The sequence below is a fragment of the Caballeronia sp. LZ019 genome, assembly GCF_031450825.1.
Lineage (GTDB): Bacteria > Pseudomonadota > Gammaproteobacteria > Burkholderiales > Burkholderiaceae > Caballeronia.
Genome location: NZ_JARTVZ010000002.1, coordinates 799,272 through 1,170,405, shown reverse-complemented (window position 1 = coordinate 1,170,405; position 371,134 = coordinate 799,272). Strand labels below are relative to the sequence as shown.

Sequence of the window (371,134 nt, the reverse complement as noted above, 5' to 3'; positions counted from 1 at the left end):
TACGTCAGAAAAATATTCGGGCTGCTATCTGCGGTATGGCGCGCTGTCTTCGTCGGTCGCGGCCCATCGGCACGGAATATTGACTGCGCGACCGACGAAACCGGCAGCATTTCCCGATTTCGGCCATTGGTCCGGAAGGATTCTGCAATAGTGGCGGCAAGTCTTTCGAATCAAGGCGCCGCGCACTGTCGAATTTCGAGATGGCGTGCTACATTCCGAGCGCCTTCAAATCCTCGGACATCGGAGCGCGATCATCCGCAGCCCCGATTTTCAGCAACGCCAAAGCACTTTCGTCGGGGCTTGGCGCCCGCAAAATCATCATTCGCACAGGAACTCGGCATGGAAATGGTCGGCGGAAAGCGGCTCGCCCAGGTATTCAGCAACAACCAGACGGAACTGTTGAACGAATGGATCACGCAACAGCACGCCATCGCGTCGCGGCGCGGACTCGTCGGCGAAGCGGAACTGCGCAATCAGTTCTCGCAGTTCGTCGGGCTGCTGCTGACGGCGCTCGGCGCTTCGGACACCGTCAACTTCAAGGGCTCCGAATGGCAGGAAGTGCGCGGGTTTCTCGCGGACATGTCCGGCCAGCGCGCCCGTCAGGGCTTCTCGCCGGTCGAAACCGCGATGTTCGTCTTCTCGCTGAAGCAACCGCTCGTGGCGCGCCTGCGCGCCGCCATGGCGACGGAACCCGCGTTGCTCGCCGATCTGACGTGGACCATCAGCGCGCTCTTCGACGAGCTCGGCCTGTACACGACCGAAGTGTTCCAGGCGAGCCGTGAGCAAGTGATCGTGCGCCAGCAACAGGAGTTGCTCGAACTGTCCACGCCTGTCGTGCAGTTGTGGGACGGCATCCTTGCGTTGCCGCTGATCGGCACGCTCGATTCCGCGCGCACGCAGGTCGTGATGGAAAACCTGCTGCAGAAGATCGTCGAGACGGGCGCGGCCATTTCGATCATCGACATCACCGGCGTGCCGACCGTCGATACGCTTGTCGCACAGCATCTGCTCAAGACGGTCGCCGCCGCGCGCCTGATGGGCGCGGACTGCATCATCAGCGGCATCCGTCCGCAGATCGCGCAGACCATCGTGCATCTCGGCGTGAACCTGTCGAACGTGACGACCAAGGCGACGCTCGCCTCCGCGTTCGTCGTCGCGCTGCAGCGCACCGGCAAGTCGGTGACGGTGGCCGGCGCGCAGGACAACGGGGCGCGCAAGCACGCGGCCGCCGGCATGCACGATTCGTCGTTGCCGGAATGACGGCGCGCGAGTTCTTCCACAGCATGCAACGCGACTGAACAGGGCCACGCGATGGATCGCATTCCAATTCTCACGATGGGCAAGCTGTTGCTCGTCACCATTCAGGTGGACATGCATGACCGCCTCGCGCTCGCGCTGCAGGACGATCTGACGAGCCGCATCGTGAAAGACGGTGCGAACGGCGTGCTGATCGACATTTCATCGCTCGATGTCGTCGATTCCTTCATCGGGCGCATGATCGGCAATACGGCGGCGATGGCGCGCGTGCTCGACGCGCAGACGGTCGTCGTCGGGATGCAGCCTTCGGTCGCGATCACGCTGGTCGAGCTCGGCCTCACGCTGTCGGGCGTGCGGACGGCGCTCAACGTCGAAAAGGGCATGGCGCTCCTTACCGGCGGCGGTGCGGCCTGACGGCCGCAAGTGAACCAGTCCATGATGACTTTTCATCCAACGGCCACGCCGGTCGCCTCGTCTCCGCCCGATACGCTGCCGATCCGCTCCGACGAGCAGATCGTGCGCTTGCGCCAGTTCGTGCGCGAGAAGGCGGTGGCGCAGGGTTTGTCCCTCATCGATCAAACCAAGTTCGTGACGGCGGCGAGCGAGCTGGCACGCAACACGCTCATCTACGGCGGCGGCGGCGACGTGCATTGCACGCTCGTCGAACGCAATGGCCGCCGTGGCCTCAAACTGGAATTCGTCGATAACGGGCCCGGCATTCCCGACATCGCCCGCGCGCTTTCCGACGGCTACACCTCGGGCAGCGGCCTCGGGCTCGGTCTCGGCGGCGCCAAACGCCTGTGCGACGAATTCGATATCCGCTCCGCGCCGGGTGAGGGCACGCACGTCTCGATCACCAAATGGAAACCGTTCTGAAGGAATCAATGGCGGCGCAGCAGCGATACGAGATTGCCGAGGCGAGCCAGATCGCCTTCGCGCGACGCTCGATCGGCGAACTCGCGCGCGGACTCGGTTTCAACGAGACGGTCGCCGGGCAACTGGCGATCGTCGTCACCGAATGCGGGACCAATCTCCTCAAGCACGCCGGAAGCGGCGAACTGCTCGTGCGTCCGCTGATGGACGGCCCGCAGCGGTACGGCATCGAGGTGCTGTGCATCGATCGCGGGCCGGGCATTCAGGACCTTTATCGTTCGTTCGAAGACGGCTATACGACGGCCGGCAGCCCCGGCAACGGCATGGGCGCGATCAGGCGGCTGTCCGGCGAACTCGATATCTGGAGCATGCCGGGCCACGGCACCGTGCTGCGCGCGGTGTGCTGGAACGGGCCGCGCTCCGTATCGCCGAAAGAAGCGCGCGTGACCTACGGCGTGGTGAACCTGCCGCTTCAGACGGAAACCGTGAGCGGCGATGCGTGGTCCTGCCACGCCGGCGACGACGCCTTTACCGTGCTCGTCGCCGATGGCCTCGGCCACGGGCCGCTCGCGAACGTCGCCGCGATCGAGGCGGCGCGCGTGCTCGGCACGCACGGCGATGCGCCGCTCGAACGCATCATGGAGCTCGCCAACGAGGCGCTGCGACCGACGCGTGGCGCGGCGGTCGGCGTGGCGCGCATGCCGGCTGCGCGACTGGCTGCGGGCGGCAAGGTCGCCTTCGCCGGCATCGGCAATATCTCGGCGAGCGTGTGGACGCACGATTCGCACCGGCATCTGGTGTCGCACAGCGGCATCGTCGGGCATTCGGCGCGGCGCGCGCAGCAATTCGACGTGCCTTGCCCACCCGATTCGCTCGTCGTGCTGCATTCGGACGGACTCGGGTCCCGCTGGGATCTCGAACGCTATCCGGGCCTGGGCGCGCGTCATCCGGCGCTCGTCGCCGCGGTGCTCTATCGCGATTTCTCGCGCGGCCGCGACGACGTGACCGTGTTCGTCGCGCGGGCGACGGGAGCCGCATGATGGCGCTTGCGCTCTACTCGATGGGAATCGACGGCGAGCGCGATATCGTCGCCGCTCGTCGCAAGGCGCGCGAGGCGAGCGCCGCGCTCGGTTTCTCGACGCAGGACCAGACGCGCATCTCGACTTCCGTGCTCGAAGCCGCGCGCACGGTGCTGGCGGCCGGCCCGCACGCGCACGCCGAATTTCTGCTCGACAACGCCACGCATCCGCCGCGTTTCGTCGTGCGCTTTCTCGCCGGCGCCGGCGCGCGAGAGCGCCTTCGCGCGATGCAGAGCGATGCGTCGCAGGCGGCGCTCGGCCTGCTCGCCGCCCAACGGTTGATGGACCAGTGCGCGATCGCCGACGATCCCGACGGCGGCACGTCGATCTCGCTCGCGAAGGCGCTGCCCGAGAACGCACCGCTCCATCCGAACGCAGCGCAAACGGTCGCCGCGACGCTCGCGCGCCAGGACAACGAAGACTCGACCGCCGAACTGGCGCGCCAGAACCGCGAACTGATCGGCGCGCTCGCCGATCTGCGCGAGCGCCAGGAAGAGCTGACGCGTCTCACGCGCGAGCTCGAGGACACGAACCGCGGCGTCGTCGCGCTGTACGCGGAACTCGATGCGCGCGCGGATCATCTGCGCCGCGCGGATGAATCCAAGTCGCGGTTCCTGTCGAACATGAGCCACGAATTCCGCACGCCGCTTTCGTCGATCCGCGCGCTCTCGAAGCTGCTGCTGGAACGCATCGACGGCGATCTGACGGAAGAGCAGGAGAAGCAGGTGCGCTTCATCCGCAAGGCGGCGGAGGATCTGTCCGAAACCGTCGACGATCTGCTCGATCTCGCGAAGATCGAAGGGGGCAAGATCGAAGTGCGCGCCGCCGAATTCGAAGTGGATACGCTTTTCTCCGCGCTGCGCGGCATGCTGCGTCCGCTCACGCCGGGCAACGCGGTCGAACTGATATTCGAGCCGTGCGAAGGTCTTCCGCCCATTCGCACCGACGAAGCCAAGGTCGCGCAAGTGCTGCGCAACTTCGTGTCGAATGCGCTCAAGTTTACCGAGCGCGGCGAAGTGCGCGTGTCAGCGAGCTATGACGAAGCTCGCCGTCTCATCACGTTCTCGGTGACGGATACGGGCATCGGCATCGCGCCGGAGCATCAGCAGGTCGTGTTCGAGGAGTTCGGGCAGGTCGAGAACCGGCTGCAGCAATACGTCAAGGGCACGGGGCTCGGGCTGCCGCTCTGCCGCAAGCTCTGCAAGCTGCTGGGCGGCGATGTATCGCTCGAAAGCGAACTTGGGCGCGGCTCGACCTTCAGCGCGACGATTCCCGCCTTCTACGGCGCATCCGAGGCCGCGCAGAGCGCCGCGCACGGTGACGCGGGCCCGGCGGTGCTGCTCGTCGCGAGCAATCCTATCGAACGGCTCGATTGCGAAGCCGTGCTGCGGCAGTCGCCGTATCGCACGACGAGCGCCGCCACGCTCGATGAAGCGAGCCGCGCGCTCTCCCGCACGCCGCCCGCCGCGCTGCTGCTGGCCGTGCGGCCCGCGCCGTCGGAAGCGTGGATCTGGCTCGCCGCGCTGCGCGCGCAGGCGGCCACGCGCGACATTCCTGTTGTCGTGCTCGGCGAACCGGAAGACCGAGATGAAGCCGGGGCGCTGGGTGCAGCCGCGTTCGTGCAGAAACCGATTACGGGCGGCGAACTGGCCGGCGTGCTGGACATGGTGTCGGGCAGAGTGAACGGGGCGCTTCGCGGGGAAGGAACGACATCATGAAAAGCGACTGGAGCGAGGTGCTGATCCTCAACGTCGACGATAACGACGGCGCGCGGTACGCGAAGACGCGCATCCTGTCGCGGGCGGGTTTCAACGTGATCGAAGCCGGGACCGGCACCGCCGCGCTCGAACGCGTGCGCGCCGAGTCGCCCGATCTCGTGCTGCTCGACGTGAAGCTGCCCGATATCAACGGACTCGAAGTGTGCCGCCAGATCAAGGCGTCGCCGGAGACGGCGGGGACGCTCGTGCTGCAGACATCGGCGGCGGCGGTGCATAGCCTCGATCGCATTCGCGGTCTCGAAGGCGGCGCGGACAGCTATCTGACCGAGCCCGTCGAGCCGGCCGAACTGATCGCGCACGTGCGCGCGCTGCTGCGCGTGCGGCTTGCGGAAAGCGCGTTGCGCGAGAGCGAAGAACGCTTCCGGCAGCTCGCCGACAATATCGACGATGTCTTCTGGATGCTCGATCCCGCCGCCAACACGCTGCTTTACGTGAGCCCCGCCTATGCGCGGCTGTGGGATTCCGGCGAAGGCGCGCCCCCGCCGCACCCCGGCGCGGATCACTGGTCCGGCGAGATTCATCCGCTCGACCGCGAACATGTGGCGGCGGCGTATCGGCAATTGCTTGCGAGCGGCGCGCCGTATCAGGTCGAATACCGCATCGCGCGGGCGCATGGCGGGCCGCGCTGGGTGGCCGAGCGTGCGTCGCAGGTGCGCGGCGCGGATGGGCGGCCGGTGCGGATTGCGGGCATCGTCAACGATATCTCCGAGCGCAAGGCCGCCGAGATGCTGTTGCGCGACGCGGATCGCCGCAAGGATGAATTTCTCGCGATGCTCGCGCACGAGCTGCGCAATCCGCTCGCGCCGATCCGCAATGCGGTCGATCTGCTCGATCCGCAACGCGCGCCCTCTGTGCAGCACTTCGCGACGGTGCGAACGATCATCGACCGCCAGGTGCGGCACCTGAGCCGTCTTGTCGACGATCTGCTCGATGTCGCGCGCATCACGCAGGGCAAGATCACGCTGCGTCAGGAAACGGTGGACGTGGCGGCGGCGGTGGAAGCAGCGATCGAGACCGCGCAGCCCGCGCTGGAGCGCAAGCGTCACAAGCTCACGACGCGACTCGCGGATGCGCCGCTCTACATCGTCGGCGACAGCGTGCGCATTGCGCAGGTGTTCGGCAATCTGCTGTCGAATGCGTCGAAGTACAGCCTCGAGGAAGGCGAGATCGCGATCGAGACCGCGCAGTTCGGCGACGAAGTGCGGATCGCGGTGCGCGACAAGGGTATCGGCATCACAGCGGACATCCTGCCGCATATTTTCGATCTGTTCGTGCAGTCCGAAACATCGCTGGAACGCTCGGAGGGCGGGCTCGGCATCGGCTTGCCGCTCGCAAAGACGCTCGTCGAACTGCAGGGCGGGCGTATCGAGGCGCATTCGGCGGGGCCGCAGCAGGGCAGCGAGTTCGTCGTGTGGCTGCCGCTTGCGAACGAGCCGCCGCCCGCGCCGCATCATGCCGACGAAGCGCCGCGCGTGACGGGCGGCAAGCGCGTGTTGCTCGTCGATGACAGCGTCGACGCGGCGACCGCGATGGCGCTGCTGCTCGAAGCGGACGGCTTCGACGTACGCACCGCGCACGAAGGGGCCGAGGCGTTGGAGATCGCGGAGGCGTTCTTGCCGCAGATCGTGCTGCTCGATATCGGCTTGCCCGGCATGGATGGCTACAGGCTGGCTGCGGAAATGCGCACGCGCCCCGCTACCGCCGATGCGTTGCTGATCGCCGTGACGGGATACGGCCAGGCGCATGACCGTCAGCGATCGAAGGAAGCGGGCTTCGATCATCATCTCGTGAAGCCGGTGGCTTTTGCCGAGATTCAGCGGGCTGTGCAGGGAAGGTTCGGGGAGTAGGGGCGTTGCTCGGACGCTTCACAAGCATTGCCGGACGATCTCCGGGACGACGAGTGTGAGCACCATCGGAGCGATGACTTTCAGGGCGCGGAGGATGCGCTCGGGCGGGGCACGGCTCCCGCACGGCCGACTAAGTGCAGGCCGCAAGACCTGCAGTTGCTTGCCGCGCGGAGGACAGGCGGCTGGCTACAGCGAAGACGCGGAATTTCCGAATCGAGGCAGGATGCCGGTCGACGATCGGTGGCGCGAACGGGAGGCCATCCCCTCGATGGAGCGCGCTCTTGTTCATGCGTGCGCCGTCTGCGGCTCGGGCGGCGCGGCGCTCGCGGTAAGTGTCGAGGTCCGCAGCGTTCTTCGGCATCGGTCGTCCTTATGCCTTCGCCGTTGCCGCCCGCGCCCGGTCGATCCACTCGCGGTTGTGCTGCTTAGCGTAGCGCGGCCAGTGTTGGGCGTCGCGCAGGATGTCGGCGAAAAGCGCCTTGGCGCGCGTTGTGTCTTGCGCGTCGTCACGCTTGAGCAGCCATTCCCCGTACAAGCAGCGCGGCGCCGCGTCGCTTGCGCACGTAAGGGCGCGTTCGAACGCGTCGCGAGCTTCCGGCAATTGCAATGCCGCAAGGGTTCTCGCATGCAGCAGGCTGGCCTCCGGCTCCTGCCGCGCGGCCGGCAGGATCGAGAAGAGCTTATTGAGCGTGGCATTCGCGGCTGCCGGCTGTTGCGCCGAGAACTGCGCATCGGCGAGCGTGCGTAACAGTGCGGGGTCATCGGCGAATGGACCGCTTGCCGCTTGCTCGAGATGTTCGAGCGACTCCTGCGCCTTGCCCGCTGCGAGCAGCGCCTGACCGAGCCGTAGACGATGCTGCACGCTCGGCGCGCGATCCAGATCGTTGCGCGCCTCTCGCACGGCCCGGTTCGGGTCGATGAATCGCGTGACGGTGCGGGTTGCGGCACGCGCGCGATGCGAATGCTTCAGATCGGGCAAGTAGATCGCGAAGAAATATACGACGCTACCCAGCAACGGAAACACGAACAAGATGTACAGCCAGTACATCTCCTGGCGATTACGGACGGCATGGTAGGCGAAGAACAAGGCGATGATCACATGCGCCCCAATGCCGAGGAAAGAAAATTCGGAATAAAGGCTCAACAGCAAGTCGGTCATGGTGTTGTCGTTATGGTTCGTTGTTCTTAGCAGATCCGTCTGCCGCTTCCCGTTGTCGCTTTAGTTTGCCGCCACCCAGACGGAATCGAGATTGCGCAGATCGCCTTGAGTCACCGCGAGCTTCTGCTGCGCAATAAGCTGCGCGAATCGCCATTTGCAGAAGAGATCGCTGCGTCCAGAACGATGCATCGCCGCGCCGAGCAGCTCGCCGCTCAGCAGCTTGACCGGCGCCGTGCTGGCGAGCGCAGCGAATTCGGCGTCGTAGCGATCGATCGGATACGACACGAGACGCCCGCTTTCACAGACTCGCACGGCATCGCCGTCCTGCTTGAGCGCGGCCCAGTCGTTCGCGAGTTGCGCGCGCATTGCCGGCGTGCACGGCGTGCGCGCGGAGACGAGCGAGGCCGCCTGATCGATGTCGAGCGCAAGCGCCTGACCTTTCGGTATCGAGCGCGCGATGTCGCGCAGGCTCACGTCGATCTCGCTGACTGTCACGGCGGCATCCCTGAGCCACCAATGCGCGCGTCGGCGCAGCGCCTGCTCTGCGTCGGCGTGCTCCGCCCAGATCACGACTTCCGATGCATCGCGTACGAGCTGACCGAACCGGCGATTCATGTCGCGCAGCTCGCCGTACCAGTCCATCTTCGCTTCGTCTTCGTGGTCGAAACCGCCGCATGCGAAGAGCGCCTTCATGAAGGCAACGCGGGCGTCGGGCGCGTCCGTATCGACATCGGCGAGCGGGCCGATCGAGCCATCGTCCAGTATCTCGATGACCGGCTCGCGCAACGACGCGCGCAACATTGCCGCAGCCGAACCGCCCTGGCACAGGTGATGGATGGGTTTCATGAGCTCCTCCGTTCAGCTACGCGCCTGCCGGTGCAGCCGGCGCAAAGGCGCTGACTATAGCCGAATCCTCATCTCGAATTTAGTGGGCGCGTGAGTTCATCGTCTCGCTCTCGATACCGCCCAGCGCCTGGAAGAGAGCAGCCGTATCGGCAAGACGGCTTGCATGGGCGATCGTGCGATCGAGCTGCGTTTGCAGCGCCTGTCTTTGCGTATCGAGCATATCGAAGCGGCTCACGCCGCCTGCCGTGAAGCGTGCACGGGCGGTCGCAAGGTTCGCTTGCGCCTCGTTCGCTGCGATATCGCGGGCGCGCACGGCGTGGGCATCGTTTTGCAGCGCGGTCAACGCATCCGCGACTTGCTGAAGCGCGCCGAGCACGGTCTCGCGATACGCGCTCGTCGCGGCGTCGCGGGCGGCTTCCGCCGAGCGCTTTCTCGCACGCAGCTCGCCGCCGCGAAAGAGCGGCTGCGACAGGCCGAGTCCGATGTTCCACACGTTCATCCTGTCGAACATGTCGTGGATATTCGTGCGCTGCGAGCCGGCGCTCGCCGATAGCGAGAACTTCGGATACAGGTCTGCCGTCGCCACGCCGACGTTCGCGTTCGCCTGATGCAGCAGCGCTTCGGACGCGCGAATGTCGGGGCGTTCGCGGGCGAGCGTCGACGGCAGCGTAAGCGGGACGTCATCGGGTACGCGCAGGGTATCGAGCGTGAGCGCGTCGAAGTCCGCGTTCGACGGCTCGACGCCCAGCAGAATCGCGAGCCGGTGATCGGCTGCATCGCGCTCGGCGAGGAGTGCGGGCAGGCTCGCGCGCGTTTGCTCGACGAGCGTGCGTTGGCTGCGCACATCGAAGCGTGACACGCCGCCGGCCGTCATGCGCGCTTCCATGATCGAAAGCTGCTGCGCCTGCGCATCCACGATGCCCTGCGTCAGCGTGATCCGGGCCTGCAACGATGCCCGTCGAATGGCGGTCGAAACGACGTTGCCTGCAATCGACAGGCGGGCTGCATCGAGTTCGAACGCCTGATAGTCGACTTGCGCGCGCAGTGCTTCGAGCGCACGCCGGTCGCCGCCGAAGAGGTCGAGCGAATACGTCACGTTCACCGATGCATCGTATAGCGTGAAGGGACCGGGACTCGGCACCGGCACGCCGAACGCGGCGGGGTCCACTTTCTGCCGCGAGCCGGAGAGCGAAGCATCGACCGCGGGATAATAGGCGGCGCCCGCTTGCGCCCGGTAGTCCTCGCGCGCTTGCGTCAGCCGCGCGCGGGCTTGCGCGACCGTGGGGCTGTTGCGCAATGCCTCATCGACGAGGCGGTTCAGCGCATCGGATGCGAATTGCTTCCACCATTGCGGTAGCGCGTGATCGGCAATCGGCAAAGCGGGCGACGCGCTTCGCGTGTAGGTTTGCGTATCGGGCGCGGCGGGCGCGTGAAAGTCCGGGCCGACGGTGCAGCCGCCGAGCAAGAGCACGCATACGGCTAGTCTGGTTTTCATCGGCGTGTCTCCTAGTCGAGCGTGCGTTTGTAGAAACGCAGCGCGATACCCATGACGATCAGCGTGAAAAGCGCCATCGGCCACACGGACGGCCACAAGTCTGCCCAGCCGTTTCCCTTCAGGAGAATGCCGCGAATGAGACGGTTGAAATAGGTGAGCGGCAACAGGTTGCCGATGAATTGCGCCCACTTCGGCATGCCCGAGAACGGGAACATGAAGCCGGACAGCAGGATATTCGGCAGGAAATAGAAGACGGTGAGCTGCATGGCCTGCAACTGATTCTGCGCAAGCGACGACAGCGTGATGCCGACCGTCAGGTTCGCGGCGATGAAGAGCAGCGCAGCCAGATAGATGGCGACGGGATTGCCGATCAATGGAACGCCGAAGACGAAGCGCGTCGCCACGAGAATGATCGTCGCCTGTATCAGTCCGATGAACACATAAGGCACGATCTTTCCCGTCATCACTTCGACAGGACGCACGGGTGTTGCAAGCAGATTCTCCATCGTGCCGCGTTCGCGTTCGCGCGTGATGGCGAGGCCCGTCATCATCACGAGGGTCATCGTCAGGATCACGCCCATGAGGCCCGGCACCACGTTGTATTGCGTGATGCCTTCGGGGTTGTAGAGATTGTGGACGCGTACGTCGAATGCGGCGGGCGCGCCATTGAGCGGTGCAAGCGGGCCGGTGATGTCTTTGGACGCGACAGAGCGAACGAGGCCGTTCAGCGCGTTCGTTGCCTTGCTGACCGCGTTGGGATCGGTCGCGTCCGCTTCGAGGAGCAATGCGGGACGTTCTCCGCGCAGGAGCTTGCGCGAGAAATCCGTCGGAATGTTCAGCACGAACAGTACGCGGCCTTGTGCGAGCGCGCGCCGGCCGGCTTCGTCATCGGGAAGCGTTTCGACGATATAAAAGTACTCCGAATTATGCATCGCGGCGATGAAGCTCCGCGTGAACGGGCTGGATTCCCCGGCGATGACCGCAGTGGGCAAGTGCTTCGGATCGGTGTTGATCGCATAGCCGAAGAGCGCGAGCTGCACGATCGGCAAGCCGACGATCATGCCGAACGTGATCCGGTCGCGCCGCAGTTGCAGGAACTCCTTGAGCACGATGCTCCACCAGCGCATCAGCGAGAAACCGTTGCGCGCACTCATGACTTCGCCTTGAAGTTATCGGTCGAGCGGCTCATCAGGTAGATGAACACGTCTTCGAGTCCCGTGTCGATCTGCTCGGCGCGCAACGCGGTGTGCTTCACTGCATCGCTGATTGCGCGCTCGAGCGCGGCATGGTCGCTGCCGCTTGCATGCAGCGTCGAGCCGAACACGACGGTCTGATCGATGCCCGGCGTCTTGCGCAGCCGTTCCGAGAGTGCGCTCAACTGGTCGCCATGGATGCGCCATGTCGCGAGCCCTTGCGATGCGATCACTTCGTTCGCGGTGCCTTGTGCAAGCAGCTTTCCGTATGCGATGTAGGCGAGCTTGTGGCAGCGCTCGGCTTCGTCCATGTAGTGCGTGCTGACCAGAACCGAGATACCGTTCGCAGCCAGCCGATGCAACTCCTCCCAGAAGTCCCGACGCGCGGTGGGATCGACGCCGGCGGTGGGCTCGTCGAGCAGGAGCAGCCGGGGTTGGTGCAGCATGCATGCAGCGAGCGCGAGACGTTGCTTCCAGCCGCCCGAAAGCGATCCGGTCAACTGGTTTGCGCGGCTCTGCAGGCCGAGGGATTCGAGCGAACTGTCCACCACTTGCCGGCGATTGGGCATCTGATAGATGCGCGCGACGAAGTCGAGGTTCTCGCGGATGGTCAGGTCTTCCCAATACGAGAAGCGTTGCGTCATATAGCCGACGTTGCGCTTGATCTGCTCGCTTTCGCGCACGATGTCGTAGCCGAGGCAGGTGCCGCTGCCTGAATCAGGCGTGAGCAGGCCGCACATCAGGCGTATGGACGTGGTCTTGCCGCTTCCGTTCGGCCCGAGAAAGCCGAAGATTTCGCCGCGCGCGACTTGCAGCGAGACATCGTTGACGACGTGCTTGTCGCCGAAGTGCTTGTTGAGCTTGTGCACGTCGATGACGTACTGCGGTTCATGCTTGCCGGCCGGCTCGCTCATGGCAGCCTCACTGCGACGGGCTGGCCCGGATGCAGCGTGCGCGCATCGGCTGCATTGGCGTGCGCCTCGATCATGAAGACGAGCTTGGCCCGGCTTGCATTGCTGTAGATGACGGGCGGCGTGTACTCGGCTTGCTGCGAGATGTAGGTAACTTTCGCGGCGACATCGGCGGTGCAGCCGTCGCAATGAATCGACACGGCACGTCCGGTAGCCAGCGCACCGACCACGCGTTCCGGCACGAAGAAGCGCACCTTGACGTTCCCGGGCGGCAACATCTGCACGACGGGACTGCCTGCCTGCACCCACTCGCCAGGACGATAGAGGGTGTCGTACACGAGGCCATCGGCGGGGGCCGCGACACGCTTCTGATCGAGCTTCCATCGCGCTTGCGCGACGACAGCCTCGGCGGCTGCAACTTGCGCTCGCTGCGCCGCGATCTGCTGCGGACGTCCAGGCAAACGCGCGATATCGACCTGTTCCGTCAGGTCGCGCACCTGCGCGGCAGTGGCGTCCGCGTTGGCGCGCGAGTCGTCGAGCTGTCCCTTCGGGATGCCGCCTGCATCGTATTGCGCTTCATCGCGGCTCAGTTGCAGCGCGGCCTTGCGTGCGTTCGCCCGTGCCCGCGCGAGCTGCGCTCGCACGGATGCGACTTCGGGCGCGCGCTTGCCGGTGAGTATGTCTTCGAGTTGCGATTGCGTCGCGGCCAGTTGCCGTTTCGCCTGATCGAGGGCTGCGGTCTCATCGGCGGATTCCAGCGCGAACAATGGGGTTCCCGCCGCTATCGTCTGTCCCCGCGCGATGGACAAGTCGACGAGCTTGCCCGCCTGCGACGACCCGACATAGACGAACTCGCCCTCGACGTAGCCCTGAAACAAGTTGGGGTCTTCACGCGAGCACGCCGCGAGCAGCGTCGCGGCAAGCACACATGAACAGAGTGAAACGCGAAAAATCCGGAGCATCGCTCGCTCCCTGGGTTACTCGTCCGGGTTGTTTGGTTGGTCTACCAAACAATACGTGACGCGATTCACGGCTGTCAAGCAAGGCCCCCGGGAATAGATCGCGATGTGCGCGGGTTAACCAAGCGAACCTCGATGCTTGAATCCCGGGTCGAGCGAATCGGATGCAGCGGGCATCGCCCTCTGCGCTCGATGAGGTTTGCGAATCGCGCGCGATCTCACTCAACCTTATGTCGGAGTCTCTTTATCATGAATAGCATCGCCAAAGTCGTCGTGTCGGTTGCCGCGATCGTCGCACCGGCCTTATCCTTCGCGCAGAGCAATAGCGCGCCGCTCACTCGCGCGCAAGTCCGGGCCGAGCTGGCGCAACTCCAGGCCGCCGGGTATTCAACGGCGGCGGGAGAAAATGCCACTTATCCCGCCGACATTCAGGCGGCTGAGGCAAGGGTCGCCGCGCAGCAGAGCGCGGCCAGCCAATCGTACGGGGGCATGCAGTCGGGCGAAGGGGCCTCGGGAACGATGCAGCGCGGCGCATCGTCCGCGTCGACTTGCGTAGGGCCGGCCGGATTTTGCGTGCCGTTCTTCGGGAGCTGAGCGTTTCGTTCTGAAGCATACGGTGTGGTGGCGGCGGCGGTCGGTCGTTAATCGGTGGCTGGCGCCGCTTTATTGAGCAGCGGAGACGAGAAGAAAAATAATTGAGAAAAGGGGGTTGACCTCTTGTTGCTGCCCAGACATAATCTCGTTCTCTGCTGCTGACGCAGCGACGCAAGACGAAGCGGGAAGGTCTAGCGAATGTTCTTTAAAAACTAACAGCCGATAAGTGTGGGCGCTTGATGGCGAGTGTGGTTCTGGTGCTTAGGTGCTGGAGCGACAAGCAAAAGTAATCAAGAGTCTCACACGAAGTATTAAGAGGAAGGTTTATCTGTCTTCTGACGGATTAATCATCGTCAGTACGTTGAGTGAGCGACCGGTTTCTAACGGAACCGAAAAACAGTAACAGGGTTTGAACTGAAGAGTTTGATCCTGGCTCAGATTGAACGCTGGCGGCATGCCTTACACATGCAAGTCGGACGGCAGCGCGGGCTTCGGCCTGGCGGCGAGTGGCGAACGGGTGAGTAATACATCGGAACGTGTCCTGTAGTGGGGGATAGCCCGGCGAAAGCCGGATTAATACCGCATACGATCTACGGAGGAAAGCGGGGGATCTTCGGACCTCGCGCTGCAGGGGCGGCCGATGGCAGATTAGCTAGTTGGTGGGGTAAAGGCCTACCAAGGCGACGATCTGTAGCTGGTCTGAGAGGACGACCAGCCACACTGGGACTGAGACACGGCCCAGACTCCTACGGGAGGCAGCAGTGGGGAATTTTGGACAATGGGGGCAACCCTGATCCAGCAATGCCGCGTGTGTGAAGAAGGCCTTCGGGTTGTAAAGCACTTTTGTCCGGAAAGAAAACTTCGTCCCTAATATGGATGGAGGATGACGGTACCGGAAGAATAAGCACCGGCTAACTACGTGCCAGCAGCCGCGGTAATACGTAGGGTGCGAGCGTTAATCGGAATTACTGGGCGTAAAGCGTGCGCAGGCGGTCTGTTAAGACCGATGTGAAATCCCCGGGCTTAACCTGGGAACTGCATTGGTGACTGGCAGGCTTTGAGTGTGGCAGAGGGAGGTAGAATTCCACGTGTAGCAGTGAAATGCGTAGAGATGTGGAGGAATACCGATGGCGAAGGCAGCCTCCTGGGCCAACACTGACGCTCATGCACGAAAGCGTGGGGAGCAAACAGGATTAGATACCCTGGTAGTCCACGCCCTAAACGATGTCAACTAGTTGTTGGGGATTCATTTCCTTAGTAACGTAGCTAACGCGTGAAGTTGACCGCCTGGGGAGTACGGTCGCAAGATTAAAACTCAAAGGAATTGACGGGGACCCGCACAAGCGGTGGATGATGTGGATTAATTCGATGCAACGCGAAAAACCTTACCTACCCTTGACATGGTCGGAACCCTGCTGAAAGGTGGGGGTGCTCGAAAGAGAACCGGCGCACAGGTGCTGCATGGCTGTCGTCAGCTCGTGTCGTGAGATGTTGGGTTAAGTCCCGCAACGAGCGCAACCCTTGTCCTTAGTTGCTACGCAAGAGCACTCTAAGGAGACTGCCGGTGACAAACCGGAGGAAGGTGGGGATGACGTCAAGTCCTCATGGCCCTTATGGGTAGGGCTTCACACGTCATACAATGGTCGGAACAGAGGGTTGCCAAGCCGCGAGGTGGAGCCAATCCCAGAAAACCGATCGTAGTCCGGATCGCAGTCTGCAACTCGACTGCGTGAAGCTGGAATCGCTAGTAATCGCGGATCAGCATGCCGCGGTGAATACGTTCCCGGGTCTTGTACACACCGCCCGTCACACCATGGGAGTGGGTTTCACCAGAAGTAGGTAGCCTAACCGCAAGGAGGGCGCTTACCACGGTGGGATTCATGACTGGGGTGAAGTCGTAACAAGGTAGCCGTATCGGAAGGTGCGGCTGGATCACCTCCTTTCTCGAGCTTCGCGCTTAAAGTTAAGCGCTCACGCTTATCGGCTGTCAGAAAGACAGGCTAAGGGTCTGTAGCTCAGTCGGTTAGAGCACCGTCTTGATAAGGCGGGGGTCGTTGGTTCGAATCCAACCAGACCCACCATCCGAATCAGGCGTGGCTGGGCAACACCTTAGTCAGGCCTCATCGGGGGATTAGCTCAGCTGGGAGAGCACCTGCTTTGCAAGCAGGGGGTCGTCGGTTCGATCCCGTCATCCTCCACCAATCCTCAATGCCTAGCGCTTCGGGTAAGCGTTAAGCATTGGCGATTGCTAGCCAGTTGATGTCGCAAGTATTGAAACACGCTTGTCGGCTAAACGTTCTTTAACAATCTGGAAGAAGTAGTAAAGAGAATCTGGGAAAGCGCTTAGAGATGGGCGTGAGTAGCAGGTTCAGGGTAGTGATTGTATCGAGTATGAAAAGTGATCTTAATGATGACTTGGAATACGGCACAACGCGAAAACTCAGCCTATGGCGGATGTGGCTCGATGAGAGACACACTCGTTATAGGGTCAAGCGAACAAGTGCATGTGGTGGATGCCTTGGCGATCACAGGCGATGAAGGACGCGGTAGCCTGCGAAAAGCTTCGGGGAGCTGGCAAACGAGCATTGATCCGAAGATGTCCGAATGGGGAAACCCGGCCCGTATGGGTCACCCATGACTGAATACATAGGTCATGTGGAGCGAACGCGGTGAACTGAAACATCTAAGTAACCGCAGGAAAAGAAATCAACCGAGATTCCCAAAGTAGTGGCGAGCGAAATGGGAAGAGCCTGTACTCTTTATCTGCATTGTTAGCTGAACGCTCTGGAAAGTGCGGCCATAGCAGGTGATAGCCCTGTAAGCGAAAGCAGCGTGGAAGAACTAGGGGTACGACAAGTAGGGCGGGACACGTGAAATCCTGTCTGAAGATGGGGGGACCATCCTCCAAGGCTAAATACTCGTGATCGACCGATAGTGAACCAGTACCGTGAGGGAAAGGCGAAAAGAACCCCGGGAGGGGAGTGAAATAGATCCTGAAACCGCATGCATACAAACAGTCGGAGCCTCGCAAGGGGTGACGGCGTACCTTTTGTATAATGGGTCAGCGACTTACGTTCAGTAGCGAGCTTAACTGATTAAGGCAGGCGTAGCGAAAGCGAGTCCGAATAGGGCGATCAGTTGCTGGGCGTAGACCCGAAACCAAGTGATCTATCCATGGCCAGGTTGAAGGTGCGGTAACACGTACTGGAGGACCGAACCCACTAACGTTGAAAAGTTAGGGGATGAGCTGTGGATAGGGGTGAAAGGCTAAACAAACTTGGAAATAGCTGGTTCTCTCCGAAAACTATTTAGGTAGTGCCTCGTGTATCACCTTCGGGGGTAGAGCACTGTCATGGTTGTGGGGTCCATTGCGGATTACTACGCCATAGCAAACTCCGAATACCGAAGAGTGCAATCACGGGAGACAGACATCGGGTGCTAACGTCCGGTGTCAAGAGGGAAACAACCCAGACCGCCAGCTAAGGTCCCCAAGATTGGCTAAGTGGGAAACGAAGTGGGAAGGCTAAAACAGTCAGGAGGTTGGCTTAGAAGCAGCCACCCTTTAAAGAAAGCGTAATAGCTCACTGATCGAGTCGTCCTGCGCGGAAGATGTAACGGGGCTCAAGCCAGTCACCGAAGCTGCGGATGCGTACGCAAGTACGTGTGGTAGGAGAGCGTTCCGTAAGCCTGCGAAGGTGTGTCGAAAGGCATGCTGGAGGTATCGGAAGTGCGAATGCTGACATGAGTAGCGATAAAGGGGGTGAAAAGCCCCCTCGCCGTAAGCCCAAGGTTTCCTACGCAACGTTCATCGGCGTAGGGTGAGTCGGCCCCTAAGGCGAGGCAGAAATGCGTAGCTGATGGGAAGCAGGTCAATATTCCTGCACCATTGTTAGATGCGATGGGGGGACGGATCGCGGAAGGTTGTCCGGGTGTTGGACGTCCCGGTCGCTGCATTGGAGAAGGTGCTCAGGCAAATCCGGGCACAGGATTCAAGGGTGTGGCGCGAGCTTCTTCGGAAGCGAAGCAATTGGAAGTGGTTCCAAGAAAAGCCTCTAAGCTTCAGTCTAACGATGACCGTACCGCAAACCGACACAGGTGGGCGAGATGAGTATTCTAAGGCGCTTGAGAGAACTCGGGAGAAGGAACTCGGCAAATTGGTACCGTAACTTCGGGATAAGGTACGCCTCTGTAGCTTGACTGGCCTGCGCCAGAAGGGTGAAGAGGTTGCAATAAACTGGTGGCTGCGACTGTTTAATAAAAACACAGCACTCTGCAAACACGAAAGTGGACGTATAGGGTGTGACGCCTGCCCGGTGCCGGAAGATTAAATGATGGGGTGCAAGCTCTTGATTGAAGTCCCGGTAAACGGCGGCCGTAACTATAACGGTCCTAAGGTAGCGAAATTCCTTGTCGGGTAAGTTCCGACCTGCACGAATGGCGTAACGATGGCCACACTGTCTCCTCCCGAGACTCAGCGAAGTTGAAGTGTTTGTGATGATGCAATCTCCCCGCGGCTAGACGGAAAGACCCCATGAACCTTTACTGTAGCTTTGCATTGGACTTTGAACCGATCTGTGTAGGATAGGTGGGAGGCTATGAAACCGGAACGCCAGTTTCGGTGGAGCCGTCCTTGAAATACCACCCTGGTTTGTTTGAGGTTCTAACCTTGGTCCGTGATCCGGATCGGGGACAGTGCATGGTAGGCAGTTTGACTGGGGCGGTCTCCTCCCAAAGCGTAACGGAGGAGTACGAAGGTACGCTAGGTACGGTCGGAAATCGTGCTGATAGTGCAATGGCATAAGCGTGCTTAACTGCGAGACCGACAAGTCGAGCAGGTGCGAAAGCAGGTCATAGTGATCCGGTGGTTCTGTATGGAAGGGCCATCGCTCAACGGATAAAAGGTACTCTGGGGATAACAGGCTGATACCGCCCAAGAGTTCATATCGACGGCGGTGTTTGGCACCTCGATGTCGGCTCATCTCATCCTGGGGCTGTAGCCGGTCCCAAGGGTATGGCTGTTCGCCATTTAAAGAGGTACGTGAGCTGGGTTTAAAACGTCGTGAGACAGTTTGGTCCCTATCTGCCGTGGGCGTTGGATATTTGAAGGGGGCTGCTCCTAGTACGAGAGGACCGGAGTGGACGAACCTCTGGTGTACCGGTTGTCACGCCAGTGGCATCGCCGGGTAGCTATGTTCGGAAGAGATAACCGCTGAAAGCATCTAAGCGGGAAACTCGCCTTAAGATGAGATATCCCCGGGGCTTCGAGCCCCTTGAAGGGTCGTTCCAGACCAGGACGTTGATAGGTCAGGTGTGTAAGTGCAGTAATGCATTGAGCTAACTGATACTAATTGCCCGTAAGGCTTGATCCTATAACCAGTGTGTTTCACAGTGAGTTAGCGCTTTAGCGCTTACTCAATGCAACCCCCGAAGGGAGCACGCCGGTTGAGTGACGCGACTGTGCCCAACAGTCACTACCGAATCTACTTCTTCCCAGATTGGTTGTGCCGTCCCCAACGCGCACAACAACAAGTCATGCCTGATGACCATAGCGAGTCGGTCCCACCCCTTCCCATCCCGAACAGGACCGTGAAACGACTCCACGCCGATGATAGTGCGGATCCCCGTGTGAAAGTAGGTAATCGTCAGGCTCCTCATGCCTTAAACAAAAACCCCACCCCTCAAAGGTGGGGTTTTTGCGTTTGGGACACCAGGTTCTCGACACGATTCAACGCTGCAAGAGCTGAACGACGCAAACTTGTCGGTAAAATGGCGCGATGCCGACCCCATCGGAGCGCCTATGAGAACGAGTCTGTTGATTGCCGCGGTCAGCATCGCGATGTTGACGACAGCATGCGGCAAGAAGAACGATGCGAGCGAGTCCAGTCTCGGCGACGCGATCACCGCCGACATGAAAACGAATCGCGGCCTCTTGTGCCTCAACCGCAGCGGACGCGGTCCCTTCACCTTCCCGTCCACGTATTCGGCACGCGATCTCAACGAATACTCCGCCGCCGCGTTACGCGAGCAACTGGCCGCGCTCGAGAAGAGCGGTCTGATCGCGCGAGCGGCGTCGGCGCCGACGAACGCCAGTCCCAACGCACAGCAGAATGCCGTCGCTTATAGCCTGACGGGCGAAGGGCAAAAATACGCAGTCGAAACGGTCAGACAAGCGGGCGACCCGAACGCCACGCCCGACAACCGTGCATGGATGCTCTGCTACGCACGCGTGAAGCTCGACAAGGTCGTCGCCTGGACGGAGCCCGACCCCAGCGCGCATCGCACGGATGTGACTTATACCTACAAGCTCGACAACATCGCTCCGTGGGCGGATGACCGCGACATCAAACGCGCGTTCGCCGATCTCGTCGCCGCCGACCGCGAAGCCGGCGAAACGAAGCTCCATCTGACGCTCGAGCAGCGGCCGGACGGCTGGGCAAGGGTGGACTGAGGGACGTGTCGGCCACTTTCGAGGACCTTCCCGCCGGCCCGCCGCGCATGTCCGATGTTGCGCGGCTCGCCGGAGTTTCGAAGATGACGGTATCGCGCGTGCTTGCCGGACATAGCGTGGCCCTCGCGACGCGCGAGCGCGTGCAGAAAGCGATCGACGAACTCGGCTACGTAGCGGATGCCGCCGCTGGCGCTCTGTCGTCGGGGCGGTCGGAATTCGTCGCGGTACTGGTCCCGTCGCTATCGAGTTCCAATTTCTCCGACACCGTGCGCGGCCTTTCCGCGGCATTGGAGCCGCACGGCCTGCAACTGCTCATCGGCGACACCGACTACCACCTCGACCGCGAAGAAAACCTGGTGCGATCGATGCTGCGCCACCAGCCGCGCTGCATCGCGCTGACCGGTTCGCGCCATACCGAAGCGACGCGCACGCTGTTGCGCCGCTCGGGCGTGCCTGTCGTCGAGATGTGGGACTTCCCTTCCGATCCGATCGATGCCGCCGTCGGCTTTTCCAACGTCAACGCCGCGCGCGAGATGGTGCGCTATCTCGCGGAGCGCGGTCACGAGCGTATCGGGTTTCTCGGCGGTGCAAGCGAGCTGGACCGGCGTGGCCTCGATCGTCTGAAGGGCTTTCGGACGGAGATGAAAGCGCGCGGCCTGGACGCCGGGCGCGTCGTCCGTCTGGGCGATTCACCGATCACCATGAGCCACGGCGGCCCCGCGATGGCCGCGCTCCTCGATGCATGGCCCGACACGCAAGCCGTGATGTGCGTGAGCGACATGTCCGCGTTCGGCGCGATAATGGAATGCCGTCGGCGCGGGCGCTCGGTGCCTGACGACATCGCTGTTGCGGGCTTCGGGAATTTTGAAGTGGCCGCCTGCTGCGCGCCATCGATCACGACGGTCTCCGTCAACGCATACGGCATCGGCACGCGAACCGGCGCGGCGCTGCTGGCCGCACTCGAAGCATATGATCAGGGCGTCGCAAGGCGCGCGGGCAAGCGCATCCGCATCGACTATCACGTGATTCCGCGCGAGAGCGCGTGAGCCAACGGAAGGCCAGCCGATGCATGGTACTATGATTGAATGTTACCGGTAACAACATAACACCAGCACCCCACGGAGAGAGACATGTCCCAGCAAACAACCCGCCGCCTGCGCAGTCAGGAATGGTTCGACGATCCTTCGCACGCCGATATGACCGCGCTCTATGTCGAGCGCTTCATGAACTACGGCCTGACGCGCGAGGAGTTGCAGTCGGGCCGGCCGATCATCGGCATCGCGCAGACGGGCAGCGATCTCGCGCCGTGCAATCGCCATCACATCGAGCTGGCCGCGCGCACGAAAGCCGGTATCCGTGACGCCGGCGGCATCCCGATGGAATTCCCGGTGCATCCGCTCGCGGAGCAGAGCCGCCGCCCGACCGCCGCGCTCGACCGCAACCTTGCATACCTCGGCCTCGTTGAAATCCTGCATGGCTTTCCGCTGGATGGCGTCGTCCTCACGACCGGCTGCGACAAGACCACGCCCGCCTGTCTGATGGCCGCAGCCACCGTCGACATGCCCGCAATCGTGCTTTCCGGCGGCCCCATGCTGGACGGATGGTACGAAGGCAAGCGCGTCGGCTCCGGCACGGTCATCTGGCATGCGCGCAATCTGCTCGCCGCTGGCGAGATTGATTACGAAGGCTTCATGCGACTGACGACGGCTTCGTCGCCGTCGATCGGCCATTGCAACACGATGGGCACTGCGCTCTCGATGAACAGTCTCGCCGAAGCGCTCGGCATGTCATTGCCGACGTGCGCGAGCATTCCGGCCGCGTATCGCGAGCGCGGACAGATGGCGTATGCAACGGGCAAGCGCATCGTCAACATGGTGCGCGAGGATCTGCGTCCGTCGAAGATCATGACGCGCGACGCATTCCGCAACGCGATCGTCGTTGCCTCGGCGCTCGGTGCGTCGACTAACTGCCCGCCGCATCTGATCGCCATTGCGCGGCATATGGGAATCGAACTGAGTCTCGAAGACTGGCAGCGCGACGGCGAGCAGGTGCCGCTCATCGTCAATTGCATGCCGGCCGGTGAATATCTGGGCGAGAGCTTCCATCGCGCGGGCGGGGTGCCGGCCGTGTTGCGTCAACTCGATGCAGCGGGCCTGCTGCATCGCGACTGTGACACGGTCTCGGGCCGCACGATCGGCGAAATTGCCGACGAAGCGCCCGCCGCCGACCGCGATGTCATCCGCACGGCGGACGATCCGCTGAAGCACGGTGCGGGCTTCATGGTGCTGTCGGGCAATTTCTTCGACAGCGCGATCATGAAGATGTCCGTAGTCGGAGAAGCGTTCACCAAAACGTATCTGAGCGAGCCGGGCGCGGAGAATATCTTCGAAGCGCGGGCGATCGTGTTCGATGGCCCCGAGGATTACCACGACCGCATCAACGATCCCGCGCTCGAAATCGACGAGCATTGCATCCTCGTGATTCGTGGTTGCGGCACGGTGGGTTATCCGGGCAGCGCGGAAGTGGTCAACATGGCGCCGCCCGCGGAACTGATCAAGCGCGGCGTCGATTCGCTCCCCTGCATGGGCGATGGCCGACAAAGCGGCACGTCAGCGAGCCCGTCGATTCTCAACATGTCGCCGGAAGCGGCCGTGGGCGGCGGTCTCGCGCTGTTGCGCACGAACGACCGCATCCGCGTCGACCTGAACGCGCGCTCGGTCAATGTGCTGCTCGATGAAGCGGAACTCGCGAGCCGTCGCGACGAAGCCGCGTTCGCCGCGCCCGTCGCGCAGACGCCGTGGCAAGAACTGTATCGGCAGACGGTCGGGCAGCTATCGACCGGCGGCTGTCTCGAGCCGGCGACGCTCTATCTGAAGGTCATCGAGACGCGCGGCAATCCACGCCATTCGCACTGAGCGTCACACGCGCGCATCGCGCCGTTGGGCGATGCGCGGCTCGATCTTCAGCGTCGGCATCGTGCCGCTTTCGATGTGATGCTGCACGGCGTCGGCGGCGTCGAAGTATCGGCGCTCGTCGAGCCAGTGCCAGACAGCGGCGAGGAAGAGGCCGAGCCCTGCGTGACCGCAATGCGCGATGACATCGGCGATGCCTTCCGCCAGGCTCTGATCGCGTCCGTGTGATGTGAATGCGCCCGCAACATGCGATGCGGTGCGCGAGACGAGCATCGCGTGCATCGAATGCAATTGCGGATTGAATGCGCGCGAAGCGTGACTTCTGTTTCTGCTGCCGCCCATAGGGCCCCCGTGGTCCATGCCGGCGTGCCGCGTCTTTTGCCGACGCGCGCCGCCGTTAGTTATTCGATGCGCCGTTTTCCGGCTTCGCGCCAAGTACGCAAGAACCGGGCCGACGGTTCGAAACTTGCTCACTCGCTTGCCTGGTGAGTGCCTGCGCGGGCCGCGCGGTTGGCTGACGGCGAACGCAAGGCGCCCTTTCTACATTCCGTATGAACGAACGCAACCCATCCGCCTATGCGCCAACGCATCGCTATCTGCGTGCTCGCCTTGCTTGCAGGATGCTCCTCGCGCAGTGAGGAGCCGCATCCACCGATAACGAACCAGCCGCAGCCGCTGAGGCACGCGACGCATACGTCCGCGGGCTTCGAGAACAATTACCGTCATCTGCCGCGCGAGTCGTTTCTCAAGTGGCAATGGGAACGCTTCACGCAAGGGCTGCCGAAACCGCCGGCGAATGGCTATCGCTTCCCGATGGCGCGTCCCGACGTCGCGTTTCTAAAAGCGAATCGCAGCGTCGATACGCTCACGTGGATCGGTCACGCGAGCGCGCTTGTGCAGATCGACGGCGTCAACGTGCTCACCGATCCGGTTTTCTCCGAGCGCGCATCGCCGGTTTCCTTCGCGGGCCCGAAGCGCAAGACGCCGCCGGGCCTGACGCTTGATGAACTGCCGCATATCGACGTCGTCCTCATCTCGCACAATCACTACGATCATCTCGACAAGCCGAGCATCGAGGCGCTGAATCGCCAAGCGGGCGGCCCGCCGCGCTTTCTCGTGCCCCTGGGCGTGAAGGCGTGGATGACGCGCATCGGCGTGACGAACGCCGAAGAACTCGACTGGGGCGACGCAACGCACGCCGCCGGACTCGATATCTGGTTCACGCCGGCGCAGCACTGGTCAGCGCGCACGCCGTTCGATCGCGCGGAAACGTTGTGGGGAAGCTGGGTCCTCAAGACGCCGCAGGGCGCGGCCCGTCCGTATTCCTTTTTCTTTGCGGGCGACACCGGCTACTCGCCCGATTTCCGCGATATCGGTGCGCAATTCGGCGGCTTCGATCTCGCGCTGATTCCGGTCGGCGCTTACGATCCCCGCTGGTTCATGGGCGCGCAGCATGTCGATCCGGAAGAAGCGGTCCGCATTTTCGCGGACCTTCACGCGAGAAGAGCCATCGGCATTCACTGGGGCAGCTTCGAACTAACCGATGAACCGCTCGACGAACCCCCGCGCCGCCTCGCCGATGCGGTGCGCAACGCCGGCCTTCCTGCCGATGCCTTCACCGTCCTCGAGCACGGTCAGACGATCCGGCTGAACGCCCGCTGATAACGCGCAGCATGAAAAAACGCGCGGGCCTCGAAAGAGCCCGCGCGTCAGTCAATGCAACACTTGCCTTGCAACCAGCGTCATCGCCTGAATACGCCGAGCAGCAGGGTCGCGAGGAAGATCACGATGAAGATGAAGAACAGGATCTTGGCGATTTCCGCCGCGCCCGTCGCGATCCCGCCAAAGCCGAAAAAGGCCGCGATGAGCGCAATGATGAAGAATATGACAGCGTAACGGAGCATGAAGCCTCCCACGGGGATCGGTTGGTGAGTTCGATTCGCATGCGGACTGGACACCGTCGCCGCCTTCGCTCATCGGTCGTGCCGCGCTTTTGTTCAAGGTGGCGCGGTACGAAGGGTCAAAGCAACCCACGTGCCCAAGACGAATCCAGAATTTGTGTCGGCCGAAACAAAAACGCCGCAGGCCCGTGAAAGTGGACGATTGCGGCGTCGGCTGTGCGCTGTCGGGCGCGCGGATGAGACTGTCGTGGCTAACGGCTTAGCGTGCGATCGGAGTCGGTTTCATCGTCCTCGTCATCGTCGTCCTCGACGCGGTTTTGCGCATCCAGAAGATGGCTCTTGAGTTCATCGCGCTCGATCTGATCGGCAAGGTCGAGGGATTTGCGCGTGGCGGGACCGGACGGGCGGTTGGCTCCAGACATGGCGTACTCCTTGAACGGATTTCACAGCCGCGCCATAAACGGCGCGAACCAAGGAACAACGAGGCATGTACACGCCGGGCGATGAAACCGCCTCGAAGGATTGTCGAAGCGGCGCACGTTGCGATCGTTCATGACGGCAGCGTTCAACGCACAAAACGCTGGTTGGGTGATGAAACCGCCGTCCCATTCTTGCAAGCGGAACGGCACATTTTGCGTGGCCGGCGCGTAAGCCAAGTATGCACGGGTCCGGCAGCGAGGCAAAGTGCTTTATCGGATAACAATCGCTCGTCCGGTCACGCAAAATAATGCGCGACGATTGGATACAGCGACAGCACGAGCAGCGCGGCCATCGTCACGTTGAAGGCACGCAGAAGACGTGGACGCGCGAGAAAACGCCGCAGCGACATGCCGAACGCTGCCCACGCAACGATGCACGGCAGCCCGATCACCACGAACACGACGGCCATCAGCGCGGCGTTCAGCGAAAGACTCGCGTGCAGATGGATGGTCGTGGCGGCGGTGAGCACCATCATCCACGCTTTCGGATTGACCCACTGAAACGCAAGCGCTTCATGAAACCGCATCGGGCGGCGCTCGCCGTTGCGCATCTGCACCGACGACGACGTCGCGATCTTCCATGCGAGATAGAGCAGATAAACGACGCTGGCCGTTTCGAGCGCCGGATAAAGCCACGGCAGGCGATCGAACGCTTGCGCGAGACCCAGCCCCACCGCGAGCATCAGCAAGGCGACGCCCGCGCTGATGCCGAGGACATGTGGCACCGTGCGCCGCAGTCCGAAATTGACACCCGACGCGAGCAGCATCGTGTTGTTCGGACCCGGCGTGATGCTCGTCACGAGCACGAAGAGCGCGGCGGCGGGCAGGGCGTTGAGAAGGTCGGAAGGCATGGCGCAGTTCGCAAGGTGAGTCGATTGCGGCCAGTTTAAGCGTTGGAATCTGTACAGTACCGGTACACCTCGACGCAAGGCTTCCGGTACGGCACGACGCGCGAATCACACGGGGAACGGGTTTCGCTCCGCGAATCCTTCCTGATGCCAGTACGGATAAGCCGGCCTCACCTTGCTTGCCTCGTCGAGCCGCTTCACCTGATCGGCTGTCAGGTTCCAGCCGACGGCGCCCAGGTTCTGCCGCAACTGCTCTTCGTTGCGCGCGCCGATCAGCACCGTCGCGACAGTCGGACGCTGCAGCAGCCAGTTCAACGCGATCTGCGGCACCGTCTTGCCCGTTTCCTCGGCGATGGCATCGAGCGCATCGACCACGCGGTACAAATGCTCATCGGGCACGGGCGGCCCCATGTCGGCGGTCTTATGCAGGCGGCTGGAATCGGGCAGCGGCTGGCCGCGCCGAATCTTGCCGGTCAGGCGTCCCCATCCGAGCGGACTCCATACGACCGCGCCGACGCCCTGATCGATCCCGAGCGGCATCAGTTCCCACTCGTAGTCGCGGCCGATGAGCGAGTAGTACGTCTGATTGGCGACATAGCGCGGATAGCCGTAACGGTCGGCCACGTCGAGCGATTTCTGCAGATGCCAGCCCGAGAAATTCGATACCCCCGTATAGCGGATTTTCCCCGCGCGCACGAGATCGTCGAGCGTGGAAAGCGTCTCTTCGACGGGCGTTTTCGCATCGAAGCCATGCAACTGGAAGAGATCGATGTAATCGGTCTGCAGGCGCTTCAACGCATCGTTGACCGCGTTGATGAGATGGAAGCGCGATGAGCCGACGCTGTTAGGTTCGTCGGTATCGAAACGAAAGGTGGCTTTCGTCGAGATGATGGCCTTGTCGCGCCGGCCCTTGAGCGCCTCGCCGAGAATGGACTCCGATGCGCCGCGCGAGTAGATGTCGGCGGTGTCGAACATGGTGACGCCTGCATCGAGACAGATGTCGATGAGCTGACGCGCTTCGCTTACATCGGTCTGCCCCCACGCCTGGAAGAACTCACCCTTGCCGCCGAACGTGCCGGTGCCGAAGCTCAGTACGGGCACCTTGAATCCCGAAGCACCTAGATGTCGATATTCCATGGCATGTCCTCTCTATGATGGTCGTTGGTATCGATGACGAGACTACCGCAACGGCCGCATGCGTGCAGAACCGGCATCGGCGCACGGGCACGTTGCTTGCAAACCCCTGACGCACATGTCGCGGCGCGCTGCGGCATGCAGGCCAACATGACGGAGAGCGCTTGAACGAGACTGCCATGCGCGACGCCCGCGCCAACGCGATGACCACGGACAAACGCGACGAATCCTTCTTCGAGCCGGGACGCAACTGCGCGAGCGTGCGTCACGCGGATCGCTTCAGCATGCTCATCGACGGCTCCGACTATTTTCGCGTGCTGCGCGAGGCGATCACGCGTGCGGAGCGCACGGTGTTCATCCTCGGCTGGGATATCGACAGCCGCATGAAGCTCACGCCGGAAGGTTCGAACGACGGCTATCCCGAAGCGCTCGGCGACTTCCTGCACGCGATAGCAGCCGAAAAGCGCCGCCTGCGCATCTACATCCTCGCGTGGGACTTCGCGATGCTCTACGCGTTCGAACGCGAATGGCTGCCGGTCTACAAGATGGGCTGGCGCACGCATCGGCGCATCGCGTTTCAGATGGACGGCAAGCATCCGCTCGGCGGCTCGCAGCATCAGAAGCTCGTCGTGATCGATGATCGCCTCGCATTCGTCGGCGGTCTCGATCTCACGCGTTCGCGCTGGGACACGCCCGCTCATGCGCCCGACGATCCGCATCGACGTGACGCGAACGGCGCGAAGTATCAGCCGTTCCATGATGTCCACACGATGTTCGATGGCGACGCTGCCCGCGAGATCGGTCAGCTTGCGCGCGAACGCTGGTCGCGCGCATGCGGCCGGCGCCTCGCTATCCGCGCGCATCGCGTGGCGCTGCAGAACGATCCGTGGCCGCCTTCGCGCGCCGTCGATGTGGAAGACGTGCAGCTCGCGATCTCGCTCACGGAGCCCGCGTATCTCGGCCGGCCCGCCGTGCAGCAGATCCGCACGCAATATCTCGATGCGATCGCGCGCGCGCGGCGCAGCATCTACATCGAGAATCAGTACTTCACGTCGGGCACCATCGGCGCGGCGCTGTCCGATTCCCTCGAGCGCGAAGACGGGCCCGATCTCACCATCGTCGTGCCGCGCAATCAGAGCGGCTGGCTGCAGGAAGTGACGATGGGCGTGCTGCGCGCGCGTCTCCACAAGCTCCTGAAACAGGCGGATCGTCACGGACGTTACCGGCTGCTGTGTCCGACCGTGCCCAATCTGGGCGAAGAGATCGTCAACGTGCATAGCAAGCTGATGATCGTCGACGACGAACTGCTGATCGTCGGCTCCGCGAACCTCAACAATCGCTCGATGGTGCTCGACAGCGAGTGCAACATATCGATCGATGCCGGCGCGGAGGCCCGTTTGCGCCGCGCCATCGCGACGATGCGCGACACGCTGCTCGCGGAACATCTTGGCTGCGAAGTGGCGGACATCGTGCGCGAGCGCGATGCGCGCGGCGGCGGTCTGAATGCCGCGATTCAGGCGCTTTCGCGCGATCGCGACGAGCATCGCACGCTGGTGCCGCTCGATCCCGAAGTGTCGCGCGAGCTCGATCAACTCATCCCGCCCGAAGCGCTCGTCGATCCCGAAACGCCGATTGCCGCCGACGAACTCGTCGACCAGTTCGTGCCTGCCGAAAGGACGCGCCCGCTCATCGGCCGCTTCGCGCTGCTCGGCGTGCTCGCATTGCTCGTCGTCGGCGTGGCGGCCGTGTGGCACTGGACGCCGCTCGGCGAATACATCAACGTGAAGTCGCTGACCGAGGCCACGCGGCGCATCGATGCGCTGCCGCTCGCGCCGCTTCTGATCCTGCTCTGCTATGTCGTCGCCGCCGTGATCTCCGTGCCGATCACGCTCTTGATCGCGACGACGGGTCTCGTGTTCGGCGCCGGTTGGGGCAGCGCGTATGCATTCGCCGGCACCATGATCGCCGCTTCCGTTTCGTACATGCTCGGGCAATGGCTCGGCCGCGATGCGGTGCGCAAGCTCGCGGGTGCGCGCGTGAACCGGCTATCGGAGCGCGTGGCGCAGCGGGGCATCGTCGCGGTCGTCGTGCTGCGGCTGTTGCCGGTTGCGCCGTTTTCGATCGTCAATCTGGTGGCCGGTGCATCGCACATTCGCATGCGCGATTTCCTGATCGGCACGCTGCTCGGCATGGGTCCCGGCATCCTGTTGACGGTGGCGTTCGCGCATCAGCTGGTGGCATCGTTGCGCCATCCGACGGTCGGGTCGTTCGCCGTATTGATCGGCATCGGCGCGGTCCTGATCGGCGTGTCGATCCTGCTGCAGCGCTTTCTTGGCCGCCGCAACGACAGCGAAGAGAAGGTGGCGGAAGGCGCGCCGAGCGATGCGGACAAGGCGCGCGCAAGCGACGAAGCGCAGCGCGCGAGCCGTCTGCGCGAGCGCAGCGCGATGCCGCGCGACACGGCGAACGATGACGCATCGTCGCGCAATCATGACGAGGTCAGCTCATGACGTTGATGCACGAGGCCGGAATCGACATCGAAAAACTGAGCGCGACGCGCGTGAAGGAGTTGCGCATCGCGACGTACAACGTGCACGGCGCAGTGGGCATCGACGGCAAGTTCGCGCCGGAACGCATCGCCGGTGTGCTCGCCGAAATGGATGCGGATATCTTCGCGCTGCAGGAGATGCCGCTCGGCGGCAACGGTCATCCCGATGTCCTCGAGATGCTCCAGCGCATGACGGGTCTGCATGCCGTTGCAGGCCCGACGCTCGATACACCGGAGCGCCGCTACGGCAACGCCGTGCTGACACGTTATCCGGTGCGCGCGGTGCGTACGCTCGATCTTTCTTTCCGAAGCCGCGAGCCGCGCGGCGCGCTCGACGCGGACATCGACTGCAACGGCGAACTATGGCGCGTCGTCGCGACGCATCTCGGGCTTGCATCGAGCGAACGCCGCGCGCAGGTCGATCAGGTGCTGCAGAGCTTCGATACGCCCGCGCTTCCGGTGATCCTTCTCGGCGATCTGAACGAGTGGTTCGTCTATGGCCGCACGTTGCGGCGGCTCGTCACGCACTTCCATCGCGCAAGTGCCTTGCGCACGTTTCCGACGCGCTGCCCGCTCTTCGCGCTCGATCGAATCTGGGTGCATCCCGGCGAGCGGCTGATGCGTGTCGACGTGCATCGCACGCGGCTTGCGCGCATCGCATCCGATCACTATCCGCTGATTGCGCATATCGCGCGTCGTGCATCGCGTCACGGATGAAGCGCAGTGCGGTGCATCGAAAGCGCATGCATTGCGCGACGAGCGGCTCGTTTGTCAGTGCGACGCCACGAAAAACCCCTGAAAAAACGATATAAAAACGCAAAAGACTCGCACGAACGCGTCTGGCCTATGTAGAATCCGGCGTTGATACGAACGCATAAGCGCTGACGTATTCCGATATCACTGACCAAAACAGGTAGGAGAAACATGCCGACTTCCGCAAAAACCGCTGCCAAGAAAGCCACGGCCAAGAAGGCCACGGTGAAGACTGCTGCACCGGCAAAGAAAGCAGCATCGAAGGTTGCCGCGAAGAAAGTACCCACCAAGAGCGTCGCCGTGAAGAAGACTGCGGGTGCGCTGTCGCCGATCAAAGACACCTTCACGAAGGCATCGCTCGCAGCGCATCTGGCGGAGCGCGCGGAAGTGGACGTCAAGGCGGTCAAGGCCGTGCTGGTCGCGCTGGAAGACACCATCCTCGGTTCGGTTCACAAGAAGGGCTCGGGCGAATTCACGCTGTCGGGTCTGTTGAAGATTTCCGCGCAAGCGGTGCCGGCGAAGAAGAAGCGCTTCGGCAAGGATCCGTTCACCGGCGAAGAGCGCTGGTTCCCGGCCAAGCCGGCAAGCGTGCGCATCAAGGCACGCGCACTCAAGAAGTTGAAGGACGCCGCGGCCTAAGGTTCGGCTCGAGCTAGAGTTGTTTGGAGAGGCTGGCTTTTCCGGTGGGGGAAGCTGGCCTTTTTGTTTTCTTCGTCGAGAACGTCGGGGCGCTCATAGGACCGTCGCGTGAAGCGCCGGCATGTAAGGAACCCTGATGAACGAGTCCGCTGCAATGCAGGCCGTTGAGCTAGCCAGTCATGCGATACCGCATAAGCGGCCGCAAAGACGGCGCGCGTTCCTATCGCGCTCTGGCCGTCGATGCTGAAAGCACGGCATGTCCTCGCGCTCCTGCCCGGCACACCAGTTCGTGTTAGCCTCTCGTTTTCGCGGCATTTCAACGCCGCGCCCGACTGCGCGGCTCCCGCGCCCCCTGCATCGAACCCCTCGCTCCGCCATGCGCGGGCGATGACATCGCATACCCGACGCCCGACACGAACATGACGTACAGAAGTCCGCAAGTCGCCGAGTTGATGGCGCAAAGAGAATCGCTGGAAAAGGAACTTGCCGAAGCGCGGCGAAAAGAAGAGCGGCTCGCGCTAATAGAGATCGTGCAAAAGATGCGCGAATACGGCATCACGCTGAACGAGCTGTTGGGCCGCAAGCCCGAGACGTCGTCCGCCGCGTCCGATGTCGCCATCAAATACCGCGACCCCGCGAGTGGCGCAACGTGGAGCGGACGCGGTCGCGCGCCGCACTGGATCGCCGGCAAGGACCGCGATGCGTTCCTCGCCAGCCTGCCCGCGAACGGCGCATCGGCACGCATCGGGCAGGCATCGCTGTTCGCGGACGAAGAGTAGAGCGGCCGCAGCGCAACCCACTCTGCGCGAACCCGGCTTACTGCGACAACACCACCTGCGCGATCAATCCCGTGCCGACTGCCACGAGCAGATAGTCTGCTCCCACGCCGACCCATTGGTATCCGCGCGGCGGCTGACGCAAGCCGTGGCCGTGCCAGTCATCGACGACATACTGGCGATTACGATAATCCGCCGACAGCCGGTCGCCCTTGCGCCAGTCGGGATGTCCGCGGTCATGGTCGGCATGTTCCTGCGGGCGCGGCGCGTCGTGACCGTTCATCACCGGCGCACGTCCGGGTGCGCGATCGGGACCATGCCCGTTGCCGTGCTCATTGCCACGATCGTTCCCATGATCCGGCCCGCCATGCGACGGCTGCGCGACACTCGCGCCCGCACCGAAAGCCATGCCGGCGCACAACAGCACCGCGACAATTTGATTCTTCTTCATCAAACACTTCTCCTCGATAGCTGAATTGCGACCGCGATTCCCGACCCACAAAGCCGGTTCGCGCGACCCGCTGCCACTCTACGGGCTGGCCTCCGACAATGCCGTGAGAATGTGTAAGTAACGCTTACTCCGTATTACGCAGTCTCGAGCGAGCCAACCCCGAAGGTTTCAGCGGTCCATACATTCAGCTGAATGCGAACAATAAAAATGTTTTGCTATCGTGAATGGTCTTTCTGGCTCACCATGAAACGATTCGATAAAGCAGGGAGACGGCAATGGAAAGCAGTGCGGACCTCAAGCGTTACGAGCTGTTGATCGGCGGAGAATTCGTCGCGCCGAGCGGCGGAGAATATTCGACGAATCTCGATCCGGCGACCGAGAACGCCATCGCCTACGTGGCGCAGGGCACATCGGCGGATGTCGATCGCGCGGTAGCGGCGGCGCGCGCCGCGTTGAAACCGTGGAACGGTATCCGCGCCGCCGAACGCGGCCGCATCCTGATGCGGCTCGCCGAACTGCTGCGCGAGAATCAGGAAGAGCTCGCCGCGCTCGAAAGTCTCGATGCGGGCAAGCCGATCGCCGGCGTGCAGCGTCAGGACGTGCCCGCCGCCATCGATACGCTGACCTATTACGCCGGCTGGTGCGACAAGATCAACGGACAGGTCGTGCCCGCGCGCCCCGATGCGCTCACCTACACGGTGCGGGAACCGGTCGGCGTGGTCGGGGCCATCGTGCCCTGGAATTTTCCGTTGATGATCGGCATGTGGAAGATCGCGCCCGCACTCGCATGCGGCTGCACGCTGATCGTCAAGCCCGCCGAAATCACGCCGCTTTCCGCGCTGATGGTCGGACGTCTGGCACTCGAAGCGGGCTTGCCGCCGGGCGTGCTCAACATCGTGACGGGAAAAGGCTCGGTCGTCGGCGATGCGCTCGTCGCGCATCCGGGCGTCGACAAGGTCACGTTCACCGGTTCGCCGTCGGTCGGGCGCGGCATTCTGCAGGGCGCGGCGGGCAACTTCAAGCGCGTGACGCTGGAACTCGGCGGCAAATCGGCGAACGTGATTTTCGCGGACGCCAACATCGACAGCGCCGTGCGCGCGACGGCTTCAGGCATCTTCTTCAACGCGGGGCAGGTGTGTTCCGCGGGTTCGCGCGTGCTCGTGCAGCGCGGCGTTTATGACGAGGTCGTCGAACGTCTCGGGCAGCGTGCGCAAAGCATCAAGCTCGGCGATCCGTCGAAGCGCGAAACCAACATGGGTCCGCTCATTTCGGCCAAGCAGATGAAGAGCGTGCTCGATTACGTGGATATCGGCAAGGGCGAGGGCGCATCGCTCGTGACGGGCGGACGGCGGTCGGGCGAGCGCGGCTACTTCGTCGAGCCGACCGTGTTCGCGAACGTCGAGCACGAGATGCGGATCTCGCAAGAAGAGATCTTCGGGCCGGTCGCGAGCGTGATTCCGTTCGACGACGAAGCCGACGCACTGCGCATCGCAAACGGAACCGCGTATAGCCTGGCAGCGGGCGTGTGGAGCGCGGACATCGGGCGGGTGCATCGCATGGCTGCGGAACTGAAGGCGGGCACCGTATGGGTGAATACCTACGGCTATACGGATGTGCGTCTGCCTTGGGGCGGCGCCGGCGATTCGGGCTTTGGCCGCGAGCACGGCGACGTGGCCATCGAGAACTTCACCGAGCCGAAAGCGGTGTGGGTGGCGTTGACGCCGTAAAGGACCGAGGCTTCTCTCGCGGCATGCGTCGCGAGAGGGCTGTGTTGTGGGAGTGCGTACGGAACGGGACTCAACGCAAAAGGGCGGCATAGCCGCCCCTTCGTTTCACTTCAAAGCCAGTAATCAGACCCTCGCGCGCTGTCCTTCCTCATTCCGCGAGCGCCAGAGGCGCGCGCGCTGCGTGCTGTCTTCATACTGCACGGTGTTCTGCCTGCAAGCCTCGATCGTCGAATTCTTGCGCTCGATGATCGCCTGGCAAAGAAACTCCGCGCTATAAGCCGTCAGCAGATGCGGGCAATGCGTGCCGATATACTGCGCGAGCTTTCCATAGTCGCTGTCCGCCGATGCAAGCGATCGATACGTTTGCGCATCCCACCGGAACATCAGGTCGAGTTCTTCGAAAGCAGTATTGAAGGCGCACACTTGCGCCTGAACTTCGCGGTCATCGCTGTGAGTTGAATGGATCATGATCGTCTCCTGTATGGCCGTGGGGCATGTTGGGAGAATAGGCAACCTGATCCATAGACGACAGTTAAACTTTCTTCTGCTATCTATTCGAAAACGCTTATAAGTCGGGTTTTCCCGTCTTCGCGACGATATGCGTGATCGCTTCGATCTGCGCCGCGCCTTCTTCGATGAGAAAATCCTTGAAGGCGAGCGCCACCGGCGGCAGGCGCTTATTGTTCCGATGCACGACGAACCAGTTGAGCATCACGGGAAAACCCTCGATATCGAGCACGGCCAGTTTGCCGACCTGCAGTTCCATGCTGATCGTATGCGCCGATAAAAAACTCACTCCCATTCCGGCAATCACCGCTTGCTTGATCGTCTCTGTGCTTGTGATTTCCATTGCGACGTTGAGATTCGCAAGGCGTCCCGCGAAACCTTCTTCCATCGAATTCCAGGTATCCGAGCCGCGCTCGCGAACGATGAACGGCTCATCGGCGAGCGCTTCCAGCGGGAGGTTCTTGCGCCCGACGAGCGGATGATCGGGCGGCGCGACGATCACATATGGATGCGGCGCAAACGATACATTCACGGTATCCATATCGCGCGGCGGCCGAACCATCACCGCGAGATCAGTGAGATTGTCCGTGAGTTGATGCAGCAGTTCTTCGCGATTGTGAACCGCGAGATTGAGCCGGACATCGGTATTACGTTTGGTGAAAGCGGCGAGCAAGCGAGGAAAGAAATAGTCGCCGGCGCTGATCACCGCGACATTGAGCGTGCCGCCCGATATCCCTTTGAGGCGCGCCATCGCATCGTCGGCTTCACGGAACTGCTCGAGAATCGACCTGCTGTAATGGAGCATTTCGTTGCCGGCCGGAGTGAGGTAGATTTTCTTGCCGAGTTGCTCGAAGAGCGGCAAGCCGGCATGTTCCTCCAGTTGCTTGACTTGCGTGGAAACCGCAGGCTGGGTGAGATACAGCTCTTCCGCAGCCCGTGAAAAGCTGAGCCGGCGCGCGACTGTTTCGAAGATTTTCAGTTGACGCAGGGTGGCGTTACGCAGCACGGCGAGCCCTCATCCATTCACGATAGCTAACTTATACAATAAATTTTTTTAACTTTCCCTAATCGTTTTTCTCCCCCACGATGCCTTCACGCCCCTGGGTTTGTAAGCCAGTCGCGAATCGGCAGCACACGAAAGCCTGTAAAGGCTGCTTCAATCATCCGGACTCTATTGGGAATCGCTCGAAATGATTCTTCGATCGCCTGACGCGGATGTTGGCCAGATGTGCAACTTCATCGCCCTCCCCGATGCGCGCCGCCATGCCCGCGCCGCGCGTCCCGAACATCTTCCCTGACCGACCGCCTCGCCCGCTGGCGCACCGCGCCCGCGGTTCTCGCAGTGCATCAGGCGCCGCACGAGCGCCGATAACAGATAACGGAGACAGACATGGCAAGCGCAGACACGGTTGTGTCCGGGCAATCGCACGGGCGTCATCACAACAGGTGGATTCAATTAGCGATCGGCATTGCATGCATGGGCCTCGTCGCGAATCTGCAGTACGCCTGGACCCTTTTCGTCGTGCCCATGGATGCCAAGCATCATTGGGGGCAAGCGGCGATTCAGACGGCTTTCACCATTTTCATCGTCACCGAGACGTGGCTCGTGCCCGTCGAGGGCTGGCTCGTCGATAAATTCGGCCCGCGGCCGGTCGTCATCGGCGGTTCGATCTGCGCCGCGCTCGGCTGGATCATCGACGCGCACGCGACGAGTCTCGCGCATCTTTACATCGCCGCGGTGATTGCGGGTATCGGCGCGGGCTGCGTGTACGGCACGTGCGTCGGCACGGCGCTCAAGTGGTTCCCCGACAAGCGCGGACTCGCTGCGGGCCTGACGGCAGCGGGCTTCGGCGCGGGCGCCGCCGTGACGGTCATCCCGATCTCGAACATGATCCAGAGCTCGGGCTACGAACACGCGTTCATGTTCTTCGGCATCTTCCAGGGCGTGTGCATCTTCTTTCTCGCGTTGCTGCTCGTGCGCCCGAAGCCGCCTGTGAACGTCGTGCCGGCGAAGCGCATCGTGTCGACGAAGATCGATTACACCACCGGCCAGATGGTGCGCTCGCCGCTTTTCTGGGTGCTGTATCTGATGTTCGTGTTTGTCGCGGCGGGCGGTGTCATCGCCACGGCGCAGTTCGGGCCGATCGCGAAGGAATACGGCTTCGCCAAGATGCCGGTCAACCTGCTCGGCGTGACCTTGCCGCTGCTCGCGATGACGCTCTCCATCGACAATCTGTGCAACGGCTTCACGCGTCCGCTATGCGGCTTCATCTCGGACAAGATCGGGCGCGAGAACACGATGTTCATCATCTTTCTCGGTGAAGGCGTCGCGCTGCTCGGACTGATGGAATTCGGTCACAACCCGTATCTCTTCATGCTGTTCGCCGCATTGACCTTCCTCTGCTGGGGCGAGATCTTCTCGATCTTCCCGGCGACCTGCGCGGACACCTTCGGCAGCAAGTACGCGGCAGCGAACGCTGGCACGCTGTACACGGCGAAGGGGACAGCGTCGATGCTGGTGCCGCTTGCTTCGGTGCTGGCCTCGTTCGGATCGTGGAACGCGGTGTTCATCACGGCGGCGGTGACATCGATCGCGGCGGGGCTGTGCGCCAAGTTCGTGCTCGCGCCGATGCGCAAGCGCTGGATCGAGAACACTGTTGCGGAAACGTCGGGCGATGCATCGGTGAATGCGTCGTTTCAGGCGGGCTGGCCGGAAACGTCGCGCAATACGTCGGTTCAGTGAGGACACGGCATGCGCGACCGTCCGCCCGGCTCCGCGCATGCGCCTTCCGTTTCGCTGCACCAGTTGCGGTTGTTCATCACGCTCGCGCGCTATCGAAGTTTCACGCGCGTGGGCGACGAATTCGGCATCACCCAGTCGGCAGTCAGCCGCAGTATTCGAGAACTAGAAGATGAAATTGCGCTGCGGCTGTTCGACCGGACGACGCGCCACGTCACGCTGACCGATACCGGACGCAAGCTCTTGTCGCGCATCGCGCCGCTCGTCGAGGAACTCGAAGCGACGCTGCGGCCGCGCGCGTCGGAATCTGGCGAACCGGGCGTCGTGAACCTCGCGTGCAGTTGCGGCCTGACCGCGAGCGTTCTGCCGCCGCTTTTCGCGTCGTGCCGTGAGCGCCTTCCCGACATCACCGTGGTCCTGATGGACCGCCCGCAAAACGCCGTGCTCCAGCTCGTGCGTTCGGGCGAGGCGGAACTGGGCGTGGTGATCGCGCCGGACAATCTGGACGATCTCGCAAGCGAGCCGCTCTTCGCGGACGGGTTCGCCGCCGTGGTGCATGGGTCGCATCGGCTGGCGGGGGCAGGGCGCGTGGATTGGCAGCAGTTGCGCGGCACGCCGCTCCTTCTTCTCGACGATGACACCGGCAGCCTCGCTGCAATCGAAGCCGCGCTCGCGCGGTACGCGGTAACGGGCGCGGTCCGTCAGCGGCTCGCGCAGTCAGCGGCGGTCGCGCGAATGGCGGAAGCGGGCCTGGGCGTCGGCGTTCTGCCGATGCACGCGCGGAACGCGTGCGAAAGCGACCGCGTGCGTTTCATCCCGCTCGCACCCGACGAATCGCGCACGATCATGCTCGTGCGGCGGCGCGGGCGTGCGCTGCACGCAAGCGCGGCAAGCGTCTGGTGGCACTTCATCGCGTCGTCGACGCATACTCTTATCGCGTCTCAGGCGATCGAAGCCTGAGCGCCAGCTTCTCCCGGTCTTCGTTCCGCAGCGCGCCTCAGGTGCGGGTTTCCGCTCGCTCGATTCGCCTTGTTCGGCCTGCACCTGGCATGTAGTATCTTGTATATCAGCAACTACAAGCATCTAACTCAGGAGACGAACCATGAAAATCTGCGTGTACGGCGCCGGCGCCATCGGCGGTTACATGGGAGCCCAGCTTGCGCGTGCCGGAGCCGATGTGAGCTTCGTGGCGCGCGGGCCGCACCTTGCGGCGATGCAGGCGAACGGCGTGCGCCTCAGGATCGACGGGGAAGAACATACCGTCAAGGTCCGCTGCACGAACAATCCAGCCGAACTCGGGCCGCAGGACTTCGTCATCATCGCGTTGAAGGCGCATTCGGTGCCGGGCGTCGTCGATCTGATGCCGCCGTTGCTCGGCCCCGATACAGCCATCGTCACTGCGGTCAACGGACTGCCCTACTGGTACTTCCACGAGCACGGCGGCGAATTGGCCGGGACGACACTGCAGAGCATCGATCCCGGCGGCCGGCAGTGGAGCGTGTTCGGGCCGGAGCGTGCAATCGGCTGCGTGCTGCTGCCGGCTGCGGAAATTGCGGAGCCGGGCGTTATCGAACATCACTATGGCAAGAAATTTCCGATCGGCGAACCCAGCGGGCAGATCACGCCGCGTCTGCAGGCGCTGCACGACATCATGGTCGCCGCCGACATGGAAGCGCCGATGCGCGACAACATCCGCGACGAAATCTGGCTGAAGCTGTGGGGCAACCTCTGCTTCAATCCGATCAGCGCGCTCACGCACGCCACCCTCGACGTGCTGACGAGCGATCCCGGCACGCGCGCGCTTTCCAGGGCGATGATGCTCGAAGCCAAGGCTATCGGGGACCGGCTCGGCGTCAACTTCCGGGTGGACGTGGAGCGGCGCATCAACGGTGCGGGTGCGGTCGGCGCGCACAAAACCTCGATGCTGATGGACTGCGAAGCCGGCCGCCCGATGGAAATCGATCCGCTCATCACCGTCGTCCAGGAAATCGGGCGCCTCGTGAAAGTCGAGACGCCGATGATTGATGCCGTCCTCGCATTGATCAAATTGCGGGAAGCGGTGAACCAAGGCACGGCGCGTGCACAGCCACTCCCGCAACCGCAGAAAGCGGCATAAACTGCACTCGATGGCCCCAGCGTTGTTTCTAATATACAAGATGCAAAATATGTTGCGCGCTGTTGCGACGCAACATATACTGGAGGCTCTTGAGTGATTAACCGGAGCCTTGAAATGAGCATCGCCTTGTTGGTAGTTGTCGGATTCGCGCTGGTGGCCGTGGGTGTGGGCGTTACGTTTGTAATTGCGTCGGCGGTGCCGCAGGACATGCTGCAGCGCGCACAGGATCACGGTCGCTTCGCCGGTCTCGCGGCGGATGACCGGAACGGCGGTTCGGGCAAGCGTGTAGTTGCAGACCGGCCGCAAATGGGAAATCAAGCCATCAATGCCATCTGATACTCAATCGGTAGACCGTCCGGAAGTTCGGGGACTGACGCTCTCGCTGGAGCCCATCAATGCCACGGTTTCGCTGCGCGATCAGGCGTACGCGAAACTGCGGCAGGCTATCGCGGAGGCGGACATTTACCGCTCCCGCGAAGAGATTCGTCTGGACGAGAAAGAGCTGACGGAGGCGCTCGGCGTGAGCCGCACGCCCATCCGCGAAGCCATGACGCTTCTGGAGCAGGAAGGCTTTCTGCGCACGGTGCCGCGTCGCGGTGTCTACATCTTGCGCAAGACCAAGCGCGAGATCGTCGAGATGATCCACATGTGGGCCGCGCTCGAAAGCATGGCGGCGCGTCTCGCCACGCAGCGCGCGACGGACGAGGAAATCGCCCAGTTGCGCCACATGTTCGACAACTTCCGCGACACCACGCCTGCCGAGCATATCGACGAGTATTCAGAAGCGAATATCGCGTTTCATCAGGCCATCGTGCGGCTGTCCAAGTCGCAGATCATCTTCGATACGATCAAGAACATCTTCGTGCACGTGCGCGCGATTCGGAAAATGACGATCTCGCAGAGCGACCGCGCGTCGCGCTCGATCGTCGATCACATGCGCATCATCGAGGCGCTGGAAAAGCGCGACACCGAACTGGTGGAGCGGCTCGTCAAGCAGCATTCGCTCGATCTCGCGGCGTTCGTCGAGGCGAATTGCGATTTCCTGGACTGATTTCGCTTCCAGATGATCAAATGACAGAGAGGCCGCATAGCGGCCTTTCTGTCTTTCTCCGCGTTCGCGCGCGCTAGCGCAATGCACGCACCATCGTTTCGCCGAGCGCCGCAGGAGAGTCGGCGACATGGATACCCGCCGCCCGCATCGCGTCAATCTTCGCGCTCGCCGTGCCCGATCCGCCCGAAATGATCGCGCCCGCGTGGCCCATGCGCCGTCCCGGCGGCGCGCTCGTTCCCGCGATGAATCCCACTACCGGCTTCTTCGTCCTCGCGTCTTTCAGGAACTGCGCGGCTTCCTCTTCCGCCGATCCGCCGATTTCGCCGATCATGATGATGCCCTCGGTCGCGTCGTCGGCAAGAAAGAGTTCGAGGCAATCGATGAAGTTCGTCCCGTTCACCGGATCGCCGCCAATGCCGATGCATGTCGTCTGCCCGAGCCCGGCCGCCGTCGTCTGCGCCACCGCCTCGTAAGTCAGCGTCCCCGAACGCGACACCACGCCGATCTTCCCCGGCTGATGGATATGCCCCGGCATGATGCCGATCTTGCATTGCCCCGGCGTGATGACGCCCGGGCAGTTCGGCCCGACGAGACGGCTCTTTGAACCGGCGAGCGCGCGCTTCACGCGCAGCATGTCGAGCACCGGTATTCCTTCGGTGATGCAGACGATGAACGGCACTTCGGCATCGATGGCTTCGAGGATCGCATCGGCGGCGAAGGGCGGCGGCACGTAGATCACGGACGCGTCCGCGCCCGTCCGGGCGACCGCGTCGGCCACCGTATCGAAGACGGGCAGGTCCAGATGCGACGTGCCGCCCTTGCCCGGCGTGACGCCGCCGACCATGCGCGTGCCGTATGCGATCGCCTGCTCCGAATGAAACGTGCCTTGCGCGCCGGTGAAGCCCTGGCAGATGACCTTCGTATCCTGATTGATGAGAACGCTCATTTGGACTCTCCCACGGCTACGGCTGAAACGATTTTGTCGGCGGCATCGGCGAGATTTTCGGCGGGGATGATGGCGAGACCCGATGTGCGCAGGATTTCGCGGCCGGCATCGACGTTCGTGCCCGCGAGACGCACGACGAGCGGCACGTGCAGATCGATTTCCCGCGCCGCCGCCACGACGCCTTGCGCGATGACGTCGCATCGCATGATGCCGCCGAAAATGTTGACGAGAATCCCGCGCACTTTCGGATCGCGCAGGATCAGCTTGAACGCCGTCGCGACGCGCTCTTGCGTCGCGCCGCCGCCGACGTCCAGAAAGTTCGCCGGCTCGCCGCCATAGAGCTTGATGATGTCCATCGTGGCCATCGCGAGGCCCGCGCCGTTCACCATGCAGCCGATGTTGCCGTCGAGCTTCACGTAGTTGAGGCCGTGCTTCGCCGCTTCGATTTCGGCCGGGTCTTCCTCGTCTTCGTCGCGCAGGGCTTCGATATCCGGGTGCCGGTACAGCGCGTTATCGTCGAAATTGAGCTTGGCGTCGAGCGCGATGACATCGCCCGAACCGGTTACGACGAGCGGATTGACTTCGACCACCGACGCATCGAGATCGACGAACGCCTGGTACAGCGCCGCGATGAACTTCGAAGCCGCTTTGATCTGCGCGCCCGTCAACCCGAGTCCGAACGCGACTTGCCGCGTGTGAAACGGCTGCAGGCCCGTCGCCGGATCGATCGCCACTTTCAGAATCTTCTCCGGCGTGCGATGCGCCACTTCCTCGATCGCCATCCCGCCTTCGGTCGACGCCATGATCGTGATGCGCGAGCTCGCGCGATCGACCAGCATGCCGAGATACAGCTCGCGCGCGATGTCGCAGCCTTCCTCGATATAGAGACGCTTCACTTCTTTTCCCGCCGGCCCCGTCTGCTTGGTGACGAGCACCGACGACAGCATCTTGCGGGCGTTCTCGCGCACGTCGTCGACGGACTTGACGACGCGCACGCCGCCCTTGCCGTCGGGATCGTTCGAAAAGCGTCCGGCGCCGCGGCCGCCTGCGTGAATCTGCGATTTCACGACCCATACCGGCCCGCCGAGCGCGCTTGCGGCGTCGGCGGCTTCCTGCGGGTCGAAGGCGACGCGGCCTTGCGGGACCGCGACGCCGTACTTACGTAACAGCGCCTTCGCCTGGTATTCGTGGATGTTCATTGCGTCTCCTTTTGTGATGGCTGTGGCGCGAGGGACAGGACGGGGCGTTCGCGCTGGTATGTGATATATCACATTTCACGGAGCATCAAAAAGGGTCGGTGGTATCGTTGGGCCGCTGCATCGCAGCAATCAGAAGTCGGCGGGGCTCAAAACAGCAGCGTAAGAGGCGTTGATGCGCCGCATCACAGGGTTTTCGCCCCTGCCGGACGCTTGAACTAATACTGTGTGTGGAATATTGTATATCACAGACACCGGGCGGCAGCGCGACGCCTCGTGATCGCACACAACCCCCATCGAGGAGGAGACAACAATGTCCGAAGTCGTCAGCAGCCGTCCGGAAGTCGCTCCAGCCACCACCACCGCGGAAGACACGCTCAAACAAAAGACACGCGGCGCGGGCGTCGTGTCGGGCGGCCATCTGGTCGCGCGAGCGCTCAAGAACGAAGGCGTCGATACGATCTTCACGCTGTGCGGCGGCCACATCATCGATATCTACGATGGCTGTGTCGATGAAGGCATTCGCATCATCGACGTGCGCCACGAGCAGGTCGCCGCCCACGCCGCCGACGGCTATGCGCGTCAGACCGGCAAGCTCGGCTGCGTCGTCACGACGGCCGGCCCCGGCTGCACGAACGCGGTGACGGGCGTCGCCACGGCGTTCCGCTCGGAAAGCCCGATCATCCATATCGGCGGGCAGGGCGCGCTCACGCAACACAAGATGGGCTCGCTGCAGGACCTGCCGCACGTCGACATGATGGCGCCGATCACCAAGTTCGCCGCGACGATTCCGAGCACCGAGCGCGTCGCCGACATGATCTCGATGGCCGCGCGCGAAGCGTTCAACGGCGCGCCGGGTCCGGCGTATCTGGAGATTCCGCGCGACGTGCTGGACCGTGAAATCGACGTCAGCAAGGCCGTGATTCCGCAGCCGGGCCGCTACCGCGCATCGACGAAATCGGTCGGCGATCCGGCATCGATCGAACAGCTCGCCGATCTGCTCGTCAACTCGGAGCGCCCGGCTATCCTGTACGGCCAGCAAGTCTGGACGGCGCGCGGCCACGAAGAAGCGATTGCGCTCCTGCGCGGCCTCGATATCCCCGGCTACTTCAACGGCGCGAGCCGCGGCCTCTTGCCGCCGGGCGATCCGCATCACTTCGACCGCACGCGCTCGCAGGCTTTCGCGAAGGCGGACGTGATTGTGATCGTCGGCACGCCGTTCGATTTCCGCATGGGTTACGGCAAGCGCATCAGCCGAGACCTGAAGCTCGTGCAGATCGACATGGATTACCGCACGGTCGGCAAGAACCGCGATATCGATCTCGGGCTCGTCGGCGATCCGGGCGCGATCCTCGGCGCGGCGCTGCAGGCGGCGAGCGGGCGTCTCAAGAACGACAAGCGCCAGGCGCGCCAGGCGTGGATGCGCGAACTCGCGGCGGCCGAAGAAACCGCGACCGCGAAGCTGATGCCGCTCTTCACGTCCGACGCGAGCCCGATCCATCCGTACCGCGTCGCGCACGAGATCAACCAGTTCCTGACCGACGACACGATCTATATCGGCGATGGCGGCGACGTGGTCACGATTTCCGCGCAAGCCGTGCGTCCGCGCCGCCCCGGCCAGTGGATGGACCCGGGCGCGCTCGGCTCGCTCGGCGTCGGCACCGGCTTCGCGATCGCGGCGGGCCTCGCCAATCCGGAGAAAGAAGTACTCTGCTATTACGGCGACGGCGCCTTCTCCATGACCTCGTTCGACATGGAAACAGCCAATCGTTTCGGCGTGCCGTATATCGCGGTCGTCGGCAATAACTCGGCAATGAATCAGATTCGCTACGGCCAGCTCGCCAAGTACGGGCAGGACCGCGGCAACGTCGGCAACCTGTTGTCGGACGTGCCGTACGGACGCTTCGCGGAAATGCTCGGCGGCTACGGCGAGGAAGTGTACGAAGCGTCGAAGATCGCGGGCGCCTTGCAGCGGGCGCGCGAGTCGATCGCCAGGACGGGCAAGAGCGCGGTCATCAACATCTGGGTCGATCCCAGCGTGTATGCCCCCGGCACGATGGCGCAGACGATGTACAAATAAACGTAGAACCTATAAACGTCGCAAGAGAGACTGGAGACAGCCATGACGGTGAACACTTCTGGCAAGGCGCTGGACGGCGTGCGCATTCTCGACTTCACGCACGTGCAGTCGGGCCCGACCTGCACGCAGTTGCTCGCGTGGTTCGGGGCGGACGTGATCAAGGTGGAGCGCGCGGGCGCGGGCGACATCACGCGGGAACAGCTGCGCGATATTCCCGACGCCGACAGCCTCTACTTCACGATGCTCAACCACAACAAGCGGTCGATCACGATCGATACGAAAAACCCCGAGGGCAAGAAGGTGCTCGAAACGCTCGTCAAGAAGTGCGACGTGCTGGTCGAGAACTTCGCGCCGGGCGCGCTCGATCGCATGGGTTTCACGTGGGAGCGCATCCAGGAGTTGAATCCGCGAATGATCGTCGCGTCCGTCAAAGGCTTCGGGCCGGGGCCGTACGAGCACTGCAAGGTCTACGAGAACGTCGCCCAATGCGCGGGCGGCGCGGCATCGACCACCGGGTTCGACGACGGCCCGCCTGTCGTCACCGGCGCGCAGATCGGCGATTCGGGCACGGGCCTGCATCTCGCGCTCGGCATCGTCACGGCGCTGTATCAGCGTAATCAGACGGGGCGCGGCCAGAAAGTGCTCGCGGCGATGCAGGACGGCGTGCTCAACCTCTGCCGCGTGAAACTGCGCGATCAGCAGCGGCTCGAGCGCACCGGCGTGATGAAGGAATATCCGCAGTTCCCGAACGGCACGTTCGGCGAGGCGGTGCCGCGCGCGGGCAACGCATCGGGCGGCGGCCAGCCGGGCTGGATTCTCAAGTGCAAGGGCTGGGAAACCGATCCGAACGCATACATCTACTTCATCACGCAGGCGCCGGTGTGGGGCGAAATCTGCAAGGTGATCGGCAAGGAAGAGTGGATCGACCATCCCGACTACAAGACGCCGAACGCGCGCCTGCCGCATCTCAAGGACATCTTCGCGGAGATCGAACGCTGGACGATGACGAAGACCAAGTTCCAGGCGATGGAAATCCTCAACAAGCACGACATTCCGTGCGGCCCGATCCTGTCGATGAAGGAAATCGCGGAGGAGCCGTCGCTGCGCAAGACGGGCACGGTCGTGGAAGTCGATCATCCGGTGCGCGGCAAGTACCTGACGGTCGGCAATCCGATCAAGCTGTCCGATAGCCCGACCGAAGTCGTGCGCTCGCCGCTGCTCGGCGAGCATACGGAAGAAGTCATGGCCGAACTCGGCTACTCGCCCGACCAGATCGCCACGCTGAGAAGCCTCGGCGCGATCTGACCCACGCCTCATTCGATGTTGTCACGCCGCCGCCCGGAAAAGGGCGGCGCGGACCGGCACGCCCTATACACGGAGACATTTCACATGAACAGCACCGTTGTCCAGGAACGCAGCGAAGCGAGTAACGAATCCACGCAAACCGCCAATGTCGTGCCGCTGCATGCGAGCGACGCGAAGCGCCGCGTCGCCGAGATTTTCGATCGCGTGAGGGCGGAAGGACGCACCTCGCTGACCGCGCCGGAAGGCAAGCTCGTCTGCGATGCATACGGCATTTCCGTGCCGCAGGAAGGCGTAGCGACGAGCGCGGACGATGCGGTGAAGCTCGCGTCGTTCATCGGCTTTCCGGTGGTGCTCAAGATCGTATCGCCGGAGATCCTGCACAAGACGGAAGCGGGCGGCGTGCTCGTCGGCGTGAAGAACGAGGCCGATGTCCGCGCCGGTTTCGCGACCATCATCGAGAACGCGAAGAAGTACGATGCGAACGCGACGATCGTCGGCGTGCAGGTGCAGCAGATGGTCGGCGCGGGCCAGGAAGTGATCATCGGCGCGGTGACGGACCCGTCGTTCGGCAAGCTGATCGCGTTCGGTCTCGGCGGCGTGCTGGTCGAAGTGCTGAAGGACGTAACGTTCCGCCTCGCCCCGGTGACGCGCGAAGAAGCGGCGTCGATGCTCGACGGCATTCAGGCCGCCGAAGTGCTGCGCGGCGTGCGCGGCGCCGAGCCGGTGAATCGCGAGGCGCTCGTCACGCTGGTCGAGCGGGTGTCGCGGCTCGTCGACGACTTCCCGCAAATCTCGGAGATGGACCTGAACCCGGTCTTCGCGAGCCCGAGCGGCGCGGTCGCGGCGGACGTGCGGATCGTGATGGATTTCGAGCCGGCCGAGCCGCGCTATCGTCCGACGCAGGAGCAGATCGTCACGCAGATGAACCGCATCATGAAGCCGGATGCGGTCGCGGTGATCGGCGCGTCGAACGAGGACGGCAAGATCGGCAATTCGGTGATGAAGAATCTCATCAACGGCGGCTACCAGGGCACGATCTATCCGATCCACCCGAAAGCCGACGAGATCATGGGCCGCAAGGCGTACAAGAGCGTGAAGGACGTGCCCGGCGTGGTCGATGTCGCCGTGTTCGCGATTCCGGCGAAGTTCGTCGCGCAGGCGCTCGTGGAAGTGGGCGAAAAGAAGATTCCGGGCGCGGTGCTGATTCCGTCGGGCTTTGCCGAGACGGGCAATCACGAAGGCCAGGAAGAGATCGTGAAGATCGCGCGACAGTACGACATTCGCATGATGGGGCCGAACATCTACGGCTTCTACTACACGCCGAAGAACCTCTGCGCGACCTTCTGCACGCCGTATGACGTGAAAGGCAAGGCGGCGTTGTCGTCGCAGTCGGGCGGCATCGGCATGGCGATCATCGGCTTCTCGCGCTCCGCGAAGATGGGCGTGTCGGCGATCGTGGGCCTGGGCAACAAGAGCGATATCGACGAAGACGACCTGCTCACGTTCTTCGAGCAGGACGACAACACCGAGATCATCGCGCAGCACTGCGAAGACCTGAAGGATGGCCGCTCGTTCGCGGAAGCGGCGAAGCGCGTATCGAAGAAAAAGCCGGTGGTCGTGCTGAAAGCGGGGCGCACGAGTCTCGGCGCACGCGCGGCCAGCTCGCACACCGGCGCGCTCGCGGGCAACGACAAGATCTACGAGGACGTGTTCCAGCAATGCGGCGTGATTCGCGCACGTTCGCTGCGCGACCTGCTCGAGTTCGCGCGCGGCATTCCGAAGCTGCCGACGCCCAAGGGCGAGAACGTGGTCATCATCACGGGCGCGGGCGGATCGGGCGTGCTGCTGTCCGATGCGTGCGTCGACAACAATCTCTCGCTGATGACGATGCCCGACGATCTCGACGCCGCGTTCCGCAAGTTCATCCCGCCGTTCGGCGCGGCGGGCAATCCGGTGGACATCACCGGCGGCGAGCCGCCGAGCACGTACAAGAACACGATCAGGCTCGGCCTTCAGGACGATCGCATCCATTCGATCATCCTCGGCTACTGGCACACGATCATCACGCCGCCGATGGTCTTCGCGAAGCTCGTGATCGAAGTGAAGGAGGAGATGAAGGCGCTCGGCATCGAGAAGCCGATCGTCGCGTCGCTCGCGGGCGACGTGCAGGTGGAAGAGGCTGCCGAGTATCTGTACGAGCACGGCGTGCCGGCATATGCGTATTCGACCGAATTGCCGGTTGCGGTGCTCGGTGCGAAATATAAGTGGGCGCGCGGGGCGGGTTTGATCTGACGTGAAACGAGGGGGCGCGGCCCGCGCTCCCTCCAACGACAAAGGACCGCATAAGTGACCACCTGGATACGCTTTCGCGACGGCGACGGACGCATCGGCTTCGGTACGCTCGATCCGCATTCGGGACGCGTCGTGCAGCACGACGGCGCGCTGTTCGATCGCCCGCGCCCGACCGATATCACCTTCGCCGCCGACGACCTCACGCTGCTCGCGCCGTGCGAGCCGAGCAAGATCGTCGCGCTATGGAACAACTATTACGCGCTGTCGCAGAAGCTCGACAAGGCGCCGCCGCAGCATCCGCTTTTTCTCATCAAGCCACCGATGTCCGTTATCGGGCCGAACGAGGCCATCCGGCGTCCGCGCAGTTATCACGGAAAAATCGCGTATGAGGGCGAGCTTGGCATCGTGATCGGCAAGACGGTGTCGGGCGCATCGGTGGAGGAAGCCGAAGAGGCGATTTTCGGCTACACCTGCGTGAACGATGTGACCGCAATCGAATTGCTGCAGGAAGATCCCAACTTCGCGCAGTGGTGCCGCTCGAAGGGCTTCGACACCTTTACATGCCTCGGGCCGGCGATCGTCGCCGGTTTCGACTGGCGCAGCGCGACGCTCACCACGACCGTCGAGGGCGTCGAACGGCAGAACTATCCGCTCGACGACATGATCTTCTCGCCCGCTGAGCAGGTCAGCCTGATCTCGCACGACATGACGCTCGTTCCCGGCGATGTCATCGCGTGCGGCACATCGGTCGGCGTCGGCTCGATCAGGGACGGGGCGCGCGTGGACGTATCGATTGCGGGGATCGGGACGTTGTCCAACGTCCTTGCCGTCTAGCGACGCTTCACACATCTGCATGCAGAAACGACAAAGCCGGCGCACGAGGGCGCCGGCTTTGTCTTTGCGTCTCGATGCGCCGGCGGGCGGCGCATCGCACGATCAGCGATCGCGATTCCACAACGCGCCGAGCAGGAAGCCGACGGCTGCCGCAATCAGCACGCCGTTGATCGGCTGATCGGAGACGGCCGAGCGCACGTTGTCGATCGTCTGACCGTAGGTCTGCTGCAGCGAGCCTAACGCCTGCCGCGCCTTGCCTTCCACCTGCGTGCCGGAATCGCCCGTCAGCGCGCCGACCGCGTCCTGCACCTTGCCGACCACGTTCTGCGCCGTGCCTTCCACTTGATCTTGCACCATGGTGCCTCCCATTCTAGTTGAAGCGGTTTGCGTTGGAATTGCCTCGAAACTGCGTCGATACTGCTTCGATTCAACCGGCATCGCCGGAACGGACGATAGAGCACGCTTCGTGCCCGGCGCGATCGTCGCGTTTTCAGGCCGGGCCGATCAGATGGTTCACCAGCGCGAGCAGCTCGTCAATGGAAAACGGCTTGCGGCGAAATTGCGCATGTGGATGGTCGAGCGCGGGCGCGTGCGCCGCGGCGCTCATGAGGATCACCGGCACCTCGCGGAGCGACTCGCTCGACGCCAGATCGCGGATCAGCTCGACGCCGTCCTTGTGCGGCATCATCCAGTCGGTGATGACGAGATCGGGCGCGCTCATGTTCGCCGCCTCGAGCGCGACGCGTCCGTTGAACGCGGTCGTCACCTCGTAGCCTTCCATTTCCAGCACGAGCCGCCAGGTGGTCAGGATGTCGAATTCGTCATCGACGACGAGGATCTTTTTCATGCTCGCGCGCCGGGGTCCGACACGGAGATCGCGGGCGAGAGCGACGGATGCCCGGACAGGATGCCCGTCGGCCCGATGAACCCCTCGCTGATATGCAGCCCGGCCGAATCGATCGTGAGCCGGCGGATCGCCGTGTCGTGTGCGCCTTCGCGCTGCTTCACGATCGCCACCATGCGATGAAGCGCGGAATTCAGCTCGACATAGCGCATGAGCACGATGTTCTCGGTCATCGCGGAAGCGCGTAATGTCGCGGGGGCGGCGAATTCGTTGTAGAGCGGCAGTTCCTCGGTCAGCACCGTGGTCACGCCGATATTGCGCAGACGCTGCGTGAGCGCGTTGACGAAGAGGCCGAAGCGCTCGGTCCGGTTGGCCGACTGCAGGAAGCCGTCGATGCCGTCCACCACGAGCCGCGATGCGTTCGTGCGCGTGACGACGGCCATCAGCTCCGCGGCAAGTTCGTCGATGGCGAGTTCCACTGCGGGATGCCACTGAAGCGTGAGGCGCCCGTCCTTGACGGCATCGGTCAGGTCGATGTCTACGCCGAGCGCCTTCGCGACGAGCCGTTCCGGCGATTCGTAGATGCCGAAGTACACGCAGCGTTCGCCGCGATCGACGCCCGCCTTCAGGAACTTGAGCGCGAGCAGCGTCTTGCCGATCCCCGATGGTCCGACGAACGTGGTCGTCGAGCCGCGCATCACGCCGCCGCCGAACATGCGGTCGAACAGCGGGAGCGCGAAGTCGAGCCTTCCTTCGAAGTGCGACGGCGCGCCCGCCTGCTCGGAGGTGGCTTCGAGACGCGGAAACGCGACGAGCCCGTTCGCCGTGATATTGAAGAAATGCTTGCCCAGCAGATGATCGCGGGCGCGCAGCTTGTGAACTTCGATCTCGCGGGCGCGGCGCATGCCGGTGTTGAAGCGGTTCAGTTCGATGAGCCCGTCCACCAGCGTGTGCTCGGGATGCGGCTCGTTGCCCGACAGCGGCGCGAGGATGAGGGTCGTGCAGCGGGCGGCGCTGACGAACGCCGACAGTTCGTGGATGAATTGCGAAAGCTCCAGCTCCGTCGAACTGAACTCGCGCGCGCTCCGGAAACCATCGATGACCATGAAGCGCGGACGGCTCGTCTTGATCGTCGAGGCGATCAGCGCGAGAAATCCCGAGAGGCCGTCGCGCATCAGCTCGTGATAGCCGCTCACGAACAGCATGCGGTCCGAGATGGCGTCCGCGTCGTAGAACGAGAGCTTGCGCAGGTGCGACAGCAGCTTCGTATGCGACTCCGCGATGAGCGTGATGTACAGCACCTTGTCGCCGTTCGTGACGCGATGAAAGCCGATCTGCGACGAGAGAATCGTCTTCCCCGCGCCGGCCATGCCCTCGATCAGATAGAGCCCGCCTTCGACCAGGCCGCCGCCGAGAATATGATCCAGGCCCGGCACGCCCGTCGTGACGTTGCCGTCGCTGGCGCTCCGTTGCGGCGATGGATCGGGCGGGAGATTGTCGTCTTGGCTCATGGGATTTTCGTTTTTACTCGGCGAACCGCCTTTTCGAGATGGCGAATTATCGCTGACGAATGGCAAGCTGTCGTCATCGGTGCGTGAATCTGCTCGCCGCAACGTCGGTGTGCGGGCGGTTCGGGCGCGGACGGGCTCCGCAAGCGGTGTCGCCGTGATGACGGCGGTCCGGGAGCGCCGCATGATTCGCGCCCGCCGCCGTGCAATGCTGCGGTCCGTCATTGGAGAGGCACTTTGAGATGCTTCTCATGGGCGACGGACGGCCGCACTGGTGAAATAGCGGCGTCGCTTTCCACTCGGCGCCGTGTGTTTCCGGCGTCTGTTCAGGCGCCCCGCGCCGTCATTGCCTTCCACGTCATGTACCGTTCACATCCGCTTTCGGGCGCCATCGCGCTCGCCGCTTGCCTCGCTTCATCGCTGCTGTTGTCGCCCGTGCCGTCGCTTGCGGCGGAGCCGTCGGTCGACCCGCATATGCTTTCTGCCGCGCCGTTCCGCTTTCACGCGGACCGGGCCATTTTCTCGCGCATGTCGCCGCCATCATCGGATTCGCGCATTTTCTCGCGGCGTGAATTCCTCAAAAAGGATGGCTTCCCGAAATTCTCTCAAGCGGATACGCGGCGTCGTAAATCGCTTTGAGATTCTCATGTCAGTCATCCCTCGGATTTACCTGCTGAAAAGCGACGATAATCATTTACCTGCGATTAATCCTGGAAATTGAGATTTATCTGCTGCGATTGGCGTTAGCGCACTTGTAGAATCGCCCGGCTTTTGAATCGCCTGCTCGCGTCACGGGCGGCCACGCAAGGCACTACCTTCAATATAAAGCGCGCCATCGCAGGCTTGTTGCGCTTCCTGACCAGATCCGAGATGTTCAAGAGAACCGTTGCCGCTGTACTTTCTGTCGCTGCCGTGCTTTCCGGTTGCGCGTCCAATTCCGGGCCTACTTTCAATATTCAGCAGATCAAGACATCGAGCGGACAGCCTGCTTTCCGCGCCGAGTGTTATGGGCTTTTCGAAAGCGGCAGTGCTTGCATGAAGGCCGTCAAGAAGGTTTGCGGCGAGCAGCCTTACACGCTTTTGCAGAGCGTCGAAGGCACGAAGGCATCGGGCGATGCACGGTCGGTCGTCTTCACGTGCGGCGCGCCGGCTCAGGCCGCCGAGCCCGCACCGCAGCCGGTTGCCGCTGCGGCGGCCGTGACAGAAGCGCCCGTTGCGGCGGTCGCAGTTGCGCCGTCGCGCAAGGTCTCGCTGGACGAAAAGACCAACTTCGCGTTCGATAGCGCCCAACTGACGCCCAAAGCCAAGCGCATTCTCGACAAGCTCATCGCCGATGGCCGCGACGTCACGTTCGCTTCTGTCACCGTCGAGGGCTTCACCGACGCTGTCGGCTCCACGGCGTACAACGTCGCGCTGTCGGAGCGCCGCGCGCAGTCCGTGCTCGGCTATCTGAAGAGCCACGGTCTGCAGTCGGAGACGTTCGCGATGAAGGGCTACGGCAAGTCGCGCCCGGTTGCATCGAATGCGACGAGCGGCGGCCGCGCGGAAAACCGTCGCGTGGAAATCGTACTGACGCAGTAAGCCGCATCGCCGGCGCAAGGCAAAAGCTCGCGGACTGCAACGTCCGCGAGCTTTTTTATCGCCGGTTCAGAACAGAAGAAGCTGTTCGCGGCCCCGTCCGCCTTCGAGCGTGAGCAGCGAACGCTTGCGATCGACGCCGCCCGCGTAGCCCGTCAACTCGCCATCGCCGCCGATCACGCGATGACACGGCACGATGATCGCCACGGGATTGCGTCCGTTCGCGCCGCCAACCGCGCGCGATGCGCCCGGCGGCAGGCCGAGCCGGCGCGCGAGGTCGCCGTATGTCCAGGCATCGCCGAAAGGAATGCGGCTCAACAACTCCCAGACCTGCTGCTGGAACTCCGTGCCTTGCAGCCGCACCGGCACGGAAAACGTCTTGCGCTCGCCCGCGAAGTATTCGGCGATCTGTTCGTGCGCCTGAGCAATGACGCGGGACGCCGCGCGATCCGAGCCGGGCATGACTTGCGGGATGCCCTTCGGGAAATGCTTCTGTCCGACGAAGAAAAGCCCGGTCAGCCGCTCGTCCTCCGCGCGATACAGGATCGGCCCGAGCGGACTCGGGCCGACATGAAGGTCAATCACGTCAGATAAACGGATTGTCCGCGGTGCCGGCCGGCGCGGGCGGCTCGTCGGCGAGCTTCGCGGGCAGGTTCGACTCGCTCTCGAGCGCCGCGACGATCGCGCCCAGCGCGTCGTGGAGCGCCTTCGCGACGGCCAGCCCCGCCTGGTCCCGCGCGATGGCGAGATCCCCGCTGAGCGTCAGGCGCGTCGTGCCGTTGACGATGTTGATGGCGTCGCCCGCGATGTTCATCGCGTCGGTATCGTTGGCAAATGGCTTAAACACCTCTCAGTCCTCCAATTCGTTTGTCTTTCAGTGCATCGGGGATGCCGGGAAACGCGAGACCGCTCATCGCTTCCAGTTCGCGCACGGTCTTCATCGTATAGGTTTTGGTCGGCGTGTTCTCGATGACGACCGCGAACGCAATCTGCCGTTTCGGCAAATAGACGACCTTGTACAACTGCGTCGGCACGAGCACGCGCGAATCGCCGATGGTCTGCAACTGACGGCCCGAGAACAGCGGTCCCGTGACGACATACGCTTCGCCCGATTCCTCCGTCAGGCGTCGCACAGCTTCTTCGATGCGCGACCAGATGCTCCGGTTGTTCGACGGGTCCTGCGGCACGATGTTCGCCAGCGAGAACGATTCGGCCATGCCTTTCTTCGTCCCGCGGTCGCCGGCCGGGCTCATGTGGCCGCGGTCGTAGCCGCTGCGCTTGTAGTCGTCGAGCTGGGCGCTGTCGCCGGGCGGCAGCCGCTTGTCGACGAAGAAGCGGTTGGTGCGCGTGTTGTCGCGGGCGTCATCGACGCTCTTCGCCGTCAGATGTTCCGCCGACCACAGCGGCCCGTGCGTGATGCCCGAATGAAGCAGCGCGAAGTCCGAATAGCAGATTTCCTGCGCGGAGGCGCGCATCTTCGGATTGGTGACGACGGGCGCGAGGCCGCCTGGGCTGAACTGCGGGCAGTCGCTCGCGACCGCGCTGATGCACACGGCGCCGACTAGCGCGGCGACGAGTGCCTTGATGCTTGCTTGCATGCTTGAAAGTCCGAACTGAATGTGATGCTCGATGCGCCGCCGGGCGCGCTGCAACCGAAGCGCGCCCGGCAAGGCGGCACAGTATAAGGGCTGCGCGCGGGCATCGACATGCTCGAAACGCTCGAAACGCGATCGCCGGCAGCGAGCTAGAATCGCCGGGCCTCCATCATCCCGAAGAAGAACGCCCATGAAGCCTCGTTTCATTCGATCGATGCTGCTGTCGATAGCCTCGTGCATCGCGCTGACCGTCGCCCCTCTTGCATTCGCGGACGATGTCCCGCAGGCCCCTGCCAGCAACGACGGCCCCGCATACGGTCCTGAGCTGCAGGGCTTCGACTATCCGTATCCGGTGGCGCGCTTCGCGTTCACGTCGCAGCGCCAGGTGGTTCGCATGGCGTATATGGACGTGCATCCCGCGCATCCGAACGGGCGCACGGCAGTGCTGATGCACGGCAAGAATTTTTGCTCGGCGACGTGGAAGCAGACGATCGATACCCTGCGCGATGCTGGTTATCGCGTGATCGCGCCGGATCAGATCGGCTTCTGCAAGTCCACTAAGCCCGAACGGTATCAGTACAGTTTTCAGCAGCTCGCGCGCAATACGCATGCGCTGCTTGCGGCGCTCGGCGTGAGCCGTCCGACGCTCATCGCGCATTCGACGGGCGGGATGATCGCGGTGCGCTATGCGTTGATGTATCCGCGTGAGACGGAGCAACTGGTGCTCGTCAATCCGATCGGACTTGAGGACTGGAAGGCGAAGGGCGTGCCGTCGATTTCCATCGACGACTGGTATGCGCGCGAGCTGAAGACGAGCGCCGACGGCATCCGCCGATACGAGATGAACACGTACTACGCGGGTCACTGGCGCGACGACTACGAGCCTTGGGTGCAGATGCTCGCGGGGATGTATCGCGGGCCGGGGAAGGATATCGTCGCGTGGAATTCGGCGCTGTTGTACGACATGATTTATACGCAGCCGGTCGTCCACGAATTCGATCGCCTGAAGACGCCGACGCTGCTGCTGATCGGCGACAAGGACACGACGGCCATCGGCAAGGACCTCGCGCCGCCGGAGATTCGCGCGACGCTCGGCCGCTATCCCGAACTCGCGAAGCTGACGAAGGAGCGGATCGAAGGCGCGCGGCTCGTCGAATTTCCGGAACTGGGCCATGCGCCGCAGATGCAGGACCCGGGGGCGTTTCATAAGGCGCTGCTGGAGGGGTTGGAAGCGGTGACAGGAAGCAGCGAACGTTAGAAGCGGTGTAAGGCCGTGAGGTTGTCGGCCTTCTTGCGCGACCGGTGAGCGCAGAAGGCTAATGTTGATCGCCCATTTGCTTCGTCGTGCTATTCTCCACTCGAATTTTTTTGCACCCTTTTGATAATCCGGCCGAGGGGAGTCATGGATATCGTTGCAGTAATCAACTATAAAGGCGGGGTCGGCAAGACGACCGTCACGTCGAACCTCGCAGCGGAACTCGCGTTTCGCGGAAAAAAAGTATTGCTGATCGACACCGACGCTCAAGCCAGTCTGACGTTTTCGTTTGTTACCCCGGACGAGTGGGATGACAAGTACAAGGAAGCGAAGACGATTAAATCGTGGTTTGACGCGGTCAGTCAAAGCTCGGAGCCGCCATGCCTTACTTCGTTTGTCATCGCACCCCGAAGTGCAAATGAGGCCGTTGCGGGTAGTGGCGGGAGAATCGACCTGATCTGCTCTCACCTCGGCTTGATCAATGTCGACCTCGAGCTTGCAACGCTCCTGGGCGGCGTCAATATCCAGCAGACCAAGCGGAACTACATCAAGGTGCACGGCAAGCTTCGATCAGCGATCGAGGAACTCAAGGTTACGACTGACTACGATATCGTCCTCATCGACTGTCCGCCGAACTTCAACATCGTCACGAAGAACGCGATTGTCGCAGCGGAAAAGATTCTGATTCCCGCCAAGCCGGACTACCTGTCGACGCTCGGAATCGACTACCTCCATCGCAGCGTGAATGATCTGGTACGCGAGTTCAATGAGTACGCACAGCTGGACGGCGACATCGAAGAGATTTCACCGGACATCCTGGGCGTCGTTTTCACGATGATTCAGATAACGGGCGGGCAACCCATCGCCGCGCAAAGACAGTTCATATCTCAGACCCGGCGACTAGGCATAAAAGCTTTTGAATCCTTCTTTCGCGAAAACAAAACCATATTCGCAGACGCCCCGCAGAATCTGCGCCCCGTCGTGCTGAATCACTATTCATCCGGTACTCACTCCGACGTGGTCGAGGAAATCGAGGATTTCGTGACCGAGTTCGAAGCGTCGCTCGATGAGGCCGAGCTATGAGCGCGGGAATCGATCTACGCGCGGCTTTTCGTCGGATCGCCGAGGCGCTTGAATCCTTGTCGGACGAAGAGTTGAAGAAGTTCTCGGATCCGCAGTATTCGATCGAACTGCGTGCAATCCGTCGCCGCACCAAGGAGGAGCCGAGTTCACCCGTTCCGGGCATCTCGGCAGATGAGGCAATCGGCCAAATAACCGCACTGTCGAGCCGTCACGACGCGCAAGCGCTCCTGGATGAGAAGTTTCCCTCGAAGAAAGCGTTGGAAACTTTAGCAAGAAGGCTCGATATACCCATCGTCCGGCAGGACAAGGTGGACGATCTTCGCGACAAGATTGTCGAAGCAACCGTGGGAGCCAGAATCCGTTCGCAGGCTATCCAGGGCAAGGGGTCCTGACGTCCGCGTCCGTGCCTTCGCGCTCGATGCCCGGCTAAGCGCGATAGTCACGCCCGTCCGCCCGCACACGACGCCCTCTCGATCGACGGCAACTGCATCAGCAGCGTAATGCCTCGCGCCACCATGAACACGGTGAGCGCGAGCCAAAGCCCGTGATTGCCCAGCGAGCCGACGAGCGTCCACGCGGCGACCATGAACACCATGAGCGATACGGCCATCGCCTTCATCAGCTCGCGCGTGCGCGTGGCGCCGATGAACACGCCGTCGAGCTGGAATCCCGCGACGGACGCGAGCGGCAGGAGCGCGGCCCACGGCAGATAGTGCATCGCCGCCGCGCGCACGACGGCCTGATCCGTCAGCCGCGCGATGATCCATTCGCCGCTGATCCAGTACACGATGGAAAATCCCGCCGCGCCGATGACCGACCACAGCATCGTCACCCTGACGGCCTGGCGGAACGCGTGCCGGTCGCGCGCGCCCGTCGCCGCACCCACGAGCGCTTCCGCCGCATGCGCGAAGCCATCGAGCCCGAAGGCCATGAACGTCTGAAAGTTGAGCAGGAGCGCGTTGGCGGCGAGGACGGCATCGCCCTGACGCGCGCCCATGTGCGCGAACCAGCCATACGAGCCCAGCAGACAGAGCGTGCGCACGAAGATGTCGCGATTGATCGCGATGAGGCGGCGGATCGCGCGAAGATCGAACAGCGCAGCCAGCGCGAGCGGCGGCAGGCCGCGTTCGCGCAGACGCCAGAGAACCGCTGCGCCGAGCGCGAAGCCGCAGACATCCGCAAACGCGGTCGCCGCGCCGATACCGCCGATCCCCCAACTGAAGCGATACACGAACAGCAGCACCGCGACGATATTTACCGCGTTGATGAACACCTGCGTGAGGAGCGCGAGCCGCACGCGCTGACAGCCGAGCAGATAACCGAGCACCGCGTAATTGCCGAGCGCGAACGGCGCGGCCCAGATGCGCGCGTGACAATACGCACTCGCGGTGTCCTGCACCGCGCCGCTGCCGCCGAGCATGCCGAGCGCGTACCGGATGATCGGCACTTGCAGCGCGAGCAGCGCCGCTCCGATCGCAAGTGCGAGCATCAGCGCGCGCAGCACGCTCGCGCGCACGGCGGCCGCATCGCGTGCGCCGAAGGCCTGCGCGACGAGGCCCGTCGTGCCCATGCGCAGAAAGCCGAAGCCCCAGAATACGAAGCTGAATACGAGACCGCCCAGCGCGACGCCGCCGAGATATTGCGGCCCGTCCAGATGGCCGGCGACGGCGGTATCGACTGCGCCGAGAATCGGCTGCGTGAGATTGGCGAGGACGATGGGGAACGCGAGCGTCAACACCCGTCGATGCCAGTGCACCGGCAGCGCGTCGGCGTGAGGGGAGTGCGGGGAATCGGTCAAAGGGAAGCGCGCAGGCGGACAAAGGCGATATTGTCGTCAGCGCGGCGCGGCGGCGCAACCTGACGCACGCCCGCCCCCGCGCCGATAATGCACGCCATGAAAACCTTCGCGCTCTATGTCGTGACCGCGCTCGCGGAAATCGCGGGCTGCTATTTTCCGTATCGATGGCTGAAGGCGGGCGGATCGCCGTGGCTCGTGGCGCCGGGCGCGTTGTCGCTCGCGCTCTTCGCCTGGCTGCTGACGCTGCACGATGCCGCCTCCGGCCGCATCTACGCCGCGTATGGCGGCGTGTATATCGGCACGGCGATCGCGTGGCTGTGGGCGATCGACCGGATCAGGCCGACGGCGTGGGACCTGACCGGCGCGGCCATCGCGCTGATCGGAATGAGCGTGATTGCGTTCCAGCCGCGCTGACCCGTCCGATCGATCACGCTTCGAGCGCGAGCAGGGCGAAGGTCGCGAGCCAGTGCTCGCCCATGTAATCGCCGGCGACGTGCGCAATGCCCGACGCCAGATGCGCTTCGGCCGCCGCTTCGAGCACGGCGATACGCGCGTCACCGGCAGGCAGCGCCCGCGCAATCGTCCGCTGGCACCATGCGCGGCTCAGATTCAGGCCGTCGAGATGCGCGAGCTTGCCGTCGCTGCGATCGGTGACGGTCGCGGGCACGAAGAGCGTCGCGGGTTCACGGTTCGCGAGGCGCGGCAGGAACGCATCGAACCAGCCGGCGAAGCGTTCCGCCGGGAGCACGTGACGCATCAGCACCGCTTCCATCAGCGACGGCGACAGGAATTCGTCCCCGGCCGGCTCCCACGCCTGGCACGCGACATCGTCCGCGAACCAGCGCATCGCGGTCTCTTCGAGCAGGCGCGCGAAACCGGCATTGCCGGCCGTCCGCGCATAGCCGAGCGACAGCGTCAGCGCGAACGCCATGTTGAAGTGCGTGCCGACACGTAAGGGGTACGTCGATTTCGGCAGGAAGTCCTCGAAGCGATCGACGAAGGCATCGGCGAGCGGTTGCAGCGTGCGGGCCCAGCGGGCGCCGTCGTCCGAGCGCATCGAGCGAAGCTGGCCCGCGAGGGCGAGCAGCCACGCCCAGCCGTAGGGCCGCTCGAAGCCGCGCGACGCCGGCCGCTGCAAATAGGCGACTTCCGCTGCAACGTTGGCGTCGGTGAAATGCTCGTCGATGACCGCGCGGATGCTCGCGGCTTCGGGCAGATCCGGGAAGCGGTCGTAGAGCCGCGCGATCAGCCAGTAGCCGTGCACGCACGAATGCCAGTCGAAGCTGCCGTAGAAGATGGGATGCAGCGCGCGCGGACTCTGCACGTCGGCCGCGCTTGCCATCACGTGATCGAGCTTGTTCGGGTATTCGCGCGTCAGATGACCGAGCGCAACCCGCGCGAACTTGGATGCCAGCGCGGCGTCCAGCGCCGTCGCATTCTGCTTGTTCATGCGCACCTCGCGGTGAAACGGGAAACCGGGACAGCAATCTAGCATGAGACTTTATCGATAAAGCATCGAGAAAGTCTCATGTCGGGGTAATCACCTAGGTGCGTCATTATCGATAGAAGCTCTGCAAGCCGAGCGCCGATGCGTCGTTTAAACTTGCGCCCGAACGCCGACAGAGCGTGCCGTTCCGGCCTCGCGCCGGGTTTGCGATCCGTTCAAACAGACAAGCTGAGCACATCATGAGCGACCATCCCATGTACACCGCAGAGGACACCCGGCGACGCGTATTCGCCATCGTCGGGGCATCGTCGGGCAATCTCGTCGAGTGGTTCGACTTCTATATCTACTCGTTCCTCGCGCTGTATTTCTCGGCGGCATTTTTCCCGAAGGGCGATCCGACCACGCAATTGCTGAACACGGCCGGCGTGTTCGCGGCCGGCTTCCTGATGCGACCTATCGGCGGATGGCTTTTCGGCCGCATCGCCGACAAGCACGGCCGCCGCAACGCGATGATGATCTCCGTGCTGATGATGTGCGGCGGCTCGCTTGTCATCACGTTCCTGCCGACGTACGCGACCATCGGCGCATGGGCGCCCTTGTTCCTCCTGATCGCGCGGCTCTTTCAGGGCTTGTCGGTAGGCGGCGAATACGGCACGAGCGCGACCTACATGAGTGAGGTCGCGTTGCGCGGACGTCGCGGCTTCTTCGCGTCGTTCCAGTACGTGACCCTGATCGGCGGACAGCTTGCCGCGCTGCTGGTGCTCGTCATCCTCCAGCTTTTTCTGTCAACGGAAGAACTCAAGGCATGGGGCTGGCGCGTGCCGTTTTTCATCGGCGCGTGCGCGGCGCTCGTGTCGCTCTTTCTGCGCCGTTCACTCGATGAAACCACGACCGCCGAAATCCGCGAGCGCAAGGAAGCGGGTACGCTCGCCGGCCTGATGCAGCACAAGAAAGCGTTCCTGACGGTGGTCGGCTTCACGGCGGGCGGATCGCTGATCTTCTATACGTTCACCACGTACATGCAGAAGTATCTGGTCAACACGGCGGGCATGCACGCCAAGACCGCCAGTAACGTGATGACCGGCGCGCTCTTCGTGTACATGCTGCTGCAGCCGCTCTTCGGGGCGCTGTCCGACCGCATCGGCCGCCGCCGCTCGATGCTCTTCTTCGGCGCGTTCGCGACCATCGGCACCGTGCCGCTGCTGCACGCGCTGCGCGACGTCACGAGCCCGGTCGCGGCGTTCGTGCTGGTGGTGGTGGCGCTCGCCATCGTGAGCTTTTATACGTCGATCAGCGGTCTCATCAAGGCCGAGATGTTCCCGCCGGAAGTGCGTGCGCTGGGCGTCGGGCTGTCGTATGCGGTGGCGAATGCGGTGTTCGGCGGATCGGCCGAATACGTCGCGCTGTTTCTGAAGAACATCGGAAACGAATCGGCGTTCTATTGGTATGTCACCGTGATGTGCGCGATCTCGTTCGTCGTGTCATGGATGATGATGGACCCGAGCAAGGAAGGGTATCTGCGCAACGAACCGTAAGGCCTGGCGGCGCGGGGACTGTTGGTCTCTCGTGCCGCTTGCCGTTGACCTGAGTATGGTGTTTTATGCGGTATGTGCCGTTAGAAGGCGCGCCGGGTGCGGCGCACAGTGGCAATCGGAAACAGGATACACACGCGCGCGGCATCGTCGCGCGCCACGGCGATGAGCGCATGCGGGCGCATCGGTCCGCCAGGAGCCTGTCCATGGAAGATTTCGACGAAACGTTATTTGTCGTCTGGCGCGCGAACATGAACGTGCTGACCGGCTCGCCGGGCGGCGCGACGCGTCTCGCCCGCATGATGAACTTCTCGCCGTCGTTCATGAAGCTGATCGTCGCGGGGCAGCGCGATTTCAACGAGGAGTTCGTGCGCGGCATCGAACTGGTGTCCGGCCTGCCGCCGCACTGGATGGACGAGCGCCGCGCCCCCGCCGACGTGCCCCCGGAAGTCAGGCGCGCACTCGACGAGGAACGGCCGTTCGCAACTTTTCGCGGCAGCGCGCATCCGGCGCCGAAGCGTTCCGTGCTTCGCGGCCCCGAGCCGCTGCTGTCCCAGACCGAAGCCACGCGGCGCGTCGCCGATCTCGCCCAGCAGCAGGCGGAGGCGAACCGGCGCGATCTCCTGTTCAGGAAGAACCGCGAACTGCTGTCGCAGGATCTGCGGCGCCTCGAGCGTCAGCTTGGCCTGCTCCAGGTCGAGCCGATGCTGCCGAAGGCCGATGAACTCATCGCGTCCGAGCGCATGAGCGAAGCCGCGAAGGCCGATTTGTCGGGCCGGCTCGAACAGATCGACAAGCACGTCAAGCTGCTGCATCAACACGTCGAGAAACTCGTCGCCTTGCTGGCGTCGCCCGACGAGCCGGAGTCGAACGACGCCAACTGAAGGCGCGATTCACTTCTTGGGCGCTTGCCGGTCCCCGGTGGATTCGGGTTGCGGATGAACGGCGATCGGATCGCTGGCAGGAAAAGTTTCGTCGAGCGCCTCGTCGAGCAAGTCTTCTTCGGTCGCGGGCTGCGAGGGCTTGTTCGGTGCGTCTTGCGGTGACTGCGTCATGGCGTGCTCCGGGCGCAGGGTGAAGGTTTCTCAATATATACCGTCCTTATTCATTCGGGTTGTCACTAGGTGGCGAAAGCGCGCGGTTCGCGTGATCGTTCTGGTCACACGAGACCATCACCGGGTTCAACCATGATCGACAGTTTTCTCACCGAAGAGCAGCGCATGATTCGCGATGCGGCGCGCCAGTTCTCGGTCGAAGTGCTCGCGCCGAACGCGGGCCAGTGGGACAAGGACGGCGCGATTCCCGACGCCGTCGTCCGGCAGCTCGGCGAACTCGGGCTGCTCGGCATGATCGTGCCGGGCGATTTCGGCGGCACATACAGCGACTACACCGCCTACGCGCTCGCGATGGAAGAGATCGCGGCGGGCTGCGCCTCGTGCGCGACGCTGATGAGCGTCCACAATTCCGTCGGCTGCGGCCCGATCCTCGCCTATGGCACCGATGCGCAAAAGGCCGAATGGCTGCCGAGGCTCGCGAGCGGCGAGGTGATCGGCGCGTTCTGCCTGACCGAGCCGCACGCGGGCTCGGAGGCGAACAACCTGCGCGTGCGCGCCGTCGAGCGCGACGGCCAGTGGATCATCTCCGGCAGCAAGCAGTTCGTGACGAACGGGCGGCGCGCGGGCGTGGCCATCGTCTTCGCGGTGACGGATCCCGAACTTGGCAAGCGCGGCATTTCGGCGTTCATCGTGCCGGCCGGCACGCCGGGTTTCAGCGTCGGGCCGCCCGAGCACAAGCTCGGCATTCGCGCATCGGATACCTGCCCGATCACCTTCGACGATTGCGCCATTCCCGCCGCCAATCTGCTCGGCGAGCGCGGCGAGGGGCTGAAGATTGCGTTGTCGAACCTGGAGGGCGGGCGCATCGGGATTGCGGCGCAGGCGCTCGGCATCGCGCGCGCGGCTTTCGATGCGGCGCGCGCCTACGCCCGCGAGCGGGTGCAGTTCGGCAAGCCGATCATCGAGCATCAGTCGGTCGCGAACATGCTCGCGGACATGCAGACGCAGATCAACGCGGCGCGTCTGCTCGTGTTGCACGCGGCGCGCATGCGGACCGAGGGCGTGCCGTGTTTGTCGGAGGCATCGCAGGCGAAGCTGTTCGCATCGGAAATGGCCGAGCGCGTGTGTTCGGACGCGATCCAGATTCACGGCGGATACGGCTATCTGCAGGATTATCCGGTGGAGCGGCATTATCGCGATGCCCGCATCACGCAGATTTACGAAGGGACGAGCGAAGTGCAGCGGATGGTCATCGCGCGAAACGTATGAGAAGGAGACCCTATGAGCCGGGCCGAGCCGTTCATCGAGGCAAGAGACTTTCTGCTGCGTCATCGCACCGACTACGAGACCGCGTATCGCGAGTTCCAATGGCCCGTGCTCGATCGCTTCAACTGGGCGCTCGACTACTTCGATCCGATGGCGCGCGGCAACCATGCGCCCGCCTTGCAGATCGTGAGCGAAAGCGGCGATGAGACACGGCTCTCTTTCGCGCAGATGAGCGAGCGCTCCGCGCGGCTGGCGAATCATCTGCGCGCGCTGAACGTGAAACGCGGCGAGCGCATTCTGCTGATGCTGCCGAACCGCGTCGAGCTATGGGAAACCATGCTCGCGGCGATGAAGCTCGGCGCGATCGTGCTGCCCGCCACGACGCAGCTGTCGAGCGGTGACGTGCGCGAGCGCATTGCGCTCGGTCAGGTGCAGCACGCGATCGCGGAGGCGAGCGAGACGCACAAGTTCAATGGCATCGATCTTCCCGGCGTGCGGCTCGCGGTCGGCGGCGCGAGCGAAGGCTGGCTCGACTACGATGAGGGCCACGAGGCATCGCCGGAATTTATTCCGGATGCCGAAACGAATGCGCGCGATCCTTATCTGCTGTACTTCACATCCGGCACTACGTCTAAGCCGAAGCTCGTCGCGCATACGCACGAAAGCTATCCGGCCGGCCATCTGTCAACGATGTACTGGATCGGCCTGCAGCCCGGCGACGTCCACTGGAACATTAGTTCCCCCGGCTGGGCGAAGCACGCGTGGAGCTGCTTTTTCGCGCCGTGGAACGCGCAGGCATGCGTGTTCATCTACAACTTCAGCCGCTTCGACGCCGCTCGCACGCTGGATGCGCTCGTGCAGCACGAAGTCACCACGTTATGCGCCCCGCCGACCGTCTGGCGAATGCTGGTTCAGGAGCCGCTTGCGTCCTATCGCGTGAAGCTGCGCGAGATCGTCGGGGCCGGCGAGCCGCTCAATCCCGAAGTCGTCGAGCGGGTGCAGGCGGCGTGGGGCGTGCCGATCCGCGATGGCTACGGCCAGACGGAGACCACCGCGCAGATCGCCAATTCGCCGGGCCAGCGGCTCGTGCCCGGATCGATGGGGCGTCCGCTGCCGGGTTATCGCGTGGCGCTGCTCGATCCGGACGGCCAGCCCGCCGACGAAGGTGAGATCGCGCTTGCGCTCGACCCGCCGCCGCTCGGCCTGATGACCGGTTATGCCGATAATCCCGCTGCTACAGAAAACGCGATGCGCGGCGGCTTCTATCGCACGTCCGATGTCGCGGCGCGCGGCGCGGACGGCTATTTCACGTACATCGGCCGCGCCGACGATGTCTTCAAGTCCTCCGATTACCGCCTGAGCCCGTTCGAGCTGGAGAGCGTGCTGATCGAACACGAGGCGATCGCGGAAGCGGCGGTCGTGCCGAGCCCGGATGCGTTGCGCTTGTCTGTGCCGAAGGCTTTCGTGACGCTGCGTCACGGGTTCACCATCGGCCCGGAACTGGCGCGCAGCGTGTTCGCTTTCTCGCGCGAGCGGCTCGCGCCCTATAAGCGCATTCGGCGGGTCGAGTTCGCCGAATTGCCGAAGACGATTTCCGGCAAGATCCGGCGCGTCGACTTGCGCAGGCATGAGACGGCGCGCGGGCAGGACGGCACACGGCGCGACAACGAATTCTGGGAAGAAGACTTTCCGGAACTGCGCGAGCCGGCGAAATGATGCGGTCTGGAAACCCCGGCTTGCGGCGCGAATCGAAAGCAAATGTAACTCGGCGAACCGTCTGAAGGCCCGCAGGTCGAATCGGCTCCATTCACGTCGGATCAATTCAGGGAGGAACCCGACATGCCGAATCGCTCGCTACGGATCGCGCTTCTGACGGCTGGCCTCGCAGGTGCGCTCGCGGCGCCCGCCGCATCTTACGCACAGATCAACCTTCAACAATTCGGCTTCGGCAACAAGTCGGAGTCAGCGGACGGGAATGCCGCGGCGCAACCGTCCGCGCTCGGCTCGCTCGTGCAGAACTATCTCGGCGCCAACCAGCAGGTGCTGACGGGGCAATCGAGTCTCGCATCGGCAATGGGGATGGCGGGCGTCGCCAGCCAGGCGCAATCGGCGGCGGGGCTGCTGTCGGGCGCCTCGGGAGGCGGAGTGCCGAGCGCCAGTGTGCTGTCGCAACTCGGCGGGACGCAACAGAGCGTATCGCAATCGCTGATGCAGGCGTTCACCGGCAACGCGGCCACGCCGCCGACTGCCGCCAGCAAGCAGACGTTCACGGATGGGCTCGCGTCGCTCGGGCAGGGCGTCAAGCAATATGCGGGTCTGCAGTCGGACCTCGGCGCGGTGAAGAACTCGATGAACATGTCCTCGCTCTTGCAGGCGGGAACGAATCCGGGGACGGCGCAGGCGGCGTCCTATATCGCGCAATCGGCGCCGGGGCAATTGCAATCGCTCGTGCAGACGTTGACGCAGGCGGTGCAATACGCCAAGACGAACGGCATTTCGGTGCCGGCTATCGCGACGTCCGCGCTGGGTGTGGGACAGTAGGCGCGCGGCTCCCACGAAAGAAAGCGGCGAGCTTCATGGGCTCGCCGCTTTACTATTTCGTGATCGCATCGCCTCGATGCTGCGCTTCGCCGCTTACATCATCGCCGCCCGGCGCATCGCAAGCCGGTTCAGCACCGGCAACGATTGAAGCCGGCGCGGCGCCCGAACGGGCGGCGGCAAAAAAGAGACGTCCCTCACCTCGGTGAACTGCATGTCCGGCTCCGGGTCCAGCACTTCGAGCGCGGGCGGCTCGACGAGCTCGCACACATCCGCTTCTTCCGTCATTGCGACGTCTTCCTCGACGCTTAACCCGAGCGAGCGTCGCACATCGACACCACGCGTACGCACGCCATAACCCGCGGCGCGAATCAGTTCTTCCCGCGTTTTCCAGAAGCGGACGCCGGAAGGCGTCATGGCCTGCATCGAAACGTATTCGACGACGATCTCATAGCCCCGGACTTTCGGATAACTCAGCAGTAATTGACCCGAGCGAATATACCGGGTGTAGTGGTCGATTTTCTTCGTCAGCAAATCCTGATGCAATTGTTCGTCCTGCCAGTCGAGGTCATCGAAAAGGCCGACATACACTTGCTTAAACAGGACATTGATCCCGATGTAATCGATGACGTCCACGTCGCGCAAAGACATGGTCATTCCCCTACGCCCTGGATCGGGCAAGTATCAAAGAAACCTATTGTAACGGGTTTGTCGCGTCGCAAAACCGTGAAACACTGTGTACAGCGGCCGGAGGACGCTTTTTCGTACGACTCCGAAAAGGAATCTAGGATAACTTCGCACTTCGGTATCCGATTTGTCGAAATTTATTATCGAGATGAATCGCAGCCGTCGCCGCGAAGCAACGGCGGTCGCTCGATTGCGCTCGAATCGCGGAGCAGGCCGCTAATGCAAGAAGCGTTTCACGCGGTCGGCGGCTGCTCGTTGATCCACGCATTCAAAATGGCGGAAGTGACGGCCAGAATAACCGGTCCTATGAATAATCCGACTATTCCGAAAGCGAACATGCCGCCAAGCACGCCGGAAAGAATCAGCAACATGGACAAATTGACGCCGCGCTGAATCAGCAGCGGGCGCAAGAAGTTGTCGAGCATCGCGATCATCAGCGACCACACGAGCAGCAGCACCGCCGCCACATGCGAATCGTGCCAGAAAAGCCAGGCGACACCGCCGAGCAGCGGCAAGAGCGGCCCGATCTGCGCGAGACACAGCATCAGCATGACGGCCGTGATGACGCCCGCCGCCGGCACGCCGGCGACGAACAGCCCGATGCCGCCGAGCGCCGATTGCGTGACGGCCGTTACGACGATGCCGAGCGCCACCGCCCGGATGGCAAGGCCCGCGAGCTTGATCGCTTCCGCGCCGCGCTGTCCCGCGATGCGCGTCGCGAAGCGCACGACGAAACTCCCCGCCGCTTCGCCGCGCGTGTACAGGATGCCCGAGATGACGAGCGTGATGAGCATGTGCACGACGAACACGCCGACGACGGCCGCGTGCGACAGCATCCATCGTGCGGCGACGGTCGCATAGGGTTCCAGCTTCGCGAGGAGTCCGCCGGGGCCGGCATCGGAGAGCGATTGCCATTCGGTCGTGACGCGCTGTCCGACGAGCGGCACGTCGTGCACCCAGGCCGGCGGCGGAGGGAGCGCGTAAGTCGGCAGGCTCTTGATGGCCGACATGATGTCGCCGGCATGCAGCGCGAGCGTCGAGATCGCCTGATAGAGCGGCAGGACGATGACGATCAGCAAGCCGAGCAGCATCACCGTCGTCGCGACCCAGCGGCGGTTGCCGCAGCGGCGCTGGACGGCGAGCATCAGCGGCCATGTGGCGATGACGATCGTCGTTGCCCAGATGATGCCGGGAATGAACGGCCGCAGGATATACAGGCTGCCGATGGTCAGCGCAAGCAGGATCGCGATGAGAAGCAGAATGCGGGCGATATCGACCGGCTGGCGCGGATTGAGATTCGGCTGGCCGTTGGGTGGAGTTGACATGGCGCGTGTGTTTCGTAAGGAATGCGGAGGGCGCGGCAGACACCGCGCATGCATCGAGCGATAAGCCAAAGCACGCGCGCGAGCAAGCAGCGTCTTGCGAACGACGGGCGGCATGATACGGCATGCAATCGATCGTACTCAAACCGCAGAGCGTTTCCCCGCGCGCCCGGGCACATGCATGGACTGCCCTCCGTGCGCCAGGAAGAAGGATGGGCAGTTGCAAAAACCGTTCGTCCAGCGGGGCGCTCGCGTTCGTCGGCGTCAATGCGTTGATCACCGTGTTCAGCAATCTCGCCACGCTGCTGCCGGCTGCGTGACCGCTCGCGGCAATCAGTCGTAGCGATACACGCCTTGCCGCGTCTTGCGCCCGAGCCGCCCCGCCGCGACGTATTCGCGCAGCATCGGGCACGCACGATACTTCGAGTCGGCGAAGTCCCGATGAAGCACGTCCATCACGGAAAGACACACGTCGAGCCCGATCAGATCGGCCAGTGCGAGCGGCCCGATCGGATGATTCGCGCCGAGCTTCATGCCGGCGTCGATTTCCTCCGCGCTCGCAATGCCCTCGTAGAGCACGAAGAACGCTTCGTTGATCATCGGCACGAGAATGCGGTTGACGACGAAGCCCGGCGAATTGCGCACGCCGATCGGCGACTTGTCGAGCGTTTCGGTCAGCGCGCGCACGGTCGCGGCGGTTTCGTCGCTGGTGCGCACGCCGCGTATTACTTCGACGAGCGGCAGAAGCGGCACCGGATTGAAGAAGTGCATGCCGATGAAGCGGCCCGGGTCGGCGAGCGTCGCCCCGAGCGCGGTGATCGAAATGGACGACGTATTCGTCGCGATGATCGCATCGGGCCGCGCGGCGGCTTCGATCTGCTTCAGGATGCGCTGCTTGAGCTCGGTGTTCTCGGTCGCCGCTTCGATGACGATGTCGGCTTCGGCGAGACACGCGTAATCGGTCGATGTCCCGATGCGCCCGATGGCCGCATCGCGCGCGGCAGCATCGAGCTTGTCCTTCGACACGAGGCGCGCGAGGCTGTTCGTCAGCGTGGCGACGCCCTTTGCAAGCGCGGCGTCGGTGACATCGATCATCACGACCTTCAATCCCGCGACGGCCGCGACCTGCGCAATGCCGTTTCCCATCGTTCCCGCTCCGACGATACCGACCGTCTGAATGCTCATCGATTGCTCCTGTTTCGTGAATGGATGCGACGCCTGATTCTACCGAGCCGCGACGCCCGTCTTCCTGAAGTCGCGAACGGCCGCTCGCTGCCATATTTCCGAAAGTTTGGCCTACACTCAGTTCATCAAACGATGACGGATGGCAGTTGGTAGAATGCCGCGCCGCCGAAGCGCCCGTCATCGCACTCGATGCCGCACGGAGGCGCCGCCGCTTCGCGTTGCCCGTTCTTCGTCTGTCACGAACGCCGCACCCGGTCGGCCGGCCGCAGCGACATTGTTTCCGTCGTTGCTTCGTTTCGGCTCGAGTCGTGGTTCTGAATCAACGTTTCACGCCGGGCCAGTCTGCGCGGACCGCGCGCTGTCTTGCCGCCTGTCATGGCCCGGCGAAGTCTTTTCGGAGTATTGAAAGTGGTGTCAATGAGAATCGGCATTTCGATGGCGAGCTACGAGGGGCATAGCATCTGGTCGAACGGAATGGGCCAGAACATCGTCTTTCTCGCGGAATTGTTTCAGCGCCTGCCCTTTGTTTCTTCCGTCGACCTGATCGATGTCGGCGCGCTCGCCGCCATGCCGCAGGAAGTGGACCTCGCCGGCAAGAAGCTGCGCGTGATCGGCTTGCGAGAGGCGACCGATGCCGTCGATGTGATCATCGAACTGGGCGGCGCGCTCGATGTCGGCTGGCTCGACCTGATGCGCGCGCGCGGGCGCAAGGTCGTGTTCTATGTCGTCGGTCAGCCGTATCTCGGGCTCACCGAAGCGGCGATGTTCCGCAAGACGGGCCACATGCCGCGCCCGGATCGCTGTGACGAAGTCTGGCTGCTGTCGAAGGACGCGCCGTCCGCGCCGATCATGCGCACGCTGCATCGCTGCGACGTGTTCGAAGTGCCGTATATCTGGCATCCGCAATTCCTCGAGCAACGCATTGCGCATGTCGCGCAGCACGGCCATCGCTACGGCTACCGCCCGCGCGCGGAGACGGGCACGCAGGCGCTGCGTATCGGCATTTTCGAGCCGAACATATCGGTGCAGAAAACGTCGAGCATTCCGATGCTCGTCTGTGATGAGGCGTATCGCGCCAACCGCGAAAGCGTATCGAAGATGGTCGCGCTGAACACCTTCCACATGAAGGACCATCCGACGCTGCTGTATCTCGCGAATTCGCTCGACCTCGTGCGGGATCATCGCGCGCTGTTCGAAGGCCGGCACGATATCGTGAGTTTCATGGCGATGCACGGCGACGCGATCGTGTCGCATCAATGGGCCAACGACCAGAACTATCTCTATCTCGATGCGCTCTTCGGCGGTTATCCGCTGATCCACAACTCGCCCTGGCTGAAAGACGCCGGTTATTACTATCCCGACTTCGACGTGCAGGAAGGCGCGCGGCAACTGCTGCGCGCGGTGCGCGAGCACGACGCGTCGCTCGACGATTACCGCGCGCGCGCGCGCCGCGTGATCGACGCCGTCGATCCGTTCAACCCCGCCAATCTGGAAGCCTACGCGCAACGCCTGATGCATCTCTGGAATCGCCCGAACGGGAGCGCCGCACGATGAGTTCCGTGAACAACACAAGCAAGAAGCCTTCTGCGCGCAAGCTGCGCGTCGGCGTGTCGGTGTATGTGCGCGGCGCCGGACAGTCGATGTTCGAAAGCGGCATCGCCCAGAACGCGCTCTTTCTCATCATGCTGCTCGCGCGGTCGCCGAACGTGGAGGCCGTCTACATCGTCGCGAGCGGCGACGGCACCCGCGAAGACGCGAAGCGTTTCATGGCGGATGCGCCCGCGCCGCTCATCGAACCGGAATCCGCGCTGGGCCGGCTCGACGTGATGATCGAAATGGCCGCGCAGCTCAGTCACGAATGGGTGACGCGCTTCCGCGAGCGCGGCGGCAAGATCGTGTCGATGCGCGTCGGCAATGACTACGTGCTCGATATCGAATGCATGGTTTTCGGGCTGCCGCCCGCGGGCCTCGTCTCCCAGCTTTACTACGATGCGATGTGGACCCTGCCCGAGTACGAACGGACCGGCAAGCCGTACTTTCAGGCGCTCGGCCGCGCGCCGGTCACGATCGTGCCGCATATCTGGAGCCCGATGCTGCTCGAGAAGGACGCGCGCAATCTGCCCGAAGGATTGAGCTTCGGCTATCAGCCGGGCAAGCGCCGCTGGCGCGTCGGCATCTTCGAGCCGAACGTCTCGATGGTGAAGACGAGCTACGTGCCGCTGCTCGCGTGCGAATGCGCGCATCGCGCCGATCCGAACGTGCTCGACGCCGTGCGCGTCTACGGCACGGCGAAGCTGAAGGAGCAGCCCACGTTCATCGAATTCGCGCGGAATCTGGATGTGGTCAGGCACAACCTCGCATCGTTCGAGGCGCGGTTTCCGTTCGCGCAGATCGTGCCGCGCGAGATCGATGCTATCGTCAGTCACCAGTGGGAGAATGCGCAGAACTATCTGTACTACGAGGCGTTGCACGGCGGCTATCCGCTCATCCACAATTCGGACATGATCGGCGATTGCGGATACCGCTATCACGGCTTCGACTGCGAAGACGGCGGCCGCGCGCTGCGTGAGGCGTTCGAGCGGCACGACGCGAATCTCGAAGCCTATCGCGCCACTGCCCGTGCATTCCTGCGCACGCTGGACCCGTTATACGAGGCGAACATCCGCGCGTATTCGGAAGCGCTCGACGCGCTCTTTCAGAAGCGCTAGGGCCGCGCCGCGCGCTAGCCGAACGCCGTCAGATCGCGCGGCGCGAGGCCGTGCGCGCGGCAGTACGCGTCATAGCGGTTCCAGCCGCTACGCCAGTCTTCGGTGGCGAGCGTGCGGCCGGTTTCATCGGTGAACACGAGTTCGCCCTGAATGATGTTGAGCGTGACGATATCGCCCGGACCATCCAGCGGCGCGACGGCTTCCGGCGTATGCGCGGAGCCGGCCGTCTCGTACACGATGCTTCCTTTCTCCGCGATCCACTCGTGCTCGCGATACTTCCATCGCCCTTCCACCGTATAGACGATGACCGTGCCCGTATGCCGGTGACGCGGCATCTGCCCTTTCGCCGGCGCTTTCAGCAGCGCGATGGTTTCGCCGCGAATAGGATCGAGCTTGAAGTACTTGACGAGCACGCGCTCGCTGTAGGGCGTGAAGGGGACCCAGGGCAAGTCCGCGTCGTTGATGCACGCGGTCTGGATGTGTTCGAACAGCATGACGGCTCCTTATGTCTGACCGCTCATTCTAAAGAGCGGCGTGCATGACGAACATCGGCCGTTCGGACGACCCCTCCGGTTCCAGCCGATTGGCGCGGTATCTGCTATCGTCCACGCCATGCCGAACATCATCGCTATATCGAACCTATACAAGACCTACGCGTCGGGCTTCTCCGCGCTCAGGGACGTGAACCTGGAGATTCGCCGAGGCGAAATCTTCGCGCTGCTCGGCCCCAACGGGGCGGGCAAGACGACGCTCATTTCCACTGTCTGCGGCATCGTGCGGGCGAGCCAGGGCGCGATCACCGTCGCGGGGCACGATATCGTCACCGACTATCGCGCCGCCCGCGCGATGATCGGCCTCGTGCCGCAGGAACTCACCACCGACGCCTTCGAAACCGTCTGGGCAACCGTCTCGTTCAGCCGCGGGTTGTTCGGGCGCGCGCCGAATCCGGCGCACATCGAAAAGGTGCTGAGGTCGCTGTCGCTCTGGAGCAAGAAGGACAACAAGATCATGACGCTTTCGGGCGGCATGAAGCGGCGCGTGCTGATCGCGAAGGCGCTCGCGCACGAACCGGAGATCCTTTTTCTGGACGAACCCACGGCCGGGGTCGATGTCGAGCTGCGCCGCGACATGTGGACTCTCGTGCGCGACCTGAAGGCCAACGGCGTGACCATCATCCTCACCACGCATTACATCGAGGAAGCCGAAGAGATGGCGGACCGGATCGGCGTCATCAATCGCGGCGAGATCGTGCTCGTCGAAGAGAAGGCGGAACTGATGCGCAAGCTGGGGCAGAAGAAGCTCACGCTGCAACTCGAGCAACCGCTCGCCGCCATTCCCGAGGCGCTTGCGCCTTACGCGCTGACGCTGTCGGGGAACGGCGCCGAACTCACCTATACGTACGACGCGCACGACGAGCCGGGCCGCATCATCGCGCTGCTGCGCCATGTCGATGAAGCCGGCGTGCGTTTCAAAGACCTGCAAACGACGCAAAGCTCGCTCGAAGACATCTTCGTGAGCCTCGTCAGGGAAGCCAAATGAATCTACACGCAGTACGCGCAATTTACCGCTTCGAGATGGCGCGCGCCGGCCGCACGCTGATGCAGAGCATCGTCTCGCCCGTCATCTCCACTTCGCTTTACTTCGTCGTGTTCGGGGCGGCCATCGGCTCGCGCATTCCGGAAGTGGACGGCATCGGCTATGGCGCGTTCATCGTGCCCGGCCTCGTCATGCTGTCGCTGCTCACGCAAAGCATCGCGAATGCGTCGTTCGGCATCTACTTTCCGAGGTTCACCGGCACGATCTACGAACTGCTGTCCGCGCCGGTGTCGTATCTGGAACTCGTCGTGAGCTATGTCGGCGCGGCGGCGACCAAGTCGATCATTCTCGGGCTCATCATTCTCGCGACTGCGCGGCTCTTCGTGCCGCTGCGCATCGACCATCCGGTGTGGATGATCCTGTTCCTGCTGCTGACATCGGTGACGTTCAGCCTGCTCGGGTTCATCATCGGCATATGGGCGGACGGCTTCGAGAAACTCCAGATCATTCCGCTCCTGATCGTCACGCCGCTCACGTTCCTTGGCGGCAGCTTCTACTCCATCAACATCCTGCCGCCGTTCTGGAAAACCGTTGCGCTGTTCAATCCGGTCGTCTATCTGATCAGCGGATTCCGCTGGAGCTTTTACGGTCTCGCGGATGTCGATGTCGGCATAAGCCTTGCGATGACACTCGTATTCCTCGCGGTGTTCATCGCGATCGTCGCGTGGATATTCAAGACGGGGTATCGGCTGAAGGCGTGAAGCCAGCGCTCGCGCCGGCGAGACGAGAAACGAGGAGGCGTTCATCCGATGAAAGTCATGAGACGCACGAAACGCAGTTTTCTCGGCGCGATGGCCGCCACGATCGCGAGCGGCGTCGCACCGTGGCATGTCGGGGCCGCGCCGGCGCGCGCCGGATCGCATACGTCTTACGAGATCGAGCATAGTCAGGCGCACTGGCGCAGAAGGTTGTCGAGCGCGCAGTATCGCGTGCTCCGGCGCGGCGCGACCGAGCCGCCGTTCGCCAGTCCGCTCCTGCACGAACGGCGCGATGGCCGTTTCGCGTGCGCGGGATGCGGCCTGCCGCTATTTTCGTCGGAAGCGAAGTTCGAGAGCGGCACCGGCTGGCCGAGCTTCTGGAAGCCGCTCGATGGCGCCGTCGCCACGCACGCCGCCGAGCCACCTGTCACGCTCGCCAACGAAGTGCAGTGCCGGCGCTGCGGCGGCCATCTGGGCCATGTCTTCGACGACGGTCCGAAGCCGACCGGTTTGCGCTACTGCATCAACGGCGCGGCGCTGACATTCCAGCAGACCTGACTTTGATTGCCTAAGAACAGCTAATTTTTAAGATAGTTCTAGTGGTCGCTGCGGCCCGAATTCTTTAACTTGTCGATGCTTCGTCGGCGGGATTCCCGCTCGTCGATGAAGGGCGTTCGTTCATTCCCGTGTTCGAACGTCGCGCTTTTCCCCAAGCGCAGGACGCGCGTCATGCGGCGCGCGTCCACTCCCTCAGTCATCCTCTTTTGTCCTAGACCGTCGGCGAGACCAGCCGCACGCGCGTGATCTCCGAAGGCGCCCCGAGCCGTTTCGGCGGCCCCCAGTAGCCCGTTCCGCGGCTCGTGTACACCCAGAGCCCGTTGATGTTCACGAGGCCGGCCACGAAAGGCTGCTGCAGGCGCACGAAGAAATTCCACGGCAGGAACTGCCCGCCATGCGTATGCCCCGATAGCTGCAGCGTGAAGCCCGCTTCGGCGGCGGCCGTCGCGCTGCGCGGCTGATGCGCGAGCAGGACGCGCACGGCGGCGTCGGCCGGTGCGCCGCTGATCGCTTTCGCGGGATCGCTTTGATGCGCGGGATCGAAGCTGCCCGCGTTGTAATCGGTCACGCCGGCAATCACGGCGCGCGCGCCATCGTGATCCACCACCACATGCTGATTCAGCAGCACGTTGAGCCCGAGCCGGCGGAACTCCGCGATCCACTTGTCCGCGCCCGAGTAGTACTCGTGATTGCCGGTGACGAGAAACGCTCCGTGGCGTGCGCTCAAGCGTGCGAGCGGGCGCGTGTGATCGGCGAGATTCGGCACCGCGCCGTCGACGACATCGCCCGTTACCGCAATGACGTCCGGCGACAGCCCGTTCACCGCCGCGACGATGCGCTCCACGTAATGCCGCTTGATCGTCGGGCCGACGTGAATGTCGCTGATCTGCACGATGGTGAAGCCATCGAGTGCGGCGGGAAGGCCGTCGATGGGGACGTCGACGCTGACGACCGGCGCGCGCCGCCGCGCGTTATAAAAGCCGATCGCGGACGAGAGGACCGCAAGCATCGGCACCGCCAGCGCGCTATAGGCGACGAGCCGGGGCGAACCGATTGGCGCGCCGCGCAGCCAGTCGATGACATGGACGGCGAAAAGCAGCAAATCGCGGGCGAAAGTCAGCAACAGCAGCGACGAGAAGAAACCGAGCGCGGTCAGGCCGAACCATGCGAGGCGGTCGGCGAGCGATGGCGGTTCGATGCTGCGCGCCATCATCCCGAGCGGAATGAGCACGAGCGATGCAACGAGCAGCGCGGCCGCAAGCACCTTGAGCGGCATGCCCACGGGCGCAGCGGGAATGAGCCGCACACCCACATAGAGATGAAACAAGACGCCGATACCGATGAAGCGGAGAAAGAATGCGGAACGTCGCATAGCGCCCCTGTGCAGGTCGAAGAGACGGCGGCGAGGCGCTCATCAGCCCCGTTTCCGCCAGCAGCCGATTCTACCGTTTCACCAAAATTCACGCCTTAGTCGACATCGATGACATCTTGATGGACGATCTTCAACAATCGATTGCACATTCCTCTGAGCCGCGCGCAATGCATAGCGCGATTCGATGATCCGCGCGGCGGCGACGTGATATTGATGCTTGGCACTGCAAATGTCCAAAGGGAGCAGGCGACCATGAGCATGAAACGGCGGGCACTTTCGATTCTCGTTTTGACGTCCATCGCCGCAGCGGGCGGGGCGGCATCGGCGCAAGGCAGCGACGAGCTGAACCGGGACGCGCAGCAGGTGATTGCCGCCGCGCCGCCAATTCACATTCAGGCGACCATCACCGGCATCGATCCGTCGACGCGGATGGTGACGCTGCGCGGCCCGCATCGCGATGCGACCGTGCTCGTCGACAGGCAAGTGACGAACTTCGATCAGCTTCGCGTCGGCGACAAGGTGGACGTGCTGTACAAGAACGCGCTGCTCGTCACCGCCGACAAGGTCACGGGCGGTGAGAAGGGCCTGCGCAAGCGTGTCGATACGCAGACGTACTCGCCGGCGTCCGAAGCGGGCGGCGTGAGCGGTTTCGAATCGTCGCGCCGCGTGGAAGTGCTTGCGACGGTCGAGAAGATCGACCGGAAGCAGCGCACGGTCACACTGCGCGGACCGTGGGGCACCGAAACGCTCGACTATCCGGCCGACTTCGACGCGCAGCAGTTGAAGAAGGGCGATACCGTGCACGCGGTGTTCGTATCGGCGGCGGCCGTCAGGGTCACGCCCGCGGACGCCGCCAATGCCGCCAAGTAGGCATCACACCGCGATGCACAGATACTTGATGACGAGGTAATCGTCGATGCCGTAATGCGAGCCTTCGCGGCCCAGCCCCGACTGCTTGACGCCGCCGAACGGCGCGACTTCGTTCGAAATCAGCCCGGTATTGATGCCGACCATGCCGTATTCGAGCGCCTCCGCCACGCGCCAGACGCGGCGAATGTCGCGGCTGTAGAAATAGGCCGCGAGCCCGAATTCGGTGTCGTTGGCGCGGCGGACCACCTCTTCGTCGGTGGAGAAGCGAAAGAGCGGCGCGAGCGGCCCGAACGTCTCTTCCTTCGCGAGGCGCATGTCCGGCGTGACGCCGGTCAGCACCGTGGGTTCGAAAAAGCCGTGGCCGAGCGCGTGACGCTTGCCGCCCGCAGCCACGGATGCGCCTTTTGCCAGCGCATCGTCGATATGCGATTCGACTTTCTTAACCGCCGCCTCGTTGATCAGCGGCCCGAGCGCCACGCCGCTTTCCGTGCCGCGCCCGACCTTCAGCCCGGCGACGGCATCGGCCAGCTTGCGCGCGAAGGCATCGTAGACGCGCTCGTGGATATAGAAGCGATTCGTGCACACGCACGTCTGCCCGCTGTTGCGATACTTCGAGGCAATCGCGCCCTGCACGGCGGCGTCGAGATCGGCGTCCTCGAACACGATGAAGGGCGCGTTGCCGCCCAGTTCCAGCGTGACCTTCTTGATCGTCGGCGCGCTTTGCGCCATCAGAAGCCGCCCGACCGCCGTCGATCCCGTGAACGACAGCTTGCGCACGATCGGATTGGCCGTCATCTCGCCGCCGATTGCTTTCGGATCGCCCGTGACGATGCCGAGCACGCCCTTCGGCACGCCCGCGCGCTCGGCGAGCACGGCAAGCGCCAGCGCGGTGAACGGCGTCGCCTCCGCCGGTTTCACGACGATCGGACAGCCCGCCGCGAGCGCCGGGCCGACCTTGCGCGTGATCATCGCGGCAGGAAAATTCCACGGCGTGATCGCGGCGCAGACACCGATCGGCTCCTTCGTCACGACGATGCGCTTGTCGGCGGCGGGCGTGGCGAGCGTGTCGCCGGCCACGCGCTTGCCTTCCTCTGCGAACCATTCGATGAACGACGCCGCATAACCGATCTCGCCCTTCGCTTCGGCGAGCGGCTTGCCTTGTTCGGTCGTGAGGATCAGCGCGAGGTCGTCGGCGTGTTCGGTCATCAGCTCGTACCAGCGGCGCATGATGACCGCGCGCTCCCTGGCCGTCTTCGCGCGCCACGCGGGCCAGGCGGCGTTCGCGGCTTCGATTGCGCGGCGCGTTTCGGCCGCGCCCATGTTCGGAACGTGGCCGAGCGATTCGCCGTTCGACGGATCGCGCACTTCCAGCGTGGCGCGGTCGTCGGCGTGCCGCCATTCGCCGTCGATATAGGCTTCGTGACGCAGCAGCGCCGCGTCCTTGAGTCGATCGTGGAGGCTCATGTCGTGTCCTTCGTTCAGGCCGCCGCGCCGATCTTGTCGCGCAGCGCGTATTCCAGAATGCCGAGCGCTTCGTCGAAGACTTCTTGCTGGATCGTCAGCGGAAACAGGAACCGCACGACGTTGCCGTACACGCCGCATACGAGCAGCAGCAGGCCGCGTTCGAGCGCGCGCGCCTGGACTCGCTTCGCATAGTCGGCGTCGGCCTCTCGCGTGCCGGGCTTGCAGAATTCGACCGCGATCATCGCGCCGGGGCCGCGCACATCGGCGATATGCGGCACGTCGCGTTTCAGCGCGTCGAGCTTCGCCTTGAGCTTGTCGCCGAGCGCGACGGCGCGTTCGCAAAGCGCTTCCTCGTCGATGATGTCGAGCACCGCGTGCGCCGCCGCCACCGCCAGCGGATTGCCCGCATACGTGCCGCCGAGACCGCCGGGCGCGGCGGCGTCCATCACGTCCGCGCGACCGACGACGCCCGACAGCGGCATGCCGCCGGCGAGGCTCTTTGCAATCGTCATCAGATCGGGTTCGACGCCGTAGTGCTCCATCGCGAAGAGCTTGCCCGTGCGCGCGAAGCCGGTTTGCACCTCGTCGGCGATCAGCAGGATGCCGTGTTCATCGCACATGTCGCGCAGGCCGCGCACGAACTCCGGCGGCGCGGGATTGAAACCGCCTTCGCCCTGCACCGGCTCGAAGATGATCGCCGCGACGCGCTTCGCTTCGACGTCCGCCTTGAACAGATGCCCGATGGCGCGCAGCGAGTCGTCGACGGACACGCCATGCAGCGGATTCGGGAACGGCGCGTGATAGACATCCGACGGGAACGGCCCGAAGCCGATCTTGTACGGCGCGACCTTGCCGGTCAGCGCCATGCCCATCAGCGTGCGGCCGTGAAAGCCGCCCGTGAACGCGATGACGGCGGGCCGCCCGGTCGCCGCGCGCGCGATCTTCACGGCGTTTTCGACGGCTTCCGCGCCTGTCGTGAAAAACGCGGTCTTCTTCGGATGCCGGCCCGGCGCGCGGGCACTGATCTTCTCGGCGAGCGACACATAGGATTCGTAAGGCACGATCTGATACGCGGTGTGCGTGAAGCAATCGAGTTGCGCGCGGATCGCCTCGACGATCCTGGGATGCCGATGCCCCGTGTTGCAGACCGCGATGCCCGCCGCGAAATCAATGAATCGCCGGCCCTCGACGTCCCAGAGTTCCGCGTTTTCGGCGCGCGCCGCGTAGAAATCGCACATGACGCCCACGCCGCGCGGCGTCGCGGCGTTCTTGCGGGCTTGCAGGTCGGCGTTTTTGAGAGGGGCATTCACGGCGAAATCTCCTTTTCCGCGTCGGCGCGGTGATCGGTTGTGGTGTCGATCGCGACCGCAGCCGCGACATAGCGCCGACTATAGTGAGATTTGGCTCTTCGGTTCAGAGCCATTTCATTAAAACGCGGGGAGCCATTCGGCGTTCCCGGACCACGGCGTCGTGCGAAAAATGCACAGAAGCGTCGCCGGACTGGCGAGCGGCGCGCGAGTGGAGGATCATGTGCGCCTTTCACGCCGCGCCGTGCATTCATTCTCAGCCAGGGCTTTTCCATGACGACCGATTCTTTCCCTTCGTCCGATCACCGCTTCACCGAAATCGCCGACCTTTCGGACGACGCGCCTTCGTTGCGCGAGATTCGCCATGACATTCACCGTCATCCGGAGTTGTCCTACGAAGAGACGCGCACGGCCGCGCTCGTCGCGGACAAGCTCGCGGAGTGGGGATGGCAGGTCACGCGCGGCGTCGGCGGGACCGGCGTCGTCGGCACGTTGAAGGCGGGCGAGGGGACGAAGAGCATCGGCTTGCGCGCGGACATGGATGCGCTGCCGATCGTCGAGCAGACCGGCAAGCCGTACGCGAGCGAAACGCACGGCAAGATGCACGCGTGCGGTCACGACGGCCACACGACGATGCTGCTCGGCGCGGCCCGCCACCTCGCGCGCACGCGCCGCTTCAACGGCACCGTGCATCTGTACTTTCAGCCGGCCGAGGAGCACGGCGTGCCGAGCGGCGCGCAACGGATGATCGAAGAAGGCCTGTTCGACCGCTTTCATTGCGATGCGGTGTTCGGCGTGCACAACCATCCTGGCGCGCAGCCGGGCACATTCCTGTTTCGCAAGGGCCCGTTCATGGCGGCGGGCGATCAGGTGTCCATCGTGATCGAAGGCGTCGGCGGCCACGCGGCGCGTCCGCATCTTTCGGTCGATCCGGTCGTGGTGACGGCGAGCATCGTGATGGCGTTGCAGACGATCGTCGCGCGCAATGTCGATCCGGCGCAACCGGCGGTCGTCACGGTCGGCTCGATGCACGCGGGAACCGTCAACAACGTCATTCCGAACCGCGCGACGCTCGAACTGTCGGTGCGCTCGTTCACCCCGCAGGTGCGCGAGCTGCTGAAGCGGCGAATCGGCGAACTCGTGGAAGCGCAGGCGGCGAGTTACGGCGCGAAGGCGACGGTGTCGTATGTCGAAGGCTATCCGGTCGTCGTCAATTCGGATGCCGAGACCGAGTTCGCGGCGCAAGTGGCGCGCGAGCTGGTCGGTGACGAGAACGTCGTCGCGCATACGGATCTGCTGATGGGCAGCGAGGACTTCGCGTTCATGCTGCAGGCGCGGCCGGGGACGTTCCTGCGCATCGGCAACGGCGCGGGCGAGGACGGCTGCATGGTCCACAACCCGCATTACGACTTCAACGACAAGAATCTGCCGGTCGGGGCCGCGTATTGGGCGCGGCTGGTGGAGCGGTGGCTGGCTGAGTAATCACAACGCGCGAGGCTCCCCGCCTCGCGCATCGAACCGCTCGCATCACGCCGGCAATCTGAAGCTGCCGATCGCCTCTCGCAGCCCGTCCGCCTGATCCTTCAGCGAATGCGCGGCTGCGGCGGCTTCTTCGACGAGCGCCGCGTTCTGCTGCGTCACCTGGTCCATCTCCACGACCGCACGATTCACCTGTTCGATGCCCGCGCTCTGCTCGCGCGACGCGTTGCTGATCTCGTCCAGAATTTCGTTCACGCGCCGCACCGACTGGACGATCTCGCCCATCGTCGCGCCCGCGTTCGATACGAGCGACGCGCCTTCCTCCACCGTCTGCGTCGATGTCTCGATCAGCGCCTTGATTTCCTTCGCCGCCGTCGCCGATCGTTGCGCGAGGCTGCGCACTTCCGCCGCGACGACCGCGAAGCCGCGTCCCTGCTCGCCGGCGCGCGCCGCTTCGACGGCGGCGTTGAGCGCGAGAATGTTCGTCTGGAACGCGATGCCGTCGATCACGCCGATGATGTCGCCGATCTGCTGCGAGCTTTCGGTGATGCGCGTCATCGTGTGGATCACGTCATCGACCACGCCGCTGCCGCGCGTCGCGACGTCCGCCGCCTGCTCCGCGAGCCGTGCGGCCTGCGCCGCGCTCTCCGCGCTGTTCTTCACGTTCGCGGTCATCTGATCCATGCTCGACGCGGTCTGCACGAGCGCCGCCGCCTGTTCCTCGGTGCGTTGCGACAGATCGGTGTTGCCCGCTGCGATCTCGGACGCGCCCACGTTGATGTTCTCCGTGCCGTTGCGCACGCGCGAGACGGTTTCGACGAGCCCGCGCTGCATCGTCGCGAGCGCGTGGAGGAGGCTCGTCGTGTCGCCGGGACGCACGTGGACGGTTGCAGTCAGATCGCCGCCCGCGATGCGGTGCGCCGCGCCGACCGCGACTTCCAGCTCGCCGCCCAGATTGCGCCGGATGCTGCGCAGGACGACGAGCATCGCCACCGTCGCCGCCGCGCCGAGCAGGGCCGTAATGCCGAGCCAGCGCAGCGCGCTCGCGTAGAACGCATCCTGCACGTCGTTCATGTACATGCCGGTGACGATGTACCAGTCCCACGGCGCGAATTTCTGCGCATACGAGAGCTTCGGGACCGGCTTGTCGCTGCCCGGCTTCGACCACAGGTAGCTTACGAAGCCGCCGCCCGGCTGATCGCCCGCCTTGACGATATCGACGAAGAGCCGGTTGCCCGCCGGATCCGTGTAGGAGGCGAGATTCTGGCCGACCATCGCGGGCTTGATGGGATGCATGACCATCGCCGGACGCGAGTCGTTGATGGACAGATAGCCGTCGGTGCCGTAGCGGATCGCGCCGACGGCTTCGAGTGCGCGCTTTTTCGCGTCGTCGTCGGTGAGCGTCTTGCTGGCCGCGAGCGCCGCGTAATGGGAGACGATTGCATGCGCTTCGCCGACGAGCGATTTGAGCTGCTCCTTGCGGTCGTCGATCATCGAGGTCCGGTTCTGCCACGCTCCGATCACGCCGATGGCGATCAGGCCGATCCACAGCACGGCGATCAGCGAGCCGAGCTTTCTGTTGAGGGTCATTCCGTTCATGTGTGCGCCCGCTCTTCCGTTACGTTACGTTGACGTCACGTTTGTATGTCACGTTGTCTTGTGTGTGTATCGACGATGCGACGGCGTGCGCCGCCGCATGGCTGCTTTACGGCGCGAGGCAGGCGGGATTGAGGCGGGGAATACCCGATGTGACGCGGGCAGGCGGGCGGGGCGGCTCAGAAACGGACGATGGGGTCCTTGTCCGGCGGCGCTTCCGGATGCTGCGGCTCGTCCGGACGATGCCCCGGCGACGGCGGCGTGAGCGGATCGGCTTCCGGATCGCGGTTCGGGTCCGCGATCGGATCGGGGACGGGACTGGTCTGCAGGTCGAATCTCATCGTGGCTCCGGAAAGAAAGTCAGAACGCATCGTGTGACGCCGGCATGTGCAGCGTGAACGGCTGGCCGGGGTGCGCGTGCTCGACATCGGACAACTCGGCGCGGGCGCGGCGCGCGATCGCGTCGGTCGCGGTGCCGCGCGGATGTTCGTTCAGCACGATATGCGGCGTGCCGAGCGCGCGCGCCACGGCGACGGGCGAGGGCGCCTGCGCGTCGTCGGAAAGCAGGAGCTGCGCATCCGCGATCAGGCGCGGCAGCGTGCGCGGCGCGACCGCGCCGGCCAGAAAAAGCGCGGCGGTCTGCATCGCGCCGAGCACGCCTGCGGTGCGCTCGGGATCGGGCGCGTCGCCGATGATCGCAATCTGCCAGCCGTCGGCGGCGAGCTGGTCGGCGACATCGGCATATTGCTCCGCAGCCCACGCGGGCGCAGCGTGATGGCTGCCGGGATGAATCAGCACCAGCCGCTCCCGTTCGATGCCGTGAAACGCCACCAGCTCGTCGTACTGGGCATCGGTGAGCGCGTCATCGGAAGGCGCGGAAGGGGGCGCGGACGGCGAATCGGGGATCAGCGCCGGGGCGAGCGACAGGTCCGGGGACAGCGCATCGGCAAACTTCGAAAAGGGATTGGCTCGCATCCTGACTCCTGCAATTGGCGTGGCCTCGTGTCTCGGGCGGATCGGAGGCATAAGTTTCAGCACGCGCCATGCCTATCGAAGAGGGTTCCGGATGTCCGTATTGAAGGCGGCGGACAAAGGATCGTCAAGACGGTTCGCCGTCCGCGCGCCCTCAAAAGAAAACCGCCGCCCTGCGCGATCAGGAGCGGCGGTTCTCGACGCCGGCGAAACGGCTGCGGCTCAGGTTTCCGGATTGCCGTCTTCGGCGGGCAGCGCTTTCGGCGTGAACGCTTCCGCGCGACGGCGGATGCCGTCGACTTCACCGGTCACGAAGGTGCGGTTGTCGGCGGCGAGCGCCTGCTGATACGACGCGCCTTCGGGCACCCGATGCAGCAACGCGCGCAATTCGCCCTGCGTGGTCTGCTCGACCGGCTCGTAGTCGTAGAGCGCGAGCGTCAGTTCGGCGCGCTCGTGCAGCAGGAACAGGCACGACGCGAACACCGCGACGCCCAGCACTTCCTGCAGGCCGAAGCTGTATTCGTGCGGCACCGGCGAAAACGGCAATCCCGCGACGAAGGCCGCGCCCACGAGCGCCAGCGCGATAGTCGCCTTCAGCAGCAAGCCGGCGCGCGCAATCAGCCGCTCGCGTTCGCTATGCAGTTGCCCCGCCGATTTCGGCACGAGCGCAGTCAGGGAATGTTGCTGGCGAAGAGCTTCGAGCGGCAGAGCGGCCATGTGGTGTCGTCTCAACGAATAAGCGCAAACAAGCGCGACATCGGTTCAACGCACGGCTTACACGATCGTTGACGTTGCTTTCGTTTTGTTTCTTCCTGTTGCGGGCTGTTGCATTTGCCAGCGCGTCCGTCAGCGGGTGCGGTCCTTCACGGGCGTTCGCACGGTCGCGGTGCCGTCGGCGATTTGCTGCGCGAACACGAGCGCCTCGACGATCGTCCCGAACACTTCCTCGCGCACTTTGTCGTCGATGAGGCGCAGCAGATACGACGGATGATAGGTCGGCACGACGATGCGCCCCTTGTGCTCGATCGTCTTGCCGAGATACTCCGACAACGCCGTGCGATGCCCCGTCAGCGCCTTGAGCGCCGTTGCCCCGAGCGCGACGACCACCTTCGGCGCAATGCGCGCCAGTTCTTCGTCGAGCCAGTAGCGGCACGCCTCCCGCTCGCGCTGCGACGGCGTCACGAGCAGGCGTTCCTTGCCTTCGCCGCCTTGCTCGCCGTGTTCGTCCCACTTGAAGTGCTTCACCGCGTTCGTCAGATACAGCGATTCGCGCGTCAGTTGCGCCTCGCGGATGGCCTCGTCGAGCAGCTTGCCCGCCGCGCCGACGAACGGCTTGCCCTCGCGATCCTCCTGATCGCCCGGCTGCTCGCCGACCAGCATCACGCGCGCACCGGCCGGGCCCGCGCCCGGCACCGCCTGCGTGGCGTTGCGCCAGAGCGAGCAGCGCTTGCACGCGTCGAGCGACGGCGGCTCCTTCAGCGACGTGCCCTTGAGCGGCTCGAGATCCGTATTGAGCGCGACTTCCATGTCGTCCGGCACGTTGCGCGGATGGCTGTCGCGCCGCGTGTACGGGTCCGCGCGGGCAATGAGCGCCGGATCGGCGCGCTCGTTCGGCGGGCTCTTCCAGTAACGCACCGGCATGTGCGACGCCATTTCCGCGGCGTTTTCCTGCGCCGGCGCGAACGTGCTCTCGTAATACGCGAGCCACAACGCCTCGATGGCGTCGCCGCTGACCGCCTCGCCGCTCATGGAATCGGCGCTCACGCCGAAATCCATTGGCTTTTCCTCCGGCTCGCTCGTGCGGTCCACGCGCAGCAGCGCACCGTCCCAGAACGCCGCGCCGTGGGGCGTGGCGATCATCCACGTGGCGCTGCCCATGCGCGTGGCGAAATGCATGGCGGCGTGTTCCAGCAGGTCATGCACCGGCTCGCACCAGCTAATGAACTCCGGCGGCCCGAGCGACGCATCCCGGTGCCGGAAGCGCAACGTCTTGCGCATCTTGCCTTCCTCGGCCTGCACCGCCTCGATCATCCGATGCAGCCGATGCCCGTCCGCATCTTCAGCCGACGCGACCGCGCGATCGCCCTGCGTCCAGCGCCACAGCACCTTGTAGAGAAACGGCCAGCGATCCGGCGCGCGGTAGCACGCAGCCGTCTCCAGCATGGTCAGAAACTCGCGGGCGATTTTCACCGGCTTCGGCGCGTTCGGGTCCGCCGGGCCGCAGGGTGCGGCGATGGTGCCGAACACCGTGGCCGACGCGGCGGACTCGCGCCAGAGCACGTCTTGCGGCGGCACGCCTTCCGTGACGAGGGAACGCGCGACGGTGCGCCATGCAGCGAACGATGGGTCGAGAATGACGCTTTTCATCGGAAACCGGAACCAGAAAAGGCTGAAAAGTACTGTATATCCATACAGTATTCTAGCGATGGCTCCTGCTTCGAGGCAACTTTTTTGGGATGGTCGTGCCCTTTACTGCAAGTCGCTCGGTCGGTCGACGTCGCGCAGCACGTTCGGATCGTCGACATCGATGACGAGCGGCGTCGCGCGGGCCAGGATGCCGCGCGCGCCGGCGTCGCCGTCGAGCGAGGCGAGGGCATCGCGATGCGCGCCGCCGAACCCGACCGGATGCCCGCGCGTGCCGCGATAGCACGGCGCGACAAGTTCCGCGCCGGCGTCGAGGGAACGCGCGACCGCTTCGATCGTCGCGGGCTCAATCCACGGCATGTCGCCGAGCGCGACGATCCATCCGCTGCAATTGGACGTTGCGCGCACCGCGGCGGCGAGCGTCGCGCCCATGCCGCGTTCCGCGTCCTCGCTCACGACGACATTGCAGCCGGCGTCGCTCAGCACGCGGGCGAGCTTTTCCGCGCCCGGCCGCACGACCGCGACGACTTCCGCCGTCACGGAAAGGAGCCGCCGCGCCGACTGCAGGACGACCGGCGCGCCGTCCGGCAGCGGGGCCAGCAGCTTGTTCCGCGCGCCCGACGGATCGAAGCGCGTGCCGAGGCCGGCCGCCAGCAGAAGGCCGGTCGCGTTCGACGAATAGGTCATCGTGCTGCCCATGGTGAGAAAGGAAGCCGATTGTGCAGCGCGTCGGAGGCGGCGGCAAGCGGGGCGGCGCTGGCCATCCATCGTGCGCGTGCCGTGGCGAATCCTGCACGTGCGCGCCCATGCCAGCCGACCAAAGCGACCGCCGAACAACCACGCTCGCCCAACAGCCAACGCACGCCGTCGCGAGACCGACCGCCTTCGCGAATGCCGCGTCCGCCTTCAGCCTGCTCCCATCACCTTGTCGAGCGTGACCGGCAGATCGCGCACCCGCACACCCGTCGCGTGGAACACCGCATTCGCCAGCGCCCCCGCCACCCCGGTGATGCCGATTTCGCCGATCCCGCGCGCCCCGAGCGGATTGATATGCGGGTCCGGCTGCCCGACGAACGCAATGTCGAGCGAGCCGATATCCGCGTTCACCGGCACGTGATACTCCGCGAGATTCGCGTTGGTGTAACGCCCGTAACGCACGTCGAGATCGCTCTTTTCCAGAAGCGCCGAGCCGACGCCCCACACGATGCCGCCCATCAACTGGCTATGCGCCGTCTTTTCGTTGATGAGCGTCCCCACGTCGTACACGCCGACGATGCGCGGCACGCGGATCGTGCCGAGGTCGGCATCGACATGCACTTCCGCGAAGACCGCGCCGAACGAATGAAACGAGTACTGCTTCTTCTCGTCGCCGGGGCGCGTGGTGGCGACCGCCTCGATGGGCCTGCCGCCGTTGCGGGCGATGACCGCCGCGGCCGGATCGCGCTTCTCGGGCGCCGACAGGCTCACGACCCAGCCGTTGCTCACGGTCACGTCCTCGCGCGCGAGGCCCGCGACGGGCGATCCCCGATCGGCGATCGCCATTGCGATGAGCTGCTCGCGCGCCTGTTTCGACGCTGCCTGCACCGCCGGCGACACGCTCGCCGCCGACTGCGATCCCCCCGACACCGGCGCTTTCGGCAGCGACGAATCGCCGAGCGCGAAACGTACGTAATCGAGCGGAAAGCCGAGCGCGTCCGCGGCGACCTGCGTCATGATCGTGTAGGTGCCGGTGCCGAGATCCTGCGTGCCGGAAGCGACCACCGCCGTGCCGTCGGGCAGGATGCGCGCGATCGCCGACGCCTCGCTGCGATTGGCCGGATACGTCGCCGTCGCCACGCCCCAGCCGATGAGCGTGTTGCCTTCGCGCATCGAACGCGGCGCGGCGCTCCGCCTGCTCCAGCCGAACTTGTCGGCGCCCGCCCGGTAGCACTCCAGCAGCGACTTGCCCGACCACGGCTTTTTCTCCTGCGGCTCCATGTTCGCGTGATTCCTGATGCGAAAGGCGAGCGGGTCCATGCCGAGCCGATACGCCATCTCGTCCATTGCCGATTCGAGCGCGAACGAACCGCTCGTCTCGCCCGGCGCGCGCATGAAGGTCGGCGTGCCGACATCCAGCTTCACGAGCTTGTGCGATGTCGATTGATTCGGCACCGCGTACATCATCCGCGTGACGATGGCCGAGCTTTCCGTCCAGTCCTCGAACGTCGAGGTCGTCGATATCACGTCGTGCCGCATGCCCGTCATCGTGCCGTCGGGACGGGCGCTCACCTGGATGCGCTGCTCGGTGAACGGCCGGTTGCCAACCATCCCGAACATCTGCGGCCGGTCGAGCACGAGCTTCACGGGCCGCCCCGTCTGCTTCGACGCCATCGCCGCGAGCACGACATGCGACCACGCCGACCCTTTGCAGCCGAAGCCGCCGCCGACGAACGGGCAGATCACGCGAACGTCGTCATCGGGAATGCCGAAGAATTTGGCCACCGCGCTCCGCGTGCCGGACACGCCCTGCGTCGAGTCGTAGAGCGTGAGCTTCGGGCCGTCCCAGCGTGCGAGCGTTGCGTGCGGCTCCATCGGATTGTGATGCTCGTTCGGCGTCGTGTAGACCGCGTCGAAGCGCGACGCTCCCTGGCGCAGGCCGGCATCGACGTCGCCGCGCTGCGTCGTGATCGCGCGGCCCATCATCTTCTCCGGCTGATACGCCGAGCTTCTCGCGCGCTGGAAATCCGCGTTGGGCGTCGCGGCCTCGTAGCGGATATCGACGAAACGGGCCGCGCCGCGCGCATGCTCGAGCGTATCGGCGACGACGACCGCCACCGGCTCGTTGCTGTATCGCACGTCGTTCGTTTGCAGCAGCGTGAGCTTGCGCACGGCGGGCGGCTGCGCATCGGGGACGCCGCCGTTCGGCAGGCGCATCGCGTTCCGGTGCGTCATCACGAAGAGCACGCCGGGCAGCGCCTCCGCGCGGCTCGCATCGATCGATGCGATACGTCCCTTCGCCACCGTGCTCGTGATCAGCACCGCATGGGCGAGCTTCGCTTCGCTGTTGTCGCCCGAATAGCGCGCCTGGCCAGTCACCTTGAGCACGCCGTCGGTGCGGTCGAGCGGTTGTCCGATGACACTCATGCGACACCTCCGGCCTGTTCGACGGCGCGTACGATCGCCCGCTGCGCGAGCGTCACCTTGAATGCGTTGTCGCGCCGCGGCTTCGCGCCCTGCACCGCCAGCGCGGCGGCGCTTTGCAGCGTGCCCCGGTCGAGCGTCCTGCCGACGAGCGCGCTTTCCGTCGCGCTCGCGCGCCACGGCTTGTGCGCCACGCCGCCCAGCGCGATGCGCGCGCTTTTCACGGTGTCGCCGTCCATCTGCAGCGCCGCCGCGACCGATACCAGCGCGAACGCATAGCTCGCGCGATCACGCACCTTCAGATACTTCGAATGCGCCGCGAAGAGCGGCGGAGGAAGATCGACCGACGTGATGAGTTCGCCCGGCAGGAGCGTCGTGTCGAGATCGGGCCGGTCGCCCGGCAGCCGATGAAACTCCGCGAACGGAATGGTGCGTTCGCCATCCCGGCCGCTCACGCGTACCACGGCATCGAGCGCCGCGAGCGCCACGCTCATATCCGACGGATTCGTCGCGATGCATTGCTCGCTCGCGCCGAGAATCGCGTGAATGCGCGTGTGGCCGTCGAGCGCCGCGCAGCCGCTGCCGGGATTGCGCTTGTTGCACTGGGGGAAGGCGGTGTCGTAGAAGTAATAGCAGCGCGTGCGCTGCATCAGGTTGCCGCCGACCGTCGCCATGTTGCGCAATTGCGCCGACGCCCCCGCGAGAAACGCCTGCGACAGCAGCGGATAACGCTCGCGCACCCAGGTGTGATTCGCGGCATCGCTGTTGCGCACCAGTGCGCCGATGCGCAGGCCGCCGTCGGGCAGCGTCGTGATGGTATCCAGCCCGCCGATATGCGTGATATCGACGAGCCGCACGGGCCGCGCGACGCCGCCCTTCATCAGGTCGAGCAGGTTCGTTCCGCCGCCGATGAACGCCGTGCCCGGCTGGCTGCCGGCCTGAATCGCCGAGCCGATGTCGGCGGCGCGCTGATAGGAAATCGCGTCCATGTGCGCCTCCTTCAGCTGCGCGTCGTGGCAACGGCCTTCACCGCCGCCACGATGTTCGGATACGCGCCACAGCGGCAGAGATTGCCGCTCATGCGCTCGCGGATCTCATCGTCGGAGAGTTGCGGCGGGCGATAGCGCACGTCGGCGGTTGCGGCGCTGGCGTCGCCGGCGCGGAATTCGTCGATGAGCGCGGTCGCCGAGCACAGCTGGCCCGGCGTGCAGTAGCCGCACTGGAACGCATCCTTTTCGATGAACGCCTGCTGCAGCGGACTCAGCGCATCGGCGGCGGGGGCGAGGCCTTCCACCGTCGTCACCGTTTCGCCTTCGTGCATCACGGCGAGCGTCAGGCACGAGTTGATGCGCCTGCCGCCCGCGATGACCGTGCACGCGCCGCACTGGCCGCGGTCGCAGCCCTTCTTCGTACCGGTCAGGCCGGCGTATTCGCGCAGCGCATCGAGCAGCGTCGTGCGCGCTTCCACTTGCAGTTCATGCGGATGACCGTTGATGGTCAGCCTGACGGGCATCGTCGGCGCGGCGGAAGGCGGCATCGGCGCCGCTGCGCTCGCATCGGCGCCCGCCTGCTGCGCGGGCGCGAGCGGCGCGGCGGTCACGGCCGCCGCCGCCGCGGCCGATTGCAGAAAGCGTCTGCGCGCGGGCTTCTGAGCCGCGTCGTCGGGACGTGGGGATGGCTTGTTGACTGGGGACATGGCGAAAGAAGGCTCCTCGCTCGTTCAGAAGGACGCCGTTCGGCTCGAGTCTTCATGGGGCCTGTCCGCTCGCGGCCGATGCGACGTCGGTTCGCCAAGCGCCGATGCCCGAGTCCGTGGGCGGTTGTGGTGCGCGCGAGGGCCGCTCGCGGCGGCCAACGGCGAGCAACTTGGATGCCAGGCATCATGCAACGCGCCTGAATGCGCCGATGCCGCCCGTGGCGCGCAAGAACCACGTAAAAGCTGCATGAGTTCGTAAAGCCGACCCGCGCCGGCTCGCGATTATTTCGATCGCCGCTCGCCCGGTGGCTCCAAATTGTGACGATCGCGGGGAAGGGCACGCTGCAAAATGACGTCGATTCCGTTCGCTACGTTAGCCATGACCTTCGATCAGAACCGCTACGACGCGGCCCTTCGCCATTATTCGAACGCCCGCTTCGACGATGCCCTCGCCGCCCTAGCGCCGATGCTCGACCGCGTTCCGGCTCATCTGGCCGCGCTCGATCTCGCCGCTGTCTGCGCGTACAGCGCGAACCGGAAGCAGCAGGCCGAAGTCTGGTGGCGGCGCGCGATCGACGAACATCCGCAAGACGCGGGGCCTTACAGCAATCTCGGCAACGCGCTGAAGGACGCGGGCCGGCTCGACGAAGCGCAGGCGGTCTATCGAAAGGCGATCGAGCTGCGCCCGGCGTTCGTCGAGGCGCAGTACAACCTTGCGAACACGCTCGATCAGCTCGGCCATCGCGATGAAGCCGAACACTGGTTCCGGGAGGCGCTGAAGCTGAAGCCCGATTTCGTGGAAGCGCATTACAACCTCGCCAGCCTGTTGACGCGCGCCGGCCGTCTGCCCGAGGCCGAGGCGGCGTACCGGCAGGTGCTGGCGGCGCGTCCGGCCCACGCCGAGGCGCACAACAATCTCGGCAATCTGCTGAAAGACTGCGGGCGACTGGACGAAGCGGCGGCGCAACTGCGGCAGGCGGTCGCGGCTCGCCCCGACTGGGCCGACGCGCACTACAACCTCGGCAATGCGCTCGACGATCAGGCGGAGGCGGAGCGCGCCTATCGGAACGCGCTCGCGCTGCGTCCCGATTTCGTGGGGGCGCTCATCAATCTCGGCGGAGCGCTCGTCCGGCTCGATCGCGTCGGGGAGGCGGAAGAAGCGTATCGACGCGCGATCGCCATCGAGCCGGATTGCGCGAACGCACACTTCGGCCTCGGCAACGTGCTGTTCCGCGAAGCCGCGCAGGGCCGGCCGGAACGGCTGGAAGAAGCGGAAGCCGCCTATCGCCGGGCAATCGCACTCATGCCGGACTTCACGGCTGCGTATCACAATCTGGGCATTCTGCTTGGCGAAGACGGCGCACGCTCGGACGAGGCGCAGGGCGCGTTTCGCGAAGTTCTGCGCATCGATCCCGAATCCGCCAACTCGAGACTTCATCTCGCGTCGGCATTGCTGCGCGCCGGCCATTTCACCGAAGGCTGGCAATGCTTCGAGGCGCGCTACGACGATGGCCTGCCGCAGCAGGTCGTCGAGCGTCCGTCACTGTCTTATCCTCAATGGCGCGGCGAGCCGCTCGCGGGGAAGTCGCTCGTGGTCATCACCGAGCAGGGCTTCGGCGACACGCTCCAGTTCTGCCGCTACGTGACCGAACTGAAGTCGCGTGGCGCAAAGAAGCTGACGGTCGTGTGTCCCAACGCGTTGATCACGCTCGTCGAATCGGTCGACGGCGTCGCGCAGTGCATCGGCCGCGACGCGCTGGCGACCTTGCCGCCGCACGACTACTGGTGCTTCCTGATGAGCGTGCCCGCGGTCGTCGGCACGACGCTCGATTCCATCCCGTGCGGCACGCCTTATCTGCACGTATCGGCGGAACGGGTGGATCGGTGGCGCACCCGCCTGCCTGCCGATACGCTCAAGGTCGGCCTCGTGTGGGGCGGCGTGCCGCGTCCGTGGCTGGCCGACCCGCTCGCCATGTTCAGCCGCCGCTGGTTTGACGTGCGGCACCTGGAGCCGCTGCTTGAACAGCGCGGTATCACGTTCGTCAGTCTGCAGAAAGGCCCGGCGGTGCGCGAGCAACTTGCAACGCTGCCCGCGCGCCTGCGCCCGCTCGAATTCATGGACGACGTCGCCGATTTCGCCGATACCGCCGCGATCGTCGCCTCGCTCGACCTCGTCATTTCGGTGGATACGTCGGTCGCGCATCTCGCGGGCGCGCTCGGCAAGCCCGTGTGGGTGCTGTTGTGCTCGAACGCGTGCTGGCGCTGGCTCGACGCGCGCGACGATTCGCCGTGGTATCCCACCGCGCGGCTTTTCCGGCAGGCCGCGCCCGGTCAGTGGGACGCGGTGCTCGCGCGCGTCGCGGACGAACTCGCGACGTGGCGCGACGAGCGCATCACGCCTCGCTCTCCATGATCCTGTCGATCCACTGCGCATTCTCGCCCGCCGACCCGATGCCCGCGTGCCGCGCCATCGGCACGAAGAAATGCATGGCGATCGGCAGCTTCGAGCGTTCGAGCCAGCTGGTCAGGTGCGCCTCGAGCCGTCGGCCCGGCGCTTTCAGTTCTTCGCGCAGCACGGCGGGCAGCTTGTCGAAGTGGCGCATGTCCACCTGATACGGCTCCGGCGCGACGCATAGCGCGTTCGGCCGGCCGTCGACATCGACGGGAAGCCGCTCCAGCGCCTGATGCAGCAGCGCGACGCCGAGCCCTTCGCCGCGCCACGGCTTTCGCACTTCCCACATGCTGATATAGATCACCCGATGCGTGCTGTACACGTCGCACAGACGCGCCTGTCCGAGCGCTTCCGTCGACGCCAGCGCGAGCGACAGCATCTCGCCCGAATACGTGTCGAGCGTATAGACGAGATCGGCGCTGCTCGTGAGCGGCGGCACCTTGACGAGCTTGAGTTCCGCCGCCGCCGCGACGATATCGCTGCCCGCTTCGTGAAACACGGCGAACGCAGTGCCGAGGCGCTCGTCGTCGACTTGCGGATACTCGTGGCGATACGTCATCGTGAACAGAAACGGGCCGATCTTCTCGCGATACGCGAGCGGCCGGTCCACATCGTAATCATCGGTGCCGACGAGGCCGTACGGATCGTAATCGCGCTTTTCGCGGCGCTCGCCGTCGTCCATCGCGGAGGCGAGGGCGGCGAGCGGCCGGCGCGACTCGGGCACCAGATCCTCGGGCAAGCCTTCCCACGAAAGACGCAGGAATTCGCGCCCTCCGCGATAGTGCGCTTCGAACAGCGAGAGAAGCGGCTGGCCCGCGACCGGATCGAGGATGCGTTGCGCGCAATCCAGCGCGCGATCGAGCAGTTGATCGGCTTCGGCGGGATCGGGCGCGAGCGGCGGCTCGTCGGCCTCGGGCGCGGCGGGCAGACCGCGCGCCACGCGCTCCTTGTGCGCGAGTTCCAGCCACTCGTCGGCGGCGCGCTCGGCGATGAATCCCGCCGCGATGCGATAGCCCGACAGCACGATCGACTGCCCGGTGTCGCCGAGCGGAAAGACGTACTCGTCGGACATGGCTTCGTCGACGGTCATTCCGTGGAAAGTCTCGCGCGGCAACGCAGCGCCTGCCGCCGGATCGAAACGCTGATGCGAGAGAACGTGCGCGGCGAGATCGGACGCCGCGGGACCGAATTCGGAACCCGGTCCGGGAAGGAGCTTCAAGAGGGATAACGTGCTGCTGCCTGCGATGCCCGATGTCGTCATGAGTGCCGCCTCCGATCGTGATGGGCTATCGTAACAAACCGTGCGACGACGCAGGGAGGCCGGCGGCGGGCGGCGCGATCGACCGGGCGCGTGACGTGCTTCCGGCGTGAAGACTTCGACCTCGACTGCGGAGCGCACGATGAACACCGACATCCACGAAGGCGGCTGTGCGTGCGGAGCGTTTCGTTTCCGCGCGCGCGGCAAGCCGCGGCGCGTCTCGCTCTGTCACTGCATGACGTGCCGCCGCGTGCACGGCTCCGCGTTCGGCGCGTACGCCATCTTCGCGCGCGATGACGTCGAGATGAGCGGACGGCTCGAGACGTGGCGCAGTTCCGAAGACGGGCGGCGGCATTTCTGCCCGGTGTGCGGATCGGTGGCGTACATGGAATATGCGAGCCATCCGGAAGTCGACCTGCCGCTCGGCGCATTCGACGAAACCGGCGTCTTCGAACCCGCCTACGAACTGTGGTGCACGCGTCGCGAGCCGTGGCTGCCCGCGGGCGTGCGCACGGAATATCCGGAAGACCGGCCAAAATGAGCGCGGCGGGCGGGCATATCCGCATCGGCATTTCCGGCTGGCGCTATGCCGGCTGGCGCGGCGTGTTTTATCCGAAGAAACTGGCGCAGGCGCGTGAACTGGAATTCGCGTCGCGGGCGGTGCAGACGGTCGAAATCAACGGCTCGCATTATTCGCTGCAGACGCTATCGAGCTATCGCGCGTGGCACGACGCCACGCCCGCGGACTTCGTGTTCAGCGTGAAAGGGCCGCGCTATCTGACGCACATGCTGCGCTTTCGCGACGAGACGGCGATTCCCGCGATCGCCAATTTCTTCGCCTCGGGCGTGCTCGCGCTCGGCGACAAGCTCGGGCCGTTCCTGTGGCAGTTTCCGCCGAACTTCAGCTTCAAGCCGGAAGCGTTCGAACGCTTTCTCCAGCTGCTGCCGAAGGACACGCACGCCGCCGTCGCGCTCGCGCAGCAGCACGATACCCGCGTCAAGGACCCGTGGTGCGAAGCGGGCCGCAAGCGCGCGCTGCGGCACGCCATCGAGATACGCCATCACAGCTTTTGCACCGATGCCTTCGTGCGGCTTCTGCGCAAGTACGGCGCGGCGCTCGTCGTGTCGGATTCGGTCGCGGACTGGCCTTACGCGGAAGACCTGACGTCCGACTTCGTCTACATGCGGCTGCACGGGACCGAGACGCTCTATGGCGGCGCTTATTCCGACGACGCGCTCGACGGCTGGGCCCGGCGCATCGAGCACTGGGCGGCGGGCGGGCAAGTCGAGGACGCGAGGCTCATCACATCGGCTGCGGCGCGCCGCCGTGCTTCGCGCGACGTGTACTGCTACTTCGACAACGATCAGAAAGTGAAGGCTCCCTTCGATGCCCGCCGCCTGATGGAGCGCCTCGGCATCGAGCCGGCGAGCGCCGCGAGCATCGTGCAAGCGTGAATCGACCGGGACACGCATTGTCCCGGGACCGCCGCATTCTTGGTCGCACGGTCCCGGCGATTGCATTCGCGTCCGGAAAATACGACGATAAGCAGCGTGCTTCGCGCACCTTACGATGCGCGACATCGACAGGACCGGAACTCTCAAGAAGTCCATAGCCTGCAAGGAGCATCGATATCATGGCGAAGCAACCGGTGAGCGGCACCGACAAGATTCATCCCGAAGGCGCGAAGTGCATCGGCGATTGCGATCCCGGCGAACAGATCGAAGTCGTCGTGATGCTGCGGCGCAAGGACGCCGAAGGCTTTCGCCAGATGATGGCGCGCATCGACGCCGGCGACGCCCCCGCGCAGCCGGTCTCGCGCGAGGATTTCGACAAGCGCTTCGGCGCATCCGAGGAAGACGTCCGCAAGGTCACGCAGTTCGCCGGGCGCTACGGCCTGTCGGTCGTGCGCGCGGAACCCGGCACGCGCAGCGTCGTGCTGAAGGGCAGCATCGACGCGTTCCAAAAGGCTTTCGATGTGAAGCTCGAACGCTTCCAGCATCACAACATCGGCGAATATCGCGGGCGCGCGGGCCCGGTCAACGTGCCCGACGATATCCACGACGCCGTCACGGCCGTGCTCGGCCTCGACAGCAAGCCGCAGGCGCGTCCGCATTTCCGTTTTCGTCCGCCGTTCAGGCCGCTTCGCGGCGCGGCGCAGACCTCGTTCTCGCCGGTCGATCTCGCACGCCTCTACCACTTCCCCGATGGCGACGGCGCGGGCCAATGCATCGCCATCATCGAACTGGGCGGCGGCTATCGCGACAGCGATCTTTCGGCGTACTTCTCGAAGCTCGGCGTGAAGGCCCCGAAGGTCGTCGCGATCGGCGTGGACCGCGCGAAGAATGCGCCGACCGGCAATCCCAACGGTCCGGATGGCGAAGTGACGCTCGATATCGAAATCGCAGGGGCGGTCGCGCCGGGCGCGCGCATCGCCGTGTACTTCGCGCCGAACAGCGACGCCGGTTTCGTCGATGCGGTCAATCGCGCGATCCACGACAACACGAACCGGCCGTCGGTCGTGTCGATCAGTTGGGGCGGGCCGGAGTCGAACTGGTCGTCGCAGTCGATGAGCGCATTCAACGACGTGCTGCAGAGCGCGGCGGCGCTCGGCGTGACGGTGTGCGCGGCGTCGGGCGACAGCGGCTCGTCGGACGGCGTCGGGGATGACGCCGATCACGTCGATTTCCCGGCGTCGAGCCCCTACGTGCTCGGCTGCGGCGGCACGAGCCTCGCGGCCACGGCGCACGGCATCACGCGCGAAGTCGTCTGGAACGACGGCGATCAGGGCGGCGCGGGCGGCGGCGGAGTGAGCAGCGTCTTTGCGTTGCCCGTGTGGCAAAAGGGCCTGCACGCGGCCCGCTCCGGCGGGCATCAGGCGCCATTGACGAAGCGCGGCGTGCCCGATGTCTGCGGCGACGCATCGCCGCTCACCGGCTACGAAGTGCTGATCGACGGCGACGATACGGTCGTCGGCGGCACGAGCGCCGTCGCGCCGCTGTGGGCCGCGCTGATCGCGCGCATCAACGCGATCCACGGCTCGCCGTCGGGCTTCGTCAATCCGAAGCTCTACAAGGCGAAGGCCGCGTGCCGCGACATCACCGAGGGCAACAACGGCAGCTTCGCGGCGGCATCGGGATGGGATGCGTGCACGGGGCTCGGCAGTCCCGACGGCGCGAAGGTCGCCGCCGCGCTCGCGCCCGCCCCGAGCCACGTAACAGTTGAGGCAAGTCAGTGAACAACAACCACGACGACGATTCTGGAGCGACCACGATGAACTCCGATCCACTGGAAATGAAGAGCATTCCCGCCACGGGAACTGGCGTCGCGCCCGATCCGGGCGGCATCAAGGAGCCGCCTGCGGCCGAGGAGCCCGCAGCGAAGGCGCCCGCGAAAAGCGCGGGGAAGAAGCATCGGCAGGATCAGCCGTATTTCGATTCGGTCGCGTACGGCAACGGTCCCGACGATTCCATCGACCCGGGCGAAGCCGACGAAAACGCCGCGATCACGCATCACACGGTGACGGTCGGCGGCGAGAAGATCGCGTACACGGCGACCGTCGGCCATCTCGTGACGGTCGATCCGAGCAGTTCGAAGCCCGAAGCGAAGATGTTCTACGTCGCGTTCACGAAGGACGGCGCGAAGGAGGAAGCGCGCCCGCTCACGTTCTTTTATAACGGCGGGCCGGGCTCGTCGTCGGTATTCGTGCTGCTCGGCTCGTTCGCGCCGCGCCGCATCAAGACCTCGATGCCGGGCTTCACGCCGCCCGCGCCGTACGAGATGGAGGACAACCCGGACAGCCTGCTCGACAAGAGCGATCTCATCTTCATCAATCCGGTCGGCACCGGCTATTCGGCCGCAATCGCGCCGAACAGGAATCGCGACTTCTGGGGCGTCGATCAGGACGCGGATTCCATCAAGCAGTTCATCAAGCGCTATCTCACGAAGAACAACCGCTGGAATTCGCCGAAGTTCCTGTTCGGCGAGTCGTACGGCACCGCGCGCAGCTGCGTGCTGGCGTACCGGCTGCATGAGGATGGCGTCGATCTGAACGGCATCACGCTGCAATCGTCCATTCTGGATTACAGCCAGGCGGGCAACCCCGTCGGCGCGCTGCCGACCGCCGCCGCCGATGCGTGGTATCACAAGAAGCTCGGCGTCCATCCGACGCCGCCGAACCTCGTCAACTTCATGGAGGAAGTCGCGGAATTCGCGCGCACGGACTACCTGAACGCGCTGCGCAAGTTCCCGCAGACGGACGACGAAGTGGTCGAAAAGCTCGCGGAGTTCACGGGCATCGACCGGGTGACGCTGCTCGCGTGGAGCCTCGATATCGCCGCTTACGACAGCCGCGGCAACTCGCTTTTCCTGACGACGCTGCTGAAGTCGAAGGGCGAGGCGCTCGGTTCCTACGATGGCCGCGTGACGGCGATATCGACGGGCATCGCAGGGAAGATCGATCCGAACTCCGGCGGCAACGACCCGACGATGACAGCGGTGAGCGGCGTCTACACGTCGATGTGGAACAGCTATCTGAACGAGCAGCTGAAGTTCACGTCGACATCATCGTTCACGGATCTCAACGATCAGGCGTTCGTCAACTGGGACTTCAAGCACACCGATCCGACCGGCGCGGAGAAGGGCGTCGATGCGAAGGGCGACATCGTTCTCTACACGGCCGGCGATCTCGCGGCGGTGATGGCGCTGAACGTCGACCTGAAGGTGCTGGCCGCGAACGGCATGTACGACTTCGTCACGCCGTTCTACCAGACGATCCTCGATCTTCAGCAGATGCCGCTCATCGACAAGACCGTGCGGCAGAACCTGTCCGCGACGTTTTATCCGTCCGGGCACATGGTCTATCTCGACGGCGGCTCGCGCACGCAACTGAAGGCCGATCTGGCGAAGATGTACGAAGAGGCGACTTCGAACCATGCGGCGATGAACCGCATCATCATGTTGCAGAAGACGACGGCGGACAAGATCGGTGCGGCGCTCTCGCCCGCGAATGCGGAGCAGTAGCGCCAGGCGTTTCGCTGCCTGCAACGGGCAGCATGGGCGTGCTGTCCTGTCCGATTGGCGCGCCCGCCCGTTTCTGCCACACTGGCTGCACCGCCCGCACAAGGGGTGCAGCGTTGTTCCATTCCGCAAAGCCCGCAAGCGTCGGGCGCTTCGTGTCGATCATCGCCTGGCTGCTCGTATGCGTCGCGGTCAGCGGGATGCACGCGCACGCATCGCAGCCTCTCGTGATCGGCGCGGTCCCCGGCATCGTCCCGCCGCTCGACATGGCCGACACGGCGGCGAGCCCGAACGCCGAGCCGCGCGGCATTTCCGTCGAGTTCGCGCAGGCGGTCGCGGGTTCGCTCGCCATGCAGCCGCAATGGCGGTTCTATCCGGATCGCGCCGCGCTCATCGGTGCGCTCACCCGCGGGGAAATAGACATGGCCACGGGCGCGACCGGCGAGGACGCCGGCCCCCCGCTCGCGCTTTCCCGGCCGTATATGCCGACGCAAATGGTGCTGGTCGAGCCGCTTGAGCAACGCGCGCCGACCTATCGCATTGCCTATGTGGACGCGCAGACATCGCGGGCGCGTTTGCAGGCCGCCTATCCGTCGATGACGCCCGCCGCGTATCCCGGCACCGTCGCGGCGTTGCTCGCGGTATCGCTCGGCGAAGCCGATCTGTTCGTCGGCGACATGACCGCCGTCGCCTACGCGATCGGGCATCTCGATCTTCCCGGCCTCGTCGCGACCGGCGCCGCGCCTTTCGACGAAGGCGGATACAGCTTCGCGTTCGCAACCGGACGGCCGGGCGCCGATGCCCTGCGCCAGCGTGTGGACGCCGCGCTCGCCTCGCTGCCGCCGCGCGTGATGATCGTCGCGCGGGCGCGCTGGAATGCCGCGATGACCGCCGTATCGGCCGAGCATCCGCTCAAGCTCACGCCCGAGGAGTCGGCGTGGGTCGCGACGCATCCCATCGTGCATTACTCGATGGTCGCGAACGCGCCGCCGCTGATTTTCCGCGACGCGCAGGGCGATCCGGCCGGCCTGGTGCCGGATCTGCTCGCCGCGTTATCGGGCGTTTCGGGGCTGCGCTTCGAAGGACGATTGCGCAAGGACGCCGCGCAGATCGACCACGACCTTCGAACCGGCGCGTCCGCGTTCGTGCCGTTCGGCATGCCGCGCGATTACGCCGACCGGAACCTCGTGCCGACCGTGCCCTTCGGCGACGGGCTCATCGCCATCGTGACGCGGGTGGACGCGCCGCCGCTGCAGGATGCCGCGGCGCTCGCGGGCAAGCGGCTCGCGCTGCCGCCCGAGTTTCCGGCGCGGGCCATGATCCGCGAGCTCGCGCCGGCGACGCGCGTGGTGCAGACGACTCCGATCGACGGACAGCTGCAGGCCGTCGTGAACGGCCATGCCGATGCGACGATCATGGACATGAAGCTCGCGAGCTATGCGGTCGGCAATCCGTATCGCGGCAAGCTGAAGATCAGCGGCGTGCTGTCGGCCAGGCCGTCGCCGCATGTGCTGCTCGTCGCGCGCGACGAACCCGTGCTGCTCGGCATCCTGAATCGCGCGATCGCCGCGCTTCCGCCGTACGAGCTCGAAGCGATCCACGCGCGCTGGAAACTCGATGAGCATCCCGAAGCATTGTGGGAACGCCGGCTGCCGCAGATCGAACTCGCTGCGTCGCTGGGCGGCGCGCTCGTGATCCTGCTTGCGGCGTGGGCGGTCTCGCTGCGCGTGCAGATCACGCGACGGATCGCCGCCGAGCAAGCGATGCGCGCCGCGAAGGAGGAAGCGGAAACCGCGAATCGGGCCAAATCCACGTTTCTCGCGACGATGAGCCACGAAATCCGCACGCCGATGAACGCCGTGCTCGGCCTTCTCGAGCTGGAACTGCGCGCGCCGGGCGAGGGCGCCGCGACGAAGCGTTCGCTGGAGACCGCGCATCACGCGGCGCGCGATCTGCTCGGCATGATCGACGACCTGCTCGATGTCGCGAAGATCGAGGCGGAGCGCCTGGTGCTCGCGCCCGCCCCGATGGATATCGATGCGTGGATCGCGAGCGTCGCGTCGATCTACGAGCCGGCCGCGCGCGCGAAGGGCATCGCGCTGGTGCCAGAGCGTGACGGCGCGGGCGGTCCCGCGTGGGTGATGGCCGACGGGCAACGCTTGCGGCAGGTCGTCGGCAATCTGCTGTCGAACGCGATCAAGTTCACGGATCACGGCGCGGTGACGCTCGCCTGCGACGCCGGACCGCCGCTCGACGGCATGCGCGCGCTGACGCTCACGGTATCGGATACGGGGATCGGCATTCCGCCCGAGCGGCAGGCGTCCCTCTTCACGCCGTTCGTGCAGGCCCACGACGGCGGCGCGCGGCACTTCGGCGGCACGGGACTCGGGCTGACCATATGCAAGCGGCTCGTGGAGATGATGGGCGGAAGCATTGAGTTGTCGAGCGAGCCGGGGAAGGGCACGCGGTTCACGGTGCGCGTCGCGTTTCCGGCGTCAAAAGCGGAGCATGCCGGGGCGGCTGCGCCGCGCGAGGCGGCGGCCGGCGCGCAGCAGGCGCTGGCGGGCACGCGCGTGCTGATCGTCGACGATCATCCGGCGAACCGCATCGTCCTCGAAGGACAGGTGCGGCTCTTGGGCGGCGCGACGCATTGCGAAGCCGACGGCCGTGCTGCGCTCGAACGCTGGCGTGCCGATCCGGGCGCATTCGACGTGATCGTCACCGACTGTTCGATGCCGGGGATGAGCGGCGAGGAACTCGCCCAAGCGATCCGCGCGGACGAAGCGCAGCATGCGCCGGGCGCGCGCGCGACGCCGATCATCGGCCTGACGGCGAATGCGCAGCCGGAAGCGGCGTCGCGGGCCGTCGCGGCGGGCATGACGATGTGCCTCGTCAAGCCGATCTCGCTCGATGAGTTGCGTGAGGCCGTCCTGTCGGTGGCGGGCGTGAAGGCGGGACGCGCCGTGCCGGCCGCGCAAGCCACGCCGGCGCCGGAACTTCCGCACCGCGCCCCCGTCTTCGATCAGGCCACGCTGAACGCGTTCGGCGATCAGGCCGCGACGCTGATCGACACCCTGCGATCCGCCAACGCCCAGGACCTCGACCAAGCCCACGCCGCGATGCACGCGTGCGATCACGCGCTGTTACGCGACATCGCGCATCGGATGAAAGGCGCGGCGGCGGTCATCGGCGCTGCGCCGTTCATGCAGGCGTGCGTCGTGCTTCAGCGCGACTGCGAACGCGTCATCGAAGAAGACCGCAACGGCGAAGACGACGCGAATATCGACGTATCGTTCGCCGCGTTCACGCGCGAGGCCCGCACGCTCGATGCGGCGCTCGATGCCGCCGTCGCCCGCCTGTCGGTCTGACAGACGCGTCTCGCGCCGCTGCGATCGTGTGTTTTAATTGAACCGCCGTTCATCTCGAAAACCGGCGGCCACGCGATGGCCGCGCCATCCGCTTGTCCCGCTCGTCCAGTTCATCGAGGCATGAATCGAAGCGACACCTCCGTTAATCCGCGCGGCGTCGAGAGCCGCCGCCGCATCGGGCGCGTGGCGTCGCCGGCCGTCATCGCGCTGGTCGCCCTTATCGCGGTGTCCGGCGGCGGCGCTCGCGCGCAGCGGTCAGACTGGCTCGATGCGCGCGTCACGCAGGCGACCATCGTCGATACCATCTGCGTGTCGGGATACGTCGATCGCGTGCTGCCGTCGTTCGAGATGCAGATGCGCCAGAAGGACCGGCTGCTCAAACAGCGTGGCGTCGATGCGTCGTTCGGCTCGGAATATGCGCTCGACCACCGCATGCCGGTGATCCTCGGCGGCTCGCCGAACTCGCCCGCCAATCTCGACCTGCGGCGCTGGGAAGGCCGCGCCGGGCAGCGTCGCAAGGAGCGGCTCGCGGTCTATCTGAAGCGTTGCGTCTGCACTGGCGATATCACGCTCAGGGCCGCGCAATCGGCGATGGCCGGCGACTGGCCGAACCGGTATCCGAATCTGTCCAGCATGTCCTGCAAGGGGCTCTGACGAGTCGGATCGCAACCCGCCCGCAACGGCATGCGGCGCCGGTATGAACGTTGCTCCGGGGCTCGCTTGTCGTTTCAGCTTCAAGCGGGTCCATCAATGCAGCAGGCAGGAACCAACAAGACGCCGTTCGGCGCGCGAAAAACCGGGGTTGCGGCGCTTGCCGTCCTCTTTCTGATGACGGCGCAGGCCAGCGCGCAGCAGGCGGGACGAGCGACGGCACCGGCTTCGGCACCGGCTTCGACACCGGCTTCGGCACCGGCAAGGGTCGCGCAAGGGCGTGTCGCGATTCCGCCCGCGCCGCCGCTGCCGCATGCCGCGAGCGCGCCGCAAACCGTGAGCGCCCCCGCGCGGGCGCTTCCCGCGATGCCGGTGCCGATGCCGCCGCAAGCGGTCTCGGATGCGTCGGCTGCATCGCGGGCTTCGGAGGCCGCGGAGGCGTCGGCCGCGTCGGCAGCCGAAGCGGCATCGGCGGCGAGCGCGGCATCCGAAGCCGCCGTGCCGGAGGCGCCGCTGCCGCCGGAACCGCCCGAGCCGAACATCGCGCAGCGAACGGGTCTCGCGCCCCAAGGCGCCTACGCGATGCGGCAGGCGTTCGCGCGCGAAGTCGACCGCCGCCTCGACGTGCCGGCCGCCGATCAGCAAGCCTATGGCCGCGCGCTTCAGCGTGCGCTCGACGAAAACGGCCACGGCAATCTGGCGAACGAGTTCGTGGTTCTCGTGGATCGCGCGGAGAACGTGCAGGCGGTCTTCGTCTACTTTCGCGCGAAACCGGGCGATGCGTGGTCGATGACCGGGGCATCGCCGGTATCGACGGGACGCCCCGGATCCTACGACCACTTCCTGACGCCGCTCGGCGTGTTCCAGCACGTGCCGGGCAACATGGACTTCCGCGCGGAAGGCACGCTCAACGAGTTCAAAATCCGCGGCTACGGCGCGCGCGACATGCGCATCTACGATTTCGGCTGGGTCGACGGCGAACGCGGCTGGGGCAAAGGCGGCGTCTCGCCGATGCGCTTCCAGATGCACGCCACCGATCCCGAGAAGCTCGAACCGGTGCTCGGGATGCGTCATTCGAAGGGCTGCGTGCGCATCCCGTCGACGCTCAACGCGTTCTTCGATCACCACGGCATTCTCGACGCCCAATACGAAGCGCGTGCGGCCGAAGGGCAATCGATATGGGTGCTGAAGCCGGATCGGCAGACGACGCCGTGGGCCGGCCACTATCTCGTCGTCATCGATACGGCGAGAAAGACGCGGCCCGCGTGGTCGCCGGGACCGGGAAAGGCCGCGCGCCAGCAGGTGCCGGCGGCCGCGATCCACGTCGATTGATCAGCCGGATCTCGCCAGCAGCACGCCCGCCAGCGCGACGCCAAAGCCTGCGATCTGGATCGCGCCGAGCGTCTCGCCGAACGCGACGTAGCTTTCGATGGCCGCGAGCGGCGGCGCGAGAAACAGCAAGGCCGTCGCCCGCGATGCGTCGCCGCGCCGGACCATCCACACGAGCAGCGTCGTCGCCACGCCCGACAGCATGACGATGCCCCAGGCAAGCGAGAGCCACGTGGTCATCGACGGAATGAAGCGGTGCTCGCCGAGCGATACGGCGAGCACCGCCGCGACGATGGCCGCGCCCGCGTTCTGCAAGGCGCTCGCGCTGCGAATATCCGCGTTGGCCAGCGACGTCTTCTGGTAAAGCGTGCCTGCGGTGATCGCGAACACGGCCAGGATCGCGACCGTGACCACCAGCCATTGCGGCGCAGCCCCCGCTGCATGCGAGGCGGGCGCGGCGCTCTCCGCGATCTTGGGAGCGAGCACGAGTGCGACGCCGAGGAGCCCGAGCGCAAGGCCGCCCCATGCGCGCGCCGAGAGCTTTTCGCCGAAGAGACGCGCGGCGAAAGCGGCGGTCAGGAGCGGCTGCAACGCGCCGAGCAGCGCCATCACGCCCGCGCCGAGCCCGCGCGCGACGGCCCAGTAACTCGCGCCGAGGTAGACGCCCTGAAGCAGCGCGCCGGCGACCAACTGGCGCACGGCGTCGCGGCCCGTCGGCCAGCGCACTCGCGCGACCAGCGCCAGCACGACGAACAGGACCGCCGTGCCGCAGAAGCGCGCGAGCAGGTACAGATTGGGGTCCACATACGGCGTGATCGCCCGCGCGACGATGAAGCCCGTCGACCAGAGGAACACGAACACGGGCGCGGTCAGCAACGAGAACATGAGCCGAGAAAGAGGACGAAAACGCGCAGTATCCGCGCGATTGCGGCGCGTCGTCTTGTTCAACCGTGCACAGCGTCTGCTATTCGATCGAGAACGTGTCGAGCGGCTGATTCGCGCGGGCGTCCTTCCCGCTCGCGAAGCGCCTCGAAAGCTGCGCATGAAGGCGGCGCGCCTCGTCGAGTGTGAGGTCGATCCAGTAGGGATCGCCGGCGGCGTCGTTGAGTCGCTCGGGCGGGAATTGAATTTCGATGACCACGCCTTTCTTGTACATCGTTGGCCTCATTCAGGTGCATGACTGCGGACCCGCGAGTCTAACGGACGCTTGCCCGCGTATTGCACACCACGCGGAAAGAATGCGTTGCCCGATGCGGGGTATCGGCCTTTCGCACGGCTGTCACGCGGATGACATCGTCCATACGTTACGGATCACGAAATAATATTTACCGACGCGAGTTCGCCACACGCCGGGGAACCATCGCGCGGAACGTCGTACAAAAAAAATAAAAGTGGCGTAACCTGCCTTTTTTCGGCCGCCGAGCGGACCTCCTGCAAACGTGCAAGGCCGTCGTCTCGCGTTCCGGACTGTGGTCATCGGGCGCGGCGCTGAACTAACGGCGCGCATGGACGGTCGTTGCTAAGATGCAAAAAACCGGAGATATCGATGACATCCGTCAACCTGGAATTCGACCAGCTGAACAGCACTGTCGATGCGCTGCGGCGCTCCATCTCGAACCGCCTGATGTACGGCGTCGGCAAAGACGCGGCGACCGCGCAGCCGCGCGACTGGCTGCATGCAGCCGAGCTCGCCGTGCGCGACCGGCTCGTCGCGCGCTGGATGCGCACCACGCGGCAGCAATACGAACAGGACGTGAAGCGCGTCTATTATCTGTCGATGGAATTCCTGATCGGCCGCACGTTCACGAATGCGCTGCTCGCACTCGGCATTCACGATGAAGTGCGCGACGCGCTCGCCTCGCTCGGCGTCGATCTCGCCACGCTGGAGGAACTCGAGCCCGACGCCGCGCTCGGCAATGGCGGTCTCGGACGGCTTGCGGCGTGTTTTCTCGACTCGATGGCGACGGTCGGCGTGCCCGGCTTCGGCTACGGCATCCGCTACGAATACGGCATGTTCCGGCAGACCATCGTCGAGGGCAATCAGGTCGAAATGCCCGATTACTGGCTGCGCGCGGGCAATCCGTGGGAGTTTCCGCGGCCCGAAGTGGTGTACACCGTGCACTTCGGCGGACGCACCGTGCAGCACGGCGACCGCACCGAATGGATCGACACCGAGCACGTCAACGCGATGGCCTACGACACGGTCATCCCCGGCTACGCGACGACCGCGACCAACACGCTGCGCCTGTGGTCCGCGCGCGCCACCGACGAATTCGATCTCTCTGCGTTCAATCAGGGCGATTATCGTCGCGCGGTCGAGGCGAAGAACACGTCGGAGCATGTGTCGCGACTGCTCTATCCGGACGATTCGACGCAGGCCGGCCGTGAGCTTCGCCTGCGTCAGGAGTACTTCTTCGTCTCCGCGACCATGCAGGATCTGATCCGCCGCTATCAGCGCACGCATACCCATTTCGGGCGGCTTGCGGAAAAGGTCGCGGTGCATCTGAACGACACGCACCCCGTGCTCGCGATTCCCGAACTGATGCGCCTGCTCGTCGATACGCATCATGTGCCGTGGGACAAGGCGTGGAAACTCGTGCAGCAGATGTTCTCGTACACGAATCACACGCTGATGCCGGAGGCGCTCGAAACGTGGGACGTCGAAATGCTCGCGCGTCTTTTGCCGCGTCATCTCGAGATCATCTTCGAGATCAATGCGCAGTTCCTCAAGCAAGTGACGGAGAAGTTCGGGCGCGATGTCGATCTGATCCGCCGCATCTCGCTCGTCGATGAATACGGCCAGCGCCGCGTGCGCATGGCGCACCTTGCGATCGTCGCGAGTCAGAAGGTGAATGGCGTGTCGAAGCTGCATTCGCAGCTGATGGTGCAGAACATCTTCTCCGACTTCGCGCGCATGTATCCCGAGCGCTTCACCAACGTGACGAACGGCATCACGCCGCGGCGATGGCTCGCGCAGGCGAGTCCTTCGCTGTCGTCGCTGATCGACAAGCGGCTCGGCACGCGCTGGCGCACCGACCTGTTCGAACTGGGACGGCTGCGCGAATGGCGCGACGATCCCGAGTTCCGCAAGGCGTTTCACGAGGCGAAGTTCGCGAACAAGCTGCGTCTCGTCGAACGCGCGAAGCGCGACGCGAACGCGATCATCAATCCCGAAGCGCTCTTCGATCTGCAGGTGAAGCGCATCCACGAATACAAGCGGCAGCTGCTCAACATCCTGTATGTGATCGTGCGCTATAACCGCATCCGCGAGAATCCGCAGCATGACTGGACGCCGCGCGTGGTGATGTTCGCGGGCAAGGCCGCGTCGGCGTACAAGATGGCGAAGAACATCATCAAGCTCATTAACGATGTCGCCAAGCGCATCAATGCGGACCCGCTCGTCGGCGACCGGCTGAAGGTCGGCTTCATTCCGAACTATGGCGTGAGCGTCGCGGAGCTGATCATTCCGGCGGCCGATCTGTCACAGCAAATCTCGATGGCCGGCACCGAAGCGTCCGGCACCGGCAACATGAAGCTGGCGCTGAACGGGGCGCTGACCATCGGCACGCTGGACGGCGCGAACATCGAGATATGCGATGCCGTCGGTCGCGAGAACATCTTCATCTTCGGCAACACGACGGACGAGATCGAATCGTTGCGCGCGGCGGGGTATCGGCCGCGGCAGATTTACGAGGAGAACGCGGAACTGAAGCTCGCGCTCGATCAGATCCGGCTCGGGCACTTCTCGCCGGAAGAGCCGCACCGCTTCTACGACATCTTCCATACGCTGGTGGACTGGGGCGATCACTACATGGTGCTCGCCGACTTCGCGAGCTTCGACAAGACGCAAAGCGAAGTCGACCTCAAGTTCCGCGACAAGGACGCCTGGACGAAGAGCGCCATCGAGAATGTCGCCGGCATGGGGATATTTTCATCGGACCGCACGATTGCGGAATATGCGCGCGAAATCTGGCATGTCGAGCCGCTGAACCTGAGCTGACGCGCCAAGCGCCGCGCGCCCTGCATCACGCTTCGGGGCGCGCGGCTGCAGTTTGCGCGTGTTTCGCGACCGCGTCGCCGACGAGCGCGGCCACGCGATCCGCGAAATCCTCATCCTTCGTGATGAGCACTTCGCGCTCGCCGTCGGATGTCGACACCATCAACTGATAGATGACGTCCTGCGTGATCCACGTCAGATAACCGACGACGACGATCATCACGCCGAGCACGAGCGCCGCGCCCGCGCCCGTCGCGATGCCCGCGCCCAGTACGACGAGCCCGATGATCGCGAGAGCGATCGGCAGCGGCTTCTTGCGTTCGATCTTCACGACCCGTGCGGCGCGCAGCTCGCGCAGCGGAATCATCTGGCCCGAAGCCGACAGGCCGGCGCGCGACAAGGTGACGCCGCGTTCGTTGAAGGGTGTATCCATAAGCTGATCGTTCCGTATGAGGCAGGGAAAACGCGGAGATTACCAGACGGTGCCAGGAACGGAGAAACCCCGAGCGATCTGCGGCTGAACCAGGTCTGCTTACATTCGAAAGGATGCCGTAATAATTTGGCCGGACCTTGATTATTGAAGCGGAAAGCGCATGATGTGTCGGAAGCAGTGACCGCTCGATGCAACCCGCGGGAGGCGCATCATGCCCACTCAGACCCGAACCATCGGCGCAACGTCCGCAAAGCACCGGCACAGAGATTCGGCGAACCGCCGCCGCTTCGCGATTCTGATGATTGCGGGCGTGGCGATCGCGTCGAACACATGGTCGGCCGGGCCGCTGCCCGCCGGAGGAAAATTCGTTGCGGGCGCGGGCGGCATGTCTGTCAATGGCAAGCGCCTGACGGTCACTCAGACGACATCGCGAGCCGTCATCGACTGGGCCAGCTTCTCGATCGACAAAGACAACGCGGTGACGATCCAGAACGGGTCCGGCGCAACGCTCGGCCGTGTGACCGGCATCGAGAAGTCGTCGATCAACGGTGCGCTCACCGCAAGCGGGAGCTTCTATCTGATCAATCCGCAGGGCATCGTGATCGGCGCGACGGGCGTCGTCTCGACGGGCGGGCGCTTCGTCGCATCGGCGCTTGATGTCGGCAACGACGCGTTCATGGCGGGCGGTCCACTGACCTTTGCGGGCAGTGGCGGGGGCGTCGTGGTGAATCTCGGCAAGATCAGCTCCACTAACGGCGATGTGTTGCTGATCGCGCGCAGTCTCGTCGAGAACGACGGCACGATCAGCGCGCCGGCCGGCTCGGCGGAACTTGCAGCGGGGGATCGGGTTCTCGTGCGCGATGCCGCCAGCCTTCCGCAAACGTTCGTGCAATCGACGGGCAGCCGTGGCGATGTGGTCGACAAGGGAACGATAGCGGCGGCGCAGATCGCATTGCAGGCCGCCGATGGCAATGTGTTCGCGCTGGCAGGCAACACGAACGCATTGCGCGCGACCGGCGCCGCGACGCGCGATGGCCGTGTCTGGCTCGTGGCGAACGACGGCGCCGCGCATGTGCACGGCCGCATCGATGCGGCGAACGCCGATGGCACGGGCGGCATCGTCGATACGGCAGGCGCGGCGCTTCATCTCGACGATGCCGACATTCATGCCGCGAACTGGAAGCTGAACGCGCCTGTATTCCATGCCGGTCCGTTGACGACGGCGGCGTTGCTCCACCAGTTGAATCAGGGCACGTCCGTGACGCTCGATGCGTCGCCGGGCGATATCGTGATGGAGCAGACGATGCGCTGGTCGGGCAACGCTTCGCTCACGCTCAACGCGGCGCGTTCCGTCACGGTCGGTCCGATGGCGACGCTCGGCAATACCGGTGCGGCCAATTTGACGCTGCGCGCCGACGCAGCGGGGCAGGGGAACGCGGGCAGTGTCTTCAACCTCGGCACGATCGACTGGTCGAAAAGCTCGGGCGTAGTCGCGAGTTACCGCGATAGCGGCGGGCAATACGTCAGCGGAACGGTCATCAGCAATCCTGCGTGGACCGCGCCCGCGTACAGCGGCGTGCGGGCGCAGATAACGGACTATCGGCTGATCGACTCGGTAGACGAGCTCGCGGCCATCTCGCAGGATCTCAATGGATCCTATGCACTGGGCCGCAACATCGACGCCGGTTCGTCGACGAGCACATTCCAGCCCATCGGCGCGGGCAGCGCGAGCGGGTTCACGGGGCAACTCGACGGCCTCGGGCATACGATCAACAGCCTGAGCATCACCGTTCTCGACTTCGACACCGCGCAACCGACAGGGCTTTTCGCGTCGATCGGAAACTCGGGTGCGGTGCGGAACCTGAAACTCGGCAATGTCGGCATCAGCGATTATTTCGGGCCGATGGGCGCGCTCGCCGGGCAGTCGTCCGGCGTGGTGTCGAACGTTCATGCCGACGGCAAGCTGGTCACGTACGGATCGACCGGCGGGCCAGTCGGCGGACTGTTAGGCATCAGCACCGGCGTCGTGTACCGCTCCGACAGCGCGGTCCCGGCCGGATCGTCGAGCGCCGCGGGCGGGCTCGTCGGCAATAACGAAGGATTGATATTGCAGTCCTTCGCCACCGGAGGCGCAGGGGGAGGCTCTCGCGCAGCGGGCGGCGGGCTCGTCGGAAGCAATTCAGGGTCGATCAGGCAATCGTATGCGACCGGATCGGTGGACGGCGGAAGCGGGTGGTGGGGGACTGGTTGCTACTAATGTCGGATCCATCGTGGAGTCGTTTGCAAGCGGGCCCGTCGCGAGCTTCGTGCGGCCAGCGTTCAGGGGCGGCCTCGTTGCCGATAACCGCGGAAACGTTGCCGCCGACGTGTTCTGGGACCGCGAGACCACGGGGCAGGCATCCGGCGTCGGTTCGGGCACGCCTGTGCCCGTCACGAACGGTTTGACGACCGCGCAGATGAGCAAGCCGGAGAGCTTCGGCCCAACGTGGGATTTCAGTGCCGCCGGGACGTGGATCATGCGGCTCGCCGCGACGCATCCGGTATTGAGGTGGCAGGTTGCGCAGTAACGATGTCGATTGCGGTCATGCGGAGTGGATACCAAAGGCCGTGGGCCGTACCGTCACGGTGCGAGTTGACGCGTTTCATCCACGGACGAACCCATCGCTCGTCTGCGGCGGCGTCATGACCTGCAACACCGGACGTCCTTGGAGGTCTTTGCGCGGAAAGTACGATCGATGCGTCGTCGTGTCGACGTGCAGGACATGAGCGTTCGGTCCGACGTATCCTTCGCCGACCTCGGCTACAGGCTGAAATGGGCGATTCAGAGCCCGCATCGGGAGCGGTGTTCGTGCACGGTGCGCGCAATAGCGCGGGCTGCAGAGTGCCCACTGAAGCTGCCTCTCGTCGACGCGCACGCCAGGCGCTTCGCTTCCCAGCCTCGGCGTAACGGCCGGCAGGGGCGGCTTTCTTGCGTATCGGAAGATTGCGATATATACTTCGCATCAAGACGATTCGATACGTGCCCTTTAGCGTGCCGGCCGTCAGACGCACGAGCAACGAAATGGACATCGACGCAATCCACAAAGCCCTAGCCAACCCCCTTCGCCGCGAGATTCTCGAATGGCTGAAGGAGCCGGAGCAGCATTTCCCCAATCAGGAATTGCCGCTGTCGCATGGCGTGTGCGCGGGTCAGATCGATGAACGCTGCGGCATGTCGCAGTCCACCGTTTCCGCGCATCTCGCGACTCTTCACAAAGCAGGGCTCGTCACCACCAAGCGCGTAGGGCAATGGGTGTTCTTCAGGCGCGACGAGGCGGTCATTCAGGCGTTCCGCGATTCCATGGAGAATCTCTGAGCATCCGATGCGCCGTCCAGGTGACAGCATCCTTTCAACTTAATTAGGATACCTTCCGTTATGCCGACTCTTTTCGATCCGCTCAAAGTGGGCGCGCTGACGCTCAAGAACCGCATCGTCATGGCGCCGCTGACGCGCCAGCGCGCGGGCGTCGAACGTGTGCCGAACGCGCTGATGGCGCAGTATTACGCCGATCGCGCATCGGCGGGTCTCATCATCAGCGAGGCCACGTCGGTCACGCCGCAAGGCCTCGGTTACGCCGATACGCCGGGCATCTGGTCCGACGAACAAGTCGAAGGCTGGAAACTGGTGACCAAGGCCGTTCATGAAGCAGGCGGTCAGATCGTGCTGCAACTGTGGCACGTGGGCCGCATCTCGGACCCGGTCTTTCTCAATGGCGAACTGCCCGTTGCGCCGAGCGCGATCGCGGCCGAAGGCCACGTGAGTCTCGTGCGTCCGCAGCGTCCTTATGTCACGCCGCGCGCACTCGAGCTCGATGAAATCGCGGGCGTGGTGGCGGCGTATCGCAAAGGCGCGGAGAACGCGAAGCGCGCCGGTTTCGACGGCGTGGAAGTGCACGGCGCGAACGGCTATCTGCTCGACCAGTTCCTGCAGGACAGCACCAACAAGCGCACCGATGCATACGGCGGCCCGATCGAAAACCGCGCGCGCCTGATGCTCGAAGTCGCCGATGCGTGTATCGAAGTGTGGGGCGCGGATCGCGTCGGCATGCACCTCGCACCGCGCGCCGATTCCCACACGATGGGCGACAGCGACCGCGCCGCGACCTTCGGCTATGTCGCACGTGAACTGGGCAAGCGCAAGATCGCGTTCATCGCGGCGCGCGAGGCGGAAGGTCCGGACAGCCTCGGGCCGCAACTGAAGAAGGCGTTCGGCGGCGTCTATATCGCCAACGAAAAGTTCACGAAGGAAAGCGCCGAAGCGATCATCGCGCGCGGCGACGCGGACGCGGTGGCCTGGGGCAAGCCGTTCATCGCGAATGCGGACCTCGTGCGCCGCCTCGAACTGGACGCGCAGTGGAACGACCCGGACACGTCCACGTTCTATGCGCCCGGAGCGAAGGGCTATACGGATTATCCGCTGCTAGAAACGGCGGAGTAACGAAAACAGCGGCCCCGGCCGCTGTTTTCGTTTTCGCTATGATACTTCGGCATCCGAAGCAATACTTACCTCCCGCGCCGCGCAACAATAGCGCCCATGCGGCACGCCCATCGAAATTATCGAATTTCGACTCTACCGCGCATCAAAACTAGTGTATTGGTGACTCCAATCCGCTGCTGCATGCATTGCTTAAGAAATTGGGCGACGCATCGGCATCAATACGCTCAACCGTTGCATGCCGGGATTGGTTCGATGAAACGATCCAACGCATCGTCAACATTTCGTGGACGCGCCCGACCCGCCGGCACCGATGGCGGCGCGTCTGTCAGCCTGCTCGTCCTCTACCTTCATTTCGTGCCGGCACGGCACGTAACGGTCGCGAATCATCGCGCAAAGGAGCGCATATGTCGTGGATCACGCAAACGCTGCGCGCGTACCCGGAAATTGCCATCTTCCTGTCACTGGGTATCGGGTATTGGGTCGGCGGCAAGAGCTTCAAGGGCTTCAGCCTGGGCGCCGTGACAGCGACGCTGCTCGCGGCCATCGCCATCGGGCAGCTTGGCATCACGATTTCATCGAACGTGAAGGCGGTCTTCTTTCTGATGTTCCTCTTCGCCGTGGGTTATGGCGTCGGTCCGCAATTCGTTCGCGGCATTGCGAAGGACGGCTTGCCGCAAGCGCTGTTCTCCGTCATTCAATGTGTGCTTTGTCTTGCCGCGCCGTATGCCGCCGCCAAAATGGCGGGCTACGACATCGGATCGGCGGCAGGGCTTTTCGCCGGATCGCAGACCATATCCGCATCCATGGGTCTCGCCACCGACGCCATCAACCGGCTCGGCCTTCCGCCCGCCGAAACCAAGGCGCTGCTCGATGCGATGCCCACGGCCTACGCCGTCACGTATATCTACGGCACGATCGGCTCGGCGGTGATTCTCGCGATGCTCGGGCCGAAGCTGCTGAACATCGATCTCGTCGCGGCATGCAAGGACTATGAGAAGCAACTCGGCGGCGGATCGGCTGAACTCGGCGGCGCGGGTTCGGGCTGGCATCAGTTCGCGCTGCGTGCGTATCGCGTGGCGGAAGAAGGGCGGGCCGCCGGCATGACGGTCGGACAAGCGGAAGCGATGGTCCCGAGCGGCGCACGCCTCTTCATCGAGCGAATTCGCCGCAATGGCGCGATCCAGGAGGCGAAGCTCGAAGACGTGCTGCAGCCGGGCGATGTCGTCGCGATCGTCGGACGGCGCGAGCATCTCGTCGATCTGCTCGGCGGCGCGACCGAAGTGGACGATGCGGAACTGCTGTCGGTGCCGGTCGAGGGCGTCGATATCTATTTGACCGACAAGCGGATCGAAGGCAAGACGCTTGCCGAACTGGCGCAGATGCCGGGCGCGCGCGGCGTGTTCATCCGCAAGATCAAGCGCGGCGCCACCGAGACGCCGATTCCGGTGCTGCCGAGCACGAAGCTGTATCGCGGCGACACGGTGACGATCGTCGGCCGCACGCAGGATACGACCGCGGTGGCGAATGCGGTCGGCGTCATCGACCGGCCGAGCGACGCGGCGGACATGGCGTTCGTCGGCCTCGCCATCACGCTGGGCGCGCTGATCGGCGCGATCGTCGTCCGCTTCGGCGCGATTCCGATCACGCTGTCGACGGCGGGCGGCGCGCTGATCGCGGGCATCGTATTCGGCTGGCTTCGCGCGATACATCCGACGTTCGGCCGCATTCCGTCGCCGACGATCTGGTTCATGAACTCGGTCGGGCTGAACGTGTTCATCGCGGTGGTCGGCATTTCGGCGGGGCCGGGCTTCGTCGCGGGCCTGCAAAAGCTCGGCGTGAGCCTGTTTTTATGGGGCATTTTCGCGTCGTCGGTGCCGCTCATCCTCGGCATGTATATCGCCAAGTACGTGTTCAAGTTTCATCCCGCGATTCTGCTCGGCATCTGCGCGGGCGCGCGCACGACGACCGCGGCGCTCGGCATGATCTGCGATGCCGCGAAGAGCCAGGTTCCGGGTCTCGGCTACACCGTCACCTATGCAGTCGGCAATACGCTGCTGACGATCTGGGGGATGGTCATGGTGATGCTTCTGACCTGAGGGCGCGGCACTTCCGCCTCTCGTGTTTTCCTTCCCGTTTGATTGCTCTATTCTGGGGGTGTTGGATGTCAAAGTCCTCTAAGTCCGGTTCCGACGATCGCGCCGCGATGGCTTCGCTCAGCCCGTTCGAACTCAAGGACGAACTCATCAAGGCAGCAGGCGGCGGCGTGGTCGAGCGCCCGGCCAATGTCGCCATGCTCAACGCGGGGCGCGGCAATCCGAATTTCCTCGCGACGATTCCGCGTCACGGTTTCTGGCAGCTCGGCCTCTTCGCGATGCGCGAGTCGGAGCGCTCCTTCGCCTACATGCCGGAAGGCATCGGCGGTTTTCCGAAGCACGAAGGGCTCGAAGAGCGCTTCGAGATTTTCGCGCGTGAAAACAAGGGCACGCCCGGCATCGACTTCCTGTTCGGCGCGGTATCGTATGTCCGCGATCAGCTCGGCCTCAACGCCGGCGACTTTCTCTATGAGATGTGCGAAGGCATTCTGGCGTCGAATTATCCCGTGCCCGACAGGATGCTTAAGTTATCCGAAGTAATCGTCGGGCAGTATTTGCGGCGCGAGATGATCGGCAAGCATCCGTTCGTCGGCGAGTTCGACATCTTCGCGGTGGAAGGCGGCACGGCGGCGATGACGTACATCTTCAATACGATGCGCGAGAACTTCCTCATCAAGCCGGGCGATACCATCGCGCTCGGCGTCCCGATCTTCACGCCGTACATCGAGATTCCGCGTCTCAACGACTACAAGCTGGAAGTGGTGAATCTCGACGCGGATGTCGCGCGAGGCTGGCAATACTCGAAGGAGGAGCTGGACAAGTTGCGCGATCCGAAGGTCAAGGCGTTCTTCCTCGTGAACCCGAGCAATCCGCCGTCCGTCAAAATGGACGACGAAAGCCTCGCGTACATCGCGGAGATCGTGAAGGAAAGGCCTGACCTTATCCTCCTGACCGACGACGTGTACGGCACCTTCGCCGATGACTTCGTCTCGCTCTTCGCGCTATGCCCGAAGAACACCATTCTCGTCTATTCGTATTCGAAGTATTTCGGTGCGACCGGCTGGCGGCTCGGGACCATCGCGACGCATCGGGAGAACATTTTCGACGAGCAACTGGCCGCGCTTCCCGAGGAGCAGAAGGCGATCCTGCATGAGCGCTATGAATCGATCACGACGGAGCCGGACAAGCTGAAGTTCATCGACCGTCTGGTGGCGGACAGCCGCACCGTCGCGCTGAATCACACGGCGGGTCTCTCGACGCCGCAGCAGGTGCAGATGGTCCTCTTCTCGCTCTTCTCGCTGATGGACACGCCCGACGCGTACAAGAACGCGTTGAAGCGCCTCATTCGCAGCCGCAAGCAGGCGCTGTATCGCGAGCTCGGCATTCCGCTCGAGGACGACGACAAGAATCTCGTCGATTACTACACGATCCTCGATGCGGAATACATCGGCGAGCGCATGCACGGACGCGAGTATGTCGAGTGGATGTTGAAGAACACGCAGCCTTCCGAACTGCTCTTCAGGCTCGCGAAGGAAGCGCGCGTCGTGCTGTTGCCGGGGCGCGGCTTCGGCACGCAGCATCCGTCGGGACGCGTGTCGCTCGCCAATCTCAACGAGAGCGACTACATGCAGATCGGCCGCGCGATCCGCAAGCTGATGAACGAGCGCCTCGCGCAATACGAGGCGGAGAGCAACGGCAAGAAGGGCAAGTAACGCGCATCCGAACGAGAGCGGGCCGCCTGCGCGGCCCGTTTTTCATGCGTGGTTCAGCGCGCGATCAGAACTTGTGACGCACGCCGATGCGGAACGCGAGCTGGTTGTTTTCACCCGCGCCCGACGTGCCGAAGTAGCTCGACGCGGAGCCGATCTGCGCCTGATTCTCAACGCCGCGGTTCGCGCCTGACGCCTTCTGGTAGATCGCGAGCGCGTAGACATCGGTGCGCTTGCTGAGCGCATAGTCGGCGCTCGCATCGATCTGATGCCAGTGGCCCTGGAATGCATCCGACAGGTTCATGTACGTGTAGCCGAGGCCCGCGGTGAAGGCCGGCGTGACCGCGTACTTGCCGCCGATTTCATACGCATTGAACTTCGAGCTGTTGCCCGCGACCGGTTCGAAGCGCGTGTTCGTCCACAGGCCGAACACCGTCGCTGCGCCGAATGCATAGTTCGCGCCGACGCCGAACGTGCGCAGGTCCTTCGCGCCGCCCGTCGCGATGTTCGCGATGGTCGTGCTGAACGCGGGCGTCGCCGCACCGGGGAAGCGGATGTCGGTATAGGCCGCGCCGATGCCGAACGGACCCGCCTTGTAGTTCAGCCCGAAGCTGTATGCGCGCGACGAACCCGCGACCGTCGTGGCGCCTGCCGTCGTGTTCGGCGCACCGGCGAACGCGCCGGCCTGATTCGAGAAGCCGTACATCGCGCCGAAGGTCACGCCGTAGAAGCTCGCGCTGCTGAACTTCACTGCGTTGTTGATGCGGCTCGACGTGAGCTGATCGACGTCGTTGATGTGATACGCGTAGTTGCCCGCGACGGTCTGTCCGCCGATCGAATAGGCCGAGCCGAGGTAGTCGGTCGAGAACGAGTATTGACGGCCGAAGGTCACGGAGCCGATGTCGTTCTTCGAGACGCCGACATACGCCTGACGGCCGAACTCCGCGCCGCCCTGGCCGAGCGCGCCGGTGCCGCTGTTGAAGCCGTTCTCCAGCACGAAGATCGCCTTCAGGCCACCGCCCAGATCTTCCGCGCCGCGCAGGCCCCAGCGGCTGCCCTGCGCCACGCCGTCGTCGTACTTGAACAGATGATCGCTGCCGGTGCGCGTCGCGCTGTTGTTGGCGTAGCTGATACCGGCGTCGATGATGCCGTACAGCGTCACGCTGCTTTGCGCATGAGCGGACGTCGCGATGCAGGCGAATGCGGCGAGCGCGGCGGCTGCCAAAAGATTCTTCTTCAAAACAAGCTCCGTGAGTGAGTTCGCGGTGTGTGGTCGCGCGGCAGCGTGTTGCGGTCAGCTATGCAAGCAGCGCGCGTCGCGGCGCGTTGCGCTCGGAATGGCGCATGGCGGCGACGGGCGCAAATGTAGCGATCGCTGAAGAAAGAAATGTGACAGCGTGGCAGCCGGCGCCGGCTGTATCGCGTGTGCAACGGGGCTGGCGGATGCCCTTCGGATGTGAGCACGCACGCGCGCGGTATCCTTGCGGTTCGATTACCGCGAGCGAGATCATGGACGAAAAAGGAATCCGCGAACTGGAAGAGCAGCTCAGGCAGGCGATGCTGTCGTCGGACGTCAAGGCGCTCGACGCGCTATTGGCCGATGACCTCAGTTTCGTCGACGCCACTGGCAAGGTGTGGACCAAAGCCGACGACCTCAATGGCCATCGCTATGGCGTGCAGCGTATCGACAGGCTCGATGTGGAGGAGCAGAGCGTCCGCGTGCATGGTGCGTTCGCGGTGACGGTGACGCGCGTGGCGCTTTCCGGCACGTTCGCCGGTGCGCCGTTCGCGGGCAGCCTGCGCTACACGCGAACGTGGGGAGAGACCGCCGGCGGCTGGCGTGTCGTGGCCGCCCAGTGCGGTCTCGTGGCTTTCTGATCCCGCCTAGGCCGACAGCAGCGAGCCCGTGCGATAAGCCTTCGCTCCCGCGATGCGCGCGACCTCCAGCCCCGCCGACGCGAAGCGCATGATCTGCCGCGCGTACATCACGCCGGAAGTCGTGCATTTGAGCGTGGTGACGGTGTCGGAGAGCGGATCGATGACATCGGCGATGACTTCGCCCGCATCGATGTACGCGCCGACTTGCGCGCGAAACACGAGCACGCCGGACACGGGCGCGACGATCGGCTCGGCGCCCGCAAGCGGCGTCGCGGGATAGGCGAGCGGAGGTTGCTCGACGGCGGGCGCATCGATCACCCCGCGATGGATCAGATAATTGACGATGGCCTGCGCGTCCTTGTCGCCGAGTTCGTGCGATACGTCGTGCTGGCTGCGCAGTTCGACCGTCACCGAGATTCCGCCGTTCGGAATCGGGAAGCGTTCGCCGAAGCGCGCGCGCAGGTCCGACCAGCAGAAACTGTGAATCTCGTCGAACGGATTGCCGACCGAATTCAGCGCGAGCAGCGACGCCTTCGCATCCAGATAACGCGCGAGCGGCTCGACTTCGTCCCAGATGTCCGGGTTCGTGTACAGGTGCAGCGCGGCGTCGAGGTCGCAGTGCAGATCGAGCACGACATCGGCGTCATAGGAGAGCTTCTGCAGCGCGAGGCGTTGCGATTCGAGCTCGGTGCGCGGCGTCTGCTCGTCGAGCGCTTCCTTCATCGCGGCGCGCACGGCGAGCCGGTTTGCATCGGCGTCGTTCGAGAGCCGGGCCTCGATGCGCGGGCCGATCAGCGCGGCGAGATCGTAGAAATTGCGGTTGAAGTTGTGGCCGCTGTTGGTCTCGAAACGGCCGAGCAGATTGCCGTGCAGGAACTGGCTCAGGCCGATCGGATTCGGCACCGGCACGATCACGACTTCGCCGCGCAGCTTGCCTGCGGCTTCGAATGCGGCGAGCTGGCGGCGCAGCTTCCAGGCGACCAGCATGCCGGGCAATTCGTCCGCATGCAGCGACGATTGAATATAGATTTTCTGTCCGCCGCCGGGGCCGTAATGAAAACTCGTGATGCTGCGGGAGGTGCCGAGCGTCGGCGAGATCAGTTGATGAGTTCTAGTCTGCATAGTGTGCGCGCGCACGCGAGTGCGCGAGGTCTTGCCTCTGTAGGTTACTGAACCGGACGAGTCCCGCGCCGCGGTGTCTCTGTCCGCCGGCGCTGCCTCGGACGTTCGATCTTAGCCGAAATCGGCAGCACGGGAGGCCGGCGCTCGCGCGCCCCGCGCCGGCCGGCTTGACCGCCGGAAACGAAAAAGGCTCCGCGCAGTGAAGCGCGGAGCCCGTCGACCAAGCTGGCTGCGAAGCGATCAGCCGCCGTACACGTCGAAGTCGAAGTACTTCTTCTCGAGCTTCTTGTACGTGCCGTCCTTGATGATATCGGCGATCGCCTTGTCGATCTTCGCCTTCAGATCGGTGTCTTCCTTGCGCAGACCGATGCCCGCGCCGTTGCCGAGGATCTTCGCATCGACGAGATCCTTGCCCGCGAAGTCGTAGCCCGCGCCGCGCGGCGTCTTCAGGAAACCGAGGTCGGCCTGAACCGCGTCCTGCAGCGCGGCGTCGAGACGGCCCGAGGTCAGGTCGGCGTAAACCTGGTCCTGGTTCTGATACGGCGTGACCGTCACGCCCTTCGGCGCCCAATAGGTCTTCGCGTAGGTTTCCTGGATGGTGCCCTGTTCGACGCCGACGTTCTTGCCCTTCAGGCTTTCAGCCGTCGGCATGATGTTGCTGCCCTTCTTCGCGACGAGGCGCGTCGGCGTGTTGAAGAGCTTGCTCGAGAAAGCGATCTGCTCGGCGCGTTGCGGGGTCATCGACATCGACGAGAGGACGCCGTCGAACTTCTTCGCCTTGAGCGCCGGGATCATGCCGTCGAAGTCGTTTTCGATCCACACGCACTTGGCCTTCAGGCGCGCGCAGATTTCGTTGCCGAGATCGATGTCGAAGCCGACCAGCTTGCCGTCCGAGCCCTTCGATTCGAACGGGGGATAGCTTGCGTCGACGCCGAAGCGGATCGTCGAATAGTCCTTGGCGTGAGCCGTGACGGCGGTGAACGACGTGGCGGCGAGAAGGGACATCGACAAGGCGGCAAGCAGTTTCTTCACTTGTTAACTCCAAAGGATGGTCGGTTCAGCCCGAAAGGTCTCGGTTCGGGTGCGGCCGGCGCCGGCGCGGATCGGTCGTGATCGCTCGGAGCGCCGGACGGCGGGCATTCGGCGGATCGTGTCCGCGCAGAATCGGCAGAAGGTTACCAAGCCAAAATAGTACGGGACCTAGTGAAAGCACGGATAGCGGTGCTTTAGAACATTTCCTCGCTTAAAGACAAGTGCTTATTTCCTAATTTCTCGATGATTCGCCGCGCTCCTTGGTTCCGGATGCGCCTTTTTCGCTGGCCCGGAGCGGGGCATCGGTCGGTATTGCTGCGTATCGGCAATTAACTGGGCGGTTAGGATGCGCCCCTGAGCGTGCGGCGTGCGGTTTGCTGCGCCGGAGCGTCCCGTGTGCCAGAATCCGCAGGTCGTTCCCAATAGCCGCCCACTATTCGAATATGTCCGACACGCTCACTCCGGTGGAAGCAGATCATGCGATGCGCAACTGGACCTATCGACCGGAAGGCGCCATTCCGGTCGGGTCCGATGAGCACAAGCGCATGTTTTGCGAAATGCTGCTGACGACGCACAACCCGTATAAACCCGCCGTCATCGACTGGCCGAAGCTGGATGCGGCGGCGCTCAAGCGCGTGACGTCGCTGCCGATCTGGGACATCGCGGTCCAGACGGAAGGGCGCGCGTCGATTCGCGTGGCGACGTACGCGGCGAGCGTCGCCGATCCGCTTTTGCGCGATGCGTTGCAGATGAACGGCGGCGAGGAGGCGCGGCACAAGATCGTGCTGTCGAAGCTGGTGGAGGCTTACGGCATCGCGCTCGCGCCGGAGCCGCCGTATCCCGCTCCCGACGATGCGCTGCGCGCGTGGATGCTGACCGGGTATAGCGAGTGCATCGACAGCTTTTTCGCGTTCGGGCTGTTCGAAGCCGCGCGCCGGTCGGGTTATTTTCCGGAGGCGCTGGTCGAAACGTTCGAGCCGGTCATTCAGGAGGAAGCGCGGCACATCCTGTTCTTCGCGAACTGGGTGGCGTGGTATCGGCGGAGTCTGCCGTGGTATCGCAAGCCGGGATTCATGCTGAAGACGGCGGGCGTGTGGCTTTCGCTGATTCGCGACCGCATATCGCTTGCGCGCGGATTCGACAATAGCGGCGCGGCGCAGGATGCCAATTTCCCGGCGAATGTGGGGGATTCCGTCGCGGGGGATGTGTCGGTCGGGGCGTTGATCGATCTTTGCCTCGCCGAGAACGACCGGCGCATGGGCGGGTATGACGCGCGGCTGCTTCGGCCGGGTACGGTGCCGAGGTTGGCGCGGTGGGTCAGGCGGTTCGTCAAGAAGTAGCGGGCTTCCTGCTTTCCTCGAACCGCCGCGACGCATCCTCCACCTCCTGCCGAAACTGCACGAGCGCAGCCAGTTGTGCATCCGGCGGCTGCAACGCCGCCCACAGCACCTCGATGAGCTCGTCCGCTGTCGTATCGATCTGACTCTGGCTCAGCCGGCGCTTCGGCAGCGTCGCGTCCCACAACACGTGTTCCATCGGCCCGAAAACCAGCGAGCGCAACAGTCGCAGCGGCACATCCGCGCGCACGTGCCCAAGCGACTGCCCGCGCGCGAGCACATCCATCAGCGGCGCGGTGTATCGGCGCTGCAGTTCCGTCAGCGTATCCGACAGGTCGTGCTGCTTCGTGCGCCCCTCCGACAGCACCAGCGAGCACAGTCCCGTGCCGTTCACGAGCATCAGGCGCAAATGCGTCCTCACGATGAACGCGAACTGCTGCCGAACCGAGCCTTCACGCGGCAAGCCGCTTTCGAAGGCATCGATGATCTCGTCATACCAGTCCGCGATCACGCGCGCGCACAGTTCCCGCTTTCCGCTGAAATAACTGAACACAGTCGCCTCGGAAATGCCCGCGCGCTGCGCGATCTCGGCGGTCGTCGCGGCGTCATAACCCTTCTCGGCAAAGACATCGCGGCCGGCTTGCAGAATCTCGCGCACGCGTTGCTGAGATTTCACGCCGGCAGGCGTGCGGCGGCCGGTGGAGGTCGAGTGTGTGGACATGAAGGTCGCCCGGAAGCAGAAGCGGAGTAAATGTGAGCGTAGCTCAAAAACCTATTGACGGCTAGGCGATTTGAGCGTGAAATTGGCGCATTCTGCGGCTGATCGTCCGCTGTGAGTCAGACTCATGCAGCGGCGCGCCGACAACATCGCATCTGGAGGAGACACCCCATGAGCACCGTACCCGGCCTCGACTTCGCGCTGGGCGAAGACATCGACATGTTGCGCGATACGCTCGCCAACTTCGCCTCGAAGGAAATCGCGCCGCGCGCCGGCGAAATCGATCGCACCGACCAGTTCCCGATGGACCTCTGGAAGAAATTCGGCGATCTCGGCGTGCTCGGCATGACCGTTTCGGAAGAATACGGCGGCGCGAACATGGGGTACACCGCGCACATGATCGCGATGGAAGAGATTTCGCGGGCATCGGCGTCGGTCGGCTTGTCGTATGGCGCGCATTCGAATCTGTGCGTCAACCAGATTCATCGCAATGGAACCGAAGCGCAGAAGCGCAAATACCTGCCGAAGCTCGTGTCCGGCGAACACGTCGGCGCACTCGCGATGAGCGAACCGAACGCCGGTTCGGACGTCGTCAGCATGAAGCTGCGCGCCGACGAAAAGGGCGATCACTACGTGCTCAACGGCACGAAAATGTGGATCACCAACGGCCCGGACTGCGACACGCTCGTCGTCTATGCGAAGACCAGCATCGAAGCGGGCGCGAAGGGCATTACCGCGTTTATCGTCGAGAAGGGCATGAAGGGCTTTTCCGTCGCGCAGAAGCTCGACAAGCTCGGCATGCGCGGCTCGCATACCGGCGAACTCGTGTTCGAGAACGTCGAAGTGCCGAAGGAGAACATTCTCGGCGCGTTGGACGGCGGCGCGAAAGTGCTGATGAGCGGCCTCGACTACGAACGCGCCGTGCTCGCGGGCGGACCGACCGGCATCATGCTCGCGTGCATGGACGCGGTCGTGCCGTATATCCACGATCGCAAGCAGTTCGGGCAGCCGATCGGCGAGTTCCAACTGATTCAAGGCAAGGTCGCGGACATGTATTCGACGCTGCAGGCGTGCCGCGCCTATGTGTACGCGGTCGGCCGCCAGCTCGACACCATCGGCGCCGAACATGTGCGCCGCGTGCGCAAGGACTGCGCTGGCGTCATCCTCTACACCGCGGAAAAAGCCACATGGATGGCCGGCGAAGCGATCCAGATTCTCGGCGGCAACGGCTATATCAACGAGTATCCGGTGGGCCGTCTCTGGCGCGATGCGAAGCTCTACGAAATCGGCGCGGGCACGAGCGAGATTCGCCGCATGCTGATCGGCCGTGAACTGTTCGCCGAGACGGCGTGAGGGCGCGACATGGCGATCATCGAATCGAAACTGAATCCGCGCAGCGAAGAGTTCCGCGCGAACGCGGCGGCCCTTGATGCGCTCGTCGCGGACCTGAAAGACAAGGTCGCGAAAATCGCGGAAGGCGGCGGGCCGGCGGCGCGCGACAAGCATCTGTCGCGCAACAAGCTCTTGCCGCGCGATCGCATCGCGCAACTGCTCGATCCGGGCACGCCGTTTCTCGAGCTGTCGCAGCTCGCGGCCTACGGCATGTACAACGACGAAGCGCCGGGCGCGGGCATCATCACCGGCATCGGGCGCATCGCGGGGCAGGAGTGCGTGATCGTCTGCAACGACGCGACCGTCAAGGGCGGCACCTACTATCCCGTCACGGTGAAGAAGCATCTGCGCGCGCAGGAAATCGCCGAGCAGAACCGCTTGCCGTGCGTGTATCTCGTCGATTCGGGCGGCGCGAACCTGCCGAATCAGGACGATGTCTTTCCCGACCGCGATCACTTCGGCCGCATTTTCTACAACCAGGCGAACATGTCGGCGCAGGGCATCGCGCAGATCGCGGTGGTGATGGGATCGTGCACCGCGGGCGGCGCGTATGTACCCGCGATGAGCGATGAATCGATCATCGTAAAGAACCAGGGCACGATTTTTCTGGGCGGCCCGCCCTTGGTGAAGGCCGCAACGGGCGAGGAAGTCAGCGCGGAAGACCTCGGCGGCGGCGATGTGCATACGCGCCTGTCGGGCGTCGTCGATCATCTCGCGCAGAACGATGCCCATGCGCTCGGCATCGCGCGCAGCATCGTCGGCAATCTGAATCGCGTGAAGCAAGCGCCGCTCGCATTGAAGGAGCCGCTGCCGCCGCGTTACGACCCGCAAAGCGTGTACGGCGTCATTCCCGTCGATACCCGCAAGCCCTTCGATGTGCGAGAAGTGATCGCGCGCATCGTCGACGATTCCGCTTTCGACGAATTCAAGGCGCGCTACGGCGCCACGCTCGTGTGCGGATTCGCGCATATCTGGGGGCACCCGGTCGGCATCGTTGCGAACAACGGCATCCTCTTCAGCGAGTCGGCGTTGAAGGGCGCGCATTTCATCGAACTATGCGCGCAACGCAAGATTCCACTCGTGTTCCTGCAGAACATCACGGGCTTCATGGTCGGGCGCAAGTACGAAAACGAAGGCATCGCGCGCAACGGCGCGAAGATGGTCACGGCGGTCGCGACGGCCAAGGTGCCGAAGTTCACGGTGATCATCGGCGGTTCGTTCGGCGCGGGCAATTACGGCATGTGCGGTCGCGCATATTCGCCGCGCTTTCTGTGGATGTGGCCCAACGCGCGCATTTCGGTGATGGGCGGCGAGCAGGCGGCCTCCGTGCTCGCGACGGTGCGGCGCGACGGCATCGAGAAGAAGGGCGGCACGTGGTCGAAGGAGGATGAGGAAGCGTTCAAGGCGCCTATCCGCGATCAATACGAGGTGCAGGGTCATCCGTACTATGCGAGCGCGCGCCTCTGGGACGACGGCGTCATCGATCCCGCGCAAACGCGCGACGTGCTGGGCCTCGGCCTCGCCGCGACGATGAACGCGCCTATCGAAGACACGCGCTTCGGCGTATTCCGGATGTGACGACACGAGTGGGCGCTTTCGCGCCTTACTCCTGTCTCCTACAGAGCAAAGCCATGTTCAACAAAATACTCATAGCGAACCGCGGCGAAATCGCATGCCGCGTGGCGGCGACTGCGAAGCGCCTGAACGTCGGCAGCGTGGCGGTTTATTCGGATGCCGATGCGAAAGCCAAGCACGTCGATGTCTGCGACGAAGCGGTGCACGTCGGCGGATCGGCGGCGTCGGAGAGTTATCTGCGCATCGAGCGCATCGTCGAGGCAGCGAAGCGAACCGGCGCGCAGGCCGTGCATCCCGGTTACGGATTTCTTTCGGAAAACGAAGCGTTCGCCAACGCGTGCGAGGAAACCGGACTGGTGTTCATCGGGCCGCCCGTGGAAGCCATTCGCGCGATGGGGTCCAAGGCCGCAGCCAAGGCGCTGATGCAATCGGCATCGGTGCCGCTCGTGCCGGGCTATCACGGCGACGATCAATCGCCCGATCTGTTGCAGCGCGAAGCCGACCGCATCGGCTATCCGGTGCTGTTGAAGGCCAGTGCGGGCGGCGGCGGCAAGGGCATGCGCGTCGTCGAACGAAGCGAGGACTTCACGCAGGCGCTGGCTTCGTGCAAGCGCGAGGCGGCGTCGAGCTTCGGCAACGATCGCGTGCTGATCGAAAAGTATCTGCTGCGGCCGAGGCACGTCGAAGTTCAGGTGTTTGCGGACAAGCACGGCAACGCCGTCTATCTGTTCGACCGCGATTGCTCCGTGCAGCGCCGCCATCAGAAGGTGCTGGAAGAAGCGCCCGCGCCCGGCCTCTCCGATGAAACCCGCCGTGCGATGGGCGAAGCCGCCGTCGCGGCGGCGCGCGCAGTGAATTACGTCGGCGCGGGCACGGTCGAATTCATCATGACGCAGGACGGCCAGTTCTACTTCATGGAGATGAACACGCGCCTGCAGGTCGAGCATCCGGTGACGGAGATGGTGACCGGCCTCGATCTCGTCGAATGGCAATTGCGCGTGGCGGCCGGCGAGCCGTTGCCTTTGCAGCAGCACGATCTGCGCGTCGATGGTCATGCAATCGAGGCCCGCGTCTATGCCGAGAATCCGTCGCGCGGCTTTTTGCCATCGACGGGCACGCTCAGGCACCTCGCGTTGCCGGATGCGGTGGAGTTCGGAATCGATGGTCACGTGCGCATCGATAGCGGCGTGCGCGAGGGCGACGCGATCACGCCGTTCTACGATCCGATGATCGCGAAGCTGATCGTGCACGGTCGCGACCGCCGCGACGCCCTCGCGCGCATGGCGCGCGCGCTCGCGCAGTGCGAGATCGTCGGATTGCATACGAACGTGGAGTTCCTGCAGCGGATCGTGAAGAGCGAGCCGTTCTCGGGGGGCGAACTCGATACCGGCCTGATCGAGCGTCATCACGATGCGCTCTTCGCGGCTTCACCGGTATCGCGCGACAAGGCGCTCGCGCTCGCCTGCGCTGCATTGCTCACGCGCGAGGGCGGCGAGGCGCACGGCCATTCGCCGTGGGATGCGCTGTCGCACTGGCGCATGTCGGGCGGCTACAGTCAGGATCTGAACTGGCGCGCGGCGGCATCGGATGAAACGTTGAAGGCCGTCTTCACGAAGAACGGCGAGAAGCGTCTGCAACTGAGCGGCGAGAGCGCGCGCTTCGATTGGTCGCATCGCGGGGAAACGGCCTTCAGCGTTCAACTCGACGATGCGCTCATCAAAGGCCACGTTTTCATCGACGGCGACGTTTTCCACGTGTTCCTCGAAGGCGCCGCGTTCGCGTTCGAATGGCAGAACCTGATGGCCCACGCGGGCGACGCCGAGCACGAAGGCCGACTGACCGCGCCGATGCCCGGCAAGGTCATCGCCGTGCTGGTGCAGCCGGGGGCGTCGGTGGAAAAGGGCGCGCCGCTGATCGTGATGGAAGCGATGAAGATGGAGCACACGATCGTCGCGCCCGCAACGGGGAAAATCGGCGAGATTCTGTTCGATGTCGGCGATCAGGTCACCGACGGTTCCCAGTTGCTCGTGCTGGAAACGGAAGGAAATTAGCGCTTCTTCTTCGGCTGCGGTCCGAGCAGGGTGTCCGCACTTTCGGCGCGAATGAGAATCTCGACGCGGCGATTCGCTGCGCGCCCCTGCGGCGTGTCGTTGCTGGCGATGGGCCGCAGATAAGCCATGCCCTTGGTCGTCAGGCGCTCGGCCGGCACGCCGCGCGCGATCAGCGCGCGCGCGACCGCTTCGGCGCGCGCTTCCGAAAGGCTTTGGTTGTAGGCGAGCGGGCCGTCGTTGTCGGTATGGCCTTCGATCAGCACCGGCCGCATGCTGCGCTTGAGCACCGTTGCGGCGCGGTCCAGCGCGGGCAGGCTGCCCTGGCGGATGGCTGCCTCGTCGCTATCGAACAGCGCGACTTCAGGCAGGCGCATTTCAACGCCGCCCTTGACCGTCTGCATCGTGATGCCGTATTGCGCGTTGAGCTTCTCTTCGTCCGACCGGTTGAGTTTCGTCGTACAGCCAGCCAGCAGCGCGATCGACGTGCATGCTCCAATTGCCACCAAGCCTTTGCCCAACATTCCAGGATTCCTTGCGTTGATGCCCGACTCGCGATTATAGGGAGAACATACCGTTGCGTTGTAAAGAACGGTGCAATGACGGCGAGTGCGAAGTGGAATGAACCGTGCGCTTACAATGCAGGCGGCGCTATCGCTTCGCTTTCAGTCGATTCCCTCAAAGGCTCCCTTTCATGGCGATTCCATCGCGCAACGAGGCCGCATCCGACGCAGCCGATCGCACGCGCAAGCTCCAGCGCGCGGCATCGGCGGCGCTTTATGCGGTGCTCGTGCTCATCGCGCTCTATACGGCGCGCACCTTCATCCCGGCTGTCGTATGGGCGGTGGTGATCGCCATCGCGCTGTGGCCCGCGTTCGGCTGGCTTGAACGCCGGCCGGTCTTCAGGCAGCGGCATACGCTGCTTGCCGTCCTGCTGACGCTTGCAATCGGCTTGCTGTTCGTCGTGCCGTTCGGCATCGTCGCGGCGCAGACGCTCGATGAGGCGCACGACACGATGCGCTGGTTCCACGACGTGCTGAGAACCGGCATTCCGATGCCCGCGTTCATCGAGCATCTGCCGATGGGCTCCCAGCAGGCCGCGCGCTGGTGGCAGGACAATCTCGCGACGCCGCTCGAATCGTCGCCGGCGGTAAAGAGCCTGCACGGGGCGACGTTCGTCGCGATGACGCGGCATTTCGGCGGTCGCGTCGTGCATGGCTTCGTCACCTTCGGCTTCATGCTGATGACGCTTTTCTTCATCTTCCAGGCGGGCGCGAAGCTCGGCCGTCAGATGCTCGCCGGGTCGAGCCGCGCATTCGGCGCGGATGGCGCGGCGCTGATGCAGCGCATGGCCGATGCCGTGCGCAGCACCGTCGTGGGGCTCGTGGTGGTGGGACTCGGAGAGGGCGCGCTGCTAGGTGTCGCCTATGCGGTGACAGGCGTGCCGCACGCGACGCTGCTCGGCATGCTGACGGCCGTTGCGGCGATGCTGCCGTTCTGCGCGCCGATCGTCTTTCTCGGCGCGGCGCTCTGGCTGCTCGCGCATGGCTCGATGGCGGCGGCCATCGGCGTCGCGGTCTTCGGACTGGTCGTGGCGTTCGTGGCCGAGCACTTCGTGCGGCCGGTGCTGATCGGCGGCTCGACGCGCCTGCCGTTTCTGCTCGTGCTGTTCGGAATTCTGGGCGGCGCGGAGACGTTCGGGCTGATCGGCCTGTTCATCGGCCCGGCGCTGATGACGATTCTCGTCGTGCTGTGGACCGACTGGGTGCGAGCCTAGTTGCTTGCGCCTGTTCCGCGTTCCTGCACGCACACCCACGGCGACACCACGACCGCCCACAGCTCCGGATCACGCGCGGCGAGATCGGCGGCGGTTCCGGCCTGCACGCGCTCGATCAGTCCCGCGGACAGCCATTGCGTGACCTGTTTCGTATCGTCGCTGGCGACGGCTTCGGCCACGCTCACGAGATCGAGATCGCCTTTCACCCAGATCAGCACGCCCTTCGCGAAGAAACGCTCGAGTTCCGACCAGCCGATCTGCGCGGTTTCGGCAAGGAGCTTGACATAGAGCGGGCTGGGATTGGCGGCGTCGGTCATAACGGAAATAACGGGATTGCGATAAAAACGAAGGCGTCCGACACTATAGCGCAGTGCCGGACGCCTTCGTTCATCGCGGTGCAGCGATCAGGCTCAGAGATCGAAGAACACGGTCTCGTTCGGGCCGCGCAGATGAATATCGAAGCGATACACCGTCGCCCCGGTATGCACTTCGCGCTTCGCGATCAGCGTGTGGCGGCGCTCGGCGGGCACGCTCTGCAGCACGGTGTCCTTCGCATTGGCTTCGGTTTCGTCGTCGAAATAGAGGCGCGTGTAGGTGTGCAGCAGCATGCCGCGCATCAGCACGATGATGTCGAGATGCGGCGCGGAGTCGTCATCGGTCTTGCCGGGCTTCACCGTATCGACGACGAAGCGCAGCTTGGGGTCCGTGCCGGTGCCGACGCGCGCGAAGCCGCGGAATCCCGTCTCGCGCGCTTCTTCCGGACTCTGCACGTAGCGGCCGTTCGAGTCCGCCTGCATCACTTCGATCAGCGCGTCGCCGATCGGCTTGCCTTCCGCGTCGTACACGTTGCCGACGATGGCGATGTGCTCGCCCGGCACTTCGCGATCCGCCGCGGACGCCGTGAAGAGGCTCTTCAGATCGAAGTTGTACTGCTCCGGCACGAGGCCGTAGGCGAAGTACGGTCCGACGGTTTGCGAGGGCGTTTGCTTGAGGGTCGTCATGTCTTCACTCCGTCGGGGTCTGGTCCGGGCCGCGCAGCACGATGTCGAATTCGTAGCCGAGCGCGTAGTTTTCCTGCGTCGTGTCGATCGAGAAGCGCGACACGAGCCGTTGCCGCGCGTGCTCGGGAATGCCCTGATAGATGGGATCGAGTTCGAGCAGCGGATCGCCGGGGAAGTACATCTGCGTGACGAGCCGCGAGCCGAAGTACTCGCCGAACAGCGAGAAGTGGATATGGTTCGGACGCCACGCGTTCGGGTGATTGCCCCACGGGTACGCGCCCGGCTTGATCGTCATGAAGCGATAGCGGCCTTCGTTGTCCGTCAGGCAGCGGCCGGCGCCGAGGAAGTTCGGATCGAGCGGCGCGTCGTGCTGATCGTTCTTGTGGACATAGCGCCCGGCGGCGTTCGCCTGCCAGACTTCCACGAGCGTGTTGCGAACGGGACGGCCGCCCTCGTCGAGCACGCGCCCCGTCACGATGATGCGCTCGCCGAGCGGTTCCCCGTTCTTCGCTGCGTTGCGCGTGAGGTCGTTGTCGAGTGCGCCGAGATCGTCTGCGCCGTAGACCGGCACGCGGCGATTGCGCAGGTTCTCCTTCAACGGGATCAGCGGCAGCGACGGGCTGCGCGAAACCGACGAGCGGTAGCCCGGCGACAGATACGGCGGATGGGATGCCCAGTCGCGCGGCGTGAGGATGGGGGACGTCATGTCACTGTCTCCTGATGTTGTGACGTGAATAGGATATTTCTGGCGGCTACTTTATCGAACGCATCGGGTTATGGAAAATGATGTTTTGTGCGCCGATACATAACGCCTCGTCATGGATAACGACTTCACCAATACGCGCGTCAAGTTCCGTCACCTGCAGTGCTTTCTTGCCGTCACGCAACTGGGCAGCGTGCAGCGCGCGGCGGACAGCCTGTCGATCACGCAGCCGGCGGTATCGAAGACGATCGGCGAACTCGAATCCATTCTAGGCGTGCGCCTCTTCGAGCGTGGCCGGCGCGGCGCGGTTCCGACGCGCGAAGGCCGGCTGTTCGCACCGCACGCGAGCGCCTGTGTCGCGTCGCTGCGCGAGGGCGTCAACATGCTGCTGCGCGAGCGTGGCGACGTGCCGGGCGCGGTGTCGATCGGCGTGTTGCCGACCGTGGCCAATGCGCTGCTGCCGCCCGCCTTCGCTGCTTTCCGGCAACAGTGGCCCGCGATCTCGCTGTCTGTCGCGACCGATTCCAACGCGTCGCTGCTGGACAAGCTCAAGGCGGGCGATGTCGCTCTCGTCGTCGGGCGGCTGTCCGAACCGGAGGCGATGCACGGGCTGTCGTTCGAGCAGATCTATCGGGAGCCGCTTGCGGTCGTCGTGCGACGCGATCATCCGCTCGTGTTCGAAACGCCGCTGACGCCCGCGCTGCTCGCGCGCTTCGCGATCGTCGTGCCGCCGTTCGGCACGCTCATCCGCCAGTCCGCGGAAAGCGTGCTGACGGCGTTCGGCGCACACGCGTTGACGGCGCTGGTCGAAACGCTGTCGGTATCGCTCGGGCGCTCGCTCGCGCTTCACGACGACGCGGTGTGGTTCGTGCCGGCCGGCGCGGTCGAGCACGACATCGCGCTCGGGCTGCTCGCCGCGTTGCCGATGCCCTTCGCCGGAACAGACGAGCCCATCGGCCTGATCCGGCGCAACGACGCGGCGCGCACGCCGGTGGAGGAATCGCTCGTCGATGCGATCCGGGAAGCGGGCCGCTCGCGCGCCGCGACCAAGTAGCAAGCCGCGCGAGCAATTGACCGACGCCCGTCTGCGGCCCGCGGCTTGCTCAGGCAGCATTTACCGCGCAAGTTTGGCGCGAACACAATACTATGACGAAAGGCAGCGAAAGCACGCAAAGCGGCAACGAGAGCAACCGTTCCCGGTCACATCGCACGTTGCCCGCCGTTCCTGTCCGCTCCCAACCGCGCCCGCCCCGTTTGCATGATGAAGACCGTACTGCTCGTCAACGACGACCCCGCCACCATCGAAGCCTGGTCCCTCTGCATGCAGGGCGAGGATTGCAACGTTCTGTGCGCGGCGGACGGCAACGGCGCGTTATCGATACTGGGCGAGCAGGCGGTGGATATCGTGGTGTCCGACTGGATGATGCCCGGACTCGGCGGCGCGCTGCTCTGCCAGACGATGAAGAACGACGCGGCGCTCGCCCACATTCCTTTTCTGATGATCTCGGGGCATCCGAATCCGCCGGCGTTCGTCAGCTACGACGGCTATCTGCGCAAGCCGGTGGACTTCGGCACGCTCGTGGCGGCGGTCAACCGGCTGTGCGCGGCCAAGAAGCGGCCGCTCTACTGACGCCTTTGCCTTAGCGCAGCACGGCCAGCGCTTCGTCCATTTGCGCCTGCGCGAGCCGGTTCAATTCCTGCGGGATATCGCATTCGAGCGGCAGCGCCGGCGTGACGATCACGCGGATATGGCCGCCGCGATCGGGCCAGCCCTTCGCGGGCCAGACCTTCCCTGCGTCATGGACGACCGGCACCACCGGCACTTTCGTCGCGCAGGCGAGCCGCACGCCGCCCGACGCGAGCTTGAGCGGGGCATCGTGCGCGACGCGCGTGCCTTCGGGAAAGATCACGACTGCATCGCCCTTTTTCAAACGCGCCGCGCATTCGCGCGTGACCGCCTGGTGCGCCTGCCGGATCGAGCCGCGATCGAGATGAACCATGTCAAGCCCGCGCAGCACCCAGCCGAAGAACGGAATGTTCATCAGCTCGCGCTTGAACACGAAGCTGATGCGGCGCGGGAACAGCGCCATGAAAGCGAGTGTCTCCCACGTCGATTCATGGCGGCTCAGGATGATGAACGGTCCGTTCGGCAAATGCTCCAGCCCTTCGACCGACGTGGTCACGCCGGCGATGACGCGCATCATCGCGACCATCGCGCGGCACCACAGCCTTGCGAGCCGGTAGCGGCCGTTGCGGCCGACGAACGGAAAGAGCGGCAGGATCAGGATCGACCAGACGGTGCCGCTGCCGAGCAGGTAGGTGGCAAACAGCCACTTGACGAGGGTGCGGCGCATCGGGCTTGGCAATGAAAATGTGAATGATGGACGCGAGGAATCCGCAAGCATAGCGTATCGGTCTTTCGGGAGCTTTCATGCGCGGCTGACCGCGTGATGCAACAATGACTGCACGGAACATTCATGGAGAACGCGTGCGATGGATCAACAGCCGGTGAATTTCGACGAAGGCATGCTCGACGCAGGCGATGGCCATTCGATCTACTGGCGCGCGCAAGGCCCGCGCGACGCGCCCGCGATGCTCGTCGTGCACGGCGGCCCCGGCGGCGCGATGAACGTGAAGTGGGCCGACGTGCTCGAACCGGAAGCATGGCGCGTCGTCTTCTTCGACCAGCGCGGCTGCGGCAAGTCGAGGCCGTTCGGCAAGCTCGAACACAACGGCCTCGATGCGCTCGTCGGCGACATGGAGAAGCTGCGTGAAGCGCTCGACATCGAACGATGGGCGATTTTCGGCGGCTCGTGGGGCACGACGCTCGGGCTCGCATACGGCGTCGCGCATCCGGAGCGGTGCACGGGCTTTCTGCTGCGCGGCGTGTTTCTCGCGCGGCGCGAGGATATCGACTGGTTCCTGTGGGACGCGCGCCGCGTGTTTCCGGAGGCGCATCGCGCGTTTCTCGATGCGATCGAGGCGGCGTGCGGCAAGCGACCGGCGAGCGGGCAGGACATCCTGACGATGACCGAAGCGCCGCTCGCGCGCTTCGACGAAGCCGGGGCGCAGCTCGCGCGTGCGTGGACTCTTTACGAGACGACGCTCTCGGTCGTCAACAAGCCGGCGACGGAACCCGCTGACGCCGACAAGCGCCCGAGCGCCGAGGCGAATGCCGCCGCCGTTTCGATGGCGCTGCTCGAGCGTCACTACATGGCGAACGAGTTGCCGCCGCCGCCGCTCTTGCCGCTCGTCGCGCGCATCGCGCATCTGCCGTGCCGCATCGTGCATGGCCGCTTCGACATGGTCTGCACGGCGGATCAGGCCGTCGAGCTGGCCGCGCACTGGCCGGGCGCAGAACTGGCCGTGATTGGCGGCGCGGGGCATTGGACCTTCGAACCGGGCAACCTGGCGGCGCTGCAAGCCGGCGCTCGAGCGCTGTCCGGTCTGATCCGCAAGACGTGACGCGGCGGAGCGCGTTCAGGGCAAGAGCGTCGGCGCGGTGTCCGAAAGACGCCGCCAGTCGAGATCCGCACCGACGACGATCGTGCGGTCGCCGCGCCGCGTCGCGATGGTGAGCGTCACGCACAGCGACGTCCCCGTGACCGAGAGATACGGCGCGCTCGTGACGATCTGCTGCGGCCGCGCGCAGGCATCGACGAAATAGCCTCGATTGTCCCAGCGCCCGGTCGATGCATCCGCGATCGGCGCGAAGCGCTTGCTGTGCCGCCTTTCGCCCGCCCCCCGCAGCGTCGGGCTGAACTGGCGGCCGGCTTCATCGAGGAAGAAGCAGGCGACCGTGCTCGGCAGCGCGAGCATTTCGGCGCACGCGGCTTCCATGCTCGCGCCGCCCGCGATCCGTCGCGCAGCCTGCGATAGATTCGCGCGGTACGGCATCAGCAGCAGATCGGCGCCCAGGCGCTCGTTGCGGCGCGTCTGCGCGAGCATGTCGAATGCGTCTTCGATGAGCGGCGTCGCCGCGCCGTGCGGGGCGAGTTCCTCGCACGGCTTGCCGAACAGGAAGCCCTGCACGAAATCGACGTTGGAGCGTGCCGCGAGGAGCAGGTCGTCGCGCGTTTCGATGCCTTCCGCGACCACGAACATGCCCGACTGATGCAGGAGTTCGACGAGCTTCGGCATCAGAGCGTCGCGCAGAGGGGCGTGCTTCAGGGCGCTCTGCGCGCGCACAAGACTGCGGTCGAGCTTGACGATGTCCGGCCGCAGCGTGAGCAGCCGGTCGATGTTGGAGTGGCCCGCGCCGAAATCGTCGACGGCGACGAGAAAGCCCTGCGCGCGGAACGTGCGCGTCGCACTGGCGATGCGCTCGACGTCCGTGCCGCCCGACTCCAGCACTTCGATCACGAGCTGCTCGGGCGCGAGACCGGCGTCGCGTGTGCGCGCGGCCAGTTCCTTTGCGTAGCCGGCATCGGTGAAGGTGGCCGGATTCATGTTGACGAAGAGCCAGTGCGCAGCAGGCAGGCGTCTCGCCGCGTTGCGCAGGTGCGTCAGATGGCTCATGCGATCGAGTCCCGTCAGCGTCCCGGCGACGATCGCGCGGGCGAACAGGTCAAAGGGGCCGATGAGCGGGCCGTCGCCGGCGCCTTGCGCCCGCCCCCGCAACAGCGCCTCATAGCCGATCGCCCGTTGATGAGGAAGGCTGTAGATCGGCTGAAGATGCGTCGAAAGCGCGATGCCGTCGACGACCGCGTCGCCCGGCATCAGCACGCACGCATCCTCGGGCGCGGCGCACGGCGCACGGGCGCGGGCCGACGGTCGAAGGAGACACAACACGGGACGATGAACGGCAGCACGGCAGGCACGCGAGCATGGAAGGGCGATGACTCGTTTATCGGCCCGCTGGCGGCGAACTTGAGCGGGTTATGCGGCGCGCTTCGTGCATCCTATTATTAAGATGCGGTGATACGATCGCGCTGCAACTCGAGCCGCGCGTGGCTCGTCGAATCTGCGTTGAACTTCAAGAGAGACATCGATGGCGCAACAGAAAACCAATCCCAAACTCGAGCAGGCGCTGACGCGCGGCGATCTCGCGATCCGCCAGGCCAACTCGGGCCGCGCCACGGCGGTGCTGCGCGCGCTCGGCAAGATGATCGTCGAGGCGTCGTCGACGATCGGCGTCGAGGCGCACGTCGTCATCCACGATGGCGACAAGATCTACGATCCCGCCGACGGCGTGTGGCCGCAGCAATTGCTGATATCGCTCGACGGGCCGGTGGAGGACAACGACCCGGACGAGATCCGCACCGTCACCTTGCTCGCCGACACCCCCGGCACCGTCTTTCGCTGCGAATGGCAGCGCGCGGACGGCAATATCGGGCGGCAGGAAGGCCGGCCGCTTGCGATGGTCGCCTTCATCACCGACGTTGACATTCCCTGGCTTGACGAAGAAGACTGACATCGCCGGTTCATGGCGGCCGGTGCGAAGCGCGGAAGCGGTTTCCGTGCTTCGCGTATGCACGATAAGCCCGTTCACGGCACGGTCGTGCGCTAAAGCACGCGTGCTTTAGGCAGCGCAACCCAGAAGTGTGCGGCGGCGCACGATTCGAAACCGCGAATCCAATCTCCAGATTTATCTTTCGGACGGGAACCGGTAGGATGCCCAAAAGCGCCGTTGACGGCTTTGCGTCGCCGGTGGGACCGCCGTCCCGGCCGAGCGGCGAAAAAAAGCGAATAGCGAACAAGCCGGACCCCGGCGCGGTCCGGTTGGCCAAGAAGCAGCGATGACGGGGCATCTCGCCCATCGCTGCCGTCCTGCGCTGGTGCAGCGTGATGCGCCGCGTGAACGGGGGTTGTCCAGGTATGGCGTCGGTGATTCCAGCTTCCTTATCGAGATTCAGGCAATCCGGCTCGTGGATCGACGACGCGCTTTACGCGCTTGCCGTCTACACCGTGCCGGTGCTCATCGCGCTGGGCACGCTCGTCACGCTCTATTTCCTGCCGCGCCAATACGACTCGCGCGGCGCCGTCCCGCTGCAATTGCGCGTAATCGCCGATCGCGGCGGCCAGCTGCGCCCCGCCGAAGCGCGGGAAGCATTGCGCGGCGCGCCGCCCGTTCTGAGCTACAGCACGCGGCTCTCCGAGAAGCCCATCTGGTTCACCTTCATCGCGCCTCGCATGGGCGGCGAGTTGTCAACGGCGATCGAATTACCGTCGCGTCACGCGCAAACGGTTGCGTGCTGGGACGCGGCGACGCTTGCGCCCATCGGCATCGCCGACCGCGACGGCGCGAGCGGCGCGATGCATCCGGTGAAGGCGGGCTTCTTCGTGCAGGCGGGACGCCTTGCCGCGCCTCAGACCATCCTGTGCCGGGGCACGTATTCCGGTCCCGCCCAAGTCAGCGTGCTCGCATGGGACGGGCAGGCCTTGCGCCGGTCGGCGCTCGACTTCCAGGAAAGCTCGAGCCTGATCGCCGGCGGTCTGCTGACGCTCGCGGTCTTCGTCTTCGTCACCGCGATGATCAACCGCGAGTGGACCTACGTGATCTTCGCGGCGTGGCTCGTCGGCAATCTGCGCCTGTGCGCGAACGCGATGGGCTGGGACACGCAATGGCTCGGGCGCGTGCTGCCGGCGGAATTCATGCCGCCGCTGCGGCAGATCACGTTCGCCGCGTACTACCTGCTGACCGTCGCGCTTTTCACCCAGCTGTTCAGGCGGGAGCTGCGCGTCGTCGGATACCGATGGCTGCTGCGGGTGATTCAGTACGTCGGCATCGTGCTGCTGGTGGCGGCGCTCGCGCTGCCTTACTCGTCGTTCATCCCGACGCTCTGGGTGAGCGGCGCGCTGGCCATCGGCGTGCTGTTGTTCTTTCTCGCGCGGCTCGTGTGGATGGCGCGCTCCCGCACCGTGCTCTGGTACGTCGGCTCGCTGACCGTAGTGCTCTTCGCGACGTTTTCCGAGCTGCTGGGCGCGGTGCTCGGGCTCAAGGTATTGCTCGGCGGCGTCAATACGGTGATGGCCGCGCTGTCGTCGAGCATGATGGCCGCGTTCGCCATCGCCGAACAGATGCGCGCCGAACGCGACTTCCGGCGTCAGGCGCAGATGGAGTTGCGCAACACATACGAGGTCACGCCGATCGGCCTTTTCACGCTCGATGAAAACGGCCACTTCGTGCGCGCCAATCCGGCCTTGCGCGCGATGCTCGACCTGCAGAAGTCGGACTACCGGCTGCGCCACTGGCACGACTACTTCGAAGCCGGCGCCTGGGGCGCGCTGCAGGCGCTCGCCGCTAAAGGCAGCGACGGCGAGCTGGAAATGAGCGGCTCGGTCGAGCGCGGCACCGGCGAGCGGCGCTATCTGCTGAAGGCGATCCGCTGGAACGGATGGATCGAAGGCTCGCTGCAGGACACCACCGAACGCTCGAAAGCCGTCGAGCGGCTGCGCTTTCTCGCCGAGCACGATCCGCTGACCGGTTCGCTGAACCGTCGCGGTGTCGAAAAGGCGATCGCCGCGCAAAGCGAGGAACCGTTGCCGTACGCGCTCGCTTATGTGGACCTCGACCGCTTCAAGCTCGTCAACGATCTCTTCGGCCATCGCGCCGGCGACGAAGTGCTGCGGCAGGTCGCGGCGCGCATGCGGGCCCACTTTGCACGTAGCTATCCGGTCGGGCGTATCGGCGGGGACGAGTTCGTCTGCGTGATGAACGACACGCCCATCGAAGACGCCATCGCGCAAGCTCGCGAGATGCTCACCATTCTGAGCGACGCACCGTACCAGGTCGGCAATCGCGCTTTCCAGGTGAAGGCGTCGATTGGACTGGTCGAATGCTCGCAGGGCGTGCGGGTCGCCGACGCGCTCTCGCACGCCGATCGCGCCTGCCGGGAGGCGAAGAAGGTCGCGCATACGCATCTCGTCACGTATCGCAAGGGCGCGGCGGCGTTCGAGGAGCGCGCGGAAGAACTCAAGCTCGTCGAAACGCTGGGCGGCAACCGGCTGCCGGCCGGCCTGTTCCTCGTGATGCAGCCGATCATGTCGCTCAAGACGCCGAATGAATCGCTGAACTTCGAAGTGCTGCTGCGCATGCGTGCGCCCGACGGCACGACGCTGCCGGCGGGCAAGGTGATCGTCGCGGCGGAGGAATCCGGGAACATCGCCGCGATCGACCGCTGGGTGATTTCCACGCTGCTCGAATGGATAGAAACGCATCGCCACCAATTGCGCAACACCCAGTTCATCTGCGTGAACCTGTCGGGCGGCTCGCTCAACGACGAGCAGTTCATGGAGGACATCTTCGCGCTCTTCGCCAGGCACCGGTCCGTCGTGCCTTATCTGTGCCTCGAGATCACCGAAAGCGTCGCGCTGCACGATCTCGCGAACACGCAGCGTTTCATCGCACGCGTGCATGAGATGGGCGGCAAGATTGCGCTCGATGACTTCGGCGCGGGCTATACGTCGTTCAAGTATCTGAAGTCGCTTTCCGCCGATGCCCTCAAAATCGACGGCGAATTCGTTCGCTCGATGTGCGCGCATCCCGCGGACGTCGCGATCGTCGAGGCGATCGTCGCGCTTGCCCGGAATCTCGGCATGCAGAGTGTGGCCGAATGGGTCGAGGACCTCGACACGCTCCGCGCGCTGCAGGAAATCGGCGTGGACTACGTGCAGGGCTTCCTCATCGCGCGGCCGCAGGACAGTTCGGCGATTCTTGCGGCGCACTCGGCGGCGAGCTTCGTCAGCAGTCCGGATGTGGTCAGCTTCGTCCAGTGCCTGTCGGACCCCGGCCAGGCGATCGCCGTGGATTTCGAGCGGCGCGCCCGCGCCGTGACTGCGCGCTGAACGCCCATCGCGTCTTATCGCCTTCCAACGCGGCCTAGGCGGCGTTCATCTCGTTCAGTATTTTTCCGGCCGCGATCGGAATGCGCGTGTCGTCCCATTGCGCGAGCCATTGAATCTCCTTGCGCGTGAAGTAACCAGGGTGGTTGCGCAGCGCGAACTGCAGCGCATCGACGACGTGATCGCGGATGATCTGCGGCGCGTCCTCGTCCGTGACGATCGCGTGAAGGGCTTCGAGTGTGCTCATCTGGCTCGTGATCGATAAAAGGCTGCAGCAAACATAACCGGCCAAAATTGGCGAAAAAAACGAATCTCCGCCAGCGCGATGTCTAGACAAGAGGCGTAGTCAGCAACGGCGGGCAGGCAGTAATAGAACCGGGATTTCCCCAATACAACGCAGGTTGTATATACAAGAAGATGAGGCGCATTCCCCGAACCGATGCGCAGGAGCGCCCATGACGTCATCTTCCCGTTTCCGCGATACCCAGATTCGCGCGCCGCGCGGCGCCCGGTTGAACGCCAAGAGCTGGCTCACCGAAGCCCCGCTGCGCATGTTGATGAACAACCTCGATCCCGACGTCGCCGAAAATCCGAACGAACTCGTGGTCTATGGCGGGATCGGGCGGGCGGCGCGGGACTGGGCGTGCTACGACAAGATCGTCGAGACGCTGCAACGCCTGGAAGCCGACGAGACGCTGCTGATCCAGTCCGGCAAGCCGGTCGGCGTCTTCCGCACGCATGAGAACGCGCCGCGTGTTCTGATCGCGAATTCGAATCTAGTGCCGCATTGGGCAAGCTGGGAGCATTTCAACGAACTCGACGCCAAAGGCCTCGCGATGTACGGCCAGATGACGGCGGGAAGCTGGATCTATATCGGCAGTCAGGGCATCGTCCAGGGCACGTATGAAACCTTCGTCGAAGCGGGACGTCAGCATTACGGCGGCGATCTCAAGGGGCGCTGGGTGCTGACGGCGGGCCTCGGCGGCATGGGCGGCGCGCAGCCGCTTGCCGCGACGCTCGCGGGCGCGTGTTCGCTCAACATCGAATGCCAGCAGAGCCGTATCGACTTTCGACTCAAGACGCGTTACGTCGATGAACAAGCCAGCGACCTCGACGACGCCCTCGCGCGCATCCGGCGCCACACGTCGGAGGGCCGCGCCGTGTCGGTGGCGCTGTGCGCGAACGCGGCGGACGTACTGCCCGAGCTCGTGAAGCGCGGCGTGCGTCCCGACATGGTGACCGACCAGACGAGCGCGCACGATCCGCTCAACGGCTATCTGCCGAAAGGCTGGACGTGGGCGCAATACCGCGACCGCGCGCAGACCGATCCGGCGGGCACGGTCAAGGCGGCCAGGCAGTCGATGGCGGAGCACGTCCGCGCAATGCTCGCTTTTCGCGAGCAGGGCGTGCCGACCTTCGACTACGGCAACAACATCCGCCAGATGGCGAAGGAAGAGGGCGTCGAGAACGCGTTCGATTTTCCCGGTTTCGTGCCGGCTTATATCCGGCCGCTGTTTTGCCGCGGCGTCGGGCCGTTTCGCTGGGCGGCGCTGTCGGGCGATCCGGAGGACATCTACAAGACCGATGCCAAGGTGAAGGAACTGATCGCGGACGACGACCATCTGCATCGCTGGCTCGACATGGCGCGCGAGCGCATCCGCTTCCAGGGACTGCCCGCGCGCATCTGCTGGGTGGGGTTGGGGCAGCGCGCGAAGCTCGGTCTCGCGTTCAACGAGATGGTGCGCAACGGCGAACTGTCGGCGCCTGTCGTGATCGGCCGCGATCACCTGGATTCGGGTTCCGTCGCGAGTCCGAATCGCGAGACGGAGGCGATGAAGGACGGCTCCGACGCCGTCTCGGACTGGCCGCTGCTGAATGCGCTCCTGAACACGGCGAGCGGCGCGACGTGGGTGTCGATCCATCACGGCGGCGGCGTCGGCATGGGCTTCTCGCAGCACGCGGGCGTGGTCATCGTCTGCGACGGCAGCCGCGAAGCCGACGAGCGCATCGCACGCGTGCTGCACAACGATCCTGCCACCGGCGTCATGCGTCATGCCGATGCGGGCTACGACATCGCGATCGACTGCGCGCGGGAACAGGGCCTCGACCTGCCGATGATCGCGCGATGAAAAAGCTCTGGCACCACTGCCACGCCGCGACGATGACGGGCGGCGCGTATTCGATCATCGAGGACGCGGCGATCGTGACGGATGGCGCGCGCATCGAGTGGATCGGACCGCGAGCCACGATGCCCGGCGGACTCGACGGCGAGCGCATCGATCTCGGCGGTGCCTGGGTGACGCCCGGTCTGACCGATTGCCACACGCATCTCGTCTTCGGCGGCGACCGGAGCGGGGAATTCGAGGCGCGTTTGCAAGGCGCGAGCTACGCGGAAATCGCGGCGCGCGGCGGCGGTATCGCGAGTACGGTGCGGGCCACGCGCGAGGCCAGCGAGGACGCGTTGTTCGAAACGGCGAAGGCGCGCGCGATCGGCTTGATGCGCGACGGCGTGACCGCGCTGGAAGTGAAGTCGGGCTACGGCCTCGATCTCGCGAACGAGCGCAAGATGCTGCGCGTGGCGCGCCGTCTTGCCGACACGCTCCCGCTGACCGTGCGTACAACGTGTCTCGCGGCGCACGCGCTGCCGCCCGAATTCGCGGGCCGCGCGGACGATTACATCGCCCACGTGTGCGACCACATGTTGCCCGCATTGGTCGATGAAAACCTCGTCGACGCCGTCGATGCCTTCTGCGAGCACATCGCGTTTTCGCCGCACCAAGTCGAACGGCTGTTCCGCGCGGCGCAAAAGCTCGGCCTGCCGGTCAAGCTGCACGCGGAGCAGTTGTCGTCGCTGCACGGTTCGGCGCTCGCGGCCCGGTATGGCGCGCTGTCGGCGGATCATCTGGAGTACATGACCGAAGACGACGCCATTGTGATGGCGAAGGCGGGGACCGTCGCCGTGCTGTTGCCCGGCGCGTTCTACATGCTGCGCGAAACGCAGATGCCCCCGGTCGAGATGCTGCGCCGCCACGGTGTCGCGATGGCGCTCGCAAGCGATCTGAATCCGGGCACATCGCCGGCGCTTTCGCTGCGGATGATGCTCAATATGGGTTGCACGCTGTTTCGCCTGACGCCGGAAGAAGCGCTGGCGGGCGTCACGGTTCACGCGGCGCGCGCGCTCGGCTTGCGCGAGACGCATGGATTGCTGGAAGCGGGCAAGGCGGCTGATTTCGTCGCGTGGGGAATCAATCGCCCGGCCGAACTCGCCTATTGGCTGGGCGGCGTGCTGCCCAACCGCATCGTGCGAAACGGCGAGGAAGTCGTGCTGCCGTCATCGGAGCGATGACGCGACGCCTCGCCGCCTTGCAGTTGACGTGGCGGCGCTACGCGCGTCGTCCGCGGATCATTCCATAGATGACGAGCAGGATGATCGCGCCGATCACCGAGGCGATCCATCCTGCTGGCTGACCCGGCTGATACCAGCCGAGCGCCCGGCCGACGTAACCCGCGATGAGCGAGCCGGCGATGCCGAGCACGATGGTCATGATCCAGCCCATGCTGTCGTTGCCCGGCTTGATAGCGCGCGCGATGAGACCGACGACGAGTCCGACGATCAGAGTACCGATGAAGGCAAGCATGCAGTTGCTCCTTGACTAAGTTTGCTGCTTATTGGCGAAGTGCTTCCGGGGTTTCTCCGGTAGCTTCAAAGTAGCATGGGCGGCCGGGTTTGGGTATGACACCCGCCCGCCCCTGCGCGGGATTGGCCATTCGGCCAGGACTCCTAGCACACCGAATGCCAAGGTGTTGAGCAGGGTAGAATTCGTTGCATTGCTTCACATCGCTGAAACAGCACTGCAACGATATGACCGACTCCGAATTTCCCTCCACCGACGACGCCATCCACGAAGACCGCCTCTGGCGCGACGACGGCTGGACTGCTCGCGTAATCAAGAACGAAGACGACGACGGCTGGGCCGTCGAGATGATCCAGGCAGGCGAGGCGGAACCCGCGCTCGTCGGCCCCTGGACGATGGGCCGCGACAAGAAGAATCCCAAGCCGCTGAGTTCGGACGCTTTCCGTACGCTGGTAAAGACCGCGTCGGAAGTGCTGCGACGCCACGAGCAGCAGCGGCACGCGATGCTGCACAAGAACGTGACCATCGACGTGGGCGGCGAGGAGATCACGGTGTCGCTGGAAATCGTTCCGGACGAGGACGACCCGTACGCGAACCTCAAGGCCTTCGATCCGTTCGGCACCCAACTGGCGCACGTACGCGTGTCGCCTGCGTTCAAGCTCACGAAGGCGAGCGCCGAGCGATGGGCCGAGAACGGCTTTTCCAAGCCGAACTGACGTTTTCTCCTACAGATACGCAAAAAAATGCCGTCGCGCTTGCGCGCGACGGCATTTCTGTCTGACAAACGAATCACGCGGCTTACTTCACGACGAACTCGATGCGACGGTTCGCAAAGCGCCCGCTGGCCGTCTCGTTGTCGGCCACCGGATTTGCGTCGCCGTAGCCCGTTGCCGTGAGCGACTGAGGCGGCACGCCGTTCTTCACGAGAAACGCACGAACGGCTGCGGCGCGTTCCTTCGACATTTCCATCTTGGCAGGCGCGCTGCCGACGCCGTCCGAATAGCCCGCCACTTCGAGCTTCACCATCGAGCCCTTCGCCGCGCAGTTCTTCAGCAGTTGCGCGGTTTCGCCGAGCGTCGCAAATGCGCCGTCGGGCACGGTGGCGCTCGATCGCGCGAAGTTGACGACCTGCAGGTCTAACACACGGGCGAGCTTGTCGCCGGAGCAGGCGTCGTCGGTGGCGAGCAGCGATTTCATCGCGCCGCGAAACGACTGCGTCGCCGTTGCTACGGCGGTGTTGACATCGAAAGAACTCACCTCGAACATGCCGCCCAAGGCCTTCTTCAGGCGTTCTGTCCAGCCGAGCCTGGAGTCGGCGGCCGCACCGCTCAGTTCGACCTTCGAGCCGATCAGCTTCGCCTCGGCGCCCGGCACCGCCATCAGCGGTGCAAGGTCGTTCAGGCGCGAGAGCCACGTGGCGGGAAGTGTGCCGGGAACGACGGAGACGTTCGCGGTGTAGCCGTTGCCGAAGCGGCGACTGAGCGCGTCGATCAGTTCCTGTTTCTCGGCCTCCGTGCCGACCGTTGCCTGCACCGAAGGAACGCCGGCGTCGCTGACATTGAACACGAGGCGTGCATCCTTGCGGTTCGCCGTCGATGCCGACGCGTTCGGCGCCGCAGCGGGCGCTTCGGTCGAAACTGCGGTCGACGCCGGCGCCGCGGCCGGCGCCGGCGCGTGGTCACTGAAGCCCCCGGTTCGCGCCGACGCGTCGCGCGCTGCCTGGCCAACGGTTGCGACTGGCGTGCCGGCGCTGGAACTCAGGTCGACGCTGTCCTTTTGCGTGAAGCCGCGGTAGTAGACCAGGGCGAGAATGCCGGCAAGGATCGCGAACAGCACCCAGACCCACTTGTTCGACCTCTTTTTCGGGCGTGCCTGCGTACGGGGGCGCAGGGGAGCGGACGCCGGCATGGCCGGCGACGCCGGAGCAGCCCGCGGTGGCGTAGGAAGCGGCTTGGGCGCGCTCATCGGCGCATAGGTGGTGGCAGCGCCAGGCGGGACCGCGACCATCGCTGCAGCGTCCTCGGGAAGTCCGAGCGTCGAGCCGACGGCGTCCAGCCGCGCGCCGATGCTGCTGACGAAGCCGTCCACATTGCCGAGTCCGAGCGCGCCTGCGACGCCGGGCGACAGCGATGCGCGCACCTCGCCGATCTGGTCGCGCAGCAAGCCGGGAAGATTCGATACGTTCGCTTGCGAGAGCAGGAAGTGATGCTTGAGGATGCCGAACAACACGGCGGCGAGCATGCCGGCGAGCGCCGAGGTAGCCTGAACGGGCACGCCGGTTTCGGCCGATACGGCATCGGTCAGGGCGTCGATACGCTGACCGCTGGCGCGCGAGGCGAGGGAATGGCCGGATACTTCGAGATGCTTGAGACCGGTCGTCGTGGTGATCGCATTGCGCAACTGGTCGACGACCAACGCGTTTGCCTCGGGCGACATGATGACTGCGTGCACCGACCGTGCACCGTCGCCGATCGCCGAACGGTCCATGATCGACGCGACCAGTCCCGGAACGGTGCGCGCGGCGAGTTGCTGGACGACCGGCGCAGGAATGCCGAATTTGTGCGATAGCTGTTCGGCGATCTCACTCGATATCGCGGTCTTGACCACCTGAACCAGATTGATACTCATCGACTGCTATCCTTTTACTAAAACGCCGAACGCGGGCGTAATGACGCGTGCATTCTATCCGCGCCGGTATCCTGAAAAGACACCGGCATATTTCTTTACAGAAGTGCCGTGCGCGCGCCACTCCATCGAGGATGGCGAGACTTCGCGCTTGACAGCGCGCGCTCAGTGCACATTCGGCACGCGCTTACAGCGGGCGTGATGAAGAATGGGAGAAGAGCCGCGCGACGCACCTGGCGGCGGCGGCAAGCCAGGACTGTTCGGCGAGGCTTTCCGCGCCTTCGTTCGGGCGCGCGGCGCGCACCGACAGAACCGAGCCCGGCGGAACGAACCTGCGATACGATGCGTCGAGCGGCGACGTCCAGGCGCATGTGCGGCAATCGTGCTTCGTGCACGCATTGCAAGGAGGTTGATCGCGATACATGGGAGGGTCCGAATTGGAGTACCTGCGCATGATGTGCGATCTCGTCGCGAATGACGATCGGACGAGTCTGAAGACCTCTTAGAATTGCAGCAAATGGCGGCAAAAAACGTTCGGATAGCCAATCGGCCGACGGATCGGCCCATCAACAAGGAGACGCGAATGCACTATTTATTGATCTACGAACTGGCGCCCGACTATCTGGAGCGCCGGGCGCAGTTTCGCGACGAACACCTCAAGCTGGCGTGGCAAGCGGTCGAGCGCGGAGACGTCGTGCTGGCGGGTGCGCTGGATAGCCCCGCCGACCGCGCGATGCTGCTCTTCGAAGGCGAATCGCCGGCGGCGGCCGAGGCGTTCGCGCAAAGCGATCCCTACGTGACGAACAAGCTCGTCGAACGCTGGGAAGTGCGCAAGTGGAATACGGTGGTGGGCGAGGACGCGGCCACGCCCGTGCGCTGAAGGCGCTGAACGGTCACGCGCCGGCGGTTTCTTCCGAGTGCTGATCGTCGGAACGCCGCCGTGCCGTGCGATACAGGCTCGTGAGCGTATCGTCCACCTGCTGCGAGCGCTCGAACAGCGCCGCGAGCCAGTTGACGAAAGCCGATACGCGCGGCGTCGCCTGCCGGCTTTTGACGAACGCAACCGATACCTTCAGCGGCGGCGATTTCCATTGCGGCAGCACTTCCCGCAACTGCCCGGAGCGCAGGAAAGGCTGCGCCGCGATCCGCAGCGGCTGAATGAGCCCGAGTCCTTCGAGGCCGCACGCGAGATACGCGTGCTCGTCGGCGACCTGCACGAAGCCGCGCATGCTCATCGTGTACGGCTTGCCGTTCACGTCGAATTCGAAATCGGCGGGGCGGCCGCTCTTTTCTGGCATGCAGTTCACCGCGACGTGCTGCGCCAGTTCGTCGAGATTTGCCGGGGCGCCGTGTTTTTCAAGGTACGCAGGGCTCGCGCACGTCACCTGTTCGAGCATTCCGAGCCGCCGCGCGATCAGCCCGGAGTCCGGCAATTCACCCAATTGCACGCTGCAATCGACACCTTCGCCCACCAGATCGACGTTCCGGTTGCCGATGCCGATCGACAGCTCGATCTGCGGATAGCGCGCATGAAACTCCGGCAGCGCGGGCACGACGATCGACGTCGCGACGGTATCCGGCATCTCCACGCGCAGGCGTCCGCGCAGCCGCTCTTCGCCCGCGGCGAAGCCGGAGTCGAGCTCGTCGATATCGGCGAGAATCCGGGCGCAGCGCTCGTAGTAGGCGGCGCCGTCGACGGTGAGGTTCAGGCGCCGTGTCGTGCGGGCGAGCAGTTGCACGCCGACGAGCGCTTCGAGTTGTTGCACGGTCGTCGAAACGCTCGCGCGCGGCATGCCGAGCGATTCGGCGGCGCGCGTGAAGCTGTTCGTATCGACGACACGCGTGAAGACACGCATGGCATGGACGCGATCGATCACGTGAGTTTTCCCTGGTTCCGATGAAATGGCGATGCGATGCGACGCACCGGCGATGACATCATCGTAAGGATCGTGACTGCGCGCGTGAATACATAAAAATCGAGGATTCTTGCCTGATTCTTCCGGGCACGGGTCAAAGCGTCGGCATCTCGCCGCGCAGCCGCCCGGCGACGCCCGAGAAGTCCGTTCCCGACGGCGCCTGATACAGCCGCAAGCCCATCTCCGGAAGAATGGACAGCAGGTGATCGAACACATCGCCCTGAATGCGCTCGTATTGCGCCCACGCGGTCGTCGCGGTGAAACAATACACTTCGATCGGAATGCCTTCCGACTCCGGCTCCATCATGCGGACCATGATCGCCATGTCCTGCCGTATCTCCGGATGATGCTGCAGATACGCAAGCCCGTACGCGCGAAACGTGCCGATGTTCGTGAGCCGCCGGCGATTCGCGGGCTCGGCCGCCAACTCGCCGAGATTGCGGTTCGCCTGTTCGACTTCGGTCTGCTTCTGCTGCAGGTAATCGTGCAGCAGCCGAAAGCGCAGCATGCGTTCTGTTTCGTCATCGGTGAGAAAACGCACGCATTGGGCGTCGATACGCATCGTCCGCTTGATGCGTCTGCCGCCCGATTCGAACATGTGCCGATAGTTGCGATAGCTCTCCGAGAAGAGCTTGTAGGTCGGCACGGTGGTGATCGTGTTGTCCCAGTTCTGCACCTTGACCGTATGCAGCGCGATGTCCTTGACGGCGCCATCCGCGAGCGCTTGCGGCATCTCGATCCAGTCGCCGATGCGCAACATGTCGTTCGACGTGAGCTGCGTGCTCGCCACGAGCGACAGCAGCGTGTCCTTGAACACGAGCAGCAGCACCGCGGATAGCGCGCCCAGACCCGAGAGCATCCAGAGCGGCGAGCGGTCGATGAGGATCGAGAGCACGAGCACGCCGCACACGAGCGCGAGCGCCAGCTTGCCGATCTGAATATAGCCCTTGATCGAGCGCGTCTGCGCCTCCTTGCTCGCGGCATAGACGTCCTGCCACGCCGAAAGCGCGCTGCCCGTCGCGAGGAACACGCAGATCCACGCGCCGCCGTGCGCAATGCGTCCGATCGGCTCGGCCCATCGCCCGATATGCGGCACTTCGCCGATGCAGAGCGCGACGACCGCGAAGGGCGCCGCATACCACAGCCGCTGATACGCGCGATGCCGGATGAACGCCAGGTCCCACGCCGAGTGCCCCGCGAGCACCAGAAGCCGGTGCGCGATGCGCAGCAGCACGCGCGCAATGATCCACTGCACGAACTGCGCGACGACGAACAGCGCGGCCAACCCCACGATCAGTTGCGCCCAGGGTTGCGTCGGCAGGTGTTGCGTGAGGGCGTCGGGAAGAAGGTCGATATTCATGCGTCGATGTCGGCTCGTGAGCGATACGTCCCGTATTGTGCATGAACGTGCACATGCTTTTCGCGCGTCGCGCGGCCTCATCGAAAACCCGAGTCCGATGAAAATGAATTTTTTTCGACGGCCGTTTGGGGTAAATATGCTTTCATCGCGACTACCCGACGAGCGTGCCGCCGAGTCATGTCCCGCCGATTTCCGGTCTCCCCGCCGATGACCGCCGACGAACCGATCGCGACGCGCATCGCCACCGCCATGCCGACGCTCACGCCGATCCATCAGCGCATGGGCGCGTTCGTGATGGCGAACCTGTTTCGCTCGGCAACCATGCGCATCGACGAATTCGCCGATGCGGTCGGCGCGTCCATCGCGACGGCGAACCGCTTCGCGCGGGCGCTCGGCTTCTCGGGCTATCCGGCGTTCCGCGATGCGCTCGTGCGCGGCTTCGAAGCGACCATCGCACCGGTCGAACGCTTGCGCTCGTCGCTCGAAACGTCCGTGAGCGGGGCCGAGGTGTTCCAGGCGGCGCTCGTGCAGGCGGCGTCGAACGTGCGGCTCGCGCAGGCATCGGTCGATGCTTCGAAGGCCGACACGCTCGTCGACGCATTACTCGACGCGCATCGCGTGTTCGTGCTCGGCTACGGCGCGAGCGCGTTTCTCGCCGGGCTGATGGAGCACGGTCTCACGCCGTATTGCGCGAACGTGCAGTCGCTCGCGCTCGTCGGCGGACCGTCGCATGCGGCGCGGCGGCTCTTCACGGCATCGCGCGAGGACGTGCTCGTCGCCATTGCGTTTCCACGTTATGTCGACGACACCATCACGCTCGCGCGGCAGGCCCGCGAGCACGGCGTGCGCGTCGTCGCGCTGACCGACAGCGGCGTGTCCCCGCTTGCGCGCGTCGCGGATCTCGTGCTGACCATTCCCGCCGAACGACGGCTCGCCGCGAATTGCGACACGGCCGTGCTCGCAGTCATCGAAGCACTGTGCGATGCAGTCGCGCATCGCGCGAAACGATCGGTGGAAGCGGCGTCGGGGCTCGCCGAATGCGTATTGCCGTGGCTTGCGACGGCATCGACCGGACAACACACTCGACGGGAGCCGCGCGAATCATGAGCGCCATTCCAGTGATTGCGATACACGGCGGCGCGGGCACGATCCTGCGCTCGGCCATGAACGCCGACACCGAAGCGCGCTATCACGCGGCGCTCGCCGACGTGCTGCGCGCGGGCGAACGCATCCTCGCCAGCGGCGGCCGCGCGCTCGACGCCGTCACCGAAGCGGTGCGTCTGCTCGAAGACTGTCCGCTCTTCAATGCGGCCACGGCGCGGTGTTCACGGCGGCGGGCACGCACGAACTCGACGCGTCGATCATGGACGGTTCGACGCTCGATGCCGGCGCGATCAGTTGCGTGACGCGCGTGAAGAATCCGGTGCTCGCCGCGCGCCGCGTTCTCGATGTCAGCGAGCATGTGATGTTCACTGCCGCCGGTGCGGAAGCGTTCGCGCGCGAACAAGGGCTGGAGTTCGTCGAGCCGTCGTACTTTCATACCGATGCGCGCTATCAGCAATGGCTCAAGGCCCGCGGCACATCGCGCACGCTGCTGGATCACGATGCAGCCGCGCAGGCCACGGACGAAGACGACCCCATCGATCCCGCGAGGAAGTTCGGCACGGTCGGCGCGGTGGCGCTCGATGCGAACGGTCATCTGGCCGCTGCGACATCGACGGGCGGCGTGACGAACAAGCAGGCCGGGCGCGTCGGCGATGCGCCTCTGATCGGCGCGGGCTGCTATGCGAACAATGCGACCTGCGCCGTCTCGACGACCGGCACGGGCGAGATGTTCATCCGCATGCTCGCCGCCTATGACGTGTCGGCGCAGATGGAATATCGCGGCCTCGCGCTCGAAGAAGCGGCACGCGATGTCGTGATGAACAAGCTGCCGCGCATCGACGGACGCGGCGGGCTCATCGCCATCGATGCGAAGGGCAATGTCGCGTTGCCGTTCAATACGGAAGGCATGTATCGCGGCCATGCGCGTGTGAACGAAGCACCCGTCACGGCGATTTACCGCACATGACCGCGACGCTCACCTTGCCCGATGCGCGCGTGATCGAGGTGCATGATCTCTCGGTCACGTTCCGCTCGCGCTCGCGGCTCATCGAAGCCGTGCGCGGCGTCTCGTTCACGGTGGATCGCGGCGAGACGCTTGCGATCGTCGGCGAATCCGGCTCGGGCAAGTCGGTGACGTCGCTTGCGCTGATGCGGCTCGTCGAGCACAGCGGCGGCGCGATTGCTGCGGGCAGCATCGCGTTTTGCAGGCGCAACGGGAACGTGCTCGATCTGGCGCGCGCTTCGTCCGCGACGATGCGTACCGTGCGCGGCGCCGATATCGCGATGATCTTTCAAGAGCCGATGACATCGCTCAATCCGGTTTTCACCGTCGGCGATCAGATCGCGGAGGCGATTGCGCTGCATCAGGGCAAGAGCCGTTCGCAGGCGCGCCAGGAAGTGTTGCGCCTGCTCGACCTCGTACGCATTCCCGAAGCGCGCCGCGTATTCGGACGTTATCCGCATCAGCTCTCGGGCGGGATGCGTCAGCGCGTGATGATCGCGATGGCGCTTTCATGCAGGCCCGCGCTGCTGATCGCCGACGAACCGACGACCGCGCTCGACGTGACCATTCAGGCGCAGATTCTGCAACTCGTGCGCGGCCTGCAGGACGAGATGAACATGGGCGTGATCTTCATCACGCACGATATGGGCGTCGTCGCGGAAGTCGCGGACCGCGTGCTGGTGATGTATCGCGGCGAGAAGGTCGAGGAAGGGGCGTCTGAGACGCTATTTCGGAACCCGAATCATCGCTACACGAAGGCGCTGCTCGCTGCGGTGCCGACGCTCGGCGCGATGCACGGCACGCATCGTCCGGCCAAGTTTCCGATCGTCGAAGTCGAACCGGCGGACGCTGCTCCCGACGATGCCAGCGCGCTGCGGCCATCGGCGGCGGTGGAACATCAGATGCAGCCCGCTGTCGACGAAAGCAGTCCGCCGATTCTGCGCGTGCGCGACCTGATCACGCGCTTTCCCGTCAAAACGGGCCTTTTCGGGCGTACGACCGCGGCGGTGCATGCGGTCGAGCGCGTCAGTTTCGATCTGCGGCAGGGCGAAACACTCGCGCTCGTCGGCGAATCCGGATGCGGCAAGTCGACGACGGGGCGATCGCTTCTGAGGCTCGTCGAAAGCCAGAGCGGTTCGATCGAATTCGACGGACGCGAGATCAGCGCATTGCAAGGCCCCGAGTTGCAGGCTTTGCGCCGCAATATCCAGTTCATCTTTCAGGACCCGTTCGCGTCGCTCAATCCGCGTCTGACTGTCGGATTCTCGGTGATGGAACCGCTGCTCGTGCATGGCGTGGCGAGCGGAAAGGAAGCGCAGGCGCGAGTTGACTGGCTGCTCGAAAAGGTCGGCTTGCCGCCGGAGGCCGCGCAACGCTATCCGCATGAATTCTCCGGCGGGCAGCGTCAGCGCATCGCGATCGCACGCGCGCTTGCGCTCAACCCGAAAGTCGTCATCGCCGATGAATCCGTCTCTGCGCTCGATGTCTCGGTGCGCGCTCAGATCGTCAATCTCATGCTCGATCTCCAGCGCGAACTGGGCATTGCGTATCTCTTCATCTCGCATGACATGGCGGTGGTGGAGCGCGTGAGCCATCGGGTAGCGGTGATGTATCTCGGGCAGATCGTGGAGATCGGGCCGCGCGCCGCCGTCTTCGAAGCGCCGCGTCATCCGTACACGAGGAAGCTGATGAGCGCCGTTCCGGTTGCGGACCCCGCGCGCCGTCATGCGAAGCGCATGCTCGCCGCCGATGAAATTCCGAGCCCGATACGCAAGCTCGGCGACGAGCCGACGGTCGCCAGGCTCGTTGCGGTGGGACCGGATCATTATGTCGCCGAGCATCACGTCGGCGGCGCGTATTAGATGCCGGAAAATCGCCGGAAGCACATCGTAGCGAACCATAACGTCAAGCAAAGGAGTTCACGATGCCGTCCTCTCGTTCGTTCAAGTTTCGCAGTTGCGTTGCAGCGAGTGCAGTCGCCTCGATGTTCGCGCTCGGGCCCGTGACCGCCCATGCGCAAAGCACCGCGGTCATGGCCGTCGCTTCGACGTTCACGACGCTCGATCCCTACGATGCCAACGACACGCTGTCGCAAGCGGTATCGAAGTCGTTCTATCAAGGGCTGTTCGGCTTCGACAAGGACATGAAGATTCAGAACGTGCTTGCGGCGAGCTACGAGGCGAGTCCCGATGCGAAGGTCTATACGATCCACTTGCGTCAGGGCGTGAAGTTCCACGACGGCACCGACTTCAACGCCGATGCAGTGAAGGCATCGTTCGATCGCGTGATCGATCCGGCGAACAAGCTCAAGCGCTACAACCTCTTCAACAAGATCGAGAAGACGGAAGTCATCGACCCTTACACGGTCAGGGTCACGCTGAAGATTCCGTTCTCCGCGTTCATCAACGTGCTCGCGCATCCGTCGGCGGTGATGATGTCGCCGGCCGCGCTCCAGAAGCATGGCAAGGAGATCGCGTTTCATCCGGTCGGCACGGGACCGTTCGAGTTCGTCGAATGGAAACAGACGGACGACCTCAAGGTGAAGAAGTTCGCGGGCTACTGGAAGAAGGGTTATCCGAAGATCGACATGATCGACTGGAAGCCGGTCGTCGATAACAACACGCGTGCGGCGCTCATGCAGACCGGCGAAGCGGACTTCGCGTTCCAGGTGCCGTTCGAACAGGCGGCCACGCTCAAGTCCAGCCCGAAGGTCGATCTGATCGCCGCGCCGTCGATCATTCAGCGCTACATCAGCATGAACATGGGCCAGAAGCCCTTCGATAACCCGAAGGTGCGCGAGGCGCTCAACTATGCGATCAACAAGGAAGCGCTGGTCAAGGTCGCGTTCGCGGGCTATGCGGTGCCGTCCGAAGGCGTCGTGCCGCAGGGCGTCGACTATGCGACGAAGCTCGGCCCCTGGAAATACGATCCGGCCAGGGCTCGCCAGTTGCTGAAGGAAGCCGGCTATCCGAACGGCTTCGAAACGACGCTCTGGTCCGGCTATAACCACACGACGGCCCAGAAGATCATTCAGTTCGTGCAGCAACAGCTCGGGCAAGTAGGCGTGAAGGCGTCGGTCGAAGCGCTGGAAGCGGGGCAGCGCGTGCAGCGCGTGGACAGCGCGCCCGATCCGGCCACCGCTCCCGTGCGGATGTACTACATCGGCTGGTCGTCGTCGACGGGCGAAGCGGACTGGGCCATCTCGCCGTTGCTCGCGAGCTCGTCGATGCCGCCGAAGCTGTCGAATACGGCGTACTACCGGAACGAAAACGTCGACGCCGACTTGCAGAAGGCGCTCGCCACCACCGATCGCAACGAGAAAGCCGCGCTCTATGCGGATGCGCAGAAGCGCATCTGGGCCGATGCGCCGTGGATCTTTCTCGTCACCGAGAAAGTGGTCTATGCGCGCAGCAAGCGGCTTTCCGGCGCATACGTGATGCCTGACGGCTCGTTCAATTTCGACGACATCGCCATCAAGTAACGATGCTCAACTTCCTCGCGAAGCGTCTGCTGGGGCTTCTGCCGACGCTTTTCATCGTCGCGGTGCTGGTTTTCCTGTTCGTGCATCTGCTGCCCGGCGATCCGGCGCGTCTCGCGGCCGGGGCCGAAGCGGACGAAGCGACGGTCGCCCTCGTGCGTGCCGATCTCGGTCTCGACAAGCCGCTGCCGCAGCAACTCGTGAGCTTCTTCAGCAGGGTCGTGCACTTCGACTTCGGCATGTCAACGCGCAGCAAGCGGCCCGTCAGCACGGAAATCGCCGAGCGCTTCATGCCGACGCTATGGCTCACGCTCGCCAGCATGGCGTGGGCCGTGGTGTTCGGAATGGCGATCGGCATTGTGTCGGCGGTGTGGCGCAACAAGTGGCCCGATCGCATCGGCATGACGCTCGCGGTGTCGGGCATATCGTTTCCGGCGTTCGCGCTGGGGATGCTGCTCATCGAGATCTTCTCGGTCAAGCTCGGCTGGCTGCCCATCGTCGGCGACGGCACATGGCAAAGCTACGTGTTGCCATCGCTCACGCTCGGCGCTGCGGTGGCGGCGGTCATGGCGCGCTTCACGCGGGCATCGTTCGTCGAAGTGCTGGGCGAGGACTTCGTGCGTACGGCGCGCGCGAAGGGCGTGCATGAGCCGATGGTCATCGTCAAGCATTGCCTGCGCAACGCGATGATCCCGGTCGTCACGATGATGGGCCTGCAATTCGGCTTCCTGCTCGGCGGCTCGATCGTCGTCGAGAAAGTGTTCAACTGGCCCGGTCTCGGACGCCTGCTCGTGGATGCGGTCGAGATGCGCGACTACCCGGTGATTCAGGCGGAAGTGCTGCTGTTCTCGCTGGAGTTCATCGTCATCAATCTGGTCGTGGACGTGCTGTACGCGGTCATCAACCCGACCATCCGGTTCAAGTGAGGATCGCATGAGTGTGACCGCCCGAGTCGCCGGAAGCACGCAGCAGGAAGTACGCACGCCGTGGAGCGAGTTCTGGCGCAAGTTCCGGCAGCAGCATGTCGCGCTCGTGGCGGCGGTGTTCGTCCTGTTGCTCGTCGTGCTTGCGATCATCGCGCCATATATCGCGCCGTATGACCCCGAGAACTACTTCGATTACGATGCGCTCAACGCGGGGCCGTCGGCGGCGCACTGGTTCGGCGTCGATTCGCTGGGCCGCGATATCCTGAGCCGCATTCTCGTCGGCAGCCGTATCTCGCTGACGGCGGGACTCGTGAGCGTGGTGATCGGCGCGGTCATCGGCACGTTCTTCGGCCTGCTCGCCGGGTATTACGAAGGCTGGTGGGACCGCATCGTGATGCGCATCTCAGACGTCCTGTTCGCGTTTCCCGGCATTTTGCTTGCAATCGGCGTGGTTGCGATTCTCGGCAACGGCATGGTCAACGTCGTGTTCGCCGTCGCCATTTTCAGCATTCCCGCGTTTGCGCGGCTCGTGCGCGGCAACACGCTTGCGCTCAAGCATCTCACGTATATCGAGGCGGCGCGCAGCATCGGCGCTTCGGACTGGACGATCATCGTGCGGCACATTCTGCCGGGCACGATATCGTCGGTGGTCGTCTACTTCACGATGCGCATCGGCACGTCGATCATCACGGCGGCGAGCCTTTCGTTTCTCGGCCTGGGCGCGCAGCCGCCGACGCCCGAGTGGGGCGCGATGCTCAACGAGGCGCGCGCCGACATGACGATGGCCCCGCACGTCGCGATCTTCCCGAGCCTCGCGATCTTCTTCACGGTGCTCGCCTTCAATCTGCTGGGCGACGGCCTGCGCGATGCGCTCGATCCGAAGCTCGACCGGCCGTGATGAACGTACCGCATATCGGCGTGTTCGAAGCGGGAGCACGCGGCACGATCGCGGACGTGGCGGGCGTAGCGGTCGGGCATTGCACATTGAACGACGGCGATATCCGGACCGGCGTCACGGTCGTGCGTCCGCATGACGGCGACATCTATCGCGACAAGGTTCCCGCTGCGGCGTGCGTCATCAATGGCTTCGGCAAGAGCGTCGGACTCGTGCAGCTCGACGAACTCGGCGTCCTCGAAACGCCGGTCGCACTGACGAATACGTTCGGTATCGGCGCCGTCGCGCAGGCGCAGGTTCGTTCGGCATGCGAAGCAAATGCGAAGATCGGCCGCGACTGGCCGAGCGTGAATCCGCTCGTTCTCGAATGCAACGACGGATATCTGAACGACATGCAGGCTTTCGCCGTGGAAGAGGCGCATTATCGCGATGCCCTCGCCGCATGTTCCGCCGACTTCGCTCGCGGCTCGGTCGGCGCGGGACGTGGCATGTCGTGCTTCGAACTGAAGGGCGGCATTGGTGCGGCATCGCGCATTGTCCACATCGAAGGACACGCGTACACGACAGGCGCGCTCGTGCTCGCCAACTTCGGCCGCCTGCCGCAACTCACGATCGCGGGCGATACGGTCGGGCGCCGGCTGCACGCCGCGATGCAATCGAACGCCGCTCCGGAGCAAGGATCGATCATCATGCTGGTCGCCACCGACGCGCCGCTCGATTCGCGCCAGCTACGCCGCGTGGCGATGCGCGCCGCAGCGGGCCTCGCGCGCACCGGCTCCGTCTATGGCCACGGCAGCGGCGACATCGCGCTGGCGTTCTCGACCGCGTACACGGTCCCCCACGAAGCCGCTTTCATCGCGATGCCGCCGCTGCTTGGCGACGCCTTCATCGATCCGCTGTTTCAGTCGACCGCCGACAGCATCGAACAGGCCATTCTCGATGCGCTTTTCAGCGCGAAAAGCGTGACCGGCCGCGACGGTCATCGGCGACTCTCGCTGAAGGACGCGCTTCGAACGCAGCCATGAGCACGCTCGATTGCCATTCGGCAATATCCTTCGTGTTACGGTAAGAGGCTCAAGTATCGTTAGAATGCCGATAGCCGGCTTTCGCAGGCGACGTTCATGCACGATGTAAAGCTCGAACACAACGACGACATGGCGCTCGATCCCGCCGATCCCGCGCTGCTCATGCGCGGCTCGCTCTTCATCGACGGCCACGAGGCGGGCTGCTGGGAAGCGCGGCGCGACGGCACGTGGGCGGCGCATGTGCGGCACGAGCGGGGATGGATCGTCGAGCGAAGCCGGGCTGCGCTCGTCGAACGGCTCGCGCACCTTCATTCAGATAACTAAGCTTATTCATGTACCTGTCGATTTTCGCCGTGGGACTTGGCGGCGGCCTCGGTTCGCTGCTCCGATGGGCGCTCGGGTTGCGCCTGAACGCCATCTTTCCTAACTTGCCGCTCGGCACTTTCACGGCCAATGTCATCGCCGGGTACATCATCGGGGTGGCGGTGGCGTTTTTCGCACGTTTTCCGGATATCTCGGTCGAATGGCGGCTCTTCGTCATCACCGGACTGATGGGCGGGCTGTCCACGTTTTCGACGTTTTCCGCTGAGGTGGTCGCGCATCTTCAGCAGGGGCGGTTCGGCTGGGCGTTCATCGAAATCGCGACGCACGTCGGCGCTTCGCTGCTGATGACCGCGCTCGGAATCGCGACTGTCGCCGCCGCGAGTTGATGCCGCCACACCTTTTGGCGTTTCGCCCGCGCCTGTTTCCTACAATTTCGTCCTGCGTCCCCGACGCTCCACTTCGCTGCGCCTGCAGCGGCTCTACTCTTTGACCGCAAGAAAGAAGGTGAAATACATGTCCGTGTTCCCGCTTATCGAAATCAGACCGTACCGTCCGAGCGATCTCGACGGCATCATCGATCTGTTTCTCCGCGCGGTGCGCGAGACGGCATCGGCCGATTACAACGAAAAGCAGATCGAAGCGTGGGCGCAAGCCGACCCGGACGAATGGGCGCTGGCCCGCGCGAGCCGGCCGACCTGGGTTGCGTTCACGGACGGCCAGCTCGCGGGTTCCGCCGATCTCGAGAAGAACGGACTGATCGACATGATGTTCGTGCACCCGGATCACCAGCGCAAAGGCGTGGCGACGGCGCTGCTCGCGCGCATCGAAGCCGAAGCCGACGAAGCCGGCATCCGTGTGCTGCACACCTATTCCAGCGCGACCGGACGTGAGTTCTTCGAGTACTGCGGCTTCACCATGCTGCTCGCGCGTGCAGTCGTCGTAAGAGGTCAGCGCTTCGTGCAGCTCATCATGGAAAAGGTGTTGTAAAAACACGCTTCATCTGTATAGACAACAGGATGCGTCGTTGGGATTTCATCTCAGTGGAATCCCGTAGTTCCCCTTGTTTCGCCGTTTATGCCCGTTTAGACTGGCGTCTAACTTGTATAGACAGGACGAAACATGATTACGCTGACGCCCGGAAAACTCACGCTGCCGCAACTGCGCCGCATTGCGCGCGGCTCCGACTCGCTGCGCCTCGATCCCGCGAGCTTCGACGCCATCGACGCGAGCGCGCGCGCCGTTGCAGCGATCGCCGCCAAGGGCGATCCCGCCTACGGCATCAACACGGGCTTCGGGCGGCTCGCCAACACGCATATTCCGGCCGATCAACTCGAACTGCTGCAGCGTAATCTCGTGCTGTCGCATGCGGTCGGCGTCGGCGAGCCGATGTCCCGCCCGGTCGTGCGCCTCCTGATGGCGCTCAAGCTGTCGAGTCTCGGGCGCGGTCATTCGGGCATTCGCCGCGAAGTCATCGAGGCGCTCATCACGCTGTTCAACGCCGACGTGCTGCCCATCATCCCGGTCAAGGGCTCGGTCGGCGCATCGGGCGATCTCGCGCCGCTCGCGCATATGTCGACGGTGCTGCTCGGCATCGGCGAAGTGATGGTGCGCGGCGAACGCGCGAGCGCGGTAGACGGCCTTGCAGTCGCCGGACTCAAGCCGCTCACGCTGCAGGCGAAGGAAGGGCTCGCGCTGCTCAACGGCACGCAAGCGTCGGCGGCGCTCGCGCTCTATAACCTCTTCGCAATCGAAGACCTGTTCCGCACGGGGCTCGTGGCGGGTTCCCTATCGGTGGATGCGGCTGCCGGTTCCGTCGTGCCGTTCGATGCGCGCATCCACGAACTGCGCGGACATCGCGGGCAGATGGACGCGGCCGCTGCGTATCGCACGTTGCTGGAAGGCTCGGGCATCAATCTGTCGCACGCGGATTGCGAGAAGGTGCAGGACCCGTACAGCCTGCGCTGCCAGCCGCAAGTGATGGGCGCCTGTCTCGACCAGATGCGCCACGCCGCCGACGTGCTGCTCATCGAAGCGAACGCCGTTTCCGACAATCCGCTCATTTTCCCCGATACGGGCGAGGTGCTTTCGGGCGGCAACTTCCACGCCGAGCCGGTCGCGTTCGCCGCCGACAATCTCGCGCTCGCGGCGGCGGAAATCGGCGCGCTGGCCGAGCGCCGCATCGCGCTGCTGATTGACGCGACGCTCTCCGGCCTGCCGCCGTTCCTCGTGCGCGATGGCGGCGTCAACTCGGGCTTCATGATCGCGCATGTGACGGCGGCGGCGCTGGCATCGGAGAACAAGACGCTCGCGCATCCCGCTTCCGTCGATTCGTTGCCGACCTCCGCGAACCAGGAAGATCACGTTTCAATGGCCACGTTCGCCGCGCGCAAGCTCGGCGATATCGCGAGCAACACGGCCAACATTCTCGCCATCGAACTGCTCGCAGCGGCACAAGGCGTCGATCTGCGCGCGCCGCACCGGACGAGCGAGCGGCTCGACGCCGTGATGAAGACGCTGCGCGCGCGCGTGCCGCACTACGATATCGACCACTACTTCGCGCCCGATATCGCGGCCATCGCGACGCTCGTGCAGGACGGCGAGATCGCGAAGCACAGCCCGTTTTCGTTCGTATCCGAAGCGATGAACGCGGCGGAAACCGGCGCATGAGCACGCCTGCGTATCGCGAGATCAAGGATTACATCCTTGGGCGCATTCACGTCGGCGAATGGAAGGAGGGCGATCAGGTGCCCTCCGAAAACGAGCTGGCGCGGGAATTCAAGGTCGCGCGCATGACGGTGAACCGCGCGCTGCGCGAACTGACGGCCGAGCAGGTGCTGACGCGGGTGCAGGGCGCGGGCACCTTCGTCGCGCAGCCCAAGTACGCGTTGACGCTGGTGGAGATTCGCAGCATTTCCGATGAAATCGTCGCGCGCGGCCATGCGTATCGCGCGGAGGTGCTGCATCTGGGCGCATCCATCGTCGATGAAACGCTCGCCGCCGAAATGCAGCTCGCGCTCGGCAGCCCGGTGTTTCATTCGCGCGTGCTCCACTTCGAGAATGACGAGCCGGTTCAGCTCGAAGAACGCCATGTGAATCCGGCGCTCGCGCCCGAGTACGCGCGGCAGGATTTCACGACGATCACGCCCAATCAGTACCTGATGATCGCCGCGCCGCTGCAGCGTGTGGAGTACCGGATCGAGGCGTCGGTGCCGTCGGCCGGGATTCGTCACGCGCTCGCGATGACCGAGCACGAGCCGTGTCTGCTGCTGCATCGGCGGACGTGGTCGCGCGACACGGTCGCCTCGGTCGCCAATCTCTGGCATCCGGGCGATCGCTATCAGTTCACCGGACACTTCTGACGTGACGATCATTCCCGCCGCTTCGCTCATCGACATGCCGTGGAAAAACGGCGGCGGCGTCACACGCGAGATTGCGGCCAGCCCGCCGGGAGCGTCGCTCGATGCCTTCGCGTGGCGGCTCTCCGTCGCGGATGTATCGGCGGATGGGGCGTTTTCCGCGTTTCCCGGCGTGGACCGCGTGCTCGTGCTGCTCGGCGGCGCGGGCATGCGGCTTACCGAAACGGACGGGCGCGTGCATGCACTGGACCGGCCGCTCGCGATCGCGCGATTCGCAGGCGAAACGCCGATTCACGCGGCCTTGCTTGCCGGACCGACCCGCGACTTCAACGTGATGGTGCGGCGCGATCGGGCGCGGGCGTCGGTGGACGTGCGGCGCGGTGCGGTCTGCGAAACCACGGCCCGGCACGACGTCACGTTCATCCATTGCGTGAGCGGTGGCCTGACCCTGAGAGAGCACGGCGTCACGCTCGACGCCGGCGATACGTTGCGCATCGACCGCACCGCGTCATGCGTCGAAGCCGCGCCGGACAGCGCCTGGCTTCACATCGGCATCGACCTGCTTTGACGGCATCGGAGAGAAGTCACATGAACCTGTTCTTCGCCGACCACGCGCGCCTGCCCGACGGCTGGCGGCGCGACGTGCTCATCGAATGGAACGACGACGGCGCGCTCGTGCGCGTCGAAGCGGACAGCACCGCGCCGGCCGGCGTCGAAAGGGCGAAGGGGCCGGTGCTGCCCGGCATGCCCAATCTGCATTCGCATGCTTTCCAGCGCGCGATGGCGGGCCTGACCGAATATCGCGCGAGCGCCGCCGATACCTTCTGGAGCTGGCGCGACCTGATGTACCGCTTCGCCGCGAAGATCGAGCCGGGCGTGCTCGCGGATATCGCGCACTGGCTCTACATCGAGATGCTGAAGGCCGGTTATACGTCGGTCTGCGAGTTCCATTACGTGCATCACGCGAACGACGGCGGCCCTTACGCGAACCGCGCCGAACTGGCCGAACGCGTCGTCGATTCGGCGGAGCGCGCGGGGATCGGCATCACGATGCTGCCGGTGCTCTACCAATACAGCGGATTCGGCAACGCCGCGCCACGCGACGATCAGCGGCGTTTCATCAACACGCCCGACAGCCTGCTGCACTTGCTCGATACGCTCGCGCAGGCGCGGCCCGAGAACGGCTCGCGGCGTTATGGCGTCGCGCCGCATTCGCTGCGGGCGGTGTCGGGCGAATCGCTGGCGGCGCTGCTCGAAGGGTTCGACGCGCGCTTCGATCGCGGGCCGGTGCATATCCACGTCGCGGAGCAGCTTGCCGAAGTCGATGCGTGCATCGCGCAGACCGGCCAGCGCCCGGTGCAATGGCTGCTCGACCGTTTCGACGTCGATGCGCGCTGGTGCCTCGTGCACGCGACGCATATCGACGCCGCCGAATTGCAGCGCCTCGCCGCGAGCCGTGCCGTCGCGGGCCTGTGCCTGACGACCGAAGCGAACCTCGGCGACGGCGTCTTTCCGGCGCGCGATTATCTCGATGCGGGCGGACGCATCGGCATCGGTTCGGATAGTCACGTGGGCGTCGACTGGCGCTCGGAGTTGCGTCTCTTCGAATACGGCCAGCGTCTATGGCGGCGCGAGCGCAACGTGCTCGCTTCTGCGGAGTCGAGCCGCCCGGCCGACCGTCTGTTCGACGCCGCGCTCGACGGCGGCGCAAGCGCGAGCGGGCGGCGCATCGGCGCGCTCGCGGCCGGCATGCGCGCGGACTGGATCGTGCTGGACGAAGCACATGCGGGCATCGGCGGACATCCATGCGAGAGCTGGCTTTCCAGCGCCGTTTTCTGCGAGCATGGCGAGACGCCCATCCGCGATGTGTTCACGAGCGGCCGCAAGGTGATCGACGCCCGCCGCCACGCCGGCGAAGAGGCGGCGCTCGGGCGTTATCGCGAGGCTGTGCAGACGCTGCTCGCGTGAGCTTCAATGACCGAGACCGCCGACATGGAAACCACCAGAGATTGTTCCATCTACACGCTCAAGCGCGGCACGGCGCCGCTTCTGATCTCGATTCCGCATCGGGGCACGCGCATTCCGGAAGCGCTCGTCGAAGAGATGACGCCGGTCGCGCTCTGCGTCGATGACTGCGACTGGCATCTCGAACGGCTTTATGCCTTCGCACGCGAGATGGGCGCGTCGATCCTGCTGCCGGAATACGCGCGCTACGTCATCGATCTGAATCGCCCGCCCGACGACGCGAACCTCTATCCGGGCCGCGACACGACCGGCCTCTGTCCCGTCGATACCTTCGACAAGGAACCGCTCTATCGGCCCGGGCATGCGCCGTCGCGCGAACAGATCGATGCCCGCCGCGCGTTGTACTGGCAGCCGTATCACGACGCGCTCGCGACCGAACTCGCCGCCCTGCGGGATACGCACGGCCGCGTGCTGCTGTGGGAAGCGCATTCGATCCGCTCGGTCGTGCCGCGCTTCTTCGAGGGCCGCCTGCCCGAGTTCAACTTCGGGACGGCGGATGGCGCGTCGGCGGCGGCGGGGCTGGCCGGGCGGCTGGCGGAAATCGTCGAACGCGACGGTCGATACTCCAGCGTGGCGAACGGACGTTTCAAGGGCGGCTACATTACCCGGCGCTACGGCGATCCTGCGAACGGCATCCACGCGGTTCAACTGGAGCTGACGCAGGCGACGTACATGGAGGAGTCGTCGCCCTATGCCTACGATGAAACCCGCGCGAGCCAGGTCCAGCCGTTGTTGCGCGAATTGCTCGGCGCAGCGACCGACTACGTCGCCGCGCGATGATTCTGGCGCGAACGTGACGGCGGACTGACGCCGGCGCAATGGCCGGTGCTTACAGGTTGCCTTCTCGAACAGCCAGCGCGCTGCTGATTCGCTAGAAAAATCAAGCCCCTGTGCCTTCCATCGATGCGCTAGTGCGTCCCAAGCCCGCGAAGTAGATTGTTGTCGATCCAACAAATATCTTTAGCTGAAATAGGGGTTTCCCCTAGTTCGCTGCCCTCCTAAACTTGCTTTCAACGAAACGAAATCAGACAGCGCTTAAAAAGCTCCCGATTCCGGTTTCGATCTCAAAACAAGACTACTGGAGGTTTCATCATGATCAAGTCCTTTGTTCCGGCTCTCGTCATCGCTTCGGCTCTGGCCGCTCCGACGTTCGCTTTCGCGCAAAACAACGGCGCGCTGACCCGCGAGCAAGTCCGTGCCGAACTCGTTCAACTGGAGAAGGCCGGCTACAACCCGTCGCAAGATCGCGTTTCGTATCCGCAAAATCTGCAGGCTGCGCAGGCGCGCGTGAACGCCGAAGAAGGTGTCGCCGCAACGTCGTACGGTCCGTCGGCGGCCGGCACGGCGCAGTCGGGCTCGCGTTCGGGTGCGACCCTCTCGATGTCGGATCGCAATTCGGTGTACTTCGGCCATTAAGGCGAAGCGCGGTAGTAGTAGAGGTTGGCAGTAGAGGTTGGCGGTAGCAGTGGAAGTGTCGGAAAGCGCCAGTCGTGACGTTCGCGGCTGGCGCTTTTTCATGTGCGCTCGATTCCCGGGGCTTTCACTGCTTTCACACGTCTGCCAGCATAATCCGGCACGCTAACCTTTTGCCCCGCTGGATTGCTGCCGATGCATGTCGTCAAGAAGCTCATCGTATCCGGCGTCGCCGCAACGCTCGGCCTCGCGCTGTCCGCCGCGCGCGCCGCGAATCCCGACGCGCTGTGGGATATCGTCAACGGACAGTGTGTCCCGGCAGCGCGGGGCGCGCCCGTCACGCAACCGTGCGCGGAGGTCGATCTCGCGGGCGGCTATGCCGTGCTGAAGGACATCGTCGGGGTCGCGCAATATCTGCTGATTCCGACGGCGCGCGTGAGTGGCATCGAAAGCCCCGAACTGCTCGCCGCCGACGCCCCGAACTACTGGCGCGATGCCTGGAAAGCCCGCCGTTATGTCAACGACGCATTGCGCCGTCCCTTGCCTCGCGACCGGGTCTCGCTCGCGATCAATTCCGCCAGCGGACGGACGCAAAACCAGTTGCACATTCATATCGATTGCCTCGCGGCGGATGTCGGCGAGGCGCTTCACGAGGCCGGGCCGGGCATCGGCGCGGAGTGGACGCCGCTGCCGATGCGCCTGCGCGGGCATCGCTATCGCGCGATGCGCATTGACGATGCCGATCTCTCGCACACCGATCCGTTCAGGCTGCTCGCAGCGACGCTCGCCCGCGAAGGCCGCGCGATGGGCGATCAGACGCTGCTGCTCGCCGGTGCGTTCCGCCGCGACGGCGCGCCCGCGTTCTATCTGCTCAACGATCAGGTCGGCTTCGGCGACTGGGCGTCGTCGGAAGAGCTTCAGGACCACACCTGCGGATTAGCCGATCGGTCTATCGAAAAACCGTGACGCAGAAGGAAGAATGAGGTGGTGCGGCACGCCGGGTCGCGAACGCAAAAGTTTGTGACACGCATCGCCGCGCGCCTTGTTATTCTTCTTTTTCGTAGTTACGATAAATGCAAATCGACATTCTGTTCGATCCGCTCAAGGACGCGCTGAATCGCAGCCGGCACGGCGTCTCGCTGGAACTGGCGCATCGTATCGACTGGCGCGAAGTCATGTCCGCCGTGGACGATCGGAAAGACTATGGCGAACTCCGCGAGATCGGCTATGCGCCGGTCGAGTCACGGCTCTATTGCGTGGTGTTCACCCAGCGGGGCGCGGCGCTGCGCATCATCAGCGTGCGCCGTGCGAATAATCGTGAGGTAGACAGATATGAACGCAGCATCGAAAAAATTGGCGCGGAACACGCCGGCGGAAGAAGCCGCGATCCAGCGCGGCATCCGGTCCGATCCGGCAACGTTCGTCCCTTCCGACGCCCTGTACGAGACCATGACACGGCGGATCGGCCGTCCGCCGAGTGAATCGCCGAAGGTTCAGCTCACCGTGCGGTATGACGCCGATATCGTCGCGGCGTTTCGCGCGGGCGGCGCGGGCTGGCAGACGCGCATGAACGACGCGTTGCGCGAGTGGCTGCGCGAGCATCCGGTCGCGAGCGGCGGGTGAGCGTCAAACGAATCACTCGCCGATCAGATGCAGCACCAGTTCGCGGTCATGCGGCGACGCCCGATGTTCGAACACGTAGATGCCTTGCCATGTGCCGAGCACCATGCGCCCGGCTTCCACGGGAATCGAAAGCTGCACGTTCGTCAGCGCGGTGCGCAGATGCGCGGGCATGTCGTCGGGGCCTTCCGCAGCGTGGATATAACGGCCCGGCGCTTCCGGCGCGACGGTTTCGAAATAGCGCTCGAGATCGGCGCGCACATCGGGATCGGCATTCTCCTGAATCAGCAGCGATGCCGACGTATGCCGGCAGAAAACCGTCAGCAGACCGGAGCGGATGTCCTGCATGTCGATCCACCGGTCGATATCGCGCGTGACTTCGTGCAGCCCGCGCGAGCGCGTGGCGAGCCTTAGATGATGCATTGCCTGTTTCATTTGGTTTCCGTATCGAGCTGAGTGTTCATGTTGATGTTCTATGCTTTGCCATGGCTGGCTCACGGACGTCACCGATGCGCACATCGCTTTCCAGCAAGTATGCAACGCGCGTGCTCGCTCTTGCGACGCTGATGAGCGCCGCTCACGCCGACGATACGCCCGCCAATCGCGGCAACGATCCCTTCCTCCACGTCTCCAGCGCCATTGTCTCCTGCCCCGCGCCGCGCGGCCCGTTCGAAACCGGGAACGAATGGATCGACGAAGCGCACTACCGCATCGAACGCGGCAATAGCTGCTGGCTGGCGGGCCGCTGCCGTCTGCCGAATAGCTACGCCTATGACAAGGAAATCGCCGAAAGCGTCGCACGCCGCCTGAACGCGCTGAACGCATCGCTGCAATGGCGCGAGAAAACGAGCCTGTGGCTCACCTTGCAGCGCCGCTTCGTTTATATCGACGGCTGCGTGTCGCCCGATTTCGACACGGCGCGCTTCGTCTCCGAACTGGGCGAGACGGCCGATGTCGAGAAAGTCATCGACCGGACGACTGTTCTATCGCCTAAGCTGAAAGCGAGACCGTGAGCGACGCCGGCTGCGGCCGGCGATTGCCGATGACAACGATTTTCGCTGACTGGCTGCTTCTTTTCGTGCGACGCCTCGTGCTGGCGGCCGCGCTCGGCTTCGTCGCGCTGCCGGCCGATGCCGCCGCTCCGGTCGTCGTGATCCCGCTGTCGGGCGCCATCGGCCCGGCGAGCGCGGATTTCGTCGTGCGCTCGCTGTCCCGCGCCGCCGACGAGCACGCGCAACTCGCCGTGCTGCGGATCGACACGCCCGGCGGCCTCGACCTGTCGATGCGCTCGATCATTCAGGCGATGCTCGCGTCGCCCGTGCCGGTGGCTGCGTTCATTGCGCCGAGCGGGGCGCGGGCGGCGAGCGCGGGCACGTACATCGTCTATGCGAGCCATATCGCCGCGATGGCGCCCGGCACGAATCTGGGCGCGGCCACGCCTGTTCAGCTCGGCATGGGCGGCAAGGAGCGGGCGGCGTCATCGCCCGATGAATCGTCCGCCGAAACACGCAAGCAGGTGCAGGACGCCGCCGCGTATATCCGCGGCCTCGCGCAATTGCGGGGCCGCAACGAGCAATGGGCGGAGCGCGCGGTGCGCGAGGCCGTCGCGCTGTCGGCGAACGAGGCGCTCGCGCAGAAAGTCATCGACGTGACCGCGACGGACACGCCCGATCTGCTCGCGAAACTCGACGGCCGCCACGTCCGCACGGCGCTCGGCGAACGCACGCTCGCGACGCGCGCGGCGCCCGTCATCGTCCTTCAGCCGGACTGGCGCAGCCGCTTTCTCGCGGCGATCACCGATCCGAGCGTCGCGCTGATCCTGATGATGATCGGCATGTACGGGCTGTTCTTCGAGTTCGCCAATCCGGGATTCGTGCTGCCGGGCGTCGCGGGCGCGATCTGCCTGCTCGTCGGACTGTTCGCGTTGCAGCTTCTGCCGATCAGCTACGTCGGCCTGGGCCTGATCCTGCTCGGCACCGGCTGTCTGATCGCGGAAATGTTCCTGCCGACGTTCGGTGCGCTCGGCATCGGCGGAATCGTCGCGTTCGCGATCGGCGCGCTGATGCTGATCGATACCGACGTGCCCGGCTTCGGCATTCCGGTGAGCGTCGTGCTTGCGCTCGCGGCGACCACGGCGCTCTTCGTGTTCGCGGTGTCGGGCGCCGCGTTGAAGGCGCGCAAGCGCCCCGTCGTGAGCGGCGGCGAGGCGATGCTGGGCAGCATCGGCGTGATGCTGGAGTCGAACGGCGACAGCGGATGGGCTCGCGTGCACGGCGAACGCTGGCGCGTGCAGACAACAGAGGCGCGCGGCTTGCCCGGCGCGGGCGAGCGAGTGCGGGTCGTCGCGCGCGACGGTCTCACGCTCACCGTCGAGCCGCTCGAAGATCAACGTCAGCAGGCAGCTTGAGAGGCTAGAAACATGGGGCTTACCTTCGGCTTTAGCGGCATCGTGATTGCGCTCGTCGTGTTCATCCTGGCGTCGGCGGTGCGGATTTTTCGGGAGTACGAGCGCGGCGTCGTGTTCATGCTCGGGCGCTTCTGGAAGGTGAAGGGACCGGGGCTCGTGCTGATCATTCCGGTCGTGCAGCAAGTCGTTCGCATGGACCTGCGCACCGTCGTGTTCGACGTGCCGCCGCAGGACGTCATCACACGCGACAACGTGTCTGTGAAGGTGAACGCCGTCGTGTACTTTCGCGTCGTCGATCCGGAGAAGGCCGTGATTCAGGTCGCGCGCTTTCTGGATGCGACGAGCCAGCTGTCGCAGACCACGCTGCGCGCGATTCTCGGCAAGCATGAACTCGACGAACTCCTGTCCGAGCGCGAGCGCCTCAACAGCGACATTCAGCGCGTGCTGGATGCGCAGACCGATGCGTGGGGCATCAAGGTATCGAACGTCGAGATCAAGGACGTGGACATCAACGAGACGATGATTCGCGCGATCGCCCGTCAGGCCGAAGCCGAACGCGAGCGTCGCGCGAAGATCATTCATGCGGAAGGCGAGTTGCAGGCGTCCGAGAAACTGCTGCAGGCGGCGCAGATGCTTGCGCAGGCGCCGCAAGCGATGCAGTTGCGCTATCTGCAGACGCTCACGACGATTGCCGGTGACAAGAACTCGACGATCGTGTTTCCGGTCCCGGTGGATCTCGTGAGCGCGATCGTCGAGCGGTTCTCGAAGAGCTAGACGAGCGCCGGAAAATCCACCGTCGTGTCGTTCACCCGGTTCACCAGGTTCGTGAAGTTGATGACGCTCATCGCGAACAGCGCGTCGATGACCTGCGCCTCCGAATAGCCGGCTTCGCGCACATCTCCGAGCACGCGGGCATCGACCGTACCGCGTGAATCGGCGACTTGCCGCACGAAGCGCACGAGGGCGTCGCGCTTCGCGTTGCCGGTCGCTTCGCCCGCGCGAATCTGCTGCGTTTCCAGTTGCGTCAGGCCGGCCATCTTGCCGACGACCGTATGCGCCGCTGCACAGTAATCGCAACCCGCCAGTTCACTGATGGCGAGCTTGATCGCTTCGGCATCCGCCTTGTCGAGACTGCTCTTCGCGAGCACGGCATCGTTGGCGAGCGCCGCGCCCAGTGCGCCGGGGCTGTGCGTGCCGATCGTCGCGTACGCGTTCGGCACGCGGCCGGCGGCCTTCCTGATGGCGGCGAAAAGCTCCGCAGTCTTGCCGCTGGCTTCGTTGACGTTGACCTGAGAAAGACGTGACATGGTGTGCTCCTGGTTTCGTTGATCGCCATCTGCATGGCATGGCTCAACTGTAGGGGCGCACCGCATCGACGTGAATGCGCGCGCGTCTCATAGACACGCGCGATCGTCTCAAAGCTACTTCACGCTCTCCAGCACCTTCCGCACGGTCCCGAAGATGTGTTCGATCTGATCATCCTCGACGATGAGCGGCGGCGAGAACGCGAGGATGTCGCCGGTATAGCGCACGAGCACGCCCGCCTCGAAGCACTTGACGAACACCTCGTAGGCGCGTGCGCCCGGCGCGCCATCGCGCGATTCGAGCTCGATTCCCGCGACCAGTCCGAGATTGCGAATGTCCTTCACGAAAGGCGCGTCGCGCAGCGCATGCGCCGCGTTTTCGAACTTCTCCGCCTTCGACGCCGCGCGCTCGAAGAGCTTGTCGCGCGAATAGAGATCGAGCGTGGCGATGGCCGCCGCGGTCGCCGCCGGATGCGCGGAGTACGTGTAGCCGTGAAAGAGTTCGATGGCGTTCGCCGCGCCGGCATCGACGATCGCGTCGTGCACGCGGCGATGCGCCGCGACCGCGCCCATCGGAATCGTCGCGTTGTTGATCGCCTTGGCCATCGTGATGATGTCGGGCGTCACGCCAAAGTACGCGCTCGCCGTGGCCTTGCCGAGACGGCCGAAACCGGTGATGACTTCATCGAAGATCAGCAGGATGCCGTGTTTCGTGCAAATGTCGCGCAGCTTCTGCAGATAGCCCTTCGGCGGAATCAGCACGCCGGTGGAACCGGCGACGGGTTCGACGATCACGGCCGCAATCGTCGATGCATCGTGCAGCGCGACGATGCGCTCGAGTTCGTCCGCGAGGTGTTCGCCCCACGCAGGCTGGCCCTTCGAAAACGCGTTGTGGGCGAGATCGTGCGTATGCGGCAGATGATCGACCGACGGCAACAGCGCGCCCGAGAACGTCTTGCGATTCGGCGCAATGCCGCCCACCGAAATGCCGCCGAAGCCCACGCCGTGATAGCCGCGCTCGCGCCCGATGAACCGCGTGCGCTGTCCTTCGCCGCGCGCGCGATGGTAGGCAATCGCGATCTTCAGCGCGGTATCGACGGACTCGGAACCCGAATTCGTGAAGAAGATGCGATCCAGCCCTTCCGGCATCAGCGCGGCAACCTTCGACGCCGCCTCGAACGCGAGCGGATGGCCCATCTGGAACGTCGGCGCGAAGTCGAGCGTGGCGAGCGCCTTCTGCACGGCATCGACGATCTCGTCCCGGCAATGTCCCGCGTTCACACACCAGAGCCCCGCGCAGCCGTCGAGCACTTCCCGGCCATCGGTCGAGCGGTAGTACATGCCTTTTGCGCTCTCGAGAAGGCGCGGCGCGGCCTTGAACTGGCGGTTGGCGGTGAAGGGCATCCAGAACGACGACAGATCGTCGATGACAGGGCGAGCATTCATAACGGGTCTCCAGGAAGAACGGTCACTCTAGTCGCGGAAAAAATGGTGCGGCATAGACAGTTCTTCTACTGCCCTGCCGACTGTGCTGGCAAAATGCGGCAAACTGTGCTGGCCGGTAGCGGCCGATCGATCCCATGATAGAACTGAAGCTGGAGCGCGGCTCGCGGCAGGCGCCGACGCTCGTCGAACAAATCGTGCGCGCGTTTTCGTCCGCGATCGAAGCGGAAACACTGCGCGCGGGCGCGTTATTGCCGTCGGTGCGGCGTCTCGCCGGGCAGCACGGCTTGAGCACGTTCACGGTGACGGAAGCCTATGGCCGGCTCGTGTCGATGGGGCTCGTCACCGCCCGGCACGGATCGGGCTATCGCGTGGCCCTGCGCGATCATGCCGAACGTGCGCGCCCGGTCGAGTGGCAGCCGCCGAGCCTCACCGCGACATGGCTGCTCTCCGATGTCTTCGCCGATCATTCGGTGCCGATCAAATCCGGCTGCGGCTGGCTGCCGAACGAATGGGTCAACGAAAGCGGCCTGCAACATGCGTTGCGCGCGACGAGCCGCGTGCCGGCGGCGCGCATCGCGGATTACGGGCATCCGTACGGTTTCGCGCCGCTGCGCGAACGCATTGCCGAGCAACTGGATCGTCACGGCTTGCCGGTCGATGCCGCATCCAACGTGCTTCTTACGACCGGCGCGACGCAGGCGCTCGATCTGATCGTGCGTACCTTGCTGCGCCCCGGCGACGCCGTGGTGGTCGAAGATCCCGGCTACTGCAATCTGCTGCAGATTCTCCGGCTCGCCGGACTCGACGTGCATGGCGTGCCGCGTACCGTCGCGGGCATCGATACGGACGTGTTCGAGCGCATTGTCGTCGAGCATCGGCCGAAGGCTGTCTTCCTCAATACCACGCTGCAGAATCCGACGGGCGCGACGTTCAGCATGGCATCGGCGTTCCGCCTGATGCAGATCGCGGAGCGTCATGGCCTGTGGGTCGTCGAGGACGACGTGAACCGCGAGCTCGCGCCACCCGGCGCGCCGGTGCTCGCGGCGATGGAAGGACTCAATCGCGTGTTGTATGTCGGCGGCTTCGCAAAGACCATCACGCCTTCGCTGCGCTGCGGCTATATCGTCGCCGAGCGCGACGTGCTGCGCGAACTGGCGCGCACGAAGATGGCCGTGGGCCTGACGTCCTCGGAGGCGACGGAGCGTATCGTCGAGAAAGTGCTGACGGAAGGTCGTTATGCGCGCCACGTCGAGTTCGTCGCCGACAAGCTCAAGGACGCGCACGCGCTCGTCGAAGAGCGCATGGATGCGCTGGGCGTGACCTTGTTCCGTCGTCCGCGCGCAGGTCTTTTCCTATGGGCGGCCTTACCGATCGATCCGTCCGAGGCAGGCGCGGTCGCGACGCGCGCGCTCGAGCACGGCATCTGGCTCGCGCCCGGTTCGTATTTCCGGCCGGGCGATGCGCCGAGTGCGTGCTTTCGCTTCAACGTCCCTTATTCGGTCAACGACGCGCTCTGGAATTTCTTAGGCGAATTGCTTTAACCGTCCGAGCATTTTCAAGCGCGATGTTCCGCCGTATTCGAACGATGCGAGTGAGTGCGCTGGCGCGCCGGGTTTTTGTTCCCGTTGCGCGACGCCGCGAGATGGGCCTGCAAACGCTCGCATACGTCCTTTCTGCGCACGGGGTTCAGCGGATCGCACAGACGAATGGTCAGCGTTGCCGCTTGCATATGCAGTGGCAATAAAGCATCCGGTTCCGGCGCTTCCCATAGCACGACGGTGTTCGTGCCATCGGAAACCTGCACGATCTGAAAGCGTGCGAGGTCGATCTTTCCGAGCTCGTGAGGTTCGATCGAGTGATGCATGATGTCCCCGAAACAGTTCTCCATGTGCCGCCATCGCATGCAAGCACCGTGCCGATGGCGGCCATCCGCGCAACGCCGAAAACAGCTTGTTTCTCAGTGTAATTTTCAGCGTGGCGTTCGTGCAATAACGACAGTCGCTAACGCATGGGCGCGTCAATCGTCGGAGAAAACCGGACAGTCACTCGCCGTAGATGTCGAAGTCGAAGTACTTCTGCTCGATGCGCTTGTACGTGCCGTCCTTGATCATCGCGGCGATCGCGCCGTCGAGCTTTTCCTTCAGATCAGTGTCTTCCTTGCGCAAGCCGATTGCCGTCCCGGCGCCGAAAATGGCGCTGTCTTCGAGCGCCGGACCGGCGAAACCGTAAGGCTTGCCGCGCGGCGTATCGAGAAAGCCGCGTTCCGCTTGCACCGCGTTTTGCAGCGATGCATCGAGGCGGCCCGTAAGCAGGTCTGCATAGACCTGGTCCTGATCCGCATACGAAACGACCGTCACGCCCTTGGCGCCCCAATGCGCTTTGGCATACGTTTCCTGCATGGAGCCTTGTTCGACGCCGACCGATTTGCCCGCAAGTGATTCGGCCGTAGGCTCGATTTTCGAATCGCGTTTGGCGACGAGGCGCGTCGGCACGTGAAAGAGTTTGCTGGAGAAAGCGATCTGCTTGACGCGCGCGGGCGTCATCGACATGGTGGAGAGCACGCCGTCGAACTTGCGCGATTTGAGGCCCGGAATCATGCCGTCGAATGCGTTTTCAATCCACACGCATTTTGCTTGCACGCGCCGGCACAACTCATTGCCGACATCGATATCGAAACCGACGAGCTTGCCGTCCGGCGCTTTGGATTCGAACGGCGGATAGCTTGCGTCGACGCCAAAGCGAATGGTCGACCAGTCTTTAGCATGCGCGCCGATGGACACGGTCAGCATGGAACCCAACAACACAGTCAACAGCCTGTTCACGATCGTCCCTTTTCTTTAGCAATAGATTGGAATATTTCTGAACTGCCACAAGAATTATAAGGGGCCGCTTAACTGGAATAAAAAATGGCCGCGAGATTCGCGGCCATCGACAGCTTGAGGATTCTTTAGTTCGCACGCACTTCGATGCGGCGCGGACGTGCTTCTTCGCGGCGCGGAATGGTCAGCTTCAGCACGCCATTCGTGAGATTGGCATCGATCTTCGTGGTGTCGAAATCATCGCTGACGGTGAAGGCGCGGGCAAAGCGCGGCGCGCGCACTTCGGTGTGATGGACCCGCAATCCCGCCTGCGCGGATACCACCGCCTCGGCTTCGATATAGAGCCTTGCGTCATGCACTTTCACGTCGAGCCGGTCGCGCGGCACGCCGGGCAGGTCGGCCCATAGCGTGATGCCGTGGCTGTCTTCGACGATATCGACGGACGGGGTGATCGTTGCGCGGCGCACCGTGTCGTCGTTCTTGCGCGTGACTTCGCCTTCGTTGCGCTGGGCAATCTGGGTGGTGTCGGTCATGGTGAACTCCGGTCTTCGATTATTGAATGGTGATGGCGCGCGGCTTCGATGCTTCGCGCTTGCCGACGGTAATGGACAGCATGCCGTTTTCATAACGGGCCGCGACCTTGTTGACGTCCGCGTTCTGCGGCAGTTCGATCACGCGGCGGAAGCTGCCCGTGAAGCGCTCCTTGGCGTAGGTGCGCGCGCCTTCGGTCAGGGCTTCGGCCTTGCGCTCGCCGCTGATCGTGAGCGTGCCTTTGTCGACGGTGACATCGAGCGAGGAAGGATCGACGCCTGGCGCGAACGCCACGATTTCCACTGCGTCATCGGTGCTGCCGATATTCAATTGCGGAAAGACATCGGTGCGGCTCGAACGAATGCTCGAAGGGAGATTGCCGAGCACTGTCGACATTTGCCGCTGCATGCGGTCGAGCTCATGGAACAGGTCGCCGCCAAAGTAGAAGTCACCCATGGTCCGGTCTCCAATAACGTGGATAAGTTGATCGATGAAGGCAGTGAGTGGCCACCGCCGTTGCATCGAAAATAGGAGCCGTGTCTATCGTTTCAATAGTGGACGACGTATTTTCCAGGCGTTTTTTTATTCGCTCTCGAACTCTTGAAAAGCGCTTCCTTGTGCCTAGATTCGATCGTTTGCACCAGTCGTGCGGACAACGCGACTGCTCTTACAATGAGCGCTTCACGGCTCATGGCGAGGACGGCACGATGAAGGTTGGCATATACGGCGCAGGCGCGATCGGCGGGTGGATCGGCGTGAAGCTCGCGCAGGCAGGATGCGATGTCAGCGTCGTCGCACGCGGCGCGACGCTCGACGCGCTCAGGACGCACGGCCTGCGGCTCGTCGAGCAGGACGCAACGCATGCGCTGCAGCTCGAAACGAGCGCGGCACCGGCCGATCTCGGGCCGCAGGACCTCGTCGTGATCGCGGTCAAAGCCCCGGCGATGGAATCGGTGGCCGCGCACATCGCGCCGCTCATCGGACCGCATACGACCGTGCTGACCGCGATGAACGGCGTGCCGTGGTGGTTCTGCGAAGGCCTGGGCGAAGCCTTCGCCGGCAAGCGCCTCGCATCGGTCGATCCGCACGGCGCGATCGCCGCGGCGATCCCCGTTGCGCAGACGGTCGGCTGCGTCGTCCATGCGAGCTGCTTCGTCGAAGCGCCGGGCTTGATTCGTCATCGGCAGGGCAAGGGGCTCATTCTCGGCGAAGCGGGCGGCACGCGTAGCGCGCGCGTCGAATCGCTCGTCGAACTCTTCGCCAGGGCGGGATTCGATGCGTCCATGTCGCCGCAAATTCAGCGTGATGTGTGGTTCAAGCTCTGGGGCAACATGACGATGAACCCGATCAGCGCAATCACCGGTGCGACGACGGACCGCATTCTTAGCGACGACCTGGTGCGCGATTTCGTCACGCGCGTGATGCTGGAAGCGAAAGATATCGGCGCGCGCTTCGGCATTGAAATCGAACAGGAACCGGCCGACCGTCACGCGGTCACGCTCAGGCTCGGGGCGATGAAAACCTCGATGCTGCAAGATGTCGAGGCACGCAAGGCCGTCGAACTCGATGCGCTCGTTGCTTCCGTGCGCGAACTCGGCGTGATGACCGGCGTGCCCACGCCGTTCACCGATGCGCTGCTCGGACTCGCGCGGCTGCATGCGCGCACGCTTGGACTTTATCCCGCGCAATGAGTGAGATCACGAATGAATCAGCAAGAGCCCACGAAGGAAACAAGCGAACTCACTGCGATGCGCGACCTTCTGCGCGAGTTCGTCCGTGAACGCGACTGGAGCCGTTTTCATTCGCCCAAGAACCTCGCGGCGGCGCTAAGCGTCGAAGCAAGCGAATTGCTTGAGCCGTTCACCTGGCTTTCGACCGGCGACAAAACCGAGCTCGATGACGCGAAGCTGCGCGCAGTCCGCCACGAAATGGCCGACGTCCTCGCGTATCTGGTGATGCTCGCCGATGCGCTCGATGTCGACCTGCATGGCGCACTGCTCGAGAAGATGGCGATCAATCGCGCGAAATATCCGGTGCATAAAGTGCGCGGCGATGCGCGCAAGTACAGCGAATACGATGAATGACGAAGGGCGCGCACAGGCTTGAGCTCGTCCGAACCCCAACGAAAACCAAGGACCGCCGATGGACTTTTCGCTTTCGCCAGAACTGACCGATTTGCAAGCCCGCGTGCGTACGTTCATTGCAGAAGAGATCGTGCCGTTCGAGCGCGATCCGCGTTGCACGCCGCATGGGCCCAACGAAGACTTGCGCGCCGAACTCATCGCCAAAGGGCGCAAGGCAGGCTTGTTGTCGAGCCATGTGTCGCCGGAGTTCGGCGGGCTTGGACTGGGACATGTCGCCAAGGCGATTCTTTTCGAAGAAGCGGGTTATTCGCCGCTTGGGCCGGTCGCACTGAATATTGCTGCGCCCGATGAAGGCAACATGCATCTGCTCGAAGCCATCGCGACGCCCGGGCAGAAAGAGCGATGGCTGCGTCCTCTGGCCGCCGGCGACATTCGCTCGTGCTTCTGCATGACGGAGCCGCCGCCGGGTGCGGGCGCCGACCCCGCGATGCTGCAAACCATCGCCACGCGCGATGGCGACGGGTACGTGATCGACGGCCGCAAGTGGTTCATCACCGGTGCGGAAGGCGCGGCCGTTGCGATCATCATGGCGAAGTTCGCCGACGGCCCCGCGACCATGTTTCTCGCCGATATGAAGAGCGAGGGCATCGTGATCGAGCGCTCGATGGATTCGCTCGATACATGCTTTCCGGGCGGTCATGGCGTCGTGCGCTTCGAGGGCCTGCGAGTGCCGGCCGAGAACGTGCTGGGCGAGCCGGGCGAAGGGTTTCGCTATGCACAGGTGCGTCTTTCGCCCGCGCGTCTTACGCACTGCATGCGCTGGCTCGGAGCGGCGCGCCGCGCTCACGATGTCGCGAGCGATTATGCGCGACGGCGTCAGGCGTTCGGCAAGGCGCTCGGCGAACACGAGGGTGTCGGCTTCATGCTTGCGGACAACGAGATGGACCTGCATGTGACGCGCCTCGCCATCTGGCACTGTGCGTGGGTGCTCGACCAGGGCGTGCTCGGCAAGCATGAATCGAGCATCGCGAAGGTCGTGTCGTCGGAGGCGCTATGGCGCGTCGTGGATCGTTCGGTTCAAGTGCTGGGCGGACAGGGCGTTACGCATGAAACCGTTGTCGCGCGGATTTTCGCGGACATGCGCGCGTTTCGCATCTACGATGGCCCGTCAGAAGTGCATCGCTGGAGCATCGCGCGACGCATCCTTCGCGCGGACAAGCCGCGCGCATAGTGTTTCAGGAGCCGGTCAACGCTCGTTGGGTTGCGCCGGCGCAGCGCGTTGCGTGATGACGCGGTTTGCCCTTATCGCGTTGTCGGGATAGTGAAGCCAGTCGTTCGGATCGTAGCCTGCCGCGATCCAGGCAGCCGCTTCCTGACGGACCTGGTCGCGCGTTCTCGGGGCATCGCCCGAAAGGGGTTGCGCGAGGGCGGATACAGTCGAGAATGCAGCCAGTGCAAGGACTGTCGATCGTGCGATTGCTTTCATGACGGTTCTCCAACGAAGCGGACCGGACGTCACGGCGTAACGGTATGTGCTGCACATGCACGGCGTATGCCCGTTACATCTGGTAGCGAACGGGCTTCCATTTTTACTACTTCGCGCGCTAAACGTTTCATCGACACCACGCTCGGGAAAGCCCGTGTTGCGACGCAGCATTGCATTGATTATGCTGTTTAAGCAGCCGGCAATGCCGCAAAGAAACATCGTCCCTGAAAGGGGCTTAAACGAAGCGCCCGTCATCAAGGGCGTTCGTCTGCTGAACAGCGCGGCGAACGTCGACTTGTAGGAGCCGCATTTATGGAACTCACGAGATCATCGAATCCGACGTTACACGTCTTCCATCAGGAAGGCGGCTGGCATTGGGGAATCACTGTCGAACGCGCCGCAGGCGGCGGGATGAAAGTGGTCGCCTATAGCGACGAAGGGTTCGACTCCGAAGGCGAAGCACGCGAAGACGGCGAATACGTGCTGCGCTCGGAAGACTGGCGTTCGCGTCAGAGCTTCAGCCGCAGCGAGCGGCGCACGGGCTGCACGTAATCCTGGCGTAGCCGTTGCCGCTGCGCCTAAGTCGTTCACGTTCTCCTTCTTCGCTGCTTCTCCCGCCTTTCTTTTCCCTGAACCGCAAACGCGCGACACTGCATGTACCGCCGACACCGACGAGGCGCGCGACATGTCCCCCAGCCCCGATGACCCTCGTTTCATCATCCGCCGCATGAGCCAGGCCGACCTCGTGACGGCGCTCGACTGGGCCGCGGCCGAAGGCTGGAATCCCGGCCTCGACGATGCGCGCTGCTTCCACGCCGCTGATCCGGACGGTTTCTTCGTCGGCACATGGGATGGCGAGCCCATCGCCTGCATTTCCGCCGTGGCTTACGACGACGCGTTCGGTTTCATCGGCCTCTATATCGTGCGGCCGGAGTGGCGCGGCAAAGGCTTCGGCATACGTCTGTGGCGCGAGGGCATTGCTTGTCTCGGCGAGCGCAACATCGGCCTCGACGGCGTCGTTGCCCAGCAGTCCAACTATCGCAAGTCGGGCTTCGTGCTGGCGTATCGTAATGTGCGCTATCAGGGCATGGCGATGCACTATGACGCGCGATTGCCGGGCGTGACGGTCGTGGATGCCTCGAGCGTTCCGTTCGATCGTCTGCTCGACTACGACGCACGGTGCTTCGCGTCGATGCGTCCGGTGTTCCTGCGCGCGTGGCTCGCACAACACGAAGCGCGTGCTCTTGCCGCGCTCGATGGCGAAGTCCTGCGAGGTTACGGCGTCATTCGCCGTTGCCGGAGCGGACACAAGATCGGGCCGCTTTTCGCAGACGATTTACCGACTGCACGCGCGCTTTATCGTACGCTGGTTTCATCGGCCGAAGGCGAGGCCGTCTTTCTCGATGTCCCTGAAAGCAATGCATCGGCCGTCGCGCTCGCCGCCGGGCACGACATGACGATGGTGTTCGAAACGGCGCGCATGTACACGCGAGCGGCCCCGGCAGCGCCGCTCGATCATGTATTCGGCGTGACGACGTTCGAACTCGGCTAGCGCGACAAAGATTGCGAGCACCTACGCGCGCGGCCGGTCGATCGGCGGCGTGCCGTCGTGGAATAGCTTCTTCAACTCCGAGCGCAACTCGGGCGAATCTTCATGCCGATGGACGCTTACCGCGTGCTGCACGGCCGCTTCCATCAATTCGTCTTCGGAGTCGGCGGATAAAGCGACCGTGCAGTTCGTGTCGCTTGGAAATTCACGGCAATCGATGAATTTGCGTGCCATGGCATCCTCCTCGCATGAGACGCTATGTTGAGTATAGGCGTTGCTGCGCGCGTGAGGACTGGGTTTGCACGCGGGTTGGCACTCCGGTAACGTGTCGCCATGAATGCGATTCCCGACAAGACGCTCGACGCTTACCGCCTGGCGATTTATCGCGTTGAAGGCGAACCGCCGATCGACATGATCGTCGGAAAGAAAAATGACGCCATTGCTCCGCTCCTGACGCGCCACGGCGTGGCAAGCGCCGTGTTCGTCACGGCGTTCAATCCGTTCGGGCGGGAACTGAGCCAAGACGAGAACACGGCTTTGCAGAAGGCGCTCATCGCGCAGGTTCAACAGTCTGGGCGGACCGCATTGCCGGGCGCGGGCCTCGATCCCGATGGCGCGTGGACAGCAGAGGCCAGTCTTCTCGTGCTCGGCGCCGACGATCACACCGCCGATGAGCTGATGACCGCATTCAAACAAAACGCAGTCGTGATCGTGCAGCAAGACGGTGTGCCACGGCTGCGTCTGCATCCGCGATATCGTTGAACAAGGAGAGATTAATGCCGCTGGTTCGAATCGACCTGATGCAGGGCAAGGACGCGAGTTATCGCGCGACGATCGGAGAAGTGGTCTATGACGCGATGCGCGCCACCCTCGACGTGCCGGAGAACGATCGCTTCCAGATCATCGCGGAGCACGGCGCGGCGCAGTTCATCGTCGATCGCGGTTATCTGGGCATTAGCCGCACGGACGATTGCATCGTCATTCAGGTGACGTTGAATGAAGGACGTGACCTCGCGAAGAAGCGCGCGTTCTACAAGGCAATTGCCGATGGCTTGCACGAGCGGCTCAGCCTGCGACGTGAGGACGTTTTCATCAGCCTCGTCGAAGTGAAGAAGGAGAACTGGTCGTTCGGCAACGGCGAAGCGCAATACGCAGCAACGTAATACGAATGCGGACACAACTCTTGGCAGCAGGCGCGCCATCGGACGTGCGGGTGTGGCGCGTCGATATCGATCTGACCGCAACGCTTCCGCAAGCCGGCGCAAACGAACTGAATGCCACCGAACGCGCCCGCGCGCACCGCTTCTTGCGGCACCAGGACGCCGTTCGCTTCGTGGCAATGCGCGCGGCGCTGCGACGCGTGCTCGCAGCCGAACTCGACGTCGATCCGTCCAGGCTCGCATTCGACGTCGACGCCAACGGCAGACCGTTTCTATCGATGCCCGATGCTCCCGACTTCAACGTGTCGCATTCCGGCATGCACGGTCTGATCGCGGTTTCGTTCGGGCGGCGCGTGGGCGTGGATATCGAGGAAGCGCTGCCTCCGTTCGACTGGCGCGCACTGGAAGGCTCGGTGCTTCATCGCGATGACAAGCGTGCCATCGACGCCATGCCGCAAGCCGAAGCACGCGGCGCATTCTTCGCATGCTGGACCGCCAAGGAAGCCGTGTTGAAAGCACATGGCGATGGCATCGGCGGCAATACGCTGACCATGCCAGGCTTTTCCGTCTTGCCGCGCGAAGGCGTGCGTTATGCGATATCAGCCGAAGCGGGTGCGTTTCAGGCGATTGCGATTGCCGCACCGGCCGGCTATGCCGCAGCGCTGGCGTGGTCCGCAGTCACTCGGCCTTGGTGCGAATCAGATCCCGATGCGTGAGATAAAGCCGCAAATCGAATTCGATCTGATGGTAGCCAGGCTGCATTAATTCGCAAAGGCGATAGAACGCCTTGTTGTGCTCGCTTTCCTTGAGATGCGCGAGTTCGTGCACGATGATCATCCTGAGAAATTCGGGCGCCGTGTCCTTGAACAACGAGGCGACGCGTATCTCTTTCTTCGCCTTGAGCTTGCCGCCCTGCACGCGCGAGATGGCGGTATGCAGGCCGAGCGCATGACGCAGCACATCGAGCTTGCTGTCGTAGCACACCTTGTCGATGGCGGGCGCGACGCGCAAAAACTCATTCTTCAGATCCGTGCAGTACTGATACAGCGCGCGATCCGACTGAACCGCGTGCCGGTTGGGATAGCGCGCGTCGAGATAAGGCCCGAGTTGTTGCTGGGCGATGAGTCGGCGCACCTTGTCCTGTAGCGTATTCGGATAGGCGCTCAGGTATTTCAGGTGTTGCATGACGGCTTGATCGTTAAGAGGCTGATTGGGTCGATCGCACGCGAATTCCGCGCGCAACGGTTCTTGCAATCATTTTAGTCATAGCCGCGCCGGCTCGCCGGCGATGTGCGTCAGCGCCTGTCATCGACGCTCGCATTTGCGTAAGTTTATGTATCCGCATGCTCAGGAAAGGAAGCGTCATGCGAACATGCGCGGTTTCCTCAGCATGCGTTCCCAGGCAGGTTCCCTATGGCATCGAGCAAGGCCCATCACGCGACCGGATGGGCGGCGGGCATCATCGCGGCGGCGCTCGTCACCAAGGCCGCGGCAAGCGTCGATTACTTTGCGTGCGCGCTTGCGCTTCTCGGCGGCGTGGTCGGCGCGACTGCGCCGGATTGGCTTGAAGTGGCGTGGTGGACGAGAAAGCGCAAGCTGTGGATCACGCACCGGACGCTCACGCACTGGGGCATCGGCTGGGCCGCGCTTTTCGCTTTATGCTGGCATTACGTGGGAAGTCATCCGGCAGTGCCTTTCGCTTTGGGCTTTGCATGTGGCGGAATCATGCATCTGCTGGCGGACTGGCCGAATCCGATGGGCGTGCCGTGGATCGCCGGGCGTCACTCGCTGAAGCTATGGACGAGCGGTCATTGCGATCTCATTGTCGTCGGCGCGGCGTGGGTTGCAGCACTCTATGTGGCCGATGGCGTCTGGTTTCACCACGAGTATGGCCGCATGCTGCTTCATGCGCTGCGTGCCTAGAATATCCCGCTGCCTTACATATCGCTCAAGGAAAATTGCCCATGCACTCGAAACACGCGCTACGCGGCTTCTTTATCGCGCTTACCGTCTTTTTCACGATGCTCGCGCTCGGCGGTTGCGCGGGCTTCCTGAATCGTGATCCCATGCGCGTGAATGTTGCGGGCATCGAACCGCTCGAAGGGCAGGGACTCGAGATGCGCTTCGCGGTGAAATTACGCGTGCAGAATCCCAACGATACGCCGATCGATTTCGATGGCGTCGCGCTCGACCTCGATCTGAATGGCCGACCATTTGCGAGCGGCGTCAGTGCGCAGCGTGGCACGGTGCCTCGCTTCGGCGAGACGGTGCTGTCGGTGCCGGTGACGGTATCGGCGTGGTCGGTGGCGCGGCAAGCGCTCGGCTTTGCAAGCGGCGATGCATCGACCAAGGTGGCCTATGAAGCGCGCGGCCGGCTCGCGGGCGGCGCATTCGGCGGCGCACGTTTTTCGGACAAAGGCGCGATCGACTTTCCTGCCAGTGGCGGATTCGGCTATTGATCGTACCGGTTAGCGGCGCTTCTTTCGTCGCGTGCTCTTGGGCGGCGCAAGAGGCGTCAGGGCGGCCGTCCAGAAGTCCTTCATCTGCTTTCGCGCCTGGCGCTTGACGGCGGCTGTCGCATGACCGCGTGCCGATCCCGCGACCGCGTTTGCGCCGGAAAGCCACATGCCCAAATAAGGGTTCTTTCTGGTCCAGGGATTCTTCATGCGGTTCTCCCGTCTGACGCGTGTCATCAGGCGTCGAGAGGCGCATGCTTCGTGCCCGCGACGAGCGCCATGGGCGCTCGTCGCGTTGCACGGCCTGTTCACTGCGCTACTTAATGCGACAGTTGCAGGCCATTCGCGTGATCGTTGCGAATGTCGACGCGTGCGTTGCCCAACGTGGTATCGCGACGGCCAGCTTCTTCTACGCGCTTGTGTTCCTCGCGCACTTCACGATGCTCACGCTCATCGCGATGTTCGCGAGCTTGCTTGACGTTCTCGCGATGCTCTTTGCGCTCGGCCTTTTCGTAGTGCTTGAACTCGTGCGGCTTTGCAAAGACACCCGCCGACAGGCAAGCGATGACAGCGGCGGCAAGCAGTTTCTTCGTCATGGAACAACCTTTCTTGAGGACAGAGCAGACCGGGATGATCTGCATGTCCGAGAAACGCGCGCATCGTCCGAACGTTGACGCTCGCTATTCTGGTGTAAGGACATTTAACACTTAGTACCAAATCTGCCGTATGGGATTCTTCCAGAGACAGTAAGCGATCCATAACTTCACTTAAGACCCGTTTCCGGAAAAGTTGGCCGATGCATGCTAGATGTCATGCGTGAATTTACTGGCGCAGCACTTTACATTCTGCAATGTCGGTCCTTTAATCAACGAGCGGACAGTCACGTCCGTCATCGCAATCCCGCCTTATCGGGCGGATTCCTTGCGCTCTAGCGTTCCAGATGGCAGGGTCAGGCACGTCGCGGCGCGGTTTCTGATGCAGCGAGGTCTTCCATGGTCAACATTCCGGTCGAATCGATCGATACCCTCAAGACGGCAGTGCGCGGCAAGGTCATTGCGCCCGCCGACCCCGATTACGACGAAGCGCGCAAGGTGTGGAACGCGACCATCGACAGGCGCCCCGCATTGATCGTGCGTTGCGCCGGCACGGCCGATGTCATCGCGGCGATCGCGTTCGCGCGCGACAACGGGATGCTGTTATCGATACGCGGCGGCGCGCACAACATCGCGGGCAGCGCGTTCAGCGACGACGCATTGATGATCGATTTGTCCGCGATGAAGTCAGTGCGCGTCGATCCGCAATCGAAACGCGCGTATGTGGAGCCCGGCGCGTTGTTATCGGATCTCGATCACGAAGCGCAAGCCTTCGGACTGGCGACACCGCTCGGCATCAATTCGACGACGGGCGTTGCCGGCCTCACGCTCGGTGGCGGCTTCGGATGGATCAGCCGCAAGTTCGGCGTCACCGTCGATAATCTCGTCGCTGCGGACGTCGTCACGGCGGATGGCCAATGGCGGCGCGTGAGCGTGGAGTCGGAACCCGACTTGTTCTGGGCGTTGCGCGGCGGAGGCGGCAATTTCGGCGTGGTCACGCTGTTCGAATTTCGCCTGCACGAAGTGGGGCCGCAAGTGTATGGCGGGCTCGTGGTGTATCCGCTCGAACAGGCCGAAGAAGTGCTGCCGAAGTATCGTGACTTCGTCGCGGCCAGCCCCGACGAAATGACGGTATGGGCCGTGATGCGTCTTGCGCCGCCTTTGCCGTTCCTTCCGGAGGATGTGCATGGCAAGCCGGTCATTGCGCTAGCAAGCTGCTTTATCGGCCCGGTGGAGGACGGCGCGAAGGCGCTCGAACCCGTGCGGTCGTTCGGCACGCCGTATGGCGAACATCTGGGACCGATGCCCTTCGCCATGTGGCAGAAGGCGTTCGACCCGCTGCTCACGCCGGGTGCGCGCAATTACTGGAAGTCCCACAACTTCGCGTCCTTGAGCGACGAGACCTTCGACGTGCTCACGAAGGCCGTGCTCGCGGTGCCGTCGCCGCATTGCGAAGTGTTCATCGGGGCCATGGGCGGGCAGACCAACCGCGTTCCCGTCGACGCCACCGCGTATGCAAATCGCGACTCCATTTATACGATCAACATCCACGGCCGATGGACCGAAGCTGCGGATGACGAGAAGTGCACGCAATGGACCCGCGACATGTTCGCCGCGTTGACGCCACATGCGATAGGCAGCGTCTACGTGAACTTCCTGACGGGCGACGAGGGGGATCGCGTCAAAGCGGCGTATGGGCGGAACTTCGAGCGGCTTGCGGAAGTCAAGCGGCGTTACGATCCGGATAATCTGTTCCGCAGCAATCAGAACATCCAGCCCGCTTAAGGAATGACACGCGCCGCATAAGCGCTTCAGCGGCGCGCGTCCTGTACATCCACGTTCGATACCTCGTTGCTGCGCGCTTCGTACACCAGCTTCAGCGTTTCGCTGCTCAAACGCTCGCGCAATGCGCCGAGGAACTCCGGCTCGACCGCAAGCCGCAAGCGGTCGAAGCGATGACGCAACCGGCTTTCTTCAAGAAACGATGCGAGTGCTTTAGCGAAAGAGTCGCGGCCTTTGTCGATCGAATCGGCAGCCTGCAGCGCGGGATTTCGAATGTCCTCGACTTGCTGGAGATCGAGCGCGAGGCCCCGCGTTTCGAAGATCCGGGCGCGGCGGCCGTCTGCGGCGAGAACCCACGTAATGGCGGTCATGGTGCTCCTCCTGTCCGCCCGCCTTCGGGCGACGTTCAGGCATTGTGCGCCGAATCTTCGCCGTTGCGAATGCCTCACGTTGTCGATCAGTCGGGAAGCATGGAGCCGGCTTGTGCAAAGCGGGTGTGCAGGGCGAACGCTGCATCGAGCCGATGCGGTGTATGTCCGCCGAGCGCTGCTGCATCGCGATAGTAGTCACGCAAGAGATCGCGATAAAGCGGATGCGCGCAATGCTCGATCACTGCAAGCGCGCGCTCACGCGGCGCCAGACCCGTGAGATTCGCAAGCCCGCGTTCCGTGACGATCACGTCCACGTCGTGCTCGTTGTGATCGCAGTGCGGGACCATCGGAACGATGCTGGAGATGCGGCCGTCCTTCGCGATGGACTTCGTTGCAAACACCGCATACGACGCATTGCGCGCGAAGTCGCCGGAGCCGCCAATGCCGTTCATCATGTGCGTGCCGCCGACATGCGTGGAGTTGACGTTTCCGTAGATGTCCGCTTCGAGCGCGGTGTTGATGGCGATGAGCCCGAGGCGGCGAATCGCTTCGGGATGATTGCTCACCTCTTGCGGACGTAGAACAAGGCGCTCGCGATAGCGGTCGATCTCCCTGAACACTTGCTCCTGGCGCGTGGCAGAAAGCGTGATCGATGCGCCCGATGCAAACGAGAGCTTGCCTGCATCGAAGAGATCGAAAGTGGAATCCTGCAGGACTTCCGAATAAAGCGAGAGCGCTTCGAACGGCGATGCCGCAAAGCCGGACAAAACTGCATTGGCGATCGTGCCGATGCCCGCCTGCAGCGGCGGCAATCGTTTCGGCAGACGGCCGCGCGACACTTCATGCTGGAAGAATTCGACGAGATGTCCCGCGATCAGCGCGGTGTCTTCATCGGCGGGCAGCACAGTTGACGGACTGTCCGGCTGATTCGTCACGACGATCGCCGCGATCCTTTCCGGCGCGATGTCGATAGAGGGCGTCCCCACTCGATCCTCGACGCGCATCAAAGGCAGCGCCGCGCGCCCCGGACGCGGCGCAGGCGACCATACGTCGTGCAGTCCTTCGAGGCCCAGCGGCTGCGCAAGGTTGATCTCGACGATGACCTTCTTCGCCAGCATGGCGAAGGTCGCTGAATTACCGACCGACGTGCTCGGCACGATGCCGCCCGCTTCGGTGATGGCGACGGCTTCGATGATCGCGAGATCGAGCGCGCCGAGGCGATTGTCGCGCAAGAGCTCGACGGTCTCGGACAGATGCTGGTCGATGAACATGACTTCGCCGCGATTGATCGCGCGGCGCAAGGTAGCGTCGACCTGAAAGGGCAGGCGGCGTTCAAGCGCGCCGGCTTCGGTAAGAATGCGATCGATGTCGTTGCCGAGCGATGCACCGGTCATCAACGTGATGCGAAGCGGGCCGCTTTCTTCGCGCGCACGTCGCGCGATTTCCAGCGGCACGGCCTTGGCGTCGCCGGCGCGCGTGAAGCCGCTTGCCCCCACGCGCATGCCGTTGTGTACGAGCTGCGCGGCGACGGCTGCGGAAGTGATCTTTCCGCGCAGGGCGGCACAACGAATACGGTCATCCAACATCGATATCTCCACTAACACTGACTGGCTCGTGCCCCGGCCAGGGTCTCGTCTTCCGCCATTGAAACGGCGTATCAAAGCACGCGCGCTTCATTCAGCATGCATCGATGCGGCGCGTTGATCGGGTATGTCTTGCGTAGGCTTCGATGGTTGGCGGCAATGCGCGACGCCAGGATGCTGCGGACAGAGAGGGCAGGGCAACGGCGCGATTATTCGTTATCCCTCGCTGTTTTCATAGGCGGCGCATCGAAAGCGCAGCCTGCACCATGCGACTCTTTGCGCTTTGTCTAATTCGGCGCGCTTCAGTGTTGCAAACGCGCCGACATCGAACGCGAAGAATCAACTGCCGCCGAAGAAGACACTGCAATAGCTTGCAGGTCCCACGCATTCCTGCGCTCGCTGCGGCGCTTGCTTGGACTGCTGATTCGTGTCGCCTGCGGCTTTGTCAGAGGCAGGCATGGACGTTTGCGCAATCGCGAGCGATGCGCCCGTGAAAATGATTGCGGCAAGCATGATCTTCAACGGCTTCATGGTCTTTTCCTTTGAGACGTGTGCGCTGCGTCGGATGGTCAGGCACGCGGGCACTATAAGTCGCGTCATCCGGCGGATAAATCGTCCTGCGGGTAAGGCACATTTCCAGCTTGAGGAAGGATCGGCCTAGCGATGGGTATCGAAGGGCGCCGTGGGATCGACGAGTGCGCTGCGGATGAAATGCAGGCACGCCAGAACGCGCCGCAGGTCGCGTGCTGCCTGGGGCGCGCGCAGGCATTGGAGCAACGCATCGCTTGCGAATATCGACGATACGACAGCGTTGATCGCACGGCGCAGCGTCGCGCTCGATGGCGTGCGAAACAGCATTGCAACGCCATGCAGCATCTGTGCGATCGATGACGACCATGCGATGCGTACGGATACCGGTGCTTCGTCGATATTCACTGAAGCGCGCAGCGTGCGCAGATCGATCATCCCGTGTCCCACTTCGAGTGTGACGAGCATCCACGCGAGTGCGCGACGATGCTCGCGCGAGGAAGGCGTCATGAGTCCGAGCAATTGCGCCATGAGATCGTGCGTGCCCGAATGAAAGCGCTCGTTCAATCCGGAAATCCGGCCTTCGCAGGCGAGCGCGGCCTGAGCGCGCAATGCGGCCAGCGTCTTGCCGACGAGCCACGGTGTACGAGGCGGCACGATGACAGCGCACGCGGTTGCGGTAACGAGCATCGATACGACGATCGCAATGCCGTTGTTGAGCAAGAGGCCGGGATCGTAGACGACGGCGTTATCCGGTGCGGCGAGCAGACAGAAGAACACGCAGAAGCCGATGCCATACCCGGCGATGACAGAACGCATCGCGATAAATGCGCCTGCTGCAAGCGGCGGCGCGAGCACCACGCACAGGAGCGCAAAGCCGTCGATAGCGGGATACACATGACACAGGTAGACGTAGCCGAGTACCGTTGCAAGGGCCGCGCCGGCCGCCATTTGCGCGACGAACTTCGCCGGCTTCGCCGATGCGGACGACAATGCGCAAGCGAGCGTCGCTGCAATGACCGCGAGTCCGCCGCTCGGCCACGCTGTCGCGATCCAGAACCATGCGACCGCCGCAATGACCACGCCCGAGCGAACGAAAGTCGCCGCGACGACGAAACGATTCGTCGTCGCGGCATAGCGCGGACCGGTGCGCTCATCGCGTGAGGATGGGTAATGCTCTCCGCTTGCGATGGATGCGCGCATCCGCATCAGACGAACGATGTCGCGCGTAAAGCGGCCGAGCAATTCCAGACTGGTCGTGACATCGATGTTCGATGTATCGCTAAGACGTTCGTCTAGCGATGTGGCGAAGCGCTTCAGCGCGCGTTCATCGCAAGGCGATGAAGCCAGCAGGTTCGCGAGCTCGTGAAGACATAATGCAAGCGCGGAATGCTCGTCGATCAAACCGAGCCGTTTGATGCACTGGTCCAGCGCATGCAGACGCGCACAGGCATCCATGAATGCGTTGTTCAATTGCGCGAGTAGCAGACGTTGGCGGCGCAGGGCAGGGTTCTCGTAAGCCGCAATACGCCGTGTCGATTCGAATCCGACAATCTCTTCGACAAGCCTCGCATATCGGCGCTCACGCACGCGGCGCTTCAGGCCACCGCGCAGCACGCTTGCGGCGAAGTCATTGAAACTGGCTTCCCGTTGCTCGAGCGCGGAAACAAGTGTCGCGCTTGCATGACGCGGCAACACGAGCGCACTGACCACGCTCGAGCACAGTATGCCGATCATCACTTCGGCGCCGCGCGTGAGCGTTGCGAGCAGCAATTGATCCGGCGCGGTCACGACAGGCACGCCGATCAAGGCAGCCGTGTATCCCGCCAGCACGAAGCCATACCACCGGAATTGCCGATGCCGCACAGCGAGGGCCGTGCATGCCGCGACCCAGATCGTCAATCCGAATGCATAGAGTTCTGCCGCCTGAACGAACACCGCGCCGAGCAGGAGCGCCGCGATCATGCCGAGCGCCGTGCCCGCGAAGCGATACACGCTCTTTGCGAGTACCATGCCCGAGAACGGCTGCATCAGCACGAACGTCGTCGTCATTGCAATGCGCGGCTGCGAAAGTTCCAGGCGCATGGCGACGCCCATCGCAATGAACGAGGCAAGCAGCGTCTTCAGAAGATGCAGCCAGACACTGCCATCGGTGGCGATCCAGTCGCGCAGGCCGTCGATGACTTCTCGCGCACAAGCTGCGCCTGCACGCGGCTGATCCATGAACGACATGCTTTTGCCCGCTGCGTCCCTTTCGTGAAGCAGCCGATTGTAGGCAGCACCGGATCATGGATTAATGAGGGAATCAGGGAACATTCTTTCCAGATTCGATAACAATGCTTGTGGCAATTGAGCGGACAATACCGTCCCTCTGGCAACTGTGAAGGTTTGATGGACACCCTACAGAACATGCGGGTATTCGCCCGCGTGATCGAAGCCGGCAGCTTCACGGCCGCGGCTCAATCGATGAACTCGACGACAGGCGCGATGTCGCGCGCCGTGTCGGAACTCGAAGCTCACTTGCGCACGCGATTGATGAACCGCTCGACGCGGCGTCTCGCGCTCACGTCGGCTGGCGAGCGCTATCTGAAGCGCGTCTTGCAGATACTCGCCGATATCGACGGCGCGGAAGAAGAAGCAAGCGGCGCGCATGAGCATCCATCGGGCACGCTGCGCATGTTCAGTTTCGCAAGCGTGGGTCAGCACTATATTCTTCCGGCCATCGCCCGTTATCGCGCGCTCTATCCCGACGTGAAGGTGGAGTTGACGCTATCGCAGCGCATGCCGGATCTTTTCGAAGGCAGCAGCGATGTCGCGGTGGTATCGGCGGGAACGTTGTCGGATTCGGAAGTGATATCACATCGGCTCGGAAGCACGTTCAGCATCCTTTGCGCATCGCCGGGCTATATCGATGCACGCGGCACGCCCGAGCAGCCCGCCGACCTCGCCAGTCACGATTGCCTCACCTTGCAGACGCCTGCGTTTCCCGCACGCGAATGGACGCTCGAAGGACCGCAAGGCCGCGAGACGTTGCAGATCAGCGGGACGGTGCAGGTGAATATCGCAGAATCACTCGTGGTGGCGATACGCGAAGGCATGGGTATCGGCATGTTGCCGCTCTACGCTGCAATCGACGGCTTGCGCAATGGCTCGCTCGTGCGCGTGCTGCCGCAGTACACGCTGCAGCATACGAATCTCTATGCGCTTTATGCGTCGCGCAAGTTCGTCGATGCAAAGACGCGCACGTGGGTCGAGTTTCTGCGTGCACATCTGCCCGATGTGATCGCGCGTGATGAAGCGCTGCTCGAGGAACTCGCGCAAGACCATTGAGCGGTCACGTTTCGCTCCACATGCGCAGCAGATTGTGATAGCAGCCGACGAGCGTGCGTTTGGCGGCTTCATCGCCGTTGGTCGCATTCAGGCGTTGAATGGAGTTGTCGAGATCGAATAGCAGCGCGCGCTGGGCGTCGTCGCGAACGAGGCTCTGCGTCCAGAAGAAACTCGCCACACGTGCGCCGCGCGTAACGGGGCGCACCTGATGCAAGCTCGTCGCGGGATACACGATTGCGTGTCCCGCGGGCAGCTTCACTTCCTGCACGCCATACGTGTCTTCGATCACTAGCTCGCCGCCGTCGTAGTCTTCGGGGCGTGAAAGAAACAGTGTGACGGACACATCGGTGCGAACGCGAGCGCCATGTCCCGGCACGATGCGAATGGCGCCATCGACATGACTGCCGAAATGCATGCCGCCTTCATAGCGGTTGAATAGCGGTGGATACACGCGATTCGGCAGCACCGCGCTGATGAAAAGCGGATGACGCTCGAGCGCGCCGACGATCATATCGCCCAGTTCGCGCGCGATGGGCGAGCCTTCTGCAATCTGCTGATTGCGCTTGACCGGCGCGCCCTGATAGCCCGCGGTCGCGCGCCCATCGACCCATGCGTCGCTGGCTTCGAGACGTGCACGCATCGCGGCGGCGTCTTCGGGACTGAGTACGTTCGGTATCGAAAGAATCATGATTCGGCAAGTCACTTGACGCGCGCGCCGCTTCTTCGAGCGATGAAACGGCGCGCGTGGGCATCAACGGAAGCGGTAATTCAACGTCGCGAGGAAGGTGCGGCCGATGCCCGGCACCGCGCGTCCGCCATCGGATGGAATCAGGGCGTCGTAGTACTTCTTGTCCGTCAGATTCCACACGTTGAACTGGATATCGTAGCGCTTCTGATGATACGCGGCCATCACGTCCCAGCGCGTATAGCCGCCCACCTTCACCAGGTTATTGTTGGCTGCATAGCGAGAGGACACATAGGAAGGTCCGCCCCCGAACTCCCAGTTCGGCGTGAAGTTATAGGTCGACCACAGCGTAAGCATGTTGTGCGGCGTATTCGCGAGGGTATTGCCGGTGGTGCCGTCGAGCGCCTTTTCCACCGTGCCGTTCATGTACGTGTAGCCGCCGAACAGCTGCCATTTGTTCGTGAGGTGGCCCGCCACGCCAAGTTGATAGCCCCGCACTCTGACATCGCCATCGAGTGTGTATTCGCCGGTCGAGACCTGCGTGCGCGCGTTCGTCTTTTCGATATTGAAAAGCGATTGCGTCACCGATAGCCCGCCGTTCAACAGGTCCCACTTCGATCCGATCTCATACGAGCGGTTCTTCTCGGGCGGCGTGTTCTGCTGATTGTTCGTGAGCGTGAGCGCTTCGAGCGACGGGTTGAACGATGTCCCATACGACACGTAATAAGACTGCCATTCCGTCGGCTGCCAAACGATGCCGGTGCGGACGCTCGTGAAGTAATTCGTCTGCGTCGCATAGCGCGGCGCGTTGATCGAGTTGTTGATCGACGCTTCGTAGCGGTCCCAGCGCACCCCGCCGATCCACTTCCAGTGCTCGCCGATGGAAATCGTATCGTTCAGGTAGAGGCCGATGCCGTTCGCGCTCGATTCCGCGAGATTGGTCGCCACTTCGCGATAGTTCGAAGGACGCGGCGTATAAGCCGGATTGACGAGCGGCACAATGGCCAGCGTGTTCGAGGGCAGTCCCGGCGTCGTTGCGGTGAAGCTCTGGTTGCTGTACGTCTCGTGACTCAGATCGACGCCCACCAGCATGTCATGCTTGAGAAAGCCGGTTGCGAATTTGCCCTGAAAATCGGTCGCGTTATAGACCGAATGATCGTTGATGTTGCGATCCTTGCCTTGCAGGCGCACATACAAAGAGGACAGCGGCAGCGTCGTGTAATTGCCGTTCGTGAGCGCCGTCGATGTGCCGAGTGGGCCGGTCAGTACGGCCGCTGCGTTCGTCGCGCGCGCTTCGGTGCTGTAGTGGCTGAATTGCGTTTGATTGCGTACCGTGAACATGTCGTTGAAGCGATGCTCGATCCGCGCGTTCAGCGTCTGCACGTCCTGAATGGTGCGATCGTCGGTGAAGCCGTAGAAGGTCTTCGTATCGACAGGAGCGGGATGGCCGTTCAACGGCGGGATGCCGTAGTCAGGCTGATCGTAGTTGTGCTGAATAAGTGCAGACAGCGTGACTTGCGTGGGCGTGCCGATGCCGAACTTCACCTCCGGCGCAATGCCGAAGTCCTTGTTTTTCATCTCGTCGCGCGTCGAGCCGAGCGACTGGCCGAACGCGTTGATGCGAAAGGCGGCGGTATCCGTCAACGGCTGATTGATGTCGACCGTCGTGCGATAGCGGTCATGCGTGCCTGCCTGCAAGGACACGTCGGCGCGCGGCTTGAGGTTCGGCTGCTTGCTGACCTGGTTGATGACGCCGCCCGTCGAGCCGCGTCCGAAATACAGCGACGAAGGACCGTACAGCACGTCGATCGATTCGAGGTTGAAGGTGTCGCGATAGTACTGGCCGCGGTCACGGAAGCCGTCGAGATAAATGTCCGTGCGCGCCGTGAAGCCGCGCAAGTTGATGTTGTTGCCGATCTGGCCGCCTTCGGCCGCGCCCAGCGTTACGCCCGGCACGTTGCGCAGCGCGTCGGAGAACGAGCTCACCGCCTGAGATTGCAGCACGGCTTTCGGCACGACCACGACCGCCTGCGGAATGTCGCGCAGCGCGGTCGGCACTTTGGCGCCGACGCTCGACATCTCGGGCTGGAAGTCGGCAGCGGCGTCGCTTTGTCCGGTCACGGCGACGGCCGGCAGCGTGGCGGCCTGCGCGATGGTCTGGCTGGCCGAAGCGTCCGTGGCGGAAGAGGCTTGCGTCGCGGGCGCTGCTGCTTGCGTGGCTAGCGCGCCCTGCGGTGCGGTCTGCGCATAAAGCGGTGCGGCCATCGGCGCCGCGGCAATTGTGACCAGAGCCGCTGCAAGCGGCGTTTTCCTCAACATGTCGTTCCCCGATACTTGTTAGTAGATTCCGACTGGCGCGAAACGGGATTTCAGCGCCCAGAAGCGATGACGAAACAGCTCGCCCATGTGTCGTTCCAAGGCGGCTGTCGTCATTGGGTCAAGCTATGATCGCAATTGTTAATGCGAATCAGTATCATTACACATTACGGAAATATTTGGAAATGAACGGGTTGACGAGTAGGGCTTTTCGGTGGCTCGGATGCACGCGTGCGGAATTCTGCGTGTTACATGCACGCCGGCGGTGCGCCGCATGCAACACGATCGGTCGGGCCGCACCAAAGCAGCGCGAACGTCACGAGTTGCGGGACGCTGTCGGCACCGACCGGGCGCATGTACGGCAGGGTCCAAGCACCAACCGCATGCAAGATGCACTCGCATGGCCCGGATCTTGCAAAAAGCGCCGCTTTTCAAGATGAGCCACGCACCATGCAGGCCCTTCAATCCGGAACCAACACGCTCTTTCTGCTCCTCGGCGCAGCAATGGTGCTCGCGATGCACGCGGGGTTCGCCTTTCTCGAACTCGGCACCGTCCGCCGCGAGAATCAGGTCAACGCGCTCGTGAAGATCCTCGTCGACTTTGCGGTGTCGACGCTGGCGTACTTCTTCATCGGCTACAACATCGCCTATGGCGTGCAGTTCATGCACGGCGCCGATATCCTCGCGCAGCACAACGGCTATGCGCTCGTGCGCTTCTTCTTCCTGCTGACGTTCGCGGCGGCCATTCCGGCGATCGTCTCCGGCGGGATTGCGGAACGTTCGAAGTTCAATCCGCAATTGTTCGCGACGTGCGTGATCGTCGGCTTCGTCTATCCGCTGCTGGAAGGCGTCGCGTGGAACGAGCGGTTCGGGATCCAGCACTGGCTTGCGCAGACCTTCGGCGCGCCGTTCCATGACTTCGCGGGCTCGGTCGTCGTGCATGCGTTCGGCGGCTGGGTGGCGCTGCCTGCCGTGCTGCTGCTCGGCCCGCGTCATGGGCGCTATCACAAGGACGGGCGCATCGCCGCGCATCCGCCATCGAGCATTCCGTTTCTTGCATTGGGCGCATGGGTGCTCGCGGTCGGCTGGTTCGGCTTCAACGTGATGAGCGCGCAGACCGTCGACAAGATCAGCGGCCTGGTCGCGGTCAACTCGCTGATGGCAATGGTCGGCGGAACGCTCGCCGCATGGTTCGCGGGACGCAATGATCCGGGCTTCACTTATAACGGACCGCTTGCCGGGCTCGTCGCGGTATGCGCAGGCTCGGACCTGATGCATCCGCTGGGCGCGCTGATCGTCGGCGCAGTCGCGGGCGTGTTGTTCGTCCAGATGTTCACTTGCGTTCAGAACCGCTGGCGTATCGACGACGTGCTCGGCGTGTGGCCCCTGCACGGCATGTGCGGCGCATGGGGCGGCATCGCGGCGGGCATCTTCGGGCAGCGGTCGTTCGGCGGCATCGGCGGCGTATCGGTATGGTCGCAGTGCATCGGAACGCTGGGCGCGGTGTTGCTCGCGCTCGCGGGCGGTGCGGCCGTGTATGGCGCCATCAAGATGACCGTTGGCTTGCGGCTCGAACGCGAAGACGAATTCAACGGCGCGGACCTTGCGATACATCGCATATCGTTGACGCCGGATCGCGAACTGGCAGGGTGATGCATCGTTGACAGGGCGGGTGCATGTGGCTATGCGCCATACGCGCCCGCCGGTTACGATAGACGGCCGACTCACGAAAAGGCCGAACGCTTGAACCCTACCGAGAACGGGACACTGGACTTACGGCTTCCGTCGCGCAACTTCGCGCTGACGCGGCGCGTGCTGCTGCTCGTGCTGGCAGCGTCGGTGCTGATACCGCTCGCGTGCCTTTGCATTTATGGCTACTACGACTATCAGCGCCGCTTCGCCGATGCGGAAGAACTGACCGAACGTCTCGCGCGCATCGCAAACGAACATGCGCTCAAGGTGCTGGACCTGAATCAGCAACTCGAGACGCGCGTGGTGGATACGCTCGGTGACAGCGACGATGCCAGCGTCGCGAGCCGTCAGGAAGCGCTGCATCGCGCGCTCGACGACATGAGCGGCACGCTTGCGCAGGTCGCGGCCGTTTCGGTGTTCGGCGCGAACGGTGCGCTGCTCGTGAATAGCCGCTGGTACCCTGCGCCTCAAGTGTCTATCGCGGATCGCGACGACTTCCGCGCTGCGCGCGCCATCGCACCGGTCACGTACTTCTCGCTGCCGTTGCGCGGCAAGGTCGCGAACTCCGACGTCTTCACCACGACGATGGGACGCGTGAGCCAGGACGGTCACTTTCTCGGCGTCGTATCCATTGCGCTGAAACGCGATTATTTCAGCGACTTCTATCATGAGATCGCCGCGGGCGATAACGCGCTCGTCATCGGACTCTATCGACGCGACGGCAGGGTGCTCGTGCGCTACCCTTCAGCGGACGCCGCCGCGCAGCCCGCCACCGACACGCCGTTCACCAACGCCTTTCGCGATAACGAGCTCTATGGCCGGCTGCGGATGACGTTGACCATCGATCAGATCGAACGCGTGCTCGCCTACCGCCGCGTCGCCGATTTCCCGCTCTATGTGGCCACGGGCTACGCGACTTCCGCCGTCAAGGCGCGATGGCGGCATAACCTCGCGCTCGTCTGCGCAATCGCCGCCTTTCCCTGCATGGCCGTGTGGCTGCTGATTGCGTTCTCGATCCGTCGCCTCGATGCCGAACGTGCCGCATGGGAGCGCTGGCAAGCAGAGGTCGCCATGCGCCTTTCCGTCGAAGCATCGAGCCGTCAATTGCGGCGCATGGGGGCGCTCGGCAATCTGGTCGCGAACGTCGCGCATGACTTCAATAACCTGTTGATGGTCGTGTCGTCGAACATGGCGCTTGCGCGTCGAAAGCATTTCAACGATGTCGAAAGCGAAGTGCTCGCGGTCGAACGCGCCACCGCCGGCGCGGAATCGCTTGCTCGCCGGCTCATGAGCGTGGCGCGCAAGCATCCGCGCAAGCAGGAAGCCATCGACCCGTCCGCGTGGCTGACAAGCGTGCTGGATACCGTGAGAAGCGCGGTGCATCCATCGGTCGTGCTGACGCTGGAGTGTGCGGCGGACTCGTGGAACGTCATGGCGGATGCGGTCGAACTCGAGCTCGCGCTCGTCAACATCGCGGTCAATGCGAGCGATGCGATGCCGCACGGCGGGCGCATTGTGATCCGTTGTCAGAACGCGCGCGTGCGCAGCGCCGGGAACGACTTGCCCGACGGCGAATACGTGCTGATCGCCGTCACCGACAACGGCGAAGGCATGAGCGAGTCGGTGCTGCGTCGCGCGTTCGAGCCGTTGTTCACGACGAAAGAGCGCGGCGCGGGAACGGGACTTGGGCTTGCGCAAGTGCTCGCGGCATGCGAGCAGGCGGGCGGCGCCGCACGCATCACGAGCGTGCCGAATGCGGGCACGACCGTGCGGTTGTACCTGCCACGCTATCAGGGGGCGGTTGCATCGACGAAACAGGAGGTAGTTAGTCAACCTGAGCATCGGGTTCCACCGCCGAACGTCGATGAGGACCATCCATTGCGCGGCATGTCCGTGCTGCTCGTCGAAGATAACGCCGATGTCGCCGCGGGCATCACGGCGGTGCTCGAAGTGTTCGGCTGCGCCGTGCATCACGAAGAGAGCGCGGACGCGGCCTTCGCGCTCCTGGGCGAAGGCTATGGCTTCGATCTCGTGTTGTCGGATGTGCAGATGCCTGGCCGCATGAACGGCATCGATCTGGCCGAGCAGATCGTTCAGCGCTTGCCTTCGCAGAAGATCGTGTTGATGACCGGCTACGCGGACGAGATCGAACGCGCGAAGCATCTCGGTGTTCGCATCCTCGCCAAGCCGTTCGATATGGATGAGCTACGCGTCCTGATGGCGGACGGCGTCCCGCATTGAAGCGATGACTCAGCGCTTGTGCTTCGGTATCGCGCGCGCGCCGACGAGCGGATTGAACCCGGCAGGCTTGCGCGACGACGCCTCCTGCTTTTCGGAGCCCTCATCGCTTCGCTTGCCGCCTAGCTGGCTCAACAGGTCTTCGTCGTCGGCAGGCTCTTCGCTGGTATCGTCAGCGACATGCGCCTTCGGCGGACTCCTTCCCGAAAGATGCTCGACCACCGACAAGAAGTCCTTCTGTGCCGAACGCAACGCGCGCCCCGGCATCATGATGAGCACGACCGCTTCCTGAAGCGTTCGGTCATCCACGGTATGCATGGAGCCTGCTTCGTTCCAGTCGATGCCGCTATCCGCATAAGCCGCGATCACCTGATGCAACACAGCGGGTGACAATACGCCCGCGTCGTACAGGCCGACGATCTGCCGCTCCGCAAGTGCGAAGAGCGTGAGCCGAGGCGCGGCCTGCGCTTCTTCTTTAGCCTTGGGCTTGCGCGCGGCCACTTATTTCGACGCGGGCGCGACCCGCCAGACGGTATTGCCGACATCGTCGGCGACGAGCAGGCCACCCGTGCGATCGACTGCCACGCCGACCGGACGCCCGAGCGCGCGTCCATCCGATGACAAGAAGCCCGTCAGTATGTCTTCGGGCGGTCCCGAAGGCTTGCCATTCGCGAATGGAACGAACACGACCTTATAACCGCTCTTCGGCTTGCGGTTCCAAGACCCGTGCTGACCGATGAACGCGCCGTTCCAGTAGCGCTGGGGAAACGCTTTACCATCGTAGAACGCGAGGCCGAGCGATGCCGTATGCGCGCCCAGCGCGTAGTCGGGAACGATGGCCGCGTCCACGAGATCGTCGCGTTGCGGCTTCACGCGATCATCGACGTGCTGCCCGAAATAGCTATAAGGCCAGCCATAGAAACCGCCGTCTTTCACGGCCGTCATATAGTCGGGCACGAGTTCGTTGCCAATTTCGTCGCGCTCGTTCACAGCGGTCCACAGTGCACCGCTTTGCGGTTGCCACGCCATGCCATTAGGATTGCGCAAGCCCGTTGCATAGAGCCGCGATGCTTTACTGGCAATGTCCACTTCGACGATCGCCGCACGTCCGTTCTCGGCGTCGATGCCATTCTCCGCAGCGTTGCTGTTCGAGCCGACCGTGACGTAAAGCCGCTTGCCGTCAGGGCTTGCAATGACGTTCTTGGTCCAGTGATGATTGATCGGCCCGGCGGGCAGGTCGATGAACTTCTCACCGGGCGATGCGATCTGCGTGTCGCCGTTTCGATAAGGAAAGCGCACGACGGCATCGGTATTCGCAACATAGAGATAGTCGCCGACGAGCGCCATTCCGAAGGGCGAATGCAGCTTGTCGATGAACACGGCGCGCGTCTCCGCGACGCCATCGCCGTCGGCGTCGCGCAGCAGCGTGATGCGATCCGCGCTCGGCCCTGCAGCGCCAGCACGCTTCATCACCTTCTTCGTGATGATGCCTTTGAGACCCGCGTTCTCGTCATGCTGCGCAGGCGTATTGCTTTCGGCAACGAGAACGTCGCCGTTGGGCAGCGTCGCAAGCCAGCGCGGATGATCGAGTCCGGCGGCGAACGCAGTCACCCCGAAGCCTTGCGCCGCGACGGGCCGTTGACCCTGCGCCCAGGGTTTTGCAGGCGCGATGTTCACCGTCGGCAGCAATGCTCGCTTTGGGGCTGGCAACGTAGGATTCGGGCCGAAGCCGGGGGCGTAATCGTCGGCGCTGGCTACGGAGCTTGCTAGACCGAGGGCGACGATTGCCGCCGCGCACCGGTGAATGCGGCGCTTCATCAGCCCCCGCCGATGCCTTGCGTCACCTTGCCGGTGCCGCTGCATGTCGGGCATTCGCCGCCGTCCTGCTTGCCGGTGCCGTTGCAGTCCGGACAGATGTCTTCGCCGGTGCCGGGTGCGCCGGGTTCGGCTTCATCGCCCGGGCTGAGAGGAGGTTCTTGCGCCATGGTCGTCTCCTTGTCGATTGCACGGCTAATAGCAAGTCACATTCCCGATGCGTCCGGCGCGCTCAGGGCTTTCGGCCGAACGCCTCGCGCAAGTGCTTTTTGGCCCGTTCCAGTGTCTTGCGTCGCGTCTTCGGCAGATTGCGGCCCGCTCGATTGATATAGAAATTGAGCATCGACATCGCCGATTGAAACGGCGTGCCCTTGCGTCGCGTGCTGCTCGTCGACGAATGCTTGAGCGATTGCGCAATTTCCTCGGCGTTGCCCGTCTTGAAGATGTCGCGCTCGATATCCATTGCATCGCTGGTTTCCATCACGTGATGCGACCAGCGATGATCGTCGTTCCTGGGCTTGGCAGACTTGCTGGATGCGCTGCGCGTCTTCTTCTTGCGATCGCTCGCGAGCGTATGACGTTGGCGCGTGGTCTTAGAAGTCTTTGCAGTCTTGCGGGTGGTTGCCATGAGGTTTCCCGATCAACGTTTGGCTTTCAGCAAGCGATGCGCTTCGCGCAGCGCATCGACGATGGCCTGATACGCGGCATGACGCGTTTCCGGATCGGCCGCGCGCAAAACATACGACGGGTGATAGGTGGCGACGATCACCCGTCCGTCATGCTCGATCGCCTGTCCCATCGAAGCCTGCAGTTTCGCCTTGGAATCGCTCAGCACGGATTTGAGCGCCGTTGCGCCGAGTGCGACGATGACCTTCGGATCGATATCCGCAGTCTCTCGGTCCATCCAGTAATGACATGCATCGATCTCGCGCTGTGCAGGCGTCTTGTGCATGCGTCGCTTGCCGCGCGGTTCCCATTTGAAATGCTTGACTGCGTTCGTGACATAGACATCTTTACGCGCGACACCGGCTTCCTCCAGCGCGCGATCGAGCATGGCGCCCGCAGGGCCGACGAAGGGCTTGCCTTGCAAATCCTCCTGATCGCCGGGCTGCTCGCCGACGACCATCAACGGCGCATGGCGCGGGCCGGCACCGGGCACGCCCTGCGTTGCGTCCTTATAGAGCGCGCAGCGGTGACACTCATCGAGTGATGCGGGCGTTTGATCCGGTTCGACACCGGGTTGCTTGAGCGTTGCCATCAGCGTCAGGCGTTGAGCGTATGTGGGACGACATCAAAGGGCGTTTGCGAAAGCGGGGGCATCGCACTCTCCGTTGTCTAACGAAGAACGACAAGCAATGATCGGACCTCTCGCTCAAAGCGGCTCAGCCATTGCGAAGCGAGTGGAATGTCCGTTGCTGTGCAACAGATCATCAACTCGATAGGAGGCGTGCAATGGGTACCGACGACGATCGTTTGGAAGGGAAAGGCAGCACGGACAAGCCGCTCGGCGATGCCGGCAGCGGCGCGAGCGGAGGCGGCTCTATTGGAAACCTGCCAGGACCCGGGGCGGCAACGGGCGGCGATCCGAAGCAAGGCGTGCGTCAGCCGAATGCAGGCGAAGTCGAACCGGAGAACCGGCGTCTGGAGCAGGACCCGCATCAGACTGCAGAAGTGCCGCTAGGCTCTGGCGACCGGCCTGAGCCGACCGGTAAGGGCGGGCAGGGACCTCAAACAGGACAGGACGTCCCGCCGCGCGGGAATTGAGGTAAAAGGGATTGCAGAGGAAAAAGTACGGCCGCTTGTCGCGGCCGTTTTTTGCAGATTAGCGCGTGGCAATGTACATCGTGATTTCGAAGCCGAAACGCATATCGGTGAAGCTCGGGGTTTCCCACTTCATAAAGCCTCCTTGTGCAATAAGCGGCCTGGCGGATGCCGGGCCGTTGCGCGGTGGTGGTCTGCAAGCGCCGTGCAAAGCCGCGCCCCAATTCGACGCTCTTAAATGCTAGCGGAGTTTGGCGCTTGCATGATTGGAAATCGCCTGCGCGTTCATTTAATTTATTTATAGCGACCTCGGACGATTGCCCGAATCGTCAGGGTTTACGCTGGCCTTGTCGGGATCGGTTGCTTCGTCGCGCTCCAATGCCTCACCGGGACGAGGGATTACCCTATCCGCTTCGTCGGGCGTGATGTTGTTCAGTTCATTGCCGCCCGGTGCATGGGGCTTGTCATGCGTATCGGGTGCTTCGGGAGTTTGAGCCATCACGTGTCCTCGTTTGACGGTTATTCGGCGCGCGAGGCTTCGCGCAGCACAGCGGCATCGCTGTCGTACTTGTGGTCGCGCATCTTGTGCAACAAGGCAATGACTTCACCGTTCGCTCCGTTGCGTTGCGCAAGTGCAATAAGTTTTTCCTTGCCTAGCGGGTATTCAGCGCCCTTTAACGCTTGAGCGATCTCATCCATACGCGGTTCATCTTCGTGCCTCTGGTCCTGCGACTGCGCGGGATGCTGAGACATAAGGCCTCCTTGTTCGGTGTGACGATAACGATGAGACAAACAGCAACGCATGTACCTGTAGCCAGGCGCGTTTGATGCTGCGTTCGTATACCGGTCGCATTGATAAAGGGAGGACAGCAGATGACCATTAGCGCAGACCGCATCTCCGACACGGAAGTCAAGGTCGAGAACACGATCTACACCTTCGACGGCAAGGACAGAGCCGACGCGTTTCAGCAATGTCTCGGCAGCGACAGCGTCGAAACGTGCGCCGCCGATCACGCGCCGCTATCGACGCGCGCCGTTAGTGCAAGCGATACCGCACTGGGAGGCGAGCCCGGCAGCATCATTTCGCCGTCGATGGGCGGCATGCCCTGAACGCAGTGCGTTCACAGCGCCGCGCTGTTCGTCGCGCGCGGCGCGAGAGACGTACGCGTGAGGGCGTGTAAAGGCAAGGGCTTATCGAAGAAATAGCCCTGCGCCTGCGCCGCGCCCATGTCGCGCAGCACGGCAAGCGTTGCCGCGTCTTCCACGCCTTCCGCCACGAGCGTAAGGTCGAGTGATTCGGCCATTCTCACGATCGCACGCACGATTGCGCGGCTGCGTGCGCTTTGAGTGAGTTCGAGAATGAATGACTTGTCGATCTTGAGGCCGCTGAACCGATACTGATGCACATAGCTCAGCGACGAAAATCCCGAACCGAAATCGTCCAGCACGACGGACATGCCGTTATCGGCGAGACGCTGCATGGTGCGGCGCGCGAGATCCGGCTCGGCGACGAGCGCGCCTTCGGTGAGTTCAAGACATACACGCGAAGGCGATACGCGGTAACGACGCAATAACGCAAGGACGTCATCCGCGAATTCGGGGCGCGTCATGCTATAGCTCGAGCAGTTCACATGCACCGGCGGCCAGTGCGCGTAACGCTCGTTCGAGAGAATGGCGGCCACGCGTTCGAGCATATAAAGATCGAGCCGGCCGATGAGTCTCAGGCCTTCCACCGACGGCAGAAATTCACCCGGCCCCACGATGCTTCCATCCGGCTGGCGCCAGCGTATGAGCGCTTCGAGCGCGACGACTTCCCCGCTCTTGACATCGACGATAGGCTGGAAATAGGGCAGTAATTCGTCGTCGCGCTTCATTGCGTTGCGCAGCGCGCCTTCGCGTTCGACCTGGTCCGATACCTCGCGCCGCAATTCCTGGTTGAACACGACAAAGCTGTCGCGCCCCGCATTCTTCACGCGATACATCGCCGTATCGGCATCGCGCAGGAGATCCGCAGGCTCGGTATGGAACTGACTGTCCGCAGTGACGATGCCGATGCTGCACGACGAAAAAACCACATGCTCTTCGATATGAAACGGCAGATCGAATGCGGCGAGAATGCGCCTCGCAATCGCGATGGCGTCGTGAACCGGCGCGTTAGCGGAAAGCACCGCGAACTCATCGCCGCCGAGGCGTGCGAGCAGGTCGGTCGAACGCACGCAATCGCGCAATCGCGCGGCGGCCTGGACGAGCAGCATGTCGCCGAAGTGATGACCCAGACTGTCGTTCACGACCTTGAAGCGGTCGAGGTCGATGAACATCACCGATAGCTCGTGCCCACGCGTGCGGTAGTCGTTCCATGCGCCGCGAAGCCGCTGCATCAGATGACTACGGTTCGGCAGGCTCGTCAGTGAGTCATGCGCGTTTTCGTAGAGAAGACGGGCGTTGGCTTCATCGAGCTCGCGCGTGCGGGCCTGCACGCGTGCTTCGAGTTCGAGGTTGGCCGCATGCAAGGCCTCGGCGTCGCGGCGGCGCGATAACGCGGTATCGATATGACGCGATACGAACGTCAGCAATTCCTGGTCGCGCAGTGAATAACGCACCAGCGGCGAATAGCTTTGCACGGCAAGCACGCCGCGCACGACATCGCCGTCGAAGAGGGGAATGCCGAGCCATGAACGCAGGCGCACGGTGCCCGTTTCGGTCTCGAATGCCCCTTCATCGATGAGCCGCATGGCTTCCTGGTGATCGATCAGCCGCGCGCGACGCTCCCCGATGACGTACTCGGTCAGCCCGCGCTGACCACGACGCGGAGCAGGGCGTTCCTGCACGATTTCGTCGACGTAATACGGAAAGGACACTAACCCCGTATCCGGTTCAATCAATGCGATATAAAAATTTCGCGCATAGAGCAACTCGCCGACGATGCCGTGCAGGCTGCGAAAGAACTCCATCATGTCGCCCGGTTGACTCGACAGTTCAGCGATCTGATAGAGCGCGGCCTGCAAATGCTCGGAACGCTCGCGCTCGGCAATGCCATGACGCAGCGCCGCGTTGAGCTGCGAAAGCTCGGACGTGCGGCGTGCAACCTGTTCTTCGAGATCGGCGCGATGAAGAATGCGGTCGAGCGCCATGGCCACGTGGCGCGCGACGACGAGAAAGAGCGCACGGTCCTCGGCGGTGTAGATGCGCGACACGTCGTAGACCTGCATCGCGAGCATGCCGAACACTTCGTCGGATGCGTTCTTGAGCGGCGCCCCCATCCAGAACTCGGGGCGGTCTCCAAGGCAATAGAAGCGTCCGTCGCGCTCGGCGGCGGTGATGTCGGCGCGCGTGACGAATAGCGGCTGGCCGCTCGTCAGGACGCGGCCTGTCATCGAGAGATGCGACGGATCGAGGATGTCGTAATTCTCTGCGGCCTGCACGTCGGTATCGATGACATCGACGTAATACGGATAAGTGATCCTGCCACTCTTGCGATCGTAAAGCGCCAGATAAAAGTTCTCGGCGTCGATGAGCGTGCCAAGCCGCTCATGCACGCAGCGCAAGAATTCGGCGCGGTCGCGCACCGAGCTCGCCAGATAGGCAATCTCATACAGCACGCGTTGCGTAAGCTGCGCGCGGGCCAGCGCGTCCGCCTGAACGCGTTCGCCGAGACGCCGGGCAAGGCTCGCCAGTTGCGCATCGTTCTTGTGCACCGCAGGCGCGACGAGCCATCCGAGAACGCCTTCACCACGTCCGGTAGGCCAGCGGTGCCAGCCATGCGCCGCGCATTGCTCGTCGAGCCCTTCTTCCGGGATGCTGCGCGGCCATTTCAGCGACGCGTCGCCGCGATGCGCGAGATGCAATTGCTCGCCCGCGCGATACCACGCCCACTCGCGGCTGCAGTCCATCGAGGCGGCATCGCGCAGCAGCGCTTCTATCGGCTGAGTGTCGGTCACTTCGGTCACGTCGTCCGTTGGGGCCGCGACTAAAGCTGAAACGGGCATCGCGTTATACGCGGAAAACACACTCATCGGCGCTCCAGGCCATTTTTTTCTTGGGGCATTCAGGCCGCCGCGCTGGGGGCCTGGGTCCGCGTTCAGTCGTTAGTCAAGCAATCGCTCTTATTGGGCTAACGGCACGGAGCATACAGGCTTGAGCATCGCGCAAAAAAAATGTAAGGCGCGATTGAACCAACGCGCGCCAATAACGCCGTCTAAGACCCTGTCAAAAGCGCTTCTGCAGAAAAATACGTGGACGTCCGTCATGAAAATCCGCAAGCTCGCCGAAGGTCTCATAGCCGCAGCGCAGGTAAAGATTACGTGCTTGCGGGTTGAGCGTGTCGAGCCAGGCGGCACGGCAGCCGCGCTGTTTCGCCTCTATTTCGGCGGCTTCGAGCGCGCGTGCGGCGAGCCCCTGGCCGCGCATGTCTTCGCGTATCCAGAGCCATTTGACGAAGAGCCAGCCCCAGGCAGTAAAGCCTGCCAGTCCGCCGACGAAGTCGTCATCGACATAGAGCGATACCGCGAGATCGCGATGCCCGCTCGGCCCGAGTTGCGATGCGTTGAATTGGGCGAGCCCGCCCGCGACATCGGCCTCGAACGATTCGTCGATCCAGTCGGTAACGGAAATGGTGATGTCGCGCATAGCGATGGCCCGGGCGCTTGGGGAACATGCAGAATACGCGAAACTCAGGAAAGGGGAATGAGCATGCACGAACCAATCGACAGTCACGCGCTGATTGCGCGCCTGCAATTGCAGCCGCATCCGGAAGGCGGCTACTTTCGCGAGACGTATCGCGCGGACCATCGCGTGTTGCGGGAAGCATCGAATGAAGCACGTTCGGCTTCCACCGCCATTTACTATCTTCTTTGCGATGGCGCGCATTCCGCGTGGCATCGCATTCGCTCCGACGAAGTCTGGCACTTCTACGCGGGCGATCCGGTCGACGTCCATGTGATCGATGCCGACGGCACGTCGACCACGCATCGGCTCGGCAACGCAGTGGCGCATGCGGACGTTGTCTTTCAGGCCGTGGTGAAGGCAGGCGACTGGTTCGCGGCCGAATGCCGCGAGGCATCAGGCGTGGCGCTGGTCGGCTGCACCGTTGCCCCGGGCTTCGAATTCAGTGAGTTCGAACTTGCAGCGCCGGGTGAATTGCAGGCGCGCTATCCGCAGCATCGCGAATTGATTGCGCGGCTCGCCTAAGCATTCGACGCAAGCCCCAAGGTGTCGCATATGAATGCGCCGATGCGTGCTGCGTCATCGAGCGGCAGCGTCGGAAGGGCGGTATCGATCGAGGATGCGTCGTCCGTTGCGATAGCGAGTATCTCGACATCGGTCTTGAAGAGCGGCTCCGTTGCGGTGGATGGTCGCACGACTTCGAGTCGCGGCATCGCTTCACGCGCGAAGCCTTCGACGATGACCAGATCGGCGGGCGCAAGGCGTGCGGCAAGCGTGGCAAGCGGCGGCTCGGCTTCGTCGTTCAGTTCGTGGACGATCGCATACCGGTAGGGCGACGCGATCAGCACTTCGCCTGCGCCTGCGCGGCGAAAGCGCGCACTGTCCTTGGCCGGCGGCTCGAGCTCGATCGAATGATGGCTATGCTTGATGACGTTCACGGTGAGACCGCGTGCGCGAAACCACGGCAGCAGCGCTTCGATCAACGTGGTCTTTCCTTGGCCGGAGCGGCCCGAAATGCCGAAAAACGGCGGGTGCGACGAATTCATGCGACGGTTTTATACGGGGTGAATGAAGCAACGGCGAGTTTAGCGGTTCCGTGGCGAGCCCGGTGATTTCGCGCTATCGTCGGGCATCGCGTTTGCGAACCACGGCAAGCGCGCGACATACCATAGGATCAGACATGGCCGAAGACAATCCGAGCACCGCGCTCGCTCCGCAGCAATTCTCCATCGACGTCATGCTCGAAAAGTACGCCAAGGGCGACGAGGCTCGCGTCGAAGACATTCATCGACGCGTCGCGCGGGGCGTGGCGTTAGCCGAGCCGGCGGAACTGCGCGCGAAGACGGAGGCGGAGTTCGTCGACAACTTCAGACGCGGCGCTCTGGGCGCTGGTCGCATCATGAGCGCGGCGGGCGCGGGCATCGATGCAACGCTCATCAACTGCTTCGTGCAGCCGGTCGGAGATGCGATACAGGGCGTCGATGACAACGGGCTGCCCGGCATCTACGTCGCGCTTCTGCAAGCGGCGGAAACCATGCGGCGCGGCGGCGGAGTGGGCTATAACTTCTCGGCGATCCGTCCGCGCGGCGCGCGAGTGCATTCGACGGGCTCCGCCGCATCCGGCCCGTGCAGCTACATGGACGTCTTCGATGCATCCTGCCGCACGGTCGAGAGCGCGGGCGCGCGGCGCGGCGCGCAAATGGGCATCCTCGATTGCACACATCCGGACCTGCTCGAATTCATCGCGGCGAAGCACACGAAAGGGCGCTGGAACAACTTCAACGTCTCCGTCGCCGTAAGCGATGACTTCATGCAGGCCGTCGCCGACGATGCGATCTGGCAGCTCGTGCACAAGGCGGAGCCATCGCCGGCGCAGCGATCATCGGCGGATATCCGGCAGCGCGAAGACGGATTGTGGGTGTATCGAGAGGTCAGGGCGCGCGAAGTGTGGAACACGATCATGCGTTCTACTTACGATGTCGCCGAGCCGGGCGTCGTCTTCATCTCTCGCATGAACGGCGACAACAACCTGCGCGCGGTCGAATCCATTCGCGCGACGAACCCGTGCGGCGAACAACCCTTGCCCGCTTACGGTTGCTGCAACCTCGGCCCGATCAATCTGACGCGGCTCGTGCGCGACCCGTTCGCGCAGATGCGCGGCGGTGCGCCGTCATTCGACTGGGACGGCCTTGCGCGCGCCACGCGCACGCAAGTGCGCTTCCTCGACGACGTGCTCGATGTCACGCTGTGGCCGTTGCCGGAACAGGCGCGCGAGGCGCAAGCGAAGCGGCGCATCGGCGTGGGATTCACGGGTCTCGGCGATACGCTCGTCATGCTCGGACTACGCTACGACGCACAGGAAGGCCGCGACTTCGCGGCACGCATTGGCCGCGCGATGCGCGACGAAGCGTATCGTGCGTCGGTTGATCTCGCACGCGAACGCGGCGCGTTTCCGCTATTCGACGCCACGCGGTATCTCGAGGAAGGCACGTTCGCATCGCGCCTGCCGGACGATATCCAGAGCGCAATCCGCCTGCACGGCATTCGCAATAGCCACCTGCTTTCCATTGCGCCGACGGGCACCGTGAGCCTCGCGTTCGCGGACAATGCATCGAATGGCATCGAGCCTGCATTCTCGTGGACGTACCAGCGCACGAAGCGCATGGCGGACGGCTCGCGTCAGAGCTTCGCGGTCGAGGATCATGCGTATCGCCTGTATCGCGAGATGGGCGGGGACGTGAACGCACTGCCGGAATACTTCGTGAATGCGCTGCAAATGTCCGCGCATGACCACCTGGAGATGATGGCGGCGGTGCAGCCTTTCGTCGATACGTCGATCTCGAAGACGGTGAATGTCCCCGCCGATTATCCGTTCGACAAGTTCCAGGACCTGTATTTCGAGGCCTGGCGGCGTGGCCTCAAGGGGCTGGCGACGTATCGGCCGAACGAGACGCTGGGCGCGGTGCTGTCCGTGACGCCGCCAGAAACGCCGAGCGATTCGCCCGATCCGGAACTGGACCTCGATCCTCTGCGCATTGCAATCGATCACCGGCCGCGCGGCGAGTTGCCTGCGATCATCGAGAAGGTCGAATATCTGACGCAGGCCGGCAAGAAGTCGCTGTATCTCGCGGTCTCGTTCATTGAAGTGACGGGGCGCATTGCGGGCCAGGACGTGACGATCGAGCGTCCTATCGAATTTTTCATTCCAACGGGCCAGCGCGACGAATCACAGCAGTGGATCACCGCAACCATGCGTTCGCTTTCGCTCGCGGCACGCGGCGGTTTCGCCGCGCGCACGCTTCAGGACATGCGCAAGGTTTCGTGGGATCGCGGACAAGTACGGCTCGGCGATGTGGAGCGGCTCGACGGCCATCGCAGTCCGCGCTGGCACGATTCGGAAGTCGCGGCGCTTGCGTATGCAATCCAGCAGATCCTGCACCGTCGCGGCTTTCTGGATGCGGAGGGAACTCAGATGCCGTCCCGCGTGCTGGCGAAGAAACGCAGCGAGGGCGCCCAACCGGTGCGCGCATTGACGGCAGACGATGAAGCCGAAACGGACGATGCTTCGGATGCCGATGTATCCGCCAGCGATGCGAACGGTCTCGCGCTGATGCACGGACGCAAATGCGCGACGTGCGGCGCCAACGCCGTCATTCGCAAGGACGGTTGCGATTTCTGCACGGCTTGCGGGGAAGTGGGGGCCTGCGGCTAGTGCGATTCGCTCGCCCCCCGGCGCACCGCGCGCACCAGCCGGGCCAGCGACTTCAACGCATTGGCGGGGGCATCGGCGAACTGCGCGGCGACGATCGCCCCATCGACGGCCAGCGCGAGCGCCTGCGCGTCGGCCTTCGCGGTGCGTGACGCGGGCATCAGCGTGCGAATGGCGGCGGTCATGTCGCGCTTGTGCCGTCGTGCGATATCGACGGCTTGCGGCAGCGTGCCGCCGACTTCCACCACCGAATTGATGAACGCGCAGCCGCGATAAGTCTCGCCGCCGAACCATTCGGCGAGCGCCGGCACGAGAGCCGACAGCGTGCCGCCATGACGCGCGAGCGCATCGCGGAACCAGGCCATCCAGTTGTCGTGCCGAAACTCGAGGAACGCGACGATCAGATCGTCCTTGCTCGCGAAATAGCGATAGAACGTCTTCTTCGCGACGCCCGATTCCGCGATCACACGATCGATGCCGGTCGCGCGGATGCCGTCGCGATAGAAAAGGTCGTGCGCGGTGCGAAGGATGCGCGCATCGGGCGCAAGCCCCGCATCATCCGTGACAGATTCGATGATGTTCATGCCGTCGATTGTAGACAGGTTCGTCTACCTGGGCTAGAGTGCTGGCAAGTAGACAGACCTGTCTACCATCACCGACCAGGAGCCGCAATGGAAAGCCGACCGCCTCTTCCGCCGTTCGATGCACACACCGCCGCGCAGAAAGTCCGTCTCGCCGAAGACGGCTGGAACACGCGCGATCCGAAGCGCGTCGCGCTGGCCTATAGCGAAGACACGCGCTGGCGCAACCGCGCGGAGTTCGTCACCGGCCGTGCGCAAGTCGAAGCGTTTCTTCAGCGCAAGTGGGTGCGCGAACTGGACTATCGGCTCATCAAGGAACTGTGGGCTTTCACGGGCAATCGCATCGCGGTGCGCTTCGCGTACGAATGGCATGACGATTCGAACAACTGGTTTCGCAGCTACGGCAACGAGAATTGGGAATTCAACGAGGCGGGGCTGATGACGCATCGTCACGCGTCGATCAACGATCTGCCGATCAGGGAGTCCGAGCGCAAGTATCACTGGCCGCTTGGCCGACGGCCCGACGATCATCCCGGCCTCAGCGACCTCGGCCTGTAGCGACTCACATGTCGCGCCGCCGCCGGAAGCCCACCATCCGGCGAGCACGGTGAAACTCGCGACGACGAGCACGAGCAGCCAGAAGCCGTGATGGTTCTCCGCGAGCGGAATGCCGCCCACGTTCATGCCGAAGAAGCCCGCCACGATGTTGATCGGCAGCGCGAGCACGGTCACGAGCGTCAGTGTGAACAGCGTGCGGTTGCTTTGCTCGTCCATGCGCGTCGCGATCTCTTCCTGCAGCAGCCTGATCCGCTCGACGAGGCCGGCCAGATCGTTCAGCACGAGCGAGAACTCTTCGGTCGCGTCGCGCAAGTCCTGAATATCCTGCGCGTGCAGCCAGCGCGGCGGCCGGGCGAGCAGGCGGAACACGGAGCCGGGTTCGGGGGCGAGCAGCCGTTGCAGCCGAACCAGCACGCGACGAAGCGCGCCGAGGTCGGAGCGCGTTTTGGACGAATGCGTTGACAGAAAATGATCTTCGATGCCATCGACCTCCGCGCTCGTGCGCCGCACGATCTGCACGAGAAGATCGGCCTGATCCCGCAGCAGATGCGCGAGCAGTTCTGCCGGCGAACGAAACACCTCGCCGCGGCGCACCGATTCGCGCAGCGAGTCGATCGAGCGCAGCGGCTTCATGCGCGCCGTGACGAGCAGCTTCTGATGCGTATAGACCCAGAGCGTCGCGATTTGCGAAGGCGTCAGTTCGAAGTCGAACATGACGTCGTTGATGACCGCGAACAGCGCGCCTTCCTGATGCTCGATGCGCGTCGAGTGCGAACCCTCGTGCAGGGTGTCGAAGAACGCGTCCGGCACGCCGAGGCGCGTGCGCATCCAGCGTTCGCACGCGCTGTTGGCGAGATCGAAGTGCAGCCAGATGAATTCCTTCGCCGTGTCGCCGCGGGCGAGCCATGCGCTCGCGGCTTCCGCGTCGATCGGTTCGCCCGGCTCATCGGCACGAAACCGAAAGCCGCAGACGAGGCCGGTGAAGTCGGAGCCGTAGGGCGGTCGGAGCAGGGTGGGAGAATTCATGCGGGCGTTCCGTGCGTTCGATGTGACATGCGCTGCGGCGGCCGGCTCGCGCGTTCAGGCGCTAGTGTGCCACTGGTCGCACCGGAAACGGTCGATGCAACCGTCGCACGTCGTGCAAGAATGGCTGTCATATTGGCGGCGTATCATGGCGCGATGCGAGACGGTCCGCCGACTCCGGCGAGCATGCCGTCGGTCAACTAGGGGAGAAGCGCGGTGGATGATCTGGACGATCTGGACGGCGTGACACAAACGACGGCGGCGGGCCTCATGCGGCTTGCATCCGTGATCGCGACGCTCGCCCGCGACGGCGAGGTGGACACGCGCTTCGGCGCGAAGCTTTTCAAGCGGCTCGACAAGGAAGCGCGGCGGGTTGCCGAGCGCGGCGACGACACGTTCGACGGCGCAGCGCGCGATGCACTTTTCGCGGCGATCGGCGAGCTCGACGTGGCGCTGCGCCAGCGCGACGCCGCTTCACTCGTCGAAGCCAACGCGCGGCTGCGCGAGCGCGAGGAAGCGCCGGCGAAGCGTCGCAAAGGCAAGAAGGAAAGCAACGCCTGAAAGGAAATTGAAGTCAGGCGCGAAACGTGCTGAGAGCCCGGCGATCCATTCAGCGAATCGCCATGTCCGTGAACTTGCATTCCCCTCATTGCGCCGTGTGGACCAGCCGCAGCGTCGACGTGGAGGTCCAGAGCTGGCGGATCCTGGTCGTCGATGACAATGCCTCCAGCGCCGAGGCGCTCGCCGCGGCGCTGACCGCGGACGGCTTCGAGACACGCGTCGCGCTCTCCGGCGTCGACGCGCTGCACGCCATCGACGGCTGGGTGCCGCACATCGTCATCCTCGATATCAGCATGCCCGAACACGACGGCTTTGCGACGGCGCGCGTGCTGCGGCGCATCGCGCGGACGCGTGACGCCGGAATCATCGCGTTCACGGCGCTCGGCGAGGAACTCGTGCGGCCACAAGGGCTGCACGCGGGCTTCGACGCGTATTGTCAAAAAGGCAATTCGCCCGCCACGCTCGTCAATCTGATTCAGCGGCTCGTCCACTGAACACCACTGTTCTGCACGCTCGTGCAGCAAAAGATTGTTCTGTCCCTGCGAAACGGCGCGGTCAGCGAGGAACCTCGTCGTCGCTCGGTACGCCTTAATCCATGCGGCAATCGCCGATTCACGCACGCTCGTGCGGCCAGCGATTGTTGGCGCACGGTGAAAAGTGAATTGAAATATATCGATATAAAAAAACGATAGTAGGGGTATACACTGCATTCCATCGACGTAGCAGACAGTTTCTCGCAATCCGCTGCGGCGCTTTCTGACACGAACGTCAACCGTCTTTGGAGCACACCATGAAACGCAATCTGATCGCTACCCTGCTTATCGCTGCTTCCGCTTCGATCGCCGCACCCGCTTTTGCAAGCGGCTACGGCCCGGCTCCGTCCTACCGCCCGGTCGTCGGCGCGCCCGCTTCGCAGCAAGGCCCGAGCGCACAAACCATCGCCGCTGAAGAAAACGCACACGGCATCGATGCCCGCGCGTTCGGCGGTTCGCGTGACTCGCTGGCTCAATCGGGCAACCGCACGCAAGCGGCTACCAGCACCAACTCGATCTACTTCGGTCACTGATCGAACCGGTCCGGCCGGATGATCCTCCGGCCTCGAGACTGAAGCGACCTTTCGGCGCCCGCTGCAGCAGACTCACGAGGTCTGTCCGCACCGGGCGCCGATGCTTTTTCAGCCCGCGTCGACGAGCGCGCCGCGCATCACGCTGGCAAGCTCGGACGCCACGAACTTCGATACATATGCGTTCGCGCCGACCTTGCGCACGTGCTGCTCGTTCGCCGACCCGGACAGCGACGAGTGGATCACGACCGGAATGTGCTGCAGGCCGGTATCGGCCTTGATGCGCCGGGTCAGCGTGAAGCCGTCCATCTCGGGCATTTCGAGATCGGTGAGCACGAGCGCGATTTCGTCGGCCACTTCGGTGCCGTGCTTGCGCGCCTTGTCGAGCGCCGCTTCGAGCACTTCCCACGCTTCCTGGCCCGTTTTCGTCATCACGTAGGGGACGCCCATCGCGGTCAGGCTCTGCTCGATCAGCGCGCGCGCGACGCCGGAATCGTCCGCCGCGAGCACGCGGGCGCCGGGCTTCAGCTGCAAGCGGCCGGTGCTCGCTTCGGTGACGTCGGCGTCCTGCCCCGGCAGCACGTCGCGCACGATGCGCTCGACATCCAGCACCTGCGCGAGCCGCGTCCCGTCGACATTGCCGTCGAGCCGCGCGAAGCTCGTCACCGTGCGCCCGCCCGAATGCGATTCCGCCGACAACACCTGATTCCACTCCAGCCGCACGATATCGTCGACTTCCTCGACCGCGAATCCCTGCGTCGTGCGCGCGAACTCGGTGACGAGCAGAATCTTCGGCCCGTTCTTCGGACGGCAGCCGGTGATGCGCGCCAGGTCGATCACGGGAATGATCTGACCGCGAATGTCCGCGACGCCCAGAATTTCCTCGCTCGATCCCGCGACGGCCGTGATCGCCGGCATCGCCAGGATTTCGCGCACCTTGAATACATTGATGCCGTAAAGCTCGCGCTGCTCCGAGTTCGGCGCCTCGCCGAGCCTGAACAGAAGCAACTCGAACATGTTGCTGCCCGCGAGCCGCACGCGCTGCTCGATATCCTGCTGTGAACTGCTCATCTTGTCCTCTCTGTCGGCCGAAGCGGGCGCTCGCGCACCGCGATCCGCCCCATGCAACCGGTTGCGGGGCCGCGCGCGTGGCGCACGGCGTTCGCGGATTGCTACTTTTTCCGCGTGATGCCTGATTAGCGGCAACGTTCGGCGAAACTGAAGTCGGGCAAAGCGCGTATGCCGCCGCCGGGCTTGACCTATACTTTTTCCCGAATGGTCGGGTTAATGCCGATGAAGGCATCGAGCGGGAAGCCTTACGCTCGACGGCAGGCGCAGCAACGTATCCCGGATACAACGAAGCGCGCGCTCATCGGTCATTGCCGGGCCGGCGAACACGCGAAGCCAACGGAGGCGCTCGATGGCAACAGTCGCAGAAGTTCTGAATTCGAAACCCGACCAGACGGTCTATACGGTCGCCGAGACATCGCCGGTCTACGACGCCATCAAGCTGATGGCCGACAAGCACATCGGCGCGGTGCTCGTCACGCAGGGCGAGGAGATCGTGGGCATCATGACCGAGCGCGACTACGCGCGCAAAGTCGTGCTGATGGACCGGTCCTCGAAAGAGACGCCGGTGCGCGACATCATGACTTCGCACGTGCGCTACGTGCGCCCCGACCAGACCACCGACGACTGCATGGCGCTCATGACCGACAAGCGCATGCGCCATCTTCCCGTGATCGACAACGGCAAGCTCGTCGGCATGATCTCCATCGGGGATCTGGTGAAGAACATCATCTCCGAGCAGCAGTTCACCATTCAGCAACTCGAGTACTACATCCGGGGCGAGCACACCTGATCCGTGCATCGAACGTTCGGGCTTGTGCTGAATTTGTAAGCCTATCGTTATAATCGGCAAGGTTCGCCGGCCGCCGCGCCGGCGCGCAAACATGCGACGAACCGCAAGGAGCGCTGCCGATGAACGTGCCCGCCGAATCCACCGACGCCGCCTCGAGCGCGCAACTCGCGCGAGGCGCAAGCGCGCTTTCGCCCGATGCGCCGTTCTTCGTCGTGATGAACGCGGGCTCGGGCCGCAAGCAGGTCGATGAAACCTGCGCCGTCCTCGAACGCGAGCTGGGCGCGGCGGGACGCCGCTTCGAATTGTCCGTCGTCGACGATCCGCGCCAACTCGCCGCGACCGCGCAGCAAGCGGCCGAGCGGGCGCGTGCGGATCACGGCGTGCTCGTCGGCGCGGGCGGCGACGGCACCCTCTGCACGGTGGCCGAAGCCGCGCTCACGGCAGGCGTGCCGTTCGCCGTGCTTCCGCGCGGCACCTTCAACTACTTCAGCCGCGATCACGGCATTCCTGCCGATCTCGAAGCATCGACGAAGCTGCTGCTCGATGCCCGGGCGTATCCGGTGCAGGTCGGCTACGTGAACGACCGCATGTTCCTCGTCAACGCGAGCCTCGGGCTGTATCCGAAGCTGCTGGAAGATCGCGAGACCTACAAGCAGCAGTTCGGGCGCAGCCGGCTCGTCGCAATGTGGTCCGCGCTGTTCACGCTGCTGCGGCGGCATCGGCATTTGCGCCTGCATATCCGGCACGAAGGACAAACGCGCGAAGTGCGGTCGTGGACGCTTTTCGTCGGCAACAATCGATTGCAGCTGGAGCAGATCGGCATGGCGGAGGCGAGCGCGGTGGAATACGGCTTGCTCGTTGCAATCGCGCCTCGCCCCGTCGGCCGGCTCGCGCATCTGATGCTCACGCTGCGCGGCGCGGCGGGGCGCCTGAGCGATTCGGACCACGTGATGAGTTTCACCTTCGACCGCATCACGGTGACGCGGCCCTCGCGCCCGAAAGACACGCGTCGCCGCATCAAGATCGCGACCGACGGTGAAATCGCGTGGCTCGACATGCCGCTCGAGTTCCGCGTGTCCGAGCGTCCGCTGTTGCTCCTGAAGCCCGAACCTGCCGTGGCGGAAGCCAATCGCTCATGACTTTGCTGCTGCAGATTTCCGATCCGCATTTCGGCACCGAGCAGCCTCGCGTCGTTGCGGCGCTGTCGCGGCTCATCGAGGAGACGCCGCCCGATCTGGTCATCGTCTCCGGCGACATCACGCAGCGCGCCCGCAAGCGCCAGTTCGCGGCGGCGCGCGCGTTCTTCGATACGCTCGGCGCGACGCCGACGCTCGTCGTGCCCGGCAATCACGATATCCCGCTCTTCAACGTGTTCGCGCGCTTGTTCCAGCCGTACGCGAATCATCAGCGCGCATTCGGCGCGGAGCTCGAGCCGTCGTTCGAATCGCCGGATGTGATCGTGCTGGGCGTCAACACGACGCGGCCGTACCGGCACAAGGACGGCGAAGTGTCGATGCAGCAGGTGAAGCGCGTCGCCGCCCGGCTGGAGTCGGCGAAGGCGCGGCAGTTGCGCATCGTCGTGACGCATCAGCCGGTCGCGGTCACGCGCGCGAAGGACGAGGCCAATCTGCTGCACGGACGCGAGCGCGCGGTGCCGCGCTGGGCGCGCGCGGGTGCGGATCTGATCGTCGGCGGGCATATTCACTTGCCGTATGTGCTGCCGCTCCACGATACCTTCGCGAACCTGCCGCGCCGGATGTGGGCGGTGCAGGCGGGCACGGCGCTGTCGTCGCGCACGCGGGGGAGCATCGGCAATTCGGTGAACGTGATCCGCTATTCCCACGATGCAAGCGATACGGGCGATGCCGGCGCGCGGCGCGTCGTCGTCGAACGATGGGATTACGCCGAATCGGATGACCGCTTCGAGCAGCGCGCGCGGCATGAACTGGCGCTCGACGGCGCGGCGCGAGCGGCGGCGGTGACGTCGGCCGGATGAAGCAGACCGAAGCAGACTGAAGCAGGACAAGGCCGCCGCGCCGGGCACGCGCGCTGCGCACATGACAGAATGAACGCCGCCAGGCCACCCGCCCCGGAGCCCCGATGACCTTCGAACTGACGATGCTCGCGTGGACGCTCGTCCTCGCCCTCGTGCAAGTGCTGTTGCCCGCGCTCGTGCGCAACCGCGAGACGGGCATCCGCTACAACACCGGCCCGCGCGATGGCCCCGCGCCGCCGCCCGGCAAGCTCGCCGGCCGCCTGATGCGCGCGCAGGCCAATCTCTTCGAGACGCTGCCCGTGTTTGCGGTCGCCGTGCTGATCGTCCATGTGACCGGGCGCGAGAACGCGCTCACGCATTACGGCGCGCTGACCTACTTCGTCGCGCGCGTCGTGTATGTGCCGCTATATGCGGCGGGCGTGCCGTTCGTCCGCTCGCTGGTGTGGCTGATTTCGATCGTGGGCATCGTGCAGATGCTCGTCCCCATCATCTGAGGCATACGGAGTCCGCATGACCGATTCACCATCGACCGTCGAAATCGAAACCGCGCCGAATCCCGAGTTCGCCGTGATCCTCATGCACGGCCTCGGCGCGGACGCCAACGACTTCGTGCCCCTCGTGCCCGAGCTGCGCCTGGCCGATGCCCCCGCCGTGCGCTTCGTCTTTCCGAATGCGCCGGAAATCGCCGTGACCGCGAACAACGGCTACGTGATGCGCGCGTGGTACGACATTCTTTCGTTCGAGGGCATCGTGAGGCGCGTCGACGAGGCGGGCATCGATGCGTCCGTGAAAACCGTGCGCGCGCTCATCGCACAGCAGAACGCGCGCGGCATCGCCACCGAGCGCATCTTTCTCGCGGGCTTCTCGCAGGGCGGCGCGATGACGTATCAGGCGGGGCTCACGCATCCCGAGCGGCTCGCCGGGCTGATCGTGCTGTCGGGTTACATGCCGTCGAAAGGCTTGATCGATGCCTCGGTCAGCGACGCGAACCGCCATGCGCCGGTCTTCGCGGCCCACGGCGCTTTCGACGACGTGCTCGACGTTCAGCTCGGCCAGGACGCCTGCGAGTTCGCGCGAGAGCTCGGCTGCGCCGTCGACTGGCACACCTATCCGATGGCGCACACGGTCTGCATGGAAGAAGTCGAAGCGCTGCGCCAATGGTTCGGCGCGCGTCTCGCGGCGGCGCGAAGCTAGCGTCCGGCGATCAGCGACACCATCTCGCGCCGCAACTCGGCCGGGCTCACCGGCTTGCTGAGCACGTCGTGTTCGCACGCGAGCGGCACGATGGTCGCCGCCGGTTCGCCCGTCACCACGAGGCAGGGACACGGGCGCCCGAGCTTCAGCGCGCCCGCCATCGCCACTTCGCGCGCGGTCTTGAAATCGCGCAACCGGTAATCGGTGATGATGAGATCGGGGAAGCGCTCGATCGTCGCGAGAATCTCCTCGAATTCCTCGAACGTCGCGGCGGAGTCGTAGAGCACGCCCCATTGCGACAGCAGCGCTTCTGTCGATGCGCGCACGAGGCCGTCGTCCTCGACGAGCAGCACGTAGCGCCCCGCCAACTGCGCCGCCTCGGCCGCCTCCGAACGCGCCGGCGCGCGGGCCGAGGGCTGGTCCGGCGACGGTCCGCACTGCGGCATCTCGAGCGAAAAGCGCGAGCCGCGCCCTTCGGCAGACTTCAGTTCGATGCGGTGCTCGTCCAGCATCGACACCACCGCATTGACGATCGACAGCCCCAGCCCCAGGCCCTTGTCGCGATCCTGCTCCGGGTTGTCGAGCTGAAAGAACGGCTGAAAGATGGCGTCGAAATAATCGGCCGGAATGCCGATTCCGTTGTCGAGCACGTCGATGCGCGCGCGCGTCGGCGATCGCACGACGCCCACGATGACGGTCGGCTTCGTCGGCTTGCCGGTATCCGCGTACTTGATGCCGTTCGACACGAGGTTCGCGACCGCGCGGCACAGCCAGTGCGAATCGCTGCGCACGCAGACGACATCGTCTTTCGGCAGCCGCAGGCGCAAATCGACGCCACGGCTCGCCGCGAACGGTCGCAACTGCTCCGCCGCTTCCTCGACGATCTGCCGCACGTCGAACACGTGATAGCGCGGCGCCACGCGCCCCGATTCCAGTCGCGACAAGTCGAGCACCGCGTTCAGCAGCCGCGCGAGGATCACCGACGAGCGCCCGCATTCGTCGATCAGCCGCTCGGCCTGCGCGAACTCGCCGTTGCGGATGGCTTCGGCGGCGGCTTGCAGGAAGAGGTTCAGCGCGTGCATCGGCTGGCGAAGATCGTGCGTCGCCGCCGCCAGAAAGTTCGACTTCTCGCGGCTCGCGGTCTGCGCGGCGATCATCTGCTGTTCGCGCAACGCAAGCAGCGCGTGCGTCTTCGTCTCCTGGTCCTTCTTCGAAACTTCGAGTTCGCGGTTCTTGCGTTCGAGCGAGCCGTTGGCCGCGCGCAGTTCGTCGTTGAGCGAGGCCAGCGCGCGCTCCGCCAGATAGCGTTCGCGCGATACCCGTTCGGCGTGAGCACACACGCCGTGGCCGACGACCACGACGTTGAACATATAGAAGAGTCCCGCGAAGAAGTCTTCCGGATTGAGCAGGCGCACGGTGATCTGCAGCAGGACGATTGCCGCCATCGTGACGACGCCGACCATCAGCGCGAGACGAGAGCGCAGGTAGAAAAAGCTGAACTGGAAGAAGAGGGCGAGGTACAGGCCGATGAAATACTGCGTGTAGTTATAGGGCGCGGGGGTAATCGCGACCATCGTCAGGATGAGGCAGAGCAGGCCGTAGATGCCGGTGAGGATGACCCGGTGCGCCGTCGCGTGCGATCGGAACGACGGCCGCAGCACCAGGAAGCCGACGCAGATCAGGAGCGCGACGCCCGCGAAACGCAGCGCGAGGATATCGGCGAGGCGCACGTTGAGCGCCTTGTTGCCGCGCACGAAGCTGAAGTCCCACCACAGGAAGCATGTCCAGATGACGAGCGCGAGCAGCGCGGATGCGCGCCTGAACGCGCAGAACCGCTGGCTGTGATCTTCGAGAAATTGCGCTTCGAGCGCGGGATCGGCGAAGGGCGCGGGGATCGACAGATTGCGCACGAGGCTCGCGCCGGCTTCACGCGCGGCGGCGGCGAGCATGCCTCGGATGCGCACGGTGGCGGCGCTTTGCGGAACGGCCATCGTCGGGTCCCGGTCGGGCGATAAGCGAGAGGATTCACTACTTTAGGCTACGGCGCACGGATCGGAACGTCTTTTTTGGGCGATGCGCGCGGCTGCCGTGCGCGAGAAGGGCACGAAAATGCCGAACGGCGAGCGCATGACAACCCGCTCGCCGTCTGGAAGGACAGCCCCGATCGATGCCCGGCGCGACAAGGGTACTGCGCGCTCAACGCATGGTCACGACTTCGGTTTGGCCTTGGTCGTGCGCTTGGTGACGCTGGTTTCCTTCGCGCCCGTGCTTTTGGTGGTGGACGCTTTGGTGGTTCCGGCCGTCTTCTTGCGGCTCGACATTTCCGTTTCGGCGGGATGGCTCGCCTGAGCCTTGCGTGGCGATGGCATGATGGACCTCCTTCAGTGAGTGTCGAAGCGACACACTGATAACCATAGGATGCGGGTAGCCGCTATTCAAGCGGTCACGGGCCGGTGCGCGCAAAAGCTTCTGACAGCGAAGCATTTCGATGCCGCCGGCCGGAGCTTCACGCCCAGCTCTCGACCGATCAGCCGATCGGCCGATCAGCCGATCAGCTTCAGCCCTGCGGGCAGCGTCTCGCCGAACACGCGGCCTTCGTCGGCGCGATCGAGCGCGACGGTCTCGCGCACCATCGCGATCCACGACTGCGCCGCGCCCATCGTCGTGAGCCGTTCGATGACGGCGGCGCGCACTTCGTCGGACACGTCGCGGGAGCGGTCGCCCGTCATGCGCGCGATCTGCACGGCCGCGAACGCCGCCGGTTCGACCTTCTTCCAGTCGAGCGCGAGTATGGCCGCAAGCCACGCCTCGGCGATGTCCGGCGGCACGACGCCGTGCGCGCTGCCGTAGAACGGCTGCCGCGCGCCGATGCGTCCGACCGCCCACCAGCTTTGCAGGTTCTCGGAAGGCTTCTTGAGGCGCGTGAGCAGCCATTCGCCGGCTTCGACCTTGCGCTCGACCGGCACGCGCTCGAGCGATGCCGCAAGCCGCACCATGTCCTCGTAACCCGCGCGAGCCGCGCCCGCCGCGCGCCGGTAGCGGCTCGCGCCGGGCGGTTGCAGAACGAAGGCCATGTCGTCGAGCAGGCGCAGTTGAGCGGCTTCGTCGAGGCCGCCCGCCGCGCGACGCCAGAGCGTCCACCATTCGGACCAGATCTGATTTTCGTTGACGTACTGGATGCCCTGATCGAAGAGCGTCCACAACTGCTCGACGCGCCACTCGTCGAGCGGGTGCCCGAAGCCGGGCCGCATGCAGTAGCCAGCGAGATTGAGCCACAGGCGCTCGTGATCGGCGGTGCGCCGGCGCTTCTTCGCGCGGTCCCACAGCGCGCCGAATAGCTCGCGCAACAGCGCGATGTCCCACGTATCGCGCGGGCCCAGCGCCTGCTCGAGTTGCGCACGCAGCCGCTTCACTTCCTTCGGGCCGACATCCTGCGCGCGCGTGCCGAAGGTGCGATCGATCAGTTCGATGGCCTTCGGCAGCGCCGGATGCGTCTGCGCCGGCGTCTGCGATGCGGCGGCATCGGCGTCGGGTTCCTCGCGGCGTAGCTGGAATTCGAGGAGCCAGCGTTTCGCGGGATCGTCGATGGCGATGCAGTGCATCTCCAGCGTGCCCACTTCCGTCAACGACGTCGTGAGGTGCACCGGCGTTTCGCGCGGTCCCGAGCCGCTCGGCCCGCCACGGGTCTCGCCGCGCGCATCGACGACAGTGGCGATCGGCGGCAGGCGCACGAAGTCGCCCGCCGATGCGCTGACGTCCGCGATGTCGCCCGCCTTGTATGCGGTATCCGCCACCGACGAAACGAGGTGAAAGCGCACCGGCGCGCCGAGCCGGAGCGCGAAGGTGCGGTCCGCGAGATGGATCGGCTGGCCTTCCTCGGTGCCGCGCGGCAGCACGCAGACGCCGCGCGTGGCGTCGCCTTCCTCGTCGAGCAGCAGAAAATAGCTGCGCGCCGATCCCCCGCCGATCTTCGGCGCGTTCCCCGCGCGCGCGAGCGCATAGGCAACCGCGCCACGCGCGACGGCCACGTCGGGATGGTCGTTGGCGAGCACGTGGACGGGCGCGCCGCGCCACTTGCCGAGCGTATCGGCGATGCGGCGGGCGAGCGGGGCAGCGCGAAAGACGCCGCCGTTGAGAAGCAGCGTGTCGGGGACGGGGAGGTAGGCGGCGGGTTGAGCGGTGTCGCGAGCGCCGGTGGCTTTGCTTGCATTTCCCGCGACTTCCGCGTTCGCCGCCTTCTCGGGATTTTTCCCGTTCCCTGGGACGTTCGCGTTTGTCGCATGCGTCACGTTCGTCGCAATGGCCGCGTTGCCCGCGGTCCGGGTATGCGTCGTATTCGCAGCGTTCCCCGCAACGTTCAGGTTCGTCGCGTTGCCGGCGTTTGTCGCATTCCTCGCGGTCCCCGCAACGTTCGGGTTCGCTGCGTTCCCCGCAACGTTCGCATTCCCCGCATTCGCCGCATTCGCAGCAGCATCCCCATCCCTGTCCTGCGATGCTTGCGGTTCGCTCGTTCGCGCCGCTTCCGCGCGCGCATCGCCGCTCAGTGCTTCGCGCGCCTGCGTCGCGTGCTGCGCGAGAAACGCGGCGACGTGGCGCGTGATGGCGGGATCGCTCGCATAAGGCAGCCCGAATTCGACGATACCGCCGCGCGCCCGCCCCGGCCGCTCGCCGCCCGACACGAGCGGGAAAAAGCCCTCGACGATGATCCGCTCGATCTCCTCGCGCGTCACTTCCGCCGAACGCGCGCCGCCGATCAGCTTCGATCCCGCGCCAAGCAGCGTGATCGACACGGACGCCGGCGCGTGTTCCCCCAGCAATTGCTCTTTGGCCGCGCGACAGCGTTCGACCAGTTGCGACAGTCGCCCCGCCGACAGTCGCCCGTCATCGCCCGCAAGCCGCTTCTCGACGAGATGCGCGAGCGCGAGGTCCATGTTGTCGCCGCCCAGCATCAGATGGTTGCCGACCCCGATGCGCGTGAGAACCGGCTCGCCGCCCGCTATGTTGTTGGGTTCGACCTGGATGAGCGTGAGGTCCGTCGTGCCGCCGCCGACATCGCAGATCAGCACGAGCCGCGTCGCCGCCAGTTCTTCGCCCAGCGTCTCGCGATGGTGAAACAGCCAGTCATAGAACGCGGCCTGCGGCTCTTCCAGCAGGCGCAGCGTCTCGAGCCCCGCCATCTTCGCCGCTTCGAGCGTGAGGGCGCGCGCGCCTTCATCGAAAGAGGCGGGCACCGTCAGCACGACGTCCTGCGCGTCGAGCGGCGCTTCGGGAAAGCGCTCGTTCCATGCCGCGTGCACGTGCGCGAGATAGCTCGCGCTCGCGATCACCGGCGAGATTTTTTCGATGTCGTCGCCCGCGCCCCACGGAAGAATGGGCGCGAGACGATCGACCGCCGCGTGCGACAGCCAGCTCTTGGCGCTCGACACGAGCCGCCCCGGCACCTGCGCGCCGAGCGTCCGCGCGAATCTGCCGATGACGGCGGGCGCTTCCATCTCGCCCCACGGCAATTGCAGGTCTTCGGACCTAAGTTCGCCGGGCGCGAAGTGATAACGCAGCGACGGCAGCAGCGGTTGCGCCGCGACCTCGCCGGCAGCGACGAGCTGATCGATCTCGAAGATGCGGATATCGCCCGAGCCGGCCCGCGCATAAGCGACAACCGTATTGCTCGTGCCGAGATCGATGCCGACGCGATACCGCGCCTGCGCCGGCTTCTGCTTGCGCGCGGCGGACACTTACAGGCCCATGCCCTGATCCGTGCCGACGCCGCCGCGCACGTCGAACTCGACTTTCCACCGTTCGGGCGAATTGCGCGGCAGGGCTTCAAGTTCGAGCGTGCCGGCTTCGGTCACGCGGGCATGCAGCCTGACCGGCACGACTTCACCGGGCGTGCGGCCTTCAGTGGGCAGCGACGCTTCGATTTCTTCGAGCTCCTGCAGTTCGTCCGGTTGCCAGTAATCGAGCAGCGTGCCGACGGTGTCCTGCCGCCGCACCGACGATCCGAAGAAGCGAAAGCGCACCGGCTCGCCGACGACCAGCCCGAATTCCTGCGCGGGCAGCGCGGCTTCGGTGCCTTCTTCCATGCCGAACGGCGCGACGCACAGCGCCTGCACGGGCGGTTCGAGACCGGGAACCGCCGGCATCGCCGATTCGACCGCGACGTAATACGCCCGCGCGGTGCCGCCGCGAATACGCACGCCCTTGCCGCGCCGCACATAGCCGTAGTACGCGGCGCCGCGTGCGACCGCGAGATCGAGGTCCGCGCCTTCGAGCAGACGCGCGGCCGGCGCGTTCTCGGCAGCGAGCCACGCGTTGAGCGTCAACATCACGCGCTCGACCAGCAGAGGCGACTTGAACACGCCTCCGTTGAACAGCACGGCGGTCGGGTGCAGCAGCGTCGCGCCGGCCGGAGCCTGATGCTGCAGGCCTTCGACTTCGGCCAGCGCGTTCACCTGACGGCCGAGGAACGCAGCGAGATGACGCGTGACGGCGGCGTCCTGCGCGTAGGGCAGGCCGAGCTGCGTCAGGCCGACGCGCGCGCGGCTGACCGGACGCGCGGCGGCATCGACCTGAGGGAAGAAGCCTTCGAGCAGAATCTGCGTGAGTTCGGCGCGCGTGAGCTCGGTGCGCAGCGATCCGCCGATCAGCTTCGAGCCGCGGCTCGGCACGACGAGCGGCACGGAGTCGGCGTTCGGATCGGAGAGCAGCGTTTCCTTCGCCGAACGGCACGCGTAGGTGAGCGCGCGAAGTTGCCACGGATCGGGCTGCGTGCCTTGCGCCGCGAGCTTGCGCGCGACGACATGCGCGAGCGCGAGGTCCATGTTGTCGCCGCCGAGCAGGATGTGCTCGCCGACCGCCACGCGATGCAGTTCGAGATTGCCCTCGCGCTCGACCACTGCGATGAGCGACAGGTCGGTGGTGCCGCCGCCGACGTCGACGACGAGGATCACGTCGCCCACTCTGACCTGCTTGCGCCAGCCGCCGGCGGACTTCTGGATCCAGCTATACAGCGCGGCTTGCGGCTCCTCGAGCAGCGTCATGCGGCCGTAGCCGGCGGTCGCGACCGCTTCGGCGGTGAGCTCGCGGGCGGCGGGATCGAACGAGGCGGGGATCGTCACCGTGACGTCCTGCTGATCGAACGGCGCATCCGGATGCGCGTGATTCCACGCTTCGCGCAGGTGCGTCAGGTAGCGCACCGAAGTTTCGAGCGGCGACACGCGCTCGACTTCCTCGGGCGCATCGGCGGGGAGAATCGCCGCGCGACGATCCACGCCGGGGTGACAGAGCCAGCTTTTCGCGCTCGAAACGAGGCGGATGGGCGTGCCCGCGCCACGGCTGCGCGCCAGTTCACCGACGATATACGGCCGCTCCTGCGTCCACGGCAGCGTGAGGTCGCCGGGCGCAAGCTCGTTTGCGTGCGGAAGATAGAGAAACGACGGCAGCAGCTCGCGGTCTTCGGCGGCCCCGGGCGCGGTCAGCTGCGCGATCGACAGCACGCCTTGCGCGGTTTTTTCGCCGTCGCTCGCGGACATGTCGACATACGACAGCGCGCAATGCGTCGTGCCGAGATCGACGCCGATCGAAAAGCGCGCCGGGCCTTGCTCGTTGTATTCGCTCATAGCTCCACCTCGGCGGGCGCGACGATGCTCGCGTCGTGCGACTGCGCGAGCTTCGGCAGCCGCGTTTCCTCGACCTTCCAGCCGCGATGGCTGATGCTCCCGTTGAACGGCGGCTTGCCGACGACGTTGCCGGTGAGACGCACGGCGCTTGCGTCGAAGCCGTCGGGCAGGGTGATGCGGCTGCCTTCGGCTTCGCTGCGCACCGGCCTGATCGTGAAATGCTCGCGCAGCACCGCGCGGCAGCCATCGTGGACGAGGCGCGCAGCCGCGCCGATGTCCGCGTCGCCGTAATTGGCGATGTCCTCTTCGACGAAATCGATGAAGCGCGCGTCGCGTTGCAGAAGCCCCAGCAACTGGAGCGCCGCCACCGGGCTCGCTTCCGTCAGCGGCGACGGCGCGGGCGTGGCGACCGGAGCCGCCGCGGGCGTCGGGGCGTGCGTTTCCGGCGCTTCGGGCGCTTCGGGCGCATGTTGCGCTTCCCGCAGGCGCTGGACGCGCCCTGCGAAATTGCTGTTGCCGAGGATGCCGAAGAAGGCGCCGAAGGCAATGGACAGCCGGCCGAAGAAGGACGGATTCATGTCGGTCATGTGTGAAGCTCCTGTGTTCTTGTCGACCGTTCCGAAGGACGACCTTATCCTCGGGACGGCGCCGGTGGGCGTGTTCGGTGGCGCATCGGCCGCAGCGGGCTGCGTTCGACGATCGCCGTGGATGCCGATTCGGATGCGCTCTCGCCTCGCGAAATGGCCGTGGCGGGCGCACCGCATCCCGATATTGTCCATGATGCCGGTGCATCGCGAGGGAAAAGCGCTGGCGCGGCGCATCCGGCCGGCGGCCGGGCGCCCGCTGGCCGATGCTGCCCGGCCTTCGGGCGGGGCATCATTCTCGCGATTCGCGCGGGCAAGTCAAGGCGCGGCGAGGCGTTGCGTGAGCGGGCGCAACGGCCGCCCGCTCGGGTGCCCGCTCAGGCGCCCGCTCGCGCCGGGCCGCCACATCGCCTCATCAAGCCTTATACCCGATCTGCCGCAGCAGGTCCTTCCGCCACCGCACGTCCTCTTCGCTTTCGATGCCGAGCGGCGGCATTCCATCGACCACGCCGATGATCCCGCGCCCCTCATCCGTCTCCGCGACGAGCACCTGCGTCGGATTCGCCGTCGCGCAGAACACGCGGCAGACCTCGGGCACCGTCTTCACCGCGTTGAGCACGTTGACGGGAAAGAAGCCATCGCCCAACACGATGATGAAGCTGTGTCCCGCACCGATATTCAGCGCGTTGCGCGTGGCCAGTTCGACGAGCCCCTCGTCCGTCCCCGATGCGCGCACGAGCCGCTTGCCCGACGCCTCGCAGAACGCGAGGCCGAAGCGGATGCCCGGCACCGCGCCGACGAGCGTCTCGTGCAGGTCCTCGACGGTCTTGATGAAATGCGACTGGCCGAGAATGAAGTTGGCGTTCTCCGGCTTGTCGATGCCGATGGCGAGCAATTGCATGGCGCACCTCCGTTGCGAGAATCCCTGCATGGCAACGCTAATGGTAGGCGGTCGGCGCGCTATGCGTGCATGTCGAACCCGGAGAGATACGCCTTCGCCGCGCTTCCGTCCCAGACGCGGCCATCGCAGAACGTCGACTTTCGAGTCGCGGCGGGAAGCGCAACGCCTGCCTCCTGCGCCGCCTGTGCATAGAGCGCGGTCTGGTTGACGGCTGCGGCCACGGCGGTGTCGTCGCCATCGCCTGCGAGCATGCCCCATCGCCGATACTGAGTGATGAACCAGAGCCCGTCCGATGCGCGCGGATAGTTCACCGCGCCGCCGTCGAAAAAACGCAGCGGCGCAACGCCTTCGATGGCGCCGAGCCGGGATGCGATCAGCTCGCGCGGGACGCCGAGCAGGTCGGACGCCGCGAGCGCATCCGCGATTTCCGGCCGATGCTCGCGCGCATCGAGCCATTCGCACGCGTCCAGCATGGTGCGGACCAGCGCGCGCGCCGTGTTGGGATAAAGCGCGACGAAATCCCGCCGGCACGCAAGCACTTTCTCCGGGTGATCGGGCCAGATTTCGCCCGTGTACACGACCGTGCGCCCCGCGCCGCGCGCCTCGGCCACCGCATGCCACGGGTCGCCGGCGCAGAAGCCGTCGAGCGTGCCTTCGACGAGCGCATCCGCCATGCGCGGCGGCGGTATCACGACGCTCCGAACGTCGACGAGCGGATGCACGCGTTGCGTTGCGAGCCAGTAGTAGAGCCACATCGCGTGCGTGCCGGTCGGGAAGGTTTGCGCGAGCACCGGCGTGCGTCCCAGCGACGCGAGCGCGTCCTTCACGCTCGCGCCGCGCTGAATGGCGTCGGCGAGCGGATTCGACAGCGTGATCGCCTGGCCGTTGCGGTTGAGCACCATCAGAACGGCCATGTCCGCCTGCGGCCCGCCGATGCCGAGTTGCACGCCGTAGACGAGCCCGTAAAGCGCATGGGCGGCGTCGAGTTCGCCGGACAGCAACTTGTCGCGCACCGCCGCCCACGACGGCTGCCGGCACAGCTCGATGCGGATGCCGTGCCGCCGCCCCATGTCGCGCAATGCGGCGGCCGCGAGCGGCGCGGCGTCGCTCAGGGCGACGAAGCCGAGCCGCAGATGCGATCGCTCGGGCGTGAGGTTGTCGGAAGCGTTCATTCGATGATGTCGGTATATGGCTACCGCAGAAGGTCGGCAAGCGAGAGAAGCCGGCGCGCGATCTCGGCGACCTTGACGCCCTGATCCATCGCGCGTTTTCGAAGCGTCGCGTAGGCGTCGTTCTCCGACAGGCCGCGCCGCTCCATCAGAAGCCGCTTCGCCCGGTCGATGACCTTGCGTTCCGCGAGTTCGTTCTCGACCTGCTCAAGACGCTGGCGCAATTGCGCTTCATGCGCGAAGCGGGCGAGCGCGACCTCGATGATCGGCGCGAGCCGCTCGGGCGCGAGACCTTCGACGGAATACGCGGTTACGCCCGCTCCGACTGCGGCGCGGATGAATTGCTGATCCGCGTCGTTGCTGAACATCAGCACCGGGCGCGGCGCGGCCTTGTTCATCACCGCGAGCTGTTCGAGCGTGTCGCGGGAAGGCGAGTCGGTATCGATGATGACGACGTCCGGCTTCTGACTCTCCACCGCCGCATGCAACTGAGCGGGGGCGGCGGCTTCCGCGAGCATCTCATAGCCGAGACGTGCGAGTTGATCGCGCAGATCGCCGATGGGTTTGTCGGTGTCGGTGACGAGAAGGACGCGAAGCATGTGAGGCGTTTGACGGTGTATCGGTTCGTTGGACTTTAGCGCGATGCACCTTCGCCGCCTATCTGGCCCAATGGCATAGGCCGAATCGCATGGATCACGCCGCGTGCGCGATGCCGTGCCCGATGCGCTCGCGGTGAGCCGCGAATTCGACGGCCTCGCCGATCGCTCCGCCCACGAAGATCACAGCGGGACTGCCGAGGCCGGCGGCGGCTGCATCGTCGGCGAGACGGCCGAGCGTCGTCACGAGCCGCCTTTCCTGCGACGATCCCGCGTGCTGCACGACCGCTGCGGGCGTCGTCGCGGGCAGCCCGTCGAGCAGGGACCGCGCGATGCCCGTGATGCGGCTCATGCCCATGTAGATGGCGAGCGTCATGCCGGTCGCCGCGAGCGCGCGCCAGTCCGGTTCGCCGTGGTCCTGCATGTGAGCGGTGACGAAGGTCACGCCCTGGCAATGGTCGCGATGCGTGAGCGAGATGCCCAGGCCCGCCGCCGCTGCAAATCCCGCCGAAACGCCGTTCACGATCTCTACCGCGATCCCCGCGCCGCGCAACGCCGCGATCTCTTCGCCCGCGCGCCCGAACAGCAGGGCGTCGCCGCCTTTGGCACGCACGACGTGCAGCCCCTTGCGCGCATAACGAAGCATGAGGCGCTGAATGAACGCTTGCGGCGTGGACTTGCAGCCGCCGCGCTTGCCCACGCGAATCACACGGGCTTGCGGTGCGAGCGTCACGATGTCCGCATTGGCGAGATCGTCGACGAGCAGGATATCGGCATCGGCGAGCGTTCTTGCCGCGCGGATCGTCAGCAGGTCGAGATCGCCGGGGCCTGCGCTGAGGAGAGTGACTTTTCCGGAGGTCATCGTCGTGTCCTGTTTGCTTGTATCGGGGGCACGTATCGACGCGGCGAACGCACGAGGCGTCCGCTCGTGTCGGGCACGAGGGACGCCATTGTCCTGGATTCCATGTCCTTGCGTTGCATTTGCCTTGCCGCCAGCGCCGTTGCAGGTGGCAATTCATCAATGCAATAAGCGGGCCATTCGGACGCGGTATGGCTTTGCCGCATCGCGAGCCGCGCGTGAAGCATACGTTGCGTGCAGTTCGAGGAGGCTAACCGAATCGTACAAATTCAGGCGACGCGATGGCGCGCCGCACGTCCGCAGTGCTGCGCCGCACCACGCTTGTGCCGGCCCGCATCACAACGCTGCGTGAAGGCGATGCCCGCGCTCAGTGCGCGCATCCCGCAAAGCCACGCTGCTCAAGCCTCTCCGGGCGATTCGACTCGCATGGCATACCCCTTGCCTTTAGTCCTGCCATCGGATCAACGGCGATCCGTCCTGAACACAGCGCCCCGGCTTCATCGAGCCAGACGGGCATCGGACAACGGCGTCCCCCGCATCTGGCTCGAACGGCCCGGTGCGCGGGACGCCTTTCTTTTTGTGACCAAGAGAATGGATAAAGCCACCCGGATCGATCTCTTCAGCATGCGCAGTGCGCCGATGCGCGCCTTCCATCTCACGTGGATGGCGTTCTTCGTGTGCTTCTTCGCCTGGTTTGCGTGCGCGCCGTTGATGCCGCTCATCAAGCGCGAATATGGCCTCTCCGCCGATCAGATCGCGAACATCAACATCGCCGCAGTGGCCGTGACCATTCTCGTGCGTCTCGTCGTCGGCCCGATGTGCGACCGCTTCGGCCCGCGCAAGGTCTATAGCGCGTTACTGCTCGCCGGCGCATTTCCGGTGATCGGCGCGGCGTTGTCCACCGGATACGAGAGCTTCCTGTGGTGCCGCCTCGCGATCGGCGCGATCGGCGCGAGCTTCGTCATCACGCAGTACCACACGTCGGTGATGTTCGCGCCCAACGTCGTCGGCACCGCGAACGCGACGACCGCCGGCTGGGGCAACGCGGGCGCGGGCGCGGCGCAGGCCATCGTGCCGCTGCTGGTCGCGGCGGCCATCGTGCTCGGGGCGGGCGAAGCATCGGCATGGCGCATCGCGCTGATCGTGCCGGGTATCGCGATGCCGGTCATGGCGTTGCTCTACTGGCGCTATACGCAGGATTGTCCGCAAGGCGATTTCGCGGAACTGCGCCGCGCGGGCATCGCCATCGACGGCGGCAAGAAAGGCGGCTGGGACAGCTTCGTGACCGCGTGCGCGAACTATCGCGTGTGGATGCTTTTCGTGACCTATGGCGCATGCTTCGGCGTCGAAGTCTTCATTCACAACATCGCGGCTGTCTATTACGTCGATCACTTCGGTCTCACGCTCGCGCAGGCAGGCATGGCGGCGGGCAGCTTCGGCCTGCTCGCACTCTTTGCCCGCGCGCTCGGCGGCTGGCTTTCCGACAAGGCCGCCGCGAAGCGCGGCCTCGATATCCGCGCGACGCTGCTCTTCGCGCTCATCGCGGGCGAAGGCATCGGCCTCTATGCGTTCGCACATGCAGGCAGCGCGACGCTCGCCGTCATCGCGATGCTCGCCTTCGGTCTTTTCACGCACATGGCCTGCGGTGCGACGTATGCGCTCGTGCCGTTCATCGACCGCAAGGCGCTCGGCGGCGTGGCCGGCGTGATCGGCGCGGGCGGCAACGTCGGTGCGGTCGCGGCGGGCTTCCTGATGAAAGGCGTCGGCGATGTGCAGCAGACGCTCTCGCTGCTCGGCGTGCTCGTCGCCGGCTCTGCGTTGTGCGCGCTTGCCGTGCGCTTCTCTCCGGAACATAAAGCGCGCGAAGCCGCGCTGCGCGAAAGCGCACTCGCAGTCAACAACAGCGTCGCCCACTGAGGAAGGTCCAGTCATGAAAATCGTCGTCATCGGCCACGGCATGGTCGGCCACAAGTTCCTCGAATGTCTCGCTGAAAGCGGCAACGATGCGGCGCGCGTCACCGTCGTCTGCGAAGAGCCGCGTGCCGCATACGATCGCGTGCATCTGTCGGAATTCTTCGCGGGCAAGTCGGCGGGCGATCTTTCGCTCGTCGAGGAAGGCTTCTTCGAGCGCACCGGTTATGCGCTGAAGCTGAATGCGAAGGCGGTATCGATCGACCGCGCGGCGCGCACGGTCACGGTATCGACGGGCGAAACGCTTGCCTACGACAAGCTCGTCATCGCGACCGGATCGTATCCGTTCGTGCCGCCCGTCGAAGGGCGGGATCGGGACGGATGCTTCGTATACCGAACGATAGATGATCTGGAAGCGATGCAGGCGTTCGGCGCACGCGCGACAACGGGCGCCGTAGTCGGCGGCGGCTTGCTCGGGCTGGAAGCCGCGAAGGCGCTGCGCGACATGGGCCTTGTCACGCATGTCGTCGAATTCGCCCCGCGCCTGATGGCCGTGCAGGTCGATGAAGGCGGCGGGCGCGTCTTGCGCAGCAAGATCGAGGAGCTGGGCGTGACGGTGCATACGAACCGCAACACGCTCGCTATCGTCGATGGCGAGAACGCCGTCAATCGCATGAATTTTGCGGACGGCGGGCATCTCGACACGGACATGATCGTGTTCTCGGCGGGCATTCGTCCGCGCGACGATATCGCGCGCGAAGCGGGGCTCGATATCGGTCCGCGCGGCGGCATCGTCATCGACGATGCATGCCGCACGAGCGATGCCGACATCTACGCCATCGGCGAATGTGCGTTGTGGCAGGGGCAGTTGTTCGGACTGGTCGCGCCGGGCTACGACATGGCGCGCATCGTCGCGAAGCACTTGATGGGCGTCGACGCCGCCTTCGCCGGTGCGGACATGAGCACGAAGCTCAAGCTGATGGGCGTGGACGTCGCGAGCCTCGGCGATGCGCACGGCAAGACGCCGGGCAGCCGCTCGTACCAGTTTAGCGACGAGCGCAAGCAGGTGTACAAGAAGCTCGTCGTCTCCGATTGCGGCAAGTATCTGCTGGGCGGCGTGATGGTCGGGGATGCAGCCGAATACGGCACGCTGCTGCAGATGATGCTGAACAGGATCGAGCTGCCCGAAGCGCCAGAATTCCTGATTCTTCCGCAAAGCGACGGCAAGGCGAGACCGGCGCTCGGCGTCGAAGCGTTGCCCGATGCCGCGCAAATCTGCTCGTGCAATAACGTGAGCAAGGCCGAAATCTGCGCGGCCGTGTGCGCGGGCGCGACGAGCATCGGCGCGATGAAGAGCGCATGCAAGGCGGGGGCTTCGTGCGGCGGCTGCGTGCCGCTCGTCACGCAGGTGATGAAATCGGAGATGGCGCGTCAGGGTCTCGCCGTGAACAACCATCTCTGCGAACACTTTCCGTATTCGCGGCAGGAGCTGTATCACATCGCACGCGTGGAAGGGCATCGCACGTTCGCATCGTTGCTGGCCAAGCATGGCAAGGGACTCGGCTGCGATATCTGCAAGCCGGCCGTCGCCAACATTCTCGCTTCGTGCTGGAACGAATTCGTGCTGAAGAAGGAGCACGCAAGCCTGCAGGATTCGAACGACTACTACCTCGCCAACATTCAGCGCGACGGCACGTACTCTGTCGTGCCGCGTATGCCGGGCGGCGAAGTCACGCCGGACGGACTCATCGCGGTAGGGCAGATTGCGAAGAAGTACGGCCTTTATACGAAGATCACGGGCGGTCAGCGTGTCGACATGTTCGGCGCGCGCGTCGAGCAGTTGCCGCTCATCTGGGAAGAACTGATCGAAGCGGGTTTCGAATCAGGACATGCCTACGGCAAGGCGCTGCGCACGGTGAAGTCGTGCGTCGGCTCGACATGGTGCCGCTATGGCGTCGGCGATTCCGTCGGCCTCGCGGTCGAACTGGAGAACCGCTACAAGGGCCTGCGCACGCCGCACAAGATCAAGTTCGGCGTGTCGGGCTGCACGCGCGAATGCGCCGAAGCGCAGGGCAAGGACATCGGCATCATCGCGACGGAAAAGGGCTGGAACCTCTATGTCTGCGGCAACGGCGGCATGAAGCCGCGTCATGCCGAACTGCTCGCATCGGATCTCGATCAGGCCACGCTCGTGCGTTATATCGACCGCTTCCTGATGTTCTATGTGCGCACGGCGGATCGCCTGCAACGCACGAGCGTATGGCGCGACAACCTCGAAGGCGGGCTCGATTATCTCGTCGATGTCGTCGTGAACGACAAGCTCGATATCGCCGCCGAACTCGAAGCCGAGATGCGGCATGTGGTCGACAGCTACGAGGACGAATGGAAGAAGGCCGTCACCGATCCCGATACGCGCAAGCGCTTCCGTCACTTCGTCAATAGCGACGAGCGCGACGGTAATGTGCGCTTCGTCGAAGAGCGCGGCCAGATTCGTCCGGCGACGCCGGAAGAGCGCACGTCGAAGCAGATCGATATTCCCGTTGTCGTCGAAACCGTCTGAACGAGAGGACCTCATCATGAACGACCGCATCGAACAGGACTGGACGCCCATTTGCGCACTGGACGATATCGTGCCCGACACGGGCGTCTGCGCACTCGTCAACGGCGCACAAGTGGCCGTGTTTCACGTCGCGGGCAATTCGTCCGTCTATGCCATCGACAACTTCGATCCGCATTCGCAAGCGGCCGTGCTGTCGCGCGGCATCGTCGGCAGCATGGGCGAGCGCATCGTCGTGGCGTCGCCGATCTACAAGCAGCACTTCGACCTGCGCACGGGCGAATGCGTCGAAGCGCCCGAACGCTCGGTGAACGCGTATCGCACGCGCGTGGCGGGCGGCAAGGTCTGGATCGCGGCATGAAGACCGAATACGCGGTTGCGGCTGCGGCGGGCGTGATGGCGCGCCAGCGGCTCGTGGTGATCGGCAACGGCATGGCGGGAATGCGTACGGTCGAAGAGCTGCTGAAGATCGCGCCCGAGCTTTACGACATCACGGTGTTCGGCGCGGAGCCGCATGGCAACTACAACCGCATTCTGCTTTCGCCGGTGCTCGCAGGCGAGAAGCAGATGGACGACATCATCATCAATACGCGCGACTGGTATGCGGCGAACGGCATCACGCTGCATGCGGGCGATGCGGTTGTCGACATCGATCGCGGGCGGCGCATCGTCCGTTCGGCGAAGGGCGTCGAGGCGCGATACGATCGTCTGCTGATCGCGACGGGCTCGAAGCCGTTCATCATTCCGGTGCCCGGCTGCGATCTTCCCGGCGTGATCGCGTTTCGCGATATACAGGATGTCGAAGCAATGCTGGAGGCCGCGCGCGATCATCGTCATGCAGTGATCATCGGCGGCGGCCTGCTCGGGCTGGAAGCGGCGAACGGCCTTCAGCGCCAGGGCATGTCGGTCACGGTCGTGCACGCAGGCGACAGCCTGATGGACCGTCAGCTGGATGCGAGCGCAGCGGCGTTGCTCAAGCGTTCGCTCGAAGAAAAGGGCCTGCGTTTCGCGATGGCCGCGCAGACGACGGAGATCGTAGGCGACGATCGCGTGCGCGCCGTGCGCTTCGCAGATGGCGCCGAGATCGATGCCGACCTCGTCGTGATGACAGCGGGCGTGCGTCCCAACATCGCGCTTGCAAAGGCGGCGGGCCTGCATTGCGATCGCGCGATCGTCGTCAACGATACGCTGCAGACCTTCGATCCACGCGTGTATGCGGTCGGCGAATGCGTGCAGCATCGGTCTGCCACGTTCGGCCTCGTTGCGCCGATCTGGGATCAGGCGCGCGTGGCCGGCGCGCATCTCGCGGGCGCAGGGCATCGGCGCTATGTGCAGCGCGCCACCGCGACGAAGCTCAAGGTGACCGGCGTGGACCTTTATTCAGCGGGCGATTTCATCGGCGGCGGCGACAGCGAAGACCTCGTGCTGCGCGATCCGCGCCGCGGTGTCTACAAGCGCGTCGTGCTGCAGGCGGGGCGCGTGATCGGCGCGGTGCTCTACGGCGACGTGAAAGACGGTGCGTGGTACTTCGATCTGATACAGAACCGCACGGATGTATCGCATCTGCGCGGGCGTTTGTTGTTCGGCAAGACGCTTTGCGAAGCGGGCGCATAGACAGCATGGATATGAAAGCGAGCATTCCCATCATCCCGAACGCGCCGGCCGTCGTGCATACGACGTGCCCTTACTGCGGTGTCGGCTGCGGCGTGAAGGCGACGCCGCACAGCGCCCTCGATGTCGCCATCGCCGGTGACGAAGGGCATCCCTCGAATTTCGGGCGGCTGTGCGTGAAGGGCTCGGCGCTCGGCGAAACCGTCGGGCTCGACGGGCGCTTGCTGAATCCGAAGCTGCGCGATCCGGCGACAGGCGCGCTTTCCGACGTCTCCTGGGAACATGCGATCGGCACGGTAGCGAACGGCTTTGCGCGCGTCATCGGCGAGCACGGCGCGGATGCCGTCGCGCTTTACGTGTCGGGGCAATTGCTCACCGAGGACTATTACGTCGCCAACAAGCTGATGAAGGGTTACATCGGCAGCGCGAACATCGATACAAATTCGCGGTTGTGCATGTCGTCGTCGGTGGCGGGACACAAGCGCGCATTCGGCGAAGACCTCGTGCCGATGAATTATGAAGACCTCGAACTGGCGGATCTTATCGTGCTCGTCGGATCGAATACCGCGTGGTGTCATCCGATCCTGTTTCAGCGCATCGTCAAGGTGAAGGAGACGCGGCCGGAGGTGAAGATCGTCGTCATCGATCCTCGCCATACCGCGACGTGCGAGATGGCCGATCTCCATCTGCCGCTGAAGGCCGGCAGCGACGTGCGACTCTTTAACGGGCTCCTCGCGTTTCTCGCGGAACACGGCGCGACCGACTCCGCTTTTATCGATGCACATACGAACGGCTATGATGCCGCTCTCGCAGCGGCAATGCCCGCCGATATCACGCCTATCGCCAAAGACTGCAAGCTCGATGCGAATGACCTGGCGACGTTTTACCGCTTGTTTGCGGGCACGGAACGCGTCGTGACGGTGTACTCGCAGGGGGTGAATCAGTCGAGCGCGGGCACCGACAAGGTCAACAGCATCATCAACTGTCATCTTGCGACGGGACGTATCGGCAAGCCCGGCATGGGGCCGTTCTCGTTCACCGGCCAACCGAACGCGATGGGCGGCCGCGAAGTCGGCGGCCTCGCGAACACGCTTGCGGCGCATCTCGAACTGGACGATGCGCTGCATCGCGAGATCGTGCAGACCTTCTGGAACTCGCCGCGCATCGCGCAACGTGCGGGCTTGAAGGCCGTCGATCTCTTCGATGCGATCGAAGCGGGCCGCGTGAAAGCGGTCTGGATCATGGGCACCAATCCGGTCGTGAGCCTGCCCGATGGCGATCGCGTGAAGCGTGCGCTCGAAAAGTGCGAACTCGTGGTGAGCTCGGACATCGTCGAGAAAACGGATACGAATGCGTTCGCGCATGTGCTGTTGCCCGCGCTCGGCTGGGGCGAGAAGGACGGCACCGTGACCAACTCGGAGCGGCGCATCTCGCGTCAGCGTGCGTTTCTTGCCAAGCCGGGACAAGCGCGCGCGGACTGGCGCATCATCTGCGATGTGGCGCGCCGCCTGGGTTTCGATGGCTTCGATTTCGAAGGCCCGCATGAAGTGTTCGATGAACACGCGCGTCTATCTGCATACCGAAACGATTCGACGGACGGCGTGTATCGCGTGTTCCATATCGGCGGGCTGAGTACGCTCGATCGCGCCGGATACGATGCGCTGGAGCCGGTGCAATGGCCGCTGCGCACGACGAACGAAGCAGGCGGCGCACGGCTTTTCGAAACGCGACGCTTCAGCCACGCGGATGGCCGCGCGCGCCTGATCGCGACCCCGCCGCGCGCGCCCGTCAACGCACCGGATGCCGACTATCCACTCGTACTCAACACGGGGCGCGTGCGGGACCAGTGGCATACGATGACGCGCACGGGCCGTTCGGAGAAGCTTGCCGGACACATCGGCGATTCGTTCATCGATATGCATCCGCAAGACGCGCTTGCATGCGGCGTGCGAGAAGGCGAGCTTGCGCGCATCACGAGCCGCTGGGGCTCGATGATCGCGCGGGTGCAGCATGGCGGAGGCATGGCGCGCGGCAGCGTGTTCGTGCCGATTCACTGGAATGACCAGGTGGCGTCGGATGCGCGAGTCGGGGCAGTGGTGAATCCCGTCGTCGATGCTGTCTCGGGCGAGCCTGAATTCAAGCACACGCCCGTTGCCGTCGAGAAGTTCCACGTCATGTGGCATGGCTTCTCGTTTTCGCGCGGCGTCCCTGCGCTCGATGCCGTCACGCACTGGACGCGCGTGCACGGTGCGCGCTTTGTGCGCTACGAGCTTGCGGGCCGCAATCGTTTCGATGCGGCGCATGGGGATCATCGCGAATGGGCGCGTGCGTTCTTTCATATCGACGATCCGCATGCCGACTGGATCGAATACGAGGACAAGAGCGCGGGCGTGTATCGCGCGGCGCATGTGGTGAACGACCGTATCGAACATTGCATCTTCATCTCCGAGCGCCCGGACCTTCCGGCGCGCGCCTGGCTTGCGAGCCTGTTTTCCAGGGATCGCCTCGACGATGACGACCGCGCGAGCCTCTTGCTCGGTCAGCCGGCCGGCAAGGGCGAGGACACGGGGCCGACGGTGTGCTCGTGCTTTGGCGTGGGCCGCAACACCATCTGCAATGCGATACGCGACAAGAGCCTCAAGACCGCAGCGGAGATCACCGCATGCGTGAAAGCGGGCGGGAACTGCGGCTCGTGCGTGCCGGAGCTGAAGAAGCTGATCGTCGAAACGGAAATGGCGCGGCTGAGTACTGTGTGAACGCGTCTTACCCGGCCGAGCGCACGCCGATCTTTTCGCCGCGCGCCTGCGCATGCTGCGGCACTGGATGCGTCGGCGCTGCGGGACGCTCCTCATTGCCCAAGCGTGCGATGGAGAACGCGAACGTGTTGACGCCGTTCGCGCTCGTCGCCGACACCGTGCCGCGATGCATCTCCGCCACCGCCTTGACGATGGCGAGCCCGAGGCCGTGATTCTCGCGGCTGTTCGTGCGCGAGCTTTCCGCGCGAAAGAAGCGGTCGAAGAGATGCTCCATGATATGCGGCGCAATGGGCTCACCGGGATTCGTCACGGCGATGCGTACGCATCCGTTCTCACGCGCGATAGACACGGCTATCGTCGCGCCCGGCGCGCAATGCTGGATCGCGTTCATCACGAGATTCGACAGCGCGCGGCCGAATAGCGAAGTGTTGACGAAGGCGCGGGCGTCGCCGCTCGACACCGCGCGCACTTGCGCATCTTCGAGCGGAATCTCGAGAAACTCTAGCGTGCGATGCACTTCCGCCGCAAGCGACACTTCGATGAGGCCGGTCGCGCGCTCGCCCTGATCCGCACGCGCGAGGAACAGCATGTCGTTGATGATCGCGCGCACGCGCTCGAATTCCTCAAGGTTGGATTGCAGTGTATGGCGCAGCTCCTCGATGGACCGATCGCGCGTCAAAGCCACTTCCGTTTGCCCGATGAGGATGGTCACCGGCGTGCGCAATTCGTGCGCGACATCGGCGTTGAACGATTCGAGACGCCCATACGCATGATCGAGCCGTTCGAGCGCACCGTTGAAGGACTTCGCGAGGTCTTCGAGTTCGAACGGAAGCGAACGCGTATCCAGGCGTTGCGACCGATTGTTGGGCCGCACATTCTGCGCATCGCGCGTGAGCCGCGTCAGCGGCGCGAGCCCGAGCCGCGCAACCGAGTAACTCAACAGCAGCACGGCAACGGTTGCAAGCGCGAGCAGCGCCGCGAGCGCAAGACCGAAAACGCGCATGGTGCGTACGTTCGGCGAGCAATCGACCGCGACGAACAATTGAAGCGGCGGGCGATCCGCGTAAGGCGGAATGGTGAGCGTGGTCATCAGCATGTCATAGGCGCGGCCTTCGGGCCTGAAGCGCGCGTAGCCGCCGAGCACTCGCTTGACGACACGGCCGGCGGGCGGCAACCCGTAGCTGAAGCGCGCATCGTTGCTCGTCACCGCGAAGAGCGTCGAGCCGTCGCGCGGGGTGATGTCGGCGAGCTTCTCCTTCGCCATCTTCCATTTGTCCGTGTTCGACGCATGAGAGACGATGAGCCGTGCGATTTCCGCGCGGTTATCGAGCGAATCGCGCAAGTGCTGCTCCAGTTGCATGCGAAGCACGAGGAACAGCCCCGAGCCGACGAGCGAAAACACGAACAGCGCGACGAGCGCGAACATCACCGCGAGCCGCCGCGCGATGGAACGCTGCACCTTCATGATGGCCTCGCGTCTTCCCTCGCATCGCGCATGTCGCGCGGCTCGCGCACTTCGAGTACGTAACCCATGCCGCGCACCGTATGCAGCAGTTTCGTGCGGAACGGGCCGTCGAGTTTTGCGCGCAGGCGTTTGATTGCGGTCTCGACGACATTCGTATGGCTTTCGAAATCGACTTCCCATACGAGTTCGGTGATGGCCGTCTTCGAAAGAATGTCGCCATGACGCCGCGCGAGCACGCTCAATAGCTGAAACTCCTTCGCGGTGAGATCGAGTCTCAGGCCATCGCGTGTGGCGCGACGGCCGATCAGGTCGACGTATAGATCGCCGACGGAGATCAGCGTGGATTCCTGCGCGCGCGTGCGGCGTGCCAGCGCGTGCAGCCGTTCGACGAGTTCGAGGAACGAGAAGGGCTTGGTGAGATAGTCGTCCGCTCCTTCGCGCAGGCCGCGCACGCGATCGTTGATGTGATCGCGCGCGGTCAGCATGATGACGGGCGTCGATTTCTGCAGGCGCAGCGCCTTGAGGACCGCGAAGCCATCGCGGCGCGGCAGCATCACGTCGAGCACGATCACGTCGTAATCGTATTCGATGGCCAGATGCGTGCCTTCTTCGCCGTCCATCGCGATATCGACGACCCAGCCTTGCTCGGTCAATCCCGAGCGCAGGTAGTCCACCACCTTGTGTTCGTCTTCCACTATCAGGACTTTCATGCTGGCCCCTGTGCCCGTTCAATGTGTGCTCGCTGCGACAGCGTCTTCGACACTATACGAGCGTTGCAGCTATGTTAGTGGCCAGGCGCCAACGACAATATGACGTGAAAATGGCGCTCTGGTCATTTTCTGGCGTTCGAACGAAAAAAGGTGAAGAGCGATCGCAAGCTGCGCGATCGCTTCATGCGGCGGCTTCAGTTCGCAAGCGAACCGTCCGTGGGGGCGGGGAGGTTACGCGGTGTGGCGGAGCGATAGACGCTCGCGCCAGTATAGATGCCTTCTCTGATATCGAGGAAGCTGCCGAGATAACGCTGGTCGTCGACGCCGGGGTAATAGCCCGCGCGTTCTGCGCGGACGAGGTCGTCGACGACTTGCTGACGCGTGAGGCCGCTGGTTTGCGCCGCCGCGGCGACGGGCGACAGCGCGATGACAGCGACGGCAATGCGCAGGACTGGCTTCATGGCGAACTCCTCATACGAAGGGATCGAGGGACGCGACTACAACGCGCGGCCACGTCATCGCGACGCGGCCCCGTTCATTGTAGGCACGCCCGCGCAGCGAAGTTCGCCCGCGACGGCGCGATTGCAACCAGCGGCGCGAAGGTGTTACTGCGGTGTCTGTCCCGGCGGCGTGGTGGACATCGAGCGGCCCGATGCGGACGTGCCATCCGGCGACGCACCGTACGCGTTGCCCGAGCGGATCTTTTCTTCCGCGGCCTGAATGTTGTTGGGATAGAACGCGTCTCGCTCGGACGGGTTGTAGCCGGCCTGCTCGAGTTGTTTCAGTTGCTCCCTGACCTGCGCGCGCGTGAGCCCTTCCTGGGCGGATGCGACGAGCGGCGAAGCGACGAGGGCGGCGACGGCAATGCGCGTGACTAGCTTCATGGCGGACTCCTCATGCGAGTGATGGGCGATCGCGGCATGCACGCCAGGATCACGTGCGAATTCTATTTGTCGGACCGTGACGACATGCTGGCGTGCGGATGGCGCGTCGGTCAGACGAAACGTCAGCCATGCCCTGAAAGCGCGCGAGCCCGGTGATAGACTCGCCTGCTCTTTACGCCATCCTTTCGCGCTCTTATCGCATGTTCAAATTGCCGACCACGGCGACCGCGCCGTTCTGCCCGTCCGAAGTCAAAGGCTCCGTCATCGTTGCTCCCGGTGCGCCGCTCTGGAAGAAGCTGCTGCAATTCGCGGGGCCGGGCCTGCTGATTTCCATCGGCTATATGGACCCCGGCAACTGGGCGACGGATATCGAAGCCGGATCACGCTACGGCTTCAGCCTCTTGTTCGTCGTCGTTTTGTCGAGTCTTGCGGCGATGGTGCTGCAATGCCTTGCGATGCGGCTCGGCATCGTCACCGGGCGCGATCTCGCGCAACTTTCGCGCGAGCGTTATTCGAAGCCGGTGGCGAATGCGCAATGGATGCTCGCGGAGCTTTCGATCATCGCCTGCGATCTGGCCGAAGTGCTCGGCGGCGCGCTGGCGTTTCACTTGCTGTTCGGCTGCTCGCTGATGTGGGGCGTGGTCTTCACCGCGTTCGACACCATCATCGTGCTAGGCCTCAAAGGCAAGAACTTCCGCGATCTCGAAGCGATCATGCTCGGGCTGATCGCGACCATCGGCGTCGGGTACATCGTGGAGCTGGTGCTGGTGAAACCGCACTGGCCGGCGGTTGCGGCGGGACTCGTGCCGTCCATCGACGTGCTGTCGAGCCGCGAACCGCTCTATCTGGCGATCGGCATTCTCGGCGCGACCGTCATGCCGCATAACCTGTATCTGCATTCGTCGATCGTGCAGACGCGCGTCGTCGCTCGCGATGAAGCGAGCCTTGCTTCGGCTATCCGTCTTTCGCGGCTCGACACGATCGTGTCGCTCGTGCTTGCGCTGCTGATCAACGCGGCGATCCTGATTCTCGCGGCCTCCGCCTTTCACCCGACGGGGCATACGCAAGTCACCGAAATCGAGGATGCGTACAAGCTGCTTGCGCCCATCGTCGGCACCGGGCTCGCGGCCATTCTGTTCGCGGTGACGCTGTTCGCTTCGGGGCAAAGCTCGACCTTCACCGGCACCATCGCGGGACAGGTCATCATGGAAGGATTCTTGCGCCTCAAGATTCCGTGCTATCAGCGCCGCCTGATCACGCGGGCGCTCGCGCTGGTGCCGGCAGTGATCGGCGTGTACCTGATGGGCAACGGGGCGGTCGGCAAGCTCCTCGTGGCGAGCCAGGTCGTGCTGAGCCTGCAGTTGCCGTTCGCGCTTTACCCGTTGATTCGGATGACGAACGACCGCAAGCTGATGGGCAGATTCGCGAACGCCCCGCACATGAAGGCGCTCGCGTGGCTGCTGTTCGCCGTGATCAGCGCGGCGAACGTGTGGCTCGTCGTGCAGACGACGATGGACCGGTTCGCCTGATGCGCGCTTACTTGACGACGCCGACCTGCATCGTCGATTTCGCCGCGACGGCTGCGGGACTCGCGGATTCGCCGGGCAGCGCCTGATCGCTCGTGGTGCGCCCGCCATCGCGGAAGAAGGCGAGCTCGGCCGCCTTGTTCAGCACGAGAATGCTGATTCGGCGATTCGTCGGCTCGTCGACGACGTCCTTGTTGAGCGGCAGCGCATCGGCGAGGCCGCGCACTTGCAGCACCTTGGTTTCGTTCATGCCGCCCGCGACCAGCGCGCGGCGCGCCGCGTTCGCTCGCTCGCCCGACAGTTCCCAGTTCGAATAGCCTTTCTGGCTGCCGGAATACGGCACGGCATCCGTATGGCCCGCGATCGACACGCGATTATCGACATCGTTGAGCGATGCGCCGATGTTCGAGAGAATCGTCGTCACATAGGTTTCGAGCTTCGAGCTGCCCGATGCGAACATCGGCCGCTTCAGCGAATCCACGATCTCGATGCGCAAGCCTTCGCTCGTGATCGCAATGCGAATCTGGTCCTTGAACGCACGCAACGCGGGCGTGTTCTCGATGAGCGCCGTGAGCTTCTGCTTGAGTTGCTGCAGACGCTGCATGTCCTCTGCTGCAACCGAGGCGCGCGCCACCGAAGGCGGCACCGGTTGTGTCTGGCTCTTGCTGGCTTCGCCGGGACGCGAGCTCGACAAGTCCTTGCCACCGCCGTTGATGATGCTCGTATGCGCCGATGCGCCGCCTTCGTTGCCGAAGAGCGCGGACAGCGGCGTGTTGAAGTAGTCTTCGATGCCCGCCTTGTCGTACTTCGACGTGGAGCCGAGCAGCCACATCAGCAGGAAGAACGCCATCATCGCGGTGACGAAGTCGGCATAAGCGATCTTCCATGCACCGCCATGATGCCCGCCGTGGCCGCCGCCCTTCTTCTTGCGGCGCACGACGACAGTGGGGGCGAGCACCGATTGCAACGGGTCGCGTGAGGGTCTATCAGCCATGAGCGTGACTCCTTCTGATCAGGGCTTCGTCAGGCCGACTTCGGCATCTTGGTCGCGCGCACGGCGTCGTCCAGTTCCTGGAAGCTCGGACGGTCCGCGGTGAACAGCACCTTGCGGCCGAACTCCACCGCCACGGTCGGCGCATAACCGTTCATCGATGCGAGCAATACCGACTTCACGCACTGGAACGGCTTGGCTTCGGCCGCGCCCTTCGCGTTGAGCAGGTCCGCGAGCGGGCCGATGAAGCCATACGCGAGCAGAATGCCGAGGAACGTGCCGACGAGCGCGCCCGCGATCATCTCGCCGAGCACGGCGGGCGCGGCGCCGACCGAGCCCATCGTATGCACGACGCCCATCACCGCGGCGACGATGCCGAATGCCGGCAGGCCATCGGCCATCTTCTGAATCGCGTTGGCGGCGATCGAGCTTTCCGCGTGATGCGTCTCCAGTTCTTCGTCCATCAGGTCCTGCAGTTCGAGCGCGTTCACATTGCCGGCCGACATCATGCGCAGGTAATCGACGATGAAGTCGAGCAGGTGATGATCCGCCATCACGTGTTCGTACTTTTGAAAGAGCGGGCTGGATTCGGGCGCGTCGACATCGGCTTCCAGCGCCATCATTCCTTCCTTGCGCGCCTTCTGCAGCAGCTCGTAGAGCAGCGCGATCAGCGAGAGGTATTTCTCTTTAGTATAGCCGCCGCCCTTGAACACCTTCGGCAGCGCCTGAAGCGTTTTCTTGAGCGTCGCGGTCGGGTTCGACACGACGAAAGCGCCGATCGCCGCGCCGAAAATACACAGCAACTCGAAGGGCTGAACGAGCGCGGCCAGGTGACCGCCGACGCCAATGAAGCTCCCGATCACCGAGCCGATGACGAGGACCCATCCGATAACGACAAACATGATTTCTCCGCAAATGTCCGGGCTTTGCGAGCCGTGCGCGCTCGTTCAACGAAACACGCACGGCTCGCAAAGCATTGTCTGCATGATGCTGGGCTTTTTAACGGCGCAGTACACCGGGACATTAGGGTGACCCGTGGAAACATTTCGAAAGCATGTTCCGGGCGGTAAATGTTACGCAGCCATGACGCCGCAGGTAATGGAAGCGCCGGCGCGCTTCCTCTACCATCGACGCATGAACCCGACCCTGACTGCTCACACGCTGCGCGCCCCGCCCGCGACCGTCGGCGCTTTGCTGCGCGAATGGCGGCAGCGAAGGCGCATGAGCCAGCTCGATCTCGCGGGCATTGCCGATATCTCGACACGGCACCTGAGCTTCGTCGAATCCGGACGCTCGATGCCGAGCCGCGACATGCTGATGCGCCTCGCCGAACAACTCGACGTGCCGCTGCGCGAGCGCAACACGCTCTTCGTGGCGGCGGGTTATGCGCCGATGTATCGCGAACGCGCGCTCGCCGATCCGCAACTCGACGCGGCGCGCCGCGCGGTCGATCTCGTGCTGAAGGGCCACGAGCCGTATCCGGCGCTCGCCATCGACCGTCACTGGACGATGGTCGCGGCCAACGCCGCGCTCGCGCCGCTGGTCGCATCGGCGGACGCGTCGCTGCTTCCGCCGCCGTCGAACGTGCTGCGGCTGTCGCTGCATCCGCGCGGGCTGGCGGGCGTCATCGACAACTGGCATGCCTGGCGCGCGCATGTGCTCGCCCGCGTGAGGCGTCAGATCGACGTATCGGGCGATACGACGCTCGCCGCGCTGCTCGCCGAACTGGAGGCGTATCCCGCCCCGCCGCACGCGCTCGCCGAAGCGCACACCGATTTCGACGCGGTCGTCGTGCCGCTCCGATTACGCACGGCACACGGCGTGCTTTCTTTCTTCAGCACGACGACCGTCTTCGGCACACCCGTGGACATCACGCTGTCGGAACTGGCGATCGAAGCGTTCTTCCCGGCCGACGACGCGACGGCCGCCACGCTGCGCGAACTCGCCGACGCACGGCGCTGACGCTTGCGGAGCGGAACCTGCCGCCGTCGACGAGATCAATAATGAAGCAGTCGTGCACGACGCAGTCCAACCAACGCGGAAAAGGCAGCCATGATTCAAACATTCGAACACGTAGTCGGCGGCGAGCGCATGCAATTCTGCGCGAGCATCGCAGAAGGCGGCGGGCCGCAACGCGTCATCATCAGCCGCGCGGATTCGGCGGAATCGCTCGTGATCGTGGAGGCCGACGGCATCATCGGCGCGATCCGGGCGGAAGTGGAAGCGCCCGATACGTTCGTCGCGGACGCGGTGCGCAAGGCGCAGAACGAAGCGCTGATCGAGCGCGCGCTCGAAACAGGCGAAGTGCAGACGACGAGCCTCTGAGGCCCGTCTTCTTTCGACGATGCCCGCGCAGTTCGACGGCTGCGCGGGCATCGTGCTTACATGCGCGGCTCGCCGTTGTGGGGATCGGCGGGCACGAGCGGCGTCGCCGAGTCGGGGCCGTCGGGCATGTCGGGGTCTTCGGGATTCGGCGGTGCGTCGGGATCGAGCAGTTTGTCAGGGTCCGGCTCGATGGTTTCGTCCGGCGAGTGAGGCGTGGTCGACATGATGGCGTGTTCTCCGGAATTGGAACGAAGGCGCGCGTTCGGGCGCTTCCGGCACACGCTGCAACGCGCGTTCCCGATAACGAAGATGGCGCACCCGAACTGCGGTGCGCCATCCATCGACGACTCAGCCGCGATCTTTACCGCGCAGCCGGCGCGTCCTTGATGAAGAGCGTCGTCAGCGCACCCACGACGCACAACGCGCCCACATACAGCGCGGGCGCCATCGGACTGGATTTCATCATCAGCGAGACGACGATCGGCGTGAGTCCGCCGAACACCGCATACGCGACGTTGTAGGAGAACGAGATCCCTGAAAAGCGGACGGCGGGCGGGAACGCCTTGACCATCACGAACGGAATCGCGCCGATCACGCCGACCGTAAAGCCCGTGAACGCATACCACGGCAGCAGCACGGACGCATCCACGGCCACTTGTTTGAAGAGCGCGTAGTACGACACGGCCAGCACGCATCCGCCGATGAAAATCGTCTTGCCCGCGCCGATGCGTCCCGCAATCGCGCCCGCCAGCACGCAGCCGATGGTCAGGCAGAGCGTCGCGGCGCAGTTGGCGGCGAGCACCGTCGCCGGGGCGATGCCGAATTGCTTCTGCAGCAGCGTCGGCGTCATCAGGATCACGACGACGATCGCGGCGGAGAGCATCCACGTCAGCAACATCGATACGATCACCGCGCGTCCGTGGTCGCGCAGCACGGCCTTCAGCGGGATTTCCGCCGCGAGCGACTTGCGCTTCTGCAGTTCCGCGAAGACCGGCGTTTCATGCAGCCAGCGGCGCAGATAGACCGAGCACAATCCGAACACGCCGCCGAGCAGGAACGGCAGACGCCATGCGAAACCGGCGACATCGGCGGGAACGAAGCTCTTGTTGATCGCGGTGGCGACCAGCGAGCCGAGCAGGATGCCCGCCGTGAGACCCGCCGTCAGCGTGCCGCACGCATAGCCGATATGACGGCCCGGCACATGCTCCGACACGAACACCCACGCGCCCGGCACCTCGCCGCCGACCGCCGCGCCCTGCATGACACGGAACAGCAGCAACAGCACGGGCGCCATCATGCCGATCGACGCATACGTGGGCAGCAGGCCCATCAGGAGCGTCGGCACCGACATCAGCAGCACGGACAGCGTGAACATGCGCTTGCGCCCGAGCAGGTCGCCGAAGTGCGCCATGACGATGCCGCCGAGGGGCCGCGCCAGATAGCCCGCCGCAAAGATGCCGAAAGTCTGCAATTGCCGCAGCCAGTCGGGAATCGACGGCGGGAAAAACAACTGGCCGATGACCGGCGCGAAGAACACGAAAATGATGAAGTCGTAAAACTCGAGCGCGCCGCCGAGCGCGGCGAGCGTGAGCGTCTTGTAGTCGCTGCGCGTGAGCGAGCGGCCGGCGGCCTGCGACGCGCCGTCGAAAGGTGTTGCCTGCATCGAATGAGAACCCGTAATGAGAAAAGCCACGCGCGCGGCGAGCGACGCATGGAACGAGGCAATGCCCTGCGGGATGTCGGACGCGCCGGGTGAGCGCGAAACGGGAACGACTCGGGCGCGGATTAGAAGCCGGCCCCCGCCAACCGCACTGCGCGTGACGACGGAGAGCCGCAGCGCACGCCCCCGCAGCGTCTCGGTAAGACGGCGAAGGCGGGATTTCGGCCATTGTGAGCCGAAGGCGGCATGTTACAGGATGTAAGTCGCCACTACACGAAGTTTCGCAAACGAACGATCGCGCGGTTGCATCGGCGAGACGCACCTTAGTCACATGCGTTGACACTTTCGGACCAATCCGATGGGAAAGGGATGCGCGGCTGACCAGAATGCCTGCCTGTATTTGCCGTCTCTTTTTGTAACGAGACGCCCGGGAACCACGTCCCTTAGACTCATCAGGCCTGACACTATGCGCGTCGCCGTTTTGCAAACCGACACAACTTATCGAAATCTCATCAGCGACGTCGTGAAACGCCTCGGCCATACGGTCGTGACTTTCGGCGACGGCCTTCTGCTGTCGAAAGCGCTGTCGCGCTCCACGGTCGACCTGCTGATTCTCGACTGGAATTCGTCGGGTCTCTGCGGTCTCGATCTTCTGAAATCCGTGCGTTCCAGCTTCGGCGAACGCGTGCCGGTCATGTTCGCCACGCCCGACGGCGCGGAACACAACGTCGTGTGCGCGCTGACGGCGGGCGCGGACGACTACGTCGTTTATCCCATTCGTCCCGGCGAATTCGGCGCGCGCATCGAAGCATTGCTGCGCCGCGCGTTCCCGGCCACGTCGAGCGCGTGCCTCGAGATCGGGCCGTATCGCTTCGACTCGCGGCAGCAGACCGTCACCGTGCGCGGCCGTCCGGTGCAGTTGAGCGGCACGCAATTCCGTCTTGCGCAGCTCTTCTTCTCGAACATCGGCCGGGTGCTGTCACGCGATCACATCTTCGCGATGGTCTGGGGCCGCGAGTTCCGCGAAACCACGCGCACCATCGACAGCCACGTGTCGCGCCTGCGCCTCGCGCTGGAAATCGAGCCGGTGAACCACTTCCGCCTGCAGCCGGTGTACAAGAGCGGCTACCGTCTCCTGCATCTTTACGATGAAAGCGAGGATTCCGGCGAAGAACGCGTGGAGCCGGAGCAAGCACGTTTCGCCGCGTAAGCCGATAAGACCGAATCAGCACCATAGAAAATGCCGTCGCAAGACGGCATTTTCATTTCATAACGACGGCAGCGCGGGCCGCGTCTCGATGCTTCGGCGAATCAGCGCCTCGACTTCGCGGCGCTCGTCGCCCGCGAGCGGCAGACGCGGCGGGCGCACCGGCTCCGTGCCGCGGCCGACGATGGCTTCCGCGAGCTTGATGTTCTGCACCAGCTTGTGCGACACATCGAGCGCGAGCATCGGCGCGAACCAGCGATAAATCGTGCGCGCTTCCTCGATGCGTCCCGCGCGCAGCAGCCGGTAGATCGTCACCGTCTCCTGCGGAAACGCGCACACGAGGCCCGCCACCCAGCCGTGCGCGCCCATCAGCATGGCTTCCATCGCCAGATTATCGACGCCGCAAAAGAGCGCGTAGCGTTCGCCGACTTCGTTGATGAGATCGGTGATGCGCCGCACGTCGCCGCTCGATTCCTTGATCGCTGCGAACTTCGCGTCCTCCGCGAGTTCCGCGAACATCCTGGGCGTGACATCGACGCCATACGCGAGCGGATTGTTGTAGACCATCAGCGGCACGGGACTCGCGTTGGCGACCATGCGGAAATGGTTCAGCGTCTCGCGCCGGTCGGACAGATAGCGCAGCCCCGGCAGCACCATGTAGCCCGCCGCCCCACGCGAGGCCGCGCGTTCGGCCTGGCGGCATCCGTCGAGTGTGCTGTTTTCCGCGATGGTCAGCAGCACCGGCACGCGGCCGCGCGACGCATCGACGGCGATGTCAAGCACGTCGAGCTTCTCATCGAGCGACAGCGTCGACGCTTCCCCGAGCGATCCGCACACAATGACGCCGTCGACGCCCGCATCGATCTGCGCTTCAATATTCTTCTTCGTCCACGCGCGGTCTATGCTGAAATCCGCGTTGAACTTGGTGGTGACGGCGGGCATCACGCCTTCCCAGATATGCGCCACGGCGGCTCTCCGAAAGTGTTGGACGGCTCGCAGTTTAGGTAGCGGAAATCGCGCCGTCTTGCGCGTTTCGCGCGTGCGCCATGCCGATTTCGGCACAGTCGAAAAGGCCGCCCGTTATGCCGATATCGTCACCAAAATCGCCTAGCCGCGCCAAGACGCCCGGCGCGTGCATTTCTACGATAGGCGGCATGAAAACCATCGACATCATCGACTCGCATACGGGCGGCGAACCCACGCGCCTCGTCGTCGCGGGCGGCCCGGACCTCGGCGGCGGCACGCTGGCCCAACGGCTGGACGCGTTTCGCACGCAATTCGACGACTGGCGGCGCGCCATCGTGACCGAGCCGCGCGGCTCGGACGTGATGGTCGGCGCGCTGCTGTGCGCGCCCGACGACCCGGATACGGCGGCGGGCGTCATCTTCTTCAACAACGTCGGTTATCTGGGCATGTGCGGGCACGGGACGATCGGACTCGTCGCGTCGCTCGCGCATTCGGGCGGGATTGTGCCGGGGCGGCATCGGATCGACACCCCCGTCGGCCCGGTCGATGCGACGCTCAACGCGAACGGCAGCGTCAGCGTGCGCAACGTGCCGGCGTATCGGCACCGGCATGCGGTGACGGTCGAGGTGCCCGGGCACGGCCCGCTGACCGGCGACGTCGCGTGGGGCGGCAACTGGTTCTTCCTCGCCGCGGAGCATGGCCGCGAACTCGTGCCGGCGCGCATCGGCGAGTTGACGGCTTTCACCGAGGCCATCCGCGACGCGTTGCACGCCGAAGGTGTGACGGGCGCGGACGGCGCGTATATCGACCACATCGAACTGTTCGCGGACTCGCCGCGCGCCGGGCTCGACAGCCGCAATTTCGTGCTGTGCCCCGGCAGCGCGTACGACCGTTCGCCGTGCGGCACCGGCACGAGCGCGAAGCTCGCCTGCCTCGCGGCGGACGGCCTGCTCGCGCCGGGCGCCGTCTGGCGGCAGGAGAGCATCATCGGGAGCGTGTTCGAGGCGAGCTATGCGCGCGCCGGCGACGATCTCGTTCCGACCATCACCGGCTACGCGCACATCATGGGCGAAGGGCGGCTCGTCATCGACGAGCGCGATCCGTTCGCCTGGGGCGTCCTGACCGGCGCGGCGAGCGCGAGAGAATGACGGCGGATGTGATCGTCGTCGGGGCCGGCATCGTCGGCGCGGCGTGCGCGGCGGAACTGGCGGCGCGCGGCCTGGCCGTCGATGTGCTCGACGCGGGCGGGATCGGCGGCGGGGCGACGGCGGCGGGCATGGGCCATATCGTCCTGATGAACGAATCGCCGGCCGAATTCGCGCTGTCGCGCCTGTCGCGCGATCTGTGGCTTGCGCTTGCGCCGGACCTGCGGGCGCGCGATGCGTTTTCCCAATGCGGCTCGCTGTGGGTCGCCGCAGACGACGAAGAGTGCGCCGCCGCCCGCGCGATGCAGTCCGCGCTCGCGGCCGCCAGCGTGCGCGCGCGTCTGCTCGACGCCGCCGCGCTGCGCGACGAGGAGCCGTCGCTCAGTCACGCGATGCAGGGCGGACTCGTCGTCGACGACGACGCCATCGTCTACGCGCCCGCCGCCGCGCAGTTCCTGCTGACGTGTTCGGCCGGCGCGAGCCGCATCCGCGTATCGACGCAACGCGCGGTCGTGGCGGTCGAAGCGAACGCGGCGCACGCGAGCGTCACATTCGCGGACGGCGAGCGGCGCACCGCCGCGCATGTCGTGGTCGCGAACGGGCTGGCGGCGTCGCGACTCGTCGACGGCGTGCCGCTCGAAGCGAAGAAAGGCCATTTGCTGATCACGGACCGTTATCCGGGGACGATCCGGCATCAGATCGCGGAACTCGGCTATATCAAAAGCGCGCATCACGCGCGCGGCACCTCCGTCGCGTTCAACGCGCAGCCGCGTCCGACGGGTCAGGTGATGATCGGTTCGTCGCGGCAATTCGGGACGACCGATCCCGCCGTCGAGATGGACGTGCTCGGCGCGATGCTGAAGCGGGCGTCGCGCTATCTGCCGGGCATCGGCAAAATGAACGCGATCCGCACGTGGACCGGCTTGCGGGCCGCGACGCCGGACGGCCTGCCGATCATCGGCGCGGCGGGGCATGACCATGACCGGCTGTGGCTCGCGACCGGGCACGAAGGGCTGGGCGTGACCACCTCGCTGGCAACGGCGAAGGTGCTGGCCGGGCAGATGCTGGGCGATCCGCCCATGCCCGAGTTGCCCGATGTCGCGCCGTTCTCGCCGCGACGGTTCCTGGAAGCGCACGCGCATGAGTGACGCGATCGACGGTTCATCGCCCGGATGGCGCGACGTCACGCCTTTGCGTCCGCGACGAATCGCGCAGGCGCACGCGCATGACCGGCGCTGGACGAATCGAAGCCCGATGGCCCCACATGCACGCTATCGACGCGCGCTTGCCGCTGAACGAACCGTGCGCCCACGCCGATACGAGGCCAACCATCCAACGTCCGCGCTAGCCGATGACTGAACGCGTTCACATCACGATCGACGGTCAATCGCTCACCGTTGCCGAATACACGACCGTCGCCGCCGCGCTCGCGATTCACGGCCGCGCCGCCGCGCGCCGCTCCGTCAGCGGGGAAGCGCGCGCCGCGTTGTGCGGCATGGGCGTGTGCCACGAATGCCGCGTCACCATCGATGGCCGCGCGCACGTGCTCGCGTGTCAGACGCTGTGCCGCGACGGCCTCGTCATCGAGACGGCGCGATGAAGGCCGCGCATTTCGATATCGCGATCATCGGCGCGGGACCGGCGGGCCTCGCTGCCGCGCGCGTGGCGGCCGCCGGTGCGGGCGTTCGCGTCGCGCTGATCGACGACAATCCGCGTCCCGGCGGGCAGATCTGGCGTCAGGGGCCGGACGCCGCGCCGTCGCCGTTCCTGCGCGACTGGCTCACCACCACGGCCCCGCGCGCGAATCTCGAACACATGGGCGCGACGAAAGTCGCCGCCGCGCCGGGCGACAAGCGGCTCCTTCTCGAACGCGACGGCGCGCCCGCCGTCATCGGCTATACGAAGCTGATCCTCGTCACCGGCGCGCGCGAGCGGCTGCTGCCTTTCGAGGGCTGGACGCTGCCTGGCGTGACCGGCGCGGGCGGCCTGCAGGCGCTGGTGAAGGGCGGCTCGCCGGTGCGGGGCGAGCGCATCGTCGTCGCGGGAAGCGGGCCGCTGCTGCTCGCCGTCGCCGATACCGCGCGCCGCCACGGCGCCGAAGTCCGCGCGGTGATCGAGCAGGCGCCGATGGCGCGCGTCGCGGGTTTCGTCGCATCGCTTGCCGCGACGCCGGGCAAGCTCGCGCAGGCAATATCGCTCGGGCGGGCGCTCGGTGTGTCGCGGTATCGCGCGGGGAGCGTCGTCGTGAAGGCCGAAGGCCGGGGGCGCGTCGAAGCGGTGACGATCCGCTCGCGCAACGGCGAGGAGATCGTCGAAACGGATCGCATCGCGTGCGGCTACGGGCTCGTGCCGAACGCGACGCTTGCACTGGCGCTCGGCTGTGCGGTCGATGAACGCGGCGCGATCCGCATCGACGATAACCAGCGCACGTCGCTTGCCGATGTGTTCGCCGCCGGCGAATGCACGGGCATCGGCGGCATGGAACTGTCGCGGGCGGAAGGGACGTGCGCGGCACATGCGGCGCTGGGCGTGCCGATCGACGCGCGGCTGGCGCGTGAACGAAACCGGTGGCGGGCTTTCGCGGCGCGCGTCGATCGCGCGTTCTCGCTCGGGGCCGACGCCCGCGCGATGCCGCCCGCCGACACGCTGATCTGCCGCTGCGAGGACGTACGCATCGGCGATGTCGCGGCGCACGGCAACTGGCGCGAGGCCAAGCTGCAGACCCGTTGCGGCATGGGGGCGTGCCAGGGGCGCGTCTGCGGCGAGGCGGCGGCGCTTTATTTCGGCTGGCCGCGCGCGGCGGCGCGGGAGCCCTTCACGCCCGTCAGAATCGATACGCTGATCGCCGGGTGCGAGGCCGCCCCGTCGAAAGAAGGATGACGGCAAGAAAGAATAGTGGGGACAGCGCGAATATTGGCGCGATCCGGGCGTCACTATAATCGTCCCAAAAATGACGACCCGCGAACGCACGATGAGCACGCAAGGCCTGATTGCCGGACACGCTTCGCCTGGCGCGGCGAGGGCCGATGCACCGGAGCTACCGGCGCCGCCGCCTTCGACGCTGCGCGACATGCTCTCGCATTTCGCGCTGCTCGCGCCGGTATTCGACGCGATGCCCGACATCGTCTTCTTCGTGAAGGACCGCGACGCGCGCTACGCGATGGTCAACCGCACGCTCGCGCGTCGTTGCGGCCACAAGGACGACAAGACCGCGCTCCTCGGCAGGACGGCGGAAGACGTGTTCCCGCGCCGCTTCGGGCGCATCTATACGGCGCAGGATCAGGCGATCATCGCGCAGGGCGTGCAACTGATCGATCAGCTCGAACTGCATCTGTATCCCGGACGCGAGCCGGGCTGGTGCATGACCTGCAAGCAGCCGCTCTATGACACTCAAGGGACCATCGTCGGACTTGCCGGAATTTCGCGCGACCTGCAAGCCGCCGAGAGCACGCATCCGGCGTATAGCCGGCTCGCGGCGGTCGTCCAGCATATTCAGGAAAATTACGTGCAGCCGCTCAACATGCGCGATCTCGCGCGGATGGCGAACATGTCGATCGCGCAGCTCGAACGCTACTTTCACAAGGTTTTTCATCTGACGCCGCGACAAGTGCTGCTCAAGACCCGGCTCGATGCCGCGACGGCGCTGCTCGTCACCCACGACAAGGTCACGGATGTGGCCGCGTTGTGCGGATACACCGATCACAGCGCGTTCACCCGTCAGTTCAAGGCGACCGTGGGCATCACGCCGACGGAGTACCGGACCCTGTTGCAATCAGCGCCAGCGCGGGCGGACACGGCGAGCCTTGCGAACGTCTGACGAGAAAGAAGGGCGCGCGTACGACGAAATTACACGGTCGTGCTCCTCGATGAGAAGCGGGAAGAATTCACCGAAACCGCGCACGCCGCCTGGAGCGGCGCCGACACGGCAGCGCTTCTCGCCGGTCCGGATATTGCTCGTTGTCATCTGCCGGGCTACGGCGGCCGTCCTTGTCGGGCGGCGCTCCCTGGACACCGCGAGACGTTCCGCACCGGCGCACGCGCGGCAAAAAAACACGGTGCGTTCGGAATTCCTGCCACGTTTTTCTGTCAACGAAAGCGCACGAGCGCAAGGTAGACGGATCAGACGAAGCGGCGAGCCGTGGAGACCGTGCGCGAGAATTCCGTTTTTGGCAGTCGAAAACAAAATCATGAGCGAAGTTGCAAGACTGGGGCATACGCGGATCGTACTCGTCGAAGACGATCCCGAAAGCAGAGCTTCACTGCAGATGTTGCTGGAAGAAGAAGGGGCCGATGTCATCGCCGTGGCCGACGCCGAAGACGGCGCGGAAACCGCGACCCGCGTGCTGCCCGATGCAGTGATCTGCGATCTCGACCTTCCGGGAATGGACGGTTTCTACCTCATTCAACGTTTGCGCGACCACGAGATACGCGGGAATCTGCCGCCTTCCGTCGCCATCGCGCTGACGGGGCATGACGGCGACGAATATCGATTACGAAGCATCGGCGAAGGCTTTCAGCACTTCATGACGAAGCCCGCGCATCCCGATGAACTCGTCACGCTGATTCAGGATGCGCTCAACGCGCGCGTCGCGGCCTGATGCCGGGCCACGCGCCGCGCATGGCAGCGCGTGGCGCGTGGCGATCAGGAACGGTCGCGGTTGCGCGCCCGCGTGGCGCCCGTGATCACGGCGATTCCGAGCAGGATGACGGCAACAATGGCGATTGTGTGCTGCGCCACGTGCATGGCGACGAGCGCCCACGACACTCCGCCGATAAAAATGAGCCAGCCCACGAGGTAAATGATGAGCGTCATCGAGTTCTCCTTTTGCTTGGGTTCGACGTGTTGATGGAAACACTATCTGCAAGATGCGTACCGTCATGCTGACCATCCATCACCTCAACAATTCGCGGTCGCAACGGGTGCTGTGGATGCTCGAAGAACTCGGCGTCGAGTATGAACTCAAGCGGTACGAACGCGATCCCCGCACGATGCTCGCGCCGCCCGAATTGCGCGCGGTGCACCCGCTCGGCAAGTCGCCCGTCATCACCGACGGCCCGCTGACCATCGCGGAGTCGGGCGCGATCATCGACTATCTCGTCGACCGCTACGGCGAAGGACGCTTCGCTCCGCCGCATGGCGCGTCGCCGGAACGCGTGCGCTACAACTACTGGATGCACTACGCGGAAGGATCGGCGATGCCGCCGCTGTTGCTCAAGCTCGTCGCATCGCGCATCGCGAACGCGAAGATGCCGTTCTTCGCCAGGCCGATTGCAAGGCGCATCGCGCGAACGCTGCAGTCGAGCTTCATCGATCCCCAGCTGAAGCTGCATTTCGGCTACATCGACAGCGAACTCGCGAAATTACCGTGGTTCACGGGCGATACGTTCACCGCCGCCGACGTGCAGATGAGCTTCCCGCTCGAAGCGGCCAGCCAGCGCGCGGGCGCGAAGCACCTGCCGCATATCCGCGCGTTCCTCGAACGTATCCACGCGCGGCCGGCGTATCGACGCGCACTCGAACGCGGCGGCCGATACGACTACGCGGATTGACGCTTGCGTACAATGAGGCGCACAGCAGGCGCACGCGACGCCTGATCCTCACGCCAAAGGTAACGCATGGCCCGAATCGTTCCCGACGACTGGAAGAACCTCGAAGCGACCGGCGCCGCCGCGCGCGAACTGGAAACGCTCACGCTGCTCGAAAGACTGCCCGACGACTACACGGTCTATCACGGCGTTCACTGGACGCGCATCAACGAAGGCTTCTCCGTCTTCGGCGAAGCGGATTTCGTCGTCGTCGCGCCGTCCGGCCGCGTGCTGATGATCGAGATGAAAGCCGGCTTCCTGCGTGAAACCAGCGCGGGGCTCGTCAAGGTTTATCTGCAGAAGGAGCGCAATGTCGCCATTCAGCTTGCGCGCACGCTGGAGAACCTGCATCGGCGCTTCACCGCGGCGTTCGGGGCGGGGACGTATCGCATCGAGGAGCTGCTGTATTGCCCGGACTACACGGTGAAGGACGCGGCGATCGCAGGCGTGCCGCCCGGGCGAATCGTCGATGCGAGCCGCAAGGCGCAACTCGCGCGCGTCGTGCTGGAGATCCTTCCGCCCGACGAGCCGCGCTTCGAAGCCGCCGCGCGCATCCATCACTTTCTCGCGGATGAACTCTCGCTCACGCCCGATACGAACGCGCTCGTCGGCGCGGCCAATACGCTCGTCACGCGTCTGTCGGGCGGTCTCGCGACGTGGGCGCGCCGGCTCGAATTCGAGCCGTTCCGTCTGCGCGTGATCGCCACCGCGGGCGCGGGCAAGACACAACTGGCCGTGCGCGTCATGCGCGATGCGCTCGCCGCCGGCAAGAGCGTGCTGTACGTCTGCTTCAACCGGCCGCTCGCGGACCATATCCGCGCGATTGCGCCGAAGGAAGCGAAGATCGCGAACTACCATCAGCTGAGCGCGGCGGTCGCGCGCGATGCCGGCAGTCCGCCCGATTTCAGCCAGCCCAACGTCTTCACGACGCTCGAGGAGCGCTTCGCCGCCGTGCCGGTCCCGGACCACTGGAAGACGGATGTGCTGATCGTTGACGAGGGCCAGGATTTTCATGCGGCGTGGGTCGAATCGCTGGAACGGCTGCTCAATCCGGACGGCGCGTGGTGGTGGCTCGAAGACCCGATGCAAAACCTCTATCTGCGCGAGCCGGTTGCGCTGCCCGGCTGGACGATCCTGCGCGAAAGCACGAACTATCGCAGTCCGCGCGACGTGCTCGGGTTCATCCGCAAGATCGTCGGGCCGAACGTGCGGGTCGATTCGGGCAGTCCGTTCGATGGCTCGGATGTCACCGTGTCCACTTACGAGGACGGCCATCCGGAGGAAGTCATCGAAGCGACCAAGCGGGCGATCACGCATGCGCTGTCGCTCGGCTTCCGCAAGCAGGACATCGCCGTGCTGTCGTTTCGCGGGCGCGAGGGTTCGGCGCTGACGGCCGTCGATCATCTCGGACCGCATCGGCTGCGCGCGTTCACCGGCACGTACGATCTCTTCGGCAATCCGGAGTATCGGGAAGGCGACGTGCTGCTCGAATCGATCTATCGCTTCAAGGGGCAATCCGCGCCGTGCGTGATTCTGACCGAAGTCGATTTCGATGTCCTCGACGATCAGGCCGCGCGCAAGGTCTTCGTGGGCGCGACGCGCGCGACGATGAAGCTGATCGTGGTCGCGTCCGAGCGCGCGGCGCGCGACATCGACGCGCTCGGCTGATCGGCTGATCCGCATATAGCACGCGACGCCCGCAACGATCGCATATGGCCATCACCCGCACCGACTCTCCGCTTCGCACGCCGACTGCGCGTCCGTGGCTGCGCCGGCTCTGGTATGCCGTGATGCTCGCGCTCGCGGTGGCGCCGCCGTTCGGCGTCGTCGGCTACATGGTGTATTCCGGGCTCGTCGCGCGCGAGACGCATCATCTCGTGATGCCCTACGAAGGGCTCTACTGGGACGCCGCGCAGTTGCAGATCGCGTATGAGCGGTTCGAGACGCAGGTGCTGCTCTTTCGCAATGGCATCGACGAAGACGGCGACGCCGTGCGCGAAAGCTATGCGCGGCTGCTAGGACGCCTGAACGACGCCTCCGATAACGCGCACACGCCCGAAGGACACGAAGCGCTGCTCGCGCGTCAGGACGAGATTCTGCGGCAGCTGCGCACGGCGCTCGGTTCCATCGAATTCGACGTGCAGAACATCAGCGGCGAACGGCAGCGCACGTTGCGCATCATTGGCGTGCTGCGGCAGAACGCGCCCGCCGTTTCGGAACTCGCGAGCGGCCGGCGGCTCATGGACGCCGCCGAGCACGAGGCGATCCGCTACGACTTCCAGGCGAAGCGCCGGTATCTGATCTATAGCGGCATCCTGCTCGGCCTGCTGTCGGCGGGGGCGACTTCACTGCTTCTTTTCAACGGCTACCGGCGCACGCGGCTGATCGAACAGCAACGCGCCGCGCTCGCCGCCGAGCATCAGGCGACGCGAGCGGCGCGCGAGGCGGGCGTCGCGAAGGACACCTTTCTCGGCATGATCAGCCACGAACTGCGCACGCCGCTGCACGCCATCGTGTCGTCGATCGAACTGCTCGGGCTCAACCTGCGCAACGAGGCGGACCGCAAGATCATCCAGCGGCTGGAGACCGGTGCGCGTCATCTCGAAGCACAGATGCGCGATCTCACTGACTACGCGCGCCTCGGCGCGGGCAAGCTCGAACTGCGCATGGCCGTGTTCGATCCGGTGGATCTGCTCGAATCCATCGTGGATGCAAACGCGCCCGCCGCGACCGCCAAAGGCCTGCACTTGCACGGCGACTACGTGGGCAAGCGCGGGCCGCTCGAATCGGACCCGCATCGCGTGCGGCAGATCGTGACGAATCTCGTCACCAACGCAATCAAGTACACGGATACCGGTTCCATCGACGTGCATTTCGCGCGCTCGGACAAGCGCCTCGACATCACCGTCAAGGACACCGGCCCGGGCATTGCGCGAGAGCAGTTGCCGCTGATCTTTCAGGAGTTCACGCAACTGGACTCGTCCAGCACGCGGCGTTTCGACGGCGCCGGCATGGGCCTCGCGGTCGTGCGCGGACTCGTCGAACTGCTCGGCGGGAGCATCGAGGTATCGAGCGAAGTGGGCGAGGGCGCGGCGTTCCGCGTGAGCTTGCCGGCGGTGGCGGTCGAACGGATGCCCGAGCCCGGCGAATACCATGCCGATGCGCCCGGCTCGCGCAAGTCGCGCGTGCTCGTCATCGACGATCACGAGGCGATCCGCGAATCGCTGATCGAGATGCTCACGCATCTGGGCTACTGGGCCGTCGCCGTGCCGGATGTCAACAGCGCGCTCGCCTGGCTGCGCGCCTATGACGCCGACGTGATCCTCGCGGACCTGCACATGCCGGGCAAGGACGGGTATTCGTTCGCGAATGAATATCGCGCGCGCACCGCGCCGGGCGGCAGCGTGCCGATCATCGCGGTGAGCGCATACGTGCCGGAACTCGTGGACCCGAGCGCGTCGGTGCTGTTCTTCGACTATCTGCTCAAGCCCGTGCGATACGAAGTGCTGAAGGCTGCCGTGCATCGCGCGGCGACAGCGCGGCGGCGCGCGGCCTGATGCGCCGCGCGTGCGGTCTCAGGCGCGCAGCAGCCGCTTGGACAGATCCGCGACGAGAATGCCGAGCCGCGCGGGTTTCTCGAAGCACGTGACGTTGTAATCGCGGATGATCTGGCTGATCTCCGACTCGCTCGCCTTGCCCGTCATCAGTTCGCCCGTCAGGACGAACACCGGCGCATCGGGGTTGTCCGACTCGCGCACCGCCTTGATCGCGCCCGCGGACGTATGCGCGCCGAACAGCCAGTCGATGACCACCGCATCGAACACCTGCGACTGGAGCGCGTCGAGAAACGCGTCGAGGCCGTAGAAGGCCATCGCGGTGAAGCCGGTCATCTCCAGATAGTCGTGGAGGTTGTCGGCGGACGCGTGATCGTCGTCGACCACGGCGATGATCGGCTTGTCCGTATCCGCGCGGCGCGGGAGGATTTCGATCTTGTGGACGTCGCAGGCTTCCTGCAGCAGCACGCCTTCGTGACGCGTCACGACCCAGCGGCCGTTGACCTTCTGCGTGATGAAATCCGGCCGCGTGCCGGGCTCGAGCGCATTGCCGATCCACGCGGTGCACGGAATCTCGACCACACCGAGCTTAAGCACGGCGTCGTGCGGCGCGCCTTCGGTGTCGTCCGGGCGCGCGTCGATGGCGTCGAAGAGCTTGAGCGCGGGTTCGTCGAAGGCGTCGGCGACGCGGCGAATCTGCGCGATCGTCCACGGACTGTTGCCGCGCAATTTTCTGTGCCCCTGCGAAAAGCTGAGGTCCAGAATGCGGCACAACTCGGCTGTCTGCTGCCGTTTGCCGATGCCGTGACGGCTCATGAGCTCGCGCACGCGCTCGGCGACGGCGAGCGATTCTGAAGATGACGTTTCAGTGACCATGCTGCCAGGCGAGTGCTGTAGGTGGCGGCGCGAAGTGGCGCCGGGGCGCATCGCGGGCACGCGGCCGATGCGCAGTAAACGCTGATTGTAAACGTCGACGCATCCTGCCTGAAAAAGCGAAACGGCCAGACCTCCGATATTACGCGCCGCTGACAGTCGATGGCGTACGCTGCCGCGCACTGCGAGCGATCACAGGTCGTCGATGACCGCATCGACGAGTTCGCGCGGCGTCCCGAATGCGCCGGTAGCGGCGGCGAGACCGTCGAGACGCTTGTCGATCAGCAGCGAGGCCAGGCCGTGCACATAAGCCCAGGCGGACGCCATCGCGATGGCCTGCGCGCGTGCGGTCTGGCCGAACGCGCTCGTGCCTTCATCGACATGTGTCACAGGCTCATCGGCGGATGCGGTCTCGAAGACGCCCGCCAGGCCGCGCGCCGACATCCGCCGCGCCTCGACCAGTGACGGACGGTTCGTGTCGAGCAACTCATTGCGGGACATCAGGCGGAACAGGTCGGGATTCTCGACGGCGAAATCGATGTAGCCGTGTGCAATGGCGTGTTGCCGCTCGCGGTCCTCGCCGGCTGCGGCCGCGCGATGCGCCATGAACTGCGCCAGCCGCCGATGCCCGCTCGCGGCAAGCTCGCTGAGCACGCCGGCGGTATCGCCGAAATGATGCTGAGGCGCCGTGTGCGATACCCCCGCTTCGCGCGCGATGGCGCGCAGCGTCAGTCCCCGCAGGCCGTCACGCCGGAGCACCGCTTCGGCGGCGTGCAGCAACGCGTCGGGCAACGACCCGTGGTGGTAGGGGTGCGGCGTCGATTTGATCGCGGGACGGCCGCGTTTGCGCGCAACAGGAGAATTCTGCATAGGAATGGAAAGTCGTGAGCCGATCAATCTTTACAATGTAAATTTATGTTGACGCACGGTCGTTGCAAAGTCAAAATCTTTCCAACGTAAAGATTGACCGGCGACGCGAAGGCGCAGAGCCGGCGAACCATTTACCGCATCATTCATGGAGAACGATCATGTCTTTCGCAGCGATTGTGTCGGGAACGCCGGTCTGGGTCTGGATTCTTCTGGCAGTGCTGGTTTCGCGCGGCCTGAAGGCGATGAAGGGCGGCACGGCGCCGCTCTCGAAACTGGCTATCGTTCCGGCTTTATTCGCCGGATGGGGCCTGTTGCACGTCTTGACGGGGCCGGCCGCAGGGGCCGAGACGGCGCTGATGTGGTTCGTCGGCGGGCTCCTCGGCACCGGCGCTGGCGTGGTGCAGGCGAGGGCGAGCGGACTGAGCGTCGATCGCGTTCGGCGGACGGTGACGCTGACGGGATCGGTCGTGCCGCTTGCGCTGATTCTCGTGACGTTCGCGTCCAAGTTCTGGATCGGCGTCGAACTGGCGACGAGCGCATCGGTAGGCGTCGACTCGATGTTCGTCGTGCTGAACGGACTCGTGTCGGGCGTGGTTGCCGGGATATTCGCGGGGCGTTTCCTGATCTACTGGCTGGCGTTGCGTCCGGCGGCAGCGCCCGCCCTGGACCGCGCCTGACCGTCGAAAAAAAGCCGTGAGGGTTTTCGCCCTCACGGCTTCTGTTTGGTGCGGCCGATTACTGCGGCTGAATGTTCGCGGCCTGCAGACCTTTCGGGCCCTGGCGCACTTCGAACAACACCTTTTGATTCTCCTGCAGCGACTTATAGCCGTCCGCGCGGATTTCCGAGAAATGCGCGAACACGTCGGGCGTGCCGTCATCCGGCTTGATGAAACCGAAGCCCTTCGTGTCGTTGAACCATTTCACAGTGCCAGTTGCCATTGCTTCCTCTTCTTCTGCAGCGTTGAGCGGGGGATGTCCCCGCGTGATGGATCGATTTCAGTTTGTTCGACGTGCGCGTCACGCCATTGCGGCTTCTTCGGGCATTTCGTCGAGCAGGGTGGCGAGCTGGCTGTCCGAATCGCGTCCGCTGAATTCGCGCAAGGTCGCGAGGAGCGTGCGCCACGGCGCGGGCCAGCGCGTTTCGCGCACGCATCGGCCGGTGCTGGCATCGGTGATTCGGAGCAACGTGGTGTCGGGAAAGTAAGTCAGGGTGACGGGCATGCCGTCGAGAACACAGGTCGCGGTACAGGCTTTTGGTTTGAACATGCTTTTTTGGTCGATAAAGTCGCTGTGATTCAGCGGTGCGTCGCTTAGAGCAACGCCTGTGCCTGACGGGCACGTGCACGCCGTCCATCGAAAGAATTCGAACTTTCGATTCACTTTGTTGAAAGAAGTATTGTCGACTTGGCTGTCAATTAAACGAAGTTACCGTTTTATACTGCGATGCAACATGCATTGGAGATTATGTTCGTCGCGCTTCTTCTTTTGTGTCCCGTCGGCATCGCTGCGCTTTTTGCCTTTGCGCTCTTCGCCGACAAGGTTTTTCACGACGCCCGTCTTCCGAAACCGCCAGCCCTGCTCGTTCCGCAGGTGCCACGTCGCCTCAAGGTACGGCGTCGCTGACGGCGGTCCGATCCGGTTTCGCTATCGAACGATCGCCCTTTCGAATTGTTGCGTTATTGCTCCCGGTCTATAGTGCGTTGTCACGGCACGTAGCCGATGCAGAACAACGACAGGAGACAGGGCATGAACCGTATCGATCTGGCAGGCCGCAGTGTCGTCATCACCGGTGGTGCGCGGGGCATCGGCCTCGCGGTTGCAGAGCGCGCGCTGGCGTCGGGCGCGAACGTCGCGCTGTGGGATCTCGACGCCGAGCGGCTGCAGCGCACGAGCGGGGAACTCGCATCGAAGAACAAGGAGCGCATCGTCAGCGACGCCGTCGTCGAACTGACCGATGAAGCCTCCGTCGAAGCCGCCGTGCAGAAGACGCTCGCCGCGCACGGGAGAATCGACGTGCTCGTGAACAACGCGGGCATCACGGGCGGCAACGGCACGACGTGGGAACTCGCCCCCGACGTGTGGCGGCGCGTGATCGACGTCAATCTGATCGGGCCGTTCCTCACGTGCCGGGCCGTCGTGCCGCACATGCTGAAGGCGGGCTATGGGCGCATCGTCAACATCGCGTCGATCGCGGGCAAGGAAGGCAATCCGAACGCCTCGCATTACAGCGCGTCGAAAGCCGGGCTGATCGGCCTCACCAAATCGCTCGGCAAGGAACTGGCGGGTAAAAACGTTCTCGTCAACGCAGTCACGCCGGCTGCCGCCAAAACCGAAATCTTCGATTCGATGTCGCAGCAGCACATCGACTACATGCTCTCCAAGATCCCGATGAACCGCTTCCTGATGCCGGAGGAAGCGGCATCGCTCATTCTCTGGCTCTCGTCAGAGGACTGCGCGTTCAGCACGGGCGCGGTGTTCGATCTGTCGGGCGGACGCGCGACTTACTGATCCGCACGGTTCACCGGAGAGAGACATGGAACATTCCGCATCGGCGGAAGGGGCGGTCACGTCTCGCGTGATGCGCCGTCTGCTGCCGTTCCTCTTGCTGATGTACGTGCTGGCGTTCCTCGACCGCGCGAACATCGGCTTCGCGCAGAAGGCGCTGCAACAGGACACCGGGCTCACGAACGCCGCGTTCGCGTTCGGCGCAGGCGTGTTCTTCGTCGGCTACGCCATCTTCGAAGTGCCGAGCAACCTGCTGCTGCATCGCGTGGGCGCGAAGCTGTGGATGTGCCGCATCATGGTCACGTGGGGCATCGTTTCGGCGGCGATGGCTTTCGCGCATTCCGCGACCACCTTCTATGCGCTGCGCTTTCTCCTCGGCGTGGCGGAGGCCGGCTTCTTTCCCGGCATCGTCTATTACCTGACGCGCTGGTTTCCGCAAGCATCGCGTGCGCGGGCGCTCGGCGTCTTCTATTTCGGCGCGCCGCTCGCGTTTATCTTCGGTGCGCCGCTTTCGGGGCTGCTGCTCGATCTGCACGGCATGTTCGGGCTCAAGGGCTGGCAGTGGCTCTTTCTCGTGGAAGGACTGCTCGCGTCGGTCGTCGGGGCGTGGGCGTTCTGGTTTCTCGACGACGACCCGGCTCGCGCACGATGGCTCACGCAGGAACAGCGCGCACTGCTCGTCGCGCGTCTCGCGGATGACTCGCGCCAGGCGTCGTCGCACGGACCGAAGAGCGTGCTCGCCGCGCTCGTCGATCCACGCGTGCTCGTGCTGTGCTGCGTGTACTTCCTGATCCAGGCGGCGGTGTATGGCGTCGTGTTCTACCTGCCTCAACAGGTCTCGGCGCTGCTCGGCACGAAGGTCGGCTTTCGGGTCGGGCTCGTGACCGCGCTGCCGTGGATCGCGGCGGTCGTCGTCACGTGGATCGTCCCGCGCTATGCGGATCGCACGTCGAAGCACCGAAGCTGCGCCGTCGCGCTGCTCGTGATGTCCGGTGTGGCGATCGCCGTGTCGGGCATCGCGAACACGCCGGTCGTTTCGCTGATCGCGCTGTGTTGCGCCGCGAGCGGATTCATCGCCGCGCAGCCGCTTTTCTGGACCTTCCCCACGCGCTACCTGACGGGCGCAGCGGCCGCCGCCGGCATCGCGCTCATCAACTCGCTCGGCGGACTCGGCGGATTCTTCGCGCCGATGGCCCGCACCGCCGCCGAAGCCGCGTTCCATTCGACGAGCGCCGGTCTGGCCGTGCTCGGCGCGGCGAGCGTGCTGGCCGCGCTCGTCATCGTCGCGCTGGTGCGCGTGCCGCAGCGTCATCCGATTCCGGGCGGCAAGGCCGCCAACGCATCCTGATCAGAAGGAGACAAACGATGTCCATGCCGACCATCAAGCACGTGCGCGCCTTTACCGTCCGCGGCGGCGGCGCCGATTACCACGACCAGGGCGCCGACCACTGGATCGACGATCACGTCGCGACGCCGATGGCGCGTTACCCGGAGTATCGGAAGAGCCGGCAGTCGTTCGGGCTGAACGTGCTCGGTTCGCTCGTCGTCGAGATCGAAGCGAGCGACGGCACCGTCGGCTTCGCAGTGACGACGGGCGGCGAGATCGGCGCGTTCATCGTCGAGAAGCATCTCGCGCGATTCCTCGAAGGGCAGCGCGTGACGGACATCGAAAAGATGTGGGACCAGATGTACAACGCGACGCTCTATTACGGGCGCAAGGGCATCGTGCTCAATGCCATATCGGGTGTCGATCTCGCGCTGTGGGACTTGCTCGCGAAGGTGCGCGAGGAGCCGGTGTTCCAGTTGCTCGGCGGCCCGGTGCGCGACGAACTGCAGTTCTACGCGACCGGCGCGCGTCCCGATCTGGCGAAGGAGATGGGCTTCATCGGCGGCAAGATGCCGTTGCAGCACGGCCCGGCGGAAGGCGAGGAAGGGCTGGCCGCGAACATCGCGAAGCTCGCCGACATGCGCGCGAAAGTCGGCGACGACTTCTGGCTGATGTTCGATTGCTGGATGTCGCTCGACCTGAACTACGCGAAGCGTCTCGCCACGGCGGCCCACGAATACGGCCTGAAGTGGCTCGAAGAAACGCTTCCGCCCGACGACTATTGGGGCTACGCCGAACTGCGCCGTTCCGTGCCGCGCGGCATGATGGTGACGACGGGCGAACACGAAGCGACGCGCTGGGGTTTTCGCATGCTTTTCGAAATGGGCTGCGCGGACCTCGTGCAGCCGGACGTCGGCTGGTGCGGCGGCATCACGGAGCTGATCAAGATATCGGCGCTCGCCGATGCGCATAACGTGCTCGTCGTGCCGCACGGATCGTCGGTGTACAGCTATCACTTCGTCGTGACGCGGCACAACTCGCCGTTCGCGGAGTTCCTGATGATGGCCCCGAAAGCCGACGAAGTCGTGCCGATGTTCAACCCCTTGCTGCTCGACGAGCCCGTGCCCGTCAACGGCCGCATGAAGGTGCCGGAGACGCCGGGCTTCGGCGTGCGGCTCAATCCGGAATGCGCGCTCACGCGCCCTTACACCCACTGACGAGGCGCTCATGCTGCTCGAAAACAAGGTCGTGATCGTGACGGGCGGCTCGCGCGGCATCGGCCGGGCGATCGCGCTCGCCAGCGCGCGCGAAGGCGCGAACGTGGCGATCAACTACTGGCGCGACAACGATCAGTCTTACGGCAAGGCATCGGCGGTGGAATCGATCGTCGGCGAGATCGAGGCGCTCGGGCGGCGCGCGATTGCGGTCGAAGGCAATGTCGCCGAACGCGAGACGGGCATCGAACTGGTGCGGCGCACCGTGGACGCGTTCGGGCGCGTGGACGTGCTGTCGAGCAACGCGGGCATCTGTCCGTTCCACGCGTTTCTCGACATGCCGCCATCGGTGTATGAAACCACGGTCGCGGTGAATCTGAACGGCGCGTTCTATGTGACGCAAGCGGTCGCGAACCAGATGAAGTCGCAAGGCACGGGCGGCGCGATCGTCGCGACGAGTTCGATCAGCGCGCTTGTCGGCGGCGGCATGCAGACGCACTACACGCCGACCAAGGCGGGCGTGCATTCGCTGATGCAGTCGTGCGCGATTGCGCTCGGGCCTGACGGCATCCGCTGCAATTCGGTGATGCCCGGCACCATCGCGACGGACCTGAACGCCGGCGACCTGTCCGATGCGGACAAGCGCGCCTACATGGAGAAGCGCATTCCGCTAGGACGCCTCGGCGCACCCGACGATGTCGCGCAATGCGTGGTGTTTCTCGCCTCCGACCGGGCGCGCTATGTGACGGGCGCATCGCTGCTGGTGGACGGCGGCTTGTTCGTCAACCTGCAGTGAGCGCAAGCGACGCCGCCGAGTACTTTCGAAGCAGCGCGATGAAGTATTCGGCCGGCTCGCTCAGCGTTTCGGATTTGCGTCGCAAGAGGCCGAAACCCGACAAGCTCTTGCCGATCTCGATCGGCAGTTCCGCAAGCAATCCCGCGCGCAGGTAGTCGCGCACGACGGACTCGGGGAGCATGGCGACGGCGTCGCTGTTCTGCAGCAGTTGCAAGGTGGCGAAGATGGACGCGCATTCGACGATATCGGCGGGCGTCGTGAGTCCCGCGCGCGCGAGCTCCTCTTCGAAGAGGCCGCGCGCGGGGCTCGTGATCGGCTGAAGAATCCACGGCCAGCCGACGAGCGTATCGAGCGCGAGCGATGTCTTCGCCGCAAGCGGATGCGTCGCGCGCACGACGAGGCGCATGGCTTCGCGTGCGAGCGGCTCGAAGTCGAAGTCGTTGTGTTGCAGGGGCGTGGTCAGCCGGCCGAGCGCGAGATCCACTTCGCGCCGATGCAGCAGCTGCACGACCTGATCGCTGGTTTCGCCGAGAATGCGCACGTTCAGGAGCGGGCGCTCGGACTTCAGTTCGGTGACGGCCATCGCGAGCACGTCGGGCGCGGCGCCCATGATCGCGCCGACGGTCAACTGGCCGTGGCCGCCGCGCCGCTTGTTGTCGAGATCGTCGGCGAAGCGCGTGAGATCCGCGAGCGAGCGCCGCGCGTAGGCGAGCGCGGCGGTGCCAAGCGGCGTCGGATGCATGCCGCGCGCGTTGCGCTCGAAGAGCAGAAAGCCGAATGCTTCCTCGATGTCCGCGAGCATCCGGCTCGCGCTCGGCTGCGCGACGTTGACGGTGTCGGCGGCCTGATGAAGATTGCGCGTGTCGTCCAGCGCGACGAGCAGCGCGAGGTGCTTGAATTTGAGGCGGTTGACGAGCGATATCTGGGAGACGTTCTGATTCATTTGGCTGTCCGGATGATGCAACGCAACGCAGCAACGTATAGAAGATAAGCCGACTCGTGCGATACGCTTTTGCGATCGGCCAATCCTGCTTTCGAATTGTCGTGTTATCGGTCGGCGAATTATAGTCGCAGCACAACGCGCCTCGACACACGTGAAGGCGCACAAACATAAGAAGGCGGGCCGCCATGGAGACAGTGGCATTGCGCATGACCCTGAAGCCCGGCATGCGCGAGGAATACGAACGGCGCCATCGCGAGTTATGGCCCGAACTGGCCGATGCCCTGCGCGCCGCAGGCATCCGCGATTACCGCATCTTTCTCGACGAAGCGACGGGGCATCTGTTCGCCGTCTATCAGCGCACGGCTTCGCATACGGTCGATGCGCTGCCCACGCTGCCGATCATGCGCAAATGGTGGGACTACATGGCGGAACTGATGGACACGCACGCGGATCACGCGCCCGTCGCGGTACCGCTCGTGCCGGTGTTTCACCTTCCCTGAAGCGCATCGCTCACGAGGAACCATCATGCAGGTCGTCGATCCGCATATCCACTTGTGGGACCTTTCCACGCATCACTATCCGTGGCTCGCGAATCCGCAAACATCGTTCGTGGGCGATGCGCGCGAGCTGAAGCACGACTACTTGATGCGCGACCTGCTGCGCGATGCGGGCAGCGTCGCCGTGCTGAAAGTCGTGCATGTCGATGCGAATCACGACCCCGCCGATCCGGTGGAGGAAACGCGCTGGCTGCAAGGCATCGCCGATGGAGAAGGGCGCGGCATGCCCGACGGCATCGTGGCGGGCGCGGATTTATCGGCAGACAACGCGCCGCAAGTGCTCGAAGCGCACGCGGCGTTCGCGAACACGAGAGGCATTCGCCAGATCCTGAACGTGCACGACGATCCGCTCTACGACTATGTCGGACGCCATTACATGCACGAGCCGCAATGGCGCCGGCATTTCGCGCTGCTCGAACGTCATGGCCTGTCGTTCGATCTGCAACTGTATCCATCGCAGATGAGCGATGCGGCGGCGCTCGCCCGCGAGCATCCGGGCACGCAATTCATCGTCAATCACGCGGGCATGTTCGTGGATCGCGCATCGCCTTCGGGGTATCGCGCGTGGCGTGAAGGGATGCGGACGCTGGCCGCGTGCCCGAACGTCGCGGTCAAGATCAGTGGCCTCGCGATGTTCGATCACGACTGGACCATCGAGAGCTTCCGTCCTTACGTGCTCGAAACCATCGATACGTTCGGCTGCGAGCGCGCCATGTTCGCATCGAACTTTCCGGTCAACCGGCTCTTCGGCTCGTACACGGCGATATGGAACGCGTATGCGCGCATCGTCGCCGATGCGAGCGAGAGCGAGAAAGACGCGCTTTTCGTGCGCAACGCCGAGCGCATCTATCGCATCTAGGAGACATGGCGATGACCCCCAGACTCGAACTGAGGCACGCGAGCAAGGCGTTCGGCCGCGTGCGCGCGCTCGGCGATGGCAGCCTGCAACTCTTTCCCGGCGAAGTGCATGCGCTGCTCGGTGAGAACGGCGCGGGCAAGTCGACGCTCGTGAAACTGCTCGCGGGCGTGTATCGGCCCGATGCGGGCGAGTTGCTCGTCGACGGCGCCGCGCGCCGCTTCGCGACTCCCGCCGAAGCGCGCGATGCAGGCATCGCCGTCATCTATCAGGAGCCGACGCTGTTCGCGGACCTGTCGATCGCGGAGAACATCTACATGGGCCGCCAGCCGCGCGACCGGCTCGGGCGCATTCGCTACGACGAGATGCATCGCGAAGTGGACGCGCTGCTCGCATCGCTCGGCGTGAACCTGCGCGCGCAGAGGCTCGTACGCGGGCTGTCGATTGCGGACCAGCAGGTCGTCGAGATCGCGAAGGCGCTGTCGCTCGATGCGAACGTGCTGATCATGGACGAGCCGACCGCCGCGTTGTCGCTGCCCGAAGTCGAGCGCCTCTTCGCCATCGTGCGCGCGCTGAAAGAGCGCGATGTCGCGATCCTCTTCATCACGCATCGGCTCGACGAAGTCTTCGCGCTCACGCAGCGCATGACGATCATGCGCGACGGCATGAAGGTCCACGACGCGCTCACCGCCGACATGACCATCGACGCGATCGTGAGCCGGATGGTCGGCCGCGATCTCGACACGTTCTATCCGAAAGCCGACGTCAGGCCCGGCGACGTGCGGCTCGCGGTGCGCAACCTCACGCGCGAGGGCGTGTTCAGAAACGTTTCCTTCGATGTCCGCGCGGGCGAGATCGTCGCGCTCGCGGGTCTCGTCGGCGCGGGACGCAGCGAAGTCGCGCGCGCGATCTTCGGCATCGATCCGGTCGATGGCGGCGAGGTCGTCGTCGCCGGAAGCAAGCTCGCGTTGGGCAAGCCAGCGGCGGCGGTGCGCGCGGGCCTCGCGCTCGTGCCGGAAGACCGCCGCGCGCAAGGACTCGCGATGGAGCTGTCGATTGCACGCAACGCATCGCTCACCGTGCTCGGCCGATTGATGCGTCACGGCCTCATCTCGGCGCGAAGCGAATCGACGCTCGCCGCCGACTGGGGCAAGCGCCTGCGCCTCAAAGCCAGCGATCTCGATGCGCCCGTCGGCACGCTGTCGGGCGGCAATCAGCAGAAGGTCGTGCTCGGCAAGTGGCTGGCGACGAACCCGAAGGTGCTGATCATCGATGAGCCGACGCGCGGCATCGACGTGGGCGCGAAGGCGGAGGTGTATCGCACGTTGGCCGAACTGGTGAAGGAGGGCATGGCCGTGTTGATGATTTCGAGCGAATTGCCGGAAGTGCTCGGCATGGCGGATCGCGTGCTGGTGATGCACGAAGGCCGCATCAGCGCGGACATCGCGCGCGCCGAGGCGAACGAGGAGCGGGTGATGAGCGCGGCGCTGGGCGCGTCGCCCTCGATGGGGCACGCAGCATGATGACGAGACACTCTCCGGCCATGCCCGCGATGCCGCCCGCCGAAACGAAGCGCGACAGCCTCGCCGTATCCATCGCGAAGAGCCGCGAACTGACGCTCTTCATCGTGCTGCTCGTGCTCGTCGGCGCGACGGCCGCCGTCAAGCCCGACTTCCTGAATCTGCAAAACCTGCGCGACGTATTGCTCAATGTGTCGATCATCGGCTTGCTGACGGCGGGCATGACCATCGTGATGCTGATGCGGCACATCGATCTGTCGGTCGCGTCGATCGTCGGCGTGAGCGCGTATGCGGTCGGCAGTCTCTTCGTGATGTTCCCGCAGATGCCCGTGCTCGTCGCGATGGTCGCGGGCGTCGGCGTCGGCCTGGCCATAGGCGCAGTCAACGGCGCGCTCGTCACCTTCGGGCGCGTGCCGTCGCTCGTCGCCACGCTGTCGACGCTGTACATCGTGCGCGGCGCGGACTATGCCTGGGTTCACGGCGGACAAATCAACGCGACGAGCCTGCCCGATGCGTTCGCCGCGATCGCGACCGGCGCGCTGTTCGGCGTGCCGAATCTCGTGTTGATCGCGCTCGCCGTGCTGGTCGCGCTGTCGGTGTATCTGAAGCAGTATCGCGGCGGGCGCGAGCACTATGCGATCGGCTCGAATCCCGAAGCGGCGCGGCTCGCGGGCATCCGCGTGGATCGCCGCGTGATGATCGGCTTCCTGTTGTCCGGCGCGATAGCGGGGCTTGCGGGCGTGCTGTGGCTCGCGCGCTTCGGCACCGTCGACGCCAGCACGGCCAAGGGCATCGAGTTGCAGGTGGTCGCGGCGGCGGTCGTCGGCAGCGTCGCGATCACGGGCGGCGTCGGCACCATCGCCGGGGCGACGCTCGGCGCGCTCGTGCTCGGCGTCATCAACATCGCCCTCGTGGTGCTGCGCGTGTCGCCGTTCTGGCAACAGGCGATTCAGGGCGCGCTGATCGTCGCGGCGATCACGCTCGATACCTTGCTCGCGCGTTCCGTCGCGCGCCGCATGATGAGGAAACGCGATCATGGCTAAGCCCGATTCCGCTTTGTCCACGGCGAAGCGCCGTCACGTGCAGTGGGAAGCGATGCTCGTCGTCGTGCTCGTGGTCTCGCTCGCGGCCGGACGCATGCTGTCGCCGATGTTCCTCTCGTCCGCGAATCTCTCGAACATGCTGGCGGATTTCACCGAGATCGCGCTGATCGCCTTGCCGATGACGCTCGTGATCGTCGCCGCGGAGATCGACTTGTCGGTGGCGTCGGTGCTCGGCGCATCGAGCGCGCTGATGGGCGTGCTGTGGCACATGGGCTTGCCGATGCCGCTCGTCATCGTCATCGTGCTCGCGTTCGGCACGCTCGCGGGACTGCTCAACGGGCTCGTGATCGTGCGCTTCGGCCTGCCGTCGCTCGCGGTCACCATCGGCACGCTGGCGCTCTTTCGCGGGCTGGCTTACGTGCTGCTCGGCGATCAGGCAATCGCGGATTTCCCCGCGTCGTACACGGCGTTCGGCATCGAGACCGTCGCCGGTACGTTTCTGCCGATGCCGTTCGTGCTCGTCATCGCGGGCGCGATCGTCTTCACGGTCCTTCTGCAAGCGACGCCGTTCGGCCGCAGCCTCTATGCGATCGGCGCGAACCCGACGGCCGCGCAGTTCTCGGGCATCGACGTCGCGAAGACGAAACTCCGGCTTTTCATGATGTCCGGCGCGATGGCCGCGCTGGCGGGCGTCGTCTATACGCTGCGCTTCACGAGCGCGCGCGGCGACAACGGCGAGGGCTTCGAGCTTTCCGTGATCGCGGCGGTGCTGTTCGGCGGCGTGAGCATCTTCGGCGGACGCGGCTCGATGATCGGCGTGCTGTTGTCGCTCGTGATCATCGGCGTGCTGCGCAACGCGCTGACGCTCGCGGACGTATCGAGCGAAACGCTAACGATCGTGACGGGCGCGCTGCTGCTGTCGTCCGTGCTGATACCGAATCTCGTCGCGCGCTGGCGGGCGGCGCGCGAGAAGCGCCTGATGGCGCAGTTGCCCTGAAGGCGTGCCGCGCCCGTTGATAACCCGCGCAGTCCTGCGTAATGACGAATGACAGGAGACTTTTCGACATGAAGACACCATACCGACTCATGCGCGCCCCGATGCTCGCGGCGGCCCTGCTCGCGGCAAGCGTCGCGCTGACGGCGAGCGCCGCCGAAGTGAAGAGCGGCCTCAAGATCGCGTTCCTGCCGAAGCAGATCAACAATCCTTACGAAGTCATCGCCGACGATGGCGGAATGGCCGCGATCAAGGAGTTCAAGGGCGAGGGCAAGGTCGTCGGCCCGTCGGATGCGGGGGCGTCGTCGCAGGTGAGCTACATCAACACGCTGATCACGCAGCGTCAGAACGCGATCGTGATCGCGGCCAACGATGCGAACGCGGTCGTGCCGTATCTGAAAAAAGCGATGTCGCAAGGCATCAAGGTCGTCACGTTCGATTCCGACACCGCGCCCGACGGACGTCAGATCTTCGTCAATCAGGCGGATTCGGAGGCGATCGGGCGCGGGCAGATTCAACTGCTGTCGAAGCTCGTCGGCGGCGAGGGCGAGTTCGCGATTCTCTCCGCGACGCCGAACGCGACGAATCAGAACACCTGGATCAAGTGGATGCAGGACGAGTTGAAGAAGCCCGAGTATGCGAAGCTGAAGCTCGTCAAGATCGCTCACGGCAACGACGACGATCAGAAGTCGTTCGTCGAAACGCAAGGCTTGTTGCAGGCGTATCCGAACCTGAAGGGCATCGTCGCGCCGACATCGGTGGGGATCGCGGCGGCGGCACGCTATATCTCGACATCGCCGGCGAAGGGCAAGGTCGTCGTCACCGGGCTCGGCACGCCTAACCAGATGCGTGCGTTCGTGAAGAACGGCACCGTCACCGCGTTCCAGTTGTGGGACCCGGGCCAGTTGGGCTATCTGGCCGCGTTCGCTGCGGCGAATCTCGCGTCCGGGACCATCACCGGCAAGGAAGGCGATTCCTTTGATGCCGGCAAGCTCGGCAAGCGCACCGTCGGCAAGAGCGGCGAAGTGATTCTCGGCCCGCCCACGACGTTCGATGCGAGCAACATCGACCGCTTCAACTTCTGAGTGCTACTGATGGCGGAGCGCCGGCGCGACGCCGCGCTTCGCCTCGGCATCAACGCCGCGACTTGGACAGCACATGCGCGAGCCCGAGATTCGTCGCGATCTGCCAGACATAGACGCGCGAGTAGCGCACGCCGTAGCGCCGTTCGATCACCTCGCGCAAGCGCGCGTTCGTCCACGCATCGCTTTCGAAGCCGTGGTCGCGCGCCGAGCCCTGCAGCGCCGTCGCGATCCAGCCGAGCGCATCCTGATCCAGCACCGATGCCCGCCCGCCGACGCCCATTTTGGCGAGCGCGTCGAGGCCGCCTTCCGACACCATCGCCTTGTAGCGGCGCACCGTCTGCAACGACAGATGCAGCTCGTCCGCCACCTGTTCCACCGATACGCCTTCGAGCAGCATGCGGCCCGCCGTCATGCGGCGCACGACGCTCGGCAGCGAGTCGGAGCGGGAATGCATGGCTCGCCCCTCGCGGATCAGTGGAGCCCGCGCACCGCGGCTCAGGCGCGACAGCCCGAAGCGCGATCGCCGGCCGGCGTTCGCGCCGGCAGTGATGGATGCGCATCGGGGGTGAGCTCGCGGCGTGCCTGTGCATTCATGCGTGGCTCCTCTCGACCGTGGGCGTTCGGACGACTCGACGAAGTCGATGCGCGGCGGCATTCCGCCCGCCGGCTTCAGAGGAGAGCAATAAACCGTTTCCGGCACGATGGCGATGCATCGCCGAAAATTTTTGAACTTGATAAACGGCAGCGAATTGCCTATGGCACGACGGCCCTGCGATACGCGATGCGTAACGCCGCGCGAATCGATTTCGCGCGCTTCACGGGCGACGTGAGAGGCATCGCCTCAGACGCGGTAAAACTCGATGTCCTGTCCTGCATGCACCGCGCGTTTGAGCCATTCGGGCATATCGCCGACGCCGTCCCAGGTGTCGCCACTGGCGTTGCGGAACACCGGCTGATCGCCGTGGCTTTGCGGCATGATGGGGAGTTGCGGCATCGCCCGTCTGGGTTTCTGCGCGCCATTTGCTCCGTTGGTTTTCGTGAGCATGGGCGGCGGCGGGGGCGGTTCCGACGCTTCGGCTAATGCTTCGGCCAATGCGCTTTCGGTGATGCCGAATTCGGCCATACGGCTGCGCAAATACGCAATGATGCTATCTCGCTTTCTTTCGTCCACGGCTTTCCTGATTCAGCTTTTTGATTTGCAGAAGACGAACCGATGCTCCGCGCGGACCGGGGCGGTTCGATGGCCTGAAGTTATATTTAATACAAGCGTGGCGCAGCGCCTGCCGCGCGTCAATTAGTGTATTTACCGCAAGGCTGCTTTAATCCGCCGGTCGTTGCCTGAATAGCCGGCACCCGGCCGATTGCAGATAACGCCAGTTCAGGGATCACCGTGACGGACGCGCGACGGGCGTGCGCGCGGGAAGTCACGCCGCATAAGCCGAAAACGGCCATGATCCGTGGAACACGAGGCTCGCGCCGCATGGCGGCAACCTCGCTTTGAACTCTATTGTATGCTGCGCGCGGCCATTATTAAAAAAGTTTTAACGGGTATGCTGCTCTCCCGGTAATTCCGCGCCGTGCGCGCGAATGGCGGCAATGAGTTCCGCGGGCGTAATCTCATAACGCACTTCACGATGAATCCCGGGTTTGCGCTCGTCGATTTCGATGAGCAGGACGGCCTTGCCGTCCGCGGCGGGTTCGAGCCGCAGCGAACGCACTTCCTGGCCGCTCGCCTCATCGTATTCGGTCAGGAGCGTCATGGCTCCGGTGGCAGCGCTTTTCGGCATCGACATTCTTCCTCCCTCTTGCGACATCGTTGTTGTTGTCCGCCGCATCGTCCGGCCGCGCGCAGGGACAGCGTGCGCGCTTCAGGGAGATGCTTGGCGGGTAAGGCAGACGCGAAGCGCGCGGTCCATGCGGCGGCGGTGCGGCTCCGGCATCTCATTATTGCCTGTCAAAAGCGCGCGCGTCCAGCATGGGGCGTTTTGCCGTCGTGTCCGGGCGCGGGATTCAGGCGTTCGCGCCGATGGCGTCCCGCGCTTCGGCGGTGATTTCGAACGAGCGCAGACGCGCCTTGTGGTCGAAAATCTGCGCCGTCACGATGAGTTCGTCCGCGCGCGTCTGATCGATGACCGAGCGCAGCCCCGCCTCGACATCCGCGCGATTCCCCACGACCGAGCACGCGAGCGAGTGCTCGACGCCCGCGCGCTCCGCCGGCGACCACGCGATCGACTCGACGGGCGGCGGCAGTTGCCCCGGCGTGCCACGCCGCAGATTGACGAACTGCTGCTCGAGCGACGTGAACAGGAAGCGCGCCTCCTCGGTGGTATCGGCGGCGAAGACGTTGACGCCGACCATCGCGTAAGGCTTCTTGAGCGTCGCCGAAGGACGGAACTGGGAGCGGTAGACGTCCAGCGCCGTCAGCAGATAGTCCGGGGCGAAATGGGACGCGAACGCGAACGGCAGCCCGAGCGCGGCGGCGAGCTGCGCCGAAAACAGCGACGAGCCGAGCAGCCAGATCGGCACATGGAGGCCGGCGCCCGGCACCGCGCGCACGCGCTGACCTTCGACGGGATCGGCGAAAAAGCGTTGCAGCTCGACGACATCGTCCGGGAACGAGTCCGCGCTGCCCTGCAGGTCGCGACGCAGCGCCCGCGCAGTGGTCTGGTCCGTGCCCGGCGCGCGGCCCAGCCCCAGGTCGATGCGCCCCGGAAACAGCGAGGCCAGCGTGCCGAACTGTTCGGCGATGACGAGCGGCGCGTGATTCGGCAGCATGATGCCGCCCGAGCCGACGCGAATCGTCTTCGTGCCGGCCGCGATATGGCCGATCACCACCGACGTCGCCGCACTGGCGATGCCCGTCATGTTGTGATGCTCCGCGAGCCAGTAGCGCAGGTAACCCCAGCGTTCGGCGTGCTGCGCGAGATCGAGCGAATGAGCGAAGGCATCGGCGGCGGTCGAGCCGAGCGGGATGGGCGAAAGGTCGAGCAGCGAGAAGGGGATCATTGCGGATTGTTGGCTTTCGGTGACGTGGCAATTCGCGCACGGCGAACGCGGCTACGCGCGGGAAAACCCGATTGTGCCGAAAGTCCGGGAAGTCTGCCGGGACCGGCCGAGGCCGGGCGCGGTGTGCGAGGCGCGTGCGGCAATTATTGACAAGTGCCGAATGCAGCCCGTGATATACATCCGCGCCGCGGTCTGTCCCCTAAGGAGTTGCAAGCACTATTCCCGACGGGCCGCCGATCAAAACAACAACGAAGGATTCGGACAATGAGCACGCCAAACGAAATGCGTCCTGCCCTGACCTATGACGGGGATCTCGGCGATATGTACGCCGTCTACTTCAAAAATCTGCTGTCGAGCATTATCACGCTGGGAATTTATCGGTTCTGGGGCGTCACGAATATGCGCCGCTATGTGTGGTCGCATGTGCGCTTTCAGGATGAACGATTCGAATACACCGGCACCGGCGGCGAGCTGTTGCGAGGCTTTCTTCTCGCGGGCGCCGTGCTGGTCGGTGCGAGCGTGGCGGCGTTGATCGTCGGCGGCGTGCTGAAGGCCGCCACCGGCAGCGCGGTGGTTGCGTCGCTGCCTGTGTTCGTCCTTTATGTGGTCGTCTTCGTCCTGGCGCTCGGCGCGTATTACAGTGCGGAGCGGTATCGACTGAGCCGCACGGTCTGGCGCGGCATTCGCGGCGGGATGACCGGATCGGCGTTCGCGTACGGGCTGAAGTCGCTGCTGTACGCGCTGCTTTGTGTCGTGACGCTTTACCAACTGGTGCCCTGGGTGACGATGCGGCTCCTCGAAAGCCGCATCAACGCAAGCAGCTTCGGCGACCAGTCCTTCAGTTTTCAGGGGCAGGCCGGCAAGGTCTACGGCGCATTTCTCATTGCATTGCTTGGCTCCCTTGCGCTCGCCGCCGCGCTCGGCCTGCTGATCGTCTGGCCGGTCGCGACGTTCATTCAGCAATCGCACGATTCCCTCGGCGGCCTCTATCTCGCGGTCCTGGCGGGCATTTTTATGGGCGGCGTGGTCCTGGTGCTGTTCATCATCGGTTCGTGGGTGATGAGTTGCTTTTACTTCGCGAGCCTGTCCCGCCACGTGGCGGCCAACACGACGTTCGGCGCACTGCGATTCGAAAGCCGTGTGACCGCGTTTCGCGTCATGCGCCTCGTGCTGGGCAACCTGGCCATTCTCGCGGTGACGGCTGGCCTCGGGTATCCGATCGCCCTGCATCGCGGCTTGCGCTTTGCCGCCACGACGCTGTTCGTCGCCGGCGAAATCGATCCGGCCGCATTGCATCAGACCACGCTGCGCGCGCCCGCGGCGGGCGAAGGCATGCTGAACGCGCTCGATCACGGCGCGGTGCTGTGAAGACGACGGTCCGCTTCTTCGACGGCAAGTGCGGCGCCGAGCATCGCGGGAGTTTGCGCATCGACGATGGATGCATGGTCATCGTCGATGAAGGGACCGGACGCGAGCACGCGCGTTGGCCGCTGCACGCGATGCACAGTGGCGATCCGAACCCGGACGGCGTTGTCGCTCTGTGGTGCAAGGGCGAGCCGGGCCGCGTGCTGGCCAATTGCGCCGCGTTACCGTCCGAACTGCCGCGCCGGCGTGCCCGGCCGCGCCACGTGGCGTGGGTCGCGTCGATGGCGGTCGTGTTCGCTTTTCTGGCGGCGGGCGCGGCGTTCGTGCGCGACCCGTCGCTGGCCGTGAAGCTGGTCCCGCTCTCGGTGGAAGCCCACTTGGGCGATGCCGCGCAAGCCGCGCTCACGAGCACGAACCGCGTTTGCGAGGGCGCTGCGGGCCAGGCGGCCTTGAGCGCGCTCGAAGCCCGCCTTGCGCGTGCGGCGGGTATCGCTCGTCCGGTGAGCGTGATCGTCGTGGACGACGATCAGATCAACGCGTTCGCGCTGCCGGGGCGGCGCATCGTCGTGATGAAGGGGCTGATCGATCATGCGAGCGACGCCAACCAGCTTGCGGGCGTGCTCGCGCACGAGACGGCGCACATCGCGAACCGCGATCCGCTGACCGGCGCGATGCGCCAGCTCGGCATCCGCGCCGTCGCGACGATGTTCGGCGTGGACATCGGATACGGCGATGTTTCGTCGATTGCGGGCCACTTCCTGACGCTATCGTACGGTCGCGAGGCGGAGCGCGCCGCCGATGCGCGGGGCATCGCCTATCTGCATGCAGCGGGTCTGCGCAGCGACGGCCTCGCCGCCTTTTTGATGTCGATGACAAAGCGCGAGGGCGAATTCGCGCTGCCGCCGTTCCTGTCCGATCATCCCCGCACCGATGACCGCGTGCGTGACAGTCAGGGTTCATCGACCGGCGACGACGCGATGAGCGACGCGCAATGGCGGGCGATTTCGAAGATGTGCGCGCCGTGAAGTCACGCGAGCCGCGGATACCCAAGCTCGATCGACTCGCGCTCGTATCGGTCGATGCAAGCGTAATCCGCTTGCGGTAAGCGCAGCATTGAGCGAAGCATCAGCCGCTTCGCCAACTCGCCGTCTTCCGCGACTGCATCGGAAAGCGCGATGGCGAGCGCATCGACGATGGGTTGCGCAACGCGCTTCGACGCGATGAACGGCAAGGCAGGCGCGCTCGCCGTGAACCCGATCTCGCGGATGCCCGCCGCGAGTTCCGGCCGATGCGCCCGCACGAACGCGAGCGTGACGCAATCAATGGCGGCGACATCGCCCGAGCGCTCGACGGTGAGCGCGCGCAGCGACGCCAGATGCCCGCCGCTCTTCGTGACCGCCGAAAAGAACCGTCCGTTCGATGCGAACGGCGCGACCGCGTGGCGGAACAGGTTCATGCCGCTGTTGGAATCGTCATCGTTATAGACAGCGTGCAGCTCGCGGCACGCTTCGAGCGACGAGGCGCCGACGTGCGCGCCGGCCACCAGCACGCTGCGATAGCCGCCGCGCTCGCAGCCGGGCGCATCGAACGCGGGCGTCGCGACGAGCTGAACGCGCTCGTCGAGCGCATGCAGCAGCGGATAGCCGCAGGTCTGCGAGAGCAGCACATCGTCACGCAGCCAGAAGGCGGTGAGATCCGCGCCGGGATCGACGATCTGCACGGTATCGCCGCGCGCATCGAGCCACGGCGAAACGCGCGTCAGCACGGCGTCGAGCAGGGTGCGCCAGTCGTCCGCGAGAGCGGGCGCGACGTTGTACATCGGCAAGGCGGCGATCCACTGCATGAAGGCGGGCAATCAGGCGGAAGGAGACTGCATCGTACCGAGTTCGCCACGGCCTCGCCGAAACCGCGCGGGGGCGTGCACGCCGGCATCGCCCGCAAACGGATGCACCGGCGACGCCGCTTTCGTGAACGCATGCCGCGCGAGCCACTCGCCATATCCCTGCACGACGAACCCGCCGTTATTCACCCGATACGCCTCGCGCCGCTGCGCATACAGCTCGCCGAGGCCGTACCACGGCACGCCCGGCAAGTCGTGATGCACCGCGTGATAGTTGTTGTTGAGAAAGAGCAGCCGCCAGGGCCACGCAGCCTCGTTGATGACCGTGCGTTCGCGCTCGTCATGGACTGCACGATGCTCGCGAAACGATCGCACCGAAGCCAGCGCGAGTGACGCGTAGCCGACGCCGAAAACGAACGCGCGCCACGGAATGCCGCATCGCGCATCGAGCCACCATGCGAGCGCGGCGAGCGCTAGCGCGTGAACGGCCCAGCTTCCGACGATCCGCCATTGCCGTGTCGCAAGCGCCTGCGCCGCTTCGCGCCACGACGCGGCGATCGAAAACCACGGGCCGATCAGCATGCGCCCCGCGAACGTGTTGCGCGCGGCAATCGCGGCCCGCAGCAGCGCACCGGCGTTCTCCCATTGCTCGGGCGTGACGTAATAGCTTTCCGGATCGCGGCCGGGAACGGTGAGATGGTCATCGTCGTGATGGCGAAGATGCGAGTCGCGATAAACCGCGTACGGGAACCACACCGCGAGCGGCGCGATGCCGAACAGCATGTTGACGAACGGCCAGCGCGTCGGATGACCGTGCAGCAACTCGTGCTGCAGCGACATGTACCAGCAGGACAGCACCGCCAGCAGGCCGAGCGCGAGCGGCAGGCCGAGCGCGCGCGCGTTGATCGCGACCGCGAACCAGCCGCCATGTACCGCGACGATCACGAGCCACGTCGGCCATTCGCTGCGCCAGCGCGACGACGCGCGCCGATCCTGGATTGCATCGCGTTGTGCGTCGTCGAGATAGCGTGGCATGGCGGGCTCTGTTCAGCGGAAGGGCCATGTTAGCCGCGCGCGCTCATTCGCCCAACGAACGAATCGGCCTATGTTTTTCGCGGCGAAGGGAAAGGCGCGGCGTCCCACGCGCGGACCCGGAGTTTGCAAATGTTGACAAAGTGAACCGGACGCCCGTGCTATACCTTTGGCCGCTTTGAGTAAGCGCATCCGGAACATGCCGACATCGGTCGATCGTTAGACATGCCAACGTGATGCAGTCACGGCCGCGGCGATGCTGTCCGCGACGCCAATTTCATGAGCAAGGAGAAAGAGTTGAATAAGCTGATGGCTATGAGCGCCTGCGTGGCCGCCATTTCCGTGCTGACGGGTTGTTCCGGCCTGAACCGCACGAACGAGGAAGCGCTGAACCGCGCGGCCGGCATCGAAGTGACGAAGACGGAAGAGGGTGTCGATGTCCGTCTGCCGGAGAAGGTGCTGTTCGACTTCGACAAGTCCGTATTGCGCGCCGGTTCCGCCGCCGCCATCGACCGCTCGGCCATCCTGATCCAGCGCAGCAAGAAGCCGGTTCTGGTCGAAGGCCATACCGACAACATCGGCGATCACGCGTACAACCAGACGCTGTCGCAGGAGCGCGCCGAGACGGTCGCGCGGGCCATCGCGGCCAAGGGTGTGGATCCTGCTCGCATCAACTACAAGGGCCTGGCGTACGACCGTCCCGTCGCGAGCAACGACACCGACGAAGGCCGCGCGCGCAATCGCCGCACGGAAATCGTGATCATCGGCGAATCGGTCGATACGATCATGGGCAAGTAAGCGGTCTCGTTGCCGAATCGTCCGGTCGCCCGGCCGTCGCATTGCTCGCGGCGGCCGGGCGATCTCGCTTTTGGCGGGCGCCAATATTGGCCGGAGACCGAAGCAGGGTATTCTCTGACCCTCCGCTCAAGTCCGCGCGCATATGGCCCGACCTCCCGAACCCGGCACCGCGTCACGTTCTCCGAATCCTTCCGTCACGCCCCGGCTGCCGCGCCGGTCGATGCGCCTCCTCGCCGGGCTCGTCGCGTTCAATATCCTCGCCTGGGTCTGGGCGCTCGTCGCCTTTCGTCACTATCCGCTGCTGCTCGGCACGTCGATGCTCGCGTATTCGCTGGGGCTTCGTCATGCCGTCGACGCCGACCACATCGCCGCCATCGACAACGTCACGCGCAAGCTGATGCAGCAGGGCAAGCGGCCGCTCGGCGTCGGCATCTTCTTTTCGCTCGGTCATTCCACGGTCGTCGTGCTGGCGACGGCGCTCATCGCGGCGACCGCGCTCGCGGTGCAGGAGCGCTTCGCGTCGTTTCGCGAGATCGGCGGGCTGATTGGCACGTCGGTGTCCGCGCTCTTTCTCTTCGCCATCGCGGCGATGAACCTGTTCGTGCTGCGCGGCGTGTGGCGTGCGTTCCGGCGCGTGCGTCGCGGCGACGCCATCGCCCGGGACGATGCCGACACGCTCGCCATCGCCGGCGGCCCGCTCGCGCGCATCGCGCGTCCGTTATTCGGACTGGTCGGCAAGAGCTGGCACATGTATCCGCTCGGCTTCCTGTTCGGACTCGGTTTCGATACCGCCACGGAAATCGGCCTGATGGGCATCGCGGCGTCCGAGGCCACGCGCGGCTTGCCGGTGTGGTCGATCCTCGTGTTTCCGGTGCTGTTCACGGCGGGCATGTCGCTGATCGATACCGCCGACAGCATGCTCATGCTGGGCGCGTACGGCTGGGCCTTCACGAAGCCGGTCCGCAAGCTCTACTACAACCTGACGGTCACGCTCGTGTCCGTCGTGATCGCCGTGTTCGTCGGGGGCGTCGAGGCGCTCGGCCTGATCGCAGATCGGCTTCAGCTCAAAGGCGGCTTATGGGATGTCGCCGCGATGCTCTCGGAGCACTTCGGCGCGCTCGGCTATGCGATCGTCGGGCTGTTCGCGGCCTGCTGGCTCGTGTCGGCGCTCATCTATAAATGGCGCGGCTACGATGCGCAGGACGCCGTCAACGCGCGCTGACTGACGTTTCCGTTACACGGGCATCGTTCCTGCTGTCACCGTGCGCCTGCCGCCCATCGATCCCGCATCGGGCGGCCTTCACGGAGAACGATCATGGCAGAGCCGGACAAGAACCCGTCCGCGGGAAAAGAGTCACCTCACCTCGACCGCGACGAACGCGAACAGGCCGCCGAGCATTCGACGCCGCACGCGCTCGTGATTCACGAGATCGTGCGCGAAGAGGGCGAAGCCGCGATGGAGCGCACGTTTGCCGCGCTCATGTGGTCCGCGCTCGCCGCCGGCCTTTCGATGGGCTTCTCGTTCCTCGTTCAGTCCATTCTCGAAAGCGAGTTGCCGGACACGAGCTGGCGCAGCCTCGTCGCGAGCTTCGGCTATACGATCGGCTTCGTCTTCGTCATCCTCGGACGCCAGCAGCTCTTCACCGAAAGCACGCTGACGGCGGTGCTGCCCGTTCTCGTGCGGCGCGACCTGAAGACGCTCGGCAAGACGTTCCGGCTATGGGGCATCGTGATCTTCTTCAACCTGATCGGCACCGTGATCTTCGCCGGCCTGTTGCAGATACCCGGCGTATTTTCTCCGGAGGTGACAGAAGCGCTGGCGAAGGTGGCCAAAGCGCCGTTCTCAGGCGATTTCGGCGTGACCGTCGTGCGCGCGATGTTCGCCGGCTGGCTGATCGCGCTGATGGTGTGGCTGCTGCCGAGCGCGCGGTCGGCGCGGCTTCTCACGATCCTGCTCGTCACCTATACCGTCGCCGTGAGCAAGCTGTCGCACGTGATCGCGGGATCGGTGGAATCGGCATATGCGGTGATGACCGGCGCGCACAGCGTCTCCGACTACTTCCTCGTGTTCCTGCTGCCGACGTTCATCGGCAATGTGATCGGCGGCGTGTCGCTGGTGGCGATCGTCAATCACGCGGCCATCGCGCCGGAGATCAACGGGTCGTCGCATCACGCGGACTGAACGCCGGGATCGGCCCGCGAGCTGCGGTGCGGGTTATTTGTTGTTGCCCGCGCCGGTGCCGTACAGGCCGTTGTTGAATCCGCCTGCGCCGTCGGTCTTGTGTTCCTTGCCGACGGTCGCGCCGCGCGCCTTGCCGGCGGCATCCTTCGATTGCGGGCGCTGCGATTCATGCACCACCGTTCCCGACGGATTGGCCCGGCCCGTCGAATCCGACGTGCGGCTCTCCTGCTGGTCGGAACCCGCAGGCTGCGTGATCTGGGCGTGGCTGGCCGTGCCGAATGCGGCGGCAGCGCACGCGAAAAGAGTGGCGGCGATTCGATGTGACGTGACGGACATGGCGCCTCCAGGCGTGACTCATAGGAGTGTCCAGTCGAGCACGAACGATGCCTGACGCCGATTCGCCTGCCGGGTAGTGCAAGCACGCGCGGCATGTCTCGCGCGTGAGGATCGGGGATCGCGCCGCGGCGCGAGTGGCGAAAGCGGCCGGCTTCAGGCCGCTTTCGCCCAAAGCCTGTTGGTCGTCCTTTTGCGGCTGCCGCCGTCGCGTGGCGTGCTTCGCATGGCGTCGAGCGCGAGGCGCAGCGCTTCGATGCGCTGCTTCTGCGCCGGCACGAGCGCATAGCCGTTCACCACGGCCGCGAGCCGTTCACGCCAGTATTCGACGTTGAGGGCGCCCGGCGACTGATTGTTCATTGTGCGAAGCTGCGCGACCGCGCGCTCGATATGCTGAAGTTCGACATCCGCCAAAGCCGACGGCAACAGGCTGCCCGTGGCCTCGCTCTTTTTCTTCTTCATCGCTGGTCTTCCTCTCAGCCGCGCGGCGCACGCTCTTCGTCGTTACGCCGGCGGGCACCCCGTTTCACCCGCGCGATTTCTGATGAATCGTCGCAGGCGGCCCTTGCTCGTTATCTTTACGATCGTGACCGTTGTGCTGTCTTTGAGTCTTTGTCGATCAAAGGTACGACCGTTGAGCAAAATGTACGCAACGGGGCCCATGTGGCTCCGTCTGTCAACGCACACTTAATGCCGCGGCGCGCTTCTTTCGATGCTGCGATGCGCCACCCGGCGGCGCATCGCCTCATTCGTCTTCATCGGATGGCGGCCGGTCCGCGCGCTTTCCGCTGCGTCCGATTTGCGCTTCCATCGCCTGATCGAGCTTGCTGACCTTGCGCGGCCTGGCCGGCTCTCGCGCGTTCACGAACGCGATGAAGTCGTCCATCGGGAGCGGGTCGCAGAGCTTGCTCGCGCCTTGCGCGGAGCGTTCGATGAGATAGAAGTAGCCGCCCGGCATGCTGACGGCCGCGTAGTGCGGATTGCCGCTGCGGGTCTTGAGCCGTTCGACGGCATGGATGGCTTTAGTGGAGCGCATGCGGTTCTATGCTCCGTGCGACGTCACGGCGCGCACTTCTTGCCCGCGCCTTCGAGCCAGAGGTTCGATGCGTGGCGCTCGCCCGGATAAAAGCGATACACCGTCTGGCCGTTGTCGTAACGAACCTTGATGACGTTCGAATCGCCGAATTCGAGCATCGCGCCTTGCGGAATTGCCGTCTGCTTGAATGTGGCGTTGTGTTTCTTCGCTTCGTCGGCAATGCACTGGACGATGCTGCTGACCTTGTTTTCCGTCGATGCCGTATCGACTTCCGGCTGGCCGGCATCGGCGTTGTGAAAGCGGCCGCAAGCCGCGAGGAGCATGGGCAGCGCGAGGGCCGCGATGAGTTTTTTCATGGTCTTCCCGTTGTCGTGTTGGCAGGCGGATCGCGTGATTAGAGCACAGCGTCTTTACAGTTCGGACAGCTTGCGCAGCAACGTCCGCGCCCGCCTGTGTTCGCGCTTCATCCGTCTTCACGCGTCGGGCGGGATGCCGAGCAGCGGCAGCGTCGCGCCGACGATGCCCGAGAAGACCGGACCCGCGACCGTTCCGCCGTAGTACGTGCCGCCCGACGGCTCGTCGATCATCACCGCGACGATCACGCGAGGATCGCTCATCGGCGCGATGCCGACGAACGACGCGCGATACTTGTTCGCCGCATACGCGCGCCCGATTTGCTTGCGCGCCGTGCCGGTCTTGCCGCCGACGCGATAGCCTTCGACCGCGGCGGCGCGTCCGGTGCCGTTCGGGCCCATCGCCATCTCGAGCATGTTGCGCACGGCGGCGGCGGTCGCGGGCTTGACGACGGGCACGCTCTCGCGCCGTTTCTCGCCGTGAATGAGCGTGGCCGCGTGGAAGTGTCCATCGCCGGCATAAGGCGTGTAGAGCTGCGCGATCTGCAGAAGCGACAAGGAGAGGCCGTAGCCATAGGCCATCGTCGCCTGCTCGATGGGCTTCCATCGCTCGGGCGAGCGCAGCCGTCCCGTCGCCGCGCCGGGGAACGTGAGCTCCGGCGCGCGCCCGATGCCGTATTCGCGATACTTGTCCCAGATGGTTTGCGCGGGCAGTTGCAGCGCGAGCTTCGTCAGCGCGACGTTGCTCGACATCTGCACCGCTTCGGACACGGTGATGACGCCGTGATTCGACGTGTCGTGAATCACGTTCGGGCCGATCTTCATGGTGCCGGGCGCCGTATCGATGCGCGTGTCCGGCCGCACCTTGCCGAGATCGATGGCGAGCGCCGCCACCAGCGGCTTGATGGTCGAGCCGGGTTCGAACGTATCCGTCAGCGCGCGATTGCGCAACTGCTCGCCGGTGAGGTGGCTGCGGTCGTTCGGATCGAAGCTCGGATAGTTCGCGAGCGCGAGCACTTCGCCGTTCTTCGCATCGAGCACGACGACGCTGCCCGCGCGCGCGCGATGTTTCGCGATCGCCGTCTTCAGTTGCGAATGCGCGAGCTGCTGGATGCGCCGGTCGATGGTCAGCTGAATCGTTTCGCCGTTCTGCGGCAAGTCTGTCTCGCCGATCTGCAAGACGACGCGCCCCAGGCGATCGCGAATGACTTCGCGCTGACCCGCTTCGCCGGCGAGACGCGCATCGGCGGCCAGTTCGACGCCTTCCTGGCCCTTGTCCTCGTTATCCGTGAAGCCGACGACATGCGCCGCCGATTCGCCCTCGGGATAGAAGCGCTTCGTATCCGGCACGAGCGTGACGCCCGCGCGCCCGATTTCGGCGATGTGCTCGGCGGCTTGCGCCTCGACCTGACGTTTGAGGAGCACGAAGCGGCGATCGGTGTCGAGACGCCGCGCAAGCTCGCGCGGCGGCATGCCGAGCAGCCGGGCAATGTCGTCGTTGCGCGCGCCGTCGAAGCGTTTCGGGTTCGCCCACACTTCGTACGTGGACAGGCTCACGGCGAGCATCGCGCCGTGCCGGTTGACGATGCGTCCGCGGGTCGCCGCGAGCGCGAGCGTGCGCTGATAGCGCTTCTGTCCTTCGCCGATGTAGAACTCGTGGTCGACCACCTGGACCCACATCGCGCGCCCGGCGAGCGCGAGAAACGCCGCCGTCACGCCGGCGAAGACGAGCCGCGAACGCCAGGCGGGCAGGCGGCTTCCGAGCATCGTGCTGCGGTGATGCGTGTGGAACTCGCGGCCGCCGGTTGTTTTTTTTCTGAACATCGATCGAGTGGGATCAGGCCGGACCGGATGCAGCGAGCCGCGCGAGCGCGGCGTCCAGATCGGCGGGGGAAACGGGATTCGAGCAATCGGGCGCATCCGGCAGATGGATGCCGATCTCTTCGCTCAACGTGCGGCGCAGGTCGGCCACGGTGGACGATTCGCGATGCGTCGTGCCTTCGTGATCGTCGTGAGACGAGAAGCGCTGGTTGAACACGCCGTACCGGCGACCCGGCGCAAGGCGGGCGGCAAGCAGGTTATGCACGAAGATGGATTGCGGATACGTCGAGACGAAGTGGTTCGACATCTCGTAGTCGATGTCGTATTGCGGATCGAAGTCGAAGCGATAGACAGGCGTCCACTTGCCCTCGATCAGCGCATCCAGCCGATAGTGCGGCAGCCGGGCGCCCGGCTCGATGCGCTCGAGGCGAAACGCGCCGTGCGGCGTGATCTGCTCCAGTCCGCTCGAGAGCGCGAGCGGCGCGGACAGCGTCATGCCGCCGAAGCCGACATCGGTGACGAACGCGCCTTCGTCCAGATCGACGACCAGCAGCATGTGCGAACGCGGCGGCATCGCGGTATCGGCGCGGCCCCACAGCACGCGCGCCGCGTAGCTTCGGACGCGAAAACCCAGCGCTTCGAGTACGCTGCGAAAAAGCAGGTTGTGTTCGTAGCAGTAGCCGCCGCGCCGCTCGCTCACGAGCTTGCGCTGCAGCGACGCGAGATCCAGCCGCACCGGACGGCCGAGCAGGACGTCGAGATTTTCGAACGGTATCGCCTGGGGATGAAGCAGATGCAGCGCCCGCAAAGTGTCGAGCGTCGGCGCGGGACGTTCTTCCTCGCGATAGCCGATGCGTGCGAAGTAAGCGGACAAGTCGATGGAAGTGTCGGTTGCATTCATGTGAGTGAGCGGTGAATTGCGACGCGTCGTCCGTGAGCGCGGACATTTTACGACACGAAAGGCGTGAAATTACAGAAAGCATACAAAGAAGCGCGCATGCCGAAAGACACGACGCTCGATTGAACTGTGCCGCATCGGCGAGAGTCTTTCCAGCTTCAGCCCAACGGATGAGGATTCCAGTTCATGGCAAATGACGTGAAACAGTCGAGCGATTCGGAACCATCGACGAGGCGGCGCGCGCCCGCCTGCACGCTGGTCATCTTCGGCGCTGCGGGCGATCTCACCAGGCGGCTTCTGATGCCCGCGCTCTATAACCTCTCGGCTCAGGGACTGCTCGACGACGACATGCGGATCATCGGCGTCAATCATGGCGCGCGGGCGACCGATCAATGGCGCGATGAACTGACCCAGGCGCTGCGCAAGTTCGCCGCCGACAAGGCCAGCACCTTCCACACATCGGAGCTGAACGACGATGCGTGGAACCGCATCGCGCAAAAGCTCGAATACTTCGCGGGAGAGTTCGCCGACGACGAGACCTTCACGCGCCTCAAGGAACGGCTCGCGCAGCAGCAGAGCGGCAATGTCGTGTTCTATCTGGCGGTGAGCGCGCGCTTCTTCGCGCCGATCGCCGAACGGCTCGGCCGCACCGGCCTGCTCGAACAGAAGGACGGCGCGTTCAGGCGGCTCGTGATCGAAAAGCCGTTCGGCACGGACCTCGCCTCCGCGAAGGAGCTGAACCGCTGCATCCTCGCGCATGCCGAGGAATCGCAGGTGTATCGCATCGATCATTTTCTCGGCAAGGACACCGTGCAGAGCATTCTCGCGGTGCGCTTCGCCAACGCGATGTTCGAACCCGTGTGGCGGCGCGAGTACATCGACCACGTGCAGATCACGGCGGCGGAGACCATCGGCGTGGAAGGGCGCGGCAGCTTCTACGAGCAGACGGGCGCATTCCGCGACATGTTGCCGAATCATCTGTTCCAGTTGCTCGGCATGGTCGCGATGGAGCCGCCCAATTCGTTCGACGCCGAAAGCGTGCGCGACAGGAAGGCCGATGTCTTCGATGCGATCAAGCCGCTATCCGCGAACGACGTCGTGCTCGGCCAGTACGAAGCCGGACCCGCCGGCCCGGCGTACAGGGACGAGCCGGGCGTCGCGAAGGACAGCCGCACGGAAACCTACGCGGCGGCGCGCGTTCATGTCGAGAACTGGCGATGGGCGGGCGTGCCGTTCTATCTGCGCACCGGCAAGCGGCTGACGGAACGGCGCACGGAGATATCGGTGCAGCTGAAAGCTGTGCCGTTCCGCCTTTTCCGCGATACTCCCGTCGATGCGCTGACGCCGAACGTCTACACGCTGCGCATCGATCCCGGGCACGGCACGAGCTTCGACTTCAACGTGAAGATGCCCGGCCCGCTGATGCAGATCGGCGCGGTGCGATCGGCGTTCGATTACAGCGACTTCTTCGCGGCAAGCGCAAATGTCGGCTATGAGACGCTGCTCTACGACTGCATGCTCGGCGACCCGACACTGTTCCAGCGCGCGGACAGCATCGAGACGGCGTGGGCGGCGGTGGATCGCGTGCTGCATCCGGATGCCGAACTGCCGGTGCATGGCTATGCGTCGGGCAGCGCAGGCCCGGAAGCCGCGGACCAACTGCTCGCCGCCGACGGCCGCGCGTGGCGTTCGCTGACGGACGATGCCGGCAAGAAGTGAACTCTTTCTCGACCGAGGACAAGAAGCGTGAGCACGGAATCGAAAACGAAGCACAGGACGCGCGTTTCCACGACCAAGGGCGCGCCGAAGGCTGACCGCATCCTGGCCATCGACATCGGCGGCACGGGGTTGAAGGCCGCTGTCCTGTCGGAAGACGGGGAGATGAAAAGCGAGCGCGTGCGCGTTCCGACACCGAAGCCCGCCACGCCCGATGCCGTCGTCGATACGCTGATGACGCTCGTCGCACCGATTACCGGGGAGCCGCCGACGCATCTCTCGATCGGCTTTCCCGGCGTCGTGCGCGACAACGTCGTGCTGACCGCGCCGAATCTGGGCAACGAATACTGGTATCGCGTCCCGCTCGCCGACATGATCTCCGCGCGTCTTGGCGGCGTGCCGGCGCGGATGATCAACGACGCGGAGATGCAGGGCCTTGCCGCGATAGAAGGCGGCGGCATCGAAATGGTCCTCACGCTCGGCACCGGCGCGGGCACCGCGCTATTCCGCGACGGCGAACTGATGCCGCATCTGGAGCTTGCGCATCATCCGGTATCGAAGGGGCGCACTTACGACGAATACATCGGCAACGCGGCGCGCGAGAAGGCGGGCAACAAGCGCTGGAACAGGCGCGTCGAGAAAATCATCGGCATACTGGCGACGCTCGTGAACTTCGACAAACTCTGGATCGGCGGGGGCAACGCCGCGCATCTGAAGTTCGACCTGCCGCCGAACGTCGCTGTCGTGTCGAACGCGGCGGGCATCGAAGGCGGCGCGAAGCTGTGGCATCCGCGTTCGGTGCGCGAGACTCGTCAACTGCCTCACTTCAATCAGCGCGAAGGAGCGCTCTCATGAACGGCAAAGGCCAATACGGTTTGCATAGCGTGAACGGCGACGGCGCCGCCGCCTTCGAGGCGCTCGCGCGCGTGGAGCTCGTCGTATCGGATTGCGACGGCACGCTGCTTCATACCGACAAGTCGATCAGCGAAGCCGCGAAGGACGCGGTGCGCCGGCTGCACGAAGCGGGCGTCGCCTTCACGGTCGCGAGCAGCCGGCCGGGGGCGGGCATGCGCAATATCGTCGAGACGCTTGCCGTCGACATGCCTTACGCGTCGTACAACGGCGGCAATCTCGTCGATCCGCGCACGCGGGAAGTGCTGGCCGCGCACAAGCTGCCGCGCGACGCGGTGCAGGCCTCGCTCGAAGCGCTCGCCGCGGCGGGCGTCGATGCGTGGGTGTTCGTTGGGGACGTGTGGTATCTGACGAATCCGGACGGCGCATACGTGCCGCGCGAGCGCCGCACGGTCGGCTACGACGGCGTGCTCGTGCAGCGTTTCGACGACGTGGATCTCGATGCGGTCGACAAGATCGTCGGCTCGACCGCCGATGCGCCGCTGCTCGAACGCGTCGAGCAGCAATTGCAGGCGCGCCTCGAAGGGCGCGCGAACGCGGCGCGCTCGCAGAGCTACTACCTGGATATCACCCACCTGCTCGCCAACAAGGGCGATGCGGTGCGCGAACTCGCGCGTCGCAAGAACGTGCCGCTGGAACGCGTGGCCGTGCTCGGCGACATGACCAACGACATCGCGATGTTCGAGATTGCGGGGGTGTCGATTGCGATGGGGCAGGCGTCGGAAGGCGTGCAAAGCCGCGCGAGCCTGGTATCGGCAACCAATGACGACGATGGATTCGCCGTGGGGATCGACGCGCTGCTGGCGGCGCGTGCCTGAGGGGAACCGCCCGCCGCGGATCGGGGCTTCGGACCAAACTTCGGACCGGCCAACGGATCAGCGGTGGACGCTAATGCTGACGAACGACGCCGGATGAGTTAGCGCCGGCGCATCGGTGCGCGTGCCATGCCGCCGCCTGCGCGTTCGTCCTTGTGACGGAAGTTGATGCGGCCTTTGGTGAGGTCGTACACGGACAGTTCCAGTGTGACGCGATCGCCGGCCAGAATACGAATGTGGTTCTTCCGCATGCGGCCCGATGCATACGCGCCCACGACGACGCCGTTGTCGAGCGTCACGCGATAGCGGCTGTCGGGGAGCACTTCGTCAACGATGCCATCGAGTTCGATGAGTTCTTCTTTCGCCATGTGAGCTCCTGTTGAGGGTGTTGTAGGGTGCTGCGCTCGCCTGTTTCACGTCCATTGCGCGCGCTTCGCCAGCACACGACGCCGGTTCGCGAATGGAGGCATGAGCGGCTGCGCCAGAAGGCATCGTCGCTGCAATGCGTCGGAAGCGATGTAAAGCGTGGTCCGGCACGCTCGACTGAACGAGCGCGCCACGTCTCATTTCAGGCTCGTGCTGAGCTTGACGGCATAGGCCGGAACAACTGCGTTCGCCTCGAGGCGGCGAACCCTGGCCGGCGTGACCGGGACGGCGAGATTGGCGCGGCAACCGCTCTGATGCATGATCAGGCGACGGCACGACGCCAACGTGCGGTGTGATGCGTGACTGCAGGGGTGAACGTGTCTGCTGTTGCTACCACGTGCGGCCAACGGGCCGAATTGCAAGGCATAGGTTCCAGCAAACATGTCCGATTAGACAGACGATACCGCGCAAGAGTTCCCGCGCGATGCCCTATGAATGATCGAAAATCGATGCAGACTTCGCATCGAAGGAGCCATTATAACCAACCTGCCCTTTTGAAGCGCAGGTAAAGCAGGATGTCGACGATCAGCATCACCGCGATGCACGCCGGATAGCCATACTTCCAGTCCAGCTCCGGTATGCGATGGAAATTCATGCCGTAGATGCCGGCGATCATCGTCGGGACCGCGAAAAGCGCCGCGAACGAGCCAAGGCGCTTGGTCACTTCGCTTTCCGCAAGCGCGATGAGGCCGAGGTTCACCTGAATCGCCGTGACGATCATTTCCCGGCGGCCTTCGATGGTCTTCACGATGCGCAGCAAATGATCGTACACGTCGCGAAAGTAGTCCTGCATGCCCGCGCACACGCCGGGCGGACGCCCGCCGTAGAGCTTGCTGACCGCCTCCAGCAAAGGCGCGGTGTGATGCTGCAGGAGCGTCATACGGCGCTTGAGCGAATACAGGTCTTCGATGATCTCCCGCGACGCCGCTGAACCGTTGTGCTCGAAGATGCGCTCCTCCACTTCGTCGAGATCCGCGCCGAGCGTCTCGAGGATAGGGAAATAGCGATCGACGACGGCATCGACGAGCGCGTACATCACGAAGGCCGGGCCGTGCTTGAGCAGTTGCGGCTCGCGTTCGCAGCGCTTGCGCACTTCCTGGAAGCCTTGCGTCGTGCGGTTACGCACCGAGATCACGTAGTTCCGTCCGACGAACACGTTGATTTCGCCGACGAGCAACTCGCCTTCTTCATCGAACTCGACGGTATGGAACACGGCGAAGAGCGAATCGCCGTATTCCTCGATTTTCGGCCGCTGATGCCCGTGCTGTGCGTCTTCGACAGCGAGCTCATGCAGTCCGAATTGATGCGCCATGTGAGCGAGTTCGCCCGGCCCCGGTTCCTTCAGTGCAACCCAGATGAAAGAGTCGGGCAGGTCGCGATACGCGTTGATGTCGTCGATATGTACGTCTGCCAGCTTCCGGCCGTTCTGATAAGCCGCGCAATTGACCAGCATGGGGCGCCCTTGTCGTCTCGATGTAATGAGCCGCGCATCATGCCCGGCGGGCGAGAGCGAGCGGCGTCGTCATCGTCGAATCTTAGCGGATCGGCTTGCTGAGCGGGCCTCGGCTTCCCATGCCGATGCGGTATTCGCGCGCCTCAGCTTGCCGAGTAATCGAGCGCGGGCACGACTTCCGCGGCCGGCAGCGCGGGCGGGCTCGACTGCATCGATTCGAGCTTGGTCAGCTTGCCTTCGACCGTCGCGCCGACATCCATGCGCAGCTTCTGATAGTAGATGTTGCCGTGAACGTGCGCGTTCGATTGCAGTTCGACGAAATGCGCGACCATCACGTCCCCGACCACGCGCCCGTTGATGATGACGTCATACGCGCTGACGTTGCCGTGAATCGCGCCCTGATCGCTGACGACGAGGAGCGATTCGTCGCCGGGGCGGCCGGTGACGTTGCCGGTCACCTGACCATCCATGCGCAGCCCTTCGCTGAATTCCAGGTCGCCGGAGATATGCACGTTATGTGCGACGAGCGTGGAGAGCTTGGCGGGCTTCACGCCCTGCGAGTCTTTCTTCGATGAAAACATGGCCAGTCCTTGCGATGCGATAAAAGTTGCTTCGAACGGCCACGCCATGCGGCGCGACCGGGTTGTCCGGGGGGAATCAGCGTTGCTTCTTCAGGAAAGCGAGGTCCGTCTGCAATCGTTCGATCTGCGCGGCGCCTTGCGCGACCCGCTGCTCGAGCGCGGCGCGGGTGGCGGCTTCCTGTTCGAGCGCGAATTGCGCGTGCGTCAGTTGCTCTTGCAGCTTCTGTTCGGAGGCGGGCGGCGCGCACAGCACGTCGAGCTTGCGCGACTGGTCCTGCGAGTTCTTGAGCGCGAACCCCGCCGCCACGAGCGCCCCGACCGCGCAAACCGCGGCGATGACGCCGGGTAGGTAGGCGGCGTTGCGCTTGGGCGTGAGGGAATAGCTATGCTGCGTGAGCTTCAGCGACGCGCGTTTGGAATCAGCTTTGCGCATTGAGCTTGGGCCTGAAAAGCGAGAGATAGGGCTTCGGATCGAGCTGTGCGCCGCCGACGATGACTTCGAAGTGCAGATGCGGCCCGGTCGAGCGGCCGGTCGAGCCGACTTCGGCGATTTCGTCGCCCGGCATCACGAACTGCCCTTCCTTCACGAGCACGCGCGATGCATGGCCATAGCGCGTGACGACGCCGTTCGAATGGCGAATGTCGACGGAATTGCCGTAGCCGTTGCGCTCGCCTGCCTGCACGACGCGGCCGCCCGCGCTTGCGAGGATCGCGGTGCCGGTCGGCGCGACCATATCGAGTCCCGGATGGAAACTCATGTGGCCCGTGAACGGATCGACGCGATTGCCGTATGGCGAGCCGTAGCGCGCACCCGGCGCGGGATTGCGGCCGGGAAACGCCATGTAGGCGGTGTAGTGGGCGAGCGTCTGACCCTGCAACTGCGAGAGCGTGTCGTCGAGACATCCGACGATCTTCTCCGCGGCCTTGAGCCTTTGCGCCGGCGTACCCGCGCTTGCGCGATCGGCATTGCACAGGCGCGGCGGCAGTTCCGGGCCGCCCGCGCCGTCGAGCGCCGTCGCGGATTCCTCGCTGTCCGGCAGCGGCGGCACGTCGTGCACGCCGGATGCCGTGCCGCTGCCGGGCGAGCCCTTCAGCCGGCTGTCGAAGTCGCGCAGTTCGCCGACTTGCGCCGAAAGCGCCGCGACGCGCGGCGCGAGCGCGCTCAGATCGGCATCGATGCGGCCGAGCTGCTCGATCTCGAACGAACGCCGCGCGGCAAGCGCCTGCTTCTCGCCGAGATGCGTGCGGGCGAACATCGTGCCGATGACGATGCCGAGCGCGAGCGCGGCAATGAGAAGCGCGATCAGCGCGATCACCGCGATGGCGCGCGCCGTGCGCGCCTCGACGAAGCGGACGCGCTGGCTGGAGACCGACCGCCTGGACCAGATGACGAACGACATCAGCGGGTGGCGAACGGTCGACGGGGTTGAACGACACGGGATTCGAAGCGAATCCCGCGAGGTATCGACGATTGATCGGGATAGCGAATCAAAGTATTACGGAACGGTTGTTGACGTCGTGTGGCGATGTGCGAGACATCGCTGGAAAGCGGCATTAAAACACTTGGCCGCGATAACAACGTCAAAAAGGTTGGACGCGCGATGAGGGCGCGTAAGCGTCACGCAGGCGCGATGTCCGCGAAGCCCATGCTGGGCGCGTCGCCCATGAGGAACGCATGATTGACTTCGGCCGCCGCGCGCAGGAAGTCCCACACGGCGGTGATGCGCCGCAGCCGGCGCAAGTCTTCGCGGCACGAGAGAAAGAAGGCGCGCGTCACGACGATCCGATCGGCGAGCACCGGCACGAGCCGCGCATCGGGCGAGGCCATGAAGCACGGCAGGATCGCGAGTGAGCGGCCTTCGAGCGCCGCGTGGTACTGCGCGATCGCGCTCGTGCTGCGCCAGTGCGACACCGCGCCCGGCACCGCGCGTTCCAGGTACAGCAGTTCGTGGCTGAACGCGAGATCGTCGATATAGCTCGCGAAGCGATGCCCGCGCAGGTCGTCGGCGGTGCGGATCGGCGGGTGCGCGGCGAGGTATCCCGGCGTCGCGTAAAGCCTCAGCCGATAGTCGCAGAGCTTCGTATAGACGTACTGGCCGTGCTCGGGGCGCTCGAGCGTCACCGCGATATCCGCTTCGCGCTTCGACAGGCTCACGAAGTGCGGCACGGGCAGCAAGTCGATCGATATGTTCGGATGCGCGTCCTGAAAGCGCGCGAGTTGCGGCGCGAGGAAGAAGCAGCCGAAGCCTTCTGTCGAACCGACGCGCACGTGTCCCGACAGCGCGTGGCCCGTATTCGCGATCTGCTCGGTGGCGGATTGCACCGTGGTTTCCATCGCATCGACAAAACCGAGCAGCCGCTGGCCCTCCGCCGTCAGCACGAAGCCGCCGCTGCGCGACTTGTCGAAGAGCAGGGTGCCGAGCGCGTCCTCGAGCGCACGCACGCGCCGCGCGACGGTCGTGTAATCCACGCCCAGGCGCTTCGCCGCGCCGCTCGCGCGCTGCGTTCGCGCGACTTCGAGGAAGTAGCGCAGGTCGTCCCAGTTGAGTCTGGCGGGGTCGAAAGCCGGGCGTTCTTGCATATCGATCGGGTGTTTTTCTAGTGCCTTGCGAGACTTTTGCATCACTATACTCAAAGGCACGAGCCTGCCGAATAGCGGGCCGATACCTATAACGGAGACGCCGCGCCCGATTCTCCCCGACGCTTTCGCGCGTCCTCTCCGTTTCCTTGCGCACGCTTTCCGACCAGGGAGACATCCGTGAACATCGTTGCTGAACAACCGGCGCAGCGCGCGTCCGTCCGCACCGCGAAGCTGCTGATCGACGGCGAGTTCGTCGATTCCAGGACGAGCGAGTGGCGCGACATCGTCAATCCGGCGACGCAGGAAGTCGTGGGCCGCGTGCCGTTCGCGACGGCCGACGAAGTGAGCGCCGCCGTCGCCGCTGCGCAAAAGGCTTATCAGACGTGGCGCACGACGCCGCTCGGCACGCGCATGCGGCTCATGCTGCGTCTGCAGGACCTGATCCGGCAGAACATGAAGCGCATCGCCCAGACGCTGACGGCCGAGCAGGGCAAGACGCTCGCGGATGCCGAAGGCGACATCTTCCGCGGGCTCGAAGTAGTCGAGCACGCGTGCTCGATCAGCACGCTGCAACAGGGCGAATTCGCGGAGAACGTCGCGGGCGGCGTCGATACGTACACGCTGCGGCAGCCGATCGGCGTCTGCGCGGGCATCACGCCGTTCAACTTCCCCGCGATGATCCCGCTCTGGATGTTCCCGATGGCCATCGTGTGCGGCAACACCTTCGTGCTGAAGCCGTCCGAGCAGGACCCGCTTTCGACGATGGAGCTCGTCGAACTGGCGATGCAAGCGGGCATTCCGCCGGGCGTGCTGAACGTCGTGCACGGCGGCAAGGATGTCGTCGATGCGCTCTGCACGCATCCCGACATCAGGGCGATATCGTTCGTCGGCTCGACGGCTGTCGGCACGCACGTCTACAACCTCGGCAGCCAGCACGGCAAGCGCGTCCAGTCGATGATGGGCGCGAAGAATCACGCCGTCGTGCTGCCCGACGCGAACAGGGAACAAACGCTCAACGCGCTGGCGGGCGCGGGCTTCGGGGCGGCGGGCCAGCGCTGCATGGCGACGTCGGTGGTGGTGCTCGTGGGCGCCTCGAAGGAATGGCTGCCGGATCTGGTCGACCGGGCGCGCGCGCTCAAGGTCAACGCGGGCGCGGAGCCGGGCGCGGACCTCGGACCTGTCGTGTCGCGGGCCGCGAAGGAACGCATCCTCGGGCTCATCGACAAAGGCGTCGAAGAGGGCGCGACACTCGCGCTCGACGGACGCGGCATCGCGGTATCGGGCTATGAGCACGGCAACTTCATCGGCCCGACGATCTTCTCGAATGTCACGACCGACATGACCATCTACAAGACCGAGATTTTCGGGCCGGTGTTATGCGTGCTCGAAGCGGCGACGCTCGATGACGCCATCGCGCTCGTCAATCGCAATCCGATGGGCAACGGCGTCGGCCTCTTCACGCAAAGCGGCGCGGCGGCGCGCAAGTTCCAGAGCGAGATCGACATCGGCCAGGTCGGCATCAACATTCCAATTCCGGTGCCCGTGCCGTCGTTCAGCTTCACCGGTTCGCGCGGCTCGAAGCTCGGCGATCTCGGTCCGTACGGCAAGCAGGTCGTGCAGTTCTACACGCAGACCAAGACCGTGACGGCGCGCTGGTTCGACGACGCCACCGTGAACGACGGCGTCAACACGACCATCGCGCTGCGATAAAAACAGGAGAGACGGCGATGCAAATCGGTTTTATCGGCCTCGGCCACATGGGCGGCCCGATGGCTGCGAATCTGCTGAAGGCGGGGCATGCGCTGACCGCTTTCGATCTGTCCGCAGCCGCGCTCGATGCGGCGAAAGCGGCGGGCGCAACGCTCGCCGAGTCGCCGCGCGCGGCGGCGCAGGAAGCGGAAGCCGTGATTACGATGCTCCCCGCCGCGCAGCACGTGAAGGCGGTCTATCTGAGCGATGACGGGGTGCTCGCGGGCGTTCGCGCGGGCGTGCCGCTCATCGACAGCAGCACGATCGATCCCGCGACCGCCAGGTTCATCGGCGAAGCGGCGGCCGCGCACGGCAATCCGTTCGCGGATGCGCCGGTGTCCGGCGGCGTCGTCGGCGCGCAGGCGGGCACGCTGACCTTCATGGTCGGCGCGGACGAGGCGCTCTTCGAAACGCTGCGTCCGGTGCTTGCCGGCATGGGCAAGAATATGGTGCGCTGCGGCGAAACGGGCACCGGTCAGATCGCGAAGATATGCAATAACCTGCTGCTCGCGGTCTCGATGATCGGCGTCGCCGAGGCGATGACGCTCGGCGAAACGCTAGGCATCGATCCGGCGAAGCTGGCGAGCATCATCAACACGTCGACGGGGCGCTGCTGGAGCGCGGACACGTGCAATCCGTATCCCGGCATCGTGGAAACGGCGCCGGCCTCGCGCGGTTATAGCGGCGGGTTCGGCGCGGACCTGATGCTGAAAGACCTGGGACTTGCCGTCGATGCGGCGCGCGGCGTCAGGCAGCCGGTTTTCATGGGCGCGCTGGCGCAGCAGCTCTATCAGTCGATGAGTCAGCAGGGACTCGGCGGACTCGACTTTTCAGGCATCATCAAGCTGTATGGCAATCATTAAAGCGGCACGCACGTGCGTGCGAAACGTGCGCTGATAACTAGCCGTTTTATTAAGTTGCACTGCACAACGTCTCGTGCTCTGCCTTAGTGGTCGAACTGATCGGGAATACGATGATTCGCTTTCCCGAAAATTGTCCTATTCTGAAAGCACGACGCGCGTGTCCCGTTGTATTAAGCGTCTCGCTAAACGCCGGGTCAAGCGACTCAACGCGCGTCACCGATGCAGGCGAAAAGCCCGGCCTTTCGGGCTATCAGATGAGGAGTACGCGATGCAAGTCACACGACACTTGAACATGGAATTGCGGCACGCTACGGTGCCGACTTATGTCGCCAGCTATTTCTTTCCGTTGCTTTTATTGGCATACGAAGCGTGGCGAGTGGGATCGTGGGTCGCGGTGAACGGCTTCAACTTCAGCAACTTCAACGCGATGGGGTACGAGTTCGCATTGATGATTGCTGTATTCGCCATGCAGGTCATCGTTGAAATCGCGTTTCTGGCGGGCGCCGTGCTCACGCGGCACAAGGACGTCGGTCATCGGCTGGCGAATCTGTCGCTGGGCCTCTTCTGCTCGATGGTCGTGCTCGGCTTCGACCTTGCGCTGCAATATGGACTGAGCGGAGGCTGATCGGTTGCGGACGCATCGCAATGGCAAAGGCCGGCTTTTCAGCCGGCCTTTCTTTTTCGAATGGGCGATTCAGCAACCCGCCGCGCCGGGCAATCGGGGCGGTGTCTCCGAGCGTTCCTCGTAGCATTTCCTGTTGGCGTCCTTCAACGCGGTGCGCAAGCCTTCCTCCACGACCGGGTGATAGAACGGCAGCCTGAGCGCGTCGTCGAGTGTCAGCTCCAGTTGAATCGCCCACGCGAGCAGATGCCCGAGATGCTCCATCGCGGGACCGCAGCCTTGCGCGCCGCGCAGCTTGCCGGTCCTGGCATCGGCATAGACGTGCAGCAGGCCGCGATTCTTGCGCATCACGCGGCTTCGGCCCTGCGTCTCGAACGATGCTTCGCCGGTCACGGTCATCTGCTTGTCGAGATCGTCGTACGATGCCCCGACGATCACCGCCTGCGGCTCGCAGAATACGATCGAGAACGGCACCTTGCGCTTGACCGCCTGCAGGTCCGGATAGCGCGCGGCGTTGTCGCCGGCGAGCTTGCCTTCGTCGGCGGCGTCGTGAAGCCAGGGACGGGCGCCATCGCAATCGCCCGCGATGAAAATCGCGCTTCGGCCGCACTGCATCGTCGTTTCGTCGAACTGCGGCACGCCCTTGTCGTTCAGTGCGATACCCGCCTTATCGAGCGCGAGCGGCTCGAGGTTCGGCGCGCGGCCCGTGGCGGCCAGCACGAGATCGAACCGTTCGGTGCGCGCAGCGCCTTCGGGCGATGTGAAGCGCAGCGTCGGCTGACCGTTGTCCAGCGACATTGCGTCGATATCGGCGTCGGGATCGAAGTAGAACTCGCTCGCGAGAGCGGCAGTCAGCGCATCGCGTACCGGCGTATCCGACAGCGCCGCCACGCTGCCGCCCTTGCCGAACACGAAGACTTCGACCGACAGCCGCGCGAGCGCCTGCCCGAGTTCCAGCGCGAGCGGCCCCGCGCCGAACACGGCGATGCGCTTGGGCAGCGCGGGCAGTTCGAAGAGATCGTCGCTCGTGATGACTTTGTCGCCGAATACTTTCAGCTCGTCGGGGATGCTTGGCCGTGCGCCCGTCGCAATGACGACGCCTTTTGCTTCGACGCATACCTGTTCGCCGACGATCAGGCGTCCCGGCGATTCGAAGCGCGCCTGACCGCGCAACAGCGATCCTTCCGGGAACTCCCGCGTTTCCTCGATGACGCCGCTCACGAAGTAATCGCGTTCGCGCCGCACGTAAGCCATCACGCGGGCTGAGTCGGCACGAAGCGCATCGCCGCCGTCGATGCCGCGCGGTTCAAGCCCGCGGGCATCGTGCAAGCCGTTCGCGGCGGCGAGCAGCAGCTTCGACGGCATGCAGCCGACGCGCGCGCAAGTTGTCCCCAGTTCGCCGCTTTCGATGAGCACGGCTCTCGCCCCTGCATCGCGCGCCGCCCGAAACGCGGCCATGCCGGCCGTGCCCGCGCCGATCACGGCGACATCGACTTCGATCGTTTGCATTGAACTCCCGTTCTGTTGCCGGCCGCGCGTCAGCCGTTGCCCGCGAAGCCGGGATAAAGCGTCATCCCGCCATCGACGAAAAGCGTGGTGCCGACGACGTAATCGCTCTCGTCCGAAGCCAGCCACACCGCCGCGCGCCCGATGTCCTCCACTTCGCCGATGCGCCCGTACGGCACGAGCGTCAGCAGCCGGTCCATCGCGTCCTTCGATGCCCACGCCTCCTGGTTGATCGGCGTGCGGATCGCGCCGGGGGCGATCGAATTCACGCGGATGCGCTGGGGCGCGACTTCCTGCGCGAGCGACTTCATCAGCATCTGAATGCCGCCCTTCGACGCCGCGTAGTTCACATGGCCCGCCCACGGAATCACTTCGTGCACGGAACTCATGCAAATGATCTTGCCGAGCGCCTTCGACACCGGGCGCGGTCCGCGCCGCTGAAACTCCCGCACCGCGCGCTGTGCGGTCAGGAATTGACCCGTGAGATTCGTATCGATGACCTTGCGCCAGTCGGCGAGCGTCATTTCGGCGAAGGCGGCATCCTGCTGCAAGCCCGAATTCGCGACGACGATATCGACGGTGCCGAAGCGTGCGACGACGGCTTCGAACATGGCGTCCACGTCGTTTTCGTCGGAGACATCGGCGCCGACGGGCAGCGCTTCGCCGCCGAGCGATGCAATTTCATCGGCGAGCTTTTCGGCCGGCTCCGCGTGCGAGTGATAGTTGATGGCGACGTGCGCGCCCGCCTCGGCGAGCGCCTTCGCGACGCCCGCGCCGATACCCGAGCTCGCGCCCGTCACGAGCGCGATCTGGCCTGCGAGTGCCTTTTGCATGGATGTCCCTGTTGTCGTGTGAATGCATCGCTGGCGAGCAAGGGACGCGCCCGCGTCACGACGCAAGCAGCCCCTGATAGACGTCCGCGTAACGGAGCGCCGCCGATTCCCAGCCGAAATTCTGCGCCATCGCGCGCTTGACGACGGCCTTCCACTCCGTGCGGCGTCCCTTGAGCGCGAATGCCCGGCGGATTGCCGCGACGATGCCCGCGCGGTCGAAGTGTTCGAAGACGAAGCCCGTCGCGAGCCCGTCCGCGAGATTTTCGAGCGAGCAATCGGCGACGGTATCCGCGAGTCCGCCCACGCGATGCACGAGCGGCAGCGCGCCGTAGGCGAGAGCATAAAGCTGCGTCAGCCCGCAGGGCTCGAAGCGCGACGGCACCATGACGACGTCGCTGCCCGCGATGATCGAATGCGAGAGCGTCTCATCGAAACCCAGCACCACCGCGACCGCGCCGGGATGCGCCGCCGCCGCGTTCTTCATGCCGGCTTCGAGCGCCGGGTCGCCGGTGCCGAGCACGACGAGTTGCCCGCCGCGCTGCACGATGTCGGGCACCGCCGAGAGCAGCAGGTCGAGTCCCTTTTGTTCGGTCAACCGGCTGACGACGCCGAAGAGCAGGGCGTCCTCGTCGCGCGTGATGCCGACGCGTTCCTGCAGCGCCGTCTTGCATCTGCTCTTGGCGGCCGGCTTGGCGGCCGTGTAGCGGGAGGCGATGGCGTCGTCGACCGAAGGGCTCCAGATCGTATAGTCGACGCCGTTCAGGATGCCGCTGATGTCGTGCGTGCGGGTCTGCAGGAGGCCGTGCAGTCCCGCGCCGTGTGCCTGCGTCTGAATCTCGCGGGCGTAGGTCGGGCTGACGGTGGTGATGCGGTCGGCGTAGAAGAGCCCCGCCTTCAGGAAGGAGACGTGGCCGTAGAACTCGAGGCCGTCGACTGCGTAGAAATCGTCCGGCAACTGGAGCGTGCCGAATTGCGACGCGGGGAAGACGCCCTGATAGGCGAGGTTATGCACGGTCATCACGCTTGCGACATGCGGTGCGCCGCCGCGCTCGAACGCGCGCAGATAGGCTGGCGCGAGGCCTGCGTGCCAGTCGTGCGCGTGGACGATGTGCGGCTTCCAGTCGGGATCGACACCGGTGGCGATACGCGCCGCGGTCCAGCCGAGCAGTGCGAAGCGGCGGTCGTTGTCCGCATACGGGCGATGCGCGGCATCGAGATACGGATTGCCGGGGCGATCATAGAAGGCGTCGGCGCGCACGACGTAGACGACGACTCCGTGCGGTTTCAGCACGCCGCGTTCGAGGCGGACGTCGGCGGCGCCGAAGGCGGTTCCGAGATCGGCGACGGGCGTGAGATCGTCGAGGCCTGCCAGCACGGCGGGGAAGCCGGGCAGCACGACGCGCACGTCCATGCCCAGTTGCGATTGGGCGGGCGGCAGTGCGCCGGCGACATCGGCGAGGCCGCCGGTTTTCAGAAGCGGAAACATTTCTGCTGCGACGTGCAGCACGCATACGGTCATTGGCGCTCCTGTCGACCAGAGTTGGCGCTTTAGCGCCTTACTCTGGTCCCATGCCACGAAGTGGCGGTTGACCAGAGTTGGCGCTTTAGCGCCTTACTCTGGTCCCATGTCATAAAGTGGCGGTCGATCAGAGTTGGGGCTTTAGCGCCTTACTCTGGTCCCATGTCACAACGTGGCGGTCGGCCGGAGTTTGCGCTTCAGCGCCTTACTCCGGTCCCACGTCATAAAGTGGCGGTCGACCGGCGTTGGCGCTTTAGCGCCTTACTCTGGTCCCATGCCACGAAGTGGCGGTCGATCAGAGTTGGCGCTTCAGCGCCTTAGTCTGGTCCCATGCCATAAAGTGGCGGTCGACCGGCGTTGGCGCTTCAGCGTCTTACTCCGATTCCATTCCACGAAGTGACGATCGACGGAACTGGCGCTTTAGCGCCTTGCTCCGGTCCCAAACTACAAAGTGACGATCGATGGAACTGGCGCTTTAGCGCCTCACTCCGGTCCCAAACTACAAAATTGACGGTCAACGAAACTGGCGCTTCAGCGCCTTACCCTGGTCCATTCCACAAAGCGGCGGTCGACCAGAGCTGGCGCTTCACCGCCTTCTACTCCCGTCCCGAACCAGAAAATGGCCATGCAACGTGGCGACGCGCGCACCGGAGCAAGCGGTGCAACGCTTCGCTCCGGCATCATCGCGGTCGGTTTTCAATCGACTTCGCTCCCGACGGCTAAAGCGCGCCTGCTGCACTAACGCTGCCCGAGCCGCGCAAGCGCCTCGCGCGTGACGAGCGTCACGCCCGACTCCGTGCGGAAGAAGCGCGCGGCGTCATCGTCCGGGTCTTCGCCGATCACGAGTCCCTCCGGCACCGTGCAGCCGCGATCCACCACGACGCGCTGCAATCGGCAACTCGGTCCGACGGTGACTTGCGGCAACAGGACCGCCTCGTTGATGTTGCAGAACGAATGCACCCGCACTGCCGACGAAAACACCGACTTCGACACTTGCGATCCCGAGATCACACAGCCGCCGCACACGAGCAGATTCGTGATCGCCCCTTGTTGCCCGTTCAGGTCGCGCACGAACTTGCCCGGCGGCAGTTGCTCCTGATTCGTCCAGATCGGCCAGTTGCGGTCGTACAGGTCGAGCTGAGGAATCGTCGATGCAAGGTCGAGATTCGCTGCCCAGTAGGCATCGACGGTGCCGACATCGCGCCAGTACGCCGGCGCGTTCGGATCCGCGTCGGACGTCACGCACGACATGCTGAACGGATGCGCGATCGCGCGGCCGCTCGTCACCACGCGCGGAATGATGTCCTTGCCGAAGTCGTGATCCGTGCTCGATGCGGCGATGTTCTCTTCCAGCAAGTGATACAGATACTTCGCGCTGAACACGTAGATGCCCATGCTCGCGAGCGCGATATCCGGCTTGCCGGGCATCGCGGGCGGATCGGCGGGCTTCTCCAGGAAGTCGGTGACGCGGCGGTTTTCATCGACATGCATCACGCCGAAAGCGGTCGCCTCCATGCGCGGCACTTCGATGCACCCGACCGTGCAGTCCGCGCCGCTCTCGACGTGGTCGAGCACCATGCGCGTGTAATCCATCTTGTAGACATGATCGCCCGCGAGCACGATGATGAATTGCGGCGCGATGGAGCGGATGATGTCGAGATTCTGGAAGACGGCATCGGCGGTGCCGCGATACCAGCTCGAATCGACGCGCTGCTGCGCGGGCCAGATATCGATGAATTCGTTGAACTCGCCGCGCAGGAAGCCCCAGCCGCGCTGCAGATGGCGCAACAGCGAATGCGCCTTGTATTGCGTGACGACCGCGATGCGGCGAATGCCCGAGTTGAGGCAGTTGGACAGCGCGAAATCGACGATGCGATATTTGCCGCCGAAGTGGACGGCGGGCTTCACGCGTTTGTCCGTGAGCGGCCCGAGACGCGTGCCGCGCCCGCCGGCAAGGACGATGGCGAGGGTCGACTTTTGCAAATCGGTGCGATTCTTAGACGGCGTCTCCATGTCAGCTCCTGATTTGACTTAGCTTCGTTGATGTCGTGTATGCGGGTGGTGCGCGGGTCCTCGTGTGATGGCTGTGCGCGGGCGATGCGCCTCGTGCAGTCGTTGCATTATCCGGCGCGCCTTCGAATTCGTGTGCTGAAGTCGTTCGATTTTTTATCGCGTGGCTCAACGCATATGTCCGCGGCCCACGAGTGCACGGCATCGGCGACGGAAGGAGCAAGCATCATGCCGTCGCGCACTCGGAGGCTGTTGCAGGCGCGCGACTGGCCGGGCAGCTTTGCCGCAATTTATAACGGACACACCATGCCGCAGCGCGTCGAGGCACGGCACAATACGGAGCACGTTCGGGCGTGCCTGGCCCGCACGCCCGCCGCTCAACGCCCATGTCTCGCCCCGGAATCGCACTATGAATAACGTCCTGAGTATCCAGTCGCACGTCGTCTTCGGGCATGCGGGCAACAGCGCGGCGGTGTTTCCCATGCGCAGGCTCGGCGTCAACGTGTGGCCGCTCAATACGGTTCAGTTTTCGAATCACACGCAATACGGCCGCTGGACCGGCGGCGTGGTCGATGCCGACGAACTGCAGGGCGTGATCGAAGGCATCGGCGCGATCGGCGTGCTGGGCCGCTGCAACGCGGTGCTGTCGGGCTATCTCGGTGCAACCGAACAAGGCCGGGCGGTCGTCGAGATCGTGAAGATGGTGAAGGCGGTGAATCCGCGCGCGCTTTACTTCTGCGATCCGGTCATGGGCACGACAGGCGGCTGCACGGTCGCGCCGGGCATCGAAGATTTTCTGGTCACGACCATGCCCACCGTCGCCGACGCGATGATGCCGAACCACACCGAACTGGAGAAGCTCGTCGGGCGCACCATCGAAACGGTGGAAGAAGCGGTGGATGCCTGCCGCGAAGTGATTGCTCGCGGACCGCGCATCATGCTGGTCAAGCATCTGCTGGATCGCAACAGCCGCGCCGACACGTTCAACATGCTCGCCGTCACGTCGGGCGAAGCATGGTTCGCGCAGCGGCCGTTGTACCCGTTCGCGCGGCAACCGGTCGGCGTCGGCGATCTGACGAGCGCGGTGTTCGTCGCGCGCACGCTGCTCGGCGATTCCCTGCGCAATGCGCTCGAACATACGCTCGCGGCGGTGAACGCCGTCGTCAAGACAACCTACGATGCCGGCCGTTACGAGCTCGAAATCGTGGCTTCGCAGGATGAAATCGCGAAGCCCACGGATCGGTTCCCGGCTATCCGCGTGACGGGCGGCGAGGCCGCGCGGCGCGGCTGAGCTTCGCACCGGGATCAGGCAGCCGCGGCGGCTGCCATCGCCCTGAAGTTCTCGGGCGTGGCGAACGCAAGGTATTGAGCCTGCATCTCGGGCGTGAGGAATTCGAGCATCGTCGAATTCTCGACCCAGAACTCGATCACATCGAAGAAATCGTTGCCGCGCGTGCATCGCACCGTGCGCCATCCTTCGCGCTCGCCGATCGCCATCACCTGCCCGGCGCTCAGCCGCGTGCCGATCGCCATATGGAACGCGCTGTACTGCGGGCGCTCCGCCGAACCCGCGCCATAAGTCACGCTGGTCTCCTGGCCGCCGCCCGGCGTGATGACGCGATCGCCCGGATACACCTCGATGATGCTGCCGCGATCGTCGCCGGCCACGGCCATCCAGGCATCCGGAAACGGCGAGAAGGGCGCGGCGAAGCCGTCCCACAGTTCGGCGAGTACGTGAGCGACGTGCTTGGGGTCGCGGGCGGGAATGGATGCGTGGAAGATCATGGAGTGCTCCGGTCGGGTAAGGAGACTGCGCCGGGATGCTTTCATGCGGCTGTCGGCGCTGTCAATCGGCGTTTTCGGCCGGATTGCGGATTAATACTTTATTTTGTCTTCCGCGATGGTTGAGTATGACCATATGAACGATTAAATCCACGGCTAAAATCCGCTCGCGGAGAAATGCGGCACATTCCCACTTGCGACGACGCAGTTTGAACGTTACGCTTCGTCTCACCGGCGAAATCGCTCGCCGTATTGACTGTATTGCGATTCATATTAATCACTGTTCGGTGATTGATTAACCCGCGCCCGTCCGGGCGTTATTCCGTGGCCTTCGGCACGAGGTCGGCTAAATCGACCGAACCGCCGTGGCCATACACGGCAAAACTTGCGTGCATAAGACCCGCGCCCGGAGCGGAACGAATCGTTCTGTCTGTCTTATGCCGTTTTCACTAGTTTTGCGAGTGTGCTCGATTCACGCGGACAAGGCATGCACGCGCATGCCATCTAATGCGTCGTGCGTTTAAATGCGCCCCTCGCCACAAGAGTTTGATTAACGAAAAGCGGAGTTGAGACATGAAAGAAGGAAAGCGTGCATATTGGATGAGTGCGATTGCTTCGGCGGCGGCGCTCGTCGTGCTGGCCGGTTGCGGAGGCGGCGGAGACGATTCGTCGAGCACCTCGTCCGGCTCCGGCGCGGGGGCGCCCTCCGGCGCGAGCACGCCGGCCACCACGACGCCCACGCTCGCCGCAGCCACGGCCGTCATCGACGGCACCACGATCGGCGCGTCGCAATGGCCCGATGGCTCGACGGCAAGCGGCGGCAGCACCGGCCAGCCGGTCGGCGGCCTGAGCTGCGCACCGGCAGGCGCCTCGTACACCTACTCGCATCTTTCCATCTACCAGAACGGCAAGCAGCTCGCGCTACCGGCGAACATCGGCACCCTGGGCTCGAGCCTGACGCTGCAGCGCGGCTGCGTGTATCCGGTCCATACCGACGACGCGAGCGGCAAGATCCGCATCGATGCGACGACCAACACGCAATACACGCTGGGCCAGTTCTTCGCCGTCTGGGGCGAGCCGCTGTCGTCGACGAACGTTGCGGGCGTCACCGGACCGGTCACGGCATGGGTGAACACGGGCGGCGCGCTCACCAAGTACACCGGCGACCTGTCGAGCCTCGTGCTGCCGCGCAATGGCGAAGTGACGCTGGAAGTCGGCACGCCGCTCACGCAAATTCCGACCTACACGTGGACCAATCCGCCGGCGCTCGCCGCCACGCCGATCACGCTGACCTATGGCGGCACGGTGGGCAGCCTTTACTGGCCGGACGGCTCGACCTCGACGGGCGGAAAGGGCTCCCCGGTGGATGGCGTCATCTGCGGATCGGGGATGACCGAGACGTATCACGTGCATACGCATCTGTCGATCGTCTATAACGGGCAAGCGCGTGCGCTGCCGGCCAATATCGGGCTTCCCGGCTCGTGCAACTATGAACTGCATACGCACGACAACACCGGCATCATTCACGTCGAAACGCCGTACAACAAGGTGTTCACGCTCGGTCAGTTCTTCGATATCTGGGGCGAGCCGCTCACGGTGACGAACGTCGCCGGCCTGAGCGGGGACGTCGTGGTGTATATCCGCGATAACGGCGACATCCGCCGCTACATGGGCGATCCGCGCAACATCCAGCTCGGTTCGCTGCGCGAGATCACGCTGCAGGTCGGAACGCCTCCTATCAGTTCCATCGCCCAGTACAACTGGTACGAAGCGCAGTAAGCGTGTGAGTTGAACTTGCCGGATGAAGCCGCCGTTCCCGCAACGGCGGCTTTTTCTTTGGGCGCAAAAAAAAGCCGCCCGAGGTGGTAGGCGGCGAGAGCGCGTCCGTTGCGAGACTGTCCCTGTCGGGGAACGGACGCGTGAGGAGACAACTGGATCCCGGTCAGTATGGCAAATGCCGATGACCGGCTCAATCGTCTGTTTGAAGCAGTGCGTTTCGGTTCGCCGCGCTTATGCCGATGCCCCGATACGCCGCCTCCTCAACATTCGTTCGATGACATCAGTCGCGGATAACCCGGCTGCCCTGAATCGATGGTGGTCACGCACGCGCCGTCCGGCAGATCGAGCGTGCTGTCGATCTCTCGTCTCGCGCCGTCGCGCGTCTGAATGCTGTAGCGATAGACCTTCGCCGTCGGCTCCGGGCTTCGGTCGAAGAGACTCGTCAGGTCGAAGCTCAGGCCTGCGCCCGCGCCAACGCCGCTCCATCCGCCGCCGCCGATGCCGCCCGCGCCCACGCCGACGCTCGGCCCCGACGACGCCGCCGCGCCGGTCGCGACCGTCGTCAGATATTGCTTGCCCGCGACGCGTCCGCTCGCGAGTTTCGCATCCGGCGGAATCGCGGTGGATGCGCCCGGTCCGCTCGCGCATGCCGCAAGCAGCGCCAGTGCGGCGACGGCGGCGCATGCCCGCGCCGCGCGATTAAAGATGCGTTCGTTGAAATTCATCACAGCTTCGTTGACCTCTGATTGACCCTCTATGTCCGCCGGCGGCGTCGCGGTGGTGTCGCGGCGGGAGCATCGGATAAAAAAATGCCGCCCGTGAAAGGGCGGCTGCTCGATGCAAGCCACGAGTGCGGCTTTTTGCGATGCGGGGCCGGCGTGCGCTCCCGAGGGGACGATGGCGCGGCGCTATGGTGCAGCAACGCGCCGGCCGTTTGAACCAGACTGCTCCGATTCCCAACGGCGCTTGGGTCAGCGTCAGCCCTCGATCAGATAGTTGACGATCGCGTCGCACACGCGCCCGAACATCTGCGTGCCGGTGACGGTCGGACAGCCGCGCGCGCGCGCCGCTTCGATGAACGGCGTGAGCGGCGGCTTCGTCACGACATCGCCGACGAAAGTCGCAGGCGTCAGGCGCGATACGTCGATCGGCAGCGGATCGCCCGGCCTCATGCCCGCCGGCGACGCATTCACGACGATGTCGTACGTCTCGGCGCCCGCATCATCGGCGATACGGACCGTGCCGCGCCCGAGCGTTGCGAGCCGTGAGGCGAGGGCGTCGGTGCGCGCGGCATCGAAATCGCGGATGGCGAGCGTCGCCACTCCCGCCTCGACGAGCGCATGGCCGATGGCCGAACCCGCGCCGCCCGCGCCGATCAGCAGCGCGCGCTTGCCCTGCGGCTCGCAGCCCGCGTCCGCGAGCGCCGCGACCATGGCGACGCCGTCGGACATTGCGCCGTGCCATGTGCCGTCGGCGTTGCGTCGGAGCATGTTCGTCGCGCCGAGAAATGCGGATTCGCTCGCGAGCGTGCCGCAATACTTCGTCGCGCTGAATTTGTACGGCACCGTGATGATGACGCCATCGACGTTCTGCATCCGCGTGACGCCGGCGAAGAACGCGTCGAGGTCGGCGGGCGCGACATGCGCCGGAATCACGATCGCGTCGCGTCCGGTTGCGCGCAAGGCCGCCGTCACGCCGGACGGCGAGCGCACCTGCGCGATCGGATCGCCGACGATGAAATAGACGCGCGTTGCACCGCTCAAGCCCTTATCGAGGGATGCGGAAAAGGTTGTGTCCTGCGCCATGCTGTCGATGTCTCCTTGAAGCGCCCGCCGTTGAATGCCGGGCGCGTAATGATCGATGAAAAAATTCGTCAACGCACGAACGAAACTGTAGTTGAAAATGGAATAGCATTCAACAAATGCGGATTATCGTGTAAGGCAACTAACTGTCGACTATTTTCAACCACAGCAATCTGGAGGAACACGCGCATGACCAAGAAACGGCTGGCAATTGCGGGAGCGGGAGCCATCGGACGGATGCATATCGAGCGGGCGCGGCTGCACCCGGACTGCGAGGTCGTCGCGGTGGCGGATCCGTCAGCGGGCGCGCAGACGTTCGCGCGAGAGCACGGCGCAAGCTGCTTCGCCACCATCGACGCGATGCTCGACGCGGCATCGCCCGACGGCGTCATCGTCGCGACGCCGAACGCAACGCACGTCGATGCGGGGCTCGCGTGCATCGCGCGCGGCATTCCTGTGCTGATCGAGAAGCCCATCGCCGATACCGTTGAACAGGCGCGCGTACTCGTCGATGCCGCCGCGAAGGCCCGTGTGCCGCTGCTCGTCGGGCATCACCGGCGTCATAGCCCGATTCTGCGGCGCGCCCGGGAAATCGTGGCGAGCGGACGCATAGGCAAGCCGGTGGCGGCGAACGCGCTCGCGACGTTCTACAAGCCCGATCCCTACTTCGATGTCGACTGGCGCAGGCGAGCGGGCGGCGGCCCGGTGCTGATCAATCTGATCCACGACATCGACATGATGCGGTTCCTGCTCGGCGAAATCGTGGAAGTGCAGGCGCTGACGTCGAACGCGGTGCGCGGCTTCGAGGTCGAGGATACGGCCGCCGTGTTGCTGCGCTTCGCGAACGGCGCGCTCGGCACGCTGACGGTGTCGGACTGCGCGGTATCGCCGTGGAACTGGGATCTGGCGGCAGGCGAGGCGGCGCACTATCCGCGGCAGAGCGTCAACACGCACTTCGTCTCCGGCACGGATGCGTCGCTCGCATTGCCGCAGCTCGACGTCTGGGAGTATCGCGCGGCCAAAGGCTGGCACGATCCGCTGACCGTCGAGCGCGCCGCGCCGCACGCCGGCGATCCGTATCACGAGCAACTGCGCCACTTCGCGGCCGTGATCGACGGAACGGAAACGCCGCTCTGTTCCGGCGATGACGGCGCGCGCACGCTCGCCGCGACGCTCGCGGTGCATCGATCGGCGCAGGAGCGCGCGCCGGTCGCGCCCGCCTGCTGACGAGGCATCGCCAAAAACTGCTTGGCAGGCGGCGCGGTTCTGGAATAGCATTCCACAATCAAATCAAGTTCCGATTAAGGAGCGAAAGATGGTGGAGACGCTAACGAGCCTGAGCGGCAACGAGTCGTTCGATGTAGTCGTGATCGGCGCGGGCGGCGCGGGCATGTCGGCGGCGCTGTTCGCGGCGATCGACGGGGCGCGCGTGCTGCTCGTCGAAAGCACGGAGCATGTCGGCGGAACAACCGCCTATTCGGCGGGCACGACGTGGATTCCCGCGTCGATGCACATGGCGAGCGTGAATCGCGAGGATTCGCCGGCTACGGCGGAAGCCTTTCTGACCCGCGCGGTCGGCGCACGCAGCAGCGCCGCGATGCGCCGCGCGTTTCTGGATGCAGGACCGAAGCCGGTCGCGCATATCGAAGCGAACTCCGATGTGAAATATCGCGCGCGCCCGTTTCATCCCGACTATCTCTCGGAACTCGAAGGCTCGACGCTCTGCGGCCGCGCGCTGGAGCCGCTGCCCTTCGATGGCCGCAAGCTGGGCCGCGCATTCGGGCTCATTCGTCCGCCGATTCCGGAGTTCACCGTGCTGGGCGGCATGATGATCGATCGCGACGATATCGCGCATCTGCTTAGGATGACGAAATCGTTCGCGTCGTTCAAACATGCGGCGAAGCTGCTGGCGCGTCATGCGCGCGACCGCATCGGATCCCCGCGCGGCACGCGGCTCGTCATGGGTAACGCGCTGATCGGCCGCCTGCTTCTTTCGCTGATGCAGCGCGGCGTCACGGTGCTGACGCGCACGACGGTCGAGGCGCTGAACAAGAGCGAGCGGGGTATCGATGGCGTGACGCTCGTTCAGGGCGCCGAGCGGCGGCGCGTTGCGGTGACGGGCGGTGTCATTCTCGCAAGCGGCGGCTTCAATCGTCACCCCGCGCGACGCGCCGCTATGCTGCCGGGCGCCGATGCCGCATGGTGTCCGGGCGCGCCGGGGCACGCCGGGCGCGCGCAGGATCTCGCGCTTGCCGTGGGCGCGCGCTTTGGCGAAGGGGCGTTGTCGCACGCGTTCTGGGCACCGGTTTCCGTGCGCAAACGGGCCGATGGCACGACAGCCGTGTTCCCGCATTTTCTGATGGATCGCGGCAAGCCGGGCATGATCGTCGTCGATGAAAGCGGCAAGCGCTTCCTCAACGAAAACACGTCGTATCACCTTTTCGGCATCGCGATGCAGAAGGACGATCGCGCGAGCGCGACAGTTCCCGCCTATCTCGTTACGGATTCCGAAGGATTGAGAAAGTATGGTCTCGGCATGGTTCGGCCCGGAGGCAAGCGACTCAAGCCCTTTATCGACGACGGCTATCTCACGCACGCCGCCACGCTCGACGAACTCGCGGCGAAGCTCGGCATCGACCAGGCGGGGCTCGCGGACAGCGTCGCGCGCATGAATCGATATGCGCAAACGGGCGTCGATCCTGAGTTTCAGCGCGGCGCCACCGACTATCAGCGCGTGAACGGCGACGCCAACTGGACGGGGCCGAATCCGTGTCTCGGCCCGATCGCGCGCGCGCCGTTCTACGCAGTGCGGCTTTATCCCGGCGATATCGGTGCGGCGACCGGACTCGTCACGGATACCAGCGCGCGCGTCTTGAACCGCGACGACCAGCCGATCGCCGGCCTTTACGCTTGCGGCAACGACATGCAGTCGGTCATGGGCGGCGTCTATCCGGGGCCGGGCATCACGCTCGGGCCGGGGCTTGCTTTCGCCTATCTGGCCGGACGGCATGCGGCGGCGCGGGCGACATCGCCGCAAGCCGGACATGCCGATGCACGCGAAGAAGCGCGGGTGCAGGCATCATGAGCGCGCTGCAATGCGATGTCCTCGTGCTCGGCTCGGGCGCAGGCGGGCTGTCGACGGCCGTCACTGCGGCAACGCTCGGTTTGTCGGTCATCGTGTGTGAGAAGGAGGACGTGTTCGGCGGAACGACCGCATGGTCGGGCGGCTGGATGTGGATACCGCGCAATCCGCTCGCGATGCGCGCGGGTATCGTCGAACATGCCGATGCGCCGCGCACCTATCTGCGCAACGAACTCGGCACGCACTATGACGCTGCGAAAGCCGATGCGCTCATCGAGCACGGCCCGCGCATGATCGAGTTCTTCGAGCGCAATACGTCGATGCGCTTCGTCGACGGCAATCGCATTCCCGACTTTCACACGACACGAGGCGCGGGCAGCGGCGGCCGCTCCGTGTGCGCGATGCCCTTCGATGGCCGCGCGCTCGGCCCGCTCATCGGCAAATTGCGTGCGCCGCTCACGGAGATGACGATCGACGGCATGGCGATCGCATCGGGGCAAGACCTCGCGCATTTCTTCAACGCGACGCGTTCGGCGCGGTCGCTGTGGCATGTCACGAAGCGCCTGGCCGCGTTCGCGATGCACAAGCTGCGCCATGGCCGCTCGATGCATCTCGTGAACGGCAACGCGCTCGTCGCGCGGCTTCTGAAGTCCGCCGCCGATCTCGGCGTGCGGCTGGAGACACGCGCGAAGGCGGTCGAACTGATACGCGACGGCGCACGCGTGACGGGCGCGCGCGTGGAGATGAACGGCGTGCTGAGTGACGTCGTCGCGCGGCGAGGCGTCGTGCTCGCGTGCGGCGGCTATCCGCATGACCGCGCCCGCCGCGCGTGCACTTTCGCCTACACGCCATCGGGCGATGAGCATTGGTCCGCCGCGCCGCGCAGCAATACGGGCGACGGCGTGCGTTTAGGCGAAGCGGCCGGCGCGCATTTCGATGCATCGCTGAAAGCGCCGGCGGCGTGGGCGCCCGTATCGCTTGCGCCCAGGCGCGATGGCGATGCCGTCGCGTTCGCGCATCTGATCGAGCGGGCCAAGCCGGGCGTGATCGCGGTAACGCGCGCGGGGCGGCGCTTCGTGAATGAGGCGTCGTCGTATTACGACTTCGTCTCCGCGATGATCGACGTCACGCCGCCCGGCGATGAAGTTTGCGCGTGGCTCGTCTGCGATCATCGTTTTCAGCGGCGCTACGGGCTCGGTGCGGCGAAGCCGTTTCCGTTCCCGCTGCATCCGCATGAGCGCTCGGGCTATCTGATCACCGCGCCGACGATCGAGGCGCTCGCCGGTCGATGCGGCATCGACGCCGAGGCGTTGAGCGAAACCGTCGCGCGCTACAACGCGCATGCGGAATACGGCGCCGATCCGCAGTTCGGCAAGGGATCGACGCCGTACAACCGCATACAGGGCGATGCATCGCAAAAGCCGAATCCATGCGTTGCGCCAATCGTTGACGGTCCGTTTCACGCGGTGAAGGTGCTGCCCGGCAGCCTCGGCACGTTCGCGGGACTGGCCAACGATGCCCGCGCCCGCGTGCTCGACTCGACGCGCACGCCGATTGCCGGCCTCTACGCCGTGGGCAACGACGCGGCCAGCATGATGGGCGGCCATTATCCGGCGGGCGGCATCACGCTCGGACCGGCGATGACGTTCGGCTATCTCGCGGGACACGACCTCGCACGGCCCGTCGATGCGCCACGCGATCCACTCCCCATTCACGCAAGGACCCTCTCATGAATCTTTACGACACAGTCACGCTCACGGTCAAAATCGGCACGAACGCGCAGGTCTTCGAAAACATTCAGGCGAGCGCCGCGCAGCCCGGTTCGACGCTGCTCGGCTGCTGGTATTCGGATATCGGCGTGCTCGGCCGTGTGATGGTGCTGCGCGGTTTCGAATCGGAAGCGGCGTTGATCGGCGAGCGCAGGCGGCTTCTGCTCGAAGGCAATCCCTTCGGCTGCGGCGAGTTCGTCACCGATGTCGAAGTGCACGGCTACGCGCTCTTTCCGTTTCTCCCGCCGATCCAGCCTGCCGAGCATGGCGGCATCTACGAGATGCGGGTCTACGGCACGAAGCTCGCGAGCCTGCAGCACACCATCGACGCGTGGGAGAACGCCGTCCCCGAGCGCACCAGGCGTTCGCCGCTGACCGGGGCGATGTTCGCACTCGACGGCGCCGTGCCGCGTTTTCTCAACATCTGGCCGTACAAGAGCGTGGACGAGCGCTCGCGCATTCGCGCCGAAGCGGTGAAAGACGGCATCTGGCCGCCGAAGGGAGGCCCCGCGCATCTCACGACGATGGAATCCACCATTTACGTGCCTGCGCCGTTTTCGCCGCTGCGCTGAGGATCGCGACATGACGACGCCAACACGCAAGCTGTCGCTCTCCGCCCTCACGGTGCTCGAACTGACGCCGCCGCAGATGGTCGAGTGCGCCGCGCAAGCGGGCTACGATTTCGTCGGCCTGCGGCTGCTGCCCGCGACCGAGACCGAGGTGCGGCACGAGATCGTCGGCGCGACGCCGCTCAAGCGCGAGACGCTCGCGGCCCTGCGCGATACGGGCATCGGCGTGCTCGATACCGAGATTTTGCGGCTCAGGCCCGACACGAATGTCGCCGACTACGCGCCGATGCTCGATACCGCCGCCGAGCTGGGCGCGCGCTTCGTGCTCGTCGCGGGCAACGATCCCGATGAGGCGCGCACCGCGGATCGGCTCGCGCAGTTGTGCGATCTCGCGAAGCCCTACGGCCTCGCGCCGAGCCTCGAACCGATGCCGTGGACCGACGTGAAGGACATCGTGCAGGGCGCGCGCATCGTGCAGGCAGCGGGGCGCGCGAATACGGGTTTGATCGTCGATCCGATTCACTTCGATCGCGCCGGCTCGTCCGTCGAAACGTTGCGTGCGCTGCCGCGTGAGTACTTCGGCTATCTGCAATTCTGCGACGCGCCCGCCGAGCGACCGGCCGATCTGGCGACGCTGCTGCATCAGGCTCGGTGCGCGCGCAGGGTGCCGGGCGAAGGCGGCATCGACCTTGCCGCCATTCTTCGCGCGCTGCCGGACCATTTGCCGCTTTCCGTCGAAGCGCCGATGGACGAATGGGCGAGAACCGCGACGGCGCTCGAACGCGCGAAGCGTCTGCGGGAAGCGACGCTGAACGTACTCGATGCGACATACGGTTGAATTCCGCGGTGGAATCGTGTTCTCATTCCGAACCGGACATTCGAACGAGAAACAAAATGGCAGGAAACCTCGAGCGCGCGTTGTCGATCATCGAACTGCTCGCAAAGAACGGCGGGCGCATGCCGCTCGCCACCATCGCCGATACGCTCAACATCCCGCGCAGCGGCACGCATCGGCTGCTCGCCATGCTGATCGATGAAGGCTATGTGCGTCAGGACGAAGATCACGGCGAGTACATGCTGGCGCTGAAGCTCGTGTCGCTGGCGCTCATCTATCTGTCGACGGGCGGCGTGCTCGATGTCTCGCAGCCAGTGCTCGACCGGCTTGCGGCGGCGTCGGGGGAACTGGCGCGGCTCGGCGTCGTCGAGGACGATCACATCACGTTCGTCGGCAAGGCGCAGGGCGCGAAGTCCGGCCTGCGCTACGACCCGGACATGGGCAGCCAGCCGCCGCTGCATTGCACGGCGAGCGGGCAGGCGTGGCTGTCGTCGTTGTCGGACGAGGAAGCGCTTGCGCTGGTATCGAAGCAGGGCGGGCTCGGCAAGCCGGGACAGAGCGGCCCGAAGGCGCCGAAGACCATTCAGCAGTTTCTCGCGGACCTGCACGCGGCGAGAAAGCGCGGATACGGCATTGCGAGCGAGACGTACGAGGCCGGCATGACCTCGATGGCCGCGCCGATTCATCACCCGGTGACGGGCGCGGTGGTGGGCGTCGTGAGCCTCGCCGGGCCGACGAGCCGCTTGCCCGACGCGCGGCTCAAGGAACTGGCGCCTGCGTTGCTGGAGGCTGCGTCGGATATGGGCGCGGCGACATTGAGCTCGCCGTATTTCAAACGTTCGTCGGCGACGGCGGATGCTTCGGGGCCGGCGAAGGCAGCTGCAAAGAAGCGCAAGACGGCGGTTTGACGGCGGTCTCACGACCTTCCGAATGGCCGAACGGCAGAGGCGACGGGCGCATTGACCGTGCAGTATCATGGTTTGCATGGGCAGACGAGACATTGATAGCACTACCCCGCTCGACCTCATCGTGTCCGAATTCACAACCGTCGAAGAAGCCGAGGCTTACGACAAGTGGTATCGCGCGAAAGTGCAGCGGTCCATGGCGGATACGCGGCCGCGTGTGGGGCATGAGGAGGTGATGGATGAACTGGAGCAGATCATTCTCGCTGCCGAGAAACGTGCTCGTGAGAGGGCCGCTTGACACTGCAGGCACTTTGAACCACGAAGCACGTTTCGATATTCACGAATCATTCGATACATCGCGGGGCAGCGCGCTCGATCAAGGACGGGCTAGAAGCAGCGCCGGACCTTGCAGCACTCAAACCCGAGTTGTTTCGCGGGGTCGCATTGCTGGCACGTGGGAGATCGTCGTTCACCCTAACTGAATCGTCGTGTATCGAGTCATCAACGTCGTGCACGCGCGCCAGCGTTATCCGTTCGACCGAAATGCTGCACAAGAAAAGGAAACCGCCGTGCAACGAGTCGATGCCGAATCATTCACCCCCGAACTCGCCGTCGATGCCCTGCTGAACGGCCCCGGCGCCATCTGTATACGAGGCTTGTTCAGCGCGACGCAAATCGGCGAAGCGCGGCGCATCGTCATGGCGCATTCCGACGATCGGGCCCATACGGTCACGCATTTCCAGGGGCAAGCCGCGCAAGAAGACAAGCTGCACTTGCAGCGCCGCGTGTGGAATCTGCTCGCCAAAGGCGACGTATTCTCGCAGATGGCCGAGCAGGACAGCATCGTCGCGGCGATGCGCCGCTTCCTCGGCGACGACTTCGTCATGGGCTCCATCGCGGCGAATCGCATTCTGCCCGGCGGGCCGGGACAGGAGCCGCATATCGACTACCCGTACTGGGACTATCACATGCCCGCCACGTTTCCGGCCGGCATCAACACGAGCTTCCCGCTCAACGCGCAAGTCACCATTCCGCTCGATCCGTTCACCGCCGAAACCGGCGCGACGGCATTCGTGCCGCATACGCAGCATACGCTTCGCTATCCGAATGAAAGCGACCGCTTCTTCGAGCGCGCCGCGCGCATGGAGGCGGAACCGGGCGATGCCATCGTGTTCTTCGGGGCAACCTGGCATTGCGCGATGCCGAATCACAGCCCACGCGACCGCAGCGCCGTGCTGATCCAGTACCTTCCCAAATTCGTCAAGCCGATGGAAGACCTGCGGGCGATGGTCGGCGAAGCCTTCGTCAGGCGCGCAAGCAAGACGATGCGGCAGTTGCTCGGCCTGAACTACCCGTATCCGCAGAATCTGGAAGCCGTCGATCAGGCCACGAACGCCGAAGGCCGCACGAACGCCAAACGCTACTGAGCGACGGGCGGCACGCTGCCGCCGGTGGCCATCCACAGCACTTCTGCGTCGTCTTCGCTCGTCGAAATCGCTGCATGGCCGGTGCGGCTGTCGAAGTAGAGGCTGTCGCCGGCGTTCAGGTGCGTCGGGGCGTAGAGTTCCGAATAGAGACACACGCTGCCGCTGATCACATACAGGAATTCCTCGCCTTCATGACGACCCCAGTCATCGAATGCGTCGAGCGTGTGCGCGGAAATGCGGATGCGAAAAGGCAGCATCGCCTTATGCGCGAGATCGGTGGCGAGCAATTCCATCTGATAGCCGCGATACGCATGACGCTGGCCCTCGTTGCAACGCGTCAGAGCGCGGCGGCCGCTCGCGGCGGGCGCGCTGACGCTGCCGAATAGTTCGCCGAGATCGATCCGCAAGCCGCGCACGATCTTCTGCAACACGTCGAAAGTCGGCGACATCAGACCGTTCTCGATCTTCGACAACGCGGAGCGCGACACGCCGCACAAACGGCTCGCGGTTTCGAGCGTCATGTCGTGCGCGACGCGCGCCTGTCTCACCCTGCGGCCGAGATCGGCGAGAGACGGTTCGGGCGAGTTGTTCGTGCGAATGGCGTTCATGGAGGGACGGAGCGTTTGTTTCCGATCATACATCAGCGACCGGCCGCTCGAGACGACTGGCGAAAACCCGAATATTGGCCGGATTGTGAGTGCTTGCAACGACGCGTATAGTCACCCGGACAGCGAAAGTTTCTGATCAGAAACACGCGACGCCCTCCAACGCATCAGCTTCCAAAGGAATTGCATCGTGGATGCTCAATCGATTCTTTCCGAACTCGGCATCGGCAGCCAAGTCGCTGACGGCGAGATCGCCGTAACATCGCCGATCACGGGCGAAGTCATCGGACGCGTGAAACGTCACACGTCCGCGCAAGTTGACGCAACGCTCGCCAAGGCCCGCACCGCATTCGCTGACTGGCGCAACGTCCCCGCGCCGCGCCGCGGTGAACTCGTGCGGCTGCTCGGCAATCGCCTGCGCGACAAGAAGGCGGCGCTCGGGCGGCTCGTGTCGCTCGAAGCGGGCAAGATTCTTCAGGAAGGCCTGGGCGAAGTGCAGGAAATGATCGATATCTGCGATTTCGCCGTCGGCCTGTCGCGGCAGCTATATGGGCTCACGATCGCTTCCGAGCGCCCGGGGCATCGCATGGCGGAGACGTGGCATCCGCTCGGCGTCTGCACCATCATTTCGGCGTTCAATTTTCCGGTTGCGGTGTGGTCGTGGAATGCGGCGCTCGCGCTCGTCTGCGGCAACGCGGTCGTGTGGAAGCCGTCCGAGAAGACGCCGCTCACCGCGCTTGCCGTCGATCGCATTCTGCGCGACGCCATCGACGAATTCGGCAGCGCGCCCGAAGGCCTCGCGTCGGTCGTGATCGGCGACAGGGACATCGGCGCGCAGCTTGTCGCGGACAAGCGTTCGGACATCGTCAGCGCGACGGGCAGCACGGAGATGGGCCGCGCGGTGGGCGTCGAAGTGGCGCGGCGCTTCGGGCGCCCCATTCTCGAACTCGGCGGCAACAACGCGGGCATCGTGTCCCAGACGGCCAATCGCGATCTCGCGTTGCGCGGCATTCTCTTTTCGGCGGTCGGCACGGCGGGGCAGCGCTGCACATCGCTGCGGCGTCTCTTCGTGCACGACAGCATCTACGACGAGACCGTCGCGCGTCTCAAGGATCTCTACGCGAAGGTGCCGGTCGGCAATCCGCTCGAATCCGGCGTGCTGATGGGCCCGCTCATTGACGTGCAGGCGTTCGCTCGCATGCAGGATGCAATCGAACAGGCGAAGGGCGAGGGCGGCAAGGTATTCGGCGGCGAGCGGGTGACGGTGGACGGGGGCGAGGGCGGCTATTACGTGCGTCCGGCGCTTGTCGAGATGCCCGCGCAAACCGACATCGTGCTGAAGGAGACTTTCGCGCCGATTCTCTACGTGATGCGCTACACCGATTTCGACGAAGCCATCGCCGCGAACAATGCGGCCGTGCACGGTTTGTCGTCGTGCGTCTTCACCACCGACCTGCGCGAGGCCGAGCGCTTCCTCGCGGCGTCGGGCAGCGATTGCGGCATCGCCAACGTCAACATCGGGCCGAGCGGCGCGGAAATCGGCGGCGCATTCGGCGGCGAAAAGGAAACGGGCGGCGGGCGCGAGTCCGGGTCGGACGCGTGGAAGGCGTACATGCGGCGCGCGACGAACACCATCAATTACTCGTCGGCGTTGCCGCTCGCGCAGGGCATCGACTTCAATCTCGGCTGACGCGTTTCGGGACGGGGGCGGCGTGGCTTCTCAAGTGGTGATCGTCGGGGGCGGGGTGATCGGCAGTTCGGTGGCGTATTTCCTGCGCGCATCGGACCCGACCGTGCAGGTGACGGTGATCGAGCGCGATCCGACGTACGCGCGCTCGTCGTCGGCGTTGTCGGCGGCATCCATCCGGCAGCAGTTTTCGACGCCGCTTTCCGTGCGGATGTCGCTCTTTGGCATCGATTTCCTGCGGACGATCGGCGAGCGGCTGGAAGTCGATGGCGAGCGTCCTTGCATCGACCTGCACGAGGGCGGCTATCTGTTTCTCGCGACGCCTCGCGGCGAAGCGACGCTGCGCGAGAATCATGCAATGCAACGCGGTCTCGGCGCCGACATCGCGCTGCTCGATCCGGCCGGTTTGCGCACGCGTTTCCCGTGGCTGAACACCGACGATCTCGCAGCGGGCGCGTTCGGCGAAAGCGGCGAGGGCTGGTTCGACGGCTATGGGCTCGTGCAGGCGCTGCGACGCAAAGCTATGTCGCTCGGCGCGCGATACGTCGCGGCGGAAGTCGTGGATATCGAGCACGAGGGACGGCGTGCCACGCGCGTGCGCGCGTCCAACGGCGAGGCGTATGCGTGCGATGTCGTCGTGAACGCGGCGGGCGCATGGTCGCGTGCGCCTGCGGCCATGCTCGGCATCGACATTCCCGTTCATGCGCGGCGGCGCAGCATTTTCAACGTGTCGTCGCCGGCGAAACTGGAAAACAGTCCGCTTCTCATCGATCCGACCGGCGTTTATTTTCGCCCCGAAGGACGCACTTATATTTGCGGAACGTCGCCCGCCGCGGACAACGATCCCGACGACCTTCCGCTCGATGAAGTGGATCACGCGCTTTTCGACGACGTCATCTGGCCGACGCTCGCGCATCGCGTGCCGCAATTCGAGGCTCTCCGCGTGGAGCATTGCTGGTCCGGCTATTACGAATACAACGTCCTCGACCAGAATGCGATCATCGGCGCGCATCCGGGCATCGACAATTGCTTCTTTGCAAGCGGCTTTAGCGGACACGGCTTGCAGCACGGACCGGCGACGGGACGCGGCATTAGCGAACTGATTCTGCACGGACGATTTACGACGCTCGATTTGTCGCCGCTCGGCTGGGCGCGCATTATTGAAGGGCAGCCGATCTTGGAGAAAAACGTGGTGTGAAAGAATTGCGCGAGATACCGTGCTGCCGGTATGGCAGGCATTGTTCTGGCTGATACAAGACAGGCGGGTTGCGTTATCAGCAGATGCGTCCGCCAGACGCGCATTCTTTATATCATCCGCACTGGTTCGGACTGCGTCCATCGATGAAATCCACTAGGGCCAGTTGGCCCGGAGAGGCGCATTCTGGAACCGTCACGGAAAAAGGAGGCGAAAGATGGATGCTCGATCGAATACGTCCAACACGCGTTTTGCAGAATGGATGGACGACTCCGAAGCACCCGGCGACACCACCGCTCACGCATCGCATCGGTCCAGCCAGGTCAGTGCCGAGCCGGAATATGTTGCCGAAATCTGCGGGCGTTTCGCAGGCGAGAAAGCCGAAGAGGAACAAAAGTCTTGCGTGGTTCGCGGATATAACTAATCGTTTTGCTGCGTGATCGATTGCGCGCGCCAATGCCATTAAGCGGCGCGCGCAGTTGCATTGTCTGATAGTCGAAGCAGTGGACGCTTTATCCGGTATTGCTCTCCATTTCATTTCCCCGCAAAATCTGCCGACGTTTGATCGCAACACGGCGTCGCTGAGCGCGATTATCGTGGTCGCGTAGGGTGGCGATTGCTGCCGCATTTATCCACCGCCCGCTTCGGCTGCCGCATGTCATGGTCGCTGATCGAAGTTCCCTGGGAAGTCCACGCCCACAGCAGCAGCGAGCAATGGGCTGCGATCATCACGGCGAAGGCGCTGCTGATGCTCGTCGCCGGGCTGCCCCTGCACGGGCAGCGCACCGCCCGCTATGTGTTGCTTTTCGTCTGCCTCACAAGCGTGCTCGCCATTGCGCCCGAATTGCCTGCCGAGTGCGTCAACGCGCCGGGAATCGCCGTGTTGTCGACTGTCGAATGCTGACGAAGCTCGCGCTGATGGCGCTGCACATGAAGCCCCGCGTGCGCTGACATCGCACGAAGGGGCGCGGCGAGCGCGGCGGGCCGATGGCACAATCCCTTGCAAGGTCACGACCATCGACGCAGGGAGACTACAGCTTGGCGAATCTGGATCTCGACAATCCTTTCCTCGAAGCACTCGGCGCGACGCTGACCGAATGGCGCGCCGGCTACGCCGAATTCACGATGCCCATTCATGCAGGCCATCTGAACCGTCAGCGCATCCTTCAGGGCGGCGCCATCGCGACGCTGCTCGACGTAGCCTGTGGCTACACCGGCCTTTTCACGACGGAACCGACGCCTGTTCACGGCTTCACGTTATCGCTGACCGTGAATTATCTCGATCGCGGTATCGGCGACAAGGTCGTTGCCAAAGGCTTTCTTGAACGGCAGGGCAGATCGGTCTACTTCGCGCGCGGCGAAGCATGGGTCGACGGCAGGCTGATGATCGCGAGCGCGCAAGGCACGTTCAAGTACGCACGATGAGCGGATTGCACGCGGTATGCAACGCGCTGCACGCCGCATGCAAGATGCCGACTTAGCCGGCCAGCATCCGCCGGCAATGGCGTGCGATCTGCCTCTCTTCATCCGTCGCGATGACGCGATGCTCGGCATGCAAAAAACCAAGTCCATCGAGAATTTGCGCGCGGATCGGCTCGGCATGTTCGCCGATTCCGCCGCTGAACACGATCAGATCGACGCCGCCCAGCAGCGCCGCGTACGCGCCGATCGTCTTGCGCACCGCAATGCAGAACACGTCGATGGCGAGCGCGGCGTCGGCATCGCCGCGAGCGCGTCGGGAGAGCAGCGCTTGCATGTCGTCGTCGGACGCGGATAACGCCTTCATGCCGCTTGCGCGATTCACGAGCGCTTCGAGCGCATCGGCATCGAGCGATTCGTGGCGCAGCAGATGAATGAGCACGCCGGGATCCAGATCGCCGCTGCGCGTGGCCATCGGAATGCCGCCGGTAGGCGTCATGCCCATCGACGTATCGACGGAACGCCCATCCTTCAGCGCGCACAGGCTCGCGCCGGAGCCGAGATGCGCGATCACCACGCGCGAAGGCAACTGCGCGCCGAGCGTATTGACGATCGATTCATACGAGAGCCCGTGAAAGCCATACCGCAAGACGCCGCGCTCCGCATATTCTGGCGGTAAGGCGAAACGCGTCGCACGCTCGGGCATCGTGCGATGAAACACCGTGTCGAAGCATGCAAAGTGCGGCACGCTCGGAAAAATACGCTGCGCCTCGTCGACAAGCGCGAGCGATTGCGGCAGATGCAACGGCGCGAAGGGCGCCGCTTCACGCAACGCATGCTTCACGTCCGCAGAAAGCTCGCAGTGCGCGCGCACATGCGGTCCGCCATGCACGACACGATGCCCCACACCCGCAAGCGGCTCGCGCAAGTGGCTCGCGAGCGCATCGGCGACGCGCTGCAACGCATCGTGCTGCGATTCCATCAGATGGTCCTGCGCGATGTCGATGCCTCCGTCCGACGAGCGCATCGACAACGAACCGTTGGCACGTCCGATGCCTTTCGCGCTGCCCGTGAGCCATGCTTCTTCGTCGCCGTCATGCGCGACGAACACGCCGAACTTCAGCGACGACGAGCCGCTGTTGAGCACGAGGATGCCTTGTGTCATGGCCTCAGCCCTTCCATGTCCAGTCGCGGATTTCCTCGCGATCGATGCCTTCCTCGTGCGCGTAACGCACGCTCTCGATGATGCGGTTTTTCAAGCGCTCCTTCGTATGCGCGGCGGTGCTCGAGAGGCCCGGCACGCGATCGATGACGTCGATGGCGAGCGAATATCGATCGACCCCGTTGATGATCGCAAGCTCGAACGGCGTGTTGATGTTGCCGCGCTCGCGATAGCCGTGCACGTGCATGTTCGCGTGGTTCGTGCGGTTATACGTGAGCTTGTGCACGAGCGATGCATACGAGTGGAAGTTGAAAATCACCGGCTTGTCGCGCGTGAAGATGGAATCGAAGTCGCGATGCGAGAGGCCGTGCGGATGATCCGTGTCCGGCATCAGCCTGAAAAGATCGACGATATTGACGAAGCGAATCTTCAGCTCGCGGCATTCCGCCTTCAGTATCTCGACGGCGGCGAGGGCTTCCATCGTCGCCATGTCGCCGGCGCATGCAATCACCACATCGGGTTCGTGCCCTTGATCCGTCGAGGCCCAGTCCCATATGCCGATGCCCTTCGCGCAATGCACGATCGCATCCTGCATGCCGAGATACTGCAAATGCGGCTGCTTGTCCGCGACGACCACGTTCACGTAGTCATGCGAGCGCAGGCAATGATCCGCGACGCTCAGCAGACAGTTCGCATCCGGCGGCAGGTAAATGCGGACGACGCCGGGGCTTTTGTTCGTGACGACATCGAGAAAGCCCGGGTCCTGATGCGTGAAGCCGTTGTGGTCCTGCCGCCAGACGAGCGACGTGATGAGCAGATTGATCGATGGCACGGGCGCACGCCACGCCAGTTCGTTCTTTGCCTTCTCCAGCCACTTGGCGTGCTGGTTGAACATCGAATCGATCACATGCACGAACGCTTCGTAGGTCGCGAGGAGACCGTGGCGGCCCGTCAGCACGTAGCCTTCGAACCAGCCTTCGAGCGTGTGCTCGGAGAGCATCTCCATCACGCGGCCATCGGGCGTCAGCGCGCCGCCGTCCGCGTCTTCGGGCTTCGTTTGGGCGAGCCACCGCTTGCCGGATGCTTCATAGACGCCATCGAGCTTGTTGCTCGCGGTTTCATCCGGACCGAAGAGGCGGAACGTCTTCATGTTGCGGCGGATCACATCGCGCAGGAACGTGGCGAGCACAGCGGTCGGCGATTGATAGACCGCGCCGGGCTTCTCCACTTCGAACGCATACGCGCGAATGTCCGGCATGTCGAGCGATTCGCGCAACACGCCGCCGTTGGCATGCGGATTCGCGCTGATGCGCCGCGTGCCGTCCGGCGCGAGTTGCCGCAGGCTTTCGATGAGCCGCCCTTCGTCGTCGAACAGTTCTTCGGGCTTGTAACTGCGCATCCATTCTTCGAGCACGACGAGGCTCTTGGGATTCGTCGCGGGATCGGGCACGGGCACCTGATGCGAGCGCCAGAAATCTTCCACCTTGTGGCCCGCGAATTCCTTCGGGCCGGTCCATCCTTTCGGAGTTCGAAGCACGATCATCGGCCAGCGCGGACGCACGACATCGCCAACATTCTCTCGCGCGTCTTGCTGAATCGCCCTGATGTCGCCGATACAGCGTTCCAGCGTCGCGGCCATCAGTTGATGCATGCGTTCAGGCTCGTCGCCTTCGACGAAATGCGGCTCGTAGCCGTAGCCCCTGAACAGCGCTTCCAGTTCGTCATGCGGAATGCGTGCGAGGACCGTCGGATTGGCGATCTTGTAGCCGTTGAGATGAAGGATCGGCAACACGGCGCCATCGGTTGCCGGGTTGAGAAACTTGTTCGAATGCCACGATGTCGCGAGCGGTCCCGTCTCGGCTTCGCCATCGCCGACTATCGTCGCGACGATCAGCTGCGGGTTGTCGAAAGCCGCGCCGAATGCGTGCGACAGGCTATAGCCCAGTTCCCCGCCTTCATGGATGGACCCGGGCGTTTCCGGCGTGCAATGCGAACCGATGCCGCCCGGCGACGAAAACGCGCGAAACAGCCGGAGCATGCCGCGTTCGTCGTAGCTGCGGTCGGGATAGATCTCCGAGTAATGGCCTTCGAGATAGGAATTGGCGAGCGTCGCGGGCGCGCCGTGCCCGGGACCCGACACGAACAGCACATCGAGGTCGTCGCGCTTGATGAGCCGGTTCAGATGCACCCAGACGAACGATTGACCGGGGTCCGAGCCCCAATGCCCGAGCAGGCGCCGCTTGATGTGTTCAGGCTTGAGCGGTTCGCGCAGCAACGGATTCGCGCGCAGATAGATCATGCCGACGGAGAGGTAATTGCACGCGCGCCAGTACGCGTCGATATTGCGCAGAAGGTCGGCGGAGAGCGGTGCCGGGGTCGCGGTCTTGCCCTGGACGTCGTCGTTCACTTGCTATCTCCTTGCGGTGAGAGTTGAGTGGAGCGTCGGTCTTGCGGCTTGATGCTGGAAGCGTGAGAGCAGCGTCGCGAAACATCATACTTGCGTTCCCGCGACGCGTTTTTGACAAAAGCGATGCGTGCGCTCACTCCATGGCTGCCTGCGTGATGTCGTAGTCCATCAGCAGCGCCTTGTGATCTTCCCACGCGCCGATGTAATGAACCATGAAGCTGTCCGGACGCCGATACGTCCACGGCGTATTCCAGTCGATGAAGGACGCGATATGCGTCGCGTCGAAGCTCGCATGCTGCTCGAACTCGCGGATGAAGAAATACTGGTCGCCGAGATTGGCATAGACGCTCGACTTGTCCTGAAGTTGCGCGCAGGTGTCGAGAATGCGCTGAAATGCATCGTAGTTCTGCTGCGTCCGCTTGTAGCCCATGATGCCGGAATTAAAGGCCCAGGTGCCGACATCGCGGGCAAACAGCGCGTCGTGTCCGTGCATGATCGATTCGAGGTTGCGGCTCATGTCGTTGAAGAGCACGTCGGCATCGACCCAGAACACCCACCTGTGATGCGGCAGATACTCGCGCAACAACGCCGGCTTCAGCCAGTTGCCGGCAGTGTTGCCGTCGTTCAGATGCGATGGAATCTCGCGGTGCACGTAGAGCGTATAGCCGTGAAGCTCGCAATAGCGCCTGAAGTTGGCCTCCGCGATGCGCCCGTAACGCGCGACATTCGGCGTATAGAGCGTGACGACCGCGATCGGCTGGCCGGGCTGATAGACGCTGTGCGGCTCCGCATCGCAAGCCGGGGTGGCGGGGAACGAAAGAAGCGGCAGACCGTGCGCCGTGCGCTCGTTGATATGCGTGATCAGCGCCTCACGAAAACGCCGGTGATGCTTCTCGTCGCGAATGCTGACGGCGAACGTGCTCCACGTCGCCCACACGCTTTCCAGGTTCGCCGCGGCGGGGACGACCACGCACGCATCGGCGATCTTGTGGCGCGAGGGCAGTGCTTCGAACTCGCACAAAAGCCCGCCTTCATCGGCGGGAAGTTCGACACTGAACCGGCAATGCGTGACAGCCTTCAGCAGCTTGCGGCGAACGCGCTCGGTGTTGCGCCACATCTGAATATCCGTCTGAGGAAGCGGCGATTCCGCGCAGGCCAGCAGCCAGTCGCGGCCGTCGAGCAGCGTGGGAAGCGGCGTCGAGCCGAGAATCACCGCGTTCTCGCTGAGCAGCAGCACGATCTCTCCCGCTTCGGCCTGCTTCAACTCATGCAGCAGCGCTTCGTACTTGTACGTCCACAAGATCTCGTGCGTGCTGCCGGACAGGTGCGACATGTCGATCTGCACATGCCGATACCCCTGCATGCGCGCATAGCGCCGATGATTGGCGAGCGCGCCCGGCGCGTGGTCGAAAAAGAGGCTGATGACGATCATGAAAAGCGGGAAGCGAGCGATTGAAACCGCGTAGCATCGCCGCAAATAAGACCCGTTCGGATGGGAAGTCTCCTAAAACCACGCCGGACACCGGTGAATGCAGCTTGCGCGTCGTGTCGCGCGCGCCCCTAGAATGTTCCGATGACCCCTGATCCCTCTTTGTCCGATACCGCGCTCGACGGCTTTCATCCGGCCGTCGTCAACTGGTTTCGCGCGCATTTCGCGGCGCCGACCGCCGCCCAGGCGCGCGCCTGGCCGCTGATCCGCGCACGCCGCTCGACGCTCGTGGCCGCGCCGACCGGCTCGGGCAAGACGCTGACCGCGTTTCTCGCGGCGCTGGACGAGCTGGTGCGCGACGGCATCGCGGGCGGCGGAGTGCTTCCGGACGAGACGCGCGTCGTCTATGTGTCGCCGCTGAAGGCCCTGTCGAACGATATCCGCGTCAACCTGCAGGAACCCCTTGCGGGTATCGCGGAGCAATTGCAGGAGACCGGCGCGGCCGCGCCGGAAATCCGCGCGGCGGTGCGTACCGGCGACACGACCCAGCAGGAACGCAACGCCGTGCGCAAGCGTCCGCCGCATATCCTCGTGACGACGCCCGAATCGCTCTACGTGCTGCTGTCGTCCGATTCCGGGCGCGCGATGCTGTCGACCACGCGCACGGTGATCGTCGATGAAATCCACGCCGTTGCCGGAACGAAGCGCGGCTCGCACCTGAGCCTGAGCCTCGAACGCCTCGATGCGCTTTGCGAGGCGCGCGGCGCGGCGCGTCCGGTGCGCGTCGGCTTGTCGGCGACGCAGAAGCCCATCGAGCTCGTCGCACGGTTTCTCGCGGGCGAGGGGCAGCCGTGCGAAATCGTCGATGTCGGGCACGTGCGCGCACGCGATCTCGCGCTCGAACTGCCGCCGATGCCCCTCGAAGCGATCATGTCGAACGACATGTGGGAGCGCGTCTATGACCGGCTCGCGGAACTGTCGGCGCAGCACCGGACGACGCTCGTCTTCGTCAACACGCGACGCATGGCCGAGCGCGCGGCGCGGCATCTGACCGACCGGCTGGGCAAGGACGCCGTCGCGGCGCATCACGGCAGCCTCGCGCGGGAGCATCGGCTGGACGCGGAGCAGCGGCTCAAGCGCGGCGAGCTGCGCGTGCTGATCGCGACGGCGTCGCTGGAGCTGGGCATCGATATCGGCGATGTCGATCTCGTCTGCCAGATCGGCTCGCCTGGCTCGATCGGCGCGTTCCTGCAGCGCGTGGGGCGCTCGGGGCATCACGTCGGCGGCGTGCCGAAAGGGCGGCTGTTCCCGACTTCCCGCGACGATCTGATCGAATGCGCGGCGCTGCTCGACTGCGTCCGGCGCGGCGAACTCGATGCGCTGACGATTCCCCGCGCGCCGCTCGACGTGCTCGCGCAGCAGATCACCGCCGAAGTCGCATTTCGCGAGTGGGGCGAGGACGAGCTCTTCGGGCGCATCCGGCGCGCGTATCCGTATGCGACGCTCGAACGCGCGCGCTACGACGCCGTGCTCAGGACGCTCGCCGAAGGCTATACGGGACGGCAGGGCGTGCGCGGCGCTTATGTGCATCGCGATGCGGTGAGCCGAACGCTGCGCGGCCGGCGCGGCGGCAAGCTGACGGCGGTGACATCGGGCGGCGCCATCCCCGACAACGCGGATTTCGCGGTGCTGCTGGAGCCGCAGGGCTTGCAGATCGGCACGGTGAACGAGGATTTCGCGGTCGAGAGTCTCGCCGGCGATGTCTTTCAGCTCGGCAATACGTCGTATCGGATCGTGCGGGTCGAGGGCGGACGCGTGCGCGTGGAGAACGCGAACGGGCAGCCGCCGAACATTCCGTTCTGGCTCGGGGAAGCGCCGGGGCGCAGCGATGAGCTGTCGTTCGCGATCGCACGCTTGCGGGCGAATATCGACGCGCGGCTTGGCGGTGCCGACGACGCGGGCGCGGCGAATCGACCGGGAGTGAAGCAGAGCGGCGAAGCGGCGCAGGTCGCGCCTGCGGCTTTCCAGGCATCCGACGCCGCCACGGCCTGGCTTGCCGAGGAAGCCGGCATCGGCATGGAGGCCGCGCGCCAGATCGTCGATTATCTGGCCCGCTCACGCGCCGCGCTTTCCGTGCTGCCGACGCAGGACACGCTCGTGATGGAGCGCTTCTTCGACGAATCCGGCGGCACGCAGCTCGTCATCCATGCGCCGTTCGGCAGTCGCGTGAATCGCGCATGGGGTCTCGCGTTGCGCAAGCGCTTTTGCCGCACCTTCAACTTCGAACTGCAGGCGGCGGCGACCGAGGACGCCATCGTGCTGTCGCTGACGGCGAGTCACAGCTTCGCGCTCGACGAAGTGTGGCGCTATCTGAAGCCGGCCACGGCCGAGCATCTGCTGATCCAGGCGCTGCTCGACGCGCCGCTCTTCGGCGTGCGCTGGCGCTGGAACGCGACCAACGCCCTCGCGCTGCCGCGTTATGCGGGCGGGCGCAAGGTCGCGCCGCAATTGCAGCGAATGAAAAGCGAAGACCTGCTGGCCGCCGTGTTTCCGGATCAGGTCGCGTGCGCGGAAAACGTCGTCGGGGAGCGCGACGTGCCGGCGCATCCGCTCGTCGAACAGACGATCGACGATTGCCTGCACGACGCAATGGACAGCGACGCCTGGCTCGCGCTGCTGCGGCGCATCGAGGAAGGCGCGGTGCGGCTCGTGACGCGCGACTTGCCCGCGCCGTCGCCGCTCGCCGCCGAAATCCTGTCGGCGCGGCCCTACGCGTTCCTGGACGATGCCCCGCTCGAAGAACGCCGCACGCAGGCCGTGCTCGCGCGGCGCTGGACCGATCCGCAATCGACCGGCGATCTCGGCGCACTCGATGCCGAAGCGATCGCGAGCGTCCGCGGGGAGGCGTGGCCGTCGGTGACGAGCGCCGATGAAATGCACGAGGCATTGACGGGGCTGTCCTGCATTACCGATGCGGAAGCCGCCGCGAGCGATGGCTGGCCCGCGTGGCTCGATGCGCTCGCCCGCGCCGGCCGCGCGACGCGCCTGCGAATCGCCGACGACGACGCGCTGTGGACACCGGTCGAGCGCCTCGCGTGCGTGCGCGCCGTCTATGCTCATGCGCCGATGCATCCGCGCCTTGCGCCGCCGCCCGGCTTCGACGCTGCGTGGAGCGAAGACGACGCGCTCGTGGAAATCGTGCGCGCGCGCCTGTCGGGCTTCGGGCCGCTGACCGTGGCGGAAATCGCGCGGCCGCTCGCGCTGCCGGCATCGGCCATTGCGATTGCGCTGACGCGGCTCGAAAGCGAAGGCTACGTGATGCGCGGGCATTTCACGCCCGGCGCGGACGAACAATGGTGCGAGCGTCATCTGCTCGCGCGAATCCATCGATACACCGTGCGGCGGCTGCGTCGTGAAATCGAACCCGTGGAGCGGCAGGACTTCATGCGCTTCCTGTTCGAATGGCAGCGGGTGGCCCCCGACACCCACGGCGAGGGCCGCGACGCGCTCGCCGCCGTGCTCGAACAACTGGAAGGCTTCGAGGCGCCCGCCGTCGCGTGGGAGGACGAGATTCTGCCTGCACGCATCGCCGATTATTCGGGCATCTGGCTCGATGAAATCTGCCGCGCGGGAAAGATCGTCTGGTCGCGGCCGGCCGGGCGTTCGCGCGCGACCGGCGGGCCGGTGCGAGGCACGCCGATCGTCCTGTTGCCGCGTCGCCAGCTTGCGGCGTGGAACGCGCTGATGGCCGGCGATGAAGCGCCGGAACAGTCATCGCGTGCCGAGCGCGTCTTCGAAGCGCTGAGCGCGCACGGCGCGATGTTCTTCGACGAACTGCTCGCCGATACGCGGCTCCTGCGCACCGAACTGGAAGACGCGCTCGGCGAACTCGTGGCGCTCGGTCTCGTCAACGCCGACAGTTTCGCGGGCCTGCGCGCGCTGCTCGCGCCCGCCGCGAAGCGCAACGCGCTGTCGCGCCGATCGCGCGGGCGCGCGGGCGGCCTCTTCATCGGCGGAATGGACGACGCCGGGCGCTGGGCGTTATTGCGCCGCGCGAACGCCGCCGAGCAGGGCGGCGACATCCAGCATGTTGCGCGCACGCTGTTGCGCCGGTACGGCGTCGTCTTCTGGCGGCTGCTGGAGCGCGAGGCGCAATGGCTGCCGCCGTGGCGCGATCTGCTGCGCGTCTATCATCGGCTGGAGGCGCGCGGCGAGATTCGCGGCGGGCGCTTCGTCGCGGGGCTCGCGGGCGAACAGTTCGCGTTGGCCGAAGCGGTGCCGCTGCTGCGCGACATGCGGCGGCGGCCGAAGGACGGCGTGTTCGTCGCGCTGAGCGCCGTGGACCCGCTCAATCTCGTCGGCACGCTCTTGCCCGGCGAAAAGGTGCCGGCGCTCGCGGGCAATCGCGTGCTGTATCGGGATGGCGTGCCGGTCGGCGCTGTCATCGCGGGCAAGACGCGCTATTTCGCCGATGCCCGCGACATGGACGGCGAAACCCGTGAACGCATGCGTCTCGCGCTCGCCAGACGCACGGCGCGCTCGGTGAGTGCGAGCGCCGTCGCGCACGGCTGATGCATCATCGGGAAACGATCCTGTTCTTGAATGGCCCCGGTTGCTGCACCGGCACGTCTTTCACCGGTACGCCGGGATAATCCACGACGCGCCCCGGATTCGACGCGCGTATGCGAAACAGCGGATGCGCCGCCTCGCGCGCGCCGCCGGCGATCGTCGTCATTGCCTGCCGGTCGAGTTCGACACTATCCGCGAGATCCCTGATCTTGATGACGGCCATGACTGCTTCCTCCTGGTAATGGAGTCGCTCGCTTCGAGTATAGGCAATCCCGGCCGGCTCCTTGCCGGGACCGCTGTCAGCGGCCAGAAGCGGCCAGAAGCGGCCAAGAGCGGCGAGAGGCCGAAGCCTTTCGCCGCCGACGCTTCTACCGCTGCGAGTGTCAACGCGTCACAGCGACACCCCTGCGTTGAGCGTGCCGATCTGCATCGGGCTGATGTCGAAGTGCGGCGACACGCCCGCGCCGACATAGCCGATGTTGCTCAGCGCCGTGACGTCGACCTTCTGGATCTGCGTGAGATTCTGAAGGATGCCGACGTTCACTTCGACGTTCGCATAAGGCCCGTAGCCTTGCCCGCCGGATACGGCGGACATCGCGCGACAGTCGAGTTCCTTGCTGTGGGACAGGTCCCGTACGATGATGGACGACATGGTGGTGCTCCTCGCGAAGGGTTTCGTCGTTGCGGTTCAGGCCCAGGCGAGCCCGCCGCCGATGTTGATGTTGCTCGTGTTGCGTGCCTTCTGATCCGGCTGGACCTTCGAGTGGATGTCGTCGGCGAAGGCGACATTGACGCCGTTTTCGTTGAACGTCTTTTGGTCCTGTTGCACCATCTGTTGCGTGTTGAACGAGAGCGAAACCTTCGACATGTCGAAGACCGGCACGAAATAGCCGGTGCCGCCCCGCACGGCCGACATCGCGCGGCGATCGAGTTGTTCGGTGACAGGCAGGTCCTTGATGGTCAGCGTCTTCATTGCGGTTCTCCTTGGGTGCGCGTCGCGCGTTCGGTGGTGGTTCGAGCAACATGTCTGCTCGGGCCAGTTCAATGCATCACGTATGCCAGGCGTGATGCCACGGCGCGAAGCATCGCTGTATGCCTTGCACGGCGGGCGTTCGCCGCAAACGGACTAGCGCGCCTCCGCATCGCGGGTCTCATGCAATGCCGTCGCCCGGCCGACAGCCGTCGCGATGTGTCGGTATCCGAACGACATGTGCGCGACGCCGCGCTTCATCGAAAACGCCATTTGCCTAAGCCGCATGCGAGGGCTAGTATCGAACGAGCATCGGTTGTTTGGTACGACAAGTGAGATTGTCGGTCGATTGGAGCCGCAACGAGTCGCACAGATGACTAGCTTCCGAGAAGCGCTTCGCACATATCGGGGCGATGGCGGATCGCGCGACGCGTTCTTTGCAGGGGTCGATGGCGCACTGGCCGCCGATCGCACGCCGGGCGCGCGGCTCATCGAGATCCTCGACGAGGAAAACGCGGCGAATCCCTTGCCGCGCGATATCTATTCGGCCATTCGCCGCCGCATCGAGCATACGGCGCGCATGCGCTCGCCGGACCCCGGCACGACCTATCAGCCAGGCCGCGATGAAACGCGCCTGCACGTGACGCCCGATGCGCCGCCGCCGCTGCCCTCGCGCGCGACGGGCAACGCTGGCGCGGGCGCCGACACGACCGGCGCGACATCGGGACAGGCGACGCAAGTGCTTTCCGAGGCCGATCAGGTCAAAGGCGTCGGGGATACGCTGAACAATCGCTTCGTGCTCGAGGAATGCCTTGGCATCGGCGGGATGGGAACCGTGTACAAGGCGCTCGATCTGCGCAAGCTCGAGGCCTCGGACCGGCGTCCTTATGTGGCCATCAAGGTGCTGAACCTGCAGTTTCGCGGCAATCCGAAATCGCTGATCGCGCTGCAACGCGAGGCCCGCAAGGCGCAGCAACTGGCGCATCGCAACATCGTCACCGTGTATGACTTCGACCGCGACGGAGCCATCGTCTATCTGACGATGGAATATCTGTCCGGTCAGCCGCTATCGAAGATACTTCGGTCCCCGAAATTCAAGGGCATGCCGTTCCATGAGATGTTCCGGATTTTCAAGGGCATGGCCACCGCGCTCGCCTACGCGCATGAGCGCGGCTTCGTGCACTGCGACTTCAAGCCGGCGAACGTGTTCGTCACCGATGCGGCGGAAGTGAAGGTCATTGACTTCGGCATTGCGCGCGTGATCCAGCGGCCCGAGGAAGACACCGAAGCCACGGTCTTCGATCCCGGCAGCCTCGGCGCGCTGACGCCCGCGTACGCAAGTCCCGAAATGCTGGAACATCGCGAGCCGGACCCGCGCGACGATATCTACGCGCTCGGCTGCATCGCCTACGAGCTGTTGACGGGCAAGCATCCTTTCGACCGCGTGCCCGCCTTGCAGGCGAAGTCTGCGGGAATGAAGCCGCAACGTCCCGACAATCTCGGCAACAAGCAGTGGAAGGCGCTGAAAGCGGCCCTCGCTTTCGAGCGCGAGGAGCGGACGCCGACGGTCGCGCAGTTTCTCGACGAACTCAGCGAGGAACAGCCCGCCGCACCGGCGCAAGCGAAGACGAAACGCATCGCGGCGCCGAAGCTCGCCATCGGCGCGTTGGCGCTCGTGTTGATCGCGGGCGCGGGGTACGTGCTTGTCACGCACCAGGAGGCATCCACGCCTGCTGCATCGGTTCCGATCCCCACGCCCGAAAAGCCCGCCATCACGCCGGCGCTTCCGGCCGCGCCCGCGCCGACGCTCACCATGGCCGCCGTCACGCCGGTGCTCGCGAGCGCGCCGTGTTCGGCGCTCGTTGCGTCGGTGCACGATCAGACCGTTGACGTGCAAGGCTTCGTGTCGGAGAAATACGGACTCGCGCGGCTGAAGGAATCGCTCGGGCGCGTGGCGGGCGTTCGCGCGACGAACTTCGGCGTGCAGCAAGTGAGCGACGACAAGTGCGACCTGCTGACCATGCTCGCGCCGTACTGGACGGCCAATCGGCAAGCGGGGCGTCCGGCGTCGGTGCATACGCGATCGAGCCAGACGCGGCTCACGGAAGGCGATCCGCTGATCGTCGAGCTGATGACGCCCGCATTCGATTCCTACGTGAACATCGATTACTTCATGCTGGACGGCAGCGTCGTTCATCTGCTGCCGAACGGGCGGTCGCGCGACAACCAGGCGCCGCCGAGTTATAGCGCGACCATCGGAGCGATGGGCGAGTGGGTCGTCGGCAAGCCGTTCGGCGCGGAGATGATCGTGCTGACAGTGGCGCCCGCGCCGCTCTTCGACGCGCCACGCCCCGACAGCGAAGCGAAGCCCGAGTACTTGCGTGCAGTAGACAAACGCCTGAAGGCGCTCGCGGCCCGTTACGGACGCGAGCGGGTACTGGTCGATATCTTCCAGATCACGACGCAGCCGAAGAAATGACCCTAGCTCTGCGGCTTTTCGATGGCCGCCTTCAGCTCCTGCAGCGCCTCTTCGACGCGCTGCGTCACGAGTGCGTAGGCTTCGGCCTGCGTCTGCTGCGTGGTGCGCGCAATGTCCTGCATGTCGGCGAGCGCATTGTGCAGGGTGCGCTGCACGACTTCATTCGCATTGAACGGCGGTTTCGCCGATGACGACGCAAACTGCTTTGCGATGTCCTCCAGATCGCCAAGCGTGCGGCGCAGGATTTCGAGCTGCTTGTCGCGCAACGCCTCGATGCCGCCGAATGCCACGCGATTCGTCGCGGCAAGCGCCTCGACGTCCTTGCGCCGCGATTCCATGATCGCGGTGACATCGAAGCCCGGCAACTGATACTGCTGGAACATGGCGGCAAACTGGCTGAACGGATCGCTGAATTTAGATTGATTCATCTTGCCTCCCAGGTTCTTCTCGTATGAGCGCGAGCAGGGCCGTGAACACCGGCGCCGCCGCGCGGCAATGTGCGGTTGCGGCAATTGCAGCAAGCCGCAGCCCGAACCCGATACTACCAATATAAGCGCCCGAAATGGGGCAAGGGAAAACACCAGAACGGCGGGCCGGCATTGACGCAGGTCAATACCGATACCGCAGCAGCACCGACGATGAAACTGAAGGTGCCGTGCGGTGCAGAAGGGGAAAGAGATGATAAGCAGCGAAGCGCGGATCGTCGCGGCGGCGATCGCGGTCTTCACCGCGCTGGCGGGAATTTTCGCCGCGCTGCACGGGCTCGTCTTCGACAAGGCGAGCGTGCTCAACTATGGCGTGCTGACGATCCTCGTCGGGGTCGCGTCGTTCGCCGTCATGCTGATGCCGATGCCGGAAGACGGACCCTGACTTTCTATCGCGCGGCGGGTTCCTTGCCGATGCTATACCCGCCAGGTATCTTCCTCGCCGGCGAATACGCTGTGCTCGGCCTTGATCTGCGCCCAGTCGATGCACTGCACATGCCAGCGGCCCGCGCATTCTCGACGCGCCGCATCCCCATACCACACGACGCGCCCCGCAAGACCTTCGTCCGGTCCGCCGGGCGCGTCGACATCGAGTTGCTCGAGCACGCAGATGGGCTGCTGCGTGTGCTGATCGCAAATCATCGTGCTGTTCGAACCGGAGCGCAGGCCGCCCCAGTCGGGCACGTCGATCGCCTGATGGCCTTCGCGCGACCAGCGGCGGGATTCCCTGTCGAGCCACAGGATGGCGTACGCGGCGTCGTCGGCGCCTTCGAACCCATCCAGCTTGACGGTGATACGCATGTCATCCTCCATGAACATCCAGTTCAGCGAATACGACGCTCCGGCGCGTCTTGCGCGGGTCAGGAGCGTCTTCGGTTGAATGGCGGCATTTCACCCGGACGTCGGGTCGTCTTGCGCCGCTCATCGTGCATCGATTGAATCGCGTGCATGCCGCAGTTTCGACAGGCCGGCATGACTGCTTGCGAATACGATTCGATCGGCCGAACGGCTTTCGGTTCGCAGTTCGTGATGCAAAAGATCTTGTGCGACGCACCAGCGTCGCGAACGCCTGAAGCAAGTCCGGTGCCGAACGATGGATCACGCTTATTCATGGCTTCTGCCTTTAGCTTAGCGCCGCAATTTGACGCCAGCGCGACAACCGTCATAGGCATGTGGGATTGTTTCTTCAGATCGTGCGCCGTCGCCGTGCATGCGCGCACCGCATTAGCGGCTCGCGCCCCAACGTGTCGCGTAAATGCTAAGGCGTGCGTTGCATCGCAGCACGCAGGCGTTCACCCCACGCCTTCGAGACGCGCGCGATCCACGATCCGCAATTGCCGCCCGTGAAGCGAAATTGCGCCGGCACGCTGCAGCTTCGACAGCATGCGGCTCACGGTTTCGAGTTCGAGACCGAGATAGCTGCCGATATCAGCGCGCGTCATCGGCAGCGTGACGTCCCCGGGGGTGCACGGCCGCGCGCCGCTCGCATCGAGCCGGCCAGACAAGTCCAGCAGGAACGCGCCGACCCGTGCGAGCGCGGGCATCGTGCCGAGCATCAGCGTGAGCCGCGCGGCGCGCACGATCTCCGCACTCATGATCGCGAGCAACGCATGCTGCATCGGCGCAAATTCGCGGCAAAGCGGCTCCAGAATGCCGACCGGCATGATGCGCACGACGCTGTCTTCGAGCGCAACCGCGTCGCTTTCATGATGACCGGTGCAGATGCCATCCAGCGCGAGGGTTTCATCGATCAGATGGAACGCGGTGACCTGTGCATGGGGCGGGCCGTCGTCGCTTGCGCTCGGATAGGTGGCCACGCTCTTGAAGCATCCGGACTGCACCGTGTACAGGCTTCGCAAAGGCTCGCCCGCGCAATAAAGCGCGTCGCCGCGAGCGATGGAACGCGTCGGAAACGGAAGCGCATCCATGTTCGCGAGATGGACGTGCAGGACGGGGACACGCTGTCGTGCGCCGGGACCCGCTGCTGTGCCCATGGCCGTCTCTCCTGCCGGTTCACCGCTTTCAGTATGGTCGATGGCGGCGTAATGGGTACTGCGTTCGCTTCATGGCTGCGTTGCGTTTGTCGCTGCGCCCATCGGCAGCATGATGACCGCTTCGACGCCGCCGCCTTCACGCGCGCGCAGGTCGAACGTGCCGCCGTGCAGCCGCGCGATGCGATCGACAATCGCAAGCCCGAGTCCCGTGCCCTTCGGCTGACCTTCGCCACCGCCGCGCTTGAACGGCTGCTTGAGCGAATCCGGGTCGTGCGCGCCGAGCCCCTTGCCGCGATCCGCCACGACGATGCAGGCCGCGTTCCTCTCCTCATCGGTCCATGTACGCACTTCGAGTTCGCTGATGCCATACAGCACCGCGTTCTGCATCACGTTCATCAGCATCCGCATCATGCTGATCGGACGAAACGCGAACGTTCGGATGTCGCCGAGCGATAGCGCGAACTCATGCCCGAGCCCCGCGAAGTCCGCAGCGAGACTGGCGACGAGCGCATTGATATCGCCGGCAATCGGCGTTTCCTTTGCCCCGCTGCCCGCGTAATCCATGAACTGCTGAAGAATGCTGTCGATCTGATCGAGATAGCCTTCCGCCGATGCCGCGAACGCCGCATCCGTCGATGGCGCCGTGGACATCGCCATGGCGAGACGCAGCTTGGTCATCGGCGTGCGAATGTCGTGCGAGATGCCGGCAAGCATCAGAGCGCGCGTCGCTTCGGCTTCGGCGAGCGCGGCCGTCATGCGATTGAAGGCGTCGCTGACTTGCGCGATCTCGGTCGGGCCGTCGGTCGGCAACACGCCGGGTTCCTCGCCACTGGAGACGCGGCGGGCGGCATCGGCGAGATGTTCGAGCGGGCGGTTCAGATGCCGCTGGATCGCATACGCCGTCGCCACCGCCAGCGCGCCCAGCCCGAGCGAGAGCAAGAGCGCCGTCGCGAGACCATCGTCGTGCGCGGCTTCGGGAACGGGCAGCGCCATCCACTGCGGCTCGCCGGAAACATGCACGCGAATCCAGAGCCGCTGCTGTCCATCGGCGGATGACTCGGCGCTTTGCCAGCGCACGGGCATATCGGCGGGCAGATGACGCCGCAGGCTTTCGATGAACGTCTCGCGCTGATACGTCCGATAGAACCGCCAGCGCGATTCGTCGGCGTTCGCGCGCGCCGTTGCGGGTAATTCGCGGCGCACGTCCAGGCGCGCACTATTCGGCGGCGCCGCCCGCAGCACCGTATCGAGCGTCCGGATGTAGCTGGCGAACGTGGCGGCCGCCCGTTCGATGCGCGGCGTCTGAATGAAATGCAGCAGCACGGCGAGGGCGCAGACCTGACTCACGGCGACCAGCGCGACGAGCAGCAGCACATTGCGCGCGAACAACGAGCGCGGCACGAGCCTCACGATTCGACATCCGCGAGAAGCATATAGCCGACGCCCCACACCGTCTTGATGAAGCGCGGCTTGGCCGGATCGTCTTCGATCAGCTGACGCAGCCGCAACACTTGCACGTCGATGCTGCGATCGAGGGCGTCGTGATCGCGGCCGCGCGTGCGGGCGATGAGATTGTCGCGGCTGACCGCGCGATTCGGCGACGAGCCGAGCGCATTGAGCAACTGCATCTGCGCGGAGTGAATCTCAAACGCTTCGCCGCCGCGATAAAGCCGCTGCTTGCCGAGGTCGAGCCGGAAATCGCCGAAGCGGATGACCTGCGATGTCAGCGTCGGATCGCCGGCTGCGATCTTCTGGCGGCGCAGCAGCGCGCGCACGCGGGCGACGAGTTCCTGCGGAAGAAAGGGCTTGGCGAGGTAATCGTCCGCGCCGGTTTCGAGGCCGACCACCTTGTCGACCGGATCGCCCTTCGCGGTCAGCATCAGGATCGGCAGCGTGTGACCCTCGGTGCGCAATCGGCGGCAGACGGAGAGGCCGTCTTCCGGCTCCATCATCCAGTCGAGCACGAGCAGGTCGTACGGTTCGCGCTGAAGATAGCGGTCGAGCCGCTTGCCGTTCTCGACGACGCGCACGTCGAAGCCCTGCGCTGTCAGGAAACGCTGAAGCATGTTGCGCAGCTCGGCTTCGTCGTCGAGCACGATGATCTTCGGCAGGGCTTCCATGAAGCGGCCTCCGTGGAAATTCAGCGTTGCGCCGCGTGCTCGCGCAGGAAGACTTCGATTTGCGGCAGCGTGACATAACCGTTCTTTTGCGCGTCGATTTCGTCGAAGTGCCTGGCGACCATCGGCATGCCTGTTGCGGCCTGATCGCGCGTGAGCTTGCCGTCGTGCGTGGTGTTGGCCTGCGCGAAACGCGTCCTGAGCTTCGGCATGACCTGGGCGGCCTGCCCGATGTGCGGGCTCGCGCCCATCGGCTGCGTCGCGGTTTGCGCGTGCGCCGCGCCCGCGACCAGGGCGGCGCAAAAGGCGAGCACGGCGGCGATCTTGTGCATGTTTTCTCCTCGATTCGAACGCAACGTCGATGTGATTCTATTGAGCCGCGCGCCGATGGCAATGTCAGGGATGCTACGAAACATGTCGGCATGTTTCATCGCACCGCAGCGGGGCGTGCGCCGACATCGGGCGACACATCTTTCCGCTCACGATTCGCGCGGTCCTTCGCTATCGTTCTGCTGGCCGGCTCAGCCGCCCTTACTTTCGATGATCGAGGACATCCATGATGAACATCCGTCTTTTCAGCGCCACTGCCGTCGCCGCAATCGGTCTGACATGTGCGCAAGGCGCATCGGCCGCAACGACCGTCAGCGTCGCGTATGTCGCGCCCGCCGTGGTCTATGCGCCGCCGCGCCCGGTGTACTACTACGGGCCGCGCTACTACGTGCCTGCGCGGACCGTCGTCGTTGCGCCGGCGGTCGCGCCGGTTGCCGTCCTTCCGCCGCCACCGCCTCCGATCCCCGTGTATGCGCCTCCGGTGCGCGTCACGTATGCGCAGCGGGTGGTCGTTGCGCCTGTCGTCGTGATGCATTGAGGATAGTGCATCGTGAGCGCCGCGATATGCACGCGGGTCCGCTCCTTGCGCATCGCCTGCGATGCCGCCGTCATCGGCTCCTATACTGGATGAAACCGCATTGGACGAACGCGCCGATGCGGCATCGCCGGAAGGAGGGCCGAGCCATGCTATTCATCGTGAACTGGACCGCGCTGCCCGAAGTGCAGAAAACGGCAGCCGAACGCTTCTTGCAAAGCGGCGGTGCGCCGCCCGATGGCGTGCGCCTGCTGGGGCGCTGGCACGGCATCGGTTCGATACGCGGCTTCGCGGTGTGCGAGTGCAGCGAGGTCGAACCGATTGCGCAATGGGCGCTCGCGTGGGCCGACCTGTTCTCGCTCGACATCGTGCCCGCGATGACGGACGAACAGGTCGGCAAGCTGCTCGCACAAGCGGCCGGACGGTAAGGATCGTCGAAGGCGGGCATCGGTCATTCAAAAGGAGACAAGCGTGACGCAAGCCACCACCACCGAACCGTGCATCATATCCGTCGCCATTACGGGGTCCGTGCCGCGCAAGAAGGACAATCCCGCAGTGCCCATCACCATCGCCGAGCAGATCGAAAGCACGCACGAGGCTTACGAAGCGGGCGCGACGCTCGTTCATCTGCACGTTCGCGACGAGGACGAGAAGTCGAGCTCGGACCGGCATCGCTTTGCGGACCTTCAAGAGGGCATCCGCAAGCATTGCCCCGATATCATCATTCAGTTCTCCACAGGCGGGCGCGGACGATCGTTCGAGCAACGCGGCGCAATGCTCGACCTGAAGCCGGACATGGCGTCGCTGGCGACGGGATCGGTTAATTTCCCGACGATCGTCTATGAAAATCCGCCCGACTTCGTGCGCTCGCTCGCGCAACTCATGCTCGATCACGACGTGAAGCCCGAGATCGAAATCTTCGATCTGGCGATGCTCTACAGCACGGTCGATCTCGTGAATCAGGGCTTGCTCAGGCGGCCCGTCCACGTGCAGTTCGTGCTGGGTGTGAAGAACGCACTGCCGGCGCGTCGCGAGATTCTCGAATTCGAAGTCGCGCAACTGAAAAACCTGCTGCCCGATGCGACGTGGACGGCGGCGGGCATCGGACGTCATCAGCTCGAAGTGAATCACTGGACGCTGCAAATGGGCGGCCATTGCCGCACGGGGCTGGAAGACAACGTGCGCTGGGACAAGGACACGCTCGCGAAAAGCAATGCGCAACTCGTGGAACGCGTGGCGGCGTTGTGCGCGGAGTATGGGCGGCCGGTTGCGAGTGCGAAGGAGGCGCGGTTGTTGTTATCGCTCTGAGCGGGGTGGCGAGACGACTGGCGAAGCAGGGGGTTGCGGTTGTTCTTTGGACGGCAGTTACGGAATCTGTCTTACAATCGACTCCCAACCTGACAAGCACGCCACGGCGCGAACATGAACGAGCGCAAATCGCACGGCCTCGCCGACCGCATTTATAGCGATATCCTCAGCAGCATCATCGAAGGCGAGTTCAAGGAAGGCGATCGGCTCATGACCGAGCACGCGCTCGCCGAACGCTTCGCGACATCGCGGCCGACCGTCCGCGAGGCGCTGGCGCGTTTGCGCGCCGACGGGATCATCGTGACGCGACGCGGATCGGGGACCACGGTCGGCCGTCGGCCCGATCCGGACGTGCGCCGCTTCGCACCGCTCGAAACGCTGTCGGACATCCGGCGCTGCTACGAATTCCGCATCGTCACCGAAGCGGGCGCCGCCGAACTGGCGGCGCAGAAGGCGGACGACGACGACATCCGCGCGATTCAGGACGCGTGGGACCAGTTGCAACGCATCGTCGAAGCGCAGCAGGGCATCGGTGCAAGCGACGATTTCGCGTTTCACCTTGCCGTGGCCCGCGCCTCCAGAAATCAGTTCTTCATCTCGGCGTTGTCGTTCATCGAAGAGCAGGTGGTATTCAGCATGAACCTGTCGCGCAATCTGTCGCTCGTGAAGACGTTGGAGCGGCAGCGGCTCGTTCAGCGCGAACATCTCGATGTGCTCGAGGCGATCCGCGCCGGAGATTCTGCTCGCGCCGCGCACTCGATGAAAACGCATCTCGAAAGCGCGCTGAACCGCATGTTCGGCGACTAGTTGTCATACGACTCATGTAAGCGTCCTCGCAGGCGGCTGAAGTTGTTTGACAACTTTGAATCCGCTTGATACTTTCGCCCATCCACCCAATGCGATGAGGCGCCATGAAAGTCGATCCTGTAGCAGTCAGCGAGTTCTCCGAGTCCGTCATGGCCGTGCCGCCGCTCGCGCGACGCACCGACCTGACGCTTGCGCCGGAGCAGAACCGCGTGCTGGTCCGCCATATCGAGGCGGGCGGAATACGCACGCTCCTGTACGGCGGCAACGCGAACCTTTATCACGTCGCGGTCAGCGAATACCAAGAGTTGCTTGACATGTTGGCCGAAAGCGCCGGTCCGCAAACGCGCGTGATTCCGGCTATCGGCCCGGACTACGGCAAGATGCTCGACCAGGCGCGCATCCTCGCGCAGACGCAGTACCGCACAGCGATGGTCCTGCCCCTCGCCGGCTTCACGACGCCGCGAGGCGTGGCCGATGGACTGAAGCGCCTCTGCGATATCGCCGGGATGCCGTTCACGCTTTATATCAAGAGCGAGGACTATATCGACGTCGATACGCTCGCCGCGCTGGTCGCCGATGGCACGCTGCTCGCCGTGAAGTACGCGATCGTCCGCGCCGATCCGTCTGACGACCCTTATCTGCGCCGCTTGCTGCAGAGCGTGCCGGCATCGCAGGTCGTGTCGGGGATGGGAGAGCGTCCGTCGCTCATCCATATACGCAACTTTGGGCTGGCTACGTGGACGACCGGCTCCGGCTGCATCGCGCCGCACGCAGTGATGGCGCTGCTGCGCGCCGCCAGATCCGCCGATTGCGGCCCGGCCCGGCTCATTCACGAGCGCTTCCTCCCGCTCGAAACCCTGCGCGACGATATCTCGCTGATTCGCGTGCTCCATGATGCCGTGACGCTTTCGGGCATCGCCGACATGGGCCCGATTCTGCCGCTGCTCAGCGCCACGCCCGAACACGCGCTGCCCGCCGTCGAAAGTGAAGCGCGCGCGCTGCTCGCTTTCGACCGCTCCGTGGTGAACGGCGTGACCGCGTAACACGAAGGAAAACCCGGTTAAAAAGCGGTTAAACAAGTCGGGTAACAAGCGGTTCGGGTATATCCCGAGCATTTCGTCCAGCGCCACGACACACGCGGACAAGACGCCTTTCGCCGCGTCTGGGAAACACGCGGAGCCGCTTGCGATTTGCTTGACATACGATGATTCGGTTGGCTATTTTTCAGCTTCGTGAGCTAATGACGGACCGCGAGGACGCAAACCGACACGACAAGACCACGCGGCCCCGGCACAAAACCAGAACGAAGTTCCAACAGCGGTTGCGAGAGAAGTGAGGAGACAACATGGCTTTCAAGGCAGGACTGTCAGTGAGACTGGCGGCGGTGTGCGTCGCCGTGAGCGCGGCGTTCGCGACTAGCGCGGCCCATGCGGCCGACCCCGTGGCGATCAACATCGTCGATGTCGCGGGCAATCTTCAACTGACGCAAAAGGGCTTCGAGGCGTTCAAGGCCAAGTACCCGAACCTGGTTTCGAGCATCACGTTCACCAACGCGCCCGCGCCGCAGCTGCCGGGCAAGATCAAGGCGATGCAGGCGGCCGGCCGCTCGGACATCGACCTCGTCGTGACGGGCACCGATGCGCTCGCCGCAGGCATCCAGCAAGGTCTGTGGGAAAAGCTGCTGCCCGAGCAGTCGGCTGTGTTCCCCGGCGTGCTCGACAAGTACGCGCCGGGTCCGCGCAAGATGCAGGACATCGCGCAGGGTTACGGGCTGGAAGTCACCTACATGCCCGCCGGTCCGCTGCTCGAATACAACCCGGCGAAGGTCAGCGATCCGCCGAAGACGCCCGAGCAGTTGCTCGCATGGTGCAAGGCGCATCCGAACAAGCTGATCTACGCGCGCCCGGCCAACTCCGGTCCCGGCCGCACCTTCCTGATGGGCCTGCCTTACGTGCTCGGCGACAAGAATCCGACCGATCCGATCAACGGCTGGGACAAGACCTGGGCGTTCCTCAAGCAGCTGAACGAATGTATTCCTTACTATCCGGGCGGAACATCGGCGGTGATGAAGGAGCTCGGTGAAGGCACGCGCGACATGACCGTCACCGTCACCGGATGGGACATCAACCCGCGCGCGCTCGGCATCGTGCCGGCCGAGTTCAGGGTGCAGGCGTTCGACAACATGACGTGGGTGAACGACGCCCACTACATGGTGATCCCGAAGGGCGTGCCGAAAGAAAAGCTCGACGTGCTCTACAAGCTGATGAACTTCATGCTCGAGCCCGCGCAGCAGGCGATGACGTATGACGACGGCTACTTCTATCCCGGCCCCGCCGTGAAAGACGTGCCGCTGTCCGCCGCGCCCGCGAAGAGTCAGGAAGTGATCCAGAAGTTCGGCCGCCCAGAGTACGCGAAGCTGCTCGCCGACCGTCCGCACGTGGTGCCGCTGAATGCGCAATCGATGGTCGCCGCGTTCCAGAAATGGGACCGCGAAATCGGCGCGCAGAAGACCAAGTAACCGGCGGGGCATTGCCATGAGACGGCGGCGCTCCTTCCGAGGGGCGTCGCCGCTTGCACGAAGAGCACAGCAAGAGCGCGGAAAGAGCGCGGGAAATCGTCATGAAGCACACTTTTGAGCAGTTGCGCCTGGATTCGGTCTCGCGCAGCTTCACCAACGCGGAAGGGCATCAGCTCGCCGCGCTGAAGGGCCTCGATCTCGACATTCAGCGCGGCGAATTCATCGCGCTGCTGGGACCGTCGGGTTGCGGCAAGTCCACCGCGCTGAACTGCATCGCCGGCTTGCAGCCGTTGACGGGCGGCGGCATCTGGCTGGACGACAAGCGTATCGACATCCTGCCGCCCGAGAAGCGCGGCTTCGGCATGGTGTTCCAGAACTACGCGCTGTTTCCGCACATGTCCGTGCTCGATAACGTCGGCTTCGGACTGAAGATGCGCGGCGTGTCGAAGGCCGAGGCGGTCAGGCGCGCGAAAGCGGCGCTGCAACTGGTGCAGCTTATCGGCCACGACGCCAAGCTGCCCGGACAACTGTCGGGCGGCCAGCAGCAGCGCGTGGCGATCGCGCGCGCGATCGTCATTGAACCGCCGCTCGTGCTGATGGACGAGCCGCTGTCCAACCTCGATACCAAGCTGCGCATCGAAATGCGTGCCGAGATCCGGCGCATTCACGGCAAGCTCGAACGCGCGACGATCTACGTGACGCACGACCAGGACGAAGCATTGTCGATGGCCGATCGCATCGTCGTGATGAAAGAGGGCGTGGTGCAGCAAGTGGCGTCGCCGAAGGAAGTCTATTCGCGGCCGAAGAACCTGCACGTCGCGCGCTTCATGGGCTTTCGCAATGTCGTGCCGTTCATGCTCGAAGGCACGCAGGGCGAGTCGGTCGCCGCGAGCGCGAACGGCGTGCGGCTGCTGGGCACGCCGATGGAAGGCTTCGACAGCAAGAACGTCAGCTTCGCGCTGCGTCCCGAAGACATCGAGCGTGCATCGCCCGGCGATCAGAACGCGTTCGATGCCCACGTCGAAACCGTCGAGTACGGCGGCCGCGATTCGCTCATCATCGTGAACACGGCGTTCGGCAAGCTGTGGGCGCGCATCGTGGGCGAGTGCGCGGAAGGCGAGCGCATTGCGTTGCGCGTCGCGCCGTCGAAGGCGCTCGTCTATGGACAAGAACGCGGAGAAGTCAAATGATCGCGGCCCCCGCGCAGCCACGCGATCCGAAAGGCTGGCTCGTCACGCCGGCGCTGGTTTTCATCGTCGCGCTGTTCATTTATCCGTTCGCCTACGGACTGATGCTGTCGTTCAATCCGATGAACGGCGGCGGCGTCTGGGCCAACTACATCACGTTCTTCACCGATACGTCGATGTGGCCGACGATCATCGTCACGCTGAAGCTCGCGGTGTCGGCGACGATCATCAACGTCGGCGTGTCGGTGCCGGTGGCGTTCGCGCTCAGGCGTTCGTCGCCGTATCAGAAGTTCGCGACGACGCTGCTCGTGATTCCGGTCACGCTCGGCACCGTGTTGATCGCCGACGGCATGCTCACGTACTTCAGCCCGAACGGCTGGTTCCCGCAGGCCGTGCAGGCGCTGCATCTCTATGGCGACGAAGTGCGGCTCACGCACAACTACTGGGGCGTGCTGATTTCGCTCATCGTGTCGGGCTTTCCGTTCGCGTTCCTGCTGACGCTTTCGTACGTGACGGGCATCGACCCGACGCTCGCGCGCGCAGCGGCCACGCTCGGCGCGAGTCCGTGGCAGCAGTTTCGGCAGATTTATCTGCCGCTGCTGCTGCCGGGCCTCACGATGACCGCGTGCCTGTCGTTCGTGCAGGCGTTCTCGGTGTTCCCGTCGGCGGTGCTGCTCGGCGCGCCGGCAGGCCCGACGCGCGTCATTTCGATCGCCGCATCGGAGGCCGCGTTCGAGAATTACGACTACTCGCTGGCATCGACGATCGCGATCGTCATGGGCTTCGTGCAGCTGCTCGTCGTGGGCGGCATGCTCGGCGCACGGCGCTTCTTCTACACGGGTCCGGTGACGGGAGGCAAGGGATAATGGCTACCGACAATCGCGCGGCTTCCGCCTGGCAAGCCCCGGCTCCGACTCAACGATCCGGCAAGAACATGAAACAGCATGCGAGCCTGCGCGACAGGCTTTGGAAGTTCTTCGTCTGGACGACGATGGGCTTCTTTCTCCTCAACGTCCTGTTGCTGATCGCGACGGTGGCGGTGAATTCCATCGCGACGCGCTGGTTCGGCACGCTGCTGCCGCAGGGCTTCACGCTGCACTGGTATGCGCAGGCCTGGAGCGATTTCCAGCTGTCGAGCGTGTTGCTCGTGACGCTCGAAGTGGTCGGCGCGGTGGTGCTGCTGTCCATCGTGCTCGGCGTGCCGGCCGCGTATGCGCTTGCGCGCGTGCAGTTTCCCGGCAAGCGCATCGCGATGCTGATCTTCCTGCTGCCGCTGATGGTCCCGCCCGTGACGTACGGCATTCCGATGGCGACGGTCATGTACAAGTTCCATCTGGCCGGCACGCTGACCGGCGTGATCCTCGCGAATCTCGTGCCGGCGCTGCCGTTCGTGATTCTCGTGATGACGCCGTTCATCGAACAGATCGACCCGAATCTGGAATCCGCCGCGCGTATCTTCGGGGCGAACACGGCCCGGTATTTCCGCTACGTGCTGTTGCCGCTGCTCGTGCCCGGCATGCTGGCGGCGGGGCTGCTGGTGCTGGTGCGGACCATCGGCATGTTCGAGCTGACGTTCTTCACCGCGGGGCCGACGACACAGACGCTCGTCGTCGCCCTGTACTACGCGGTCTTTTCGACGGGCGTGCGCGCGCCGCAATCCATCGACGCAATGGCGATGATCTACATGGCCATCACGCTGATCTGGGTGCTGATTGCGCTGCAGTTCGTGAGTCCGACGCAGCTCGTCTCGCGCGTGAAGGAGCAGCGGCAGTGACGCGCGCGGTCGCCGCGTTGAAGGCGGAGCCGCTGCTGCGGATCGCGAGCGGGGCGCATCGTCTGGTGGTCGCGCCAGCGGCGGGCGGGCGCATCACGCGCTTCACGAGCGACGATGCTCGAGGCACGCACGACTGGCTCGTGCCGGTCACCGCGTCGGCCTGGCCGTGCGACGCGTGGCCGAAGGGCGGCAGCTATCCGCTCGTGCCGTTTTCGAATCGCGTGCGCGACGCGCATTTCCCCGCACCCGATGGCGCGCGCATCGAACTGGCCACGTTTCCCGGCATGACGCACGCGCTGCACGGCTTCGGCCAGTACGCGGCGTGGCGCGTCGAGCGGCACGATGCGGACCGCATCGAAATGCACTATTCGCATCGCGAAGGCGAGCACGGCTGGCCGTGGGCGTTCGAAGCGATACAGACGGTCGAAGCGACTGCCGATGGCGCGCGCCTGTCGATGCGCGTCATCAATCGTTCCTCACGGCCGATGCCCGCGGGCTTCGGTTTCCATCCGTATTTCGCCGCGCACGAAGCCGAACTGGACGCCACGACGCTCTGGCGTCACGAAGGGGAAATTGCGGTCGGCCTGTCGGACGAAGCGCCGCCGCATCGTCATGTCAGGGAGGACGACGGTTATACGCGCTATCTCAGCGGCTGGAACGGCCGCGCGACGCTGCGTTATGCCGATGGCCGCACGCTCGCGCTCGTCGCCGACGGCGCGTTGAATCACGTCGTCGTGCATTGTCCGGCGGGCGCGGGGTATCTGTGCGTCGAGCCGGTTTCGCACGTCAGCGACGGTTTCAACCTGCATGCGCAGGGCATGGCCGGGACCGGTATCGTCGTGGCGCCGCCAGGTAGTGAAATAAAGGCGTCGCTCGTGATGGCAGCCGGCGCAAGCCCGCACGCGCACCGCGCCGGCGGCGCCGCCTGACCCGCGCTTCGACGCAGCGGCACGCGTTCGTCGAGTGCATGGCGCTCACCTGGCAACGGGCGTGGAGAAGAACGCATCGACCATATCGACGATGCGCCATGTCGAACACGGCCGGCGGCAATGCGCGTCGAAGCCGGCGTCCTTCAGCGATTCGACGGAATCGGCAGGCCATACGTTGCTCATCGCGACGAGCAGACGCCCGGTGACGCCGGCATCCATGCGCAGCGTGCGGATGAACACATAGCCCGATTCGCTGTCGAGACTCGTATCGAGCGCGAGTGCCTGCGGACGCCAGCTGTGCACGAGCGAGCGCACCGAGCCGAGATCCTGCGAATGAATGACCTGCAGGCCTTTGCCTCGCAGTTGCAGCGCGAGCGAATCGCCGATCGACTTGTCCCGGTGCGCGATCAGGACGCGCCGCGCTGAACCGCCGGCGGGTGCGCGCTTGATGCGCCACAACGCGAATTCGCTTTCGTGATCGGCTGATCGGGGCGACATGGCATCCTCCTCTTCGTCATGCGCCCAGTGTCGACCTTGCGCCGCCGCAGCCCAACCCGGCTCCGGCGGGGAGTTACGGAGTTTTTCGGATACCCGCGCATGTATCCCTTCGAAAGGAGGGATGGGAAGCCGGGCAGGGCGCGCGTAACATCGAAAGCGTTCTCGGGGACTCGCAATGGAAAACGGCTATTTCAAAACAGTATTGCTGGTGGAGGACGAGGGGCTCACCAGGAGCGCGATGAAAAGCCTCATCCTGGCGAACGAGCCGCTGCTCGATATCGACGAGGCCGACGGCTTCGAGCAGGCGAAAGCCAAGCTCGCGGCGAACTCGTACGATCTCATGTTCCTCGACTACAACCTGCGCGGCCAGGCGACCGGCATCGATTTGCTCAACTGGATACGCGAGGAGGAGCGCGAGGTTCAGACCATCATGCTGTCCGCGCAGGACGACCGCGATACCGTGCTCGAATGCATCCGCCAGGGCGCGTGCGGATTCATCTCCAAGGGCAGCGAGCAGGGCGCGAGCGTGTTTCGCGAGGCGCTCAAGACCATCCTCAACGGACGCGTCTATCTGCCGAACACCGTGCTCGGCAAGGGCGGCCACAGTCCCAAGCCGGTTTCCACGCATTCCGGCGTGACCATCGAATCGCTCGATCTGCCGCCGCGCCTCACCGAAACACTGCGCTATCTGCTGCAAGGGCTGTCGAACAAGGCCATCGCGCGCAAGATGAATATCAGCGAAAACACCGCAAAGGAATACTCGAGCGACCTGCTCGCGCGCTTTCACGTGACGCGGCGAACGTTTCTCATCGTCGAGATGGCGCGGCGGGGAATCGAGATGCCGATGGGGAATACCTCGTCGGCTTCGTGAGTCTTCAGACGGCGTCTGTCCTTATTCTCAAAAATCCGAGCATTGCCCGCCGGGATGGTAAGGTAACGCCAGGACTATTTCTAAGACGGGATGAGTGCAGGTGAATAGCAGGTCGATGGTCAACAGAATGAAAGGCGCCGGCAAGGCGCTCGCGTGTTTCGCGGCAATTTCAACGGCGTTCGCCCTCGGCGCGTGCGCGCCCCTTCCCGAGCAGCAAGCCAGTGCCGACGCGGCCGCGGCCGCTTCTGCCGCATCGGCGGCACGGGCGGCGAGCGCCGCTGCCGCGGCATCCAAGGCCGCCGCGCCCGCGCCGGGGCCGACGGAACAGCGCATCGTCGTGGGCGGGGCGAGCGGGTATCGCATGACCGTCAAGGCGACGCCGCCCGCGCAGGTCTGCGACAACCAGGCGTTCGCCGATGGCGTCCGATACGGCTACGCGCTGACCTGGAACCGGCTCGTCGGCGAGGAAATGCGCAGCGGCACCGGCAAGTTGACCAGGCGCAAGCTCGGCAAGTTCGACGCGTCCGCCGTCCACTCGCTCGACGACGAATACAAAATCCAGTGGAACGGCAAGGAGCGCACCAACGCCTGCGCGTCGGACGGCTATCTGATCGGGCGCATCATCGGCACGCATCTGGCGGGCGAGGACCTGCGCAACGGCAAGCCCTCGTAAGCGCGAGCCGTCAGTCGCACGCGTGCGTGGCCGTCACATAGCGGCTCGCCGCGATGTCGCCATAGACCGTATAGCCGGTGCCTCTCGCGGCGGGTTGCGCGACGACGAGCACCACCGATGCGCCGCCCGCCCCTTTCACCGACACCGCCTGGCTATCCGTGCCGAGTGCGTACTCGCGCACCGGGCCGCCGAGCGGCGTCCATCTGTCCTTCACGCAGCGGGCGAAATCGAAGGTCGCCAGCGTCGACGTGCCCGAGCCGATCGGCACGGTCTTGAGTAGGGCGTCGTCCGTGGTCGCGCATCCCGCCAACGCCAGCGTGAAACAGCCCATTAACGCATTTGCGACAGTTTTTCTCATATATCCGAAGCCTCCGTGAGCGGGTTTCGCTTAGTCTGTGCGTCGCTGATCCGCGATGCGCTACCTCCGGGAGCAGCCATCGCTCCCGGCAACGACGGATCACGCGATAGCAGTCAAGTCGGGTCAACCGTAGCCGTTATACAGACGTTTCCTACTGCGGAACGTTTCATACGGTGCGAGCGCAACGGCGAAGAGCCGAAGCCGCTCCTACTGTGCATCACACGCGGCCCCACACAACGATTGGCGCAGCAGCCGGCGGTTTCATCGTCAGGCAGCGGCGCGAGCAGGTTCACACTACGCATGTCTCGCAGAAAGTTGTTCGCACGGCTTCGCGCCCACTCGACGCCCGGAAATTCCGAAGGCACCCCCGCCGATCTGCAGCGCTTCGTGACGCCCGCGCTGACGGTCGTCGTGTGTGCGCTGCTGCTGGTCGTCTTTCAGCACCTGTCCCATTCGGTCGATTACAAGTCGGTCGTCCGTTCGCTGCGTCTGCTCACGCCGCAAGCGTGGGGCGGCGCGCTGTTCGCAACCGCGCTCAGCTTTGCCGCGCTCGTCGGGCGCGACGCCATCGGCTTGCGTCATATCGGCGCGACCGTGCCGCGCTCGCTGCTGTGGGTCGGTGCGACGGTCGGTTCCGCGCTCGGCAACGTCACCGGCTTCGGCGCGCTGACAGGCGGTGCGGTGCGCTGCCGCGTGTACGGCGCAGCCGACGTCACCCCCGCGCAAGTGGGCCGTCTGTCGGTGTTCACGGGCGTGACGCTCGCGCTGTCGCTCGCATTCATGACGGCGGTCGGCATGGTCGCTTCGGCGGGCACGCTCGCCGGCATGATGCATCTTTCCCCTGCCACGCTCCGTGCGATCGGCGCGGCGCTGCTCGCCGTGTTCGCCGCGATGCTCGTGTTCTGCGGACGGGAGCAGCGGACGCTGCGTTCCCGCTGGAAGTGGCTCGCGTTCAACGTGCCGACGCGCCGCGATTTCATCGCGCAGACGGCGCTCGCCATCTTCGATGTCTTCGGCGCAGGGCTCGCGCTCTGGGCGATGCTGCCGGGCACGCACGTCGGTCTCGGCGACTTCATGACGGTCTTCTCGGCGGCGATGCTGCTCGGCATGATCGGCCATACGCCGGGCGGGGTCGGCGTGTTCGAGGCGGCGATGGTCTTCGCGCTCGGCCGCGACGTCGCGACGCCCGACGTGCTTGCCGCGCTGCTCGCGTACCGCGCCATCTACTTCGGCCTGCCGCTGATCCTCTCCGCCGGCGTGATGGCCGCGTTCGAAGGCCGCGCGCTGAAAGGACGCTTCGCGTTCCTGCATCCACATCGCGTATCGCAGCTTGCGCCGCTGTTTCTCGCGATCGTCACGTTCGCAGCCGGCTCGATGCTCGTGATCTCCGGCGCGACGCCCGCGTTCAAGATGCGCATCGCGTTGCTGCAGACAGTCGTGCCGCTGTGGGTGCTCGAAAGCTCGCAACTGCTCGGCAGCGTGCTCGGCGTGCTGCTGCTGTTCGTCGCGCGCGGTCTGATGCGCCGGCTCGACGCCGCGTGGTGGCTCGCGCTGATCCTCGCGGTGGCGAACTTCGCGCTGTCGCTGGCAAAGGGTCTGGCCTTCATCGAAGCGGGCGTGCTCGCGTTCCTGATCGTGCTGCTCGTGGCGACGCGCGAGCGCTTCAATCGGCGGGCATCGCTCTTTGCGGAACGCTTCACGCTGACGTGGCTGTTCTCGGTCGGCATGGTGATGGCGGTGGCCGTGTGGATCATGTTCTTCGCTTTCCGCGACGTCCCGTACGACACCGACCTCTGGTGGCAATTCGCCTTCGACGAGCGCGCGCCGCGTGCGTTGCGGGCGACGCTGGCCGCGGGTCTGTTCGCCTCGGCGTTCGCGGTGTGGCAACTGTTGCGTCCGGCGGCGGGCCGCTTCGTGAAGCCCGCGCCGCAGGACCTCGCCGATGCCGCGCGCATCTTTCGCGCACAGGAGCGCAGCGACGCGGGCCTCGCGATGATGGGCGACAAGAGTTTCCTCTTCTCCGAATCGCGCGAAGTCTTCCTGATGTACGCAAAGCACGGCCGCACGTGGGCGGCGCTGCACGATCCCGTCGGCCCGCGCAGCGAGTGGGCGGGGCTGATCCGCGAGTTCGTCGCGCTCGCGCACAGGCATAACGGCCGCGCGGCCTTCTATCAGGTGCGCGCCGATGCGCTGCCGCTCTATCTCGACGCCGGCCTCACGCTCATGAAACTCGGCGAGGAAGCGCACGTCGCGCTGTCGGATTTCGACCTGAAGGGATCGCACCGCGCCCATCTGCGCTATGCGCTCAAGCGCGGCGAACGCGACGGCTTCGACACCGAGCTGATCGGTCCCGAGCGCATCGCCGAATGCATGCCGATGCTGCGGGAGATTTCCGACGCCTGGCTCGACAGCCGCTCCGCGCGCGAGAAGAGCTTCTCGGTTGCCGCGTTCAACGACGACTATCTGGCGGCGCAATCCGTGCTGCTCGTGCGCCAGCAGGGCGCGCCGGTCGCGTTCGTCACGTTCATGACGACGGACCTCAACACCGAAGCGACCGTCGGCGTGATGCGCCATGTCGCGGATGCATCGCCGTATGCGATGGAGTACCTCTTCACGAAGCTCGCGCTGCATCTGAAGGAAGCCGGGTTCCGCTCGCTGTCGCTCGGCATCGCACCGCTTTCGGGGATGGAGCCGACGCCGCTTGCGTCGCACTGGCATCGGCTGGCAGGGCTGGTATGGCGTTTCGGCGGGCGTTTCTACAACTTCCGCGGCTTGCGCGGATTCAAGAGCAAGTTTCAGCCGCACTGGGAGCCGCGCTATCTGGCGGCATCCGGTTCGGTCGGCGTATTTTTCACTTTGGCGGACCTTTCGCTGCTGGCGGGAGGCTGGCGTTCATGATTCATTCTTGCAAGAAACTGGCGGCGCTCGCGGCAGCCGCCGTGTGCGGCATGTCGATGTTCGGCGCGGCGCACGCAACCACCATTGCGGGCGGCCGCTACGGGCAGGTGACGCTCACGAAGCCGGCAGGCGAACTGACGGGCTTCGTCGTCCTGTTCTCCGATAAAACCGGCTGGAGTCCCGCCGATACGCAGGCCGCCGATGCGCTCGCCGCCAAAGGCGCCATGGTCGTCGGCGTCGATACGCCTCGCTATGCCGCGCGCCTCGCGACCGAGAAGAAGGAGACGTGCCACAACCTCGTCGGCGATGCCGAGGACATGAGCCATCAACTCGAACGCACGGTGCAGACGAGCCGCTATTTCTCGCCGATCTTCGCGGGCACGGGACAAGGCGCGATGGTGAGCGAGCAGGCCTTGACGCAGGCGCCCGACAACACGGTGGCGGGCGCGGTGTCGCTGGCGGCGGATGCGCAGCTCGATGCGCGCTTCAAGCCCTGTCCGCCCGATCCGACGATCATCCATATGAAGGGGCTGCCCGGTTTCATGGAACGCGCCGCGCTGCAGCCGGGCCGCGCGAGAGCCGATGCGATCGTCGCAATGACGGCGCCGCATCTGAAGAAGCCCGACGCACCCGTCGATAACGATGTCTCCGATCTGCCGCTCATCGAACTGCGCGCCGCGCGGCCAACCGATCTGCTCGCGATCGTCATTTCCGGCGACGGCGGCTGGCGCGACCTCGACAAGACGATGGCGCTCGCGCTGCAGCGTGATGGCGTATCGGTGATCGGCATCGACTCGCTGCGTTATTTCTGGAGCGAGAAGTCGCCCGAACGAACGGCAGCGGATCTCGCGCGCGTGATTCGCACGTACAACGCGCGCTGGCATACGAGCCATGTGGCGCTGGTCGGCTATTCGTTCGGCGCGGACGTGATGCCGTTCGCGTACAACCGCCTGCCCGATGCGGTGCGCGGGCAGGTGTCCTATGTCTCGCTGATGGGCTTCGCGCCCGAGGCGGATTTTCAGATTCGCGTAACGGGCTGGCTCGGCATGAAAGCGAGCGGGAAAGCGCTGAAGGTCAAGCCGGAACTGGCGAAGCTGCCGCCCGCGATGGTCCAGTGCATTTATGGCGAAAAAGAAGACGATACCCTGTGCCCGACGCTCACGAAATCGGGCGTCGAAGTGGTGAAGCTGCCCGGCGATCACCACTTCGGCGGCGATTACGACGCGCTCGCGCGGCGCATCCTGGCCGGCTGGCGCAAGCAGATCGCGGCGCGCGCCGGGGCGTGAGTCGCCTCGAGCGCCGGACGCTTCAGGCTGACGCTCAGTTCAGCGCGCCGAGATAATCGCGCTTGCCGATCGGCGCGCCCAGATGGCGCAGGATGTCGTGCGTCGTCACGACGTGGAAGTAGAAGTTCGGCAGCCCGAAGCCCAGCAGATAGTCCACGCCTGAAAACGATGGCGAGAAGTCCGGGAACTTGAGCGTGACCGTGCGCGTTTCGCTATCGGCGAGCGCGGCCTTGTCGATGCTTTTCAGATACGCGACGGTCTTCGCAATGCGCTCCTGCAATGCCGCGAAGCTGTCCTCGTCGTCCTCGAAACGCGGCGCTTCGACGCCCGACAGGCGTTGCGCGGAGAGCTTCGCCGTATCGCTGGCGCGCTGGACCTGCGCGGCGAGCGGCAACATGTCGGGCGCGAGGCGCGCGCCGATGACATCCGCGTGAGCGAGGCCTTTTTCATCGGCGAAGGCGGCGCCTTTTTGCAGCAGGGACGCGCAAACCTCCAGCCCGCGAATGAAAACCGGAATCGACGCGCGATACATCGAAAGGGACATGGTCTTGCGCTCCTTGGCGTTGTGCGGACCGCGATGGTCCTTTTGTCGAAAGGACGACAAGGATAGCGCTGTGCGTTGCGGGACGCTCGAATGGCCGGCCGCTATCCGTGCGCGCCCGGCGCATGCCGCGCTTCCCACGCGCGCAATTGCTGTTCGTAGCGTTCGAGCGCTTCGTCGTAGCGATCGAAGACGCACGGATGACAGCCGCTATGACAGCAATCGTCCGGCGACGGGCGCTCGGGCGGCGCCGGGCGTGGATCGTCGGCGGATGAGTCGGCAATTACATTGGACAAGGTCGTTTTCTCGCTTTGGCGCACGCACGCTCCCATTGTGCAACTCGCCGATGCATTGCTGCTGACGCGCGAGGCGGCCACCGTCCGCGGCTAGCTTTTGGCGGTGCACGCGCGCCGCACGGTGCGATACTGGCCGACAACCCGCCCGTGCTACCACCCGACCGCACGATCAAAGGGACCGTGACCAAAGGACCGTGACCGATGAATGAGACCGTCAGGCGTGCGATGCTCGGCGCGCTCGCCATTGCGATGCTCGCTGGCTGCGCCGCGTCGAATGAGGCGTCCGAGCGCGCCGACGACGCGCCGTATCGCGCCGAAATCCGCCGCACGCAATCGGGCATTCCGCACATTCGCGCCGGCGACTGGGGCAGCCTCGGCTACGGTTACGGCTACGCGCAGGCACAGGACAATCTGTGCTCGCTCGCCGATGGCTTCGTCACCTGGCGCGGCGAGCGGTCCGAACATTTCGGCGCCGACGCGCGTCCCCCGAACGCGTCGATCTTCGGCCAGCCGCGCAATCTGGACTCCGACTTCTTCTTCCGCCTTGTCGATGACGAGACCGCCGTCGATCGCTATCGCGCCGCGCAACCGCCGGACTTGCGCGGTCTCATCGACGGATTCGCCGCGGGCTACGACCGTTATCTCGCCGATCTCGACGCAGGCAATTTCCCCGGCGCGCACGCGGCCTGCCGGGGCCAGCCGTGGGTCGCGAAAATCGGTCCGGACGATATCTGCCGGCGGCTGATCGCGGCGAATCTGGCGGGCGGATCGGCAAGATTCGTGCAGGCGATCGCAGCGGCGCATCCGCAGAGGGCGGGGGCGGCGGTATCGAGCGATGCGAACGACTTGCGCTACGCCGTCGGCGATCTGCCCGGCATCGGCAGCAATGCGCTGGCCTTCGGCGCGCCGATCACGCGCGACAAGCGCAGCATTCTTTTCGGCAATCCGCACTGGTTCTGGCGCGGCCCGGACCGCTTCTATCAGGCGCATCTCACGATCCCCGGCCGGCTCGACGCGGCGGGCGTTTCGTTTCTCGGCGTGCCGCTGATCGTGCTCGGCTTCAACGAGAACATCGCGTGGACGCATACGGTCTCCACCGCGCGCCGCTTCGGCATCTTCGAACTGACGCTCGATCCCGCCGATCCCACGCGCTACCGGTTCGATGGCGCGACCGAGCCGATGACGCCCGTGCCGCTCACCGTGCGCGCGCGCCGCGCCGACGGTTCGCTGGAACCGGTGACGCGCACGCTGTATCGCACGCGCTTCGGGCCGGTCGTCGATCTGTCGCCGCTCAACGCCGCGCTCGGCTGGAACGCGCAGCGCGCCTACGCGCTCGCGGACGCCAACGCGAACAACGTGCGCAGCTTCGAAAACTTCTTCGCGTGGAACCAGGCGCGTTCGCTCGACGATTTCATCGCCATCCAGAAGCGCTACGCGGCGATTCCGTGGGCCAACACGTTCGCAATCGGCCGTGGCGATGCCCGCGCGTGGTTCGCCGACATCGGCGTCATTCCCGGCGTGCCGGACGCCCTCGCTGATGCCTGCACGCCGCCCGCCGGCCGTGCGCTGGCGGGCCGCATGCCCGGCGTGCCGTTCCTCGACGGTTCGAAAAGCGCGTGCGCGTGGACGCAGACGGGAATGCTCCCCGTCGATCAGATGCCGAGCGCGGCGCGCGGCGACTACGTCGGCAACTTCAACGACAGCTACTGGCTCACGAATGCGAACGTGCCGCTTTCGGGCTATCCGCGCATCGCGGGCGTGGCGCGCTACGAACAGTCGCTGCGCACGCGCTACGGGCATCAGCTTGCCGCGCGGCTGCAGCGGGAAAGCGGCGGCGTCACGCGGGAAGCGGTGGAATCGGCGGTGCTGGAAGCGAGATCGATGTCGGAGACGCTGTATCGACAGCCGCTGCTCGACGCCGTCTGCGCCCCCGGCGACGCCGCGAGCGCGCTCAACGACGCCTGCGACGTGCTGCGCAAGTGGAACGGCACGGCGGATATCGACGCGCGGGGCGCGAATCTGTGGGACGAGCTGTGGCAGCGGCTGATGCGCATCCCGCCCGAGCGTCTCTTCGCGACGCGCTTCGATCCGTCCCGCCCGCTGACGACGCCGAGCGGGCTGAACACCCGCGATCCTGCCGTCGTTCAGGAGATCCGGCAGGCGCTCGGCGGCGCGGCGCTCGCGCTGCGGCTGCACGGCTTCGCTCTCGATTCGCGTCGCGGCGATCTCCTCTACACCGTGCGCGACGGCGCGCGCATTCCGCTCTTCGGCGGCTGCGACGAAGCGGGCTATTTCACGGTCGTGTGCGCGGGGCGTCCGCTCGACGCGAAGGGCTATGCGATGGACGCGAACGGCGAGGGCGACAGCTATCTGCAAGTCGTCACGTTCACCGAGAACGGGCCGCAGGGCGTCGAAGCCGACACGCTGCTCGCGCCCGCCGAATCGGACGACCCGGCCTCGCCGCACTTCGGCGACGCGACGCGCCTCTTCGCCGGCAAAGAGTGGCAGCGCTTTCCGTTCACGGACGAGGCCATCAGCGCGAATTTGGCGGGGACGCCGCTCGTCGTCACCGGTCGTCGCTGACGAACCGGCGCATTGTTCATACGACAAGACGGCACGCGAATCGTAAAGATTCCCGTCTATGATGGAGGTTTGCCCGCATGGAACCTCTGTCATGACACCTGGCGACAGCACACAACATGAAGAAGCAGTACGGCTCGATTCGTCCGCACTGCAGGAATTCGTCAATCGCAAGTGGGACGACGAGATCGTTCCCGCGCTGACCGACTACATCGCGGTGCCTGCGAAAAGCCCGATGTTCGACGCCGACTGGGCGCGTCAGGGTTTCATCGAGCGCGTGGTGACGGACGCCGTCGACTGGGTGAAGACGCAGCCGGTGAAGGGGCTGAAGGTCGAAATCGTGCGACTTTCCGGCCGCACGCCGGTCATCTTCTTCGAAGCGCCCGCGACGCGATCGGGCAGCGCGGAAACCGTCGTCCTCTACGGGCACCTCGACAAGCAGCCGGAATTCGAAGGCTGGCGCAGCGATCTCGGCCCCTGGACGCCCAAGCTCGAAGACGGCAAGCTCTACGGCCGCGGCGGCGCCGACGACGGCTACGCGACCTACGCCAGCATCACCGCGCTGGCGGCGCTCGATGCGCAGGGCGTCGAGCGGCCGCGCTGCGTCGGCATCATCGAGACGTGCGAGGAATCGGGCAGCTACGACCTGTTGCCGTACATCGACGCCTTGCGCGACCGGCTCGGCGATGTCGGCCTCGTGATCTGCCTCGACTCGGGCGCGGGCAACTACGACCAACTGTGGCTCACCACGTCGCTGCGCGGCCTCGTCGCGGGCGATCTCGAAGTGCAGGTGCTGGAAGAGGGCCTGCATTCGGGCGGCTACGGCGGCATCGCGCCGTTGACGTTCCGCATCATGCGGCAACTGTTCGAAAGGCTGGAAGACGCCGCGACCGGCAACCTGCTGCCGAAGAACTTCCATTGTCCGATTCCCGCGCAACGGCTGAAGGAAGCCGAAGCGACGGCGCACATCCTCGGCGACGATGTCTGGAAGAAGCTGCCGTGGAGTTGCGGCCAGGACGGCGGCACCGTGCTGCCGACCACCACCGATCCGAGAGAAGCGCTGCTCAATTCGACGTGGCGTCCGTCGCTGACGGTGACGGGCGCGGCCGGACTGCCTCCGCTCGCCGATGCCGGCAATGTGCTCGCGCCGCGCACGGCGTTCAAACTGTCGCTGCGCCTGCCGCCGCTCGTCGAAGCGACCGCAGCCGTTGCCCAGTTGAAATCGCTGCTGGAGCTCGATCCGCCGTATAACGCGAAGGTCACGTTCAAGCCCGAAGCCGGCGCGGCCACGGGCTGGAGCGCGCCGGAGCTTGCGCCGTGGCTGGCGTCGTCGCTGAACGACGCGTCGCTTCGTCATTTCGGCGCGGACGTCGCCTATATCGGCCAAGGCGGCACCATTCCGCTGATGAACACGCTGAAGGAAGGCTTCCCGCGCTCGCAGTTCATGGTGTGCGGCGTGCTCGGGCCGAAGTCCAACGCGCACGGCCCGAACGAGTTTCTGCACGTGCCGTACGCCAGAAAGCTGACGGCGGCCGTAGCGGAAGTGATCGCTGCCGCGCCCTGACCGGCAAACCGTCCTGACGAAAGACGACGCCCGCCACGAGCGGGCGTTTTTTCGCCGTTTTCAGCGATTTCTCAAAAACAAACTGGTCAGGCCAGTTGATCGTCTGTAAAGTGATAGGCCGCGCGCTTCTCAAGAAAGCGTCGAAATCCGCAATCGATCAAGGAGACGAGAGTCGCAATGAACGAAACCAGCAAACCCGAACAACGCATTGCCGCCGATACGCTGCACGCCTATGTCCGCGCGATCTGGGAACGCGCCGGCAGCGCGCCGCGCGAAGCCGAACTGGTCGCCGATCACGTCGTGATGTCGAACCTGTCGGGACACGACTCGCACGGCGTCGGGATGATCCCGCGCTATGTGTCGTCGCTCGGGGACGGGCAGTTGCAACTGAACACGCACGCGGAAATCGTCCGCGACGCCGGCGCGGTGCTGACCGTCGACGGCCGGAAGGGCTTCGGGCAAGTCGTCGCCTACGAGGCGATGGAGTACGGCATCGAGCGCGCGAAGAAGTTCGGCGTCTGCGCGGTCGGCCTGCGCAACGCGCATCACATCGGGCGTATCGGACACTGGGCGGAGCAGTGCGCGAACGCCGGGCTCGTGTCGTTCCATTTCGTGAACGTGGCGGGCGATCCGCTCGTCGCGCCGTTCGGCGGCATCGACCGGCGCTTCGGCACGAATCCGTTCTGCGCGGCGTATCCGCGTGATGGCAAGAACCCGCTCGTGCTCGATTTTGCGACGGCCGGAATCGCTTACGGCAAGACGCGTGTCGCCTACAACAAGGGCGTGCAGGTCGCGCCCGGCATGCTGCTCGACCACGAAGGCCGGCCGACGGTGGAACCCAAGGTCATGCATGAGCAGCCATTCGGCTCGTTGACCGCGTTCGGTCTGCACAAGGGATCGGGCCTCGCCGCGCTGTGCGAGATTTTCGGCGGAGCGCTCTCGGGCGGTTATACGACGCACGAAAGCACGCTGGAGAAAACGAGCGCGATCATGAACTGCATGACGTCCGTGATTCTCGATCCCAACGCCTTCGACGCCCCCGCCGCTCAGGCCGAAGCCGAAGCGTTCCTCGAATGGATGAAGGCATCGCCGCGCGCCGAGGGCATTGACGCGATCTATGCGCCGGGCGAGCCGGAAGAAGCGCGCCGCGCGGAGCGCCGCGCGAACGGCGTCCCCATCGATCCGACTACGTGGAAGCAGATCCGCGAATCCGCGCAGAAGTCGGGCATGGCCGAAGCCGATATCGAGCAGTTCGCCAGCGCGTTGAAGTAAGACCAACGGAAACGCGGCGAAATTGGTCAAGCCAATTTCGCCGCGCGTTCGGCACTTCCGGATCAGCGGACCATTTCCTTTTCGATCCATTCGATGACCGACGTGCGCTTCGGCTGCCAGTCGAGCAGTTTGCGCGCGCGTTCCCCGCGCACTCGGCTGTTCGAGCCGAGGCCGTAAGACGCCATCTCGTAACCCCATTCTTCGATCGCCTGTTCGAGCGGCCAGTCTTCCGGTCCGCGCAGGCCGAACGCCTTCGCCATTGCCGCCGTCATGTCGCGGAACTGCGCTTCGCCGCTTTCGACGAAATAGAACGTGCCTGCGGGCGTCTTGTCGAGCGCGCGCCGATAAACGTCGACCACATCGTCGATATGCACGTTCGACCAGATGTTCAGGCCGGGCCCCACATGCCGCACGACGCCGCTTTTCTTCGCTTGCCGCTCGAGGCGCGGCAGCTGCACGCTGGCCGTGTCCGGGATGGCGCCGTGACCGTAGATCAGCGTGTTGCACAGCACGGCCGAGCGCACGCCGCGCTTGGCGGCATCCAGCACCAGATTGTCGATGGCGACGCGCGGCGCCTTGTCGGCGGTCGGCTCCGGCAGCGCGTCCTCCGTATAAATCGCGTCCGACGCCTTGCCGCCGGACGCATCGCCGACGATGCTCGATCCGCTCGTATGCAGCAACGGCTTGTCCGAACCTCCAAGCGCGCCGATCAGCGCTTCCACCGCCCCACGATGATCGCTGCTGGCTGCATTGATGACGGCATCGGCCGCGCGCGCTTCGGCGGCGAGCAGGGCGGCATCGTCGAGGCTGCCGACGACCGGCTCGATACCGGCCTCGCTGAGCGCGTCGCTTTGCTCTGCCC

General features: G+C 64.6%; 355 protein-coding genes, 2 tRNA genes, 3 rRNA genes and 2 pseudogenes (1 of these 362 running past the window's edge). 203 read left to right on the top strand and 159 right to left on the bottom strand.

Annotated features, from left to right (window positions below):
• The first annotated feature begins 339 nt into the window (after nucleotides 1-339).
• The 6 genes from P9255_RS08450 to P9255_RS08425 are packed head-to-tail and all read left to right on the top strand — an operon-like array spanning nucleotide 340 to nucleotide 6,834.
• Complete coding sequence (locus P9255_RS08450) at nucleotides 340-1,260, top strand: STAS domain-containing protein (protein ID WP_309789344.1); 921 nt, start codon at nucleotides 340-342, stop codon at nucleotides 1,258-1,260.
• A 51-nt stretch (nucleotides 1,261-1,311) separates the two neighbouring features.
• Complete coding sequence (locus P9255_RS08445; protein ID WP_309766635.1) at nucleotides 1,312-1,671, top strand: STAS domain-containing protein; 360 nt, start codon at nucleotides 1,312-1,314, stop codon at nucleotides 1,669-1,671.
• 21 nt (nucleotides 1,672-1,692) lie between these two features.
• Entirely contained in the window at nucleotides 1,693-2,133 is a 441-nt protein-coding gene (locus P9255_RS08440; protein ID WP_309766634.1) for an anti-sigma regulatory factor, read from the top strand.
• Nucleotides 2,118-3,170, top strand: a complete 1,053-nt coding sequence (locus tag P9255_RS08435; RefSeq protein ID WP_309766632.1) for an ATP-binding protein/SpoIIE family protein phosphatase — start codon at nucleotides 2,118-2,120, stop codon at nucleotides 3,168-3,170. Before P9255_RS08440 ends, P9255_RS08435 begins: the two co-directional genes overlap by 16 nt.
• Nucleotides 3,167-4,927 (top strand): ATP-binding protein, encoded by a 1,761-nt coding sequence (locus P9255_RS08430; RefSeq protein WP_309789342.1) that lies wholly within the window; start codon nucleotides 3,167-3,169, stop codon nucleotides 4,925-4,927. Before P9255_RS08435 ends, P9255_RS08430 begins: the two co-directional genes overlap by 4 nt.
• The gene (locus P9255_RS08425; protein ID WP_309766630.1) at nucleotides 4,924-6,834 is read left to right on the top strand and encodes a response regulator; all 1,911 of its coding nucleotides are present in this window, start codon (nucleotides 4,924-4,926) and stop codon (nucleotides 6,832-6,834) included. The genes P9255_RS08430 and P9255_RS08425 overlap by 4 nt, the downstream gene beginning before the upstream one ends.
• Before the next feature lie 370 nt (nucleotides 6,835-7,204).
• Here the strand turns inward: P9255_RS08425 and P9255_RS08420 are convergent, their stop codons facing one another.
• From P9255_RS08420 to P9255_RS08395, 6 genes are all read right to left on the bottom strand, one after another.
• Nucleotides 7,205-7,993 (bottom strand): hypothetical protein, encoded by a 789-nt coding sequence (locus tag P9255_RS08420; RefSeq protein ID WP_309766629.1) that lies wholly within the window; start codon nucleotides 7,991-7,993, stop codon nucleotides 7,205-7,207.
• A 60-nt stretch (nucleotides 7,994-8,053) separates the two neighbouring features.
• On the bottom strand, nucleotides 8,054-8,839 hold the full coding sequence (locus P9255_RS08415) for a DUF1835 domain-containing protein (RefSeq protein WP_309766627.1): 786 nt from the start codon (nucleotides 8,837-8,839) through the stop codon (nucleotides 8,054-8,056).
• Nucleotides 8,840-8,918: 79 nt separating this feature from the next.
• On the bottom strand, nucleotides 8,919-10,334 hold the full coding sequence (locus tag P9255_RS08410) for an efflux transporter outer membrane subunit (RefSeq protein ID WP_309766625.1): 1,416 nt from the start codon (nucleotides 10,332-10,334) through the stop codon (nucleotides 8,919-8,921).
• An 11-nt stretch (nucleotides 10,335-10,345) separates the two neighbouring features.
• Entirely contained in the window at nucleotides 10,346-11,488 is a 1,143-nt protein-coding gene (locus P9255_RS08405; protein WP_309766624.1) for an ABC transporter permease, read from the bottom strand.
• Nucleotides 11,485-12,441: an ABC transporter ATP-binding protein gene (locus P9255_RS08400; RefSeq protein WP_309766623.1), complete on the bottom strand. Its 957-nt coding sequence runs from the start codon at nucleotides 12,439-12,441 to the stop codon at nucleotides 11,485-11,487. Before P9255_RS08400 ends, P9255_RS08405 begins: the two co-directional genes overlap by 4 nt.
• Complete coding sequence (locus P9255_RS08395) at nucleotides 12,438-13,400, bottom strand: HlyD family efflux transporter periplasmic adaptor subunit (RefSeq protein ID WP_309766622.1); 963 nt, start codon at nucleotides 13,398-13,400, stop codon at nucleotides 12,438-12,440. The genes P9255_RS08400 and P9255_RS08395 overlap by 4 nt, the downstream gene beginning before the upstream one ends.
• Nucleotides 13,401-13,646: 246 nt before the next feature.
• Between P9255_RS08395 and P9255_RS08390 the strand changes: the two genes are divergently transcribed.
• The 9 genes from P9255_RS08390 to P9255_RS08350 all read left to right on the top strand — a co-directional run bounded on the left by P9255_RS08390 (nucleotide 13,647) and on the right by P9255_RS08350 (nucleotide 23,354).
• On the top strand, nucleotides 13,647-13,991 hold the full coding sequence (locus P9255_RS08390) for a DUF4148 domain-containing protein (RefSeq protein ID WP_309766621.1): 345 nt from the start codon (nucleotides 13,647-13,649) through the stop codon (nucleotides 13,989-13,991).
• A gap of 411 nt (nucleotides 13,992-14,402) precedes the next feature.
• Nucleotides 14,403-15,934: ribosomal RNA gene (locus P9255_RS08385) — 16S ribosomal RNA — on the top strand.
• 61 nt (nucleotides 15,935-15,995) lie between these two features.
• Nucleotides 15,996-16,072: transfer RNA gene (locus P9255_RS08380), tRNA-Ile, on the top strand.
• 44 nt (nucleotides 16,073-16,116) lie between these two features.
• A tRNA-Ala gene (locus P9255_RS08375) sits at nucleotides 16,117-16,192 on the top strand.
• 285 nt (nucleotides 16,193-16,477) lie between these two features.
• Nucleotides 16,478-19,360 (top strand): 23S ribosomal RNA (locus P9255_RS08370).
• 166 nt (nucleotides 19,361-19,526) lie between these two features.
• Nucleotides 19,527-19,639 (top strand): 5S ribosomal RNA (gene rrf / locus P9255_RS08365).
• The 16S, 23S and 5S rRNA genes sit together here with 2 tRNA genes alongside, the layout of an rRNA operon.
• Nucleotides 19,640-19,788: 149 nt before the next feature.
• The gene (locus P9255_RS08360; RefSeq protein WP_309766619.1) at nucleotides 19,789-20,439 is read left to right on the top strand and encodes a hypothetical protein; all 651 of its coding nucleotides are present in this window, start codon (nucleotides 19,789-19,791) and stop codon (nucleotides 20,437-20,439) included.
• Between the two features lie 47 nt (nucleotides 20,440-20,486).
• The gene (locus tag P9255_RS08355) at nucleotides 20,487-21,485 is read left to right on the top strand and encodes a LacI family DNA-binding transcriptional regulator (protein ID WP_309789356.1); all 999 of its coding nucleotides are present in this window, start codon (nucleotides 20,487-20,489) and stop codon (nucleotides 21,483-21,485) included.
• Nucleotides 21,486-21,569: 84 nt separating this feature from the next.
• On the top strand, nucleotides 21,570-23,354 hold the full coding sequence (locus P9255_RS08350) for an IlvD/Edd family dehydratase (protein WP_309789340.1): 1,785 nt from the start codon (nucleotides 21,570-21,572) through the stop codon (nucleotides 23,352-23,354).
• 3 nt (nucleotides 23,355-23,357) lie between these two features.
• On the opposite strand, the gene P9255_RS08345 is transcribed toward P9255_RS08350, so the two are convergent.
• Entirely contained in the window at nucleotides 23,358-23,693 is a 336-nt protein-coding gene (locus P9255_RS08345; protein WP_309766615.1) for a hypothetical protein, read from the bottom strand.
• A gap of 234 nt (nucleotides 23,694-23,927) precedes the next feature.
• Here P9255_RS08345 and P9255_RS08340 point away from each other — a divergent pair, with 234 nt between their 5' ends.
• Nucleotides 23,928-25,013 carry an MBL fold metallo-hydrolase gene (locus tag P9255_RS08340; RefSeq protein ID WP_309766614.1) on the top strand — a complete coding sequence of 362 codons (1,086 nt, stop codon included), beginning with the start codon at nucleotides 23,928-23,930 and terminating at the stop codon, nucleotides 25,011-25,013.
• An 80-nt stretch (nucleotides 25,014-25,093) separates the two neighbouring features.
• On the opposite strand, the gene P9255_RS08335 is transcribed toward P9255_RS08340, so the two are convergent.
• The 4 genes from P9255_RS08335 to P9255_RS08320 all read right to left on the bottom strand — a co-directional run bounded on the left by P9255_RS08335 (nucleotide 25,094) and on the right by P9255_RS08320 (nucleotide 27,716).
• Nucleotides 25,094-25,255, bottom strand: a complete 162-nt coding sequence (locus P9255_RS08335; RefSeq protein ID WP_035967564.1) for a DUF1328 domain-containing protein — start codon at nucleotides 25,253-25,255, stop codon at nucleotides 25,094-25,096.
• Between the two features lie 248 nt (nucleotides 25,256-25,503).
• Nucleotides 25,504-25,674 carry a hypothetical protein gene (locus P9255_RS08330; RefSeq protein ID WP_309766612.1) on the bottom strand — a complete coding sequence of 57 codons (171 nt, stop codon included), beginning with the start codon at nucleotides 25,672-25,674 and terminating at the stop codon, nucleotides 25,504-25,506.
• Nucleotides 25,675-25,967: 293 nt separating this feature from the next.
• Nucleotides 25,968-26,582: a LysE family translocator gene (locus tag P9255_RS08325; protein ID WP_309766610.1), complete on the bottom strand. Its 615-nt coding sequence runs from the start codon at nucleotides 26,580-26,582 to the stop codon at nucleotides 25,968-25,970.
• Between the two features lie 105 nt (nucleotides 26,583-26,687).
• The gene (locus tag P9255_RS08320) at nucleotides 26,688-27,716 is read right to left on the bottom strand and encodes an aldo/keto reductase (protein ID WP_309766609.1); all 1,029 of its coding nucleotides are present in this window, start codon (nucleotides 27,714-27,716) and stop codon (nucleotides 26,688-26,690) included.
• A 176-nt stretch (nucleotides 27,717-27,892) separates the two neighbouring features.
• On the opposite strand from P9255_RS08320, the gene P9255_RS08315 reads away from it, so the two are divergent.
• Nucleotides 27,893-30,223: a VTT domain-containing protein gene (locus tag P9255_RS08315; RefSeq protein ID WP_309789355.1), complete on the top strand. Its 2,331-nt coding sequence runs from the start codon at nucleotides 27,893-27,895 to the stop codon at nucleotides 30,221-30,223.
• A complete protein-coding gene (locus P9255_RS08310; RefSeq protein ID WP_309766608.1) occupies nucleotides 30,220-30,978 on the top strand; it encodes an endonuclease/exonuclease/phosphatase family protein in 759 nt (252 codons plus the stop codon). Before P9255_RS08315 ends, P9255_RS08310 begins: the two co-directional genes overlap by 4 nt.
• On the opposite strand, the gene P9255_RS08305 is transcribed toward P9255_RS08310, so the two are convergent.
• Nucleotides 30,969-31,304, bottom strand: coding sequence for a hypothetical protein (locus tag P9255_RS08305; protein WP_309789357.1), 336 nt, complete (start codon nucleotides 31,302-31,304; stop codon nucleotides 30,969-30,971). The genes P9255_RS08310 and P9255_RS08305 overlap by 10 nt on opposite strands.
• Here P9255_RS08305 and P9255_RS08300 point away from each other — a divergent pair.
• Nucleotides 31,186-31,653, top strand: coding sequence for an HU family DNA-binding protein (locus tag P9255_RS08300; RefSeq protein WP_309766607.1), 468 nt, complete (start codon nucleotides 31,186-31,188; stop codon nucleotides 31,651-31,653). The two genes, P9255_RS08305 and P9255_RS08300, sit on opposite strands and share 119 nt — an antisense overlap.
• Nucleotides 31,654-32,072: 419 nt before the next feature.
• A complete protein-coding gene (locus tag P9255_RS08295; RefSeq protein WP_309766606.1) occupies nucleotides 32,073-32,432 on the top strand; it encodes an H-NS histone family protein in 360 nt (119 codons plus the stop codon).
• 37 nt (nucleotides 32,433-32,469) lie between these two features.
• On the opposite strand, the gene P9255_RS08290 is transcribed toward P9255_RS08295, so the two are convergent.
• Nucleotides 32,470-32,880 carry an RcnB family protein gene (locus tag P9255_RS08290; RefSeq protein ID WP_309766605.1) on the bottom strand — a complete coding sequence of 137 codons (411 nt, stop codon included), beginning with the start codon at nucleotides 32,878-32,880 and terminating at the stop codon, nucleotides 32,470-32,472.
• Between the two features lie 275 nt (nucleotides 32,881-33,155).
• On the opposite strand from P9255_RS08290, the gene P9255_RS08285 reads away from it, so the two are divergent.
• A complete protein-coding gene (locus tag P9255_RS08285; protein WP_309766604.1) occupies nucleotides 33,156-34,607 on the top strand; it encodes an aldehyde dehydrogenase family protein in 1,452 nt (483 codons plus the stop codon).
• 123 nt (nucleotides 34,608-34,730) lie between these two features.
• On the opposite strand, the gene P9255_RS08280 is transcribed toward P9255_RS08285, so the two are convergent.
• Nucleotides 34,731-35,075, bottom strand: coding sequence for a hypothetical protein (locus P9255_RS08280; RefSeq protein WP_309766601.1), 345 nt, complete (start codon nucleotides 35,073-35,075; stop codon nucleotides 34,731-34,733).
• Nucleotides 35,076-35,172: 97 nt separating this feature from the next.
• Nucleotides 35,173-36,117, bottom strand: coding sequence for a LysR family transcriptional regulator (locus tag P9255_RS08275; protein WP_309766830.1), 945 nt, complete (start codon nucleotides 36,115-36,117; stop codon nucleotides 35,173-35,175).
• Nucleotides 36,118-36,504: 387 nt separating this feature from the next.
• On the opposite strand from P9255_RS08275, the gene oxlT reads away from it, so the two are divergent.
• From oxlT to P9255_RS08250, 5 genes are all read left to right on the top strand, one after another.
• Nucleotides 36,505-37,857 (top strand): oxalate/formate MFS antiporter, encoded by a 1,353-nt coding sequence (gene oxlT, locus P9255_RS08270; RefSeq protein WP_309766600.1) that lies wholly within the window; start codon nucleotides 36,505-36,507, stop codon nucleotides 37,855-37,857.
• 9 nt (nucleotides 37,858-37,866) lie between these two features.
• Nucleotides 37,867-38,814 (top strand): LysR family transcriptional regulator, encoded by a 948-nt coding sequence (locus tag P9255_RS08265; RefSeq protein WP_309766599.1) that lies wholly within the window; start codon nucleotides 37,867-37,869, stop codon nucleotides 38,812-38,814.
• A 142-nt stretch (nucleotides 38,815-38,956) separates the two neighbouring features.
• Entirely contained in the window at nucleotides 38,957-39,970 is a 1,014-nt protein-coding gene (locus P9255_RS08260) for a 2-dehydropantoate 2-reductase (protein WP_309789338.1), read from the top strand.
• Between the two features lie 114 nt (nucleotides 39,971-40,084).
• Complete coding sequence (locus P9255_RS08255; protein WP_309789337.1) at nucleotides 40,085-40,306, top strand: hypothetical protein; 222 nt, start codon at nucleotides 40,085-40,087, stop codon at nucleotides 40,304-40,306.
• Nucleotides 40,296-41,021, top strand: coding sequence for a GntR family transcriptional regulator (locus tag P9255_RS08250; protein ID WP_309766594.1), 726 nt, complete (start codon nucleotides 40,296-40,298; stop codon nucleotides 41,019-41,021). Before P9255_RS08255 ends, P9255_RS08250 begins: the two co-directional genes overlap by 11 nt.
• A gap of 73 nt (nucleotides 41,022-41,094) precedes the next feature.
• Here P9255_RS08250 and sucD read toward each other — a convergent pair whose 3' ends face one another.
• The gene (sucD, locus tag P9255_RS08245; RefSeq protein ID WP_309766593.1) at nucleotides 41,095-41,967 is read right to left on the bottom strand and encodes a succinate--CoA ligase subunit alpha; all 873 of its coding nucleotides are present in this window, start codon (nucleotides 41,965-41,967) and stop codon (nucleotides 41,095-41,097) included.
• Entirely contained in the window at nucleotides 41,964-43,166 is a 1,203-nt protein-coding gene (gene sucC / locus P9255_RS08240; protein WP_309766591.1) for an ADP-forming succinate--CoA ligase subunit beta, read from the bottom strand. Before sucC ends, sucD begins: the two co-directional genes overlap by 4 nt.
• A gap of 310 nt (nucleotides 43,167-43,476) precedes the next feature.
• Between sucC and P9255_RS08235 the strand changes: the two genes are divergently transcribed.
• From P9255_RS08235 to P9255_RS08220, 4 genes are all read left to right on the top strand, one after another.
• On the top strand, nucleotides 43,477-45,243 hold the full coding sequence (locus tag P9255_RS08235; RefSeq protein ID WP_309766590.1) for a thiamine pyrophosphate-binding protein: 1,767 nt from the start codon (nucleotides 43,477-43,479) through the stop codon (nucleotides 45,241-45,243).
• A gap of 42 nt (nucleotides 45,244-45,285) precedes the next feature.
• Nucleotides 45,286-46,548, top strand: coding sequence for a formyl-CoA transferase (gene frc, locus P9255_RS08230; RefSeq protein WP_309766588.1), 1,263 nt, complete (start codon nucleotides 45,286-45,288; stop codon nucleotides 46,546-46,548).
• A gap of 84 nt (nucleotides 46,549-46,632) precedes the next feature.
• A complete protein-coding gene (locus P9255_RS08225) occupies nucleotides 46,633-48,840 on the top strand; it encodes an acetate--CoA ligase family protein (protein WP_309766586.1) in 2,208 nt (735 codons plus the stop codon).
• A gap of 54 nt (nucleotides 48,841-48,894) precedes the next feature.
• Nucleotides 48,895-49,674: a fumarylacetoacetate hydrolase family protein gene (locus P9255_RS08220; protein WP_309766584.1), complete on the top strand. Its 780-nt coding sequence runs from the start codon at nucleotides 48,895-48,897 to the stop codon at nucleotides 49,672-49,674.
• A 102-nt stretch (nucleotides 49,675-49,776) separates the two neighbouring features.
• Here the strand turns inward: P9255_RS08220 and P9255_RS08215 are convergent, their stop codons facing one another.
• The 3 genes from P9255_RS08215 to P9255_RS08205 form a co-directional block, all read right to left on the bottom strand.
• Nucleotides 49,777-50,031, bottom strand: coding sequence for a CsbD family protein (locus P9255_RS08215; RefSeq protein WP_309766582.1), 255 nt, complete (start codon nucleotides 50,029-50,031; stop codon nucleotides 49,777-49,779).
• Between the two features lie 133 nt (nucleotides 50,032-50,164).
• The gene (locus P9255_RS08210) at nucleotides 50,165-50,521 is read right to left on the bottom strand and encodes a response regulator (protein WP_309766580.1); all 357 of its coding nucleotides are present in this window, start codon (nucleotides 50,519-50,521) and stop codon (nucleotides 50,165-50,167) included.
• Nucleotides 50,518-52,029 carry an ATPase domain-containing protein gene (locus P9255_RS08205; RefSeq protein ID WP_309766579.1) on the bottom strand — a complete coding sequence of 504 codons (1,512 nt, stop codon included), beginning with the start codon at nucleotides 52,027-52,029 and terminating at the stop codon, nucleotides 50,518-50,520. The genes P9255_RS08210 and P9255_RS08205 overlap by 4 nt, the downstream gene beginning before the upstream one ends.
• A gap of 1,032 nt (nucleotides 52,030-53,061) precedes the next feature.
• Between P9255_RS08205 and P9255_RS08200 the strand changes: the two genes are divergently transcribed.
• Nucleotides 53,062-53,607 (top strand): OmpA family protein, encoded by a 546-nt coding sequence (locus P9255_RS08200; RefSeq protein ID WP_309766577.1) that lies wholly within the window; start codon nucleotides 53,062-53,064, stop codon nucleotides 53,605-53,607.
• A 66-nt stretch (nucleotides 53,608-53,673) separates the two neighbouring features.
• On the opposite strand, the gene P9255_RS08195 is transcribed toward P9255_RS08200, so the two are convergent.
• The 3 genes from P9255_RS08195 to P9255_RS08185 are packed head-to-tail and all read right to left on the bottom strand — an operon-like array spanning nucleotide 53,674 to nucleotide 55,202.
• The gene (locus P9255_RS08195; RefSeq protein ID WP_309766575.1) at nucleotides 53,674-54,189 is read right to left on the bottom strand and encodes a methylated-DNA--[protein]-cysteine S-methyltransferase; all 516 of its coding nucleotides are present in this window, start codon (nucleotides 54,187-54,189) and stop codon (nucleotides 53,674-53,676) included.
• Nucleotide 54,190: 1 nt separating this feature from the next.
• Nucleotides 54,191-54,451: a hypothetical protein gene (locus tag P9255_RS08190; RefSeq protein WP_309766574.1), complete on the bottom strand. Its 261-nt coding sequence runs from the start codon at nucleotides 54,449-54,451 to the stop codon at nucleotides 54,191-54,193.
• Entirely contained in the window at nucleotides 54,444-55,202 is a 759-nt protein-coding gene (locus P9255_RS08185; RefSeq protein WP_309766571.1) for a DNA/RNA non-specific endonuclease, read from the bottom strand. Before P9255_RS08185 ends, P9255_RS08190 begins: the two co-directional genes overlap by 8 nt.
• 211 nt (nucleotides 55,203-55,413) lie before the next feature.
• On the opposite strand from P9255_RS08185, the gene P9255_RS08180 reads away from it, so the two are divergent.
• The 3 genes from P9255_RS08180 to P9255_RS08170 all read left to right on the top strand — a co-directional run bounded on the left by P9255_RS08180 (nucleotide 55,414) and on the right by P9255_RS08170 (nucleotide 57,929).
• On the top strand, nucleotides 55,414-56,457 hold the full coding sequence (locus P9255_RS08180) for an alpha/beta fold hydrolase (protein ID WP_404980295.1): 1,044 nt from the start codon (nucleotides 55,414-55,416) through the stop codon (nucleotides 56,455-56,457).
• A gap of 144 nt (nucleotides 56,458-56,601) precedes the next feature.
• Nucleotides 56,602-57,537, top strand: coding sequence for an AAA family ATPase (locus tag P9255_RS08175; protein WP_309789335.1), 936 nt, complete (start codon nucleotides 56,602-56,604; stop codon nucleotides 57,535-57,537).
• Nucleotides 57,534-57,929 carry a hypothetical protein gene (locus tag P9255_RS08170; protein ID WP_309766566.1) on the top strand — a complete coding sequence of 132 codons (396 nt, stop codon included), beginning with the start codon at nucleotides 57,534-57,536 and terminating at the stop codon, nucleotides 57,927-57,929. The genes P9255_RS08175 and P9255_RS08170 overlap by 4 nt, the downstream gene beginning before the upstream one ends.
• A 47-nt stretch (nucleotides 57,930-57,976) precedes the next feature.
• On the opposite strand, the gene P9255_RS08165 is transcribed toward P9255_RS08170, so the two are convergent.
• Nucleotides 57,977-59,335, bottom strand: a complete 1,359-nt coding sequence (locus P9255_RS08165; protein WP_309766564.1) for an MATE family efflux transporter — start codon at nucleotides 59,333-59,335, stop codon at nucleotides 57,977-57,979.
• Nucleotides 59,336-59,431: 96 nt separating this feature from the next.
• Here P9255_RS08165 and P9255_RS08160 point away from each other — a divergent pair, with 96 nt between their 5' ends.
• Nucleotides 59,432-59,749: a YnfA family protein gene (locus tag P9255_RS08160; protein WP_309766563.1), complete on the top strand. Its 318-nt coding sequence runs from the start codon at nucleotides 59,432-59,434 to the stop codon at nucleotides 59,747-59,749.
• 13 nt (nucleotides 59,750-59,762) lie between these two features.
• Here the strand turns inward: P9255_RS08160 and P9255_RS08155 are convergent, their stop codons facing one another.
• A complete protein-coding gene (locus P9255_RS08155; protein ID WP_309766561.1) occupies nucleotides 59,763-60,785 on the bottom strand; it encodes a DUF2891 domain-containing protein in 1,023 nt (340 codons plus the stop codon).
• A 236-nt stretch (nucleotides 60,786-61,021) separates the two neighbouring features.
• Here P9255_RS08155 and P9255_RS08150 point away from each other — a divergent pair, with 236 nt between their 5' ends.
• Together P9255_RS08150 and P9255_RS08145 are read left to right on the top strand one after the other, a co-directional pair.
• Nucleotides 61,022-62,317, top strand: coding sequence for an MFS family transporter (locus tag P9255_RS08150; protein WP_309766560.1), 1,296 nt, complete (start codon nucleotides 61,022-61,024; stop codon nucleotides 62,315-62,317).
• A gap of 203 nt (nucleotides 62,318-62,520) precedes the next feature.
• On the top strand, nucleotides 62,521-63,198 hold the full coding sequence (locus tag P9255_RS08145) for a hypothetical protein (protein WP_309766558.1): 678 nt from the start codon (nucleotides 62,521-62,523) through the stop codon (nucleotides 63,196-63,198).
• A gap of 9 nt (nucleotides 63,199-63,207) precedes the next feature.
• Here P9255_RS08145 and P9255_RS08140 read toward each other — a convergent pair whose 3' ends face one another.
• Nucleotides 63,208-63,369, bottom strand: a complete 162-nt coding sequence (locus P9255_RS08140; protein ID WP_309766557.1) for a hypothetical protein — start codon at nucleotides 63,367-63,369, stop codon at nucleotides 63,208-63,210.
• 135 nt (nucleotides 63,370-63,504) lie between these two features.
• Between P9255_RS08140 and P9255_RS08135 the strand changes: the two genes are divergently transcribed.
• The 3 genes from P9255_RS08135 (at nucleotide 63,505) to P9255_RS08125 (ending at nucleotide 67,176) form a co-directional block, all read left to right on the top strand.
• Nucleotides 63,505-64,638 carry an acyl-CoA dehydrogenase family protein gene (locus P9255_RS08135; protein WP_309766828.1) on the top strand — a complete coding sequence of 378 codons (1,134 nt, stop codon included), beginning with the start codon at nucleotides 63,505-63,507 and terminating at the stop codon, nucleotides 64,636-64,638.
• A 12-nt stretch (nucleotides 64,639-64,650) separates the two neighbouring features.
• Entirely contained in the window at nucleotides 64,651-66,351 is a 1,701-nt protein-coding gene (locus P9255_RS08130) for an AMP-binding protein (RefSeq protein ID WP_309766556.1), read from the top strand.
• Nucleotides 66,352-66,474: 123 nt separating this feature from the next.
• The gene (locus P9255_RS08125; RefSeq protein ID WP_309766554.1) at nucleotides 66,475-67,176 is read left to right on the top strand and encodes a hypothetical protein; all 702 of its coding nucleotides are present in this window, start codon (nucleotides 66,475-66,477) and stop codon (nucleotides 67,174-67,176) included.
• A gap of 93 nt (nucleotides 67,177-67,269) precedes the next feature.
• On the opposite strand, the gene P9255_RS08120 is transcribed toward P9255_RS08125, so the two are convergent.
• The 3 genes from P9255_RS08120 to P9255_RS08110 form a co-directional block, all read right to left on the bottom strand.
• Complete coding sequence (locus P9255_RS08120) at nucleotides 67,270-67,830, bottom strand: DUF6572 domain-containing protein (RefSeq protein WP_309789333.1); 561 nt, start codon at nucleotides 67,828-67,830, stop codon at nucleotides 67,270-67,272.
• 263 nt (nucleotides 67,831-68,093) lie between these two features.
• Complete coding sequence (gene ydiK / locus P9255_RS08115) at nucleotides 68,094-69,185, bottom strand: AI-2E family transporter YdiK (RefSeq protein ID WP_309789332.1); 1,092 nt, start codon at nucleotides 69,183-69,185, stop codon at nucleotides 68,094-68,096.
• Between the two features lie 330 nt (nucleotides 69,186-69,515).
• Entirely contained in the window at nucleotides 69,516-70,367 is an 852-nt protein-coding gene (locus tag P9255_RS08110; RefSeq protein WP_309766548.1) for a 3-hydroxybutyryl-CoA dehydrogenase, read from the bottom strand.
• Between the two features lie 417 nt (nucleotides 70,368-70,784).
• On the opposite strand from P9255_RS08110, the gene P9255_RS08105 reads away from it, so the two are divergent.
• Nucleotides 70,785-71,921 (top strand): DUF2827 domain-containing protein, encoded by a 1,137-nt coding sequence (locus P9255_RS08105; RefSeq protein WP_309766546.1) that lies wholly within the window; start codon nucleotides 70,785-70,787, stop codon nucleotides 71,919-71,921.
• Entirely contained in the window at nucleotides 71,918-73,075 is a 1,158-nt protein-coding gene (locus P9255_RS08100) for a DUF2827 domain-containing protein (protein WP_309766543.1), read from the top strand. The genes P9255_RS08105 and P9255_RS08100 overlap by 4 nt, the downstream gene beginning before the upstream one ends.
• 14 nt (nucleotides 73,076-73,089) lie before the next feature.
• On the opposite strand, the gene P9255_RS08095 is transcribed toward P9255_RS08100, so the two are convergent.
• Nucleotides 73,090-73,569, bottom strand: coding sequence for a 2,4'-dihydroxyacetophenone dioxygenase family protein (locus P9255_RS08095; RefSeq protein WP_309766541.1), 480 nt, complete (start codon nucleotides 73,567-73,569; stop codon nucleotides 73,090-73,092).
• 118 nt (nucleotides 73,570-73,687) lie between these two features.
• Between P9255_RS08095 and P9255_RS08090 the strand changes: the two genes are divergently transcribed.
• Genes P9255_RS08090 through msrB form a run of 3 tightly spaced genes read left to right on the top strand, consistent with a single transcriptional unit; the run spans nucleotide 73,688 to nucleotide 75,927 of the window.
• Entirely contained in the window at nucleotides 73,688-74,614 is a 927-nt protein-coding gene (locus P9255_RS08090; RefSeq protein WP_309766539.1) for an ABC transporter ATP-binding protein, read from the top strand.
• On the top strand, nucleotides 74,611-75,372 hold the full coding sequence (locus P9255_RS08085; protein ID WP_309766537.1) for an ABC transporter permease: 762 nt from the start codon (nucleotides 74,611-74,613) through the stop codon (nucleotides 75,370-75,372). The genes P9255_RS08090 and P9255_RS08085 overlap by 4 nt, the downstream gene beginning before the upstream one ends.
• Before the next feature lie 48 nt (nucleotides 75,373-75,420).
• Nucleotides 75,421-75,927: a peptide-methionine (R)-S-oxide reductase MsrB gene (gene msrB / locus P9255_RS08080; protein WP_309789331.1), complete on the top strand. Its 507-nt coding sequence runs from the start codon at nucleotides 75,421-75,423 to the stop codon at nucleotides 75,925-75,927.
• Between the two features lie 211 nt (nucleotides 75,928-76,138).
• Here the strand turns inward: msrB and P9255_RS08075 are convergent, their stop codons facing one another.
• Nucleotides 76,139-77,299 carry a metallophosphoesterase gene (locus tag P9255_RS08075; RefSeq protein WP_309766534.1) on the bottom strand — a complete coding sequence of 387 codons (1,161 nt, stop codon included), beginning with the start codon at nucleotides 77,297-77,299 and terminating at the stop codon, nucleotides 76,139-76,141.
• A 252-nt stretch (nucleotides 77,300-77,551) separates the two neighbouring features.
• On the opposite strand from P9255_RS08075, the gene P9255_RS08070 reads away from it, so the two are divergent.
• On the top strand, nucleotides 77,552-78,169 hold the full coding sequence (locus tag P9255_RS08070) for a hypothetical protein (protein ID WP_404980279.1): 618 nt from the start codon (nucleotides 77,552-77,554) through the stop codon (nucleotides 78,167-78,169).
• Nucleotides 78,170-78,172: 3 nt separating this feature from the next.
• On the opposite strand, the gene P9255_RS08065 is transcribed toward P9255_RS08070, so the two are convergent.
• Together P9255_RS08065 and gabT are read right to left on the bottom strand one after the other, a co-directional pair.
• A complete protein-coding gene (locus tag P9255_RS08065; RefSeq protein WP_309766533.1) occupies nucleotides 78,173-79,633 on the bottom strand; it encodes an NAD-dependent succinate-semialdehyde dehydrogenase in 1,461 nt (486 codons plus the stop codon).
• A 14-nt stretch (nucleotides 79,634-79,647) separates the two neighbouring features.
• Nucleotides 79,648-80,943 (bottom strand): 4-aminobutyrate--2-oxoglutarate transaminase, encoded by a 1,296-nt coding sequence (gabT, locus tag P9255_RS08060; protein ID WP_309766531.1) that lies wholly within the window; start codon nucleotides 80,941-80,943, stop codon nucleotides 79,648-79,650.
• Between the two features lie 270 nt (nucleotides 80,944-81,213).
• Here gabT and P9255_RS08055 point away from each other — a divergent pair, with 270 nt between their 5' ends.
• Nucleotides 81,214-82,422 carry a M20 aminoacylase family protein gene (locus P9255_RS08055; protein ID WP_309766529.1) on the top strand — a complete coding sequence of 403 codons (1,209 nt, stop codon included), beginning with the start codon at nucleotides 81,214-81,216 and terminating at the stop codon, nucleotides 82,420-82,422.
• A gap of 45 nt (nucleotides 82,423-82,467) precedes the next feature.
• Here the strand turns inward: P9255_RS08055 and P9255_RS08050 are convergent, their stop codons facing one another.
• The 9 genes from P9255_RS08050 to P9255_RS08010 all read right to left on the bottom strand — a co-directional run bounded on the left by P9255_RS08050 (nucleotide 82,468) and on the right by P9255_RS08010 (nucleotide 92,167).
• Nucleotides 82,468-84,009, bottom strand: coding sequence for a methyl-accepting chemotaxis protein (locus P9255_RS08050; RefSeq protein ID WP_309766528.1), 1,542 nt, complete (start codon nucleotides 84,007-84,009; stop codon nucleotides 82,468-82,470).
• A gap of 185 nt (nucleotides 84,010-84,194) precedes the next feature.
• Nucleotides 84,195-84,356 carry a hypothetical protein gene (locus P9255_RS08045; RefSeq protein ID WP_309766526.1) on the bottom strand — a complete coding sequence of 54 codons (162 nt, stop codon included), beginning with the start codon at nucleotides 84,354-84,356 and terminating at the stop codon, nucleotides 84,195-84,197.
• A gap of 19 nt (nucleotides 84,357-84,375) precedes the next feature.
• Entirely contained in the window at nucleotides 84,376-84,990 is a 615-nt protein-coding gene (locus tag P9255_RS08040; protein ID WP_309766524.1) for a glycosyltransferase family 9 protein, read from the bottom strand.
• A 219-nt stretch (nucleotides 84,991-85,209) separates the two neighbouring features.
• Nucleotides 85,210-85,704, bottom strand: coding sequence for a hypothetical protein (locus P9255_RS08035; protein WP_309766522.1), 495 nt, complete (start codon nucleotides 85,702-85,704; stop codon nucleotides 85,210-85,212).
• A gap of 129 nt (nucleotides 85,705-85,833) precedes the next feature.
• Nucleotides 85,834-87,354 carry a UdgX family uracil-DNA binding protein gene (locus tag P9255_RS08030; RefSeq protein WP_309766520.1) on the bottom strand — a complete coding sequence of 507 codons (1,521 nt, stop codon included), beginning with the start codon at nucleotides 87,352-87,354 and terminating at the stop codon, nucleotides 85,834-85,836.
• A gap of 102 nt (nucleotides 87,355-87,456) precedes the next feature.
• Nucleotides 87,457-88,038 (bottom strand): nucleotidyltransferase family protein, encoded by a 582-nt coding sequence (locus tag P9255_RS08025; RefSeq protein WP_309766518.1) that lies wholly within the window; start codon nucleotides 88,036-88,038, stop codon nucleotides 87,457-87,459.
• Nucleotides 88,039-88,257: 219 nt separating this feature from the next.
• A complete protein-coding gene (locus P9255_RS08020; protein WP_309766516.1) occupies nucleotides 88,258-90,474 on the bottom strand; it encodes a xanthine dehydrogenase family protein molybdopterin-binding subunit in 2,217 nt (738 codons plus the stop codon).
• A complete protein-coding gene (locus P9255_RS08015) occupies nucleotides 90,471-91,460 on the bottom strand; it encodes a xanthine dehydrogenase family protein subunit M (RefSeq protein WP_309766514.1) in 990 nt (329 codons plus the stop codon). The genes P9255_RS08020 and P9255_RS08015 overlap by 4 nt, the downstream gene beginning before the upstream one ends.
• An 11-nt stretch (nucleotides 91,461-91,471) precedes the next feature.
• Nucleotides 91,472-92,167, bottom strand: a complete 696-nt coding sequence (locus P9255_RS08010; RefSeq protein ID WP_309766512.1) for a 2Fe-2S iron-sulfur cluster-binding protein — start codon at nucleotides 92,165-92,167, stop codon at nucleotides 91,472-91,474.
• A 379-nt stretch (nucleotides 92,168-92,546) separates the two neighbouring features.
• Here P9255_RS08010 and P9255_RS08005 point away from each other — a divergent pair, with 379 nt between their 5' ends.
• Nucleotides 92,547-94,580 (top strand): tetratricopeptide repeat protein, encoded by a 2,034-nt coding sequence (locus P9255_RS08005; RefSeq protein WP_309789329.1) that lies wholly within the window; start codon nucleotides 92,547-92,549, stop codon nucleotides 94,578-94,580.
• On the opposite strand, the gene P9255_RS08000 is transcribed toward P9255_RS08005, so the two are convergent.
• Nucleotides 94,561-95,880, bottom strand: a complete 1,320-nt coding sequence (locus tag P9255_RS08000) for a GNAT family N-acetyltransferase (protein ID WP_309766508.1) — start codon at nucleotides 95,878-95,880, stop codon at nucleotides 94,561-94,563. The two genes, P9255_RS08005 and P9255_RS08000, sit on opposite strands and share 20 nt — an antisense overlap.
• A gap of 139 nt (nucleotides 95,881-96,019) precedes the next feature.
• On the opposite strand from P9255_RS08000, the gene P9255_RS07995 reads away from it, so the two are divergent.
• The 7 genes from P9255_RS07995 (at nucleotide 96,020) to P9255_RS07965 (ending at nucleotide 106,245) form a co-directional block, all read left to right on the top strand.
• Nucleotides 96,020-96,418, top strand: coding sequence for a GFA family protein (locus P9255_RS07995; RefSeq protein WP_309766507.1), 399 nt, complete (start codon nucleotides 96,020-96,022; stop codon nucleotides 96,416-96,418).
• Complete coding sequence (locus P9255_RS07990) at nucleotides 96,415-97,332, top strand: DUF72 domain-containing protein (RefSeq protein WP_309766505.1); 918 nt, start codon at nucleotides 96,415-96,417, stop codon at nucleotides 97,330-97,332. Before P9255_RS07995 ends, P9255_RS07990 begins: the two co-directional genes overlap by 4 nt.
• A 179-nt stretch (nucleotides 97,333-97,511) precedes the next feature.
• A complete protein-coding gene (locus P9255_RS07985) occupies nucleotides 97,512-99,113 on the top strand; it encodes a S53 family peptidase (protein WP_309766503.1) in 1,602 nt (533 codons plus the stop codon).
• A gap of 35 nt (nucleotides 99,114-99,148) precedes the next feature.
• Nucleotides 99,149-100,897 carry a S10 family serine carboxypeptidase-like protein gene (locus P9255_RS07980; RefSeq protein WP_309766502.1) on the top strand — a complete coding sequence of 583 codons (1,749 nt, stop codon included), beginning with the start codon at nucleotides 99,149-99,151 and terminating at the stop codon, nucleotides 100,895-100,897.
• Nucleotides 100,898-101,010: 113 nt separating this feature from the next.
• A complete protein-coding gene (locus P9255_RS07975; RefSeq protein ID WP_309766501.1) occupies nucleotides 101,011-104,262 on the top strand; it encodes an ATP-binding protein in 3,252 nt (1,083 codons plus the stop codon).
• Between the two features lie 120 nt (nucleotides 104,263-104,382).
• Nucleotides 104,383-104,916 (top strand): hypothetical protein, encoded by a 534-nt coding sequence (locus tag P9255_RS07970; RefSeq protein ID WP_309766499.1) that lies wholly within the window; start codon nucleotides 104,383-104,385, stop codon nucleotides 104,914-104,916.
• Nucleotides 104,917-105,012: 96 nt separating this feature from the next.
• Nucleotides 105,013-106,245: a L,D-transpeptidase gene (locus tag P9255_RS07965; RefSeq protein WP_309766497.1), complete on the top strand. Its 1,233-nt coding sequence runs from the start codon at nucleotides 105,013-105,015 to the stop codon at nucleotides 106,243-106,245.
• On the opposite strand, the gene P9255_RS07960 is transcribed toward P9255_RS07965, so the two are convergent.
• Both P9255_RS07960 and P9255_RS07955 read right to left on the bottom strand, forming a co-directional pair.
• On the bottom strand, nucleotides 106,246-107,127 hold the full coding sequence (locus P9255_RS07960; RefSeq protein WP_309766495.1) for a DMT family transporter: 882 nt from the start codon (nucleotides 107,125-107,127) through the stop codon (nucleotides 106,246-106,248).
• A 79-nt stretch (nucleotides 107,128-107,206) separates the two neighbouring features.
• Entirely contained in the window at nucleotides 107,207-107,398 is a 192-nt protein-coding gene (locus P9255_RS07955; RefSeq protein WP_309766493.1) for a hypothetical protein, read from the bottom strand.
• 390 nt (nucleotides 107,399-107,788) lie between these two features.
• Between P9255_RS07955 and P9255_RS07950 the strand changes: the two genes are divergently transcribed.
• On the top strand, nucleotides 107,789-110,242 hold the full coding sequence (locus P9255_RS07950; RefSeq protein WP_309789328.1) for a glycogen/starch/alpha-glucan phosphorylase: 2,454 nt from the start codon (nucleotides 107,789-107,791) through the stop codon (nucleotides 110,240-110,242).
• 25 nt (nucleotides 110,243-110,267) lie between these two features.
• Here the strand turns inward: P9255_RS07950 and P9255_RS07945 are convergent, their stop codons facing one another.
• Entirely contained in the window at nucleotides 110,268-110,672 is a 405-nt protein-coding gene (locus tag P9255_RS07945; RefSeq protein WP_309766489.1) for a DUF6232 family protein, read from the bottom strand.
• Nucleotides 110,673-110,883: 211 nt separating this feature from the next.
• Between P9255_RS07945 and P9255_RS07940 the strand changes: the two genes are divergently transcribed.
• From P9255_RS07940 to P9255_RS07915, 6 genes are all read left to right on the top strand, one after another.
• The gene (locus P9255_RS07940) at nucleotides 110,884-112,929 is read left to right on the top strand and encodes a filamentous hemagglutinin N-terminal domain-containing protein (RefSeq protein WP_309789327.1); all 2,046 of its coding nucleotides are present in this window, start codon (nucleotides 110,884-110,886) and stop codon (nucleotides 112,927-112,929) included.
• A gap of 13 nt (nucleotides 112,930-112,942) precedes the next feature.
• Entirely contained in the window at nucleotides 112,943-113,239 is a 297-nt protein-coding gene (locus P9255_RS07935; RefSeq protein ID WP_309789326.1) for a hypothetical protein, read from the top strand.
• 494 nt (nucleotides 113,240-113,733) lie between these two features.
• Nucleotides 113,734-114,027 carry a metalloregulator ArsR/SmtB family transcription factor gene (locus P9255_RS07930; RefSeq protein ID WP_309766485.1) on the top strand — a complete coding sequence of 98 codons (294 nt, stop codon included), beginning with the start codon at nucleotides 113,734-113,736 and terminating at the stop codon, nucleotides 114,025-114,027.
• Nucleotides 114,028-114,087: 60 nt separating this feature from the next.
• Nucleotides 114,088-115,149, top strand: coding sequence for an alkene reductase (locus P9255_RS07925; protein ID WP_309766484.1), 1,062 nt, complete (start codon nucleotides 114,088-114,090; stop codon nucleotides 115,147-115,149).
• A gap of 404 nt (nucleotides 115,150-115,553) precedes the next feature.
• Complete coding sequence (gene aspT / locus P9255_RS07920) at nucleotides 115,554-117,245, top strand: aspartate-alanine antiporter (protein ID WP_309766483.1); 1,692 nt, start codon at nucleotides 115,554-115,556, stop codon at nucleotides 117,243-117,245.
• A gap of 65 nt (nucleotides 117,246-117,310) precedes the next feature.
• Entirely contained in the window at nucleotides 117,311-118,954 is a 1,644-nt protein-coding gene (locus P9255_RS07915; protein WP_309766481.1) for a bifunctional aspartate transaminase/aspartate 4-decarboxylase, read from the top strand.
• Nucleotides 118,955-119,018: 64 nt separating this feature from the next.
• Here the strand turns inward: P9255_RS07915 and P9255_RS07910 are convergent, their stop codons facing one another.
• A complete protein-coding gene (locus P9255_RS07910; RefSeq protein ID WP_309766479.1) occupies nucleotides 119,019-120,191 on the bottom strand; it encodes a porin in 1,173 nt (390 codons plus the stop codon).
• A gap of 269 nt (nucleotides 120,192-120,460) precedes the next feature.
• On the opposite strand from P9255_RS07910, the gene P9255_RS07905 reads away from it, so the two are divergent.
• Complete coding sequence (locus tag P9255_RS07905) at nucleotides 120,461-120,829, top strand: nuclear transport factor 2 family protein (RefSeq protein ID WP_309766477.1); 369 nt, start codon at nucleotides 120,461-120,463, stop codon at nucleotides 120,827-120,829.
• A 6-nt stretch (nucleotides 120,830-120,835) separates the two neighbouring features.
• On the opposite strand, the gene P9255_RS07900 is transcribed toward P9255_RS07905, so the two are convergent.
• Together P9255_RS07900 and P9255_RS07895 are read right to left on the bottom strand one after the other, a co-directional pair.
• On the bottom strand, nucleotides 120,836-121,951 hold the full coding sequence (locus P9255_RS07900; RefSeq protein ID WP_309766476.1) for a M14 family metallopeptidase: 1,116 nt from the start codon (nucleotides 121,949-121,951) through the stop codon (nucleotides 120,836-120,838).
• Between the two features lie 240 nt (nucleotides 121,952-122,191).
• Entirely contained in the window at nucleotides 122,192-122,983 is a 792-nt protein-coding gene (locus P9255_RS07895; protein WP_309766475.1) for an ABC transporter substrate-binding protein, read from the bottom strand.
• Nucleotides 122,984-123,426: 443 nt separating this feature from the next.
• Here P9255_RS07895 and P9255_RS07890 point away from each other — a divergent pair, with 443 nt between their 5' ends.
• Nucleotides 123,427-124,323 carry a ferritin-like domain-containing protein gene (locus P9255_RS07890; protein ID WP_309766474.1) on the top strand — a complete coding sequence of 299 codons (897 nt, stop codon included), beginning with the start codon at nucleotides 123,427-123,429 and terminating at the stop codon, nucleotides 124,321-124,323.
• Here P9255_RS07890 and P9255_RS07885 read toward each other — a convergent pair.
• Entirely contained in the window at nucleotides 124,313-125,041 is a 729-nt protein-coding gene (locus tag P9255_RS07885) for a TetR/AcrR family transcriptional regulator (RefSeq protein WP_309766472.1), read from the bottom strand. The genes P9255_RS07890 and P9255_RS07885 overlap by 11 nt on opposite strands.
• 168 nt (nucleotides 125,042-125,209) lie before the next feature.
• Between P9255_RS07885 and P9255_RS07880 the strand changes: the two genes are divergently transcribed.
• From P9255_RS07880 to P9255_RS07870, 3 genes are read left to right on the top strand one after another with little or no spacing between them, the layout of a single operon-like run.
• Complete coding sequence (locus P9255_RS07880) at nucleotides 125,210-126,391, top strand: isovaleryl-CoA dehydrogenase (protein WP_309766470.1); 1,182 nt, start codon at nucleotides 125,210-125,212, stop codon at nucleotides 126,389-126,391.
• 9 nt (nucleotides 126,392-126,400) lie between these two features.
• Nucleotides 126,401-128,008: a carboxyl transferase domain-containing protein gene (locus P9255_RS07875; protein ID WP_309766468.1), complete on the top strand. Its 1,608-nt coding sequence runs from the start codon at nucleotides 126,401-126,403 to the stop codon at nucleotides 128,006-128,008.
• 53 nt (nucleotides 128,009-128,061) lie between these two features.
• Complete coding sequence (locus P9255_RS07870; protein ID WP_309766466.1) at nucleotides 128,062-130,056, top strand: acetyl/propionyl/methylcrotonyl-CoA carboxylase subunit alpha; 1,995 nt, start codon at nucleotides 128,062-128,064, stop codon at nucleotides 130,054-130,056.
• Here P9255_RS07870 and P9255_RS07865 read toward each other — a convergent pair.
• Nucleotides 130,053-130,577, bottom strand: a complete 525-nt coding sequence (locus P9255_RS07865; RefSeq protein WP_309766464.1) for an OmpA family protein — start codon at nucleotides 130,575-130,577, stop codon at nucleotides 130,053-130,055. The two genes, P9255_RS07870 and P9255_RS07865, sit on opposite strands and share 4 nt — an antisense overlap.
• Before the next feature lie 170 nt (nucleotides 130,578-130,747).
• On the opposite strand from P9255_RS07865, the gene P9255_RS07860 reads away from it, so the two are divergent.
• The gene (locus P9255_RS07860) at nucleotides 130,748-131,830 is read left to right on the top strand and encodes an AI-2E family transporter (protein WP_309766462.1); all 1,083 of its coding nucleotides are present in this window, start codon (nucleotides 130,748-130,750) and stop codon (nucleotides 131,828-131,830) included.
• Here the strand turns inward: P9255_RS07860 and P9255_RS07855 are convergent.
• From P9255_RS07855 to pcaH, 3 genes are all read right to left on the bottom strand, one after another.
• Nucleotides 131,827-132,147, bottom strand: coding sequence for a DUF2288 domain-containing protein (locus P9255_RS07855; RefSeq protein WP_309766460.1), 321 nt, complete (start codon nucleotides 132,145-132,147; stop codon nucleotides 131,827-131,829). The two genes, P9255_RS07860 and P9255_RS07855, sit on opposite strands and share 4 nt — an antisense overlap.
• Before the next feature lie 93 nt (nucleotides 132,148-132,240).
• Nucleotides 132,241-132,831, bottom strand: a complete 591-nt coding sequence (gene pcaG, locus P9255_RS07850; protein ID WP_309766459.1) for a protocatechuate 3,4-dioxygenase subunit alpha — start codon at nucleotides 132,829-132,831, stop codon at nucleotides 132,241-132,243.
• A 4-nt stretch (nucleotides 132,832-132,835) separates the two neighbouring features.
• Nucleotides 132,836-133,537 (bottom strand): protocatechuate 3,4-dioxygenase subunit beta, encoded by a 702-nt coding sequence (pcaH, locus tag P9255_RS07845; protein ID WP_309766458.1) that lies wholly within the window; start codon nucleotides 133,535-133,537, stop codon nucleotides 132,836-132,838.
• Between the two features lie 112 nt (nucleotides 133,538-133,649).
• Between pcaH and pcaQ the strand changes: the two genes are divergently transcribed.
• Both pcaQ and P9255_RS07835 read left to right on the top strand, forming a co-directional pair.
• On the top strand, nucleotides 133,650-134,588 hold the full coding sequence (gene pcaQ, locus P9255_RS07840; protein ID WP_309789324.1) for a pca operon transcription factor PcaQ: 939 nt from the start codon (nucleotides 133,650-133,652) through the stop codon (nucleotides 134,586-134,588).
• A 204-nt stretch (nucleotides 134,589-134,792) separates the two neighbouring features.
• Entirely contained in the window at nucleotides 134,793-135,164 is a 372-nt protein-coding gene (locus tag P9255_RS07835; RefSeq protein WP_309789323.1) for a response regulator, read from the top strand.
• A 10-nt stretch (nucleotides 135,165-135,174) separates the two neighbouring features.
• Here P9255_RS07835 and P9255_RS07830 read toward each other — a convergent pair whose 3' ends face one another.
• Nucleotides 135,175-135,888 carry a lysophospholipid acyltransferase family protein gene (locus tag P9255_RS07830; protein WP_309766455.1) on the bottom strand — a complete coding sequence of 238 codons (714 nt, stop codon included), beginning with the start codon at nucleotides 135,886-135,888 and terminating at the stop codon, nucleotides 135,175-135,177.
• 139 nt (nucleotides 135,889-136,027) lie between these two features.
• Between P9255_RS07830 and P9255_RS07825 the strand changes: the two genes are divergently transcribed.
• The gene (locus P9255_RS07825) at nucleotides 136,028-136,999 is read left to right on the top strand and encodes an alpha/beta fold hydrolase (protein ID WP_309766453.1); all 972 of its coding nucleotides are present in this window, start codon (nucleotides 136,028-136,030) and stop codon (nucleotides 136,997-136,999) included.
• Nucleotides 137,000-137,014: 15 nt separating this feature from the next.
• Here P9255_RS07825 and P9255_RS07820 read toward each other — a convergent pair whose 3' ends face one another.
• Entirely contained in the window at nucleotides 137,015-138,253 is a 1,239-nt protein-coding gene (locus P9255_RS07820; protein ID WP_309766824.1) for an EAL domain-containing protein, read from the bottom strand.
• A gap of 271 nt (nucleotides 138,254-138,524) precedes the next feature.
• On the opposite strand from P9255_RS07820, the gene P9255_RS07815 reads away from it, so the two are divergent.
• Together P9255_RS07815 and P9255_RS07810 are read left to right on the top strand one after the other, a co-directional pair.
• On the top strand, nucleotides 138,525-138,947 hold the full coding sequence (locus tag P9255_RS07815; protein WP_309766452.1) for a hypothetical protein: 423 nt from the start codon (nucleotides 138,525-138,527) through the stop codon (nucleotides 138,945-138,947).
• 404 nt (nucleotides 138,948-139,351) lie between these two features.
• On the top strand, nucleotides 139,352-142,321 hold the full coding sequence (locus tag P9255_RS07810) for an EAL domain-containing protein (protein ID WP_309789322.1): 2,970 nt from the start codon (nucleotides 139,352-139,354) through the stop codon (nucleotides 142,319-142,321).
• Between the two features lie 34 nt (nucleotides 142,322-142,355).
• Here the strand turns inward: P9255_RS07810 and P9255_RS07805 are convergent, their stop codons facing one another.
• On the bottom strand, nucleotides 142,356-142,565 hold the full coding sequence (locus P9255_RS07805; RefSeq protein WP_309766448.1) for a hypothetical protein: 210 nt from the start codon (nucleotides 142,563-142,565) through the stop codon (nucleotides 142,356-142,358).
• Between the two features lie 208 nt (nucleotides 142,566-142,773).
• Between P9255_RS07805 and hutU the strand changes: the two genes are divergently transcribed.
• Complete coding sequence (hutU, locus tag P9255_RS07800) at nucleotides 142,774-144,447, top strand: urocanate hydratase (RefSeq protein ID WP_309766447.1); 1,674 nt, start codon at nucleotides 142,774-142,776, stop codon at nucleotides 144,445-144,447.
• Nucleotides 144,444-145,664 carry an imidazolonepropionase gene (gene hutI / locus P9255_RS07795; protein WP_309766445.1) on the top strand — a complete coding sequence of 407 codons (1,221 nt, stop codon included), beginning with the start codon at nucleotides 144,444-144,446 and terminating at the stop codon, nucleotides 145,662-145,664. The genes hutU and hutI overlap by 4 nt, the downstream gene beginning before the upstream one ends.
• Nucleotides 145,665-145,701: 37 nt before the next feature.
• On the opposite strand, the gene P9255_RS07790 is transcribed toward hutI, so the two are convergent.
• Nucleotides 145,702-145,956 (bottom strand): GlsB/YeaQ/YmgE family stress response membrane protein, encoded by a 255-nt coding sequence (locus P9255_RS07790; RefSeq protein WP_309766443.1) that lies wholly within the window; start codon nucleotides 145,954-145,956, stop codon nucleotides 145,702-145,704.
• Between the two features lie 224 nt (nucleotides 145,957-146,180).
• Here P9255_RS07790 and P9255_RS07785 point away from each other — a divergent pair, with 224 nt between their 5' ends.
• On the top strand, nucleotides 146,181-146,669 hold the full coding sequence (locus P9255_RS07785; protein ID WP_309766441.1) for a hypothetical protein: 489 nt from the start codon (nucleotides 146,181-146,183) through the stop codon (nucleotides 146,667-146,669).
• Nucleotides 146,670-146,751: 82 nt separating this feature from the next.
• Here the strand turns inward: P9255_RS07785 and P9255_RS07780 are convergent, their stop codons facing one another.
• Complete coding sequence (locus P9255_RS07780; RefSeq protein ID WP_309789321.1) at nucleotides 146,752-148,581, bottom strand: OmpA family protein; 1,830 nt, start codon at nucleotides 148,579-148,581, stop codon at nucleotides 146,752-146,754.
• A 580-nt stretch (nucleotides 148,582-149,161) separates the two neighbouring features.
• On the opposite strand from P9255_RS07780, the gene P9255_RS07775 reads away from it, so the two are divergent.
• Nucleotides 149,162-149,458, top strand: a complete 297-nt coding sequence (locus P9255_RS07775) for a YciI-like protein (protein WP_309766438.1) — start codon at nucleotides 149,162-149,164, stop codon at nucleotides 149,456-149,458.
• Between the two features lie 13 nt (nucleotides 149,459-149,471).
• Here the strand turns inward: P9255_RS07775 and P9255_RS07770 are convergent, their stop codons facing one another.
• Nucleotides 149,472-150,455 carry a LysR substrate-binding domain-containing protein gene (locus P9255_RS07770; RefSeq protein ID WP_309789320.1) on the bottom strand — a complete coding sequence of 328 codons (984 nt, stop codon included), beginning with the start codon at nucleotides 150,453-150,455 and terminating at the stop codon, nucleotides 149,472-149,474.
• A 133-nt stretch (nucleotides 150,456-150,588) separates the two neighbouring features.
• Nucleotides 150,589-151,854, bottom strand: a complete 1,266-nt coding sequence (locus P9255_RS07765; protein WP_309766436.1) for a mechanosensitive ion channel domain-containing protein — start codon at nucleotides 151,852-151,854, stop codon at nucleotides 150,589-150,591.
• A 177-nt stretch (nucleotides 151,855-152,031) separates the two neighbouring features.
• Between P9255_RS07765 and P9255_RS07760 the strand changes: the two genes are divergently transcribed.
• The 19 genes and pseudogenes from P9255_RS07760 to P9255_RS07670 all read left to right on the top strand — a co-directional run bounded on the left by P9255_RS07760 (nucleotide 152,032) and on the right by P9255_RS07670 (nucleotide 169,026).
• On the top strand, nucleotides 152,032-152,961 hold the full coding sequence (locus P9255_RS07760) for a MurR/RpiR family transcriptional regulator (RefSeq protein WP_309766435.1): 930 nt from the start codon (nucleotides 152,032-152,034) through the stop codon (nucleotides 152,959-152,961).
• Nucleotides 152,958-153,925 (top strand): annotated as a pseudogene (locus P9255_RS07755) (isoaspartyl peptidase/L-asparaginase family protein). Before P9255_RS07760 ends, P9255_RS07755 begins: the two are co-directional and overlap by 4 nt.
• Nucleotides 153,922-155,823 (top strand): dipeptide ABC transporter ATP-binding protein, encoded by a 1,902-nt coding sequence (locus P9255_RS07750; RefSeq protein ID WP_309766433.1) that lies wholly within the window; start codon nucleotides 153,922-153,924, stop codon nucleotides 155,821-155,823. The pseudogene P9255_RS07755 and the gene P9255_RS07750 overlap by 4 nt, the downstream one beginning before the upstream one ends.
• 62 nt (nucleotides 155,824-155,885) lie before the next feature.
• Nucleotides 155,886-157,442: a glutathione ABC transporter substrate-binding protein GsiB gene (gene gsiB / locus P9255_RS07745; RefSeq protein WP_309766431.1), complete on the top strand. Its 1,557-nt coding sequence runs from the start codon at nucleotides 155,886-155,888 to the stop codon at nucleotides 157,440-157,442.
• 2 nt (nucleotides 157,443-157,444) lie between these two features.
• Entirely contained in the window at nucleotides 157,445-158,365 is a 921-nt protein-coding gene (gene gsiC, locus P9255_RS07740) for a glutathione ABC transporter permease GsiC (RefSeq protein ID WP_309789318.1), read from the top strand.
• A 7-nt stretch (nucleotides 158,366-158,372) separates the two neighbouring features.
• Entirely contained in the window at nucleotides 158,373-159,263 is an 891-nt protein-coding gene (gene gsiD, locus P9255_RS07735; protein ID WP_309766428.1) for a glutathione ABC transporter permease GsiD, read from the top strand.
• Entirely contained in the window at nucleotides 159,263-160,285 is a 1,023-nt protein-coding gene (locus P9255_RS07730) for a P1 family peptidase (protein WP_309766426.1), read from the top strand. Before gsiD ends, P9255_RS07730 begins: the two co-directional genes overlap by 1 nt.
• Before the next feature lie 96 nt (nucleotides 160,286-160,381).
• A complete protein-coding gene (locus P9255_RS07725) occupies nucleotides 160,382-160,609 on the top strand; it encodes a hypothetical protein (protein WP_309766424.1) in 228 nt (75 codons plus the stop codon).
• 8 nt (nucleotides 160,610-160,617) lie between these two features.
• Nucleotides 160,618-160,995 carry a fluoride efflux transporter CrcB gene (gene crcB / locus P9255_RS07720; protein ID WP_309766422.1) on the top strand — a complete coding sequence of 126 codons (378 nt, stop codon included), beginning with the start codon at nucleotides 160,618-160,620 and terminating at the stop codon, nucleotides 160,993-160,995.
• A gap of 127 nt (nucleotides 160,996-161,122) precedes the next feature.
• On the top strand, nucleotides 161,123-161,596 hold the full coding sequence (locus P9255_RS07715; RefSeq protein ID WP_309789317.1) for a GNAT family N-acetyltransferase: 474 nt from the start codon (nucleotides 161,123-161,125) through the stop codon (nucleotides 161,594-161,596).
• Between the two features lie 132 nt (nucleotides 161,597-161,728).
• A complete protein-coding gene (hutH, locus tag P9255_RS07710; RefSeq protein ID WP_309789316.1) occupies nucleotides 161,729-163,276 on the top strand; it encodes a histidine ammonia-lyase in 1,548 nt (515 codons plus the stop codon).
• Nucleotides 163,273-163,968, top strand: a complete 696-nt coding sequence (hutC, locus tag P9255_RS07705) for a histidine utilization repressor (RefSeq protein ID WP_309789315.1) — start codon at nucleotides 163,273-163,275, stop codon at nucleotides 163,966-163,968. The genes hutH and hutC overlap by 4 nt, the downstream gene beginning before the upstream one ends.
• A gap of 34 nt (nucleotides 163,969-164,002) precedes the next feature.
• Nucleotides 164,003-164,533 carry a HutD family protein gene (locus P9255_RS07700; protein ID WP_309766823.1) on the top strand — a complete coding sequence of 177 codons (531 nt, stop codon included), beginning with the start codon at nucleotides 164,003-164,005 and terminating at the stop codon, nucleotides 164,531-164,533.
• A gap of 20 nt (nucleotides 164,534-164,553) precedes the next feature.
• The gene (locus P9255_RS07695; protein WP_309789314.1) at nucleotides 164,554-165,933 is read left to right on the top strand and encodes a formimidoylglutamate deiminase; all 1,380 of its coding nucleotides are present in this window, start codon (nucleotides 164,554-164,556) and stop codon (nucleotides 165,931-165,933) included.
• Nucleotides 165,934-165,957: 24 nt separating this feature from the next.
• Nucleotides 165,958-166,770, top strand: a complete 813-nt coding sequence (gene hutG, locus P9255_RS07690) for an N-formylglutamate deformylase (RefSeq protein ID WP_309766412.1) — start codon at nucleotides 165,958-165,960, stop codon at nucleotides 166,768-166,770.
• A gap of 315 nt (nucleotides 166,771-167,085) precedes the next feature.
• Entirely contained in the window at nucleotides 167,086-167,406 is a 321-nt protein-coding gene (locus P9255_RS07685) for a DUF4148 domain-containing protein (RefSeq protein ID WP_309766822.1), read from the top strand.
• Between the two features lie 192 nt (nucleotides 167,407-167,598).
• A complete protein-coding gene (locus P9255_RS07680) occupies nucleotides 167,599-168,369 on the top strand; it encodes a CDP-diacylglycerol diphosphatase (protein ID WP_309789313.1) in 771 nt (256 codons plus the stop codon).
• A gap of 107 nt (nucleotides 168,370-168,476) precedes the next feature.
• A complete protein-coding gene (locus P9255_RS07675; protein WP_309766410.1) occupies nucleotides 168,477-168,884 on the top strand; it encodes a BrnT family toxin in 408 nt (135 codons plus the stop codon).
• Nucleotides 168,790-169,026, top strand: coding sequence for a BrnA antitoxin family protein (locus P9255_RS07670; protein WP_309766820.1), 237 nt, complete (start codon nucleotides 168,790-168,792; stop codon nucleotides 169,024-169,026). Before P9255_RS07675 ends, P9255_RS07670 begins: the two co-directional genes overlap by 95 nt.
• 12 nt (nucleotides 169,027-169,038) lie before the next feature.
• Here P9255_RS07670 and P9255_RS07665 read toward each other — a convergent pair whose 3' ends face one another.
• On the bottom strand, nucleotides 169,039-169,458 hold the full coding sequence (locus tag P9255_RS07665) for a secondary thiamine-phosphate synthase enzyme YjbQ (protein ID WP_309766408.1): 420 nt from the start codon (nucleotides 169,456-169,458) through the stop codon (nucleotides 169,039-169,041).
• A 74-nt stretch (nucleotides 169,459-169,532) separates the two neighbouring features.
• On the opposite strand from P9255_RS07665, the gene P9255_RS07660 reads away from it, so the two are divergent.
• Genes P9255_RS07660 through P9255_RS07650 form a run of 3 tightly spaced genes read left to right on the top strand, consistent with a single transcriptional unit; the run spans nucleotide 169,533 to nucleotide 172,204 of the window.
• A complete protein-coding gene (locus P9255_RS07660; protein ID WP_309766406.1) occupies nucleotides 169,533-170,036 on the top strand; it encodes a BON domain-containing protein in 504 nt (167 codons plus the stop codon).
• A 29-nt stretch (nucleotides 170,037-170,065) separates the two neighbouring features.
• Nucleotides 170,066-171,430, top strand: coding sequence for a nodulation protein NfeD (locus P9255_RS07655; RefSeq protein WP_309766404.1), 1,365 nt, complete (start codon nucleotides 170,066-170,068; stop codon nucleotides 171,428-171,430).
• Nucleotides 171,431-171,442: 12 nt separating this feature from the next.
• Nucleotides 171,443-172,204, top strand: coding sequence for a slipin family protein (locus tag P9255_RS07650; RefSeq protein WP_309766403.1), 762 nt, complete (start codon nucleotides 171,443-171,445; stop codon nucleotides 172,202-172,204).
• Here P9255_RS07650 and P9255_RS07645 read toward each other — a convergent pair.
• Together P9255_RS07645 and P9255_RS07640 are read right to left on the bottom strand one after the other, a co-directional pair.
• On the bottom strand, nucleotides 172,201-172,737 hold the full coding sequence (locus P9255_RS07645; protein WP_309766402.1) for a carboxymuconolactone decarboxylase family protein: 537 nt from the start codon (nucleotides 172,735-172,737) through the stop codon (nucleotides 172,201-172,203). The two genes, P9255_RS07650 and P9255_RS07645, sit on opposite strands and share 4 nt — an antisense overlap.
• 114 nt (nucleotides 172,738-172,851) lie before the next feature.
• On the bottom strand, nucleotides 172,852-174,180 hold the full coding sequence (locus P9255_RS07640; RefSeq protein WP_309789311.1) for an aspartate aminotransferase family protein: 1,329 nt from the start codon (nucleotides 174,178-174,180) through the stop codon (nucleotides 172,852-172,854).
• A gap of 134 nt (nucleotides 174,181-174,314) precedes the next feature.
• Between P9255_RS07640 and P9255_RS07635 the strand changes: the two genes are divergently transcribed.
• The gene (locus P9255_RS07635; protein WP_309789310.1) at nucleotides 174,315-175,721 is read left to right on the top strand and encodes a PLP-dependent aminotransferase family protein; all 1,407 of its coding nucleotides are present in this window, start codon (nucleotides 174,315-174,317) and stop codon (nucleotides 175,719-175,721) included.
• A gap of 14 nt (nucleotides 175,722-175,735) precedes the next feature.
• Here the strand turns inward: P9255_RS07635 and P9255_RS07630 are convergent, their stop codons facing one another.
• The 4 genes from P9255_RS07630 to P9255_RS07615 all read right to left on the bottom strand — a co-directional run bounded on the left by P9255_RS07630 (nucleotide 175,736) and on the right by P9255_RS07615 (nucleotide 177,986).
• Nucleotides 175,736-176,068: a hypothetical protein gene (locus tag P9255_RS07630; protein WP_309766397.1), complete on the bottom strand. Its 333-nt coding sequence runs from the start codon at nucleotides 176,066-176,068 to the stop codon at nucleotides 175,736-175,738.
• A gap of 154 nt (nucleotides 176,069-176,222) precedes the next feature.
• Nucleotides 176,223-177,002 (bottom strand): ABC transporter substrate-binding protein, encoded by a 780-nt coding sequence (locus tag P9255_RS07625; protein WP_309766395.1) that lies wholly within the window; start codon nucleotides 177,000-177,002, stop codon nucleotides 176,223-176,225.
• Nucleotides 177,003-177,127: 125 nt separating this feature from the next.
• Nucleotides 177,128-177,532, bottom strand: coding sequence for an Hsp20/alpha crystallin family protein (locus P9255_RS07620; RefSeq protein ID WP_309766393.1), 405 nt, complete (start codon nucleotides 177,530-177,532; stop codon nucleotides 177,128-177,130).
• A 19-nt stretch (nucleotides 177,533-177,551) separates the two neighbouring features.
• Entirely contained in the window at nucleotides 177,552-177,986 is a 435-nt protein-coding gene (locus P9255_RS07615; RefSeq protein ID WP_309789309.1) for an Hsp20/alpha crystallin family protein, read from the bottom strand.
• A gap of 251 nt (nucleotides 177,987-178,237) precedes the next feature.
• Here P9255_RS07615 and P9255_RS07610 point away from each other — a divergent pair, with 251 nt between their 5' ends.
• Genes P9255_RS07610 through P9255_RS07600 form a run of 3 tightly spaced genes read left to right on the top strand, consistent with a single transcriptional unit; the run spans nucleotide 178,238 to nucleotide 180,845 of the window.
• On the top strand, nucleotides 178,238-179,221 hold the full coding sequence (locus P9255_RS07610; protein WP_309766389.1) for a 2-dehydropantoate 2-reductase: 984 nt from the start codon (nucleotides 178,238-178,240) through the stop codon (nucleotides 179,219-179,221).
• Nucleotides 179,222-179,233: 12 nt separating this feature from the next.
• Nucleotides 179,234-179,614 carry a nucleotide pyrophosphohydrolase gene (locus P9255_RS07605; RefSeq protein WP_309766387.1) on the top strand — a complete coding sequence of 127 codons (381 nt, stop codon included), beginning with the start codon at nucleotides 179,234-179,236 and terminating at the stop codon, nucleotides 179,612-179,614.
• Nucleotides 179,615-179,672: 58 nt separating this feature from the next.
• A complete protein-coding gene (locus tag P9255_RS07600) occupies nucleotides 179,673-180,845 on the top strand; it encodes an acyl-CoA dehydrogenase family protein (RefSeq protein WP_309766386.1) in 1,173 nt (390 codons plus the stop codon).
• Between the two features lie 15 nt (nucleotides 180,846-180,860).
• Here the strand turns inward: P9255_RS07600 and P9255_RS07595 are convergent, their stop codons facing one another.
• Nucleotides 180,861-181,100, bottom strand: a complete 240-nt coding sequence (locus P9255_RS07595; RefSeq protein ID WP_309766385.1) for a DUF4148 domain-containing protein — start codon at nucleotides 181,098-181,100, stop codon at nucleotides 180,861-180,863.
• Between the two features lie 312 nt (nucleotides 181,101-181,412).
• On the opposite strand from P9255_RS07595, the gene P9255_RS07590 reads away from it, so the two are divergent.
• Both P9255_RS07590 and P9255_RS07585 read left to right on the top strand, forming a co-directional pair.
• Nucleotides 181,413-181,652 (top strand): hypothetical protein, encoded by a 240-nt coding sequence (locus tag P9255_RS07590; RefSeq protein WP_309766818.1) that lies wholly within the window; start codon nucleotides 181,413-181,415, stop codon nucleotides 181,650-181,652.
• 133 nt (nucleotides 181,653-181,785) lie between these two features.
• On the top strand, nucleotides 181,786-182,652 hold the full coding sequence (locus P9255_RS07585) for a GNAT family N-acetyltransferase (protein WP_309766384.1): 867 nt from the start codon (nucleotides 181,786-181,788) through the stop codon (nucleotides 182,650-182,652).
• Between the two features lie 21 nt (nucleotides 182,653-182,673).
• Here P9255_RS07585 and P9255_RS07580 read toward each other — a convergent pair whose 3' ends face one another.
• Nucleotides 182,674-182,883: a DUF1059 domain-containing protein gene (locus tag P9255_RS07580; RefSeq protein WP_309766382.1), complete on the bottom strand. Its 210-nt coding sequence runs from the start codon at nucleotides 182,881-182,883 to the stop codon at nucleotides 182,674-182,676.
• Nucleotides 182,884-182,982: 99 nt separating this feature from the next.
• On the opposite strand from P9255_RS07580, the gene P9255_RS07575 reads away from it, so the two are divergent.
• From P9255_RS07575 to P9255_RS07565, 3 genes are read left to right on the top strand one after another with little or no spacing between them, the layout of a single operon-like run.
• On the top strand, nucleotides 182,983-183,411 hold the full coding sequence (locus tag P9255_RS07575) for a DUF3293 domain-containing protein (protein WP_309766380.1): 429 nt from the start codon (nucleotides 182,983-182,985) through the stop codon (nucleotides 183,409-183,411).
• Between the two features lie 14 nt (nucleotides 183,412-183,425).
• On the top strand, nucleotides 183,426-183,812 hold the full coding sequence (locus tag P9255_RS07570; RefSeq protein ID WP_309766379.1) for a tautomerase family protein: 387 nt from the start codon (nucleotides 183,426-183,428) through the stop codon (nucleotides 183,810-183,812).
• Nucleotides 183,813-183,817: 5 nt separating this feature from the next.
• Nucleotides 183,818-184,525: a 4'-phosphopantetheinyl transferase superfamily protein gene (locus tag P9255_RS07565; RefSeq protein WP_309766378.1), complete on the top strand. Its 708-nt coding sequence runs from the start codon at nucleotides 183,818-183,820 to the stop codon at nucleotides 184,523-184,525.
• On the opposite strand, the gene P9255_RS07560 is transcribed toward P9255_RS07565, so the two are convergent.
• Nucleotides 184,488-184,994, bottom strand: a complete 507-nt coding sequence (locus tag P9255_RS07560; RefSeq protein ID WP_309766376.1) for a M48 family metallopeptidase — start codon at nucleotides 184,992-184,994, stop codon at nucleotides 184,488-184,490. The two genes, P9255_RS07565 and P9255_RS07560, sit on opposite strands and share 38 nt — an antisense overlap.
• A gap of 228 nt (nucleotides 184,995-185,222) precedes the next feature.
• Between P9255_RS07560 and P9255_RS07555 the strand changes: the two genes are divergently transcribed.
• Both P9255_RS07555 and P9255_RS07550 read left to right on the top strand, forming a co-directional pair.
• Nucleotides 185,223-185,732 carry a metal-dependent hydrolase gene (locus P9255_RS07555; protein ID WP_309766375.1) on the top strand — a complete coding sequence of 170 codons (510 nt, stop codon included), beginning with the start codon at nucleotides 185,223-185,225 and terminating at the stop codon, nucleotides 185,730-185,732.
• A 41-nt stretch (nucleotides 185,733-185,773) separates the two neighbouring features.
• The gene (locus tag P9255_RS07550) at nucleotides 185,774-186,268 is read left to right on the top strand and encodes an LEA type 2 family protein (protein ID WP_309789308.1); all 495 of its coding nucleotides are present in this window, start codon (nucleotides 185,774-185,776) and stop codon (nucleotides 186,266-186,268) included.
• A gap of 9 nt (nucleotides 186,269-186,277) precedes the next feature.
• On the opposite strand, the gene P9255_RS07545 is transcribed toward P9255_RS07550, so the two are convergent.
• Nucleotides 186,278-186,475, bottom strand: coding sequence for a hypothetical protein (locus tag P9255_RS07545; RefSeq protein ID WP_309766372.1), 198 nt, complete (start codon nucleotides 186,473-186,475; stop codon nucleotides 186,278-186,280).
• A gap of 44 nt (nucleotides 186,476-186,519) precedes the next feature.
• Between P9255_RS07545 and P9255_RS07540 the strand changes: the two genes are divergently transcribed.
• Both P9255_RS07540 and P9255_RS07535 read left to right on the top strand, forming a co-directional pair.
• Entirely contained in the window at nucleotides 186,520-186,939 is a 420-nt protein-coding gene (locus P9255_RS07540) for a hypothetical protein (protein WP_309789307.1), read from the top strand.
• Between the two features lie 318 nt (nucleotides 186,940-187,257).
• Nucleotides 187,258-188,643, top strand: a complete 1,386-nt coding sequence (locus P9255_RS07535) for an FAD-binding oxidoreductase (protein ID WP_309789306.1) — start codon at nucleotides 187,258-187,260, stop codon at nucleotides 188,641-188,643.
• Nucleotides 188,644-188,669: 26 nt separating this feature from the next.
• Here P9255_RS07535 and P9255_RS07530 read toward each other — a convergent pair whose 3' ends face one another.
• From P9255_RS07530 to P9255_RS07515, 4 genes are all read right to left on the bottom strand, one after another.
• On the bottom strand, nucleotides 188,670-189,011 hold the full coding sequence (locus P9255_RS07530) for a host attachment protein (protein ID WP_309789304.1): 342 nt from the start codon (nucleotides 189,009-189,011) through the stop codon (nucleotides 188,670-188,672).
• Nucleotides 189,012-189,097: 86 nt separating this feature from the next.
• Nucleotides 189,098-190,597, bottom strand: a complete 1,500-nt coding sequence (locus P9255_RS07525; RefSeq protein ID WP_309766366.1) for a succinate CoA transferase — start codon at nucleotides 190,595-190,597, stop codon at nucleotides 189,098-189,100.
• Between the two features lie 336 nt (nucleotides 190,598-190,933).
• Nucleotides 190,934-191,125, bottom strand: a complete 192-nt coding sequence (locus P9255_RS07520) for a hypothetical protein (protein ID WP_309766365.1) — start codon at nucleotides 191,123-191,125, stop codon at nucleotides 190,934-190,936.
• A 126-nt stretch (nucleotides 191,126-191,251) separates the two neighbouring features.
• A complete protein-coding gene (locus tag P9255_RS07515) occupies nucleotides 191,252-193,345 on the bottom strand; it encodes an FUSC family protein (RefSeq protein ID WP_309789303.1) in 2,094 nt (697 codons plus the stop codon).
• Between the two features lie 168 nt (nucleotides 193,346-193,513).
• Between P9255_RS07515 and P9255_RS07510 the strand changes: the two genes are divergently transcribed.
• On the top strand, nucleotides 193,514-194,452 hold the full coding sequence (locus tag P9255_RS07510; RefSeq protein ID WP_309766363.1) for a LysR family transcriptional regulator: 939 nt from the start codon (nucleotides 193,514-193,516) through the stop codon (nucleotides 194,450-194,452).
• Between the two features lie 4 nt (nucleotides 194,453-194,456).
• On the opposite strand, the gene P9255_RS07505 is transcribed toward P9255_RS07510, so the two are convergent.
• Together P9255_RS07505 and P9255_RS07500 are read right to left on the bottom strand one after the other, a co-directional pair.
• A complete protein-coding gene (locus P9255_RS07505; RefSeq protein ID WP_309766361.1) occupies nucleotides 194,457-195,140 on the bottom strand; it encodes a Fe2+-dependent dioxygenase in 684 nt (227 codons plus the stop codon).
• Between the two features lie 63 nt (nucleotides 195,141-195,203).
• Nucleotides 195,204-197,456 carry a TonB-dependent siderophore receptor gene (locus P9255_RS07500; RefSeq protein WP_309766359.1) on the bottom strand — a complete coding sequence of 751 codons (2,253 nt, stop codon included), beginning with the start codon at nucleotides 197,454-197,456 and terminating at the stop codon, nucleotides 195,204-195,206.
• Nucleotides 197,457-197,903: 447 nt separating this feature from the next.
• Between P9255_RS07500 and P9255_RS07495 the strand changes: the two genes are divergently transcribed.
• Nucleotides 197,904-199,106, top strand: a complete 1,203-nt coding sequence (locus P9255_RS07495; RefSeq protein WP_309789301.1) for an ammonium transporter — start codon at nucleotides 197,904-197,906, stop codon at nucleotides 199,104-199,106.
• Between the two features lie 90 nt (nucleotides 199,107-199,196).
• Nucleotides 199,197-201,386, top strand: coding sequence for an ATP-binding protein (locus tag P9255_RS07490; protein ID WP_309789299.1), 2,190 nt, complete (start codon nucleotides 199,197-199,199; stop codon nucleotides 201,384-201,386).
• Nucleotides 201,387-201,395: 9 nt separating this feature from the next.
• Here P9255_RS07490 and P9255_RS07485 read toward each other — a convergent pair whose 3' ends face one another.
• The 5 genes from P9255_RS07485 to P9255_RS07465 all read right to left on the bottom strand — a co-directional run bounded on the left by P9255_RS07485 (nucleotide 201,396) and on the right by P9255_RS07465 (nucleotide 204,456).
• A complete protein-coding gene (locus P9255_RS07485) occupies nucleotides 201,396-201,884 on the bottom strand; it encodes a hypothetical protein (protein ID WP_309766354.1) in 489 nt (162 codons plus the stop codon).
• Nucleotides 201,885-203,201 carry a sorbosone dehydrogenase family protein gene (locus P9255_RS07480; protein WP_309766352.1) on the bottom strand — a complete coding sequence of 439 codons (1,317 nt, stop codon included), beginning with the start codon at nucleotides 203,199-203,201 and terminating at the stop codon, nucleotides 201,885-201,887.
• On the bottom strand, nucleotides 203,201-203,368 hold the full coding sequence (locus P9255_RS07475; protein ID WP_309766350.1) for a hypothetical protein: 168 nt from the start codon (nucleotides 203,366-203,368) through the stop codon (nucleotides 203,201-203,203). Before P9255_RS07475 ends, P9255_RS07480 begins: the two co-directional genes overlap by 1 nt.
• A gap of 62 nt (nucleotides 203,369-203,430) precedes the next feature.
• The gene (locus tag P9255_RS07470) at nucleotides 203,431-203,826 is read right to left on the bottom strand and encodes a DUF3175 domain-containing protein (protein ID WP_309766348.1); all 396 of its coding nucleotides are present in this window, start codon (nucleotides 203,824-203,826) and stop codon (nucleotides 203,431-203,433) included.
• 12 nt (nucleotides 203,827-203,838) lie between these two features.
• Nucleotides 203,839-204,456: a UdgX family uracil-DNA binding protein gene (locus tag P9255_RS07465; RefSeq protein ID WP_309766346.1), complete on the bottom strand. Its 618-nt coding sequence runs from the start codon at nucleotides 204,454-204,456 to the stop codon at nucleotides 203,839-203,841.
• Between the two features lie 194 nt (nucleotides 204,457-204,650).
• Between P9255_RS07465 and P9255_RS07460 the strand changes: the two genes are divergently transcribed.
• A complete protein-coding gene (locus P9255_RS07460; RefSeq protein WP_309789298.1) occupies nucleotides 204,651-204,962 on the top strand; it encodes a hypothetical protein in 312 nt (103 codons plus the stop codon).
• 58 nt (nucleotides 204,963-205,020) lie between these two features.
• Here the strand turns inward: P9255_RS07460 and pqqA are convergent, their stop codons facing one another.
• The 3 genes from pqqA to P9255_RS07445 form a co-directional block, all read right to left on the bottom strand.
• Nucleotides 205,021-205,095 carry a pyrroloquinoline quinone precursor peptide PqqA gene (gene pqqA / locus P9255_RS07455; protein WP_008353049.1) on the bottom strand — a complete coding sequence of 25 codons (75 nt, stop codon included), beginning with the start codon at nucleotides 205,093-205,095 and terminating at the stop codon, nucleotides 205,021-205,023.
• A 162-nt stretch (nucleotides 205,096-205,257) separates the two neighbouring features.
• Nucleotides 205,258-205,458 (bottom strand): hypothetical protein, encoded by a 201-nt coding sequence (locus P9255_RS07450; protein WP_309766343.1) that lies wholly within the window; start codon nucleotides 205,456-205,458, stop codon nucleotides 205,258-205,260.
• 20 nt (nucleotides 205,459-205,478) lie between these two features.
• Nucleotides 205,479-205,712 carry a DUF2795 domain-containing protein gene (locus P9255_RS07445; protein ID WP_309766342.1) on the bottom strand — a complete coding sequence of 78 codons (234 nt, stop codon included), beginning with the start codon at nucleotides 205,710-205,712 and terminating at the stop codon, nucleotides 205,479-205,481.
• Between the two features lie 120 nt (nucleotides 205,713-205,832).
• Between P9255_RS07445 and P9255_RS07440 the strand changes: the two genes are divergently transcribed.
• On the top strand, nucleotides 205,833-206,069 hold the full coding sequence (locus tag P9255_RS07440) for a hypothetical protein (protein ID WP_309766339.1): 237 nt from the start codon (nucleotides 205,833-205,835) through the stop codon (nucleotides 206,067-206,069).
• An 11-nt stretch (nucleotides 206,070-206,080) separates the two neighbouring features.
• On the opposite strand, the gene P9255_RS07435 is transcribed toward P9255_RS07440, so the two are convergent.
• Nucleotides 206,081-208,972: an EAL domain-containing protein gene (locus tag P9255_RS07435; protein ID WP_309789297.1), complete on the bottom strand. Its 2,892-nt coding sequence runs from the start codon at nucleotides 208,970-208,972 to the stop codon at nucleotides 206,081-206,083.
• A gap of 193 nt (nucleotides 208,973-209,165) precedes the next feature.
• A complete protein-coding gene (locus P9255_RS07430) occupies nucleotides 209,166-209,585 on the bottom strand; it encodes a GNAT family N-acetyltransferase (protein ID WP_309766336.1) in 420 nt (139 codons plus the stop codon).
• A 63-nt stretch (nucleotides 209,586-209,648) separates the two neighbouring features.
• On the opposite strand from P9255_RS07430, the gene P9255_RS07425 reads away from it, so the two are divergent.
• Complete coding sequence (locus P9255_RS07425; RefSeq protein WP_404980294.1) at nucleotides 209,649-210,146, top strand: cupin domain-containing protein; 498 nt, start codon at nucleotides 209,649-209,651, stop codon at nucleotides 210,144-210,146.
• Here the strand turns inward: P9255_RS07425 and mobB are convergent.
• A complete protein-coding gene (mobB, locus tag P9255_RS07420; protein ID WP_309766332.1) occupies nucleotides 210,143-210,667 on the bottom strand; it encodes a molybdopterin-guanine dinucleotide biosynthesis protein B in 525 nt (174 codons plus the stop codon). The genes P9255_RS07425 and mobB overlap by 4 nt on opposite strands.
• 134 nt (nucleotides 210,668-210,801) lie before the next feature.
• Here mobB and P9255_RS07415 point away from each other — a divergent pair, with 134 nt between their 5' ends.
• The gene (locus tag P9255_RS07415; protein WP_309766330.1) at nucleotides 210,802-213,333 is read left to right on the top strand and encodes an adenosylcobalamin-dependent ribonucleoside-diphosphate reductase; all 2,532 of its coding nucleotides are present in this window, start codon (nucleotides 210,802-210,804) and stop codon (nucleotides 213,331-213,333) included.
• Here the strand turns inward: P9255_RS07415 and P9255_RS07410 are convergent.
• Nucleotides 213,330-213,914 (bottom strand): TetR/AcrR family transcriptional regulator, encoded by a 585-nt coding sequence (locus P9255_RS07410; RefSeq protein ID WP_309766328.1) that lies wholly within the window; start codon nucleotides 213,912-213,914, stop codon nucleotides 213,330-213,332. The two genes, P9255_RS07415 and P9255_RS07410, sit on opposite strands and share 4 nt — an antisense overlap.
• 87 nt (nucleotides 213,915-214,001) lie before the next feature.
• Here P9255_RS07410 and P9255_RS07405 point away from each other — a divergent pair, with 87 nt between their 5' ends.
• Entirely contained in the window at nucleotides 214,002-214,469 is a 468-nt protein-coding gene (locus P9255_RS07405) for a nuclear transport factor 2 family protein (protein WP_309766326.1), read from the top strand.
• 4 nt (nucleotides 214,470-214,473) lie between these two features.
• Here P9255_RS07405 and P9255_RS07400 read toward each other — a convergent pair.
• Nucleotides 214,474-215,495, bottom strand: a pseudogene (locus P9255_RS07400) (transporter).
• 213 nt (nucleotides 215,496-215,708) lie between these two features.
• Here P9255_RS07400 and P9255_RS07395 point away from each other — a divergent pair.
• The 3 genes from P9255_RS07395 (at nucleotide 215,709) to P9255_RS07385 (ending at nucleotide 217,119) form a co-directional block, all read left to right on the top strand.
• A complete protein-coding gene (locus tag P9255_RS07395; protein WP_309766324.1) occupies nucleotides 215,709-216,053 on the top strand; it encodes a hypothetical protein in 345 nt (114 codons plus the stop codon).
• A 62-nt stretch (nucleotides 216,054-216,115) separates the two neighbouring features.
• Nucleotides 216,116-216,547, top strand: coding sequence for a response regulator (locus P9255_RS07390; RefSeq protein WP_309766322.1), 432 nt, complete (start codon nucleotides 216,116-216,118; stop codon nucleotides 216,545-216,547).
• Nucleotides 216,548-216,843: 296 nt separating this feature from the next.
• Nucleotides 216,844-217,119 (top strand): hypothetical protein, encoded by a 276-nt coding sequence (locus P9255_RS07385; protein ID WP_309766320.1) that lies wholly within the window; start codon nucleotides 216,844-216,846, stop codon nucleotides 217,117-217,119.
• 108 nt (nucleotides 217,120-217,227) lie between these two features.
• Here the strand turns inward: P9255_RS07385 and P9255_RS07380 are convergent, their stop codons facing one another.
• Complete coding sequence (locus P9255_RS07380; protein ID WP_309789296.1) at nucleotides 217,228-218,187, bottom strand: chemotaxis protein; 960 nt, start codon at nucleotides 218,185-218,187, stop codon at nucleotides 217,228-217,230.
• 349 nt (nucleotides 218,188-218,536) lie between these two features.
• On the opposite strand from P9255_RS07380, the gene P9255_RS07375 reads away from it, so the two are divergent.
• The 5 genes from P9255_RS07375 (at nucleotide 218,537) to P9255_RS07355 (ending at nucleotide 222,167) form a co-directional block, all read left to right on the top strand.
• Nucleotides 218,537-218,977 carry a CBS domain-containing protein gene (locus P9255_RS07375; protein WP_309766317.1) on the top strand — a complete coding sequence of 147 codons (441 nt, stop codon included), beginning with the start codon at nucleotides 218,537-218,539 and terminating at the stop codon, nucleotides 218,975-218,977.
• Nucleotides 218,978-219,096: 119 nt separating this feature from the next.
• Entirely contained in the window at nucleotides 219,097-220,116 is a 1,020-nt protein-coding gene (locus P9255_RS07370) for a diacylglycerol kinase family protein (protein WP_309789295.1), read from the top strand.
• On the top strand, nucleotides 220,113-220,973 hold the full coding sequence (locus tag P9255_RS07365) for a metallophosphoesterase family protein (protein ID WP_309766315.1): 861 nt from the start codon (nucleotides 220,113-220,115) through the stop codon (nucleotides 220,971-220,973). The genes P9255_RS07370 and P9255_RS07365 overlap by 4 nt, the downstream gene beginning before the upstream one ends.
• A gap of 104 nt (nucleotides 220,974-221,077) precedes the next feature.
• On the top strand, nucleotides 221,078-221,467 hold the full coding sequence (locus P9255_RS07360) for an MAPEG family protein (protein ID WP_309789294.1): 390 nt from the start codon (nucleotides 221,078-221,080) through the stop codon (nucleotides 221,465-221,467).
• Between the two features lie 16 nt (nucleotides 221,468-221,483).
• Nucleotides 221,484-222,167, top strand: coding sequence for an alpha/beta hydrolase (locus tag P9255_RS07355; RefSeq protein ID WP_309766312.1), 684 nt, complete (start codon nucleotides 221,484-221,486; stop codon nucleotides 222,165-222,167).
• On the opposite strand, the gene P9255_RS07350 is transcribed toward P9255_RS07355, so the two are convergent.
• From P9255_RS07350 to cobA, 9 genes are all read right to left on the bottom strand, one after another.
• Nucleotides 222,164-224,158, bottom strand: coding sequence for an ATP-binding protein (locus P9255_RS07350; RefSeq protein WP_309766311.1), 1,995 nt, complete (start codon nucleotides 224,156-224,158; stop codon nucleotides 222,164-222,166). The genes P9255_RS07355 and P9255_RS07350 overlap by 4 nt on opposite strands.
• Nucleotides 224,159-224,374: 216 nt before the next feature.
• On the bottom strand, nucleotides 224,375-224,536 hold the full coding sequence (locus P9255_RS07345) for a hypothetical protein (protein ID WP_309766309.1): 162 nt from the start codon (nucleotides 224,534-224,536) through the stop codon (nucleotides 224,375-224,377).
• Nucleotides 224,537-224,710: 174 nt separating this feature from the next.
• Nucleotides 224,711-227,899, bottom strand: coding sequence for an Hsp70 family protein (locus tag P9255_RS07340; RefSeq protein WP_309789293.1), 3,189 nt, complete (start codon nucleotides 227,897-227,899; stop codon nucleotides 224,711-224,713).
• Nucleotides 227,900-229,783 (bottom strand): Hsp70 family protein, encoded by a 1,884-nt coding sequence (locus P9255_RS07335; protein ID WP_309789292.1) that lies wholly within the window; start codon nucleotides 229,781-229,783, stop codon nucleotides 227,900-227,902. It abuts the gene before it with no gap.
• Nucleotides 229,780-230,370: a DUF2760 domain-containing protein gene (locus P9255_RS07330; protein WP_309766303.1), complete on the bottom strand. Its 591-nt coding sequence runs from the start codon at nucleotides 230,368-230,370 to the stop codon at nucleotides 229,780-229,782. The genes P9255_RS07335 and P9255_RS07330 overlap by 4 nt, the downstream gene beginning before the upstream one ends.
• Before the next feature lie 412 nt (nucleotides 230,371-230,782).
• A complete protein-coding gene (locus P9255_RS07325) occupies nucleotides 230,783-231,268 on the bottom strand; it encodes an adenosine-specific kinase (protein ID WP_309766302.1) in 486 nt (161 codons plus the stop codon).
• A gap of 59 nt (nucleotides 231,269-231,327) precedes the next feature.
• Nucleotides 231,328-232,440 (bottom strand): CmpA/NrtA family ABC transporter substrate-binding protein, encoded by a 1,113-nt coding sequence (locus P9255_RS07320; RefSeq protein ID WP_309766301.1) that lies wholly within the window; start codon nucleotides 232,438-232,440, stop codon nucleotides 231,328-231,330.
• A 20-nt stretch (nucleotides 232,441-232,460) separates the two neighbouring features.
• Nucleotides 232,461-233,036: an ANTAR domain-containing protein gene (locus tag P9255_RS07315; protein ID WP_309766299.1), complete on the bottom strand. Its 576-nt coding sequence runs from the start codon at nucleotides 233,034-233,036 to the stop codon at nucleotides 232,461-232,463.
• Between the two features lie 94 nt (nucleotides 233,037-233,130).
• On the bottom strand, nucleotides 233,131-233,895 hold the full coding sequence (gene cobA, locus P9255_RS07310; RefSeq protein WP_309766297.1) for a uroporphyrinogen-III C-methyltransferase: 765 nt from the start codon (nucleotides 233,893-233,895) through the stop codon (nucleotides 233,131-233,133).
• A 588-nt stretch (nucleotides 233,896-234,483) separates the two neighbouring features.
• Between cobA and P9255_RS07305 the strand changes: the two genes are divergently transcribed.
• From P9255_RS07305 to P9255_RS07285, 5 genes are read left to right on the top strand one after another with little or no spacing between them, the layout of a single operon-like run.
• Nucleotides 234,484-235,809, top strand: a complete 1,326-nt coding sequence (locus P9255_RS07305) for an MFS transporter (RefSeq protein WP_309766295.1) — start codon at nucleotides 234,484-234,486, stop codon at nucleotides 235,807-235,809.
• Nucleotides 235,810-235,822: 13 nt separating this feature from the next.
• Nucleotides 235,823-238,363, top strand: a complete 2,541-nt coding sequence (gene nirB, locus P9255_RS07300) for a nitrite reductase large subunit NirB (RefSeq protein ID WP_309766294.1) — start codon at nucleotides 235,823-235,825, stop codon at nucleotides 238,361-238,363.
• Between the two features lie 16 nt (nucleotides 238,364-238,379).
• Nucleotides 238,380-238,721, top strand: a complete 342-nt coding sequence (nirD, locus tag P9255_RS07295) for a nitrite reductase small subunit NirD (RefSeq protein ID WP_309766293.1) — start codon at nucleotides 238,380-238,382, stop codon at nucleotides 238,719-238,721.
• Nucleotides 238,718-239,974 carry an FAD-dependent oxidoreductase gene (locus P9255_RS07290; RefSeq protein ID WP_309789291.1) on the top strand — a complete coding sequence of 419 codons (1,257 nt, stop codon included), beginning with the start codon at nucleotides 238,718-238,720 and terminating at the stop codon, nucleotides 239,972-239,974. Before nirD ends, P9255_RS07290 begins: the two co-directional genes overlap by 4 nt.
• A gap of 5 nt (nucleotides 239,975-239,979) precedes the next feature.
• The gene (locus tag P9255_RS07285; protein ID WP_309789290.1) at nucleotides 239,980-242,727 is read left to right on the top strand and encodes a molybdopterin-dependent oxidoreductase; all 2,748 of its coding nucleotides are present in this window, start codon (nucleotides 239,980-239,982) and stop codon (nucleotides 242,725-242,727) included.
• A gap of 7 nt (nucleotides 242,728-242,734) precedes the next feature.
• Here the strand turns inward: P9255_RS07285 and P9255_RS07280 are convergent, their stop codons facing one another.
• The 4 genes from P9255_RS07280 to P9255_RS07265 form a co-directional block, all read right to left on the bottom strand.
• Nucleotides 242,735-244,186 (bottom strand): heavy metal sensor histidine kinase, encoded by a 1,452-nt coding sequence (locus P9255_RS07280; protein WP_309766816.1) that lies wholly within the window; start codon nucleotides 244,184-244,186, stop codon nucleotides 242,735-242,737.
• A 2-nt stretch (nucleotides 244,187-244,188) separates the two neighbouring features.
• Entirely contained in the window at nucleotides 244,189-244,902 is a 714-nt protein-coding gene (locus tag P9255_RS07275) for a heavy metal response regulator transcription factor (protein WP_309766288.1), read from the bottom strand.
• 194 nt (nucleotides 244,903-245,096) lie between these two features.
• Nucleotides 245,097-245,363 carry a DUF4148 domain-containing protein gene (locus P9255_RS07270; protein ID WP_309766286.1) on the bottom strand — a complete coding sequence of 89 codons (267 nt, stop codon included), beginning with the start codon at nucleotides 245,361-245,363 and terminating at the stop codon, nucleotides 245,097-245,099.
• 144 nt (nucleotides 245,364-245,507) lie between these two features.
• Nucleotides 245,508-245,786: a DUF4148 domain-containing protein gene (locus P9255_RS07265; RefSeq protein ID WP_309766284.1), complete on the bottom strand. Its 279-nt coding sequence runs from the start codon at nucleotides 245,784-245,786 to the stop codon at nucleotides 245,508-245,510.
• A 200-nt stretch (nucleotides 245,787-245,986) separates the two neighbouring features.
• Between P9255_RS07265 and P9255_RS07260 the strand changes: the two genes are divergently transcribed.
• Nucleotides 245,987-247,315, top strand: coding sequence for an Nramp family divalent metal transporter (locus P9255_RS07260; RefSeq protein WP_309789289.1), 1,329 nt, complete (start codon nucleotides 245,987-245,989; stop codon nucleotides 247,313-247,315).
• A gap of 7 nt (nucleotides 247,316-247,322) precedes the next feature.
• Here P9255_RS07260 and motB read toward each other — a convergent pair whose 3' ends face one another.
• Both motB and motA read right to left on the bottom strand, forming a co-directional pair.
• Nucleotides 247,323-248,306, bottom strand: a complete 984-nt coding sequence (gene motB / locus P9255_RS07255; RefSeq protein WP_309766282.1) for a flagellar motor protein MotB — start codon at nucleotides 248,304-248,306, stop codon at nucleotides 247,323-247,325.
• A 29-nt stretch (nucleotides 248,307-248,335) separates the two neighbouring features.
• The gene (gene motA / locus P9255_RS07250) at nucleotides 248,336-249,205 is read right to left on the bottom strand and encodes a flagellar motor stator protein MotA (protein WP_309766281.1); all 870 of its coding nucleotides are present in this window, start codon (nucleotides 249,203-249,205) and stop codon (nucleotides 248,336-248,338) included.
• Nucleotides 249,206-249,437: 232 nt separating this feature from the next.
• Here motA and P9255_RS07245 point away from each other — a divergent pair, with 232 nt between their 5' ends.
• Both P9255_RS07245 and P9255_RS07240 read left to right on the top strand, forming a co-directional pair.
• Nucleotides 249,438-250,265 (top strand): helix-turn-helix transcriptional regulator, encoded by an 828-nt coding sequence (locus tag P9255_RS07245; RefSeq protein ID WP_309766814.1) that lies wholly within the window; start codon nucleotides 249,438-249,440, stop codon nucleotides 250,263-250,265.
• 90 nt (nucleotides 250,266-250,355) lie between these two features.
• Complete coding sequence (locus P9255_RS07240) at nucleotides 250,356-250,628, top strand: hypothetical protein (RefSeq protein WP_309766279.1); 273 nt, start codon at nucleotides 250,356-250,358, stop codon at nucleotides 250,626-250,628.
• Nucleotides 250,629-250,684: 56 nt separating this feature from the next.
• Here P9255_RS07240 and P9255_RS07235 read toward each other — a convergent pair whose 3' ends face one another.
• Nucleotides 250,685-250,852 (bottom strand): hypothetical protein, encoded by a 168-nt coding sequence (locus tag P9255_RS07235; protein WP_309766277.1) that lies wholly within the window; start codon nucleotides 250,850-250,852, stop codon nucleotides 250,685-250,687.
• 137 nt (nucleotides 250,853-250,989) lie between these two features.
• A complete protein-coding gene (locus tag P9255_RS07230; protein WP_309766276.1) occupies nucleotides 250,990-252,291 on the bottom strand; it encodes an MFS transporter in 1,302 nt (433 codons plus the stop codon).
• A 463-nt stretch (nucleotides 252,292-252,754) separates the two neighbouring features.
• Here P9255_RS07230 and P9255_RS07225 point away from each other — a divergent pair, with 463 nt between their 5' ends.
• Nucleotides 252,755-253,498 carry a response regulator transcription factor gene (locus P9255_RS07225; RefSeq protein WP_309789288.1) on the top strand — a complete coding sequence of 248 codons (744 nt, stop codon included), beginning with the start codon at nucleotides 252,755-252,757 and terminating at the stop codon, nucleotides 253,496-253,498.
• A 57-nt stretch (nucleotides 253,499-253,555) separates the two neighbouring features.
• Here P9255_RS07225 and P9255_RS07220 read toward each other — a convergent pair whose 3' ends face one another.
• Nucleotides 253,556-254,461 carry a dihydrodipicolinate synthase family protein gene (locus P9255_RS07220; RefSeq protein WP_309789287.1) on the bottom strand — a complete coding sequence of 302 codons (906 nt, stop codon included), beginning with the start codon at nucleotides 254,459-254,461 and terminating at the stop codon, nucleotides 253,556-253,558.
• A 179-nt stretch (nucleotides 254,462-254,640) separates the two neighbouring features.
• On the opposite strand from P9255_RS07220, the gene P9255_RS07215 reads away from it, so the two are divergent.
• From P9255_RS07215 to P9255_RS07190, 6 genes are all read left to right on the top strand, one after another.
• Nucleotides 254,641-255,609 carry a 4-hydroxyproline epimerase gene (locus P9255_RS07215; protein ID WP_309766811.1) on the top strand — a complete coding sequence of 323 codons (969 nt, stop codon included), beginning with the start codon at nucleotides 254,641-254,643 and terminating at the stop codon, nucleotides 255,607-255,609.
• Nucleotides 255,606-256,754, top strand: a complete 1,149-nt coding sequence (locus tag P9255_RS07210) for an FAD-binding oxidoreductase (RefSeq protein WP_309766273.1) — start codon at nucleotides 255,606-255,608, stop codon at nucleotides 256,752-256,754. The genes P9255_RS07215 and P9255_RS07210 overlap by 4 nt, the downstream gene beginning before the upstream one ends.
• A 203-nt stretch (nucleotides 256,755-256,957) precedes the next feature.
• Nucleotides 256,958-257,206, top strand: coding sequence for a (2Fe-2S)-binding protein (locus P9255_RS07205; protein ID WP_309766271.1), 249 nt, complete (start codon nucleotides 256,958-256,960; stop codon nucleotides 257,204-257,206).
• Nucleotides 257,203-258,486: an FAD/NAD(P)-binding oxidoreductase gene (locus P9255_RS07200; protein ID WP_309766269.1), complete on the top strand. Its 1,284-nt coding sequence runs from the start codon at nucleotides 257,203-257,205 to the stop codon at nucleotides 258,484-258,486. Before P9255_RS07205 ends, P9255_RS07200 begins: the two co-directional genes overlap by 4 nt.
• A 190-nt stretch (nucleotides 258,487-258,676) precedes the next feature.
• Nucleotides 258,677-259,423 carry an AraC family transcriptional regulator gene (locus P9255_RS07195; RefSeq protein WP_309766808.1) on the top strand — a complete coding sequence of 249 codons (747 nt, stop codon included), beginning with the start codon at nucleotides 258,677-258,679 and terminating at the stop codon, nucleotides 259,421-259,423.
• 370 nt (nucleotides 259,424-259,793) lie between these two features.
• Nucleotides 259,794-260,204, top strand: coding sequence for a response regulator (locus P9255_RS07190; protein ID WP_309789286.1), 411 nt, complete (start codon nucleotides 259,794-259,796; stop codon nucleotides 260,202-260,204).
• 44 nt (nucleotides 260,205-260,248) lie between these two features.
• Here P9255_RS07190 and P9255_RS07185 read toward each other — a convergent pair whose 3' ends face one another.
• A complete protein-coding gene (locus P9255_RS07185) occupies nucleotides 260,249-260,419 on the bottom strand; it encodes a hypothetical protein (protein ID WP_167569274.1) in 171 nt (56 codons plus the stop codon).
• Nucleotides 260,420-260,484: 65 nt separating this feature from the next.
• Here P9255_RS07185 and P9255_RS07180 point away from each other — a divergent pair, with 65 nt between their 5' ends.
• The 3 genes from P9255_RS07180 (at nucleotide 260,485) to P9255_RS07170 (ending at nucleotide 264,749) form a co-directional block, all read left to right on the top strand.
• Nucleotides 260,485-261,156: a glutathione S-transferase gene (locus P9255_RS07180; RefSeq protein WP_309766807.1), complete on the top strand. Its 672-nt coding sequence runs from the start codon at nucleotides 260,485-260,487 to the stop codon at nucleotides 261,154-261,156.
• A gap of 66 nt (nucleotides 261,157-261,222) precedes the next feature.
• The gene (locus P9255_RS07175) at nucleotides 261,223-262,860 is read left to right on the top strand and encodes an ATP-dependent helicase (RefSeq protein ID WP_309766262.1); all 1,638 of its coding nucleotides are present in this window, start codon (nucleotides 261,223-261,225) and stop codon (nucleotides 262,858-262,860) included.
• Nucleotides 262,861-262,904: 44 nt separating this feature from the next.
• Complete coding sequence (locus tag P9255_RS07170) at nucleotides 262,905-264,749, top strand: ATP-binding protein (RefSeq protein ID WP_309789284.1); 1,845 nt, start codon at nucleotides 262,905-262,907, stop codon at nucleotides 264,747-264,749.
• A gap of 18 nt (nucleotides 264,750-264,767) precedes the next feature.
• Here the strand turns inward: P9255_RS07170 and P9255_RS07165 are convergent, their stop codons facing one another.
• Both P9255_RS07165 and P9255_RS07160 read right to left on the bottom strand, forming a co-directional pair.
• On the bottom strand, nucleotides 264,768-265,622 hold the full coding sequence (locus P9255_RS07165) for a helix-turn-helix domain-containing protein (RefSeq protein WP_309766259.1): 855 nt from the start codon (nucleotides 265,620-265,622) through the stop codon (nucleotides 264,768-264,770).
• Between the two features lie 189 nt (nucleotides 265,623-265,811).
• Nucleotides 265,812-266,489: a TetR/AcrR family transcriptional regulator gene (locus tag P9255_RS07160; protein WP_309766257.1), complete on the bottom strand. Its 678-nt coding sequence runs from the start codon at nucleotides 266,487-266,489 to the stop codon at nucleotides 265,812-265,814.
• 158 nt (nucleotides 266,490-266,647) lie between these two features.
• Here P9255_RS07160 and P9255_RS07155 point away from each other — a divergent pair, with 158 nt between their 5' ends.
• Nucleotides 266,648-267,166 (top strand): DUF6622 family protein, encoded by a 519-nt coding sequence (locus P9255_RS07155; RefSeq protein WP_309766255.1) that lies wholly within the window; start codon nucleotides 266,648-266,650, stop codon nucleotides 267,164-267,166.
• Between the two features lie 58 nt (nucleotides 267,167-267,224).
• Here P9255_RS07155 and P9255_RS07150 read toward each other — a convergent pair whose 3' ends face one another.
• Together P9255_RS07150 and P9255_RS07145 are read right to left on the bottom strand one after the other, a co-directional pair.
• On the bottom strand, nucleotides 267,225-267,428 hold the full coding sequence (locus P9255_RS07150; protein WP_040052162.1) for a cold-shock protein: 204 nt from the start codon (nucleotides 267,426-267,428) through the stop codon (nucleotides 267,225-267,227).
• Between the two features lie 78 nt (nucleotides 267,429-267,506).
• A complete protein-coding gene (locus P9255_RS07145) occupies nucleotides 267,507-267,755 on the bottom strand; it encodes a hypothetical protein (protein ID WP_309766254.1) in 249 nt (82 codons plus the stop codon).
• A 480-nt stretch (nucleotides 267,756-268,235) separates the two neighbouring features.
• Between P9255_RS07145 and P9255_RS07140 the strand changes: the two genes are divergently transcribed.
• Genes P9255_RS07140 through P9255_RS07125 form a run of 4 tightly spaced genes read left to right on the top strand, consistent with a single transcriptional unit; the run spans nucleotide 268,236 to nucleotide 272,331 of the window.
• Nucleotides 268,236-268,997 (top strand): SDR family NAD(P)-dependent oxidoreductase, encoded by a 762-nt coding sequence (locus P9255_RS07140; RefSeq protein WP_309766252.1) that lies wholly within the window; start codon nucleotides 268,236-268,238, stop codon nucleotides 268,995-268,997.
• 25 nt (nucleotides 268,998-269,022) lie between these two features.
• Nucleotides 269,023-270,342 carry an MFS transporter gene (locus P9255_RS07135; protein ID WP_309766251.1) on the top strand — a complete coding sequence of 440 codons (1,320 nt, stop codon included), beginning with the start codon at nucleotides 269,023-269,025 and terminating at the stop codon, nucleotides 270,340-270,342.
• Between the two features lie 17 nt (nucleotides 270,343-270,359).
• Entirely contained in the window at nucleotides 270,360-271,538 is a 1,179-nt protein-coding gene (rhmD, locus tag P9255_RS07130) for an L-rhamnonate dehydratase (RefSeq protein ID WP_309766250.1), read from the top strand.
• A gap of 10 nt (nucleotides 271,539-271,548) precedes the next feature.
• Nucleotides 271,549-272,331 carry an SDR family NAD(P)-dependent oxidoreductase gene (locus tag P9255_RS07125; protein WP_309766249.1) on the top strand — a complete coding sequence of 261 codons (783 nt, stop codon included), beginning with the start codon at nucleotides 271,549-271,551 and terminating at the stop codon, nucleotides 272,329-272,331.
• Here P9255_RS07125 and P9255_RS07120 read toward each other — a convergent pair.
• Complete coding sequence (locus tag P9255_RS07120) at nucleotides 272,318-273,274, bottom strand: LysR family transcriptional regulator (RefSeq protein WP_309766248.1); 957 nt, start codon at nucleotides 273,272-273,274, stop codon at nucleotides 272,318-272,320. The two genes, P9255_RS07125 and P9255_RS07120, sit on opposite strands and share 14 nt — an antisense overlap.
• 185 nt (nucleotides 273,275-273,459) lie before the next feature.
• On the opposite strand from P9255_RS07120, the gene P9255_RS07115 reads away from it, so the two are divergent.
• The 6 genes from P9255_RS07115 (at nucleotide 273,460) to rhaS (ending at nucleotide 279,329) form a co-directional block, all read left to right on the top strand.
• The gene (locus tag P9255_RS07115; protein WP_309766247.1) at nucleotides 273,460-273,774 is read left to right on the top strand and encodes an L-rhamnose mutarotase; all 315 of its coding nucleotides are present in this window, start codon (nucleotides 273,460-273,462) and stop codon (nucleotides 273,772-273,774) included.
• 25 nt (nucleotides 273,775-273,799) lie between these two features.
• Nucleotides 273,800-274,690: an amidohydrolase family protein gene (locus tag P9255_RS07110; protein WP_309789283.1), complete on the top strand. Its 891-nt coding sequence runs from the start codon at nucleotides 273,800-273,802 to the stop codon at nucleotides 274,688-274,690.
• Nucleotides 274,691-274,695: 5 nt separating this feature from the next.
• Nucleotides 274,696-276,210: a sugar ABC transporter ATP-binding protein gene (locus P9255_RS07105; protein WP_309766245.1), complete on the top strand. Its 1,515-nt coding sequence runs from the start codon at nucleotides 274,696-274,698 to the stop codon at nucleotides 276,208-276,210.
• Entirely contained in the window at nucleotides 276,210-277,250 is a 1,041-nt protein-coding gene (locus P9255_RS07100; RefSeq protein ID WP_404980293.1) for an ABC transporter permease, read from the top strand. Before P9255_RS07105 ends, P9255_RS07100 begins: the two co-directional genes overlap by 1 nt.
• Entirely contained in the window at nucleotides 277,243-278,247 is a 1,005-nt protein-coding gene (locus P9255_RS07095; protein WP_309789282.1) for an ABC transporter permease, read from the top strand. Before P9255_RS07100 ends, P9255_RS07095 begins: the two co-directional genes overlap by 8 nt.
• Nucleotides 278,248-278,315: 68 nt before the next feature.
• Nucleotides 278,316-279,329 (top strand): rhamnose ABC transporter substrate-binding protein, encoded by a 1,014-nt coding sequence (rhaS, locus tag P9255_RS07090; RefSeq protein ID WP_309789281.1) that lies wholly within the window; start codon nucleotides 278,316-278,318, stop codon nucleotides 279,327-279,329.
• A 49-nt stretch (nucleotides 279,330-279,378) separates the two neighbouring features.
• Here rhaS and P9255_RS07085 read toward each other — a convergent pair whose 3' ends face one another.
• The 4 genes from P9255_RS07085 to P9255_RS07070 form a co-directional block, all read right to left on the bottom strand.
• Nucleotides 279,379-279,783 carry a helix-turn-helix domain-containing protein gene (locus P9255_RS07085; RefSeq protein ID WP_309766242.1) on the bottom strand — a complete coding sequence of 135 codons (405 nt, stop codon included), beginning with the start codon at nucleotides 279,781-279,783 and terminating at the stop codon, nucleotides 279,379-279,381.
• A gap of 387 nt (nucleotides 279,784-280,170) precedes the next feature.
• Nucleotides 280,171-280,500 carry an H-NS family nucleoid-associated regulatory protein gene (locus P9255_RS07080; protein WP_309766241.1) on the bottom strand — a complete coding sequence of 110 codons (330 nt, stop codon included), beginning with the start codon at nucleotides 280,498-280,500 and terminating at the stop codon, nucleotides 280,171-280,173.
• 370 nt (nucleotides 280,501-280,870) lie between these two features.
• Nucleotides 280,871-281,116, bottom strand: a complete 246-nt coding sequence (locus P9255_RS07075) for a hypothetical protein (RefSeq protein ID WP_309766240.1) — start codon at nucleotides 281,114-281,116, stop codon at nucleotides 280,871-280,873.
• A 223-nt stretch (nucleotides 281,117-281,339) separates the two neighbouring features.
• A complete protein-coding gene (locus tag P9255_RS07070) occupies nucleotides 281,340-282,335 on the bottom strand; it encodes a luciferase-like monooxygenase (protein WP_309766239.1) in 996 nt (331 codons plus the stop codon).
• 264 nt (nucleotides 282,336-282,599) lie between these two features.
• On the opposite strand from P9255_RS07070, the gene P9255_RS07065 reads away from it, so the two are divergent.
• Together P9255_RS07065 and P9255_RS07060 are read left to right on the top strand one after the other, a co-directional pair.
• Nucleotides 282,600-283,703, top strand: coding sequence for a DUF898 family protein (locus P9255_RS07065; protein ID WP_309789280.1), 1,104 nt, complete (start codon nucleotides 282,600-282,602; stop codon nucleotides 283,701-283,703).
• Complete coding sequence (locus P9255_RS07060; RefSeq protein WP_309766237.1) at nucleotides 283,700-284,725, top strand: M48 family metallopeptidase; 1,026 nt, start codon at nucleotides 283,700-283,702, stop codon at nucleotides 284,723-284,725. Before P9255_RS07065 ends, P9255_RS07060 begins: the two co-directional genes overlap by 4 nt.
• 2 nt (nucleotides 284,726-284,727) lie before the next feature.
• On the opposite strand, the gene P9255_RS07055 is transcribed toward P9255_RS07060, so the two are convergent.
• Nucleotides 284,728-285,543 carry a PhnD/SsuA/transferrin family substrate-binding protein gene (locus tag P9255_RS07055; protein WP_309766236.1) on the bottom strand — a complete coding sequence of 272 codons (816 nt, stop codon included), beginning with the start codon at nucleotides 285,541-285,543 and terminating at the stop codon, nucleotides 284,728-284,730.
• A 12-nt stretch (nucleotides 285,544-285,555) separates the two neighbouring features.
• A complete protein-coding gene (locus P9255_RS07050) occupies nucleotides 285,556-286,575 on the bottom strand; it encodes a fatty acid desaturase (protein ID WP_309789279.1) in 1,020 nt (339 codons plus the stop codon).
• Between the two features lie 294 nt (nucleotides 286,576-286,869).
• Here P9255_RS07050 and P9255_RS07045 point away from each other — a divergent pair, with 294 nt between their 5' ends.
• From P9255_RS07045 to P9255_RS07035, 3 genes are all read left to right on the top strand, one after another.
• Nucleotides 286,870-287,370: an OmpA family protein gene (locus P9255_RS07045; protein ID WP_309766234.1), complete on the top strand. Its 501-nt coding sequence runs from the start codon at nucleotides 286,870-286,872 to the stop codon at nucleotides 287,368-287,370.
• A gap of 142 nt (nucleotides 287,371-287,512) precedes the next feature.
• On the top strand, nucleotides 287,513-288,592 hold the full coding sequence (locus tag P9255_RS07040; protein WP_404980274.1) for a HoxN/HupN/NixA family nickel/cobalt transporter: 1,080 nt from the start codon (nucleotides 287,513-287,515) through the stop codon (nucleotides 288,590-288,592).
• 93 nt (nucleotides 288,593-288,685) lie between these two features.
• The gene (locus P9255_RS07035; protein ID WP_309766232.1) at nucleotides 288,686-289,552 is read left to right on the top strand and encodes a formate/nitrite transporter family protein; all 867 of its coding nucleotides are present in this window, start codon (nucleotides 288,686-288,688) and stop codon (nucleotides 289,550-289,552) included.
• A gap of 33 nt (nucleotides 289,553-289,585) precedes the next feature.
• Here P9255_RS07035 and P9255_RS07030 read toward each other — a convergent pair whose 3' ends face one another.
• From P9255_RS07030 to P9255_RS07005, 6 genes are all read right to left on the bottom strand, one after another.
• Nucleotides 289,586-289,888 carry a beta-xylosidase gene (locus P9255_RS07030; protein WP_309766231.1) on the bottom strand — a complete coding sequence of 101 codons (303 nt, stop codon included), beginning with the start codon at nucleotides 289,886-289,888 and terminating at the stop codon, nucleotides 289,586-289,588.
• 153 nt (nucleotides 289,889-290,041) lie between these two features.
• On the bottom strand, nucleotides 290,042-290,347 hold the full coding sequence (locus tag P9255_RS07025) for a hypothetical protein (RefSeq protein WP_309766230.1): 306 nt from the start codon (nucleotides 290,345-290,347) through the stop codon (nucleotides 290,042-290,044).
• Nucleotides 290,348-290,630: 283 nt separating this feature from the next.
• A complete protein-coding gene (locus P9255_RS07020; RefSeq protein WP_309789278.1) occupies nucleotides 290,631-290,921 on the bottom strand; it encodes a hypothetical protein in 291 nt (96 codons plus the stop codon).
• A gap of 23 nt (nucleotides 290,922-290,944) precedes the next feature.
• Nucleotides 290,945-291,277 carry a hypothetical protein gene (locus tag P9255_RS07015; protein ID WP_309766228.1) on the bottom strand — a complete coding sequence of 111 codons (333 nt, stop codon included), beginning with the start codon at nucleotides 291,275-291,277 and terminating at the stop codon, nucleotides 290,945-290,947.
• 117 nt (nucleotides 291,278-291,394) lie between these two features.
• Nucleotides 291,395-293,098: a penicillin-binding protein 2 gene (locus P9255_RS07010; RefSeq protein ID WP_309789277.1), complete on the bottom strand. Its 1,704-nt coding sequence runs from the start codon at nucleotides 293,096-293,098 to the stop codon at nucleotides 291,395-291,397.
• Between the two features lie 13 nt (nucleotides 293,099-293,111).
• Nucleotides 293,112-293,996, bottom strand: a complete 885-nt coding sequence (locus tag P9255_RS07005; RefSeq protein WP_309766226.1) for an arylamine N-acetyltransferase — start codon at nucleotides 293,994-293,996, stop codon at nucleotides 293,112-293,114.
• 183 nt (nucleotides 293,997-294,179) lie between these two features.
• On the opposite strand from P9255_RS07005, the gene zwf reads away from it, so the two are divergent.
• The 3 genes from zwf to P9255_RS06990 are packed head-to-tail and all read left to right on the top strand — an operon-like array spanning nucleotide 294,180 to nucleotide 297,439.
• Complete coding sequence (gene zwf / locus P9255_RS07000) at nucleotides 294,180-295,712, top strand: glucose-6-phosphate dehydrogenase (protein WP_309766225.1); 1,533 nt, start codon at nucleotides 294,180-294,182, stop codon at nucleotides 295,710-295,712.
• A gap of 27 nt (nucleotides 295,713-295,739) precedes the next feature.
• Nucleotides 295,740-296,564 (top strand): ROK family protein, encoded by an 825-nt coding sequence (locus P9255_RS06995; RefSeq protein ID WP_309766224.1) that lies wholly within the window; start codon nucleotides 295,740-295,742, stop codon nucleotides 296,562-296,564.
• On the top strand, nucleotides 296,561-297,439 hold the full coding sequence (locus tag P9255_RS06990) for an HAD family hydrolase (RefSeq protein ID WP_309766223.1): 879 nt from the start codon (nucleotides 296,561-296,563) through the stop codon (nucleotides 297,437-297,439). Before P9255_RS06995 ends, P9255_RS06990 begins: the two co-directional genes overlap by 4 nt.
• 98 nt (nucleotides 297,440-297,537) lie before the next feature.
• Here P9255_RS06990 and infA read toward each other — a convergent pair whose 3' ends face one another.
• The 6 genes from infA to P9255_RS06960 all read right to left on the bottom strand — a co-directional run bounded on the left by infA (nucleotide 297,538) and on the right by P9255_RS06960 (nucleotide 302,477).
• On the bottom strand, nucleotides 297,538-297,804 hold the full coding sequence (infA, locus tag P9255_RS06985) for a translation initiation factor IF-1 (protein WP_309766222.1): 267 nt from the start codon (nucleotides 297,802-297,804) through the stop codon (nucleotides 297,538-297,540).
• 533 nt (nucleotides 297,805-298,337) lie between these two features.
• Nucleotides 298,338-299,315 carry a magnesium/cobalt transporter CorA gene (gene corA / locus P9255_RS06980; RefSeq protein WP_309766221.1) on the bottom strand — a complete coding sequence of 326 codons (978 nt, stop codon included), beginning with the start codon at nucleotides 299,313-299,315 and terminating at the stop codon, nucleotides 298,338-298,340.
• A gap of 143 nt (nucleotides 299,316-299,458) precedes the next feature.
• Nucleotides 299,459-299,896 carry a polymer-forming cytoskeletal protein gene (locus P9255_RS06975; protein WP_309766220.1) on the bottom strand — a complete coding sequence of 146 codons (438 nt, stop codon included), beginning with the start codon at nucleotides 299,894-299,896 and terminating at the stop codon, nucleotides 299,459-299,461.
• A gap of 76 nt (nucleotides 299,897-299,972) precedes the next feature.
• A complete protein-coding gene (locus P9255_RS06970) occupies nucleotides 299,973-300,329 on the bottom strand; it encodes a hypothetical protein (protein WP_309766219.1) in 357 nt (118 codons plus the stop codon).
• Nucleotides 300,316-301,296, bottom strand: a complete 981-nt coding sequence (locus tag P9255_RS06965) for a M23 family metallopeptidase (protein WP_309766218.1) — start codon at nucleotides 301,294-301,296, stop codon at nucleotides 300,316-300,318. The genes P9255_RS06970 and P9255_RS06965 overlap by 14 nt, the downstream gene beginning before the upstream one ends.
• Before the next feature lie 218 nt (nucleotides 301,297-301,514).
• Nucleotides 301,515-302,477, bottom strand: a complete 963-nt coding sequence (locus tag P9255_RS06960; protein WP_309766217.1) for a LysR family transcriptional regulator — start codon at nucleotides 302,475-302,477, stop codon at nucleotides 301,515-301,517.
• Nucleotides 302,478-302,654: 177 nt separating this feature from the next.
• On the opposite strand from P9255_RS06960, the gene P9255_RS06955 reads away from it, so the two are divergent.
• The 3 genes from P9255_RS06955 to P9255_RS06945 all read left to right on the top strand — a co-directional run bounded on the left by P9255_RS06955 (nucleotide 302,655) and on the right by P9255_RS06945 (nucleotide 305,714).
• The gene (locus tag P9255_RS06955) at nucleotides 302,655-304,187 is read left to right on the top strand and encodes a CoA-acylating methylmalonate-semialdehyde dehydrogenase (RefSeq protein ID WP_309766216.1); all 1,533 of its coding nucleotides are present in this window, start codon (nucleotides 302,655-302,657) and stop codon (nucleotides 304,185-304,187) included.
• Nucleotides 304,188-304,204: 17 nt separating this feature from the next.
• Nucleotides 304,205-305,089: a 3-hydroxyisobutyrate dehydrogenase gene (mmsB, locus tag P9255_RS06950; RefSeq protein ID WP_309789276.1), complete on the top strand. Its 885-nt coding sequence runs from the start codon at nucleotides 304,205-304,207 to the stop codon at nucleotides 305,087-305,089.
• A gap of 268 nt (nucleotides 305,090-305,357) precedes the next feature.
• Nucleotides 305,358-305,714 (top strand): hypothetical protein, encoded by a 357-nt coding sequence (locus P9255_RS06945; RefSeq protein WP_309766214.1) that lies wholly within the window; start codon nucleotides 305,358-305,360, stop codon nucleotides 305,712-305,714.
• A 69-nt stretch (nucleotides 305,715-305,783) separates the two neighbouring features.
• Here P9255_RS06945 and P9255_RS06940 read toward each other — a convergent pair whose 3' ends face one another.
• From P9255_RS06940 to glgC, 4 genes are all read right to left on the bottom strand, one after another.
• Entirely contained in the window at nucleotides 305,784-307,220 is a 1,437-nt protein-coding gene (locus P9255_RS06940; RefSeq protein ID WP_309766212.1) for a dihydrolipoyl dehydrogenase, read from the bottom strand.
• 29 nt (nucleotides 307,221-307,249) lie between these two features.
• Entirely contained in the window at nucleotides 307,250-308,050 is an 801-nt protein-coding gene (locus tag P9255_RS06935) for an SDR family oxidoreductase (protein WP_309766211.1), read from the bottom strand.
• Nucleotides 308,051-308,105: 55 nt separating this feature from the next.
• Complete coding sequence (gene glgA / locus P9255_RS06930) at nucleotides 308,106-309,569, bottom strand: glycogen synthase GlgA (RefSeq protein ID WP_309766210.1); 1,464 nt, start codon at nucleotides 309,567-309,569, stop codon at nucleotides 308,106-308,108.
• A gap of 738 nt (nucleotides 309,570-310,307) precedes the next feature.
• Nucleotides 310,308-311,582 (bottom strand): glucose-1-phosphate adenylyltransferase, encoded by a 1,275-nt coding sequence (gene glgC / locus P9255_RS06925; protein ID WP_309766209.1) that lies wholly within the window; start codon nucleotides 311,580-311,582, stop codon nucleotides 310,308-310,310.
• A 406-nt stretch (nucleotides 311,583-311,988) separates the two neighbouring features.
• Between glgC and pdxY the strand changes: the two genes are divergently transcribed.
• Nucleotides 311,989-312,870 carry a pyridoxal kinase PdxY gene (gene pdxY, locus P9255_RS06920; protein WP_309766208.1) on the top strand — a complete coding sequence of 294 codons (882 nt, stop codon included), beginning with the start codon at nucleotides 311,989-311,991 and terminating at the stop codon, nucleotides 312,868-312,870.
• Nucleotides 312,871-312,884: 14 nt separating this feature from the next.
• Here the strand turns inward: pdxY and P9255_RS06915 are convergent, their stop codons facing one another.
• Nucleotides 312,885-313,364 (bottom strand): hypothetical protein, encoded by a 480-nt coding sequence (locus P9255_RS06915; protein ID WP_309766207.1) that lies wholly within the window; start codon nucleotides 313,362-313,364, stop codon nucleotides 312,885-312,887.
• A 597-nt stretch (nucleotides 313,365-313,961) separates the two neighbouring features.
• Here P9255_RS06915 and P9255_RS06910 point away from each other — a divergent pair.
• Nucleotides 313,962-315,140, top strand: coding sequence for a hypothetical protein (locus P9255_RS06910; RefSeq protein WP_309766206.1), 1,179 nt, complete (start codon nucleotides 313,962-313,964; stop codon nucleotides 315,138-315,140).
• Nucleotides 315,141-315,400: 260 nt separating this feature from the next.
• Here the strand turns inward: P9255_RS06910 and P9255_RS06905 are convergent, their stop codons facing one another.
• Entirely contained in the window at nucleotides 315,401-315,865 is a 465-nt protein-coding gene (locus P9255_RS06905) for a hypothetical protein (protein WP_309766205.1), read from the bottom strand.
• A 252-nt stretch (nucleotides 315,866-316,117) separates the two neighbouring features.
• Nucleotides 316,118-316,945 (bottom strand): shikimate dehydrogenase, encoded by an 828-nt coding sequence (locus tag P9255_RS06900; RefSeq protein ID WP_309766204.1) that lies wholly within the window; start codon nucleotides 316,943-316,945, stop codon nucleotides 316,118-316,120.
• Nucleotides 316,946-317,131: 186 nt separating this feature from the next.
• Between P9255_RS06900 and P9255_RS06895 the strand changes: the two genes are divergently transcribed.
• From P9255_RS06895 to P9255_RS06860, 8 genes are all read left to right on the top strand, one after another.
• Nucleotides 317,132-318,169 (top strand): Gfo/Idh/MocA family oxidoreductase, encoded by a 1,038-nt coding sequence (locus P9255_RS06895; RefSeq protein ID WP_309766203.1) that lies wholly within the window; start codon nucleotides 317,132-317,134, stop codon nucleotides 318,167-318,169.
• An 88-nt stretch (nucleotides 318,170-318,257) separates the two neighbouring features.
• Nucleotides 318,258-320,027, top strand: coding sequence for an FAD-dependent oxidoreductase (locus P9255_RS06890; RefSeq protein ID WP_309766202.1), 1,770 nt, complete (start codon nucleotides 318,258-318,260; stop codon nucleotides 320,025-320,027).
• Nucleotides 320,024-321,757: an FAD-dependent oxidoreductase gene (locus P9255_RS06885; protein WP_309766201.1), complete on the top strand. Its 1,734-nt coding sequence runs from the start codon at nucleotides 320,024-320,026 to the stop codon at nucleotides 321,755-321,757. Before P9255_RS06890 ends, P9255_RS06885 begins: the two co-directional genes overlap by 4 nt.
• On the top strand, nucleotides 321,754-322,365 hold the full coding sequence (locus tag P9255_RS06880; RefSeq protein ID WP_309766200.1) for an NIPSNAP family protein: 612 nt from the start codon (nucleotides 321,754-321,756) through the stop codon (nucleotides 322,363-322,365). Before P9255_RS06885 ends, P9255_RS06880 begins: the two co-directional genes overlap by 4 nt.
• 10 nt (nucleotides 322,366-322,375) lie before the next feature.
• A complete protein-coding gene (locus tag P9255_RS06875; RefSeq protein ID WP_309766199.1) occupies nucleotides 322,376-323,200 on the top strand; it encodes a sugar phosphate isomerase/epimerase in 825 nt (274 codons plus the stop codon).
• Between the two features lie 56 nt (nucleotides 323,201-323,256).
• Nucleotides 323,257-324,105 (top strand): IclR family transcriptional regulator, encoded by an 849-nt coding sequence (locus P9255_RS06870; RefSeq protein ID WP_309766198.1) that lies wholly within the window; start codon nucleotides 323,257-323,259, stop codon nucleotides 324,103-324,105.
• 121 nt (nucleotides 324,106-324,226) lie between these two features.
• A complete protein-coding gene (locus P9255_RS06865; RefSeq protein ID WP_309766197.1) occupies nucleotides 324,227-324,400 on the top strand; it encodes a stability determinant in 174 nt (57 codons plus the stop codon).
• 271 nt (nucleotides 324,401-324,671) lie between these two features.
• Complete coding sequence (locus P9255_RS06860) at nucleotides 324,672-325,529, top strand: phytanoyl-CoA dioxygenase family protein (RefSeq protein ID WP_309766196.1); 858 nt, start codon at nucleotides 324,672-324,674, stop codon at nucleotides 325,527-325,529.
• Here the strand turns inward: P9255_RS06860 and P9255_RS06855 are convergent.
• On the bottom strand, nucleotides 325,523-326,137 hold the full coding sequence (locus P9255_RS06855) for an XRE family transcriptional regulator (RefSeq protein ID WP_309766195.1): 615 nt from the start codon (nucleotides 326,135-326,137) through the stop codon (nucleotides 325,523-325,525). The genes P9255_RS06860 and P9255_RS06855 overlap by 7 nt on opposite strands.
• A gap of 187 nt (nucleotides 326,138-326,324) precedes the next feature.
• Here P9255_RS06855 and P9255_RS06850 point away from each other — a divergent pair, with 187 nt between their 5' ends.
• The 5 genes from P9255_RS06850 (at nucleotide 326,325) to P9255_RS06830 (ending at nucleotide 330,441) form a co-directional block, all read left to right on the top strand.
• Nucleotides 326,325-327,824, top strand: coding sequence for an aldehyde dehydrogenase family protein (locus tag P9255_RS06850; protein WP_309766194.1), 1,500 nt, complete (start codon nucleotides 326,325-326,327; stop codon nucleotides 327,822-327,824).
• 22 nt (nucleotides 327,825-327,846) lie between these two features.
• Nucleotides 327,847-329,019 (top strand): FAD-binding oxidoreductase, encoded by a 1,173-nt coding sequence (locus tag P9255_RS06845; protein ID WP_309766193.1) that lies wholly within the window; start codon nucleotides 327,847-327,849, stop codon nucleotides 329,017-329,019.
• Between the two features lie 214 nt (nucleotides 329,020-329,233).
• Nucleotides 329,234-329,440: a hypothetical protein gene (locus P9255_RS06840; protein ID WP_309766192.1), complete on the top strand. Its 207-nt coding sequence runs from the start codon at nucleotides 329,234-329,236 to the stop codon at nucleotides 329,438-329,440.
• A 231-nt stretch (nucleotides 329,441-329,671) separates the two neighbouring features.
• Nucleotides 329,672-329,920 (top strand): hypothetical protein, encoded by a 249-nt coding sequence (locus P9255_RS06835; RefSeq protein WP_309766191.1) that lies wholly within the window; start codon nucleotides 329,672-329,674, stop codon nucleotides 329,918-329,920.
• A 134-nt stretch (nucleotides 329,921-330,054) separates the two neighbouring features.
• Nucleotides 330,055-330,441 carry a PaaI family thioesterase gene (locus P9255_RS06830; protein WP_309766190.1) on the top strand — a complete coding sequence of 129 codons (387 nt, stop codon included), beginning with the start codon at nucleotides 330,055-330,057 and terminating at the stop codon, nucleotides 330,439-330,441.
• A gap of 52 nt (nucleotides 330,442-330,493) precedes the next feature.
• Here P9255_RS06830 and P9255_RS06825 read toward each other — a convergent pair whose 3' ends face one another.
• The 3 genes from P9255_RS06825 to P9255_RS06815 form a co-directional block, all read right to left on the bottom strand.
• Nucleotides 330,494-331,600, bottom strand: coding sequence for an acetate kinase (locus tag P9255_RS06825; RefSeq protein ID WP_309766189.1), 1,107 nt, complete (start codon nucleotides 331,598-331,600; stop codon nucleotides 330,494-330,496).
• Between the two features lie 4 nt (nucleotides 331,601-331,604).
• A complete protein-coding gene (locus P9255_RS06820; protein WP_309789275.1) occupies nucleotides 331,605-334,004 on the bottom strand; it encodes a phosphoketolase family protein in 2,400 nt (799 codons plus the stop codon).
• A 133-nt stretch (nucleotides 334,005-334,137) separates the two neighbouring features.
• The gene (locus tag P9255_RS06815) at nucleotides 334,138-335,436 is read right to left on the bottom strand and encodes a hypothetical protein (RefSeq protein ID WP_309789273.1); all 1,299 of its coding nucleotides are present in this window, start codon (nucleotides 335,434-335,436) and stop codon (nucleotides 334,138-334,140) included.
• Nucleotides 335,437-335,577: 141 nt separating this feature from the next.
• Here P9255_RS06815 and P9255_RS06810 point away from each other — a divergent pair, with 141 nt between their 5' ends.
• Complete coding sequence (locus P9255_RS06810) at nucleotides 335,578-340,005, top strand: DEAD/DEAH box helicase (protein ID WP_309766186.1); 4,428 nt, start codon at nucleotides 335,578-335,580, stop codon at nucleotides 340,003-340,005.
• 4 nt (nucleotides 340,006-340,009) lie between these two features.
• On the opposite strand, the gene P9255_RS06805 is transcribed toward P9255_RS06810, so the two are convergent.
• From P9255_RS06805 to P9255_RS06795, 3 genes are all read right to left on the bottom strand, one after another.
• A complete protein-coding gene (locus P9255_RS06805) occupies nucleotides 340,010-340,225 on the bottom strand; it encodes a hypothetical protein (RefSeq protein WP_309789272.1) in 216 nt (71 codons plus the stop codon).
• Nucleotides 340,226-340,393: 168 nt separating this feature from the next.
• On the bottom strand, nucleotides 340,394-340,654 hold the full coding sequence (locus P9255_RS06800; RefSeq protein WP_309766184.1) for a hypothetical protein: 261 nt from the start codon (nucleotides 340,652-340,654) through the stop codon (nucleotides 340,394-340,396).
• 36 nt (nucleotides 340,655-340,690) lie between these two features.
• Nucleotides 340,691-340,975, bottom strand: coding sequence for a hypothetical protein (locus P9255_RS06795; protein WP_309766183.1), 285 nt, complete (start codon nucleotides 340,973-340,975; stop codon nucleotides 340,691-340,693).
• Nucleotides 340,976-341,345: 370 nt separating this feature from the next.
• Here P9255_RS06795 and P9255_RS06790 point away from each other — a divergent pair, with 370 nt between their 5' ends.
• On the top strand, nucleotides 341,346-343,451 hold the full coding sequence (locus P9255_RS06790; protein ID WP_309766182.1) for a protein kinase domain-containing protein: 2,106 nt from the start codon (nucleotides 341,346-341,348) through the stop codon (nucleotides 343,449-343,451).
• Nucleotides 343,452-343,453: 2 nt separating this feature from the next.
• Here P9255_RS06790 and P9255_RS06785 read toward each other — a convergent pair whose 3' ends face one another.
• A complete protein-coding gene (locus tag P9255_RS06785) occupies nucleotides 343,454-343,879 on the bottom strand; it encodes a phasin family protein (RefSeq protein ID WP_309766181.1) in 426 nt (141 codons plus the stop codon).
• A 250-nt stretch (nucleotides 343,880-344,129) separates the two neighbouring features.
• Between P9255_RS06785 and P9255_RS06780 the strand changes: the two genes are divergently transcribed.
• Nucleotides 344,130-344,321, top strand: a complete 192-nt coding sequence (locus P9255_RS06780; RefSeq protein WP_309766180.1) for a DUF2964 family protein — start codon at nucleotides 344,130-344,132, stop codon at nucleotides 344,319-344,321.
• Between the two features lie 32 nt (nucleotides 344,322-344,353).
• Here P9255_RS06780 and P9255_RS06775 read toward each other — a convergent pair whose 3' ends face one another.
• From P9255_RS06775 to P9255_RS06755, 5 genes are all read right to left on the bottom strand, one after another.
• Entirely contained in the window at nucleotides 344,354-344,737 is a 384-nt protein-coding gene (locus P9255_RS06775) for a DUF3564 family protein (RefSeq protein ID WP_309766179.1), read from the bottom strand.
• Between the two features lie 491 nt (nucleotides 344,738-345,228).
• Nucleotides 345,229-345,930: a helix-turn-helix domain-containing protein gene (locus P9255_RS06770; RefSeq protein WP_309766178.1), complete on the bottom strand. Its 702-nt coding sequence runs from the start codon at nucleotides 345,928-345,930 to the stop codon at nucleotides 345,229-345,231.
• 69 nt (nucleotides 345,931-345,999) lie between these two features.
• Nucleotides 346,000-347,340 (bottom strand): ATP-binding protein, encoded by a 1,341-nt coding sequence (locus P9255_RS06765; protein WP_309766177.1) that lies wholly within the window; start codon nucleotides 347,338-347,340, stop codon nucleotides 346,000-346,002.
• Complete coding sequence (locus P9255_RS06760; protein WP_309766176.1) at nucleotides 347,337-348,050, bottom strand: response regulator; 714 nt, start codon at nucleotides 348,048-348,050, stop codon at nucleotides 347,337-347,339. The genes P9255_RS06765 and P9255_RS06760 overlap by 4 nt, the downstream gene beginning before the upstream one ends.
• 20 nt (nucleotides 348,051-348,070) lie before the next feature.
• The gene (locus P9255_RS06755; RefSeq protein ID WP_309766175.1) at nucleotides 348,071-348,379 is read right to left on the bottom strand and encodes an EF-hand domain-containing protein; all 309 of its coding nucleotides are present in this window, start codon (nucleotides 348,377-348,379) and stop codon (nucleotides 348,071-348,073) included.
• A 224-nt stretch (nucleotides 348,380-348,603) separates the two neighbouring features.
• Here P9255_RS06755 and P9255_RS06750 point away from each other — a divergent pair, with 224 nt between their 5' ends.
• The 10 genes from P9255_RS06750 (at nucleotide 348,604) to P9255_RS06705 (ending at nucleotide 357,435) form a co-directional block, all read left to right on the top strand.
• Nucleotides 348,604-348,915: a hypothetical protein gene (locus P9255_RS06750; protein WP_309766174.1), complete on the top strand. Its 312-nt coding sequence runs from the start codon at nucleotides 348,604-348,606 to the stop codon at nucleotides 348,913-348,915.
• A 146-nt stretch (nucleotides 348,916-349,061) separates the two neighbouring features.
• Entirely contained in the window at nucleotides 349,062-349,340 is a 279-nt protein-coding gene (locus P9255_RS06745) for a DUF3303 family protein (RefSeq protein ID WP_309766173.1), read from the top strand.
• A 43-nt stretch (nucleotides 349,341-349,383) separates the two neighbouring features.
• Entirely contained in the window at nucleotides 349,384-350,220 is an 837-nt protein-coding gene (locus P9255_RS06740) for a 3-keto-5-aminohexanoate cleavage protein (RefSeq protein ID WP_309766172.1), read from the top strand.
• Nucleotides 350,221-350,334: 114 nt separating this feature from the next.
• Nucleotides 350,335-351,027: a FadR/GntR family transcriptional regulator gene (locus tag P9255_RS06735; RefSeq protein WP_309766171.1), complete on the top strand. Its 693-nt coding sequence runs from the start codon at nucleotides 350,335-350,337 to the stop codon at nucleotides 351,025-351,027.
• A gap of 104 nt (nucleotides 351,028-351,131) precedes the next feature.
• A complete protein-coding gene (locus tag P9255_RS06730; RefSeq protein ID WP_309766170.1) occupies nucleotides 351,132-352,070 on the top strand; it encodes a dihydrodipicolinate synthase family protein in 939 nt (312 codons plus the stop codon).
• A gap of 302 nt (nucleotides 352,071-352,372) precedes the next feature.
• The gene (locus P9255_RS06725) at nucleotides 352,373-353,545 is read left to right on the top strand and encodes an extracellular solute-binding protein (RefSeq protein WP_309766169.1); all 1,173 of its coding nucleotides are present in this window, start codon (nucleotides 352,373-352,375) and stop codon (nucleotides 353,543-353,545) included.
• 101 nt (nucleotides 353,546-353,646) lie between these two features.
• Nucleotides 353,647-354,735, top strand: coding sequence for an ABC transporter ATP-binding protein (locus tag P9255_RS06720; protein WP_309766167.1), 1,089 nt, complete (start codon nucleotides 353,647-353,649; stop codon nucleotides 354,733-354,735).
• Nucleotides 354,732-355,598 (top strand): sugar ABC transporter permease, encoded by an 867-nt coding sequence (locus P9255_RS06715; RefSeq protein WP_309766166.1) that lies wholly within the window; start codon nucleotides 354,732-354,734, stop codon nucleotides 355,596-355,598. The genes P9255_RS06720 and P9255_RS06715 overlap by 4 nt, the downstream gene beginning before the upstream one ends.
• Nucleotides 355,598-356,506 carry an ABC transporter permease gene (locus P9255_RS06710; protein ID WP_309766165.1) on the top strand — a complete coding sequence of 303 codons (909 nt, stop codon included), beginning with the start codon at nucleotides 355,598-355,600 and terminating at the stop codon, nucleotides 356,504-356,506. Before P9255_RS06715 ends, P9255_RS06710 begins: the two co-directional genes overlap by 1 nt.
• Nucleotides 356,503-357,435: an aldose epimerase gene (locus P9255_RS06705; RefSeq protein ID WP_309766164.1), complete on the top strand. Its 933-nt coding sequence runs from the start codon at nucleotides 356,503-356,505 to the stop codon at nucleotides 357,433-357,435. Before P9255_RS06710 ends, P9255_RS06705 begins: the two co-directional genes overlap by 4 nt.
• 45 nt (nucleotides 357,436-357,480) lie before the next feature.
• Here the strand turns inward: P9255_RS06705 and P9255_RS06700 are convergent, their stop codons facing one another.
• Nucleotides 357,481-357,933 (bottom strand): histidine kinase, encoded by a 453-nt coding sequence (locus tag P9255_RS06700; RefSeq protein ID WP_309766163.1) that lies wholly within the window; start codon nucleotides 357,931-357,933, stop codon nucleotides 357,481-357,483.
• A 175-nt stretch (nucleotides 357,934-358,108) separates the two neighbouring features.
• On the opposite strand from P9255_RS06700, the gene P9255_RS06695 reads away from it, so the two are divergent.
• Both P9255_RS06695 and P9255_RS06690 read left to right on the top strand, forming a co-directional pair.
• Complete coding sequence (locus tag P9255_RS06695) at nucleotides 358,109-358,804, top strand: response regulator transcription factor (RefSeq protein ID WP_309766162.1); 696 nt, start codon at nucleotides 358,109-358,111, stop codon at nucleotides 358,802-358,804.
• Nucleotides 358,805-358,931: 127 nt separating this feature from the next.
• Complete coding sequence (locus P9255_RS06690) at nucleotides 358,932-359,477, top strand: hypothetical protein (protein ID WP_309789271.1); 546 nt, start codon at nucleotides 358,932-358,934, stop codon at nucleotides 359,475-359,477.
• Nucleotides 359,478-359,487: 10 nt separating this feature from the next.
• Here P9255_RS06690 and P9255_RS06685 read toward each other — a convergent pair whose 3' ends face one another.
• Entirely contained in the window at nucleotides 359,488-359,835 is a 348-nt protein-coding gene (locus P9255_RS06685; protein WP_309766160.1) for a hypothetical protein, read from the bottom strand.
• Nucleotides 359,836-360,135: 300 nt separating this feature from the next.
• Between P9255_RS06685 and mprF the strand changes: the two genes are divergently transcribed.
• Nucleotides 360,136-362,733: a bifunctional lysylphosphatidylglycerol flippase/synthetase MprF gene (mprF, locus tag P9255_RS06680; RefSeq protein ID WP_309766159.1), complete on the top strand. Its 2,598-nt coding sequence runs from the start codon at nucleotides 360,136-360,138 to the stop codon at nucleotides 362,731-362,733.
• On the top strand, nucleotides 362,730-364,019 hold the full coding sequence (locus P9255_RS06675; RefSeq protein ID WP_404980272.1) for a virulence factor family protein: 1,290 nt from the start codon (nucleotides 362,730-362,732) through the stop codon (nucleotides 364,017-364,019). The genes mprF and P9255_RS06675 overlap by 4 nt, the downstream gene beginning before the upstream one ends.
• A 34-nt stretch (nucleotides 364,020-364,053) precedes the next feature.
• On the opposite strand, the gene P9255_RS06670 is transcribed toward P9255_RS06675, so the two are convergent.
• Together P9255_RS06670 and P9255_RS06665 are read right to left on the bottom strand one after the other, a co-directional pair.
• On the bottom strand, nucleotides 364,054-364,563 hold the full coding sequence (locus P9255_RS06670; RefSeq protein WP_309766158.1) for a DUF1993 domain-containing protein: 510 nt from the start codon (nucleotides 364,561-364,563) through the stop codon (nucleotides 364,054-364,056).
• 101 nt (nucleotides 364,564-364,664) lie between these two features.
• Nucleotides 364,665-364,856 (bottom strand): oxidoreductase-like domain-containing protein, encoded by a 192-nt coding sequence (locus P9255_RS06665; RefSeq protein ID WP_309766157.1) that lies wholly within the window; start codon nucleotides 364,854-364,856, stop codon nucleotides 364,665-364,667.
• Nucleotides 364,857-365,057: 201 nt separating this feature from the next.
• Here P9255_RS06665 and P9255_RS06660 point away from each other — a divergent pair, with 201 nt between their 5' ends.
• The 3 genes from P9255_RS06660 (at nucleotide 365,058) to P9255_RS06650 (ending at nucleotide 370,272) form a co-directional block, all read left to right on the top strand.
• A complete protein-coding gene (locus P9255_RS06660; protein ID WP_309766156.1) occupies nucleotides 365,058-367,439 on the top strand; it encodes a penicillin acylase family protein in 2,382 nt (793 codons plus the stop codon).
• A 91-nt stretch (nucleotides 367,440-367,530) separates the two neighbouring features.
• On the top strand, nucleotides 367,531-369,000 hold the full coding sequence (locus tag P9255_RS06655) for a M20 family metallopeptidase (protein WP_309789270.1): 1,470 nt from the start codon (nucleotides 367,531-367,533) through the stop codon (nucleotides 368,998-369,000).
• Nucleotides 369,001-369,177: 177 nt separating this feature from the next.
• Entirely contained in the window at nucleotides 369,178-370,272 is a 1,095-nt protein-coding gene (locus P9255_RS06650) for a malate/lactate/ureidoglycolate dehydrogenase (RefSeq protein ID WP_309789269.1), read from the top strand.
• A 62-nt stretch (nucleotides 370,273-370,334) separates the two neighbouring features.
• On the opposite strand, the gene P9255_RS06645 is transcribed toward P9255_RS06650, so the two are convergent.
• Nucleotides 370,335-371,134 carry the 3' portion of an NAD-dependent epimerase/dehydratase family protein gene (locus P9255_RS06645; protein ID WP_309766153.1) on the bottom strand. Its footprint extends 97 nt past the window's final position, so only the last 800 of its 897 coding nucleotides appear in the window; the start codon falls outside the window, past its right edge; it ends in the stop codon at nucleotides 370,335-370,337.

Bases quoted from the DNA above. Each gene is read 5' to 3' on its own strand.
- P9255_RS07505 (WP_309766361.1), bottom strand. From the start codon at position 195,140: ATGATTCTTTCGATACCGAACGTACTCAGTCCCGAAGACGCCGCCGCG.
- P9255_RS07070 (WP_309766239.1), bottom strand. From the start codon at position 282,335: ATGATCCCCTTCTCGCTGCTCGACCTTTCGCCCATCCCGCTCGGCTCG.
- pcaH (WP_309766458.1), bottom strand. From the start codon at position 133,537: ATGACGTCCCCCATCCTCACGCCGCGCGACTGGGCATCCCATCCGCCG.
- P9255_RS08435 (WP_309766632.1), top strand. From the start codon at position 2,118: ATGGAAACCGTTCTGAAGGAATCAATGGCGGCGCAGCAGCGATACGAG.
- P9255_RS06715 (WP_309766166.1), top strand. From the start codon at position 354,732: ATGATCGCGGCCCCCGCGCAGCCACGCGATCCGAAAGGCTGGCTCGTC.
- P9255_RS07960 (WP_309766495.1), bottom strand. From the start codon at position 107,127: ATGTTCTCGTTGCTGACCGCGCCCGTGTTCGTGTTCCTCTGGTCGACG.
- P9255_RS08300 (WP_309766607.1), top strand. From the start codon at position 31,186: ATGCCGACTTCCGCAAAAACCGCTGCCAAGAAAGCCACGGCCAAGAAG.
- corA (WP_309766221.1), bottom strand. From the start codon at position 299,315: ATGCTGGTCAATTGCGCGGCTTATCAGAACGGCCGGAAGCTGGCAGAC.
- P9255_RS08145 (WP_309766558.1), top strand. From the start codon at position 62,521: ATGGAAGATTTCGACGAAACGTTATTTGTCGTCTGGCGCGCGAACATG.
- P9255_RS07905 (WP_309766477.1), top strand. From the start codon at position 120,461: ATGGACGAAAAAGGAATCCGCGAACTGGAAGAGCAGCTCAGGCAGGCG.
- P9255_RS08015 (WP_309766514.1), bottom strand. From the start codon at position 91,460: ATGGACGCGATTTCCTATCAGCGCGCCGCCGACATCGGCTCGGCGATT.
- P9255_RS08075 (WP_309766534.1), bottom strand. From the start codon at position 77,299: ATGCGACGTTCCGCATTCTTTCTCCGCTTCATCGGTATCGGCGTCTTG.
- P9255_RS08175 (WP_309789335.1), top strand. From the start codon at position 56,602: ATGGATATCGTTGCAGTAATCAACTATAAAGGCGGGGTCGGCAAGACG.
- P9255_RS07325 (WP_309766302.1), bottom strand. From the start codon at position 231,268: ATGCAATTGCTCGCCATCGGCATCGACAAGCCGGAGAACGCCAACTTC.
- P9255_RS07900 (WP_309766476.1), bottom strand. From the start codon at position 121,951: ATGCAGACTAGAACTCATCAACTGATCTCGCCGACGCTCGGCACCTCC.
- P9255_RS07355 (WP_309766312.1), top strand. From the start codon at position 221,484: ATGACCGATTCACCATCGACCGTCGAAATCGAAACCGCGCCGAATCCC.
- P9255_RS06935 (WP_309766211.1), bottom strand. From the start codon at position 308,050: ATGCAAAAGGCACTCGCAGGCCAGATCGCGCTCGTGACGGGCGCGAGC.
- P9255_RS06725 (WP_309766169.1), top strand. From the start codon at position 352,373: ATGGCTTTCAAGGCAGGACTGTCAGTGAGACTGGCGGCGGTGTGCGTC.
- P9255_RS06675 (WP_404980272.1), top strand. From the start codon at position 362,730: ATGATTCATTCTTGCAAGAAACTGGCGGCGCTCGCGGCAGCCGCCGTG.
- P9255_RS06835 (WP_309766191.1), top strand. From the start codon at position 329,672: ATGTCATGGTCGCTGATCGAAGTTCCCTGGGAAGTCCACGCCCACAGC.
- P9255_RS07180 (WP_309766807.1), top strand. From the start codon at position 260,485: ATGCTGACCATCCATCACCTCAACAATTCGCGGTCGCAACGGGTGCTG.
- P9255_RS07835 (WP_309789323.1), top strand. From the start codon at position 134,793: ATGATGAAGACCGTACTGCTCGTCAACGACGACCCCGCCACCATCGAA.
- P9255_RS08335 (WP_035967564.1), bottom strand. From the start codon at position 25,255: ATGCTCCGTTACGCTGTCATATTCTTCATCATTGCGCTCATCGCGGCC.
- P9255_RS07365 (WP_309766315.1), top strand. From the start codon at position 220,113: ATGACTTTGCTGCTGCAGATTTCCGATCCGCATTTCGGCACCGAGCAG.
- P9255_RS07185 (WP_167569274.1), bottom strand. From the start codon at position 260,419: ATGACGCTCATCATTTACCTCGTGGGCTGGCTCATTTTTATCGGCGGA.
- P9255_RS06840 (WP_309766192.1), top strand. From the start codon at position 329,234: ATGGATGCTCGATCGAATACGTCCAACACGCGTTTTGCAGAATGGATG.
- P9255_RS07150 (WP_040052162.1), bottom strand. From the start codon at position 267,428: ATGGCAACTGGCACTGTGAAATGGTTCAACGACACGAAGGGCTTCGGT.
- P9255_RS07500 (WP_309766359.1), bottom strand. From the start codon at position 197,456: ATGTTGAGGAAAACGCCGCTTGCAGCGGCTCTGGTCACAATTGCCGCG.
- P9255_RS06815 (WP_309789273.1), bottom strand. From the start codon at position 335,436: ATGATCGTCATCAGCCTCTTTTTCGACCACGCGCCGGGCGCGCTCGCC.
- P9255_RS08140 (WP_309766557.1), bottom strand. From the start codon at position 63,369: ATGACGCAGTCACCGCAAGACGCACCGAACAAGCCCTCGCAGCCCGCG.
- P9255_RS07390 (WP_309766322.1), top strand. From the start codon at position 216,116: ATGTCCGTGAACTTGCATTCCCCTCATTGCGCCGTGTGGACCAGCCGC.
- P9255_RS07175 (WP_309766262.1), top strand. From the start codon at position 261,223: ATGGCCCGAATCGTTCCCGACGACTGGAAGAACCTCGAAGCGACCGGC.
- P9255_RS08155 (WP_309766561.1), bottom strand. From the start codon at position 60,785: ATGAACAAGCAGAATGCGACGGCGCTGGACGCCGCGCTGGCATCCAAG.
- P9255_RS06875 (WP_309766199.1), top strand. From the start codon at position 322,376: ATGACGACGCCAACACGCAAGCTGTCGCTCTCCGCCCTCACGGTGCTC.
- P9255_RS08020 (WP_309766516.1), bottom strand. From the start codon at position 90,474: ATGAGTGTCATCGGACAACCGCTCGACCGCACCGACGGCGTGCTCAAG.
- motB (WP_309766282.1), bottom strand. From the start codon at position 248,306: ATGGCTGATAGACCCTCACGCGACCCGTTGCAATCGGTGCTCGCCCCC.
- P9255_RS06690 (WP_309789271.1), top strand. From the start codon at position 358,932: ATGAAAGGCGCCGGCAAGGCGCTCGCGTGTTTCGCGGCAATTTCAACG.
- P9255_RS08255 (WP_309789337.1), top strand. From the start codon at position 40,085: ATGAGCATCGCCTTGTTGGTAGTTGTCGGATTCGCGCTGGTGGCCGTG.
- P9255_RS07205 (WP_309766271.1), top strand. From the start codon at position 256,958: ATGACTGAACGCGTTCACATCACGATCGACGGTCAATCGCTCACCGTT.
- P9255_RS08425 (WP_309766630.1), top strand. From the start codon at position 4,924: ATGAAAAGCGACTGGAGCGAGGTGCTGATCCTCAACGTCGACGATAAC.
- P9255_RS07230 (WP_309766276.1), bottom strand. From the start codon at position 252,291: ATGCAGGCAACACCTTTCGACGGCGCGTCGCAGGCCGCCGGCCGCTCG.
- P9255_RS07315 (WP_309766299.1), bottom strand. From the start codon at position 233,036: ATGCTTCGCGTCCTTCTCGTCACCGACACCGACAAACCCATCGGCGAT.
- P9255_RS06880 (WP_309766200.1), top strand. From the start codon at position 321,754: ATGAATCTTTACGACACAGTCACGCTCACGGTCAAAATCGGCACGAAC.
- P9255_RS06730 (WP_309766170.1), top strand. From the start codon at position 351,132: ATGAAAGTCGATCCTGTAGCAGTCAGCGAGTTCTCCGAGTCCGTCATG.
- P9255_RS07875 (WP_309766468.1), top strand. From the start codon at position 126,401: ATGGCGATCATCGAATCGAAACTGAATCCGCGCAGCGAAGAGTTCCGC.
- P9255_RS07225 (WP_309789288.1), top strand. From the start codon at position 252,755: ATGCGCGTCGCCGTTTTGCAAACCGACACAACTTATCGAAATCTCATC.
- infA (WP_309766222.1), bottom strand. From the start codon at position 297,804: ATGGCGAAAGAAGAACTCATCGAACTCGATGGCATCGTTGACGAAGTG.
- P9255_RS07380 (WP_309789296.1), bottom strand. From the start codon at position 218,187: ATGAGCAGTTCACAGCAGGATATCGAGCAGCGCGTGCGGCTCGCGGGC.
- P9255_RS08000 (WP_309766508.1), bottom strand. From the start codon at position 95,880: ATGACGACATCGGGCATCGCAGGCAGCAGCACGTTATCCCTCTTGAAG.
- P9255_RS07855 (WP_309766460.1), bottom strand. From the start codon at position 132,147: ATGACCGACGCCGCCAATCCCAGCCCGCTCTATGTCAAGCTCCTTGCC.
- P9255_RS08110 (WP_309766548.1), bottom strand. From the start codon at position 70,367: ATGAGCATTCAGACGGTCGGTATCGTCGGAGCGGGAACGATGGGAAAC.
- rhaS (WP_309789281.1), top strand. From the start codon at position 278,316: ATGAAGACACCATACCGACTCATGCGCGCCCCGATGCTCGCGGCGGCC.
- P9255_RS06885 (WP_309766201.1), top strand. From the start codon at position 320,024: ATGAGCGCGCTGCAATGCGATGTCCTCGTGCTCGGCTCGGGCGCAGGC.
- P9255_RS07760 (WP_309766435.1), top strand. From the start codon at position 152,032: ATGTCCCGCCGATTTCCGGTCTCCCCGCCGATGACCGCCGACGAACCG.
- P9255_RS08350 (WP_309789340.1), top strand. From the start codon at position 21,570: ATGTCCCAGCAAACAACCCGCCGCCTGCGCAGTCAGGAATGGTTCGAC.
- P9255_RS07200 (WP_309766269.1), top strand. From the start codon at position 257,203: ATGAAGGCCGCGCATTTCGATATCGCGATCATCGGCGCGGGACCGGCG.
- P9255_RS07650 (WP_309766403.1), top strand. From the start codon at position 171,443: ATGGGGCTTACCTTCGGCTTTAGCGGCATCGTGATTGCGCTCGTCGTG.
- P9255_RS06790 (WP_309766182.1), top strand. From the start codon at position 341,346: ATGACTAGCTTCCGAGAAGCGCTTCGCACATATCGGGGCGATGGCGGA.
- P9255_RS08130 (WP_309766556.1), top strand. From the start codon at position 64,651: ATGAGCCGGGCCGAGCCGTTCATCGAGGCAAGAGACTTTCTGCTGCGT.
- P9255_RS08200 (WP_309766577.1), top strand. From the start codon at position 53,062: ATGAAGGCCGTCAAGAAGGTTTGCGGCGAGCAGCCTTACACGCTTTTG.
- P9255_RS07550 (WP_309789308.1), top strand. From the start codon at position 185,774: ATGCACTCGAAACACGCGCTACGCGGCTTCTTTATCGCGCTTACCGTC.
- P9255_RS06735 (WP_309766171.1), top strand. From the start codon at position 350,335: ATGAACGAGCGCAAATCGCACGGCCTCGCCGACCGCATTTATAGCGAT.
- P9255_RS08325 (WP_309766610.1), bottom strand. From the start codon at position 26,582: ATGCCTTCCGACCTTCTCAACGCCCTGCCCGCCGCCGCGCTCTTCGTG.
- P9255_RS07660 (WP_309766406.1), top strand. From the start codon at position 169,533: ATGCGCACATCGCTTTCCAGCAAGTATGCAACGCGCGTGCTCGCTCTT.
- P9255_RS07320 (WP_309766301.1), bottom strand. From the start codon at position 232,440: ATGAACGCTTCCGACAACCTCACGCCCGAGCGATCGCATCTGCGGCTC.
- P9255_RS08035 (WP_309766522.1), bottom strand. From the start codon at position 85,704: ATGGCCGCTCTGCCGCTCGAAGCTCTTCGCCAGCAACATTCCCTGACT.
- P9255_RS08360 (WP_309766619.1), top strand. From the start codon at position 19,789: ATGAGAACGAGTCTGTTGATTGCCGCGGTCAGCATCGCGATGTTGACG.
- P9255_RS08260 (WP_309789338.1), top strand. From the start codon at position 38,957: ATGAAAATCTGCGTGTACGGCGCCGGCGCCATCGGCGGTTACATGGGA.
- P9255_RS08440 (WP_309766634.1), top strand. From the start codon at position 1,693: ATGATGACTTTTCATCCAACGGCCACGCCGGTCGCCTCGTCTCCGCCC.
- P9255_RS06915 (WP_309766207.1), bottom strand. From the start codon at position 313,364: ATGATCTTCCACGCATCCATTCCCGCCCGCGACCCCAAGCACGTCGCT.
- P9255_RS08405 (WP_309766624.1), bottom strand. From the start codon at position 11,488: ATGAGTGCGCGCAACGGTTTCTCGCTGATGCGCTGGTGGAGCATCGTG.
- P9255_RS07425 (WP_404980294.1), top strand. From the start codon at position 209,649: ATGCACGAACCAATCGACAGTCACGCGCTGATTGCGCGCCTGCAATTG.
- P9255_RS07545 (WP_309766372.1), bottom strand. From the start codon at position 186,475: ATGAAGAATCCCTGGACCAGAAAGAACCCTTATTTGGGCATGTGGCTT.
- P9255_RS06940 (WP_309766212.1), bottom strand. From the start codon at position 307,220: ATGCAAACGATCGAAGTCGATGTCGCCGTGATCGGCGCGGGCACGGCC.
- P9255_RS07680 (WP_309789313.1), top strand. From the start codon at position 167,599: ATGCATGTCGTCAAGAAGCTCATCGTATCCGGCGTCGCCGCAACGCTC.
- P9255_RS07615 (WP_309789309.1), bottom strand. From the start codon at position 177,986: ATGGGTGACTTCTACTTTGGCGGCGACCTGTTCCATGAGCTCGACCGC.
- P9255_RS06910 (WP_309766206.1), top strand. From the start codon at position 313,962: ATGAGTGCGATTGCTTCGGCGGCGGCGCTCGTCGTGCTGGCCGGTTGC.
- gsiC (WP_309789318.1), top strand. From the start codon at position 157,445: ATGCTCAACTTCCTCGCGAAGCGTCTGCTGGGGCTTCTGCCGACGCTT.
- P9255_RS07925 (WP_309766484.1), top strand. From the start codon at position 114,088: ATGCCGACTCTTTTCGATCCGCTCAAAGTGGGCGCGCTGACGCTCAAG.
- P9255_RS07775 (WP_309766438.1), top strand. From the start codon at position 149,162: ATGCACTATTTATTGATCTACGAACTGGCGCCCGACTATCTGGAGCGC.
- P9255_RS06900 (WP_309766204.1), bottom strand. From the start codon at position 316,945: ATGGCGCAGGACACAACCTTTTCCGCATCCCTCGATAAGGGCTTGAGC.
- P9255_RS08180 (WP_404980295.1), top strand. From the start codon at position 55,414: ATGCTGCTGTCGATAGCCTCGTGCATCGCGCTGACCGTCGCCCCTCTT.
- P9255_RS07600 (WP_309766386.1), top strand. From the start codon at position 179,673: ATGGACTTTTCGCTTTCGCCAGAACTGACCGATTTGCAAGCCCGCGTG.
- P9255_RS08290 (WP_309766605.1), bottom strand. From the start codon at position 32,880: ATGAAGAAGAATCAAATTGTCGCGGTGCTGTTGTGCGCCGGCATGGCT.
- P9255_RS08125 (WP_309766554.1), top strand. From the start codon at position 66,475: ATGCCGAATCGCTCGCTACGGATCGCGCTTCTGACGGCTGGCCTCGCA.
- P9255_RS07235 (WP_309766277.1), bottom strand. From the start codon at position 250,852: ATGTCGACCACGCCTCACTCGCCGGACGAAACCATCGAGCCGGACCCT.
- P9255_RS07140 (WP_309766252.1), top strand. From the start codon at position 268,236: ATGAACCGTATCGATCTGGCAGGCCGCAGTGTCGTCATCACCGGTGGT.
- P9255_RS07020 (WP_309789278.1), bottom strand. From the start codon at position 290,921: ATGCGCTCCACTAAAGCCATCCATGCCGTCGAACGGCTCAAGACCCGC.
- P9255_RS07025 (WP_309766230.1), bottom strand. From the start codon at position 290,347: ATGAAGAAGAAAAAGAGCGAGGCCACGGGCAGCCTGTTGCCGTCGGCT.
- P9255_RS08225 (WP_309766586.1), top strand. From the start codon at position 46,633: ATGAACAGCACCGTTGTCCAGGAACGCAGCGAAGCGAGTAACGAATCC.
- P9255_RS07160 (WP_309766257.1), bottom strand. From the start codon at position 266,489: ATGCAGAATTCTCCTGTTGCGCGCAAACGCGGCCGTCCCGCGATCAAA.
- P9255_RS08320 (WP_309766609.1), bottom strand. From the start codon at position 27,716: ATGGAATATCGACATCTAGGTGCTTCGGGATTCAAGGTGCCCGTACTG.
- P9255_RS08025 (WP_309766518.1), bottom strand. From the start codon at position 88,038: ATGACCTATTCGTCGAACGCGACCGGCCTTCTGCTGGCGGCCGGCCTC.
- aspT (WP_309766483.1), top strand. From the start codon at position 115,554: ATGTCGTGGATCACGCAAACGCTGCGCGCGTACCCGGAAATTGCCATC.
- P9255_RS07450 (WP_309766343.1), bottom strand. From the start codon at position 205,458: ATGGCTCAAACTCCCGAAGCACCCGATACGCATGACAAGCCCCATGCA.
- P9255_RS07995 (WP_309766507.1), top strand. From the start codon at position 96,020: ATGAACACCGACATCCACGAAGGCGGCTGTGCGTGCGGAGCGTTTCGT.
- P9255_RS07445 (WP_309766342.1), bottom strand. From the start codon at position 205,712: ATGTCTCAGCATCCCGCGCAGTCGCAGGACCAGAGGCACGAAGATGAA.
- P9255_RS07870 (WP_309766466.1), top strand. From the start codon at position 128,062: ATGTTCAACAAAATACTCATAGCGAACCGCGGCGAAATCGCATGCCGC.
- P9255_RS07105 (WP_309766245.1), top strand. From the start codon at position 274,696: ATGGCGATGACCCCCAGACTCGAACTGAGGCACGCGAGCAAGGCGTTC.
- P9255_RS06650 (WP_309789269.1), top strand. From the start codon at position 369,178: ATGAACGAAACCAGCAAACCCGAACAACGCATTGCCGCCGATACGCTG.
- P9255_RS07195 (WP_309766808.1), top strand. From the start codon at position 258,677: ATGCTCTCGCATTTCGCGCTGCTCGCGCCGGTATTCGACGCGATGCCC.
- P9255_RS08430 (WP_309789342.1), top strand. From the start codon at position 3,167: ATGATGGCGCTTGCGCTCTACTCGATGGGAATCGACGGCGAGCGCGAT.
- hutI (WP_309766445.1), top strand. From the start codon at position 144,444: ATGAAAAAGCTCTGGCACCACTGCCACGCCGCGACGATGACGGGCGGC.
- P9255_RS07410 (WP_309766328.1), bottom strand. From the start codon at position 213,914: ATGAACATCATCGAATCTGTCACGGATGATGCGGGGCTTGCGCCCGAT.
- gsiD (WP_309766428.1), top strand. From the start codon at position 158,373: ATGAGTGTGACCGCCCGAGTCGCCGGAAGCACGCAGCAGGAAGTACGC.
- P9255_RS07165 (WP_309766259.1), bottom strand. From the start codon at position 265,622: ATGGTCACTGAAACGTCATCTTCAGAATCGCTCGCCGTCGCCGAGCGC.
- P9255_RS08095 (WP_309766541.1), bottom strand. From the start codon at position 73,569: ATGCTGTTCGAACACATCCAGACCGCGTGCATCAACGACGCGGACTTG.
- P9255_RS08280 (WP_309766601.1), bottom strand. From the start codon at position 35,075: ATGATCCATTCAACTCACAGCGATGACCGCGAAGTTCAGGCGCAAGTG.
- motA (WP_309766281.1), bottom strand. From the start codon at position 249,205: ATGTTTGTCGTTATCGGATGGGTCCTCGTCATCGGCTCGGTGATCGGG.
- P9255_RS07880 (WP_309766470.1), top strand. From the start codon at position 125,210: ATGAGCACCGTACCCGGCCTCGACTTCGCGCTGGGCGAAGACATCGAC.
- P9255_RS07260 (WP_309789289.1), top strand. From the start codon at position 245,987: ATGTTCAAATTGCCGACCACGGCGACCGCGCCGTTCTGCCCGTCCGAA.
- glgC (WP_309766209.1), bottom strand. From the start codon at position 311,582: ATGGAGACGCCGTCTAAGAATCGCACCGATTTGCAAAAGTCGACCCTC.
- mmsB (WP_309789276.1), top strand. From the start codon at position 304,205: ATGCAAATCGGTTTTATCGGCCTCGGCCACATGGGCGGCCCGATGGCT.
- P9255_RS07515 (WP_309789303.1), bottom strand. From the start codon at position 193,345: ATGGATCAGCCGCGTGCAGGCGCAGCTTGTGCGCGAGAAGTCATCGAC.
- P9255_RS07675 (WP_309766410.1), top strand. From the start codon at position 168,477: ATGCAAATCGACATTCTGTTCGATCCGCTCAAGGACGCGCTGAATCGC.
- P9255_RS07120 (WP_309766248.1), bottom strand. From the start codon at position 273,274: ATGAATCAGAACGTCTCCCAGATATCGCTCGTCAACCGCCTCAAATTC.
- P9255_RS07265 (WP_309766284.1), bottom strand. From the start codon at position 245,786: ATGAAGCTAGTCACGCGCATTGCCGTCGCCGCCCTCGTCGCTTCGCCG.
- P9255_RS06720 (WP_309766167.1), top strand. From the start codon at position 353,647: ATGAAGCACACTTTTGAGCAGTTGCGCCTGGATTCGGTCTCGCGCAGC.
- P9255_RS07540 (WP_309789307.1), top strand. From the start codon at position 186,520: ATGCTTCGTGCCCGCGACGAGCGCCATGGGCGCTCGTCGCGTTGCACG.
- P9255_RS07050 (WP_309789279.1), bottom strand. From the start codon at position 286,575: ATGCCACGCTATCTCGACGACGCACAACGCGATGCAATCCAGGATCGG.
- P9255_RS07945 (WP_309766489.1), bottom strand. From the start codon at position 110,672: ATGGATACACCCTTCAACGAACGCGGCGTCACCTTGTCGCGCGCCGGC.
- P9255_RS08450 (WP_309789344.1), top strand. From the start codon at position 340: ATGGAAATGGTCGGCGGAAAGCGGCTCGCCCAGGTATTCAGCAACAAC.
- P9255_RS07830 (WP_309766455.1), bottom strand. From the start codon at position 135,888: ATGCGCCGCACCCTCGTCAAGTGGCTGTTTGCCACCTACCTGCTCGGC.
- P9255_RS07125 (WP_309766249.1), top strand. From the start codon at position 271,549: ATGCTGCTCGAAAACAAGGTCGTGATCGTGACGGGCGGCTCGCGCGGC.
- P9255_RS07655 (WP_309766404.1), top strand. From the start codon at position 170,066: ATGACAACGATTTTCGCTGACTGGCTGCTTCTTTTCGTGCGACGCCTC.
- P9255_RS07495 (WP_309789301.1), top strand. From the start codon at position 197,904: ATGCAGGCCCTTCAATCCGGAACCAACACGCTCTTTCTGCTCCTCGGC.
- P9255_RS07815 (WP_309766452.1), top strand. From the start codon at position 138,525: ATGGCGCAACAGAAAACCAATCCCAAACTCGAGCAGGCGCTGACGCGC.
- P9255_RS07930 (WP_309766485.1), top strand. From the start codon at position 113,734: ATGGACATCGACGCAATCCACAAAGCCCTAGCCAACCCCCTTCGCCGC.
- P9255_RS06965 (WP_309766218.1), bottom strand. From the start codon at position 301,296: ATGTCGTTCGTCATCTGGTCCAGGCGGTCGGTCTCCAGCCAGCGCGTC.
- P9255_RS07750 (WP_309766433.1), top strand. From the start codon at position 153,922: ATGACCGCGACGCTCACCTTGCCCGATGCGCGCGTGATCGAGGTGCAT.
- P9255_RS08010 (WP_309766512.1), bottom strand. From the start codon at position 92,167: ATGTCCCCAGTCAACAAGCCATCCCCACGTCCCGACGACGCGGCTCAG.
- P9255_RS07350 (WP_309766311.1), bottom strand. From the start codon at position 224,158: ATGGCCGTTCCGCAAAGCGCCGCCACCGTGCGCATCCGAGGCATGCTC.
- P9255_RS08315 (WP_309789355.1), top strand. From the start codon at position 27,893: ATGCGCGACGCCCGCGCCAACGCGATGACCACGGACAAACGCGACGAA.
- P9255_RS06795 (WP_309766183.1), bottom strand. From the start codon at position 340,975: ATGAAGACGCTGACCATCAAGGACCTGCCTGTCACCGAACAACTCGAT.
- P9255_RS06975 (WP_309766220.1), bottom strand. From the start codon at position 299,896: ATGTTTTCATCGAAGAAAGACTCGCAGGGCGTGAAGCCCGCCAAGCTC.
- P9255_RS08445 (WP_309766635.1), top strand. From the start codon at position 1,312: ATGGATCGCATTCCAATTCTCACGATGGGCAAGCTGTTGCTCGTCACC.
- cobA (WP_309766297.1), bottom strand. From the start codon at position 233,895: ATGACCTCCGGAAAAGTCACTCTCCTCAGCGCAGGCCCCGGCGATCTC.
- P9255_RS08355 (WP_309789356.1), top strand. From the start codon at position 20,487: ATGTCCGATGTTGCGCGGCTCGCCGGAGTTTCGAAGATGACGGTATCG.
- P9255_RS06775 (WP_309766179.1), bottom strand. From the start codon at position 344,737: ATGCGTATCACCGTCAAGCTGGATGGGTTCGAAGGCGCCGACGACGCC.
- P9255_RS06895 (WP_309766203.1), top strand. From the start codon at position 317,132: ATGACCAAGAAACGGCTGGCAATTGCGGGAGCGGGAGCCATCGGACGG.
- P9255_RS08345 (WP_309766615.1), bottom strand. From the start codon at position 23,693: ATGGGCGGCAGCAGAAACAGAAGTCACGCTTCGCGCGCATTCAATCCG.
- P9255_RS06755 (WP_309766175.1), bottom strand. From the start codon at position 348,379: ATGCACAAGATCGCCGCCGTGCTCGCCTTTTGCGCCGCCCTGGTCGCG.
- P9255_RS08170 (WP_309766566.1), top strand. From the start codon at position 57,534: ATGAGCGCGGGAATCGATCTACGCGCGGCTTTTCGTCGGATCGCCGAG.
- P9255_RS08160 (WP_309766563.1), top strand. From the start codon at position 59,432: ATGAAAACCTTCGCGCTCTATGTCGTGACCGCGCTCGCGGAAATCGCG.
- P9255_RS07695 (WP_309789314.1), top strand. From the start codon at position 164,554: ATGAACCTGTTCTTCGCCGACCACGCGCGCCTGCCCGACGGCTGGCGG.
- P9255_RS06970 (WP_309766219.1), bottom strand. From the start codon at position 300,329: ATGCGCAAAGCTGATTCCAAACGCGCGTCGCTGAAGCTCACGCAGCAT.
- P9255_RS08420 (WP_309766629.1), bottom strand. From the start codon at position 7,993: ATGACCGACTTGCTGTTGAGCCTTTATTCCGAATTTTCTTTCCTCGGC.
- P9255_RS07610 (WP_309766389.1), top strand. From the start codon at position 178,238: ATGAAGGTTGGCATATACGGCGCAGGCGCGATCGGCGGGTGGATCGGC.
- P9255_RS07385 (WP_309766320.1), top strand. From the start codon at position 216,844: ATGAAACGCAATCTGATCGCTACCCTGCTTATCGCTGCTTCCGCTTCG.
- P9255_RS07865 (WP_309766464.1), bottom strand. From the start codon at position 130,577: ATGTTGGGCAAAGGCTTGGTGGCAATTGGAGCATGCACGTCGATCGCG.
- P9255_RS07435 (WP_309789297.1), bottom strand. From the start codon at position 208,972: ATGAGTGTGTTTTCCGCGTATAACGCGATGCCCGTTTCAGCTTTAGTC.
- P9255_RS07965 (WP_309766497.1), top strand. From the start codon at position 105,013: ATGCAGCAGGCAGGAACCAACAAGACGCCGTTCGGCGCGCGAAAAACC.
- P9255_RS08100 (WP_309766543.1), top strand. From the start codon at position 71,918: ATGAGTTCCGTGAACAACACAAGCAAGAAGCCTTCTGCGCGCAAGCTG.
- P9255_RS07605 (WP_309766387.1), top strand. From the start codon at position 179,234: ATGAATCAGCAAGAGCCCACGAAGGAAACAAGCGAACTCACTGCGATG.
- P9255_RS07170 (WP_309789284.1), top strand. From the start codon at position 262,905: ATGGCCATCACCCGCACCGACTCTCCGCTTCGCACGCCGACTGCGCGT.
- P9255_RS07530 (WP_309789304.1), bottom strand. From the start codon at position 189,011: ATGACCGCCATTACGTGGGTTCTCGCCGCAGACGGCCGCCGCGCCCGG.
- P9255_RS08105 (WP_309766546.1), top strand. From the start codon at position 70,785: ATGAGAATCGGCATTTCGATGGCGAGCTACGAGGGGCATAGCATCTGG.
- P9255_RS07015 (WP_309766228.1), bottom strand. From the start codon at position 291,277: ATGAAAAAACTCATCGCGGCCCTCGCGCTGCCCATGCTCCTCGCGGCT.
- P9255_RS07950 (WP_309789328.1), top strand. From the start codon at position 107,789: ATGACATCCGTCAACCTGGAATTCGACCAGCTGAACAGCACTGTCGAT.
- P9255_RS07085 (WP_309766242.1), bottom strand. From the start codon at position 279,783: ATGCATTCCCGCTCCGACTCGCTGCCGAGCGTCGTGCGCCGCATGACG.
- P9255_RS07335 (WP_309789292.1), bottom strand. From the start codon at position 229,783: ATGAGCGAATACAACGAGCAAGGCCCGGCGCGCTTTTCGATCGGCGTC.
- P9255_RS07585 (WP_309766384.1), top strand. From the start codon at position 181,786: ATGTCCCCCAGCCCCGATGACCCTCGTTTCATCATCCGCCGCATGAGC.
- P9255_RS06780 (WP_309766180.1), top strand. From the start codon at position 344,130: ATGATAAGCAGCGAAGCGCGGATCGTCGCGGCGGCGATCGCGGTCTTC.
- P9255_RS07155 (WP_309766255.1), top strand. From the start codon at position 266,648: ATGTCTTTCGCAGCGATTGTGTCGGGAACGCCGGTCTGGGTCTGGATT.
- P9255_RS07285 (WP_309789290.1), top strand. From the start codon at position 239,980: ATGGATATGAAAGCGAGCATTCCCATCATCCCGAACGCGCCGGCCGTC.
- P9255_RS07560 (WP_309766376.1), bottom strand. From the start codon at position 184,994: ATGCAACACCTGAAATACCTGAGCGCCTATCCGAATACGCTACAGGAC.
- P9255_RS07595 (WP_309766385.1), bottom strand. From the start codon at position 181,100: ATGAAAGCAATCGCACGATCGACAGTCCTTGCACTGGCTGCATTCTCG.
- P9255_RS07990 (WP_309766505.1), top strand. From the start codon at position 96,415: ATGAGCGCGGCGGGCGGGCATATCCGCATCGGCATTTCCGGCTGGCGC.
- P9255_RS07590 (WP_309766818.1), top strand. From the start codon at position 181,413: ATGGAACTCACGAGATCATCGAATCCGACGTTACACGTCTTCCATCAG.
- P9255_RS07480 (WP_309766352.1), bottom strand. From the start codon at position 203,201: ATGAAGCGCCGCATTCACCGGTGCGCGGCGGCAATCGTCGCCCTCGGT.
- sucD (WP_309766593.1), bottom strand. From the start codon at position 41,967: ATGAGCGTTCTCATCAATCAGGATACGAAGGTCATCTGCCAGGGCTTC.
- P9255_RS06700 (WP_309766163.1), bottom strand. From the start codon at position 357,933: ATGTCGCCCCGATCAGCCGATCACGAAAGCGAATTCGCGTTGTGGCGC.
- P9255_RS08090 (WP_309766539.1), top strand. From the start codon at position 73,688: ATGCCGAACATCATCGCTATATCGAACCTATACAAGACCTACGCGTCG.
- P9255_RS07145 (WP_309766254.1), bottom strand. From the start codon at position 267,755: ATGTTCAAACCAAAAGCCTGTACCGCGACCTGTGTTCTCGACGGCATG.
- P9255_RS08085 (WP_309766537.1), top strand. From the start codon at position 74,611: ATGAATCTACACGCAGTACGCGCAATTTACCGCTTCGAGATGGCGCGC.
- P9255_RS08070 (WP_404980279.1), top strand. From the start codon at position 77,552: ATGAGCATGAAACGGCGGGCACTTTCGATTCTCGTTTTGACGTCCATC.
- glgA (WP_309766210.1), bottom strand. From the start codon at position 309,569: ATGACCGTATGCGTGCTGCACGTCGCAGCAGAAATGTTTCCGCTTCTG.
- P9255_RS07430 (WP_309766336.1), bottom strand. From the start codon at position 209,585: ATGCGCGACATCACCATTTCCGTTACCGACTGGATCGACGAATCGTTC.
- P9255_RS07620 (WP_309766393.1), bottom strand. From the start codon at position 177,532: ATGACCGACACCACCCAGATTGCCCAGCGCAACGAAGGCGAAGTCACG.
- P9255_RS06785 (WP_309766181.1), bottom strand. From the start codon at position 343,879: ATGAATCAATCTAAATTCAGCGATCCGTTCAGCCAGTTTGCCGCCATG.
- P9255_RS07375 (WP_309766317.1), top strand. From the start codon at position 218,537: ATGGCAACAGTCGCAGAAGTTCTGAATTCGAAACCCGACCAGACGGTC.
- P9255_RS06870 (WP_309766198.1), top strand. From the start codon at position 323,257: ATGGCAGGAAACCTCGAGCGCGCGTTGTCGATCATCGAACTGCTCGCA.
- P9255_RS07190 (WP_309789286.1), top strand. From the start codon at position 259,794: ATGAGCGAAGTTGCAAGACTGGGGCATACGCGGATCGTACTCGTCGAA.
- P9255_RS07270 (WP_309766286.1), bottom strand. From the start codon at position 245,363: ATGAAGCCAGTCCTGCGCATTGCCGTCGCTGTCATCGCGCTGTCGCCC.
- P9255_RS07525 (WP_309766366.1), bottom strand. From the start codon at position 190,597: ATGTTGGATGACCGTATTCGTTGTGCCGCCCTGCGCGGAAAGATCACT.
- P9255_RS06750 (WP_309766174.1), top strand. From the start codon at position 348,604: ATGATGAACATCCGTCTTTTCAGCGCCACTGCCGTCGCCGCAATCGGT.
- P9255_RS07535 (WP_309789306.1), top strand. From the start codon at position 187,258: ATGGTCAACATTCCGGTCGAATCGATCGATACCCTCAAGACGGCAGTG.
- P9255_RS07785 (WP_309766441.1), top strand. From the start codon at position 146,181: ATGACCGACTCCGAATTTCCCTCCACCGACGACGCCATCCACGAAGAC.
- P9255_RS08030 (WP_309766520.1), bottom strand. From the start codon at position 87,354: ATGAAAAGCGTCATTCTCGACCCATCGTTCGCTGCATGGCGCACCGTC.
- P9255_RS06890 (WP_309766202.1), top strand. From the start codon at position 318,258: ATGGTGGAGACGCTAACGAGCCTGAGCGGCAACGAGTCGTTCGATGTA.
- P9255_RS08395 (WP_309766622.1), bottom strand. From the start codon at position 13,400: ATGCTCCGGATTTTTCGCGTTTCACTCTGTTCATGTGTGCTTGCCGCG.
- P9255_RS07955 (WP_309766493.1), bottom strand. From the start codon at position 107,398: ATGTACAAGAAAGGCGTGGTCATCGAAATTCAATTCCCGCCCGAGCGA.
- P9255_RS06825 (WP_309766189.1), bottom strand. From the start codon at position 331,600: ATGACACAAGGCATCCTCGTGCTCAACAGCGGCTCGTCGTCGCTGAAG.
- P9255_RS08295 (WP_309766606.1), top strand. From the start codon at position 32,073: ATGACGTACAGAAGTCCGCAAGTCGCCGAGTTGATGGCGCAAAGAGAA.
- P9255_RS07820 (WP_309766824.1), bottom strand. From the start codon at position 138,253: ATGCCGGGCGACGCGGTCGTCGACGGCATCGCGCTTTCGACGCATCTT.
- P9255_RS07520 (WP_309766365.1), bottom strand. From the start codon at position 191,125: ATGAAGCCGTTGAAGATCATGCTTGCCGCAATCATTTTCACGGGCGCA.
- P9255_RS07780 (WP_309789321.1), bottom strand. From the start codon at position 148,581: ATGAGTATCAATCTGGTTCAGGTGGTCAAGACCGCGATATCGAGTGAG.
- P9255_RS08050 (WP_309766528.1), bottom strand. From the start codon at position 84,009: ATGACCCTCAACAGAAAGCTCGGCTCGCTGATCGCCGTGCTGTGGATC.
- hutC (WP_309789315.1), top strand. From the start codon at position 163,273: ATGAGCACGCCTGCGTATCGCGAGATCAAGGATTACATCCTTGGGCGC.
- P9255_RS06710 (WP_309766165.1), top strand. From the start codon at position 355,598: ATGGCTACCGACAATCGCGCGGCTTCCGCCTGGCAAGCCCCGGCTCCG.
- P9255_RS06745 (WP_309766173.1), top strand. From the start codon at position 349,062: ATGCTATTCATCGTGAACTGGACCGCGCTGCCCGAAGTGCAGAAAACG.
- P9255_RS07010 (WP_309789277.1), bottom strand. From the start codon at position 293,098: ATGTTCAGAAAAAAAACAACCGGCGGCCGCGAGTTCCACACGCATCAC.
- P9255_RS08340 (WP_309766614.1), top strand. From the start codon at position 23,928: ATGCGCCAACGCATCGCTATCTGCGTGCTCGCCTTGCTTGCAGGATGC.
- P9255_RS06655 (WP_309789270.1), top strand. From the start codon at position 367,531: ATGACACCTGGCGACAGCACACAACATGAAGAAGCAGTACGGCTCGAT.
- P9255_RS08235 (WP_309766590.1), top strand. From the start codon at position 43,477: ATGTCCGAAGTCGTCAGCAGCCGTCCGGAAGTCGCTCCAGCCACCACC.
- P9255_RS07730 (WP_309766426.1), top strand. From the start codon at position 159,263: ATGAACGTACCGCATATCGGCGTGTTCGAAGCGGGAGCACGCGGCACG.
- P9255_RS07765 (WP_309766436.1), bottom strand. From the start codon at position 151,854: ATGAATATCGACCTTCTTCCCGACGCCCTCACGCAACACCTGCCGACG.
- P9255_RS08120 (WP_309789333.1), bottom strand. From the start codon at position 67,830: ATGACCATGTCTTTGCGCGACGTGGACGTCATCGATTACATCGGGATC.
- P9255_RS06760 (WP_309766176.1), bottom strand. From the start codon at position 348,050: ATGGAAGCCCTGCCGAAGATCATCGTGCTCGACGACGAAGCCGAGCTG.
- P9255_RS07440 (WP_309766339.1), top strand. From the start codon at position 205,833: ATGACCATTAGCGCAGACCGCATCTCCGACACGGAAGTCAAGGTCGAG.
- P9255_RS08150 (WP_309766560.1), top strand. From the start codon at position 61,022: ATGAGCGACCATCCCATGTACACCGCAGAGGACACCCGGCGACGCGTA.
- P9255_RS08285 (WP_309766604.1), top strand. From the start codon at position 33,156: ATGGAAAGCAGTGCGGACCTCAAGCGTTACGAGCTGTTGATCGGCGGA.
- P9255_RS08045 (WP_309766526.1), bottom strand. From the start codon at position 84,356: ATGAGATTCGACCTGCAGACCAGTCCCGTCCCCGATCCGATCGCGGAC.
- P9255_RS07805 (WP_309766448.1), bottom strand. From the start codon at position 142,565: ATGAGCACACTCGAAGCCCTTCACGCGATCGTCACGGACGAGGACGCG.
- P9255_RS07575 (WP_309766380.1), top strand. From the start codon at position 182,983: ATGAATGCGATTCCCGACAAGACGCTCGACGCTTACCGCCTGGCGATT.
- P9255_RS07465 (WP_309766346.1), bottom strand. From the start codon at position 204,456: ATGGCAACGCTCAAGCAACCCGGTGTCGAACCGGATCAAACGCCCGCA.
- P9255_RS07460 (WP_309789298.1), top strand. From the start codon at position 204,651: ATGGGTACCGACGACGATCGTTTGGAAGGGAAAGGCAGCACGGACAAG.
- P9255_RS07860 (WP_309766462.1), top strand. From the start codon at position 130,748: ATGGCGATTCCATCGCGCAACGAGGCCGCATCCGACGCAGCCGATCGC.
- mobB (WP_309766332.1), bottom strand. From the start codon at position 210,667: ATGAATTCGTCGCACCCGCCGTTTTTCGGCATTTCGGGCCGCTCCGGC.
- rhmD (WP_309766250.1), top strand. From the start codon at position 270,360: ATGTCCATGCCGACCATCAAGCACGTGCGCGCCTTTACCGTCCGCGGC.
- nirD (WP_309766293.1), top strand. From the start codon at position 238,380: ATGAACGACCGCATCGAACAGGACTGGACGCCCATTTGCGCACTGGAC.
- P9255_RS08040 (WP_309766524.1), bottom strand. From the start codon at position 84,990: ATGCGAGCCAATCCCTTTTCGAAGTTTGCCGATGCGCTGTCCCCGGAC.
- P9255_RS08410 (WP_309766625.1), bottom strand. From the start codon at position 10,334: ATGAAAACCAGACTAGCCGTATGCGTGCTCTTGCTCGGCGGCTGCACC.
- P9255_RS08265 (WP_309766599.1), top strand. From the start codon at position 37,867: ATGCGCGACCGTCCGCCCGGCTCCGCGCATGCGCCTTCCGTTTCGCTG.
- P9255_RS07040 (WP_404980274.1), top strand. From the start codon at position 287,513: ATGGCCCGACCTCCCGAACCCGGCACCGCGTCACGTTCTCCGAATCCT.
- P9255_RS07330 (WP_309766303.1), bottom strand. From the start codon at position 230,370: ATGACCGACATGAATCCGTCCTTCTTCGGCCGGCTGTCCATTGCCTTC.
- P9255_RS07890 (WP_309766474.1), top strand. From the start codon at position 123,427: ATGTCCGACACGCTCACTCCGGTGGAAGCAGATCATGCGATGCGCAAC.
- sucC (WP_309766591.1), bottom strand. From the start codon at position 43,166: ATGAACATCCACGAATACCAGGCGAAGGCGCTGTTACGTAAGTACGGC.
- P9255_RS06945 (WP_309766214.1), top strand. From the start codon at position 305,358: ATGCAAGTCACACGACACTTGAACATGGAATTGCGGCACGCTACGGTG.
- P9255_RS08330 (WP_309766612.1), bottom strand. From the start codon at position 25,674: ATGTCTGGAGCCAACCGCCCGTCCGGTCCCGCCACGCGCAAATCCCTC.
- P9255_RS07640 (WP_309789311.1), bottom strand. From the start codon at position 174,180: ATGAATGCTCGCCCTGTCATCGACGATCTGTCGTCGTTCTGGATGCCC.
- ydiK (WP_309789332.1), bottom strand. From the start codon at position 69,185: ATGTCAACTCCACCCAACGGCCAGCCGAATCTCAATCCGCGCCAGCCG.
- P9255_RS07985 (WP_309766503.1), top strand. From the start codon at position 97,512: ATGGCGAAGCAACCGGTGAGCGGCACCGACAAGATTCATCCCGAAGGC.
- pcaG (WP_309766459.1), bottom strand. From the start codon at position 132,831: ATGACGACCCTCAAGCAAACGCCCTCGCAAACCGTCGGACCGTACTTC.
- P9255_RS07635 (WP_309789310.1), top strand. From the start codon at position 174,315: ATGATAGAACTGAAGCTGGAGCGCGGCTCGCGGCAGGCGCCGACGCTC.
- P9255_RS06810 (WP_309766186.1), top strand. From the start codon at position 335,578: ATGACCCCTGATCCCTCTTTGTCCGATACCGCGCTCGACGGCTTTCAT.
- P9255_RS08055 (WP_309766529.1), top strand. From the start codon at position 81,214: ATGACGACCGATTCTTTCCCTTCGTCCGATCACCGCTTCACCGAAATC.
- hutH (WP_309789316.1), top strand. From the start codon at position 161,729: ATGATTACGCTGACGCCCGGAAAACTCACGCTGCCGCAACTGCGCCGC.
- P9255_RS07475 (WP_309766350.1), bottom strand. From the start codon at position 203,368: ATGGCGCAAGAACCTCCTCTCAGCCCGGGCGATGAAGCCGAACCCGGC.
- P9255_RS06800 (WP_309766184.1), bottom strand. From the start codon at position 340,654: ATGTCGTCCATCATCGTACGGGACCTGTCCCACAGCAAGGAACTCGAC.
- P9255_RS07110 (WP_309789283.1), top strand. From the start codon at position 273,800: ATGCAGGTCGTCGATCCGCATATCCACTTGTGGGACCTTTCCACGCAT.
- P9255_RS07470 (WP_309766348.1), bottom strand. From the start codon at position 203,826: ATGGCAACCACCCGCAAGACTGCAAAGACTTCTAAGACCACGCGCCAA.
- P9255_RS07580 (WP_309766382.1), bottom strand. From the start codon at position 182,883: ATGGCACGCAAATTCATCGATTGCCGTGAATTTCCAAGCGACACGAAC.
- P9255_RS07100 (WP_404980293.1), top strand. From the start codon at position 276,210: ATGACGAGACACTCTCCGGCCATGCCCGCGATGCCGCCCGCCGAAACG.
- oxlT (WP_309766600.1), top strand. From the start codon at position 36,505: ATGGCAAGCGCAGACACGGTTGTGTCCGGGCAATCGCACGGGCGTCAT.
- P9255_RS06770 (WP_309766178.1), bottom strand. From the start codon at position 345,930: ATGGGCACAGCAGCGGGTCCCGGCGCACGACAGCGTGTCCCCGTCCTG.
- crcB (WP_309766422.1), top strand. From the start codon at position 160,618: ATGTACCTGTCGATTTTCGCCGTGGGACTTGGCGGCGGCCTCGGTTCG.
- P9255_RS08250 (WP_309766594.1), top strand. From the start codon at position 40,296: ATGCCATCTGATACTCAATCGGTAGACCGTCCGGAAGTTCGGGGACTG.
- P9255_RS07725 (WP_309766424.1), top strand. From the start codon at position 160,382: ATGCACGATGTAAAGCTCGAACACAACGACGACATGGCGCTCGATCCC.
- gsiB (WP_309766431.1), top strand. From the start codon at position 155,886: ATGCCGTCCTCTCGTTCGTTCAAGTTTCGCAGTTGCGTTGCAGCGAGT.
- P9255_RS07030 (WP_309766231.1), bottom strand. From the start codon at position 289,888: ATGTCCGTCACGTCACATCGAATCGCCGCCACTCTTTTCGCGTGCGCT.
- P9255_RS07415 (WP_309766330.1), top strand. From the start codon at position 210,802: ATGGCCGAAGACAATCCGAGCACCGCGCTCGCTCCGCAGCAATTCTCC.
- P9255_RS07290 (WP_309789291.1), top strand. From the start codon at position 238,718: ATGAAGACCGAATACGCGGTTGCGGCTGCGGCGGGCGTGATGGCGCGC.
- P9255_RS07630 (WP_309766397.1), bottom strand. From the start codon at position 176,068: ATGGAGAACTGTTTCGGGGACATCATGCATCACTCGATCGAACCTCAC.
- P9255_RS07810 (WP_309789322.1), top strand. From the start codon at position 139,352: ATGGCGTCGGTGATTCCAGCTTCCTTATCGAGATTCAGGCAATCCGGC.
- pcaQ (WP_309789324.1), top strand. From the start codon at position 133,650: ATGGATAACGACTTCACCAATACGCGCGTCAAGTTCCGTCACCTGCAG.
- P9255_RS06990 (WP_309766223.1), top strand. From the start codon at position 296,561: ATGAACGGCAAAGGCCAATACGGTTTGCATAGCGTGAACGGCGACGGC.
- msrB (WP_309789331.1), top strand. From the start codon at position 75,421: ATGAAAGTCATGAGACGCACGAAACGCAGTTTTCTCGGCGCGATGGCC.
- P9255_RS07095 (WP_309789282.1), top strand. From the start codon at position 277,243: ATGGCTAAGCCCGATTCCGCTTTGTCCACGGCGAAGCGCCGTCACGTG.
- P9255_RS08065 (WP_309766533.1), bottom strand. From the start codon at position 79,633: ATGAGCCTCCACGATCGACTCAAGGACGCGGCGCTGCTGCGTCACGAA.
- P9255_RS06960 (WP_309766217.1), bottom strand. From the start codon at position 302,477: ATGCAAGAACGCCCGGCTTTCGACCCCGCCAGACTCAACTGGGACGAC.
- P9255_RS07135 (WP_309766251.1), top strand. From the start codon at position 269,023: ATGGAACATTCCGCATCGGCGGAAGGGGCGGTCACGTCTCGCGTGATG.
- zwf (WP_309766225.1), top strand. From the start codon at position 294,180: ATGGCAAATGACGTGAAACAGTCGAGCGATTCGGAACCATCGACGAGG.
- P9255_RS07570 (WP_309766379.1), top strand. From the start codon at position 183,426: ATGCCGCTGGTTCGAATCGACCTGATGCAGGGCAAGGACGCGAGTTAT.
- pdxY (WP_309766208.1), top strand. From the start codon at position 311,989: ATGAATAACGTCCTGAGTATCCAGTCGCACGTCGTCTTCGGGCATGCG.
- P9255_RS08005 (WP_309789329.1), top strand. From the start codon at position 92,547: ATGACCTTCGATCAGAACCGCTACGACGCGGCCCTTCGCCATTATTCG.
- P9255_RS08415 (WP_309766627.1), bottom strand. From the start codon at position 8,839: ATGAAACCCATCCATCACCTGTGCCAGGGCGGTTCGGCTGCGGCAATG.
- P9255_RS07245 (WP_309766814.1), top strand. From the start codon at position 249,438: ATGAACCCGACCCTGACTGCTCACACGCTGCGCGCCCCGCCCGCGACC.
- P9255_RS07405 (WP_309766326.1), top strand. From the start codon at position 214,002: ATGGAAAGCCGACCGCCTCTTCCGCCGTTCGATGCACACACCGCCGCG.
- mprF (WP_309766159.1), top strand. From the start codon at position 360,136: ATGTCTCGCAGAAAGTTGTTCGCACGGCTTCGCGCCCACTCGACGCCC.
- P9255_RS07665 (WP_309766408.1), bottom strand. From the start codon at position 169,458: ATGAAACAGGCAATGCATCATCTAAGGCTCGCCACGCGCTCGCGCGGG.
- P9255_RS07275 (WP_309766288.1), bottom strand. From the start codon at position 244,902: ATGAAAGTCCTGATAGTGGAAGACGAACACAAGGTGGTGGACTACCTG.
- P9255_RS07055 (WP_309766236.1), bottom strand. From the start codon at position 285,543: ATGCAGTGGATCGCCGCCTTGCCGATGTACAACGTCGCGCCCGCTCTC.
- P9255_RS06905 (WP_309766205.1), bottom strand. From the start codon at position 315,865: ATGAATTTCAACGAACGCATCTTTAATCGCGCGGCGCGGGCATGCGCC.
- P9255_RS07345 (WP_309766309.1), bottom strand. From the start codon at position 224,536: ATGCCATCGCCACGCAAGGCTCAGGCGAGCCATCCCGCCGAAACGGAA.
- P9255_RS06685 (WP_309766160.1), bottom strand. From the start codon at position 359,835: ATGAGAAAAACTGTCGCAAATGCGTTAATGGGCTGTTTCACGCTGGCG.
- hutG (WP_309766412.1), top strand. From the start codon at position 165,958: ATGGAAACCACCAGAGATTGTTCCATCTACACGCTCAAGCGCGGCACG.
- P9255_RS06670 (WP_309766158.1), bottom strand. From the start codon at position 364,563: ATGTCCCTTTCGATGTATCGCGCGTCGATTCCGGTTTTCATTCGCGGG.
- P9255_RS07210 (WP_309766273.1), top strand. From the start codon at position 255,606: ATGACGGCGGATGTGATCGTCGTCGGGGCCGGCATCGTCGGCGCGGCG.
- P9255_RS07065 (WP_309789280.1), top strand. From the start codon at position 282,600: ATGAGCACGCCAAACGAAATGCGTCCTGCCCTGACCTATGACGGGGAT.
- P9255_RS07115 (WP_309766247.1), top strand. From the start codon at position 273,460: ATGGAGACAGTGGCATTGCGCATGACCCTGAAGCCCGGCATGCGCGAG.
- P9255_RS07370 (WP_309789295.1), top strand. From the start codon at position 219,097: ATGAACGTGCCCGCCGAATCCACCGACGCCGCCTCGAGCGCGCAACTC.
- P9255_RS07555 (WP_309766375.1), top strand. From the start codon at position 185,223: ATGGCATCGAGCAAGGCCCATCACGCGACCGGATGGGCGGCGGGCATC.
- P9255_RS07565 (WP_309766378.1), top strand. From the start codon at position 183,818: ATGCGGACACAACTCTTGGCAGCAGGCGCGCCATCGGACGTGCGGGTG.
- frc (WP_309766588.1), top strand. From the start codon at position 45,286: ATGACGGTGAACACTTCTGGCAAGGCGCTGGACGGCGTGCGCATTCTC.
- P9255_RS07305 (WP_309766295.1), top strand. From the start codon at position 234,484: ATGGATAAAGCCACCCGGATCGATCTCTTCAGCATGCGCAGTGCGCCG.
- P9255_RS08310 (WP_309766608.1), top strand. From the start codon at position 30,220: ATGACGTTGATGCACGAGGCCGGAATCGACATCGAAAAACTGAGCGCG.
- P9255_RS07240 (WP_309766279.1), top strand. From the start codon at position 250,356: ATGATTCAAACATTCGAACACGTAGTCGGCGGCGAGCGCATGCAATTC.
- P9255_RS07075 (WP_309766240.1), bottom strand. From the start codon at position 281,116: ATGCCGAAAAGCGCTGCCACCGGAGCCATGACGCTCCTGACCGAATAC.
- nirB (WP_309766294.1), top strand. From the start codon at position 235,823: ATGAAAATCGTCGTCATCGGCCACGGCATGGTCGGCCACAAGTTCCTC.
- P9255_RS08185 (WP_309766571.1), bottom strand. From the start codon at position 55,202: ATGCAAGCAAGCATCAAGGCACTCGTCGCCGCGCTAGTCGGCGCCGTG.
- hutU (WP_309766447.1), top strand. From the start codon at position 142,774: ATGACGTCATCTTCCCGTTTCCGCGATACCCAGATTCGCGCGCCGCGC.
- P9255_RS08215 (WP_309766582.1), bottom strand. From the start codon at position 50,031: ATGGTGCAAGATCAAGTGGAAGGCACGGCGCAGAACGTGGTCGGCAAG.
- P9255_RS06660 (WP_309766156.1), top strand. From the start codon at position 365,058: ATGAATGAGACCGTCAGGCGTGCGATGCTCGGCGCGCTCGCCATTGCG.
- P9255_RS07715 (WP_309789317.1), top strand. From the start codon at position 161,123: ATGTCCGTGTTCCCGCTTATCGAAATCAGACCGTACCGTCCGAGCGAT.
- P9255_RS07510 (WP_309766363.1), top strand. From the start codon at position 193,514: ATGGACACCCTACAGAACATGCGGGTATTCGCCCGCGTGATCGAAGCC.
- P9255_RS06855 (WP_309766195.1), bottom strand. From the start codon at position 326,137: ATGAACGCCATTCGCACGAACAACTCGCCCGAACCGTCTCTCGCCGAT.
- P9255_RS07980 (WP_309766502.1), top strand. From the start codon at position 99,149: ATGAACTCCGATCCACTGGAAATGAAGAGCATTCCCGCCACGGGAACT.
- P9255_RS08400 (WP_309766623.1), bottom strand. From the start codon at position 12,441: ATGAGCGAGCCGGCCGGCAAGCATGAACCGCAGTACGTCATCGACGTG.
- P9255_RS07915 (WP_309766481.1), top strand. From the start codon at position 117,311: ATGTCAAAGTCCTCTAAGTCCGGTTCCGACGATCGCGCCGCGATGGCT.
- P9255_RS07700 (WP_309766823.1), top strand. From the start codon at position 164,003: ATGCCGTGGAAAAACGGCGGCGGCGTCACACGCGAGATTGCGGCCAGC.
- P9255_RS07970 (WP_309766499.1), top strand. From the start codon at position 104,383: ATGAATCGAAGCGACACCTCCGTTAATCCGCGCGGCGTCGAGAGCCGC.
- P9255_RS06805 (WP_309789272.1), bottom strand. From the start codon at position 340,225: ATGGCCGTCATCAAGATCAGGGATCTCGCGGATAGTGTCGAACTCGAC.
- P9255_RS07360 (WP_309789294.1), top strand. From the start codon at position 221,078: ATGACCTTCGAACTGACGATGCTCGCGTGGACGCTCGTCCTCGCCCTC.
- P9255_RS07645 (WP_309766402.1), bottom strand. From the start codon at position 172,737: ATGTCACGTCTTTCTCAGGTCAACGTCAACGAAGCCAGCGGCAAGACT.
- P9255_RS08205 (WP_309766579.1), bottom strand. From the start codon at position 52,029: ATGAGCCAAGACGACAATCTCCCGCCCGATCCATCGCCGCAACGGAGC.
- P9255_RS06695 (WP_309766162.1), top strand. From the start codon at position 358,109: ATGGAAAACGGCTATTTCAAAACAGTATTGCTGGTGGAGGACGAGGGG.
- P9255_RS07035 (WP_309766232.1), top strand. From the start codon at position 288,686: ATGGCAGAGCCGGACAAGAACCCGTCCGCGGGAAAAGAGTCACCTCAC.
- P9255_RS07940 (WP_309789327.1), top strand. From the start codon at position 110,884: ATGCCCACTCAGACCCGAACCATCGGCGCAACGTCCGCAAAGCACCGG.
- P9255_RS08210 (WP_309766580.1), bottom strand. From the start codon at position 50,521: ATGAAAAAGATCCTCGTCGTCGATGACGAATTCGACATCCTGACCACC.
- P9255_RS07885 (WP_309766472.1), bottom strand. From the start codon at position 125,041: ATGTCCACACACTCGACCTCCACCGGCCGCCGCACGCCTGCCGGCGTG.
- P9255_RS07005 (WP_309766226.1), bottom strand. From the start codon at position 293,996: ATGAATGCAACCGACACTTCCATCGACTTGTCCGCTTACTTCGCACGC.
- P9255_RS08390 (WP_309766621.1), top strand. From the start codon at position 13,647: ATGAATAGCATCGCCAAAGTCGTCGTGTCGGTTGCCGCGATCGTCGCA.
- P9255_RS07790 (WP_309766443.1), bottom strand. From the start codon at position 145,956: ATGCTTGCCTTCATCGGTACTCTGATCGTCGGACTCGTCGTCGGTCTC.
- P9255_RS07825 (WP_309766453.1), top strand. From the start codon at position 136,028: ATGGATCAACAGCCGGTGAATTTCGACGAAGGCATGCTCGACGCAGGC.